General features: G+C 61.3%; 436 protein-coding genes, 4 tRNA genes, 33 pseudogenes and 3 riboswitches (2 of these 476 cut by a window edge). Of the genes and pseudogenes, 229 read left to right on the top strand and 244 right to left on the bottom strand.

From position 1 onward, the window contains the following. On the bottom strand, positions 1-313 hold the 5' end (the start) of the coding sequence (locus IPP03_13890; protein MBL0353682.1) for a TonB-dependent receptor. The gene continues 1955 nt to the left of window position 1, outside the view; 313 of the gene's 2268 nt are visible here — the first part of the coding sequence; its start codon is at positions 311-313; its stop codon lies beyond the left edge, outside the window. Between the two features lie 237 nt (positions 314-550). Here IPP03_13890 and IPP03_13885 point away from each other — a divergent pair, with 237 nt between their 5' ends. The 14 genes from IPP03_13885 (at position 551) to IPP03_13820 (ending at position 10777) form a co-directional block, all read left to right on the top strand. Beyond that, positions 551-733 (top strand): hypothetical protein, encoded by a 183-nt coding sequence (locus IPP03_13885; GenBank protein MBL0353681.1) that lies wholly within the window; start codon positions 551-553, stop codon positions 731-733. A 24-nt stretch (positions 734-757) separates the two neighbouring features. Then, on the top strand, positions 758-1399 hold the full coding sequence (locus IPP03_13880) for an SCO family protein (GenBank protein MBL0353680.1): 642 nt from the start codon (positions 758-760) through the stop codon (positions 1397-1399). A gap of 23 nt (positions 1400-1422) precedes the next feature. Next, entirely contained in the window at positions 1423-1734 is a 312-nt protein-coding gene (locus IPP03_13875; protein ID MBL0353679.1) for a hypothetical protein, read from the top strand. Next, positions 1697-2833: an ABC transporter permease gene (locus tag IPP03_13870; GenBank protein MBL0353678.1), complete on the top strand. Its 1137-nt coding sequence runs from the start codon at positions 1697-1699 to the stop codon at positions 2831-2833. Before IPP03_13875 ends, IPP03_13870 begins: the two co-directional genes overlap by 38 nt. 1 nt (position 2834) lies before the next feature. Further along, positions 2835-3515, top strand: a complete 681-nt coding sequence (locus tag IPP03_13865; protein ID MBL0353677.1) for an ABC transporter ATP-binding protein — start codon at positions 2835-2837, stop codon at positions 3513-3515. A gap of 2 nt (positions 3516-3517) precedes the next feature. Beyond that, positions 3518-4522: a hypothetical protein gene (locus IPP03_13860; protein ID MBL0353676.1), complete on the top strand. Its 1005-nt coding sequence runs from the start codon at positions 3518-3520 to the stop codon at positions 4520-4522. 19 nt (positions 4523-4541) lie between these two features. Then, on the top strand, positions 4542-5066 hold the full coding sequence (locus tag IPP03_13855) for a TlpA family protein disulfide reductase (protein MBL0353675.1): 525 nt from the start codon (positions 4542-4544) through the stop codon (positions 5064-5066). After that, entirely contained in the window at positions 5063-5251 is a 189-nt protein-coding gene (locus tag IPP03_13850; protein MBL0353674.1) for a heavy metal translocating P-type ATPase metal-binding domain-containing protein, read from the top strand. Before IPP03_13855 ends, IPP03_13850 begins: the two co-directional genes overlap by 4 nt. Then, a complete protein-coding gene (locus IPP03_13845; protein ID MBL0353673.1) occupies positions 5248-5643 on the top strand; it encodes a hypothetical protein in 396 nt (131 codons plus the stop codon). Before IPP03_13850 ends, IPP03_13845 begins: the two co-directional genes overlap by 4 nt. A 35-nt stretch (positions 5644-5678) precedes the next feature. Next, positions 5679-6389: a hypothetical protein gene (locus tag IPP03_13840; protein ID MBL0353672.1), complete on the top strand. Its 711-nt coding sequence runs from the start codon at positions 5679-5681 to the stop codon at positions 6387-6389. Continuing rightward, on the top strand, positions 6383-8836 hold the full coding sequence (locus IPP03_13835; GenBank protein ID MBL0353671.1) for a copper-translocating P-type ATPase: 2454 nt from the start codon (positions 6383-6385) through the stop codon (positions 8834-8836). The genes IPP03_13840 and IPP03_13835 overlap by 7 nt, the downstream gene beginning before the upstream one ends. A 62-nt stretch (positions 8837-8898) precedes the next feature. Then, positions 8899-9561 carry a sulfite exporter TauE/SafE family protein gene (locus IPP03_13830; GenBank protein MBL0353670.1) on the top strand — a complete coding sequence of 221 codons (663 nt, stop codon included), beginning with the start codon at positions 8899-8901 and terminating at the stop codon, positions 9559-9561. Between the two features lie 104 nt (positions 9562-9665). Next, positions 9666-10274, top strand: a complete 609-nt coding sequence (locus tag IPP03_13825; GenBank protein ID MBL0353669.1) for a nitrous oxide reductase accessory protein NosL — start codon at positions 9666-9668, stop codon at positions 10272-10274. Next, the gene (locus IPP03_13820) at positions 10271-10777 is read left to right on the top strand and encodes a nitrous oxide reductase accessory protein NosL (GenBank protein MBL0353668.1); all 507 of its coding nucleotides are present in this window, start codon (positions 10271-10273) and stop codon (positions 10775-10777) included. Before IPP03_13825 ends, IPP03_13820 begins: the two co-directional genes overlap by 4 nt. On the opposite strand, the gene ptsP is transcribed toward IPP03_13820, so the two are convergent. The 3 genes from ptsP to IPP03_13805 are packed head-to-tail and all read right to left on the bottom strand — an operon-like array spanning position 10774 to position 13194. After that, the gene (ptsP, locus tag IPP03_13815; GenBank protein MBL0353667.1) at positions 10774-12528 is read right to left on the bottom strand and encodes a phosphoenolpyruvate--protein phosphotransferase; all 1755 of its coding nucleotides are present in this window, start codon (positions 12526-12528) and stop codon (positions 10774-10776) included. The genes IPP03_13820 and ptsP overlap by 4 nt on opposite strands. Before the next feature lie 4 nt (positions 12529-12532). Next, entirely contained in the window at positions 12533-12802 is a 270-nt protein-coding gene (locus IPP03_13810) for an HPr family phosphocarrier protein (protein ID MBL0353666.1), read from the bottom strand. Positions 12803-12804: 2 nt separating this feature from the next. Beyond that, complete coding sequence (locus IPP03_13805) at positions 12805-13194, bottom strand: PTS fructose transporter subunit IIA (protein ID MBL0353665.1); 390 nt, start codon at positions 13192-13194, stop codon at positions 12805-12807. A 68-nt stretch (positions 13195-13262) separates the two neighbouring features. On the opposite strand from IPP03_13805, the gene IPP03_13800 reads away from it, so the two are divergent. Continuing rightward, positions 13263-13481, top strand: coding sequence for a hypothetical protein (locus IPP03_13800; protein ID MBL0353664.1), 219 nt, complete (start codon positions 13263-13265; stop codon positions 13479-13481). A gap of 15 nt (positions 13482-13496) precedes the next feature. On the opposite strand, the gene IPP03_13795 is transcribed toward IPP03_13800, so the two are convergent. Next, positions 13497-14396 carry a DMT family transporter gene (locus tag IPP03_13795; GenBank protein ID MBL0353663.1) on the bottom strand — a complete coding sequence of 300 codons (900 nt, stop codon included), beginning with the start codon at positions 14394-14396 and terminating at the stop codon, positions 13497-13499. 116 nt (positions 14397-14512) lie between these two features. Then, positions 14513-15079, bottom strand: coding sequence for a DUF3365 domain-containing protein (locus IPP03_13790; GenBank protein MBL0353662.1), 567 nt, complete (start codon positions 15077-15079; stop codon positions 14513-14515). A 164-nt stretch (positions 15080-15243) separates the two neighbouring features. On the opposite strand from IPP03_13790, the gene IPP03_13785 reads away from it, so the two are divergent. Then, complete coding sequence (locus IPP03_13785) at positions 15244-15465, top strand: hypothetical protein (GenBank protein MBL0353661.1); 222 nt, start codon at positions 15244-15246, stop codon at positions 15463-15465. A gap of 2 nt (positions 15466-15467) precedes the next feature. Here IPP03_13785 and IPP03_13780 read toward each other — a convergent pair whose 3' ends face one another. Both IPP03_13780 and IPP03_13775 read right to left on the bottom strand, forming a co-directional pair. Then, complete coding sequence (locus IPP03_13780; GenBank protein ID MBL0353660.1) at positions 15468-15932, bottom strand: type II toxin-antitoxin system RatA family toxin; 465 nt, start codon at positions 15930-15932, stop codon at positions 15468-15470. A gap of 213 nt (positions 15933-16145) precedes the next feature. Then, positions 16146-17876, bottom strand: a complete 1731-nt coding sequence (locus IPP03_13775; protein MBL0353659.1) for a SulP family inorganic anion transporter — start codon at positions 17874-17876, stop codon at positions 16146-16148. A 1149-nt stretch (positions 17877-19025) separates the two neighbouring features. On the opposite strand from IPP03_13775, the gene IPP03_13770 reads away from it, so the two are divergent. From IPP03_13770 to IPP03_13760, 3 genes are all read left to right on the top strand, one after another. Further along, the gene (locus tag IPP03_13770) at positions 19026-20240 is read left to right on the top strand and encodes an IS4 family transposase (GenBank protein MBL0353658.1); all 1215 of its coding nucleotides are present in this window, start codon (positions 19026-19028) and stop codon (positions 20238-20240) included. Positions 20241-20341: 101 nt separating this feature from the next. Continuing rightward, positions 20342-21430, top strand: coding sequence for an IS4 family transposase (locus IPP03_13765; protein ID MBL0353657.1), 1089 nt, complete (start codon positions 20342-20344; stop codon positions 21428-21430). A 371-nt stretch (positions 21431-21801) separates the two neighbouring features. After that, positions 21802-22797: a toll/interleukin-1 receptor domain-containing protein gene (locus tag IPP03_13760; GenBank protein ID MBL0353656.1), complete on the top strand. Its 996-nt coding sequence runs from the start codon at positions 21802-21804 to the stop codon at positions 22795-22797. 246 nt (positions 22798-23043) lie between these two features. Here the strand turns inward: IPP03_13760 and IPP03_13755 are convergent. The 3 genes and pseudogenes from IPP03_13755 to IPP03_13745 all read right to left on the bottom strand — a co-directional run bounded on the left by IPP03_13755 (position 23044) and on the right by IPP03_13745 (position 25666). Next, a pseudogene (locus IPP03_13755) lies at positions 23044-23916 on the bottom strand (IS5 family transposase). Between the two features lie 45 nt (positions 23917-23961). Further along, complete coding sequence (locus tag IPP03_13750; protein ID MBL0353655.1) at positions 23962-24219, bottom strand: hypothetical protein; 258 nt, start codon at positions 24217-24219, stop codon at positions 23962-23964. 475 nt (positions 24220-24694) lie between these two features. Beyond that, positions 24695-25666, bottom strand: a complete 972-nt coding sequence (locus IPP03_13745) for a formylglycine-generating enzyme family protein (protein MBL0353654.1) — start codon at positions 25664-25666, stop codon at positions 24695-24697. Between the two features lie 129 nt (positions 25667-25795). Here IPP03_13745 and IPP03_13740 point away from each other — a divergent pair, with 129 nt between their 5' ends. The 4 genes and pseudogenes from IPP03_13740 (at position 25796) to IPP03_13725 (ending at position 30713) form a co-directional block, all read left to right on the top strand. Beyond that, complete coding sequence (locus tag IPP03_13740; protein MBL0353653.1) at positions 25796-26977, top strand: IS4 family transposase; 1182 nt, start codon at positions 25796-25798, stop codon at positions 26975-26977. Positions 26978-27849: 872 nt separating this feature from the next. After that, positions 27850-28658: pseudogene (locus IPP03_13735) on the top strand (IS5 family transposase). 573 nt (positions 28659-29231) lie between these two features. Continuing rightward, complete coding sequence (locus IPP03_13730; GenBank protein ID MBL0353652.1) at positions 29232-30008, top strand: sulfite exporter TauE/SafE family protein; 777 nt, start codon at positions 29232-29234, stop codon at positions 30006-30008. Between the two features lie 69 nt (positions 30009-30077). Then, complete coding sequence (locus IPP03_13725; GenBank protein MBL0353651.1) at positions 30078-30713, top strand: hypothetical protein; 636 nt, start codon at positions 30078-30080, stop codon at positions 30711-30713. Positions 30714-30764: 51 nt separating this feature from the next. Here IPP03_13725 and dsbD read toward each other — a convergent pair whose 3' ends face one another. The 9 genes from dsbD to IPP03_13680 form a co-directional block, all read right to left on the bottom strand. Next, positions 30765-32525: a protein-disulfide reductase DsbD gene (gene dsbD, locus IPP03_13720; protein MBL0353650.1), complete on the bottom strand. Its 1761-nt coding sequence runs from the start codon at positions 32523-32525 to the stop codon at positions 30765-30767. Between the two features lie 2 nt (positions 32526-32527). Further along, on the bottom strand, positions 32528-32845 hold the full coding sequence (locus tag IPP03_13715; protein ID MBL0353649.1) for a divalent-cation tolerance protein CutA: 318 nt from the start codon (positions 32843-32845) through the stop codon (positions 32528-32530). Between the two features lie 9 nt (positions 32846-32854). After that, positions 32855-33631 (bottom strand): ABC transporter permease, encoded by a 777-nt coding sequence (locus IPP03_13710; GenBank protein ID MBL0353648.1) that lies wholly within the window; start codon positions 33629-33631, stop codon positions 32855-32857. 85 nt (positions 33632-33716) lie between these two features. After that, a complete protein-coding gene (locus tag IPP03_13705; protein MBL0353647.1) occupies positions 33717-34808 on the bottom strand; it encodes a hypothetical protein in 1092 nt (363 codons plus the stop codon). Positions 34809-34939: 131 nt separating this feature from the next. Further along, entirely contained in the window at positions 34940-35857 is a 918-nt protein-coding gene (locus IPP03_13700; protein ID MBL0353646.1) for an ATP-binding cassette domain-containing protein, read from the bottom strand. Continuing rightward, entirely contained in the window at positions 35845-36483 is a 639-nt protein-coding gene (locus tag IPP03_13695; GenBank protein ID MBL0353645.1) for an alpha/beta hydrolase, read from the bottom strand. Before IPP03_13695 ends, IPP03_13700 begins: the two co-directional genes overlap by 13 nt. Further along, on the bottom strand, positions 36480-36788 hold the full coding sequence (locus IPP03_13690; protein ID MBL0353644.1) for an NAD(P)H-dependent oxidoreductase subunit E: 309 nt from the start codon (positions 36786-36788) through the stop codon (positions 36480-36482). Before IPP03_13690 ends, IPP03_13695 begins: the two co-directional genes overlap by 4 nt. A gap of 39 nt (positions 36789-36827) precedes the next feature. Next, positions 36828-39533, bottom strand: coding sequence for a cation-transporting P-type ATPase (locus IPP03_13685; protein MBL0353643.1), 2706 nt, complete (start codon positions 39531-39533; stop codon positions 36828-36830). After that, the gene (locus IPP03_13680; protein ID MBL0353642.1) at positions 39482-40534 is read right to left on the bottom strand and encodes a VanZ family protein; all 1053 of its coding nucleotides are present in this window, start codon (positions 40532-40534) and stop codon (positions 39482-39484) included. The genes IPP03_13685 and IPP03_13680 overlap by 52 nt, the downstream gene beginning before the upstream one ends. 80 nt (positions 40535-40614) lie before the next feature. On the opposite strand from IPP03_13680, the gene IPP03_13675 reads away from it, so the two are divergent. Both IPP03_13675 and IPP03_13670 read left to right on the top strand, forming a co-directional pair. After that, on the top strand, positions 40615-40860 hold the full coding sequence (locus IPP03_13675; protein MBL0353641.1) for a hypothetical protein: 246 nt from the start codon (positions 40615-40617) through the stop codon (positions 40858-40860). Between the two features lie 450 nt (positions 40861-41310). After that, on the top strand, positions 41311-41775 hold the full coding sequence (locus tag IPP03_13670) for a hypothetical protein (GenBank protein MBL0353640.1): 465 nt from the start codon (positions 41311-41313) through the stop codon (positions 41773-41775). Here IPP03_13670 and IPP03_13665 read toward each other — a convergent pair. After that, the gene (locus IPP03_13665; protein MBL0353639.1) at positions 41769-43265 is read right to left on the bottom strand and encodes a sodium:solute symporter family protein; all 1497 of its coding nucleotides are present in this window, start codon (positions 43263-43265) and stop codon (positions 41769-41771) included. The genes IPP03_13670 and IPP03_13665 overlap by 7 nt on opposite strands. A gap of 371 nt (positions 43266-43636) precedes the next feature. Between IPP03_13665 and recA the strand changes: the two genes are divergently transcribed. Genes recA through IPP03_13625 form a run of 8 tightly spaced genes read left to right on the top strand, consistent with a single transcriptional unit; the run spans position 43637 to position 49263 of the window. Next, positions 43637-44665, top strand: coding sequence for a recombinase RecA (gene recA, locus IPP03_13660; GenBank protein MBL0353638.1), 1029 nt, complete (start codon positions 43637-43639; stop codon positions 44663-44665). Beyond that, positions 44658-45101 carry a recombination regulator RecX gene (gene recX, locus IPP03_13655; protein ID MBL0353637.1) on the top strand — a complete coding sequence of 148 codons (444 nt, stop codon included), beginning with the start codon at positions 44658-44660 and terminating at the stop codon, positions 45099-45101. The genes recA and recX overlap by 8 nt, the downstream gene beginning before the upstream one ends. Further along, complete coding sequence (gene lptB / locus IPP03_13650) at positions 45098-45835, top strand: LPS export ABC transporter ATP-binding protein (protein ID MBL0353636.1); 738 nt, start codon at positions 45098-45100, stop codon at positions 45833-45835. The genes recX and lptB overlap by 4 nt, the downstream gene beginning before the upstream one ends. A gap of 31 nt (positions 45836-45866) precedes the next feature. Continuing rightward, positions 45867-47336: an RNA polymerase factor sigma-54 gene (locus IPP03_13645; protein ID MBL0353635.1), complete on the top strand. Its 1470-nt coding sequence runs from the start codon at positions 45867-45869 to the stop codon at positions 47334-47336. Positions 47337-47351: 15 nt separating this feature from the next. Then, positions 47352-47675, top strand: a complete 324-nt coding sequence (gene raiA / locus IPP03_13640) for a ribosome-associated translation inhibitor RaiA (protein MBL0353634.1) — start codon at positions 47352-47354, stop codon at positions 47673-47675. A 50-nt stretch (positions 47676-47725) separates the two neighbouring features. Then, complete coding sequence (gene ptsN / locus IPP03_13635) at positions 47726-48172, top strand: PTS IIA-like nitrogen regulatory protein PtsN (GenBank protein MBL0353633.1); 447 nt, start codon at positions 47726-47728, stop codon at positions 48170-48172. A gap of 6 nt (positions 48173-48178) precedes the next feature. Next, positions 48179-49117 (top strand): HPr kinase/phosphorylase, encoded by a 939-nt coding sequence (locus IPP03_13630; protein MBL0353632.1) that lies wholly within the window; start codon positions 48179-48181, stop codon positions 49115-49117. Next, positions 49114-49263 carry a hypothetical protein gene (locus IPP03_13625; GenBank protein MBL0353631.1) on the top strand — a complete coding sequence of 50 codons (150 nt, stop codon included), beginning with the start codon at positions 49114-49116 and terminating at the stop codon, positions 49261-49263. The genes IPP03_13630 and IPP03_13625 overlap by 4 nt, the downstream gene beginning before the upstream one ends. Positions 49264-49332: 69 nt before the next feature. On the opposite strand, the gene IPP03_13620 is transcribed toward IPP03_13625, so the two are convergent. Both IPP03_13620 and ttcA read right to left on the bottom strand, forming a co-directional pair. Beyond that, positions 49333-50235 carry an adenylate/guanylate cyclase domain-containing protein gene (locus tag IPP03_13620; protein MBL0353630.1) on the bottom strand — a complete coding sequence of 301 codons (903 nt, stop codon included), beginning with the start codon at positions 50233-50235 and terminating at the stop codon, positions 49333-49335. Between the two features lie 94 nt (positions 50236-50329). Continuing rightward, the gene (gene ttcA / locus IPP03_13615) at positions 50330-51283 is read right to left on the bottom strand and encodes a tRNA 2-thiocytidine(32) synthetase TtcA (GenBank protein ID MBL0353629.1); all 954 of its coding nucleotides are present in this window, start codon (positions 51281-51283) and stop codon (positions 50330-50332) included. Positions 51284-51408: 125 nt separating this feature from the next. Here ttcA and IPP03_13610 point away from each other — a divergent pair, with 125 nt between their 5' ends. Both IPP03_13610 and IPP03_13605 read left to right on the top strand, forming a co-directional pair. After that, complete coding sequence (locus IPP03_13610) at positions 51409-52566, top strand: SAM-dependent methyltransferase (protein ID MBL0353628.1); 1158 nt, start codon at positions 51409-51411, stop codon at positions 52564-52566. A gap of 27 nt (positions 52567-52593) precedes the next feature. Beyond that, entirely contained in the window at positions 52594-52812 is a 219-nt protein-coding gene (locus IPP03_13605) for a hypothetical protein (protein ID MBL0353627.1), read from the top strand. Between the two features lie 3 nt (positions 52813-52815). Here IPP03_13605 and IPP03_13600 read toward each other — a convergent pair whose 3' ends face one another. From IPP03_13600 to queC, 4 genes are read right to left on the bottom strand one after another with little or no spacing between them, the layout of a single operon-like run. Beyond that, positions 52816-53793, bottom strand: coding sequence for a sterol desaturase family protein (locus IPP03_13600; protein MBL0353626.1), 978 nt, complete (start codon positions 53791-53793; stop codon positions 52816-52818). Between the two features lie 6 nt (positions 53794-53799). After that, positions 53800-54549 (bottom strand): polysaccharide deacetylase family protein, encoded by a 750-nt coding sequence (locus IPP03_13595; protein MBL0353625.1) that lies wholly within the window; start codon positions 54547-54549, stop codon positions 53800-53802. Beyond that, entirely contained in the window at positions 54546-55541 is a 996-nt protein-coding gene (locus tag IPP03_13590; GenBank protein MBL0353624.1) for a beta-propeller fold lactonase family protein, read from the bottom strand. The genes IPP03_13595 and IPP03_13590 overlap by 4 nt, the downstream gene beginning before the upstream one ends. A 3-nt stretch (positions 55542-55544) precedes the next feature. Continuing rightward, complete coding sequence (gene queC / locus IPP03_13585; GenBank protein ID MBL0353623.1) at positions 55545-56219, bottom strand: 7-cyano-7-deazaguanine synthase QueC; 675 nt, start codon at positions 56217-56219, stop codon at positions 55545-55547. Positions 56220-56317: 98 nt separating this feature from the next. Between queC and IPP03_13580 the strand changes: the two are divergent. The 5 genes and pseudogenes from IPP03_13580 to IPP03_13560 all read left to right on the top strand — a co-directional run bounded on the left by IPP03_13580 (position 56318) and on the right by IPP03_13560 (position 60072). Then, a pseudogene (locus tag IPP03_13580) lies at positions 56318-57484 on the top strand (ABC transporter substrate-binding protein). Next, positions 57481-58105: pseudogene (locus IPP03_13575) on the top strand (hypothetical protein). The pseudogenes IPP03_13580 and IPP03_13575 overlap by 4 nt, the downstream one beginning before the upstream one ends. Then, positions 58105-59052, top strand: a pseudogene (locus tag IPP03_13570) (branched-chain amino acid ABC transporter permease). Before IPP03_13575 ends, IPP03_13570 begins: the two co-directional pseudogenes overlap by 1 nt. Before the next feature lie 19 nt (positions 59053-59071). After that, positions 59072-59365: pseudogene (locus IPP03_13565) on the top strand (ABC transporter ATP-binding protein). Then, positions 59362-60072: an ABC transporter ATP-binding protein gene (locus IPP03_13560; GenBank protein MBL0353622.1), complete on the top strand. Its 711-nt coding sequence runs from the start codon at positions 59362-59364 to the stop codon at positions 60070-60072. Before IPP03_13565 ends, IPP03_13560 begins: the two are co-directional and overlap by 4 nt. Before the next feature lie 28 nt (positions 60073-60100). Here IPP03_13560 and IPP03_13555 read toward each other — a convergent pair whose 3' ends face one another. The 9 genes from IPP03_13555 to ybgC all read right to left on the bottom strand — a co-directional run bounded on the left by IPP03_13555 (position 60101) and on the right by ybgC (position 66535). Next, entirely contained in the window at positions 60101-60754 is a 654-nt protein-coding gene (locus IPP03_13555; GenBank protein ID MBL0353621.1) for a hypothetical protein, read from the bottom strand. A gap of 73 nt (positions 60755-60827) precedes the next feature. Beyond that, positions 60828-61466 carry a 7-carboxy-7-deazaguanine synthase QueE gene (gene queE / locus IPP03_13550; GenBank protein ID MBL0353620.1) on the bottom strand — a complete coding sequence of 213 codons (639 nt, stop codon included), beginning with the start codon at positions 61464-61466 and terminating at the stop codon, positions 60828-60830. After that, the gene (ybgF, locus tag IPP03_13545) at positions 61467-62210 is read right to left on the bottom strand and encodes a tol-pal system protein YbgF (GenBank protein MBL0353619.1); all 744 of its coding nucleotides are present in this window, start codon (positions 62208-62210) and stop codon (positions 61467-61469) included. A 2-nt stretch (positions 62211-62212) separates the two neighbouring features. After that, positions 62213-62749 carry a peptidoglycan-associated lipoprotein Pal gene (gene pal, locus IPP03_13540; GenBank protein MBL0353618.1) on the bottom strand — a complete coding sequence of 179 codons (537 nt, stop codon included), beginning with the start codon at positions 62747-62749 and terminating at the stop codon, positions 62213-62215. A gap of 18 nt (positions 62750-62767) precedes the next feature. Continuing rightward, complete coding sequence (gene tolB / locus IPP03_13535; GenBank protein MBL0353617.1) at positions 62768-64048, bottom strand: Tol-Pal system protein TolB; 1281 nt, start codon at positions 64046-64048, stop codon at positions 62768-62770. A 23-nt stretch (positions 64049-64071) separates the two neighbouring features. After that, positions 64072-65028: a cell envelope integrity protein TolA gene (gene tolA / locus IPP03_13530; GenBank protein MBL0353616.1), complete on the bottom strand. Its 957-nt coding sequence runs from the start codon at positions 65026-65028 to the stop codon at positions 64072-64074. Next, the gene (gene tolR, locus IPP03_13525; GenBank protein ID MBL0353615.1) at positions 65025-65435 is read right to left on the bottom strand and encodes a protein TolR; all 411 of its coding nucleotides are present in this window, start codon (positions 65433-65435) and stop codon (positions 65025-65027) included. The genes tolA and tolR overlap by 4 nt, the downstream gene beginning before the upstream one ends. Before the next feature lie 3 nt (positions 65436-65438). After that, positions 65439-66116, bottom strand: a complete 678-nt coding sequence (tolQ, locus tag IPP03_13520; protein MBL0353614.1) for a protein TolQ — start codon at positions 66114-66116, stop codon at positions 65439-65441. Then, positions 66113-66535, bottom strand: coding sequence for a tol-pal system-associated acyl-CoA thioesterase (ybgC, locus tag IPP03_13515; protein ID MBL0353613.1), 423 nt, complete (start codon positions 66533-66535; stop codon positions 66113-66115). The genes tolQ and ybgC overlap by 4 nt, the downstream gene beginning before the upstream one ends. Positions 66536-66686: 151 nt before the next feature. On the opposite strand from ybgC, the pseudogene IPP03_13510 reads away from it, so the two are divergent. Then, positions 66687-67181, top strand: a pseudogene (locus IPP03_13510) (transposase). Positions 67182-67201: 20 nt separating this feature from the next. Here IPP03_13510 and IPP03_13505 read toward each other — a convergent pair. From IPP03_13505 to IPP03_13475, 7 genes and pseudogenes are all read right to left on the bottom strand, one after another. After that, positions 67202-67444, bottom strand: a pseudogene (locus IPP03_13505) (transposase). Between the two features lie 101 nt (positions 67445-67545). Continuing rightward, positions 67546-67770 carry a hypothetical protein gene (locus IPP03_13500; protein ID MBL0353612.1) on the bottom strand — a complete coding sequence of 75 codons (225 nt, stop codon included), beginning with the start codon at positions 67768-67770 and terminating at the stop codon, positions 67546-67548. Next, the gene (locus tag IPP03_13495; GenBank protein ID MBL0353611.1) at positions 67760-69655 is read right to left on the bottom strand and encodes a hypothetical protein; all 1896 of its coding nucleotides are present in this window, start codon (positions 69653-69655) and stop codon (positions 67760-67762) included. Before IPP03_13495 ends, IPP03_13500 begins: the two co-directional genes overlap by 11 nt. Then, entirely contained in the window at positions 69642-69914 is a 273-nt protein-coding gene (locus IPP03_13490; GenBank protein MBL0353610.1) for a hypothetical protein, read from the bottom strand. The genes IPP03_13495 and IPP03_13490 overlap by 14 nt, the downstream gene beginning before the upstream one ends. Positions 69915-70063: 149 nt before the next feature. Then, positions 70064-70252 (bottom strand): hypothetical protein, encoded by a 189-nt coding sequence (locus tag IPP03_13485; protein ID MBL0353609.1) that lies wholly within the window; start codon positions 70250-70252, stop codon positions 70064-70066. A gap of 176 nt (positions 70253-70428) precedes the next feature. Further along, positions 70429-71646, bottom strand: coding sequence for a hypothetical protein (locus tag IPP03_13480; protein MBL0353608.1), 1218 nt, complete (start codon positions 71644-71646; stop codon positions 70429-70431). Positions 71647-71658: 12 nt separating this feature from the next. Then, positions 71659-72657, bottom strand: a complete 999-nt coding sequence (locus IPP03_13475) for a hypothetical protein (protein ID MBL0353607.1) — start codon at positions 72655-72657, stop codon at positions 71659-71661. A 19-nt stretch (positions 72658-72676) separates the two neighbouring features. Here IPP03_13475 and IPP03_13470 point away from each other — a divergent pair, with 19 nt between their 5' ends. The 15 genes from IPP03_13470 to IPP03_13400 all read left to right on the top strand — a co-directional run bounded on the left by IPP03_13470 (position 72677) and on the right by IPP03_13400 (position 81510). Next, positions 72677-72901 carry a hypothetical protein gene (locus IPP03_13470; GenBank protein ID MBL0353606.1) on the top strand — a complete coding sequence of 75 codons (225 nt, stop codon included), beginning with the start codon at positions 72677-72679 and terminating at the stop codon, positions 72899-72901. Positions 72902-73279: 378 nt separating this feature from the next. Then, positions 73280-73453, top strand: a complete 174-nt coding sequence (locus IPP03_13465) for a hypothetical protein (protein ID MBL0353605.1) — start codon at positions 73280-73282, stop codon at positions 73451-73453. Beyond that, the gene (locus IPP03_13460; protein MBL0353604.1) at positions 73450-73962 is read left to right on the top strand and encodes a glycoside hydrolase family protein; all 513 of its coding nucleotides are present in this window, start codon (positions 73450-73452) and stop codon (positions 73960-73962) included. The genes IPP03_13465 and IPP03_13460 overlap by 4 nt, the downstream gene beginning before the upstream one ends. Further along, the gene (locus IPP03_13455; GenBank protein MBL0353603.1) at positions 73959-74126 is read left to right on the top strand and encodes a hypothetical protein; all 168 of its coding nucleotides are present in this window, start codon (positions 73959-73961) and stop codon (positions 74124-74126) included. The genes IPP03_13460 and IPP03_13455 overlap by 4 nt, the downstream gene beginning before the upstream one ends. Next, on the top strand, positions 74123-74662 hold the full coding sequence (locus tag IPP03_13450; GenBank protein ID MBL0353602.1) for a hypothetical protein: 540 nt from the start codon (positions 74123-74125) through the stop codon (positions 74660-74662). The genes IPP03_13455 and IPP03_13450 overlap by 4 nt, the downstream gene beginning before the upstream one ends. Beyond that, entirely contained in the window at positions 74655-74885 is a 231-nt protein-coding gene (locus IPP03_13445; GenBank protein ID MBL0353601.1) for a TraR/DksA C4-type zinc finger protein, read from the top strand. Before IPP03_13450 ends, IPP03_13445 begins: the two co-directional genes overlap by 8 nt. Next, the gene (locus IPP03_13440) at positions 74869-75246 is read left to right on the top strand and encodes a hypothetical protein (GenBank protein MBL0353600.1); all 378 of its coding nucleotides are present in this window, start codon (positions 74869-74871) and stop codon (positions 75244-75246) included. The genes IPP03_13445 and IPP03_13440 overlap by 17 nt, the downstream gene beginning before the upstream one ends. Then, entirely contained in the window at positions 75243-75533 is a 291-nt protein-coding gene (locus tag IPP03_13435) for an ArsR family transcriptional regulator (protein ID MBL0353599.1), read from the top strand. The genes IPP03_13440 and IPP03_13435 overlap by 4 nt, the downstream gene beginning before the upstream one ends. A gap of 1 nt (position 75534) precedes the next feature. Continuing rightward, positions 75535-76083, top strand: coding sequence for a DUF3486 family protein (locus tag IPP03_13430; GenBank protein MBL0353598.1), 549 nt, complete (start codon positions 75535-75537; stop codon positions 76081-76083). Then, a complete protein-coding gene (locus IPP03_13425) occupies positions 76083-77501 on the top strand; it encodes a hypothetical protein (protein ID MBL0353597.1) in 1419 nt (472 codons plus the stop codon). The genes IPP03_13430 and IPP03_13425 overlap by 1 nt, the downstream gene beginning before the upstream one ends. An 85-nt stretch (positions 77502-77586) precedes the next feature. Beyond that, positions 77587-79071 carry a DUF935 family protein gene (locus tag IPP03_13420; GenBank protein MBL0353596.1) on the top strand — a complete coding sequence of 495 codons (1485 nt, stop codon included), beginning with the start codon at positions 77587-77589 and terminating at the stop codon, positions 79069-79071. Next, positions 79064-80470, top strand: coding sequence for a minor capsid protein (locus IPP03_13415; protein ID MBL0353595.1), 1407 nt, complete (start codon positions 79064-79066; stop codon positions 80468-80470). Before IPP03_13420 ends, IPP03_13415 begins: the two co-directional genes overlap by 8 nt. A gap of 40 nt (positions 80471-80510) precedes the next feature. Further along, entirely contained in the window at positions 80511-80726 is a 216-nt protein-coding gene (locus IPP03_13410; protein MBL0353594.1) for a hypothetical protein, read from the top strand. Continuing rightward, the gene (locus IPP03_13405) at positions 80723-81175 is read left to right on the top strand and encodes a phage virion morphogenesis protein (GenBank protein ID MBL0353593.1); all 453 of its coding nucleotides are present in this window, start codon (positions 80723-80725) and stop codon (positions 81173-81175) included. Before IPP03_13410 ends, IPP03_13405 begins: the two co-directional genes overlap by 4 nt. A 14-nt stretch (positions 81176-81189) precedes the next feature. After that, positions 81190-81510 (top strand): hypothetical protein, encoded by a 321-nt coding sequence (locus tag IPP03_13400; GenBank protein ID MBL0353592.1) that lies wholly within the window; start codon positions 81190-81192, stop codon positions 81508-81510. A gap of 116 nt (positions 81511-81626) precedes the next feature. Here IPP03_13400 and IPP03_13395 read toward each other — a convergent pair whose 3' ends face one another. Next, positions 81627-82520: an ISAs1 family transposase gene (locus IPP03_13395; GenBank protein ID MBL0353591.1), complete on the bottom strand. Its 894-nt coding sequence runs from the start codon at positions 82518-82520 to the stop codon at positions 81627-81629. Between the two features lie 381 nt (positions 82521-82901). Here IPP03_13395 and IPP03_13390 point away from each other — a divergent pair, with 381 nt between their 5' ends. After that, positions 82902-83645: a DUF4114 domain-containing protein gene (locus IPP03_13390; protein MBL0353590.1), complete on the top strand. Its 744-nt coding sequence runs from the start codon at positions 82902-82904 to the stop codon at positions 83643-83645. Between the two features lie 93 nt (positions 83646-83738). On the opposite strand, the gene ruvB is transcribed toward IPP03_13390, so the two are convergent. Genes ruvB through IPP03_13340 form a run of 10 tightly spaced genes read right to left on the bottom strand, consistent with a single transcriptional unit; the run spans position 83739 to position 95473 of the window. Continuing rightward, positions 83739-84818: a Holliday junction branch migration DNA helicase RuvB gene (ruvB, locus tag IPP03_13385; GenBank protein ID MBL0353589.1), complete on the bottom strand. Its 1080-nt coding sequence runs from the start codon at positions 84816-84818 to the stop codon at positions 83739-83741. Next, a complete protein-coding gene (locus IPP03_13380) occupies positions 84815-85870 on the bottom strand; it encodes an AI-2E family transporter (protein ID MBL0353588.1) in 1056 nt (351 codons plus the stop codon). Before IPP03_13380 ends, ruvB begins: the two co-directional genes overlap by 4 nt. A 3-nt stretch (positions 85871-85873) precedes the next feature. Then, positions 85874-86452 (bottom strand): Holliday junction branch migration protein RuvA, encoded by a 579-nt coding sequence (gene ruvA, locus IPP03_13375; protein MBL0353587.1) that lies wholly within the window; start codon positions 86450-86452, stop codon positions 85874-85876. Between the two features lie 49 nt (positions 86453-86501). Beyond that, complete coding sequence (gene ruvC / locus IPP03_13370; protein ID MBL0353586.1) at positions 86502-87035, bottom strand: crossover junction endodeoxyribonuclease RuvC; 534 nt, start codon at positions 87033-87035, stop codon at positions 86502-86504. Continuing rightward, entirely contained in the window at positions 87032-87904 is an 873-nt protein-coding gene (locus IPP03_13365) for a DMT family transporter (GenBank protein ID MBL0353585.1), read from the bottom strand. Before IPP03_13365 ends, ruvC begins: the two co-directional genes overlap by 4 nt. Positions 87905-87938: 34 nt before the next feature. After that, a complete protein-coding gene (locus IPP03_13360) occupies positions 87939-88664 on the bottom strand; it encodes a YebC/PmpR family DNA-binding transcriptional regulator (GenBank protein ID MBL0353584.1) in 726 nt (241 codons plus the stop codon). Positions 88665-88697: 33 nt separating this feature from the next. Next, positions 88698-89300 (bottom strand): plasmid pRiA4b ORF-3 family protein, encoded by a 603-nt coding sequence (locus IPP03_13355; GenBank protein ID MBL0353583.1) that lies wholly within the window; start codon positions 89298-89300, stop codon positions 88698-88700. 7 nt (positions 89301-89307) lie between these two features. After that, complete coding sequence (locus IPP03_13350) at positions 89308-91899, bottom strand: site-specific DNA-methyltransferase (protein ID MBL0353582.1); 2592 nt, start codon at positions 91897-91899, stop codon at positions 89308-89310. After that, entirely contained in the window at positions 91896-92303 is a 408-nt protein-coding gene (locus IPP03_13345) for a type II toxin-antitoxin system VapC family toxin (GenBank protein ID MBL0353581.1), read from the bottom strand. The genes IPP03_13350 and IPP03_13345 overlap by 4 nt, the downstream gene beginning before the upstream one ends. Then, complete coding sequence (locus tag IPP03_13340) at positions 92300-95473, bottom strand: DEAD/DEAH box helicase family protein (GenBank protein ID MBL0353580.1); 3174 nt, start codon at positions 95471-95473, stop codon at positions 92300-92302. The genes IPP03_13345 and IPP03_13340 overlap by 4 nt, the downstream gene beginning before the upstream one ends. Before the next feature lie 143 nt (positions 95474-95616). On the opposite strand from IPP03_13340, the gene IPP03_13335 reads away from it, so the two are divergent. Together IPP03_13335 and IPP03_13330 are read left to right on the top strand one after the other, a co-directional pair. After that, positions 95617-97245 carry a DUF853 family protein gene (locus IPP03_13335; protein MBL0353579.1) on the top strand — a complete coding sequence of 543 codons (1629 nt, stop codon included), beginning with the start codon at positions 95617-95619 and terminating at the stop codon, positions 97243-97245. A 63-nt stretch (positions 97246-97308) separates the two neighbouring features. Continuing rightward, positions 97309-97608, top strand: a complete 300-nt coding sequence (locus tag IPP03_13330) for a putative addiction module antidote protein (protein ID MBL0353578.1) — start codon at positions 97309-97311, stop codon at positions 97606-97608. A 333-nt stretch (positions 97609-97941) separates the two neighbouring features. On the opposite strand, the pseudogene IPP03_13325 reads toward IPP03_13330, so the two are convergent. After that, positions 97942-99333 (bottom strand): annotated as a pseudogene (locus IPP03_13325) (IS1380 family transposase). 49 nt (positions 99334-99382) lie between these two features. After that, complete coding sequence (locus tag IPP03_13320) at positions 99383-99661, bottom strand: hypothetical protein (protein MBL0353577.1); 279 nt, start codon at positions 99659-99661, stop codon at positions 99383-99385. A 477-nt stretch (positions 99662-100138) separates the two neighbouring features. On the opposite strand from IPP03_13320, the pseudogene IPP03_13315 reads away from it, so the two are divergent. From IPP03_13315 to IPP03_13280, 8 genes and pseudogenes are all read left to right on the top strand, one after another. Beyond that, positions 100139-100399: pseudogene (locus IPP03_13315) on the top strand (DUF4157 domain-containing protein). Positions 100400-102010: 1611 nt separating this feature from the next. Further along, positions 102011-102871: an IS5 family transposase gene (locus IPP03_13310; GenBank protein MBL0353576.1), complete on the top strand. Its 861-nt coding sequence runs from the start codon at positions 102011-102013 to the stop codon at positions 102869-102871. Between the two features lie 75 nt (positions 102872-102946). Further along, complete coding sequence (locus IPP03_13305; protein MBL0353575.1) at positions 102947-103279, top strand: AMP-binding protein; 333 nt, start codon at positions 102947-102949, stop codon at positions 103277-103279. Between the two features lie 140 nt (positions 103280-103419). Then, complete coding sequence (locus IPP03_13300; protein MBL0353574.1) at positions 103420-104634, top strand: IS4 family transposase; 1215 nt, start codon at positions 103420-103422, stop codon at positions 104632-104634. A gap of 25 nt (positions 104635-104659) precedes the next feature. Continuing rightward, the gene (locus IPP03_13295; GenBank protein ID MBL0353573.1) at positions 104660-105433 is read left to right on the top strand and encodes an AMP-binding protein; all 774 of its coding nucleotides are present in this window, start codon (positions 104660-104662) and stop codon (positions 105431-105433) included. Further along, a complete protein-coding gene (locus IPP03_13290) occupies positions 105430-106914 on the top strand; it encodes a hypothetical protein (GenBank protein ID MBL0353572.1) in 1485 nt (494 codons plus the stop codon). Before IPP03_13295 ends, IPP03_13290 begins: the two co-directional genes overlap by 4 nt. After that, positions 106914-107168: an acyl carrier protein gene (locus IPP03_13285; GenBank protein MBL0353571.1), complete on the top strand. Its 255-nt coding sequence runs from the start codon at positions 106914-106916 to the stop codon at positions 107166-107168. Before IPP03_13290 ends, IPP03_13285 begins: the two co-directional genes overlap by 1 nt. 126 nt (positions 107169-107294) lie before the next feature. Continuing rightward, positions 107295-108647 (top strand): IS4 family transposase, encoded by a 1353-nt coding sequence (locus IPP03_13280; protein MBL0353570.1) that lies wholly within the window; start codon positions 107295-107297, stop codon positions 108645-108647. Positions 108648-109355: 708 nt separating this feature from the next. Here the strand turns inward: IPP03_13280 and IPP03_13275 are convergent. From IPP03_13275 to IPP03_13250, 6 genes are all read right to left on the bottom strand, one after another. Then, on the bottom strand, positions 109356-109760 hold the full coding sequence (locus tag IPP03_13275; GenBank protein MBL0353569.1) for a hypothetical protein: 405 nt from the start codon (positions 109758-109760) through the stop codon (positions 109356-109358). Between the two features lie 51 nt (positions 109761-109811). After that, complete coding sequence (locus tag IPP03_13270) at positions 109812-110993, bottom strand: radical SAM protein (protein ID MBL0353568.1); 1182 nt, start codon at positions 110991-110993, stop codon at positions 109812-109814. A gap of 199 nt (positions 110994-111192) precedes the next feature. After that, entirely contained in the window at positions 111193-113502 is a 2310-nt protein-coding gene (hypF, locus tag IPP03_13265) for a carbamoyltransferase HypF (GenBank protein MBL0353567.1), read from the bottom strand. Between the two features lie 6 nt (positions 113503-113508). Further along, positions 113509-114579 (bottom strand): hydrogenase nickel incorporation protein HypB, encoded by a 1071-nt coding sequence (gene hypB / locus IPP03_13260; protein ID MBL0353566.1) that lies wholly within the window; start codon positions 114577-114579, stop codon positions 113509-113511. Positions 114580-114598: 19 nt separating this feature from the next. Next, positions 114599-114940 carry a hydrogenase maturation nickel metallochaperone HypA gene (gene hypA, locus IPP03_13255; GenBank protein MBL0353565.1) on the bottom strand — a complete coding sequence of 114 codons (342 nt, stop codon included), beginning with the start codon at positions 114938-114940 and terminating at the stop codon, positions 114599-114601. Beyond that, a complete protein-coding gene (locus IPP03_13250; GenBank protein MBL0353564.1) occupies positions 114933-115832 on the bottom strand; it encodes a hypothetical protein in 900 nt (299 codons plus the stop codon). The genes hypA and IPP03_13250 overlap by 8 nt, the downstream gene beginning before the upstream one ends. Before the next feature lie 199 nt (positions 115833-116031). On the opposite strand from IPP03_13250, the gene IPP03_13245 reads away from it, so the two are divergent. Both IPP03_13245 and IPP03_13240 read left to right on the top strand, forming a co-directional pair. Then, positions 116032-117663, top strand: coding sequence for a L,D-transpeptidase family protein (locus IPP03_13245; GenBank protein MBL0353563.1), 1632 nt, complete (start codon positions 116032-116034; stop codon positions 117661-117663). A gap of 17 nt (positions 117664-117680) precedes the next feature. Then, the gene (locus IPP03_13240) at positions 117681-118238 is read left to right on the top strand and encodes a DUF882 domain-containing protein (protein MBL0353562.1); all 558 of its coding nucleotides are present in this window, start codon (positions 117681-117683) and stop codon (positions 118236-118238) included. 162 nt (positions 118239-118400) lie between these two features. Here the strand turns inward: IPP03_13240 and IPP03_13235 are convergent, their stop codons facing one another. Further along, positions 118401-119024, bottom strand: a complete 624-nt coding sequence (locus IPP03_13235) for a DUF4337 domain-containing protein (GenBank protein MBL0353561.1) — start codon at positions 119022-119024, stop codon at positions 118401-118403. Positions 119025-119636: 612 nt separating this feature from the next. Here IPP03_13235 and IPP03_13230 point away from each other — a divergent pair. Next, positions 119637-121030: pseudogene (locus tag IPP03_13230) on the top strand (IS1380 family transposase). Positions 121031-121439: 409 nt separating this feature from the next. Here the strand turns inward: IPP03_13230 and IPP03_13225 are convergent. From IPP03_13225 to rpmH, 6 genes and pseudogenes are all read right to left on the bottom strand, one after another. Beyond that, positions 121440-121859, bottom strand: a pseudogene (locus tag IPP03_13225) (IS1634 family transposase). Positions 121860-122586: 727 nt separating this feature from the next. Further along, entirely contained in the window at positions 122587-123933 is a 1347-nt protein-coding gene (gene mnmE, locus IPP03_13220) for a tRNA uridine-5-carboxymethylaminomethyl(34) synthesis GTPase MnmE (protein ID MBL0353560.1), read from the bottom strand. Positions 123934-123936: 3 nt separating this feature from the next. Then, the gene (yidC, locus tag IPP03_13215) at positions 123937-125586 is read right to left on the bottom strand and encodes a membrane protein insertase YidC (GenBank protein ID MBL0353559.1); all 1650 of its coding nucleotides are present in this window, start codon (positions 125584-125586) and stop codon (positions 123937-123939) included. 30 nt (positions 125587-125616) lie between these two features. Continuing rightward, on the bottom strand, positions 125617-125826 hold the full coding sequence (gene yidD / locus IPP03_13210) for a membrane protein insertion efficiency factor YidD (protein ID MBL0353558.1): 210 nt from the start codon (positions 125824-125826) through the stop codon (positions 125617-125619). Further along, positions 125823-126194 carry a ribonuclease P protein component gene (rnpA, locus tag IPP03_13205; GenBank protein ID MBL0353557.1) on the bottom strand — a complete coding sequence of 124 codons (372 nt, stop codon included), beginning with the start codon at positions 126192-126194 and terminating at the stop codon, positions 125823-125825. The genes yidD and rnpA overlap by 4 nt, the downstream gene beginning before the upstream one ends. 16 nt (positions 126195-126210) lie before the next feature. Continuing rightward, entirely contained in the window at positions 126211-126345 is a 135-nt protein-coding gene (gene rpmH / locus IPP03_13200) for a 50S ribosomal protein L34 (protein MBL0353556.1), read from the bottom strand. 236 nt (positions 126346-126581) lie between these two features. Here rpmH and dnaA point away from each other — a divergent pair, with 236 nt between their 5' ends. From dnaA to gyrB, 3 genes are all read left to right on the top strand, one after another. Further along, positions 126582-127949, top strand: coding sequence for a chromosomal replication initiator protein DnaA (gene dnaA / locus IPP03_13195; protein MBL0353555.1), 1368 nt, complete (start codon positions 126582-126584; stop codon positions 127947-127949). 210 nt (positions 127950-128159) lie between these two features. After that, a complete protein-coding gene (locus IPP03_13190; protein MBL0353554.1) occupies positions 128160-129266 on the top strand; it encodes a DNA polymerase III subunit beta in 1107 nt (368 codons plus the stop codon). A 40-nt stretch (positions 129267-129306) separates the two neighbouring features. Further along, positions 129307-131784 carry a DNA topoisomerase (ATP-hydrolyzing) subunit B gene (gene gyrB / locus IPP03_13185; protein MBL0353553.1) on the top strand — a complete coding sequence of 826 codons (2478 nt, stop codon included), beginning with the start codon at positions 129307-129309 and terminating at the stop codon, positions 131782-131784. 206 nt (positions 131785-131990) lie between these two features. Here gyrB and IPP03_13180 read toward each other — a convergent pair whose 3' ends face one another. Next, entirely contained in the window at positions 131991-132566 is a 576-nt protein-coding gene (locus IPP03_13180; GenBank protein MBL0353552.1) for a hypothetical protein, read from the bottom strand. A 9-nt stretch (positions 132567-132575) separates the two neighbouring features. Here IPP03_13180 and IPP03_13175 point away from each other — a divergent pair, with 9 nt between their 5' ends. The 8 genes from IPP03_13175 to IPP03_13140 all read left to right on the top strand — a co-directional run bounded on the left by IPP03_13175 (position 132576) and on the right by IPP03_13140 (position 139546). Continuing rightward, positions 132576-132791, top strand: coding sequence for a hypothetical protein (locus IPP03_13175; GenBank protein MBL0353551.1), 216 nt, complete (start codon positions 132576-132578; stop codon positions 132789-132791). Continuing rightward, the gene (locus tag IPP03_13170) at positions 132788-133624 is read left to right on the top strand and encodes a hypothetical protein (protein MBL0353550.1); all 837 of its coding nucleotides are present in this window, start codon (positions 132788-132790) and stop codon (positions 133622-133624) included. The genes IPP03_13175 and IPP03_13170 overlap by 4 nt, the downstream gene beginning before the upstream one ends. A 79-nt stretch (positions 133625-133703) precedes the next feature. Continuing rightward, on the top strand, positions 133704-136220 hold the full coding sequence (locus tag IPP03_13165; protein MBL0353549.1) for an arylsulfatase: 2517 nt from the start codon (positions 133704-133706) through the stop codon (positions 136218-136220). A 203-nt stretch (positions 136221-136423) separates the two neighbouring features. After that, positions 136424-136702 carry a hypothetical protein gene (locus tag IPP03_13160; protein ID MBL0353548.1) on the top strand — a complete coding sequence of 93 codons (279 nt, stop codon included), beginning with the start codon at positions 136424-136426 and terminating at the stop codon, positions 136700-136702. 58 nt (positions 136703-136760) lie between these two features. Next, entirely contained in the window at positions 136761-137057 is a 297-nt protein-coding gene (locus IPP03_13155) for a hypothetical protein (protein ID MBL0353547.1), read from the top strand. Further along, positions 137054-137953 (top strand): DUF2092 domain-containing protein, encoded by a 900-nt coding sequence (locus tag IPP03_13150; protein ID MBL0353546.1) that lies wholly within the window; start codon positions 137054-137056, stop codon positions 137951-137953. Before IPP03_13155 ends, IPP03_13150 begins: the two co-directional genes overlap by 4 nt. Before the next feature lie 14 nt (positions 137954-137967). Beyond that, a complete protein-coding gene (locus IPP03_13145; GenBank protein MBL0353545.1) occupies positions 137968-138606 on the top strand; it encodes a hypothetical protein in 639 nt (212 codons plus the stop codon). Positions 138607-139048: 442 nt separating this feature from the next. After that, complete coding sequence (locus IPP03_13140) at positions 139049-139546, top strand: D-tyrosyl-tRNA(Tyr) deacylase (protein ID MBL0353544.1); 498 nt, start codon at positions 139049-139051, stop codon at positions 139544-139546. A gap of 52 nt (positions 139547-139598) precedes the next feature. On the opposite strand, the gene IPP03_13135 is transcribed toward IPP03_13140, so the two are convergent. From IPP03_13135 to gshA, 5 genes are all read right to left on the bottom strand, one after another. After that, entirely contained in the window at positions 139599-140471 is an 873-nt protein-coding gene (locus IPP03_13135) for a carbon-nitrogen hydrolase family protein (protein MBL0353543.1), read from the bottom strand. Further along, complete coding sequence (locus IPP03_13130; GenBank protein MBL0353542.1) at positions 140468-141121, bottom strand: GNAT family N-acetyltransferase; 654 nt, start codon at positions 141119-141121, stop codon at positions 140468-140470. The genes IPP03_13135 and IPP03_13130 overlap by 4 nt, the downstream gene beginning before the upstream one ends. Positions 141122-141255: 134 nt before the next feature. Continuing rightward, positions 141256-142284 carry an FAD:protein FMN transferase gene (locus tag IPP03_13125; protein MBL0353541.1) on the bottom strand — a complete coding sequence of 343 codons (1029 nt, stop codon included), beginning with the start codon at positions 142282-142284 and terminating at the stop codon, positions 141256-141258. Next, on the bottom strand, positions 142269-143270 hold the full coding sequence (gene gshB, locus IPP03_13120; GenBank protein ID MBL0353540.1) for a glutathione synthase: 1002 nt from the start codon (positions 143268-143270) through the stop codon (positions 142269-142271). The genes IPP03_13125 and gshB overlap by 16 nt, the downstream gene beginning before the upstream one ends. 7 nt (positions 143271-143277) lie before the next feature. Continuing rightward, entirely contained in the window at positions 143278-144570 is a 1293-nt protein-coding gene (gshA, locus tag IPP03_13115; protein MBL0353539.1) for a glutamate--cysteine ligase, read from the bottom strand. 151 nt (positions 144571-144721) lie between these two features. Here gshA and IPP03_13110 point away from each other — a divergent pair, with 151 nt between their 5' ends. After that, the gene (locus IPP03_13110; GenBank protein ID MBL0353538.1) at positions 144722-146344 is read left to right on the top strand and encodes an ABC-F family ATPase; all 1623 of its coding nucleotides are present in this window, start codon (positions 144722-144724) and stop codon (positions 146342-146344) included. Here IPP03_13110 and IPP03_13105 read toward each other — a convergent pair whose 3' ends face one another. After that, positions 146345-146815, bottom strand: a complete 471-nt coding sequence (locus IPP03_13105) for a DUF1857 family protein (protein ID MBL0353537.1) — start codon at positions 146813-146815, stop codon at positions 146345-146347. A gap of 23 nt (positions 146816-146838) precedes the next feature. Between IPP03_13105 and IPP03_13100 the strand changes: the two genes are divergently transcribed. After that, entirely contained in the window at positions 146839-147546 is a 708-nt protein-coding gene (locus tag IPP03_13100; protein MBL0353536.1) for a pseudouridine synthase, read from the top strand. Further along, complete coding sequence (locus IPP03_13095) at positions 147543-148457, top strand: LysR family transcriptional regulator (GenBank protein ID MBL0353535.1); 915 nt, start codon at positions 147543-147545, stop codon at positions 148455-148457. Before IPP03_13100 ends, IPP03_13095 begins: the two co-directional genes overlap by 4 nt. Positions 148458-148520: 63 nt before the next feature. Here the strand turns inward: IPP03_13095 and IPP03_13090 are convergent, their stop codons facing one another. From IPP03_13090 to IPP03_13080, 3 genes are all read right to left on the bottom strand, one after another. Continuing rightward, positions 148521-151040, bottom strand: coding sequence for a DNA topoisomerase III (locus tag IPP03_13090; protein ID MBL0353534.1), 2520 nt, complete (start codon positions 151038-151040; stop codon positions 148521-148523). Between the two features lie 75 nt (positions 151041-151115). Then, entirely contained in the window at positions 151116-152192 is a 1077-nt protein-coding gene (gene dprA / locus IPP03_13085) for a DNA-protecting protein DprA (protein MBL0353533.1), read from the bottom strand. Next, complete coding sequence (locus IPP03_13080) at positions 152189-153229, bottom strand: LysM peptidoglycan-binding domain-containing protein (GenBank protein ID MBL0353532.1); 1041 nt, start codon at positions 153227-153229, stop codon at positions 152189-152191. Before IPP03_13080 ends, dprA begins: the two co-directional genes overlap by 4 nt. A gap of 142 nt (positions 153230-153371) precedes the next feature. Here IPP03_13080 and def point away from each other — a divergent pair, with 142 nt between their 5' ends. The 3 genes and pseudogenes from def to htpX all read left to right on the top strand — a co-directional run bounded on the left by def (position 153372) and on the right by htpX (position 155692). Further along, on the top strand, positions 153372-153875 hold the full coding sequence (def, locus tag IPP03_13075; GenBank protein ID MBL0353531.1) for a peptide deformylase: 504 nt from the start codon (positions 153372-153374) through the stop codon (positions 153873-153875). Beyond that, positions 153872-154795, top strand: a complete 924-nt coding sequence (locus IPP03_13070; GenBank protein ID MBL0353530.1) for a methionyl-tRNA formyltransferase — start codon at positions 153872-153874, stop codon at positions 154793-154795. The genes def and IPP03_13070 overlap by 4 nt, the downstream gene beginning before the upstream one ends. 58 nt (positions 154796-154853) lie before the next feature. After that, positions 154854-155692: pseudogene (gene htpX / locus IPP03_13065) on the top strand (zinc metalloprotease HtpX). Here htpX and IPP03_13060 read toward each other — a convergent pair. Both IPP03_13060 and IPP03_13055 read right to left on the bottom strand, forming a co-directional pair. Then, positions 155664-156080, bottom strand: coding sequence for an S-adenosylmethionine decarboxylase (locus IPP03_13060; protein MBL0353529.1), 417 nt, complete (start codon positions 156078-156080; stop codon positions 155664-155666). The pseudogene htpX and the gene IPP03_13060 overlap by 29 nt on opposite strands. Positions 156081-156089: 9 nt before the next feature. Continuing rightward, a complete protein-coding gene (locus tag IPP03_13055) occupies positions 156090-156977 on the bottom strand; it encodes a S1/P1 nuclease (GenBank protein ID MBL0353528.1) in 888 nt (295 codons plus the stop codon). Between the two features lie 34 nt (positions 156978-157011). Here IPP03_13055 and rsmB point away from each other — a divergent pair, with 34 nt between their 5' ends. The 8 genes from rsmB to IPP03_13015 all read left to right on the top strand — a co-directional run bounded on the left by rsmB (position 157012) and on the right by IPP03_13015 (position 168562). Further along, on the top strand, positions 157012-158271 hold the full coding sequence (gene rsmB, locus IPP03_13050) for a 16S rRNA (cytosine(967)-C(5))-methyltransferase RsmB (GenBank protein ID MBL0353527.1): 1260 nt from the start codon (positions 157012-157014) through the stop codon (positions 158269-158271). Then, positions 158234-158839: a DUF4390 domain-containing protein gene (locus IPP03_13045; protein MBL0353526.1), complete on the top strand. Its 606-nt coding sequence runs from the start codon at positions 158234-158236 to the stop codon at positions 158837-158839. Before rsmB ends, IPP03_13045 begins: the two co-directional genes overlap by 38 nt. Continuing rightward, the gene (locus IPP03_13040) at positions 158797-160992 is read left to right on the top strand and encodes a HAMP domain-containing protein (GenBank protein ID MBL0353525.1); all 2196 of its coding nucleotides are present in this window, start codon (positions 158797-158799) and stop codon (positions 160990-160992) included. The genes IPP03_13045 and IPP03_13040 overlap by 43 nt, the downstream gene beginning before the upstream one ends. Continuing rightward, positions 160970-162235: a sigma-54-dependent Fis family transcriptional regulator gene (locus IPP03_13035; GenBank protein MBL0353524.1), complete on the top strand. Its 1266-nt coding sequence runs from the start codon at positions 160970-160972 to the stop codon at positions 162233-162235. The genes IPP03_13040 and IPP03_13035 overlap by 23 nt, the downstream gene beginning before the upstream one ends. Before the next feature lie 36 nt (positions 162236-162271). After that, positions 162272-163705 (top strand): Trk system potassium transporter TrkA, encoded by a 1434-nt coding sequence (trkA, locus tag IPP03_13030; protein ID MBL0353523.1) that lies wholly within the window; start codon positions 162272-162274, stop codon positions 163703-163705. Between the two features lie 10 nt (positions 163706-163715). Continuing rightward, positions 163716-165170, top strand: coding sequence for a TrkH family potassium uptake protein (locus tag IPP03_13025; GenBank protein MBL0353522.1), 1455 nt, complete (start codon positions 163716-163718; stop codon positions 165168-165170). A gap of 57 nt (positions 165171-165227) precedes the next feature. Further along, a complete protein-coding gene (locus tag IPP03_13020) occupies positions 165228-166295 on the top strand; it encodes a uroporphyrinogen decarboxylase (GenBank protein ID MBL0353521.1) in 1068 nt (355 codons plus the stop codon). Positions 166296-166576: 281 nt separating this feature from the next. Continuing rightward, positions 166577-168562, top strand: a complete 1986-nt coding sequence (locus tag IPP03_13015; GenBank protein ID MBL0353520.1) for a primosomal protein N' — start codon at positions 166577-166579, stop codon at positions 168560-168562. An 8-nt stretch (positions 168563-168570) separates the two neighbouring features. Here the strand turns inward: IPP03_13015 and IPP03_13010 are convergent, their stop codons facing one another. From IPP03_13010 to IPP03_13000, 3 genes are read right to left on the bottom strand one after another with little or no spacing between them, the layout of a single operon-like run. Next, complete coding sequence (locus tag IPP03_13010) at positions 168571-169275, bottom strand: MOSC domain-containing protein (GenBank protein MBL0353519.1); 705 nt, start codon at positions 169273-169275, stop codon at positions 168571-168573. A 16-nt stretch (positions 169276-169291) separates the two neighbouring features. Continuing rightward, positions 169292-170185 carry an ROK family protein gene (locus IPP03_13005; GenBank protein MBL0353518.1) on the bottom strand — a complete coding sequence of 298 codons (894 nt, stop codon included), beginning with the start codon at positions 170183-170185 and terminating at the stop codon, positions 169292-169294. Positions 170186-170190: 5 nt separating this feature from the next. Continuing rightward, the gene (locus IPP03_13000) at positions 170191-170841 is read right to left on the bottom strand and encodes a class I SAM-dependent methyltransferase (protein ID MBL0353517.1); all 651 of its coding nucleotides are present in this window, start codon (positions 170839-170841) and stop codon (positions 170191-170193) included. Between the two features lie 87 nt (positions 170842-170928). Here IPP03_13000 and IPP03_12995 point away from each other — a divergent pair, with 87 nt between their 5' ends. Continuing rightward, the gene (locus tag IPP03_12995) at positions 170929-171252 is read left to right on the top strand and encodes a DUF1840 domain-containing protein (protein MBL0353516.1); all 324 of its coding nucleotides are present in this window, start codon (positions 170929-170931) and stop codon (positions 171250-171252) included. A gap of 56 nt (positions 171253-171308) precedes the next feature. Then, positions 171309-172019: an N-acetylmuramoyl-L-alanine amidase gene (locus IPP03_12990; GenBank protein MBL0353515.1), complete on the top strand. Its 711-nt coding sequence runs from the start codon at positions 171309-171311 to the stop codon at positions 172017-172019. Here IPP03_12990 and murB read toward each other — a convergent pair. Genes murB through bamE form a run of 3 tightly spaced genes read right to left on the bottom strand, consistent with a single transcriptional unit; the run spans position 171994 to position 177210 of the window. Then, positions 171994-173028, bottom strand: coding sequence for a UDP-N-acetylmuramate dehydrogenase (gene murB / locus IPP03_12985; protein ID MBL0353514.1), 1035 nt, complete (start codon positions 173026-173028; stop codon positions 171994-171996). The two genes, IPP03_12990 and murB, sit on opposite strands and share 26 nt — an antisense overlap. Next, positions 173004-176666 (bottom strand): methionine synthase, encoded by a 3663-nt coding sequence (gene metH / locus IPP03_12980; GenBank protein ID MBL0353513.1) that lies wholly within the window; start codon positions 176664-176666, stop codon positions 173004-173006. Before metH ends, murB begins: the two co-directional genes overlap by 25 nt. 49 nt (positions 176667-176715) lie before the next feature. Further along, positions 176716-177210: an outer membrane protein assembly factor BamE gene (gene bamE, locus IPP03_12975; GenBank protein MBL0353512.1), complete on the bottom strand. Its 495-nt coding sequence runs from the start codon at positions 177208-177210 to the stop codon at positions 176716-176718. 69 nt (positions 177211-177279) lie between these two features. On the opposite strand from bamE, the gene IPP03_12970 reads away from it, so the two are divergent. Continuing rightward, a complete protein-coding gene (locus IPP03_12970) occupies positions 177280-177672 on the top strand; it encodes a rhodanese-like domain-containing protein (protein ID MBL0353511.1) in 393 nt (130 codons plus the stop codon). Here the strand turns inward: IPP03_12970 and IPP03_12965 are convergent. Genes IPP03_12965 through IPP03_12955 form a run of 3 tightly spaced genes read right to left on the bottom strand, consistent with a single transcriptional unit; the run spans position 177652 to position 180586 of the window. Next, positions 177652-178887: a multidrug effflux MFS transporter gene (locus tag IPP03_12965; GenBank protein MBL0353510.1), complete on the bottom strand. Its 1236-nt coding sequence runs from the start codon at positions 178885-178887 to the stop codon at positions 177652-177654. The two genes, IPP03_12970 and IPP03_12965, sit on opposite strands and share 21 nt — an antisense overlap. Next, complete coding sequence (locus IPP03_12960; protein MBL0353509.1) at positions 178844-180337, bottom strand: YifB family Mg chelatase-like AAA ATPase; 1494 nt, start codon at positions 180335-180337, stop codon at positions 178844-178846. Before IPP03_12960 ends, IPP03_12965 begins: the two co-directional genes overlap by 44 nt. A 6-nt stretch (positions 180338-180343) precedes the next feature. Beyond that, positions 180344-180586, bottom strand: coding sequence for an accessory factor UbiK family protein (locus tag IPP03_12955; GenBank protein ID MBL0353508.1), 243 nt, complete (start codon positions 180584-180586; stop codon positions 180344-180346). A 235-nt stretch (positions 180587-180821) separates the two neighbouring features. Between IPP03_12955 and IPP03_12950 the strand changes: the two genes are divergently transcribed. The 4 genes from IPP03_12950 to IPP03_12935 all read left to right on the top strand — a co-directional run bounded on the left by IPP03_12950 (position 180822) and on the right by IPP03_12935 (position 184881). Further along, positions 180822-181667 (top strand): hypothetical protein, encoded by an 846-nt coding sequence (locus tag IPP03_12950; GenBank protein ID MBL0353507.1) that lies wholly within the window; start codon positions 180822-180824, stop codon positions 181665-181667. A gap of 80 nt (positions 181668-181747) precedes the next feature. Further along, positions 181748-182086 (top strand): P-II family nitrogen regulator, encoded by a 339-nt coding sequence (glnK, locus tag IPP03_12945; GenBank protein MBL0353506.1) that lies wholly within the window; start codon positions 181748-181750, stop codon positions 182084-182086. Between the two features lie 10 nt (positions 182087-182096). Beyond that, on the top strand, positions 182097-183596 hold the full coding sequence (amt, locus tag IPP03_12940) for an ammonium transporter (GenBank protein ID MBL0353505.1): 1500 nt from the start codon (positions 182097-182099) through the stop codon (positions 183594-183596). A 301-nt stretch (positions 183597-183897) separates the two neighbouring features. After that, the gene (locus IPP03_12935) at positions 183898-184881 is read left to right on the top strand and encodes a phospholipase A (GenBank protein ID MBL0353504.1); all 984 of its coding nucleotides are present in this window, start codon (positions 183898-183900) and stop codon (positions 184879-184881) included. A 62-nt stretch (positions 184882-184943) separates the two neighbouring features. Here the strand turns inward: IPP03_12935 and IPP03_12930 are convergent, their stop codons facing one another. The 3 genes from IPP03_12930 to thrH all read right to left on the bottom strand — a co-directional run bounded on the left by IPP03_12930 (position 184944) and on the right by thrH (position 187996). Next, positions 184944-186227, bottom strand: coding sequence for a diguanylate cyclase (locus IPP03_12930; GenBank protein ID MBL0353503.1), 1284 nt, complete (start codon positions 186225-186227; stop codon positions 184944-184946). 283 nt (positions 186228-186510) lie between these two features. After that, entirely contained in the window at positions 186511-187374 is an 864-nt protein-coding gene (gene purU / locus IPP03_12925; GenBank protein MBL0353502.1) for a formyltetrahydrofolate deformylase, read from the bottom strand. A 10-nt stretch (positions 187375-187384) separates the two neighbouring features. Continuing rightward, the gene (gene thrH / locus IPP03_12920) at positions 187385-187996 is read right to left on the bottom strand and encodes a bifunctional phosphoserine phosphatase/homoserine phosphotransferase ThrH (protein MBL0353501.1); all 612 of its coding nucleotides are present in this window, start codon (positions 187994-187996) and stop codon (positions 187385-187387) included. Positions 187997-188425: 429 nt separating this feature from the next. Here thrH and IPP03_12915 point away from each other — a divergent pair, with 429 nt between their 5' ends. Next, complete coding sequence (locus IPP03_12915; GenBank protein ID MBL0353500.1) at positions 188426-188602, top strand: hypothetical protein; 177 nt, start codon at positions 188426-188428, stop codon at positions 188600-188602. Positions 188603-188724: 122 nt separating this feature from the next. On the opposite strand, the gene IPP03_12910 is transcribed toward IPP03_12915, so the two are convergent. Together IPP03_12910 and IPP03_12905 are read right to left on the bottom strand one after the other, a co-directional pair. Then, positions 188725-188952 carry a hypothetical protein gene (locus tag IPP03_12910; protein MBL0353499.1) on the bottom strand — a complete coding sequence of 76 codons (228 nt, stop codon included), beginning with the start codon at positions 188950-188952 and terminating at the stop codon, positions 188725-188727. A 327-nt stretch (positions 188953-189279) separates the two neighbouring features. Beyond that, positions 189280-191187 carry an ATP-binding cassette domain-containing protein gene (locus IPP03_12905; GenBank protein ID MBL0353498.1) on the bottom strand — a complete coding sequence of 636 codons (1908 nt, stop codon included), beginning with the start codon at positions 191185-191187 and terminating at the stop codon, positions 189280-189282. On the opposite strand from IPP03_12905, the gene IPP03_12900 reads away from it, so the two are divergent. Then, positions 191170-191886, top strand: coding sequence for a hypothetical protein (locus IPP03_12900; protein ID MBL0353497.1), 717 nt, complete (start codon positions 191170-191172; stop codon positions 191884-191886). The genes IPP03_12905 and IPP03_12900 overlap by 18 nt on opposite strands. Before the next feature lie 3 nt (positions 191887-191889). Here the strand turns inward: IPP03_12900 and mutY are convergent, their stop codons facing one another. Further along, on the bottom strand, positions 191890-193089 hold the full coding sequence (gene mutY / locus IPP03_12895; protein MBL0353496.1) for an A/G-specific adenine glycosylase: 1200 nt from the start codon (positions 193087-193089) through the stop codon (positions 191890-191892). Between mutY and IPP03_12890 the strand changes: the two genes are divergently transcribed. From IPP03_12890 to IPP03_12855, 8 genes are all read left to right on the top strand, one after another. Then, positions 192991-193482 carry a flavin reductase family protein gene (locus IPP03_12890; protein MBL0353495.1) on the top strand — a complete coding sequence of 164 codons (492 nt, stop codon included), beginning with the start codon at positions 192991-192993 and terminating at the stop codon, positions 193480-193482. The genes mutY and IPP03_12890 overlap by 99 nt on opposite strands. A gap of 43 nt (positions 193483-193525) precedes the next feature. After that, positions 193526-193599 (top strand) — tRNA-Gly (locus IPP03_12885). Positions 193600-194035: 436 nt separating this feature from the next. Then, entirely contained in the window at positions 194036-194845 is an 810-nt protein-coding gene (locus tag IPP03_12880; GenBank protein ID MBL0353494.1) for a type IV toxin-antitoxin system AbiEi family antitoxin domain-containing protein, read from the top strand. Further along, on the top strand, positions 194842-196083 hold the full coding sequence (locus IPP03_12875; GenBank protein MBL0353493.1) for a nucleotidyl transferase AbiEii/AbiGii toxin family protein: 1242 nt from the start codon (positions 194842-194844) through the stop codon (positions 196081-196083). Before IPP03_12880 ends, IPP03_12875 begins: the two co-directional genes overlap by 4 nt. A 45-nt stretch (positions 196084-196128) precedes the next feature. After that, positions 196129-198315, top strand: coding sequence for an N-6 DNA methylase (locus tag IPP03_12870; GenBank protein MBL0353492.1), 2187 nt, complete (start codon positions 196129-196131; stop codon positions 198313-198315). Beyond that, positions 198309-199622 (top strand): restriction endonuclease subunit S, encoded by a 1314-nt coding sequence (locus tag IPP03_12865; protein MBL0353491.1) that lies wholly within the window; start codon positions 198309-198311, stop codon positions 199620-199622. The genes IPP03_12870 and IPP03_12865 overlap by 7 nt, the downstream gene beginning before the upstream one ends. Next, positions 199615-202668 (top strand): type I restriction endonuclease subunit R, encoded by a 3054-nt coding sequence (locus IPP03_12860; GenBank protein MBL0353490.1) that lies wholly within the window; start codon positions 199615-199617, stop codon positions 202666-202668. The genes IPP03_12865 and IPP03_12860 overlap by 8 nt, the downstream gene beginning before the upstream one ends. Continuing rightward, on the top strand, positions 202652-203431 hold the full coding sequence (locus IPP03_12855; protein ID MBL0353489.1) for a M48 family metallopeptidase: 780 nt from the start codon (positions 202652-202654) through the stop codon (positions 203429-203431). The genes IPP03_12860 and IPP03_12855 overlap by 17 nt, the downstream gene beginning before the upstream one ends. A gap of 82 nt (positions 203432-203513) precedes the next feature. Here the strand turns inward: IPP03_12855 and IPP03_12850 are convergent, their stop codons facing one another. Next, positions 203514-204050, bottom strand: a complete 537-nt coding sequence (locus IPP03_12850; protein ID MBL0353488.1) for a hypothetical protein — start codon at positions 204048-204050, stop codon at positions 203514-203516. Between IPP03_12850 and plsB the strand changes: the two genes are divergently transcribed. Continuing rightward, the gene (gene plsB / locus IPP03_12845; protein ID MBL0353487.1) at positions 204040-206487 is read left to right on the top strand and encodes a glycerol-3-phosphate 1-O-acyltransferase PlsB; all 2448 of its coding nucleotides are present in this window, start codon (positions 204040-204042) and stop codon (positions 206485-206487) included. The genes IPP03_12850 and plsB overlap by 11 nt on opposite strands. Positions 206488-206509: 22 nt before the next feature. On the opposite strand, the gene chrA is transcribed toward plsB, so the two are convergent. The 6 genes from chrA to rapZ are packed head-to-tail and all read right to left on the bottom strand — an operon-like array spanning position 206510 to position 210821. Further along, a complete protein-coding gene (gene chrA / locus IPP03_12840) occupies positions 206510-207838 on the bottom strand; it encodes a chromate efflux transporter (protein MBL0353486.1) in 1329 nt (442 codons plus the stop codon). 12 nt (positions 207839-207850) lie between these two features. Next, positions 207851-208432 carry an LON peptidase substrate-binding domain-containing protein gene (locus IPP03_12835; protein MBL0353485.1) on the bottom strand — a complete coding sequence of 194 codons (582 nt, stop codon included), beginning with the start codon at positions 208430-208432 and terminating at the stop codon, positions 207851-207853. 53 nt (positions 208433-208485) lie between these two features. Then, positions 208486-209091 (bottom strand): UbiX family flavin prenyltransferase, encoded by a 606-nt coding sequence (locus IPP03_12830; protein MBL0353484.1) that lies wholly within the window; start codon positions 209089-209091, stop codon positions 208486-208488. Next, the gene (locus IPP03_12825; protein ID MBL0353483.1) at positions 209088-209621 is read right to left on the bottom strand and encodes a Gx transporter family protein; all 534 of its coding nucleotides are present in this window, start codon (positions 209619-209621) and stop codon (positions 209088-209090) included. Before IPP03_12825 ends, IPP03_12830 begins: the two co-directional genes overlap by 4 nt. Then, positions 209602-209976, bottom strand: a complete 375-nt coding sequence (locus tag IPP03_12820) for a NusG domain II-containing protein (GenBank protein ID MBL0353482.1) — start codon at positions 209974-209976, stop codon at positions 209602-209604. The genes IPP03_12825 and IPP03_12820 overlap by 20 nt, the downstream gene beginning before the upstream one ends. Next, positions 209976-210821 (bottom strand): RNase adapter RapZ, encoded by an 846-nt coding sequence (rapZ, locus tag IPP03_12815; GenBank protein MBL0353481.1) that lies wholly within the window; start codon positions 210819-210821, stop codon positions 209976-209978. The genes IPP03_12820 and rapZ overlap by 1 nt, the downstream gene beginning before the upstream one ends. A gap of 585 nt (positions 210822-211406) precedes the next feature. Here rapZ and IPP03_12810 point away from each other — a divergent pair. After that, a complete protein-coding gene (locus tag IPP03_12810; GenBank protein MBL0353480.1) occupies positions 211407-212570 on the top strand; it encodes an amidohydrolase in 1164 nt (387 codons plus the stop codon). On the opposite strand, the gene IPP03_12805 is transcribed toward IPP03_12810, so the two are convergent. The 5 genes from IPP03_12805 to IPP03_12785 are packed head-to-tail and all read right to left on the bottom strand — an operon-like array spanning position 212567 to position 215744. Next, a complete protein-coding gene (locus IPP03_12805; protein MBL0353479.1) occupies positions 212567-213481 on the bottom strand; it encodes an MBL fold metallo-hydrolase in 915 nt (304 codons plus the stop codon). The genes IPP03_12810 and IPP03_12805 overlap by 4 nt on opposite strands. Next, positions 213478-213651 (bottom strand): DUF1289 domain-containing protein, encoded by a 174-nt coding sequence (locus IPP03_12800; GenBank protein ID MBL0353478.1) that lies wholly within the window; start codon positions 213649-213651, stop codon positions 213478-213480. Before IPP03_12800 ends, IPP03_12805 begins: the two co-directional genes overlap by 4 nt. After that, entirely contained in the window at positions 213644-213853 is a 210-nt protein-coding gene (locus IPP03_12795; GenBank protein MBL0353477.1) for a DUF1289 domain-containing protein, read from the bottom strand. The genes IPP03_12800 and IPP03_12795 overlap by 8 nt, the downstream gene beginning before the upstream one ends. After that, on the bottom strand, positions 213853-214842 hold the full coding sequence (locus tag IPP03_12790) for a hypothetical protein (protein MBL0353476.1): 990 nt from the start codon (positions 214840-214842) through the stop codon (positions 213853-213855). Before IPP03_12790 ends, IPP03_12795 begins: the two co-directional genes overlap by 1 nt. Next, on the bottom strand, positions 214839-215744 hold the full coding sequence (locus IPP03_12785; GenBank protein ID MBL0353475.1) for a hydroxymethylglutaryl-CoA lyase: 906 nt from the start codon (positions 215742-215744) through the stop codon (positions 214839-214841). The genes IPP03_12790 and IPP03_12785 overlap by 4 nt, the downstream gene beginning before the upstream one ends. A gap of 250 nt (positions 215745-215994) precedes the next feature. Between IPP03_12785 and IPP03_12780 the strand changes: the two genes are divergently transcribed. Genes IPP03_12780 through IPP03_12770 form a run of 3 tightly spaced genes read left to right on the top strand, consistent with a single transcriptional unit; the run spans position 215995 to position 218027 of the window. Next, positions 215995-216726 (top strand): site-specific integrase, encoded by a 732-nt coding sequence (locus tag IPP03_12780; GenBank protein MBL0353474.1) that lies wholly within the window; start codon positions 215995-215997, stop codon positions 216724-216726. Between the two features lie 21 nt (positions 216727-216747). After that, on the top strand, positions 216748-216942 hold the full coding sequence (locus tag IPP03_12775; protein MBL0353473.1) for a tyrosine-type recombinase/integrase: 195 nt from the start codon (positions 216748-216750) through the stop codon (positions 216940-216942). Then, complete coding sequence (locus tag IPP03_12770; protein ID MBL0353472.1) at positions 216939-218027, top strand: transposase; 1089 nt, start codon at positions 216939-216941, stop codon at positions 218025-218027. Before IPP03_12775 ends, IPP03_12770 begins: the two co-directional genes overlap by 4 nt. A gap of 280 nt (positions 218028-218307) precedes the next feature. On the opposite strand, the gene IPP03_12765 is transcribed toward IPP03_12770, so the two are convergent. Then, on the bottom strand, positions 218308-219105 hold the full coding sequence (locus IPP03_12765) for a dioxygenase (GenBank protein ID MBL0353471.1): 798 nt from the start codon (positions 219103-219105) through the stop codon (positions 218308-218310). A gap of 18 nt (positions 219106-219123) precedes the next feature. Continuing rightward, positions 219124-219768: a hypothetical protein gene (locus tag IPP03_12760; GenBank protein ID MBL0353470.1), complete on the bottom strand. Its 645-nt coding sequence runs from the start codon at positions 219766-219768 to the stop codon at positions 219124-219126. Between the two features lie 717 nt (positions 219769-220485). On the opposite strand from IPP03_12760, the gene ltrA (IPP03_12755) reads away from it, so the two are divergent. Continuing rightward, positions 220486-221736, top strand: a complete 1251-nt coding sequence (ltrA, locus tag IPP03_12755; protein MBL0353469.1) for a group II intron reverse transcriptase/maturase — start codon at positions 220486-220488, stop codon at positions 221734-221736. 89 nt (positions 221737-221825) lie between these two features. Here ltrA (IPP03_12755) and IPP03_12750 read toward each other — a convergent pair whose 3' ends face one another. The 3 genes and pseudogenes from IPP03_12750 to IPP03_12740 form a co-directional block, all read right to left on the bottom strand. Continuing rightward, a complete protein-coding gene (locus IPP03_12750; GenBank protein MBL0353468.1) occupies positions 221826-222335 on the bottom strand; it encodes a hypothetical protein in 510 nt (169 codons plus the stop codon). A 363-nt stretch (positions 222336-222698) separates the two neighbouring features. Next, positions 222699-223760 (bottom strand): annotated as a pseudogene (locus tag IPP03_12745) (IS91 family transposase). 87 nt (positions 223761-223847) lie between these two features. Then, entirely contained in the window at positions 223848-224690 is an 843-nt protein-coding gene (locus IPP03_12740) for a site-specific integrase (GenBank protein MBL0353467.1), read from the bottom strand. A 227-nt stretch (positions 224691-224917) separates the two neighbouring features. On the opposite strand from IPP03_12740, the pseudogene IPP03_12735 reads away from it, so the two are divergent. After that, positions 224918-225043, top strand: a pseudogene (locus IPP03_12735) (integrase). Positions 225044-225187: 144 nt separating this feature from the next. Here the strand turns inward: IPP03_12735 and IPP03_12730 are convergent. From IPP03_12730 to IPP03_12690, 9 genes and pseudogenes are all read right to left on the bottom strand, one after another. Next, a pseudogene (locus IPP03_12730) lies at positions 225188-225408 on the bottom strand (hydroxymethylglutaryl-CoA lyase). 26 nt (positions 225409-225434) lie between these two features. Then, positions 225435-227126 carry an AMP-binding protein gene (locus IPP03_12725; GenBank protein ID MBL0353466.1) on the bottom strand — a complete coding sequence of 564 codons (1692 nt, stop codon included), beginning with the start codon at positions 227124-227126 and terminating at the stop codon, positions 225435-225437. Between the two features lie 84 nt (positions 227127-227210). Continuing rightward, positions 227211-229229: an acetyl/propionyl/methylcrotonyl-CoA carboxylase subunit alpha gene (locus tag IPP03_12720; GenBank protein ID MBL0353465.1), complete on the bottom strand. Its 2019-nt coding sequence runs from the start codon at positions 229227-229229 to the stop codon at positions 227211-227213. A 3-nt stretch (positions 229230-229232) separates the two neighbouring features. Then, a complete protein-coding gene (locus IPP03_12715; protein ID MBL0353464.1) occupies positions 229233-230018 on the bottom strand; it encodes an enoyl-CoA hydratase/isomerase family protein in 786 nt (261 codons plus the stop codon). After that, complete coding sequence (locus IPP03_12710) at positions 230002-230637, bottom strand: FMN-binding negative transcriptional regulator (GenBank protein MBL0353463.1); 636 nt, start codon at positions 230635-230637, stop codon at positions 230002-230004. Before IPP03_12710 ends, IPP03_12715 begins: the two co-directional genes overlap by 17 nt. Positions 230638-230640: 3 nt before the next feature. Continuing rightward, positions 230641-232248, bottom strand: coding sequence for a methylcrotonoyl-CoA carboxylase (locus tag IPP03_12705; protein ID MBL0353462.1), 1608 nt, complete (start codon positions 232246-232248; stop codon positions 230641-230643). A 159-nt stretch (positions 232249-232407) separates the two neighbouring features. Further along, positions 232408-232617: a hypothetical protein gene (locus IPP03_12700; protein MBL0353461.1), complete on the bottom strand. Its 210-nt coding sequence runs from the start codon at positions 232615-232617 to the stop codon at positions 232408-232410. Between the two features lie 15 nt (positions 232618-232632). Then, entirely contained in the window at positions 232633-233232 is a 600-nt protein-coding gene (locus IPP03_12695) for a TIGR00730 family Rossman fold protein (protein ID MBL0353460.1), read from the bottom strand. Between the two features lie 7 nt (positions 233233-233239). Continuing rightward, positions 233240-233845, bottom strand: a complete 606-nt coding sequence (locus IPP03_12690) for a 2-hydroxychromene-2-carboxylate isomerase (protein ID MBL0353459.1) — start codon at positions 233843-233845, stop codon at positions 233240-233242. Between the two features lie 73 nt (positions 233846-233918). Here IPP03_12690 and IPP03_12685 point away from each other — a divergent pair, with 73 nt between their 5' ends. Beyond that, positions 233919-234113, top strand: coding sequence for a type II toxin-antitoxin system VapB family antitoxin (locus IPP03_12685; GenBank protein MBL0353458.1), 195 nt, complete (start codon positions 233919-233921; stop codon positions 234111-234113). After that, on the top strand, positions 234110-234511 hold the full coding sequence (locus IPP03_12680; protein ID MBL0353457.1) for a PIN domain nuclease: 402 nt from the start codon (positions 234110-234112) through the stop codon (positions 234509-234511). Before IPP03_12685 ends, IPP03_12680 begins: the two co-directional genes overlap by 4 nt. A gap of 11 nt (positions 234512-234522) precedes the next feature. Here the strand turns inward: IPP03_12680 and IPP03_12675 are convergent, their stop codons facing one another. From IPP03_12675 to IPP03_12640, 8 genes are read right to left on the bottom strand one after another with little or no spacing between them, the layout of a single operon-like run. Then, a complete protein-coding gene (locus IPP03_12675; GenBank protein ID MBL0353456.1) occupies positions 234523-235365 on the bottom strand; it encodes an NYN domain-containing protein in 843 nt (280 codons plus the stop codon). Between the two features lie 22 nt (positions 235366-235387). Further along, positions 235388-236524, bottom strand: a complete 1137-nt coding sequence (locus IPP03_12670; GenBank protein ID MBL0353455.1) for an acyl-CoA dehydrogenase family protein — start codon at positions 236522-236524, stop codon at positions 235388-235390. Beyond that, positions 236521-237426 (bottom strand): DMT family transporter, encoded by a 906-nt coding sequence (locus IPP03_12665; GenBank protein ID MBL0353454.1) that lies wholly within the window; start codon positions 237424-237426, stop codon positions 236521-236523. Before IPP03_12665 ends, IPP03_12670 begins: the two co-directional genes overlap by 4 nt. Further along, positions 237427-238617: an acetyl-CoA C-acetyltransferase gene (locus IPP03_12660; protein MBL0353453.1), complete on the bottom strand. Its 1191-nt coding sequence runs from the start codon at positions 238615-238617 to the stop codon at positions 237427-237429. It lies immediately after the preceding gene. Between the two features lie 28 nt (positions 238618-238645). Further along, entirely contained in the window at positions 238646-239794 is a 1149-nt protein-coding gene (gene can, locus IPP03_12655; GenBank protein MBL0353452.1) for a carbonate dehydratase, read from the bottom strand. 55 nt (positions 239795-239849) lie between these two features. Continuing rightward, positions 239850-241022 (bottom strand): isovaleryl-CoA dehydrogenase, encoded by a 1173-nt coding sequence (locus IPP03_12650; GenBank protein MBL0353451.1) that lies wholly within the window; start codon positions 241020-241022, stop codon positions 239850-239852. A gap of 2 nt (positions 241023-241024) precedes the next feature. Further along, positions 241025-241480: a PaaI family thioesterase gene (locus IPP03_12645; GenBank protein MBL0353450.1), complete on the bottom strand. Its 456-nt coding sequence runs from the start codon at positions 241478-241480 to the stop codon at positions 241025-241027. A 52-nt stretch (positions 241481-241532) separates the two neighbouring features. Then, a complete protein-coding gene (locus tag IPP03_12640) occupies positions 241533-241919 on the bottom strand; it encodes a MerR family DNA-binding transcriptional regulator (GenBank protein ID MBL0353449.1) in 387 nt (128 codons plus the stop codon). A gap of 237 nt (positions 241920-242156) precedes the next feature. Between IPP03_12640 and IPP03_12635 the strand changes: the two genes are divergently transcribed. From IPP03_12635 to IPP03_12610, 6 genes and pseudogenes are all read left to right on the top strand, one after another. Further along, the gene (locus IPP03_12635) at positions 242157-243182 is read left to right on the top strand and encodes an MBL fold metallo-hydrolase (GenBank protein ID MBL0353448.1); all 1026 of its coding nucleotides are present in this window, start codon (positions 242157-242159) and stop codon (positions 243180-243182) included. Positions 243183-243213: 31 nt separating this feature from the next. Then, positions 243214-245052, top strand: a complete 1839-nt coding sequence (phaC, locus tag IPP03_12630) for a class I poly(R)-hydroxyalkanoic acid synthase (GenBank protein ID MBL0353447.1) — start codon at positions 243214-243216, stop codon at positions 245050-245052. Between the two features lie 103 nt (positions 245053-245155). Beyond that, a complete protein-coding gene (locus IPP03_12625; GenBank protein ID MBL0353446.1) occupies positions 245156-245530 on the top strand; it encodes a hypothetical protein in 375 nt (124 codons plus the stop codon). 118 nt (positions 245531-245648) lie between these two features. Then, positions 245649-246005 (top strand): annotated as a pseudogene (locus tag IPP03_12620) (PIN domain-containing protein). A 143-nt stretch (positions 246006-246148) separates the two neighbouring features. After that, the gene (locus IPP03_12615; GenBank protein ID MBL0353445.1) at positions 246149-246823 is read left to right on the top strand and encodes a carbonic anhydrase family protein; all 675 of its coding nucleotides are present in this window, start codon (positions 246149-246151) and stop codon (positions 246821-246823) included. A gap of 102 nt (positions 246824-246925) precedes the next feature. Next, positions 246926-248095: a PQQ-binding-like beta-propeller repeat protein gene (locus tag IPP03_12610; protein ID MBL0353444.1), complete on the top strand. Its 1170-nt coding sequence runs from the start codon at positions 246926-246928 to the stop codon at positions 248093-248095. 242 nt (positions 248096-248337) lie between these two features. Here IPP03_12610 and IPP03_12605 read toward each other — a convergent pair whose 3' ends face one another. Next, positions 248338-248793 carry an SCP2 sterol-binding domain-containing protein gene (locus IPP03_12605; protein ID MBL0353443.1) on the bottom strand — a complete coding sequence of 152 codons (456 nt, stop codon included), beginning with the start codon at positions 248791-248793 and terminating at the stop codon, positions 248338-248340. Positions 248794-249165: 372 nt separating this feature from the next. Between IPP03_12605 and IPP03_12600 the strand changes: the two genes are divergently transcribed. Continuing rightward, positions 249166-249585, top strand: a complete 420-nt coding sequence (locus tag IPP03_12600; GenBank protein ID MBL0353442.1) for a CBS domain-containing protein — start codon at positions 249166-249168, stop codon at positions 249583-249585. A 56-nt stretch (positions 249586-249641) separates the two neighbouring features. Here IPP03_12600 and IPP03_12595 read toward each other — a convergent pair whose 3' ends face one another. The 9 genes from IPP03_12595 to IPP03_12555 form a co-directional block, all read right to left on the bottom strand. Further along, positions 249642-250091, bottom strand: a complete 450-nt coding sequence (locus IPP03_12595; protein ID MBL0353441.1) for an SCP2 sterol-binding domain-containing protein — start codon at positions 250089-250091, stop codon at positions 249642-249644. Next, positions 250088-251008: a U32 family peptidase gene (locus IPP03_12590; GenBank protein MBL0353440.1), complete on the bottom strand. Its 921-nt coding sequence runs from the start codon at positions 251006-251008 to the stop codon at positions 250088-250090. Before IPP03_12590 ends, IPP03_12595 begins: the two co-directional genes overlap by 4 nt. Before the next feature lie 10 nt (positions 251009-251018). Further along, a complete protein-coding gene (locus IPP03_12585) occupies positions 251019-252026 on the bottom strand; it encodes a U32 family peptidase (GenBank protein ID MBL0353439.1) in 1008 nt (335 codons plus the stop codon). A gap of 98 nt (positions 252027-252124) precedes the next feature. After that, entirely contained in the window at positions 252125-253114 is a 990-nt protein-coding gene (locus IPP03_12580; protein MBL0353438.1) for a septal ring lytic transglycosylase RlpA family protein, read from the bottom strand. Beyond that, positions 253111-254223, bottom strand: coding sequence for a rod shape-determining protein RodA (gene rodA, locus IPP03_12575; protein ID MBL0353437.1), 1113 nt, complete (start codon positions 254221-254223; stop codon positions 253111-253113). The genes IPP03_12580 and rodA overlap by 4 nt, the downstream gene beginning before the upstream one ends. Further along, positions 254220-256145: a penicillin-binding protein 2 gene (gene mrdA / locus IPP03_12570; protein ID MBL0353436.1), complete on the bottom strand. Its 1926-nt coding sequence runs from the start codon at positions 256143-256145 to the stop codon at positions 254220-254222. The genes rodA and mrdA overlap by 4 nt, the downstream gene beginning before the upstream one ends. A 14-nt stretch (positions 256146-256159) precedes the next feature. Beyond that, the gene (gene mreD, locus IPP03_12565) at positions 256160-256681 is read right to left on the bottom strand and encodes a rod shape-determining protein MreD (GenBank protein ID MBL0353435.1); all 522 of its coding nucleotides are present in this window, start codon (positions 256679-256681) and stop codon (positions 256160-256162) included. Further along, on the bottom strand, positions 256681-257619 hold the full coding sequence (mreC, locus tag IPP03_12560) for a rod shape-determining protein MreC (GenBank protein ID MBL0353434.1): 939 nt from the start codon (positions 257617-257619) through the stop codon (positions 256681-256683). The genes mreD and mreC overlap by 1 nt, the downstream gene beginning before the upstream one ends. A gap of 15 nt (positions 257620-257634) precedes the next feature. Next, complete coding sequence (locus tag IPP03_12555) at positions 257635-258678, bottom strand: rod shape-determining protein (GenBank protein ID MBL0353433.1); 1044 nt, start codon at positions 258676-258678, stop codon at positions 257635-257637. A 101-nt stretch (positions 258679-258779) separates the two neighbouring features. Between IPP03_12555 and gatC the strand changes: the two genes are divergently transcribed. From gatC to gatB, 4 genes are read left to right on the top strand one after another with little or no spacing between them, the layout of a single operon-like run. Continuing rightward, positions 258780-259067, top strand: coding sequence for an Asp-tRNA(Asn)/Glu-tRNA(Gln) amidotransferase subunit GatC (gene gatC, locus IPP03_12550; GenBank protein MBL0353432.1), 288 nt, complete (start codon positions 258780-258782; stop codon positions 259065-259067). After that, positions 259064-260521, top strand: a complete 1458-nt coding sequence (gene gatA / locus IPP03_12545; GenBank protein ID MBL0353431.1) for an Asp-tRNA(Asn)/Glu-tRNA(Gln) amidotransferase subunit GatA — start codon at positions 259064-259066, stop codon at positions 260519-260521. Before gatC ends, gatA begins: the two co-directional genes overlap by 4 nt. Then, positions 260518-261036 carry a hypothetical protein gene (locus IPP03_12540; GenBank protein ID MBL0353430.1) on the top strand — a complete coding sequence of 173 codons (519 nt, stop codon included), beginning with the start codon at positions 260518-260520 and terminating at the stop codon, positions 261034-261036. Before gatA ends, IPP03_12540 begins: the two co-directional genes overlap by 4 nt. A gap of 16 nt (positions 261037-261052) precedes the next feature. Beyond that, positions 261053-262549, top strand: a complete 1497-nt coding sequence (gene gatB / locus IPP03_12535; protein MBL0353429.1) for an Asp-tRNA(Asn)/Glu-tRNA(Gln) amidotransferase subunit GatB — start codon at positions 261053-261055, stop codon at positions 262547-262549. A 57-nt stretch (positions 262550-262606) separates the two neighbouring features. On the opposite strand, the gene IPP03_12530 is transcribed toward gatB, so the two are convergent. Both IPP03_12530 and pyrE read right to left on the bottom strand, forming a co-directional pair. Beyond that, positions 262607-263230 (bottom strand): hypothetical protein, encoded by a 624-nt coding sequence (locus IPP03_12530; GenBank protein MBL0353428.1) that lies wholly within the window; start codon positions 263228-263230, stop codon positions 262607-262609. Next, the gene (pyrE, locus tag IPP03_12525; protein MBL0353427.1) at positions 263217-263858 is read right to left on the bottom strand and encodes an orotate phosphoribosyltransferase; all 642 of its coding nucleotides are present in this window, start codon (positions 263856-263858) and stop codon (positions 263217-263219) included. Before pyrE ends, IPP03_12530 begins: the two co-directional genes overlap by 14 nt. Before the next feature lie 47 nt (positions 263859-263905). Here pyrE and xth point away from each other — a divergent pair, with 47 nt between their 5' ends. The 4 genes from xth (at position 263906) to IPP03_12505 (ending at position 265766) form a co-directional block, all read left to right on the top strand. After that, positions 263906-264688 (top strand): exodeoxyribonuclease III, encoded by a 783-nt coding sequence (gene xth, locus IPP03_12520; GenBank protein ID MBL0353426.1) that lies wholly within the window; start codon positions 263906-263908, stop codon positions 264686-264688. A gap of 64 nt (positions 264689-264752) precedes the next feature. Next, entirely contained in the window at positions 264753-265067 is a 315-nt protein-coding gene (locus IPP03_12515) for a DUF883 domain-containing protein (protein MBL0353425.1), read from the top strand. A gap of 4 nt (positions 265068-265071) precedes the next feature. Continuing rightward, positions 265072-265476, top strand: coding sequence for a phage holin family protein (locus IPP03_12510; protein MBL0353424.1), 405 nt, complete (start codon positions 265072-265074; stop codon positions 265474-265476). Next, a complete protein-coding gene (locus tag IPP03_12505; protein MBL0353423.1) occupies positions 265473-265766 on the top strand; it encodes a YqjK-like family protein in 294 nt (97 codons plus the stop codon). The genes IPP03_12510 and IPP03_12505 overlap by 4 nt, the downstream gene beginning before the upstream one ends. A 37-nt stretch (positions 265767-265803) precedes the next feature. Here IPP03_12505 and IPP03_12500 read toward each other — a convergent pair whose 3' ends face one another. The 10 genes and pseudogenes from IPP03_12500 to IPP03_12455 form a co-directional block, all read right to left on the bottom strand. Continuing rightward, positions 265804-267063 carry an AmpG family muropeptide MFS transporter gene (locus tag IPP03_12500; GenBank protein ID MBL0353422.1) on the bottom strand — a complete coding sequence of 420 codons (1260 nt, stop codon included), beginning with the start codon at positions 267061-267063 and terminating at the stop codon, positions 265804-265806. Then, positions 267063-267662 carry a methionine biosynthesis protein MetW gene (metW, locus tag IPP03_12495; GenBank protein MBL0353421.1) on the bottom strand — a complete coding sequence of 200 codons (600 nt, stop codon included), beginning with the start codon at positions 267660-267662 and terminating at the stop codon, positions 267063-267065. Before metW ends, IPP03_12500 begins: the two co-directional genes overlap by 1 nt. Continuing rightward, the gene (locus IPP03_12490; protein MBL0353420.1) at positions 267659-268783 is read right to left on the bottom strand and encodes a homoserine O-acetyltransferase; all 1125 of its coding nucleotides are present in this window, start codon (positions 268781-268783) and stop codon (positions 267659-267661) included. The genes metW and IPP03_12490 overlap by 4 nt, the downstream gene beginning before the upstream one ends. 166 nt (positions 268784-268949) lie before the next feature. Next, the gene (locus tag IPP03_12485) at positions 268950-269180 is read right to left on the bottom strand and encodes a hypothetical protein (GenBank protein MBL0353419.1); all 231 of its coding nucleotides are present in this window, start codon (positions 269178-269180) and stop codon (positions 268950-268952) included. A 143-nt stretch (positions 269181-269323) separates the two neighbouring features. Continuing rightward, complete coding sequence (locus IPP03_12480; GenBank protein ID MBL0353418.1) at positions 269324-270418, bottom strand: MBL fold metallo-hydrolase; 1095 nt, start codon at positions 270416-270418, stop codon at positions 269324-269326. A gap of 133 nt (positions 270419-270551) precedes the next feature. After that, on the bottom strand, positions 270552-271352 hold the full coding sequence (locus IPP03_12475) for a cobalamin-binding protein (GenBank protein MBL0353417.1): 801 nt from the start codon (positions 271350-271352) through the stop codon (positions 270552-270554). Beyond that, positions 271352-272248 (bottom strand): cobalamin-binding protein, encoded by an 897-nt coding sequence (locus IPP03_12470; GenBank protein ID MBL0353416.1) that lies wholly within the window; start codon positions 272246-272248, stop codon positions 271352-271354. The genes IPP03_12475 and IPP03_12470 overlap by 1 nt, the downstream gene beginning before the upstream one ends. Before the next feature lie 50 nt (positions 272249-272298). After that, positions 272299-272409, bottom strand: a pseudogene (locus tag IPP03_12465) (cobalamin biosynthesis protein). Positions 272410-272523: 114 nt separating this feature from the next. Beyond that, positions 272524-272991, bottom strand: a complete 468-nt coding sequence (locus tag IPP03_12460) for a DUF2127 domain-containing protein (protein MBL0353415.1) — start codon at positions 272989-272991, stop codon at positions 272524-272526. Then, complete coding sequence (locus IPP03_12455) at positions 272978-273373, bottom strand: hypothetical protein (protein MBL0353414.1); 396 nt, start codon at positions 273371-273373, stop codon at positions 272978-272980. The genes IPP03_12460 and IPP03_12455 overlap by 14 nt, the downstream gene beginning before the upstream one ends. A 132-nt stretch (positions 273374-273505) precedes the next feature. Between IPP03_12455 and IPP03_12450 the strand changes: the two are divergent. Continuing rightward, positions 273506-274300: pseudogene (locus IPP03_12450) on the top strand (hypothetical protein). Here IPP03_12450 and cobU read toward each other — a convergent pair. Further along, positions 274275-274838 (bottom strand): bifunctional adenosylcobinamide kinase/adenosylcobinamide-phosphate guanylyltransferase, encoded by a 564-nt coding sequence (gene cobU, locus IPP03_12445; GenBank protein MBL0353413.1) that lies wholly within the window; start codon positions 274836-274838, stop codon positions 274275-274277. The pseudogene IPP03_12450 and the gene cobU sit on opposite strands and share 26 nt — an antisense overlap. A 130-nt stretch (positions 274839-274968) precedes the next feature. Here cobU and IPP03_12440 point away from each other — a divergent pair, with 130 nt between their 5' ends. The 7 genes from IPP03_12440 to msbA all read left to right on the top strand — a co-directional run bounded on the left by IPP03_12440 (position 274969) and on the right by msbA (position 284087). After that, a complete protein-coding gene (locus IPP03_12440; protein ID MBL0353412.1) occupies positions 274969-276132 on the top strand; it encodes an ATP-binding protein in 1164 nt (387 codons plus the stop codon). Then, positions 276129-278762 carry a hypothetical protein gene (locus IPP03_12435; GenBank protein MBL0353411.1) on the top strand — a complete coding sequence of 878 codons (2634 nt, stop codon included), beginning with the start codon at positions 276129-276131 and terminating at the stop codon, positions 278760-278762. The genes IPP03_12440 and IPP03_12435 overlap by 4 nt, the downstream gene beginning before the upstream one ends. Next, positions 278738-278922: riboswitch (cobalamin riboswitch) on the top strand. It overlaps the preceding gene by 25 nt. Positions 278923-279002: 80 nt before the next feature. After that, positions 279003-280052, top strand: a complete 1050-nt coding sequence (gene cobT, locus IPP03_12430) for a nicotinate-nucleotide--dimethylbenzimidazole phosphoribosyltransferase (GenBank protein MBL0353410.1) — start codon at positions 279003-279005, stop codon at positions 280050-280052. Further along, entirely contained in the window at positions 280049-280810 is a 762-nt protein-coding gene (locus tag IPP03_12425; GenBank protein ID MBL0353409.1) for an adenosylcobinamide-GDP ribazoletransferase, read from the top strand. The genes cobT and IPP03_12425 overlap by 4 nt, the downstream gene beginning before the upstream one ends. Before the next feature lie 58 nt (positions 280811-280868). After that, positions 280869-281477 (top strand): DUF938 domain-containing protein, encoded by a 609-nt coding sequence (locus IPP03_12420; GenBank protein MBL0353408.1) that lies wholly within the window; start codon positions 280869-280871, stop codon positions 281475-281477. A 234-nt stretch (positions 281478-281711) separates the two neighbouring features. After that, positions 281712-282224 carry an alpha-ribazole phosphatase family protein gene (locus IPP03_12415; GenBank protein ID MBL0353407.1) on the top strand — a complete coding sequence of 171 codons (513 nt, stop codon included), beginning with the start codon at positions 281712-281714 and terminating at the stop codon, positions 282222-282224. Between the two features lie 96 nt (positions 282225-282320). Continuing rightward, positions 282321-284087, top strand: coding sequence for a lipid A export permease/ATP-binding protein MsbA (gene msbA, locus IPP03_12410; protein ID MBL0353406.1), 1767 nt, complete (start codon positions 282321-282323; stop codon positions 284085-284087). A gap of 21 nt (positions 284088-284108) precedes the next feature. Here msbA and polA read toward each other — a convergent pair whose 3' ends face one another. Continuing rightward, the gene (gene polA, locus IPP03_12405; protein MBL0353405.1) at positions 284109-286829 is read right to left on the bottom strand and encodes a DNA polymerase I; all 2721 of its coding nucleotides are present in this window, start codon (positions 286827-286829) and stop codon (positions 284109-284111) included. 29 nt (positions 286830-286858) lie between these two features. Here polA and IPP03_12400 point away from each other — a divergent pair, with 29 nt between their 5' ends. Genes IPP03_12400 through maf form a run of 9 tightly spaced genes read left to right on the top strand, consistent with a single transcriptional unit; the run spans position 286859 to position 292505 of the window. After that, positions 286859-287563: a TIGR00730 family Rossman fold protein gene (locus IPP03_12400; GenBank protein ID MBL0353404.1), complete on the top strand. Its 705-nt coding sequence runs from the start codon at positions 286859-286861 to the stop codon at positions 287561-287563. A 33-nt stretch (positions 287564-287596) separates the two neighbouring features. Beyond that, positions 287597-287926: a DUF2782 domain-containing protein gene (locus IPP03_12395; GenBank protein ID MBL0353403.1), complete on the top strand. Its 330-nt coding sequence runs from the start codon at positions 287597-287599 to the stop codon at positions 287924-287926. A gap of 4 nt (positions 287927-287930) precedes the next feature. Continuing rightward, a complete protein-coding gene (locus IPP03_12390; GenBank protein ID MBL0353402.1) occupies positions 287931-288857 on the top strand; it encodes a homoserine kinase in 927 nt (308 codons plus the stop codon). A 9-nt stretch (positions 288858-288866) separates the two neighbouring features. Continuing rightward, positions 288867-289616, top strand: a complete 750-nt coding sequence (locus IPP03_12385; protein ID MBL0353401.1) for a hypothetical protein — start codon at positions 288867-288869, stop codon at positions 289614-289616. A gap of 2 nt (positions 289617-289618) precedes the next feature. Beyond that, positions 289619-290407, top strand: a complete 789-nt coding sequence (locus IPP03_12380; GenBank protein ID MBL0353400.1) for a hypothetical protein — start codon at positions 289619-289621, stop codon at positions 290405-290407. Next, positions 290352-291056, top strand: coding sequence for a nicotinate-nucleotide adenylyltransferase (nadD, locus tag IPP03_12375; protein ID MBL0353399.1), 705 nt, complete (start codon positions 290352-290354; stop codon positions 291054-291056). Before IPP03_12380 ends, nadD begins: the two co-directional genes overlap by 56 nt. Before the next feature lie 5 nt (positions 291057-291061). Continuing rightward, complete coding sequence (rsfS, locus tag IPP03_12370) at positions 291062-291427, top strand: ribosome silencing factor (GenBank protein ID MBL0353398.1); 366 nt, start codon at positions 291062-291064, stop codon at positions 291425-291427. Next, positions 291424-291894: a 23S rRNA (pseudouridine(1915)-N(3))-methyltransferase RlmH gene (gene rlmH / locus IPP03_12365; protein MBL0353397.1), complete on the top strand. Its 471-nt coding sequence runs from the start codon at positions 291424-291426 to the stop codon at positions 291892-291894. The genes rsfS and rlmH overlap by 4 nt, the downstream gene beginning before the upstream one ends. 8 nt (positions 291895-291902) lie before the next feature. Next, positions 291903-292505: a septum formation inhibitor Maf gene (gene maf, locus IPP03_12360; protein ID MBL0353396.1), complete on the top strand. Its 603-nt coding sequence runs from the start codon at positions 291903-291905 to the stop codon at positions 292503-292505. 139 nt (positions 292506-292644) lie between these two features. On the opposite strand, the pseudogene IPP03_12355 reads toward maf, so the two are convergent. After that, positions 292645-293607: pseudogene (locus IPP03_12355) on the bottom strand (hypothetical protein). A gap of 257 nt (positions 293608-293864) precedes the next feature. On the opposite strand from IPP03_12355, the gene IPP03_12350 reads away from it, so the two are divergent. After that, a complete protein-coding gene (locus tag IPP03_12350; GenBank protein MBL0353395.1) occupies positions 293865-294872 on the top strand; it encodes a c-type cytochrome in 1008 nt (335 codons plus the stop codon). Positions 294873-295433: 561 nt separating this feature from the next. Then, positions 295434-296768 (top strand): group II intron reverse transcriptase/maturase, encoded by a 1335-nt coding sequence (gene ltrA / locus IPP03_12345; GenBank protein MBL0353394.1) that lies wholly within the window; start codon positions 295434-295436, stop codon positions 296766-296768. 97 nt (positions 296769-296865) lie between these two features. Here ltrA (IPP03_12345) and IPP03_12340 read toward each other — a convergent pair whose 3' ends face one another. The 16 genes and pseudogenes from IPP03_12340 to IPP03_12265 form a co-directional block, all read right to left on the bottom strand. Further along, positions 296866-298332, bottom strand: a complete 1467-nt coding sequence (locus IPP03_12340; protein ID MBL0353393.1) for an IS4 family transposase — start codon at positions 298330-298332, stop codon at positions 296866-296868. A gap of 206 nt (positions 298333-298538) precedes the next feature. After that, complete coding sequence (locus tag IPP03_12335) at positions 298539-300551, bottom strand: acyltransferase (GenBank protein MBL0353392.1); 2013 nt, start codon at positions 300549-300551, stop codon at positions 298539-298541. A gap of 492 nt (positions 300552-301043) precedes the next feature. Then, a complete protein-coding gene (locus IPP03_12330; GenBank protein ID MBL0353391.1) occupies positions 301044-301427 on the bottom strand; it encodes a hypothetical protein in 384 nt (127 codons plus the stop codon). A gap of 206 nt (positions 301428-301633) precedes the next feature. Then, positions 301634-301975: a hypothetical protein gene (locus IPP03_12325; GenBank protein MBL0353390.1), complete on the bottom strand. Its 342-nt coding sequence runs from the start codon at positions 301973-301975 to the stop codon at positions 301634-301636. A gap of 45 nt (positions 301976-302020) precedes the next feature. Further along, positions 302021-303405: pseudogene (locus tag IPP03_12320) on the bottom strand (IS4 family transposase). A gap of 78 nt (positions 303406-303483) precedes the next feature. Further along, positions 303484-304356: an IS4 family transposase gene (locus IPP03_12315; protein ID MBL0353389.1), complete on the bottom strand. Its 873-nt coding sequence runs from the start codon at positions 304354-304356 to the stop codon at positions 303484-303486. A gap of 154 nt (positions 304357-304510) precedes the next feature. Beyond that, a complete protein-coding gene (locus IPP03_12310; GenBank protein MBL0353388.1) occupies positions 304511-304810 on the bottom strand; it encodes a putative addiction module antidote protein in 300 nt (99 codons plus the stop codon). A gap of 9 nt (positions 304811-304819) precedes the next feature. After that, the gene (locus tag IPP03_12305) at positions 304820-305068 is read right to left on the bottom strand and encodes a type II toxin-antitoxin system RelE/ParE family toxin (protein MBL0353387.1); all 249 of its coding nucleotides are present in this window, start codon (positions 305066-305068) and stop codon (positions 304820-304822) included. Positions 305069-305271: 203 nt separating this feature from the next. Further along, positions 305272-306045 (bottom strand): enoyl-CoA hydratase, encoded by a 774-nt coding sequence (locus IPP03_12300; protein MBL0353386.1) that lies wholly within the window; start codon positions 306043-306045, stop codon positions 305272-305274. A 160-nt stretch (positions 306046-306205) separates the two neighbouring features. Then, complete coding sequence (locus IPP03_12295) at positions 306206-306772, bottom strand: 2Fe-2S iron-sulfur cluster binding domain-containing protein (GenBank protein ID MBL0353385.1); 567 nt, start codon at positions 306770-306772, stop codon at positions 306206-306208. Then, positions 306735-307965, bottom strand: a pseudogene (locus tag IPP03_12290) (acetyl-CoA C-acyltransferase). Before IPP03_12290 ends, IPP03_12295 begins: the two are co-directional and overlap by 38 nt. Before the next feature lie 10 nt (positions 307966-307975). Further along, complete coding sequence (paaF, locus tag IPP03_12285; protein MBL0353384.1) at positions 307976-309301, bottom strand: phenylacetate--CoA ligase; 1326 nt, start codon at positions 309299-309301, stop codon at positions 307976-307978. A 15-nt stretch (positions 309302-309316) separates the two neighbouring features. Continuing rightward, positions 309317-309796, bottom strand: a complete 480-nt coding sequence (gene paaI, locus IPP03_12280) for a hydroxyphenylacetyl-CoA thioesterase PaaI (GenBank protein MBL0353383.1) — start codon at positions 309794-309796, stop codon at positions 309317-309319. Then, positions 309789-311015 (bottom strand): annotated as a pseudogene (locus IPP03_12275) (3-hydroxyacyl-CoA dehydrogenase). The gene paaI and the pseudogene IPP03_12275 overlap by 8 nt, the downstream one beginning before the upstream one ends. Before the next feature lie 54 nt (positions 311016-311069). Then, complete coding sequence (locus IPP03_12270; GenBank protein ID MBL0353382.1) at positions 311070-311864, bottom strand: 2-(1,2-epoxy-1,2-dihydrophenyl)acetyl-CoA isomerase; 795 nt, start codon at positions 311862-311864, stop codon at positions 311070-311072. 142 nt (positions 311865-312006) lie between these two features. Further along, positions 312007-313500 (bottom strand): annotated as a pseudogene (locus IPP03_12265) (aldehyde dehydrogenase family protein). A 502-nt stretch (positions 313501-314002) separates the two neighbouring features. Between IPP03_12265 and IPP03_12260 the strand changes: the two are divergent. Then, the gene (locus IPP03_12260; GenBank protein MBL0353381.1) at positions 314003-317137 is read left to right on the top strand and encodes a DUF3427 domain-containing protein; all 3135 of its coding nucleotides are present in this window, start codon (positions 314003-314005) and stop codon (positions 317135-317137) included. 51 nt (positions 317138-317188) lie between these two features. Next, entirely contained in the window at positions 317189-317857 is a 669-nt protein-coding gene (locus IPP03_12255; GenBank protein ID MBL0353380.1) for an RluA family pseudouridine synthase, read from the top strand. A gap of 76 nt (positions 317858-317933) precedes the next feature. Here IPP03_12255 and IPP03_12250 read toward each other — a convergent pair whose 3' ends face one another. Next, on the bottom strand, positions 317934-318209 hold the full coding sequence (locus IPP03_12250) for a type II toxin-antitoxin system RelE/ParE family toxin (protein MBL0353379.1): 276 nt from the start codon (positions 318207-318209) through the stop codon (positions 317934-317936). Next, on the bottom strand, positions 318209-318478 hold the full coding sequence (locus tag IPP03_12245) for a ribbon-helix-helix protein, CopG family (GenBank protein MBL0353378.1): 270 nt from the start codon (positions 318476-318478) through the stop codon (positions 318209-318211). Before IPP03_12245 ends, IPP03_12250 begins: the two co-directional genes overlap by 1 nt. 250 nt (positions 318479-318728) lie before the next feature. Between IPP03_12245 and IPP03_12240 the strand changes: the two genes are divergently transcribed. Beyond that, positions 318729-319214 (top strand): hypothetical protein, encoded by a 486-nt coding sequence (locus tag IPP03_12240; GenBank protein ID MBL0353377.1) that lies wholly within the window; start codon positions 318729-318731, stop codon positions 319212-319214. Between the two features lie 17 nt (positions 319215-319231). Then, positions 319232-319663, top strand: a complete 432-nt coding sequence (locus IPP03_12235; protein MBL0353376.1) for a PaaI family thioesterase — start codon at positions 319232-319234, stop codon at positions 319661-319663. 333 nt (positions 319664-319996) lie between these two features. Here IPP03_12235 and IPP03_12230 read toward each other — a convergent pair whose 3' ends face one another. Further along, a complete protein-coding gene (locus IPP03_12230) occupies positions 319997-320491 on the bottom strand; it encodes an OmpA family protein (GenBank protein MBL0353375.1) in 495 nt (164 codons plus the stop codon). Between the two features lie 328 nt (positions 320492-320819). Here IPP03_12230 and IPP03_12225 point away from each other — a divergent pair, with 328 nt between their 5' ends. Further along, complete coding sequence (locus tag IPP03_12225) at positions 320820-321452, top strand: DUF599 domain-containing protein (protein ID MBL0353374.1); 633 nt, start codon at positions 320820-320822, stop codon at positions 321450-321452. A 286-nt stretch (positions 321453-321738) separates the two neighbouring features. Here the strand turns inward: IPP03_12225 and IPP03_12220 are convergent, their stop codons facing one another. The 3 genes from IPP03_12220 to IPP03_12210 all read right to left on the bottom strand — a co-directional run bounded on the left by IPP03_12220 (position 321739) and on the right by IPP03_12210 (position 325336). Beyond that, entirely contained in the window at positions 321739-323220 is a 1482-nt protein-coding gene (locus tag IPP03_12220) for a DegQ family serine endoprotease (protein MBL0353373.1), read from the bottom strand. Between the two features lie 143 nt (positions 323221-323363). Next, positions 323364-324677, bottom strand: coding sequence for a sensor histidine kinase N-terminal domain-containing protein (locus tag IPP03_12215; GenBank protein ID MBL0353372.1), 1314 nt, complete (start codon positions 324675-324677; stop codon positions 323364-323366). Further along, entirely contained in the window at positions 324674-325336 is a 663-nt protein-coding gene (locus IPP03_12210; GenBank protein MBL0353371.1) for a response regulator transcription factor, read from the bottom strand. Before IPP03_12210 ends, IPP03_12215 begins: the two co-directional genes overlap by 4 nt. A 299-nt stretch (positions 325337-325635) precedes the next feature. Between IPP03_12210 and IPP03_12205 the strand changes: the two genes are divergently transcribed. The 5 genes from IPP03_12205 (at position 325636) to IPP03_12185 (ending at position 329495) form a co-directional block, all read left to right on the top strand. Beyond that, positions 325636-326034 (top strand): VOC family protein, encoded by a 399-nt coding sequence (locus IPP03_12205; GenBank protein MBL0353370.1) that lies wholly within the window; start codon positions 325636-325638, stop codon positions 326032-326034. 77 nt (positions 326035-326111) lie between these two features. Further along, positions 326112-326405, top strand: a complete 294-nt coding sequence (locus IPP03_12200) for a GYD domain-containing protein (GenBank protein MBL0353369.1) — start codon at positions 326112-326114, stop codon at positions 326403-326405. A 335-nt stretch (positions 326406-326740) separates the two neighbouring features. After that, positions 326741-328003 (top strand): IS4 family transposase, encoded by a 1263-nt coding sequence (locus IPP03_12195; protein ID MBL0353368.1) that lies wholly within the window; start codon positions 326741-326743, stop codon positions 328001-328003. Positions 328004-328099: 96 nt separating this feature from the next. After that, positions 328100-328384, top strand: coding sequence for a DUF3303 family protein (locus IPP03_12190; protein ID MBL0353367.1), 285 nt, complete (start codon positions 328100-328102; stop codon positions 328382-328384). A 376-nt stretch (positions 328385-328760) separates the two neighbouring features. Then, positions 328761-329495, top strand: coding sequence for a c-type cytochrome (locus tag IPP03_12185; protein MBL0353366.1), 735 nt, complete (start codon positions 328761-328763; stop codon positions 329493-329495). A 203-nt stretch (positions 329496-329698) separates the two neighbouring features. Here IPP03_12185 and IPP03_12180 read toward each other — a convergent pair whose 3' ends face one another. Both IPP03_12180 and IPP03_12175 read right to left on the bottom strand, forming a co-directional pair. Continuing rightward, positions 329699-330796 carry an acyltransferase gene (locus IPP03_12180; GenBank protein MBL0353365.1) on the bottom strand — a complete coding sequence of 366 codons (1098 nt, stop codon included), beginning with the start codon at positions 330794-330796 and terminating at the stop codon, positions 329699-329701. 68 nt (positions 330797-330864) lie between these two features. Continuing rightward, positions 330865-332109, bottom strand: coding sequence for a U32 family peptidase (locus IPP03_12175; protein ID MBL0353364.1), 1245 nt, complete (start codon positions 332107-332109; stop codon positions 330865-330867). A 35-nt stretch (positions 332110-332144) separates the two neighbouring features. On the opposite strand from IPP03_12175, the gene rng reads away from it, so the two are divergent. The 3 genes from rng to IPP03_12160 all read left to right on the top strand — a co-directional run bounded on the left by rng (position 332145) and on the right by IPP03_12160 (position 335003). Continuing rightward, on the top strand, positions 332145-333596 hold the full coding sequence (rng, locus tag IPP03_12170; protein MBL0353363.1) for a ribonuclease G: 1452 nt from the start codon (positions 332145-332147) through the stop codon (positions 333594-333596). A gap of 21 nt (positions 333597-333617) precedes the next feature. Then, positions 333618-334496, top strand: a complete 879-nt coding sequence (locus tag IPP03_12165) for a dienelactone hydrolase family protein (GenBank protein ID MBL0353362.1) — start codon at positions 333618-333620, stop codon at positions 334494-334496. Positions 334497-334559: 63 nt separating this feature from the next. Continuing rightward, positions 334560-335003, top strand: coding sequence for an osmoprotectant transporter activator (locus IPP03_12160; protein MBL0353361.1), 444 nt, complete (start codon positions 334560-334562; stop codon positions 335001-335003). A gap of 65 nt (positions 335004-335068) precedes the next feature. Here IPP03_12160 and IPP03_12155 read toward each other — a convergent pair. After that, positions 335069-335144, bottom strand: a tRNA-Lys gene (locus tag IPP03_12155). Between the two features lie 17 nt (positions 335145-335161). Continuing rightward, a tRNA-Lys gene (locus tag IPP03_12150) sits at positions 335162-335237 on the bottom strand. Between the two features lie 204 nt (positions 335238-335441). Between IPP03_12150 and IPP03_12145 the strand changes: the two genes are divergently transcribed. After that, positions 335442-336266, top strand: coding sequence for a mechanosensitive ion channel family protein (locus IPP03_12145; GenBank protein MBL0353360.1), 825 nt, complete (start codon positions 335442-335444; stop codon positions 336264-336266). A gap of 136 nt (positions 336267-336402) precedes the next feature. Here IPP03_12145 and IPP03_12140 read toward each other — a convergent pair whose 3' ends face one another. The 11 genes and pseudogenes from IPP03_12140 to IPP03_12090 form a co-directional block, all read right to left on the bottom strand. Beyond that, the gene (locus tag IPP03_12140) at positions 336403-336939 is read right to left on the bottom strand and encodes a hypothetical protein (GenBank protein MBL0353359.1); all 537 of its coding nucleotides are present in this window, start codon (positions 336937-336939) and stop codon (positions 336403-336405) included. Between the two features lie 198 nt (positions 336940-337137). Beyond that, positions 337138-338714 (bottom strand): annotated as a pseudogene (locus IPP03_12135) (HsdR family type I site-specific deoxyribonuclease). Between the two features lie 57 nt (positions 338715-338771). Further along, the gene (locus tag IPP03_12130) at positions 338772-338990 is read right to left on the bottom strand and encodes a ribbon-helix-helix protein, CopG family (GenBank protein MBL0353358.1); all 219 of its coding nucleotides are present in this window, start codon (positions 338988-338990) and stop codon (positions 338772-338774) included. Then, complete coding sequence (locus IPP03_12125; protein ID MBL0353357.1) at positions 338987-339406, bottom strand: PIN domain-containing protein; 420 nt, start codon at positions 339404-339406, stop codon at positions 338987-338989. Before IPP03_12125 ends, IPP03_12130 begins: the two co-directional genes overlap by 4 nt. A 136-nt stretch (positions 339407-339542) precedes the next feature. Further along, a pseudogene (locus IPP03_12120) lies at positions 339543-339842 on the bottom strand (type I restriction endonuclease subunit M). 32 nt (positions 339843-339874) lie between these two features. Next, the gene (locus tag IPP03_12115) at positions 339875-340966 is read right to left on the bottom strand and encodes an ISAs1 family transposase (GenBank protein ID MBL0353356.1); all 1092 of its coding nucleotides are present in this window, start codon (positions 340964-340966) and stop codon (positions 339875-339877) included. Between the two features lie 187 nt (positions 340967-341153). Beyond that, positions 341154-342608, bottom strand: a pseudogene (locus IPP03_12110) (type I restriction-modification system subunit M). Between the two features lie 72 nt (positions 342609-342680). Beyond that, positions 342681-343505: a methylenetetrahydrofolate reductase [NAD(P)H] gene (gene metF, locus IPP03_12105; GenBank protein ID MBL0353355.1), complete on the bottom strand. Its 825-nt coding sequence runs from the start codon at positions 343503-343505 to the stop codon at positions 342681-342683. Then, entirely contained in the window at positions 343502-344245 is a 744-nt protein-coding gene (locus IPP03_12100) for a TlyA family RNA methyltransferase (protein MBL0353354.1), read from the bottom strand. The genes metF and IPP03_12100 overlap by 4 nt, the downstream gene beginning before the upstream one ends. Next, entirely contained in the window at positions 344246-344596 is a 351-nt protein-coding gene (locus IPP03_12095; GenBank protein MBL0353353.1) for a phage holin family protein, read from the bottom strand. Positions 344597-344608: 12 nt separating this feature from the next. Beyond that, positions 344609-346009: an adenosylhomocysteinase gene (locus tag IPP03_12090; protein ID MBL0353352.1), complete on the bottom strand. Its 1401-nt coding sequence runs from the start codon at positions 346007-346009 to the stop codon at positions 344609-344611. 68 nt (positions 346010-346077) lie between these two features. Continuing rightward, a riboswitch (S-adenosyl-L-homocysteine riboswitch) is annotated at positions 346078-346141 on the bottom strand. A gap of 381 nt (positions 346142-346522) precedes the next feature. On the opposite strand from IPP03_12090, the gene phaC (IPP03_12085) reads away from it, so the two are divergent. The 3 genes from phaC (IPP03_12085) to IPP03_12075 all read left to right on the top strand — a co-directional run bounded on the left by phaC (IPP03_12085) (position 346523) and on the right by IPP03_12075 (position 350068). After that, complete coding sequence (gene phaC / locus IPP03_12085) at positions 346523-348229, top strand: class I poly(R)-hydroxyalkanoic acid synthase (protein MBL0353351.1); 1707 nt, start codon at positions 346523-346525, stop codon at positions 348227-348229. A 184-nt stretch (positions 348230-348413) separates the two neighbouring features. Then, positions 348414-348767: a helix-turn-helix transcriptional regulator gene (locus IPP03_12080; protein MBL0353350.1), complete on the top strand. Its 354-nt coding sequence runs from the start codon at positions 348414-348416 to the stop codon at positions 348765-348767. Continuing rightward, complete coding sequence (locus IPP03_12075; GenBank protein ID MBL0353349.1) at positions 348764-350068, top strand: type II toxin-antitoxin system HipA family toxin; 1305 nt, start codon at positions 348764-348766, stop codon at positions 350066-350068. The genes IPP03_12080 and IPP03_12075 overlap by 4 nt, the downstream gene beginning before the upstream one ends. A 24-nt stretch (positions 350069-350092) precedes the next feature. Here IPP03_12075 and IPP03_12070 read toward each other — a convergent pair whose 3' ends face one another. After that, on the bottom strand, positions 350093-350863 hold the full coding sequence (locus IPP03_12070; protein ID MBL0353348.1) for a YdcF family protein: 771 nt from the start codon (positions 350861-350863) through the stop codon (positions 350093-350095). A gap of 84 nt (positions 350864-350947) precedes the next feature. Beyond that, the gene (gene paaY / locus IPP03_12065) at positions 350948-351583 is read right to left on the bottom strand and encodes a phenylacetic acid degradation protein PaaY (GenBank protein MBL0353347.1); all 636 of its coding nucleotides are present in this window, start codon (positions 351581-351583) and stop codon (positions 350948-350950) included. Positions 351584-351849: 266 nt separating this feature from the next. Between paaY and IPP03_12060 the strand changes: the two genes are divergently transcribed. Beyond that, positions 351850-352815, top strand: coding sequence for an MBL fold metallo-hydrolase (locus IPP03_12060; GenBank protein MBL0353346.1), 966 nt, complete (start codon positions 351850-351852; stop codon positions 352813-352815). A 152-nt stretch (positions 352816-352967) separates the two neighbouring features. On the opposite strand, the gene IPP03_12055 is transcribed toward IPP03_12060, so the two are convergent. Together IPP03_12055 and IPP03_12050 are read right to left on the bottom strand one after the other, a co-directional pair. Further along, positions 352968-354323: an IS1182 family transposase gene (locus IPP03_12055; GenBank protein MBL0353345.1), complete on the bottom strand. Its 1356-nt coding sequence runs from the start codon at positions 354321-354323 to the stop codon at positions 352968-352970. Positions 354324-354449: 126 nt separating this feature from the next. Continuing rightward, complete coding sequence (locus tag IPP03_12050; GenBank protein MBL0353344.1) at positions 354450-355664, bottom strand: IS4 family transposase; 1215 nt, start codon at positions 355662-355664, stop codon at positions 354450-354452. 377 nt (positions 355665-356041) lie between these two features. On the opposite strand from IPP03_12050, the gene IPP03_12045 reads away from it, so the two are divergent. From IPP03_12045 to IPP03_12010, 8 genes and pseudogenes are all read left to right on the top strand, one after another. Further along, positions 356042-357304, top strand: a complete 1263-nt coding sequence (locus IPP03_12045) for an IS4 family transposase (GenBank protein ID MBL0353343.1) — start codon at positions 356042-356044, stop codon at positions 357302-357304. A gap of 84 nt (positions 357305-357388) precedes the next feature. Further along, a complete protein-coding gene (locus IPP03_12040) occupies positions 357389-358921 on the top strand; it encodes a MarR family transcriptional regulator (protein MBL0353342.1) in 1533 nt (510 codons plus the stop codon). Positions 358922-358944: 23 nt separating this feature from the next. Next, positions 358945-360582, top strand: coding sequence for an FAD-dependent oxidoreductase (locus tag IPP03_12035; GenBank protein MBL0353341.1), 1638 nt, complete (start codon positions 358945-358947; stop codon positions 360580-360582). A 10-nt stretch (positions 360583-360592) separates the two neighbouring features. After that, positions 360593-360817 (top strand): DUF2783 domain-containing protein, encoded by a 225-nt coding sequence (locus IPP03_12030; GenBank protein ID MBL0353340.1) that lies wholly within the window; start codon positions 360593-360595, stop codon positions 360815-360817. Positions 360818-360830: 13 nt separating this feature from the next. Beyond that, on the top strand, positions 360831-361346 hold the full coding sequence (locus tag IPP03_12025) for a VOC family protein (protein MBL0353339.1): 516 nt from the start codon (positions 360831-360833) through the stop codon (positions 361344-361346). A gap of 3 nt (positions 361347-361349) precedes the next feature. After that, a pseudogene (locus IPP03_12020) lies at positions 361350-362366 on the top strand (fumarylacetoacetate hydrolase family protein). A 74-nt stretch (positions 362367-362440) separates the two neighbouring features. After that, the gene (maiA, locus tag IPP03_12015) at positions 362441-363100 is read left to right on the top strand and encodes a maleylacetoacetate isomerase (GenBank protein MBL0353338.1); all 660 of its coding nucleotides are present in this window, start codon (positions 362441-362443) and stop codon (positions 363098-363100) included. Between the two features lie 16 nt (positions 363101-363116). Beyond that, on the top strand, positions 363117-365102 hold the full coding sequence (locus IPP03_12010) for an acetoacetate--CoA ligase (GenBank protein ID MBL0353337.1): 1986 nt from the start codon (positions 363117-363119) through the stop codon (positions 365100-365102). Between the two features lie 68 nt (positions 365103-365170). On the opposite strand, the gene IPP03_12005 is transcribed toward IPP03_12010, so the two are convergent. Then, positions 365171-366334, bottom strand: a complete 1164-nt coding sequence (locus IPP03_12005) for a methionine adenosyltransferase (GenBank protein MBL0353336.1) — start codon at positions 366332-366334, stop codon at positions 365171-365173. Between the two features lie 159 nt (positions 366335-366493). On the opposite strand from IPP03_12005, the gene IPP03_12000 reads away from it, so the two are divergent. From IPP03_12000 to IPP03_11935, 14 genes are all read left to right on the top strand, one after another. Beyond that, positions 366494-367348, top strand: coding sequence for a lysophospholipid acyltransferase family protein (locus IPP03_12000; protein MBL0353335.1), 855 nt, complete (start codon positions 366494-366496; stop codon positions 367346-367348). Continuing rightward, positions 367345-368220 carry a lipid A biosynthesis acyltransferase gene (locus IPP03_11995; GenBank protein MBL0353334.1) on the top strand — a complete coding sequence of 292 codons (876 nt, stop codon included), beginning with the start codon at positions 367345-367347 and terminating at the stop codon, positions 368218-368220. Before IPP03_12000 ends, IPP03_11995 begins: the two co-directional genes overlap by 4 nt. Next, positions 368217-368723, top strand: coding sequence for a GNAT family N-acetyltransferase (locus IPP03_11990; protein MBL0353333.1), 507 nt, complete (start codon positions 368217-368219; stop codon positions 368721-368723). Before IPP03_11995 ends, IPP03_11990 begins: the two co-directional genes overlap by 4 nt. 58 nt (positions 368724-368781) lie before the next feature. Beyond that, positions 368782-369612: a diaminopimelate epimerase gene (gene dapF / locus IPP03_11985; protein ID MBL0353332.1), complete on the top strand. Its 831-nt coding sequence runs from the start codon at positions 368782-368784 to the stop codon at positions 369610-369612. Continuing rightward, on the top strand, positions 369609-370268 hold the full coding sequence (locus tag IPP03_11980) for a DUF484 family protein (GenBank protein MBL0353331.1): 660 nt from the start codon (positions 369609-369611) through the stop codon (positions 370266-370268). The genes dapF and IPP03_11980 overlap by 4 nt, the downstream gene beginning before the upstream one ends. An 8-nt stretch (positions 370269-370276) precedes the next feature. Next, positions 370277-371170 carry a tyrosine recombinase XerC gene (xerC, locus tag IPP03_11975; protein ID MBL0353330.1) on the top strand — a complete coding sequence of 298 codons (894 nt, stop codon included), beginning with the start codon at positions 370277-370279 and terminating at the stop codon, positions 371168-371170. Positions 371171-371330: 160 nt separating this feature from the next. Next, entirely contained in the window at positions 371331-371483 is a 153-nt protein-coding gene (locus tag IPP03_11970) for a hypothetical protein (protein ID MBL0353329.1), read from the top strand. 73 nt (positions 371484-371556) lie between these two features. Next, positions 371557-372750, top strand: a complete 1194-nt coding sequence (locus IPP03_11965) for a class I SAM-dependent methyltransferase (GenBank protein MBL0353328.1) — start codon at positions 371557-371559, stop codon at positions 372748-372750. Positions 372751-372940: 190 nt separating this feature from the next. Continuing rightward, positions 372941-374329 (top strand): magnesium transporter, encoded by a 1389-nt coding sequence (mgtE, locus tag IPP03_11960; GenBank protein MBL0353327.1) that lies wholly within the window; start codon positions 372941-372943, stop codon positions 374327-374329. 251 nt (positions 374330-374580) lie between these two features. Then, a complete protein-coding gene (locus IPP03_11955; GenBank protein MBL0353326.1) occupies positions 374581-374874 on the top strand; it encodes a hypothetical protein in 294 nt (97 codons plus the stop codon). A 45-nt stretch (positions 374875-374919) separates the two neighbouring features. Further along, positions 374920-376197, top strand: coding sequence for an anti-sigma factor antagonist (locus IPP03_11950; GenBank protein ID MBL0353325.1), 1278 nt, complete (start codon positions 374920-374922; stop codon positions 376195-376197). A gap of 14 nt (positions 376198-376211) precedes the next feature. Next, a complete protein-coding gene (gene hslV / locus IPP03_11945) occupies positions 376212-376748 on the top strand; it encodes an ATP-dependent protease subunit HslV (GenBank protein MBL0353324.1) in 537 nt (178 codons plus the stop codon). Positions 376749-376762: 14 nt separating this feature from the next. Further along, complete coding sequence (gene hslU / locus IPP03_11940) at positions 376763-378094, top strand: ATP-dependent protease ATPase subunit HslU (GenBank protein ID MBL0353323.1); 1332 nt, start codon at positions 376763-376765, stop codon at positions 378092-378094. Next, positions 378091-378981 (top strand): AEC family transporter, encoded by an 891-nt coding sequence (locus IPP03_11935; protein ID MBL0353322.1) that lies wholly within the window; start codon positions 378091-378093, stop codon positions 378979-378981. The genes hslU and IPP03_11935 overlap by 4 nt, the downstream gene beginning before the upstream one ends. Positions 378982-379087: 106 nt before the next feature. Here IPP03_11935 and IPP03_11930 read toward each other — a convergent pair whose 3' ends face one another. From IPP03_11930 to IPP03_11910, 5 genes and pseudogenes are all read right to left on the bottom strand, one after another. Then, entirely contained in the window at positions 379088-380362 is a 1275-nt protein-coding gene (locus tag IPP03_11930; GenBank protein ID MBL0353321.1) for an FCSD flavin-binding domain-containing protein, read from the bottom strand. Positions 380363-380368: 6 nt separating this feature from the next. Then, the gene (locus IPP03_11925; protein ID MBL0353320.1) at positions 380369-380677 is read right to left on the bottom strand and encodes a c-type cytochrome; all 309 of its coding nucleotides are present in this window, start codon (positions 380675-380677) and stop codon (positions 380369-380371) included. Between the two features lie 292 nt (positions 380678-380969). Then, the gene (locus tag IPP03_11920) at positions 380970-381149 is read right to left on the bottom strand and encodes a hypothetical protein (GenBank protein MBL0353319.1); all 180 of its coding nucleotides are present in this window, start codon (positions 381147-381149) and stop codon (positions 380970-380972) included. 90 nt (positions 381150-381239) lie between these two features. Further along, positions 381240-382460, bottom strand: coding sequence for an efflux RND transporter permease subunit (locus IPP03_11915; GenBank protein ID MBL0353318.1), 1221 nt, complete (start codon positions 382458-382460; stop codon positions 381240-381242). A gap of 584 nt (positions 382461-383044) precedes the next feature. Next, positions 383045-383296 (bottom strand): annotated as a pseudogene (locus IPP03_11910) (phage integrase N-terminal SAM-like domain-containing protein). Between the two features lie 601 nt (positions 383297-383897). Here IPP03_11910 and IPP03_11905 point away from each other — a divergent pair. Then, positions 383898-384938: an NAD(P)-dependent alcohol dehydrogenase gene (locus IPP03_11905; GenBank protein MBL0353317.1), complete on the top strand. Its 1041-nt coding sequence runs from the start codon at positions 383898-383900 to the stop codon at positions 384936-384938. 121 nt (positions 384939-385059) lie between these two features. Here IPP03_11905 and IPP03_11900 read toward each other — a convergent pair whose 3' ends face one another. Beyond that, a complete protein-coding gene (locus tag IPP03_11900) occupies positions 385060-385455 on the bottom strand; it encodes an HD domain-containing protein (GenBank protein MBL0353316.1) in 396 nt (131 codons plus the stop codon). A 42-nt stretch (positions 385456-385497) separates the two neighbouring features. Between IPP03_11900 and IPP03_11895 the strand changes: the two genes are divergently transcribed. After that, positions 385498-385650 (top strand): helix-turn-helix domain-containing protein, encoded by a 153-nt coding sequence (locus IPP03_11895; protein MBL0353315.1) that lies wholly within the window; start codon positions 385498-385500, stop codon positions 385648-385650. A gap of 2 nt (positions 385651-385652) precedes the next feature. Here the strand turns inward: IPP03_11895 and IPP03_11890 are convergent, their stop codons facing one another. From IPP03_11890 to IPP03_11875, 4 genes are all read right to left on the bottom strand, one after another. Further along, positions 385653-386687, bottom strand: a complete 1035-nt coding sequence (locus IPP03_11890) for an IS630 family transposase (protein MBL0353314.1) — start codon at positions 386685-386687, stop codon at positions 385653-385655. A 234-nt stretch (positions 386688-386921) separates the two neighbouring features. Further along, positions 386922-387290, bottom strand: a complete 369-nt coding sequence (locus IPP03_11885; GenBank protein ID MBL0353313.1) for an RNA-binding S4 domain-containing protein — start codon at positions 387288-387290, stop codon at positions 386922-386924. Between the two features lie 315 nt (positions 387291-387605). Beyond that, a tRNA-Arg gene (locus tag IPP03_11880) sits at positions 387606-387682 on the bottom strand. A gap of 169 nt (positions 387683-387851) precedes the next feature. Then, positions 387852-388349 (bottom strand): C40 family peptidase, encoded by a 498-nt coding sequence (locus tag IPP03_11875; protein MBL0353312.1) that lies wholly within the window; start codon positions 388347-388349, stop codon positions 387852-387854. Between the two features lie 62 nt (positions 388350-388411). Between IPP03_11875 and IPP03_11870 the strand changes: the two genes are divergently transcribed. Then, complete coding sequence (locus tag IPP03_11870) at positions 388412-389866, top strand: NAD-dependent succinate-semialdehyde dehydrogenase (protein MBL0353311.1); 1455 nt, start codon at positions 388412-388414, stop codon at positions 389864-389866. Between the two features lie 16 nt (positions 389867-389882). Here IPP03_11870 and IPP03_11865 read toward each other — a convergent pair whose 3' ends face one another. Genes IPP03_11865 through IPP03_11830 form a run of 8 tightly spaced genes read right to left on the bottom strand, consistent with a single transcriptional unit; the run spans position 389883 to position 397599 of the window. Then, positions 389883-390026 carry a hypothetical protein gene (locus IPP03_11865; GenBank protein ID MBL0353310.1) on the bottom strand — a complete coding sequence of 48 codons (144 nt, stop codon included), beginning with the start codon at positions 390024-390026 and terminating at the stop codon, positions 389883-389885. After that, positions 390026-391969 (bottom strand): DUF4178 domain-containing protein, encoded by a 1944-nt coding sequence (locus tag IPP03_11860; protein ID MBL0353309.1) that lies wholly within the window; start codon positions 391967-391969, stop codon positions 390026-390028. The genes IPP03_11865 and IPP03_11860 overlap by 1 nt, the downstream gene beginning before the upstream one ends. 16 nt (positions 391970-391985) lie before the next feature. Then, positions 391986-393023, bottom strand: a complete 1038-nt coding sequence (locus IPP03_11855) for an SPFH domain-containing protein (protein ID MBL0353308.1) — start codon at positions 393021-393023, stop codon at positions 391986-391988. Positions 393024-393041: 18 nt separating this feature from the next. Beyond that, positions 393042-393443: a DUF350 domain-containing protein gene (locus IPP03_11850; protein ID MBL0353307.1), complete on the bottom strand. Its 402-nt coding sequence runs from the start codon at positions 393441-393443 to the stop codon at positions 393042-393044. Positions 393444-393500: 57 nt separating this feature from the next. Then, positions 393501-394247 carry a type III pantothenate kinase gene (locus tag IPP03_11845; GenBank protein MBL0353306.1) on the bottom strand — a complete coding sequence of 249 codons (747 nt, stop codon included), beginning with the start codon at positions 394245-394247 and terminating at the stop codon, positions 393501-393503. Beyond that, on the bottom strand, positions 394244-395056 hold the full coding sequence (locus tag IPP03_11840) for a biotin--[acetyl-CoA-carboxylase] ligase (protein MBL0353305.1): 813 nt from the start codon (positions 395054-395056) through the stop codon (positions 394244-394246). Before IPP03_11840 ends, IPP03_11845 begins: the two co-directional genes overlap by 4 nt. Before the next feature lie 10 nt (positions 395057-395066). Continuing rightward, on the bottom strand, positions 395067-396479 hold the full coding sequence (ntrC, locus tag IPP03_11835; protein MBL0353304.1) for a nitrogen regulation protein NR(I): 1413 nt from the start codon (positions 396477-396479) through the stop codon (positions 395067-395069). A 49-nt stretch (positions 396480-396528) separates the two neighbouring features. Continuing rightward, positions 396529-397599, bottom strand: coding sequence for a PAS domain-containing protein (locus tag IPP03_11830; GenBank protein MBL0353303.1), 1071 nt, complete (start codon positions 397597-397599; stop codon positions 396529-396531). A gap of 169 nt (positions 397600-397768) precedes the next feature. On the opposite strand from IPP03_11830, the gene IPP03_11825 reads away from it, so the two are divergent. Together IPP03_11825 and IPP03_11820 are read left to right on the top strand one after the other, a co-directional pair. Then, positions 397769-398896, top strand: coding sequence for an ISAs1 family transposase (locus tag IPP03_11825; GenBank protein ID MBL0353302.1), 1128 nt, complete (start codon positions 397769-397771; stop codon positions 398894-398896). A 76-nt stretch (positions 398897-398972) separates the two neighbouring features. Continuing rightward, positions 398973-400061, top strand: a complete 1089-nt coding sequence (locus IPP03_11820) for an efflux RND transporter periplasmic adaptor subunit (protein MBL0353301.1) — start codon at positions 398973-398975, stop codon at positions 400059-400061. A 67-nt stretch (positions 400062-400128) separates the two neighbouring features. On the opposite strand, the gene IPP03_11815 is transcribed toward IPP03_11820, so the two are convergent. Beyond that, a complete protein-coding gene (locus IPP03_11815; protein MBL0353300.1) occupies positions 400129-401514 on the bottom strand; it encodes an IS4 family transposase in 1386 nt (461 codons plus the stop codon). 134 nt (positions 401515-401648) lie between these two features. On the opposite strand from IPP03_11815, the pseudogene IPP03_11810 reads away from it, so the two are divergent. Beyond that, positions 401649-404732, top strand: a pseudogene (locus IPP03_11810) (efflux RND transporter permease subunit). On the opposite strand, the gene IPP03_11805 reads toward IPP03_11810, so the two are convergent. The 3 genes and pseudogenes from IPP03_11805 to IPP03_11795 form a co-directional block, all read right to left on the bottom strand. Next, complete coding sequence (locus IPP03_11805; GenBank protein ID MBL0353299.1) at positions 404733-405203, bottom strand: DUF4124 domain-containing protein; 471 nt, start codon at positions 405201-405203, stop codon at positions 404733-404735. It abuts the pseudogene before it with no gap. 113 nt (positions 405204-405316) lie between these two features. Continuing rightward, positions 405317-406732 carry a type I glutamate--ammonia ligase gene (gene glnA / locus IPP03_11800; protein ID MBL0353298.1) on the bottom strand — a complete coding sequence of 472 codons (1416 nt, stop codon included), beginning with the start codon at positions 406730-406732 and terminating at the stop codon, positions 405317-405319. A 190-nt stretch (positions 406733-406922) separates the two neighbouring features. Continuing rightward, positions 406923-407674 (bottom strand): annotated as a pseudogene (locus IPP03_11795) (cation transporter). Between the two features lie 145 nt (positions 407675-407819). Between IPP03_11795 and IPP03_11790 the strand changes: the two are divergent. Genes IPP03_11790 through clsB form a run of 4 tightly spaced genes read left to right on the top strand, consistent with a single transcriptional unit; the run spans position 407820 to position 411358 of the window. Continuing rightward, the gene (locus IPP03_11790) at positions 407820-408272 is read left to right on the top strand and encodes a rhodanese-like domain-containing protein (protein ID MBL0353297.1); all 453 of its coding nucleotides are present in this window, start codon (positions 407820-407822) and stop codon (positions 408270-408272) included. Between the two features lie 34 nt (positions 408273-408306). Further along, positions 408307-409404: a quinolinate synthase NadA gene (nadA, locus tag IPP03_11785; GenBank protein ID MBL0353296.1), complete on the top strand. Its 1098-nt coding sequence runs from the start codon at positions 408307-408309 to the stop codon at positions 409402-409404. 6 nt (positions 409405-409410) lie between these two features. Further along, entirely contained in the window at positions 409411-410172 is a 762-nt protein-coding gene (locus tag IPP03_11780) for an endonuclease/exonuclease/phosphatase family protein (GenBank protein MBL0353295.1), read from the top strand. Then, positions 410162-411358, top strand: a complete 1197-nt coding sequence (gene clsB, locus IPP03_11775; protein ID MBL0353294.1) for a cardiolipin synthase ClsB — start codon at positions 410162-410164, stop codon at positions 411356-411358. Before IPP03_11780 ends, clsB begins: the two co-directional genes overlap by 11 nt. Before the next feature lie 117 nt (positions 411359-411475). Here clsB and IPP03_11770 read toward each other — a convergent pair whose 3' ends face one another. Both IPP03_11770 and gluQRS read right to left on the bottom strand, forming a co-directional pair. After that, positions 411476-413272, bottom strand: a complete 1797-nt coding sequence (locus IPP03_11770; GenBank protein ID MBL0353293.1) for an ATP-binding cassette domain-containing protein — start codon at positions 413270-413272, stop codon at positions 411476-411478. An 85-nt stretch (positions 413273-413357) separates the two neighbouring features. Continuing rightward, positions 413358-414281, bottom strand: a complete 924-nt coding sequence (gene gluQRS, locus IPP03_11765) for a tRNA glutamyl-Q(34) synthetase GluQRS (GenBank protein ID MBL0353292.1) — start codon at positions 414279-414281, stop codon at positions 413358-413360. A gap of 206 nt (positions 414282-414487) precedes the next feature. Between gluQRS and IPP03_11760 the strand changes: the two are divergent. From IPP03_11760 to IPP03_11740, 5 genes and pseudogenes are all read left to right on the top strand, one after another. Next, positions 414488-415000 (top strand): annotated as a pseudogene (locus IPP03_11760) (HD domain-containing protein). Between the two features lie 48 nt (positions 415001-415048). Further along, positions 415049-415480: a GTP pyrophosphokinase gene (locus tag IPP03_11755; protein MBL0353291.1), complete on the top strand. Its 432-nt coding sequence runs from the start codon at positions 415049-415051 to the stop codon at positions 415478-415480. A 490-nt stretch (positions 415481-415970) separates the two neighbouring features. After that, a complete protein-coding gene (locus IPP03_11750) occupies positions 415971-416987 on the top strand; it encodes an amino acid ABC transporter substrate-binding protein (protein ID MBL0353290.1) in 1017 nt (338 codons plus the stop codon). Between the two features lie 11 nt (positions 416988-416998). Continuing rightward, positions 416999-418336 carry a citrate transporter gene (locus IPP03_11745; GenBank protein ID MBL0353289.1) on the top strand — a complete coding sequence of 446 codons (1338 nt, stop codon included), beginning with the start codon at positions 416999-417001 and terminating at the stop codon, positions 418334-418336. Between the two features lie 91 nt (positions 418337-418427). Further along, positions 418428-418607: pseudogene (locus IPP03_11740) on the top strand (hypothetical protein). A 110-nt stretch (positions 418608-418717) separates the two neighbouring features. Here IPP03_11740 and IPP03_11735 read toward each other — a convergent pair. Together IPP03_11735 and IPP03_11730 are read right to left on the bottom strand one after the other, a co-directional pair. Continuing rightward, a complete protein-coding gene (locus IPP03_11735) occupies positions 418718-420067 on the bottom strand; it encodes a transposase (GenBank protein ID MBL0353288.1) in 1350 nt (449 codons plus the stop codon). 137 nt (positions 420068-420204) lie between these two features. Further along, on the bottom strand, positions 420205-420936 hold the full coding sequence (locus IPP03_11730; GenBank protein MBL0353287.1) for a trypsin-like peptidase domain-containing protein: 732 nt from the start codon (positions 420934-420936) through the stop codon (positions 420205-420207). A 290-nt stretch (positions 420937-421226) separates the two neighbouring features. Between IPP03_11730 and IPP03_11725 the strand changes: the two genes are divergently transcribed. From IPP03_11725 to IPP03_11715, 3 genes are read left to right on the top strand one after another with little or no spacing between them, the layout of a single operon-like run. Then, positions 421227-421607 carry an HNH nuclease family protein gene (locus IPP03_11725; GenBank protein MBL0353286.1) on the top strand — a complete coding sequence of 127 codons (381 nt, stop codon included), beginning with the start codon at positions 421227-421229 and terminating at the stop codon, positions 421605-421607. A gap of 52 nt (positions 421608-421659) precedes the next feature. After that, on the top strand, positions 421660-422370 hold the full coding sequence (locus tag IPP03_11720) for a glutathione S-transferase N-terminal domain-containing protein (protein MBL0353285.1): 711 nt from the start codon (positions 421660-421662) through the stop codon (positions 422368-422370). After that, positions 422367-422984, top strand: a complete 618-nt coding sequence (locus IPP03_11715; protein ID MBL0353284.1) for a glutathione S-transferase family protein — start codon at positions 422367-422369, stop codon at positions 422982-422984. The genes IPP03_11720 and IPP03_11715 overlap by 4 nt, the downstream gene beginning before the upstream one ends. Positions 422985-423044: 60 nt before the next feature. Here IPP03_11715 and IPP03_11710 read toward each other — a convergent pair whose 3' ends face one another. Further along, the gene (locus IPP03_11710; GenBank protein MBL0353283.1) at positions 423045-423875 is read right to left on the bottom strand and encodes a symmetrical bis(5'-nucleosyl)-tetraphosphatase; all 831 of its coding nucleotides are present in this window, start codon (positions 423873-423875) and stop codon (positions 423045-423047) included. Positions 423876-423948: 73 nt separating this feature from the next. Further along, positions 423949-424965, bottom strand: coding sequence for an NAD-dependent epimerase (locus IPP03_11705; GenBank protein MBL0353282.1), 1017 nt, complete (start codon positions 424963-424965; stop codon positions 423949-423951). On the opposite strand from IPP03_11705, the gene IPP03_11700 reads away from it, so the two are divergent. Then, on the top strand, positions 424960-425241 hold the full coding sequence (locus IPP03_11700; GenBank protein ID MBL0353281.1) for a hypothetical protein: 282 nt from the start codon (positions 424960-424962) through the stop codon (positions 425239-425241). The genes IPP03_11705 and IPP03_11700 overlap by 6 nt on opposite strands. Continuing rightward, positions 425238-426494, top strand: coding sequence for a lipid IV(A) 3-deoxy-D-manno-octulosonic acid transferase (gene waaA, locus IPP03_11695; protein ID MBL0353280.1), 1257 nt, complete (start codon positions 425238-425240; stop codon positions 426492-426494). Before IPP03_11700 ends, waaA begins: the two co-directional genes overlap by 4 nt. Here the strand turns inward: waaA and IPP03_11690 are convergent. Genes IPP03_11690 through IPP03_11675 form a run of 4 tightly spaced genes read right to left on the bottom strand, consistent with a single transcriptional unit; the run spans position 426481 to position 429489 of the window. After that, a complete protein-coding gene (locus IPP03_11690) occupies positions 426481-427812 on the bottom strand; it encodes a TolC family outer membrane protein (GenBank protein ID MBL0353279.1) in 1332 nt (443 codons plus the stop codon). The genes waaA and IPP03_11690 overlap by 14 nt on opposite strands. A gap of 7 nt (positions 427813-427819) precedes the next feature. After that, entirely contained in the window at positions 427820-428143 is a 324-nt protein-coding gene (locus IPP03_11685; GenBank protein MBL0353278.1) for a sulfurtransferase, read from the bottom strand. Next, positions 428143-428796 (bottom strand): protein-L-isoaspartate O-methyltransferase, encoded by a 654-nt coding sequence (locus tag IPP03_11680; protein ID MBL0353277.1) that lies wholly within the window; start codon positions 428794-428796, stop codon positions 428143-428145. The genes IPP03_11685 and IPP03_11680 overlap by 1 nt, the downstream gene beginning before the upstream one ends. A 60-nt stretch (positions 428797-428856) precedes the next feature. Continuing rightward, positions 428857-429489 (bottom strand): TetR/AcrR family transcriptional regulator, encoded by a 633-nt coding sequence (locus tag IPP03_11675; protein MBL0353276.1) that lies wholly within the window; start codon positions 429487-429489, stop codon positions 428857-428859. A 117-nt stretch (positions 429490-429606) separates the two neighbouring features. Next, positions 429607-429703: riboswitch (TPP riboswitch) on the top strand. 54 nt (positions 429704-429757) lie between these two features. On the opposite strand from IPP03_11675, the gene thiC reads away from it, so the two are divergent. The 10 genes from thiC to IPP03_11625 all read left to right on the top strand — a co-directional run bounded on the left by thiC (position 429758) and on the right by IPP03_11625 (position 441663). After that, positions 429758-431674, top strand: coding sequence for a phosphomethylpyrimidine synthase ThiC (thiC, locus tag IPP03_11670; GenBank protein MBL0353275.1), 1917 nt, complete (start codon positions 429758-429760; stop codon positions 431672-431674). A 373-nt stretch (positions 431675-432047) separates the two neighbouring features. Beyond that, on the top strand, positions 432048-433265 hold the full coding sequence (locus IPP03_11665) for an iron-containing alcohol dehydrogenase (protein ID MBL0353274.1): 1218 nt from the start codon (positions 432048-432050) through the stop codon (positions 433263-433265). A 73-nt stretch (positions 433266-433338) separates the two neighbouring features. Continuing rightward, positions 433339-435591, top strand: coding sequence for a dehydrogenase (locus IPP03_11660; GenBank protein ID MBL0353273.1), 2253 nt, complete (start codon positions 433339-433341; stop codon positions 435589-435591). 156 nt (positions 435592-435747) lie between these two features. Beyond that, complete coding sequence (gene lysM / locus IPP03_11655; protein MBL0353272.1) at positions 435748-436221, top strand: peptidoglycan-binding protein LysM; 474 nt, start codon at positions 435748-435750, stop codon at positions 436219-436221. Positions 436222-436275: 54 nt separating this feature from the next. Then, on the top strand, positions 436276-436878 hold the full coding sequence (gene gmk, locus IPP03_11650; GenBank protein MBL0353271.1) for a guanylate kinase: 603 nt from the start codon (positions 436276-436278) through the stop codon (positions 436876-436878). Between the two features lie 19 nt (positions 436879-436897). Continuing rightward, entirely contained in the window at positions 436898-437104 is a 207-nt protein-coding gene (locus IPP03_11645; protein MBL0353270.1) for a DNA-directed RNA polymerase subunit omega, read from the top strand. A gap of 21 nt (positions 437105-437125) precedes the next feature. After that, complete coding sequence (locus IPP03_11640; GenBank protein MBL0353269.1) at positions 437126-439279, top strand: bifunctional (p)ppGpp synthetase/guanosine-3',5'-bis(diphosphate) 3'-pyrophosphohydrolase; 2154 nt, start codon at positions 437126-437128, stop codon at positions 439277-439279. Next, complete coding sequence (locus IPP03_11635) at positions 439276-440529, top strand: D-amino acid dehydrogenase (protein ID MBL0353268.1); 1254 nt, start codon at positions 439276-439278, stop codon at positions 440527-440529. The genes IPP03_11640 and IPP03_11635 overlap by 4 nt, the downstream gene beginning before the upstream one ends. Beyond that, the gene (locus tag IPP03_11630; GenBank protein MBL0353267.1) at positions 440523-441284 is read left to right on the top strand and encodes a TatD family hydrolase; all 762 of its coding nucleotides are present in this window, start codon (positions 440523-440525) and stop codon (positions 441282-441284) included. Before IPP03_11635 ends, IPP03_11630 begins: the two co-directional genes overlap by 7 nt. A 181-nt stretch (positions 441285-441465) precedes the next feature. Beyond that, on the top strand, positions 441466-441663 hold the full coding sequence (locus IPP03_11625; GenBank protein MBL0353266.1) for a hypothetical protein: 198 nt from the start codon (positions 441466-441468) through the stop codon (positions 441661-441663). 327 nt (positions 441664-441990) lie between these two features. Here IPP03_11625 and rpoH read toward each other — a convergent pair whose 3' ends face one another. The 15 genes from rpoH to IPP03_11550 form a co-directional block, all read right to left on the bottom strand. Further along, positions 441991-442851 (bottom strand): RNA polymerase sigma factor RpoH, encoded by an 861-nt coding sequence (gene rpoH / locus IPP03_11620; GenBank protein ID MBL0353265.1) that lies wholly within the window; start codon positions 442849-442851, stop codon positions 441991-441993. After that, positions 442848-443168 carry a hypothetical protein gene (locus IPP03_11615; GenBank protein ID MBL0353264.1) on the bottom strand — a complete coding sequence of 107 codons (321 nt, stop codon included), beginning with the start codon at positions 443166-443168 and terminating at the stop codon, positions 442848-442850. The genes rpoH and IPP03_11615 overlap by 4 nt, the downstream gene beginning before the upstream one ends. A gap of 101 nt (positions 443169-443269) precedes the next feature. Beyond that, positions 443270-444664, bottom strand: a complete 1395-nt coding sequence (locus IPP03_11610; protein MBL0353263.1) for an IS1380 family transposase — start codon at positions 444662-444664, stop codon at positions 443270-443272. 121 nt (positions 444665-444785) lie between these two features. Next, a complete protein-coding gene (locus tag IPP03_11605; GenBank protein MBL0353262.1) occupies positions 444786-446282 on the bottom strand; it encodes an NYN domain-containing protein in 1497 nt (498 codons plus the stop codon). Then, positions 446279-446593, bottom strand: coding sequence for a transposase (locus IPP03_11600; protein MBL0353261.1), 315 nt, complete (start codon positions 446591-446593; stop codon positions 446279-446281). Before IPP03_11600 ends, IPP03_11605 begins: the two co-directional genes overlap by 4 nt. Positions 446594-446735: 142 nt before the next feature. Next, on the bottom strand, positions 446736-447575 hold the full coding sequence (gene ccmI, locus IPP03_11595) for a c-type cytochrome biogenesis protein CcmI (GenBank protein MBL0353260.1): 840 nt from the start codon (positions 447573-447575) through the stop codon (positions 446736-446738). Further along, positions 447572-448057, bottom strand: coding sequence for a cytochrome c-type biogenesis protein CcmH (locus tag IPP03_11590; GenBank protein ID MBL0353259.1), 486 nt, complete (start codon positions 448055-448057; stop codon positions 447572-447574). Before IPP03_11590 ends, ccmI begins: the two co-directional genes overlap by 4 nt. Further along, on the bottom strand, positions 448054-448638 hold the full coding sequence (locus IPP03_11585; GenBank protein MBL0353258.1) for a DsbE family thiol:disulfide interchange protein: 585 nt from the start codon (positions 448636-448638) through the stop codon (positions 448054-448056). Before IPP03_11585 ends, IPP03_11590 begins: the two co-directional genes overlap by 4 nt. Then, positions 448635-450629 (bottom strand): heme lyase CcmF/NrfE family subunit, encoded by a 1995-nt coding sequence (locus tag IPP03_11580; protein MBL0353257.1) that lies wholly within the window; start codon positions 450627-450629, stop codon positions 448635-448637. Before IPP03_11580 ends, IPP03_11585 begins: the two co-directional genes overlap by 4 nt. A gap of 2 nt (positions 450630-450631) precedes the next feature. Then, positions 450632-451093, bottom strand: a complete 462-nt coding sequence (gene ccmE, locus IPP03_11575) for a cytochrome c maturation protein CcmE (GenBank protein ID MBL0353256.1) — start codon at positions 451091-451093, stop codon at positions 450632-450634. Further along, positions 451090-451299, bottom strand: coding sequence for a heme exporter protein CcmD (ccmD, locus tag IPP03_11570; GenBank protein ID MBL0353255.1), 210 nt, complete (start codon positions 451297-451299; stop codon positions 451090-451092). The genes ccmE and ccmD overlap by 4 nt, the downstream gene beginning before the upstream one ends. Continuing rightward, positions 451299-452045, bottom strand: coding sequence for a cytochrome c biogenesis protein CcsA (ccsA, locus tag IPP03_11565; protein MBL0353254.1), 747 nt, complete (start codon positions 452043-452045; stop codon positions 451299-451301). Before ccsA ends, ccmD begins: the two co-directional genes overlap by 1 nt. After that, complete coding sequence (ccmB, locus tag IPP03_11560; GenBank protein MBL0353253.1) at positions 452042-452710, bottom strand: heme exporter protein CcmB; 669 nt, start codon at positions 452708-452710, stop codon at positions 452042-452044. Before ccmB ends, ccsA begins: the two co-directional genes overlap by 4 nt. Next, on the bottom strand, positions 452710-453324 hold the full coding sequence (gene ccmA / locus IPP03_11555; GenBank protein MBL0353252.1) for a cytochrome c biogenesis heme-transporting ATPase CcmA: 615 nt from the start codon (positions 453322-453324) through the stop codon (positions 452710-452712). The genes ccmB and ccmA overlap by 1 nt, the downstream gene beginning before the upstream one ends. 127 nt (positions 453325-453451) lie before the next feature. Then, positions 453452-454459: a cytochrome-c peroxidase gene (locus IPP03_11550; GenBank protein MBL0353251.1), complete on the bottom strand. Its 1008-nt coding sequence runs from the start codon at positions 454457-454459 to the stop codon at positions 453452-453454. A gap of 638 nt (positions 454460-455097) precedes the next feature. On the opposite strand from IPP03_11550, the gene IPP03_11545 reads away from it, so the two are divergent. The 4 genes in view from IPP03_11545 to IPP03_11530 are tightly spaced (at most 39 nt apart) and all read left to right on the top strand, a layout consistent with a single transcriptional unit that may run on beyond the window. Further along, positions 455098-457782, top strand: a complete 2685-nt coding sequence (locus IPP03_11545; GenBank protein MBL0353250.1) for a DUF3604 domain-containing protein — start codon at positions 455098-455100, stop codon at positions 457780-457782. Between the two features lie 39 nt (positions 457783-457821). Beyond that, on the top strand, positions 457822-458742 hold the full coding sequence (locus IPP03_11540; GenBank protein ID MBL0353249.1) for a peptidyl-prolyl cis-trans isomerase: 921 nt from the start codon (positions 457822-457824) through the stop codon (positions 458740-458742). Further along, positions 458721-459776 carry a HupE/UreJ family protein gene (locus tag IPP03_11535; GenBank protein ID MBL0353248.1) on the top strand — a complete coding sequence of 352 codons (1056 nt, stop codon included), beginning with the start codon at positions 458721-458723 and terminating at the stop codon, positions 459774-459776. Before IPP03_11540 ends, IPP03_11535 begins: the two co-directional genes overlap by 22 nt. Then, positions 459773-460002 carry the beginning of a HupE/UreJ family protein gene (locus IPP03_11530; protein ID MBL0353247.1) on the top strand. The gene runs 370 nt beyond the window's last position, so the window shows 230 of its 600 coding nt (coding positions 1-230); its start codon is at positions 459773-459775; the stop codon falls past the right edge of the window. The genes IPP03_11535 and IPP03_11530 overlap by 4 nt, the downstream gene beginning before the upstream one ends.

Here is a 460002-nt window from a genome sequence, read left to right as displayed (position 1 = left end):
CAATCAGGTCCATGCCATCGACCGTCACGCGTAGTCGATCGTCGGCCAGGCCATGGATCGACGGCAGGCTGGAAATGCCGCCTGCACCATAAAGACTGACTCCCGGCACATCGCGCAGCAGGCTCGCGGTATCGCTGGTGGTCGCGCGTAGCGGCGCCAACTGGCTGCTATCGACGGTACCCAGGTTGGCTGACGACCGCGGCCGGTTGGCGTTGACGACCACCTCGTCGAGGACTGGTGCGGTCTCGGCGATTGCCGTTGATGAAAAGGCGACAGCCATGGCGGCCGTCAGCGGGCGGATCCAATACCCCATGAAACTCTCCGGATTGCGTTTGATTTATCAGTGGGCGCTGATTTTCAGCGGATTGATCCGGCTTGGGAATGCGGCAAATTGCCGCGTGACAAATTGCATAGTCCAAAGGAGAGACAGCCACCGGACGAGCGGCTGCGGCAATTTGTCGCAATCGCAGCGGGCATTTTTTTTCTAGAATTCGACTTCTGGATAATCCGGATTAAACAAGTCGGACGCAGACAAAACAAAGGAGGCGACATGAACGGCAATTTGCAGGTTCTGCAGGAAGAGGGCGATGAATTTCCGGCGTTGCTCGTTGGTACGGGCCTCGCCCTGGCATCTCTGATTCTCTTACCGGCACTGGCGCAACGCGTCGGACTCGGCGCCAGCGTGACGATCGCCCTGCGCGGCTTGTTGATGCGTGCCGCCAACCGCGCCTGAACTCTTTATCAGCTTTTCCTTGATTTGCTTCAAGCCGGTAGCGGGCGTTGCCGTGCGAAAATCGCGATCGTCCTCAATGCAACGCTCGCGTATGTCAAGCCGATGTCTCGTCTGAACGCAAAGCTGGTTTTACTGCTTCTCTCCTGTATGCTAATTGCCGCCTGCTCGCCGGCACCGCAGAGCGGCAAACCTGCCGGCGCCGATTTCGTCCTGCAAGGTCCGAACGGTACGGTCGACAGCAAAAATTACCGCGGCAAGCTGATGCTTGTATTCTTTGGCTATGTCCATTGCCCCGATGTCTGCCCGACCTCGCTCGTGGCAATGAACGAAGTGCTGAACGGGATGACACCAGAGGAACGGGAGAATATCCAGCCGATCCTGATTTCCGTCGACCCGGAGCGCGATACGCCGGAAAGCCTGAAGAACTACGCGGCCTATTTCCACCCCAGCCTGATCGGCGTGACCGGCACGCCGGAACAGATTGCGGTGCTGGCAAAGGCCTTCGGCGCCGGTTACATCAAGCAGCCGACGCGATCGGATAGCAGTTACGCGGTCGACCACAGCGCCAATACCTATCTGGTCGGAAAAATCGGCAAGCTGCTCGCTACCTTGCCATACGGCGCGCCGGCCGACGAGCTGCGCGCGGCCATCCGCGCAGCCTTGTGAGGCATTACCCGCGCCCCTCGAACCTGGCCGCGTGGGTCGTCGGCACGCTGCTCGTACTGTTCGGCGCCAGCTTCGTCGACGCCGGGCGCCTTGCCGACAAAAGGGCAGGCGAGCAGGCCGTGCGCACTGCACTGGCTGAAAAACTGCAGTTGACCGATCTCGCCCTGTTCACCGAAGCCCGTTACACCCGTCACCCGTCGCAGGCCGACCTGCACGCCGCTTTCCAGGATCATCCACTGAGTCTGGAGCACTTTCCTTCCGGCAGCCTGATGCCACCCCCGGCTCACCTGAGAAACCATGCGCCTCTGGATCGCGAAACAACGTTACCTGATTGATTTCACGCTGGCTTCGCTGGCGCGCCGCAAAACCAAGAACATCGGCCTGGTGCTGGTGTTCTCGCTGCTCGTCTTCGCGCTGGCCTCGGTCACCCTGCTGACCTCGGCGCTGCGCCAGGAAGCGGCGCGGGTACTCGTGCATTCGCCGGAAGTGCTGCTGCAGCGCATGGTGGCCGGCCGCCATGACCTGATTCCACCCGGCTACATCGAGCGTATCGGCCGCATCCGTGGCGTGCAGCAGGTCGAAGGCCGGCTCTGGGGCTATTACTACGACGCGGTGGTCAAGGCCAACTACACCTTCGAGGTGGTCCGCGACAACCCGCCGCCGGTCGGGCGCATCGTCGTCGGCGCTGGACTGGCGCGCTTTCGCGGCGTCCAGCCAGGCAATGTACTGTCCTTCCGCTCCTATTCCGGCAAACTGTTCACCTTCACGGTCGACGCCGTTTTGCCACCCGAATCCGAGCTGATCAGCGCCGATCTCGTTCTGCTCAACGAGGCCGATTTCCGCGCTTTCTTCGACTACCCGGCCGGCCACTTCACCGATATCGCGCTGAGCGTCGCCAATCCGCAAGAAGTCCGCACTGTCGCGACCAAACTGGCCGCCGCGCTGCCTGATTCGCGGCCGATCCTGCGCGACGAGGTATTGCGCACCTACCAGTCGATTTTCGACTGGCGCGAGGGCATCGCGCTGGCCCTGCTCGCAGCGGCCATCCTCGCTTTCGCCATCCTCGCCTGGGACAAGGCTTCCGGACTGTCGGCCGAAGAAAAGCGGGAAATCGGTATCCTCAAGGCAATCGGTTGGGAGACCGGCGACGTGATCCGGATGAAGCTGTGGGAGAGCATGCTGATCTCGCTCGGCTCCTTCCTGATCGGCTACCTGGCCGCCTACGTTCATGTCTATTATTTTTCGGCAGCCCTCTTCGCGCCGGTGCTCAAGGGCTGGGCGGTGCTTTACCCGAGCTTCAAGCTGGTTCCGGCCATCGATGGCCTGCAGGTCGCGACGCTGCTGTTCTTCACGGTGTTCCCCTACGCCGTCGCCGTCCTGGTGCCGATCTGGCGGGCGGCAATCACCGATCCCGATGCCGTGATGCGAGCCTGAGATGATAGAACTCGACGACATCCACAAAGCCTTCAACCATGGCCAGCCCAATGAATACTGGGCGCTCACCGGCATTCACCTGAAAGTGGCGGCGCAGCAGGTGACTGCGCTTTCCGGTCCCAGCGGTTCGGGCAAGACGACGCTGCTGACCCTGCTCGGCTGCCTGGCGCGCCCGACGCGCGGCCGCGTACACCTGCGCGGCGAGGACGTTTCCGGCCTGCCAGAACGCTTTCTCACCGAAATCCGGCGCCGCACCTTCGGTTTCATCTTTCAGCAATTCAACCTGGTGCGCGGCCTGTCAGCACTCGATAACGTAATGTTGCCGGCCTATCCGCTCGGCCTGCCTTACGGTCAACTGCGCGAAAAGGCCGAAAATCAGCTCGCCGGCCTCGACCTCGGCCACCGCCGCGATGCCCGCGTCGAATGGCTCTCCGGCGGCGAGCAGCAGCGCGTGGCGATTGCCCGGGCGCTGATCAACGATCCCGAAATCATCGTCGCCGACGAGCCGACCGCCAACCTCGACACGGTGCTCTCGCGCCAGTTTCTCGACATCCTGACCCGCCTGATCGACGAAGGGCGCACCGTCGTTCTGACCAGCCACGACCCGCTGGTCGTCGACTCGAGCGTAGTTAACCGGGTCGTCCGCCTGCGCGACGGACACCTGGTCGCCGACGCCGGCTGAACATGCTGTTCCAACCTGCCATCATCGCCCTGCTGCTGGCCGGCGCCGTCAGCCTGCTGGTTCTCGTGGCAGCTGCGCCATTCGCCGTACAGGTGATCCGGCGTTGGGACATGACGAGCGGCAGCGAACTGCAACTGGCGCTGGAACGGCGCACTTACCTGTTTTCGACATTGACTGCCTTCGTCTTCATCACCCAGTTGCTGGCGCTGCTGCTCACCGTGTTCAACGCCGACAAGATGGCGGTGATGTTCGTCGGCGCCATGTGCGCGGTCGGTACGCTCAACGCCAACGCCTGGGGCTTTCCGATGCTCTACGCCCAGATCTTCGTATTTTTCCTCGCCGCCACCTGGCTGACCCTCAACTACGTCGACAATCTGGCGCCCGATTACCCGCTGGTCCGCGTCAAATACGCGCTGCTGCTCCTGCTGCTGCCGGCGCTGGCCGCCGCCTTCGCGCTGCAGCTCAAGTATTTCCTGAACCTGCGCGCCGATGTCATCACCTCGTGCTGCGGCAGCCTGTTTTCCGAACAGGGGCCGACGCTGGCCAGCGAGGCGTCAAGCATGGAGGCAAAGCCGGCGATCCTGCTTTTCTACAGCGTGCTGGGGGCAACCGTCTTCGCCAATGGCCTGCACGTTGGATTGCGTCAGCGCTGGAGTGGCATCCTTGCCGCACTGACCAGCGCCGGCGCTTTCATTGCCTCCATCGTCGGCATCCTGTCCTTCGTCTCGCTCTACGTTTATGAGCATCCGCACCATCATTGCCCGTTCTGTCTGCTAAAACCGGAATACGGCTACCAAGGCTACCTGCTTTATGTGCCACTTTTCGTGTCGACCGCAGCGGGCCTCGGCGCCGGCATCCTGCAACCCTTCGCCAAGGTCGGCAGCCTGCAGCGCCTGATTCCGCAGGCGAGCAGCCGGTTGGCCGCCATCGCGGCAATCGGCTTTGCCCTGTTCGCGGCGGTGGCGACTGGCATGGTGCTCAAATCCAACCTGATCCTGCTAACCTGAGATTCCAATTTTCCAACCCATGCTGAATTTCTCGCTCGCCAAACTCCTGCAACTCGGCCTGACACTGACCGTCGCTAGCCTCTGCCTGAACGCCTGCAACAGCGGCGCACCTGCAGTCCAGCTCAATAGTGGCCAGCCAGCGCCGACTTTCCAGACTTTCGCGCTCGACGGAACGCCAGTTCACTTTCCGGCCGCCTTCGTCGGCAAGCCGCTGGTCATCCGCTTCTGGGCCGACTGGTGCCAGTATTGCGAGGGTGAGATGAAGGCGATCGAGTTGGTCTATCAGCGCCATCGCGACCAAGGCATTCAGGTACTGGCGATCAACACCGGGCAGGACAAGCCGGCTGTCGCCGCCTTCATCAAGAAAATCGGCGTCACCTACCCGGCGCTGCTCGACGAAAAGTCAAAAATCGCCCGTGCCTATGGCGTCGTCGGTTTGCCTACCACCTATTTCGTCGATGGTCAAGGCATCGTCCGCGGCAAGGTCGTCGGCGAGGCCGACGAGGCAACTTTCGAGCGCCAGGTGGTGGAATTGCTCAAATGAGTAACAATGGCAGCTGCGATCTGTGCGGATTGCCCGTCGGCATGCTGGATTTCAGCCTGACGACAGCCGAACGGACATTCCGCTTTTGCTGCGAGGGCTGCAAGGGGATCTACCAGATGCTGAACGATGTCGACGATATCCCGAACCCGCCCGCCAACAATCTTTCCCAAGGAGAAGCCAAATGATACAACCGATGATGAACGAAGCGGCCCGCCAGGCCCCGCAAGTGATGGGTGAATTGATGAAGCCGCTGGTCATGGGCGCCGGCGGCTATGCCGCAGCCCGCGTCCTGACCACCAACCCGGCGCTTTCCTTTCTGCGCACACCGCTAGTGGTTTTTGCCGCCGGTGTCACGACCGGCTACCTCTTGCACAAGTATCGCCGCGAGATTGTTCAGGCGGTGACCAAGGCGGTCGACATGGGCAGGGATTTTGCGTTGCAGCAGAAAGAGTCGCTGGATGATCTGGTCGCCGAAGCCCATGAAGTCAATGAAGCCGAGGCCATGGCCCAAGGCCACGTCGAGGCCGACGCCCCGGCGGCCAAACCAAGGGCCAGGAAAGCCGCGGCGAGCGCCTGACTCATTCCATCCCGTTGATTGTCGCGAGTCTGTCCATGAATGCCCCTTCTGTGAACCCCCTTTCCCGCCAGATTCTGGTCCTGCACAAGAGCGCAGGCCATGTTCGCTTCACCTTGCCTTCGGGGCTCACCAATCCCGGGCCAGCAGCCGTCATCGAGGCGGCGCTGCTGCGCATTCCCGGCGTGCGACTGGTCAAACTCGACCAGGGAACGGCCAAACTGGTTATTCATTATGATCCGATCGCCTGCACCCTGCGCCAGCTTGCACTGGTTCTCAAGAGCAGCCTGGATGCCGCCGCCGCCGCGGCGCAACCGGCCGCTTTCAGAGCGCCGTCGGCACCCCGCTTCGGCGAAATCGGCCGGCAGCTTGCCCAGGGAGTGAGGCAGGCTGAAACGGGGGCCCGGCGCCTCCTGCAAAGTGCCCAAGCACAACTGGTGCCATCGCAACCGGCCGACACAAGCCAAGCGCCAGGCAAGTTGACGCCGCTACGCCGCGCCCTGGACCCGGCGCTCCTCAATGAAAAGGCAGTGATCAATTTTGCCAACGACATCGTCGCCTTCTACCTGATCCGGATTCACTGGAACCTGATTACCCAGCAGTGGATCAAGTCGCCGCTCCGGCATGCGGACGCCTGGCTGACGGTTTTCTACTTCACCTTCCTGCTGGTGCGTTACCGCAAGGGCGCGGTGCGTTCCGCGGCGAAGGCAATCCCGGCACCGCCGGCCGGGGATAAGTTGGCATCGTGAACGCGCCACTCGAAATTCGCCTTGCACACGCGCTCGAGCGACGCATCCGGCTCGTCATCCCGGCCCTGAAGGGCGATCAGGAACGGTTCTACCTGCTCGAAATCCTGTTGCGCAAGCGGCCGCCGATTCGCAAAATTCGTAGCGAGAGCCGGATCGGCTCGCTGACCATTCATTTCGATCCGGCGGCCATCATGCGCAGCGATCTGCTCGCCGCGGTGACGCAGATCGCGGGCGTGCTGGCACGCAGCAATCGCACGCTGAAGCCGATTGCAGCCAGCGTCTCCGAGGGTCCGGTGCAGCGCAGTTCGGTGGCGATCGAAGGAATGACCTGCGCCTCCTGCGCAGCGCTGATCGAGCTGACCTTGCAGCGCGATCCACGGGTCAAAAATGCGGCTGTAAATTTCGCCGCCGCCACCTGCAGCGTCGACGGTCAGCTTGACCGCGATGCGGTATTCGCGCTGGTCGATCGCATCGGCTATACACCACGGCCGATGGACACGCTGGCCCAGCGGCGCTTCCTGGTCGAACGCGAAAGGGTTCTGCGTGACGAAGCACGCAAACGTTTCCTTGCCGCGGCCGTCCTGACTGCCCCGCTGATGGCGCTCGGCATGGCGATGCCACACCATTACGGTCTGCGCCTGCTGCAATTCGTGCTGGCCACCCCGGTCGTCTTTGGTGCCGGCCTGCCATTCTTCGAAAAGGCCGTGAAACTGGCGCGCAACCGCAGCGCCAACATGGACACCCTGATCGCCCTCGGCGCCGGCGCTGCCTATCTCTACAGCCTGCCCGGCCTGCTGCCACACCGGCGCGCGCACTTCCTCTATTTCGAGGCGGCGGCGAGCATCGTCACCTTCGTGCTGCTCGGGCGCTATCTCGAAGAGCGCGCCAAGGGCAAGGCCGGTGAAGCGATCCGTCAGCTTATCGAACTGCAGCCGGCCACGGCGACGGTCCTGCGCGACGGCGTCGAGCTGGTTGTCGATGTCGAAACGATCACTGCCGGCGAAATCCTGCTGGTGCGGCCTGGCGAGCGGGTGCCGAGCGATGGCGAAGTGATCGCCGGCAGTTCGGCGGTCGACGAATCGATGCTGACCGGCGAAAGCCTCCCGGTCAGCAAGATGGTCGGCGACCGCCTGATCGGCGGCTGCATGAACCAGAACGGCGCGCTGACCCTGCGCGCGACCGCGGTCGGTCAGGATACGGTGCTCGCCCATATCGTGCGCATGGTGGACGAGGCGCAGAGCGCCAAATTGCCGGTCCAGAAACTGGCCGACCGGATTTCTTCGGTGTTCGTCCCAAGTGTCATGGGCATCGCCGGACTCACGGCGGGCGGCTGGCTGCTCGCCGGGGCGCCGGCCACGACGGCACTGGCTCATGCCATCGCTGTCGTCCTGATCGCCTGCCCGTGCTCCCTCGGCCTCGCCACGCCGACAGCGATCATGGCCGGCACCGGCGCGGCGGCGCGACGCGGCATTTTTATCCGCCACGGCACGGCGCTGGAAATCGGCGCCAAGGTCACCACCGTCGTCTTCGACAAGACCGGCACGATCACCGAAGGACGCCCGCAGGTCAGCGAGTGGCAAAACCTCAGCAGCCTGCCCGACGAGGAATTGCTCGGCCTGCTCGCCGCTGCCGAAGCCGGCTCGGAACATTATCTGGCCAAGGCCTTGCGCGAGTTCACCCGGCAAACCGCTGCGGTCGACGGCAAAAATGTCGATAATTTCTTGGTCGAACCGGGACACGGCATCGAGGCCGATGTCGATGGCCACCGCGTCGTCATCGGCAATGCCGAATGGCTGAGCGCCCGCGGCATTCAGACGACACCGCTCGGCGCAGCCTGCGCCCGTGCCGGTACGGAAGGGAAGACGCCGGTGCTGGCGGCGCTCGATGGCCAACCGGCGGCTTTCTTCGCCATCGCCGACCTGCCGCGCGCCGATGCAGGCGCGACCATCGCCCGCCTGCACAAGCTCGGCATCAAGACGCTGATGGCGACCGGCGATGTCGAGGCGGCAGCGCAGCACATCGCGGCGCTGGTCGGCATCGACCGCGTCGAGGCGCGCGCCACGCCCGATCGCAAGCTGCAACTGATCCGTGCGCTGCAGGCGTCCGGCGAGGTGGTGGCGATGGTCGGCGACGGCATTAACGACGCGCCGGCACTGGCGGCGGCCGATGTCAGCATGGCCATCGGCGGCAGTACCGACATCGCCATCGAGGCCGCCGACCTGACCCTGGTGCGCGGCGATCTCGGCAAGGCGGCCGAAGCACTGGCGATCTCGCGGCGCACCATGCGCATCATTCGCGAAAACCTGTTCTGGGCGCTCGGCTACAACACCATCGCCATTCCGGTGGCGGCAGCCGGCCGCCTCAATCCGATGATCGCCTCGGCGGCGATGGCGGCCAGCTCGGTCTCGGTCGTCGTCAATTCGCTGCGCCTGCTGAAAAAGGGCTGAGGCCAGCAGTGGATCACTCGCTGCACCAAGCCGTCGCCAGCTTCGGCTATTTCGCCGCCTTCATGACTGGCATCCTGGGCAGCGGCCATTGCCTCGGCATGTGCGGCAGCCTCGTTTGCGGCTATTTCATCCGTGCCCGCGCGGCCGAAGACGGACGGCTCAACATCGCTCCTTATCTTGCCTACCACGGCGCGCGCATCGGTGTTTATGGCGTGGTCGGACTGATCGCCGCCGCAATCGGTGCGGCACTCGTCTCGACCGGGCAGATCGGGCTGGCGCAGGGTGTGCTGCAGATTGTGGCCGGGCTGATCGTCATCCTGCTCGGCCTCGAACTGCTCGGCTTATCGCCGCTCAAGCTGACCGTCGGGTTCGCTCCGGCACGCTGGCTGCGCCGCCAGTTCGCCGGAGCCGCGCAAAAAGGCGCGGTGCGCGGCGCCAGCATCGCCGGCCTGGTCAACGGCCTGATGCCGTGTTCAATGACGATGGCGATGGCGGTCAAGGCGACGACCGTGCCCAGCGTGGCAGAAGGCGGCCTGCTGCTACTCGCGTTCGGCGCCGGGACGCTGCCGTCGATGCTGCTCGCCAGTTTCCTGTTCGGCAAGCTCGGCCCCAGGCTGCGCGGCGCCATGCAGAAGGGTGCTGGCCTGTTCGTCATCGCACTGGGCCTGGCGACCTTGTGGCAGGGCACCACCTATTTCCTCGTAATGCACAGGCTGGTCGGCTGAATTCGCGCCTTAATTCGGTGCGGAATTGCGACAATATGCCGCACGGCAAGCATATCTATAATGGCTAATATGGGCGGAATGCATTCACTGGAGGAAGAAAAGCGATGAAACGCCGCGACATGCTCAAGATTACACTCGCTTCGGGCGGGCTGGCACTGACCGCGCAAGCCAAGGCAGCACCGGCTTGCCCCGGAGACGGGACGCCGAACCAGTTCATTCCCAAGACACCGCCGGACCTGAACCCGCTGGAAAACGAATTCGGGAAATATCCGAAGTGCCCCTACTGCGGCATGGATCGCAAGGAACATAATGCCACTCGTATGCTGGTCCACTATTCGGACAACCTCGCTGACGGAACCTGCTCGATTCATTGCCTGGCGCTCAGCCTCGGTCTCAATGTCGACCGCGAGCCGACGGAAATCTGGGGTCCCGATTTCGCCAGCAGTGCCGATCCGCGCCCGCTGGTTCAGGTAGACAAGCTGACCTATCTGATCGGTGCCGACCTCAAGCACGCGATGACCAAGCGCAGCAAGCATTCTTTCGCCTCGGCAGCAACCGCCAAGGAATTTCAGGCCAAGCACGGCGGCACGCTGGCCAAGTTCGACGATGCGCTGCGTGAATCCTATCTCGACATGGCCACCGACGTGGTGATGATCCGCAAGATCCGCGTCGAAAACCGCAAAAGAATAGCTGAAGGGAAAGCCGGCCGATGACGTTTCCTGGCCGCTTTCCCTGGATCGTCGGCCTGTTCTGGGTTCTGGCCCTCACCTCGGGTGCAAATGGCCAGACGGCGCTCTCGGGGATTCCCAAACCGGCTGCCGGGGATCTTTGCCCGGTCTGCGGCATGATCGTCTCGAAGTATCCGAACTGGACGGCGACGGTGCTTTACAAGGATGGGCATGCCCATCACTTCGACGGCGCCAAGGACATGTTCAAGTACCTGCATGACCTGCCGAAATACGCGCCGGGACACCGCAAGGAAGACATCAAGGCGATCGCCGTCACCGATTTCTACAACCTCGGCAAGGTTGATGCGCGGCGGGCCCATTTCGTCATCGGCTCCGATGTCCTCGGCCCCATGGGCCACGAATTCGTCCCGCTGGCAAGCAAGATGGACGCCGACGACTTTCTCAAGGACCACAAGGGCAAGCGGGCGCTCGCTTTCGATCAAGTGACCGTCCAGCTTGTCGATCAGGTCGACAGCGGCAGGTTCTAGGACTCGGTCGCCGAAGCGTTCAGCCGGTCCAGGGCATCACGCAGTTTGCCCGGTTCATCCAGACGCAGCATGCGGCGGACGGTGGGAGCGAGTACGTTGACGTCAGCCTTCAGCACCCGGCTCTTGACCTTGAGTATCTGCGACGGATGCATCGAGAATATGCGCAGTCCCATGCCGAGCAGCAGGCGCGTCATCTTCGGGTCGCCGGCCATTTCGCCGCATACCGAAACCGGGATGCCAAACTTCTCGGCGCTGGCCAGCGTGTGGGCGATCAGCATCAGCACCGCCGGGTGCAGCGGATCGTAGAGACTGGAAACCTGCTCGTCGGAACGGTCGATGGCCAGCGTGTACTGGATCAGGTCATTGGTACCGATCGACAGGAAATCGAGGCGGCGCAGGAAGAGACCGACAGCAAGGGCCGCCGCCGGTATTTCGATCATGCCGCCAACCTCGATGTTCTCGTCGAAGGGGACCTTTTCGCCGCGCAGGCTTGACTTGGCCTGTTCGAGCGCAGCCAGCGTCTGGTCTATTTCGTGGGCGTGGGCGAGCATTGGGATCAGCAGTTTGATCGGCCCGTATTTCGTGGCGCGCAGGATGGCGCGCAACTGGATCTGGAAAATCTGCGGCTCGGCCAGTGACTGGCGGATGGCGCGGCGACCAAGCGCCGGGTTGGTCTTGACGCGGTCACCGATTTCGTCCGGGTGGATCTCCTTGTCGTTGCCGAGATCGAAGGTGCGGATCGTCACCGGACGGCCTTCCATGCCCTTGACCACCTTCTTGTAGGCCTCGTACTGCTCGCGCTCGTCGGGCATGTCGCCGCGGTCGAGAAAGAGGAATTCCGTGCGAAACAGGCCGATGCCTTCGGCGCCGCCTTCCAGCGCACCCGGAACGTCCCCCGGCAACTCAATGTTGGCGAACAACTGGACGTCGATCCCATCGATGGACTGTGACTTGGCCGTTTTCAGCCGCTTGAGCTTGGAGTTTTCCAGTTCGATCTGGTTCTTGCGCAGCTGATACTCTTCCAGCACACGCTGATCGGGATTGACGATGACGACGCCGCGCGCGCCATCGACGATCAGTTGCTCGCCGTCGCGGATCAGCGAGCGGGCGTTCCCCATCCCGACTACCGACGGAATCGCCAGGCTACGCGCCAGGATGGCGGTATGCGAGGTAGCGCCGCCGACATCCGTGATGAACGACGCGAAACGATGTTCCTTGAAGGCGATCACATCGGCCGGCGAAAGATCATGGGCGACGACGATCAGGGTCTCTTCCTTGACCCCCTTGACCGCCTTCATCAGCGACCGGCCGGGACGACCGAGAAGTTCCTTGACTACCCGCTCGACAACCTGCCTTACATCGTACTTGCGCTCGCGCAGGTAGGGATCGTCGAACTTGCTGAATTCGGCAACCAAGCGCTCCATCTGCTGGACCAGCGCCCACTCGGCGTTGCAGCGCCGCTCCCGAATGATCTCGCGCGGCTTGTCGAACAGTTCCGGGTCGTCGAGGAACATTGTGTGGATGTCGAGGAATGCGCCCAACTCGGCCGGCGCGCTCTCGGCCGACTCCTTCATCACTTCAAGTTCGCGCTTGACCACCTTGACCGCGGATTCAAAGCGGGCAATTTCCCTTTCAACCATGCGCGGCGCGATTGTCAGATGCGACACCTCGAGTGTCGCGTGCGACATCAGCATGGCCCGCCCGATGGCGATGCCGCCGGAAATGCCGAGGCCATGCAGGATGAAGCTCATGCGCTCATTCCCCTTCGCCGAAATAGTCGGCGATCAGGGCAAGCAAGGCATCCATCGCTTCCTGTTCGTCCGGCCCGTCGGTTTCCAGCGTCACCTTCGCGCCCTTGCCGGCAGCCAGCATCATCACGCCCATGATGCTCTTGGCGTTGATCCGGCGCGGCCCCTTGGCCATCCACACCTCGGACTTGTACTTCCCGGCCAGTTGGGTGAGCTTGGCGGAGGCCCGCGCATGCAGGCCCAGCTTGTTGATGATTTCAGTTTCCCTGCTCAGCATGGTCAATGCTCCAACATGTTGAAAACGCCGTCGCGACCACCGTCGCGGGCACGTTGCAGCAGTATCTCCATACCCTTCTCGCGATAGGTCAGGGCACGCAGCAGCATCGGCAGATTGACACCGGTCAAGCCCTCGACGCGCCCCGGTTCCAGAAGCTTGATCGCCAGGTTGGCGGGGCTGGCGCCGAAAATGTCGGTGAGGACCAGCACGCCCTCGCCGTTGTCAACCAATTCGAGCATCCGGAGAGCCAGCGGCAAAAGGTCGAGCGGATCATCCTGCGCTGAAACACCGAGCTGGTTCACCTGGACGGGGCGTTTGTTGAGGACATGGCAGGCATTCTGCACCAGTGCCTCGCCGAAGCTGCCGTGGGTAATAAGGAGGATACCGATCATGTCGGGATTCTAACCCAGACCACCAGCCGTGGACAGCGTGCGGGCGCCGGAATCCACCGCGCCCGGCAATGCTTGTTGCGTGGAGAAAATTCCGCCGATGTTTCCAATCTGATGGGGTCGGCAATCCCAACCGGGCGGCGCTGCCTTCGAAGCGTCCGGAACTGCGCGGCGAACCGGCCATCTTTCAACCGCCGCAAACCCTGCAACGCCTGGAAATGCTGCGTAACCTGGGTCCGACGCAACGCTGGCTGATGTCCCGGCTGTGGACCGAGATCAAGGTGAAGTAAGCGCACGCTTACACGTCAGCGGCGTAAAACCATCAGGATGCCGATCAAGACCAGCCCGGCGCCGGCCATCTGGGCCAACGAAATCGACTCGTCGAGCAGCCACCAGCCAAAACCGATGGTCAGCAATGGTCCGACCATACCGAACAGTGCGGCGCGCCCGGCGCCCAGGCTACGGATCGCCGCGGACAGGGCAAAGACCGGAACGACGGTGGCGAACAAGGCCATCGCCAGACCCCAGCCGTACACCGGCAGGGGCTGGACGAATGCGGTCAACGAGTGGGAACCAGCAAAATGCAGCAGCGTGACTGCGGACGATACAAGCATGGCCAGCGCCGAAAAGCGCATGGCGCCGAGGCGGGCGATCATCGGCCCGCTGCCGGAAAGATAGAGCGCGTAGGAGACGCTCGAGGCGAAGACCAGCGCGCCGCCGATCCACACGCTTCGCGGATCGCCCTGGCCGAGGTCGTGCATGAAGGCGAAGCTGATTCCGATGTAGCAGAGCGCCACGGCAACGCCTTCGCGCTGCGAAAATGGCTTGCCCTGAAAGAGCACGCCAATCAGGATGGTCAGCGTCGGATAGGTGAACAGGATCAACCGCTCGAGGCCGGCGGAGATGTACTGCAGGCCCCAGAAATCGAGGATGCTGGCCCCATAATAGCCGAGGCAGCCGAGCAGGAACAGCCGCCCCCAGTCGCCGCGCGAGAGACTCTCCGCCGCGCGCTGCCGGGACAGCCCGACCCACAGGAAGACTGGCAGCGAAAACCCCATGCGCAGAGAGAGCAGGGTAATGGCGTCGACCCCATAAGGGTAGGCCAGCTTGACGAAGATGGCCTTGAGCGAAAAGCCGAGCGCCGCCAGCAGGGCCAGTCCGATGCCCCAGGCGGGTGAGTTCTTCCACGTGTCCGATCGTCGCACGACGTTTCCCGGTCACTCCGAGTGCTGACATTGAATACGCCGCGCGCGAGCTTGGCAATCGGAATTTCAGCGCAAGTGCGTCATGGACCTCTGTCTGCAAGGGCGAGGGCGGCCGATTACAGCGGTCGCTTAACGGTCAGCGCGCCACGAATCTGGCCTTTGCCGTAGCCCGTGGCGAGATCATGCGGATAGTACCGGACAAGTTCGGCTTTGAGACCAGCATCGAGGCCAGCGGCCGGGCCGTGGCAGTTGAGGCAGACATCACCGACCGGCAGCGCCTTCATGTAGCGGAAGACCTGCTTGCCATCGATGGTGACCACCTCGCTCTTCTCCAGCGCCTCCGGCTTCTCGCCATTGGCGGCGCGAATGTCGAAATCGGCCAATTGACGCGCCTCCCACAGATCCGGGGTTCCTCGCTCGGCGTTGCGCGTCTTCAGGCTGACGCGGCGGATGTCCCAACCCGTTTCCGCGCGCTTTTCCTTGATCAGCGCCGGCGCCAGATCCTTGCAGACTGGAATGGCCCCGGCGACACCCTTCGCGGCGACCGCCTCCTGCATGGCATTGACCACCTTGGGAACGACCGGCAAGACCGTCTTCTTGGTGTCTGCGGTCAACGCGCCAATATCCTGGGCGAATGCAGGCAGGGCAGCGATTAACAGTGGGATTGCGAGGAAGGCTTTCATGACGGACTCCATTATAAATAAGCAAGGGCTTATTCTATTCCAAGCGGACGGGGTTTCGGCAGCTTCGTGCATGCACGAGTTGCGGTCAGGGAGATTCACCGCCGCGAGTTGCACATTTCGGCCGGGCTGAAGATGGCAACCCGACATGCGAGCAATTGTGAGGTATGGGTATGCTGATTGCGGGGCTGCTGCTGTTTCTCGAAGTGCGTTCGTCGCGCGTGTTCGCGGATGGTTTCCGGTCTGATTTCATTGCCGCGCGCGGCGAAAAGATCTGGAAGGGCATTTGCCCAATCCCATCAATCACCGGATTCGTGTTGCTGATCTACAGTTATGGTGAGGCGAGGGGCACTGTCGGGCTGCATTTATGCCGCGCTGGGCGCGCCTGAACTTACGGCTCGTGGGACAACTCCGGGCGCCCCGCGTCACCGGCAAGCATGTGCGCTCTCGCCTCGAAAGCGGCAACCATGCTGATGGCCATCGGCATCACCAGCATCTGAATCACCGGCATCAGGAAAAATGAGTCCGTTTCACAGTCGAGGGTGAAGTCGACATGACAGTGGTTCTCGCCGAGCGGCGCAAACTGCCAGCGGATGTCGAAACGGCAGAACGATCGATCGTTGGAGACGACGGTGATGCCACGTGGGCGATCAAGTTCGGTGCGCGTGCGGAAGCGATGCGTCATGAGACCCAGCGCCAGGCTCTGCTCGGTTTCGTAGGCATCTTCGTGGCGCTTGAAGATTCTCGCCTCGCGGATGAGCGGCAGGAACTCGGGATAGCGCTCGACATCGGCGACGATATCGAAGATCTCTTCAGGTGGCCGCGCAATGGCGCGGCTCTCGCGATGGGTTGCCATTGGATTTCTCCGGCTCTTTGTCGTTTGGCTATGGTAATCGGGATCGAAAAATTGCCGAACGAAAACTGGAATACCGGAACCTGCCGGTTCTCATTACAAATGGCAGGATTTCGCCTCCGGGAAATTGCGCGGCCGCCGCTGGCGGCGGTGGATCAGCAAAAACCCTGAGACAAGGTCGCCGGAGTTCGGAGAATCCCGGCCAGCCGATGCGAATCAGGTGGCTTTGGAGTCAACCTCCTGGTGGAATGCCTCGACCGCCTTCTTGATGGTGGGGTAGAAATGGCGGCGATCTATGGTTTCCAGTAGCCCGTAGCGAATCATCTTATCTTTGACGGGGTCTTTCAGTTCAGCAAAAATCAGGTGTCTGTGGGCCGCGTTAAGCTCTTCGTCCAGATCAACCAGCATGTCGGCCGCCGTCGTATCGACATCGGTTATCGGCTCGGCGGTGATCAATATCCATACCGGGGTAGGGGTGGTTTCTTTGATCAAGTTCCTGATCCATTCCCGGAACAGGTTGGCATTGGCAAAGAAGAGCGGAGCATCCCAGCGTAGTATGAGCAGCCCCGGTATTTGCCGGCCGTGCGGGTAGCGTTTGATGTCCTGGTAGCCAGCCACCTCTTCCGACTTGCCCAGAACCGCCGAATAGGGCTGCCAGGATCTGTAAAAGAATTGCAGGATGGAGAGAACCACCGCAATGACAATCCCATCCAGCACGCCGACAAAGGCCACCCCCAGGATGCAAGTCAGAGCCAGCGCAAACTCGCTCTTGCGAATTGACCAGAGGTGACGCAGTTCGGCCAGATCAAAAAGGCTCAGGGAGGCCGTGATTACCACCGCGGCGAGAACCGGTTGCGGCATATCCTTGACCATCCCCGGCATGAACAGGAGCATAGCCAGCACCAGCGCCGCCGCTACCAATCCGGTCAGTTGGGTCTTGGCCCCGGATTGTTCGGCTACGGCGGTGCGCGAGCTGCTGGTGCTCACCGGAAAGCCCTGAAAGAGACCGGCGAGCAGGTTGGCCGAACCAATGCCGATCAATTCCTGGTTACTGTTGATCTCGTCGCCGCGACGGGCGGCAAAACCGGCCGAGGTGCTGATGGTGTCTCCGACGGTGACCAGCGACATGCCAAAGGCAGCCGCGGCAAGCAGGGGCAGGTCCGACCATGCGATAGCGGGAAACGACGGGCTTGGAAAGCCAACCGGCAAAACCCCAATTACCAAAACGCCCTTGGCCGTCAGGTTGAAAACGATAGACAAAGCAATTGCGGTGACGACGGCAATTAAAATGCCGGGGATGCGGGGCGCCCACTTTTTAAGGCCCACAATAATCACCAGTGAAAGCAGCCCAACCCCCAAAGCCCAGGGCTTGGTCTCATCAAGGTTGCTTACAAAAGCGGCGACTTCATGCACGAGGCCATCGGCGTCTGTGGAAAAACCAAAAAGCTTGGGTAGTTGCCCGACGAAGATGGTGATGGCCAATCCCGTCAAATATCCTACCCGCACCGGCTTGGAGAGCAGGTCGGCCACAAATCCCAGCTTGGCCAATCCCGCAGCTACGTTTATCAGGCCAATCATCAGGGCCAGCATGCCGGCCAGGACAACAGCCTTTTCCGAATTGCCGGCGGCCAGGGGAAGGATGGTGGCCGCAATCATTGGCCCCAAGGAAGAGTCGGGGCCAAGGATCAGGTAGGGTGACGGGCCCACGATAGCATAGGCCACCAGGCAAACCACGGTGGTATACAGCCCGACGATGGCGGGCAAACCGGCCAGCTCGGCGTAAGCCATGCCCTGCGGCACCAGCAGGGTACACAAAACCAGCCCGGCAACCAGATCAGCCGGCAACCATGCGTTTTGATAAGTGCGCAGGACGCGGACGCCGGGCAACCATTTTTCGGCTTGCGTCAGCCAGGATGGCGAGGCTGCTGGACTGGGGAGATCATTCATTGGAGATTTCTCTTTCCATCGGGCAGCAGATAGCCAGAAAAACGCAAGAACTCTGGGACAAGGTCATCGGAGCTTGGTCGAAAAACGTGGTTTGTCCGTTCGCAGTAACAGCAGTAAGTCTAGCGGGTTTAAGTCCCGTCCGGGGAGTTGTCCGTACGCCCCGGTAGCATGAGGAAGCGGCGTCGCGGTAACGCGGGGTCGTGAGTTTCCAAACAGCAAGAGAGCAGGCCGTAACGCAAGTGAACCCATGAGTAGCCTCGTAAACGAAGTGGAGACGCCGACCCTGTGGACAGAAGGGGAAGGCCGTTGGGCGGATGCTGAAATAACGGAAGTGGCATTCGTTGACTCCCGGGGTAGCAGGGTCGGCATGTTTTCGAAGATTTATTGCCCAGTGCTGGAGACCCGTCTGCGGAGGTGGGGAGGCCACCGACTGTTGCGTATAAGGAAACGAAAGCGCAGCGGCCTGAGACGGGAGTCGGAGGGGTTCATAGTACCGACTGAGATCGCGGGACAACACAACCCCGGTCGAGGGAAGGAACCCTGCTTTGTTCATGCAACCGAAGCGCGGAGGATCAGGGGATTGCCATGTCGCTAACCACCCCGGACACGATCAGGACGCTACAGAGGAAGCTCTATGCCAAGGCCAAGCAGGAAAACGCTGATGTTGCTTACTCAAGCATTGAGTGCGCAGGTTCGACCAACTCGGTTGAGCTAGCAAACATGAGTCGAGGAACTGCGCATGCCTTGGTGTGAAGAACATCGGAAAGCCGTGTGCGGGAAAATCGCATGCACGGTTTGATGAGGGAGGGCAGGCGAAAGCCTGTCCTCTACTCTACCTGAGGTTTCCCCTCATAGTTTGGCACTTATTCAATAGGTTGAAGACAAATATTCACGCGGAGAATGAGGAGTAGACTCGTTGCTTTGGGTAAATCGTCAAGGGTTGGCGGATCATGAGTGCGAAGAAGATGATAGTCGGAATGCTGGCGGGGTGTCTGTCCAATCCTCTTGACTTAGCGGTCTGTCATCTAATTTTGGCAACTTTGCCATCTGGCCGCGCCAAGATATAATCGAGCATGTAACCAATTGATATAAATAGGCGTTATATGACGGCCTAAATATGCCAATATCGTTTCACGGCTAACGGACTACATTCATGGCGCCAATTTCCTTGCCGCCGCCCGCCGCGAGCCTCGGTTTTTCACCCGAAACCGTGAATTGCCATTCACGAATCTGATCGCTTTCCTGCTCACCGGCATTCGCGGCGCAGTTCAGGCGGAGCTTGATTCCTGCTTTGCCCTGCTTGCCGGAAGAACCCGCCTTTGTCGGGCGATCACGGCCAGTGCCTTCTCAAAGGCGCGCAGCCATCTGGTCGCCAATCTCTTTGAGCCGCTCAATACAGAATTGCTGCGCCTGGTCGATGAGGTCGTTCCGCAGCAGCCGGACTGGCAAGGCTTGCGGGTCTTGGCGGCGGATGCATCGAAGGTACGTCTGACCTTGCTTGACCTGGAAGGGCGCCGCCATATTCGAGAAGCGGCCATCTTCGGTTTGTTTCGGCCAGGGATCGAATTGTTCGACTCGCTGATTTTGCACAGTTCGCTGGTCGGCGAACGTCAGATGTTGTTTGAGCGGCTTGACCGACTCGGTGCTCAGGACATGCTGGTGCTTGATCGCGGGTATCCGGGTGCCTGGTTGGTCGCGGCGCTGTTGCATCGAGGTATCCCCTTTTGCATACGCTGTGATTCGTCCGCTTCCTTTTCTGCCATCACCCAGTTCATGCGATCCGGAGAAGATGAGGCGCAGGTGACATTGCCGCCACCGCATCGTCAGGATGCCATTGATTACGAGTGTCCGCGTCTGCCTTCTATGGTTCGCCTGATTCGTCAGGTGACGCCGACTGGCAAGGTACGGGTCTTGATGACCTCCTTGCTTGATACCGCGCGGTATCCGGCCACAAGCTTCTCAGCCCTTTATCACAGCCGTTGGCGTATCGAGGAGGCGTTCAAGCGCATCAAACACCGGCTCAATCTGGAGCACACGTCCGGCCTGACTTGGCTGGCCGCCTGCCAGGATGTTGGGGCCAAGATGGTGTGTGACAATCTCAATGCCCTGGCCACCTACCTGGCTGCGGAAGAGCGGCTGCCCAGCGATTCGCCATGGCGAGTGAATCGGACGATGGCCTTCAATACCGTACGTCGTATCTTGCCCCGAGTCTTGGCGGGTGTGCAGCAAATCACCACCCGAGTTACCAAGGAAATCTTCTCGGAAATCGTCAAAAACCTTCAGAAATTTATCCCTGATCGTGCTCGACCTCGGCCAAACCAGCGAAAGCCTCACCTGTCCTTTGCTTACAAACCCGCCGTATGACTATGGACTAAGTTGAGAGGATTGGGTGTCTGTCGAGCCTGCATGTCAAATTGGCCTGTGCGGTTGAGGCGGCTGTAGGCAGTGCGCTGCGAGGTGGTCGCTTGAGCTTGAGTCAGCTTGCGCGGTCTGTGCAGTCGGCGACGTCGATGCGTCATCGAGTCAAGCGCATTGACCGTCTGCTGGGAAATACCTCGTTGCACATCACAAGGACCGAGATTTATCGTGAGGTGGCGTCACGTTGGCTGACCGATCTCGATAATGTGCGGGTGGTGATCGATTGGTCGGACGCCACGACCGATCAACGCTGGCATCTGCTGCGTGCCAGCATCGCCGTCAAGGGCCGCAGTGTGACGCTGTACGAGGAAATTCACGCGCAACGACTGTATGGTAATCAGGCGGTGCATCGTCGGTTTCTGGATTGTTTGGCGAAGCTGCTGCCCGACGGGTGCACTCCGACCCTCATCACCGATGCCGGTTTTCACTCGACCTGGTTCGACTTGGTCACGGAACATCATTGGCCGTGGATCGGACGCATCCGTGGCAAAGACAGGGTCAGTATTACCGAAGGTCCATGGAAGCGCTGCACCGAGGTTTTTCCGGATGCCACGCCGTGCGCCCAAGCCTTCGACAATGCCCGATACGTTCGTAGCCATCCGACAGACTGTCGGTTGGTGCTGGTTAAACGCGAAGCCAAAAGGTGCCACCATTACACGCGGACGGGCAAACATTCTCGCTCCCATAGCTCGATCAAGGCGGCTCGTGGTGCCAGAGAGCCATGGCTGCTGGCCTGTTCTCCAGCATTTCCAAAAGCGAGCCCAGAGACGATTATTGACCAGTACTCCCGACGAATGACCATTGAGGAATCCTTTCGTGATCTCAAGAACGAGCGGCTTGGTCTTGGCTTTAGCGCTTCGCGATCACGCTCGGGCAAGCGACTTGAGATTCTGCTGTTGATTGCTCACTTGACCCACTGGCTGATGCGCCTGATCGGCGAGTGCGCCCAGCAGAGCGGGATACAGAGGTTCTTCCAGAGTGTGCCCGGTCTAAAGCACAAAGAGATTTCAGCCATCACATTGGCTCGTCGAGTCATCGATGCCGGGCCCTCCTGGCTTAACCAAATTCGCCCGAAAGACGCTGTTCCGATTCTCCGGCACCAAGCTCAACAGGCTTCTCATATGGCATTTATATGAGGGGAAACCTCAGGGTTTGTCCCCGATTGCGGTCCCCCAACTCGGGATAGCGTTCGACATCGGCGACGATATCGAAGATCTCTTCAGGCGGCCGCGCAATGGCGCGGCTCTCGCGATGGGTTACCAAAGGCTTGTTCCGGGCTCTTTGTCGTTTGGTTATGGTAGATCGTGATCGGAAAAACCGCACGAAAAACCGGGGCAGCACCGTCCAGATGCTGGTGAAGTCAAATGCACAGCTTAACCCGGCTGATCCTTGTCTTCACTCGGGTGCGCACTCTACTTGAAAAGCACGGTTTGTTTCCCGATCTCTTCCGACTGCCCTCTGCCATTCGCTGCAGGATCTCATTTAAGGTCCCGCCACGCCGCAAGTATTGCTATCCTCAAAGTCAAGGAGGAGTGCAGACATTAAAGGCATTTTCATCAGCTACCGCCGCCAAGACAGTCAAAGTGCCGCCGGGCGGCTGACCGACCATCTTCGGGAACAACTGCACGGCGCGGCGATTTTTCGCGATATCGAGACCATCGACCCGGGTGTCGATTTCGTTGAAGCGATTGATCGGGCTTTGCAGGGCTGCGGTATCCTGCTCGCGCTCATCGGGCCACGCTGGGTGAGTCTGGCGGATGCCAGCGGTCAGCGTCGTCTCGAAGACCCCAATGACTATACCCGCCTGGAAATCGCCACGGCGCTGAAGTGCAGTGACGTGCGGGTGATCCCGGTGCTGGTCGAGGGTGCCGAGATGCCGGGCAGCGACCAACTGCCCGATGACCTCAAGATACTGGCCCGGCGCAACGCCATCGAGCTGACCGACAAACGCTGGGAATTCGACGTCTCAAAGCTGGTCGAAACGCTCAACAAGGCACTCGGCATGGAACCGGCGCCGAAGCCGCAGCCACCAAATCCGGCACCCCCAACGCCAGCACCCGTCCCTTCCTCGTCCGGGGCTTGGAAGAAGTGGGCCTGCGGCATCGGTGTGCTGGTCGTCCTCGGTGCCATCTACAACGCCGAGGAAAACACGAAAGAAGTCGTTCTCCCGGTAGTTCCCGGCCCCGCTCCTCAATATGGCACACCCCAGCAGCCGAGCGTCGCCCAGTCTTCCCTGACGGGGATCTGGCAGGACGGCAAGGGCGGAAGGTATCGAATGCTGCAACAAGGGGGGCAGGTCGCCTTGCAAGGCGCAAGCGCCCACGGCGCAGTAACCGGCTCGGGCATATTGCAGGGCAACCAGCTGGGCTTTACCTACACGGTAAATGGCGCCACTTATCAGGCGGTATTGCAGGTCAGTCCGGATGGCTTGATCTTGCAGGGTCAGTACCGCAACCCGCTTACCGGCGAGAGTGGGCTGGTCGTCCTGCAGCGCATTCAGTAGGCTCCAGGGGATCTCTCCAGGTGGCCGCAATCCTTGGCCCCAAGGAAGAATCGGGGCCAAGGATCAGGTAGGGTGACGGGTCCACGATAGCATAGGCCACCAAGCAAACCACGGTGACAAGAACTCTGGCGCAAGGTCATCGGAGCTTGGTTAAAAACCGTGGTCTGTGCCGAATGGCGCTAAGTTAAGGACGTATTGCGTCCATTTTTGCAGCGACAATGCTGGCGCTGGACATGCGGCACAGCCTTAACTTAGAACATATCCGAAAATAATATTCACTTTCAGTTTAATTTTTCTGAACGCCATGATTGATACGGCCAGGTGGTTGAGCGCCAAGAAACTGCGCTCAAGCTTCTCGTATCGCACCAATAACTTTCGGAAGCGGTTGAACCAGCGGTGGGCCACTTCGACGATCCAGCGCCGGGCTTTCTTCTTGGGGTCACGTTTGAGTTCGCCGGCCTCTTGCCCACGCCCTCTGACATGGGGGATGTAGCCGTGCTTCGTGATGATCGCCAATGCGGGCGCGCCGGTGTAGCCGGCGTCAGCGCAAAGGTGTTTGCTTCGCCGCTTGGGTGGCGACGCTCGCTTGACGACAATGGCCTCAAGCACAGCCGCCACCTGAGAGACGTCGTGCCGATGGGCGCCGGTCACGACGAGCGACAACGGGACGCCACGACCGTCCACCAGCAAATGACGCTTGCTCCCATTTTTTTCCCCGGTCCGTTGGATTGGGTCCAACGCTTGATTGCGCCATCGGGGCCTTCATCATCGCGCCGTCAAGGCTTTGCCAGCGCCAGGCGATACCTTCAAGGTCGTCGTATTCGGCAAGTCCGCGCTTCCATAGGGCTTCAAACACCCCGGCCTTCTCCCACGCCAGAAATCGCGCATGAATCGCACTGGAACTGCCAAAGCGCTCCGCCGGGAGCGCCTTCCACTGGCAACCTGTGCGCAGCCCATAAATAATCGCCTCGAAGACCAGCCTCGGTTCTTTGGGCTTGCGCCCCCGCCAGCCTTACGGACGTAACTCCGATCCGCCAGTCGCTGGCGTATCGGAATCAGTGGCTCAACGCGCTTCCAGAATTCCTCGGTCACTTCCCATGACTTCACTTTTGCCATCATCTCCCCCAACGCAATTCTCGCGCATGGGCAGTGATTATCCACTATTTACGGACAAGTTCTAAGACTAATGGGCGATTGTCCAGCGTGAATCACCGGTAGCGGGTAAGCATCCAGTATCCTGTCACTGACCAACTTCACACCCTCGTCGTCGGTAATGAGTGCCGACAATTCGCATTGGGCAAGCAAGGTCAGTATCCGCTCTTCCGGCTGTTTCAAGCCGATTGGAACGTAAGTCGCCCCGGCCCAGCAGGAACCGAGTAAGGCTACACACGCATCAACGCCACGGGAAGCGAGGATTCCGATATGTGGAGGCTGTCCATCCGGACGCTGCCAGTCAGGAAGCCGTACGAGGCTAGGAGCCTGTCGGACTTAGGAAATGCACGACCGCTACGGAGATTTTCAGAGGTGCTTTGGGCGAAAGCGCGTTCGAAACTGTTGTAAAACTGAAAATTCCGCCTAATTTTTGAGCGTAAATCCCATTTGGCATGGTTTTCCGAGAAAGCCCGACAAGCTGCTAGAGGCCAAGCGAGAAGCCCGTTCGGCCAATTCGCCATAATTGAGGGATCGCCCTTGGCACGCCACGGCGACGGCGTCGGGCGTATCCAGATGATGGCGATAGATCGCACATGCAAGGTTGTAATTATTCGGCATTCTATTGATCCTTCCTAATTGATCAACCCGGAACGTGTCGGGAGATGGGCAAGGTGTGACGCGATGCTGTAAAAAGTCTCCAGTGTCGAGGCGCTCCAATCCGGGCAACCGTCAGGGAACCAGAGACCTACAGGTCTCGTGCAACGCGAAAGCCCAGGTTGACGCATCGACTGCTTGGCGTGTTCCAGTTGCGGAAGGACGAACGAAGCCAAATCGGGAAGCTATTCCAGGCGCCGCCACGCCGCACCTTCAAATTCCCGTTGGGCGGCCCTTGAGGATCGTCGACGGGAGACTCGGAATAGTACGTCGCGCCGTACCAGTCAGCGACCCACTCCCAGACATTTCCATGCATATCATGCAGCCCGAATGAATTTGGAGCTAAGCGCCCCACTGGAACTGGAAACGCGGTCGGGTCGCCAGGAGTGATGACGATTTCCTGTACATGCCCGAATTCGGCATGTCGCGATAGATCAATGGCGCGAGCGGAGATCGGCAACTGGGCCGGATCGTTCGAGTTCGCGTACCGTGTTTGAGTTCCAGCACGATTCGCATATTCCCATTCCGCTTCCGTCGGCAGGCGATAATGCTTGCCTTCCTTCTTGCTGAGCCACTGACAGAAAGCCAAGGCGTCGTTGTAGCTAACGTTGACGACGGGTTGTGCGTCAAGCAGGGGATATCCTGGATTCTGCCAAGTGTATTGCAATTGTCGGCCCTCGCACCGACCCGTTGAAGTGTTGCACCCCCAACTACCGGTACCATCCGACTCCGCTTCGGTTTTGTACCCAGTTTCGGCGGTGAACTGACGAAACTGTGCCACCGTAACCTCGAACTTACCCAGCAAGAACGCCTTGGTAATCCGCACACGGTGCCTTGGGTACTCGTCAGCGAAGTAGTCAGGCGTTTTCCCCGAATTCGGGTACGCTAATACCAATGCTTCCGCCGTTTCCGTGCCACCCATAAAAAACTCACCTGGCGGTATCACAACCAGGGGGATACCAATTTCATCTAAGTTGCTGTTCGTAGGAGCGTTTTGGGGCCGTGCCAAGTGTCCGCAACCGAACGAACCCAGGAACAGAGAAAGGCAAAGAACAATGATCAGAACACTACTGTCCGGAGATGTCCGGGGTGATGAGTTTTAACTGCTTGAAAGAAAGCACATAAACAATGTTCGTAGGTGTTGCCGATTTCAATGTGTTGGAAACTACCGGATTTTTCCGGGGGTGGTTCAATGCATACAGGGAAGCTGGTATTCGCCCAAGTGATGGATCATCTGCCACTGCACACCTTCTGGCGCTGCGTGGCCAAGTACCTTGGCCGTGACCGGACGCTCACTTTCTCTCACCTCGATCAGTTTCTGTGCATGGCCTTCGCGCAACTGACCTACCGGGAAAGCCTGCGCGACATCGAGACCTGCCTGCGTGCCCACGAAGCCAAGCGCTATCATCTGGGCATTCGCGGCGGCATCGCCCGCAGTACCTTGGCGGACGCCAACGAGAACCGCGACTGGCGCATCTATCAGGATTTCGCCCTCAGCCTGATCCAGACGGCGCGCAAACTCTATGCCGAGGACAGCTTCGGCTTGGAATTGACGCATACAGTCTATGCCCTCGACTCGACCACGATCGACTTGTGCCTGGCGCTCTTTCCCTGGGCGCGTTTTCGCCAACGCAAAGGGGCTGTCAAACTCCATACGCTCCTCGATCTGCGGGGCAACATCCCGACTTTCATTCACATCTCGGACGGCAAGCTCCACGATGTCAATATCCTCGATCAGATCATTTTCGAGGCTGGCAGTTTCTACGTCATGGATCGGGGTTATATCGATTTCGCCCGACTCCACGCCCTGCATCTGACCCAAGCTTTCTTTGTCACGCGCGCCAAATCCAACCTTCAATACCGGCGGGTCTATTCGCATCCAGTCGACAAAACGACCGGTCTGCGTTGCGACCAGACCATCATGCTGACCGGGCCACGGCCCAGTCAGGGTTACCCGATCCATTTGCGTCGGGTGAAGTTCTACGATGCCAAGCACGACAAGTTGCTCGTTTTCCTCACCAACAATTTCGACCTTCCTGCCCTGACCATCGCCGAGTTGTACCGCTGTCGCTGGCAGGTGGAACTCTTTTTCAAATGGATCAAGCAGCATCTGCGAATCAAGGCATTTTTCGGGACTTCAGAGAACTCAGTCAAGACTCAGGTCTGGATCGCTATCGCCGTGTATGTGCTCGTCGCCATCCTCAAAAAACGGCTGAAATCCATGGCATCGCTCTACACAATCCTACAGATTCTGAGCCTGACTCTGTTCGAGAAAACACCAATCAATCAACTGATTACAAATATCAAATCCAATCAGGAGGAACCACAAATGACTAACCAATTAAATTTATTCACGAAAATCTCCGGACAGTAGTGTGATCAGAACTCGAATTTGACGCATGAGTTTCCCGAAAAAATAGAGAGTCCAGCGCAATCACCAAAATTATAGGTAGCCTCGTAAACGGCTGCCAATCTACACTCTGGCTCCGGGAGGCAGTGAAAAGGGAGCAAACTTCCGCATCGGTCGGTGCCGAGACGGACTACGATGCACCGATCGAATTCCAACTCCGGCACCGGTTGGGCTTGTGGATTGTACTGCCAGGTCGTAACTTTCGGCATCCGTTCAGCAGTGGCGAACGAATTGGCAGAAGGCGCGGTGGCAAAGTCTGCTCACGTTGGGTCGAACAATGTCGCATCTTTTTTGAGCGCATACCCGTAGCGGGAGCCACATCGGTCAATGAATAATTGCGAGTTTAAAAGACCGAACTTGCCGTCCTTCTTCCCCTCACCAACCAGACATTTCGCGTTGGCAGCCTCCACGAAACCAAAATGTATGCCATCGAGAACTCGGTCAGCGCCCCCCCCCCCCGCAAAGCCTTGTGCAGCAAGGGTTTCAAGATTTGGAACTAAAATTCCGAAGTCAGGGGGTTTTGAGAAAAAGCTCCATAAGAACGCTGTTTCGAGGTGTTTTATGCTTTTGGCGTGAAGTCGAAGTAAGCGACCCGCCAGGAAACTGGATTCAAACTTTCTGCACCAAAAAAATAACCCCTCTACACGCCGGTGTTTGCGGGATTATTAATTAAAACCTCCCTCCCAGAGCACCGTTTTGACTGGCAGCTTTATGATTGTAAAGTCGCCATAGCCCTTGCAAAAGTCATCAGACAGTTGAGGGTCGAATCGGCGTTGGCGCAATATAATGTCATAGTTTGCCGCGTGGCGGGTTTTTGACGAGCGAGAGAGATACAGATGGCAGCAAGAACGAAGATGGACGCAAGCACGGCACAGCCGAAATACCGCTACCGGGTGAAGAACTGGGCGGAATACGACCGTGCGCTGGTCAATCGCGGCAACCTGACGATCTGGTTTGACGAGGACAGCGTGGCCAAGACCTGGAAGCCGCCGCGTCCGGTGGGTCGAGGCAAACCGGGCACGTACTCGGAGGTCGCGATTCAAACCTGCCTGACGCTCAAGACCCTGTTCCGTCTGCCCTATCGGGCGACCGAAGGTCTGCTCAAATCGCTGATGCGCCTGTGTGCGCTGGACCTGCCGGTGCCGGACCACACCCACATGTCGCGCCGGGCGGCGACGCTGGAAGTCAAGATTCCCCGGCGTCCGAGAGTTGGCGCCACGCATGTCGTGGTCGACTCGACCGGGCTGAAGATATTCGGGGAAGGCGAATGGAAGGTTCGCCAACACGGTGTCGGCAAACGCCGCACTTGGCGCAAGATTCACCTGGCCGTCGATGAGACGGCCAAGGACATCATCGGGATTGAAGTGACGACGGCGGACTGGCACGACAGCGAAGTCTTCCCTGATCTGTTGGCACAAGTCGACGGTGACGTCGGTCAAGTCTCGGCGGATGGCGCCTACGACACCGAGGGCACACAACCGAAAACATGATGTATCGGCTCAAGCAATTGGGGGATCGACTCTTCTCCCGTGCGTTTGACCGGCAGGTTGCCGAGAGCCACGTCCGGGTAACCATCATTAACCAGTTCACCTATCTCGGCCTGCCAAAGTCTGTCCGGGCTGGGCAAATTGCGCCTGCGGCATGAATCAGGATGGGGAGAGGGGAAGTTCATGCTGAAAACCGCGAACGTAAGCCATTATTGTATAAGACTATGCTAATAGTGCACCAACGCCAGTCGAATCCGGAAGTAGCAAAAATCGAATAGCCGCCGCTCAGCGAAATTACCGGTTATCGCCCGGTGCCCGGCCGGTAATCCTTCTATTGCGGACCTAGGCGGCGTTTGGTGCCACCGTCCAGTCAGGCCGATCAAGAGTCACCCGCTTGAAATCCTTGAGAGGCGGCTTTGTGTTCAGTAAGTAGCCAAATGGCTTTCCAATGTCATGAGACGGCTGAGGGTCGAATCCGGCCCGATTGCCGAAAAGCATGATGGGCCGCTGACAACCTTGAACCGCCATTGGGAATGCAATATCAGCAGTCTGCAATATGGCGGGTAGCGGCCTCACGTTAGAAAGTCGGCGCTGGCAGGACGGTGATCATGGCATCATTCAGGGGATAATTTCAAAAAGTGTTCCCCTATTTTTTCCCATGATGGAAATCGGAATTTCTAAATCAACGCAACGGCGCGGTTTTGCGCCGTTTCGCTAGCTTCTGCATCGAGTTGGAACCGTTGCCTCCGGGCTTGCTGGCGCTAGTCCTTGCGGCTTTTCTCGCCGGTGGTATCGACGCGGTGGTCGGCGGCGGCGGACTGATCCAGATTCCCGCGCTGTTTGCCATCCATCCCGGAGAACAGGCGGCGACACTCTTCGGGACCAACAAGTGCGCCAGCGTCGTCGGCACGGCCAATGCGACATGGCGCTACGCACGGCGGGTGAACATGCCGTGGCGGACGATCCTGCCGACGGCGCTCGCCGCTTTGGCCTTTTCCTACTTTGGTGCAGCCGCCGTCGCCTGGTTGCCGAGAGATGTGGTGCGTCCGCTGATTCTCGTGATGCTTATCGTTGCTGCAGTCTACACGCTGAAACGCAAGGATTTCGGGCAGGTGCATTGTCCGACATTTGATGGTCATCGCGAACTGCTGTTCGCTCTTCTTCTGGGTGGCGCAATCGGCTTCTACGATGGCTTTTTCGGGCCCGGTACGGGCAGTTTCCTGATCTTCCTGTTCGTTCGCTTCTTTGGCTTCGACTTTCTTCATGCCTCCGCCAGCGCGAAGGTGGTGAATCTCGTGACCAACCTGGCAGCCCTCGCGTATTTTCTGCCCAATGCCTACGTTATGCCTCTTGTGGCGGCGGCCATGGCGGCGGCTAACGTCGGTGGCTCGATGGTTGGTACCTGGCTGGCGCTGAGGTATGGCAGCGGATTGATAAGGCAGATCTTCCTGCTGGTGGTCGGAGTCCTCATCATCCGCTTCGCCTGGGACACCGTCGTGGCGTTGTGACATCCGCTGTGGGTCGGGGACAGGTGTGGCGGAAGGTTATAATCATCACATGAGCAAAGAGGTATCCACGTGTTCCTGAGTCGAATTCATCCGTACACGCGGATTGCGCTGACGGCTGTCGGGGTTCTTCTCCTCACTTCCTGCGCCGGAGCGCCGGGCGGCAATGGGATGACCGATCAGAGCGCCGCCACCCGAGTCTGGTCGACTGCCAGTCTGCGCAGCGGTTTTGCCTGCTGCAACCTGCGTTACAGCGGCGACCAGATCAACAGTTCCAATTACGTCAACTTGCCCTTCATCGCGGCCGGGACGCCGGTGCTGATCAGGGAGATCGACAATGCCCAGGCGATTATCGAGATCAATGGCCAACAGATGCTGTTGCGGCCCGATCCAGCCCAGACCGGTGAAAACCCTGGTCAATGGCTTGACAGGGCTGTCGTGGCCCAGGATCCGCGGCGCCGCCTTGAAAGCTTTCCAGTCGGAGTGCGTTCGGCAATCGAGTTGGGTCGCGTGATGAAGGGCATGACCAGAGAGCAGGTCATCATGTCCATTGGCTATCCGCAGGTAGACGACAGGAAAGGCCTCGAGGCTCCCAGCTGGCGCTACTGGTGGTCAGGGTTCGAGTCCTTCTACGTCCAGTGGACGCGGGACAAGGTGCGAAAGATCGAAGGGGATTCGGCGACCGTGAATAAGGTGATCCATCAATAATCTCCGGTCATCGCGTTCAAGGTCGATTGCGGGAGAGTATTAAGCGGCTCGTTAGCCAGCTTTTTCCAGAGTACGCAGAAAACTTGCGGCTTCCTGAAAGCCAACGACCCGGAGACCCGCGATTTCCTTGCCGCCCGGCGCAAAAAACACGATCCCTGGTGGTCCGAACAGCCCGAAGCGGGCGAGCAGCGCCTTGTCCTCCAGTGCATTGGCAGTGACATCGGCCTTGAGCAAGACGAATCCGGCCAGCCTGGCCTGCACCGCCGGGTCAGCAAAGGTGTAGCGCTCCATCTCCTTGCAGGAAACGCACCAGTCGGCGTAGAAATCGAGCATTACCGGACGGTCGACCGCGGCCAGGCGCGCCTCGAGTTCGGCGACCGAGTGGACCGGCTCGAACACCAGCTTCTTGAACTCGCCGGCGACGGCCGGGGTGCGCAAACCGGCTAGCGGCTGCAACGGATCCCGACTGCCTGAAAGTGCCCCGACCAGAAGCGCGGCCCCGGTCAGCAGCATGATGATACCGATGCCTTTCCAGAAGCGCTGCCAGCCCCTGGCATGCGGCGGCAGCGGGTCGAGCGCGTGCAGGTAGATGGCGGGAATGATCAGCAGCGCCGCCCATGCCAGCATCGGAACGACCGGAGGTACAACCGGTGTCAGCAGCCAGACGGCAGTGGCCAACAGCAGCACGCCGAAGCCCTTCTTGACGCCTTCCATCCACGGGCCGGTCTTCGGTAGCAGCGAGCCGCCGGCGGTGCCGACGGCGATCAGCGGCGCGCCCATCCCGAGCGCCATGACGAACAGCGCCGTGCCGCCGAACACGGCGTCGCCGGTCTGGCCGATGTAGAGCAGCGCGCCAGCCAGCGGCGCGGCGACGCAGGGGCCGACGATCAGCGCCGACAGCGCCCCCATGGCGAAGACACCGATGCCGCGGCCGCCCTGCAGGTGCCCGGATTCTTCCGACAGCTTGCTTTGCAGCGCCGTCGGCAGTTGCAATTCGTAGAAGCCGAACATCGAGAAGGAAAGTACGACGAAGATCAGCGCGAAACCGCCGAGCACCCAGGCGTTCTGCAGGGCTGCCGAGAGCAGCGTTCCGGTCAGCCCGGCGGCGATGCCGGCGGCGGCGTAGGTCACCGCCATGCCGAGAACGTAGGCGAGCGACAGTGCGAAGCCACGGGCGTGGGAATTGCGGTGACCCTGACCGGCGATGATGCCGGAGAGGATGGGGATCATCGGCAGCACGCAGGGGGTCAACGCCAGGCCGAGGCCAGCGATGAAGAAAAAGGCGAGATTGGCCCAGAACCCGGCATTACGGAGGATGCCGGCGATTTTGCCGCTTTCGTCGACGTCGACCCCGGGGCCAGCTGCTGCTTCTGTGGTCGCGGCGGGCGTGGTCGCCGGATCGGGCAGCGTGACGGTCACCGTCTGCGTCTGCGGCGGGTAGCAGACGCCGGCATCGGCGCAACCCTGCGAGGTGACATTGAGCTTGAGCGGGAGCGTGCCCGAGGCATTGCGCTCGACTGGCAGGCGGATGGCGACGCTGTTGTAGAAAACCTCGACCTTACCGAAATTCTCGTCGTCCTTCATCTTGCCCTTGGGGAAAACCGGACTGCCGAGGGTGACTGCTTCGCCTTCGACGGCGAAGCGGAACTTGTCGCGGTAGAGGTAATAGCCCTTGGCGATGGCGAAGGCGACCTCGATGGTCTGCGCGTCGAGAGCGCGCGCGCCGGGCTGAAAGGCGATGGCCGGGTCGAGGAATTCATCGGCGTGGGCGAACGAAACGAGCAAGGCAAAGAGCAAGAGCAAGCGGCGCATGATCATTGGAGTGTTTCTTCAACCACCCAGTTCAGGTAGGCTGGCAGGCCGCGATCGATCGGCAGGGCGATGATTTCCGGAATTTTGTGGGGATGCAGGGCGCGGATTACCTCTTCGAGTGCCGGGTAGCTCGCCGCGGTCGACTTGATCAACAGGGGTATTTCCGTTACCGACTCGATCCCGCCCTGCCAGCGGTAGATAGACTGCACGCGCGGCAGGATATTGACGCAAGCCGCCAGCCTTGCTTCCACGACGGCCAGCGCGATGGCGTTGGCGGTTTCCGCGTCGGGACAGTTGGTGAGGACGAGCAGGGTTTCCATGAGCGGATTCTACTTGAGTAGGCGCCGCCGCGTCAGGTGCAGCGCGACGGTGAAGGCAGCCGCCGTCATTCCGAGCAGCGCTGCGATGCGGGTTGGGGCATCGGCGGGCACTTCTCCCGCGAGCAGCGGCCGCACCAGCCCGATGCCTTGCGCCAGCGGTAGCCAGCCGCCGACCGCGGCGAGCCAGCCGGGAAGCTGGTCGGTCGGGAAAAAGACCCCGGATATCAATGTCATCGGCGTGATGAAGAGCGTGAAGTAGTACATGAAAAAATCGTAGGACGGCGCCAGCGCATTCCAGATCAGGCCGAGCGCAGCGAAAGCGAGGCCGGTGAGGACGATGGCCGGGAGGGCCCAGAGAAGCAGCGGGCCGTGCGTCAGCCCGAGCGCGGTGACGACGACGAGAATCGCAGCACCGGAAAAGAAGGACTTGGTCGCTGCCCAGAACAACTCGCCGGCGACAACGTCGGCGAGGCCGAGCGGTGTGTTGAGAATGGCATCCCAGGTTTTCTGGATGTGCATGCGCGAGAACGCCGAGTACAGGGCTTCGAAGGTTGCGGCGTTCATGGTCGACGAACAGACGATACCGGCGGCCAGGAAGGTGATGTAGGACTGGCCGTCAATAGTAGGGAGCATCCGGCCCAGTCCATAGCCGAGCCCGAGCATGTAGATCAGCGGGTCGGCGAGGTTGCCCAGGATCGATGGCAGGGCGAGCTTTTTCCAGACCAGGAAATTGCGTCGCCATACTGGAAGCCAGCCGAAAATCGCGGGGCGAATGCCGCTCAGCATCACGCCCCGGCTTCCGCTCCGGACCGTGCCCGGTAAGAGCGACCGGAGAGAACCTGCCCTGCCCGGTCGCCGGAGAAACGCCAGGTCATCGGCCGAAGATACCTTTCAGGACGTCACCGACACCCGGCATCGCCGATTCGTTCGCCGACCCGGAGGCGGCGGCGGCTTCCATCCCGAGAAGCGCGCTGTCATGAGCCATAACGCGAACCGTCGCGGACCAGATCAGCGGCTTTTTCTCGCCCGGCTTCTGCGGCGGGAAGGAATACCCCTGGACTGGCCCGTGCGCCGTACCGGTCAACATCGCCATTTCGGCCTTGGCGAAAATACCTTCGGGGATAGTGCATTCGTGCTGACTGGCCGGCAGCATCGGGCTCTTGTTGCGGTTGGCCAGCCAGATCACGATCTCCTTTTCGTCCTTCGCGGCTACCGCCTGCAGGTCGTAGCCGCGGGCACGGGTCAGGGCATCCCAGGCGAGCGGCACCGCCGCCTTGAGATCGCCCGAACGCGCCTTGAGGTTCATCGGTTGGAGAAAGTCGAGAGCCGGCGCCAGGGTGTAACGGATATCGTCCTTCATGAAATTGGTCTTGACGACGTGATCGCCAACCGCCGAGGCGTTCTCCGGAATGCCGTGGTAATTGCTGTCGCCGCCCGGCCAGCCGATGCTGCGCGGCGGCAGCAACACATCGGGTGCACCGCCCTTGCCCTGACTGCGGCTCTGCCGCGCCATGGCCTGGATTTCCGGTGGCAGCTTGCCGGCCATGGTGCGGAAATCGATCACCTCGGGCTGACCCTTGGCCACGGTCGGCGAGCAGCCCCAGTAGATCAGCACGCGGCCGTCAGGATCGCTTTCCTCGCCGTTGCCGCCGGTGGAACGGCGTTCACCGCGCAGCGGGAGCTGCGGACCGATGCCCATGCCTTCCGGCACCGTGTGCGCGGCTTCGTAACTGGCCGGCAGATCGGTCGGCGAGGTCAGGCGCAGATCCATGTGCCGGCTGATGCTGCTGCTCATGCCGCCGGTCATCATGCCGAAGACGCTTGCCATGCCTCCGGCTCCCATGCCTGCGTTAGTCGTCAGCGTCATTTCATAATTGGTTGGCGCCGCGCTCGCCGGGAGCACCACCGCGCCGAGCGTAAAACACAATGCCCGCAGCGCGTTTGGATTGTTTCGGTTTGTCATGGTCAGCCTCCGCAAGTTCAGGGTTAAGGGGTAACGACATTCTAGACCATTGCCATGCCCTGGCGTCCAGCGCGGTCGACGGCGAATTCCAGGCCATTTTCACCGCGCCGGCGTCGCACCGAAGCCCCGTTTCAGTCGCGCAGTTCCCGACCGGTGAGCTTGATGAAGACGTCTTCGAGATTCGAAGCGCGGTGCACGTAGCGCAATCCAGGTGCGTCGGCGAGGCGGGCCAGTAGCGCGCGCTCATCGGAGCAGTAGAAGAAGGCGGTCTCGCCGCTAGTCTCGATCCGCTCGGCGAGATCGCGCATCGCTGCGACAAAGGCTGGCAGGTGACCTCCGGCTTCATCGTAGACTTCGACGACCTGCGGCTCGATGTGCTCAGCGATCAACCGGCGCGGGCTGCCCTCGGCAATCAGCCGCCCGTGGTCGATGACGATCAGCGAATCACACAGGCGCTCGGCCTCGTCCATGAAGTGCGTGGTCAGGATCAGCGTCTTTCCCGCCGACTTGAGCTGTTTCAGGCGCTCCCAGATCAGGTGGCGGGCCTGTGGGTCGAGACCGGTGGTCGGCTCGTCGAGGAAGATGATTTCCGGATCGTTGACCAGCGCCCGAGCCAGTGTCAGCCGGCGCTTCATGCCGCCCGATAGCGTCGCGATGCGGGCATCGGCCTTGCTGCCGAGGCCGGCAAAGTCGAGCAGTTGCGGGATGCGTGCCGTGATTTCGCGGTCGGGAATACTGAAGTAGCGACCGAAGACGAGCAGGTTTTCGGCGCAGGTGAAGTCGGGATCGAGGTTGTCGAATTGTGGCACGACGCCGACCCTTGCCCGCGCCTTCTGCGCAGCAGCGGGAATGGCGTGCCCGTTCAGGCTGATCGTGCCACTGTCTGGCGCGGTCAGCCCGAGGCAGAGGCGCAGCGTCGTCGTCTTGCCGGCGCCGTTCGGCCCGAGCAGGCCAAAACAGGTGCCGGAGTTGACGGCAAACGACAGCCCGGCGACGACCTCCGTGTCGCCATAGGTCTTGCGCAGATTGGCTGCCGCTAGTGCCGCCACGCGCGGGTGACGATGTCGCGGATCAGGTGCAGGCGACGGTGAAAGAAGTGGTCGGCGCCGGGGACGACGATCACCGGCAGGTCGAGCAGCCGCGCCCAGTCTAAGACATTTTCCAGCGGCACCGTCTCGTCGGCCGAGCCGTGGATGACGATGGTGTCGTGCGGTACGGCCTCGGTGTCATAGTGGCGGGCGCCCTCGACGAAGCCGGCGGCGGTGCCGACCAGCACCAGGCGCTGCGCCGGGTAGCCGAGCTCAACCAGGCGCCGGGCCAGACGCGTCTGGCAGAAGGCGCCGAACGAGAAGCCGGCAAGCGCCACCGGCAGGTTGCCGCAGCGGCACTTGGCGTTGTTCAGCACGGCAAGCAAGTCCTCGGTTTCGCCATCGCCCTCGTCGTGGACGCCCTCGCTGGCGCCGACACCGCGAAAGTTGGGGCGGAATGCCGCGTAGCCGAGGCTGACGAAGGTGCGGGCCAGCGTGTAGGCGACCTTGTTGGTGTTGGCGCCGCCGCCGACCGGGTGCGGGTGGGCGACCAGCGCGATGCCGCGCGGCGCGTCGGGGCGCTCCATGATGACTTCGATCTTGCCGGCGGGGCCGTCGACCATGATTTTCTCTTCCGGTGCCCTCATATCTTCAGACGCTCCACGATCCGACCATTGACCAGATGTTCCTGGATGATTTCCTCGACGTCTTCCTTGTCGATATAGGTGTACCAGATGGCTTCCGGATAGACCACCATGACCGGCCCTTCGTCACAGCGGTCCAGGCAGCCGGATTTGTTGATGCGTACCATGCCAGGGCCCTTCATCTTCAGCTCGCCGATGCGGTCTTTGGCATAGGTCTGCATTTCACTGGCGCCGCGTGCGTTGCAGCAGGTTTCCCCCGGCTCGCGCTGGTTGCAGCAGAAAAATACGTGATGCTTGTAATGACTCATTGGCAATCTCCTTGGGACGGCCATTATAGGTGGTCCGCTCTACCTGGAACGCCTGCTGTTCGTCCAGCATTTCTCCAGCGCAATGATCAACGAAGAGCATAGCGCAAAGGCGAAAATCTCGGCCCACTCGACCAGCCCGATCGGTGCCGTCTGGAATGCGGCATTGAGCGGTGCCCAGTAGGTGAGCAGCAGTTGCAGGAAGACCGTGCTGGCGATGCCGCCCCACACCCAGAGGTTGGAGAAAATGCCGAGGGTCCAGAAGCCGCGGGTCAGCGAGCGGCAGTTGAACAGATAGAGCGTTTCGACCATGACGAAGACGTTGACCGCAACGGTGCGTGCCTCGGCCAGCGTATGGCCTTGCCCCAGTTGGCGCAGGTAGAGCCCGAAGGCGCCGGCCAGCAGCAGCAACGAAACCAGCACGATGCGGCGGATCAGGGCGCTGTCGAGCACCGGGGTTTCGATGCGGCGCGGCAAGCGCTGCATGATGCCGCGTTCGATTGGCTCGAAGGCCAGCGTCAGGCCGAGCAGCACGGCGGTGGTCATGTTGATCCAGAGAATCTGCAGCGGCGTGATCGGCAGCGAGCTGCCGGACAGGATGGCGGCGACGATGACCAGTCCCTCGCCGAAATTGGTCGGCAGCGTCCACGTGATGAACTTGACCAAATTGTCCCAGACCCCCCTGCCCTCCTCGACCGCCGCCTCTATGCTGGCGAAATTGTCGTCGGTGAGAACCATGGCCGAGGCTTCCTTGGCCACTTCGGTACCGCCCAGACCCATGGCGATGCCGATATTGGCCTGCTTCAGCGCCGGTGCGTCGTTGACACCGTCGCCGGTCATCGCGACGACCTCGCCGCGCGATTGCAGGGCGCGCACCAGACGCAGCTTCTGCTCGGGTTCGACGCGGGCGAAGACGTCGATTTCGTGGGCGGCCAGTGCCAGGGCATCGTCGTCGAGCAGCGCCAGTTCGCGCCCGGTCAGCGCCTTGTCGGCGGCGAGCCCGATCTGGCGGGCGATGGCCAGTGCCGTGACGGCGTGGTCGCCGGTAATCATCTTGACGCGGATGCCGGCCGAATGGCAGTTGCGGATGGCGCTGATCGCCGCCTTGCGCGGCGGATCGATCATGCCGACCACACCAATCAGGCTCAGCCCGTGCACGCATTCGTCGGACAAATCGCTGTCGTCGGGAAGCACCCGGCGCGCCAGCAGCAGGACGCGCATACCCTGCCCGGCAAAGCCTTCGGCGACGGCTTCGATCTGTCCCCGGTCGAGCACTTCCGGCTGGCCGTCGGCGGCGAGTTGCTCGACGCAGCGCGGCAACAGGCGTTCGAGCGCGCCTTTGACGTAGATGACTTGCTGGCCGTCAGCGGCGTGCGCCGTTGCCATGTATTGCCGGCAGGCGTCGAACGGCAGTTCGTCCTGGCGGGGAAACAGCGCGTTCAGCGTGTGTTCGTCGAGCCCGCCCTTGCGTGCGACAACGAGCAGTGCCGCTTCGGTCGGGTCGCCGGTGATCGTCCAGTGATGGCCACTTTTAGCCAGGCCGGCATCGTTGCACAGGGCACCGGCGACCAGTCCTTCGCGCAGGGCGCCAGCACAGGCCTCTGTTGCCTCGTCATGGTGGATTTCGCCTTGCGGGCTGTAGCCGTGGCCGCTTACCGTGAACTGCCGGTTGCCACAGTAAAGGGCGCGCACAGTCATCGCATTCTCGGTCAGGGTGCCGGTCTTGTCCGAGCAGATCACCGTCGTGCTGCCCAGGGTTTCCACGGCGGCCAGGCGGCGGATGATGGCGCGCCGCTTCGCCATCCGTCCGACGCCGATCGCCAGCGTCACCGTGACGGCGGCCGGCAGTCCTTCGGGGATAGCGCCGACGGCCAGCGCGACGGCGGCCATGAACATGTCGAAAGGCGCCTCGCCGCGCGCCAGCCCGACCGCGACGGTGAGCAGCGCGAGGCCGCCGATGGCCCACAGCAGCCAGTTCGAGAAGGTCGCCATCTTGCGCGTCAGCGGTGTCGCCAATTCGGGGGCACTGGCGATCAGGTCGGCAATGCGCCCGGTTTCGGTGGCATCGCCGGTTGCGATAACCAGCCCGGTACCCTGCCCGGCGACGATGGTGGCGCCCGCGTAGGCCATGTTGCGGCGTTCGGCAAGCGGTGTGTCGTCCGCCATGGTGGCGCTGCTCTTGTCCACCGGCAGTGACTCGCCGGTCAGCAGCGATTCGTCGGCGTGCAGTTCGCGCTGGTGAATCACGCGCAGGTCAGCCGGGACGCGATCACCGGCAGCAAGCAGGACGACATCGCCGGGCACCAGTTGGCCGGCGTCAAGCTTCAGACGCTGGCCATCGCGGCGCACCGTGACCGGGGTGGCGACGCTGCGCGCCAGCGCCGCCAGCGCGCCCTCGGCCTTGGCTTCCTGCCAGTAGCCGATGACGGCATTGACCAGCACGACACCGAAGATCACGCTGGCATCGACCCATTCGCCGAGCGCGCTGGTCACCAGTCCGGCGGCGATCAGCACCAGCACCAGCGGCTGCGCGAGTTGCTCGGCGAAGCGGCGCCAGGCCGGTTTGCCCGGCGTTTCGGTCAGCCGATTGGGGCCATGACGGAGCAGGCGCTCCGCCGCCTCGTTCGCGCTCAGCCCCCGCGTGTGGTCGACGCCGAGCCGGTCGGCGGCGTGGTCCGCGGTCAGCGCGTGCCAGGCTAATGGCGACGTACGGTCAGCAGCAGGAAGGGCATTGTCAGGAAGGGCCATAGTGTTGCTGTCCAGCGTGTCAGTCCGTTGAAGTTGAGAAAGTGGCCTTGCCGCCAGGTCGCCAGGGCCACGGCGGAGTACGGATTGGGTGGGGCTAGATTGACCAGCATCGCTCCGGCCAGCAGCGCCAGCGCCGCCAGCAGCAGCCGGGCGGTTGCCGGCAGGGCGATGGCCACCGCCAGGCCAATGCTGGCGAGAAGCAGGCCGATTTTCGCCCCCGGCGTGAGCCAGGCGAAGGCTTCATTCGGAGTGACCAGAATCGCCGTGGCAACCGTGCGCACGATGAGGCCGAAAAGGATGAACAGCGGCACGGCGACATACGCGAGTGCCTTGCGGGCGCACAACGCGCGGACGATGATTCCCACGGCCAGCGCATTGAGCGCGGTGATGCTCGCCTCGATCAGGACGAAGCTGTGGGCGGCAAAGGGAACAGCGCTGCTCAGTTCGAGTATCTGGCGGAGGTCGCCGGCGCCGAACAAAAGGATCTCCGGCGACAGCGGGATCAGCAGCCAGAGGCCGAGCAGGGTCAGACCGAGTTCGGCATGCGGGATCGGCGCGATCAGGCGCTTCTGCCATGCCGCGAAGCGGACGAAGACGCGCAGCCCGACCAGTTGTGCCAGGATCGCTCCGAGCAGGCTGCCCAGCGTATTGCAGGCAAGATCGACGTTCGATGGAACACGCGAGGGCAGCCAGGTCTGCAAGGTCTCAAGCGTCAGGCTGACCGTCGCCGAGATGAGGACAGCGAGAACCGGGGCGGTAAAGCGACCCGGCAATCCCCGTAGGGCGAGCGTCAGCAGGAAGCCCAAAGGCATGTAGACCGCGACATTGGCGACGAGATCGAATGCTGTCCAGTAGCGCGGCCAGGCGCCTTCGAGGAAAGCGAAGGGCGAGATCCCAGTGTCGCGCCAGCCGGCAAACGGGTGCAGGCTGCCATAGACGACCAGGCCGAGCCAAGCCAGCGCGAGGTAACGGGCGAGAAGAGGCGGGCCGCGGGTTTCCATGCCTCAATTGTATGGACTAAGGCTGCGCCCGTCAGCAGCAGGTCAGTCAATTGGCGCAAAAAGCGGAGGAATGACCCTCAATGACCATGACAAACATTCCCGTGAGCGGCCTGCTCGGGCAACTGGATCAACTCGGCGAGGCGCAGTTGTGCCGCTTGCTGGTCGAGCATCTGACCAAATGGAAGCTCGGCCTGAACTGGAAAGCCAATGCCATCGAACGCGATGCCGCGCTGTCTGTACCGAGCGTATCCGCCGGGCTATTCAGGCTTATCGCGGTCGACCGGGAATTTCAGGCGATTTTGCCCATCTGCAACTCGGCAAAGTAGAAAGCGCCGACGCACCCTTCGCGGCCGACACCGTCCGCTTTCCAGTTGCTCGCCCTGGGCCGCCTCGGCACGGCGCGCCCGCCGTCGCCGGGGTCGGTCAAGTTCCTTGGCCAATCCGGCGATTGTGCGGTGCTGGTCTGCGAACGGGTCGACTGCGAAACCGTTGCGACGCTGGTCGCCTGGCTGCCTATTCACCACAGCCAGCGACACTGGCCGAACAAATCGCGGCGCAAGGCGTCGAGATCAATTGCTACAGCCTGCTCGACGCGTTGCTGCGCAGACAGGCGGGAGGAGGCCAGCCATGAGCGAGCAAAATCGAGCTGTTTTGGCGGTCGACCGTAACATTGCCGAATTCTCTCCACGCCGTGGCGAGAAGCGCTACTCGGCGTGTAGTGAATTCATGTGACGTTGTAGGTAACACCCGAAAATCCGGATGCCGTGGAAAAACCAATGAGCGCGCCCGACATCATCGCCGTCCAGTCCGCCGCCATCGAGCCAGAAAATTTACAGAGCGCGATCATCGAGCACATGGCGGAGGCGCTGCTGTGCCACCCGTCGCCGCCCTGCCTGCTGCGTGCGCCGACCGGCTCGGGCAAGACCTACATATTCGCGCGTGCTGGAAGAGGTCAATGCGGCGCGCCCGACCTTGTGGCTGTGGTTCGTTCCCTTCGTCAATCTGGTGCAGCAGACCGAGGACGCACTGGCTGCCAACTGCATCGGCCTGACGCCGACGGTGATGACGAGGTGCGCACTCTGGCAGCCTTCGTCGCCCGCGCCCCAGTGCACGGGCTGGCGCTCGGCGTGGTGGTCGACGAGGCGCATCTCGGCCTCGATAAACTACCGAATTTGGCAGGTTCGTGCTTTGGCTGGCGGCGGAGCGTGCAGACGGTGGGGGAGTCGAAGCTGGCTCAGTGACGGTGTGGGTGATCCGCCACATGATGGGATTCGGCGGCAGCGCGGTGATGCAGGGCGGCGTGAATGTCCGCGTGCGGCGTCGGGCGGCCCACCCATTGCGGGAGCAGCGAGCCGGCGATCATGCCGAGCATGCTAATTGCCAATCCGATCAGTTGCGGCGGCACCAGACTCGTCTCGCCGATCAGCAATTCGACCAGGATCCAGGCACTGAGGCCGCCGAGTATCGCTGCCAGCGCGCCCTGCGTGGTGGCCCGTTTCCAGAACGCGCCGAAGAACAGCGGCACGAAGGCGCCGGCCAGCGTCACCTTGTAGGCGTTCTCGACCATCTTGAAGATGCTGGAATTGGAGTACAGAGCGAAGGCGAGGACGATGAGGGTAAAGACGACGATGGCGACGCGCATGACGCGCAGGAACTGATGGTCGCCCATGCCGGGAAAGAAGCCGCGCACGATGTTTTCCGAGAAGGCGACCGACGGGGCCAGCAGCGTCGCCGAAGAGCAACTCATGACCGCCGACAGCACGGCGCCGAAGAAGATGGCCTGGGCGAAAACTGGCGTGTGTTGCAGGACCAGCGTCGGCAGGACCAGTTGCGAATCGGTCTGCATCAGCTCGTTGAACAGGTCGGGGTCGATCAAGGTGGCCGCATAGGCGATGAACATCGGCACGAAGGTGAAGCAGAAGTAGATTGAGCCGCCGAGGATCGAGCCCCAGATGGCGATGGTCGCGGTCCTCGCCGAGGTGATGCGCTGGAAGACGTCCTGTTGCGGGATCGAGCCGAGCATCATAGTGATCCAGGCACCGAGGAAAGTCAGCCACTGCCAGGGGTCGGGCGGTGGGAAGAAATCGAGCTTGCCCGCGGTCGACGCGTGATTGATGACCAATTCCACCCCCCCGGTCAGGCCGGAGACGAGGTAGCCGATGTAGAGCATGCCGCCCATGATGACGCCCATCTGGACGAAATCGAGGATGGCGACCGAGAGCATGCCGCCGAAGGTGGTGTAGGTGAGGACAATGGCGGCGCCGAGAATCATGCCGGCGGTCTGGCTGACAAAGCCGTCGGTGACAACGTTGAAGATGAGGCCGAGCGCCTTGATCTGCGCCGACACCCAGCCGAGGTAGGAGGCGACGATGCACAGCGTGGTCAGGACCTCGACCGAACGGTTGTAGCGCATGCGGAAGTAGTCGCCAAGGGTCAGGATGTTCAGCTTGTAGAGTTTTTTTGCGAAGAAGAAGCCGGCGATGATCAGGCACAACGAGGAGCCAAAGGGGTCGGCAACGACGCCGCGCAGGCCGTCCTTGACGAAGGTGGCGGAAACGCCGAACACCGCCTCCGCTCCGAACCAGGTGGCGAACACGGTGGCGGTGACGACCGGCAACGGCAGGTGGCGGCCAGCCACCGCGAAATCCTTGGCGGTGTGCACGCGGGTGGCCACGTAGAGCCCGATGCCGATGGACAGCATCAGGTAGAGGACGACGAACCAGATCAGCATGCCGTGCAGCCGCAACGCAAGATGTTGATATTGCGCGAATTATAGGGTTCCCGAAGGACCACATGGGCGGGTGACGCCCAAGCTGGCCACCCGGCATTGGTTGAAATAGGCGCGAGTTTGATGCCCACGGCAGCGCCAGGCAATACTTGCCATCGACGCCATTTAAATATACTGTATATATGAACAGCTAATTGCGTTGCGCCTGTCGCTGTGCGGCCTGTCAATCGACCGGAAGAGCGAAAGGCGTACCGGGCCCGCGTGGGTTTGGCCGCGCTATCGGGCAGCGTGGCTGTTCGGAGTCTGGTCTTCAGCAATTTCTGTTCCAACTTTGGCCCGTGTGCCATAATTCCATCAATTACCGAGGGTTCGCAATGGACGACAACAAGGCAAAGGCGCTCGCGGCAGCGTTGCAACAGATCGAAAAGCAGTTCGGCAAGGGCTCCATCATGAAGATGGGCGATGCCGAAATCGACGAAGCCATTCAGGTGGTATCCACCGGCTCGCTGGGATTGGACATTGCGCTCGGCGTCGGCGGCCTGCCACGGGGTCGGGTTGTCGAGGTCTATGGCCCGGAGTCTTCCGGAAAGACCACACTCTGCCTGCAGGTCATCGCCGAGATGCAGAAGCTGGGCGGTGTCGCCGCGTTCATCGACGCCGAACATGCCCTTGACCCGCAATATGCGCAGAAACTCGGGGTCAACGTCGGCGAACTGCTCATTTCCCAGCCTGATACCGGCGAACAGGCGCTCGAAATCGCCGACATGCTGGTGCGCTCGGGTTCGGTCGACATCATCGTCATCGACTCGGTTGCCGCGCTCACGCCGCGCGCCGAAATCGAAGGCGAAATGGGCGATCAGATGGTCGGCCTGCACGCCCGCCTGATGAGCCAGGCGCTACGCAAGCTGACCGCCAACATCAAGAAGACCAACACGCTGGTCGTCTTCATCAACCAGATCCGCATGAAAATCGGCGTCATGTTCGGTTCGCCGGAAACGACGACCGGCGGCAACGCACTGAAGTTTTACGCGTCGGTGCGCCTCGATATCCGCCGTATCGGCGCGATCAAGCGGGGCGACGAGGTGATCGGCAGTGAAACCAAGGTCAAGGTGGTCAAGAACAAGGTCGCCCCACCCTTCCGCGAAGCCATTTTCGACATCCTCTATGGCGAGGGCATTTCCCGGCAAGGTGAAATTGTCGAGATGGGCGTCGCCCACAAACTGGTTGACAAGGCGGGCGCCTGGTATTCGTACAAAGGCGAGAAGATTGGCCAAGGCAAGGACAATTCCCGCGAATTCCTGCGCAGCCATCCCGAGATTGCCCGGGAGATCGAAGCCCGTATCCGCGAGGCAGCGAGCAGCACGGTGATCAAGCCGACCAAGTCGGCGCCGGGTAATGCCTGATTCCGGGCATGCGCTGCGGGTTGCCGCGCTGCGGTTGCTTGCCCGGCGGGATCATAGCCGGGCCGAGATGAAGGCTAAACTCGCCGCCGGCGCCGAGTCGGAGGAGGAACTGGATTCGGTGCTCGATGCACTGCAGGCCGAGTGCCTGCTCTCGGATCAACGCTACGCGAACGGGCGTATCGCGACACGTGCCGTGCGCTACGGCAATGTGCGACTGAAGCATGAGTTGCGACAGCACGGCATAAGCGACGATGACATCGCTGCCGCGCTGCCCGAAGGCGGTGATGAAGCGGCGCGCTGCAGGGCCGTATGGGCCCGGAAATTCGGCTGCTTGCCAACGGACGCATCAGAGCGCGGCAGGCAGATGCGCTTTCTGCAATATCGCGGTTTCTCCGGCGAAGCGATTCGCGGCGTCATGCGCGGAGCCGACGAATGAGTGATTTCGCCGTTTCAAGGCTGGCGGCAAGCAATCTGCGCAAGAAATACAAGGCGCGCACAGTGGTCACCGATGTTTCCTTCGAGGTGAAGAGTGGCGAGGTGGTTGGCCTGCTCGGGCCCAATGGCGCGGGTAAGACGACGTGTTTCTACATGATCGTCGGTCTCGCCCCCGCCGATGGCGGGGAGGTCTACATCGACGATGCCCGGCTGACTCACCTGCCAATGCACAGTCGGGCGCGTCAGGGAGTTTCCTATCTGCCGCAGGAGGCTTCGGTCTTCCGCAAGTTGACCGTGGAAGAGAACATCCGGGCGGTCCTTGAATTACTGAATATTTCGGAAACGGAAGTCAATGATCGCCTCGAGGGCCTGCTCGACGAGCTGCATATCGAACATGTCCGCCATATCAACGCGGCTGCGCTGTCTGGCGGCGAGCGACGGCGGGTGGAGATCGCCCGCGCGCTGGCGACCGATCCGCGCTTCATTCTGCTCGACGAACCGTTTGCCGGGGTCGATCCGATTGCCGTGCTCGAAATCCAGAAAATCATCAGGTTTCTCAAGGAACGCCGAATCGGTGTCTTGATTACCGACCACAATGTCCGCGAAACGCTGGGGATCTGCGACCACGCCTACATCATCAACGAGGGGCGCGTCCTCGCTGCCGGACGCTCCGACGAAATTGTCGGCAACGAGAGCGTACGCAAGGTTTACCTGGGAGAGCACTTCAGGCTGTGAAACCCGAACCCGGTAGCAAGGCCTCCGATCGATGAAGCCCGCTCTCCAGCTAAAGCTTTCGCAGCATCTGGCGCTTACCCCCCAGTTGCAGCAGTCGATCAAGCTCCTGCAGTTGTCGACGATCGAGATGCACCAGGAAATCGAAAATTACCTGCTCGAAAACCCGATGCTGGAACGCGATGACGATGGCGGCAACGAGTCGTTCGTATCGGCCCAGCAATTCGATGCGCCGCGCAGTGACGCGGAGAAACGCGCCGATCATGATGAACGCGACGAGCGCGATGCGCGGGACGACCGCGAGATGGCTGCCCCAGGCGCGCCGCCGGACGTCGATGATGACCGCTGGAATTCGGATGCTGGCACGTTTACCGGAGCCGGTCGCGATGACGACGATGACGGCGATGCCCAGGACATTCACGGCAGCACTCCCAGCCTGCGTGATCACCTGACCTGGCAGATGGGTGTCATGCAACTCAGCGAGCGCGACCGCAGTCTCGTGCGTTTCCTGATCGAAGCGCTCGACGACGACGGCTATCTGGCTACACCGCTCGCCGAACTTCTCGAAAGCCTTCCACCGGAGCACGAGATCGAGCTGGAAGATCTGGAAATCGCCCTTTGCCATATCCAGAGTTTTGAACCCACAGGCATCGGCGCGCGCAGTCCGCGGGAGTGTCTCGCGCTGCAACTCAAGGCTCTCCCGAAATCAAGCGCGCGGCAACTGGCGCTGGACATCGTCGAGAAGCATCTTGAACTCCTGGCGGCCCGCGACTTCGCCAGAATCCGGCGCCTAACCGATTGCACCGAGCAGGCGCTAAAGGATGCCCACGCGCTGATCGTCAGCCTTGATCCACGACCGGGATCGCGCTTCGCGCAGATCGAGGCCCGTTACATTACCCCCGATGTCATCGTCAAGAAGCTGAGGGACAAATGGACCGCTTACATCAACCCGGATGCCTACCCGCGGCTGCGCATCAATCGCCTTTACGCCGAGGTACTGGCGCGGCAGCGGCGCGGCAACGGCAATCTGAGCGGCCAGTTGCAGGAGGCGCGCTGGCTGATAAAAAATGTGCAGCAGCGCTTCGAGACCATTCACCGGGTAACACAGGCCATCGTCGATCGCCAGCGGCAGTTTTTCGAACATGGCGAAGTGGCTATGCGTCCGCTGGTCCTGCGCGAGATCGCCGACATTCTCGGTCTGCACGAATCGACCGTGTCGCGGGTGACCAACCAGAAGTACATGGCGACCCCACGCGGAATCTTCGAACTGAAATATTTCTTCGGCAGTCACGTGTCCACCGATAGCGGAGGCGCGTGCTCCGCCACCGCCATTCGCGCGCTGATCAAGCAGCTGGTCGGCGCCGAAGACGGCAAGAAACCCTTGTCGGATAGCCAATTATCCGAAATACTAGGCCAGCAGGGCATTGTTGTGGCCCGTCGTACGGTGGCAAAATACCGTGAGTCGCTCAATATCCCGCCGGTCAATTTACGCAAGACCCTGTAGCAAGAGGAGAAATAAATGAATCTGCAAATCGCTGGTCATCACATTGAAGTTACGCCGGCATTGCGACTGTACGTCGAGAACAAGCTGGATCCCGTCATTCGCCATTTTGACAAGGTCACTGGCGTGAATGTGATTCTGTCGGTTGAAAAGCTGAAGCAAAAAGCCGAGGTCACCGTGCATGTGCCGGGCAAGGACATGCATGTGGAGGAATCCGGGGAAGACCTCTATGCCGCCATCGACGCCCTGTTCGACAAGCTGGACCGCCAGGTTCAGAAATACAAGCAAAAGGTTCAGGACCACCATCGGGGCGACAAGCCAACCCACGAAGTGGCTGGCTGAGTTTTTAACGACCGCTGCGATTTCGCCGCGGTCTTGTCTTTGGTGAAATGATGAATCCACTGAACAATATCCTGCCCGCCGGGCAGGTGCTTCTCGACCTCGAGTCGAGCAGCAAGAAGCGCGTTTTTGAGCAGGTCGGCATGGTTTTCGAAAGCAATCTCGGACTTTCCCGTGCTGTCGTTTTCGACAGTCTGTTCGCTCGGGAGAAGCTCGGTTCCACCGGCCTTGGGCAGGGAGTGGCCATTCCCCACGGCCGTATCAAGGGCCTGAAACAGGCAGCCGGAGCGTTCGTACGGCTAAAGACTCCCGTTCCCTTCGATGCACCGGATGGGCGTGCAGTCAATCTGCTATTTTTCCTGCTCGTTCCGGAGCAGGCGACCGAGCACCATCTGGAAATTCTCTCCGAACTGGCCCAACGCTTCGCCGAAAGGCCGTTCCGCGATGCCTTGGCCGCGGCGCCGGACCCGGCCGCCGTCATCGCCCTCTTCCAGAACTAGTCTCCGGTGCTTCGTCACATCAGTCTGGTTCAGCTTTACGAGGACAATCGCGAAAAGCTGCTGCTGAACTGGGTGATCGGTCAGCGCGTCGACCGGCGGATCGAGATCAAGGCTTCCAGCAACTATGGCGCCGACGTCGTAGGTCATATCAACATCATCCACCCCGAGCGTCTCCAGGTCATGGGCCAGGGAGAATACGATTGGGCCATGCGCATCGGCGAGCGTCGCTTCGCCCATCTGTTTCACGAGTTGCTGCTGGCGAAGCCGCCGGCTGTACTCGTCGCCGACGGTCTGACGGCCCCGGAGGTGCTGATCGAGGCTTGCAAGGCTTCCGATACCCCGGTCATCCTGTCGCCGAAGCCATGTTCCGCCGTCATCGACTTGTTGCGCATTTATCTTTCGGCACGCCTCGCCGACACGGTCAACCTGCATGGGGTCTTCATGGACGTATTCGGCATGGGTGTGCTGATTACCGGGGATTCCGGCGTCGGCAAGTCGGAACTGGCGCTCGAACTGATTTCGCGGGGCCATGGCCTGGTCGCCGACGACGTCGTCGAGATGGGCCGCATCGCGCCGGCGACGGTCGAGGGCCGCTGCCCCGGCATGCTCCGCGACTTCCTCGAAGTGCGCGGCCTCGGACTGCTCAATATCCGGACCATATTCGGCGAGACGGCGTCCCGTCGCAAGATGAAGCTCAAGCTGATCGTCCATCTCCAAAAGTCCGTCAGTGGCGCCGACGCCCCGCGCCTGCCGCTGGATGCCCAGACGCAGGAAGTCCTCGGCGTCCCGATTCGCACCGTCGTCATTCCGGTCGCGGCCGGGCGCAACCTCGCGGTGCTGCTCGAAGCGGCGGTGCGCAATACCATCCTGCACTTGCGCGGGATCGACAGCATGCAGGACTTCATCGACCGCCAGCAACGCATGATGCTTGACGAAGAAGGTTGATTGCCTTGCTGATCGCAGCCTTAGCCGCATCCTTCGTGCATGCCGCCGACGACTACGCGGCCAGAGCCGCCGACAAAAGGCTGGCGGGCGCGGCCAAGGACAGTTTCATGAAGAAGTGCGTGGCTGACGCTCACGCAGCCAACTGATTTCGCTGTCGTTTCCGGCGTCGACCGCAACGGCCACCCTCGGGTGGCCGTTAATGAATTCGCGCTTTCCTAGAGATGTTCGAATTCGGCGCAATCGGCCTTGGGATCTTGGCCCGATGTGCCAAAACATAAGCGGCCACTGCCCTTAAGTTCGATTTCCCCGCGCCGGACCAGGATCTCCTTCTCTGTGCCCAGGCTGACATAGCTTCCGTTGGTGCTGCTATCAATGTAAAAGTAACTGTCTGTCCGCAGTTCGATGCGGCCATGGGTCCGCGAGGCTTTGTGGTCGATAATCAGCAGCTTGTTGCCCGGGCTGCGTCCCAGAGTCAGCAAGGGAGACTTCTCGTCGAGCAGGAACGCATTTCCACGGTAACGGATGCACAGGCGATCGACGTCGGCAAGAAGCTGGCTGGGTGTCGGATCCATGATCAAACCATGTTCCGGATGCTGTTCGTCGTGGGTCTGCCAATCCACTTCGGAAAGATCGAAACTCTTGTCGCCCTCGTTGAGACGCCCCAGATCCGCCATCACTCGGCTGAGGATGGCACTGCGCTTCGGAAGTTCACGGATCAACGGCGAACTGGCGACGATCTGGTCAATGCGTGCCAGCCCGGCAATGTTTCTGGCGCCGGTAACCGCCTTGTTTTTCGCGACGGTAACGATCTTCTCGCTCGGGATGCCACCGCCCCAGTCGATCACCCCGAAATGCAGGCCGATGCGGATGGTGAGCTTGAGTCCGGAAACCGGGGGTAGCTTGGATACGCGCAATTGCATGTTGATGGCCGCCCGACAGGCGTCTTCCGCCGATTCGAAAGCGGCCACAAGTTCGCCGCCCGAGATCTTTAACGTCTGACCGCGGTAGCCCGCAATCGAGCGTTCCATGCGTTTCACGCACCGTTCGACGGCGTAGGCGGCTTCGGTGTCTCCGATGCGCTGGAAAAGACGGGCGCTTCCCGATACGTCGGCGAACATGGCAAACACTTTGCTTTGCGCTTTACTCATCGAAGACAGGATCAATTTCAAAGGCTCGATTATCGCATTATGAGGCGGAGTCGAACAGGGAAGATCAGGAAGGAAGGCATTGCTCGCCGGGTGTGCCATTTTGGAAATCTCCTTTGGTGACTATGGCTGACAGTATCGAGCCTGACCTGGATTCCGGCATGTTAAGTAATTCACGAGTCTTTGAATTTCCGATCAATTCGGGCGGATCGAAGGCGATATCGCCCTCCTCCACCGGTGTCGCCAGAGTGAGGCCGCGGAAATCGAATTGCGCATTGTCGGCCAGATGCGACGGCAGGATGTTCTGCATGGCCGTAAACACCGACTCGGTACGTCCGGGGTAGCGACGATCCCAATCCTCCATCATTTCGCGGATCTTCTGGCGCTGCAAGTTGCCCTGCGAACCGCAGAGGTTGCAGGGAATGATTGGGTACTCCATGCCGCGCGCGAAGCGCGCGATATCCTTCTCCGAGCAATAGGCGAGCGGCCGGATCACGACATGCGCCCCGTCATCGGTGACCAACTTGGGCGGCATCGCTTTCAGCTTGCCGCCGAACAGCATGTTGAGGAACAGTGTGTGCACCATGTCATCCCGGTGATGACCAAGCGCGATCTTGTTCGCACCGAGTTCCTTCGCGGTCCGGTAGATGATCCCGCGGCGCAGTCGCGAGCACAGCGAGCAGGTGGTTTTGCCTGCGGGGATCTTTTCCTTGACGATCGAATAGGTATCGGCCTCGACGATCCGGTAATCGATTCCCAGACCGGCCAGATAGCGCGGCAGGACTTCGGCCGGAAAGCCCGGCTGCTTCTGGTCGAGATTCATGGCGATCAGCCGGAATCCCACGGGCGCCCGCTTCTGCATGGCGAGCAGCATGTCGAGAAGGGTGTATGAGTCCTTGCCGCCGGAGATGCAGACCAGAATGGTGTCGCCGTCCTCGATCATGTTGTAGTCGATGATGGCTTTGCCGACGCGACCTTCAAGAAATTTTCTCAGTTTCTGCAGGGTATTCGAGATTTCCATGGCGGACCTTGTTGAGCCTTCTGCGGTCGACCGCAGAAAAAGGGCGAAGTTTACCCCGATACGCCCGGAATCTTCGGGCAATCGTCTTCATTGCCGGCTAAAATCGGCGCCTTTCCGGAACATCGATGAACCTCCCGTCGCCTTCCCCCGAAGCCTCTGCCCACTCCAGGGAACTGGTCACCGCAATTAGCCGCGAAATAGCCACGCGGGGTGGCTGGATCCCGTTCGTACGCTTCATGGAACTGGCGCTCTACGCGCCGGGCCTTGGCTATTACTCGGCGGGGGCGCGGAAATTCGGGGCGGCCGGCGATTTCGTCACCGCGCCCGAGATGAGCGGATTCTTCGGGCGCACGCTGGCACGCCAAGTCGCTCAGGTGATGGAAGTTTCGCAGCCGCTGCTGCTCGAAGTCGGCGCTGGCTCCGGGCGGCTGGCGGCTGACTTGCTGCTCGAACTCGAGGCGCTCGGAAGGCTGCCGGAGCGTTATGGAATCCTCGATCTGTCCGCCGACCTGCGCGAGCGCCAGCAGGCGACGCTGGCGTCCGCCGCACCGCATCTGCTGTCCCGCGTGCATTGGCTGGACCGTCTTCCGGAAGCTTTCTCGGGAGTCGTCGTGGCCAATGAACTGCTCGACGCGATGCCAGCCCATGTCGTTGCCTGGCGGGAAGATGGCGTCTTTGAGCGCGGTGTCTGTTTGGTCGAGACGGGCGGTTTCGCCTGGCACGAGCGACCGGCGACGGGCGCCCTTCTGGCGGCTGCCGGAGAGATCGGTGCCCAGTGCACCCTGCCGCCGGGTTACGAGAGCGAGATCGGCCTCGCGGCGCGCGCCTGGGTTGCTGAATGGGGCTGTCGCCTGCGCTGCGGCGCGCTGCTGCTGATCGACTACGGATTTCCGCGCCGCGAGTTCTACCATCAGCAGCGGGGGCGCGGAACCCTGATGTGTCATTACCGACATCATTCGCATCCCGATCCATTTTTTCTTCCAGGATTGCAGGACGTCACGGTCCACGTCGATTTCACGGCAATCATTGCCGCCGCCGATTCCAGCGGACTCGATTTGCTCGGGTACACCAGCCAGGGCCGGTTCCTGCTCAACTGCGGCATCCTCGACCTGCTGGCCAGGGAGCAGCCGGGAACTTCCGAATACATCCGCGCCAGCGGTGCCATCAACAAAATGTTGATGCCGCACGAGATGGGTGAGCTGTTCAAGGTCATTGCCATCGGCCGCGGCATCGCCCGTCCGTTGCTCGGGTTTGCCGCCGGCGACCAGAGCCAGCGCCTGTAATGCTACCTCTTCTCTCCTAGCCACATGATGCGCCGCTATCCATTCTCGTTCATCGTTCTCACCGCACTTGGCGTTCTCTGCGCCATCCCCGGACTGATCAGCATCGTTGGCTTCGGAGCAGTCGTGCATCCCGTTCTCGACGACCCGATGGCGGGACTGGCCTTGATCGTCTCGGCCGCCGCGCTGATCGGGTCGGGAGCTTTTCCGCTGGTGATCGAGAAGCTGAAGGAAGACGACGAGCGCTGAGCTTCAGCGCCGTTGTGGCTTTAGTAATACCTTGAGCGCTACGGCCAGCCCGATGATTCCGTCCTTCTGCTGGACCCAGAAATGATCGGCATGTTCGGGTGACGCGAGCGCTGGCGAGTGGACACCGGTGGCCGGCAGACCCGCGCCGAGATACTGGCTGCCGAACAAACGGTCCCAGATCGGGAACAGGATGGCGAAATTGCATCCGTAACGATATTGCCTGCCGGCGGGCAGATCGACGGCGTGGTGCCAGCGGTGGTAACGGGGGCTGACCAGCAGGCGTTCGCCGAGCCAGCCGAAACTCAGGCGAGCATTCACGTGCGAAAGATTTTCAACGATGCGGATCGCTACCATAAGTCCGATGAACTGGCCGGGTGGCACGCCGATGAACAGCGCGATTACCGAAAACCAGGCGCCGCCGATCAGGTCGTCGAGCAGATGGTTGCGGCTGTCTGTCCACAGCGACATCTGGCGCTGACTGTGGTGGATCGCATGCAGCGCCCACCACCAGCGAAGAGTGTGCGACAGGCGATGGCGCCAGTACTCGGCAAAATCGAGGATGCCCAGATAAACGATGAAACTCGCTAGCGGATATGTTTCCAGCGCCGGAAACAAGTCCTCCAACTGGCGCGGCATAATGTCGTGGAAGCGCAGCCAGCCTTCGAGATTCATGATGAAAGGGCTGAGCAGCGCGAAAACGGCCAGCGGAACGACGCCCAGGCGATCGAGAAAGGTGTAGAGCACATCGACGCGTACCGCCTTGCGATCGGGCCAGTCTTCGATCGGCCGGAAATATTCCAGCGGGCGCAGCAGCAGGTAGGCAACGCTCAACTGGAGCACGCCGTAGAGGAAGAATTCGATACCGTCGAAAGCCGGTTCGACAAGACTGCCCAGCCCCAGTAGCAGCAGGGGTGGCTGGACGACATAATCGAGCAGCCACCCCTGGACCCGCACGAAGATGTCGAGGAAACCCTGGAACATGCTTCCTCAGTCAGCTTTACGGGCCGATGCCAGCGTGGCGAAGCAGAAGCCACGGGCTTCGAGTTTGCCGAGCAATTCATCGAGCGCCGGCGCGAAGGGATCCTTGCGCGACCAGATGCCAAGGTGCGCCATGACGATGTCGCCGTCTTTCAGGTTCTTCAGCGCGCGGTCGACCAACAGCGCGTTTGGATAGGTATCCGACGGCAGTTCGTCGCCAAGGAAGCCGGCCGGTGCCCAGCCGACATGGTGGTAACCGCAGGCTTGCGCCGCCTTCAGCGTCAGCGGCGTCGTGCGTCCGCCGGGGGCGCGCCACAGCGGATCCAGGGCGCGTCCGGTAAGTTCCTTGAAACGGCTGTCGGAGTGGCGGATTTCACTGCAGATGGCATCGCCGTCGAGCTGCACGGCCTTGCCATCCATCAGGCGGTACTGGGTCAGCTTGCCCTCATCCTTGCGAAAACTGCCATGGCGCCAGGTGTGGCTGCCGAACGCGTGACCCTCGGCGACGCGCGCCTGCCAATACGGAGCCCAACTCTGATCGAGCGCATAATCGCCGCGCAGCGTCTTTTCATTGGCGACAAAAAAGCTTGCCTTGGCATGGTGCTTCGCCAGCGTCTCGGCAATCAGTTCGGCATGCCGCATGTTGCCGGTATCGAAAGTCAGATACAGGGTGCCGCTGCACGCAGCGTTTGCCGTGCCGCTTGCAACGGCAATGGCAGCAGCGAGCAGGATGCCCGGTGTGAAGAGGATCGCTTTCATTTGCGCGGCGCGTGGTTCAGGAAAAATACCCCGTGCGGCGAACTGCCGACCGGAATCGAAGTCTTTAGCGTTTTGGTCGTCAGGTCGATGACCTGGACGCGCCGGCCGAAGCGTGCCGTCGCCCACAACTCCTTGCCGTCGGCGCGTACTTCCATATCGTCGGGGCCGCCGGGAACGTCGTACTTTTCGACGACGGTCATGGTTTGGGTATCGAGCAGCGAAATACTGCCGCCGCTAACGGCGCGATTGGAAACGAAGTAGTGACGGCCGTCGCCACGTGGATGCAGGTTATGGGCCGCCGTATCGGTGGGAATCTTCTTGACGGTTTTCTGCGTTCGCCAGTCGATAACCTCGACGTAGCCCTCGCCCATGATCGCGACCAACAGGTAGCGGTTGTCGGGCGACATGACGATCCCGGCCGGCGTCGGGCCGACCGGCATCACCCATTCCTTCTTCAGCGTTTTCAGGTTGATTGCCATCACTTCGTTGGAATCCTGCAGCGTGATGAAGACGTAGTCCCCAGCAGCATCGAACGCCATGTGCGAAGGTGTACGCGGCGCGTGCAAGCGAGCCTTGAGCTTGAAGTCCGCAGAGTCGTAGATATCGACCCGGTCGAGGCGCAGCGAGGTTGCGACGAACAGCTTGCGGTCAGGCGAATAGCCGAGCTGGTAGGGGTCGGAGATGTCGCGGATGCGCCGCTGTTCCTTGCCGGTCAGCGGGTCGAAAAACACCAGCTGATTCGACGCCGAGCAGGCGACGATGAGCGACTTGTCGTCCGGCGTCGGCATCAGGTGATGCGGCTCTTTGCATACCGGCGCCTTGCCGATGACCTTGTAGGTCTCCGTATCGATCAGGCTGATTGTGCCGTCGACAGAATTCAGCGCGATCGCCAGGCCGGGTGGCGCGGCGTTGACGCTGGTCGCGGCGAGAAGCAGGGACAGGCCGGCGCATGCAGCAACGTGACGGACTTGGCGGGGAGTATCGGTCAACATGGGTCAGGCCAGATAATGGGTAGGATCGGAAACCCCGGCGCCGGCAAAGCCTTCGGCACGCAGGCGGCAGGAATCGCAGACGCCGCAGGCATGACCTTTGGCGTCGGCCTGGTAGCAGGAAACAGTCAGGCTGTAATCGACGCCCAGGCTGCTACCGAGGCGAATGATCTCGGCCTTGGAGAGTGCCATCAGCGGTGCGTGAATCGATAGCCTGTTACCTTCGACGCCGGCGCGCGTCGCCAGGTTGGCCATCTTCTCGAAGGCGGCGATGTATTCGGGCCGGCAATCGGGATAGCCCGAGTAGTCCACGGCATTGACGCCGACGAAGATATCGCGGCTACCGAGCACTTCGGCCCATGCGAGCGCCAGCGAGAGCATGATGGTGTTGCGCGCCGGCACGTAGGTGACGGGGATGCCCGGCTGCACGCCGGAAGTCGGCACCGCGATGGTGGTGTCGGTCAACGCCGAACCGCCGAACTGGCTGAGCCCGAAATTGATCGTGCGCTGCTCGCTGGCGCCGCAGGCCTTGGCGACCCGCTCGGCGGCCTGCAGTTCGACGCTGTGGCGCTGGCCGTAATCGAAGGACAGGCAGTAGCAGGCAAAGCCCTGGCTACGCGCGAGGGCGAGACAGGTAGCGGAATCGAGTCCGCCGGAAAGGAGGATCACAGCGGGTTTCATGGTTCGCGAATATACTCTAATTTGGCGGTCGACCGCGTCGGTAGGTACTTGTTCCTGCGCTACAATTCTGGCTTTTGCGACTGTCTCGGGAGAATTTGATGTCACGTCGCCTGACTTCCCTTGCCGCCGCTTTGCTGTTTGCCGGTTCCGTTCACGCTGCCGACAAGATCAAGGTCGGTTTCGTTTCGACGCTTTCCGGGCGGGGTGCTGGGCTCGGCGTCGATATCCGCGACGGCTTCAACCTGGCCATCAAGTAGCTCAACGGCGAGCTGGGCGGCCTGCCGGCCGAGGTCATCGTTGCCGACGATCAGCAGAGTCCCGATATCGCCAAGCAGGCGGCCGACAAGTTCCTGAAAAAGGACAAGGTTGATTTCATGACTGGCATCGTCTTTTCCAACATTACGCTGGCGGTCGGCCCGACCGTTTTCGACAACGAGACCTTCTACATTTCAGCTAACGCCGGGCCTTCGCAACTCGCCGGCGAGCAGTGCAATCCCTTCTTCTTCAATGTCGCCTGGCAGAACGACAACCTGCATGAAACCGTCGGCAAGGTCGTCCAGGAAAAGGGCTACAAGGATGTCATGATCGCCACCCCGAACTATCCGGGCGGCAAGGATGCGGTGTCCGGCTTCAAGCGCTATTACAAGGGCTATATCACCGAAGAGATCTATACCAAGCTCGGCCAGCTCGACTATGCCGCCGAACTGGCGCAGATCCGCTCGCTCAAGCCGGATGCGCTGTTCTACTTCCTACCCGGCGGCATGGGCATCAATTTCGTCAAGCAGTTCGTCAGCGCCGGCCTGTCGCGCGATACCCAGCTCTTCGCCCCCGGCTTTTCGGCCGACGAGGATGTGATCAAGGCGGTCGGCGCGCCGATGATCGGCATCTTCAATTCATCGCACTGGGCGTATGACTTGGACAATCCGGAAAACAAGCGCTTCGTCGCTGAATTTCAGAAGGAATACGGCCGCCTGCCTTCGCTCTATGCTTCGCAGGGCTACGATGCCGCCTTGATGATGGACGGCGCCGTGCGCGACGTGAAGGGCAAGGTCGAGGACAAGGCAGCCCTGCGCAAGGCGCTCAAGTCCAAGCATTTCAAGTCGGTGCGCGGTGACTTCAAGTTCAACACCAACCACTACCCGATCCAGAATTACTACCTGCGTGTCATCGGCAAGGACGCCAGCGGCCGCGTCACCAACAAGACGATGGGCACGATCTTCACCAATCACGCGGACGCCTACGTAGCCGCCTGCCAGATGAAGTGACCCAACTGGTTCTCGAGCAGGCCCTCAACGGCCTGCAGTTCGGTCTCATGCTGTTCCTGCTCGCTGCCGGGTTGACGCTCGTCTTCGGCATCATGGACTGCATCAACTTGGCACATGGCTCGCTCTACATGGTGGGCGCTTACTTCGTCGCTGCCGCAGCGCAGGCTGCTGATTCGTTCTGGATTGGCCTCGCCGTCGGGGTGGCCGGAGCGGCCGTGCTCGGGCTGCTGCTCGATCTGTCGCTGTTCCGTCAGCTTTATAAGCGCGATCACCTGTCGCAGGTTCTCGCCACTTTCGCGCTGATCCTGATCGCCAACGAGGCCGTGCGCATGATCTGGGGCGCCCAGCCGTTGATGCTTAATGCGCCGGAGGCGCTATCCGGGCCGGTCGAGATCGGTGGCTTCTTTTATCGGCTCGATTCGCGGGGCGCTCGTTGGCGCACTGATCGTCGGTACGGTCGACACGCTCGGTCGCGCACTTTTGCCGACGCTGCTGCGTGCCGTACTGCCGGCAGATGCAGCAGCAACACTCGGCCCGGCATTGGCGTCGATCATGATCTACCTGCTGATGGCGTCGATCCTGTTCTTCAAGCCGCAAGGCCTGTTTCCGGCGCGCGCCTGATGGCCTTCTACCGCTCTGCTCCCTATCAGAAACCGGTTGCGCTCGGACTGTTGCTGGCGCTCGTCGCCATGCCCTATGCGCTGAATGCAGCGGGCCAGGAGTTCTACATCGGCTTCGCGACGCGCGTCCTGATCTTTGCGCTGGCCGCCACCAGCCTCAATCTGGTGCTCGGTTTCGGCGGCATGTTCTCGCTCGGTCACGCGACATTTTTCGGCGCCGGCGCCTATGTCGCGGCGTTTTGCATGAGCAATGGAATCAGCGAGGCGCTGATCGCCTTTCCGCTGGCGATGATCCTCGCCGGATTGCTGGCGCTGCTCGTCGGTGCCCTCAGCCTACGCACGCGCGGCGTCTATTTCATCATGATCACGCTGGCCTTTGCCCAGATGATTTATTACCTGTTCATCTCGGCACGCGCCCTCGGTGGTGACGACGGCCTGCCGCTGGCCGGCCGCATGACGCTGGCCGGGTTCAGTCTGAGTGGCGACAGCGCGTTGTTTTACGCAGCGCTCGGCTGTCTGGCGCTGGCCCTGATCTTTCTCAGGCGGTTGGCCGATGCCCGCTTCGGGCACACTATTCAGGCTATTCGCGAGAACGAGTCGCGCATGGAAGGGCTCGGCTATCCGGTGTTTCGCTACCGCCTTGTCTGTTTCGCGCTCGGCGGCGCCCTTGCCGGGCTGGCCGGCGCCCTGCTGGCCAACTTGACCGGACTGGCCAGCCCCAACGTGCTGCAGTGAATGCAGTCGGGCACGCTGCTGGTTATGGTCATCATCGGCGGCGTCGGCTATCTGTATGGCGGCGTGGTCGGCGCCGTCGTGCTGCTGACGCTCGAAGAGGTGCTGGTCGGCTTTACGCCGCACTGGCACATTGGTCTCGGCCTGATGCTGATCGGCATCGTGCTGTTTGCCCCGCGCGGGGTCGCAGCGCTGTTCGGAAAACGCGATGCCTGAGGCGCTGCTCGCCGTCCGCGAGCAGCGCGCGCTCGAACTGGCGATGGCGCTGGCCACCCGGCCACAGTTGCTGCTGCTCGACGAGCCGATGGCCGGCACTGGGCTTGAGGAGTCGGCGTGCATGGTCAAACTGATCGAACATCTTGCCCGCCACGTGACGATCCTGCTCGTCGAGCACGACATGGACGCCATATTCCGCCTCGCCGACAGCATTTCGGTGCTGGTCGATGGCTGCCTGATCGCTACCGGAACGCCGGATGAAGTGCGCGCCGATCCTGAGGTGCGCCGTGCCTACCTGAGCGACGGCGCATGAGCGGATTGCTCGAAATCAGCGGACTGGAAGTTGCCTATGGCCAGAGCCAGGTGCTGTTCGGTCTCGATCTGGTGCTGGCCGAGGGCGAAGCGGCGACCCTGCTCGGGCGTAACGGCATGGGCAAGACGACCACGCTGCGCGCCATTTGCGGGTTGCAGCCGGTGTGTGGCGGGAGCATCCGCTTTGCCGGCGAGCGCATCGACGGCTGGCGGCCGGACCGCATCGGCCGCGCCGGGATCGCGCTGGTGCCGGAAGGGCGCCAGTGTTTTCCGAATCTTACGGTCGACGAGCATTTTCTGGCGTTTTTTGCCAATCGCCGGCGTGCCGTGACATCGTGGACGCCTGCCCGCGTCTACGAGCTTTTTTCGCGCCTGCACGAACGCCAGAGAAATCTCGGCAACCAGGTTTCCGGCGGCGAACAGCAGATGCTCGCCATCGATCGCGCGCTGGTTACCAACCCGCGCCTGCTGATCCTCGACGAAGCGAGCGAAGGCTTGGCGCCGCTGGTGCGCGCGGAAATCTGGGGCTGCTTCGCCCGCCTGCGGGCAGAGGGGCAAAGCATCCTGATCGTCGACAAATACGTCGACAAGTTGATCGCGCTGGCCGACTGCCAGACCCTGATCGAGCGCGGCCGCCTCGTCTGGCGGGGCACGTCGGCCGAGCTGGCGGCCGACCACGGCATCTGGCACCGCTATCTGGGCATCTGAAAAGTTGCGGTTGTGCGGGCAGTGCGGATCAGTGGATCAACCCCGCCTTCTGCAGAGCCTCGATGGCGACCTCGGTGAGCGCGGCCACTTGCGCTGTCAGGTCGCCGGCAGATGTCGATGTGGTCGCGTTGCCCGACCAGATGACCGCGCCGCTTGCCAGGTCGACCAGCGAGGTACTGGAACCCAGGCTGCGCGTGGTGGTTGCCCCGCCGACGGGAAACGACAGCCCGATGCCGCCGACGCTGAAACCTCCCCCGCGATAGCCTCCGCCGCTGCCGCCACCAAGCCCGAAACCGACCTGCGGTCCGGGATTGACCACGGCGAAGTCGCTGAGCCTGAGCTGGGTGCTGGCAACTGCCGATGCGCCGTTCTCTCGGCCCGCCATCGCCATCTCTTCAGGGTTGGCCGCCCCGCCCGGCGGAAACCCCGGGAGCGAATAGCTACGTATCCCGGCGACACCGTGCGCTGCAAGACGGGTCGCCCACTGATCTTCACAGACTCGTCTGAGCGTGTCGTCGCCTGCCTGACAAAGAACGAGCATGCGACTTCCCGCAAGCGTGCCACCGAAGGCGGGATCCTTCCACTGCGCAGTCATCTCGGTCGTCGCGCAGCCTGCGATCACGGCAACGAAGACGAGCAGCGGGAGCACTTGAGGTGGGATGTTCTTGCGCGGATGTTTCATCGTTTGACCTCATCTGGACGCGGGCCGGAAGGGCGAAAGCGGAACAAGTTTCATGGACTTGACTGGGTGAAGTCTACCTGCTCCTTGTGTTGCCCCACAGCAACTTGTGCAATTGCATCTGAAAACGGACATTGAGGCCGTCGGCGAGAATCCACTCGGCGAGCGACCGCGGATCGACCAGGCCCTGTGCCGGTGAAAGCAGCACCGGACAATGGCTGTCGAGGCGGTGCTCGCGCAAGCGCTCGCGGGCCCATTCGTAGTCGTTGCGCGAGGCGATGACGATTTTGATTTCATCGCTGTAGGTCAGCAGTTCGAGGTTTTCCCAGCGATTTTTGGCGCATTCGTCGGAGCCCGGCGCCTTGAGATCCATGATTCGCGCAACGCGTGGATCGACCCCGGCGATGTCGAGCGCGCCCGAGGTTTCCAGCGAAACTTCGTAGCCGGCATCGCACAGTGCCGTCAGCAGGGGCAGGCATTCCTTCTGCGCCAGCGGCTCACCGCCTGTAACACAGACCTGACGGACCGGATACTTCGCAACCTCGGCCAGTATCGAGCCGATTGTCGCTGGTTCGCCGCCGGTGAAGCTGTAGGCGGTGTCGCACCAGACGCAGCGCAGCGGGCAGCCGGTCAGCCGCACGAACACCGTCGGCAGACCGGCACGCGAAGCTTCTCCCTGAAGCGAGAAGAAGATCTCGGTAAGGCGCAACGCCAACTACTTCTTCTTCAGGCGATCTCGAGCAGTATCGGCGGCCTGCGAATTTGGGTACTTGGTGACCACGGTTTCCAGCGAGCGCCTGGCTGCCGTCGGGTTGCCCATTTCCTGCTGGCAATTGGCCATCGCCAGCCAGGAATCCGGCGCCTTCGGGCTGTCGGCATGCTTGGTCGTGACCACGCTGTGCGCCTCGATCGCTTTGGTACAGTTGCGCTGGGCGATCCAGGCATTGCCGAGCCAGAACTGGGCATTCGGGGCCAGCGTGCTGTCCGGGTACTTTTTGACGAAGGCCGAGAAGGCCCAGGCCGCCTCCTTGTACTTGGCCGCCTTGAACTGGTTCAAAGCTGCTTCGTACTCCTTGCTTTCGCGGCCCGGATCGACTGCGGCGGGGGGATTTGCCGCGCTGGCCGGGTCGACCGCAGCGCTGCCGCCGCCCGCCTGCGGCTCGAACTTGCGCAGGCGGGTGTCGAGGTCAAGATAGAAATCCTGCTGCCGCTTCTTGGCGGTTTCCAATTCGTAGGTCAGCGTTTCGACCTGGCCGCGCAGACGGGCAATCTCTTCCGACTGACGCTGCAACTGGTTGGCCAGGTCGAGCTGCGCCTTGCCCTGCTGGTCGACGCGCGCCTCGGTCATTATGGCGAGATCCTTGATCTGGCGCCGCGCCTCATCGTCGTCAAACACGCCCGCTTGGGCATGGCCGGTACCCAGGGCAGCGATGAGCAGGGCGATGCGTGCGAGGCGCATGCCTAGAACTCGCCGCGGCCGTCAGGTGCCTTGTAAAGGATGTCGGCGCGGCGGTTCTCGGTCCAGGCGGACTCATCATGGCCCGGATTCTTCGGTTTTTCTTCGCCAAGGCTGACCGACTCGACCTGATCTTCCTTGGCGCCGAGCAACGTCAGCGAACGCTTGACCGCGTCGGAACGCTTCTGGCCGAGCGACAGGTTGTACTCGCGGCTGCCGCGCTCGTCGGTGTTGCCCTGGATCAGGACCTTGAAGCCCTTGTTGGTGACGAGGTACTTGGCGTGGGCGGCGACCAAGTCGCGGTACTCGTCCTTGACCTCGTACTTGTCGAGGTCGAAGTAGATGCTGCGTTGCGACAGCGTGCTCTTGGGGTCGGTCAGTTCGTGCGGCAAGCCGCGTGAGTCGAGACCGCCGGCGGTGACCGGCGCGACACCGGAGCCGCTGCGCGAGTCGACTGGCGCGCCTGAATTCTCATCGACCGGGGTGGAACTGCAACCGACAATCAGGGCGGCCAACAGGGCAGGAATAAGAAGTTTTTTCATGGGTTTCTCCGTTGAGGGTTATTGAGTGAAAGAGCCCCAGGCCGGCTCGCGGACGTCACCGGCCGCGATCGAGAGGCGTTGCTTGATCCGGCCGTCGCTGGAAACAGCCGAGAGGACGCCGCGTCCGCCGATTTCGGTGGCGAACAGAATCATGCGGCTGTTGGGGGCGAAACTCGGGGATTCGTCTTTGTTTGAATCTGTCAGCACTTGCACCTGTTTGCTGGCCAGGTCCATCACGGCAAGCTGGAAGCGACCGTCGCGGCGGCTGATGAAGGCAAGGCTCTTGCCGTCGGGTGACGGCCGCGGCGAAACGTTGTAGCTGCCTTCGAAGCTGATGCGCTGGACGTCACCGCCTTTGGCGCTCATCCGGTAGATCTGTGGGCTGCCACCGCGATCGGAGGTGAAATAGATGCTGCCGCCGTCCGGCGAGTAGCGCGGCTCGGTATCGATTCCGGTCGATTGTGTCAGGCGCTGGACGCCGGTACCGTCGGGATTGACCGAGTAAATCTGCGAGTTGCCGTCTTTCGATAGAACGACAGCCAGGCGGCGACCGTCCGGCGACCACGCCGGAGCTGAGTTCGAGCCCTTGAAATTGGCGACCACCTGACGCTGGCCGGAAGCCAGCGAATGGACGTAGATTACCGGCTTCTTCTTCTCGAATGAAACATACGCCAGCCGTGAGCCGTCCGGCGACCAGACCGGCGAAATGATCGGCTCGTTGGAAGTCAGGGCAGTTGCCGCGCCTTGCCCGTCGGCATCGGCGATCTGCAGGCGGAACTTGGTGCCGGATTTGACGACATAGGCGATGCGTGTCGAGAAGACGCCCTTCTCGCCGGTCAGCTTTTCGTAGATATAGTCGGCGATGCGGTGGCCGGCGGCGCGCAACTGGTCGTTGCCTGTCACGTAGACGGCGCCCCCGAGCGCCACCTGCTTTTGCGTGTCATAGAGGCGAAAGCGCGCTTCCATGCGCCCATTGGCGCCGCGCGCCAGGCTGCCGGTCGCCAGCGCGTCAGCGCCGCGACTCTTCCAGTCGGCGAAGTTGATCTGCGCATTCTCGTCGAGCGTGGCACCGGCCGGATCGACCAGCTTGAACAGTCCGCTGCGTTCGAGGTCGGCGCGAATCGTCGCAGTGACCACCTGGGTGGCGGCGGGATCGCCGGCGAAGTTGGCGATCGCCACCGGGATCCGGTTGGCGCCGGCGCCGGTAATCTCGACGGTTAACTGTGCGTGGGCCAGCGTAGCGGCCAGCAGAGACAGGAGAACGAATATCTTGTGGAAAATCTGGGGCATGGATGTCATCTTCATCAGGGATTCGCGAGATTCTACTCTTCAAATGGCTTGTATTTGATTTCCAGCGTGCGCTGAAACAACGCGGGGTCGGGTGGGGCGGGCAGTGGCGAGGATTTCTTGATGGCGCGCTCGATCGCCGAGTCGAGGGCTGCACTGCCGCTCGAGCGTTTGAGCCTTATGTTGAGTATCTCGCCGCCAGGTAATTGCTCGACACCAAAAATCGCTTCCGGGTTTCCCTGGATGTTGGGCGGCAACACGATATTGCCACGTACCTTGACGCGGATCTTGGCTGCATACTCTTCCATGCCGCGCTTGCTGGCCGCTGCCCGCTGCGCCGCCTCGGCGCCGGCGGCACTGGCCATCTGTTGCGCGCTCGCATTCGGACGACTCTTCAGTTGGGCCGTTTCGCTGGCCAGTTCCTTGCTGAAATCGGGCACCCGGGGCTCGGCCTTCTTTGGCTCCGGCTCGGTTTTCTTCGGCTCCGCCTTTGTTTCCGACTTCTTCGGTTCGGGCTTCTTCGGTTCAGGCTTGGGCTCGGGCTCCGGCTTCTTCGGTTCGGGCTTCTTCGGTTCGGGCTTCTTCGGTTCGGACTTCTTCGGTTCGGGCTTGGGCTCGGGCTCCGGCTTCTTCGGCTCCGGCTTCGGTGGCTTCTTCTCTTCCTTGATCGCGATATCCGGCTTCTTCGGCGGAGGTGGTTCGGGCTTCGGCTCAGCCTTGGGCACCGGTTTCGGCTCGGGTTTCGGCTCAACCTTCGGCTCGGGCTTCGGTTCAGGTTTCGGTTCGGGCTTCGCTTCCGGCCGCGGCGGCGGTGGGGCTGCCTGAACGGCAGGTGTCGGGCGGCTTGAAAACAGTTCGACTTCGACCACATCCGGCTGGCTGCGCTTCCACTGCACGCCGAAGAACAGGAAAGCCAGCAGACCGACGTGCACCAGGATGGTGAACGTCAGCGCGTATTTCCGGCCGGGCTCTTCGGGTCGTTCGAGAATCATTTGCCGGTGGTTTGCACCAGAAGGCCGATTTTCTTGACCTGGGCACGCTGCAATTCATCCATGACGGACAACACCGCTTCATACTTGACGTTCTTGTCACCGGCGATCAGCACCGCTTGCTCCGGATTCTTCTTCTGCGCCGCCAGGATACGGGTTTTCAGTTCGCTGCGGTCGACGCGGAATTCCCTGCCATTTCCGGCGCGGTCGATCAGCGTCATGCTCTGGTCGGCCTTGATCGCCACTTCGAGCGGTGCCGCCGGCACGGTATTGGCCTTGCCGACCGAAGGCACGTCGATGGTCGAGGTGGTCATCATCGGCGCCGTCACCATGAAGATGACGAGCAGCACGAGCATGACGTCGATGTAGGGGACGACGTTGATTTCGTTTTTGAGGCGGCGCTGGCGCATGGCTTAACGCATCTGCCGCTGGAGAATGTTTGAAAACTCTTCCATGAACGACTCGTAGCGCGTCGCCAGGCGGTCGATGTCATGGGCGAAACGGTTGTAGGCGATGACGGCGGGAATCGCCGCGAAGAGGCCGATGGCGGTGGCGACCAGCGCTTCGGCAATGCCTGGCGCTACTGCAGAGAGCGTCGCCTGGCCGACATTGGCGAGGCCGCGAAAGGAATGCATGATACCCCAGACGGTGCCGAACAGGCCGACGTAGGGTGACACTGAGCCGACCGAGGCGAGGAAGGCGAGATGCGCATCCAGCGCATCCATCTCGCGCTGAAAGGTGGCGCGCATGGCGCGGCGCGCGCCGTCGATGACGTCCTTGGAGTCGAGATTTGCCTGCCCCTTGAGCTTGGCGAATTCGCGGAAGCCGGCCTCGAAGATGCGTTCCATCGAGCCGGCGTGGTGGCGGTCGTTAACCGCGCTGTTAAAGAGATTGTTGAGGTCGCCGCCGGACCAGAAATCGCGCTCGAAGGTTTCGGTTTTGGCACGCGCCTGCTTGACCGTGTACCACTTCATGAAGATGTAGTACCAGGACATGAAGGAGACGCCGGCGAGCAGGAGCATGACCGCCTGGACGACGGCGCTGGCGTTGAGGATCAGGTGAAGGATGGAGATATCCTGGGTTACGTTCATTGCATTGCTTCCAGTTTTCTGTGCAGGAATTCGGGGATGGGAGCCGGCGTCATCTTGACGGCGTCGACACAGGCGATCTCGACGACGCCGGTGACCAGCTCGTCGTCCCCGCGGCGGACGTGATGGCGGAAGACGACACGAACCCGGGTCAGTCGCTCGACTTCAAGGCCGACCGTCAACAGATCGTCGAGGCGTGCCGGCTTAAGGTACTCGCAACCGGCCTTGCGCGCGACGAAGACGATGCCGGCATCGGACGCCAGTTGCGACTGGTCATGGCCGATCTGGCGCATCCATTCGGTGCGGCAGCGCTCGAAGAATTTCAGGTAATTGGCGTAATAGACGACGCCGCCGGCATCGGTATCCTCGTAATAGACGCGGACGGGAATAGCGAAGGCGTTCGGCTTCTGCTCATGTTTCATCGTGATATTTTAACCGATTTCGCAAGAGTCGTTTGTAACGGTTTGTTTCCATGCCAATTATGGCGATTTTCCGCCCAGAAAACCGGGAAAAACTAGAGACACACCACGGTTGCAAGCTAAACATTGGTGTTCACGGCGCCAGAGAATCCCGATGGCCCGCCGCCCCCGCGTGATACTCCCCGATTTCCCGTTGCACTTTCCACCACGGCAGGGGTGGGCGCGCTGATGAAGGCTTTGGGGCAGCGCTATATGCAGCACGTAAATCGCACCAATGGCCGATGCGGCACCTTGTGGGAGGGGCGCTTCAGCTCCTGCCTGACGCAGGAGGAAAGTTGTCTGCTGGCCTGCCACCGCTACATCGAGCTGAACCCGATGCGTGGGGATAGTCGGGCACCCTGCGCAATATTGCTGGTCGAGCTATCGCGTCAATACCCAGAGGGATGAGAGCGGGCGGGTGACGCCACATCCGCTCTACCGGGCGCCAGGGGCCGACGGCACAGATCGACAGGCGGCCTACCGGGAGTTGTTCCGCTGCGAGCTGGAAGCGGGCGTGGTGGATGCAATCCGTCAGGCCACGAATAGAAATTTCGCCTTGGGCGACGAGCGTTTTGGCGATCAGATCGCTCAGGCCTGGGGGCGACGGGTCAGGGCCTCCGCACTCGAACATCATAATGCCGGAAATCCCAACATGTTCATGCGTACCTCATCATCCCAGGCTGCCCGCTTGCGCTTCAAGCGCAAGCTGCATTTCTTTTTGTCGGTCTTATCCAGGCGAATGAGATTGAGGACGATCTTCTTGAGCAGGGAGAGGTTTTGTGGCGCATGGTCTTTACGCACCGTACTGCCGTCCTCGCCCATCGTGACATCAAGCATCCAATGAAGTTGGTTCTCGATTCCCCAATGGCTACGGTAAAGCCGCGCGAGATAAATGAGCATCAACAAGCGAGATAAACGACCGTAGAATTTGTTTATCGACAGAAAACAAAATTTACTGTGGGTGGTGCTGTAGGTCAGATTTCGATCACGACTACCGACAATGAAGGCGCAATCCCTTCGATTGATCCATCTCTCAAATAGACCCTGTTGCCGACCGATGCAACCCCTCTAGCCACCTGAATTGATCCATCCGGTAATTCGACGGTCACCCGGCCTATCTCAACGACAGTCACCGTTCCAATCATCAGCCGTGCGCCTGGAGTCAGCGCGCGGAGTGCCTTGTAGAGGTTATAGGACATGGCTTTCCACCGTGATTGTCTGGCGCAGTTTAGGAAAGTCGCTGGCCACCTGGACGCTACGCGTCAGGCCAAGGTGCTGCTGGCCATTTTCGGTATAGCGGACGAGTTTTCCTGGCGGAACGATACCCAGCTCCGAGAGAACCGGCAGGCTGAGCGAGATGAGTTTCTGCCGGCCGGTGTCGCCCAGGACTGCGATACCGCGCTGGCGCCCCGCATCGGCATGCGTGATCAGCGGATCGGCGACCATCGGCGCCACCTTCGCGCCATCGGTTCCGGCGCGGGTGACGTGCGCCATGATCCCCCCAGCCTGCCCAGAGATGAAAACAGCGTTGTAGGCCGGCCGGTCGATCCACTCGATCCCCTCGGTCACGCAGACGTCTTCGGGCAACTGGATATCCGGGGTCAGGCCCGCCCAGGCCCATGGTGCAGCTGGGTAGCGCGGCAGCACGCGCAGGACTTGATCGGTACGGTGCGCCTGGATATAGGCGCCGCCGGCGCCAGCGATGGCGAGACAGGCATCCATCGCGGTGCCGCTGTGTTGCCAGGCGCCAGCTGGGACCAGCCAGTCGGTAATTTGCCAGTCGAGATCCCAGCCGATCGACACCCCATTTTCGGTTAGCGCATCAGCCATCAGCTGCTGCGCGGTCAGCGCCTCGGCATTGGCGCGCGAGACAATATCGGCGTAGGGATCTGCGAGCCAGGCGGCGCGCCCACGGCCGGAGATCGCCAGGGTGGATTGCGCGAAGCGACGGTCGCGCTGGATGCGTTCGACGGCAAAGCGGAAGGCCGTCCCGTTGAGCGTGGCGATGACTTCGACCAGATTCCCGGGCGAGGCCTGCAGCAGTGATAGATAGCTGCCGGGCACATTGGCCGACCAGGACCATACCCAGGAATCGACATCGATGCCCAGGCGCATATTATTGGTCGGGATCGGCTGCCCGGTGCTGTCCAGCACCAGCGTTTGCGTATTGGTGGTCATGTAAACCCTCCGGACGGGAATGATAAGGGTTTCGCCGCTACCTTCACCGGCGGCATGCGGGCAGCGAAAACGGAAATTGAGGCTGGCTTCGGCGGCGAGTTCCCAGAAACGCAGGTTGGCGATGCCGGGGATCGGCTGGTAGCACGACACGTGGGCGGGCGGGGGGACGGTGTAGTCGTGCTGACCATACGCTGGCGTGCTGCCCCGTTGCCAGGGTATGCGGGTGTAGATCAGGATCGGCGCGCCGACGCCGAAATCAGTGACCAGCGCGCGTTGACGGCGCTCGGCTTCTCCCCAGGGCAGGATCAGGCCAGGGCGCGGGCTGCGGTAAAGGTCTTTCCAGCGGTCTTCCTGGTAAGCCGGAAGCGCGGCGGCATCGGTGAATGGCGCGATGAGTTGCGGACGATTGTTGCGCAGTAGTTCCTTGAATGCGGCCGTGCGCTCTGTTGCGCGCCGCAGGCCGGCGACCCAGGGCACGGCGAGGGCGGGGCTATGGACGCGGTCGGCAGTCTGCCAGGTGGTGGCGGTGTCGGCCGGCAGCGAGAGGCCGTCGGCGATGGCCGGTGACGGGTTGGCTTCGGCCTTGGCGGATACGCGGTGGCGGGCGGATACCGATGGATTATTCGGCGCGGCGACTTGCCAGGCAGCGCCAGCCCACAGGTGGGCAGTACGGTTGACGCTGTTGTCGTAGATGGCCCGCAATTCCGGCGCAATTTCGAGGTTGACCGTAACGTCCAGGCTGGCGACATATCCGGTATGTGTTGTCAGGTGCGGATGGGCGCTGACGACCACCGCAGCGGCCATGGTGGCGGTGAATTGCTCGCCACCATGGGTATCTTCGGCCCCGAAGCGCAGCGCGGTGGTGACCGGCTGGTGGGTTTTGAAGTGCAGGTTAGTTGGCGACAATCTGCGCCCCGATCAGCGCCAGGAAGGCCCCGGTGTAGAGCGTGGTCGCTGCCAGGATTACTTCGGCGGTGGCCGGGTCGCTGTCGTGCATAGCCTGGGTGCCGACGGTGTAGTCGGCGATCCAGGTGTCGGCAGCGTCAAACAGGCGCGCCCAGACGGCGCTTCCGCCAGCGGTGATCTGGGCAAAGGCAGTATCAGATAGGGTCAGGATGCCGGCGGATACCGTTCCGACGGGAAAACCCAGGATCACGGCGACCATTGGCGGGCCGCCTGGTGAACCTCCGGCTGTTGGTTTGGCGGTTGAAAAAAACGCCAACCTCGACCCGGCGCCAGCAGCGGCGATCTGCGTGGCTAACCCTAGCATGGCGCCGTTGCGCATGGCGGTGCGGACTGTAGTCGAGACATCCATTACATCGGTATCCCGTACTGGTTGTCAGCAATCACGGCGTTGTATTCCGCCGTGTGATCAAAGGAAACGACGAACCACGGTCCCAGTCGCACATTGTAGAAGGCGTATGCGCCATCCCTGGAACTGATTACGGTGCGCCCCGGGCGGCGGGTGCGCACATCGTATAGCACGACACGCCGCTCTACCATGACATCTGGCGTTCCCGCGATGGCGACGGTTCCTATAACCTTATACGTCCCCCCGTTTTGCTGGTCTTTCTGCGCCAAGGGGCCGCCAAGAAGTAACCTCACGTGCAAGGTGGATAAATTTCTCCTACCAGGCGCGAAGGTTATGACGGTGGCGCCATATAGCGCCGCCGAAGCCATCAGAAATCCCCGAGCTTGAAGGCGAGCACAGCACTGGGATATGTGTACGCTGGTCCGGCGCCGGATACCGCCTGTCCTGCTGACCGAACCATTAAGACAATCCCCTCGGGTACGTTATCAACACCTACCTGCACCTGATACCCAGAGGCGAAGGGAAGATATTCCAATACGTGCAATAGTCCGCGCGCCACGCCCCGAATAGACAGGCCGCTGGCTGTTGACTCGAACAGATAAACGGGTAAAAAGTGGTATCCGTTGTCGCCAAGCGCGGGGGTGGCATATGCCGGCGCGTTGGCGGTCGTACTTACTCCGCGGTTTGCGGATAGCGCCCAGTGGTAAGTTAAATACGAAGTCGCGGACCCCATCGAAGAGGCGGCGCACATTGAGGCTTGATGTATCGGCGTTGCGCCGAATATCTGGGAGTAAGCCCGCGACACAACTCCCTGGTTCGGCGCATATGTGTACGCATCGTTGCAGGATGAATACTGCCCAAAAGCTCCCGGCGCCGCGTTGGCCAAGCCTTGGAGCCGAAAAATTGCGCCGTCGGCAGGGATGGTGGAATTGAAATCCCCAAAGCTATAGAAATCGTATGCCGCGCCGCTATTCCATGCGACGCCGAGGTAAACCGTCTTGTCATCCGCAACAAGCACCCATGGTCGGGCGGTCGCGTCCGTCGTACTGGACTTTTTGAAATAGTTCGTCCCGAAGGCGCTGACTGCAGTTGAGATATCCGTGTAGTCTTCCGCCCCCGTGACAGATGAATACTGACCAACGGTGTCATCAACCTTGATGCACTGTAGCGATGAAAGGCCATTGCCAGAACGGTAGACGCCGAGATTGGTGGCCGAGAAAGGCTTGACCCATCCCGCGGGGGATGCCTTGCATGTGATCGTCCCGGTTGCCGTCTGGTCGGATATTCCGCCCGCAGCGAAAGTAAACGTGTCTGTCGTAACCGAGGCTACGCGGACCTGCCCGTTAATCTCCGCGCAGGCGCCTGTGATGCCTTCCACATCCAGTGCCTGATTGACGATGTAGCCATGCCCTGCCTTGGTCGCCTTGGCCACGTTTGAGGCGATTACCAGGCTGGTAAGCGTGGTCAGATTAAAGCCGTTCTTGAGGCAGGCGTCGAGCACGGCGATCATGGCGCCGACAGTTCCAGAAAGCGCCGGGGCGCCAGCCATACCGCTGGAAAACCATTTTGTCTTGATCGTTGGCATTATTGACTCCGGTTAAGCATCGACATCGCCACGGATGCCGAGGGTGAATTGGTCGGATTGTTGCGTCGGGTTTCCTTGCAGCGCGGTGCGGGCTACCCAGACCGGGTAGTTGGCGGCGACGGTATTCATGCGGATAACGTTGCCAGCCGCCCAACCGGCACCCCATCCTTCCTTGGCGATGCTGAAATACGGCACGGCGGTTTCCGGGTTGAGCGGCGCCAGGTCATTGACGATGGCGTGTCCGGTGACGATCTGGCCGATGGTTTCACCGATGACGTTGATTGTCGTGCTGTTGGTGAATACGATCTCCCAGCGCTCCTGAATCGCTCCGCGGTTGGTGACGATGACCGGGTACTGGGTGCGGTTGTAGGTGCCGGTGGCGGCGCCACCTGAGAGCGTATCGGACCACCCGATGAAAGTCTGCTGGTCGAAAAACACAGAAACGCGGGCGCGCAGGTCGCCCATGAGCAGGGCAGAGCTCACATACGACCCGAGCGGGAAATCGTGGGTAAGCGGCCGGGTAATGGCCAGATCGCCGTTGATCTGGGCATCCGAGCACAGCGCCATATCCTCGATGCGGTGCTCGATGCGCACCGGCTGGCTGTAGCCGGCGACGGCGCTGAAAGTAACGGTCCCGGCGTCGAGGTTGGTGCTGTAGCCGGTGGCGATCGTATTGCCGTCGTTGCCGATGACACGCATGCGAGCGATGCGCTCGCGGCCGAGATTGACCGTCTGGCCGTTACTGACGGTGGCCGGTGAGGTGGTCGCCGTGTGATGCACAACGACGACATCACCCTTGCGCAGAATCGGCACGCGGCCATCGACCGGAAGACGGACTGGATCAAGGCCGAGCACGTCGGCGGAAAGCGGCAGGTTGCTGACGGCGACGGCATTGAAGCGGGCAGTATCGGGGAAGACCATGACTGGGCGAAATATCTGCCCGCCGACCACATTACCTGCGTCGTACCACCATTCTGACTTCTCCGGCGCCGTCAGGCTGGCATCGGACACCCAGGCGCCGAACTGGACGGTGGCGATGCCGATCAGCCAAAGCCAGCAGGCGCGCGACGCGGAGTTGAATACGATCAAGGAACGCAAATCGCTGGCCAGCAACAACCTGGCCGGCGCCACCCTGGAACACAGCCTGGCGACCGAGATGCAGGCGGTGGCGACCCGCTACGACAGCGATATCCACGTCAAGCAGGAAAAGCTGCGGCGGCTCAGGGAAGACCTGGCGAAGGCACAAAAAGAATAGCCGAATGGCCGATGGCGCGCGCCAACCTCGCCGCAACAAGTAAAGCCTTTTACTGAGCTCCTCTCGCGCGCGCAAGGCAATCTGTTTGCATGCGCTGCATTGACTGCCTCCACTACGTCGACTCTATCAAATCCAACGCCCCGCGCTGGGGGTTGGACGATTACGGCTATTGCAATGCGGCGCCCACCCTTGAGACGCGGGCGCGGATTTTCCACGAGAACACCCCGTGCTGGATTGAGCCAAAGCGCTATCTGGCCAAAAATCAAAAGTCTGCCCCCGGGGAGCAAAAGCCGTGAAAAACATCAACGCCGCTGGCCTGTTCTGGATTTTGTACCTTGCTGCCATCGCGTTGGCGGCGATTGCCTGGCGGTTCTGGTCATGATCAGCTACTCCTCGCGCAAGTTCCTGCTGGCGCTGGCTTCGCTGGCCAGTGCCACGGCGCTGGTTTATGGTGGCCAGATCGCCGACGGCGTCTATTCAGCGGTGGTGATTGCCACCGTCGGCGCCTACATCGCCGGCAATGTCACGCAAAAGGCGCTTACCAAGCCATGATCAACCGCCCGCGCTCCGCGCTCGCCGCCCTGGCACTTTCGGCGACTGCCCTGGTGGCGCTGGTAGCCAGCGAGGGCTACAGCGACAAGGCGATTATTCCGGTTCCGGGCGACGTGCCGACGGTCGGTTTCGGCAGCACGACGCGCGATGACGGTTCACCGGTGCAGCTGGCGGACAGGACGACGCCACCGAAGGCTCTTGGCAAGGCGCTACGCGACGTGCAGGCCTACGAGGGCAAGCTCAAGGGCTGCGTGACGGTGCCGCTGACGCAGGGTGAGTACGATGCCTATGTCGACATGGCGTACAACGTGGGTCCGACTGCTTTCTGTGGATCGAACCTGGTCAGGCTGCTGAACGCCGGCGACTATGACGGCGCTTGCGCGCAAATCCTGCGCTGGCGCTTTTTCAAGAATAAAGATTGTTCCCTGCCGGAAAACAAGCGCCTTTGTGGCGGCCTATGGACGCGCCGCCAGGCGGAGAACAAGCAGTGCCTGGGGATGGCGCCATGAAGCATCTGGCCGCCATTCTGTTCTGGCTGCTGCTATTGAGCGGTGCCGCTTGTGTTTTTGCCAATCTGGCGATTCGCCCGGACCAGACGTTGGGGTGTGATCTGGTCATCCAGAGGATACCGTCCGGCACTGCCGGACATAACTTGACGGCGCCCTGTCTATGAACCCGGTCCAGTGGATACAACCCGGAGTTGCCGGATATCAAACCATCCGGGCAATCATTGTCGTGGCCATCGCCGCGCTGCTTTTTTTCGCTGGCTGGGAGGTTAACGGCTGGCGCAAGGATGCTGATATCGCTGACATCAAGTCCGCGCAGGCCAGCGCCAACGAGGCTGCCGCGCGCCAGAACCTCGACGCGCTGGTGGAGGCCGAGCGCCAGGGCGAGATGCTCTCGGCGCGCGCTACGGCGGCCGAAACAGCCCGCGACGCCGCTTTACAGGAGACTCAGAATGCGCTACGCAAAACCACTACTGGCCGCCCTTGCCTTAATCCTGGCACTGTCCGCCTGCTCAACGACGCCACTGGCCTCAAGCATCCAGCATTGCCCGCGCCCGCCGGCGAGCCTGCTCTCGCCGATGCCGGAACTGCCAGCGATACCGACGTCGCTTTCTGGATCGCCTATGCCCGGCGATCCTACGACACCTGCCGTGGGCGAATCGACGCCATAGCTGATTTTTACAAGGTTTCAGGTAGTGAGTGATGAAATTGACCGCGCGCAAGAGCGTGAGGAAGAGATGCGCAGCGATGCTCTGGCCAGTATGGCGCGCCGCGCCGATTGTATGGCGGCGCTGCCGTCGGCTGAATTTTGCGCCATCTGCGAGGAGGCGATCAACGATTTGCGCCGGCGCCTGGTGCAGGGCGTGCAGACGTGCATCGAGTGCCAGCGCGATCTTGAGAGAGCGGGTCATGGAACAAGGGTTTAGCGGCATGGGAATCGACGAGATCAAGCTGTTTGGTGGTCTGCTATTCCAGATGATTAACGCCATTGCGACGGCTGGCGTCTGGCTCTACGTGCGCTACGGCAACCGCAACGACATTATCGACGCCCGGCTCTCCGCCCTGCGCAGTGACATGGACAGCCGCCTTGACAAGCACGAGTCCGACCTATCTGGGATCAAAGGGGGATTGCAGAATTCACCGAAGCACAGCGACCTGATGCGGATTCACACGCGGATCGATGAGGATGCCGGGGCGATGCGGCGCATCGAGGGCGAGTTCTCCTCGACCAGCAAGACCATCGACCTGATTCATAGTTACCTGCTGAATGAAGGAAGACGACAATGAGTTTCGCCGAGTACTTGCGCAAGGATGTGCGCCTGGTGATCCTGCGGGTTCTGGGCGAGATGCCGGCGTACCGGGCGAATAGCTCGGTGCTGGCGAATATGCTCGACCAGTTCGGACATGCGGTGACGCGCGACCAGGCGAAGACCGAACTGTGCTGGCTGCAGGAACAGGGGCTGATCAAGATCGACAAGGCGGGATCGGTGCTGGTGGCGACACTGAGCGAGCGGGGCCAGGATGTGGCCGATGGCCGCGCCAGCGTTGATGGCATTTCCCGGCCGAGGGCTTGAGATGGGCCGCAAATCGACCATCGACAAGCTGCCGCCCGAGGTGCGGGGGCATATCGAGAAGCGCCTGCGGGAAAACCGCCTGACGCTGGACGAACTGTTCGCCGACGTGCGCGGGGCGTTTCCTGATCTGGACACGGCGCCATCGCGCTCGGCGCTCGGGCGCTACCGGATGGGCTTCGAGGAGGTAATGCAGACGCAGCGGGCGATGTCGACGGCGGCTTCGGCACTGGTCGCCGAGTTGGGCGAGGATTTCGACGACAAGTCGGGCGCGCTGTTGGCGCAGGCGGTGACAACACTGGCGACGCGCGCGGCGTTCGACCAGCTTGGGCAGGAGTCGGCCGACATCGGCGACGTGCTCGACCTGGCCAAGGCGGCGAAGGCGGCGCAGGAATCACGTAGCCTGAACCTGCGCGAGCGCCAGGCGGTGGCCAAGATGGCGCGCGACAAGCTGCTCGAGGAGCAGAAGGTCAAGCTCGACGCGATGGGCGTCAAGAGCGGGGTGACCGAAGAGACCAAGCTGGCGATTCGCGCGGCACTGGGGATTATGTAATGGCCGCACGCAAGGGCCGCTGCAAGATCATTCCTGCCAATCCTGAGGCGATCTTTTTGCCGTTCCAGTCGCGCTGGATTCAGGATACTTCGCGCCTCAAGCTGATGGAAAAATCGCGGCAGATCGGCATTAGCTGGGCGACGGCCTACGGCGCAGATGAGCGCGTGGCGGCCCAGGGCGCGCGGCACGATGAGTGGGTGAGCAGCCGCGACGACATTCAGGCGCGGCTTTTTATCGAGGATTGCAAGCTGTGGGCCGGGATCATGAACATGGCGGCGGAGGACCTCGGCGAGGTAGTGATCGACCCCAAGGAAAAGCTGACGGCCTATGTGCTGCAGTTCGCCAGCGGCCGGCGCATCCACAGCATGTCGAGCAACCCGGACGCGCAGGCGGGCAAGCGCGGCAGCCGTATCCTGGATGAGTTCGCGCTGCACCGCGACCAGCGCAAGATGTGGGCGATTGCCTACCCCGGCATCACCTGGGGCGGCTGCATGGAGGTAGTTTCGACGCATCGCGGTTCAAATTCATTCTTCAACGGGCTGATCCGCGAGGCGCGCGAGAAGGCAAATCCGAAGAAGCTGAGCCTGCACCGCGTGACGCTGCAGGATGCCCTCGACCAGGGCTTTCTGTACACACTGCAGCAGGCTCTGCCGGCCGATGCCGAGCAGCAGGACATGGACGAGGCCGAGTATTTCGAGTTCATCCGGCGCGGAGCGGCAGACGAGGAGTCGTTCGACCAGGAATATATGTGCATCCCGGCCGACGATGACAGCAAGTTCATCGAGTACGAGCTGATTACCGGCTGTGAGTACGGCGCCGGCACCGACTGGGAGCGCGAAGCAAGCGATGCGTTCAGCGGGCGTCTGTTCTGCGGCGTGGATATCGGGCGCAAGAAGGATTTGACGGTGTTGTGGGTTGTCGAGCAGCTTGGCGATGTGCTGTACACGCGCAAGGTGATCCCTATGCAGTGTATGCGCAAGAGCGCGCAGGAGGCCATCCTCTATCCGTGGTTCGAAATCTGCGACCGGATTTGCATCGACTCGACGGGCCTCGGTATCGGCTGGGCCGACGATGCGCAGGACAAGTTCGGCGAGCATCGGGTCGAGGCGGTGAATTTTTCCGGCCAGGTCAAGGAGGCGCTGGCTTATCCGCTGAAAGGGGCGATGGAGGATCGCATGTTGCGCATTCCGGACGACCCGGTCATCCGTTCCGACCTGCGCAAGGTGCAGAAGGTGACGACGGCGGCCGGCAATATCCGCTTTGTCGCCGAGAGTACGCCGGACGGACACGCCGACCGTTTCTGGGCGCTGGCGCTGGCAAAGCATGCGGCGAGCGACCAAGCAGCACCGATTGAATTCACGAGCGACGGTCCGCGTGGCTCGACAAGCGAAAGCGCAGGGTTTCTTTATGGTTACTAAACAGTCTAAAGCGGCGGTAATCGCCGGGCCGGAGCTCGATACCGAGGTCGCCAACCGTCTGCGCGATCCGTTCGAAACGAATTACATGGGCGTCCTGCGCAGCAACGATCCTCTGTTGCTGGAGAAGGGCCAGAACATCGAGATTTATCGCGACCTGAAGCGCGATGGCAAGGTGGCGGCGATGCTCGACAAGCGGATCGGCGCGCTGGTCGGACGGGAGTGGACGGTCGAACCGATCACTGAGGGCGGCAAGGCGGACGCCGAGACGCTGACGGCGATCCTCAAGACGATCGGATTCGACCAGGTCTGTCGCGATCTGATGGATGCGCTGATGATGGGCTATGCGGTCAGCGAAATTGTGTGGACGGTGCGCGATGGCCTGGTAGTTCCTGAACGGGTTACCAAGCGGCGTCAACGGCGCTTTGTTTATGTGCAGACCGACGAGAACTCGGATGCCGAACTGCGCCTGCTGACACGGGAAAACATGCTGACCGGCGTACCTATCCGCGAGAGGTGCCTGATCGTGCACCGGGTAAACTCCGAGGATGACAATCCCTACGGAACAGGCCTGGGCCTGCAGTTGTACTGGCCGGTTTTCTTCAAGCGCAAGAGCATCATCTCGTGGAATAAACTGAACGATCGCTTTGGCTCGCCGACGCCGTGGGGCCGCTATCCGAAAAATGCCGGGCCAAAGGAAAAGGGCACACTGTTCGACGCGCTGCGCGCGATCAGCAACGATGGCGTGGTGATGACGCCGGAGGGCATGCAGTTGGAGCTGCTGGAAAGCAAGCTGACCGGCAGCGTGACGACGCAGCAGTCGCTGTGCGAGTACATGGATGACTGGATCGCCGAGGTGATGATTGGCCAGGAGCCGCGGGCCTCAGGTGGCGGCGCGCTGGCGGCGGCGAGCAAGGAACGCCAGTCGACGCGGCTTGACCTGGTGCAGGCCGATGCCGATTTATTGTCGGATACCCTGAACTCGACCTTGATCAAGTGGATTTGCGAATACAACGGCTTTGAGCCGTGCCTGGTCTCGCGCGACATCAGCGAGGAAGAGGACCGGAAGGTCGAGAGCGAGGCCGACAAGAACGTGGCCGACATGGGCTGGGAGCTTTCGGAAGAGGCGGTGCGGGCGAAGTACGGCGATGGGTGGAGCCGGAAGGCTGCGGTGCCGATGCCAGTTATTCCTCCAGTTATGGCGCCCCCTGGCTCTGCACTCCCTAGGGTCGCGGTCGACGGCCAAAAATCGCCAAAAACCGACAAGCCGGCCAGCTTTGCCGAGGCCGGGCCGCTCGGCGTTACCGGGGATGCCATCGACCAGTTGATCGAGGCCGAATCGGCGCACTGGCAGCCGCTGCTCGATCCGATGGTGGCGCCCCTGCAGGAGGCTTTCGACGAGGCCGAGCGCAACGGCGAAACCGCCGCTGAACTGATCGCCCGACTTCCGGCGCTGCTGGCGAAAATGGATGGTACCGCGCTGGCTGAAGCGCTGGCGAAGATGGCGTTTACGGCGCGCTTGGCCGGCCTGGCGGGCATCGCTCCAGATGCAGGGATTGATACCCATGGCTAGGAGCGCCGCCCAGGAGTTCGCTTACCTGTTCAGGCTGCCGCCTCAGCAGGCGATTGACTATCTGCAGGGGCGCGATCAACTGACGCGGACTTATTCCTGGCAGGACCTGTGGCACGATGAACACACGCAGCAGTTCACCGTCAGCCGGCTGGCGCGGATGGACATCCTGAAGGCAATGCAGGACAGCATCACGGCGTCGGTGGGCGGCGATCTGACGCGCCGCGACTGGATACGCGACACCAAGGCTCTGCTGAAAAAAGAGGGCTGGTGGGGCGAGAAAACGCTGATTGATGAGTTTACTGGCGAGGCGGTGACGACCAAGTTCGATTCGGCGCGCCTCAAGCTGATTTTTGATACCAATACGCGCCAGGCCTACGCCGCCGGCTTATGGCAGCGCATCGCTGACAACAAGGCGGCGCGGCCTTACATCCGTTACATCACCCGGCGCGACGGTCGGGTGCGGGCGCAGCATCAGCGCTGGGATAACCTGGTGCTACCGGTTGACGATCCGTTCTGGAAAACCCGCTTTCCGCCGAACGGCTACCGCTGCCGCTGCCATGCGACGGGCGTCTCGCAGGCCGAGTACGACAAGGGTTATTCGGAATACCGGGCAAATTACGAGTTTAACGCGGACGGCACGGTCAAGCGCATCCCGGATGTCGAGCAAATTCCGTTCAATAAAGTGGCGCCGCCGGACGACTTGCAGACTTTTGTCAATCAGCGCACCGGGGATATCAGCGAGGTTCCGGCCGGTGTCATGCCGGGGTTTGATTTCAATCCTGGGATGGCGCGCGCCTATCGCTTGCGCCAGGTGGCTGCGGAGAAGGTCGCTGCGCTGCCGGCGCCGCTGGCTCAGGCGGCTTTGGCGGATGGCGTTTATGGCGGAAATTTACCGGAAGCGCTCGCCAGAGTCGAGACCGAGATTGTCGGAGAACCGCTGGAACACCTGGTGCTGCTCGACAGCAAAGGCACGGAGTTGGCGCGGGCGGTCGGTACCGAGGATATGGTCGAACTCCCGGGCGACATGCTCGCGCAGCTGACGGACGGCGTCTTGATTCATAACCACCCAGGGTCTCCCCAGTCGTTCACGGTTGAGGACATCAAGCTGGCGGTTTGGCATGGGCTCGCAGCAACCCATGTGGTGGATAGTGAATTCCGTTATTCTGCCATTTTCCCGGAAGGGATTCCCAGTGGTCCGGCATACTGGGTGGAAGTGCTGGAGCCCATGGTTTCGCGTATCGAAGCGGATGTCACGCGGCGAGTTAACGACGCCATTGCCGCGGGCCTGATCGGAAAGGATGAAAGCGCGCCCATCATCGACCATATGATCTGGGAAGAAGTGAATGCCGAGGTTAATATCGGCTACCGTCGAATCCGCAGGAAAAACGATGCCGTATGACCAGCCACCAAGCGTGATTGATGGTCCCCGCAATAACCCGTTGCGCTCAGATACGTGCGAGCGCTGTACACATCATCGCGGCTGGAGAATCTGCACGGCGTTTCCCGGGGGCATACCTGATGCGCTGTGGAGTGCCTATCACGGGCATCGTGAGCCATTTCCCGGCGACCACGGCATCCTGTTTGAGTTGGTAAAGCCGGTGACCGGCCCGCTCGAAATCCCTGAGTTCCTGCGCAAGAATCCAGCACAGTCATGAGCCTCGTCGTCACTGTCGATTCCTCCCCGCTACGCGAGGTACTGGATCGGCTCTATACGGTCACCAACGATCTTTCGCCGGTGATGAAGGACGTCGGCGACGAAATGGAAACCCGAATCAGGGGCCGCTTCGAGACGCAGAGCGACCCGCTTGGCGCGGCCTGGATTCCGTGGATGCCTTCGACAGTCAAAACCTACCCGAAGGATGGAAACAAGCGCATGCTCGATCGCCATGGCCATATGCTACGCAGCCTCAGCCATGCGTTCGACGACCACAGCGCCACGGTCGGCTTCGGCCAGCCCTACGCTGCCTATCACGAGTTCGGAATCAAGAAAATGGTACGACGCGGTCTGCTCTTCGCCGACCCCGATGCCGGCACGCTGGCACCAGATGATGAGGCCGCACTACTCGACATAGTGACCAGGTTCCTGGACCAAGCCATTGACTAAACGTTGAGGAAAACATGGGCCGCTCTCACCAGATCACAAAGTTGACGCCTGAGCAGCAGGCCAAAGTATCCGGCATGATTCGGCGCTATCAATATGAACACATTGATCTGATTCGCGATGAATTGGCTGCCTCCGGCATCACCGTTGCCTGCTCTACTTTGTATCGACATGCCCAGAGCCTGAAAAATACTGACGGCGGCTCCAGCGTTATCGCTGGTTTAACTCTGGTCATTGTGATTGACCTTAATAACGGCGCCTCGACGGAAATCCGAACCTCCGCATGCTCATCTCTTGTGGTCAGCGCAGTTGGTGCGCTTGGCCTGGCAGGCTCCTAAAACCGGCTAGGATAGTTGTTTCCTGTCGCTAAAGTAATTTTATTCAGTTCCCGCGATATAGCCCACTAACAAGCGGCATATCCCACAAATATCGCGCTTCCTCCCTGCTGAATATCTCAGTCCCCTTTACTACGGGCCGCTTGGGCCAGTTGCTCAGGCGTCAAAGCCCGCGAGGCAATGTAATACCGTTGCTCCAGCGTCGCCGCCTTGCCGGTGACCTGACGTACCGAGTCAATGCGGCCAATGACGGCGCACTCCGGCCAGTCAGCCAACACCACGACGCCTTCCGCTGGCAGGATCGACGCGATTTGCGCCACCACGCGGCCATGCGATTTCTCGACGTGTTCGTTTCGCCCCGCTGTCTCTCGACGATCAATGAAAGCGCCCTGGATCGCGTTGAACAGCTTGGGTTGATTGCCTTTGACGGCGAGCAGGTAATCCGCTTTTTTGTCAATGATCTTTCGGGCAATGGCGCGCTGGCAGCCCATGGCATCGATACTGACCAGAAAGCCGTCGATCGCAAGCGCTTCAAGCAATTCGGGAATGGCGGTGATTTCGTTGCTCTTGCCGCAGACCTTCTCCTGACCCAGGGCAATGCCCAGTTGGGTGGCGAAGGCGCTAACCAGGTGAATGGCGTCTTCGCCACCATTGCCCGATCCACGCACCGTTTTGCCGTCGACCGCAATCGTTCCTGCCAACGTCGGTACGGCCTGAGTCACCCAGCGCCGGAAGCTGGCTTCGAATTGCCCAGGATCAAGCAGGCGAAAGAGTCGCAGAAAGGTGTCTTCGGACGGCACGCCATTTTTCAGCACCAGAAACCGACGCAACCACTGCTCACGCGATTGCGCCCAGGCAGCAACGTCTTCCACACTGTCGCAATCCGAGAGAACACCGGCGATCGCCATCACGAGCATCTCCCGAAAGTCATGCCGCGTCCCATTGCTGGCCTTCCGGGGATCATCGATTTCGTTCAAGCATTCCATCAAAACCAGACCTTTCGTCGCGCTCATTGGGGACACCCAAAAGACGAGAGCAGACGTGATTTTCGATGGGTTTACAAGATGATGGCATAACGTGCTGAATCTTAACGACTTTTTCTGGGAAATCATGACCAATGGAATTATTCATTCCGAGTGCGGAGGCCCTGGGCGACGGGTGCAGTCGGGAACATCGGGCAGGCCGCGCAAAACGCCAGAACCGGAATCAGTGGGTTTGTTTTGCGATGGGAAAACCGTGGCCTGCTCCCTATTTCCATGGTGTCGGATTTTTTTACACCGCTCCGCGCAAAAGATTATAAGTCATTGATTTTTAATAGTGGCACACATATTGCTTTTGGTAAGTTGTGGTATGATCTATTCAGATAACGATTAGTTAAATTAAGGAGTTTACAAATGAAAGCCCTAAAGACAATACTTGCCGGAACTGCATTGCTGGCCTCGGCGAGCGTTTTTGCGACGCCTGTCACTCTTAACGGTGAAAGCCCGGATCTGCAAACAGTCATTAACAACCTCTATACCGCAGCGGGAACATCTACCACGCTTGCGCCTGACGTTAACACCAATCAGGCGGCTGAGTCTGGTATGTTCCAGATAGAAGCATCCGGTGGCTCAATTGCTACGATGATTATTCAGGTGGCAGGCAACGCACCCTATAATAGCTTTGGTATCTACGATCCGTACAACACTGCGACTACGTTGCAGTTGTTTGGTGGCGGTGCAACTGGCGGATTGCAAAGCCTTTTGAGTGTTACCGATACTTTTCTGTTCACTCAGTTCGGCGGTTCCTCTGCTCAGTTCACGTCAAGCACCTTTGGTTACTACATCCTCGGACCCGGGGGGCTGTTCTTCTCGCAAGCTGGCTTGAACGGTGGTGATGATCATTTGGTCGCTTTTCAGGGTGATGGCGACACGATCAAGTTGCCGACTCGCGCGGCTGGCATCTGGGGTGCTTCAAGCTACATCCTGGGATGGGAGGATGTTGCCTTCAATGCTGGTTCAGACAAGGATTATCAAGATATGGTGATCTATGTTGAGTCCGTAACCCCAACGAATTCGGTTCCGGAACCGGGTTCGTTGGCCTTGCTTGGCCTCGGACTTACGAGCCTTGCGTTTGCGCGTCGTCGCAAGAGTAAATAACGGCTCAATTAGTCCGGAAGTAAGGAAGGCGGTCATGATTGGCCGCCTTCCTCTGTTCTAAGCCAACAGTGCTTGCTTTCCAGGCTCGGTTTACTAGTCGGCCAGCAGATCGCGCACAACGGTACTGTTCGGACCCGCCAGCCCCAAATGCCGATAAATGGCCGGTGTCGCGATGCGACCGCGCAGCGTGCGCTGCAGGTAGCCCTGCTGGATCAGGTAGGGTTCGAGGACGTCCTCGATGGTATCGCGGGCCTCGCCGATTGCCGCGGCCAGGTTGTCGACGCCGACCGGGCCACCGCCGAACTTGTCGATCACTGCCGACAGCAGCTTGCGGTCCATGATGTCGAGGCCGGCCCGGTCGACGTCGAGCATGACCAGCGCGGCATCGGCGACGCCGCGCGTGATGTTGCCGTCGGCCTTGACTTCGGCATAGTCGCGTACCCGGCGCAGCAAGCGGTTGGCAATGCGCGGTGTGCCGCGTGAACGGCGGGCGATTTCCAGCGCGCCTTCGGCGTCGAGCGGTGCGTTGAGCAATGACGCCGAGCGACTGACGATGCTCTTCAGCTCCTCAGCCGTGTAGAACTCGAGGCGGGCGACGATGCCGAAGCGGTCACGCAACGGGTTGGTCAGCATACCGGCGCGCGTCGTCGCACCGACCAGCGTGAACGGCGGCAGGTCGAGCTTGACCGAACGCGCCGCCGGACCTTCGCCGATCATGATGTCGATCTGGAAATCCTCGAGCGCCGGGTAGAGGATTTCCTCGACCACCGGGCTCAGACGGTGGATTTCGTCGATGAACAGCACGTCGTGCGGTTCAAGGTTGGTCAGGATGGCGGCGAGGTCGCCGGCGCGTTCGAGCACCGGGCCGGATGTCGAGCGCAGATTGACGCCCATTTCGGCGGCGACGATGTGGGCCAGCGTCGTCTTGCCCAGCCCCGGTGGGCCGAACAGCAATACATGGTCGAGCGATTCGCTGCGCTGACGGGCGGCCTGGATGAAGATTTCGAGTTGTTCGCGGATCTTGACCTGGCCGGTGTAGTCGGCGAGGCGCCGGGGGCGCAGCGCACGTTCGAGCGCCTCTTCCTGCGCCGATTTCGCCTGTGGCGCGATCAGGCGTTCGGCGCCCCGCAGGACGCCCCCTTGAGGGGCGACCAATTTATCGGTTTCGATCATGCAGCTTTCTCCTCATTGATCCAGCGCGCGAGAAGCATGTGGCCGAGGGCGAGCAGCACCGGACCGAGAAAGATGCCGATGAAGCCGAACACGAGTACGCCGCCGATCACGCCGAGAGCGATGAGCAGTACGGAGATACCGGAGCCGCGGGCGATCAGGAACGGCTTCAGGAAGTTGTCGACGCTGCTGATCACCAGCAGTCCGTAGAAGATCAGAAAGATCGCCCACCCGGTCTCGCCCTTGTCGTGGAGCCACAAGGCCGCGCCACCCCAGACCAGCGGCGGGCCGATCGGGATCATCGACAGGAAGAAGGTGGCAAAGCCGAGCAGAACCGCAGACGGCACGCCGGCGATCATCAAACCGACCATTGCCACGGCGCCCTGGGCGGCGGCGGTGCCGACCAGGCCGAGCATGACCCCGATGACCGTGCCGCGCGTTCGTTCGATCATTTCCTCGCCAAGGTCGCCGCCGAGTTTGCGGGCGCCGGCGTAGAGTGCCTGGGCGATGACCGCGCCGTCGCGATAGAGGAAGAAGATGACGAACAGCGTCAGCGCCAGTTGCAGCAAACCATTGCCGGCAATCTTGCCGGTCGCCAGCGCCAGGCGCTGGGCAGGAGCGGCAAATGCCTTGAGGGCTGCATTGAGTTCCTCACGGTTGCTGGTGATGTTCTTCCAGCTAGTATCGATTTCGCTGCCGATGAGTGGCAGGTCGCTGAGATATTTGGGTGGTTTGGCTGCCAGTGCCTGCTCGATGCGCGGAGCGACCTCTTCGCGCAGGCTGGTAAAACTGCTCGCCAGACTGGTGACAAGGAAAATCATCGGTACCAGCATCACCAGCACCAGCAGCAGTGTCATCAGGCTCGCGCCCAGTGTCCGGCGGCCGCCGATGCGCGGCAGCAAGTGTTCCGCATACGGCTCCCAGGTGCAGATCCACAGCACGAAGGCAAACAGGATGGCGCCGATCAGCGGTAGCAGAACGGCAATGCAGCCGATGATCAGCAGCGCGACGAGCGCGATCTGCGCCAGCCGCTTGGGGTCGTCCGTGTCGATCATCTCCTAGACCTTCGAGAGCAGCTTGAGCGCTTGCCGGATGCCCTCCGAGATGCCGGCATCGGGCGGCAGCTGCTTGAGTGCAGAGGCCGCTTCGCGCTCGTTGTAACCGAGGGCCAACAGCGCGTTCAGAATGTCCTGGCGGGCTGCGTTGACCGGAGCGGTCAGCGTGGCGCCGGTCGTTTCGGCCAGCTTGCCCTTGAGTTCCAGCAGCAGGCGCTGGGCCGTCCTGGCGCCGATGCCCGGAATCCGTATCAGCCGCCCGGCCTCCTGCTGCGCCACGGCCGCCGCCAGGTCACCGACGGAAAGGCCGGAGAGCACCGCCAGCGCCATTCGTGCACCGACGCCGGAGATCTTCAGCAACTGGCGGAAGGCAAAGCGCTCGGCTTCGGTCAGGAAGCCGTAGAGAAACTGGCCATCTTCACGCACGACGAAGTGCGTCAGCAGCGTGACCTTCTCGCCAGCGGCGGGCAGGTTGTAGAAGCTGCTCATCGGCACATCAATCTCGTAGCCGACGCCGTTGACGTCGACTACGATCTGCGGAGGGTTCTTTTCGACCAGCAGGCCGGTCAGTCGTCCAATCATTTCAGCGCAATCTTCCTCGCGGCGGGATACTGTATTTTCACACAGCTTATCATCCTATCAGCCGTCCGCCGCGAATGCGATACCCCGCGGTTGCCATGGCGCCCAGCCCTTGCCCGCCGTGCGCATGGCAAATCGCGCAGGCCAGCGCGTCGGCGGCGTCAGCGGTCGGCGCGCCGGGCAGCTCGAGCAGCCGGATCACCATGTGCTGGACCTGTTCCTTTACCGCCTTGCCCTGCCCGACCACCGCCTGCTTGACCTGCAGCGCCGTGTATTCCGCAACCGGCAGCCCGGCATGAACCAGCGCGCTGAGTGCTGCGCCGCGCGCCTGGCCGAGCAGCAATGTCGATTGCGGATTGACATTTACGAACACCTTTTCCACCGCCGCCTGATCCGGCCCGTAGGTGGCGATGACCTCGCTGATCCCGGCAAACAGTGTCCTGATCCGTTCCGGCAGCGATTGCTTGTCGTTCGACTTGATGCACCCGCTGGCGACATAAACCAGTTGGTTGCCATGCCGCTCGATGACCCCAAAGCCGGTCACCCGCAACCCCGGGTCGATGCCGACGATACGCGGCGCGCTCATTTCGCGCGCGCCACCAGATAGACGCCGCCGACTGCCAGCAACATGCCGAATGTTGCGGTCAACGTCAGTTTTTCGCCAAAAACCGCCCAGGCGATCACTGCTGTGGAAATTGGCGTCAGATAGAACAGGCTGGCCACATTGACCGCGCTACCGCTACGGATCAGCAGGTTGAGCAGGCTGATGGCGCCGAGCGAAAGCACCAGCACCAGCCAGCTGAGGGCGAAGACGAAAGCGGGCGTCCATGAAATGCGGAAATCCTCGAACAGTGCAACGGCCAGCGCGGTGACGATGGCGGTCGGAACGAATTGAATCACCGAACCGGTGCGCAGATCAAACGCCGCGCAGAAACGCTTCTGATAGAGCGTGCCGGCGGTGATGCCGAGCAGCGCGACGAGCGCCGGAATCAGCATCGGCCCGAGCGCCGCTCCGTCGCCGAACTTGCCGGAAACCACTAGCCCGACGCCGACGAAGCCGAGCGCCAGCCCGGCCCACTGGCGGCCGCTGACCGCTTCGCCGAGCAGCCAGCCGGCGCCGAAGGCGGTCAGCAGCGGCTGCATGCCGACGACCAGCGCGGTGACTCCCGCCGGCAACCCGTGCTTGATCGCGACGAAGACGCCACCGAGATAGACTGCATGCACGAGGAGCCCGGAAACCGCGATATGCAGCCATTGAACCGGCTCCCGCGGCCACGGTGCGTGGGTCGCCAGCGCGATCACCGTCATCAGCGCGATGACGAAACCATAGCGGGTCAGCAGGAAGGACAGCGGCTCGGCATACGGCAGCCCGTATTTGGCGCCGATGAAGCCGGTGCTCCACAGGAAGACGAAAAGGAAAGGATAAAAGCGCTGCATCAAAGAAAAAGGCGGCATTCAACGCCGCCCTGCCCTTGCCTGTCGCCGGCTATCACTCGTCCATCACCGCGGTGGTGTAGATGTCCTGAACATCATCCAGGTTTTCCAGCGCATCGAGCAGCTTCTGCATGCGGACGGCGTCGTCGCCGGCGAGGATGGTCTCACCCTCCGGCTTCATCGTCACCTCGCCGAATTCCGGCTTGAAGCCGGCGGCCTCCAGCGCATCCTTGACCGCCATGAAGTCGTTCGCCGCGGTGATGACCTCAATCGAACCGTCGTCGTTGCTCGCCACGTCGTCGGCGCCCGCCTCGATGGCAGCATCCATCAGCGCCGCCTCGTCGGTGCCGGGGGCGAAGATCATCTGGCCGCAGTGTTTGAACTGGAAGGCGACGCAGCCGTCGGTGCCGAGGTTTCCGCCGTACTTGGAGAAGGCGTGACGCACATCGGCCACCGTGCGCACCTTGTTATCGGTCACGCAGTCGACCATGATCGCCGCGCCGCCGATGCCGTAGCCTTCGTAGCGCACCTCGACGTATTCGACGCCTTCCAGTTCGCCGGTGCCCTTCTTGATCGCGTTGTCGATCTTGTCCTTGGGCATGTTGACGCCCTTGGCCTTGTCGACCGCCAGCCGCAGGCGCGGATTGAAGCCGGGATCGCCGCCGCCCATCTTGGCAGCAACGGTAATTTCCTTGGCCATCCGCGAGAATGCGGCGCCGCGCTTTTCATCCTGACGGCCCTTGCGGTGCTGGATATTAGCCCATTTGGAATGTCCGGCCATGCTGCTCTCTCATCGAAAAACGAAAAAAAGATTTTACTCCGCCGCGGGCTTCTTTGCCCGCGCCGGTTTCCTGACAGTTTTCGCGACCTGCCGCGCATGGGCCTGAAGATCGAAGGCGCGCGGGTCGAACTCCGCGCTGATCCAGTTCTTGAAGTCCTCGTGTTCCTCATGGTCGGGGTCGGCCAGGGCGACGAGAAGATCGGCGTAACCCCAGATACCGCCGCAATCCTCCGGCGGGCAAGCGTTTTCGCCGGCAACGAGCTGTGCCGGGGGAGCCTCCGCATCGGCCGGCAGCCGTTTTTCGATGGTGACCGTGTGCCACCAGTCGTCGCCGAAGTCGTACCAGTAGCGGAATTTCTTGTTGTCCTTCAGGAGATCGGAAAGCCGGGTACGACGTTCGGGGATCGTTTCCTCCTGCTCCATGAACATGACGCCGTCGTCGTAGACGGTGCCGACTCGTTGGCGCGCCACCACGAATTCGTGGAGGTGGTCGTCTTCCCAGCCCATGGCCTCCTGGATGACCCGGTGCAACTGGAAGAAAGTCAGGGCGTCGTTGACCTCGACCCGGCGCCAGATTGCCGGCTCGGAGCCTTCAAGGGTGATTTTCAAACGCAGACGGCAGGGGGTGATGATCATGGCAATCTCACAATGACAATATCTTGGTTGATTCTTCCCCGAACTGGCTGACGACGCGCACGGCTATCCGCTTGCCGGCCTTGAACGGGATGGGATGCGAGACAAAGCCGTAGAGGCGGTCGAAGGCCTCGTAGTCGAGTTCGATCTTGAGGGTATTTTCCACCTTTTTACGGGTTTTTGCCTTGGCCAGATCGGAAAGGCCACGCTTCCACTTGTCGAAATCGTCCTTGTCGCCGCCGCAGAAAAACACCTGGCGCACCATGAAGTTCGAGCCGTCGTAATCGTCATCGACCATCCAGTAGGCGATGTCGGCCACCGAGCGCGCCTTGACCTCATCCCTGATCGGGTCGTAGATGTCCAGGCCGCGGATTTCCACGGTGGCGATGTCGCCATCGCGCCGGATGCCGATATCCGGCTCGCCGATGGTGACGAAGGTCGCGGCCTTCTTGTCCTTCTTGGTCAGGCCGGCTTGCAGCAGGTCGTCGTGCATGCGCACCTTGTCGACGCGGAAACTGCCGGCCCGCTGGTTCTGTACCGAGTTCTCGACATCGGACTCGAAGGCAAAGCCGAGAATCAGCAGCCATTGGGCGTCGCCGTGCTTGCGGCAAGCCTTGACGGCATCGTTGACCGCCGCCCGGGTAATCGGCGCGAACTGCGGGCCAAAGTGGATATAAGCCTTCTGTTCGCCGTCGACCGTGTCGTAATAGCCCTCGGCGTGCAAGGCGCTGTCCGGCAGGGCATCGACGCGGGCGAAGACGGCCATTTCGTTGCGCGCGCCGTTTTTCACCCCGGCGGTTTTCAGGTGCTCGAAAACGCGGGACTGGAACTGCTCCATGCGCTCATGGTCGAGGCTGGCCTCGGCCACTGCTTCCGGCGCCAATGGCTCGTAACTTTGCAGGGTTTCCACGGTCAACGGCCCGGCGACGCGCAATTTCTTCCGGTCGATGGCCGGCTGGTCGTAGAGGGTAACTTCTTCCGGTGGCTCGTCGTTGGCCAGCGAACCGAGGGTGACGCGCTGCACCTTTTTGTAGTCGAAGCCATGGCGCACGTCCCAGCTTTCCCGCGGCTGACCGTTCTTTTCGTCCTGCAAGGTGTACCACGGGTAGCTGCCGGTCATCAGCCGGGTCTTGGCAATGGTCAGGGCGACGCGGGACGTGTCGGTGGTGATCCAGCGCCGGCCCCATTGCTCGGCGACATGGGCCGTGGTACCGGACCCGCAGGTCGGGTCGAAAACGAGGTCGCCGGGGTCGGTGGTCATGAGCATGCAGCGCTGGACGATTTTGGCGTTTGTTTGGACAACATATACTTTGTCCATTCCACTACCTGACTGTGTGTCAAACCATAAGTTCGAGATCGGGAGAGCAGGAAAGTCGTCAAGGAGGCGTATGTAAGAAAGTGATTTTCCTTGGATGCCCAAGCGCCCCTTATCTTTTAAGCGTTGAATACCCTCTTGCGTTGTTGTCCAGCCCCGAGTTCCCGGCGGAAAATATTCGGTTCCTTCGAAGTCCACAGGAAAATGCATGGCTGTACCAGGACCAGACGGTCGGCCACTACGCTCGCTATGTAGAACTTGAAACCGAAATGGGCGTAGCCCAGCTTCTAAGGAAGACGGGTTAGATAACTCCTCTTTGGTTAATGCCCGCATTCTTCCGTTAGGAAGAAGAACATTTGTGTAAGCGTCTGCTCCCTCCTCACCTAGGCTTCGTTCTCTATATAGCTGCCGATATTTCACGGCAGCCCGATTCTTCGAGTACCAAATCACGTAATCGGACGTGGCTGCTAAGAATTCCGAAGTTTGGCTAGTTGTCTTTTTGAACGTAATCAGCGAAACAAAATTCTCACTCCCAAACACTTCATCCATCAGGCAGCGCACCAGATGCACGTTCTCGTCACTGATCTGCACAAAGCAGGAGCCGCTTTCGGTCAATAGCTCCTTGGCGACCAGCAGGCGGTCGCGCAGGTAGCTCAGGTAGGAGTGGATGCCCAGTTCCCAGGTGTCGCGGAAGGCCTTGATGACTTCCGGTTCGCCGGAGAGGCTGGCGTCGTCGCCGTCCTTGACGTTGCGGTCATTGAGGCGCATCTGCCAGTTGGAGTTGTACTTGATGCCGTAGGGCGGGTCGATGTAGATCATCTGCACCTTGCCCTTCATCGCCTCGCGTTCGAGCAGGCTGCCCATGACCATCAGGCTGTCGCCCTGGATCAACCGGTTGGCCCAGCGGTCGGCGTGCTTGTAGTAGCTCTGCGGCTTGTCGAGTTCGTCGACGTCCTTGTAATTGCCGAACAGTTCGTCGACAAAGAGATCGTCCTGGTGCGCGGCTTCGCGCTTCAGGGTGTACAGGCGCTGGATCAGTTTTTCCGGGGCGATATGTTCGACGCGGTAGAGCGAGCGGATGTCGAGTTCGAGATCGCGTTGGTCGTCGGCTGCGCCGTACTTGTGCATCCAGTACAACTCCGGGTCCTGGCCGCGAGTGGTGACGGGGTTCAGGGGCAGGTCGGCGCGGTTGGGCTCGTTGTTTTCGTAGCCGGCTTCTTCCTGGCTGGGAATGCGGGCGCGGGTGGCCTTCTTGTGCTTGAGGCTGTCGATTTTCTTGTCGGTCATGCTTGCGTCCAGTCTTCCACGGTCAACCCGGAAACGCGGGCAAATTCGCCGGTGTTGTTGGTCACCACCGGAATGCCGAGGGCGCGGGCATGAGCGGCGATCCACAGGTCATTGGGGCCAATTTTCTTGCCGGCTATTTCCAGGGCGCCGCGGATGGCGCCGTAGTGCGAGCCGACGATTTCGTCGGCGCCGATGACAGGAATAATTTCGCGTACCCGTTTGAGAATTTCCAGCGAGAGTTCCTTGTGCTGCGATTTTTCGACGCCCAGCATCAATTCGCCCCAGGTCACCACCGACATGGCGACATGGCCCGGTGGCAGTGCATCGATGCGCTCGGGTACGCCGGATTTTCCTTTTTTGTAGGCGATGCAAGTATTGGTATCGAGCAGGTAGCGGGGGGTCATTCGAATGGCTCGCGTTGTTCAAATATTGGAGAATCTTCCCGGCCTTCCAGATAGAAGTCGTCGGGCAGACTGGCAAGTAGACGCAGTGCTTCGCCAAGGGTGTCGGGGGCGGCATCGATTTCTTCGACGATACGCTTGATGCTTGCCGTCAGCGTTGGCTTGATGTCTTCGATATCGTCAATTTCCTCGAAATACCACGGGGCCAGCCCAAGCTTGGCGCGGGCGTTATTGACCGCCGGCAGCCAGCGTTCGCGGACAGCCCAGCGTTTCAATTCTTTGTCCTTGTTGAAGCCGGTGATTTCGAGGATCAGGTTGGCGGTGCGCAGCTTGGGGGTGCGGAGCCGGATCAGGTAATCCGGCAGGTAGTCCCTTTCCTTGCCACTGCTGACGTAAGGGATGTGAAAGCCGAGAAAGGCATTCTTGACGTAGCTTTCGACCGCCGGAATTTTTTCCAGTGTCTTGGCGGCAATCTGTTCCCAGGTGTCGGTATCGGCGACGACCAAGTTGATGTGGCTCTTTTTGGTCGGCCAGGTTTTCTTGCTGGTGTGGCCGAAGACGTGGGCGGTGCTGCCCTGCGGGTTGTAGTGGTTGAGGATGGGCAGCACCCGCTCGTGTTCGGCAGTGTGGGCGATGATGCCGCGATTGATGCTTTCGACGATGGGCTGCGGGTCTTCGTAGATGGCCAGGCGCTTGAAGATGGGATCGGCTTCGCCGACAACGGTCAGTGTTTCGTCGTACCAGCGTTGAACGATGACCCTGACTTGCTGAAAGAGGCGCAGATCGGCACGCTGGGCGTCGTCGCCGTGGATGCGACGCAGGTATTCCTTGGTGATTTTGTAGATGACTTGCTGGTCGCGCAGGTCTTCCAGTTTAACGCGCAGGGTTTGTCGGTCTTCGGAGACCGCCGTGCCAAGCGTGGTTTCGACCGGCTGGCGGATGGTGTCCAGGCGGTAATCGGGGACGGCGGTGAAATCAGCGGTGAGTTGCTCGCTGTCGGTTTCTAGACGGTAACCGACCAGATTGGGAAAGCGGATTTCGAGGTTGTCCCGCTCCGACAGAGCGCGCAGGGTGGCGTATTCCGGTGCGGGGCTGATAGCGGTCGTGCCACCCTTGAACAGCTTGAACGGGATGCCGATGATGTGGGCGTATTCGGGCGGGAACTTGCCGGTTTTGGGGTCGATGAAGTAGTGACGACGGCGCAGCGCCCGGCCGGCAACCTGTTCGCAAAGCAGTTGCGAGCCGAAGGCGCGGATGCCCATGACGTGGGTCACGGTATTGGCGTCCCAGCCTTCGGTGAGCATGGAGACCGAGACGACGCAGCGGATATGGGCGCCGAGAGTGTCCGGCTTGCCGACCGTGTTGACCACTTCGCGCAGCAGTTCGGCGTCGGTCAGGTTTTCAAGGCTGCGGTCGGGGTGGCGTAAACGATATTCCCGTTTGTAGCGCTCGATTTCCGGCGCGAAAACCTTCTTGAAACTGTCGTCGATCTGGCCGGAGTATTCGAGGGCATCGCTATCGATCAGCAGGGTCGGCGGTCGGGAGAGAGGTTGGCCGGTGTGCTGGTCGAAGTTGGAGAACAAGGGCAGGCGGCCGGGAACAAAAAAGGTTTGGCCGGTTTCGTCGCTGCGTTCGTAGCCGGCGATTTCCTTGAATACCTCCCGCGATACGGTGGTGTTGCTGCACACGACAATGAAGACCGGCGGTGCGCTGAATAGATCGGAGCGGAGTTCGCCCTTCCTGCGCTGTCCGCGTTCGTATTCCTCGTAATGGGAATAGAACTGATCGAGGGCTGAACGCACCAAGGCCGGCAGGTTGGGGGCGGCTTCGCCCGCAGTGGCGTCGCCCTTGTTTTCCTTGCGTTGGGTGCGCTGCCCCTTTTTCGGCAGCTCGCCCTTGCAGTGCTCGTAAAGGCTTTTCAGAACAGGCTCGTCGATGGCCTGGCTGCTGTCGTCTACCGGCAAGAATGGAATCTTGACCAGACCGGCTTCGATGGCTTCGATCAGCCCGAAATCGGAAACCGTCCACGGAAAGAGCGAATACGCTGGGAAACCGGACCCGGAGAGGTAGTACGGGGTCGCCGACAGATCGTACACGGCGCGCAACTGGAAACGTCTAGCACAGGCGCGCAGACCGGAGAACCAGACGGCAGCGCGTTCGTTTTCAGTTTCTGAGTTATCGAGTTCGGTGTCCTTGCCTTTGGCGCGGGGCAGGTAGCAGTGATGCGCTTCGTCGTTGATGACCAAGAGCCGCCGACCAGGTTTGAAGCTGCCGAGAACCCGCCGCAGCACCTGCGCCTCTTCCTCGCGGCTTTCGACTTTTTTGCCGTCGCCACCCAACTTGCCGTCAAAAGGCGTGCGTTTGTTGCCACTCAGCACCCGCGGCAGGAATTCGTGGAAATTGGTGACGATCAGGCGGTGGGCGAGTTCGCCCAGGGCTTCCTGGTAGGCGGCAGGGATCAGGTAGCGTTGATGGAAGTAGTCGGTGGCTTCGTGGGGGTTGCTGCTACGAATGTCCGGGAAGAGGACATTCAGGCGGTCGCGTATGGTGATACCCGGCGCCAGTACCAGGAAGTAGTCGCAATAGCGAATGTCGTTACGATATTCCCGGCGATTGAGGTAGTGATAAAGAATGAGGCAGGCCATGACGACTGTCTTGCCGGAGCCGGTTGCCATCTTGAAGGCGATGCGTGGTAACTGGTCGGCCACATTGTCGCCGGCGGTAGCCTGGCGCTGGCGTAACTGATTCTGGATATGGGTGCCAGTGTTGGATTTCTCGGCGACCTCGTTGAGCCAGATGGCGGCTTCAACCGCCTCTTGCTGGGCAAAGAACAGTTTCTGGTGGGGGGCGCGTTCGGGGTCGAGAAACCAGTAGTGCAGCAAATCACGGGTCACCCGGCTGGTAACGCCGCGATAGCCAGCTTCCCGCCAGGCATGTAGTTCGTCCCGCAGCTTGTTGATCAGGTGTTCGCCATAGTTGGACTTCAAGTCGTTCAGGTCGAACATGCTGCCCTGGTTCTGCTGACCGATGGGTACCTGCGGAACGTCGGGTGTGAAGATTCGCCGGCCGGGGCGGACATCCTTGTAATTGAGGTTGCCCTGGGCGTCGGTCGCGTAATGCCGCGTTGGCTCGGCATAGGGCGTATTGAGGATGGGATTATCGGCGCTGGCCATGGCCTGGGTAAGCGGCAGGTGAAGCCTGGATTCTAGCGTAACGGGGAAAGCCATTGGCGATGCCTTTTGAATAGCGGGTGTCACGGCGGCATGGCGGCTGTGTTATCGTTTTCGCCTGCCCTATCGATTCCTGGAGAACACTCATGTCCGAACCCCTCTATCTCGCCAAGTCCGAAGATGGCTACCCTGCCCTGCTCCCGCAGATGGCCAACCGCCATGGTCTGATTACCGGCGCTACCGGCACCGGCAAGACGGTGACGCTGCAGTCGATAGCCGAACGCCTTTCCTTTGCCGGCGTGCCGGTCTTCATGGCTGATGTGAAAGGCGATCTCTCCGGCATGGGCGCCGCCGGTGTCGTCACGCCGAAGCTGGAAGCGCGCCTCAAGGATCTTGGCCTCGAAGGCTTTGCCCCCTACGCCAACCCGGTCGCCTTCTGGGACGTCTTCGGCCAGGGTGGCATCCCGGTCCGCGCGACCATTTCCGACATGGGTCCGCTGCTCCTCGCCCGCCTGCTCAACCTGAACGACACCCAGACCGGCGTCCTGCAACTGGTGTTCAAGATCGCCGACGACCAGGGCCTGCTGCTGCTCGATCTCAAGGACCTGCGCGCGATGGTCCAGCACGTCGGCGAACACGCCAAGGAGTTCACCACCGAATACGGCAACGTCGCCCCGGCCTCGATCGGCGCGATCCAGCGCGGGCTGCTGACGCTTGAGGAACAGGGCGGCGACATCTTCTTCGGCGAGCCGATGCTCGATATCAACGACCTGATGAAGGTCGACGAAAACGGTCGCGGCGTCATCAACATCCTTTCGGCCGAAAAGCTTGTCCAGGCCCCGGCCCTCTACTCGACCTTCCTGCTCTGGCTGCTTGCTGAACTGTTCGAGCAACTGCCGGAAGCTGGCGATCTCGACAAGCCCAAACTTGTCTTCTTCTTCGACGAGGCCCATCTGCTGTTCACCGACGCGCCCCAGGCGTTGACCGACAAGGTCGAACAAGTGGTTCGCCTGATTCGCTCCAAGGGCGTCGGCGTCTTCTTCGTTACCCAGAACCCGCTCGACGTCCCGGAAAAGATCCTCGGCCAGCTAGGCAACCGCGTCCAGCATGCCCTGCGCGCCTTCACCCCGCGCGACCAGAAGGCCGTCCAGTCAGCCGCGCAGACCATGCGCGCCAATCCGAAATTCGACGCCGCCACCGTCATCACCGAACTCGGCGTCGGCGAGGCGCTGGTTTCCCTCCTCGATGAAAAAGGCCGTCCCAACGTCGTCGACCGCAGCATGATCTTCCCGCCCGCGTCGCGCCTCGGTCCGCTGACCGCCGACGAACGCCAGGCGCTGATCAAGGCGTCTCCCTTCCATGCCATCTACGACCAGACGATTGACCGCGAATCGGCCTACGAAATCCTGCGCGGTAAACCGGCAGCCGCCGGGCCAGCCCCGGGCGCCATCCCCGCTCCGCCGGCTGGTCGCGCTACGCTAGACGCCAACGACTGGGGCAACCGCGCCGGCCAGCAGGCGCAGCCGCTGCCGCGCCCGGCCCCGCAACCGCGGCAGAGCGCCCCGGCGCCGCAAGAAAGCTCCGGTGGTGGCATCTTCGGCAGCCTCGGTGAAATGCTCGGCGGCACCACCGGCCCGCGCGGCGGCCACCGCGAAGGCGTCCTCGAAGCCGCCGCCAAGAGCGCCGCCCGCGGCATGGCCGGCACGGTCGGCCGCAGCGTTGGCCAGCAGATCCTGCGCGGGGTGCTAGGATCGATACTCGGCGGACGGCGGTAAAGCCCACAAGCCACCGACATCAAAACTGCCTTACGCCTGGCACGCAACCTGTAGGAGCGCATGATGACCAAGACCACGACTGCTCGCTGCGATGTAGCCGAACATCTCCGCATACCCGAGGAAATGGCGGCCTATCTGGAGGCTTGCCTGGAAGAGGCCAATGGCGATGCGGCATTTATTGCCAAGACGCTGGGCGATATTGCTCGCGCCAAAGGCATCTCACAGGTAGCGCGTGATGCTGGTTTATCTCGCGAAAGTCTTTACAAGGCACTTTCAGGAGATCGTAGCCCCGGATTCGACACGATTCTCAAGGTCGTAAGCGCGCTGGGCTTGAAGTTGCATGCCGAAGCGGTAAATAGCTGATGAAAACCGTGGTCTCTCCCGAATGGCACTAAGTTAAGGACGTATTGCGTCCATTCTTGCAGCGATAATGCTAGCGCTGGACATGCTGGACAGCCTTAACTTAGCCCGGATGTTTCATAAACCCGCCGCGCGATGTCAATGTCGTGCCATTCCAGCCGTGATGCGAGTCAGCTTGCTGCGAATTTTGCTGCCAACCCGCCACGATCGGCCAAATACCCCAACTTTTGGGCATCACACCCTGCCGCCATCGATCCCTGGACAGAGCGCTGGCGAGACCTGACCTCCGCTCAAGCGGATTCGAGTCGGTAGCATGAGACGGCGTCGCCGAGTCGATCAGGCCGGTGCCGGCGGGCGCGGGACGAGGTAAAGCAACTCGGTCACCCGCGCCAGCACCCCTTCATCGGACACGACGTAGGCAAGGACAGCTTGATCCGATCCTTGTACTGCACCACGCGCACCGCCAACTTAAAGAGTTTCAGGATAATCGACAGCGGTTGCGCCTTGGCCAGTTCCGTATGCACCAGCGTGTTCTCGCGCAAGCCGTGAATCAACCCATACGCCGCACACGAATAGAACAGCCGCAGGTGATTGGCGAGGAAGGCATGATCGGAGGTCCGGTCACTGGCCAAGTCGTTCTTCACCGCCTTGATGAAGTTCTCGTCCTGCCCTCGAGCACAGTACAGCTCTTTGTAAAGCACATCAGGCGTCGGGTCGGACAGCGAGGTCACCACGTACCGCGGGTTGTCACCCAAGGCCATCACCTCGGCCTTGACCACCACGCGGTAAGCCTTGGGCCACGAGCCCGCCTGATACTCGATATCGTCGTACAGTCGTGTCGCCGCAGGCTCGGCGTTCCCCAGGCGCTGGGCGTTGGCGCTGTGTCTGGTGCAGCGCACGGGCTTTCTTCAGCAGCGGCTCGGCCTTGGGCGAGAGCACCTGGTTGCCGGCCAGGCCGAAGAGAAAGTCCAGATGCGGATCGGACTCGCACAAGGTCATCAGTTCGGGATTCGCGAAGTGACCATCCCCGCGCAGCAGGATGTGGGTCTCGGGCCAGGCCTGGCGGAGCAGGTGCAGCACGCGCTTGATGATGACCGCATTCTCTTTACCGGTGGGACGCTTGCCCGGACGCAGGACGGCGGTGATCAGCTTCCCGGAAAGTCCTTCGAAGAGAAACAGCGGCAGGTAGCAGTGATTCCCGTAGTGGGGGTTATAGAACGCCAGTTCCTGCTGCCCGTGAGTGGCATCCTCCGAGTGATCCATATCGAGCACGATCACGGCAGGCGCCTGGGCGTAGCTGGCGATGAAGGCGTCGACGAAGCTTTTGGCCAGGCGGTAAATGTCTTTGCGCGATACGCTGTTTTCGAGCCGGGAGAGCGTGGGGCCGGAGGCCAGGTCATTTCCCTCGTCCAGCGGGGCACGACCGACCGCCAGTTTGAACAGCGGATCGCGCCGCAGCGTGTTGGCGTCATTACCGTCGGCGTAACCGCTGGCGGTCTGGAATATCCGCTGGCGGAGCAGGTCGGCCAGGGGATGGTCAATGTACGAGGCGTGGCGTTTGTCGTGAATCGCGCTGACCAGGCGGGGAATCAGGCCGATTTGCAGGTCGATGCCACGCAACAGGAGTGCGCCAAAGTCGGAGGACATCGCCCCGCCGTCAAACTCTGCCCGGATCGTAAATCCGGCGCTGGCGGGAAAGTGAAGCTGGGTTGGGATAGAATGGTCCATGGGCGGTCTCGTTTAGGCTTCTTACAAAGCGTTATTGGCGTAACCCCTATTATATCAATGGGTTAAACGAGATTCGCCTGCTTTTATGAAAAATTCGGGTTAGTGCCATTCTGGTCCGTCCCCTATTTTCCGGCAGTTTTGCCCGACGGTCGACCACCGCCGCCTGCGAGTGGGTCAGCAGCGCGGCGAAATCGGCATTCAGTTTTTCACTGTTTTTTCCGGTTGACCGTAGCAATTCGCGCTGCATGCCGCACAGGCGCTTCAGATCGCTGCTCAGGCAAAGGTTTTCGGCGAGTTCGGCAGGGCGGGCGGGTTTCTCTTGTTTCATTCATCGAGACAGCAAATCGGGGCACCGATTTTACCGCGCCACAGCGACACCTCACCGGCGAGAGAAATGGGGTCGTCCATAAAGATGGAACTCCTTGTCGAATAAGTACATCATTCCTTCATGTGAATTGCGATTCAACGTCGAACCGCCACGGCAAGGAGATCGACCATGCATGCTTTCTCACAGGACACAAAGGAAACTCGGGCGAAGGGGCTGGCCGGGGCGAAGCTTCCCGACCATCCGCGGCCCGTAAAAGCGCCGGTGTCGGCGGTAGGCGCGACGCATGATTTCAGGCGCATCGCGATACACCCCGTGATCCAGACAAAACTGTCCGTCGGCAGCCCGGGCGACGAATACGAGCAGCAAGCCGACAATGTTTCGGCGCAAGTGATGCGGATGTCAAATGCCGGTGCTGGCGCGGCAACGGCGCCGGAGCGGGTTTCGACCAAACCCGTCGGGACTGGCCGGGCAGGACAAATGGTGGCGCCGGCGATAGTCAACGACGTTCTGGCCGCCACCGGCCAACCGCTGGACCCGGCAACACGCGGCTTCATGGAACCGCGTTTCGGCCATGACTTCAGCCAGGTCCGGGTCCATAGCGACACCGCAGCCGCCGGATCGGCCGATGCCATGGCGGCGCGAGCCTATACGCTGGGCCACCACGTCGTTTTCGGCAGCGGCGAATACCAGCCCGGGACGGCCGAAGGCCGGCGCTTGCTGGCCCATGAACTGGTGCACGTGACCCAGCAAAATGCATCCGGGGCGCGGCACGAGGGCCTGGTCCAGCGCGACGAAAAGAAGCCGGACCCCAAGGTGGCCGCGCTGAAGGCTACATTGGTGACGACCTACGAGTTGTCGGCAGTGACCGATACAAAAGATGCCGAGTGGAAGGAGCCGGAACTGGAGAAGATGAAACGCGCCCTGGCCCGCATTCCGGCGGCGGAACGGGGGGCGATCAAGGGCGTCGAGTTGAGAAGGGTGGTCACGACGACGGAGTTTGGCAACATTGCTTCGGGGCTGTTCAAACAACAGATCGATATAAAAACGGGAATTCGCGACGACCGCATCGAGATCGCCAACGATGCCTTCAATAGCGACAAGGATTACGACGCCGGCGGAGCCAAAACCACGTTTGGCGGCCAGGAGGTTCAAGGCGCGCCGAGCGAAAGCGTGCTGTCACACGAAGTTGGACACGCCGTCGAGGCGCTGACCCAGCGCCAGGCCGAGGCGGCAAGAATCAAGACCGACACCGCCGACACCACGGCCTTCGGCCAGTTGCAGAAGGCCAGAGCGGCCTACAACGCTGCGGTTCTCAGCGCGGTCAATGTGCCCGGCTGGAACAATGCCAAGGAAAAGGCCTACATGAACGCCATCATCGGCGCCCAGAAAAAGCTCGCCGCGACGCTCGCCGTCACCAAGACATTCCTCGAAACGCCGACAGCAGCAGAAAGCAAGAAGGCTGCAGCGGATTTCAAGAACGCCCTGCCCGCCGCCAAGGCCGCCATTGCCACCCGGAAGGCCGCCAGCAAGGCCTTGCCGGCCAATAGCACCTACGCCCAAACGGCCGACGAGGCCGCGCAGGATGCCTGGATGGCCGCGGCCGAAGCCCTGGTCGCCCCGCTTGAAGCCCGGGCCAGCACGCAGGACAAGGCGGAAGACGCCAATGACGCCGAGGATGCAACGAAAACCACCGTCAAGGTGGCCAGCGGCACGAAAGTCAAGATGACGCGCCGACTGGCCGAGTTCGTCGCCGTCGTCGAAGTCAACAAAATCGATATTGCCAAGTCCGGGCTTGGCAATCACGTCACATCGCACTGGCCGGACAATCCCGAAGAGGCCTATGCCGAGCTGTATGGCCTGAGCCTCGTGGCGCCGGATGGCCTTAAGAATTTCGACAAGGCAGGCGCAATTGCCAGTTACTTCGCCTCCCCGGTTGGCCTGAAAGGGGCGCAACAAGCGTCAGCCAAAGCGTGGCTGGCCAGCCATCAGTGAGCTCCGCCCGCAGAGCCGATTGCTACGGTCAACCGGAAAATTTGCCCAATTTTGAAATGCGGAGAGCGTCCGTCATTTTCGCCCCCACAACGAAAAACGCCGCCCCGAAGGACGGCGTCTGGCCTAGCAATCCGGCGATTACTTCTTGACGCCCATCCACGAGGCGCTCTTGCCGTCGCCGGTCTTTTCGAACAATTGGGGACACCCATTGCCGGTCCATGTCAAGCGAGCAAACAAATCCATGGCGGCGCCAGCCGCCAGTTTTTGCGCAAAAGGGGACAGACCAGAATGGCACTAAGAATTTATCTGTAAATAGTGGATAATCACTGCCCATGCGTGAAAATTGCGTTGGGGGAGATGATGGCAAAAGTGAAGTCATGGGAAGTGACCGAGGAATTCTGGAAGCGCGTTGAGCCACTGATTCCGATACGCCAGCGACTGGCGGATCGGAGTTACGTCCGCAAGGCTGGCGGGGGGCGCAAGCCCAAAGAACCGAGGCTGGTCTTCGAGGCGATTGTTTATGTGCTGCGCACAGGTTGCCAGTGGAAGGCACTCCCGACGGAGCGCTTTGGCAGTTCCAGTGCGATTCATGCCCGATTTCTGGCGTGGGAGAAGGCCGGGGTGTTTGAAGCCCTATGGAAGCGCGGGCTTGCCGAATACGACGACCTTGAAGGCATCGCCTGGCGCTGGCAAAGCCTTGACGGCGCGATGATGAAGGCCCCGATGGCGCAATCAAGCGTTGGACCCAATCCAACGGACCGGGGAAAAAATGGGAGCAAGCGTCATTTGCTGGTGGACGGTCGTGGCGTCCCGTTGTCGCTCGTCGTGACCGGCGCCCATCGGCACGACGTCTCTCAGGTGGCGGCTGTGCTTGAGGCCATTGTCGTCAAGCGACCGTCGCCACCCAAGCGGCGAAGCAAACACCTTTGCGCTGACGCCGGCTACACCGGCGCGCCCGCATTGGCGATCATCACGAAGCACGGCTACATCCCCCATGTCAAAGGGCGTGGGCAAGAGGCCGGCGAACTCAAACGTGACCCCAGGAAGAAAGCCCGGCGCTGGATCGTCGAAGTGGCCCACAGCTGGTTCAACCGCTTCCGAAAGTTGTTGGTGCGATACGAGAAGCTTGAGCGCAGTTTCTTGGTGCTCAACCACCTGGCCGCATCAATCATGGCGTTCAGAAAAATTAAACTGAAAGTGAATATTATTTACGGATGAGCTCTTAGTAGCAATCGCGGTAATCTGGTTAAACTCGCCGCATTGCCGCCCGTGCCCACCAAAAAACCCGCGATCATGAGTGCGTCTGACACGGCTTACATCATTTTCACGTCGGGCACGACGGGCATTCCCAAGGGTGTCATGATCTCTTCGGAGGCCGCTCGTCATTACGTTACGATGATCACCGACTACCTGGGCTTGAAAGCCAGCAACCGCGCCCTGGAAACCTGCGAGTTAAGCTTTGATTTCTCGGTGCACAACATGTTTTCAACCTGGCAGGTCGGGGCCTCACTGTACATTCTGCCCGCCACCACCGTGATGAATGCTGTCAAGTTTGCGCGCAATTCGGGCCTGACCGTGTGGAACTCGGTGCCTTCACTGGGCGGGATGTTGCGCCAATCCTCTTGACTTAGCGGTTTGTCATCTAATTTTGGCAACTTTGCCATCTGGCCGCGCCAAGATATAATCGAGCATGTAACCAATTGATATAAATAGGCTTTATATGACGGCCTAAATATGCCAATATCGTTTCACGGCTAACGGACTACATTCATGGCGCCAATTTCCTTGCCGCCGCCCGCCGCGAGCCTCGGTTTTTCACCCGAAACCGTGAATTGCCATTCACGAATCTGATCGCTTTCCTGCTCACCGGCATTCGCGGCGCAGTTCAGGCGGAGCTTGATTCCTTCTTTGCCCTGCTTGCCGGAAGAACCCGCCTTTGTCGGGCGATCACGGCCAGTGCCTTCTCAAAGGCGCGCAGCCATCTGGTCGCCAATCTCTTTGAGCCGCTCAATACAGAATTGCTGCGCCTGGTCGATGAGGTCGTTCCACAGCAGCCGGACTGGCAAGGCTTGCGGGTCTTGGCGGCGGATGCATCGAAGGTACGTCTGACCTTGCTTGACCTGGAAGGGCGCCGCCATATTCGAGAAGCGGCCATCTTCGGTTTGTTTCGGCCAGGGATCGAATTGTTCGACTCGCTGATTTTGCACAGTTCGCTGGTCGGCGAACGTCAGATGTTGTTTGAGCGGCTTGACCGACTCGGTGCTCAGGACATGCTGGTGCTTGATCGCGGGTATCCGGGTGCCTGGTTGGTCGCGGCGCTGTTGCATCGAGGTATCCCCTTTTGCATACGCTGTGATTCGTCCGCTTCCTTTTCTGCCATCACCCAGTTCATGCGATCCGGAGAAGATGAGGCGCAGGTGACATTGCCGCCACCGCATCGTCAGGATGCCATTGATTACGAGTGTCCGCGTCTGCCTTCTATGGTTCGCCTGATTCGTCAGGTGACGCCGACTGGCAAGGTACGGGTCTTGATGACCTCCTTGCTTGATACCGCGCGGTATCCGGCCACAAGCTTCTCAGCCCTTTATCACAGCCGTTGGCGTATCGAGGAGGCGTTCAAGCGCATCAAACACCGGCTCAATCTGGAGCACACGTCCGGCCTGACTTGGCTGGCCGCCTGCCAGGATGTTGGGGCCAAGATGGTGTGTGACAATCTCAATGCCCTGGCCACCTACCTGGCTGCGGAAGAGCGGCTGCCCAGCGATTCGCCATGGCGAGTGAATCGGACGATGGCCTTCAATACCGTACGTCGTATCTTGCCCCGAGTCTTGGCGGGTGTGCAGCAAATCACCACCCGAGTTACCAAGGAAATCTTCTCGGAAATCGTCAAAAACCTTCAGAAATTTATCCCTGATCGTGCTCGACCTCGGCCAAACCAGCGAAAGCCTCACCTGTCCTTTGCTTACAAACCCGCCGTATGACTATGGGCTAAGTTGAGAGGATTGGATGTTGCGCCAGCTCAAAGCGCTTGCTCCGGATAGCCTCGCTGGTTTGCGCATCACGGTTTTCGGCGGCGAACAGTTGCCTGCCAGTACCGTTGCCGCTTGGCAGGTTGCGGCACCCAACAGCGCCATTGTCAATCTTTACGGCCCGACCGAGGCCACGGTTTTCTCTTTGGGTCAGTGGGTGGGCACTCCGGTGCCACTTACGCCAGGACGTGACGTGGTGGCCATTGGTACGCCGTTAACGGGCAGTGAGGCGGGGGTGATCGACGAGAACGGGCAGTTTGTGACGGATGGGACGCAGGGGGAGCTCGTCATCGCGGGCGATCAACTGGCCGACGGATATCTTGAAGCCGCCGAACTTACGGCCGCGCGCTTTCCTGTGCTGGGCGGCAAACGCTGGTACAAGACTGGAGACATGGCCCTGCGTGAGAGCGACACTCGGTTTCATTGTCTGGGACGGATCGACAATCAGGTCAAGGTGTTGGGCTACCGTGTCGAACTGGAAGAAGTCGATGCCCATTTACGCGTTGTTTCTGGTGCCGATGTGGTGGGATCCGTCGCATGGCCTCTGGCGGATGGCATGGCCCGCGGCATTGTCAGTTTTATCGGAGCATCGACAATCAATGCCGATCAGGTGATCGACGCGCTCAAGGAGCGTGTTCCGCCTTACATGATTCCCAATCAGATCATCGCTCTGGAGATAATGCCGCTCAATTCAAGTGTGAAAGTCGACCGTCGTGCACTTCGGCTGATGTTCGAAACACAGGCAACATGAATCTCGCGACGGTGGGCGGCCCCCAATCAGCCCAAGGCAAGAAAAAGGATCATCTGCGCGATTTTCTGGCCATCGATGAGCGCGAGCACATCGTCGAATGCTCTCAAGGGATGATGGGGAAGCTATTGATCTACGTCATCGCAATTATAGCCGTTGCTACGTATTTCCCTTGGTGGGAGTCGGCTCTGGTTGTCAGCGCGGCAATGGCGGCGGCCTACCGGCCGAATCTTCGCAACCCGATCTTGTTTGCTGCAACGTGGATCGCTGCATTTCTCGAAATCGGACTTTTCGAGAATCAGGCTCTGACGGACATCAGCGTGATACTTCATCACGAACAGATCGCTGGAATTTCCGTGACGGTTATGGCGTTTACATTTCTGTTGGCGGTCATGATCGGGGCCTGGGTGATACTGGCCTTTGTCCGCAAAAATCCGAAAACTTTCTTGGCACGCCGACCGTTGATCACATTGCTGGCCGTCGTAGCGCTGTTGTGTGTGCTGCCTGCTTTGGATGTCATGCAAGGCCTCCCTCGCGCGCTACTTTGGTCGATGCTCATTGTTTTGACACCCTACGTCTGGTTTTTGACCTATGCCATTGCGGATCAGCGCTCGCGAGACCCCAGCGATCCGGTGTTGCAAATGGCAGTATTGCGGCCATTCTGGAGCCCGACCTATCTGCCGTTCGGCAAGGGGGCTGCATTCTTGCGGAAGAACTTGTCGAAAACCCCTAGGGACTTGGCGGTTACGCAACTAAAAGCAATCAAACTTCTTCTCTGGTCGAATGCGCTGCTTGCGATGAAAACGGGCCTGGGTTGGATATTCGAAGATCAAATGGAGGTTCCAGGTTTGGAGGAGGCATTAGATGCATTTCTCCTTGGCCAGCCTTTTCCAATTGCGGTCGCCTGGCTTTCGTTAATTCTGGCGACAGCGAAATACTCGTTGAAAATTGCGCTCTGGGCCGGACTGTTCATTGGTATTGCCCGCTTGGCCGGATACCGGCTGCCGCGTGGCTCTTGGCGACCACTCGAATCCAGAACCCTGATGGAGTATTTCAATCGTTTCCATTATTACTTCAAGGAACTGCTTGTCGATCATTTTTTTGTACCCACTTTTTTCTCGGTGTTTCGTAGTCGGCCGCGTTTAAGAATGTTTTTTGCCACATTCATGGCCGCTGGGGTGGGTAATGCGCTCTGGCATTTTCTTTATGATATTCAGGTGGTGACATCAATGGGCATGGCAAGGGCACTGGAGAGCTTCACGAGCTATGCCTTCTATTGTCTGGCTCTGGCGACCGGCATCGGCCTGTCGCAAGTACGGGCGAGCCGTGGTATTCGGCCGCCTTCGACCCTGTTCGGAAAACTTTATTCCTTTCTTTTTGTTTGGTCGTTCGTTGTCTGTTTGCACATTTTTGGCGATGAGTCACGCAATCATTCGCTGACCGAGCGGTTTTTATTTTTTCTGAGCCTTTTTGGAGTGTCGTGATGGATGCAAACATGAAACAGAAGTTGCGTGAATTTCTAAAGGAAACCCTGGAAAAGCACGGCGATCACAAAGACTTTGCGGATAACGAGTCACTATTTTTCAGCGGTCGCCTGGATTCCTTCTCGATGATGAATCTTGTCATGTATCTTGAAGAAGCATTCGGGCTGGACTTTTCCGATTTCGAGTTTGACGTCAGTCTTGTCGATTCAGCAAAGGACATTGAGACACTTATTAACTCGATGAAGAGGGCTTGAGGCAGCTCATTATACACAACTCACTCATCATAATCTGACCGCCCGATGCGCCCCTGGCAAGTAGTTGACTAAATTTATCTGGTATACCCCTTGCTTGGTCCTTCCCATTTTCATGGGGATCGGGCGATGGCAAACTGGGCGGGAGACGAATTTGGCGGGGCTGAACTTGGGGACGGACGTCTGAAGCTGAGGCTGATCAAACTGGCGACACGCTTTGCCGAGCAGCCGACGGCGAGCATACCGGGCGCCTGCGGGGATTGGGCGGAGACGCTGGCGGCTTACCGCTTCTTCGACCAGGCCAGCGCTGGCAAGCGTGGGCTGACCTGGCAATCGATCCTGCAACCACACATGGATTGCAGCCAAGGGCGCATGGCGCAACACCCAGTCGTGCTGTGCCTTCAGGACACCACCGAACTGGACTTCAACGGCCAAAAGATCGAAGGACTCGGGCCGCTCTCGTATGAAGCCCAGCGCGGCATGTATCTGCATCCGACCTATGCGGTCACGCCGGAACGCGCACCGCTCGGGGTGATCGACGCCTGGATGTGGGCGAGAGAGGCGAAAGCGGCCGACGGAAGCCGGCCGGGCATCAGCGAGAGCACGCGCTGGATCGAAGGCTACGAGCGGGTCGCCGAAACCGCGGCGACGATGCCACAAACGCGGTTGGTCTATGTGGCCGACCGCGAAGCGGACATGGTCGGCCTGATGCACCGCGCCCAGGTGTTGGGGACGCCAGCAGACTGGCTGATTCGCGCCGAGCACAACCGCTGTTTGCCGCAAGGCGGCAAACTGTGGGCGGCAACTCTTGCCGAAGCGCCGCTCGGCGAGATCGAATTCACCCTGGCATCGCGGCACGGGCAGCCGGAACGGATTGTGCGCCAGCAGTTGCGAAGCCAGGCGGTCGACCTTCCCACTCCTGACACGGACGGCCGCCACGTCCGCGTGACCTGTCTGATCGCCACGGAAATCGAAGCGCCTACCGGCTGCAAGCCGGTCGAATGGCGCTTGCTGACCAATCGTGAAGTTGCCGGTCTTGAGGCGGCCGTCGAATTGATCGACTGGTATCGCTGCCGCTGGGAGATCGAAACCTTGTTCCATGTACTCAAGAACGGCTGCCGGGTCGAGGCCTTGCAACTGGGCAGCCAGAGCAAGCTGGAACTGGCGCTGGCGGTCTATCTGGTCGTTTCCTGGCGCCTCGCCCGTCTGATCCGCCTGGGACGCATCCACCCGCAGTGGTCTGCCGATCTGTTCTTCTCCGAAACGGAATGGGCCGGCGCCTTCATCCTCAACAAGAAGAAGCCACCGAAGAAGGTGCCGGCGGTTCGCGAGGTCATCCGCCTGATCGCGCAGCTCGGCGGATTCCTCGCCCGTAAGGGCGACGGCGAACCCGGCGTCAAATCCCTCTGGCTCGGCATTCAGCGCTTGCGCGATTTCGTCTCCGGCGTAGAGCATATGCGCGAGATCCGTCATGTCATGTGAGTTGTATATAAAGGGATGGGCTTGAGGGGGGCGTGGTAGAGGATGGCACGGCCCTAGGGAACGGCCCTGTGGAACGCTCGGGACTTTTTCCATGCACCTTTTGTACGCTCAGTGATTGTTGATTGTGAATGACAGCTTTGCATTTTTCAGTTCGGTTGGCGAATGGCTGCTTCCCATTTTCTTCAATGACGGCTTGGGGGTCGGATACGGAAGTAGCGGAAATCGGATAGCTGGCGCTCGGTACAATTTCCCGGCGACCGGCAGGTAACCATTCCACTGCGGACAAAGTCGGCGTTGAGCGCCACTGACCGCTGAGGCCGATCAAGAGTCACCCGCTTGAAATCCTTGAGAGGCGGCTTTGTGTTCAGTAAGTAGCCAAATGACTTTCCAATGTCATGAGAAGGCTGAGGGTCGATTTCAGCCGGTCAGATTGATGCGATTAGGTGGTCAGCAGGATGCGATTCCGCAGTTGTGCCATGAATGCCGATCTAATGTCCGCCTTGCGCCGGCAACTGGAAGCGTGGGGCGTATCCTTGCTCGAGGCGCGACAGGCGCTATTTAACGACGGCGACCTTCCTTGGTTTCCTGTTTTTCTATGCAATTGGGGTTGCTCTGGAGCATGCCGCGCTTAACCGAGGGTCGGCCGTCGCACGATCCGCGATCAGGCAGAGACCTGGGCCTCCGCCCGATGGGGCCACGCAGGCACTATTAAGCGAACTTGTCGATTCCCTCGGCAATGTCACGCACTTGGTCAAACGAGAGCACCGAAGCCTTGGCGAGCTTTTCATTCAGATCCTTGATGACGCCGCCTGAAAAGGTGTGCCACTGTTGCTCACTGAGAACAAAAACGCTGCCCTTGAAATGCAGATGTGGCACCCGCATTCCGCCTGGAAATGACGGTCGCCGGACGGGCAGCGCAGCCTTTTCCGCTTTTGCCCCGGCAGCGCCGGCCAGTTCGTCGATTTCGTATGGTGACGTGTCGATTGGCTTGAGCCTGTTCTTCTCGACGAACTCGCCGATCATGCCCTCGCGGCGAATCCAGAAATCTACCGGCGGAATTCCTCTGATCCAGATGACCCTATTCAATAGGTCCTGGCGTGACAGTGCGTTCATGGCATACCTCCTTTTCTTGGTTCACTAAGGACTACCTGCTGCGGTTGCATTTCAGTAGCCGATGCTGGCGTTGAAACTCGAAACTCGCTCATTGGGCTTCCATTCCCGGTGCTTCACTCGGCTCATCACCGAGGGCTTGCCCGCCAAGTGGTCGGAGAAAATGCCGGGGCGAAGGGGCTCAAGTCGCTCGTACACGCGCAAGGCTGTCTCTACAGCAGCGCGCTCCGAAGCACACAGAAATGGGCTCATCTGATCGTAGCGGCCGGTCGACAGGAAGTTGGAGCAGCCGCACCAGTTCATGCAGCATTCCTTTATGCCGCATTCTTTACATGGCGTATGCGCCCCGGCAGCCGGATCGGTACAGAAACGGCCTTCATTGTGCGGGGTGAGTCCGTCCTGGATGTTTCCAAGGCAGTGCCGCCCGCCCTTGCCGTCGCCGATCAGTCGCTCACATGGATAGATCGAGCCTTCAGCCGAGAAAGCTATCTCTCTGCTCCCCATCTGACAGCGCTCCGAGCGCTGATATCCCCCTCGCAGCATGACGGCGATCTTGCTGTCGATGAGGCTGATGAAATGAGGATCGTTCTCCAGATGGGCCCGGACATATGCGTTACCAATTCTGCCGTATATGCCGGGCAGCTTGGCTGCATCTTCCTGGCGCCAGGGTGCGGTCACGTCGGGATTGAGATAGATCTGCCGGACCCCGAGCGCCGACAGGAACTCAACCGCTGCGGGTAGGTCGTCCAGCGTTTCAGGACGATAAACCGAATTGACTAAAACCAGCGGCAGGCGTTCCAGCGCGATCTCGATTGTCTTCCGTACCTTGGCTGAGCTTACCCTGCCGTTGCGATACTTCCGGAATCGGTCCTGAACATGCGGCGGTCCGTCACAACTCACGCACAAGACGATCCCGTGCTCCCCAAGATAGTCTGCGATATCCTCTGAGAAGACCGTGCCGTTCGTGACTAGCGAAAGAGTGACTATGTTCCGCTCGAAGCCCGGGTGCGTTTCAATCAAACCAACAATCTTCGTCAGCAAATCGAACTCGAGGAGGGGTTCGCCACCAAAGAACCCGATGTCGATTTCTTCATCGCTCGATGAAGAGGCGAAGATGGACTCGATGATCTTCTCAGCAACCTCGATGGACATCCGGCCTGCGCGTTTGTCGATGTAGCAATAGGTGCACCTGAGATTGCACTGATGCGTAAGACAGAGCGTGTATTTCTTTGCCATCATCGCTCCTTCCGAATTCTCACGACTTACCGCTTTCGCACTACCTGTGTCGTCCTTTTGAGACCTCTAATGCATAAATCCGGCCAGAAATGAATATCGCCTTTATTCAGTCACTTGGAGGGATTCGACAAGAGAAGAGGTAGCGTTATGCGGAAACATTGTTTCCATATTTCCCTTGCCAATGGTTAGCGACCTTCCATTACGGCGAGATGATCTCTTCACCCATCCGTCGCGCCACCCAGCCTTGCCCGAGCGCCAGGCCGCCATCGTTGGGCGGCGCCTGCCGCGCTTCGAGCAAGGTTACGCCCTGCGCTTCCAGATGCCGGCGCAGGGCGGACATCAGCACCGCATTCATGGCGCAGCCACCGCCGACCGCGATTTTCGGCCCTTTTTCCCGGTCGACCGCGCCCCGCAGGATGTGCCCCTGGGGTGCGATAATCGCCCACTCGGCGAGGCCGGCGGCGACGGTGGCGTGGAACAGCGCGGCGCCTTGGCCGGGGTCGCCACACTCGAGCAGAATCGGCAACAGGGGCGAAAAGTCGAGTTCGTTATCCTGGATCATGTACCCGCCAGGCGGCGCAGATTCGGGACCGTGCGCGGCAGCCAGTCCCTCCAACTCCATCGCCGCCTGTCCCTCGTACCGCGATTCGGCGCGCAGCCCGAGCAAGCCCGCGGCCGCGTCGAACCAGCGACCGAGGCTGGAGGTCTGAGGACAACGCAGATCATGAGCGAGCATGGCCAGCAGCGGGCCGGCATCGCGCCCGAGGAAATGCTTTTTCAACCAGCCAGGGACGCGCCCGTCCAGCCCCGCGCCATGCAGGGCGGCTACCGCCATGCGCCATGGTTCGCGGGCAGCGCGATCGCCGCCGGGAAGTCTGAGTGGCCGCAGATGGCCGAGCCGGTCGCACCTGGCGCCGTCGACGCGCAACAGTTCGCCACCCCAGAGGTCGCCATCCGGCCCGAGGCCGACACCGTCGATGGCCAGACCGACCACAGGCTCGTTGACGCCATGTTCGGCGCAGATCGCGGCAACATGTGCGTAATGGTGCGCCACGGCCAGTGTGGGAATGCCGCGCTCGGCCGCCAGCCGCAGCGCCAGATGGGTTGACGCGAAATCCGGATGCAGATCATGCGCGATCAGGTCGGGCCGTACATCGAGGATAGCCAGCAGATGGGCGACGGTTTCCTCGAGAAATCCGATGGCCGCCGCGTTGTCGAGACCACCGATGTGCTGCGAGAGGAAAGCCTCGCGGCCCTTCAACACGCAAACCGTGCTTTTCAGGTAGCCCCCCAGCGCCAGCACGGTCGGGCCGTCGTCGGCGAGTGGTATCGGCACCGGCACATGGCCGCGAGCACGGCGAATGAAGGCGGGACCGGCACGCAGCACGGAATCGTCACAGCGGACGACGATTTCCCGGTCGTGAACCAGAAAGGCATCGGCGATACCGGCCAGTCTTCGTTGCGCCTCGTCGTTGCCGATGACCAGTGGCTCGCCGTGCGGATTGGCGCTGGTCATGACCAGCAGCAGATCGCTGGTCGCGGCGGGCCAGTCGGTGCCCGCCGGACGGCCGGCCACCTCGTGCCAGAGCAGCAGGTGCAGCGGCGTCGCCGGCAGCATGACCCCGAGCCAGGCCAGACCGGGCGCGATACCGGGAAGTTCGGCCCCGGCCTTGGGACAGAGCACGATGGGCGCGGCGGTGCTCTGCAGCAAAGCCAGTTCACCCGCGCCAATCACGGCGTACCTGGCAAGCGATGCGGCGTTCAGCCCCATCACGGCGAAGGGCTTTTCCTCGCGCTGCTTGCGTTGGCGCAACTCGGCGACTGCGGCAGCATTGCGCGCATCACAGGCGAGGTGAAAGCCACCCAGGCCCTTGATGGCGACGATTTTGCCCGTGCCCAGCAGGCGCAGCGTTTCGCCGATCGGATCACCGGGCGCTGGCGTACCGCTGGACTCAAGCAGCCGAAGTTGTGGACCGCAGTCGGGGCAGCAAGTCGTTTCGGCGTGGAAGCGGCGATCGGCTGGCGCCGTGTATTCCGCCCGGCAAGCGGGACAGAGGGGAAAAACGGCGAGGCTGGTCTGAGCGCGGTCGTAGGGAATGCGCCGGCTCACGGTATAGCGCGGTCCGCAGTGCGTGCAGGTGGTAAAGGCGTAGCGCCAGCGACGATTACCGGGTTCGCAGAGTTCGGCGATGCAGTCGAGACAGATCGCCGCGTCGGGACCGATGGCAGTCGAGACGTCACCCGCCATGCTGTCAATGATCGCAAACTCCGCGCCGGACACCTCGGCAGCAATCGCTTCGATGTGGTCGATACGCGCCAGGCGTGGCGCCTCCTCAGGCAGGCGGCTCATGAATTCCGGCACTTTTTGACCGTCGACCGCAATCGTCACCCCGGCCCCGTCGTTTCTCACCCAACCGGTGAGGCCGAGTTCGTTGGCCAGCCGCCAGACATAAGGACGAAAGCCGACGCCCTGGACGAGGCCGCGCACGCGAATCTGCCGGCCAGCCATTGGAATTTATTTCGTGGCCAACTGACGTTCCAGTTCGGCGACACGGCGCCGCAGCCCGTCGACCGTCTCCGAGCGCCTGGCGCGCTGGGCTTGCAGCTCGGCTTCGATCCACGACACCCAGGCTGGAAGCCCATCGCCGCTGGTCGCCGAGACACGGAAGATCGTCAGCTTCGGATTGACTCGGCGCGCGTTAGCTTCCGCCAGATCGGCATCGAAATCGAGGTAGGGCAGCAGGTCGCACTTGTTGAGCAGCATGACGTTGGCGGCACGGAACATGTCGGGATACTTGAGCGGCTTGTCCTCGCCTTCGGTCACCGACAGGATGGCGACCTTGTGCTGCTCGCCGAGATCGAAGGCCGCCGGACAAACCAGATTGCCGACATTCTCGATCAGGAACAGCGATTCGTCGGCTGGCTGCAGGCGCTCCAGCGCATGGCCGACCATGTGGCCGTCCAGATGACAGCCCTTGCCAGTGTTGATCTGCAGCGCGGCAACGCCGGTGGCGCGAATGCGCTCGGCATCGTTGGAAGTCTGCTGGTCGCCCTCGACGACGCTGATCGCCACTTTTCCGTTCAACAATTCGATGGTCCTGACCAGCAGCGCGGTCTTCCCCGAGCCCGGACTCGACACCAGATTCAGCGCCAGGATCCCCCGTTCGTCGAACCACCGGCGATTGGCCGCGGCATAGGCATTGTTTTTGGCAAGAATGTCCTGCTCGATCTGGACCATGCGCGACTGGCTCAGGCCCGGCGCATGGGCGCGGGCCGGGCCGCTGCCGTAATCCAGATCACCAGCGATGCCATGTTCGTGATGATGGGGTTCGTGTCGGTGCTCATGGACGTGTTCGCCATCGTGAGTATGCGCATGGCTGTGCTCGCTACCATCGGCATGGCGATGGGTGTGCGAATGAACATCGAGCGTCTCCTCTCCGTGCTCGTGCGCGTGCTCCAGACCATGCTCATGCGCGTGGCCATGCACTGTGCCGTCCTCATGGACATGGGTGTGTTCATGCGAATCCTCGCGCGCTTCACCCTCGACCTTCGTTTCACCTGCTCCGCAACCGCAAACCGTACACATCGCGTCACCTCCTGTTCACCTACTCGATTTCGATTTCCCTGACCCGCATTTCGGTTCCCCCGGTCGGCTGCAACTGGTAGCTGCCACACCTCGGACAGGCACCGAAAACCTCGTCCATGGCCACCGACTTGCCGCAAGGCATGCACCATCCTGCACCGGGCACATCAACGATCTCCAGCACCGCCCCGTGGGCGATACTGCCATTAACCACGGCCTCGAAACAGAACCTCAGGGCCTCCGGCTCCACTGACGAAAGTCGCCCGATTTCCAGAACGACCAGCTTAACCCGTTGTGCGTTTTCGCGCATCGCCGTTTCCTCAACCAGTTGCAGCACGCCCTCGGCGAGCGACATTTCATGCATCGTTCACCTCCAGCACATAAGGTACGCAAGGGTCAAGGGCCAGCACAGCCAGGTTGATGACCTGCCTGGCCTGAATCGACGAGGCGAAGCAGCGGCCATCGAGCAGCCTGGATAGCGCGCCGGCATCGGCAAAGAAAGCGTCGGTCGGCGCCGCGACCCGATATCGTGTCACCGTGCCTGCCTCCAGGCGCACGGCATGGGTGAGTATGCCACGCGCCGTGACCGTCCGCGCCACGCCCCACCCATTGCTACCCGCCGCCGCGAGCGGATAGGGAGCGCCGCCGGCCAGCGCCCTGGTGGCGCGTTCGACTTCGGCGATACGCCCGCGATACGCCGCGCGAATCGATGGCGGCGAGTTCATCGCCGGCTGGAAATCGGCGCTCTCCCGCCAGCCGGCAAGCCATTCGTCAGTCGTCAGCGCCGCGGGCGCGCAGGGCACATCGCTGTTGCGGTCGACCAGCCTGGCGAGGCATTTTTCAGCGAGGCCGTGGAGAACATCGGTCAGCAACCGGCCGGTCGCTTCCGCACAGCTTGCCCCTTGCCGCGTCGCACGCCAGGTGACGAATGCCGCCTGCTCCGGGGGTAAGCCAAGCGCTGGCGGCCAGTCGAGGAACAGGCGCCAGAGGTTTTCGTGCAACATCTCGATCCACAATCCGGCGGCATCTGCCGGCTGCGGTGCCTCACCTGCCGCGGCCGCCAGCGCCGCCAGCGCCACCGCCCGCTGGGCCTGGGCACAGATCGTGTACAGGCAGGGCACAGTCCCGACCACCGCTTCCGGCGACTGACCGATAAACAACTGCGTCACCGGCGGGCGCCGGAGATCGACATCGACATGCGTCAGACGGCCTTCACCGAAGTCGGCGCGGACTGTCAGCAAGCCGGCCGTCGTCACGCGCCGGCTCCCGGCCGCGTCAAGACAGCCCTCCTCACAATAATTGGTGAAGCAGGCGCGGACGAGTTCTGGGGCACCATGGATCGAAGATCAGCCAACACGAGACACCTATCATACTTGCAGCTCCGACACTGGAACACCGTCCGGACCATTTGCCAATGGTACATAATGCGTGCCAATTCATAACCCCCGAAACCACATGCCCTGTAATTCGTCACCGCCAGCCTCGACGACCCCCTCCGGATGTTTCGGCAGGTCGCATCTCTCGGCAATCTGCCTGACCATTGTCCTGGCAATGGTCGGCGCCACGCCTGCTGGCGCAGCCAATTCGCTGCTCTGGTTCAGCGACGGACGGCCGACCCCCGCCGCGCACAAGGCCGTCGACCTTCTCGCCAGCGCCGCCACGGATGGCCTGGATGCGAACGACTACGGTGGCGAGCTCCTGCGAATTGCCGTCGAAAATGCATCCAGCGGCGCCGTTCCCTCGAACGACGGAATCATTGAACTCGATCGGGCGCTGACTGACGCAACGCGGCGCTATCTCGCCGATCTTCACGGAGGTCGCGTCGACCCGCCACAACTCGAGAAAAACTACAGCGGTGTATACGGGCCGGGATTCGATCCCGATACCCTGCTGATTTCGGCAATTGCCGACAACCGTCTGCCGGAAGCGGCGCGCGATGCGCAACCCCCGCTCGCTCAATATCATGAACTCAGGGAGGCACTTGCCCGCTACCGCCAGTTGGCAGGCAACGCGGCCTGGCACAAGGTATTGCCGGCGCCGAACGGCGGCAAACTCCAGCCGGGGCAGACCTATCCCGGCATCCAGGTCCTGAGCCAGCGGCTGAAGGCACTCGGCGACCTGCCGGCCAATGGCGTGCCGCCGGCACGGTACGAGGGCAGGCTGGTTGATGGGGTCAAGTCGTTTCAGGAGCGCCACGGGCTGACGCCGGATGGCGTTGTCGGCAAGGGAACCCTGGAGCAACTCAATATAACGCCCGCAGCCCGGGTCCGGCAGATCGAACTGGCGCTCGAGCGACTGCGCTGGACACGTCTGCCCCAGGCCGGACGCGCCATCATAGTCAATGTCCCGGAATTCAGGCTGCGCGCCTACGAGATCAGCAACGGCAATTTCGAGATGAAGGTGGCGATGAACGTCATCGTCGGCAATGCCAGCAAGACCCGCACGCCGATCTTCGCGGCCGAAATGCAGTACATCGAATTCAGTCCCTACTGGAACATACCACCGTCGATCGCCAAGGGTGAAACCCTGCCCAAGCTGCGTCGCGACCCGTCCTATTTCGATCAGCAGGGCCTCGAATTCGTCACTCGCGACGGCCAGGCCGTCGGCAACTTCTCCGAGGTAAATCTCGACGCCGTCCAGCGCGGCGAAATGCGTATCCGCCAGAAACCGGGGGCCAAAAATGCGCTGGGCGACATCAAGTTCGTCTTTCCCAACAGCGACAACATCTACCTCCATCACACGCCGACCCCGCAACTCTTCAAGCGCGACCGCCGCGACTTCAGCCACGGCTGCATCCGCGTCGAGGAGCCGGTGGCGCTGGCGAAATTCGTCCTTGCCGACGAGCCGGAATGGACCGAGGAGCGCATCGTTCAGGCAATGACCAGGGGCAGGTCGGCGACACAGCGCCTGCGGGAACCTTTCCCGGTGGTCATTGCCTACACCACCGCCGTCGTCATGGACGGGAGGATTCATTTCTTCCCCGACATCTACGGTCAGGACAAGATCCTGGACGAAGCCCTGCGCCAGAGATCCCAATCTCGAAGCGCTTCCAATCAGATTGCAATTGGCGCAAAATTAAATCGTTAGCTTCTGAGTTGAACCCTATGCCAAATCCGCAAATACACTCACGCCGCCTGTTTCTCAGTCATGCGGCCAGGCTGGCAATGGTGGGTGTTGTCCTGCCGCTCGCGAAACCCGCGCTTGCCTCGCTGCCCAATGCGCGTAGCCTGGAATTCGACCACACCCACACCGGCGAGCGGATTTCGGTCGTCTTCGCTGTCGGCAACCACTATGTTCCCGATGGACTGACCACGCTGAATCGTTTTCTGCGTGACCATTACTCCGGCGAAATCGGCCAGATCGACCCGCATCTGTTCGACCTGCTGTACAGGACACGCCAAGAACTCGATTCCGACCAGCCTTTACAAGTCATTTCGGGCTACCGCTGCGCTGCTACCAATTCGAACCTACGCAACTCGCGCGGCGGCGGTGTCGCCCGCAACAGCCTGCACATGCAGGGCAAGGCCATCGACATCCGCATTCCCGGCATCCCGCTTTCCAGCCTGCGTGACGCGGCCATGTCGCAGAACGGCGGCGGGGTCGGCTTCTATCCGCGCGACAAGTTCGTCCATGTCGACACCGGAAAGGTACGTTACTGGTAAACCCGGCTGGCCGAAGGTGGCGGGAATTTGGCCCGATTTGGCCACTGATCCGTCGGACTAGACCGGTGATCCATCCTTACCCCATCTACGGCTTCGGCGTCCCGCTGCTCCCGGAAGATCACGGCTAGCTGGCCCTTTGCCGACGTGGCATGATTACCTCGCTCAGGCGAATGCGCCTGCCTGAACGAAGGCCATGACGCTGTACACCGCCCCCACGGCGCCGAGCAGAACCATCAGGCCGTAGAAACTGTTGCGCATCCGTTCACCCTTGAGAATCAGGCTGACGGCACCCATCACTAGGCAGATCTGCAGGAAGAAGGTGGCGATGTCGAAGGTATCCCCTGCGGCACCGAGAGCCCTCGCTTCCGCTTCCCATTCCCTGGCCCCCTTGACCTGACCCAGCTTGCCGCCTTCCTCAAGAACCCAGTTCTCCTGCCCGACCGCTTTCGAGCCAAGCAGGATCTCCTTGCGCTCCTTCTCGTAACGGCCAGTCTCGGCGTCGAGACTGGACAGCAGGTTGCCCATCTTGTCCTCGGCTCCGGGCGGAATCACGCGCGACTCCAGCAGTATCCGGAGGAGATCCCGCTGTCCCTCGACCAGTGACTGCTTGATGCCCTTCGCCTGATACCAGTCGAAGGCATTGGCTTTCTGATTGTGGGCGATGATTTCGTCATCGCCATACTTGCCCGCCCCAAGATCGGTGATCGCCAGCACCGCAGCCAGAATCGCAAGTGTCAGGCCGCAGATCATCTCGTATGTGCTGGACTTCTTGGCGTTGGCGCTCATCGTGCATCTCCTCTCGCAATCGAAACGTGAGGGATCCATTCTATCCAAGCAAGGGAATTTCGTGCGCCCAATCCAGTTCCGGCCCGCGAACCCGCTCGGCCCGTCAAGACCGCTCGTGAGCCATGTGACAGTGCCGCGCCATCACCGGCAGGATTCTCGTCCAACGGTCAAACCCGTAAGGCGGGTCGCGGCCAACAGAAGCCATTCAAGAATTTCCTCTATAGCTGCCATTCGTCAAAACGTTCTTGCTTTCGGCATACCAAATGCTCGTTGGTCCGTACTATCATTGCATATACGGACAGTCTGCTGGAGACTGCACACGATGACTCAAGCGGTTGACTTCAATCGGCATGTTTTCCGATTATCAATATGCGGACCGGCGGTCCGTTGATTAACTGTTAAAGGTCATGGACGAACTGTTCGCCGCCATCTGGTTACTGTTTCGCTGGCGACTGCTCCTGAGTGTCGTTGGATCTGCAGCCATCACCCTGATGATATCAAACTTGTTCATAGCCCGAATTTTTCATAAAAGCAGGCGAATCTCGTTTAACCCATTGATATAATTGGGGTTACGCCAATAACGCTTTGTAAGAAGCCTAAACGAGACCGCCTATGGACTATTCTATCCCAACCCAGCTTCGCTTTCCCGCCAGCGCCGGATTTACGATCCGGGCAGATTTTGACGGCGGGGCGATGTCCTCCGACTTTGGCGCACTCCTGTTGCGTGGCATCGACCTGCAAATCGGCCTGATTCCCCGCCTGGTCAGCGCGATTCACGACAAACGCCACGCCTCGTACATTGACCATCCCCTGGCCGACCTGCTCCGCCAGCGGATATTCCAGACCGCCAGCGGTTACGCCGACGGTAATGACGCCAACACGCTGCGGCGCGATCCGCTGTTCAAACTGGCGGTCGGTCGTGCCCCGCTGGACGAGGGAAATGACCTGGCCTCCGGCCCCACGCTCTCCCGGCTCGAAAACAGCGTATCGCGCAAAGACATTTACCGCCTGGCCAAAAGCTTCGTCGACGCCTTCATCGCCAGCTACGCCCAGGCGCCTGCCGTGATCGTGCTCGATATGGATCACTCGGAGGATGCCACTCACGGGCAGCAGGAACTGGCGTTCTATAACCCCCACTACGGGAATCACTGCTACCTGCCGCTGTTTCTCTTCGAAGGACTTTCCGGGAAGTTCATTACTGCCGTCCTGCGTCCGGGCAAACGCCCGACTGGCAAGGAGAACGCGGCCATCATCAAGCGCGTGCTGCGCTTGCTCCGCCAGGCTTGGCCCGAGACCCACATCATTCTGCGCGGGGATGGCCACTTCTCGAATCCCGAACTGATGGCCTTGTGCGCGTCCGATCCGCATCTGGACTTCCTCTTCGGCCTGGCCGGCAACCAGGTGCTCTCGCCCAAGGCCGAGCCGCTGCTGAAGAAAGCCCGTGCGCTGCACCAGACACACAGCGCCAACGCCCAGCGCCTGGGGAACGCCGAGCCTGCGGCGACACGACTGTACGACGATATCGAGTATCAGGCGGGCTCGTGGCCCAAGGCTTACCGCGTGGTGGTCAAGGCCGAGGTGATGGCCTTGGGTGACAACCCGCGGTACGTGGTGACCTCGCTGTCCGACCCGACGCCTGATGTGCTTTACAAAGAGCTGTACTGTGCTCGAGGGCAGGACGAGAACTTCATCAAGGCGGTGAAGAACGACTTGGCCAGTGACCGGACCTCCGATCATGCCTTCCTCGCCAATCACCTGCGGCTGTTCTATTCGTGTGCGGCGTATGGGTTGATTCACGGCTTGCGCGAGAACACGCTGGTGCATACGGAACTGGCCAAGGCGCAACCGCTGTCGATTATCCTGAAACTCTTTAAGTTGGCGGTGCGCGTGGTGCAGTACAAGGATCGGATCAAGCTGTCCTTGCCTACGTCGTGTCCGATGAAGGGGTGCTGGCGCGGGTGACCGAGTTGCTTTACCTCGTCCCGCGCCCGCCGGCGCCGGCCTGATCGACTCGGCGACGCCGTCTCATGCTGCCGACTCGAATCCGCTTGAGCGGAGGTGAGGTCTCGCCAGCGCTCTGTCCAGGGATCGATGGCGGCAGGGTGTGATGCCCAAAAGTTGGGGTATTTGGCCGATCGTGGCGGGTTGCCAGCAAAATTCGCAGCAAGCTGACTCGCATCACGGCTGGAATGGCACGACATTGACATCGCGCGGCGGGTTTATGAAACATCCGGGATAGGGTTTACCGGCGGGTATTGCATCAGTATCGTGATCCTTGGCACGGCATTTGGAATCTATTGGCAGGGTCGAAGTGAGGCCGGGTTTGGTATTGCGACCCAAGTGCCAGAACCCCCGAGTTCCGCAGTTAATTTGATAAGCCATTGATTTATTTGGAAGCGGTTCAAAAGCGCTCCACTACAAAAGCGATAATTGTTGTGAGGCTGCTGGTTTTTTAACGCCGAGTGCCTGAAAGACCTTTGCTTGTTCGTCGGTAATCGTTGAGATACCTTCAACGGGGTTTTCCCCGTTGAGTTGGATACGGTGATGCTGAATACGCCGCAGACTATCGAGTGCTCTCTCGGGTGAAAGTGCGTTTTTTGCTGCCTTCAACTTGAATCGCATGATGCGATAAAGAATCAGCGCCATGAAGCAAATGCTGGCGTGCGCCTTGATGCGCTCAGGTAAGCGATGAAACACCGGGCCAATTTCAATCTCGGATTTCAACACCCGAAAGCCGCGCTCAATATCCGCCAGCGACTTGTAGCGATCGACCACGTTTTTCGGTGATAAATCTGGCGTATTGGTGACCAGCAACAACTTGCCATCCATCAGTTCAGGCAGATCGAGGGCGGCTTCCACCGCGTCGTCTGCCTTGGCTTCTGCTTCCTTAACTCTCACCTTCTCAACAGCCTTCAAGCACCAGTTGCGAATGAAGGCTTGCGCCATTTCCTTTACAGCGGGGGCTGCATCATCGGGGATCGGATCGCCACGCTTCAAGGGCATCGGGGATAGGCCACGCCCGGCCAGCGCCTTGCAATGGTCTCGCCAAGTGCGGGCTTCGGCCAGGGAATAGGTCGGGTATTCGCCTAGCGTGATTTTCTCTTGCTTGGCTCCACGTCCGCCGATGCGGTAGCGAAGTCACCAAACTTTCGCGCCGCCCAGTATGACTTCAAGATGTAGACCGCCTTCGTCGGTTTCGATACATGGCTTTTCGCCTGGCTTGAGATTCCGCAGCTTCGTATCTGATAGCGCCATGATCCACACTCCCCGCCCCGTGTTCCCATGGAAATGGCCTCGATCATGGGAACACATGCCTGAACGCTAGTATTTACGAGGCTTTCAGCCATATTGCACCCGCCTTGTGTTCCCATGAAAACCTGAATTCACCGCCTTTTAGAAAGGCCGTTTGGGAGCACCGGAGCGTCATCATGGGAACACTCTTGGGAACACATATTGCCGGATTCGTGTGGAACATGTAAGCCAAAAGCGGAACAAAAAGCCCGCATTTACACGGGCTATCAATAGGTTATGCGGTATGTTGCGGAACACTCAGGAAGACTTGTTATTTTCCGATGCAGAAACGGCTGAAGATTACCCCGAGCAGATCGTCGGCGGTAAATTCGCCGGTAATCTCGCCGAGCGCCTGTTGCGCCAGCCTGAGTTCTTCGGCAAACAGTTCGAGTGCTGGCAAACGACCTTCGACAAACGTACGCGCTGCGACAATGTGCTGCTGAGCTTCGGTCAACGCCGCCAGGTGGCGCGCGCGCGCGATGAAGACATCCTCTGCCTGGTGCCAGCCGGCGACCGCGAGCAATTCGCGGCGCAACAGGTCGATGCCTGTTCCGACCTTGGCCGAGAGCGAGATCGCAACCGCGTCCCCTTCAGTTTGGCGCTCCGGCGTACCGCCGGCAAGATCGATCTTGTTATGAACGGTGATACGCCGCAGGTTTCCAGGCAGCCGGCCGAGAATTTCACGGTCGGTATCGGTGACACCGGCACAAGCATCGACTAGAAGCAGTACCACGTCCGAGCGCTCGATTTCCCGCCAGCTCCGCTCGATGCCGATACTTTCGACCTCGTCGTCGGTCTCACGCAGGCCCGCGGTATCGATGATGTGCAGCGGAATTCCCTCGATCTGGATGGTCGACCGCAACGCGTCGCGTGTGGTCCCGGCAACTGGCGTCACGATGGCAAGATCATCCCCTGCCAGACAATTCAGCAGCGAGGACTTGCCAACATTCGGCTGTCCAGCAAGCACGACATGCAGTCCGCTTTGCAGCAGCTTGCCCTGCTGCGCCCTATCGAAAACCTCTGCCAGCTTGAGTTGCAGCCGCGACAACCGGCCGAAGGCGTCGGCCTTCCTCAGAAAGTCAATGTCCTCCTCCGGAAAATCCAGAGTCGCCTCAACCAGCATGCGCAGGTCGATCAATTCGTCGGTCAGGCCATGAACGGCTTTCGAGAACTCACCCTGCAGCGAGCGGATCGCCGAACGCGCGGCGCTCGACGTTGCCGCGTCGATCAGGTCGGCTACCGCCTCGGCCTGGGCAAGATCGAGCTTACCGTTCAGGAACGCGCGGCGACTGAACTCACCAGGCTCGGCGAGACGCGCGCCGAGGTCAAGGCAACGCGAAAGCAGCATCTGCATCACCACCGGTCCACCGTGGCCGTGGGCTTCGAGAACGTCCTCGCCGGTAAACGAGCGCGGATCGGGAAAGAAGAGCAACAGACCACTGTCGATCGCGCTGCCATCGTCCGCCAGAAAGTCCGCCATCGTCGCATGGCGGGGCTGCGGCTTCAACCCGCTCAGCGCAAATGCAAAGGGCAGCAAGTTGCTGCCCGAGATGCGGATCACGCCGACGCCGCCACGACCTGAAGCCGTGGCGATGGCGGCAATGGTGTCGGATTTCACACCCTATGCCTTGGCGTCATTGGCCGCCTTGCGACCTCCCTCTATCATGCGCGTGATCTGCCATTGCTGGGCTATGGACAGCACGTTATTGACTACCCAATAGAGCACCAGACCGGCTGGGAACCAGAAGAACATGAAGCCAAAGATCAGCGGCATCATCATCATCATCTTGGCCTGGATTGGGTCCGGCGGTGTCGGATTCAGCTTGGTCTGAATGAACATCGAAACCATCATTATGACCGGCAGGATGTAGAAAGGATCAGGGGCAGCCAGATCATGGATCCACAGGATCCAAGGCGCACCGCGCATTTCGACGGCGCCGAGCAGCACCCAGTAGAGCGCGATGAAAACCGGAATTTGGACGACGATCGGCAGGCAGCCACCCAGCGGATTGACCTTCTCGGTCTGGTACATCTTCATCATTTCTTGGTTCAGGCGCTGCTTGTCGTCGGCGTAACGCTCCTTCAACTGCACAAGGCGCGGCGTCAGCACCCGCATCTTGGCCATCGACTTGTACGACGCAGCGGACAACGGGAAGAAAATGGCCTTGATGATGATGGTCAGTACCACGATCGCCCAGCCCCAGTTTCCGACGATGCCATGAATGGCCTGTAGCGCCCAGAATATCGGCGCAGCGACAACCGTCAGCCATCCATAGTCGACCACCAGATCGAGCCCCGGCGCGACCTGTTTCAATGCGGCTTGCTCCTGCGGCCCGGCATAGAGGCTGATTGAGGTTTCACCCTTGGCGCCCGGCGCGATTTCCGCAACTGGCACGATGACCCCGGCCTGATAGATGTTCTGCTCATCGGCCTTGCGCATGTAGTACTCGCGTTGGGTCTTGTCCTTAGGTACAAAGGCGGATACAAAATAGTGCTGGACCATGGCCAGCCAGCCATTGTCCGCCGTCTTGGCGAACTTGGCCTTGCCGCCCGCAATATCGTCGAATTTGACCTTCTGGTACTTGTCGCCGTCGGTATAAACGGCCGGTCCGGTAAAGGTGGACACCATTTTGCTCTCGCCTTCCGGCGCAATGTCGTCCCGCTGTAACTGATAGTAGGCATGCGTGACCAAGGGCTTGTCGCCGACATTGGTAATTTCCCACGCTACATCGATCAAGTAGGAGCCGCGCTTGAAGGTCAATATCTTGGCGATATGAGCACCGTTCGCTGCCGTTCCCTCAAGCCGGACCTTCAGTTCATCGGCACCTTCAGCCAGTTTTACCGGACCCTCGATACGCCGGAAGGTCGTGCGGTGTGTCGGCATCCCTTCACCGATCAACCCGCTCTGCATCATGTACTGGTGCTTGGTATCAAACAGCGCAAGGGTCATGTCCTTGCCATCCTGTGTTTTGTACTTCAGCAGATCAAGTTCGACGATATCGCCACCGACCATGGAAATCGTGGCTTTCACCAGATCGGTCTGAATCATGAAAGTATCGCCGGCGGCAATGTCAGCCGGCTGTTGCCCGGTGACAGGCGCGGCAGCAACCGCCTGTAACGCCGAGGAGGGCTGCGGCACGGCATTTCCCGCTGGCGCGCCAGCGGAAACACTGGACGGAGGCTTGGGTTGGTTGAATTTCTGCCAGCTTTCCCAGAGCATGAAGCTGGAGAAAGTGAAGATCAGAACCAGAATCAGGCGACGAGTGTCCATGAACAGCCTACGTTATCAAGCATTCGCAAATCAGGGTACCGGATCGTACCCGCCGGGATGCCAGGGGTGACAACGGCCGATGCGCTTAACGCCCAGCCAGCCACCCTTGATGGCACCGTACTTTTCCACCGCTTCCATCGCATATTCCGAACACGTCGGATAATAGCGGCAACTTCGCCCCAGAAAAGGGCTTACCGCGTACTGATAGGCACGGATAAAACCCATCAGTAAACGCTTCATCGTTCCTTCATCGCTGGCCGGGTTTGTTTGAGCTTTTCCAACAGTGCCAAAGCATCGGCGGCCAGCATCTTCCGGTCAATCCGGGGCGACTTGACCATCAGCCTTACCACTACATCGACTGCCGGGAGATCGCCACGCAGACAACGAAACCTCTCCCGTACGACCCGCTTGACTTGATTGCGGTCAACCGCGCGTCTGACAAACTTCTTGCCAATTACGAGTCCGAGTCTGGCTCCATTCTCGCCATCGGGGCGTGGCCGATAGTGCACTGTCAGCAATTTTCCCCGTATTGCTCGCCGGAAATCAAAAACGGATGAAAACTCATCCGTTCTTGTCAGGCGATGCCATCTGGCGAAGGTCTTGTCCACCCCGCCAAACGTCCGGTTAAACGCCCAGACGCTTGCGACCCTTGGCGCGACGGGCAGCAATGACTGCACGGCCACCTTTGGTCCGCATGCGGACCAGGAAGCCATGGGTGCGCTTGCGACGCACGACCGACGGTTGATACGTCCGTTTCATTTGAAAATCCCTTGATGTGCTAAGAAAAACGAGCAATTACACCGCGCATCACGACAGCTTGTCAAGGTCAATTATTTCCGAAAGCTGTGGATAACTTCCGCTCACACAGGTAGAATCTTCGGTTCTCAGGCAATCGGCATTACACTTGGGATTCGTTTTATTCATTCCATAAATCCATTCTAGGGTCTTCCGCCAGAGGCTGCAACCAGGTCTGCGGAGAGGGGGTATTGTTGGCGATGGGCGGTTTTTGGGAATCCTGTTTGCAGCGTTTTGAGCAGGAATTGCCGGTGCAACAGTTCAACACCTGGATCAAGCCGCTGCGACTGGAAGGGGAGAATACCCCCCTTGAAGGACTGCGCCTGATTGCGCCCAACGGATTCATTATGAAATGGGTTCGCGATCGCTACATGAAACGTATCGAGGACCACAGTCGCGGCTTCTACGCGCAGCCAGTTACCATCACCTTGGTCATTGACGGCGTGAGGCCGGGCGACTCTCGCGGAAGCGCACCACAATTTGCTGCAGAAGCAACAAGGAACCTCGCACCAGCGGCGGAGCGGAACGAAAAGCGTAACAGTTCGTACGAAAAGTCACGCCTCTTTGACTCGTTCACATTCGATAATCTGGTCGTTGGCAAGGCAAACGATCTGGCGCGAGCTGCGTCCGTCCAGGTCGCGAACAACCCAGGGGGAGCCTACAATCCCTTGTTTATCTACGGTGGCGCAGGACTTGGCAAGACCCACCTAATCCACGCCATCGGTAACAAAATCTTGGCCGAGACCCCAGACAAGATCGTTCGTTATGTCCACGCCGAGGATTATTATTCTGACGTTGTGCGGGCCTATCAGCAAAAGTCATTCGATAGCTTCAAGCGCACTTATCGCTCACTTGACGTGCTGTTACTCGACGATGTCCAGTTCTTCAACGGCAAGAATCGGTCCCAAGAAGAATTTTTTTTCCTTTTCAATGCGCTGATTGAATCCCGCAAGCAAATCATTATTACCTGCGATACCTACCCAAAGGACATCAATGGCCTTGACGATCGCCTGGTTACACGATTTGACTGGGGTCTGACGGTCCAGATCGAACCACCTGAACTGGAAATGCGGGTCGCAATTCTCAAGCGCAAAGCTGAAGCGGAAGGGATGCAACTTGATGACGAAGTCGCTTTTTTCGTTGCCAAGCATCTGCGTTCGAATGTCCGGGAACTTGAAGGTGCCTTGAAGAAGGTTATGGCGTACGCTTCGTTTCACGGGCGAATCATCGCGATGGATCTAGCGAAGGAAGCGCTCAAGGACCTGATAGGCGCGGTCCGCAATATCGGTATTGACAATATCCAGAGGACGGTGGGCGATTATTACAAGATCAAGGTCGCCGAACTCTTCTCCAAGAAACGGACCCGCGCCATTGCGCGACCGAGGCAGGTCGCAATGTGGCTCTGTCGGGAGGTGACGTCACACAGTTATCCGGAAATTGGCGACGCTTTTGGCGGACGTGACCACACAACAGTCATTCATGCGGTGAGAACCATTGAAGCGCTCCGCTTGAGGGAGAGCGAACTCAATCATGATCTGCACGTATTGCTCCAGGTCCTGAAGGGATGAGCATTGTGGACAAATCTGTTGAAAACCTGTTTGTCGATTGTCAGTTAGTCTGTCATTTCCACTTTGTGGGAAAATTGTCCAGAATCCATCCCCAGGCAACGCAGCGTTTTACGCAGACCCTAATCTGCTTGGTAATGATCTGAAAGTAAAACGTTTTTTTGTGTTTTCCACAGAATTGTTCCCGATATAGTCTTTATAGGTATTTTATTTATGATTCTTATCAAAACCCAAAGAGACACGCTTCTGGCACCATTACAGTCTGTGTCGGGAATTGTTGAACGTCGTCACACGCTGCCAATACTCTCCAATGTTCTTCTGGAAAAGAAAGGTGACCGCCTTACCTTCCTTGCAACCGATATCGAAATACAGATAACGACGGCCGCGCAAGGCAGCGGTGGTGACGGTGATGGCTCGGTAACAACCGGTGCACGCAAGTTGCAGGACATTCTGCGTTCATTGCCGGAGGGATCGGAGGTCAGTCTGATTCTTGAGGACAAACGGTTGCAGGTACGTTCGGGACGGAGTCGTTTTACCCTGCAAACCTTGCCAGCCGATGATTTTCCGCGGATGACGGTGAGCGAAGGCGAGACGAAACAGTTTCAGATTTCGCAAAAGGCCTTCCGTCAGTTGTTGGGCAAGACCCAGTACAGCATGGCTACCCAGGATGTCAGGTATTATCTGAATGGTCTTTTGCTGCTGGTTGATGGCAGGGATTTGCGCGCGGTGGCGACGGATGGTCATCGCTTGGCCTATGGAAGTGCCGAGATCGAAGCCGATTTGCCGCGCCAGGAGATGATTCTTCCACGCAAGACGGTTCTCGAACTGAATCGTCTCCTGATGGAAACCGATGACACGCTTACGGTAACCATGGCGTCGAATCAAGTGCGTTTTTCTTTTGGTTCTGTTGTGCTTGTTTCCAAGGTCATCGACGGCAAGTTCCCTGACTATGAACGGGTGGTTCCGTCGACGTTGAGGAATCACCTGACTGTGGGCCGGCAGGCGCTGGTGCAGGCGATGAACCGGGCCGCGATTCTGACCAATGAAAAGTTCAGGGGTGTGCGGGTTGTTCTGGGTGACAACTGTCTGAATTTGGTCGCCGCCAATGCCGAGCAGGAAGAAGCGGTAGAAGAACTCGAAGTCCAGTACGCAGGCGATGCCATCGACGTCGGTTTCAACGTCGGATATCTGCTTGACGTTCTGAACAATGTTCACAGCAACGAAATTCAATGGAGTTTCAACGACGCCAATTCGAGTTCCCTGATCACTATTCCGGGAGACGAGCGCTTCAAATATGTTGTCATGCCGATGCGTATCTGAATTTTGAAGCAATAGTAGAGTTTCAAATTGGAAAGATTAAATGAGTAATGAAAACGGCCCGCAGGGTGAAGTATCGATCTATGGTGAATCCAGCATTCAGATCCTTGAAGGCCTGGAGGCCGTGCGCAAACGCCCGGGCATGTATATTGGGGATACCTCGGACGGCACCGGCCTGCATCACCTGGTATTTGAAGTTGTAGACAACTCGATTGACGAAGCGCTAGCTGGGCATTGTGACGATATTGTCGTGACAATACACACCGACAACTCAATCAGTGTGACCGATAATGGCCGTGGCATTCCGACCGGCATCAAGATGGATGACAAGCACAAGCCTAGACGGACTGCCGCCGAGATCGCCCTGACCGAATTGCATGCTGGTGGTAAGTTCAACCAGAATTCCTACAAGGTCTCGGGTGGCTTGCATGGGGTCGGCGTCTCCTGTGTCAATGCGCTCTCGAAGTGGTTACGTCTAACTATCCGTCGTGACGGCAAGAAAAACTTCATGGAGTTCTGTCGTGGTCATGCTATCGAGCGCATCATTGAAGTTCGTGACGGTATTGAGGTATCGCCGCTGAAGATACTTGGCAATACGGAAAAGCGTGGGACTGAGGTACATTTCCTTGCTGACGATGAAATTTTCGAACATATCGAGTTTCACTACGAAATTCTCGCCAAGCGCCTACGCGAATTATCATTTCTGAATAATGGCGTCCGTATCCGGTTGATCGACCAACGTAGCGGCAAGGAAGAGGATTTTGCGTTTGCCGGTGGTGTCAAGAGTTTCGTACAGTACATCAACCGGACGAAGACGGTTCTGCACCCGAATGTCTTCTATTCCGCCGGCGAAGCCAAGGTTGGCGATACCGGTGTAACCATCGGTGTTGAAGTCGCGATGCAGTGGAACGATTCCTACCAGGAGCAAGTTCTCTGTTTCACGAACAACATCCCGCAGTCGGATGGTGGCACGCACCTGACTGGGTTACGCATGGCGATGACCCGGGTCATCAACAAGTACATCGACGAAAACGAGATTGCCAAGAAGGCCAAGGTTGAGATTGCCGGCGACGATATGCGGGAGGGACTGGCCTGCGTACTCTCGGTGAAGATGCCTGATCCGAAATTTTCCTCGCAGACAAAGATGAAGCTTGTCTCGTCGGAAGCCAGGCCGGCAGTTGAAGAAGTGGTTGCTCAGAAGCTGGCAGATTTCCTGCTTGAACGGCCGGCTGATGCCAAGGTTATAACGGGAAAGATTGTCGAAGCCTCGCGGGCTCGGGAAGCAGCGCGACGCGCGCGCGAGATGACGCGGCGCAAGGGTGTCCTTGATGGCATTGGGCTACCGGGAAAGCTCGCTGATTGCCAGGAAAAGGATCCAGCGCTATGCGAAATGTACATTGTCGAGGGTGATTCAGCGGGTGGCTCGGCCAAGCAGGGTCGCGACCGCAAGTTCCAAGCAATTCTTCCGCTTCGCGGCAAGGTTCTCAATGTCGAGAAGGCGCGTTTCGACAAACTGATTTCCAGTGACCAGATTGTCACGCTGATCACGGCTCTCGGTACCGGCATTGGTAAGGATGAATTCAAAATTGAGAAACTGCGCTACCACCGCATCATTATCATGACCGATGCCGACGTGGATGGTGCACATATCCGGACACTGCTGCTGACGCTGCTCTACCGGCAGATGCCGGAGTTGATTGAGCGTGGCTATGTGTATATCGCGCAGCCGCCGCTCTATAAGGTAAAGCACGGAAAGACCGAGCGTTATCTCAAGGATGACCAGGAATACCATCAATTCCTGCTGCGCATGGCAATGGACGAGGCAAGTCTTACCGCGAGAGTGGGGACTGAGCCAATCACTGGTTCGGCACTGGAGGAATTGGCGCGTTCATGGCTGTTGACCGAAGCGGTCATCGAGCGCATATCGCATCTGGTCGATCCCGAGGTACTTAAGGCGCTTGTCCAGCATAACCTGAAGGTGGACCTTGGTTCGGAAGAGAGTGCGAAGGCAAGTGCGGAACTGGTAGCCCGGCAGGTTTCAAGCGCAATCCGCATCGTGCCACGGTTTGACGATATCCAGGAGGTGTGGACATTGCGTGTCGAGAAAATTCACCATGGCAACCTCAAGGTGGGTCTGATTGACGATGACTTGCTGCTCTCCGGGGATTACCTGCAACTGCGGCGGACTGCGGAAACCCTTGCCGACCTCTTCGGTCCGGGCGCATTGATGGTGCGCGGTGAAAAAAAACAGGCGGTCAGCAATTTCGGCGATGCCATGAAGTGGCTACTCGCCGATGTCGAACGCGGAATCAGCAAGCAGCGTTACAAGGGGCTTGGCGAAATGAACCCGGAACAGTTGTGGGAAACGACCATGGATCCGAAGGTGCGCCGACTGCTCCGGGTTCAGATCGACGATGCCATTGCTGCCGACGAAATTTTTACCACCCTGATGGGAGAACTTGTCGAACCGCGCCGGGCTTTCATTGAATCCAATGCATTGAAGGCACGGATCGATATATGATCGTCCCATTGCGGCGATTTCCGGTGGCAGTGGGTGGACCGGTACGGCTGTCGGTGCCGTTGTTGGTGGAACGGTCGGCAACATCAAGGGGAAGCAACAATATTAAGCCGGCTCATTGCAAATTGCGGCAAGTAAAATGATGAAGGCCCCGGAACGGGGCCTTCTCTTTTTCGGCGGTGTTAATTGCCAGTGCAGATGACGCAGACTCAGTTCAGATCCGGATCGACCATGTAGACCGCTCCACCATAATTGGCCTGGAGGGCATACCCCTTTTCACTGAGCTGATAGACGGTGATGTATGGATTGGCGGAAATCTGCTCGGCTTTTGTCCCGACAGTCGTCGATGCCATGAGGTCGCCGCCGACCTTGTCGCTGACCTTGAACTGATCAAGCGCCTCCTTCGACTTGAAGACGAAGATCTGATAGAGCTCCTGATAGCCGAGCCCCGGACCAGTACCGACGCGCATGGAAGTCATGAAGGTATGCGTTTTGGTCTTGTTGTCAAAGATCACGCCGGGGCCTTTGGCGCCGACCAGCAGCACGGCATTGATGGTGGTGATGTCGAATACACCGTAGCCCGCCGCCTGTTCGATTTCCTTGCGCACGCCGGGGTTCTGGGCGTAAAGCCTGGTCAATGCCTTGTTGGCCATGTTCAGGATTTTTTCACGCTTCTCGATAATCTGCTTTTGTGTCATGTTCTCGCCTTGCGACATTGGGGTGTCCTGGCAGGCGCCGAGGATGCCGGCAAAGGCGGCAATAATCAGGGGAATTCGCAATTTCATGGTTGGTCCGTGGAAAATTATCTGAATGAATATACAGCAAGGATGGACGGCAAGCGCATCATTCTCCATATCCATCAATTGGCCACACTGGGTGACGCAAAGTGTCAATTACTTTTTAAAATTACTTGGTACCATGTGCAGACTTCCGGTTTGCCGTTGCCGGCGGCGGTTTGCCAGGTAAATCACAAAATTCAGGCCATTCATGGTGGAGGATTGAGGACATGAAACTTTCAGTCAGGAAGATTGCGGCAATTTGCGCTGCAACGGTCGCTAGCGCAGCCCTGCCGCTTTCAGCCACCGCCCAGGAATCAGGGGAGGCGTGGAAGTTCTCGCTGATGCCCTACCTGTGGCTACCGGTTATCAAGACCAACCTGGACTTCGGCCCCGTGGCCTCCACCCATCTGGAAAGTGAGATTTCGGTTGCGCCGAATGAATGGCTGCGAGATCTTAAAATGGCAGCCCTTCTTGCAGGGGAAGCGCGATACGGAAACTGGTTGGTGGGGACTGATTTCGTTTACATGAATTTAGGCGATAGCAAGAGCACGACCAAAGCAAGAAGCTCCGGCGGCGGCCCGGCCCAGATTGTGGATACCTATTCCAACGGTTCGCTGAAATCTTTCATTTGGTCGATGGTGGGCGGCTATTCAGTCGTTGCCGGACCAGCGGCCAATGTGGATCTCATCGCCGGCTTCCGTTATCTCAAGCTCGATGCTAGCGTCGACTGGAACCTCAACGCCGCATTGACCGGGCCGAACGGCAATACCGTACTCCTGCCGCGGTCGGGTAGCGTCGGCAAGTCGCAGAGCGTCACCGCCGGCATTGTTGGGGCCAAGGGCAGGGTCAAACTTGGCGAAGGCAACTGGTTCGCTCCCTTCTATGTCGATGTCGGGGGCGGCGATTCGATAACCACCTGGCAGGCAAGTGCGGGGATCGGCTATGCCTATCCATGGGGCGACGTGCGCCTCGACTATCGTTACATGGCCTTTGAAAATGGCGACAAGCTGATCAAGGATCTCAACATGGGTGGTGCGGCGCTGGGTGTCAATTTCGTTTTCTGAAGGCTGTCCGGAGTTACAGGTGCGACGGCAATAGTGTTGGATGTTTGATGGCAGCAATATTTCGTACGAGGAGACAACAATGATTACCTTACGATCAATATTCAAGGCAACTGGCGTGGTTGCCATTTCACTCGCGATGGTTGGGCCACTCAGGGCGCAGCAGGTTACCGGCACGCTCGGTTCTCCCAGCGCGACGACGACTATCAGCGGCAAGCAATTGCCACGGCCGGAGCCAAAATTCGGTGGCGTCATCAAGAATGACGCGCTGCAATCCAAGCCTTGGTGGGCGCCGCGCGTCGTGCCGCCGAAAATTGCGCCGAACGTACTCCTCATTATTACCGACGATGCCGGCTTCGCGGTACCGAGCACCTTCGGTGGCGTGATCCCGACGCCGGCGATGGACCGCATCGCCAATGAAGGGCTGCGTTACAACCGCATGTTCTCGACCGCGCTGTGCTCGCCGACGCGCGCCGCGCTGATCACCGGGCGCAATCACCATTCGGTCGGCTTCGGCGTGATCGGCGAGCAGTCGACGGGCTTCCCCGGCTACAACAGCGTGATCGGCGTCGACAACGCGACGATCGGCCGCATTCTGCTGGACAACGGCTACAACACCTCGTGGTTCGGCAAGGACCACAACACGCCGGTCTTCCAGGCCAGCCAGTCAGGCCCGTTCAACCAGTGGCCGACCGGTATGGGCTTCGAGTACTTCTACGGTTTCGTCGGCGGCGACGCCAACCAGTGGGAGCCGAACCTGTTTCGCAACACGACGCAGATCTATCCCTTCCTCGGCAAGCCGCCCGGCACCTGGAACCTGATCACTGCAATGGCCGACGAAGCGATCGACTGGACAACGCGGATGCACCAGATCGACCCGGGCAAGCCGATCTTCGTCAAGTACGCGCCGGGTGCGACGCACGCACCGCACCACCCGACCAAGGAATGGGTCGACAAGATCCACGCCATGCACCTGTTCGACGACGGCTACCAGAAGCTGCGCGAACGCATCTTCGAAAACCAGAAGAAGCTCGGCGTGATCCCGGCGGACACCCAACTGTCGCCCTGGCCGGACAAGGTCCTGCCACCGTGGGACTCGCTCAGCGCCGAGGCTAAGAAGCTCTACATCCGCCAGGTCGAGGTCTTCGCCGCCTACGCCGCGTACAATGACCACGAGATCGGCCGCGTCATTCAGTCCTTCCAGGACCTGGGCAAGCTCGACAACACGCTCATCATCTACATCAACGGCGACAACGGCACCAGCGCCGAAGGCGGACCGCTGGGCACGCCCAATGAAGTGGCGTTCTTCAATGGCGTCTCGATTCCGGTGGACGTGCAGATGAAGTGGTACGACGTGTGGGGGACCGACCAAACCTACAACCACATGTCGGCAGGCTGGTCGTGGGCCTTCGACACGCCGTTCGACTGGTTCAAGCAGAACGCTTCGCGCCTCGGCGGCATCAACCAGAACATGGTCGTCTCGTGGCCGGCGCGCATCAAGGACAAGGGCGCCTTGCGCAATCAGTTCATCCACGTCATTGACGTCTTGCCGACCATCCTTGAGGCCGCCGGCATCAAGGCCCCCGAGGTGGTCGACGGCATCAAGCAGAAGCCGATCGAGGGCACAAGCTTTGCCTATACGTTCGACGCGGCGAACGCCAAGACGCCATCGCACCACAAGGTCCAGTACTTCGAGATGATGGGCCAGTGGGCGCTGTATGACGACGGCTGGATGCTCAGCACCAAGGTTGATCGCGCGCCGTGGGAAGCCTTTGGTGCGGCTAACCCCGACCCGCTGAACAATCAGGTGTTCCAGCTTTACAACCTGAACAAGGACTTCAGCCAGTCGCAGGACATCGCGGCGCAACACCCGGAGAAGGTCAAGCAGATGCGCGCAGCGTTCATCGCCGAGGCGAAGAAGCACCAGGTCTTCCCGCTCGACGCGTCGGTCGCGGCACGCATGATCGCATCGCGGCCGAACATCACCGCCGGGCGGAGCGAGTTTGTCTATACGCGGCCGATGGTCGGGCTGCCGCAGGGTGACTCGCCACTGCTGCTGAACACCTCGTACACCATCACCGCGGACATCGACGTGCCGCAAGGCGGCGCCGAAGGCATGCTATTGACCTCGGGCGGGCGCTTCGCCGGCTACGGCTTCTACCTGCTCAAGAGCAAGCCGGTGTACCTGTGGAACATGGTCGACCTGGAGCGGATCAAGTGGGAAGGTGCAGAGGCGCTGACCCCCGGCAAGCACACGGTCGAGTTCGACTTCAAGTACGACGGCCTGGGCGTCGGCACGCTGGTCTTCAACAGCTTCAGCGGCCTCGGCCGGCCCGGTGTCGGCACGCTGAAGGTCGACGGCAAGGTGGTCGACACCAAGAAGATGGAAAAGACCCTGCCGATCATCCTCCAATGGGACGAGAGCTTTGACATCGGTTCGGACACGCTCACCGGCGTGAACGATGCCGACTACAAGCCGCCTTTTGCTTTCACCGGTAATCTCAACAAGCTGACGATCAAGGTGGACCGACCGCAGTTGTCGCCCGCCGACATCAAGACGCTCGAAGCGGCGATGAAGGAAAAGGCGAAGGCCGACTGATTGAAGCCATGCGCTGGCGCCTGCGGGCGCCAGCCATCCATTTTTCGGAGGTTGGCGCGTTCATGATGAAAATTGCCGCATTTTTGCTGTCGACCGCAGCACTCACCGTCAGCCTGATTCCGCTGCCAGCGCAGGCGCGGGTCAAGGCGGAAGCGCCCGCTGCGCAGGCCGATGGTGTGTTCGGCGCCCTGTCGGGGCGCTGGATACGGCCGGATGGCGGTTACGTCATCGACATCCGAAGCATCGACGCCAGGGGCAAGGTCGACGCCTCCTACGCCAATCCGAACCCGCTGCCCTTCGCTCGTGCGGAAGCGACCCGTGAGGGCAAGACGATCAAACTGTTCTTCGAACTGCGTGCCGGCGGCTACAACGGCTCCACCTACACGCTGACCTACGATCCGGCGAGCGACACCCTCAAGGGCGTCTATTTCCAGGCCGTGGCGCAGCAGAAATTCGATATCTATTTCACGCGCACCAAGTGAGTTTGAAATGTGGCGCATCACTGATTCATCCGATTGATTGAAAAGCAAGGAGATCAAAATGGACAAACTGCCCGCGTTCCTCGCTGCTGCCGCCCTGACCGTCGTGGCTGGCGTTGCCCACGCTCAGTATCCGATCATGGATATGGTTGCCGACAAGGTGATCCAGAAATACCAGACGGCGACCTGCCAGCAGTTGTGGGAGGAAAAGGCGGCTGGTCAAGGCCAGCCCAAAACCGAGCGGGAACAGCGCGCCATCGAGATGTTGCGTAACGATCCGCAGATGCGCACTGCATTCTTCAACAAGATCTCGGCGCCCATCGTAAACAAGATGTTCGAATGCGGGATGATTCCATGACCCTTACAAGTAAGCAATTCATGCGCCGCACGGCGATCGCGCTGGCGCTGGCCGTGCTGGCAGCGACCTCCGTTAGCGCCGAGACGACCCAGGCGGCTGCCAAGCCGGCGAAAGCGGCCAAGAAGCAGCCGGTGCCGGAATTCAAGATGGTGCTCGAACCTCGGGCGATGGATCTGCTCAAGGCGACGAGCGCGCGCCTCGCTGCAGCGAAATCGCTGGCCTTTACTGCAACCGTGAGCTACGAATACCCGAGCAAGCTCGGACCGGCAATCGTCTACATCTCGCGCTACGATGTCGCCATGCAGCGCCCGGACAGGCTCCGGGTCATCATGCCCGGCGACGGGCCGGCGTCGGAGTTTTACTACGACGGCAAGACGATGATGGCGTTCGCGCCCGCCGAGAACCTGGTTGCCGTAGCCGATGCGCCACCGACCATCGACGCGATGCTGAAGAAGGCCTTCGAATCCGCCGCCATCTTCTATCCGTTCACCGACCTGGTTGCGGCCGACCCCTTTGCCGCACTGACCGACGGAGCGAAGCTGGCCTTCTACATCGGCCCGTCCGGCATGGTTGGAGGCACGAAGACCGACATGGTCGCCTGGGCCAACAACGATGTCTTCATCCAGATGTGGATCGGCGTCGACGACAAGCTGCCGCGCCGTATCCGCGCAGTCTATAGCGCCGATCCGCTGCGCCTGCGCCACGACATGGAACTGTCCAATTGGCAACTCGACCCGCAAATCGGCCCCGAGATGTTCGCATCGCCGAAGGCGCAAGCCGCGCAGCGGATGACTTTTGTCCATCCGGTCAGCGCGCCCTCAGCGGGCGCCAAGCCATTGACCAAGGCGAAACCAGCCAAGGCGGCCTTGGGTAAATCCCCGGGCAACGCGCAATGAAAGGGCGAAACATCATGAACAGGAATATTACTGGAATGGCGGTATTGCTGGTTACGGCGTTGTGGGCGTCGCAGGCGGGAGCATGGGGTAGCGCCAACCGTTTTGGCGGCCACACGGAGCACGTTGCCGGCATGGGTACCGAGCATACCAACGCCTGGGGCGGCAGTTCCGCGCATGCCTGGGGGGGGGGGACCGAACATACCAATGCCTATGGCGGTACGACGGCGGGCAGGTACGGTGAGGGCGCCTACCACGCGACGCCTTATGGCGCGACCGCCTATCACCCGCCAGGGTACGGTGGGTATCCGGGCTATCGCCCGCCGTATCCTGTCTATCACCCGCCGGTCGTCGTGCCGGCGTATTCGGCCGGTTGCTACGGCTGTGCCGCTGCGGCCGGGGCTATCGTTGGTGTTGCCGCTGGTGCGGCGATCGCTTCGGCCAATACGGCGGCGGCGACCAGCTCGGCTTACAACGCCGGTGTCGCGGTCGGCGCCGCAGGCAGCTACGCGATGGGAGTCAATTACGCGACGCTACCGCCGGGATCCTCTCCGGCGACCGTCGCGGGCGCCACGTACTACATTAAAGGCAATACCTGGTTCACGCCGATGTACGGGGCCAACGGGGTCTATTACCGGGTGGTGCCGACGCCATAGCGACTGGTCTCCCAAGCTTATCGTAGTCAGTGCAATTCCAACATAGCAGCCAGTTCCAAGGATCAAGCCATGAAAACGTCACTATTCACCTTGTCAGCTACGCTTCTGACAATGGCCTTTGCTTCCAGTGCTTATGCGGTGACCTGCGCCGATGGTGTTCGTCGCGCGGAGTGCGAAACATCGAGAGGCGCTGTGGAAGTCCGCAAGCCTGTCGAGCCCGTTCCGGCGCGCGGGGTTGAAGCAGCTCCCGCTCGGGGGGTTGAAGTCGCGCCGGGCAGGGAGGCTCCCGTGGCGCGCGAGGCTGAGGTGCGTGCGTCACCAGAGTGTCGCATGGTCGACGGTCGGCGCGTCTGCCGCTAAGTGGCTTCGGCTCGGGCAGCGCCCGGTCGTTTCGCAGGGCTCCATGCGGGGCCCTTTTCTACTTCATCTCAGGAAAACAAGCATGCGCGTTGTGCTGCAACGGGTTTGCGAGGCCTCTGTCGTCTCCCAGAGGGGAGTGGGCCACGGGCCCCTTTGCCTTCGGGGCGCGGTAGACGGCCAAATTTGCGGAAAAATTGGCCGAGGTCTGCTGGTACTCGCCGCGTTCGAGGATGCAGACGGTGACGGCGATCTCGACTGGATGGCCGGGAAGATCCTCAGGATGCGCTTGTTCGCTGATGATGCCGGGGTGATGAACCGCAGTGTTCAGGAAGTGGACGGAGAGATACTCGCAGTTTCACAGTTCACGCTGTATGCATCGGTGAGGAAGGGCAACCGGCCCTCATGGAGCAGGGCGGCGCGCAGCGAAATCTCGGAACCGCTGTTTCAGCGCTTTGTCGCGAAACTGGCTCAGGAGCTCGGCAAGCCGGTGGCGACCGGGGTGTTTGGCGCCGACATGCTGGTCAGTCTGATGAATGACGGGCCGGTAACGCTGTGCGTCGACTCAAGATCAGTGGAGTGAGTGAGCGCTAACTCCGGAATGGATGTCGGAGCACGATGGATGGGCCGGGTAATCAGTCGGCGACGACGATGACAGGTCGATTACTGTAGAACTCGTGGCGCTTGTCGAGCAGCGGAATCGTCGTGCCCTTGAGCCTGTTTTCGTGGAGCAAGGCCAGGTCAACATCGGCCACGACGATCTGTTCTTCATTGATGACGCCTTCGGCGGCGATCCCGTCACGCGCGAAGTGAAAGTCCGAAGGGGTAATGATCGACGCCTGGCCATAGTGCAGACGTAGTCCGGCGACCGGCAGATTGCCGACGGTGCTGGTCATCGCGACATAGACCTGATTCTCGATGGCGCGGGCGTGGCAACAGTAGCGGACGCGCAGGAAGCCCTGACGGTCGTCGGTGCATGAGGGCACGAAGACTATCTCGGCGCCTTCCTCGGCGGCGCACCGCGCCAGTTCGGGGAATTCGATGTCGTAGCAGATGAGGATGGCGATCTTGCCGTGCGGCGTCTCGAAGACCTTGAGGACGTCGCCATGGTCGCTGTTCCACTTCTCCTTCTCCCAGCGCGTGCGGTGAATCTTGTCCTGGAGATGCACGGCACCTCCCGGGGTGAACAGAAAGGCAGTGTTGAGCAACTGGCCGTCACGGATGTTCGGGTGCGTGCCGCCGATCAGATAGTAGCCGTGGCGCACCGCATGCCCGCGGAGCAGTTCGATGTAGGGGGTCGTGTATTCGGACAGCCCGCGCACGGCACTGGGCACATCGTCGTTGTCCATGAAGGACAGCAGTTGCGTGGTGAACAGCTCGGGTAGCAGGACGAACTGCGGGCCGTAGTCGGCGGCGGCGTTGAGGACGAAATCGACCTGCCGGGCAAAGCCGTCCCAGTCCTCGATATGGCGTAACTGGTACTGGATCGACGCGATTCGAACCTTCATGGGTAATCCTTTCCTGGCAGTTGAGTGGGCCGTGACGGATCATATTCCCGGTTGAGCCAGACGATCAGGCTGGCGTTGCCGAGCGATTCCTCGTCTGTTGGCAAGTATCCGTGCAGGATGCCGCAATAGTCGAAACCCTCGTCGAGTTGAAAACGCAGCGCCGGATCGTAGAACTCCCCCCAGATGACACGCTTGGCGTATTCCCCCGCTGTCATCTTGGTGGCGTGCCTGGCGTAGCCGGGCAGACGACCGCCGGCGATGATGCGTTTGAGGTTCATTGCGCGGCACAGCGCGCGCCGTGCTTCGTAAAGCACATGGCCGATGCCGTGGCCGCGCTCGTTGGGGCTGACGCAGACCTCCGCGCCATAGAGTGTGTGGCCAAAGTCGGGGTTGTGCGTGTCGAAAGTGCCGTCGTTGGTAATGCTGGCCCAAGTGTGGTGCAAGCTGTAGTGCTCCCAAACGATGACCAACGAAACGGCGATTCCGACGAGTCGCTCATCCAGAACCGCAGCGAACTGGCCACGCGGGAAGAATTCCAGCAGGTTTGCAAACTGGTCCTCGCGAAAAGGCGGAATCGTCGGATAGACGCGGCTCTGGAGGGCAACGGCCGATTCGATGTCGCGGGGGAGCAGGTTTCGGATAGTTAGCATCGGAGTTGAAGAGTGCCGGCCTCGTCGGGTTTCCTGGATAGACACGATAGCTAGTTTAACCTGCGTCGTAGAGGTACGCACGTCAAAAATGGGCGAATCCGGGAATGGCGACCTGCTGATTGAGGGGCCGGGCTCTACGGCACGATAATGACGTTCGGATGTTTCCCGACGAACTCCAGCCGGGTGTTGAGGGCTTCGGTGACGTAAATGCGACTGTCGCGGTCGACCCGCAAAACCAGGCCAATTTCCATCTTCCTCGCCATTTCCCGCCAGCCGTCGGGGCCGGCGATGAAAATCGGCTTCGACGAGGCATCCGATAGCGTACCGGCCTTGGCGCCGGCCGGAATCAGCACCGTGACGGCCTGGGTGTGATCGACTGGATAGCCTGTCCGCGGGTCGAGCAGATGTGGGTAACGCTTCCCGTCAACCTCGAAAAAGCGCTGATAGTCTCCGGATGTACCGATCGCTTCGCCGTCGGCGAGTTCGACCGTGGCCATCGGGCCGGGCTGGCGCGGGTGCTGGATACCGACCCGCCACTTCCGGCCGTGTTTGCTGCCCAGGGCCATGACGTTGCCACCGATGTTGATCAGCGCATCGTCGATGCCTTGGCTGCGCAGGATTAGGGCGGCCCGGTCAAGTGCGACGCCTTTGAGGTAGCCGCCAAAATCGAGAGCAACCCGGGAATTTCGGCTGCTAATTGTCTCGCCGGTAATGCTGACGTCGGCGATGCTCGGTCTTGCCGCCAACCACGCTTCAATATCCACGGCTGGCGGAATCTCGGCCTTGAATTCGTCGGCGTGGAAGCCCCACATCTTGACGAGCTGGCCGATACCGGGATCGAAGAGGTGCTCACCCTGTTGCGACAATACCTGGGCTTCGCGGGCCAATTCGGCCAGCTCCGGCCTGACCTGATGCGGTCGACCGAAAAGTATGGCCCGATTCAGATCGGTCAGTTCCGATTCCTGCCAGGCGTGATAAGCGCGGTGCAGCCGGTCGAACTCGCGCAGGACACTGGTGATGGCCTTGCGTCCTCGTTCAGGGTCGGTGCTGACGACGATAACCTCAACCCGGGTGCCAAACACGTAGGCCTGCTGTTCCTGCAAGGGTGCGCGGCCGCAGGCGACCATGAGCAGCGTGCACGCCAGAATCAGGAAATGGCGCATTCCCGCTCGATGGCCGCGACGAAGGCTGCCGCCGAATCGAAGCCCGTCTGCTGCCGGATTTCGACCATGCAGGTCGGGCTGGTGACGTTGATTTCGGTGAGGTGGTTGCCGATGACGTCGATGCCGACCAACAGCAGACCGCGATCGAACAGGATCGGGCCGAGTGCTTCGGCGATTTCGCGGTCACGTGCCGTCAGCGCCTGCGCGACGCCGGTGCCGCCAGCGGCGAGATTGCCCCGGGTTTCGCCGGCCTTGGGGATACGCGCCAGACAATAGGGCACCGGCTCGCCGGCGATGAGCAGGATGCGCTTGTCGCCGGCGACGATTTCCGGGAGATGGCGCTGAGCCATGATGGTGCGTTCGCCTTCGTGGGTCAGCGTCTCGATGATCACGTTGCGGTTCGGGTCAGCACGCTGGACCCGGAAGATCTGGCTGCCACCCATGCCGTCGAGCGGCTTGAGAATCACGTCGCCATACTCGTCGATGAACTGCTGCAACTGTTCGACGTCGCGGCAGATCAGCGTCTCCGGCGCAAATTGCGGGAATTCCGCAATCGCTACCTTTTCCGAGTGGTCGCGCAATGCGCGCGGCCGGTTGAAGACCCGCACTCCGTCAGCCTCGGCGCGTTCGAGCAGCCACGTCGCGGTGAGGTACTCGTTGTCGAAGGGTGGATCCCGACGCATGATGATAGCGTCGAAATTGGTGAGCGGTATCCGGTCACGGCCGATCTCGCGGAACCAGTCGTGGTCGTCTGGCTGCATGTGCAATTGCACCGCAACGCCGGAGACGCCACCCGGTTGCGCCGATTTCGGCCAACGCCAGGCCAGCGTGGCGCAGTCGATGGCGAAGACCGCGTGGCTGCAGGTCGCCGCGGCGCGCATCATGGCGATCGACGAGTCCTTGCTGGCCTTCAGTTCCGGGAGAGGATCGAGGACGAAGGCGAGGTTCAATGGGCGGCGCCCGATCGCGGGACGTTCATGATTCATGGTCTGGTTAGTCGCTGCCGGGGTCCACGGACGTGCGTTCGAGTTCGAGCGCGGCGGCCAGGCAGGCGAGACGACCGACGACGCCATAGGCGTAGAAACGGTTCGGCGGTGAATCGGGGTTGCCGGATGCGTGGTCCGGCAGGTTGCAGCCAGTTTCGAAAGCCAGCGGCTCGAAGTGCATGCCTGGCGCATTGAGGTTCTCATCCTTGCCGCGACCCGTATGCACGCGGTAGAAGCCGCCGACCACATAGCGGTCGATCATGTAGATCACCGGCTCGGCCACCGCCTCGTTCAGTGTTTCGAAGGAATGGACCCCCTCCTGGACGATGACCTCGCTGACCTCCAGCCCTTCCTTCCCGACGCTCATCTTGTTACGCTGCCTGCGGTTCAGCGCAATGACCTCGTCGGCATTGCGCACCGTCATCACACCCATGCCATAGGTGCCGGCATCGGCCTTGACGACGACGTAGGGTGTCTCGATGATTTCGTATTCACGGTATTTTTCGCGTATCAGATCGAGCACGGCGGTGATATTGGCAGCCAGACACTCCTCGCCCTGCCGCTCGTGGAAATTGATGCTGCGGCAGACGGAAAAGGCCGGATTGATGCGCCAAGGGTCGATGCCGACATCCCTGGCAAAGTTGCCGGCAACTTCGTCATAGGCGGCAAAATGATTGGACTTCCGGCGCACGGCCCAGCCGGCGTTGAGCGGTGGGAGGATGAACTGCTCGTTCAGGTTGCGCAGGATTGCCGGGATTCCGGCGGAGAGATCGTTGTTGAGCAGGATGGCGCAGGGGTCGAAGCCGTCGAGCCCAAGCCGGTATTGTGAGCGGACCAGCGGTTCAAGCAAAAGGTGCTGGCCATTTTCGAGTTGGACGGGCGTTGGTCCAGTGATGTCCGGGAGCAGCGAGCCGAGCCTGACGTTCAGGCCGGTCCGGCGCAGGATGGCGACGATCTGGGCGACGTTTTGCAGGTAGAACTGGTTGCGTGTGTGGTTTTCGGGGATCAGCAGCAGATTGCGCGCATCCGGGCAGATCTTTTCGATTGCCACCATCGCCGCCTGCACGCAGAGGGGCAGGAAGGCCGGGTTCAGGTTGTTAAAACCGCCGGGGAAGAGGTTGGTGTCGACCGGAGCCAGCTTGAAGCCGGAGTTGCGCAGGTCACAGGACGAATAGAAGGGCGGTGTGTGCTCCTGCCAGCGCCCGCGCAGCCAGTGCTCGATCTGTGTGCTGCTGTCGAGGAAGCGGCGCTCGAGTTCGAGCAGGGGGCCGGTGAGGGCGGTCGTTAGATGTGGAACCATGGGCTGTATCGGTGCCAGCAAGGCGCGTAACTGTCGGGGTGAATGTTACACCGCAGGGCATTGGCGCGGGGCTCCGATTCGCGGTCAACTCCTTGAAAGCAGGTAAAATCCAGCACTTCGTCCTACATCCAACCAGCAGATCGGAATCGCCGTGCTTGTCGCCGCCAACATTGCCCTGCAGTTCGGGGCCAAACCCCTGTTCGAGAACGTCAACGTCAAGTTCGGCGAAGGCTACCGCTATGGCCTGATTGGCGCCAATGGGGCGGGCAAGTCGACTTTCATGAAGATCCTGTACGGCGCGCTGGAGGCGTCGGCGGGCAATGTCTCGAAGGAGAAGCATGAGCGCATGGCGTATCTCCGGCAGGACCAGTTCGCGTACGAGGACGTTCGCGTTCTCGACGTCGTGCTGATGGGCCACGAGGAAATGTGGGCGTGCATGAGCGAGAAGGATGCGATCTACGCCAGCCCGGAGGCGTCCGAAGACGATTACATGCACGCCGCCGAGCTCGAAGCCAGGTTCGCCGAGTACGATGGCTATACCGCTGAATCACGCGCCGGCGAACTCCTGATGGGGGCCGGCATTCCGATCGGGCAGCACAACGGTCCGATGCGCGAAGTCGCGCCGGGCTGGAAGCTGCGCGTCCTGCTGTGTCAGGCGCTGTTTGCCAATCCGGACATCCTGCTGCTCGACGAGCCGACCAACAACCTCGATATCAACACAATTCGCTGGCTGGAGGATATTCTGAACAATCGCGAGTCGACGATGATCATCATCTCGCACGACCGCCACTTTCTGAATCAGGTCTGCACTCACATGGCCGACCTCGATTACGGCAGGATCACCGTCTACCCTGGAAATTACGACGACTTCATGGAAGCGTCGACCCAGGCACGCGAACGCCAGTCGAGTGCCAATGCGAAGGCCAAGGAACGCATCGCGGAACTGCAGACCTTCGTCCGCCGCTTTTCGGCCAATGCCTCGAAGGCGAAGCAGGCGACAAGCCGCGTCAAGCTGATCGACAAGCTGAAGCCGGAAGACGTCAAGCCATCATCCCGCCAGTACCCGTGGATCCGCTTTGACTTCGACGACAAGGACAAGCTTCACCGGCAGGCGGTCGAGGTCGAAAGGGTCTCCTTCGCCTATGAGGGAGCGCCGCGCAAGATTTTCAGCAATCTTGGTTTCACGATCAACGCAGGCGAAAAGGTTGCCGTTATTGGTGAGAACGGGGTCGGCAAGACGACCCTGCTGCGGCTGCTGGTGGGCGAGCTGCAACCGCAGTTCGGCGCGTTCAAGTGGGCGGAGAAGGCGAGGCTCGGTTACTACCCGCAGGATCACTCGGCGCTGTTCAGCTCCGAAACGAGTCTGACGCAGTGGATTTCCGGCTATGTCCGCGCCGGTGGCTACGATGGTGGCGACGTCGAGACGCTGATTCGCGGCACGCTGGGGCGTCTACTTTTCTCGGGGGACGAGGTGAAGAAGCCGGTCAACGTGATTTCCGGCGGCGAGCAGGGGCGCATGCTGTTCGGCAAGCTGATGCTGCTCCATTCGAACGTGCTGATCATGGATGAACCGACCAACCACCTCGACATGGAATCGATCGAATCGCTCAACACCGGGCTTGAGAAATTTCCCGGAACTCTGGTCTTCGTCTCGCACGACCGGGAATTCGTGTCCTCGCTGGCGACCCGTGTCTTTGAGGTCAAGGGCGATGGCAAGATCGTCGATTACCTTGGCGGTTACGAAGACTACCTGGCAAGCCTGGGCGTGAACTGACTATTGCGGCATGCCGCCTGCGGCAAAGGTGCGGATCAGCTGCACGCAGTCCACGGCGGACTGATGGTAGGCGGACTTGACGTATTCGATGTAGGCGCAGTCTTCCGAATCCGGTCCGCTGGCCAGCGTCGTCTGGTAGGTAAAGCGCAGGAAGAGGAATGCCGGTTCAGGCTCCTCGATTGTGATGGTCAGGCTGCCGCCGGGGTGGGTAGGCGACGGCTGGATTTCGAAACGGACCCAGTGTGCATCGACCAGCGTGACGCGATCCTGAATTACCGCCGGGCCGAAATCGAGCTGGCGCAGCAGAGCGTGGGCACGGCGTTCGATGATGACGCATGATTCCAGCCCTGGCAGGAAGGGAACGGAGTCTTCGACACGGTGGAGCAGACCCTGCCAGACCTGCTGACGGCTGAGCGGCGGGATCAGGGGGTTTTGCGGATCGTTGACCTGGATCAGATGCTCGAATTTCACGCGTCAATGCTAACATCGACGCCATGCAACTTGATCGAATCCTCCAGAAGCATGGATTCGGCACCCGCAAGGAATGCCGGGCGCTCTGCTGGGACGGGCGAGTCGCGGTCAATGGACTGCCCCACGGAGATCCCTTCACCGATATCGATTGCGCCGGGCTGGTGCTAACCGTCGATGGCATCGACTGGCCCTACGCCGAGTTTGTCACCCTGATGCTTCACAAGCCGCTCGGCTACGAGTGCTCGCGCAAGCCACAGCATCATCCGAGCGTCCTTTACCTGTTGCCGCCCCCTCTCCGGGAGCGTGGCGTACAGCCTATCGGGCGGCTCGACGCGGATACGAGCGGCCTGTTGCTGGTCACTGACGACGGCCAACTGAACCACGCCATTTCTTCCGCCAAACGCAAGGTGCCGAAGGTCTATCTGGCCTCGACGAAGCACCCGGTCGACCAGGAGCAGATCGGCCGCCTGCTCTCCGGTGTGCTTTTGAACGACGAACCCGAGCCGATTGCGGCAGCAGCCTGCGAAAAGGCCGGTGCAAATTTGCTGCGCCTGACCCTGACTAGCGGCAAGTATCATCAGGTTAAGCGCATGGTCGCGGCAGCCGGCAATCGTGTCGAGGCACTGCATCGGGAGGCGGTCGGCGAGCTTTCGCTACCTACCAGCCTGCAACCCGGTGAATGGCGCTGGCTTGTTGCGGTCGACCTCGAAAAACTGGGATATTCGCGATGACCCTGACGGAAATGCGTTACATCGTCTCGCTCGCCCGCGAGCGTCATTTCGGGAGGGCCGCCGAGGCCTGCCATGTCAGCCAGCCGACTCTCTCCGTGGCATTGAAGAAGGTCGAGGGACAACTCGGGGCCGCGCTGTTCGAGCGGACTGTTTCCGATGTCCGGATCACCGCTCTCGGCGAGCGCATCGTCGCGCAGGCGCGGCGCGTTCTGGAAGAGGCGGTACGCCTGGAGGAGATCGCCGAGGCGACGGGGGATCCGATGAGCGGGCAGTTGCGTGTTGGCATCATCTATACCATTGCGCCCTATCTACTGCCGCAACTGATTCCGGCATTGCACCGGCAGGCGCCGAAGATGCCACTGTTCCTCAAGGAGGATTTTACGGCGAGCCTGATTCCGGCGCTGAAGGCCGGCGAGCTGGACGTCATCGTCATCGCCTTGCCGTTCGCCGAACCCGGCCTGGTGGCCCAGCCGGTCTACACCGAGCCGTTCCGTATCGTCGTTCCGGCAGGACATTCCTGGGTTCCACGGATGTCCATCGCACCGGACGAACTGGATGGCGAGAATCTGCTGCTGCTCGGCCAAGGGAACTGCTTTCGCGACCAGGTGCTGGAGTCCTGCCCGCGACTGAGCGGACCCGATGCGCTCGAGCACTCGCTGGAGGGTGGCTCGCTGGAAACGATCCGCTACATGGTGGCGAGTGGCGCCGGGGTGGCAGTTATGCCGAGCACGGCGGCTGATCCGCTCGTGGACAGGGAGTCGATGGTCAGAGTGCTGCCATTTTCGGGAGAGTCCCCCTCGCGGACGGTCGGACTCGTCTGGCGGGTGACCTTTCCGCGGCCGCAGGCGATCGACGCCGTCCGTGCTGCGCTGTTGTCCTGCCAGTTGCCGGGAGCGACGGCTGTCCGTTGATTAGGTTTCACGTGGAACGGAGAGCCAACCACGACGACGTCCGTCGATCGCTCATGCGATGAATCAAGTACTCGATTTCATCACAGCGGGTTTTTTGACCGGCGCCTTCTTCTCGAACTCGAAGCCGACCTTGCCTTCCTGAACGATGAGGTAGGCTGAGAACTTGCGGCGCGTACGGTTGGAAATAAAGCCTCTCAGCAGATCGGTCCTGCCCTCGGCCAGAAGTTTCGTCATCTGCTCGGAATCGATGGGTTGCTGCAGAATGATCTTGCCCGAGCGGAAGTCGCAGGTCTTGGCCGCCCCGACCGATTTTTCGCAGACATAGGCAGTCCCATGCTCGAAGACGCCCGCGGCGCACTTGGGGCACTTGCCCAGGCTCTGCTCCGCTGGGAAGTCGATTGTTTCCGCTTCGTCGTTCTCTCCCGCTCGGGGTTGTCCGAAGTCGAATTCGGGCTCCATGTTGCCGTTCAGCCTGATGGCGGCAGTGAAGGCGCGCCCCATTCTGTTGCGGAAACCGCTCAGTGGGCCGATCTCCTTCTCGGTGATCAGGGTGTCGATCTCAGCCGGCTCGAACTGGCGGCCGGCAACGATTTTCCACAAGGAATAGTCGCAGCCGCCGCACTGAAACTTCTTGTAGGTCTCGCGAATCTGGCCGCCGCAGCGCGGGCAGGGTGCGGTCAACACGCCGAAGTCGCCGGGGATGGTATCGGCTTCGTAACTCTTCGCGCGCTCGACCATGTGCCGGGTCATCTCGGCGATCTCGCGCATGAATTCGATGCGCGTGAATTCCCCCTTCTCGATGCGGCCAAGCTTCCATTCCCAGTCGCCGGTCAGTTCGGGCTGGGTCAATTCGTTGATTCCTAGACCGGTGAGGAGTGTCATCAGCGAGAAGGCTTTGGCTGTCGGGATCAACTCGCGGCCTTCACGATGCATGTACTGCTCACCGATCAGGTTTTCGATGATCTGGGCACGGGTGGCTGGTGTGCCGAGGCCACGGCCGGCCATCGCCGCCTTCAGTTCCTCGTCGTCGACCATTTTGCCGGCACCTTCCATGGCCGACAGCAGCGTCGCTTCGGAGTAGCGTGGGGGCGGTTTGGTTTCGTTGGCCTTGACGGTGACTTCCTCGGTTTTTACCTTTTCTTCGGCGTCGACCGCAACCAGGTTGCCTTCGCCGCCTTCCTGCGCCTCCTTACCGTGCACAGCGAGCCAACCCGGATTGACCAGCACCTTGCCCTCGGTCTTGAAGGGATGGCCTTCGACGCGGGTGATGCGGGTAGTGACGAGAAACTCAGCGGCCGGGAAGAAGACCGACAGGAAACGCCTGACGACAAAATCGTAGAGTTTCTGTTCAAGTTCGTTCAGATTTTTCGGCGCCTGCGGCGTCGGGATGATGGCGAAGTGGTCGCTAATCTTGGCATTGTTGAAGATGCGTTTATTCGGATGGACCCAGTTGCGGGCCAGGATCTGGTGTGCGAACGGTGCGTAAAGGGCGAGCAGAACCTCGTCGTGGCCCTTGCCGGCGCCTTGGCCGGTCAATACTGCCAGCGTCTCTTTGACCGTCGGTATATAGTCTTCCGGCAGGCAGCGCGCATCGGTCCGCGGATAAGTCAGGACCTTGTGCTTTTCGTAGAGCGACTGGGCCAGCGATAACGTGGTTTTGGCCGAGAAGCCGAAGCGACTGTTGGCTTCACGCTGCAGGCTGGTCAGGTCGAAAAGCAGGGGTGAAAGCCGGGTTTCCGGCTTGGCTTCCTCGCTGACGATACCCGACTTGCCTAGTGTGGCAGCGCGAATGGCTTCGGCCCGGGTTTGTTCCCACAGGCGGTCGGCGCGCGCGTGTTCGTCTTCGTCCTTACCCTTGTAAGTTTCGTCGAACCACTTGCCGGCATAGTTGCCGGCTTTGGCGGCGAATTCCGCCTCGACTTCCCAATAGGCGCGTGGTATGAATTTGCGAATTTTACGTTCGCGTTCGACGACGATAGCCAGCGTCGGCGTCTGGACGCGGCCGACGGTGGTCAGGTGGAAGCCGCCAGTCTTGGAGTTGAAGGCGGTCATCGCCCGCGTGCCGTTGATGCCGACCAGCCAGTCGGATTCCGAACGGCAGACGGCGGCATCGCCGAGGCCCTGCATTTCCTGACCATTGCGCAAGCGTGAAAAACCGTCACGAATGGCGCCCTGGGTCATCGACTGCAACCAAAGGCGCTGAACCGGCTTGGTGGTTTTTGAGTTTTGTGCGATGTAATTGAAGATCAATTCTCCTTCCCGCCCCGCGTCACAGGCATTGATCAGGCCATCGACATCCTTACGCTTGATCAGTCTGTTGAGAAGCTTGAGCCGCGACTCGGTCTTCTCGATTGGCGACAGGGCGAAGTGAGGCGGGATCACCGGCAGGTGGGAGAACGACCACTTGCCGCGCTTGACCTCGAATTCCTCCGGGCAGGCAAGTTCCAGCAAGTGGCCGATGGCCGAGGAGAGCACGTGCGAATCGCTCTCGAAATAGTCGTCGTGCTTGATAAAGCCCCCCAGCGCCTTGGCGATATCGGCGGCGACGGAGGGTTTTTCAGCGATGATCAGTCTTTTTGTCATGTACTCGGCCTGTTGGATTCCGGCGCATGATAAGTGCCTCGTGCGCGGCTTGGCAAGACGTCTCTATTAATGGAATCAGGTGAGGCGCTGGTAGCGGTTGCCGGGAAGGGTGGCGACCAGGCCATCGAGCTCCAGCGTCAGTAAGTCGCCGAGCAACTGGTCGGCGCTGATTCCGGTACGGTCAACCAGGTCGTCCAGCGCGCAGGGGTCGTGGCCGAGTGCCTGGAGAATGTCGCTGTCGCCTGCTGTTGCCGCGACCTCGGGGACGTGGGGAGACCCTGGATGACCACCGAGTTCTTCGAGAATGTCCTGAGCCGTTTCGACCAGTTTGGCGCCCTGCCTGATCAGTCTGTGACAACCGCGGGCGACCGGGGAATGGATCGACCCGGGAATCGCAAAGACTTCGCGCCCCTGTTCGGCGGCAAGACGAGCGGTGATCAGCGAGCCGCTCTCCAGTGCAGCCTCGACAACCAGCACACCTCGTGCCAAGCCCGAGATGATGCGGTTGCGACGCGGAAAGTTGGCGGCGATGGCGGGCGTGCCGAGCGGAAATTCGGACACGATGGTCCCTTGCTGCGCAATCGCCATTGCGAGTTCCTTGTTGCGCGCGGGGTAGACGCGGTCGGCGCCGGTCCCGATGACGGCGATGGTGCCACCTTCAGCGGCGAGGGCGCCACGATGGGCGGCGGCGTCGATCCCGAGGGCAAGACCGCTGACGATCACCAGACCTCTGGCGGCAAGCGTTCTGGCAAATATCTCGGCCGTCCGCAGGCCTTGGGGCGTTGCGTTGCGGCTGCCGACGATGGCGAGGCCACGGTTATGGAGCAGGGCGGGATTGCCGCGAACATAGAGGATGCTGGGCGGATCGGGAATCTCCAGCAGCGATTCTGGATAGATTGAGTCCGCGAGGGTCAGGATGTGCTGGCCGGGCTGGCTGGCCCAAGCGAGGCTACGGTCGACGGCTTCTCCTGGGTCAAAATTGAAGAGCAGGTCGGCGCGGTCGCCGATGACGTCGCGTGCCGCCAGGCGCCCGGCGGTGAAGACGGCCTCGGGTAGACCGAAAGCGGCGAGAAGCTTGCGCTGCGTCTCGCCGCCGATACCGGGTATCAGGGTCAGTCGCAACCAGGCGGCCAACCCCTGCTTGTCAATCACGGGTTCCGTGCAAAATCACCTATGGTCACGGGCTTGGACGACTCGAGGACGAGCGCGTAGGAAACCCCGTTGAAAACCCGGAAGACGAATACCAGCGCGTAACGCTCTTCCGGAATCGGCGTATCGACACGTTGCATCGAGTCCTGATCGATCGCCTGGGAAATACGATTGCGGAACAAGGCGAGAACATGGCCGATTTCAAGCCCGTCGTTCCTGCCGCGGTTGAGGGTGACGATCGAGGCCCTACCACCTTCGCTGACTCCGCCATAGATCGTCATGACCCGTGCCGAAACCTGGTGATCCGGGCGATGCGGCACATAGGAAACAATATTGGCGGGCGGCGACGGCAACAGGCGGTCGCCGCGCATGATCTCCTCCTTGGCCACGGTAATCTCGAGGACCGCTGGTTCCCCTGGTTGCACCAGATTGGCATTGCCGAGGAAAAAGGCTTCGTAGCCGATGACGTTGCCGGTATCCGGATCGGTGAGCGGCTTGCCGGGACGGAAAACGTTCCAGCGTAACACGCTGGCATCGGGAATCCCGGTGGCAAAGGCTGGATCGCCATTACCCATCATGCCGCGGTATTCGGGCCCGGCGACAATGCGTGGCCCGCCATCGAGTTGGCCTTCCTCGACGACGAGTGGCTGGGACAGGAAGGGTTCGATCTGGTTTGGCGGGATGCTCGGGATCGCCTGCTGCGACGAGTCGGAGTAGATTTGAGGTTCGAGCTTGGTCGTCCCGATGCGGGACTTGACTGGCTTGCCGAGGCGCAGGCGCGGGGTTTTGCCTGACCGATCCAGGTAGACCACCTGTCCGGGATAGATCAGATGCGGATTCTTGATTTCCTCGCGGTTCATGTTCCAGATTTCGGGCCAGCGCCACGGCTCCTTGAGGAACATGCCAGAGATTCCCCATAGCGTATCGCCACGTACGACGACGTGGCGGTCTGGGGGGTTTTCGACGAGCTTAAGGGGCTCGGCGGCCGATGCACAAACGGCCGTCACGGCCAGGATGAGCGCGGATATAATGCGTACCATAGTCGTAACCTCGTGTGCCGACGGAACGCGGCGCAGCTTGCATGGTCTCATCCACGTCAGGCGAACCGGTTCCCTATCTCTGGAATTGCTTGAGATTCTGCACGTAATAACTTAAGCGGGCAAGCTTTTTTCGGTATATCCCATGGCTCTACTACCCATTTTGCGTTTCCCCGATCCGCGCTTGAAGAAGATCGCGGCGCCGGTGGTCGACATAGATGATTCTGTCCGGCGTTTGATCGCCGACATGGCCGAAACCATGTACGAGGCCCCGGGCATCGGCTTGGCGGCAACACAGGTCGACGTTCACAATCAGATCGTCGTGATTGACATTTCGGAAGGAAGGAATGAACTGCTCGCCCTGATCAATCCGCACATCAGTGACCTGCAAGGGCAACAGGAGGGCGAGGAGGGCTGCCTGTCGGTGCCCGGGATCTATGAAAAGGTCGAACGTGCCGAGCGGGTGAGCGTCCACTTTCAGGACGGCGAGGGCCAGCATCAGACCCTGGTTGCCGAAGGCCTGCTCGCTGTTTGCATCCAGCATGAGCTGGATCATCTGAATGGAACGGTTTTCGTCGATCATCTGTCGCAGTTGAAGCAGACACGCATCAGGAACAAGCTCGCCAAACAGGCCCGGATCACCGCATGAGAGTGGTCTTCGCCGGGACCCCCGGTTTTTCCGCGTTGGCAATGCAGGCAATCCTGGCGGCGGGACACGAGGTATGCCTGGTCCTAACCCAGCCAGACCGGCCGGCGGGGCGGGGCATGAGCCTGCGGCCTTCGGCTGTCAAGCGGCTGGCCGTGGAGCGTGGCATCGAGGTGTTTCAGCCGCTGACATTGAAGGAGGCTGGGGCGCAGGCGAGGCTCGCCGCCGATCTGCCGGACGTTATGGTGGTCGCTGCCTACGGTCTCATCTTGCCGCAGGCCGTGCTCGACACTCCGCGCTTCGGCTGCATCAATATCCATGCCTCGCTGCTGCCGCGCTGGCGCGGGGCGGCGCCAATCCAGCGCGCGCTGCTTGCCGGCGATCGAGAAACGGGTGTCTGCATCATGCAGATGGAGTCGGGCCTCGATACCGGGCCGCTTCTGCTACAGAGTGCCTGTGCGATCGAACCTGGCGACACGTGTGGGACGTTGCACGACCGTCTCGCTAACCTTGGTGCGCGACTGGTGGTCGAGGCTCTGGCCGGATTGCCCTTGCCGGCGGCTGCGCAAGCCACGGAGGGCATGACCTACGCACTCAAGGTCGAGAAGTCGGAGGCGCTTGTCGACTGGTCGAAGAATGCGTGGGATGTGGATCGCCAACTCCGTGCCTTCAATCCGTTTCCCGGGGCCCAGGCCAGCCTCGGTGGACAGGCTGTGAAGCTGTGGCATGCCATATCGGTTGGTGGTTCGGGTGAAACTGGGCGGATATTGAGTGTCGACCGCAACAGCATTGTCGTTGCCTGCGGCAGCGGTGCATTGGCGATCAGCGAATTGCAGAAGGCGGGAGGCAAGCGCTTGGCAGTTCGTGAGTTTCTGGCCGGACATCCCCTCAAGGCGGGTGACCGCTTCGATCCGCCGGCTTGAAAATTGCCGTGGCACCAATATCTATCGGCTGACGCGCTTGCTTCAAGGAGGGTTCACGATGTTCAACTGGGTCAAGACAACGATGCTGATGGCCGCGATCATGGCGCTGTTTGGCGTGGTAGGCGGCATGATCGGCGGCAAATCGGGCATGTTGCTGGCGCTCGTTTTCGGCGGCGCGATGAATGTCTTCTCCTACTAGTTCTCCGACAAGATGGTGTTGAAGATGTACAACGCCCAGGAAGTCGACGAGACGAGCGCGCCCCAGTTTTACGGCATGGTGCGCGAACTGGCGCAGCGGGCCGGTCTGCCGATGCCACGGGTTTATTTGATCGATGAGGATCAGCCGAATGCCTTCGCCACAGGCCGCAATCCGGACCATGCCGCTGTCGCGGCGACGACCGGCATCCTGCAACTGTTGTCGGCGCGCGAGCTGCGCGGCGTCATGGCCCATGAACTGGCGCACGTTGCCCATCGCGACATTCTGATTTTGACAGTCTCGGCGATCATGGCCGGGACGATTTCAGCGCTCGCCAATTTCACGATGTTTTTCGGCGGGCGCGGCGAGGACGGGCGTCCCGCCAGCCCGCTGGCCGGCATTGCCGTTGCCCTGTTGGCGCCGCTGGCCTGATCCAGATGGCAATCTCGCGTGCCCGCGAGTACGAAGCCGACCGCGGCGGCACGGAAGTCAGCGGCGACCCGCATGCCTTGGCCGACGCGCTGGCGAAGATTCAGATGTACGCGGAGGGCCGGATTCCGATGGCGCCGGCGGAGGCGCATCCGGAAACGGCGCAAATGATGATCCTCAACCCCCTTTCAGGCGGCGGGATCAGTAGCCTGTTTTCGACGCACCCACCGACCGAGGAAAGGATTACACGCCTGCGGGCGATGGCGCGCTAGGGTCGGGGAGCGCCTGCAGGCAGCCCCTCGCGATCTCTTTCGTTTCCAGCCGTCCCGGGGAGAAGGCTGCGATGATGTCGGTGAACAGCGCGTGGGCGCGACTACTGTTGTCGGCACTGAAGTTGCAGACATAGACGTCGAGTGTTACGCCGGCGATTTCCGGCCAAGTATGGACCGCCAGGTGCGATTCAGCCAGCACGACGGTGCCGGTGACACCCGCAGGATTGCCCGCCGAATCACGGAAAGCGTGGAAGAGGCGACCGACGACCGTCAGCCCATTTCTCGAGCATGCCGCCACACAAAAGGCTTCAAGTGGCAGGGCGGCGAACAGGAAGTCGGCCGGGCAGCGGCAGTCAAGGAGGTCGGCGATCAGGTGCAGGCCATTCATGGCGTGATTCTATTGCGTTTCACGTGAAACGCGAGCGCTGATGCTCGCCTCGAGCAGCCATCCGAGCCGGTAGCCGGCGTCGACCAGGCGCCGTTCCGCAATTGCGCGCGCCTGTTGGTCGAAGTCTTCGGTGATGATTGGCAGGATGCTGCCAATGGCGTCCGGGTAAGCCGAAGCCAGCAGGCGGTTGCTCTCTTCCCGCCACAGGGCAACCTTGCCCTGGCGCGGCGGGGGATATTTGGCGATCAGGCGCTGCGCCTTTTCTTCCAGTCGCTGGCCGCGTAGCCAGGGCGGGCCGGGTAGGTCGTCCCAGTAAATGTGCAGGTTAGTAAAGGGGAGGCGCTTGTTGAACGGGTTCTCGATCTTGATCGCGGTTCCGCCTTCGTCATCGGCGCGGCCGACGTGCAGTGGCTGGTGGATGTCGGCTATCAGATGTATTAGCCAGGGGAGAGCATGGGAAATTTCGCCAATTTTCGTAGTCGACCGCAACAGGTGACCGAGACGGTCGATTTGCCGGTCCACCTCTCCCCTTGCGGGCTTTCCCCGATCGTCGACATCGACATAATGCCAGTTCTTGTGACGCGCGCTGTCGGGAAAGCCGGGGAGCCGTGGGGAGGCGTCGTCCTCCCGCCCGTCGTGAAAACGTGGATCGTTGCGGATGTCATCGGGCCAGGTCGCGGCCTCGAAGAAAATCTTCGCGGGCTCGGCTGAACGCGCCTTGCGGACCCAGCGTTCATGGTCCGGGTGGCGGCGGAGAGCCAGCGTAACGAAATCGCGGCTGGGTGGCGAGAGCTGTTGCCAGGCAATAGCCGCCACCAACCGATGACCGGCAGCGTTCCACGCTTGGGCAAAGTGCGGAAAAAGCAGGAAAAGCAGGGCGATGAGATACGGACGCATCGCGCCATTATGCCGCGTGCGATAATTGCCGCCAATGTCCGATCTGCCCGTCACCTCTCTGGGCTTCGCTTTCGTCCAAGCAGCCCGCGTCAACTCCGCTGTCTTCGCGGGGCAGAGCCTCGCCAGCGGACTGCTCGCGCGCGTCGATGCCGTCGCTCGCCCGGCGGTGCAGGACCTCGTTTATGGCAGCCTGCGCTGTTATGGGCGCGGTGACTTCTTCCTGAGCCAACTTCTTGCCAGTCCGCTGGCGGCCGACGAGATTCGGGCGCTGCTGTTGGTTGCGCTCTATCGACTCGAATCACGGCCAGACGCGGTCCACATGGTTGTCGATCAGGCCGTTGCGGCAGCCGGTGAAATGGCGGAGGGGCGTTTTCGTGGGCTGGTCAATGGCGTGCTGCGCAATTTCCTACGCCAACAGGAAGCATTGCATGCAGCGTTGGCGACCGATGCCGCGGCGCAGGCGCAGCATCCAGACTGGTGGCTCGCGCGGCTTCAGAAGGCGTGGCCCGGGGATTGGCAGGCCATCGTTGCCGCCGGCAATGCGCCGCCGCCGATGGCCTTGCGGGTCAATCGCCGTCGCATTACGCGTGAAGAATACCTGGAACGGCTGGCGGCGGATGGGATCGTCGCGACGCCGGTTGGCGAAGTGGGGCTCGCGCTCGCCAAGCCGCGCCCTGTCGAGCGGCTGCCCGGCTTCGCGGCCGGTCTGGTTTCGATACAGGATCCTGGGGCGCAACTGGCGGCGATCTTGCTCGACCCGTTACCTGGAAGCCGTGTTCTCGACGCCTGTGCCGCACCGGGCGGCAAGACGGCGCATCTACTGGAGCGGACCGATCTCGATCTGCTGGCGCTCGACGTGAAGTCTTCGCGATGCCGGCGCGTCGCCGAGAATCTTTCACGGCTCGGCCTGCATGCCTCGCTCCAGGCCGCCGACTGTGCGCGACTCGACACATGGTGGGATGGTCGCTCCTTCGACGCGGTGCTCGCCGATGTCGCCTGTACTGCCAGCGGCGTCGTGCGCCGCAACCCGGATATCAAATGGTTGCGCCGCGAGGCCGACATCGCGAGCTTCGCGGCTGCCCAGTCGCGTATTCTCGATTCACTGTGGCGGGTCGTGCGGCGCGGGGGTAAACTGCTATATGTGACCTGCTCCGTTTTCCCCGAGGAGAACGGCGAGCAGATCAATCGCTTCGTTGCCAACCATCCGGATGCCCGTCGCGCCCACGAGGAACAGATTCTGCCTGCAGCCGCCCATGATGGCTTCTACTATTGCCTCCTCGAAAAGCATGCTTGAGCGATTCCGGACTTGGCTGGTCGCTTTTCTGGCTTTGCTGCCGGTGCTGGTGCTGGCGGTCGAGATCGAGATTGCCAATCCGCAGATTGCGGCGAGCGAGGACGGCTACGTCGTCTCCGCGGATTTCAGCTTCGAATTGAACGAGCGGCTCGAGGAGGCGGTGACCAGAGGTGTCGTCCTCTACTTCGTGACCGAATTTGAAATGACGCGACCGCGCTGGTACTGGCTGGACGAGAAAGTGGTCAGTCGAAATCAGACCCATCGTCTGTCGTTCCACGCGCTGACGCGCCAGTATCGCCTGTCGACAGGCGGCCTCCATCAGTCCTTCGATACCCTTTCGGAGGCGTTGCGTATCCTCTCGCGCCTGCGCAACTGGGTGGTCATCGAGGTGCGGGCCGAGAAACCCGTTGTCCAGGCCGGAGATACCTACACGGCCGCATTGCGCATGCGTCTCGACATCAACCAGTTGCCACGCCCCTTCCAGATTTCCGCCCTCGGCAACAAGGACTGGAGACTGGCATCTGAATGGACTGTCTGGCAGGCCACCTTGCCGGTGGAGGCAAGGTGAAGCGTTTCGTAGCTACAGGCGGGGCCCTGGCAGGAGCGCTGGGCGCTATCCTCTGGTTCCTCCTGCTGATGTCCACGGCGGCCGACACCGCCATCTTCACGCGACACTATCCGCTGCTAATCGGCTTAAACGTCATCCTCGCGCTCGCCATGGTTGGACTGGTCAGCTGGCAGCTACGCTCCTTGTGGCGCGACTATCGCGCCCAGGTATTCGGGGCCCGGCTGAAATTGCGCCTGATGATGATGTTCGGGGTCATCGCCGTGTTGCCCGGAGCGCTTGTCTATGGTGTCTCGGTGCAGTTTGTTACGCGCTCGATCGAGAGCTGGTTTGATGTCCGTGTCGAAAAGGCGCTGGAGTCGGGCCTCCGTCTCGGCCGCTCGGCGCTCGATTCGCTGCTGGCGGATCTGACCGATAAGGCCCGCGGGATGGCCAACGAGCTTTCGGATCTCAGGGAATCAGGCCGCCGCTCGGCGCTGTTGCGCCTGCGTGAGGAGCGGGGGGTGCAATCGGCGGCGTTGTTTTCGGTCGGCGGCCAACTGCTCTCCACTGCTAGTAGCGAGATCAGCGAGCCCTTGCCCGACCTGCCGACGCAAACCCAGCTCAAGCAGGCACGCAGCACGCAGGCCGTCACCACCATCGACGGCGAGGGCGGACGCCTCAATCTGCGCGTGCTGGTGCCGGTTGCGGCACGCACCGTGTTCGAGGAGCCGCGGATCCTGCAAGTGATCCAGCCCGTTCCGCCGTCGCTCGCCTATGATGCAGACGCCGTCGAGGGGGTGTACCGCGATTATCAGGAACTGCAGCTTGCACGCCAAGGGCTGACGCGGATCTATGCCTTGACCCTCACGTTGACCTTACTTGTTGCACTGTTCGGTGCCTTTGCGCTGGCGTTCGTCATGGCGCGCCGCCTGTCCGCGCCGCTGTCAATTCTCGCCGAGGGTACGCAGGCGGTCGCCGAAGGCGACTTCTCGCCGCGCCAGGCGGTGTATAGCCGTGACGAACTAGGCATCCTGACCCAGTCCTTCAATCGCATGACACGCCAGCTCGACGATGCCCGCCGCGAAACCGAGCGCAACCGCGCCGAACTGGAGTCGGCACGCGGCTACCTGGAATCGATCCTCGCCAATCTATCGGCCGGTGTTCTGGTCTTCGATCGCCATTCCGTCCTGCGGACGGTGAACGAGGGTGCACGCAATACGCTGGCCGACGATTTCACATGCCTGATCGACGAGGAGATTGCACACTGGCCCCGGCAGAATGAATTCGGCAAGTTCATTCGCGACAACTTCGCCCGGGTCAAGGATGTTGAATGGCAAACCCAGGTCGAACTCGAACGGGCGAATGGGATGCCCCAGATGCTGCTGTTGCGCGGTTCGCGCCTGCCGGAAGCGAGTGGCGGCGGCGAGGTGGTGGTCTTCGACGACGTGACGCGCATCGTCGCCGCACAGCGCAGTGCCGCCTGGGGCGAGGTGGCACGTCGCCTGGCGCACGAGATCAAGAATCCGCTGACCCCGATCCAGCTATCCGCCGAACGGCTTCAGTTCAAGCTGGCAGGAAAGCTGATGAATGGCGACAAGGATCTGCTGGCTCGCGGAACGCAAACGATCATCAATCAGGTCCAGGCGATGAAGCGTATGGTCGACGATTTCCGCGACTATGCCCGCTTGCCGCTACCGGAGGTTGCCGCCCTCGATCTGAACGCGCTGATCGGCGAAGTGCTGGGTCTCTACGAGAGTTCGCTGGCGGCTATTGAAACCAGTTTCGCCGGTGATCTGCCCCCGGTACTCGGGGACTCGACGCAGTTGCGGCAGATCATCCACAATCTTTTGCGCAACTCGGAGGATGCTCTTGAGGGACGTGATCGTGGAATCGTCCGCATCGCCACCGAGCGCGCCGGCCACCATGCGCGGCTGCTTATATCGGACAACGGTCCGGGATTTCCGCTCGACCTGTTGCCGCGCATCTTCGAGCCCTACGTCACCACCAAGGCCCGCGGTACCGGACTGGGTCTGCCCATCGTCGGGAAGATCGTCGATGAACATCAGGGCACCATAGAAATTAGCAATGCACCGGAGGGTGGCGCGCGGATCGACATCCGCCTGCCCTTGGTAATCGAGGAGGAGGACAAGTATGTCAATCATTCTGGTCGTTGATGATGAGGTCGGCATCCGCGAGCTGCTCTCCGAGATACTTATCGACGAGGGATACGATGTCCGCCTGGCCGAGCATGCCACCGCGGCGCGGCGGATACGTAGCGAGATGCGCCCTGACCTCGTCTTGCTCGACATCTGGATGCCCGATACCGACGGCATTTCGTTGCTCAAGGAGTGGCACGCCGCAGGCCATCTCAACATGCCGGTCGTGATGATGTCCGGACACGGAACGATCGATACGGCGGTCGAGGCTACCCGCTTCGGCGCCTTCGATTTCCTCGAGAAACCGATTGCGCTGCAGAAGTTGCTGGCGACCGTACAGAAGGCGATCAAGCATGACAACCTGTCACAGCGTCCGCCGCTGACCCTGGATGTATTTACCCGCTCGTCGATGGCCAAGGAATTCAGGCGGCGGCTGGAGCAGGCTGCCGCCAAGGCGCAGTTGCTACTGATCAAGGGAGCGACGGGTGGCATGGCGGAAATCTGCGCCCGAACATTGCAGGCGCCACGCTCGCCCTGGCTTGACCTGTCGGGGCTGAGCAGCGCCCTGACCACGGAAATGCTGGAAAAAGTCAGCGGCGGGACGCTATTCGTTCCCGACCTGGCGGCACTCGGCAAGATGCAGCAGATGAATCTGGCGTTCGCGATCGACCGTCTGGAAAGAATGAATCTGCGGCTGATCGCGGCCACCGCCACGCCGCTGGCGGCGCTTGCCGACGCTGGCTGGGACAACAAGTTGCTGACGCGGCTCGGCGACATCTGGGTCGCCATGCCGTCGTTGGTCGGGCATGGCGACGAATTGCCGGAAATCGCCGGTTTGCTGCTGACCAACTTTATCGAGCGCAGGGAGGTGCAGCCTCGCCGATTTTCGACTGGCGCGCTCAATGCCTTGCGCACGGTGTCCTGGAGCAGTGTTCCCGATTCGCACTGGAACGAGCTTTTTGCCCTGGTCCGCAACCTGGCGCTGACCGCACTCGACGCGGAAATTTCTGCGGAAGATGTCAGCCGGGTGGCGCCGCAGGAAGAGGAGGGCAGTCGGGAACTGGCGTCTTTGCTGCCACTGCTCGACCAGCCGTTGCGCGAGGCGCGCGACGCCTTCGAGAAGCTCTATTTTGAACACCATTTGCGGCTCGAAGCCGGCAACATGACCAAGCTGGCCGAGCGGTCGGGACTCGAGCGAACCCATCTCTACCGCAAGCTCAAGCAGCTGGATGTCAGGCTCGGCAAGCGTGGAGACGAATAAGCAAGCGAATTTCCAGAAACGAAATAAGGGGGGATCATGAAAATCATCATTCTTGGCGCGGGCCAGGTCGGTGCCAGCGTTGCCGAAGGTCTGGTTTCGGAAAAGAACGACATTACAATAGTCGATTACGACCGCGAGCGTCTCGCCCAGTTGCAGGATCGTCTCGACCTGCGCACGGTGGTAGGCAACGCGGCGGCACCCTCGGTGCTGCGCAACGCCGGTGCCGAAGATGCCGACCTGCTGATCGCGGTGACGCAGAGCGACCAGGCGAATCTTGTCGCCTGCAAGCTGGCGCATACCGTTTTCAACGTGCCAACCCGTCTTGCGCGCCTGCGTTCCCTCGACTTTCTGGATGACGCCGAACTGCTGTCGACCGCGAACTTCGCCGTGGACTTCGCGCTGTGTCCGGAACAGGTTATTACTGAATACATCGGGCGCCTAATCGAGTTCCCGGAGGCGCTGCAGGTTCTCAACTTTGCCTCCGGGCGAGTCAGCCTCGTTGCCGTGCGTGCCATCGAGGGCGGAGCGCTGGTCGGCAAGCCGATCAAGGATCTGCGCAAGCTCCTGCCGCTCGAGATGGACGCCCGGATTGCGGCAATTTTCCGCCGCGATCAGCCCGTGGTGCCGGAAGGCGGCACGGTAGTCGAAGTCGACGACGAGGTTTTCGTCCTTGCTGCCGCCGAACATATCCGTCCTGTACTGCGTCAGTTGCGACGGATGGTTACCCCGGTGAGGCGGATCATGATCGCTGGCGGCGGCAATATCGGCTTGCGCGTCGCCAAGTCGCTGGAAAAGCGCTACGACGTCAAGGTCATCGACAATGACCCGCGACGTGCCGAACTTGTTGCCGGTGAGCTGAACAAGGCACTGGTCTTGCTCGGCGACGCGACGGATGAGGATCTGCTGATTCAGGAAAACATCTCCGACATGGACCTCTTCATTGCCGTGACCAACGACGAGGAAGATAACATCATGTCGGGGAGTCTGGCCAAGCGCCTGGGCTGCAAGCGTGTTGTGGCGCTGATCAACCGTCGCGCCTACGCCGAGATGATCGAGGGTGGACCGATAGATATCGGGATTTCGCCGGCTCACGTCTCGATCGGCAGCTTGCTGGCCCATGTCCGGCAGGGCGACGTCGCCGAGGTGCACTCGCTGCGCCGCGGCGCAGCGGAGGCCCTGGAAATCGTCGCGCATGGGGACGCCAAGACCTCGAAGGTGGTCGACAAGCGGATCGATCAGATCGACTGGCCGCCGGGAGTAACGGTGGCTGCGCTGGTGCGCAACCTCGACAAGTTCGTGACTGTCGGCCAGAGCGAAAGCTGGACCGCGGTCACGCAGAAAGGCGAGGTGGTAATCCCGCACCACGATACGGTAATCAACCCGGAAGATCATGTGATCGTCTTCTGCACCGAAAAGACGGCGGTCAGGAAGGTCGAGAAGCTTTTCCAGGTCGGCTTCCATTTCTTCTGAGAGGCCGACGATGACCCGCTTTGCCGCTGTTTTCCGGGCGCTGGGCATGATAATCATGCTTTTCGGGCTCACCATGCTGGCGCCGCTAATTCTTTCCTATGTCACCGATGACGGGGCACAGTCCGCCTATGACGAGGGCTTCGCGCTGACCATGCTGCTCGGTGCCTTCCTCTGGGTTCGCTACCGCAAATGCACCCGCGAACTGAGTATTCGCGATGGCTTCCTGATGGTGGTCCTGGTGTGGTCGGTGCTGCCCGCCTTTGCTTCCATTCCTTTGATGATCCAGCTTGGCATCAGCTTTACCGATGGCTATTTCGAGGCAATGTCTGGGCTGACGACGACCGGTGCGACGGTCCTTTCCAATCTCGACACGCTGCCGATGTCGATCAATCTGTGGCGTCATCTTCTGGTGTGGATCGGCGGCATGGGCCTGATCGTTCTGGCGATCGCCATTCTTCCGTTACTCGGTATCGGTGGTCGACAGATGTTCAAGGCGGAAACGCCGGGGCCGATGAAGGACTCGAAGTTGACGCCGCGTATCGCCGAGACGGCCAAGGGACTTTGGCTGGTCTATGTCATCGTTACGGTGGCCTGTGTCCTTTGCTACTACTGGGCGGGCATGTCCTGGTTCGATGCCTTCTGCCATACGTTCTCGACGATGGGGCTGGGCGGCTTCTCGACACATGATTCCAGCTTCGGGTTTTTCGACTCTCCGGAAATCGAGTTGGTCGCCATTATCTTCATGCTGATCGCCGGCATGAACTTCGGCACGCTGTTCCTCGCCGCGCACGCGCGGTCGCTGCGCCCCTACCTGAAAGATCCCGAGGCCCCTTGGTTTCTCGTCGTCACCCTGACGAGCATCCTTCTTGTAGCGGCGTACATCTTTGAAGCGGGAACCTATCCCGAGTTTCTCACCGCGCTGCGCTTCTCGGCGTTCAATCTTGTCTCGATCGCCACCACGACGGGCTATGCGAATACGGACTATGCGCTGTGGCCGATGTTTGCACCACTGTGGATGTTATTTCTCTGCAGTTTCGTGACTAGCGCCGGGTCGACCGGCGGCGGCATCAAGATGATGCGCGCCCTGCTGCTGTACAAGCAGGTCTATCGTGAATTGATACGCGCCATGCACCCGAACGCGGTCTACAACGTCCGCATCGGCGGTCATGTCGCGCCGCAGCCGATACTGTTCGCGGTGCTCGCTTTTTCTTTCATGTACATGGTCAGCGTGGTATCGATGACGCTGATCCTGGTCTTTTCGGGTCTTGACATCCTCTCATCGTTTACCGCAGTAGTGGCGACCATCAACAATACGGGACCGGGGCTCGGCGTCGTCGGGCCGTCGACGACCTACGAGGTGCTGACCGACTTCCAGACCTGGGTATGCACTTTTAACATGCTGCTCGGCCGGCTCGAGATCTTCACCTTGCTGGTCGTCCTGACGCCCGCTTTCTGGCGTCAGTGACCGGGAGGCCGGAAAGGCGGATAATTCCGTCTTTCCGATTTTCCGGCGGAGTCCTCCGTGAGCCGACCCAAGAACGATACCTTCCTGCGCGCCCTGCTCAAGGAGCCGACTGAATACACGCCGCTGTGGCTGATGCGCCAAGCCGGCCGTTATCTGCCGGAATACTGCGAAACGCGCAAACGCGCCGGCAATTTCCTGAACCTGTGCAAGGCGCCGTCGCTGGCCTGCGAAGTGACGCTGCAGCCACTGGCGCGCTACGATCTCGATGCCGCCATCCTGTTCTCCGACATCCTGACCGTACCTGACGCCATGGGACTCGGACTGTATTTCGAAGACGGCGAGGGCCCCAGGTTCGAGAGGCCGTTGCGCGACGAATGGGAGATCAATGACCTCACCGCTCCCGATCCCTACGACCATCTGCGCTACGTGATGGATGGCGTTTCCGAAATTCGTCGTGCGCTGGACAATTCGGTGCCGCTGATCGGTTTCTCCGGCAGCCCCTACACGCTGGCCTGCTACATGGTCGAAGGGCAGGGTTCGAGCGATTTCCGCCACATCAAGGGCATGCTCTACAACCGACCAGATCTGCTCCATCGCATCCTGTCGGTGACCGCCGATTCGGTGGCGACCTATCTAAATGCCCAGATCGATAGCGGCGCCCAGGCCGTGATGATCTTCGATACCTGGGGCGGTTCGCTGTCGGCTGCGGCCTACGAAGAATTTTCACTGCAATACATGCGACGCATCGTCGCTGGACTGAAGAAGGAAAAGGACGGCCAACGCATTCCGAGCATCGTGTTCACCAAGAACGGCGGGCTGTGGCTGGAAAAGATCGCCGCCATCGGCTGCGATGCGGTCGGCCTCGACTGGACCATCGACATCGGCGAGGCCCGGCGCCGCATTGGCGACAAGGTGACGCTGCAGGGCAATCTCGATCCCAACGTGCTGTTCGCCGCACCGGATATCGTCGCCACCGAGGCGAAAAAGGTGCTCGACAGCTTTGGTCCGGGAAATACCGGTCACGTTTTCAATCTGGGCCACGGAATATCCCAATTCACGCCGCCAGAGAGCGTAACCGCGCTGGTCGAAGCGGTACATTCCCATAGTCGAGCATTGCGCGCCTAGTGGTCTCCGGCGGCGAATGTAACGCATTACTTATGCACAGATTTCACCAGATCAAGCAAGTTCTTGACGAAAGCGCTTGACAAGCATTGGGGTTTTTAAATTATTGAATTTGTGCGATTTGTTGAATTGACAAATTTTTCATCAAAGCACGAAAGTACCCAAGATTTTGCCACTTGGCGCGATCATCCGAAAGCAATCCACAGAGTTATCCACAGTTTTAGCGCGCCAGTCCACAGTCCCGGTTTTCGAACGGGTTCATCAAGTACTCCGAGAAGCCGGTCATGCCCGTCCTTCGTGTTGCACTCGACCTGCCGTTGCATCGCCTGTTCGACTATTTGGCCGCGTCGGCATCGCCTGCCGATGTCGGGTGCCGGGTTTGCGTGCCGTTCGGGAAAGGTGAACGGATCGGCGTCATAGCCGAGGTTGCCGACGATAGCGCCTGGCCGCCGGCGCAGCTCAAGGTAGCGGGTGAGATCCTGCGCGATTTGCCGCCGCTTCCCAAGGAATTACTGGATCTCTGCGAGTTTGCCAGCACTTACTATCAGGCTGCCTTCGGCGCGGCGCTCATGCAGGCGCTTCCAGGCGGGCTAAAGCGGGTCGCCACGCCGAAGCGGCGCAAAGGGCACGCAGAGACTGCTACGACCTTGGTTGCGCCAGCCCCGAACCTGACCGCGGAGCAGAGTGCGGCCCTCGGCGCCATCGACCCGCAGGCAGGGTTTTCCGCGCACCTGCTGCATGGCGTCACCGGCAGTGGCAAGACCGAAGTGTATCTTCGTCTGATCGAGCGGGTGCTAACGATCGGCAGGCAGGTTCTGTTGCTCGTACCGGAAATCAACCTGACGCCGCAGTTGGAGGGGCATGTCCGGTCGCGTTTTCCGGAAAGCACCGTCGTTTCCCTGCACAGTGAGCTGGCTGAAGCCGCACGCGAGCGCAACTGGCGTGCTGCATTTGCCGGCGAAGCAGGTATCGTTCTCGGTACGCGTCTGGCGATATTTACTCCGATGCCGCGGCTTGGGCTGATCGTGGTCGACGAGGAGCATGATGTTTCGTTCAAACAGCAGGACGGGATGCGCTATTCGGCACGCGATGTCGCGGTCTTTCGGGCGCGCCAGCATGGCATTCCGGTCGTTCTGGGATCAGCAACGCCGTCGCTGGAATCCTGGGCCAATGCCCAGAGCCGGCGCTATAGCTTGCTGACGCTGCGTGAGCGGGCCAATCCGGAGGCGAGGCTGCCGGTGGTCTGCCTTCTCGACACCCGAAAGATGGTTTTGCGGGATGGACTCAGCGAACTGCTGATCGCCGCGATCAAGGCGCGGCTGGAGCGCGGCGAGCAAAGCCTGGTATTTCTCAATCGACGCGGCTATGCACCGGTTCTGGCATGCGCGGCGTGCGGCTGGGTTTCGCGTTGCCAGCGTTGTGCTGCGAATCTCGTGCTGCACCTGGCCGACCGTTGTCTGCGCTGCCACCACTGCGGATTCGAGATTCGCGTGCCGAAGGCCTGCCCGACCTGCGGTAATCAGGACATCCATCCGTTTGGGCGCGGCACGCAGCGGCTCGAAGTCTCGCTGAAGGAGCTTTTTCCGGACGCGCGCATCGCGCGCGTGGACCGCGACTCGGTCAAAAGCCGGAAGCAATGGGAGATGGTGCTTGAGCGCATTCACGGCGGGGATGCGGACATTCTGGTTGGTACGCAAATGCTGGCCAAGGGCCATGACTTCCCAAAACTGACCCTGGTCGGCGTTCTTGGTGCCGACGCCGCGCTGTTCGCTGCCGACTGGCGGGCACCCGAACGCCTGTTTGCCCAATTGATGCAGGTGTCGGGACGGGCAGGGCGTGCCGACCTCGAGGGTGAGGTGCTGATCCAGACCCAATACCCTGATCATCCGCTGTATGCGGCGCTGGCCACTCATGACTACCCGGGCTTTGCCACTTCGCTGCTTCGAGAACGGGAGCAGGCGGGCTTCCCGCCTTATGCCTTCCAGGCCGTGCTGCGTGCCGAGGCTACGGAGATGGCGGCAGCCCTCGCCTTCCTGACCACCGCCTGCGCCTTGCCGGTCGTCCGTGATCACGGCAGCGTTGTCCTTTACGATCCGGTACCCATGAAGCTCTCGCGGCTGGCCAATTTCGAGCGCGGCCAGTTGCTCGCCGAGTCACACTCGCGCCCGGCGCTTCAGGCCTTCCTGCCGCGCTGGCGGGAAGCCATCGAAGCGATCAGGGCTCCGGCGAAATTGCGCTGGCACCTCGAGGTAGACCCGCTGGAGTTCTGAGCAGCCGATCAATCGCCTGGCGGTTTCACGTGGAACGTGGTCGGTTTGGGCGCCGGCTGATCGGGATTATTTTCCAGCCAGATGGCGCGCTGGATGATCTTGCGTTGCCAGTTCGAAGCGATCCCGGGGAGTGCCGCCAGTCCACGCAAGGCTTGCGCGGTTGGCCGGTGCGCGTGCCAGAGATCCATCGATGCGGCGAGACTGGGCGCACCAGCAGCGGCGACGGCGACTTCCAGCGCATCGTCGGGACTGACATTGCCCGGCTGCAACACACGGAAATACCAGCCGGTCAGCCGGTGTTCGGCAATGAAGACTACGATCCCGGCTTCGCCGAAGCGGGCATCGATTTTCCAGCACGGGGTGCGTGGCTGGCAAACCTGGATTCGGGCTTCGCCGAGCTGAAACACATCGCCGATCCGCACCTGCGATTCGTCGAGATGTGGGCTGGAAATGTTCTCGCCAAGGCTGCCCGGCACGAAAAGGCCAGCAATTTCCGGGAAAGCCCGGGCCAGGCGTGCGTAGTGATTGGCCGGGTAGAGATGGACCGCCTTCTCAGGGCCGCCATGAACGCTGCGGTCCGCCTGCTCGTCGCCTAGGAAGCCGGTGCTGGCGAGGAATACGCTGGTGGTGACCCGGTTTTTAAAAATACCTGTCGGGCGTCCGCTGTCGGGCAGCGCGGTGATCCTACCGATGAAGAGGGAAACATTGCTCAAGGTTGAAATTCTGCCCTCAATTCCACAGCCACGCGGCGCCACGCACTCCCGACGAGTCGCCATGTGCCGGCGGCACGAAGCGTGTGCAAAAAACATCGGAAAAAACGTGTGGACCGCAACAGGCTGGCAGGTTGCGATAAAGCCGTTCCAGATTCGACAAGCCGCCGCCCAGGACGATGACCTGTGGATCGAGGATGTTGATGATCCCGGCCAGCGCCCGGCCGAGGCGTGCTTCGTAGCGGCGTAGCGTAGCCTCGCAGGCGGCATCTCCAGCTTGCGCACGATTTGCGATTTCCGGTGGCATTAGAAATTCTCCGCCGTGTGCGCTGTGGTCACGCCATAGTCCCGGGCCGCTCAGGTAGGTTTCGATACAGCCGACGCGGCCGCAATAGCAGGCGGGCAACGGGAGATCGTCGAGACCAGGCAGCGGTAGAGGGTTGTGACCCCATTCACCGGCGATGGCATTGGCGCCGCTCAGGACATCGCCGCCAACGACGATGCCGCCGCCGACGCCGGTACCGAGGATGACACCGAACACGACTTCGGCACCCCGGCCGGCGCCGTCACTGGCTTCGGAAAGCGCAAAGCAGTTGGCATCGTTGGCCAGGCGCACCTCGCGTCCCAGAACGGCTTCGAGGTCGAGGCGCAGCCGCCGGCCGTTCAGCCAGGTCGAGTTGGCGTTCTTGATCCGCCCATCGCCAAGGGATTCTGCCCCCGGAATGCCGATACCCACAGTCCCGCGCTGGCCGAGTTCATTCTCGACCGCGTCGACCAGCGTGGCGACAGCCTGCAACGTCGCAGAGTAGTCTCCTTGCGGGGTGGCAACGCGGCGCCGCAGCAATTCCACACCGTTGCCGCTCAGCGCAATGATCTCGATCTTCGTGCCACCAAGGTCGATGCCGATGCGCAGTCGGTTCACACGCGGACCGCCACACCTTTCACATTGCCGTGGGTGGTGGTCATCGTGCGGAGAACGCTGGCACCCGCTTCCAGCAACAGCATGAAGAGGTTGCGCTCGCTGTAAAGACACACCGCACCTTCAATTCCATACCTTTCAGCAATGGCCGGGGCGAGCGGGGCATAGCGTTGTTCGACGCGCAGATCGAAATCGGTGTAGTCGCTGCCTAGCTCCGAATGCAGACCCAAAATCGAAACGAAGAGCTTGCCGCCGATGCGTAACTTGAGCAGAAGCTGGCGCACAACCTTGGCTGCCTCCGCGTAAGGCAGGCCGCAGAGACCGTGCGGCACGACGATGATATCGAAAGGCTCACCGGCCGAACCTTCCGGCAGGGCGGTCAAGTTGCCGGTTGAAAACTCGATCTGCTTGCGGAATCCGCTCGTCAGGACGAAGTGTTCAAAGTCCGGCATTCTCGATGCCGAGTCGCAGGCGACAACGCAGGCGCCGCACCGGGCAAACTTGATCACCATTTCGCAACTGTCCACCGGAATGACAAGAACCGAGGGGCTGTAGCCGGTCCGCTGTCGCCTGTAGCACTCCTCGAGCGCATAGCGCTCGAGTTCGTCGCTCCCTGTCTCCAGTGGATTGGCTGTAATATGTGTCGTCATGTCAAGTTGTACCCCCGGTGGCTATTCTGCATGAAGCGCGGGCGGTCTGACAACCGCCGTGAGGAACACATTCGAGGAGTTATTCAGATGTTGGTCAAATTCGTATCAAGTGAAACCGGCGAGCTTATGATGTTCGCCGAAATGGCCGGGACGCTGTTGCGTGCTGCCGGCAAGGAAACCGGCCGGCGCGGCACCTTTACGCGTGATGAAATGTTGCCGGCGGCGACCCTTCTGCGCGAAGCCGTCGCGCGCGGCGAAGCGAGCGACAACAAGCCGGAAGTTGACGATGAAGGCGCGGAGCAGGGCGTTGCGCTCGGTCCTCGTGCCTGGCCGCTGATCGACATGCTGGAGCGCACTGCCAAGGGCGGGCCGCAGGCCAATATCCTGTGGGAAGCTGCGGCGGATTTCTGATTCACGCTTGTTCTCGCTGTTCAATTGCGTGGACCCGCCTGTTGCGTAGGCTGGTGATGCGTTATCTCATGGGCGGATTTGCCGGCTTTTTGCTGTCGACCGCGACGATTGCTGGCGCGCCGCGAGTAGCAGTCGATGTCGGCCATACGCTGGCCGTACCGGGGGCGACCAGCGCGCGTGGGCGCAGCGAGTTTGACTTTAATCGGCAACTGGCGGCACAACTGGTATTAGCTTTGCAGGTACGCGGTTTCGCAGTGCGTGAAATTAATGCGTCCGGCACCATCGGCAGTCTCGCCGAGCGACCGGAACAGGCGCGCGGCAGTGATTTCTTCGTGTCGATTCATCATGATTCGATCGCTGCCGAGTACCTGCAAGAATGGGACTGGGACGGTAGCGAAACGAGCTACACGACGCTCAAGCGCGGTTTCGGAATATTCGTTTCGCGCCGCAACCCGGACCTTGTAGCCAGTCTGCGCTGCGCTTCGGCGATGGGCGCCACGCTGCGCCGCGCCGGACTCGAGCCGACGCCGTGGCATGGCCGCAAGCACCAGCCGGCTGATGCCGAAAACGGTGTCTGGTATTACGACAATCTGGTGGTTCTGCACAAATCAACATTTCCTGCCGTACTATTCGAGGCCGGCGTCATCAAGCATCGCGAAGAAGAACTCGAACTACTCGATGGCGAGCGCCAGATACGCATGGCCGATGCGCTGGCAACCGGCATCGCCGGCTGTCTGGCGGTCAGAGGAAAATCGGCTCCGGACTAAGGTCGATGCCGAAGCGGGCACGGACATCGGTCTGAACCGCCGCCATCGTCCGGCGCACATCGGCGCCATTTGCACTACCGCGATTGACCAGCACCAGCGCCTGCTTTTCATACATGCCGACCGGGCCGAGGTTCCTGCCTTTCCAGCCGGCCTGTTCGATCAGCCAGCCGGCTGCCAGCTTGACCCGGCCATCGGGTTGCGGGTAGCGTGGCAGGCGAGGGTGCGCGGTACCGAGTTTGTCGGCGATAGCACGGTCGACCACCGGGTTGTGAAAGAAACTGCCCGCGTTTGGAATCCGGGTCGGATCGGGCAGCTTGCGCTGGCGTACGGCGATGATGGCGGCGGCTATGTCCTTGGGGGCCGGTGATTCGATGATTTGGGCAGCCAGTTCCTGCGCCACATCGGCATAACGCGTGTTCGGCTGCCAGACTTTGGGCAGGCGAAAAATGACCGAGGTAATCGCCACGCGCCCATCCAGATGCCAACCGCGTTGCTTGAACACGCTATCCCGGTAGGCGAAGTGGCAATTGTCACGGTCGACAGCAAAAAACGCCCGATTTTCAAAATCCCAGGCCTTGACCGAGTGCACCATCTGGCCCACTTCCAGCCCATAAGCGCCAATATTCTGGATCGGCGCGGCGCCGACCGTGCCGGGAATCAGCGACAGGTTCTCCAGCCCCGGCCAGCCCTGCGCCAGCGACCATTGCACGAAATCATGCCAGTTCTCACCGGCGCCGGCTTCGATGTAGAAGGCTTCGCTATCCTCCTTCACCAGCCGTTTTCCGGGAATGGCCATATGCAGTACCAGCCCGTCGAAGTCGCCGGTCAGCACCAGGTTGCTGCCGCCGCCGAGGATGAAGTGCGGGGTTTGGGCAAGTATTGGGTCGGCAAGTTGTCCGGCCTCCTCGACACGAGCAAAGAGCGCCGCCGAACCTGGGAGGGCCAGCGTGTTGAAGGTCAGGAGCTCGACGTCCTTGTGAACGATTACAACAGCGGTGCGAGCCAGTATTCCGCCTCCTTGACCGACATGCTCTTGCGCTTCGCCCAGTCTTCCACCTGGTCGCGGCCGATCTTCGGAATGGCGAAGTAGGTAGCGGCCGGGTGACCGATATAAAAGCCGGAAACGGCCGCCGCCGGCATCATCGCACAGGATTCGGTCAGCTCCATGCCGGCATTGGCCGGGGCGTCGAGCAGGGCGAACAGTTCGCGCTTGGCAGTGTGATCGGGGCAGGCCGCGTAACCGGGGGCAGGGCGGATGCCGGTGTATTTTTCCGAAATCAGGGCGTCGTTAGTGAGCGCTTCCTCTTCGGCATATCCCCAGTACTTGGTGCGCACCTGAAGGTGCAACCACTCGGCAGCGGCTTCGGCAAGGCGATCGGCCAGTGACTTGAGCATGATTGCCGAGTAGTCGTCGTGGGTCGCCTCGAACTCGGCGACCCGGGCCTCGATGCCGAGGCCGGCGGTGACGGCGAAGGCACCGGCGTAGTCGCGTTCGCCGACATAGTCGGCCAGTCCCACGTTGAAGCGGCCTTTCGGCTGCTTGTGCTGCTGGCGCAAGCCGACCCAGCGCGTCAGTTCGGTGGTCCGGCTTTCGTCGCTATAGATGATGATGTCTTCATTATCGCCGCGCGCCGGGTAGAGGCCGAAGACGGCTCTTGCAGTCAACCACTTTTCTCCAACGATTTTGGACAGCATGGCCTTGGCATCGGCGAACAACTGGCGGGCGGTTTCGCCGACCACGTCATTTTCCAGAATGGCGGGGTAGCGGCCGGCCAGATCCCAGCTCCGGAAGAAAGGCGACCAGTCGATGAAGAGGGCGATGTCCTCCAGTTTCATGGTGATGGCTTGCAGGCCGAGCTCGTTCGGAATGGTGGGGGTGAAGTGTTCGTTCCACGTGAAACGGTTGGCGCGCGCCTCTTCCAGCGTGACCAACGTAGCGCCCTTGCGGCCGGCGTGTTCGGCGCGGACGGCTTCGTATTCGGCAACGATTTCGGCCATGTAGGCGTCGCGCTGCTCGGTGGACAAAAGTTTGGTGGCGACGCCAACAGCGCGCGAGGCATCCGGCACGTAGACCACGGTGCCTTCGGTTTTGGGTACGATCTTGATCGCGGTGTGGGCGCGGCTGGTCGTCGCGCCACCGATCAGTAACGGCTGTTTCATGTTCAGGCGCTGCATTTCGCTGGCGACGTGCGCCATTTCTTCGAGAGACGGGGTGATCAGGCCGGACAGGCCGATGATGTCCACCCGATGTTCGAGCGCCGCCTTCAGGATGTTGTCGCAACTGACCATGACCCCGAGGTCGACGACATCGTAGCCGTTACAGCCCAGTACGACGCCGACGATATTTTTGCCGATGTCGTGCACGTCGCCCTTAACGGTGGCCATCAGGATCTTGCCCTTGCTGCCCAGGCCGGTGCGTGATTTTTCAGCCTCGATGAAAGGCAGCAGGTGGGCGACTGCCTGCTTCATGACGCGAGCCGATTTGACGACCTGTGGCAGGAACATCTTGCCGGCGCCGAACAGATCGCCGACATGGTTCATGCCCGCCATCAACGGGCCTTCGATAACGGAGAGCGGCGGCTTGCCAGCAGCTTCGAGCTGGGCGCGGACCTCCTCGGTGTCAGCCACGACGAAATCGGTAATGCCCTTGATCAGCGCGTGTTCAAGGCGCTTTTCCACCGACTGTTCGCGCCAGGAAAGATCCGGCCCGGTGTCCTTGGCCTTGCCTTCCTTGACGGTGATGGCGAAATCGACCAGTGCCTCGCCGGCGCCCGGGTGGCGGTTGAGCACCACGTCTTCGACCTTGTCGCGCAGCACCGGCTCCAGATCGTCGTAGATGCCGAGCATGCCGGCATTGACGATGCCCATTGTCATGCCGGCCTTGATGGCGTGGTAGAGGAAGACGGTGTGGATGGCTTCGCGCACGGCGTCATTGCCGCGGAAGCTGAAGGAGACGTTGGAAACGCCGCCGGAAATGTGGGCGTGTGGCAGGTTCTGCTTGATCCAGCGCACCGAATTGATGAAATCGACGGCGTAGTTGTCGTGTTCCGCAATGCCGGTGGCGATGGCGAAAATGTTCGGGTCAAAGATGATGTCTTCGGCCGGGAAACCGATGCTCAACAGCAGTTCATAGGCGCGCTTGGAAATCTCGGTCTTGCGGGCGAAAGTATCGGCCTGGCCCTTCTCGTCGAAGGCCATGACGATGACCGCCGCGCCATAGCGGCGGGCGAGTCTGGCCTGCTCGATGAACTTGGCTTCGCCTTCCTTCATCGAGATGGAATTGACGATGCCCTTGCCCTGGATGCACTTGAGGCCGGCCTCGATCACTTCCCATTTTGACGAGTCGATCATGATCGGCACGCGCGAGATGTCCGGTTCGGAGGCGATCAGTTTGATGAATTTGTCCATGGCGGCGAGCGAGTCGAGCATCGCCTCGTCCATGTTGATGTCGATGACCTGCGCGCCGCTTTCGACCTGCTGCCGGGCGACGGCCAGCGCATCGTCGAAGCGGCCTTCAAGAATCATCCGCGCGAAAGCTTTCGAGCCGGTAACGTTGGTCCGTTCGCCGACATTGACGTACAGCGAATCGACACCGACGTTGAACGCTTCCAGCCCGGACAGGCGCAGTTTTTTCTCGATTTTTGGCGCTTTTCGCGGGTTGACCGCAGCAACCCGCTGGCCAATGACCTGGATGTGCTCGGGCGTGGTGCCGCAGCAGCCACCGACGATATTAACGATGCCGTCAATGGCCCAGCGCTCGATCTCGTCGGCCAGTTGCTCCGGCGTTTCGTCATAGCCGCCGAAGGCATTGGGCAGGCCGGCGTTGGGGTGGGCCGAAACAGCGCAGTCGCAAATGCGCGACAGTTCCTCGACGTACTGGCGCAATTCCTTGGCGCCGAGCGCGCAGTTGAGGCCGAAGGAGAGCGGCTGGATGTGGTTCAGCGAATTCCAGAAGGCCTCGGCGGTCTGCCCGGACAGCGTGCGGCCGGAAGCGTCGGTGATGGTGCCGGAGACCATTACCGGCCAGCGCCGCCCGGCATTGTCGAAGAAGGTTTCGATGGCGAACAGCGCGGCCTTGGCGTTGAGCGTGTCGAAGATGGTTTCGACGAGCAGGATATCAGTGCCGCCCTCGACCAGACCGCTGATCGCTTCGGTGTAGTTGGCTACCAGTTCGTCGAAAGTGACGTTGCGGTAACCGGGGTCGTTGACGTCCGGCGATATCGAAGCGGTGCGGCTGGTCGGGCCGAGGACGCCGGCGACGAAACGCGGCTTGTCCGGATTGGCGGCGGTGAATTCGTCGCACAATTCGCGGGCGAGTTTGGCGCCTTCGAAATTCAGTTCGTAGACGATCTCGGTCAAGTTGTAATCGGCTTGCGAAACGGCGGTCGAGTTGAAGGTGCAGGTTTCGAAAATGTCGGCGCCGGCTTCAAGATAGGCGCGGTGGATGCCACCGATGATCTCCGGTCGGGTCAGCACCAGCAGGTCGTTGTTGCCTTTGAGGTCGTGCGGATGATCCTTGAACCGCTCGCCGCGATAATCCGCCTCCTGCAGGTTGTGACGCTGGATCATCGTGCCCATCGCACCGTCGAGGACGAGCAGGCGTTGGGCGAGGAGGGCAGAAAGTTCTGAAGTGCGGTCGGGTTGCATCGAGGCTTCCGTGAACGGGATAACCCCGAATTATATCAAGCAGATGAGATCAGCCCCGGACCTCAACGCGCTTGCCGGCCTTCTTGAGCAGACCGCTTCCGGTATCGAAATAGACATTGAAATAGGTCAGCTCGTTGTGCGGCATGCCTTCGATATGCCATTCCCAGACTTCCTCGTGAAGGTTGTCGAAGACCATCTTGTTGGCGGGCTTCCCGAGCAGGCGGCGAACCTGGTCGCGGCTCATCCCCTCGCGAGCCTTGGCATAATTGCTATCGTTCAGGACCTGCTCAAGTTTCTGGACGACCTGATCCGCACTCAGGGTAATCATGTAGCAATGAACGCCTGCCGGCTGCCGGGTATATTCCCAAGTCACGGTGCCGTCATTGTTTCGGAATTCGAAGCCCGGATTGCCCATTTTTGCGCGCACCTCGACACCCGTGGTGATGCCCGGCTTGATCTCCGGCAGCACGACGATGTCACATGCTGGCAGAATGGCGCCTGCAATCGCCGCGAGCGCGGCCGCAACCCAGTTGGTCTTCTTCATGTGACCAGTTTATCCTGTTCCTGCGCCGGCTTCATAATATCGGCGACTTCAAATTCAATGGAAACCCCAATGCAGAACCTTGATCCGGTTGCCGCCCATAATTTCCTGCAAGCAAATCCCGAGGCCTTGCTGGTCGATTGCCGCACCGAGATCGAGTACATGTATGTCGGCCATCCGAAAGGCGCCGAACACATCGCCTGGCAGGAGTCGCCGGACTGGGAGATCGATCCGCATTTCGCGGACAAGGTCAAGCATCTTGTCGAAGGGGACATGTCGCGACCGGTCTTGCTCATCTGCCGCAGCGGAATCCGCTCACGCGATGCCGGGGAGGCACTCGAAGCCGCTGGTTTCATCAACGTGATCAATGTCGCCGAAGGATTCGAAGGCTCGCTCGACGATAACTATCATCGCGGGACGCTCGGCGGCTGGCGCTTTCACGGGCTACCCTGGCAGCAGAATTGAGCGCAGGTAGAGCAGGGCAGCCAAGGATCCGAGAACGAGGAAACCGGCCATGGCGAGCGCCAGGCTCAGCGTCGACCCCCAGACCGCTGGCGCGACGGCTGCCGCGACAACGCTGTTGAATCCAGACTGCATGAATGTTTGACACGAAGCGGCCATCCCCCGGTTGTCGGGGAATGGGTCGAGGGCGAACAGCGTCAAGTTGGGCATGGCCAGTGACATGCCCAGCGTGTACAGGAACAAAGGTAAGACGATCCACGGCAGGCTGGGCGGCAAGATCAGATTCAGGACGACATTGATCAACGCGGCAACGGCCATGACAGCATATCCCAGCTTCACCGTCGCCCCAGGCGAGCGCCTTCCGGCGAAGCGTCCCGCCAGCCATGAACCCAGCATCAACCCACCCATGGCCGGGCCAAAGAGCCAGAGGAAACTGGTCTCCGAGACGCCGAGGTGGTTCATCAGAAACACCGGCGCCGACAGTACGTAGACAAAGAATCCGACGAAATTCAGCGACAGCGCGCCGCTGGCGAACAGGAACGGCGGCGAGGTCAGCACGCTCCAATACGCTTTGCCGAGGTAGGCCGGGTGGAGTGACTGACGCCTCTCTAGCGGCAATGTCTCGGGCAGGAGCTTCCAGCAGGCGATCCAGAGTGTTGCGGTCGACAGCACCAGAAAGGCAAAAACCGAACGCCAGCCGAACCATGTCTGCAACCAGCCGCCGATCACCGGCGCGATCGCCGGGGCCAGCGCGAACATCATCGTGATCTGCGCTATCAGGCGTTGCGCCGGCGGGCCATCGAACAGATCGCGGACGATGGCGCGTGAGACCACCATGCCGGCGCCGGCGGTCATTCCCTGCAGCCCACGCCACAACCAGAGCTGCTCGATCGAGGTCGCAAAGGCGCAGCCTACCGAGGCGGCGCCGAACAGCGCAAGCGCAACGAGGATGACGCGGCGCCGGCCGAAGCGGTCGGACAGCGCGCCATGCCAGAGCGTCATCACGGCGAAGGCCAGCAGGTAGACCGAGAGCGTCTGCTGGACCTCGATGGGGGTCGCCCTCAGGCTCTGACCGATGTCGTGAAACGAGGGCAAGTAGGTGTCGATCGAGAACGGGCCGAGCGCCGCCATGCTGGCCAGCAGAAAAGCAATGGCGCGGGTGGAGCGCCCCTGTTCAGCCAACGGACAGGCGCCGATACTGAATTGCCTCGGCCACATGCGGGGCGTGTATCGATGCACTCCCTGCGAGATCGGCAATGGTTCGCGCGACCTTGAGAATGCGGTGCCAGGCGCGCGCCGAGAGATCGAGACGCTGGCTGGCGTGCTTGAGCAGGCTGGTACCGGCCGCGTCGGGCGCACACAGGGTTTCGACTTCGCCCGGGTTGAGGCGCGAATTCGGCTTGTGCTGGCGCGCGTGCTGGCAGGCCAGCGCCGCCGTGACCCGCTCACGCACGGTGGCCGATGATTCACCATCGGCTTTGCCGCCGAGCGCTTCGACGGGTAGGGCGGGAACTTCGATCAGGAGGTCGATCCGGTCGAGGAAGGGGCCGGACAGCTTGCCGCGGTAGCGCGCAATCTGGTCCGGAGTGCACCGGCATTTTCCGTTCCTGTGGCCGCTGAATCCGCAAGGACAAGGATTCATCGCGGCGATCACCTGGAACTCGGCCGGGAATTCGGCGTGGCGGGCGGCGCGGGCGATGTGGATGCGCCCGGATTCGAGCGGCTCGCGCAGGGACTCCAGCACCTTGCGGTCGAACTCGGGAAGTTCGTCGAGGAATATCACGCCTTGATGAGCCAGCGAAATCTCGCCCGGGCGCGGCGGGTTGCCGCCGCCGACCAGGGCGACGGCAGAGGCGGTATGGTGCGGCGCACGATAGGGGCGCTGGGCGAAACGCTCGGGGCGGAACTGGCCGACCAGCGACAGCACGGCGGCCGATGCTTTGGCGGCATCAAGGCCGAGCGCCGGCATCAGTCCGGGCAGGCGGGCGGCGAGCATCGATTTCCCGGAACCCGGCGGGCCGACCATCAACAGCGAATGGTTGCCGGCGGCGGCAATTTCCAGTGCCCGCTTGGCCTGACTCTGGCCGCGCACTTCGCTGAGATCAGGAAAAATCGGCTGGTTTTCGAGGTCGACCGCAAGCGGCCTGGTCAGCGCCGTCTGACCACTCAAGTGAGCGCACACTTCGAGCAATGAGCGCGCCGCGAAGACGTTTTCGCAACCAGTCAATGCCGCTTCGCGGGCGCTGTCGTGGGGCAAGATGAAGGATTTTCCGGTGTCGGCCATTTGCAGAGCCATGGCCAGTGCGCCGCGTATCGGGCGCAGTTCGCCTGATAGGGAAAGCTCGCCGGCGAACTCGTATTCGGCGAGCGGCAGGGTCGGAATCTGGCCGCTGGCGGCCAGAATGCCGAGGGCGATCGGCAGATCGAAGCGGCCCGATTCCTTGGGCAGGTCAGCCGGGGCGAGGTTGACGGTGATGCGCTTGTTCGGGAAGTCGAAGCCGGAATTGACGATGGCGGCGCGCACGCGGTCCCGTGCTTCCTTGACCTCGGTATCCGGCAGGCCGACCAGCGTGAAAGTCGGCAAGCCGCCGGCTAGATGCACTTCCACGGTTACCGGTGGCGCACTCAGGCCATCGAGCCCCCGACTGTGAGCGATGGCGAGCGCCATCGTCGCCTACTGTGCCGACTGCACTTTTTCCAGCGCCTCGACGCGCGCTTCGAGTTCTTTGAGCTTCTCGCGCGTGCGTGCCAGCACCTGCGACTGGATATCGAATTCCTCGCGGGTGACCACGTCAAGCTTGGCCAGTAGGCCGCTGACTGCTGCCCTGGCGTTCTTCTCGAGATCCCTGGCTGGCGAATTGGCGAGCAAAGCGTTCATCTTGTTGCCGATTTCTTCGAGTGTTTTCGGGTCGAGCATGGCAGTCCTCCGTGTTGGGAAAGTGTAACACAGCACCCGCTCGTTGATTCCGGGCGCCCTGCCAGTCCGTGGTGCGCCAGCCATTCAGCGCGCACCAGATTGGGGCTTCAGGCAGTAATCCCGGGCAGTGACAGGCGAAAATCCCTTGATATTCATCAAAAATTAATTCTGGCACGGGTCGTGCTAATGCTGTACTGCACAAATTCATTTTCACTTTCACAGCAGGAGAAACATTATGAACAAGTCTCTGGTCGCCCTTGCTCTGGCCGGCGCCTTTGCTCTTCCCGCCCTCGCCCAGACGGCTTCGTCGGAACGCGGCGAGGCACCGTCGGCTGAAGAGGAAGCCAGCCCACACACAATTACCGGCAACATGACCATTGCAACCGATTACCGGTTCCGCGGCATTTCCCAGACCTTTGGCAAGCCGGCAATTCAGGGTGGCGTCGATTACCTGCATGAGAGCGGCATCTATGTCGGCAACTGGAACTCCAATGTGAATGAGGCGACCGGCTTTTCCGGTGGCAGCGTCGAAATGGACTTCTATGGTGGCTGGAAGAAGTCGTTTGACGACTTCGGTGTCGATATCGGGGTGCTGTATTACTACTATCCCGGAACCAGTACCGGTTTCTACTCGCCGTGCAATTTCAAGACGGTCCCTTTTTCGTGTGCCACCGGTCGTGTGGACAACACCGAGATCTACCTGGGCCTGAGTTGGAAGACTCTTTCGTTCAAGTGGTCGCATGCGCTGTCCGATTACTTCAGCATTCCTGACACCTCGGGTACCAACTACTTCGACCTTTCCGGCAGTTACGACTTCGGGGAAGGCTGGGGCATCAATGCCCATGTCGGCTACACCGATTTGCGCGATTTCCGGAGCTTTACCGGCAACGACGGCAAGTACACTGACTGGAAGATTGGCGTGACAAAGGACATCAGCGGCTGGGTCATCGGTCTGGCCTATGTCGACACCAATGCGAAGGGCTCGGCCCTCGGTGATCCCTACCGCTACGTCAACACCAACGGGAAAGAGCTTGATGCCGGCAAGGCGATCGCTGTCCTCTCGGTCTCCAAGACCTTCTGATCCAGCTTCCAACTTCCCCGCCGGTGACTTGACTGACGCCGGCGGGGAAACGCCAACTTCAATTTTTTCGGGGAATACTCATGAAATTCGTAACCGCCATCATCAAGCCGTTCAAGCTTGACGAAGTGCGTGAGGCGCTGTCCGCCATCGGCGTGCAGGGTGTCACGGTCACTGAAGTGAAAGGCTTCGGCCGGCAGAAAGGGCACACCGAGTTGTACCGGGGCGCCGAATATGTCGTTGATTTCCTGCCCAAGGTCAAGATCGAGGCTGCTGTCCGGACCGATCAGGTCGAGCAAGTCATCGAAGCCATCGAGAAATCGGCCAGCACCGGCAAGATCGGTGACGGCAAGATCTTTGTTTTCGACCTCGAACAGGTCGTTCGCATCCGTACCGGCGAAACCGGTGACGATGCACTCTAAGGAGCGAATCATGAAACGCGTATTCGCATTGCTGGCACTGGTCGGCGCCGTCGCTTTCGGTGCCCCGGCCTTTGCCGAAGAAACAGCGGTTGCTCCGGCGTTGGGCGCTGTTGCCGCCACGGTGGGAATGTCCAGCATGGCCGGAATAAGCGGCATGGCTGCCGAGGCTGTACCGGCCGCAGTAGCCGCAGCACCGGTTCTCAAGGTCGACAAGGGTGACAACGCCTGGTTGATGGTCTGCGCCGCCTTGGTCATCTTGATGTCGATTCCCGGCCTCGCTTTGTTCTATGGCGGCCTGGTCCGTTCCAAGAACATGCTCTCGGTGCTGATGCAGGTGTTCACGATCTTCTCGCTGATCACCGTGCTCTGGGTGGTTTACGGCTACTCGGCGGCGTTTACCGAGGGCAACGCGTTCTTCGGCGTGCTCGACAAGCTCTTTCTGAAAGGTGTGACGCCGGATTCCATAGGCGCAACCTTCACCAAGGGTGTCGGCGTCTCCGAACTGGCCTTCGTGATTTTCCAGGGGGCATTTGCGGCGATTACCTGCGGCCTGATCGTCGGCGCCTTCGCCGAACGCGCCAAGTTCTCCGCGATCCTGGTCTTCATGGTGATCTGGTTCACGCTGTCCTACATCCCGATGGCCCACATGGTCTGGTACTGGGCTGGCCCGGACGCCTACACCGATGCAGCGGCGGCCGAAGCGGCTGGCAAAACGGCCGGCTTCCTGTTCCAGAAGGGCGCGCTCGATTTCGCCGGCGGTACCGTGGTGCATATCAATGCGGCGATCGCCGGCCTGGTCGGTGCCTACATGATCGGCAAGCGCAGCGGTCTGGGTAATGTCTCGATGGCCCCGCACTCGCTGACCTTCACGATGATCGGCGCTTCCCTGCTGTGGTTCGGCTGGTTTGGATTCAACGCCGGTTCGGCGCTCGAAGCCTCGGGCGGTGCCGCGCTGGCCATGGTCAATACCTGGGTTGCCACGGCTTGCGCCGCGCTGTCCTGGATGTTTGCCGAATGGATGATCAAGGGCAAGCCTTCGATGCTCGGTGCCGCTTCCGGCGCCGTTGCCGGTCTTGTGGCGATCACCCCGGCCGCCGGATTCGTCGGTGTCATGGGCGCCATCATCATCGGCCTGCTGGCCGGAGCGGTCTGCCTGTGGGGTGTCAATGGTCTGAAGAAGCTCCTCGGTGTGGATGACTCGCTCGACGTCTTCGGCATCCACGGAATCGGCGGCATCCTCGGTGCCACTCTGACCGGTGTCTTCGTCGACCCGGCGCTTGGCGGTACGGGCGTCTATGACTACGTGGCCAACAAGGTCGGTGACTTCGACATGGCCACGCAGGTGATCAGCCAGTTGTGGGGGGTCGGCACCGTCATCGTCTGGTCCGGCGTAGTCTCGATCGTCGCCTACAAGCTGGTCGACATCGTCATCGGGCTGCGGGTGCCGGCAGACGAGGAGCGCGAAGGTCTCGACCTGACCTCCCACGGCGAATCGGCATACCACCACTAAACGCACGAGTTTCCAGTCTCTCTCCCTTCGGGCACCTTCGGGTGCCCATTTTTTTCCTGGTGTCCAATGTATTCGAAGCTGTAGTGATTCGTTCCGGGTGGTGATTTATGTCACAATCTACAATAGATTTTGCCGACAAATTGTGATCAGCCTCGCATTGCCATGGAATACTGAGATGAACTTGACTAAACCCTCTGCGCGCATCGGCGCGCTTTTTTTTGTCGTCGCCGGTGGTGCTGGCGCTTCACTGGCTCAAGCCGCTCCTTCAAGAACTGCCGATTGTCATGGTATTGCCGCAAACATGGAGCGCCTGGCCTGCTATGACGCGGCCAGCGGCCGGGCCGGAGATGCGCCCAGGGAAGCTGCAACAGCAACGACAGCAGCTGCCGCCAGCGGTCCAGCGCTAGCTTCCAGTGATGTAAATCAAGCAACAAGCAGCGGTGGAACGACACCCACGACGGTTTCGATGATCGACAATGCCTGGGGTTTCGATCCTTCTTCGCCACGCTACGATATTCGCTTCCACAACGCGAACTATCTGCTCTTCGGGCGCTACACGGATAACGTCAACACTGCGCCGTTCTCGCCTCTGTTCCAGGGCAATGGTCAACGACAGCAGGACCTGAGCAGTACCGAGGCGAAATTTCAGATCAGCTTCAAGGCGCGCGTGTGGGCCACCGATGACCGGCGCTGGGGCCTGTGGGCGGCCTACACTCAGCAGAGTCAATGGCAGGTTTACAACGGCGACACGTCGCGCCCGTTCCGCGAGAACAACTACATGCCCGAGCTGTTCGTCAGTTACCGGCCCGACGTGGACCTCGGCGGCGGCTTCAACTGGAAACTCCTGAATGCTGGCTACAACCACCAGTCTAACGGGCGCTCCGATTTGATCACCAACGGGACCACCAACGGATTGTCGAGGAGTTGGAACAGACTCTTCGCCGAGTTCGGCGTCGAGCGCGAAGACCTCGCCTTGTTCGGCACGGTCTGGTATCGCCTGCCGGAAAGCTCGACCAAGGACGACAATCCTGACATTACCGATTACTATGGCCATGGCAAGCTCAGCGCGCTCTACCGCTGGCGTGGCAACACATTCTCGGGCTCGGTCCGCGGCAACCTGAGCACCGGCAAGGGCGCTGTCGAGGCCGGCTGGTTCTCGCCACCGCTCCTTGGACCACTGCGCGGTTACGTGCAGGTCTTCTCGGGGTACGGTGAAAGCCTGATCGACTACAACTGGAACCAGACCACGATTGGCGTCGGTGTCGCATTGAGCGACGGGCTCTAGGCGCGCGCCCACGACCGCATGCGTCTCGACGCTGCTGGTATTTGCGACGACGGCAGGGGCGACTACCGGTTTTCAGGCAAGGGATAAGTACGGTTTCGTCCGGCGGCCTTGGCCTGATAGAGCGCGTCGTCGGCATACCCAGCGGCGATGTCGAGGGCGTCTTCGCCCGGGAGGCAGCGAGCAATGCCGATGCTGACCGAGAGCCTGCAGAGGCCGCGATGACTGCGCACGATAATTTTGTTCACTTCCGACCGGATGCGTTCGGCGACCAGTTGGGCACCCGCGAGTGAGGTGTCCGGCAACAGCAGGCGGAACTCGTCGCCACCGGCCCGCGCGAAGATGTCCTGTTCGCGCAGGCTCTCGTGGACTACCGATACGAACTGCTTGAGTGCATTGTCACCGGCGGCGTGGCCCAGGCTGTCATTGATGCCCTTGAAGTGATCGATGTCGATCACGACCAGCGCCAGTTCACCACCGTTGCGGGCCTGGCGCGACACCTCGTGGCGGGCGAGTTCGTAAAAAGTGCGCAGGTTGTAGACGCCAGTCAGGAAATCGGTCGCGGCGAGCACTCCCAGACGGCGCTCGAGCGCCTTGCGCTCGGAAATGTCGAGCATCGCACCGACGATGCCGTCCGGCTCCCCGGCGAGATCGGGGTAGATTGCCTTGTGGAAGATCACGTCATGACGGCTGCCGTCGACGTGATGGACCTGCGATTCATAAGACTGCGTTCCCCCCTGCGCAAGGAGCTCCATATCCGCCCGATCGTAGATGCGCGCCAGATCTTCGGGGGCGACGTCAAAGACGGTCTTGCCGACAATTTCGCTGGCCGAAAGGCCGAAATATTCCGTGAAAGCCTTGTTGCTGGCAGTGTAGCGCCGGTTACGATCCTTGATGAAGATGGGAATCGGCAGGGTATCCACGGCCCGCAGGCTCAGCTCGTGGGCCAGCCCGGAGGCCGCGACCGATTGCAGCGTGGCCGCGCGCGGCTGGTGTTCAAGACGGGTGAGCGCCAGCTCGATACGCTCGAGATCGTCCATGGCGCAGCAGTCGGCTGCGTCGCCCTGGACGATGCGACGCGCTAGCGCCGGGTTCCAGGGATCGAGCATAGCGACGTGCGGAAAGCCACTCGGGCACATCGGGTGAAATCGCTGCCGCCACTCCGCATAGGCTGGTTCTCCGTCGATGGCCACGAGGACGGCCAGCGCCGTGCTGGCCTCGTCGCAGTCACCGGTGGCGGGGTTGGGGTTGACGACAACGAGGCCCGGCAATGCGGGCGGGGGGGCGCGCTTGCCGATGCGCAAGTCGAGGAGCAGCACGCGGCAGGCGGGTTGTAGGGCGTCGGGCATGGGTTCGATCCAGATTTGAATGCTTTCAGTCTGCAACCCGGCGTCCGGCCGGGACAGGAAATATTCCACACTTGCGGAGGAACATTCGGGACGATTTCTCGTTCGCCGTGAAATATGTTGCGGATTGCAACGTACGGGAACGTGCGATGGCTCATCGCCCGGGCAGCTCTTCTCGCCGGGTGATTCCCAAGGGAAAGGAAAGTGATTGCGCAGCGCTGGCAAGAGCGCCTGCCGTCCAAGGTTGCTTGGGCGGCTCGCATCCGTCCGTTGTGCGGCAGCTGGTCTAGCGGAAGACCACGGTCTTGTTGCCATGCACCAGCACCCGGTCTTCCAGGTGGTAGCGCAGGCCGCGGGCGAGAACGGTCTTTTCGATATCCTTGCCGTAGCGCACCATGTCGTCCGGCGAGTCGGAATGGTCGATGCGGATGACATCCTGCTCGATGATCGGGCCGGCGTCGAGTTCGCTGGTTACATAGTGACAGGTCGCTCCAATCAGCTTGACACCGCGCTGGTGGGCCTGGTGGTAGGGTCTGGCGCCGGCGAAGCTGGGCAGGAACGAATGATGGATATTGATGATGCGGCCGGCCAGCGCGGCACACAATTCCGGCGAGAGTATCTGCATGTACCGGGCGAGGACCATCGAATCGCCGCGCACGTCGTCGAAGATGCGCCGGATCTCGGCATCGACAGCCCGCTTGTTGTCTCCGGATATCGGAAGATGGAGAAAGGGGATGCCATGCCACTCGACAAAGCCGCGAAACGTGTCGTGGTTCGAAATGACGCAGGGGATCTCGATGTCAAGCTCCCTGGCCTGCCAGCGCGCCAACAGGTCATAGAGGCAATGCTCCTGCTTGGAAACGAGAACGACGACGCGTCGCTTGACGGCACTGTCGTTGATCCGCCATTCCATTTGCAGTGGCTCGGCAACCTCGGTGGCGAACCGCTCGCGGAACTCGGCAAGAAGGAAGGGCAGCGTATCGGCCTTGATCTCGATGCGCATGAAATAGCGGCCGGTCACGGCATCGGCGTGGAAGCTGGATTCGAGAATCCAGCCACCCTTGTCGGCGATGAAGCCGGAAACCCTGGCGATGATGCCTACCTGGTCGGGGCAGGAGGCGGAGAGCGTGAAGAAGCGGTCGCGATGCATGTTTGTGGAGTCAGGCGACTTTGGCGAAAGCTTTATCGATTTCGCGGCGCATGTCGTCGTAATTGAGCACTACCGGGTATTGCGGAAACTCACGGATGACGCTTTCCGGCGGATGGAACAGGATGCCGCCGTGAGCCTCGCCGAGCATCGCCGTGTCGTTGTAAGAATCGCCGGCGGCGACGATGGTGAAGTTCAGTTCCTTGAAGCGCTTGACCGCTTCGCGCTTCTGGTCCGGCATGCGCAACTGGTAGGCGACCAGCATGCCATCCTGGTCGGCCTGTAGCGAATGGCAGAACAGCGTCGGCCAGCCGAGCTGGCGCATCAGCGGGTGGGCGAACTCGTAAAAGGTGTCGGACAGGATGACGACCTGGTAATCCTCGCGCAGCTTGTCGAGAAAGGCGCGGGCACCGTCCATCGGGCCCATTTCGGCGATCACCTTCTGGATATCCGGCAAGCCAAGCTTGTGCTCGCGCAGGATGTTCAGGCGGTAGGTCATCAGCTTGTCGTAATCCGGCTCGTCGCGGGTCGTGCGCTTGAGTTCGGGAATGCCCGCGCGCTTGGAGAATTCGATCCAGATTTCGGGGACGAGGACCCCTTCGAGGTCCAGGCAGACGATGTGCACGGTCGGGCTCCCAGCGGGCGTATTCGGAAAGGCGCGATTCTAACTTATGAGAGGTGGTTTTCGGGCTGTTTTGGGTGTTGACCGCGGCGATGAAACGGTTCCACGTTTGCGGGGCGGCCGGGGATTTCCGCGCCTCACTACACGAAAGCGAACGAAAAGAAGGCGGCCGGAGATTGTCGCCAGGCTCCCCGCGTTACCTCGGTCCGCACGTGGGAACCCGATCGTCCATCGGGCCTGGACTGTCCAGAACCCAGGACTCGTTGATCTTGCGCGACGGCCTTTTCACGCGCGGTTCAAAGCACTGGCTCGACCGATCGTACAGCGTGAAATCCTACACTGTCGCTCCTTGGGGGTGGCGCGATAGTCAACTCAAGCCATGGCGATACCTTGACGGCACGAGCTGGTTGGCGCACATAAATGAGGTATGTAATGAGGTTTGCGAAGAACAAGCGCTCAGGCAAGGATCGCCGCAACGAGGAAAAGGGGCCGCCGGCCGGATGGAGCGAGCGCCGACATACTGTAGAGCGTCACAAGCCCGAGGTACGGAAAATTTCCTTTGCCGAGTGGATTGCCTCACTGCGCCAGCAGTCCTGTGACATCAGGTGATCCGCGCTCCGATTCCCGGCCGTCAAGCTGCCAGCGGATTCTTACGATACCGCGGTTGACCGGCTAGAAAGCCACAATCGACCTCTCCCAAATTGTCGCGCTTGCGCGCCGGTCACAGCCAGTTAACGAGAATCGGTCGACCCTTGTTCAACCGGTGTGGCCTTGGCGTCTTCCGCAGTCGCGGCCGGTGCCTGTGTCGGACTGGCTGGCCCGGACTTTTCGACCAGCCCAGGATGGACCTTGAGGGGACCGGACTGCTCGATTTCCCGGTTGATCAACGCGTCAGGGCTGGTGGCACAGGCAGCGAGCAGCGAGCAAAGCAAAAGAGCTGGAGGGGCAGAGAAGCGCATGACTTTTATATTGGCAAGGTTTGTAAGCTCGCATGATAGCCCCTCGGAATCCTGGCGAACAGGCCCGCACCTGCCTGTCCGACCAATACCTTGCCCTGAAGCCCAGGGGAGGGTTCAGGCATTTGTGGACGGCGCAAGAAAAATGACCGAGTCGGCGGCGATCCGCCCGTATCTCGTGTGCCACTGCTCACCGTGAGGCATTCTCGGGGGCGCTGCGGGCGCGGACGAGAGCGACACGGGAAAAGGGTGCCTCCTCGGCGCCGGTACTGGGCACAGAAGCGCCGGGTTGATCGTGCCATGTCGCGGGCCTTTATCGGTCGCTCGGCTTCAATCGATGTCGGGCAGCCCTTCCAGTGCTTCGTGCACCTCCAGCCAGCGCATCTCCGCCGCATCGATCCGTTCGCCGAGAAGTGCCGCCTGGCGGTGAATTTCCTCGCTTTTTTGCCGGTCGACCGTGACATAGAAGTCGGGGTCGGCGAATCGCCCTTCAAGCGCGGCCTTCTCCGCGTTCCACCCGGCCAGCCTCCTTTCGATCTGTTCGATTTCCTTCACCAGTGGCCGCCGCTTCGCGAGCAGAGCCTGGCGGCTGCTCCTGGTGTCGGCGCGTTGTTGCAGGCGCTCGCTCTTTTCGACCCCAGCGTCCGGTTCGGGCGCCTTTTCGGCAGTTCTCCGAACAGCCAGCCACGCCGCATAGTCGTCGAGGTCGCCATCGAATTCGCTGGCCTTGCCGTCCGCGACGAGCAACAGTTCGTCGGCGCAGGTACGCAGCAGATGGCGGTCATGCGAAACGAAAACCATGCCGCCTTCGTAATCCTGCAACGCGAAGGTCAGCGCCTCGCGCATTTCGAGGTCGAGGTGGTTGGTCGGCTCGTCGAGCAGCAGCAGGTTGGGCTTGGTGCGGATCAGCAGGGCCAGTGCCAGGCGCGATTTCTCGCCGCCGGAAAAGGGTTCGATGGCACGGCTCGCCATGTCGCCGCGGAAATCGAAACCGCCCAGGTAGTCGCGTAGTTCCTGTTCCGGTGTGGTTGGCTCCAGGCGGGCCAGGTGTTGCAGCGGCGATTCGTCCGGGCGCAGTTGTTCAAGCTGGTGCTGGGCGAAGTAGCCAAGGTTGAGGGCCTTGGCTTCCTTGCGCTGGCCGCCTTGTTGCTCGATGGCGCCGGCCAGAAGCTTGATCAGCGTCGATTTGCCGGCGCCGTTGCGGCCGAGCAGGCCGATCCGGCAACCGGGGCGCAAGGTCAGCGTGATGTTTTCGAGAATGTTGCGGTCGACGTAGCCGGCAGAGGCTTTTTCGATGGTCAACAACGGGTCGGGCAGGGCGTTTGACTGGCGGAAGGAAAAGTGAAACGGTGAATCGACGTGGGCGGCGGCCACCGTTTTCATGCGTTCGAGCATCTTGATCCGGCTCTGCGCCTGACGAGCCTTGGTGGCCTTGGCGCGGAAGCAGTCGATGAAGCTGTTGAGGTGGGCGATTTCGCGCTGCTGCGCCTCGTAAGCTGACTGCTGGTTGGCCAGGCGGGCGGCGCGCGCCCGCTCGTAGTCGGAATAGCCGCCACTGGTCAGCGTCAGGCGCTGGAGGTCGATGGACAGGATCTGGCCGACTACCGCATCGAGAAAGTCGCGATCGTGCGAAATCAGCAGCAGTGTGGCCGGTGTGTTTTTCAGCCATTGTTCCAGCCAGAAAACCGCGTCGAGATCGAGGTGATTGGTCGGCTCGTCGAGCAGCAGCAGATCGGCGCGGCAGGAGAGCGCGCGCGCCAGATTGAGGCGTACCCGCCAGCCGCCGGAAAATTCGGAAACCGGGCGCCGGAAGTCGGCATCCGCAAAGCCGAGCCCGTGCAGCACTTCGGCAACGCGCGCCTTGGCGGAATAGCCTTCGATCTCGCCATAGCGCGCGTGCAAATGGCCGATCGCCTCACCGTCACCGACAGCTTCGGCAACAGCCAGTTCGCGCTCGACCCGACGCAATTCGGTGTCGCCGTCAAGGACAAAGTCGATCGCCGAATCCGGCAGCGCCGGCGTCTCCTGGGCAACGCGGGCGATACGCCAAGACGCCGGCATGTAGACATCGCCGGATTCGGCGTGCAGTTCGTTGGCGAGCAGCGCGAACAAGCTGGATTTTCCGCTGCCGTTGGCACCGACGACGCCGACCTTCCAGCCGGCATGAATCTGAACCGAGGCGGCGATGACAAGCGGCCGGCCGACGCGGGCGAAGGTGACTTGGCGGAGGGCAATCATGAGGCCGCCGATTATAGCTGCCTGCTGCTAAAATCCGCCCACCTGGTCACCCTTCATAATGGTCGTTCCTTCATGTACCGAGGCCCCTTGCTCCCTGTTCGTTCGTTGAAAGCCGCCTGCCTGCTTCTCGGTGGGATGATGGTTGGTGTCGCCTGGAGCGCCGACCAGGCACCGCCAACCGCACAAGAGGTCGACTGGGAACAGCGCCTCGAGCGTGCCGCCGAATTGCAGCGTGACTCCGCGACGAGCAAGGCGGCGGCGGAAAAACTCCTGGACGAGAAATCAACGAGCTGCTACCGGAAGTTCCTGGTCAACCGTTGCCTGGACGAAGCTCACGAGGAATATCGTGAAACGGTGAAGGATGCCCGACGCCTGGAAAACGAGGGCAAGGCGATCGAGCGCCAGGTCAAGAAGGAACAGTTCAGCGCGCGCGAGGTGAGGTGGGCGACAGAAATGCCCACGCGCGAGGCCGGATTACGGGCGCGCGCGACCGAAACAGCGGCGGCGCGCGCGGAAGCCGAGGCGACCGAGGCGGCCACGCGCGCAAGCAAGGCGCGCAAAGCCGAGGAGGGGGCCCAGCGCAAGGCCGAGGACGCCGAACGCCTGCGCCGGAAGCAAGCTGACCATGAGGCGCGGGTCGCCGCCCAGGTCGAAAAGGCGAATGCCAAGGCGGCCGCGAGCGCACCCACAACACCTTGACCGTCAGCCTGTATTGCTCGCCATCCGCTCGATCAGCTTCCTGATCGGCGCCGGGACACCGGCCGTTGCGGCTGCTCCGAGCGGCAACCAGGTCAGCCCCCGCTCGCCAACGCCAGACTGGGGTTGGACGAGACAGAACACCGGCTCGAGCGTCAGCCGGAAATGGGTAAAGGCATGCCTGACCGGTGCCAGGGGCTGCTGGCGCTCGACGACCAGTCCGAGGCGCGCGAGCACTGCCGCCGTTTGACCCTCGGGCGGAACCAGCAGTCCGCCCCACAACCCGCTTGGCGGACGCCGCTCGAGCAGTAGGCGCTGGCCATCACTGATCAGCACGAAGGTGGCGCGGCGTTCGGGGAGCTTCACCCGTGGGCGCGGCGTCGGTAATTCGCCCTGGCGGCCTTCCCGCCGCGCCAGGCACGATCCGTACAGCGGACAGTCGCCACAGCGAGGACGGCTGCGCGTGCACACCGTGGCGCCGAGATCCATCAGGCCCTGCGTGTAGGCTTCAGTGTCACTTTCCGGCAGCAGGCGCTCGGCGAGAATCCACAATTCACGATCCACCGCAGCCAGGCCCGAAAAGCCTTCCACGCCGAAATGGCGACACAGGACGCGCTTCACGTTGCCGTCGAGAATGGCGGCGCGACCACCAAAGGCGAAGACGGCAATCGCCGCCGCCGTCGACCGGCCAATGCCGGGCAGGGCGCTCAGCTCGGCGACGGATTCGGGGAATTTTTCGGCGTAGACCGCGACAATCCGCCGTGCGCAGCGATGCAGGTTGCGCGCCCGGGCGTAGTAGCCGAGTCCCGCCCAGTGCTCGCTGACGACATCGGGCGACGTCTCGGCCAGCGCCTGAAGGGTGGGAAAGCGTGCCAGGAAGCGCTGGAAGTACGGAATCACCGTGGCGACCTGGGTCTGCTGCAACATGATTTCGGAAAGCCAGATCCGGTATGGGTCGCGTGTGTCCTGCCACGGCAGGTCGTGGCGCCCAGCGGCCTTCTGCCAGGCGACCAGGCGTTCGGCAAAATCGGGAATGGCGGACAAATCAGCCTCGACGCGCGGATGCGGAGCACGGATAATAGGACGTTTTTCCGCCGGCACTACTTGATGATCGAGAATGACGATGGCAGCCGCAGCTTGCGCAACGCTCTGGGATGTTTCGCGACCGGGGTGACCATCGTCACGGCGATCGATCCGGACGGGCATCCGATCGGGCTGACGGTCAATTCGTTTTCGGCGGTGTCGTTGAATCCGCCGCTAGTGCTCTGGTGCCTTGACAATACCTCGCACAACCTCGCCGCCTTCCGCCATGCCAGCCACCACGCTATCAACGTTCTGGCGGCTGGCCAGCTCGATCTATCCAACCGCTTCGCCACGTGGCCGGTCGACCGCTTCGTCGGATTGCACTGGCATCCCGGCGCCGCTGGTGTACCGCTGCTGCCGGGCTGCTGCGCCAGTTTCGAAGTCACCAACGAAGCCGCTCATCCCGGCGGCGACCACACCATCTTCGTCGGCCGTGTTGAAAGATTCAGCGAGGCATCGGGAATGGCGCCGCTTGTTTTCCATGCGGGACAATATCGCGCCTTGATCGAGGATTGAACAGAATAGCCGCTGCGCTTAGAATACAGGCTCCAGCCCAAGAGCGGGCGTCGTATAATGGTAATACCCAAGCTTCCCAAGCTTGTGCCGTGAGTTCGATTCTCATCGCCCGCTCCACATTCCTCACGCATGTATGTCACGTGAGGCTGGAAACATAATTTTGGAGTTGTTGCAACGATATCGTGTCGCTATTCTTGGCACGGCAAAGCCCACCAGATTTTAAGGTGGGCTTTTGTTATTGGAGTTAGCACTGGGCCAATCGATACGAGTTTTCAAGGTCTCCACATTGGTTTTATGTCGAGCGCTACATAAGGCCGACGAGTCGCCAATGACCACAGTCTGTTGATCGGCCTTTGCGGTCACTCGTCCCTTTGGTTGAAATGACCGCAAACAGCAATAAAACGACCGTCGTGTACCCTTCGGTTACGACCAGTAGGACAGTTAGTTTCGACGCGCAGTCAAATTCGTCATAGCGCTGCCGCAGCCAAATTAAGCTATATTGTGAGCGACAATACATACACACATCAAACATTACTGCATCTAAAATATAGCCATGAAGCCCGTAGGTTTAAGCGCTACCTCTCGAAGCCAACTCAGTCGGCTGCTACGCGATAGTCCATCAATCGTAACGCCTAGCGAGGCCGCGGTGATACTCGGACTGACACCGGCAGTTGCCGCGCACAAGCTAGCCGCGTGGGCGCGTGCGGGATGGTTGGCGCGTGTTCGCAGGGGCGCCTACGTGCCAGTCCCCATCGAGGCCGAGTCGTCCGATATCGCGCTCGATGATTCTTGGACCGCCGCAGCCGCCATGTATTCGCCCTGCTACATCGGCGGTTGGTCTGCAGCGGAGCATTGGGGCCTCACCGAACAGATTTTCGGCTCGCTCTGCGTGATGACTACGATGCGTCCGCGCAACCGCCAACCATTGCTGCGTAAGGCGCGCTTCGAACTTCACACCACACCGGCCGCTCGATTCGTTGGTCTCAAGAGCGTCTGGCGCGGCGGCACACGCGTGCAAGTTTCCGATCCCGCCCGCACGCTGATCGACATGCTGGCCAATCCGGCGCTAGGCGGCGGCATCCGCCACGTAACGGAAATGCTGGCGACGCTGCTGCGCGAGCAGTCCAAAGAAGTGCCCAAACTCGCCGACTACGCGAAGAAGCTCGGCATTGGCGCCATCCACAAACGCCTGGGGTTCCTGCTACAACGAGATCATTCGGACCAGACGGCACTGATCGAGGCCTGCCGCGAAAATCTCTCCGCTGGCTACGCCAAGCTCGATCCGGCATTGCCGGCCGATCGTCTGATAACCACCTGGCGCGTCTGGGTGCCGGCAAGTGAACTGCGCGAGGCCAGGCCATGATCCCCAAGCAGGAAATCATGGCGCTCGCCGCCGAGCTTCAGCTTCAGGCGCATGTCGTCGAGAAGGACTACGCGCTCGGCTGGTTCCTCGCCGGTATCGCCGCGCACCCGGTCATTGGTCCGCGTTGGGTGTTCAAGGGCGGCACCTGCCTGAAGAAGTGCTATTTCGAGACCTACCGTTTTTCCGAAGACCTCGACTTCACCTTGCAGGATGCCGAGCACCTCGACGAAACATTCCTCGCCGAAGTGTTCGCGGAGATCAGCGATTGGGTCTACGACGCCTGCGGCCTGCAGCTCCCGCCCGAGGCGCGCAAGTTCGAAGTCTTCACCAATCCGCGCGGCAGCACGTCGGCGCAGGGTCGCGTCGGATATCGCGGCCCCCTTGGTCGTGCCGGCGATCCACCGCGCATCAAGCTGGATCTGGCGACCGATGAAGTGCTTGTCCTCTCGCCAGTGCAGAGGCCGGTCCACCACCCCCACAGCGATCTTCCGGAGGGCGGCATTCACGTCCTGAGCTACTCCTTCGAGGAAGTGTTCGCCGAGAAGATGCGCGCCCTGGCCGAACGTCAGCGTCCGCGTGACCTCTACGACGTCGTTCATCTGTATCGCCGGCAAGACCTGCAGCCCGATCGCGCGCTCGTACGCAGCACGCTGGCGCGCAAGTGCGAGTTCAAGGGTATTCCGGTCCCGACCTATGCCGCGCTCACCGACCGCCCAGAGCGTGTGGCCATCGAAGTGGAGTGGGAGCAGATGCTCGCCCATCAGCTTCCTGTCTGCCCTCCGTTCGACGAGTTCTGGCAGGAGCTTCCTGCGGTCTTCGACTGGTTGAACGAGCAGGCCGCTGCGCCGGTATTGGCAGCAATCCCCTCCGGCCGCACGGCAATCGATAACGGCTGGCGGCCGCCTGCCATGGTGCAAGCCTGGGGCGCCCAGGCCGGCTCGCTAGAGACAATCCGCTTTGCGGCGGCGAATCATCTGTGTGTGCAGATCGACTACACCAGGGAGAACGGCGAACGCAGCGCCCCGACCATCGAACCCTACTCGGTGCGGCGCACGAGTGCTGGCGATCTGTTGCTCTTCGGGGTCAAGACAAATTCAGGCGAATCGCGGAGCTACCGCCTCGATCGCATCCGGTCGGCCACCGTCACGCGCCAAGCCTTCCATCCGCGCTTTGCCGTCGAATTGACCGCCTCGGGGCCGCTGGCTGTTATGCCCGGCCGCGTCGGCTTCCACAAGTGAACAATCGAAACCCGTCCGGCCACTGACTTCCAGAACTTATAACCAATGAACCTCGACCAACTCCTCGGCACCCTCCAATCACCCATCGTCATCCGCCCGACGCGGCGCATGACGCAAGGCGAGTTCGAAAGCTATCTCGACACCGCCGCCAATATCCTGCGCGGCAACGCCGACCATTCCGAATTTCGCGGCTATGTCTTCGCGCTGCTGTTCTACAAACGCATCAGCGACTACTTCGATGAAGAAGTTCGCACCCATGCGGTGACCCTGGCAAACGCCGGCATGCCAATGGAACAAGCGCAGTTACTGGCCCGCGACCCGCAAAACCACCACTTCATCGTGCCTGATGCGGCTGCGTGGAACACCGTGGCGCGCACCGCCAAGGGCCAGCTCGGCCAGGCGCTCAACGACGCCATGCTCGCCATCGAGCGCGCCAATGCCCACCGGCAAAACAACTTCGACGGCATCCTCACTGGCAAGATCGACTTCAACAAGCAGGACGAATTGCCACGCGACAAACTGGTCAACCTGATCAATCACTTCGGCAGCCAGACCTTCGACCGCGCCCACGTTTCCGACGACCTGTTCGGCGACGCCTACGAATACCTAATCCGCAACTTCGCCAGCAAGGCGGGCAAGTCCAGCGGCGAGTTCTACACCCCGGCCGAGGTCGGTTTCCTCATGGCCGAAGTGCTGCAACCCAAGGCCGGTCTATCGATCTGCGACTGGGCCAGCGGTTCTGGGGGCCTGCTCTTGCAGTGCATCCGCCATGTGAACCAGCACGGCGGCGATGTGCGCCAGTTGCAGTTGCACGGCCAGGAATCCAACGTCGTCACCTACAACATCTCGCGTATCAACATGATCCTGCACGGCATCCCGGTGTGGGAGCACAAGCAGGGTGACAGCCTGCGCGACCCGCGCCACCTCACCGCCGACAACCGCCTCAAACAGTTTGACCGCGTCATCATGAACCCGCCGTTTTCGCTGGAGGACTGGGGCTATGACACCGTGGCGGCGGGCGACAAGTTCGGCCGACTGTCATTCGGCATGCCGCCGACCAGCAATGGCGACTGGGCCTGGTTGCAGCAGATCGTCAAATCCCTGAAGGATGCTGATCCTGAAACTGGCGTCGGTGGTCAGGGCATGGTCGTCATGTCGCAGGGCGTGCTGTTCCGCGGGCAGCCCGCGCAGACCGAAGCCGAGGATGGCCAGAACCAGAAGGCCGATGCCGAATACGTCATCCGGCGCGGCTTCATCGAGGCGGACCTGATCGAAGCCATCATCGTGCTGCCGGGCAAGCTGTTCTATGGCAACAACGTGCCCGGCTGCCTCGTCCTGCTCAACAAAGCCAAGGCGGCGGCGCGCAGGGACAAGATCCTGATGATCTGGGCCTCGCGCCATTTCCAGAAGGGCAATCCGCAGAACCTGCTGCGCCCCTCGGACCTGATGCGCATTCTCGTGCCTTGGCGCGCCTTTGGCGATCTCAAAGCCGCCCGTCGTCGGGTGGCCGAGCATGAAGCGCAATTGATCCGCGAAGTCGAGGTGCAGCGCGATACCCGGTTGGCGGACATCGAGGATGCCTACGGCCCGGTGCTGGAGCCCTTGTCGCGGCTGGAAGCCGAACAGGCAACCCTGGACGCGCTGGATTTGAAGCTGCCGGCCGTGAAAGACGCCATCTCGCCCGAGCATCCCTATTTCCATCCGCTGACCCCCTTGCAGGCCGAGGTCGCGCGCATCGAAAACGAAATCGCGGCTGCCGGCCGTGCTGAAAAGTCGGCGCTGGCGGGACGGCGCGCCACGGCGAAAACGGAGTTCGAAGCGGCGCGCAAGAAACTGATCGACGCCATCAAGGCACGACACAAGCAAGTCACCAAGGCGGTCAAGGAACTGGGCAAGCTCAAGGAGGAGCGTGATGCCCGCGAGCAGGAAGTGAAGCTTGCCGCCGAGCGCGAGACCACGCACCTGCGCGAAGCCGCCGCCGATCTATTGCGCATCTGTGGCGATGAGGAAGAGGCGCGCCGTTACTTCACCGTGGTCAATCGTGGCGAGATCGAGGAAAACGAGTTCAATCTCAATCTGCCGCGCTACGTCGATACGTTCGAGCCGGAAAAGGTGCTTCCACTCGCACAAGCAACAACACAACTAACGGATGCGACGGCAGCCGCCCAAACCGCCCAGCACGCCCTGCAATCTCTGCTTTCCAGCATCAGCGGAAGACGCGGCGGATGCTGACCCACCGAGCCAAAACCATCCTCGGCGATATTCCATCAGACTGGCAGGCCAAGTCGGTCCGGGAACTGACTGCTGAGCATTTTGCTGGTGATTGGGGCGACGACGATGGCGAACAAGCCGTATCGGTGATGCGCTCAACGAATTTCACCAATGACGGCCAGCTCGATATGAGCGACGTCGCGGTGCGCTATTTCGCCAAGGAAAAAGCTGAGCAGTTCGGCATGAAGAAAGGCGATCTGCTGGTCGAGCGTTCGGGCGGCGGCCCGGAGCAGCCAGTGGGACGCATCGGCTTCATCGAGAAGGATATGCCGGGGGCCACGGTTTCAAACTTCGTGCAGGTATTGAGGCCAGACCCGGAAATGGTCGATCCCGTGTTCCTCGGCTGGGCACTCTTTGAGTTGCAGCGCACCGGCATCGTCGAGCGTGCTCAACAGCAGTCTACGCAGATGCGCAACCTCAACTGGCGGGATTATCAGCGCCTACTGCTGCCGTGGCCTGAACTTGATGAGCAACGCCGCATCGCAGCCACCCTGAAACTGGCCGACGACGCCATCAACAAGGCGCGGGCTGAACTGGACGCAACGCGCGATCTGAAGCGTTCGTTGGAAGCCGGACTGATAAGCGGTCAACTTGACCGCAAGCAACGCAGCAAGGTCGTAACCAAGGTTGGGGCGTTGCCGAATGATTGGACAGTGTTGCCCCTCAAGGATCTTGCCGACATTGGATCGGGTGTCACATTGAATCAGGACAGAGCGCCCAAGGAAAACGGCTGTCGCTATCTCACCGTTGCTCATGTGCAGCGCGGAACGATTTCCAACGAAGACGCACGCTACCTCGAACTCTCCGACGAAGAGCGAAGAACACGCCTTCTGGAAACCGGTGACATCTTGGTAATTGAGGGCCATGCAAATTCGATGGAGATCGGCCGCGCGGCAATATTTGAAGATCAAGGCGTGGCGACCACGTTCCAGAACCATCTGTTCAGAGTGCGTGCGGATGGTGAGCAGATACTTCCGAAATTCCTTCTGTATGTATTGAACTCGGACCGTGTACAACGCCACTGGAATGCGACCTGCAATACCAGTAGCGGCCTGAACACGATTAACCGCCGCAGTCTCCGGCGAGTTTGGATTCAGCGCCCAAATGTTGATGAGCAGCGTGACATCGTCGAAACCCTGGATGCTGCGGAGGACAATGTGGCTTCGATGCAGCAGAAGGTCACTGCACTCGAAGACGTGAAGCGCTCCCTCCTGCAAAACCTGCTCACCGGCAAGATTCGCATCCCCGAAGGAGTGGTCCATGCCTGAAATGATGGAAGCGCCGCCGTCCTATACGGTGCGCATGCTGTTTAACGAGGAAACGACCGTCGAGCGCGAGATCATCGAGCATCTCAGGGCAACCAAGCTGGGTTGGACCTGGCGCTCGCGTGAGCAACTGCGCGAATACCGCCCCGACGAGCGCGAGGTGCTGCTTCTGCCGCTGCTGCGCCAGAAGCTCAAAGCACTGAACCCTGCGGTGCTGACCGACGACGCTCGAGTCGAGGCGATCGTCACCAAGCTGCGCGGTTGCCGCGACAATAAGCAATGGCTGGCGTGGCTGAAGGGCGGCGTGAATTACCAGTTCGATGCCGCCGAGAACGCGCAGGATGTGCGCCTGATCGACTACGAGAACCTGGATGCCAACGACTGGTGGGTGACCAACCAGTTCCCGGTGGAAGGCCGCTCGCCGCGCCGCCCGGACATCGTGCTGCTGATCAATGGCATTCCCATCATCGTGATCGAGGCCAAGACCGCCAGCAGAGCCAAGCCCGATTGGCGCGAGGGCGCCAAGCAACTCGGCATGTATGCCGAGGAGATCGACCAGCTTTTCTATACCAATGCCTACGGCGTCGGCGTGAACGAAACCCGGATGATGTACGGCGTGCCGGGACGTCGCTTGCAATTCTGGTTGCAATGGCGCGACCCATGGCCGCACGAGATCGACGAGTACGACGAGATGAAGGTCTCGCTCTACGGGCTGTTCGACCGCAGCAATCTGCTCGACTTCATCCGCCACTTCATCGTCTTCGTTACCCGGGACGGCAAGACCGAGAAGGCGGTGGTGCGCTACCAGCAATATCTGGCGGTGAAGGACATCCTCAACCGGGCCACCGATCTGACGCTGCCGGCCGAGAAGCGGCGCGGCCTGATCTGGCACACGCAGGGTTCGGGCAAGACGCTGACGATGATCTACGCCGCGCGCAACCTGTGGGAATCGCCGGAACTGAAGCAGCCAACCGTCATCCTGCTGGTGGACCGCGAACAACTTGGCGACCAGATGGATCGCGAGTTGAATTCCACCGGCACCGACAACGTACACGTCGCCGCCAGCAAGCGCGATCTGGAAGCGAAGCTCTCCGGTGACTATCGCGGCGTGATTTTGACCACGGTGCATTTGTTCGAGGGCATGCCAAAACAGGTCACCAAACAGCGCGCCAACGTGATCGTGATGGCCGATGAGGCGCATCGTTCGCAAGAGCGCGACCTGGGCACCTACATGCGCTCGGCGGTCGAGGGGGCATCGATGTTCGGCTTCACCGGCACCCCCATCGAAAACGACGACCACAACACGCCCAAGGCCTGGGGCTATGTCAAGGACGACGGCAAGATTGAGCGCTACATGGGTCGCCCTTACACGGTGACCGATGCTTTGCGCGACGGCGTGGTGAAGCCGATTCACTGGCAGCCGCGCGTGACCGACTGGCAACTGCACGGCACCAAGCTGGATCTGGCCTTCAAGCGCGAATTCGGCCATCTGCCGCAGGAAGAGCAGAACAGGCTGACCACGGACAGCGCGCGACTGGACGCCTTGCTGTTTCACCCGACTCGTATCGCCCAGATTGCCGATGACGTGGTTTCACACTTCACCGAACACGTTCGTCCCAATGGCTTCAAGGGCATGCTGGTATGCAAGGACAAGCAGGCGGTCAAGTTGTACGCGGCGGCCCTGCGCGAGCGACTGGGTAACGAGGCAGTCACCGCCGTCATCTCCGAGGCACCACAAAATGATCCTGAAGAGATTCAGGCGCTGTATCTCGGCGAGGCGAAGCGGAAGAAGCTGCTCAACGAGTTCCTGATCCCGGCACGCTCGGAGCAGGACGAGCACCGCGACAAGCCCTATCGCAAGGTCGAGATGCTGGTCGTGTGCGACATGCTGTTGACCGGTTTCGATGCGCCGATCCTGCAAGCGCTATATCTCGACAAAAAGCTGCTGAACCACTCGCTGCTGCAAACCATCGCGCGGGTGAACCGGCCTTACAACGAGATGAAGGGTCATGGTCTGGTACTGGATTACTACGGCATCTTCGACCACCTGAACGAGGCGCTGAACTACAAGCCCGAGGAACTGGGCGATGTGGCCTTTCCGTTCGACACCATCCGCGAACACTTTCGCAAGACCTTCCAGCAAGTCTGGGCATTGTTTCCCGAGGACACGGTGCCGCGCGATGGTTCGCACGACGCCTTTATCACGGCAATGAAGATACTGCGTGATGTCGATGGCAGCGAAAAGCAGTTCGATACTGGCTACCGCAACCTGCGCGTGCTGTACGAGGCGCTGCAACCTGACGAGCAATTGCGCGATTTCGTCCGTCCCTACGCCTGGCTAACCAAGCTCTACATGCTGTACCGGAAGAAGTTTTACCCCGATGCCAGCAAGAGCATTGAGGCAACCGAAGAAGATGCCGCTCGCACCCGCGAGTTGATTCGCGAGCATATCGACGTCGACGAACTGGAAACCGAATTCCCGACCTACGTGCTGGACGAGCATTTTCTGACCAAACTGAAGGACAAGAAACCGGATGCCAAGGCGCTCGACATTGAGGCCATGCTGTCGGCCGAGTTGCGGATTCGGCTGGATCAGGATGAAGCATTCCAGCCGCTCTCTGAGAAATTGCAACGCTTGATCGACGAGAAGCGTGCGGGCACCTTGGCCGGCATCGCGCTGATAGAGGAGCTGGAAAACCTCATCGAAGCGGTTCGCGCTGCGGTCGAGGAGGCCAACCGCCCCATTGCCCAGCAGTTGGCATTGAAGGCCAAGGCGCGCAACGCTGCGATCACCGATGTGTTGGCTGCCGAGATCGCCGCCGCCACGTTGGCCGAGGCCGACAAGCACTGCTTCCCCGGGTGGTGGAGTAGCAGCACGGTGGACCCGGAATTGTCACGCGGGCTGCTGTTCATGATCGCCACCCGATTCTCGGCGGCGGGTTTATTGACCGATGACGCGATGGGCTTTATCGGTAGCATGGTGCAGGTGTTGAAACGGCGGCACTATAAGCCGGGTGCCGCTGCGGGCGTGAATGACGCGGATGCGTGAAGTTGCTTGCCATGCTGAACTGGTCTTGCCCGATGGGCGAACCATTGACTATGCGATTCAGACTTCGGCCAAGGCGCGCTCACTGCGCCTGAAACTCAGCGCTCGCGAGGGCCTGGTGGTCGTGGCGCCACAGAACCTGGATCGCCAGAGACTAGCGGCTTTGGTGGCGGGGAAAGCCGAGTGGATTGCAGAGCGTCTTACAGGTTTCGACGCCGTGCGCCACCTGATCGGTAAGGGGCCTGTTGCGCGCCCCCAGGCATTCGACCTGCCGGCCCTGGCAGAATCCTGGCGCGTGGAATACAAGCCAACGCGCAGCCGCACGGTCGGCGCGCGTACCGATCAACCGGGGCGCATCGTTGTGGCTGGAACGGTGGACGATGTCGATGCATGTCACGCCGCGCTACGACGCTGGCTGGCCCGTCACGCCACCAGTGCGCTGTCGCCGTGGCTGGCGAATCTGGCTGAACCTGCTGGTTTGCGTTATGCAGATCTGGCCATCAAGAACCAGCGTACGCGCTGGGGCAGTTGCGCGACGAGTGGACGCATCAGTCTGAACTGCAAACTGCTATTCCTGCCGCGCGAGTTGGTGTGCTATGTGATGACGCACGAACTCTGCCACCTGCTGGAGGCAAACCACTCCGAGCGTTTCTGGGGGCACCTACGTCAATTTGAGCCGGCCGCAGATTTACTGCATGGCCGGATGAGAGATGCCTGGAGATTCGTCCCTACGTGGGCCCAAAGGGGAGACGGGACGATGCTATGAAGCGAGAGACATTGGCGAATGAGCGATTAGCGCCAATAAGCAGGCGTTCCCGAGTAACGGATTGAATGACCGATCAGGCCGATCAACAGTCTTCCATTTTTGTCGATACTGAGCAAGTTTGATGCTGATACTCTTCAATAACCTCACGAACAGTATGCCTTGTCTCCGGATCGGCAAATGTGAGCCCCTCATTCTCTAGCGCTGCCCAGATCTTCCTCCGGCTGATAGGGCGATGCCCATCAAATATTTTCGTGATGATAGCTCTTGCGCGCTTATTCCTGGAGGCACGGTTTGCTGCTGTGAGGATGGCAACTGCCTGTTTGTGCTTATCTGAGATGGCCCGGGCCAGCTCAGAGAAATGCTGGTTTAGCAAACGACGCTTGACTCCGAGTGTGGTTGCGACCGCGAGTTGAGTTGGAGAATCAGGGCCAGCCAGAATTGCTTCTAGTTGTACACGCCGCCCTTGCCGACCGTGGCGTCGGGAATGGCGCAGCAGATTGACCCAAGACTGGCTGCAGACAATCACTGTCCGTTTCCCGGCCCGAATTCCCATTAGAATCTCTGTCGGCAGGCCGTACCCCGTGCTTGCATGAGAGGTGGTGAGAGCCTTGATCGACATTTCCGGCTGGTTTGTTCCTTTGGCGCAGCGCCTGCTCTATGCCTGGGTGCGCACGACGGTATTTGCCGAGGCGGCTGCGGACATCGATCCGGCACGACCCGTCTGCTATGTTCTGCAGGACCGTCATCTATCGAACCTGCTTGTCCTTTTCGAAGAGTCGCGACGCGCAGGCCTGCCTCCGGCCGAGGCGCCTTTCGCGCTCGGCGGCGTCAGGGCGAAGCGTTCGCTGTTCTTCCTCAACCGGCGTCGCCAGGGCTCCGCGTCGGGAACTTCCCGCCTGCTGGTCGACCAACTGGGGGCGGTGGTGGCGGACCCGACCCTCGATGTGCAGTTGGTGCCGGTGGTGGTGCTCTGGGGTCGCAGCCCCGACAAGCAGGAATCCATCCTCAAGGCGCTGCTCGCCGAGACCTGGCGCTCGCCGGGCCGGCTGCGCCAGTTTCTTGCGGTGCTGTTGCACGGGCGGCAGACACTGGTGCGCTTCAACCGGCCATTGTCCTTGCGCGAACTGGTCCAGCGCAGGGCCACCCCGCTCGACGCCGCAGCGGCCCTGCGCAAGGTGTCGCGTGTGCTGCGCGTGCATTTCCGGCGGCAGCGGGAAATGGCCATCGGCCCCGACCTTTCCCACCGCAACACGCAGATCGAGATGTTGCTGGCCAGCGATCCGGTGCGCACGGCGATCAGTGAGGAGTCGACCCGTCTCGGGGTCCCGCTGGGCGAGGCGCAGGCCAAGGCGAACAGGTTCGCGCTGGAGATTGCCTCCGACTACTCCTATGGCGTCCTGCGCGCGGCGGAACTCCTGCTCACCTGGCTGCTGGAGCATCTTTATGACGGCATCGAGGCGCACAACCTCGAAGCGCTGACGGACATCGCGCCGGGCAACGGTATCGTCTATGTGCCTTGCCATCGTAGCCATGTCGACTATCTGCTGCTCTCGTACCTGATCCTCCGCCATGGCCTGACGCCGCCGCATATCGCCGCCGGCATCAATCTGAACATGCCTCTGGTGGGCCCGCTGCTGCGCCGTGGCGGCGCTTTTTTCCTGCGCCGCAGCTTCAAGGGCGAACCGCTCTATGCGGCGGTTTTCGACGAGTATCTGCACCTGATGCTGGCGCGCGGCTTTCCGATCGAGTATTTCATCGAGGGTGGACGCAGTCGCACCGGCCGCACGCTGGCACCGAAGGCCGGAATCCTCGGCATGACCATCCGCAGCTTCGTCCGCAGCCACAGCCGGCCGCTGGTTTTCGTCCCGGTCTACATCGGTTACGAACGTTTGATCGAGGGGCAGACCTATGTGCGCGAGCTGTCCGGGCGCCCGAAGCAGGGAGAATCACTATGGACCCTGCTGACGAGCGTGCGCAGCATTCGCCGCATCTATGGCAAGGTGCATGTGAACTTCGGCGAACCGCTGCCGTTAGGCGGATTTCTCGACGGGCAGCGCGCCGACTGGCGTGCGGCGCGCGACGAAGTGAACGGCGAATGGCTGCGCATGGCGACGCGCGAGGCGGCCAGCGAGCTTGCCACGCGGATCAATGCGGCGGCGGTGCTCAATCCGGTCAGCCTGGTCGCGCTGGCGCTGCTGGCGACGCCGCGTTGCACCGCCGATGCGCTCGGCCTGCGGCGAATGATCGCGCACTTCCAGGCGCTCGATGCCGCGGCGCCCTATTCGCCACAACGCATTGCCTGCATTCTCGATCCTCTACAGGTCATAGCGCATGCCGAACGACTCGGTATCGTCGAGCAGGTCCCGCATCCGTTCGGCAATCTGGTTCGCGTCGTGGACGCGCAGGTCAAGCAGCTTCCCTATTTCCGCAACAACGTCCTGCACCTGTTCGCGGTCCCGGCGCTGATCGCCTGCCTGCTTGGCAACAATCGCCGACTCGATGTGCAACGGCTCAGCGACGCCGTTGTAGGTATCTACGGCATCCTGCGCTCTGCTCTCTTTCTGCGCTGGTCTGAAGACGAACTGCTGCGCGAGATCCAGCGCACCATCGGCATTTTCGCCGGGCGCGGCCTGCTGCGTCGTGCCGAAGCCGACGGCTGGCTGCTGGCGCCGGAAGCGAACAGCCTGGAGTTTCCCGAACTGCAGATAATCGGCGAGACCCTGCGACCGATGCTGGGCCGCCATTTTCTGGCGCTAGCGCTGTTGCAGCAGCGCGGGTCAGCCAAGCTGACGCGCGCGGTGCTCGAGAAGGACTGCGTGCTTCTTGCGCAACGCCTGGCTCTGCTCCATGGCTTCAGTGAGACCGAAACCGCCGACAAGTCCGATTTCGCCAATCTCGTTACTAGTCTGCTCGATGCCGAACTGCTCGACGAAGACCAGGAGGGCCTGCTGCGCTTCGATGAGCATCTGCTGGAGCCGTTGGCCTACGCCGAGCTGGTATTGCCCGCCGATGCCCGCCAGTCAATCCGGCGGATCGCCGAGCAGCCAGCGGCCTGAGAGCGGTTGCGGGTCGCTCTGGCTAGGCCAGAAGGCGCGCAGCCAGCCCAAGGCCGGCACAGGCCGCGATGACGAGGATCACGTTGGCCTTGAAACGGAACAGCGCCACGGCGGCGCCCAGCGCGATGACAGCCGCCACGAAATCGAGACCGCCTGAAAACCCTGTCGGCCACAGCACGGGGTAGCCAAAGAAGACCGCCAGGTTGGCGATGACGCCGACGACGGCGGCCGTGATCGCAGTCAGCGGTGCGGTGAACTTGAGATCGCCGTGCGTGCTCTCGACCAGCGGCCCGCCGGCGAAAATGAACAGAAATGAGGGCAGAAAGGTGAACCAGGTGACCAGCGCGGCTGCCAGCACGCCGGCAAGAAGGAGGGCATCAGGCCCCAATGGCGCCTTGCCCCAGGCGCCGACAAAGGCGACGAAGGAAACGATCATGATCAGCGGCCCGGGCGTCGATTCACCCAGGGCCAGGCCGTCCATCATCTGCGAACTGGTCAGCCAGCCGAAGTCCGTGACGGCGCCCTGATAGATGTAAGGGAGCACCGCATAGGCGCCGCCGAAGCTGAGCAGGGCCGCCTTGGTGAAAAACCAGCCCATCCGGGTCAGGGTATGATCCCAGCCCAGGAATACGACAAGCAAGCCCATCGTTAGCGCCCACAGGGCTGCGCCGATGGTTGCAACCTCAAGCAGCCGCCGGGTGGTGAAGCGGGCGTGGGCGGGAGTCGGCGTATCGTCGTCGATCACCGCCGGCACGGCCGATGCAGCCGTGCTGTCATGCCCGCCGCCAGCGGCGAAGCGACCGGGAGCGAGGCGGCCGCCAATGATACCGACCAGGGCGGCGCCAAGAACGATGGCCGGGAATGGCAGGTTGAAGGCGAAAATGGCGACGAAGGCCGCAGCGGCGATCGCCCACAGGAAGCCGTTGTGCAGCGTGCGGCTGCCGATGCGATAGGCGGCGTGGAAGACGATGGCAGTGACGGCTGGCTTGATGCCATAGAACAGCCCGACGACCAGTGACGTCTGGCCAAAGGTCATGTACAGCCAGGAGAGCGCGATGAGGATGAGTAGCGACGGCAGCACGAACAGCACGCCGGCGATGATGCCGCCGCGCGTGCGATGCAGCAGCCAGCCGAGATAGGTGGCCAGTTGCTGCGCTTCGGGACCGGGGAGCAGCATGCAGTAGTTGAGGGCATGCAGAAAACGCCGCTCGGAAATCCAGCGCCGCTTGTCGACCAGCTCATCGTGCATTATCGCGATTTGGCCGGCTGGTCCGCCGAAGCTGATGAAGCCCAGTTTCAGCCAGAAGCGCATGGCTTCCAGGAGGCTGGGGAGACGTGGGGAAGTGGTCATGATTCGCCGGTTTCAATCCAGCAGCTTGCGCTGATCGAGAAATTTCTCGAGGATCTCGAGGCGAGAAATGGGGTCTTCGAGTTCCAGCAGTTTCTGCTTGGCCAGGTTCTGCACCGGCAGGATTTCGGTGATGCGGTAGCCGACCCATTCCGCATCGTCGTAGTGGTGCGGCTCGGGAATACGGGCGGAGCCGATGTCGCTGGCGACTCTCCGCAACAGAGGCAGCAGGCGCTCGTGTTGAGTGGGAAAGGGCAGGGGACCATCGTTGGCGATGATTTCGACCCCGGCCCGCCACAGGTTGTTGGGGCCGACTGCCTTGTCGACGATGCGAAAGCGCTGTCCGCCGCGTGTCGTCACCTGCAAGATGCCGAGCTGCTCCATCTCCCAGTCGGTGATGCGAGCCAGCGTGCCGACCGGATGCGGTTCGGCGACGCCGCCTGCCTCCTCGCCGGCGACGATCAGGCAGATGCCGAAGGGAAGATCATCCTTCATGCAGGCGGCGGCCATGTCGAGATAGCGCTGCTCGAAGATCCTGAGTGGCAGCAAGCCGCCCGGGAAGAGCACGGCATTGAGCGGAAACAGCGGAATTTCCATCCGCGGGGAAGCGCCGTCGTCCCGCCGCTGGCTTGCAAAGCCCAGCCAGCCCATCATTCGCCCCAGCGCTGCATCAGCGCGTGCGGGATGGCAAGCTGGTCGAGAACCCGGGCGACGACGAAATCGATCACCTCCGCCACGCTTTGCGGGTGGTGGTAGAAACCCGGGCTGGGCGGCAGGATGACGGCGCCGGCTCGCGCCAGGCGCAGCATGTTCTCGAGATGGATGACCGAAAGCGGTGTTTCCCGCGGAACCAGGATCAGTTTGCGGCCTTCCTTGAGGACGACGTCGGCGGCGCGCTCGATCAGCTTGTCGGCCAGCCCTTGGGCGATGGCGGCCAACGTGCCCATCGAGCAGGGACAGACGATCATCGCGTCCGGTGGGTTGGACCCGGAGGCCACCGGGGCGAACCATTCCTCACGACCGAAAATCACCAGTTTTTCCGGGTCGACCGCGCCAAGGCGGGCCAATAGGGCGGCCTTGGCTTCGCCGGGACGTGATGGCAGTTCGAGATCCACTTCCTGGCGTGCGACCACCTGCGCGGCCTGCGAATACAGCAGCTGCACGCGGCAGCCGGCCGCCAGCAGGCAATCCAGCAAACGCAAGCCGTAGGGCATGCCGGAAGCGCCAGTCAGGGCGAGGCAGATTGTCTTGTTCATCGGACAGGGTTCGCAACGGGGATTTCTGCCAGCAGTCTAGCCGCAATCAGCCCGTTGATGGTGCCGAACACCAGCGCGGCGGCGGCGAAAACCGGGGTCAGCAAAAAAACGCCGTCATGCGGGATCAGCCACAGGCGGGCGAGCAGCAACTGGCCGCCGATGTGGGCGAAGGCGGCGAGGATGCTCAGGCTGACCGGCCCGAACCAGCGTTCCGGCAGATGGCGGGCGAGGCCGAGCGTGAGCAGGCTGAACGTCGTTCCGGTCAGTGCCAGGAAGAAGCCGGGGGCGAGAAAGTAGCCGAGCAGCAGGCTGCCGGCGAGCACGCGCAATCCACTGACCCAGACGGCGGTCGCCCAGCCGTGACGGATCAGGACGACCAGCGTGACGATGTTGGCGAGGCCCGGCTTGACCCCTGGCAGCGGGCTGGGGATTGCCGCATCAACCAGCGACAAGGCGACCGCCGCGGTGGCCAGCCAGGCGACGCGCCGATCCTCGGCGGTGACGGTCAGCTCAGTAACTGAGGCTGTCATAGGCGCGGGTGCGTCCGGCGATCTGGACGCTGACGCGGTTGGGGGCACAGATGGCGATCTCCCCGGGGCGTGCCAGCCAGCCCTGACGCACGCAGTACTGGCGCGGCCCGGGATCGGCGATGACGCGGGCGCGCCCCGGCTCTACAGAAACCAGCGTGGCGCCGAGGGGGCCGGGGACGGTGACTTCGCGCCGGCTGCCGAGATCGATCTCGGCGAAGATCCGTCCATCCTGGCGGATGATCGCGCGCTCGGCAAAGCCACCTTGCCAGAGCAAGGGGAGGGTGAATGCAACCACTGCCGCGCCGCTGGCGATGACCAGCCAGTCGCCTGCCCGCAGGTAGGCGAGCCAGCGCATCAACTGCCGGCCAGCGTGCGGTGGCGGATCAGGACGCTGGCCTCTTCTTGGAACTTGTGACCGAGCCATTCCGCGCAATAGACCGACCGGTGCTGGCCGCCGGTGCAGCCGATGGCCACGGTCAGATAGTTGCGGTTGTCGCGAACGTATGCCGGCAGCCAGGTGGCGATGAAGCGGGCGATGTCGTCGCGCATGCGGATGACCTCGGGCTCGCTCTCGAGGAAATCGATGACCGCCTGGTCCTTGCCGGTCAGCGGACGCAACTCGGGATCGTAATGCGGGTTGGGCAGGCAGCGCACGTCGAAGACGAGATCGGCATCCAGTGGAATGCCATGCTTGAAGCCGAACGATTCGAACATCAGCGTCAGTCCGCGTCCCGGTTCGTGGTCGATGAATTGGTGAATCCATTCACGCAGCGCGTTGGCCTTGAGCCCGCTGGTATCGATGCGGTGGCCGAGCGTCGAGATCGGTTCGAGCAATTTGCGTTCGGCGCGGATCGCTTCGGCCAGGGTCTGCCCGTCGGCGGCACGCGGATGGCGCCGGCGCGATTCGGAATAGCGCTTGAGCAAAGTTTCTTCGTCGGCGTGAAGGAAGAGGAAGTTCTGTTGCGTTCCCTCCTCCTCCAGCATGCGCAGCTTTCGCGGGAGCAGTTCGATACCTATCCCCGAACGCGCGTCGATCGCTACCGCCACCTTGCTGATTCCCTCCTCCTTGAGCATGCGGACGAGAACCGTGAGCATGATCACCGGCAGATTGTCCACGCAGTAATACCCTGCATCTTCGAGAAGATGCAGGGCGACCGACTTGCCAGACCCGGAAAGGCCGCTGATGAGAACGAGTTGCATACTGCGGAGCATAATGAAGGCAGCGTCGACAAGCAACCCGAGGTAACAGATGGGGAACAATTGTTAGACAAAACATATGGAAAGTAGTGCTTTTTTCCCTGGCCTTGCTCAATCGCAGGCTGCGTAGTAGCCGATGCCAAGGCCAACTTGGGGTGCTATCTGGATTTCTGCAACACCCGCCGACCGCACCAAACCCTTGACGGCAAAACGCCGGATGCGTTCTACTGCCAGCACCTGCCCAAAGAGAAGTTCACAGTATGACCACAGCGTTACCCACCGCGCCGTCAGCTTTCGGTCTCAACGGACCTTCGGTCGCTGTTACCGTGGATTACGCCACCACGCAGGGCTCCGCTTGTCTTGGTGGAAAAAATGTCCAAACCAACGGGGCCAGCTCTGTTCTGCATCCCGGACGCGATTGGGCTGCAAGATGCAAGGATCGAAATGAAACGACTGATGATATCGCGGGTGATGTGCGTACTTTCCTGGCGTCGATGAGCTTTCCTGAGTCCAGCCGCCTCGTTATCGTGGATAGTTGAGGCGCTCATTGCTCCCATTCGCGGGAATGGGAGTAGCAAGGAGACAACCATGAACATTCCCGAGCTGCCATTTCTTGCCGAATTGTCGGCGCTGCGCCGCGACATTCACGCGCACCCGGAACTGGCCTTTGACGAGAACCGTACCGCTGAAGTGGTGGCCCACGAGCTCGAGCGCTACGGGCTCGAGGTTCATCGCGGTATCGCCCGGACCGGGGTCGTCGGCGTCCTGCGGGCCGGGACGTCGCGGCGCATGATCGGCCTGCGCGCCGACATGGATGCCTTGCCGCTGGCCGAGCTAAACGAGTTTCCGCACCACTCGCGCTACCATGGAAAGATGCACGCCTGCGGCCATGACGGTCATACCGCGATCCTTCTCGGGGCGGCGCGCCACCTGGCGGCGAACCCGGATTTCGACGGCAGCGTGGCATTCATCTTCCAGCCGGCAGAGGAATCGGATGGTGGCGCTGCCGTGATGATCGAGGATGGATTGTTCGAGCGCTTTCCGGTCGAGGCCGTATTCGGCCTGCACAACTGGCCGGGTATTCCTGTCGGCGAGATGGCGGTGATGCCCGGGGCGGTGATGGCCGGCACCTGCGCCTTCGAGATCAGCGTACGCGGCCATGGCTGCCATGCGGCGATGCCGCACCAGGGAGTCGACTCGATCGTTGCCGGCGCGCAACTGGTTCAGGCCTTGCAGACCGTGGTCAGCCGCACGCTGCACCCGTGCGATGCGGCGGTGGTCAGCGTCACCCAGTTCCATGGTGGCGAGGCATGGAACATCATTCCCGAGGAAGTCGTACTGCGCGGCACCATCCGCAGCTTCAAGCCCGAGGTCCAGGAAACCGTCGAGCGTGCCGTCGAGCGCCTGTGCAGCGGTGTCGCGGCGGCGAACGGGGCGCAGATCGGCGTTCATTTCGACCATCGCTACCCGCCGACCGTCAACAGCGCGGCGGAGACGGAATTCTGCCGCGGCGTTGCCGCCGAGGTGCTGGGGAGTGAGCGAGTGCTCACTGACTTGCTGCCGTCGATGGGCGCGGAGGACTTCGCCTACATGCTGCGCGAGAAGCCGGGTTGTTACGTGTGGTTGGGCAACGGGCCGGGGACTGGCGGCTGCACCCTGCACAACCCGCATTACGATTTCAACGACGAGATTCTGGCGCCCGGCATTGCCTACTGGACGCGATTGGTCCAGCGCGCCCTGCCGGCCGCCTAGCCTGCCACCAGAAAACCGTCCTCGCGGCGCAGGGCATTGACCAGCAGCAGTTCGTTCTCGATGCGCGCGACAAGCCGATCTTCCGGCAGGTTCAGGTAGCGGTTGTTGATGCTGATGGCGAAGGGCAGGCCAAGCACGAATGCCGGAAAGTCCTTGGCCGGCAGCCGGCCTCTTTCCAGCATGGCAAAGGAAATCACGACCTTGATGGCATGCCAGGCCAGCTTGTCGATGTCGGCGGCGAAGCTGTCCACTCGCCGGAAGGCCCGCTCGAAAGCGGCGTCAACCCCGGCGAACGGGCTGCCATGTCCGGGAATGACGATGTCGATCGGCAGGCGCGAGAGCATTTCGAGGGTGGCGCGGGTGACGGCTATGCCATCGGCCTCACCGAGAATCTCGGAAAAGATCACACCAAAGCCGCTTTCCCAGAGAGCGTCGCCCGAGATCAGGATACGCCGTTCCGGGTTGTAGAAGGCGAGCGCCTCCATGTCATGTCCGGGAACGGCCAGCGCCTGCCAGTTGAGGTCTCCCATCGAAATGTCATCGCCGGCTTGGATCAGGTGGTCGTGCTGGAAGCGCGCCCCCTGCTGGCCGAGCGGCGAGAGGAGCAGCGCGTTTTCGTCCCACTCGGCGATGGTAGCGTGGAGGCCGGCAGGGACGATGATCTCGCAACCAAAACGCGCTTGCAGCGCTGCGTTGCCACCGATGTGGTCGGAGTGCGAATGGGTATTTATGAGCCTTTTCAGGCGTCGACCGTGGAGGGCATGATCAACCAACTCGACCGTCCGGGCAGCGTGCGTGACGTAACCGCTATCAACCACCGTGGCGTGGTCACCCTCGAAGCACATGATGCTGTTGGCCGATAGCCAGCCGCGCTCGATAACGAGCAGCGCGTCCGGGAGCCGGATGCTCATTCCGGGTTGTCCGGATCGCTGGTTGTCGGTCGTGGCGTTCTTATCAAGGTGACGATCTCGGCGACGACCTCCGGCGCGTCGAGGGGCGGCCGGCCGCAACCCAGGCAGTAGCCCGAATCGGGGTCTACCATGCAGATGCCGACGCAGAGATATTGATCCTCGTTATCCATGCCGGTCGCAGTCGCCGCGCAGGTCGCCTTCCCAGGGGTCATGCTCCTGCCGGCGTTTGGCGATGGCGGCGAGGATGCCCAGGCGGCGGGAGTCGTCGATCCCTGCCCAAACGGCGATCTCGTCAATGGTCCGAAAGCAGCCCGAACACAGGCCGGTCAGTTCGTCCATCTGGCACACGTTGATGCAGGGCGAGGTGACCATCAGATGATCATGTACCGGTGGCGCTGGTCCTGCACAAGATCCACCGCCGCCTGCGCTTCGTCGCGCCGGATGCGGGTGAGCATCGCCATGTAGCTACGCTTGTCGCGGCCACGAATTTCGGAAAACTTCAGTGTATGCAAATTCAAATTGTCACCAGGCTGCTCACTGACGATGCCGAGACGGTCCACCGTGATGCTGACCGGCGACAGGCCGAGGGAGACTTCGGGCTCGCGCAGGTTATCGGCGAGCGCCGCCAGCAATTGGTTGGGCATCAGCGAGGTGGCCATTTTGCGCAACTGCGTATCGAGCTCCATCAGATGTCGCGTGTGTGTTTCGAACTCCGGGCTCGGCGACTTATTGCGCAACACGGCCAGCTGCGCGCGTTCCATCGAGGCATCGGCGCGCAATCCATCGCGCTCACTGCGCAGAGCCTCTACGTGATCATGAAAAGTCTTGAGGAGGCTTTCCAGACTTCGGCACCGCAGGTTTTCGAGAGTAACCTCAAGGTCGCAATGCGGTTCGACGAGCGTCTGGCTGGAAAAATAGACGACGACCTGCGGTACATCGTTACACAGCACGTCGCCCTGCTGGCCGATGCCCATTTGCTTCCTTTCCTGGCGACGGGCGGCGAACATCGCGTAGAGATACTCGCTTTCCCAGCACTGGGGTTCCGCCAGAAAGTCGCGGACAGCCTGACTGCGGCCCAGCATCTGATCAATGTCATCTGCCGTGGCGAACAGCGCATGCACCAGCGGATCGCTGGAAAAGGCGGCACGGTTTATGTCGATCGGGCCGGGCAGCCCGGCGACCAATCCCTCGCAATAACCCAGCACGTAATCCATTGCTGGCGCGAGATCGCGCTCGAATCCGGAGGCCGAGTTGAGCATCGGATCGACTATTGTGCCGACCAGTTCCAGCGCCCTCCTTACCTTGGGTGAGGGTGCAGGCGTCGGCTTGAGGAAATCGGCAATGGAGGAAATCAGGCTCATTGGGCAGTCCTCGCGCAAATTGCCCGACCGGCCTTGGCGCCGTTCGGGCGGTTGATGGTACTGGAAATCCAGTTGCCGATGGCTGCAAGTTTAGCGAGATCGACGCCAGTTTCAATCCCCAGACCGTGCATCAGGTAAACGACATCCTCGGTCGCGACATTGCCCGAGGCTCCCCGGGCATACGGACAACCGCCCAGTCCGGCCACCGAGCTGTCGAAAATAGCCATACCCATCTGTAGCGAAGCGTAGATATTGGCGATCGCCATGCCGTAGGTGTCGTGGTAGTGTCCGGCCAGTTTCTCGATGGGAACCACTCTGGCGCAGGCCTCGATCAGGCGCTGGATTGACGCCGGGTTGCCGACGCCGATGGTGTCACCGAGCGAGACCTCGTAGCAGCCCATGTCGAACAGTGATTTCGCCACGCCGGCCGCCTGCGCCGGCGCGATGTCTCCCTCGTAGGGACAGCCGACGACGCAGGAAACGTAGCCGCGTACCGGAATTTCAAGGGCGCTGGCAGCCGAAAGGATCGGCTCGAAGCGTTTCAGGCTCTCGACAATCGAGCAGTTGATATTTTTCTGCGAAAACGACTCCGAAGCAGCGCCGAAAATCGCCACCTCGGTCGCGCCGGCCTGCAGCGCCGCATCGAAGCCGTGCAAATTGGGCGTCAAAACCGGGTAGACCGCAGCAGGGTGGCGTTTGATGCCCTGCATGACCGCCGCGTTGTCGCCCATTTGCGGCACCCATTTCGGTGACACGAAAGCCGTCGCCTCGATGACGCGCAGCCCCGCTTCGGCCAGACGGTCGATCAGCTCGATCTTGATGGCGGTCGGCACGACCTGCGCTTCATTCTGCAGCCCGTCGCGCGGGCCGACTTCGATGATGTTTACTTTGGTGGGAAGCATGGGCGGAGTGGTGAGTAGAAAGTTGTTTGAAAGACAGAAATCAAGCCAAGGTGGTCCGTGATGTTTATGAAAAACGGCCGCTCAACGTTTGACTTAACCGGCTCGCCGAAGGCGAGTCCGGTTGAAGGAAGGGTTGAACGAAGCCGCTACGCGGAGAAGACCCCAATCTGCTGCCTCCGAATTATCCTGCATGTTGGTTCCTTCGTTTTGATGGGACCGATTCTGCAACATTTCGTGAGGACAAACCAGCATGACGAACGATTTCCCCGAGCCTTTTGCCCGGCAGTACGACAGCCACTTGAAACACCTGAAGCTGAAGGGCCTGCAACCCAAGACCATCGACGCTTACGCCCGCGCCATCCGGCGCCTCGGCGGGTATTTCGATTACCGCATCGACGCCTTGTCGGAAGCCCAACTCACCGAGTACTTCAGCGACCTGATCGGCACCCACTCGTGGAGCGCGGTGAAGCTCGATCTCTACGGCCTCAAATTCTTCACCACCCATATCCTGAAACAGCCTTGGGCGATGCCGAACCTGATCAAGCCGCCCAGGACCCAGCGCCTGCCGGACATTGTCACGGTCGACGAAGCGCAGCGCCTGTTTCTGGCGACGCGGGTGCTCAGCTACCGGGTGTTCTACTTCACCCTCTACAGCCTTGGGCTACGGCTGGGTGAAGGGCTGGCGCTCAAGGTCGGTGACATCGATGCCGCCCGCCTGCGCGTCCAGGTGCGCGACGCCAAGGGCAACCGGGATCGCCTCGTGCCCCTGCCGCAGGCCACGCTCTCGGTGCTGCGCCGTTTCTGGCAAACGCATCGCCATCCCGAACTCCTGTTTCCCAACCGCCACGCCGGCCTGAAAGGCGCGCATCTGGCGACTTCACCGCTCGATCGCGGTGGCGTGCAAATCACCCTGCGCAAAGTCGTGGCCGACTGCGGCTTAATCGCTGGGATACCGTCTGCGGCGAGGACGCCGCAGACATAAAAAAAGATCACCCCGCACAGCCTGCGCCACAGCTATGCCACGCACCTGATCGAGCACGGTGTCGATCTGCTGGAAGTCCAGAAGATCCTCGGTCACCACTCCATCCTGACCACCGCCCGCTACACGCACCTCACCAGCCATACCAACGAATCGGCCCGGACCCGCATCGATGCCCTGATGCAGGGCTTTGTCCTCGACTGGCGAAACATCCGATGATCCCGCTCGCCGAGATCATCCGCCAGCATGAGGGCGACTACCGCGCCTGCTACGGCCAGCAGCTCACCCCGGAGCGGGGGCAGGCGCTCCAAGCGATGCAGCACTGTCGCAGCACGATGGCCTCGCACCTGCTCGCCGCCTGCCCGGACTGCGCCGAACGGCGGCTCATTCCACATTCCTGCGGGCATCGGCTTTGCCCGCACTGCCAGCACCACGAGAGCGAACGCTGGCTGGAACGTCAGCGCCGCCTGCAAGTGCCGGCCGAGTACTTTCTGCTCACCTTCACCTTGCCGGCCGAACTGCGGCCCTTGGCTTTCCGGCAAGCACGCGCCGTCTATGCTGCGTTGTTCGCCGCCGCCTGGGCGACGGTGCAGGCCTTCTGCCGTAACGACCGGAAACTCAAGGGCGAAGCCGGGGCGGTGGCGGTGCTGCACACCCACTCGCGCCGGCTCGACCTGCACCCGCATGTCCATCTCGCCATGCCGGCGGCCACCCTTGATCCAAAAACGCGGCGCTGGCGGACCAAGACCGGCTACCTGTTCAACCACCAGGCGCTGGCCAAGGTGTTTCGCGGCAAACTGCTCGCCGCGTTGAAACAGGAAGGGCTGAGCTTGCCCAGCCAACTGCCAAAGAAATGGGTGGCCGATTGCAAAAGTGTCGGCAACGGCGAGAAGGCGCTGGTCTATCTCGGGCGCTACCTCTATCGCGGGGTGATCCGGGAATCCGACATCCTGTCCTGCGAGAACGGCCAAGTCAGCTTTCGTTACCGGGACAGCCAGAGCGGCGAAATGAAGGTGCGCACCGAAAGTGCCGCCGACTTCCTGCGCCTGATCCTGCAACACGTCCTGCCCAAGGGTTTCCGGCGGGCGCGGAACTACGGCTTTCTGCACCCTAACCGCAAAAGCCTGATTGCCTTGCTGCACCTCGTGCTCAGGATCGCGCCACGCACACCGCCCATCGAGAAACCCCGGCCGGCGTTTCTTTGTCCTTGCTGCGGCACACCGATGCAGATCATCCGGCGGCGGATTCCGGCCAGCACGGTCAGGCGACGAAGTTCGGCACTGATGGCGGAGACGGCCGTGTAAGTCACGGCCACAGGAAAGGCGGTGCGCCGACCGGCGCCACGGCGGCGCTCGGCCTGAAAATGCCGGAAAACGGGGTGTCAGCCGCCGAATTTGCTAGATCGGCCCGGTTCAAGCGCTGATTCAGGCACCGCCCGATCACCGAACCGGGCAACCCTCCCACCTTCGGGCAGGGAGTCAAAAAGCTATTTGCAGGGAACCCGGAACCGGGCTTGTTCAACAACCGGTTCAGATCGTGGCTCGCTCCGCGATCACGATCTAACCTTAATCGTTAGCAGTCGGCTCACCAAACATACATGCTCGATTCTTTGCCCATGATCTTGAGATTCAGCGCCTCTGAACATCGCCTTTGGGCCGCCCCGTAACACACGTGAAGCGGGAGCAAATGCTCTTCCCGAGGATGACAGAACCGAGCACCCGGCGCCTCAATCCAGTGGATCAGCCTTTTCATTCTTTCGGCTTCCGAGCAGGACGTGCTACTGCATGTATCCCGCAACCACCACTCAAAATCTCGGTTCATCTGACGCGATGAGGCATTGTCAGTAGCAAAAAACGCCTTCAAATTGTGAAACGAGAACCCAGAGCCTATTAGCCATACATTCTCACGGCCCAAGCCACGCAGTGCCTTACCGACGGCGATATGACTCGATGGATCAAGCGAATTTAGCAGCGATAATTGAACACAGGGCACATTGGCCTCGGGCCACATGATTTTCAGCGGAACAAATACGCCGTGGTCAAGACCTCGCTCCCCATCCAGAGCCACATCGATCGCTGCAGCTTCTAACAGACTGTGTAGTTCCTGAGCCAGAGTTGGCTCGCCTCTGCAGGGATAAGTGATTGCATACGATTCTTCTGGAAATCCGTAGTAGTCATAAATCAGCGAAGGATTTTCAGAGGCAGTAATGGTGGCAACTTTCTCCTCCCAATGAGCGCTCACTACAACGACGGCATTAGGGCGAGCAAGTTTTGCAGCCAAGCCTTTCAGGCAGTCGACCATCTCAGTGTGCCCGGGGTCGCCAAGGAGCGGCATCGGGCCACCGCCGTGGGAGACAAATACTGGTGTTAGGCGGTTTGCCATCATGTGCCCTCCCGACTGCTAACGTTTGAATTCACCGGCCTGCGCGGCTTCATGCGCAAGGTCCGGTGGAATGATGGGTTGGGCATTGGCGCACGCTGTCTTGACCTTCTGACCAAGCGCAGCAGCGGCTTCTCGTGACCAACCACGCGAAAGGTGCGAAACCGGTATAACTTGGGCCGACAACTTCATCTGCTGTAGGTAAGCCACCGCATCATCGCCATGCGCAACGATGATGTTTGGCCTGAGCGCAGCTAGCAAGAAATCAAACGGGGTCGTGACGCGGCAATGGAACGCCAAATCAGCTGCCTGTTCGGTTGGGGCCGAATAGATGTTGGTTTCGAGGCAACGGATTGGCGAGGCTGCCTCTGACATCCAGTCGAGGACTCGCCGAGTGGTGCTTATGAGATTGCGCCGCTTCTGTTTTGGCCTTAACGGACGGTCTTGTCGATCTTTCTTATACGCCTCCAGCCATGCCGCTTTGTCAAAGCCGTAATCTGTACGCCAAAACTCCCAGAAATCTGCTGACAGGGTCGTAGCTGGGTTGAAACCAACGATGAATGCTTGGCACTCAAGAGGGGAGCCGTCACAAACGAACGGGCGTAGACCAGTCGGCCTTCCGATGAGAGCCGCCAACTCCTTTTCAAAGCTCGTGAGAGTGACCATGTTTCTTCAATGCCCAACGTAGAAGTGAGTGGCGCGGCGGTTTCTTCGCCGCGTCCGACTCGACTGCCGGGTGTGCGCCCAGCATGGGCGCGATGTAATGGGGTGGAAGTCCCCTGTGGGAGCACCGACATGGATTCATCACGAGTCAATGATAACCACTAGCCGAAGGCAAGGGCAAGCTCGCGAGGGCTTGTCTGGAGGAAGCCGGAGTGCAAACGTGCGAGGCGACGGACAGAAACTGCATAGAAGGCCGAGAGGGTCGAGGCGAGTCGGCACAGGACGACGAAGCCCACCGGTACGACCCTTACGGTAAATGCGGCGCTTGTGCGCGGAAACATCGCGTTCTTACCTGGGGAGATCTGCCGCGCGAGCGGTGACGTAGGCTGAACGAAAGGTGGCCGGGTTGAGCCAGTCCCAATCAACCAGCGCCGATGTGGGCTGTCACGCATCAAGGGCGATCGAACGGGCAGCAACGTTCAGTAACCGTAACAGCGCAGCGGTCAGCAATGGCTGATGTGAAGCGGCAGAAGTCAGCAGAGATCATAGTAGTCGTGCAAGTTGTGGCGCGGCGAAGGATCGAACAACGAACCACAAGGAGCAGACGGAGCGATCTTGGCGTAGCCGAAGTATCCCCAGGCGGGGAAGGCGAGCCGGCGAACAACCCGAACCGAGCCTTGAAACAAGACGAGACGAAAAGCAGTGGAAACAACCGAGTTAATGGCAGCAGTACTCTCCAGCGGCAACCTGCGCACCGCGTGGGGGCGCGTGAAAGCCAACAAGGGGGCGCCGGGTATCGACGGCATCACCATCGAGGGCTTTCCCGCCTACCTGCGGGCGCACTGGGGAGACATCCGAAGCCAACTCGAAACCGGGCACTATCGCCCCAGTGCCGTCCGTCGGGTCGAAATACCCAAGGAGGACGGCAGCAAGCGGCTGCTGGGGATTCCGATCCTCATGGATCGGGTCATCCAGCAGGCTATCGCCCAAGTGCTCACGCCGATCTTCGATCCCCGCTTCTCGGGATCGAGCTTCGGCTTTCGACCGGGCCGCAATGCACACCAAGCGATCAGACAGGTACAACGGCATGTGAAGGACGGCTACGCCATGGCCGTGGATATTGACCTCGCCAAATTCTTCGACACGGTCAATCACGACGTGTTGATGAATATCCTCGGGCGAACGATCCGCGACAAGGCGTTGTTGAATCTGATCGGACGTTACCTGCGCGCCGGGGTGCTGGTCGGTGAGCACGTCGAGCCCAGCGACATCGGCACGCCCCAGGGTGGGCCGCTGTCGCCGCTCTTGGCCAACATTCTGCTCAACGAACTGGATCATGAACTCGAACGGCGTGGGCATCGTTTTGCGCGATACGCCGACGACATGGTGGTGCTGGTCAAAAGTCCGCGAGCAGGAAACCGAGTCATGCAAAGTTTGACGCAATATCTGGAAGGTCGTCTGAAGCTCAAAATCAACCCGGTCAAAAGCAAGGTGGCGAAGATAAGTGAATGCGGTTTTCTGGGCTTCACGATAGTTCGGGGCAAAATCCGCTGGCTGGAGAAAAAGCTGGCGGCGTTCAAGTACCGCGTGAAGGAACTCACCGGCAGGAGCTGGGGAGTATCAATGGAGTTCCGGCTGCGCAAGCTGGGACAGTACGTGCGGGGGTGGATGGGGTACTTTGGCATCAGCGAGTACTACCGACCGATCCCGGGACTGGACGAGTGGATCAGACGGCGCATCCGAATGGGCTATTGGAAACAATGGCGCTGGCCGCGCACGAAGATCAAGCACTTGCTGGCGTTGGGCGTGAGCCTGAAAACAGCGATCCAGCATGGCGTCAGCAGCAAGAGCTACTGGCACATGGCACGTACTCCGGCGATGCAACAAGCGTTGAGCAATGACTGGCTCAAGACCAAAGGGTTGCTGAGCATCAAGACGTTATGGTGCAAGGCGCAGGGTTATTCGTCTTAGTCGAGCGCGTCAACTCGTTGAACCGCCCACTGCGGACCCGCATGGTGGGTGGTGTGGGGAGGGCCGGTTAGAAGCCGGTCCTTACCCGATTAGCCAACATGTTGCTCGGCGTACAAAATGACGTCGTCCATCAGTTCTATGACTTTTACTCGTGTGAGAAATCCTGCCATCGGCAATTCGCTACCATCCATGGCGGCAGTAAGTGTAAGACCAGACCAAGTGATTGGTAGCAGTTTCAAGTCATGCTCCTTGTATCGTAGCCAATAGTCATGGGAGAGGCTGTTGCTTATCATGCGCAAGAACTGGTACCACGGTGCCGCTCTCAGAAGTTTTATTTGGTTTGTCTCTAGGCCATACACCTTCACCAGCTCAAACATTTCCTTGAGGCAATTTCTGAGCACGGACTTTCGTAACTGATTCGTAGCGAGCGCCAACAATTCATCACTTTCGAAGACGTAACGAATATAGCCAAACTTCTTTGCTTCTGGATGAGCTGAGACTACGGCGAAATATTCGTCAAATTTCGTGACGGCGTCGGGCTGAGCCAAGAACATGATTCCAGCCTGAACAAGCGCGTAGTTGTTCTTGATTGTCTGCAACTGACCACGGAGTTCCGCTGGACTCATATGTTGGCTAACGAATAGCGTTTATCCGCCGACGCGGACGCGGTTGAAGGGAGCAGAAATTCATATCGGCGGATAAACCTTGTTGGACTGGACCGCCGGACGGGCGGTGGTTATGGGGATTGTAAGGTGGCGTCGGCCGAAGTCAATCGAGCGGCATAATGCAACAACCCCGAGCAACAGCCTGACACGGTCTGGCGCAGAGCAATCCAGCCTGATTTGGCGCCAACCCAGGGCCAAGTGCTGGTCTGGAACACCAACGCTCGGCGTACGGACGAGCGCCACCACGAACGGTCTCCCTGCTCGATGTAACGCTTTGCCAGGGGGCAAATCCGTAGTTCAAGGTGGCCCCCGTGAATGAACTGCATGACGCTGCGGCAGGATGGTTGCGGTGAAACACAACGGGCCGCCGCAGTGCGGGCAGCACAACTGCGCGAAACGCGCTACCCGGCGCAGGAAGTCCGCCACGGATTCGATCACGGCGGGTTCCGCTGGCGGCATGCCCAGGGCGGCCCGTGCGGCCGCCAGCCCGGCCGTCTTTCTGGCTGGTGAAAGCAAGCCGTAATGCCGGATGCGCTTGAATCCTGCCGGTAACACATGCAACAAAAAGCGCCCGATGAACTCAACACCCGGCAAGCGCAAGACCCGCTTCTTCCCATCGTTGTCGGCGCGCACCCGGAAAGCCACATCGTTGCCGACGATCCCAACAATGCGCTCATTGGAAATCGCTACCCGGTGCGTATAGCGACCCAGATACTCCAGTACTGCCTCGGGGCCGCCCAAGGGCTGTTTGGCATAGACCACCCAGTCATGTGCGAACAAGGCCGGCTTGAGGCGTGGCCAGTCCGCCTGTTCGGGCAATCGTTTCGTTTGTGACAATGCCTCAAGTCCAGCCACGAACTTGCCGCGAAACACCTTCGATAACGCCCGTACCGGAAACAGGAAGCCCTTCTTCGGCCGGAGCCACGTGCCCGTCTGAGCCAAGGCGCCACCAGCGACCAGGGCGTGCAGATGCACATGCCGCCCGAGATCCTGTTTCCAGGTATGCAACACCAGCGAGAAGGCCGGCATGCCCCCGAGATGGCGTGGGCTCTGCGCAAATTCGGTGAGTGTCGCCGAGACGGCAGCGAACAGATTCTCGTAGACCAGGCGTGGTGCCGCACCGATCAACGCATTGAGATCGTGCGGCAGGGTAAACACCAGATGGAAGTACGGCACCGGCAGCACTTCGCGCCGCCGCGCCGCGATCCACGCCTCTTTGGTTCGGGTCTGGCAGGTCGGGCAATGCCGGTTGCGGCAGGAATGATAGACATGGCGGGTCATCCCGCAGTCCGGGCAGGATTCGACATGACCACCAAGCGCCGCCGTGCGGCAAGCCACAATGGCCCGCCAGACCTTGGCCGCACCCCGTGGCAAAGGACGAGCGGCGAGATAGGTCTGGCCGAAGGTGGCGAGCACCTCGGCCAGACCACCCGATGGCATGCGCCCTCAGTCGGTCAGTAGTTCAAGCGGCGAGGTGGTCCCGGTCAGGTGGGTTTGCGCCAAGTGGAAGTAACGCATGGTGGTGCCGACATGACCGTGACCGAGCAGGCGCTGGATGGTGTGGATATCGACGCCGGCTTCCAGCAGGTGCGTCGCGAAAGCGTGGCGCAAGGTATGAATGCCGCCGCCGCGCTCGATGCCGGCGGCACTGCGAGCAGCGTGATAGATGCGCTGAGCCGTCTGATCGTAAAGTGGGCCGTTGCCAGTGCGGTTGGGAAACAGCCAATGGCTGGGGCGAGCGACGCGCCAGTAAAGACGCAACGTGGCGAGAAGACGGGGCGAGAGCAAGGTATATCGATCCTTGCTGCCTTTACCTTGGCGAACCTTGAGGCACATGCGCTCGGGCGAGGATTCGATGTCGGCCAGTTGGAGATTGCAGACTTCGGAAAGGCGCAGACCGGCGGCGTAGGTGGTGGTCAGCAAGGTACGGGCACGGATGTCACGGCCGTGGGCGAGCAGGCGGCTGATTTCCTCGCGGGTGAGGATTTGCGGTAGTCGTTTGGGGACCTTGGCCATCGGAATATCGAAGGCGACTTCCCGTTGCCCAAGGACGACGGCAAAGAGAAAGCGAATGGCGCAGACGGCCTGATTGACGCTGGAATAGGCAAGTTTCCGCTCGCTGATCAGGTGCAGCAGATAGCCCTGGATCGCCGCAGCATCAAGGGTGTCAGGGGATCGTCCGTAGTGCTTTGCCAAGCCACTGACGCAGGCCAGATAGGTTTCCTTGGTGCGCTCGGCGACGCCCCGTAACACCATCGCCTCGTTCATCCGCTGCCTGAGTGTGCTCATCTCGTTCTCCTCTTTCAACTTGGGAACATTCCCAGGAAAAAGGATCGCCGTGCTTGAGCTCGCTTACCACCGCGTTAGCGGTTTAGTTCAACTTTGTTATCGGGAGCATTTTTGCTGCATAACTATGGCGCTTGCTCCCTAACTCGGCGTCGTTTGTTGCGTTGAAAGTCACTTGCTGTATTGCTTTCCGGTAATTATACTGTGTTCTTATCCAGTATTAAATAACCATGAAAAGCAGCACTGCACCGCTGCCGCCTCTTCAGTCTGTGAAAGTGCTCGATCAACTGCGTGAGCGTATCCGTTATTTGCATTACAGCATACGTACTGAGGATGCTTATGTCTATTGGGTTCGCAGACAACCCGGCGCAGACAAGCCGGGACAGACCAGAATGGCGCTAAGTTAAGGCCGTCCAGCATGCTCATCGCCAGCATTGTGGCTGAAAAAGCGGACGCAATAAGTCATTAACTTAGCGCCAGTCGAGACAGACCACGGTTTTTGGCTGCCTGGTGATGCCCTGCATGACCGCCGCGTTGTCGCCCATCTGCGGTACCCACTTCGGCGAGACGAACGAAGTCGCCTCGATGACGTGCAAGCCCGTATCGGCCAGACGGTTGATCAGCTCGATCTTCATGGGGCAGTCGGCACGACCTGCGCTTCATTCTGCAGACCGTCGCGCGGGCCGACTTCGACGATTTGTGCCTTGGCAGAAGAGGCCATGGCTTTCCTCTCTGGAGTAGTGCGGATCAGGCGTGCGTCTCGTCCTGAAGGTTGAGTTCCTGCCTCATCTGCTGGCGGATCTTGAATTTCTGGATCTTGCCGGTGATGGTCATCGGGAAATTATCGACGAAACGCAGGTAGCGTGGCACCTTGTAATGGGCGATCTGGCCTTGGCAGAAGTCGCGGATTTCCTGCTCGCTACAACGCTGACCGTTTTTGAGGATGATCAAGGCGCAGAGCTCTTCGCCGTACTTGTGATCGGGTACGCCAACAACCTGCACATCCTGGATTTTCGGGTGGCGGTAGAGGAATTCCTCGATCTCGCGCGGATAAATGTTTTCGCCGCCGCGAATCACCATGTCCTTGAGGCGGCCGACGATATTGCAGTAGCCGCCGTCGTCGATCACGGCGAGGTCGCCGGTGTGCATCCAGCCGGCCCGGTCGATGGCCTCGCTTGTCTGGGCCGCGTCGTCCCAGTAGCCGAGCATGACCGAATAGCCACGCGTCAGCAGCTCGCCGGGCTGGCCACGCGGCACGATGCGGCCGTCGATGTCGACGATCTTGACCTCGACGTGCGGTTGCACGCGACCAACCGTGGATACCCGACGATCGAGCGGATCGTCGGTCGAACTCTGGAAGGAAACCGGCGAGGTTTCGGTCATGCCGTAGGCGATGGTGACCTGCTCCATGTGCATTTCACTGATGACGCGCTTCATGACCTCGATCGGGCAGGGACTGCCGGCCATGATGCCGGTGCGCAGGCTCGACAGGTCGAAGGACTTGAAATCAGGATAATCCAGGGCGGCGATGAACATGGTCGGCACGCCATGCAGGGCCGTGCATTTCTCTTCGGCAACGCTTTGCAGGGTAGACAGCGGATCGAAGCCTTCGGCCGGAATGATCATGCTTGAGCCATGGGTCAGGGCGGCCAGGTTACCGAGCACCATGCCGAAGCAGTGGTAGAAGGGAACCGGGATGCACAGGCGGTCTTCCGCGGTCAGGCGCATGGCCTCGCCGATGAAAAAGCCGTTGTTGAGCACATTGTGATGGGTCAGCGTTGCACCTTTCGGGGCGCCGGTGGTGCCCGATGTGAACTGGATATTGATGGCGTCGTCGAACTGTAATTGCTGGCCGGTTTCGGCAAGCTGGTTGAGTTCTGGCCGGCTGGCCGGGTGGCACAGTTCGCTGAAATTGAGCATGCCCGGGGTTCGCTCGTCGCCGAGCCTGATGGCCCAGCGCAACTCAGGCAGGCGCGCGCTCTGCAGCTGTCCGGGCGGGGTGTTGGCCAGTTCCGGCGCCAGATCCTGAAGCATTTCCAGATAGTTGCTGGTCTTGAAACTGGGGGCCAGGATCAGTCCCTTGCAGCCCACCTTGTTCAGGGCGAATTCCAGTTCGGAACGCCGATAGGCTGGATTGATGTTGACCTGGACCAGACCCGCCTTTGCTGTTGCGAACTGAGTGAGTACCCATTCAAGATTATTGGGTGACCAGATACCGACGCGGTCGCCTGCTTGAAGGCCGAGGCGGCGCAGGCCGCAGGCGACGTTGTCGACGACTTCCTTGAGCTGGGCGTAGGTCATCCGCACGTTTTGGTGGCGGACGATCAGCGCCTGACGGTTGGCGTAGCGCGTGCAGATGTTGTCGAAATGATCGCCGATGGTTTCACCGATCAGCGGTTTCTCGCTGGCGCCGTGGACGTAGCTGTACTGTTCTTGCATGGTTTGTCTCCTCTGATCCTCTTCCGGGATCAGTCGCGGGTAGTAGAAATGATGCCCCCGGCGACGCCGGGGGCGGAAAATGAATCAGTTGCTGGCTTCAGCTTCGAACTCGACCAACTCCGCGCCGTCACTGACCTGTTCGCCGGCGGCGTAGCAGAAGGCCTTGACAATGCCGGCGGCAGGGGCGGTGATGGTGTGTTCCATTTTCATCGCTTCGAGGATGAGCAGTGGCGTGCCCTTGGCGACCTTCTGGCCGGGCTGGGCGAGCAGCGCGACGACCTTGCCGGGCATCGGTGCGGTCAGGCCGCCGCCGTGGCTCTCACCAGCATCGACACGGTGCAATGGGTCATCGCGCAGGAGTGAGTACGTGCTTCCCTGCAAAAATACGGTTCTTTTCTCGTCGACCGAAACAACGCTGGCAACCAGGCGGCGGTCGTCGATTTCGACGGCAAAGCGGTCACCTTCGAGCTTCTTGCCGCGCGCCAGCGTGGATTTGCCGTTGAGGGTCAGTTCCCACTGGCCGTCGCCATAGCGCACCCGAACATCGATCAGGGTGTCGCCGTCCTTGAAGCTGATCGTGCGCGCCGCCGTCAGGTTCATGCGCCAGCCGTCGCGGGCATGCCAGGGCGACCATGGATCGCCGCTGCTTTTGGCGGCTTGGCGGGCGGCGTACTGCTCCCAGAGCAACTCACCGACGGTGGCGACGAGCAGCGCATCGCGCGGCACGGGTTGAGCCTCGGGGAACAGAAAGCTCTTCTGGCGTTCGATCAGGCCGGTATCGAGATCGGCACCGGCAAAGGCCGGGCAGGCCACCAGGCGGGACAGGAAATCGATGTTGGTGGTCACCCCGGCTACCTGATAATCGGCCAGCGCCTTGCGCATGCGGGCCAGTGCGGCGTCGCGGGAGTTTTCGCGACTCTCGTCCCAGACGATCAGCTTGGCGATCATCGGGTCGTAGTAAGGCGTGATTTCGTCACCTTCCTCGACGCCGGTATCGACGCGCACATTGAGCGACTCGGCAGGCGGTACCAGCCGGATCAGCGTGCCGGTGGCGGGCAGGAAACCCTTGCTGGCGTCCTCGGCGTAAATGCGCGCTTCCAGCGCATGGCCGCGTAGCTCGAGCTGATCCTGACGCAAGGGCAGCGGCTCGCCGGCGGCGACACGTAATTGCCATTCGACGAGGTCCTGGCCGCTGATCATTTCGGTGACTGGGTGCTCGACCTGCAGCCGGGTGTTCATTTCCATGAAGTAGAAGCTGCCATCCTGATTGGCGATGAACTCGACGGTGCCGGCGCCGACATAGCCGACGGCCTGCGCCGCGGCAACGGCGGCTTCGCCCATCTGGCGGCGGCGTTCGGGTGTCATGCCGGGAGCGGGTGCTTCTTCCAACACCTTCTGGTGGCGGCGCTGTACCGAGCAGTCGCGCTCGAACAGGTAAACGCAGTTGCCCTGGGTGTCGGCAAAGACCTGGATTTCGATGTGGCGCGGCCGGGTGATGTATTTCTCGATCAGCACATGGTCATTGCCGAAGCTGGAAGTTGCCTCGCGCTTGCACGAGGCGAGAGCATCGGGGAAGTCAGGCGATTGTTCGACCAGGCGCATGCCCTTGCCACCACCGCCGGCGGCGGCCTTGATCAGCACCGGATAGCCGATCTGGTCGGCTTCGGTGTGCAGCAGCGCCGGCCCCTGGTCGTCACCGTGATAGCCCGGGGTCAGTGGCACGCTGGCCGCACCCATCAGCTTCTTGGCTTCGGATTTCGAGCCCATGGCGCGAATCGCCGAAGCCGGCGGGCCAATGAAGGTGATGCCGTTGGCGGCCAGTGCATCGGCGAAACCGGCATTCTCGGAAAGAAAGCCGTAGCCGGGGTGCACGGCCTGGGCGCTGGTACGCTTGCAGGCATCGATGATCTTGTCGGCGACGAGGTAAGACTCGCGGGCCGCCGCCGGGCCGAGCAGCACGGCTTCGTCGGCCAGCCGGACGTGGCGGGCGTTGGCATCGGCCTCGGAATAGACGGCAACGGTGCGGATTCCCATGCGGCGGGCGGTCTTGATGACGCGGCAGGCGATCTCGCCCCTATTTGCAATCAGAATTTTGGTGAACATGGCTTAGTCCCCAATCCATGCCGGTGAGCGTTTTTCGAGGAAAGCAGCGATACCTTCTCTGGCTTCCGGCGTTGCGCGCAGATGGGCGATGCGATGAGCGGTGTCTTCGACCAGGTTGTCGTTGATCGGCTGGTTATCGACGGCACGGATAAGATCCTTGGCGGCGGCCTGGGCGAGCGGGGCGCCCTGAATCAGGGCATTGACGATTTCCTGCACCTTGGCGTCAAGTTGCTCCGGGGCGACCGCTTCATGGACGAGGCCCAGCTCGTGGGCGCGGGTGGCGTCGATGCGTTCGGCCGACTGGAAGTAACGGTAGGCCTGGCGGGCGCCGATGGCGCGCATGACGTAAGGACTGATCGCCGACGGGATGATGCCGAACTTGACTTCGGACGTCGCGAAAAAGGCCTTGCTCGAGGCGACGGCAATGTCGCAGGCGGCGGTCAGACCGGTGCCGCCGCCGAGTGCGGCACCGTGCACGCGGGCAATCGTCGGTTTCTTCATTTCGGCCAGCACGCGCAGCATGCGGGCCAGGGCGCGAGCGTCATTGAGGTTTTCGTCGACGCCATTGTTGGCGGCGTGCTTCATCCAGTTCAGGTCGGCACCGGCCGAGAAACTCTTGCCGCGCCCGGCGAGGACGACGACGCGAGCATCCTTGTCCTCATCCAGCGCGATGCAGGCGGCGGTCAGTTCGGCGATCAGTATTTCGTCGAAGGCATTGTGCAGGTCGGGCCGGTTCATCCAGATCGTGGCAACCGGGCCGTTCAGTTCGATTTCAAGGCTTACAAACATCTGTCTCACTCCTGTGTTGTCGCTGGCGGATCAGGCCGGCCATCGGGTCGCCAGCCTTTTCCAGCACGGCGATCAGGCTGGCCCGGTTTTCGGGCGGCTGGTTCTGGCTGACTTTCCATTTGCCGAGCAGGCGGGTGATGCTGATTTCGATACCGACGATGGCGCCGAGCATCATTTTGATGTAATCGGCCGGCGCATCGCTCACTGCCCAGGGTTGCGACAGTGGGTCTTCGTGGGTTGCGGTCAACGCCGAAATTTGCCCAAAAATCCAGGCCGGATCATCGATGACCCGCAGTTCGCCGTAGGCGTGCACCGCCGCGTAATTCCAGGTTGGCACGACCTTGCCGTGCTCGACCTTGGTCGCATAGCCGGACGGGCTGATATAGCTTTCGTCACCGTGGAAAATCACCAGCACTTCGCCGGTCACCTTGCCTTCTTGCCACAGCGGGTTGGCGCGGGCGACATGGCCCTGCAGCTTGCCGTCGGTCAGCAGCAACGGGATGTGGTTGGCGTTCAGGCCATCCGGCCCATGGCTGACCAGCGTGGCGAGCGGCTTGGCCCGCATCAGCGCGTGCATCTCGGTGATGTCGGTTTCGGCAAAGTGCTTGGGCAGATACACGATTTACATCCGGAAAATACCGAACTTCGTCTCTTCGGCCGGCGCATTCATCGACGCCGACAGCCCCAGACCCAACACCCGCCGGGTATCGGCCGGATCAATGATGCCGTCGTCCCACAGCCGGGCCGAGGCGTAGTAGGGGTGGCCCTGCGTTTCGTACTGTTGGCGGATCGGTGCCTTGAAAGCTTCTTCCTCGTCGGCGCTCCACTGCCCGCCCCGAGCTTCGATGCCATCGCGCTTGACGGTGGCCAGCACGCCGGCCGCCTGTTCGCCGCCCATCACCGAAATGCGGGCATTGGGCCACATCCACAGGAAGCGGGGGCTGTAGGCGCGGCCGCACATGCCGTAGTTGCCGGCGCCAAAGCTGCCGCCGATGACGACGGTGAATTTCGGCACCTTGGCGGTGGCTACTGCCGTCACCATCTTGGCACCGTCGCGGGCGATGCCGCCGTTTTCGTACTTGCGGCCGACCATGAAGCCGGTGATGTTCTGCAAAAAAACGAGCGGGATGCCGCGCTGGGTGCACAGTTCGATGAAATGCGCGCCTTTCAGTGCCGATTCGCTGAACAGGATGCCGCTGTTGGCGACGATGCCGACCGGGTAACCCCAGATGCGGGCAAAGCCGCAAACCAGCGTTGTGCCGTAGCGTGCCTTGAATTCGTCGAAATTTGAGTCGTCGACGATGCGGGCGATGATCTCGCGGACGTCAAAGGGCTTCTTGCTGTCGGTCGGGATGACGCCGTAGAGTTCCTGCGCCGGATAGCGTGGTTCGACCGGTGCGGTCAACGCCACTGGCGGTGCCTTTTTCCAGTTCAGATCCTTGACGATGCGCCGCGCAATGGCCAGCGCATGAGCGTCGTTTTCAGCCAGATGATCGACGACGCCGGAAATGCGCGTATGCACATCGGCACCGCCGAGGTCTTCAGCGGTGACCACTTCACCGGTCGCTGCCTTGACCAGCGGCGGACCGCCGAGAAAAATAGTGCCCTGGTCCTTGACGATGATCGACTCGTCGCACATCGCTGGCACGTACGCGCCGCCGGCCGTGCACGAGCCGAGCACAGCGGCGATCTGCGGAATGCCTCGCGCCGACAGGTTGGCCTGGTTGAAGAAAATGCGGCCGAAGTGTTCCTTATCCGGGAAGACTTCATCCTGCATCGGCAAAAAGGCACCGCCGGAATCAACCAGATAGACGCAGGGCAAGCGATTTTCCAGCGCGATTTCCTGCGCCCGCAGGTGCTTTTTCACCGTCAGCGGGTAATAGGTGCCGCCCTTTACCGTGGCGTCGTTGGCGACGATCATGCATTCGATGCCTTCGACGCGGCCGATGCCGACGATCACCGAAGCCGCCGGCACATCCCCACCATACATATCGTAGGCGGCGAACTGGGCGATTTCGAGAAAGGGCGTGCCGGGGTCGAGCAGAGCGCCGACCCGTTCGCGCGGCAGTAGTTTGCCGCGTGCCAGATGCTTCTGGCGTGCTGCCTCGGGGCCGCCGAGGGCGATCTTGTCGACTTTTTCATGCAGATCGGCAACCACCGCCTGCATCGCTGCCGCGTTGGCCAGAAAGTCCGCGCTGCGCGGGTTGAGTTGGGATTTAAGGATGGTCATGTTTCCTCACTATTTGTGAGTGAATTAGAGGTTGCTTACGGCGAGGATGGTTTTTATCAGTTGTATCGCTTGAGGAGAAAGTCGAATGCTTTGGCTTTTCTTGCCAGGGAGTTGCCGATTTGGTGAGCCATAGGGAGACGCTGATTTATTCCAGAATTGTCATTCCGGCGAAGGCCGGAATCCAGGAAAATCAACGGCTTGGACCCCGGCCTTCGTCCGGGTGACGAATAAATCAGCGCTTCCATAGGTGTCGAGTTGCAAGTGCCGAATTTCTTGTACATCAGTCACGATGTCGTAGGTGCAATTAACGTTGGTGTGTTGAGAACTGGTCTGCAACGTTTGGTGGGTAATATTGGAAACGAGTGCCATGATTGTCCTCCAAAATTACAACTGCTTTTCTTCCTTCAGCCACTTGCTGACCGGCTCGGGGCGGTAAGCGGCCATCACCGCGAGCAGGCTCTCGATGTCGCCTGCGGCTAGCGCCATCGCCCGGTTCTCATCACGCAGGAAGCCTTCCGCGACCGCGCGCTCGAAGAGGGCGAGCAGCGGATCGTAGAAGCCATTGATGTTGAGCAGGCCCATCGGCTTGACATGGAATCCGAGCTGGCCCCAGGTGAGGATTTCGCAGAACTCCTCGAAGGTTCCGAAGCCGCCGGGCAAAGCGATGAAACCATCGGCAAGCTCGGCCATGCGCGCCTTGCGGATGTGCATCGAAGCGACAACCTCGAGGCGGGTAAGGCCCCGGTGATCGACGACGCGGCCCGCCACCTCCTTGCCGATCAGTGCCTCGGGAATGACACCGATGACCGTGCCGCCGGCGGCCAGGCAGGCGTCGGCGATGACTCCCATGAGACCGACATTGCCGCCGCCGTAGACCAGTTCGATGCCGCGCCCGGCAAGCAGGCCGCCGAGGCGTTCCGCCTCGGCGCGGTAGCGCGGATCGTGGCCAACGTTGGAGCCGCAGAAAACACAGATGCATTTCATGGCTGTCTCAGAATCCTCCGCTTTCGAGCCACTTCTCGATTTGCGGCAGGCGGTCGGCACCGAAGAAGGCCTCGCCGTCGACGATCACGTGCGGCGAGCCGAAGACGCCGATGGCCAGCGCCTTGCCGACTTCGTCCTTGAGACGGTCCTTGATTTCCTGGCCTTGCAGCGCGGTTTCCAGGCTGCTGCGGTCGACGCCGAGATTTGCCGCAATTTCGAGGATGGTGTCGGCAGCCGAGACGTCGCGGTCGTCGACGAAGAGGGCGCGATAGGCGGCATGGGCGAAGCGCCGGGCCAGCGCGCAGTCCTGACCGTGCAGCCAGTAGTAGGTGCGGGCAGCAGTCTGGGTCGCCAGCGGAAAGCGTGTCGGGTGGTGGTAGGGAATGCCCATGAAGCGCGCCGAGCGCGCGAAGTCGAGCAGCGAGTACGCTGCCTTGGCGGGGTTCTGCAAGGTCAGCGGTGCGCTGCCGGTAGCCTTGAAAACGATGCCGAGCAGGACCGGATGCCAGCGCACCTTGCGCCCGAACCGGGCAGCCACCTCGTCGATGCGTTCGCTCAGCAGGTAGCCGTAGGGGCTGGAAAAATCGAACCAGAAATCGATGGGCTCGGACACGGTTGTCTCCTTCTGCTTGTATTTGTGGGACCAGAAGCTAGAATGTGTATCTTAAAGTCAATGGATGTGTATCGTGCGAACAAATATTGTGATTGATGATGCTTTGATGCGGGCTGCTCTGCAGGTCACCGGCCTGAAGACCAAGAGGGAAGCCGTTGAGCAAGGACTGAAAACCCTGCTGCACCTCGCGCACCAGGAAGAAATCCGTAGCTTTCGTGGCCGGCTGGATTGGCAGGGCGATCTGGAGGCGATGAGGCAGGATCGATGATCTTGGTCGATTCGAGTGTCTGGATTGACTATTTTCGTGGCGACGTGACGCCGCAGGGTGATCGTCTCGATCAATTGCTCTCCAGCGAGTTGCTGCTGATCGGCGATCTGATCCTCGCCGAAGTGCTGCAGGGGTTTGTCAGCGAACACGATTTCAATCAGGCGAAAACACTGCTCACCGCGCTGCCCGTCGTTCCGCTGGTGGGTCCGGATGTAGCTTTGCAGTCCGCTCGCAATTTCCGCCATCTGCGTACGCTCGGAGTGACCGTCAGGAAGACGATTGATACTCTGATTGCTACGAGTTGCATCGAAAATGGCTACACTTTGCTCTACAGTGATGGCGATTTCGATCCCTTCGTTGAGCATCTCGGTTTGGTGTCTGCATGGCCGGGGCGTTGAGATTGCCGTCATCATTTAGTGATCTTCACTGTTTTTGCTGCCTTGCGGCGAACGTAGATAACTTTGGAATTCGTGCCGGCTACCTCACGTTCCTCGACTGTGAAGACGTGAGGTTTCGATTTGACAAGGTCGCTGAGTTTCTTGAATCCGTAGAGGCGCGGGTCGAAATCGGGCTGCAGCTTGGTCAGATAGCCACCAAATGTACCTAGGTTGGCCCAGCCGGTGTCATCGCAGGCTTGGTCCAACGCTTGCAGGACGAACTGGAGGGGCAGGGCTTTCTTGGGCGCTGCCGGCGGAGGGGATGACGCTGGGCTTGGTGCGAGCGCTGGCTTTTCTGGAACAGACAGCACAACCGTTGTGTCGGGAATTGTGCTCGATGGCAGCGGGCGCAGGACTTCGGTGAAGATGAACTTGTGGCAGGCGTTCCTGAATGCATCGGGCGTCTTCTCTTCGCCAAACCCGAACACGCTCAGTCCCTCTTCACGGATGCGTAGGGCGAGCCCGGTGAAGTCACTGTCGCTGGAAACCAGGCAAAAGCCATCGAAACGGCGGGTGTAAAGCAGGTCCATCGCATCGATGATCATCGTGCTGTCGGTCGCATTTTTGCCGGTGGTGTAGGCGAATTGCTGCACCGGTTTGATGGCAAATTGATTGAGGACCTTTTTCCACTGGGCGCTGTTCGGAGAAGTGAAATCGCCATAGATCCTTCTCACGCTGGCCTCGCCGAAGCGGGCGATTTCAGCCAAGAGACTCTCGATGACCGATGCCTGTGCATTGTCAGCATCAATCAGAACAGCCAGGTGAAGCGAGCGCTCCTCAAAATCGAGCTTACCGTTGATGTTTGATAGGCCCATTGCTTCCTCCTGAATGCTTGCCTCAACCAGCAGCCACGGCGCGACCGATCACCAGGCGCTGGATGTCGTTGGCGCCTTCGTAGATCTGGCAGACGCGCACGTCGCGGTAGATGCGCTCGACCGGGAAGTCGCTGACATAACCGTAGCCACCGTGAATCTGGATGGCGTCGGAGCAGACCTTTTCGGCCATTTCGGAGGCGAACATCTTGGCCATTGAGGCTTCGGTCAGGCAGGGGCGGCCGGCATCCTTCAGAGAAGCGGCGCGCCAGACCATCAGGCGGGCAGCGTCGAGCTGGGTGGCCATGTCGGCGAGACGGAAGTTGACCGCCTGGTGCTCGATAATGGGCACACCGAAGGTGACGCGCTCCTTGGCGTAGCGCACGGCCGCCTCGAGAGCGGCACGCGCCATGCCAACCGACTGGGCGGCGATGCCGATGCGCCCGGCTTCGAGGTTTGACAGCGCGATCCGGTAGCCATCGCCCTCCTTGCCAAGCAGGGCCGAAGCCGGCACGCGACAGTTCTCGAACAGGATCTGCGCGGTATCGGAGGCATGCTGGCCCATCTTTTCCTCGATACGGGCGACGATGTAGCCCGGCGTCGCCGTCGGCACGAGAAAGCAGGAGATGCCCTTCTTGCCGGCGGCCTTGTCGGTGACGGCAAAGACGATCGCGACATCGGCATACTTGCCGGTGGTGATGAACTGCTTGACGCCGTTGATGACGAAATGGTCGCCGTCGCGGTCGGCACGGGTGGTGATCGCCGCGGCGTCGGAGCCGGTGTGCGGCTCGGTCAGGCAAAAACAGCCGAGACTGTCGCCACGCGCCAGCGGCTTGAGCCAGGTTTCCTTCTGCTCGACACTGCCGTATTTCATCGTTATGCCGCAGGCCAGCGAATTCTGGACGCTGACGATGGTCGACGTGGCGCCGTCGCCAGCGGCGATTTCTTCCAGCGTCAGGACCAGTGACATGTAGTCCATGCCGGCGCCGTCCCATTCCTCCGGAACGACCATGCCGAGCGCGCCGAGGGCGCCGAGCTCCTTCAGGGCGTCGGCGGGGAAGGTGTGATTGCGATCCCACTCGCCGGCGAAGGGGGCGAGGCGCTCCTGCGCGAAGCCGCGCATCGAGTCGCGGATCATTTCCTGTTCCTGGGTAAGAATCATGCTGTTTTCTCCGAAAGGTTGGCGGTCATCCAGACACCGGCAATGACTAGCAGGCCACCACCGAGAACGGATAATCCGAGGCGTTCGTCGAGCAGGATGGCTGCCTGCAGGACGGCAAATACCGGGACGAGGTTGACGAACGCGGATGCCCGGGCGGCGCCGAGGCGCTTGACGCCATCGGCGAACCAGGTGAAGGCGAGGGCGGTGCCGCCGACCGCCAGAAAGACGACACTGGCCCAGACGCGCCATGACCAGGCGGTAATGTCGTTGCCGCCTAGGAGCAGGGCGGTGATGCCGATCAGCGCGGCCCCGATCAGGCTGGCCCACAGAGTTGCCGCCAGCGGCGAAAGCGTCTTTGTCGCGCGCCGGCCGATGAAGGTATAGGCCGTCCAGCACATGACGCAGCCGAGGATCAGCCATTCGCCGATGCCGGCCGCGCCGTGCAGCAGGGCGAGCGGATTGCCGTTGCCGATGACCGTCAGGCAGCCGGCCATGGCGATCGCGACACCGGCCAGCTTGAGCGCGTTCATCCGCTCCCTGCCGAGGAACCAGGCGGTCAGGACAACAACGACTGGGGTGAGGGCGACGACCAGCGCGCCGCGCCCGGCAGTGATGTGTTTGAGGCCGTAAAAGAAGCACAGGGCGTAGAGGAAGATCCCGGTCATCGCCAGGCCGCTGACCATCCCCCATTCGCTGCCCGTCTGCGGGCGCGGAATCCGCCCCTCGGTCACCAGCGCAAAGGCGGCCAGCCCCAGCCCGGCGAGCAGGAAACGGATGGCGGGAACGCCCAGCGGCGCGGTCAGTTCCTGCGCCACGACACGGCCCGCGATCCAGGTTCCGCCCCACATGAACATGGCGCCGATCAGCTTGAGGTAGGTAATCGATTCGACCGGCTGCGGCACTTACAGCATTTCCACCGCGAGCGCCGTCGCTTCTCCGCCGCCGATGCACAGGCTGGCGACGCCGCGCCTGCCGCCGGTCTTTTTCAGCGCACCGAGCAGGGTCACCAGAATGCGGGCGCCGGAAGCGCCGATCGGGTGGCCCAGCGCACAGGCGCCGCCGTGGATGTTGACCTTCTCGGCCGGCAGCTTGAGATCGTGCAGGGCGGCCATGGTGACGACAGCGAAAGCCTCGTTGATTTCGTAGAGATCGACGCCTTCTGCGGTCCACCCGGTTTTGGCGAACAATTTCTGCATGGCGCTGATTGGTGCGGTCGGGAACAGCGCCGGCGCTTGGGCGTGGGTGGTGTGGGCGACGATACGGGCGATCGCTGCCAGCCCCAGCTTCTCAGCCTGCGACGCGCGCATCAGCACCATGGCGGCGGCGCCGTCGGAGATTGACGACGAGTTGGCCGGGGTCACGGTGCCATCCTTGCGGAAGGCAGGCTTCAAAGTCGGGACTTTTTCGATGTTGACCGCGAATGGCCCTTCGTCCCTGGCGACGACAACATCGCCCCGGCGCCCGGCGACGGTGACCGGGGCGATCTCCCAGGCGAAGCTGCCGTCGTCGTTGGCCTGTTTGGCGCGGTTGGTCGAACGGATGGCGAATTCATCCTGCGCTGCGCGGCTGAAGCTGTAGTTGGCGGCGCAGTCCTCGGCGAAGGTCCCCATCAGGCGTCCGCGGTTCTCGGACGAGTAGGCATCCTCTAGCCCGTCCATGAACATGTGGTCGATGATCTGGCCGTGACCAAGACGATAGCCGCCGCGCGCCTTGGGCAGCAGGTAGGGAGCGTTGGTCATCGACTCCATGCCGCCGACCACAACCACACCACACGAACCGGCGAGAATGCTGTCGTGGCCGACCATGGTGGCCTTCATGCCGGAGCCGCAGACCTTGCTGATCATCGCGCAACCGGTCGACAGCGGCAGGCCGGCGAGCAGGGCAGCCTGACGAACTGGCGCCTGGCCAAGACCAGCCGGCAGGACACAGCCGAAAAGAACTTCCTCGACCAGCGCGGCGTCAATGCCGGCGCGCCCGACGGCAGCCTCGATCGCGGCGGCGCCGAGTTGCGGTGCGCTCACACTGCCGAAGACGCCCTGAAAACTTCCCATTGGGGTGCGGGCTGCGGAAACGATAACGATGGGGTCATTCATGACGGGTTCTCCTTGATGAAAGGTAAGCTCATGCTTCCAGCGCCTTGAGCGCGGCGTCGTAGCGCGATTGCAAATTCTCGGGTTGATGCACGGTGATGCCGAGGTCGTGCACCAGCCCGTCCTTGAGGCCGTAGATCCAGCCATGGACTGTCAGTGGCTGGTCGCGCTGCCAGGCATCCTGGACCACGAAGGTCTGGCAGACGTTGACCACTTGCTCCAGCACGTTCAACTCGCAGAGGCGGTCGTAGCGTCTTTCGGGCGGCAGGCGGTCGACGTCGGGCTGGTGCTTGGCATGGACGTCCTGGACGTGGCGCAACCAGATATCGACGAGGCCGACACGCTCCTTTTTGAGTGCGGCTCCGACGCCGCCGCAGCCGTAGTGGCCGACGACCATGATGTGCTTGACCTTGAGCGCATCGACGGCGAACTGGATGACCGAAAGGCAGTTGAGGTCGGTATGGACGACGACGTTGGCGACGTTGCGATGAACGAAGACCTCGCCGGGCAGCAGGCCGACGATCTGGTTGGCCGGAACGCGCGAGTCGGAACAACCTATCCACAGGAATTGCGGCGACTGCAGCTTGGCCAGCTTGTTGAAATACTCGGGATCGACTTCCTGCATCTGGCGCGCCCAAGCGCGGTTGAAGTCGAACAAGTGCGACAGGTTTTCACTGCGGAATTCTTTCTCCGACCAGTTCTCTAGATCGAGAGCGAGAAACATGGTGCCTTCGCTCGGCGTCGGGTAGTAGGCCGGGGCTTCGGTGAAGCCGAGTTCCCGGTATAGCTTCACGGCCATGCGCATACTGGGCAGCGTGTCGAGCATCAGCTTGCGGTAGCCGGATTCCCTGGCAGCGGTAATGGCTGCCAGCGACAGCATGCGTCCGACCGACTGGCCACGAAACCGTGGATCGACATAGAGCCGCTTCATTTCACAGACCCCTTCGCTGTCGGGCAAGGGGCGGACACCGACGCAGCCGGCGGGAAGGCCATCGATCTCGGCGAAGAACAGGCGCCCCTGTGGCGCCGAATAGGTGCCGGGTAGCGAGGCCATTTCCTGGTCGAAATTCTGGTAGGAGAGGTCGACGCCGAGCCAGGCCGCATAATTGCGGAAAAACTGGCGAACCTGCTCGATGGCGGCGGTATCGTCGGCGGTAAGAGTACGCAGGGTAACGGTCATGCGATATTGCTTCTGGGTTACGGCACCCCGGTCTGGGGGCGCCGGCGGGAGCATGTCAAGAGGTTTCGGCGAAGAGTTCGCGACCAATCAGCATTCTACGGATTTCCGAGGTGCCTGCCCCGATCTCGTAGAGCTTGGCGTCGCGCCACAGGCGGCCGACCGGGTACTCGTTGGTATAGCCGACGCCGCCCAGCGTCTGGATCGCCTCGCCGGCCATCCAGGTCGCCTTTTCGGCCGAGTATAGAATGGCACCGGCCGCATCCTTCCTGAGCGTCCGCGAATGATCGCCGGCATCGCAGGCGCGGCCGACAGCATAGACGTAAGCGCGGGTCGCCTGCCAGGTCGAATAGAGGTCGGCGACCTTGCCCTGCATCAACTGGAATTCACCGATCGCCTGACCGAACTGCTTGCGCTCGTGGATGAAAGGCACGACCGCGTCCATGCAGGCGGCCATGATGCCGAGCGGCCCACCGCACAGCACGGTGCGCTCGTAATCGAGGCCGGACATTAACACTCTGGTGCCGTTACCGACGCCACCCAGCACGTTTTCTTCCGGCACTTCGCAGTCGTCGAAAAATAGCGGAAAGGTGTTGGAGCCGCGCATGCCCAGCTTGTCGAGATGGGTTCCGTGGCTGAAACCCTTCATGCCTTTCTCGACGATGAAGGCGGTCATTCCCTTCGCGCCAGCATTGGGATCGGTCTTGGCGTAGACGACCAGGGTGTCGGCATCGCCACCATTGGTGATCCACATCTTGGAACCGTTCAGGACGTAACGATCATCCTTTTTCTTGGCTTTCAGCTTCATCGACACGACATCGGAACCGGCATTCGCCTCGGACATGGCCAGCGCGCCGACGTGTTCTCCGGAAATCAACTTCGGCAGGTATTTTTGGCGCTGCGCCTCGGAGGCGTTGCGCCGGATCTGGTTGACGCACAGGTTGGAATGGGCGCCGTAGGAGAGGCCGACCGACGCGGAGGCGCGGGAGATTTCTTCCAGCGCGACGATGTGCGCCAGATAGCCCATGTCGGTGCCGCCGTATTCCTCGCCGGCGGTCATGCCGAGCAGGCCCATGTCGCCGAATTTCGTCCACAAATCGGCGGGGAACTCGTTGACGCGGTCGATTTCCGCGGCGCGCGGGGCGATCTCGGCGTCGGCGAAGGCTTTCACCGCGTCGCGCAGCATGTTGATGTCTTGGCCGAGGCCGAAATCGAGGCTGGGGATGTTCATGGTCATTCTCCCTGAAGTTTTTCGGATTTGCCGTGCATGACCATGATGGTCTGCTGCATCAGCGCGCATTGTGTTTCCTGGCCGTCCTTGACCGCGAAGACCTCGGCTTGGGTGACGATCAGCGTGCGTCCTGCCCTGACCACCTTGCCACGGGCGACCAGGTGGTCACCATCGGCAGGCGCCATCAGATTCATCTTGTATTCCACGGTCAACACCGATGCCGTCGGCGAAACCATGGTCATCGCCGCGTAACCCGCCGCCGAGTCGGCGATCATCCCGACCACGCCGCCATGGACGAAGCCGTGCTGCTGCTCGACGCCGGACCAGTGCGGCAGATGGATCTCGGTACGCCCATGCTCGACGACCGGCACCGTCGCCCGGATCAGGCTCATCGCGTGCTGTAGCGCAAAGCTGGCGCGGACGCGTTCGGCAAGGTGGGGGTCGGCGATGTGGAACATGGCTATATTGTATTCACGTTGACGTAAACGTCAACATGTCTTTTGGTATCGATCATCGGGAATTCCGGCGCAGAAGTTCCTGCTCGCATTGCCGCTCGAACTGCGTGATGTCCGCCAGCATCGCTTCGATGTCTTCACGCTGCTGCTCGAGGGCCTCGCGTCGCTTGGACATGACGCGCAGGCATTCGATCAGTTGCGGGGTTTCATCCTCGGTGCCCGAGTACATGCCGATCAGGTCCTTGATTTCGGCCAGCGACAGTCCGAGCCGCTTGCCGCGCAAGGCCATCTTGAGGCGGGCGCGGTCGCGGCGAGTAAAAACTCGGTTGCGGCCCTCGCGGTCCGGTGCCAGGATGCCCTGATCCTCCCAGAAGCGGATCGTTCGCGGGGTGATACCAAACTCGCGGGCAAGGTCGGAAATAGCGAATCTGGCGACGGTCAGGATCAATTCGGGTTCCTCGATTCAGGGAGCCAAGTAAATCAGAACCAGATTGTTTTATCAATCCGGCTTCGGCGCAGCGGCTTCCGCGCTTGCCGACCGGCGGTGGCGCGCCCATGGCCGAAGGCGGGGCGGGCGCAACCGAACGGATCCTCGGCAATTTCGGCGTGCGGACCGTGCTCACTAGGGCGCCACCGGGGCTCTGTGTTAATTTCCAACATCTTGTGTCAAGGATATCCCATGCCCCTGCATTATCCCCATGCTCACCCGCCCGCTACCGGCGAGAAGATCGAAGTCGCGCCCGGTGTCTTCTGGCTGCGCATGCCGCTGCCTTTCCAGCTCGACCATATCAACCTGTGGCTACTCCGTGATGGCGACGGGTGGACGATAGTCGACACCGGGTTCGCGACCGATGGCGTGCGCGAAGCCTGGCTGAAAGTTCTGGCGGGACTAGACGCGCCGGTGCGACGCCTGATCGTCACCCATTTTCATCCTGACCACCTCGGCCTGGCGTCATGGCTGATGAGCGAGACGGGGGCGGACCTGTGGATGACGACCGGCGAGTTCCTGACTGCCCATGCAGTCTGGAATGAATTCGGCGGGCATGGCGCGCGTTTCATGGTCGATCAGTTCCGGCAGCACGGGCTCGATGGCGATCGCCTGGCCAGGTTCGAAAGGCGGGGTTCGGGATATCGCATGGCGGTGCCGGAATTGCCCGAGTACTACCATCGCTTGAAAGCTGGCGACGCGGTCACGGTCAACGGAAGAAAGTGGAGTATTTTTATTGGCCACGGGCATTCACCAGAGCATATGGCGCTTTACTGCGCAGAGCTCGACGTGTTAATTTCCGGTGATATGCTTTTGCCTAAAATTTCCACCAATATCAGTGTACTCGCGGCGACCCCGGAAGCCGATTCATTGGGCTGGTTCCTGGAATCGCTGGGAGAACTGGCTCGGGAAATTCCGGAAAGAACCCAGGTTTTACCTTCGCACGGGCTGCCCTTCACCGGGGTTCGGGTGCGGGTCCAGGAGTTGCGCGCGCACCATGAAGATCGGTTGCGCGCGCTTGAGGAGGCTTGTGAAGATGCGCCGAAGAGCGCAGCCGGGTTGCTCGAGACCTTGTTTCAGCGAGCACTCGATACACATCAGACGATGTTCGGTATGGGCGAGGCGATCGCCCACCTGAATTACCTTCGACAAGCTGGCCGGCTGTCTTGCGGCACCGACGCCGATGGTGTAATTCGATTCTTGCGGTCCCGGCATTGACCGGCCGCGCACTGAGAGAGGGAGTTTGAGTATGTCGCAGCAAACCGTCGATAAGGCAGCCAATCTGCCCAATCCGGCCGAAATGGCCAAAGCCTATGCGGAAGTCGCCCAGCGTGCCTCCCGGATGATAGCGAAGTTCATGGAAAAGAAAGCCAAGGATGGCGCTTCCGCTCCGACCGATGAACTCGGCGTCGCCAAGGCCTTCATGGACCTGTCGTCCCGCCTGTTGGCCAATCCGTACAAGATGGCCCAGACCCAGATGAACATGATGTGGGACTACTTCTCGCTGTGGCAGAACACCTCGATGAAGATGCTCGGCATGCCCGCGCAGTCGCCGGTCGCCGCACCGAAGAAGGGCGACAACCGCTTCAAGGACGGGGAATGGGAAGAGCATTTCCTCTTCGACTTTATCAAGCAGTCCTATCTGATTACCGCTCGCCACCTGCATGACACCGTTGCCGGAGCCGAGGGACTGGACGAAGCGACCCAGTTGAAGGTCAACTTCTTCACCCGCCAGTATATTGACGCCCTGTCACCGTCCAACTTCGCCCTGACCAACCCGGAAGTCTTCCGTGAAACCGTCAAGAGTCAGGGCCAGAACCTGATCAAGGGTCTCAACAACCTGCTGAATGACATAGAGGCTGGCGACGGCGAACTGCGCATCCGCATGACCGACACTTCGGCCTTCGAAATGGGCAAGAACGTCGCCACGACGCCGGGCAAGGTGGTTTTCCAGAACGAGTTGTTTCAGCTGATCCAGTACGATCCGGCGACGCCTGACCAGTACAAGAGACCTTTCCTGATCGTTCCGCCATGGATCAACAAGTATTACATTCTCGACCTGCGCGAAAAGAACTCGATGGTCAAATGGGCGACCGACCAGGGCCGCACCACATTCATCGTGTCATGGATCAACCCGGACGAGAAACTCGCCCAAAAGAGCTTTGAGGATTACCTGCTCTCAGGTTCCATGGAAGCCATCAGTCAGGTTTGCGCCCAGACCGGCGAGGACAGCGTCGATATGGCTGGCTACTGTCTCGGTGGCACGCTGGTCATGACCACGCTGGCGTACATGGCTGCCAAGAAGGACAAGCGCGGCAATTCAGGCACCTTCTTCACGACCATGCTCGATTTCTCCGAGCCCGGCGAACTGCGTGTCTTCCTCGATGAAGCAACGGTTGTCGGCCTCGAGAAGAAAATGTTCGAACGCGGCTACCACGAAGGTGCCCAGATGGCCGGCACCTTCAACATGCTGCGCGCCAACGACCTGATCTGGTCCTTCGTCATCAACAACTATCTGCTGGGCAAGGATCCGTTCCCCTTCGACCTGCTCTTCTGGAACTCCGATTCAACCCGGATGCCGGCGGCAATGCACAGCTATTATTTGCGCAACATGTACCTCGAGAACAATCTGGTCAAGCCTGGCTACCTGACGCTGGGTGGCGTCAAGATCGATCTGCGCAAGGTCAAGGTTCCGTGCTACTTCGTCTCCACGCTTGAAGACCACATCGCCCCCTGGAAGAGCACCTACATGGGCGCGCTGCTACCGACCGGCGCCACCAAGTTCGTCCTCGGCGGCTCCGGTCACATCGCCGGCATCGTCAATCCGCCGGTGGCCAACAAGTATGGTTACTGGACTAATGACGCGACCGACGGCAACCTGCCGGAAGATCCTCAGGACTTCCTGGCCGGCGCGACGCAGAATTCCGGCTCCTGGTGGACGCACTGGAACCAATGGCTGACCAGCCTGCCGGGTGGCAGCGCCAAGGTCAAGGCACGCAACGCCGAAGACGGAGCCCTCGCGGTCATCGAGCCTGCGCCTGGCTCCTACGTCAAGTTCCGTCTGGATACGCAGAAGAAGGCCAAATAGGCTCGGCTGCTTGCGACAAGTGACGGGAGGCTGCGGCCTCCCGTTTTTCGTGAACTTCCCGAACCGGTGCTGTCAAAACCACATACTCGAAAGGAGGTGTGTCATGTTGAAGAGCGAAACTCCCGTCGTCTCGGTCCGCATTCCCCCCATCCTGCGCCCTCTTGTCGAAGGCCGTGACGAAATCATGGCCAGCGGCGAGACCGTCGGCCAAATCCTCGAGGCGCTCGGTCATGCCTGCCCGGCGCTGGGCGAAGCGCTGCTTTGCGCCGACGGCAGCCTGGCCGATGGTCTGGCGGTCTATTTTGGCGGCGCCGTGTTGCATGGACGAGAAAGCCTGGCGATGCCGGTCGATCAGGAGGAAGTGCTCAGCATCGTTGCCGTTGCCAGCCCGAGTTGTCCAGTCGGCCTCGTTCACACGGCTACCGAGCGTGCCGTGTTGGGTGGCCAGGATGAGGCCGTGATCTCCGTGGGCAACTGAAAATCACCCGGATTTTGCGGTCGACCGCAACAAACGCTTTGGAAATTGCGCTTGGGTAGAAGAGACACATACGCAAGAGCTTTATCTCTGACGTGTCGTAAAGTCATATTTCTTCGTCATCAAGCGCCGACCACCCGAGGTGCGCGAGATAGTCAACCGCCAGCACGGAAGGATGGCCATTTCAGCGGTCAACCTCGCGGAACTGGTACTCGGTGCCGGGAAAAGCCAGTTCCCGGCCCGCAATCTCGATGTCGGCGAAGATTTCTGCAGCCGCTTGACGATATTGCCCTACACCCCCGAGGCCGCCTATCACTATGCCAGCATCAGCGCCACACTGGAACGCTCGGGATAGCCAATCGGCGTAAACGACCTCCACATCGCCGCTCATCCCCGTAGCGCCGGCCTGGCGCTGGTGACCAACAATCTCTCCGAATTCGACCGGCTAGTGAATCTCAATTTCCCGATAGTGCTCTGACCTAAGTCAACAGACATTCGTCATCCGAGGCGCATGATGCTCTCGGATCAATGCGAAGCAGGCTTCACCGGAAGCTAGGGCTGCTCAAAGTGGCCATTGAATGTAACAAGTCAGAGGATGGTTTGAGAATCGAACATTGGGGCATGGCCGATCTTCTGCTATCGGGGTTGCTAATGGCGCCGCTCGTGGTCAGCGGATCCAGTCTGGATCTATGTGAGTACGGCCGCCGCCAGTCGCCGATCGATATTATTTCCCCAGTTCGGCAAGTGCTGCCACCCATCGAATTCCACTACCTGGATGCACCACTCAAGATTGCCAATGACGGCCATACGGTGCGTGTTCGCTTTGCCAACGGCAACCACGTCGTTGTTGGCAAAGAGACATATGTCCTGCAACAGTTTCATTTTCATACGCCTGGAGGGGATCGAGTTGCAGGTGAGGAGTTCGGCATGGCCGCCCATCTCGTCCATAAGAGCAAAACCGGCGGGTTGGTGGTTATCGTGATTCTCTTTCGCAAGGGTGCAGAAAACCCGATGCTAGCCATGTTGTTGCCTAAGGTACCCCCGCAGGCCGATGGAGACCATGCTATGCCAAGTGTTCGCATCAGTCCGCGTGGCTTGGTGCCGCGCGAGCGCGGCTACTATTCCTATGACGGCTCGCTTACTGGGCCGCCCTGTACCGAGGGCGTTACCTGGCTGGTGATGAAACAGCCGCTGGAATTGTCGGCCGACCAGTTGGCTCGCTATAAGGGCATATTTTCCGATAATGCCAGACCTGTACAACCGCTGAATGGACGCATCGTCAGAGAGAGCCGTTGACTTGAGTTGAACTGCGTGGTGCCAGCCGATGCGGTACGGGCGGCGTGTGTGATGAAGCGATCAGGTGAGCCAGTGGCAAGCCGGAACTACGAGGAAGATTTGATGAATGATTCGAATGGATGGTTCACTCTGGGTAGAGCGTCTCTGGCGTTTGTCCTTGGGCTGGGGTTTGCCGTGAAGTGCGTCGCATCCCCCTTGCTGCCGGCAGCGACCGACAAGTCGAAAACGCCGGGCCGGGACGTGGAGGTTACGGCGGAAATGACGGGCGCCGGCATGGTGTCGAGTGGGGCCATCCTGCCACCCATTCCTCCCGTAACAGGGAATCGCAAAAAGCCAGTCCCTTCCTGGGGCAAACCCCTGCCCTATCCGATTGTTATTGCCGACCGACGCAACAACAGGCTGATCGAGGTGGCGCCGGACAAGAGTATCGTCTGGGAGTTTCCCTCACCGAGCCTGAAGATCTACCGGGGTAACGAAGACGTCAATTTCTCGCACGATGGCCGACAGTTGGCGGTGAGCGAGGAAGATAACTTCGATGTCCATATCGTCGATTACGAAAAACGCGCGATCATCTGGACCTACGGCGTGCCCGATACACGGGGCAGCACCGACGGATTGCTGAATTATCCGGACGACGCCCATCTGCTGGAGGATGGCCAGTTCCTGACGGCGGATATTCGTAACTGCCGGGTCATCATCGTCGACCCCAAGGATAATCGGATCACGACTCAGTGGGGCAAGGCGGGAAACTGTAAACACAACCCGCCGCATACCTTGGGGCATCCCAACGGCGCGACGCCGCTGGAGAACGGAGACATTCTCGTCACCGAGATCAGCGAGGCGTGGATATCGCGCATCACGCGCGAAGGCAAGGTTCTGTGGAGCGTCAAGGCACCGAATATCAAATACCCGTCAGATGCCTTCCCTACCGTGGATGGCAAGCAGGTTATCGTGGCCGATTTCTGGAAGCCGGGGCGCGTGGTCATTTTCGATCCGGCGACGCGCAAGATCGCCTGGGAATACTTCGTCAAGGAAGGCGAGAAGATGCTCGATCATTCGTCCATCGCCCGCGAGTTGCCTGATACCGGCGACATTCTGGTAGTGGACGACCTCAATGACCGTGTGATTGTCATCGATCGCAAGACCAAGGAAATTATCTGGCAATACGGCGAGTTGAAAAAGAAAGGCTACAGCCCCCGTCTGCTCAACTATCCGGATGGCGTCGACCTCGACGTCTTCAGGGACTGGAAGGCGGCGCTAAAGAAGAAGTAAGTGCGAACAAAATTTCACTCGGCATATTTCCAAGACTCGCTCACCAGTTCCAGGGCTGGAGCATCAAATTTTGCGCAGTTGAAGGGCGGTGGTCAGATAAGCTGGATTGTAGGCGGCGGTCTTGGGTTTTCTGGGGAAACTGATCGAGCGGGACTTGTTGGGGCGAAAGAGATTCAAGGTGAGGTGACAGGGTTTCCGGGGAGCCAAAGGGGTCAGTGACAATTGTCCGATTACGCGTGAGATCAGCGTGACGGCAGCGGCAGTCGGGGCAGGCTGGGCCACTCGACGGCATCGAGCATGTTCTTGACGATCAGGCCGAGTTCGGTGTCGCCGTTGATTTCGAGTTCGCGGTTGAAGAACAGCGTGTCGGGGACTTTCTGACGGGCGAGGAGTTGCAGGTAGGCAGATAGGTGGGCGGCGAAGGCGAGGTCAGGTTCGCGTTCGATGCGTAAGGGCGGGCGGAAAAGGCCGTTGTGATAGGTGAAGTGGGCGATCCCGCCGGCATCCCGGACGCGCACGCGGAAGAGTTTGCCTTCGAGCGCGGTCAACTCGCTTTCGGGCAGCAATTTCATCTTGAGCGCGGCATTGAGGCCGACTTGGGTGTGGTGCTGGCGGATGCCGGTGTTGCCGAACCAGTAGCCGTCAACCTCTCGTCGGGGGCGAGCCGTGCCTGAGGCCACTCGAGCGGCAACCTTCATTCGCCCAAGTGGCTTCAGGTCCTGACAACCGGCTTGCAGGGCGGGCTTTCAGGGGCGCTCAGGAGTTTTCGGCACAAAATCCGCGATTGACGCAGACGGAAATTGGAGAGAAGCATTCTGAAACTCCTGTCCTTCTCAAATTGCTCGACAGCGGCGAAGAAACGCATCAAACTATCACAGAACTATGCAGGCGGCTTGAGCAATTGAATCGGGGCGCAGAACACCAGTGCGACGAGGTTCTTAACCCGGCCCATGATGGGCTCCATCAATCTCGCCAATACCGCCTGTATTGGCGTTGTGGCAAGGCTGTCTATTAAAGGACCACCTTAGTAGTATTTTTAAAAATTCTTTCAGTCAAAATCGGAGTGTGTCATGACAAATCGCGACCTTCAGTTGATTATCAAGGATCAGGACCCTGTAACGCTGGGATCGACCGCAACCGTTCAGCAAGCTTGTCAGCGCATGTGGGAACGCCGCGTGGGTGCAGTGCTGGTGGTCGATAACGGACGCCTCGTCGGCATCTTCACCGGTCGTGACGCCGTTCACACCCTCGCCGATGGGCGGAACCCGGTCGACACTACCCTTTCTGACGTAATGACCTGCAATCCGAATACGATTGCGCCGACTGCCAAAGCCATTGATGCTCTGCGCCAGATGTGCGATTGTGGCTTTCGGCATTTGCCTATCGTCGATAACGAAAAGGTCATCGGTATCGTTTCCCGCGGTGATTTCAAGGGCCTTGAACTCGACCGTCTTGAGGAAGAGATCGGCTTTTGGGAACGGATTTGTTGACGCGTACCAGAATCAACCCAAAGAGGTCAATGACAATTGTCTGATTGCGCGTAAGATCAGCGTGACGGCAACGGCAGTCGGGGCAGGCTGGGCCACTCGACGGCATCGAGCATGTTCTTGACGATCAAGCCAAGTTCGGTGTCGCCGGTGATTTCGAGTTCGCGGTTGAAGAACAGCGTGTCGGGGTCTTCCTGGCGGGCGAGGAGTTGCAGGTAGGCGGAGAGGTGGGCGGCGAAGGCGAGGTCGGGTTCGCGTTCGATGTGGAAGAGTGGGCGGAAAAGGCCGTTGCGATAGGTGAAGTGGGCGACCCCGCCTGTGTCGTGGACGCGCACGCGGAAGAGTTTGTCTTCGAGCGCGGTCAACTCGCTTACGGGCAGCAATTTCATCTTCAGCGCGGCATTGAGGGAGGCGACCAAGGCGAGGCCGTTTGGCCATTGCGGCAGTTTCTGACCAATGGCGGCGACGAAGCCGGGCAGGCGGAATTTCGGGATCGTAAAATCACTCATGTGGTGGCTCCCAGTTGGGCGAGGGCTCGCGTGTCGTGCTGGCGGATGCCGGCGTCGCCGAACCAGTAGCCGTCGATCTGGCCGCTCGCGGCCCAGTCTGTGGTATCAGCTAACGGGATCGTCCCTCGGCGGGCCGCGTCGAAGGCGGCAATGATTTCGCCGATCCGCGCCTGTTGTGGGCTGATACGGACGATGTCGATGCCCATTGCCAGCATGTCGGGGATTTCGTGCAACAGGTTGTAGGTCTGCGCCGACATGGTCTGGATGCCGTTGATGGTCAGGAAATCCTGGCCCTCGCGGGTTTTAAGGAGCAGGCCCTCGGCATGATCCAGGCACTTGAACTGGCAGTCGTCCTTGTTCAGGTCGTAGTGGCGGGCGGTAAAGCAGCGCGCCGAGAAGGCGAGGGGAATTTTGCCGTAGACGAAAACCTCGGTTTCGATTTCCGGGGCCTTGTTCCGGTGCAGGGTTTCGACCAGCGTCCGTGTGCCTTCGAGCGGCGGCACCCAGCGTTTGAGTCCGTAGCGTGCGTAGGTGGCGAGGGTCGCTTCGTTGTAGATGTTGAGGTGCGGACCGGCGACGAATTTCCGGCCATTTACGAGGTTGACCGCACCAAGGTCGTTGGCCTCAATCATGCAGCCGGGGTTTTCCGACAACTCGTCGATCAGTCGGCGCAGCGTCTTTAGGTCGCTCTCCGATTCGAGCAGCGCCTGCGCCGAGATGACAACCTCCTTGCCGGCATCGCTGAGGTCACGTACCAAGCCGATCCAGTCGGTGGTGCGCAGTTGCTGGCGGCGCGAACAGACGACTTCGCCGACGTAGATTATGTCGAGCGCCGGGTTCTCCGCCATTTCGGCATAAAACTCCAGCACTTCGGCCTTCGGCCAGAACCAGAGCAGCGGTCCGAGTGACAGTTTCATGCGTGATCCTTCAGCGCCACGGCCGGCTGTAGGCACCGAGCGTCGCCTGGCTGCCTTCGGAAACCTTGGCGAGTTCGGCCTGCCAGGCAGGCTTGACGTAGTAGTGCTCGCTGCTGCCCTTCAGCGAGTCGAGCGCGGCGCGTAGGTTGCGCGTGACTTGCGCGACGTAGGTTGGACTGCGCTGACGACCTTCGACCTTGATGGCCCTGACGCCGATCTTGAGAATTTCCGGCAAGATTTCCAGCACATTGAGGCTGACCGGTTCTTCCAGCGCGTAATAGATTTCACCCTGAACCTCGAAGCGGCCCTTGCACAGTGTCGGGTAGCCGGCCGGCTCGTCGTCGGTGAAACGGTCGATCAGGATCCCGTTGAGCCGTGTTTCCATGGCGCCCGGCTGTTTGACCCACTTGACGTACTTGGCCGGCGAGCAGGCGCCAACCGTGTTTGGCGATTCACCGCAGGCGTAGGAAGAAAGCCAGCAGCGCCCTTCGTTCATGACGCACAGGCTGCCGAAACCGAAGACCTCGATTTCGACGGCGGTGTTCTTGATGACATGCTCGACCTGGGCCAGCGTCAGCACGCGCGGCAGCACGGCACGCCGGATGCCGAATTCGCGCTGGCAGAAGTTGATGGCCTCGTAGCTGGTCGCCGAGCCCTGCACCGACAGGTGCAGGCGCTGCGCCGGGTGGCGGCGGGCCGCGTAGTCAAGGAGGCCGACATCGGCCAGGATGATGGCGTCGACGCCTTGGTCGACAGCGGCATCGACCGCCTTTTCCCAATCACCGACCCGCCCGACCTGGGCGAAGGTATTGATGGCGAGCAGGATTTGACGCCCCTTGCCGTGGGCGTAACGGATGCCTTCGGCCATGGTTTTCTGGTCGAAATTCAGGCCGGCGAAATTGCGCGCATTGGTGTCGTTCCTGAAGCCGAGATAGACGGCATCGGCACCGTTATCGACGGCAGCCTTGAGGGCTGGCAGGCTGCCAGCCGGACAAATGAGTTCGGGCAGGGTGCTCATGGCTTTGCTGACGGTAAACTGAACCTTGAAGTATAGCCGGCGCATCCGGCACGCCATTGATTCCGGTCAAACGACGATCAGTTTGTGTCGCGCCACCATTAGCGGATGACGATTGTCGGCCGCGAGCCCAGTGCAACGCGAATTTTCTCGGCGACCTGATCGGCATCAGCGCGGTTGGCGTAGGGGCCGAGCTGCAGACGATGGATGCCACCGCCGGCGTCAATGCGCATCGGCTCGGTCAGCCAGTCCAGCTCGCGGGCGAGGTGGATCTTGAGGTTGTCGGCGTTGTCAGCGCTGGAGAAGGCTCCAAGTTGCAGATAGACACCTTTCGGCCGGATACTGTCGCTGCCCTTGCCGACCATGGCCGCCGTCTGAACCGCTCGCTCCTCGAGCGCCATGCGCCTCGCCAGTATCTCGATCTCATCCACTTCCACCGTTGCCGGACGGGGCGGAGGCGTTACCTGCGCATAGGCGGTGGTGGTCGGCTCGCCCGGAATGATCGCCTCGACTTCGACCTGGCCGCTGCCACCGTTAATCAGGCCGAGCTTGTAGGCGGCGGTGTAGGAGAGGTCGATCACGCGGTCGGCATGAAACGGTCCGCGATCGGTGATGCGGACGACCACCACTCTGCCGGTCTGCACGCCGGTGACGCGGACGTAGGAAGGAAGCGCCAGCGTCGGATGGGCGGCAGTCATGGCGAACATGTCGTAGGGCTCGCCGATCGAAGTCTTCTGGCCGTGGAACTTCTTGCCGTACCAGGAAGCGATGCCGCGTACCCTGTAGGACTTGACTGCGGTGTTGGGCACATACTCCTTGCCGAGAACGACATAGGGGCGGGTCGCCGGCTTGTGCAGCGGCTCCCATTTCGGCTGGGCGTCGGGAATGTCGTCGAGACCGTCCGGGATATCGTCTGCCGGGCCGTCATCCTTGTAGAAACCGCCGCCCCTCTTGAGGGTGGCAGTTGGCTTTCGGGTCGGCGTCTTGGAAATCGGCCCCTTTTTCCCGTCGACCGCAACATCCTTTGGCGCGCTTCCGCAGGCCGCCACCAGCAGCGCGGCGAGCGCGCAGGCAATCAGTCGGCAGCTCATTTTTTGACCAGCATGCGGTGCGACTGGATCGACATCAGGATGCCGAGGCCAAGGAACAGGGTGACCAGCGCGGTACCGCCGTAGCTCATGAACGGCAGTGGAACGCCGACCACCGGCAGGATGCCGCTGACCATGCCCATGTTGATGAAGGCATAGGTGAAGAAGCCAAGGGTGATCGATCCGGCCAGCAGGCGCGTGAACGTCGTCGGGGCGGCCATCGCGATGATCAAGCCGCGACCGATGAGCAGAGTGTAAAGAAAGACCAGCAAGGAATTGCCGAGCAGTCCCCACTCCTCGGAATAGACGGCGAAGATGAAGTCGGTGTGCTTCTCCGGAATGAACTCGAGATGAGTCTGGGTGCCCTTCAGGTAGCCCTTGCCGAAAGGGCCGCCGGAGCCGATGGCGATGGTCGACTGGATGATGTGGTAGCCGGCACCGAGCGGGTCGGTGGTCGGGTCGATCAGGGTCAGGATGCGCTTACGCTGATAGTTGTGCATCATGCCCCAGATGAACGGTGCGGCAGCGCCGGCGACGGCAATCAGGCCGACGATGACCTTCCACGGCAGGCCGGCGAAGAAGATCACGAAAAAGCCGGCGCCACCGACCAGCAGGGCGGTGCCGAGATCCGGTTGCTTGGCGATGAGGCCGAAGGGCACCGCCAGCAGGATGACCGCGACGATGAAATGGCGGGCGCGCAGTGTCGCTTCGTACTTGTGGAAATACCAGGCGAGCATCAGCGGCATGGCGATCTTCATGATTTCCGACGGCTGGATACGCGTGAAGCCCAGAGAAAGCCAGCGCCTGGCGCCATTGACCTTGACTCCGAACAGGAAGACGGCGACCAGCAGCAGCAGCCCGATGATGTAGAGTGGCACGGCGAAACGCATCAGCTTCTGCGGCGGCAGACGGGCGACGAGCCACATGACGACCAGTGCGACACCCATGTTCCCGGCCTGCGACAGCAGGCGATTGTTGCCGTCGAAGGTGGCGGAGTGAACGGTTGCCAGTCCGACCACCATGATCGCGAGGGTGATCAGCAGCAGCGGAAAGTCGATCGGGGCGATCAGCCCGCGCCCGCCACGTTTCAGGATTCCGATGACGTCAATCATTCTTCGATGTCATCTTCCACGGGGACGGACTCTTCCCTGGCGGCACCCGCCGGCAGCTTACCCAGCAGATGGTAGTCGAGCACCATGCGGGCGATCGGCGCCGCCGACTGGGCGCCGAAGCCACCGTTTTCTACCAGTACCGCCAAGGCGATGGTCGGCTTGTCGGCCGGCGCGAAGGCGATGAAAAGTGCGTGGTCGCGCAACTCCTTTTTAATGCTGTGCCCCTTGTACTCGGCACCCTTCAGCGAGAATACCTGCGCCGTTCCCGTCTTGCCGGCCACCTCGTAGGGCACGCCGGCAAAGGCACGGGCGCCGGTACCTTCCTTGTTGACGCCGACCATTGCTCGGCGGATGAAGTCCACGTTCTGCTGTTTGAACTTCAGGTCGCGAACCGGCTGCGGCTCGACCGGCCGCTTCTCGCCGGTCTGGGCGTCGATGATCTGATTGACCAGGTGCGGACGGAACATGACGCCCCTATTGGCGACCACCGCAGTCGCTTGAGCGAGCTGAATCGGCGTGTAGGCGTTGTAGCCCTGGCCAATGCCGATCGAGATTGTCTCGCCGGCGTACCACTTCTGCTGCTCGGGCTTCCTGAAGCGCTGCTTTTTCCATTCCTGTGACGGCAGCACGCCCTTTGACTCACTCTCGGATTCGCCGTCCTTGTCTTTCTTGCCGAGGTCTATGTTGGTGCGCCTTCCGAGACCGAGGCTGCCCATGAACCTTGCGATATTGTCGATCCCCATGTCGTTGGCCAGCATGTAGTAATAGGTGTCGCAGGACTGGACGATCGATTTGTACATGTCCACGCTGCCGTGCCCGCCCTTTTTGTCGTCGCGGAAGGTGTGGTTGCCGAAGTTAAAGAAGCCGGGGTCGCTGATCGCCTGATTCGGTGTGCGCTTGCCAAGCTCCAGTGCCGCAAGCGCCATGAATGGTTTGAAAGTTGACCCCGGAGGATAGGCGCCGTTGATCGCGCGGTTGACCATCGGCTTGCTCGGGTTATCGTTCAATTCCCTCCAGTTGTCAGGAGTGATGCCATCGACGAACAGGTTGGGGTCATAGGTTGGGTTGGAGACCAGCGCCAGAATGCCGCCAGTGTTGGGATCGATGGCGACCAGTGCGCCCTTGCGGTCACCGAAGGCCTGCTCGGTGATTTCCTGTAGCCGGGAATCCAGGGTCAACTGCAAATTGTTGCCGGAAACCGGCGGAATCCGCTTTAGGCTGCGCAGGGCGCGGCCACCGGAGTCGATCTCGACTTCCTCGTATCCGGTCTCGCCGTGTAGCTCGAACTCGTAGTACTGCTCGAGGCCGGTCTTGCCTATGTGATCGGTGCCCTTGTAGTTCGCCTGCTTGTCCGCTTCCTCGATCCACAGCAGATCGCGGTCGGTTATGCGCCCGATGTACCCGATCGCGTGCGAAGCGATGGGTCCGAGTGGGTACTGGCGAAAGAGACGGGCCCTGACGTCGACACCTGGGAAGCGGTAGCGCTGGGCGACAAAGGTTGCCACCTCGGTATCGGTCAGGCGGGTGCGAATCGGGACCGACTCGAAATTCTTGGCCTCGTCGAGCAGGCGCTTGAAGCGCTTGCGGTCCTTGGGCTGGATATCGATCAACTCGCCCAGCGTGTCGATGGTCGCCTCGAGGTCGCCGGCCAGCGAAGGCGTGATTTCCAGCGTATAGGCCGAGTAGTTGCGCGCCAGAACGACGCCGTTGCGGTCGGTGATGACCCCCCGGTTGGGAACGATGGGAATCAGCGCTATGCGGTTGTCTTCAGCACGGGTGCGATAGAAGTCGTGTTGCAGAACCTGAAGCCAGACGAAGCGCCCGATCAGGGTGCCGAAGGCGAGGAGCACGATGAGCGCGGCGATCCCGATCCGGAATCGGAAGCGGTCGAGATCGCCTTCGGAGTTGTAAAAGTCGCCCATGGCCCGGAATTCCGTCAGATCGGCCGATCTGGATTCGGCTCGGCTGGCTGGTACTGCGGCAGAAGCAGGACAAAGGTCAGCGGAATCCACAGCAGACCGGCGAGCAGGGGGCCGATGAAATAAGCCCAGCCCGGAAAATCTCCGCCCACCGCGAGCCGCATCAGCGTCTGGATTACCTGGGTCATGAGCAGTAAGGGCAGAACCTGCAACGCCTGTTCGATGAGGGGAAACCAGAGCAGGCGCCGGGACAGCGAGGACGCCGCGAAGGTGAGCAGCACGTAGGCTAAGGAATGCTGACCGAGCACCGAGCCATCGGCGACATCCATCAGCAAGCCGAGAATGAACGCCCAGCCCATGCCGATCCGGCGGAATTCGCGGACGCTCCAGAAGCACAGCACCAGCGCGACCCAGTCAGGCATGCCCGGCCAGTGGGCGGTTGGCAGAAAATTCAGGAGCAGGGCGACGATCAGGCTCAGGTAAATGAACCACGGGCGGACCGGAAGCAGGATGCGCGAGGAAGGGAAGTTCGGTTGCATCAGTTCCCTTTCGCCTTGCGTTGTTTCTTCGGGCGCAGGCCGGGCTTGTCGCCACCGTCACCGCTTCGTCCCTTGGCCACCGGCGGTGCTGGTGGCAGCGGCTGGCGCGGGTCGAGGATCATGACCTCGCCGAAGTTCTCGACACCGGCAATCGGCGCGGCAAGTATGCGGGCGAAGGAATAGGCGCCGTCGCGGTCAATGCTGACCACCCTGGCAACCGGGTAGCCCTGAAGATAGATGCTGTCGAGGCCCGAGGTCACGAGGGTGTCACCGACCTCGACGTCGGCATTGGCGGGCATGTAGCGCAGTTCGAGTTGCCCGGTCCCGAGGCCGAAGACGACCGAGCGCTGGCCGCTGCGTGCGATCTGGACGGGTACCGCCTGATCCTTGTCGGTAATCAGCGTGATCTCGGCCGAAAAGGGAAAGACACGGGTGACCTGGCCGACGACCCCCGCCTCGTCAATGGCTGGCTGACCAGCGACAATCGCCGATTGCTGGCCCTTGTCGACGATCACCTTGCGTGAAAACGGGTCGCGCGCGGTGTAGAGAATCTGGGCAACCTGCCCCTTGGCATTCTCGCGTTCCTTGACCACCAGCAAGTTGCGCAGGCGTTCGTTCTCGGCTTCAAGTTGCTCCAGACGCAGCAGATTCGGCGCCGTGGTCAGCTTAGCATGGCGCAGTTCTTCGTTTTCGCGTTGCAGCAGATACATGCCCTCCAGATAACTGCGCGCGTGGTCGACCAGGCTGCCGGGCGTCTGTGCTACCCGCTGTACCGGGTCAACCACCAGCGCCACGGTCTGCCTGAGCAGATCGAGGCTGTGAACGCGCAAATCGATGACGAATACCGCCAGTGAAATCAGGGCGTAAAAAGTCAGAAGGGCCAGCGGTGCTGGCCCTCGCTTGAAGAAAGGCGGCGGCGCGTGGTCGAGACCCGCCACGAAAGGCGTCTCGCCTTACTCGGAGGCGAAAATCGAACCGAGCTTGTCCACTTTTTCCAGCGCCAGGCCCGAACCGCGGGCAACGCAGATGAGTGGCTCGTCGGCGACAATGACCGGTAGCCCCGTTTCTTCCATCAGCAGACGGTCGATGTCGCGCAGCAATGCTCCGCCCCCGGTGATAACCAAGCCACGTTCAGCGATGTCGGCGCCGAGTTCGGGCGGGGTCTTTTCCAGTGCCGACTTGACCGCTGAGACGATCTGGTTGAGCGGGTCGGTCAGCGCTTCAAGGATTTCGTTCGAGGAAATCGTGAACTTGCGCGGGATACCTTCGGCCTTGTTGATGCCGGAAACTTCCATTTCCTTTACCTCGTTGCCCGGGAAGGCGGAGCCGATGTTTTTCTTGATCTTTTCAGCGGTGTTTTCACCGATCATCATGCCGTAATTGCGGCTGATGTAATTCATGATTGCTTCGTCCATTTTGTCGCCGCCGACCCGAACCGAGCCGGCATAGACCAGACCGCCGAGCGAAATGACCCCGACCTCGGTGGTGCCGCCGCCGATATCGACGACCATCGAACCCGTTGGGTCGGAAACTGGCAGGCCAGCGCCGATCGCGGCCGCCATCGGCTCCTCGATCAGATACACCTGGCTGGCGCCAGCGCCGATCGCTGATTCGCGGATGGCACGGCGTTCGACCTGGGTCGACCCGGAGGGCACGCAGATGATAATGCGCGGGCTCGGGCTGAACAGGCGCGAATCGTGGACCTTCTTGATGAACTGCTTGAGCATCTGTTCGGTGACGGTGAAGTCGGCGATCACGCCGTCCTTCATCGGGCGGATGACGGTGAGGCTGCCCGGGGCCTTGCCAAGCATGTCCTTGGCTGCCTTGCCGACCGCCTGGATGGATCTTTTGGCGTTGGGGCCGCCTTCGACGCGGATGGCGACGACCGACGGCTCATCGAGGACGATGCCGCGACCGCGCACATAGATGAGCGTGTTGGCCGTGCCGAGGTCGATGGCGAGATCGTTGGAAAAGTACTTGGTGAGAAAACCAAACATCTGTATCTCCACTGCTGGGGTGCGGTAGGGAAAACTTTTATGATACCTTATATCGCTTTCCATTTTAAGACTTTGTGCACTGCAAAAAGTCTTTGCCCGCCATGTCGCTTTCACTTGAACAGGTCCGGCGCATCGCCCATCTCGCGCGCATCGAGATCAGCGAATCCGAAGCCATCACCACGCAGGGGCACCTCAACGGCATCTTCGAGCTGATCGAGCAGATGCAGGCGGTTGACACGCGCGGCGTCGAGCCGATGGCTCACGCCCAGGAAGTCAGCCAGCGCCTGCGCAATGACGTCGTCAGCGAAGGCGATCGCCGTGCCGCCTATCAGGCGGTGGCGCCGGAAATCGAAGCCGACCTCTACCTCGTGCCGAAGGTGATCGAATGATCGACTCCAGCCTCAAGCAACTGTCGCAAGCGCTGGCCGCGAAGCAAATTTCCAGCGTCGAGATGACCCGGCTCTTCCTCGGACGCATCGAGCGCTTGAATCCTGCGCTTAACGCCTTCGTTACGGTCGACGCCGAAAAAAGCCTGAAATACGCGCGCGCCGCTGATGCCCGGATTGCCGCTGGCACGGCTGGTCTGCTGACCGGTATCCCGATCGCCCAGAAGGACATTTTCTGTGCCGACGGCTGGCGCACGACCTGCGGTTCGAAAATGCTGGCCAATTTCGTTTCGCCTTACGACGCGACGGTGATCCACAAGATGGAAAGCGAAGCCGGCCTCGTTTCGCTGGGCAAGACCAACATGGACGAGTTCGCGATGGGTTCGTCCAGTGAAACTTCGTTCTTTGGCCCGGTACGCAATCCGTGGGATCGGCAGCGCGTTCCGGGTGGCTCGTCCGGCGGCTCGGCGGCAGCCGTGGCGGCGCGCCTGGCGCCGGCGGCGACCGGCACCGATACCGGCGGTTCGATCCGCCAGCCGGCGGCCTTGTGCAATTTGACCGGCCTCAAGCCGACTTACGGCGTCGTTTCGCGCTACGGCATGATTGCCTTCGCCTCGTCGCTCGATCAGGGCGGCCCAATGGCGAAGAGCGCCGAGGATTGTGCGCTGCTGCTCAATACGATGGCTGGTTTTGACGAGCGCGATTCGACTTCGCTCGACCGTCCGCCCGAAGACTACGCCCGCGACCTGGAAAAGCCGCTGGCCGGCCTGCGTATCGGCCTGCCCAAGGAGTTTTTCGGCGAAGGCTGTGATGCCGATGTGATGGCCGCGGTGCAGGAGGCGCTTGATGAATACCGGAAACTGGGGGCGACCACGGTCGAAGTATCGCTGCCCAACTCGCATCTATCGGTAGCGGCCTACTACGTGATCGCGCCGGCTGAAGCCAGTTCAAACCTGTCGCGCTTTGATGGCGTGCGCTACGGCTATCGCGCCCCGGAATACGGCAATCTCGAAGACATGTACCAGAAGACCCGCGCCCAGGGTTTCGGCGCCGAGGTCAAGCGGCGCATCCTGATCGGCACCTATGTGCTGTCGCATGGTTATTACGACGCCTACTATCTTCAGGCACAACGAATTCGCCGGCTGATCGCCAACGATTTCGTCGTGACGTTCAAGCAGTGCGACGTGATCATGGGCCCGACCTCGCCGACCACCGCCTTCAAGCTGGGCGAAAAAGCTGCCGATCCGGTGCGGATGTACCTGTCGGACATCTACACGATCGCCGTCAATCTCGCCGGTCTGCCCGGCATGTCGATTCCCTGCGGTTTCGCCGACGGCCTGCCGGTCGGGCTGCAACTGATTGGCAACTATTTTGCCGAGGCGCAACTGCTCAACGTGGCGCATCGCTACCAGCAGGCGAGTGACTGGCACCTGCGGCGGCCGGACGGGCTGGCGTGAAACCGATGTGGGCAGTCTGGCTACTTGCGCTCCTGCTGGTGGCCGGTTGTGCCGAAACTGGGAAGCAGGCGGAATTTGGTTCGGCCGGCGGGTCGACCGCAACCGGCGAACAGAAGATCGAATCGCAGCCCCTCAAGTACCTGAAGAATCGCACCATCAAGCCGCAGGCGACGCGCCCGCTCAATGCGCGCGCGAAGTGCTCGACCAAGGACGCAATCGGGACGACCAGGCGTCTCGACCTTCTGGTTAAGGAGTCCAGCGTGCAAACTTTCAACGCCCAGATGACGATGAAGGGGCACGGCGCCTGTCACTTCGACCTGCGCGAATTCGAGCAGGTCGAGAAGATGCCGCAGGCACTACTCAGGCACCGTCAGGAAACCGAATGCACGGTGATCATGTGGGAACAGGGAAACAATGTGACGATTGCCTTTAACAACTGCCCGAAATCCTGCGGCGGCGATGCTTTCAGCTATCTGTGGCCGTTGATTGTCGAGGGCAAATCGGGGCGTTGTTAAGAAACGGAATGAAATGATGAATCAGTGGGAAGTGGTGATCGGTATCGAAACGCACGCGCAACTGGCGACGGTTTCGAAAATTTTCTCGGGTGCCGCAACGGCTTTCGGCGCGCAACCAAACACGCAGGCTTGCGCGGTCGACCTCGCCTTGCCCGGTGTTTTGCCGGTGCTCAACCGGAAGGCGGTGGAATGTGCCATTCGCTTCGGCCTGGCGATCGGTGCCGAGGTGGCGAAGAGATCGGTTTTCGCACGCAAGAATTATTTCTATCCGGACCTGCCGAAAGGCTACCAGATCAGCCAGATGGACCTGCCGATCGTCGTCGGTGGCAATATCACGCTGCAAATCGGCCACGGGGACAAGGCTTACGAGAAGGTCGTCCGCCTGACCCGTGCCCATCTCGAGGAAGATGCCGGTAAGTCAATTCATGGGTATTTTGCCGAAAAATATGTAGAAGATGATTACGTTGAGGGGCCTTCTAGCGATCATACCGGCATCGACCTCAACCGGGCCGGTACGCCGCTGCTCGAAATCGTTTCCGAGCCGGACATGCGCTCGTCGGACGAGGCGGTCGCCTACGCCAAGACACTGCACGCGCTGGTCCGCTGGATCGGCATCTGCGACGGCAACATGCAGGAAGGCTCGTTCCGCTGCGACGCCAACGTCTCGGTGCGTCCGAAGGGTCAGGCCGAATTCGGCACGCGGCGCGAGATCAAGAATCTGAATTCCTTCCGCTTCCTCAAGGAAGCCATCGATTACGAAGTCCAGTGGCAGATCAACGAAATCGACGAAGGGCGCAAGATCCAGCAAGCTACCGTGCTGTTCGACCCGGACAGCGGTGAAACGCGGATGATGCGGAGCAAGGAAGACGCGCACGATTATCGCTATTTCCCCGATCCCGATCTGCTGCCGCTGGCGATTTCCGCGGACTGGATTGCCCGCGTCAAAAACGGGTTGCCAGAACTGCCGCAGCAGATGCGTGGGCGCTTCATCAACGATCTGGGACTCTCGGCCTACGACGCGACAACGCTGACCGCCAGCCAGGAAATGGCTCAATATTTCGAGTCGACCGTAGCGCTTGCCGGTGCGGTCAATGCCAAGCTGTGCGCTAACTGGGTCATGGTCGATCTGGCCGCGCGCCTGAACAAGGAGGGCAAGGAACTCGGTGAGTCGCCGGTTTCCGCGGCACATCTCGCCGGCCTGGTGCAGCGCATCGCCGACAACACCATTTCCAACAACATTGCCAAGAAGGTGTTCGACGCCTTGTGGCATGGCGAGGGGGCGACGGCCGACGAAGTGATTGAGCGCCAGGGATTGAAGCAGATTACCGACAGTGGCGCCATCGCGACGCTGGTCGACGAGGTGCTGGCTACCAACGCCGCCAGCGTCGCTGAATTCCGCGCGGGCAAGGAAAAGGCCTTTAACTCACTGGTCGGCCAAGTCATGAAGGCGGCCAAGGGCAAGGCCAATCCGCAACAGGTCAACGACCTGCTGCGGCAAAAACTTGCGGGCTGATCAGCGCGTCTGCGGTGCTTTTGGCGCGTTCGGATTTGCGGGGGCTACGGACGCCGCCTACTGCCCGGTCAGTTCGGTATAGCGCTTGCGGTCAGCATCGTACTTGGCCTGGATGCTGGCCAAGTCCTTCCTTTTGACGTCGAGGAGTTCCTGCTGCGTCTTGATTTCGTGGCCGGAATCGCGCAACCCCTTGGCTATGTCCTGCGGCAGAGACTTCTTCTTGTAGAACTCGGCCTCATCCTCGAACTTCTTGCGCTGCTGGCGCGCTGACGCAATCCTTTCCTCGGCACCCTTGATCGCGGCGCCCACCTCCAGTTCTGCGCGGGCTTGTGAGCGGTCGATATCCTGCGCGCTGGTATAGGTCTGGAGCAGTGCCTGGTCCTGGCGCCGCTGCTCCCTGGCTTGCTCCTCGAGTTCCCTCTTGCGCAGCGCCTCGGCGGCGGCCTCGGCCTTCTGCTGTGCAGTCAGTGGCGCCGGCTCTTCCCGGATCAGGTTGCCCTTACCGTCAAGGATGCTGTAGGCCTTGCCTCTGCAGCGTTCGGGAAACGTGTCGGCGCAGATGCGCCCACCTTCGCAGCAAAACATCTTGTTGCTGGCCGGGTCGTTGCTGGCGGCGGCGGCATGAGCCGGAAAGGCCGCGAACAGAACGATCGCACTGACCACAAATTTATTGACTGACACCATACTGCTCCCTGTAACGTTCGACGGCTGCCTTGTGAGACGAAAATTGCGGATGATATTCGAGATAGGCCATCAGGTCCCGCAGACTGGCGACGGCAACTACCGGGATGCCATGGTCACGCTGGACTTCCTCGACCGCCGAGAGATCTCCCTGCCCCCGCTCCTGACGGTCAAGTGCGATAAGGACGCCCGCCGGGGTGGCGCCGGCGGCGCGGATCAAGTTGACCGACTCGCGCACCGATGTGCCTGCGGAAATGACATCGTCGAGGATCAGCACGCGGCCCGCGAGCGGCGCGCCGACGATGCTGCCACCCTCGCCATGATCCTTGGCTTCCTTGCGGTTGAAGGCGAAGGGAAAGTTCCGGCCCCGTTGCGCCAGCGCGACTGCGATCGCGGCAACCAGCGGAATGCCCTTGTAGGCCGGCCCGAACAGCATGTCGAAGTCGATGCCGCCGGCTTCGGCTGCTTTGGCGTAGAATCCGGCCAGTTGGCCCAGCGACTGCCCATCGTTGAACAGCCCGGCGTTGAAGAAATATGGCGAAAGCCGCCCAGCCTTGGTCGTGAATTCGCCAAAGCGCAGAACCTTGCAACCAAGAGCGAATTCAATGAATTCCTGACGAAAGTCCATCCTCTTCCATTCCTGCATGCGCCATCAGCACCACGCAAAAAAGGCCAATGTTACGCATCATCTCCCTGAATCTCAATGGTATCCGCAGCGCTTGGAGCAAGAATGTGCTGCCGTGGGTGGTCGCGCGGGCGCCGGATTTCGTCTGCCTCCAGGAACTCAAGGCACAGTTGCCGGACCTCGCCCCGGAAATGCTGGCCCCGGATGACATGCATGCTTTCTATCATGCGGCGGAAAAGAAGGGTTACAGCGGGGTCGGTATCTGGTGCAGGCGGAAGCCCGAAGCAGTGCTTGAAGGTTTCGGAAATGGCGAGTTCGATGCCGAAGGGCGCTATATCCGCGCTGATTTAGGGAAGTTGTCGGTCATTTCGCTTTACCTGCCGTCAGGCTCCTCGTCGCCCGATCGTCAGGAAGCCAAGTTCCGCTTTCTCGACGCCTTCCTCCCGCATCTTGCCGCCTTGCGCGCCGAGGGGCGCGAGATTGTCCTGTGCGGCGACTGGAACATTGCCCACAAGGAAATCGATCTGAAGAACTGGAGATCCAACCAGAAGAATTCCGGCTTCCTGCCCGAGGAGCGAGCCTGGATGACCCACGTGTTCGACGACCACGGCTGGGTCGATGTCTATCGCCGCCTGCATCCCGAGGCAACCGGAGATTCCTACACCTGGTGGAGTAATCGCGGCCAGGCCTGGGCGAAGAATGTCGGCTGGCGGATCGACTACCAGGTCGCCACGCCGGGAGTCGCGGTTGGTGCGCGACGTGCTGAAGTCTATAAGGGCGAACGGTTCTCCGATCATGCGCCGCTGGTGATCGATTACGAATGGACTTTGTGAATTGCTTTCGTCGCCCGAAGGGGATAATCTGCGATTGTGAACAATTCAAAACTAGGAGAATGAAATGTCCGACGAAATGAGTGTTGCCAGCAAGGAAAAGCTGGTCTCCGATCTGAAGGTCGTGGTGTCCGATACCGAGGAACTGTTGCGCAGCACCGCTGGCGTTGCCGGTGAGAAGGCTGGTGAGTTGCGCGAGCGCATCGCCATTCGTCTGCGCGACGCCAAGGAACGCCTGGCCGATGCCGATGCCGCGCTGCGCGACAAGACAAAGGCGGCCGCGCGCGCTACCGACGACTTTGTCCATGAGCGTCCGTGGCAGGCCATTGGCGTGGCTGCCGCTCTCGGCCTGGCTCTCGGCGTCCTGATCGGCCGCCGTTAAGACCATGCCAGCCAGATCGCGAGGCGAAGCGAGCCGCGAAAGGTTGTTCGTTTCCCTGAAGAACCTGATCCTGACGCTGCTCGCGATCGGCAAGACGCGCGCGGAACTCCTCGTAACCGAAGTCGAGGAAGAAAAACTGCGCCTCATGTCACTGTGGGCCAAGGCGGTTGGGGCGCTGTTTCTCTTCGCGGTCGGTCTGATGATGCTGGTCGCCTTCATCGCTCTCATCTTCTGGGAGCAGCGCATCCTGGTCTTCGGCATGGCGGCGGGGCTCTTTCTGGTAACGGGCCTGCTTCTCGTTTCCGCCCTGCGCCGCCAGATTGCCCAGCCAAGCAAGCTTTTCCGCGCCAGTCTCACCGAACTGGAAACCGATATGGCGCAGTTGCGGCAGGCCACGGACAAGCAGTGAGTGATCGCACGCATGAGCTGACCCTGCGCCAGGGCGAGTTGCGGGCGCGCATCGCGATCCAGCGTGATGCGCTGGCGGAACATTCGGCCGGTCTCGAAAGGGTTCTTGGCATCGCCGACAAGGCGCTGGCCGGTGTGGACTGGGTGAAGGCGCATCCGGAGGTAGTTGGCGTCACGGTTGCCGTTGTTGTCGTGGTCAGTCCGGCGCGTACCTGGCGGTGGGGCAGACGTGCGTTTTTTGTCTGGCGTGGCTGGCGGTCGGTTCGCAATTCGCTCCTCGGAACGCGTTGACCGCAACAGGCGTTCCCGTCGCCTGGCGGAAGTCAGGCTAATCCAGGCCCGTTTCCCGTGTGTTCCACGGGGCGACCTTGAACAACAGGAGCATGCCGGGAACGGCCAGCGCGGCGCACAGCCAGAAAAAACTGGTCCAGCCGAGCATTTCCACCAGCCAGCCGGCCGAAGCATTGACGAAAGTGCGCGGCACCGCTGCCAGGCTGGTGAATAGCGCCATCTGTGTTGCCGTATAGGCCGGATGCGTCGAGCGGGCGATATAGGCGACGAACGCCGCCGTGCCGAGCCCGACCCCGAGTGCTTCGAGTCCGATGACGAAGGCCAGCGCCAGACGCTCGCCGGCGCCGATACTGGCGAAATGACCGTGTGCGGACAGCCAGACGAAGCCGAAGATCGACACCAGTTGCACGACACCGAACAGCCACAGGGCGCGGTTGATACCGAGTCGGACCATCCACAGGCCGCCGAGCAGAGCGCCGATCACCGCCGGCCATAGCCCGGCATGCTTGGCGATCAGGCCGATATCGGTCTTGGTGAAGCCCATGTCGAGGTAGAACGGCGTCGCCAGCGCGGTACTCAGGCTGTCGCCGAGCTTGTAGAGAAAAATGAAACCGAGCACCAGCAGGGCACCGTGCCAGCCTTGGCGGTCGACGAATTCGTGGAACGGTTCGGTCACCGCCTGACGCAGGGTCTTGGGCACGCCTTTGACCAGCGGTTCGCTGACCAGCCAGGCCATGACCATGCCGGGAATCATGAAGGCGCTGGTGATCCAGAATACTTCGTTCCACGGCAGGCGGTCGGCGAGGATCAGCGATAGCGAGCCGGGAACCAGGCCGGCGATGCGGTAGGCGTTGACGTGCACCGCGTTGCCGAGGCCGAGTTCGTTGTCGCATAGAATTTCGCGGCGAAAAGCGTCGACCGCGATGTCCTGCGTCCCGGAAAGAAAGGAGAGCAGCGTGGCCAGCCACAGGATCGGCCAGATGTTTTCCTTCGGGTCGAGTCCGCCCATCAAGCCTATGGTCAGCAGCAGGCCGATCTGGGTCATTAACATCCAGCCGCGCCGGCGCCCGAAACCGGGAACGCTGAAGCGGTCAAGCAGCGGCGACCAGAGGAATTTCCAGGTGTAGGGAAACTGGATCAGTGCAAAGAAGCCAATCGTCTTGAGGTCGACGCCCTCGCTGCGCAACCAGGCCGGCATCAGGTTGAGCAACAGATAGAGTGGCAAGCCCGATGAAAAGCCGGTGAAGACGCAGATCAGCATCTTCCGCGTCAGCAGCGCTGCAAGCCAGGCCGGCATCAGCGCTTCAGCGTCAGTCGATAGACGGCCAGGCTGCCGAGAAAATTGACTTCGCCCTCGACCAGATTGCCTTCCTCGTCAAGAACGTGGCGCTCGCGGATGACCAGCCCCATCTTGGCGCACAGCGCCTCGAAATCGAGCAGCGTGAAGAAACGCACGTTAGGCGAGTCGTACCACTGGTAGGGAAGGTCCTCGGAGACCGGCATGCGCCCGTCGAGCACCGATCGCAGGTTCTTCCAGTAGGCGAAGTTGGGGAAGGAGACGACCGCCTCGCGCCCGACGCGCAGCATCTCGCGCAGGATGCCTTCGGTGTGGCGCACTGTTTGCAAGGTGCGCGACAGCACGACATGGTCGAAAGCCTGGTCGGCGAATTCGTCGAGCGGACGTTCCAGGTTGCCTTGGATGACGTTGATCCCATTTTTGATCGCGGCGAGGATGTTCGCATCGTCGATTTCGACTCCACAGCCGCGCACCCCGCGCGTGTCGATCAGGTGGCGCAACAGCGTGCCGTCGCCACAACCGAGGTCGAGCACGCGGTCGCCGGGTTCGATCAGGGCGGTGATGAGGTCGAAGTCGGCGCGGCCCAGGGTATGTGTCATAGCTTGATATTCCGCAGGAAGGCATCGATAACGCCGTGGTAGTGCGCATCGTCCATCAGGAAGGAGTCATGGCCAAAATTGAGGCTGATTTCCGCATACGAGACGTCGCGTCCGTTGGCAAGCAGGGCGGCCACCATCTCCTTCGAGCGCGCCGGCGAAAAACGCCAGTCAGTGGAAAACGAGATGATCAGAAAGTTGGCCTGGCTGCGCGCCATGGTCGCGATCAGGTTGCCGCTGTCCTCGCGCGCCGGGTCGAAATAGTCGAGCGCCTTGGTCATCAGCAGGTAGGTGTTGGCGTCGAAATTGCCGGCGAACTTGTCACCCTGGTAGCGCAGATAGGACTCGATTTCGAATTCCACGTCGAAACCGAAGGAAAAGGCGCCATTGCGCAACTCGCGGCCGAACTTCTCGCCCATCTGGTCGTCGGACAGGTAGGTGATGTGGCCGAGCATGCGTGCCAGGCGCAACCCGCGCAGCGGCCGCGTGTTGTGTTCGTAGTAATTGCCACCGTGAAAGTCCGGGTCGGTCAGGATTGCCTGCCGCGCGACATCGTTGAAGGCGATGTTCTGCGCCGACAGCTTGGGTGCGGCGGCGATGACGATAGCGTTGCGTACCCGATCGGGGTAAGTGATGCTCCAGCGTAGCGCCTGCATGCCACCGAGGCTGCCGCCCATGATCACCGCCCAACTGTCGATGCCAAGCAGGTCGGCGAGGCGCGCCTGAGCGTGTACCCAGTCGATGACGGCGACCATCGGGAAATCGGCGCCCCATGGCTTGCCGGTTGCCGGGTTCGGTGAGGATGGTCCGGTCGACCCGTGGCAGCCACCCAAATTATTTAGGCCAACGATGAAGAATTTGTCGGTATCGAGCGGCCGACCGGGGCCGATGATGTTGTCCCACCAGCCGATATTGTCCGGCTGGTCGGCGTAGTGTCCGGCGACGTGGTGATTGCCCGAGAGCGCATGGCAGACGAGGATCGCGTTCGATTTGGCCGCGTTCAGCGTGCCGTAGGTTTCATAGACCAGATCGTAGGCAGGCAACACAGCGCCGCTGCGCAATTGCAGGGGCTGTTCGAAATGGGCGTTCTGTGCTGCGACGACGCCGACGGATTGTCCTGGCATGCTGATCCTGAAAACAAAAAGCCCAGTTGGCCAACAAACGCGAACTGGGCGGTTCCCGTTTTAGCTGAATTTGTAGAGCGCCCGCAAGCAGAGCTCAAATCGGCGCGGCTGGCTTGCCAGCGTGCTGCGGACGATACCTAGCGGGGTGTGAAAAGTCAATCCGGGGTCAGCGCCCCCACGTCGGAGTAACCGGGTATTCATCCAGTATCTCGACGAGTTGCGCGGTGACTTTCTCCAGCGGCGTCGCGAAGGCGAATTTCTTGATGAACTGGCCGTCGGAGCCCAGCAAAATTATGCCAGAGGAGTGGTCGACCGCATAATTGTCGGAACCGGGCTCGCGCACCGTGGGGTAGCGCAACCTGAATTTGTCGGCGGCGCGGGCAGGCAATGCAGGCACTGCCAGCAGTGCGGCGGCGAAGGGGGAAAGGACAAATATGATGGAGTATCTCCTCTGTTCAGGCAGCCGATTAGAGCGAGCGAGCGAGCTGGCGATGACCCTCCTTCAGATTGCTTCCCGAAAGGTGGCAGCCAGGTGGCGTGTCAAGCCGGAGAGTCGGCGTCGCGGACCACCGGTAGGCCGATCTGCTGCCATGACAGCATGCCGCCGCGCAGGTTGGCGACACGCGGGAAGCCGGCCTGGCGCAGGATCACCGTGGCCTGACCCGAACGCATCCCGGCGTGGCACACAGGGATCACCGGCCGGTCCCTCGGAATCTCGTCCAGGCGGTCCTTGAGTTCATTCAACGGAACATGTTGGGCGCCGGCGATGCGGCCCAGCCGCTCGTCCAGTTCGTCGTTCTGCCGGACATCGAGAACGTGCACCGCACCAAGATGTTCGGCGACCCACTCCGGGTCGATCTCGTACAGTCCCGCATAACTCTGGCGTACCGGTCCCCAGTCCGCAGGGCGCGGTGTCTCGCCGTCGTCGGGCCGGCCCGAGCGAAGGTTGGCAGGCACGGCGACGGCAATCTGCTTGGGGTGTGGGAGGTTGAGGTTCTCCATGAAGCCAACGAAGTCGCGTTCGTCTGCGCCGCCGCCGATGCGCGGGTTATGGGCCCGCTCCTCACCGACCGCGGTGACGGTACGGCCGTTGTAGTCGTGCCCGGGAAAGATCAGGCAGTCGTCGGGCAGGCTGAATATCTGCCCGGTGATCGAGCGAAAGAGCGTAACGGCATTGCCCTGCTGGAAATCACAGCGCCCGGCGCCCCGGATCAGTAGGCAATCGCCGGTGAAGGCCAGGCGATGGTCGTCGGTCACATAGGTCAGACAGCCATCGGTGTGCCCCGGGGTGGCGCGCACTTCCAGGGATCGCTTTCCGAAAGCCACGCGATCGCCATGATCGAGGCGCAGATCGGCTCCCTGCAACGCATCGCCGTAACGCGCGGATATCCCGATCTTGCAGCCGGTGGACTGTTGCATCAGCCAGGCGCCGGTCACATGATCGGCGTGGCAGTGCGTGTCGAGGACGGCAATCAGCCGGAGCCCGAGTTCCTCGACCAGCGCGTGGTCACGCAGGTGCTGCTCGAAGACCGTGTCGATGAGCACGGCCTCGCGGGATTGCGGGTCGGCCAGCAGGTAGGTATAAGTCGATGACGCCGCGTCGAAGAGTTGCCGGAAGATTAGTTCGCCGAACATCGGTGCTTTCCTTTGGTGATCAAACCATCAACGGTCAATCTAGTTGAAGTGTGAGGGTGGAGCAAGCGGATTTCCCTATCCGGGCGCTGCCAGCAGATCTATGGACTGGCAGCCGCCTTCGCTTGGAGATTGATCACCGGTCGTCGATGTTCAGGATGTCGAGCAGCAGCGGCAGGCCTTCGGTGATCGCCACCGGCCCCGGGGTCAGGATGATGGCCGACTTGATTTCGTGCATCTTTCCGCTGTTGACCGCGGGAATCGCCTCCCAGCCCGGTCGGGCGACGACGCGTTCGGGGCGGAAGTGCTTGCCGCACCAGGAGCCGATGATGATGTCCGGCGCCGCGGCGATGACTTCGTCGCTGCTTGGCATGCGTCCCCGGGCCAGGGGCGAATGGGAGCGCCCGGCAAAAACATCCTCGCCGCCAGCGATTTCGATCAGCTCGGAGGCCCAGCGGATGCTGCTGATCATGGGTTCGTCCCATTCCTCGAAATAGACGCGAGGTCGCTTGCCGCGCCGGGCGTTGCGTTCGCTGGCCACGGCGCGGGTCCTGGCGATCTGCGCTTCGAGCTCGGCGATGATTTCCAGCGCCCGGCCTTCGGCGCCGATCAGCCGGCCGAGCGTTTCGACCATGCCGAGAATGTCCTCGACGCTACGCGTGTTGAAGGCATAAACCGGCACGCCAGCCTTGATCAGGTCGCGCGAGATGTCGGCCTGCAGGTCGGAGAAGGTGAGCACCAGATCGGGCCGGGTGGTGAGAATCTTGTCGATGTCACCGCTGCTGAAGGCGAAGACCTTGGGCTTTTCCTTGCGTGCCTGGGGCGGACGCACGGTGTAGCCGGAAATGCCGACGATGCGCTCCTGCTCGCCCAGCGCGTAGAGCACCTCGACGGTTTCGGTAGTCAGACAGACGATGCGTTGCGGCGTGCGGCTCATTACGGTCTCCGGCTGCGCGCCGTATCGAGCAGGCGGCAGAGCTTTTCGGTGCCGTCGAGAATGCGCGGCGTGTGGCGTTGCATGATGTCCGGATTGATATGGAAAAGGTTGCCACGGTTGACGGCGGTCATGCGTGTCCATTTGTCCCAGTCATGCAGCCATTCCGGGCGAGCGTCGCCCATGCCGGTGGCGACGATGGCTTCCGGGTTGGCTTCGAGAACAGCTTCGACACTGACCGTCGGAGCCATCTGGCTGAGCTGGCCGAAGACGTTCTCACCGCCGCACAGGCGAATGGCGTCGGTGATGATCTGCTGGCCACCGACGGTCATCAACGGTGCTTTCCAGATCTGGTAGAAGACGCGCACCGTCGGCTTGCCGGCATTGGCCTTGCGCAATTCGGCCAGGCGCTCCCGAAAACGCTCGGCGGCGGCGTGCGCGGTGGCATCGGTCGCGGCCAGCTTGCCCAGTTGTTCGAGATGGGTGGCGATGTCTTCCATCCGGTTCGGCTGGGTAATGAAGACGGTGAGGCCGAGCTTTTCCAGCTTGTCGACCTGTGCCGATGCGTTGCCACTTTGCCAGGCAATGACCAGATCGGGCTTGAGGGCAGCAATCGCTTCGAGATCGACGCGCGAATAAGCGCCGATGCGCGGCACCTTCTTTGCCTCCGGCGGGTAATCACTGTAGTCAACGGTGCCGACCAGATAGGCACCGGCGCCGGCGGCGTAGAGACTTTCGGCCGAATGGGGGGCGAGTGTGACGATGCGCCGGGCTGGCCCCTTAAGGTGTACGTCACGGCCGCTATCGTCGCGGACGACCAGATCCGCCAGCGCACTGCCGGCGAGCAGGAATGCTGCGGTCAACCCAATAAAATGGCGGATTTTCATAAAGTACTCCATGCGTTCAGAGCCGTTGCCAGACGTTGCCACGCCGCTTCGTTGGCCGGCAGGCCGAAGCCGACCAGCGGGTGAAAGCGGCGCGTCTCGCCGAGCACCCAGTCAAGCAGCACGGCGACCCGCGCGGCCAGAGGCATCGAAAACAGAGCGGGGTCGAGGTTCATTCTGGAGAACGGTCGTCCTGCGGGTGGGTGCTTTCAAAGCGCCGGTTAGCGATGGAAAAGGCAAGAGAAACGACGCTAAGTGAGGCGCCATGCACTGGCAAGTTGCCGCCGCTCTCAGCCATGCCTGGCCGGGTTGCGCAGCGCATTGGTGAGCAGCAGGACGCACAGCAGGTTGATTGCGAAGATGCCCGACTTGATCCAGGTCACGCCTTGCAGCAGTTCGTAAATTTCGATGGGCAGATAGATGGCGCCGCTCAGTGCGCCCAGCCATTCGGCCCAGCGCCGTTGCCCCCACAGGCCCCAGGCTTCGATCAGACGTAGGCTGGCATAGGCAGATGCCGCTGCGGACATCAGCCATAAATAGCTGCTGTCGAATTGAGTCAGGCTGTCGATGAAGATTTTCGGGTAATGACTCGCCGGATTCAGGTGGAAATGGCGAACGATGGATTCGGCGCTGTGCTGCAAGTCGTGATGCACGAGTTCCAGCAGGCCAAACCCGGCGAGCAGGACCAGGCTGCCCTTGCCCGCTTCGATCAGGGCAATCAGCCGAATGCCAGCCTGGCTCGGCCTAGTTGCCAGCATCGTCTGCTGCGCCATTGCGCGTCGGGTGCTCCCGGTCAAACTGACGTTCGGCCTGACTCAGATGGCTGATCAGCAGGTGCGACATCATGTTGATCCCGACACCGGCAAACAGGGCCGGCAAAAGATAGAGGGCCAGCGAAAGTTCCGAACTGAACAGCGCATTGTCGATCAGCGATGATGTCAGTTCCGCCTGGCCCTTCAACTTTTGCAGCAAGAGAATGTCGATGCCGGCAAGCACGATCAGCACAATCGCCAGAAAAAACACGGTTTTCCGTGAAATGGCCCGTTTCCACATCATGTACGCGTAGATGGCAAGCGGCACGACCAGAGAAAACAAAATCAGCAGGAAAAATTCCGTTCTGATGAAAACACTTTGCTGCATGGTGGCCGGTCTCCGGTTATGCACCTGATGGGTCATTTTGCCGCAAGGCTGGGTTAGAAAACGTAATCGATTGTATCGGCGATAACTCCCGACTATTCCGATCCGGGGTTCGTCGTGTCCGCATATTCCCTGATGCTTTAAGGCACCACGTCGGATGCCAGCAAAACGAAGCTGGTGGCTGCGCTGTGCCGCATCCAGCAACGTCGCGGTGTGCGCGCCGCCCCTTCAAGCCGCAGAACATGGCGCTCAATTCGGCGGTGATGGTGAACGGCGGCGAATTTTAACGGGCACAGGCTCTGCAGGCGCCGGCATGGCCTGATTTTCGATGCCGAGGACGCCATCACGACTGCTACGGTCGACAGCAAAAAAGCCGCGAAAATTAAAGTGATTCCCCCGGCTTACCCCTGGGTTTCCTACCACAACGACCTCGATCCGCCGCGTCTGCATCCGGAAATCGATTTTCGCTGGATCGGACCGGGTGAAGCGCCACCGGCTGCCGATTTGATCGTCCTGCCCGGCAGCAGCCCGGGGCTGGGCATTCTGGATTGCGTGACGACGCTGAAAAGCGAGAAGCAGTTGCATAACGTCAGTGGTCAACCGGCGCTACCCGGTCAGCCGGCAATGACCGGCTATGAAATTCATCTTGGCGTAAGGTGTGGCGATGGTTTGGCGCAGCCGGCGGTGCATCTCTTCGATGGCCGCAGCGAGGGCATCATCTCGGACGATGACCAGGTTTTCGCCACCCATTGCCACGGCAATTTTGGCCATCCCGAGGCGTTGACCACGCTGCTCGCCTGGGCCGGGCTGAAAGCCGCCGAGCGGATCAATTTTGCCGCCTGCCGCGAAGCCGCTCTGGATCGCCTGGCCGATTCGGTCGACGCCGCGCTCGACCGGGAAAAACTCAGGCCCCTGTTGCCGGGGATTTGAGGCTCAGCGGCAGGCCGGCGGCGACCAGCGTCACCTGATCGCAGCGCGCTGCCACGCGCTGGTTGAGTCGCCCCTGCTCGTCGGCGAACAGCCGCGAAACCGGGTGCATCGGCACGATGCCGCAGCCGACTTCGTTGGAAACGAGAATAACGTGGCCCGGCAGGTCGGGCAGGATGGCCAGCAGCGCGGCGACCTGCTCGCGCAACAGCGGGCAGTCGAGGGGCAACCCGGCTTCGGCTTGCCGAGCAGCCTGGCCGGCGAAGAACAGGTTGGACAGCCACAGGGTCAGGCAGTCGACGAGTATGCAGGTTGCCGGGGCCGCCAGATCGCGCAGGGCGTCGGCAAGCCGGATCGGCTCTTCGACACAATGCCAGTCGGCCGGGCGGCGGGCGCGGTGGTGGGCGATGCGAGCGGCCATTTCAGGGTCGCCCGGGGTGGCGGTGGCGACGTAGATGACCTTGCATGCCGTGGCGGTGGCGCGGCTTTCGGCCAGCGCGCTCTTGCCCGAACGCGTGCCGCCAAGGATCAGTTCTTTCATGGGGATGCTGTGGCTCCAAATAGCTTATGGAAATTGTATTTCACCGGGACACTTTTTATGCGTTACATATTTACATCAAAACTGATTTAAAGCAGAATTGCTGTACAAAAATCTTGCTGTGGAGATTTCCATGAAGATCAGTGTCGGTAATCCGGTTGAAGGTGACGATTTCTTTGACCGGGAACAGGAACAGCGACGTGCATGGCGCAAGCTGGAGGGTAGCCATCTCTTGATGCTCGCGCCACGCCGCATCGGCAAGACCTCTCTGATTCTCCGTTTGTGTGCGACGGCTCGTCAGCACTCCCGTTGGGCCGTGCATTGCAGTTTCGCCAAATGCGAAAGCGAAAGTGATTGCGTTCGCGAGCTGTTCAGTGCGCTCGCCACCCAGCAAACCATCAGCCAGCGCACCAAAGCGCTGTTCGCCCGCATCAAGAGCGTAAAGCTCGGAGAACTCGGCATCGAATGGCATGCAGTCAACGCCGAAAAATGGCGTGACGCTGGCGAAGAACTGGGCAAGGCTCTCTCGGAAGGCGAGGATGACTGGCTGATCTGTGTCGATGAACTGCCCGTCTTCGTCATCAACCTGCTGCAACAAGGTGATGAAGGGAGGCGCAAGGTGCGCGCATTTCTGTATTGGCTGCGCGACCTCCGCCAGACCCATTATCGTCGTGTCAAGTGGCTGCTCGCCGGCTCCATTGGGCTGGATACGTTGGCCGCACGCTTGGGCTTGAGTGACACCATCAACGATCTTGAGCCATTTCCTCTGGATGCATTCAATGAGGAATCCGCCAAGCGCTTTCTCGGCGAACTGGCGAGCAGCTACGGCATCGTGGTGGACGAAAGTTTACGCAGTGTCATCGTGCAACGAGTCGGCTGGCCGGTTCCCTACTACCTGCAACTGATGTTCGAGCACTTACGGGAGGAAAGCCTGGAGAGCGGACGAGCGCCGGATGCAGAGATGGTCGAACTGGTTTTCGAAAAGCTGCTCGGCATGGGTTATCGCAGCCACTTCGATTACTGGCGGCAGCGGCTGGATGAAGAACTTGGCCAGCCTGAAGCCGGGCAGGCCGCGTTGCTTTTGAGCCGGATTTGCCGGTCGACCGCAGGCGAAAGCCGGGACAACCTGGCACAGGTACTAGGCACAACGATCCGAGATGCCGACGAGCGCGACAAACTGCTCAATTACCTGCTCGATGTTCTGGTCAGCGACGGCTACCTGATCGAGCGCCAGAGGCGCTTTGCCTTTCGTCTTGAATGGCTGCGCGTCTATTGGCAACGGCGGTTTACCGCATGAGCCACGATACCGCGTTGAAGCGCCCTGCGCTTTACAATCCGGCGCTGTGGAGTCGCGATGAGGTGCGCACTTATTACATCGCCCGTCACAATCTGCTCGCCCGCTTTCTTGACGACTTTCGCCGGGAAAAGCCGGGTACCCGGCCCCAGCATCGATTGATTCTCGGTCAGCGGGGAATGGGTAAGTCGACCTTGCTGCGCCGCCTTGCCATCGGCGTTGAGGATGATGCTGAACTGGCCGCGCAGTGGCTGCCGCTGACCTTTCCCGAAGAGCAATACAACGTCGCCACGCTGGCTGATTTCTGGCTCAACTGTCTCGATGCCCTGGGTGATTTTCTCGAAGCGCGCGGTGATGTCGCCAAAGTGAAAGCCATCGACGCCGAAGTCGAACGTCTGGACCGCAAGGATGGTGAGTGCGCGCTGCAGGCCCTGTTGCGGATGGCAAAAAAGCTGGATCGTCGCCTGTTGCTGCTGGTCGATAACATCGACCTCGTTCTGGAGCGGATCAAGGACAAGGACTGGGTCCTGCGCGAAGCCTTGCAGCAACACCCGGAACTCCTCCTCGTCGGCGCCAGCAGCCGGGCGCTTGAAAGCACCTACGACTACGGCGCGGCCTTCTACGACTTTTTCCGGATCGACGAATTGCGAGGACTGACTGAGGACGAGATGCGCGATACCATCGTTGCCCTCGCACGTGAAAGAGGCGCCGACGACGTGGTGAACCGCGTCGAATCCGACCCCGGCCGACTGCGCGTGCTGCACACGCTGACCGGGGGCAATCCACGTACCGCGGTGCTGCTCTACGGCGTATTGCTGAAGGGCGTCGATGGGGACGTGCGTTCCGATCTGGAGGGCCTGCTCGACGAAGTGACGCCGCTTTACAAGGCCCGTTTCGACGAGCTGCCGACCCAGGCCCAGCAACTGCTCGACAAACTCGCCTTGCACTGGGATCCGATGAGTGCCCGCCAGGCCGCCGATGCGCTGGGGTGGACGGTCAACCTCGCTTCTGCTCAACTCGATCGCCTGGTGCAGAGCGGTGTTGCCGAAAAGGTCAAGGCCGGTAGTGGCAAGCGGATGGCCTTCCAGGTCGCCGAGCGCTTCTTCAACATCTGGTATCTGATGCGCGCCAGTCGCCGGGTGAGACGCAAATTGATGTGGTTGGTCGAGTTCTTGCGGGTGTTTTTCAGCTCGAAAGAGTTGCAGCGTCTGGCGCACGAAAGCTTGCAGGCCCCTTCTGCAGACGCACGTAGAGCCGAATACATGCTGGCGCTGTGTCGGGCGATTGGTCCGATGCCGGTCGTGCACGCATTGGAGACGCGGGCGCTGGAAGTCATTCTTTCGAGGCGCGGGACGATGCTGGAGGAAATCTTCGATATGTCGGGCGACGACAGCGATCTGGCGAGCAAGGCCGAGCGGATTAGGGCAAGAAAGGCGGCAAGGACAGTTCTGGAGAGGATGTTTGCGGGAGAGGAAGACAAGGGCGTGATTGAGCAGGTGTTGGGACTGCCATTGCCTTCACAGATATTGCTGAAGTTGATTGGTGCCTTTGACGGAACCCTACCTACGGATCGCGAGAGCCTTCAACAATTTGTCAAACAAGCAATGCAGATTGGCACTACAACATTTGGCACGCTTGGCACCTCCCAACTTTCTTCGGCGATCGCGAACGGATACATGGAGAGTCCAAGGGACGTCGAGGGTGGGGAGGCTGCTGCATTGAGGTTTGAATATCCCTTGCTGGGGATTGTGCCAAGGCTATTCAACCAACCCAAGAATGTGCAAGAAGGTGCGGAACATGAGCGTCTGGCCCGCGATGCGATTGAGGTTGATCCCAGTGGCGCGTTGTACTGGATTTGCCTGGCGGAAGCGTTGATCAAGCAGGACAAGATCGACGGTGCGCTGGATGCCGCGCGCAAGGCGAGGGAGATTGCGCCGGAGGATCCTCCCGTCCTGCTTCTCGTGGGAGGCGTCTTCGAGAAATCACCGGAAACCCGTGAAGAGGCCGAAGCTGTCTATCGCAAAGCCTTGGCCGTCGAGCCTGAAAATTGGAAGGGTTTGCGGAGCTTGAGCCTACTATTGGTTCAGGATGTATCGAGCCGTCCCGAAGCCACCTCCCTTGCACGAAAATTGTGCGCCATGGAGCCAAATGCCGCTGAGAACTGGTTGCTCTTGGCCGCATCGCTGTCGGATCAGCAAGAAACCGAGGATGAGTGTGTGGCGGCAGTTATACGAGCGACAGAACTTGCGCCAGACGATGTGGCAACGCTTGCGACAGCGGCTACGGTGCTATTTGCGATCAAGCGACTGGATGAGGCCGAAATTGCTACACGGACTCTATTCAGTTTGCTGGCTGCGAAAGATCACTTGCAGGATCAGGAAGCGGGAAGTTTGATTGAGGTCCTTGCTATTGGCTGTTTGAGAGGGGCGGCACCGCTACTGCTGCGGGAGTTGGACGCCACCGATGCCGCTCAGCGTTTTCGCCCCGCACGAGAGGCCTTGGCTGCGACGGTGGCCGGATCGGCAGAGATGCTGAATGGCGTTGCTCCCGAGGTCCGCAAACCGGCACTCGAAATTCTGGCGATCATCGCACCCAAGCTGACGAATCCGGAAATGCTTGCCGCTCCGATATAATCCAACGCGATTCGATAGACGGAACACGGTGAAATTCCGTGGCGGGCCCGCCGCTGTAATCGGGGACGGATGTCGCGAAGACCACTGGCGAATGCCGGGAAGGTGCGACGATCCGGCTGATCCGAAAGCCAGAAGACGTATCGGATTGTGGGGCTGGAAGCCTGTGGACAGGGTTTCGCTGCGGTGTTCCTTTGAACGCCGCGGCGAGGCCCTTTTGGTTTTTTGGACAGGAAAAATCGGATGCATTCAAGTTTTAATATCGTCGCCCCGGAGCAGGGCCTGGGCGCTGCACTGCAGCAGAAGATCGACCAGAAAACCAAGCCGCTTGGCGCGCTCGGCCAACTGGAAGCCTTGGCCATGAAGATCGGCCTCATCCAGCAAAGCTTGGCTCCGCAACTGACGCAGCCGCACATGCTGGTGTTCGCCGGCGACCACGGTGCGGCCAAGGCCGGCATTTCTGCCTACCCGCAGGACGTCACCTGGCAGATGGTGGAGAATTTTCTGGCCGGTGGCGCGGCGATTAACGTCTTCGCCCGCCAGAACGGATTGAACCTGACCGTAATCGACGCCGGTGTGGCGCATGACTTCGGACCGCGCCCGGGCTTGATCGATGCCAAGGTGGCGTCAGGTACGGCGAACTGTATCGAGCAGCCGGCGATGACGCCCGAGCAATGCACCGAGGCGATCGCGCGTGGCGCCGGACTTGTCCGCAACCTCGCCGCCAATGGCTGCAACGTTGTAGGCTTCGGCGAAATGGGGATCGGCAACACGGCGTCAGCCGCGCTGCTTACCCACTGCCTGACCGGTACTCCGCTGGCCGAGTGTGTAGGGCGTGGCACCGGGCTCGACGATGCCGGGCTGGCACGCAAGCAGGCGCTGCTCGCCAAGGCGCTGGCTCGCTACCGCGGCGCGGGCGGCGCCGATGATCCGCTGAACGTGCTGGCCGAATTCGGCGGCTACGAGATCGCGATGATGGTTGGCGCGATGCTGGCGGCGGCGGAAGCCAGGATGCTACTTCTGATCGACGGCTTTATCGTCGGTTCGGCGGTGTTGACCGCAGCGCGCCTGTTCCCGGCGTTGGCCGCGTATTGCATCTTCTGCCATCGCTCGGCCGAACCCGGGCATGGCGCGCAGCTTCGGGCTCTGGATGCCGAGCCGTTACTCGACCTCGGGCTGCGCCTCGGCGAAGGCACTGGTGCCGCGCTGGCCTGGCCGCTCGTCCAGGCGGCGGCCGGTTTTCTCAACGAGATGGCCAGTTTCGCGTCGGCCGGCGTGTCGGACAAGGCATGATCCGTCGCGAGCTGGAATATTTCTTCGGCGCGGTGCGTTTCTTCACGCGCTTGCCGGTGCCGGCCTGGGTCGGCCATTCGAGCGAGGCGCTAAACCGTTCGGCGCGTTATTTTCCGGCGGTCGGCCTGCTGATCGGCGGTATCGGTGCGCTGGTCTATCTCGGGGCGGCGTACTTCTGGCCACAGCCGGTTGCCGTGCTGCTGTCGCTAGCGGCAACCATCTACGCCACCGGCGCCTTCCACGAGGATGGCTTGGCCGATACTGTCGACGGCCTCGGCGGCGGCTGGGAAAAGCTGCGCATCCTCGAAATCATGAAGGACTCGCGGGTCGGCAGCTACGGCGTCGTCGCCATGGTGCTGGCTCTGCTCGGCAAGTTCACGCTGCTGAATTCGCTGGATGGCGCGCTGGTTCCCTTCGCGCTGCTTGCCGGCCACGCCGTGTCGCGCTTCTGTTCGACCGTGTTGCTGGCGACCATGGACTATGTGCGTGAGGATCTGCTGGCCAAGGCGAAACCCTTGGCAACCCGGATTTCCGGCGGTGAGATGCTGGTTGCGCTGCTCTTCGTTCTGGTCGTACTCACCTTGTTGCCGACCGAGAAAGCTGTTGCCGGCTGTGTTCTGGCCGCCCTCGCCACGCTCTGGCTGGCCGGAAAGTTCCGGCGCTGGCTCGGTGGCTACACCGGCGACTGTCTGGGTGCGACGCAGCAGGTTAGCGAAATTGCCTTCTACCTCGGCCTGCTTGCCCGCTGGCCGAACTGAAGGCGGCTTTCGATGCCGGCCAGCGTTAAGGTGGGTGTCTTCCGGTAAACTGCCGCCCATGGAAAAGCCCCACGCCCCCGCCTGCGAGAGGAACAGCGAGCCAATTCTCGATGTGCTGCGCGACCACTTCGGCGACCGTCGCTCCGTGCTGGAAATTGGTAGCGGCACCGGCCAGCACGCGATCTTCTTCGCCGCCCGTCTGCCGCATCTGGTCTGGCAAGCCTCCGACCGTGAGGAAAACTTGCCGGGAATCAATGCGTGGCTGGACGAGGCCGGTCTCCCCAACACCCCGCCAGCGGTCGAACTGGACGTCACTGCGAGCTGGCCGACGGGGCGCTACGATGCGGTCTTCAGCGCCAATACCTTGCACATCATGGCGTGGGCCGCCGTCGAGCGACTCTTTGCGGGATTGCCCGGCGTTCTCGCCGACCAGGCCAAGGTCGCCATTTACGGCCCCTTCAACTATGGCGGTCGCTTCACCAGCGAGAGCAACGCGGCCTTCGATCTCCGGCTCAGGGAAGATGCGCCGCACCAGGGAATTCGTGACTTCGAGAAGGTGAACGGACTTGCCGAAATGGCAGGGCTCGAACTGGTCGAGGACCGCGCCATGCCGTCCAACAACCGCTGTCTGATCTGGCGCAGGTCCTGCGGTTCGAGAACCACCTGACGGGACGCCCCGCGCTTGCAGAAGGGGTTGCTCGTCGGCTGGAAGGGGCGATAGCCACGGCGGGCCGGAGTCGCTAGTTCGCATTAACCCGGCAATGCCAATCCCGGCGTCAGCCTTCAGCCCGCCGGCTCATGCCGTATGATTGGCGGATTCACCCGTCCTTTCCAGGTTGACCAGGATGCGTCCAATCCTCCTTCCGTTGCCCGTCGCCGGTGTCGTCGTCTTGCCCGGCGCATGATTCTCCATCTCGTTCGCCACCCCGAACCGGTGGTCGCGCCGAGCATCTGCTACGGTCGACTCGATATTCCGGCCAAAAATGCCGGCGCCGTCGCGGCGCGCTTGCGGGCCAGGCTGGCGGGCGGGTTGCCGGTGTGGAGCAGCCCTTTGCGGCGTTGCCGGGAACTGGCGGAACTGCTGCTGCCGCAGGCGGCGATCGACGACCGCCTGGTCGAGATGAATTTCGGCGTTTGGGAAGGCCAACCGTGGGATGCCATTCCGCGCGTTGAACTCGATGCCTGGGCAGCCAATGTGGGCGGCTATGCGCCACCGGGCGGGGAGTCGCCGTTGGCGCTGCAGCGCCGCGCGCTCGATTTCGTCGCCGGGCTCGACGCCCCGGAGTCAGTCATCGTCACCCATGCCGGGGTCATCCGCGTCCTGCTCGCGCATTGGCGCGGGTTGCCGCCCGGCGAATGGCCGCAACTCGCTTTCGCCCACGGGTCGCTGACCACCGTCGCCATCGGTCGCTGATCCTGCGGAGCCGAACGCCACCATCAGCGGTGAGCGTCGGAGTCGCCGGGCGGGCGGGTATAATCCGCCCCTTAACTTTGCCCTTCAGGGATCTGCATGGCCCGAGACATGACCAGTAGTCGTGCGCTGTATTCCCGGCTGTTGACCTATGTCAGGCCGTACTGGCAGGTCTTTCTGGCGGCAATGCTGTGCATGGGCCTGTCGTCCCTGGCCGAGCCGGTCTTTCCGGCGATGATGAAGTACATGCTCGATGATGGTTTCGCCAAGACTCAGGGCGGCTGGGCCTGGCTGATCTATCCGCTCATCATTCTGGCGATTTTCCTGGTCCGCGCGATTTTCGGTTTTCTCGGCGAATACGCCATGAGCTGGGTCGCGAACAATGTCATCACCGAGTTGCGCCAGGCCATGTTCACCCGCATCGTCCACCTGCCGATGCGCTACTACAGCGACAATCTTTCCGGCCACCTGATGTCGCGCGTCATGTACGACGTCACCAACGTGACCGGCGCGGCGACGACAGCGATCACCTCGCTGATCAGGGATTCACTCTCGATCATCGCGCTGATGGGCTGGCTGTTCTATCTCAACTGGCAACTGACGCTGATCACGCTCGTCATGGCGCCGCCGATCGCGGTCGCCGTGCGCTTCTTCAGTCGCCGGCTGCGCACGGTCTCGCGTGGTTTGCAGCAGGCGATGGGCAAGATTACTCAGGTCCTGCAGGAAACGATCGAGGGCTACAAGGTGGTGCGGATCTTCGGCGGCCAGACCTACGAAAGGGAACGTTTTCGCCAGGCTGTCCGCGAACAGCGCGGCCTGGCGATGCGAGCGACGCTCGCTTCCGCTGGCCAGAGCCCGATAGTCCATTTCTTTGCCGCGGTCGCTCTCGCCATCATCATCGGCGTCGCGCTCAGGCAGGCGGCGGATGACCAGACGACGGTCGGCAACTTCGTCTCCTTCATCACCGCCATGCTGATGCTCCTGCCGGCGCTGCGGCGGTTGACCGACGTCAATGCGCCGATCCAGCGCGGGCTTGCCGCAGCCGAAAGCGTCTTCGCGCTGATCGACGAAGCGGCCGAGGAGGATACCGGGAATGTCGAACTCGGACGCGCCCGGGGCCATGTCGACTTCGAGCATGTCACCTTCATCTATCCTGGTGCCGAGCGTCCCGCGCTCAACGACTTGTCGCTGACGGTGCGGCCAGGCGAGTACTTGGCACTGGTCGGCGCCTCGGGCAGCGGCAAGACAACGGTCGCCAACCTGCTGCCGCGCTTCCATGATGTCGAAGTGGGGGAGATCCGGATCGACGGGCATCGCCTGTCCGAGATCCAGCTGGAAAGCCTGCGCGCAAACATCGCGCTGGTGAGTCAGGATGTGGTTCTGTTCAACGACACCATCGCCGCCAACATTGCCTATGGAACGAAACGGGGAGCCTTGCGCGAGCAGATTCGCGCCGCCGCCGGCGCCGCCCATGCCCTCGAGTTCATCGACGTGCTGCCGGATGGAATCGACACGATGATCGGCGAAAACGGCGTCAAGCTCTCCGGGGGGCAGCGCCAGCGTCTCGCCATCGCCCGGGCGATCCTCAAGGACGCTCCGATCCTGATCCTCGACGAGGCGACGTCGGCGCTCGACACCGAATCCGAACGCCACGTGCAGGCGGCGCTCGACGAACTGATGCGCGGGCGCACGACACTGGTCATCGCCCACCGCCTGTCCACCATCGAGAATGCCGATCGCATCGTTGTCCTGCACGAAGGCAGGCTGAGCGAATCCGGCAGGCATGCCGATCTCCTGGCGCTGAACGGCGCCTACGCCCGCTTGCACAGCCTGCAGGTACAGGCCGAGAAATCGGCGGGCGACTGAAAACCCCGGCCGGTGGCGAGGCTAGTGCGCCGCCTCCCAGTTCGGTCCGATGCCGACCTCGACGACCAGCGGCACCTTGAGTGTCGCCACATTTCCCATCAGCCGCGGCAGGTGGGTGCGAACTTCCATCAGTTCGTCGTCGGGCGCTTCCAGCACCAGTTCGTCGTGCACCTGCAGGACGAGGCGGGATTTCCGCGCCGGGTCTTCCAGCCAGTTGTTGACGGCGATCATCGCCATCTTGATCAGGTCGGCGGCCGTTCCCTGCATCGGCGCGTTGATCGCGGCGCGCTCCGCCCCCTGACGGCGGTTGCCGTTGCTCGAGCGGATCTCCGGGAAGTACAGGCGGCGGCCGAAGGCGGTTTCGACGTAACCGTGCTGGCGCGCCGATTCCCGCGCCTCCTCCATGTAGCGGGCGACGCCGGGGTAGCGCGCGAAGTAGCGGTCGATGTAGGTCTGCGCCGCGCTGCGTTCCAGCCCGAGCTGGCGGGCGAGGCCGAAGGCGCTCATGCCGTAGATCAGGCCGAAGTTGATGCTCTTGGCGACGCGACGCTGGTCGGGGCCGACTTCGAGCGGGGTGACGCCGAAGATCTCGCCGGCCGTTGCCCGGTGCACGTCCTCGCCGTGCGCGAAGGCGTCGAGCAGGCGCTCGTCACCCGAGAGGTGGGCCATGATGCGCAGTTCGACCTGCGAATAATCGGCCGAAACAATGCTGCTGCCCGGTGGGGCGATGAAGGCGGTGCGGATCTTGCGGCCTTCCTCACTGCGCACCGGGATGTTCTGCAGGTTGGGGTCGCTCGAGGCGAGGCGGCCGGTGACTACCGACGCTTGCGAGAAGTGAGTATGCACTCTCCCGGTATCCCGGTTGATCATCCGCGGCAGCTTGTCAGTATAGGTGCCCTTGAGCTTGGCCAGACTGCGGTGTTCGAGCAGCAGCTTGGGCAGCGGGTAGTCGAGGGCCAGTTCGGAGAGCACCTCCTCGTCGGTCGATGGGCCACCGGACGGCGTCTTTTTCTTGATCGGCAGTCCCAGCTTTTCGAACAGAATGTCGGCCAGTTGCTTCGGTGACGCCAGGTTGAACGGCTGGCCGGCCAGTTCATGGGCCTGCGCTTCAAGCGCCATGATCTTCCGGCCGATTTCATGACTCTGGCGCGTCAGTATCGCGGCGTCGATCAGGATGCCGGTGCGCTCCATCTGCCAGATGACCTGGCGGGCCGGCATCTCGAGGTCGTGGTAGATGTAGGAAAGCCCCTCTTCTTTGGTGAACCGCGGGTGCAACGCCTGGTGGACGCGCAGCGTGACATCGGCATCCTCGGCGGCGTAGCTCGCGGCGCGCTCGATGTCGACCTGGTCGAAGCCGATCTGCCGCGCGCCCTTGCCGCACAGGTCTACGTAAGCAATGGTGTCCAGCCCGAGGTGGCGGGTGCACAACTGGCCGAGGTCGTGGCCCTTGTCGGATTCGATGACATAGCTTTGCAGCATGGTGTCATGTTCGATACCGGCCAGTGCGATGCCGTGGTTGGCGAAAACGTGCTGGTCATATTTCGCGTTTTGCAGCACTTTTTTCCGGTCGACCGCGACCAGCCAGGGTTTCAGCTTTTCCAGAACTTCGTCGCGCGGCAACTGTTCGGGGACGCCGGGGGCGGTGTGGGCGAGCGGAATGTAGCAGGCCTCGCCCGGCGTCACGGATAGCGAAATGCCGACGATGCGGGCGGCAAACGAATCGAGGCTGGTCGTTTCGGTATCGAGCGCGGTCAGCTCAGCCGCCTCGATTTTGGCCAGCCAGGCGTCGAATTGCGCCCAGGTGAAGACGGTTTCGTAATGGACGGTGATGGCGGTCGCTGCAGGCTTCGCGTCAGCCGGTGTCGATACCCGAGCCGGCACGGCGGCCGCTGCTTCGGGACCATCAATTTCGCCGAGCCAGGTACGGAACTGGTAGCGGGTATAGAGTTCGCGCAGGGTGTCGATATCCCGTTCCGTTACGGTCAACGCCGTCGGAGCGGGCAAATTGGTGAGGTCGCGGGCGACGGTGACCAGCTTCTTGCCGAGCGGCAGGAATTCCAGATGGTCGCGCAGGTTCTGGCCGACGGCGCCGCTTATTTCGTCGGCATGGGTAACGATTCCGTCGAGTGAACCGTATTGCGCCAGCCATTTGAGCGCCGTTTTCGGGCCGCACTTGGCAACGCCGGGCACGCCGTCGACGGTGTCGCCGACCAGCGCCAGATAATCGACGATCATTTTCGGCGGCACGCCGAATTTGGCCTCGACGCCGGCTTCGTCGAGCAGTTCGTTGCTCATTGTGTTGTACCAGCGGACGAGCGGGTTCACGAGCTGAGTCAGATCCTTGTCACCGGTCGAAATCAGCGTATTTATCCCGTCGACCGTAGCCTTCGTTGCCAGCGTGCCGATCACGTCGTCGGCCTCGACGCCGTCGACCATCAGCAGTGGCCAGCCGGCCGCCTTGATCGCCGCGTGCAGCGGTTCAATCTGGTGCACCAAATCGTCCGGCATCGGCGGCCGGTGCGCCTTGTATTCCGGATACCAATCGTCGCGGAAGGTCTTGCCCTTGGCATCGAAGACGACGGCCTTGTAGTCCGCCTTGTGGTCGCTTTCCAGCCGGCGTAGCATGTTGAGAACGCCGTATAAGGCGCCGGTCGGCTCGCCGGCGTTGTTGCGCAGGTCGGGCAGGGCGTGAAAAGCGCGGTAGAGGTAGGACGAGCCGTCCACCAACAACAAGAGAGGCATGAGAAGTGACGGAAAGCGAAAAACTGGTGATGGGCGTCGAATCCGAGGCCTTGTTGCATACTGCCTCGGCCCGGGAATCGTGGCGAATTTTCGGCATTATGTCAGAGTTCGTCGAGGCCACCGAGCGTCTGGCGGCGATCAAGCCGGCGGTCACCATCTTCGGCAGCGCCCGCGTGGCGCCCGGCTCGCCGTACTACGATCTTACCGAGAAGACAACGCGCCTGCTATCCGATTCCGGCTTTTCGGTGATCTCGGGCGGCGGACCCGGCATCATGGAGGCCGCCAACAAGGGCGCCTATTTTGGCAAGTCGCCGTCGGTCGGGTTGAACATCCAGTTGCCGCACGAGCAGCAGTCCAATCGCTATCAGGACATTTCGCAGACCTTCCGCCACTTCTTCGCGCGCAAGTACATGTTCGTGCGTTTCGCCAGTGCCTACGTGGTGATGCCCGGCGGTTTCGGTACGCTCGACGAGCTGATGGAAGCGCTCACTCTCATCCAGACCGGCAAGGCGAGAAAGATTCCGCTGATTCTTGTCTGTTCGGACTTCTGGCGGGGAATGATCGACTGGTTCAAGGAAAAACTTGTCGAGGAACAAATGGTTAACTCCAAGGACATGGATCTGATCCAGTTGATCGATGAGCCGCAGCAGGTCGTCGAGGCGATTTTCAAACACTACGAGGCGCGGCCGTTCGGTCCGCTGCCCGGCGAACGTGAGTTGATGCTCAACCTGTAATAGAATCAGCGGCAGATTTTCGAGGATCACACCATGCGCCACCTAATTCCCGTCATCCTGCTGGCATCGCTGCCGGCTTTCGCACAACAGAACAATCTTCAGCCGCTGCCCGCCGTTCCGCCGCCACCGCCGGGCATGGAAGCCTTCGACGCGGCGCTCGAGCCACAGGTCACGATCGTCAAGACCGAAACCGAGACCCGCGAGGAGTTCCGTCAGAACGGCAGGCTCTACATGGTCAAGGTGACTCCGGCGGTGGGCCCCGTGTACTATCTCGTCGATCAGCAGGGCGACGGCAACTTCGTCCAGCAGGACAACCCGGGAACCATGGTGACGCCGGCCATGTGGAGAATTTTCAGCTGGTAGCCGCTTGTCAGTCTACACGACGGTCGAGCCCGACGAGTTAGCGCTCTGGTTCGCGCCGCTCGGGCTAGGTGCTCCGGGCACGCTGACCGGCATTGCCGCCGGCATGCAAAATTCGAATTACTTCGTTACGGCGAGCGGCCGGCGCTGGGTCTTGACCATCTTTGAGCACCTGGCGCCCCGCGATCTCGATTTCTGCCTGGCTCTCCAGGAGCATCTGGCGGCGCGCGGGATTCCCTGTCCGCGACCGCTGGCTGCCGCCGACGGGCGCTTCTGGCGGCCGCTGGCCGGCAAGCCGGCGGCTCTTTTCACCTGTCTGCCCGGTGATTGCATCGAAGCGGCAACCGTAGCGCACTGCCGGACGCTGGGGACAATGCTGGCGTGCCTGCATCTGGCCGGCGTCGATTTTCCTTCGCCCTTACCCAATCCCTGCGGCCACGAATGGCGCGAACGGACCGGTCGGCGGCTGGCGCCGGCGCTGTCCGCCGACGAACGCGGTCGACTCCTCGTCGAACTCGATTTCCAGGCGGCGCAGGATTATTCAGGTCTGCCGCACGGCATCGTCCATGGCGACCTGTTCCGGGACAATGTCCTGTGGCAGGACAACGAAGAGCTTTCCGGCGTGCTCGACTTCTATTTCGCCGGCGCCGACAGCCTGCTGTTCGATCTGGCGGTGGTGGCCAACGACTGGTGCCCCGAGGCCGATCAGCTCGCCGCCCTGATTGCCGGATACAGCGCGTTGCGGCCGCTGACGTCGGGCGAAGAGGCCGCGTGGCCGGCGCTGCGCCGTGCCGCAGCGCTTCGTTTCTGGCTATTGCGACTCGATGCGCGGCAGCACCCGCGTCCCGGCGCTGTGGTAACGATCAAGGATCCGGACCATTTCGGACAACTTCTGCGGCGTCTTTGCCTTGCTCAGGAAGGCTCGCGCCGTTAGCATCCCAGTATGGAAGAAAGTACGCAAATTCAAGTGGTCCTCCCGCCAGCCTTCACCGGCGCCAGCCGGGAAGTCGATCCCGCAGCCTCTTTCGAGTGGCTGCGTCGGGGGTGGGTGCTGTTCATCGCCAATCCCGGTACGTGGATTGGCAGCTCGGTGCTGATGATGGTGATCGTGCTCGGGGTGCAGATCGTTCCCGTCTTCGGCCAGATCGCGGTGAGCGTCCTGCTGCCGGTCTTCGCCGGCGGCTGGCTGCTCATGAGCCGGAACCAGTATACGGACGGGAGTGCAGAAATCGCCGATCTGTTCGCCGGCTTCCGCCACAACGCCGGCGGTCTGGTGATGATCGGCGTCTTTTTTGCGACAGGCATTTTCGGCATCGCTTTCCTCGCCTTCCTGCTGGTCAGCGGTGGCCTCCTTGGCGGTGTAATCACCGGACGCGTCGCCGGATTCGGAATCGCCCTCGGAGGTGCCATGATCGCCAGCCTGCTGGCGTTCATCCTGTCGATCCCGGTGATCATGGCGACCTGGTTTGCTCCGGCACTGGTATTTTTCCACGACATGCAACCGCTGCCGGCGATGAAGGCCAGCCTTGCCGCCGGGGTCAAGAACTGGCTGGCGATGGTCGTCTTTGCGCTGCTCCTGGCTGTCGCCATGTTCTTCGCCGCGCTGCCGTTCTTCATCGGCTACCTGTTGCTGATCCCGTTGTTCACCGGCGCGATATACGCTTCCTATCTCGACATTTTCGAGGGAGCCTGACCATGCACGCGCAAAAACTTCCGGCGGCCGCCGGCTGGCGCTGGCTCGATGCCGGCTTTGCGATTTTCCGGCGTAACCCGCCACTGTTGTCGATGCTGGTGGTCAGCTACTGGCTGACCGTGATCTTTCTCAACCTGGTTCCCATTATCGGCGCCGTGGCGGCGTCGATGATCATTCCCGGCCTGACGGTCGGCCTGATGCAGGCGGCGCGCGATCTCGAACAGGGCAAGCCGATCAGTGTGCAGACGCTGTTCGGCGGAATCAAGCAGAATCCCCGCGTGCTGCTGGCCCTCGGCGCGCTTTATCTATTCTGCACGCTGGTGATTCTGTTTCTTTCGGCGCTGCTCGACGGCGGCGATCTCCTGCGCCTCATCCTGTCAAGCGAGCCCGCCGACCGCGAGGTGCTCGAGAGTGGCAGTTTCTTCCTGCCGTCGGTATTCGTCATGACCCTGATGACACCGGTCCTGATGGCCTGGTGGTTCGCCCCGGTGCTGGCGGCCTGGCATGGACAGAGCGTCGGCAAGTCACTGTTCTTCAGCTTTGTCGCCTGCTGGATCAACTGGCGCGCCTTTCTCACCTTTGGCGCCGCGCTGGTGATCTTCGCCGGCATCCTGCCGGGGCTGGCTTTCGCCATGCTCGCCGGCGTGTTCGCCGGGGGCGAGGGCAGCTTCATCGCCAGCTTCATCATCCTGCCGCTGATGGTCGTGATCGCGCTGTGCGTGTTCTCGACGGTCTATGCCAGCTTCTACGCCAGCTACCGCGACATCTTCGTCAAATCCGAAATTGTCTGAAGCGCTCGGCGTTTTCGGCGGCACTTTCGACCCCGTTCATTTCGGTCACCTGCGGCTGGCCGAGGAGGCGATTGACAACCTTGGCCTCGGCGGGGTGCGCTGGATTCCCGCCGGGCAGCCGCCGCATCGCGGCGCGCCGGAGGTAACCGCGCAACAGCGGCTCGAGATGGTGCTGCGGTCGACCGCGGAAAACGACCGTTTTTCGGTGGATGCCGGCGAGGTCGAGGCCGCCGCCCCGAGCTACACCGTGCATACCCTTGAACGCCTGCGTGGCGAACTCGGCGCCGGGCAATCGCTGGTCCTGCTTGTCGGCGCTGATGCCTTTGCCGGCCTGACGACCTGGCACCGCTGGCGCGACATCTTCGCGCTGGCCCATGTTGCCGTCGCGCACCGCCCCGGGTTTCCGGTCGGGGTCGCCAGCCTGCCGCACGATCTGGCGACCGAATTCGGCGACCGCCGCCTGCCCGATGCCGCTGGCCTGCGGGCGAAGCCGGCTGGCGGCATTGCCACCTTCGCGATGACCCAGCTCGCGATTTCGGCGACCCGGATCCGCAATCTGCTGGCCGCCGGGCACTCGCCCCGCTATTTGCTGCCCGATGGCGTTCTCGACTACATTAGGCTTCACCAACTCTACAGAGACAGGTCCTAACCCCGATGGAAATGCGCAAGCTGCAAAAACTCGTTGTCTCCGCCCTCGAAGACATCAAGGGCAAGAATATCGAAGTCATCGACACCATCGGGCTCAGCTCGATGTTCGATTCCATGATCATCGCCACCGGCGACTCCAACCGCCAAGTCCGGGCACTCGCCCGCAACGTCAAGGAAAAGGCCGGCGAAGCGGGGGCCGAGGTACTGTCGATCGAAGGCGAGGAAACCGGCGAGTGGGTGCTGGTCGACCTCGGCGACCTGATCGTTCATGTCATGCAGCCGACGGTGCGCCAGTACTACAACCTCGAGGAACTGTGGAAGACGACGCCGGTGCAGCGGCGCAAGGCCATGGAGCAGACCGCCACCAAATGAAGCTGAACGTGCTCGCCGTCGGCCATCGCCAGCCCGACTGGGTGAGCGCCGGCTGCGCCGAGTACCTCAAGCGCATGCCGCGCGAACTGCCCGCCGCCGTTACCGAAATCAAGCCGGAACCGCGCGGTTCGAAAACCCGCGAACAGTTGCTCGCTGCCGAGAGGGGCCGTATCCGCGATGCGCTGCCTTCTGCCTGCCGCATCGTCGTCCTCGATGAAAAGGGTGACGACTTGACCACGCTGAAACTGGCCCAAAGGCTTGAGGCCTGGATGCAGGATGGTCGCGACGTCGCGCTGCTGATTGGCGGCACCGACGGACTCGACGAGGAATTCAAGCGCCAGGCCGACGACCGCTTGCGCCTGTCGAGCCTGACCCTGCCGCACGGCCTCGCCCGCCTGGTGCTGTGCGAACAGCTTTACCGCGCGGTCAGCGTTCTCAAGAACCACCCCTATCACCGGGAAGGCTAGATTCCATCATGCGTCTCTACCTCGCCTCGCGCAGCCCGCGCCGTCGTGAACTCCTCACCCAGATGGGGGTGGCGTTCGACACCATCATCTTCCGTGGCGGCCTGCGCACCGACCTGCAGGTAGATGAAGGCGTGCATGCCGGCGAAACGGCGTTTGCCTATGTCGAGCGCGTCACCCGCGCCAAGGCCGAGCACGGCCTCGATCTTCTCCTCAAGCGGCGCCTGCTGCTGCGCCCGGTGTTGGCGGCCGACACGACGCTGGAACTGGCCGGCGAGATCATCGGCAAGCCGGTCGACGAGGCCGATGCGGCGGCAATACTGCGCCACCTCTCCGGCCAGACCCACAGCGTCCTGACTGGCGTCGCCGTCACCCACGAAGGGCGGACCGAATACGTGCAGTCGGTCAGCGAAGTGCGTTTCCGCCACATCGATGACGAAGAAATCCGTCGCTACGTGCTCAGCGGCGAGCCGATGGACAAGGCAGGCGCCTACGGTATTCAGGGACGCGCCGGGCTGTTCATCGAATTTATTGCCGGCAGCTATACCGGCATCATGGGCCTGCCAATCTGCGAGACTGGCGAACTGCTCAAGCGCTTCGGCTGGCGTTTCTGATCGCCGGCGGTGAACCCGACAGTGGCGAGGTCAATCCTTCGGGAAGACCTTCCGCAGGTAGTGCACCCAATATCCGTGCCGCCGCCTCGGCGGCGCCGGTTGCCGCCGGTCGTGGCAGCGGCGGCTGCCGCCAGAGCGCGCGCAGGCTCTCCGCCAGCCCACCGTCGAGCAGGCAGTCGGCCGCAATCTCCAGGCAGCGGGCGTTGCCCCGCAGCCAGTCGATCAGGCAGTCCTGCTCCGGCCAATCGTCGCGCCGCTGGTAGAGTACCGCCGTGCCGTTGCAGGCGGCTTCGGTGAAGGTGCCGTAGCCGGGCTTGGTGATGACGGCGTCGACCGAGCACAGAAGGTCGGTGAAACTCAGGCCAAACGATTCGAGAGCGATGGTGTCCGGGTGCGCGCATTGCCAGTCGGCGGCGACCAGCCAGCGGATGCCGGGCAGCCGTGGCCAATTTTCGACCGGCAGCCGATGGTCGATGCCGCCCATGGCGATCAGCACGGCCTTGTTGCCGTTCAGCCCGAGATCATGGTGTTGACCGATGGCCGCAATCGGGCCGACGGCGTCGAGGTTGCGGAGTTCGTGCATCGGCATGCCGGGGGTGACGCGCAAGAAAGTCCGGGCGCTGCGGTAGGCGGCGAGCATCGCGTCGTGGATCGGCGCCGCCCAGGGTTCATGGCCGAAGAAATGGGCGAAGAGGTCGGCCCAGTTGAGCGAGCACAGGCTGAGTGCGGGGATGCCGAGCCGTGCCGCGCCGGCCAGCGGCAGATAGGCGACGTTGGTGATGACCAGATCCGGCTTGAGCACGGCAAGCCATGCGGCCTCACGCGCAACCGTGGCCGGCCAGTCGGCATGGGCGTGGCGATAGGCGGCGGCGCTGGCCGCGAGATTGATGCGTGTTGCGTCGATCATCACGTAGCCGAAATCGCTGCTGCCGGCAATCAGGGTGAAGGGCGGCCGGATGCGCTGTGCCAGCTTCTGCCGGGGGAGGCCGCTGCGTATGGTCAACCGGAAGTCCGGGGCCATTTCGGCCAGCGCATTCAGCACCGGCGCCGCGATGGCGAGGTGCCCGAAGCCGTGGCTGGAGATATCGACGAAGAGATGCAAGTTACCCTCTGCTCAGGTACGATTGATTGGGTCGTTGCGGCCGAAGTACGGTTTTCCGCCGCCTACATTGTGCCGGTTCAGTGCTTGTTGTCATTCTTGCGCCATGCGACTATCTATGGAAACGCTTATCTATTCGTCACCCTAGCGAAGGCCGGGGTCCAGGCCGTTCATTTTTCCGGATTCCGTCCTTCGCCGGAATGGCAATTCTCGAATAAATCAGTGTCTCCCTATCAACCTCGAATAACCCATGAACCAAAATGACAAAATATTTCACGCCCCTGGCGCTTTCCACAGCGCTCATCTTCTCCTTTGCTCTTGGTCCGGTACGGGCTGCCGATGCTACCAAGTCGGCCGCCGCGCCGGTTGCGCCGAATGTCGTCACGAACTGGCAGGCGCCGGATATCGAGAAACTGCCGAACGATGCCTATGGCGAACTGGCGCGTTACGGCCTGGCGCTGACGAACGACACCTCGGTGTATCTCGGGCCGAACGCCAAAAACAAGAAGATGCGCTACGCCGGCAATAACCTGAGTTGCCAGTCCTGCCATGAAAATGGCGCGACCAAGCCTTATGCCATGCCTTGGGTCGGCGTGAGTGCCAAATACCCGATCTACCGGGCCCGTGACAATGCCATCGGTACGATCGAGGATCGTGTCAATGACTGCATGGAGCGCAGCATGGCCGGCAAGGCGATTCCTGTGAATAGCCGGGAGATGAAGGCCTTCGTCACTTACATGCACTTCCTGTCCACCGGCATCCCGGTTGGCAGCCATGTCGAAGGTGCTGGCACGATGAAGTTCACCCCGCCGGACCGCAAGGCCGACCTGCCTGCCGGCAAGGTCATTTTCGAGCGTGAATGTGCCAGTTGCCACAAGCCGGATGGCTCAGGCACGCCCAAAGGCCAGCTTGGCGATGGCACCGGCTATATCTTCCCGGCGCTGTGGGGCAAGGACAGTTTCGACAAGGGCGCCGGCATGGGCCGCCTGCTGACGGCATCCGCCTTCATCAAGGCCAACATGCCGCTCGGCCGCACCATGGAAACCGCGTTGTTGTCCGACGACGAAGCCTATGATGTGGCCGCCTACGTGCTGAGCCATTCGCGTCCGGTCAAGCCGAATCTGGAAAAGGATTACCCGCTTGGCTACAACAAGCCGGTGGATTCAGCCTATCCTCCGTACTACGGCGGCGGCATCCCGGAGCAGCACAAATACGGGCCGTTCAAACCGCTGCAAGAAGCGGTTGCCAAGCTCAAGCCGGCCAAGTAGTCATTTTTGGCCGGATTTTCCGGTTGACCGTGATCTTCGGATAGCGGTCATGAGTAGAAATCGTGCTCTGTTCGTTCGCAGTAACAGCAGTAAATCTAGCGGGTTGAAGTCCCGTCCGGGGAGTTGTCCGTACGCCCCGGTAGCATGAGGAAGCGGCGTCGCGGTAACGCGGGGTCGTGAGTTTCCAAACAGCAAGAGAGCAGGCCGTAACGTAAGTGAACCCATGAGTAGCCTCGTAAACGAAGTGGAGACGCCGACCCTGTGGACAGAAGGGGAAGGCCGTTGGGTGGATGCTGAAATAACGGAAGTGGCATTCGTTGACTCCCGGGGTAGCAGGGTCGGCATGTTTTCGAAGATTTATTGCCCAGTGCTGGAGACCCGTCTGCGGAGGTGGGGAGGCCACCGACTGTTGCGTATAAGGAAACGAAAGCGCAGCGGCCTGAGACGGGAGTCGGAGGGGTTCATAGTACCGACTGAGATCGCGGGACAACACAACCCCGGTCGAGGGAAGGAACCCTGCTTTGTTCATGCAACCGAAGCGCGGAGGATCAGGGGATTGCCATGTCGCTAACCACCCCGGATACGATCAGGACGCTACAGAGGAAGCTCTATGCCAAGGCCAAGCAAGAGACGGCCTACCGCTTTTACGCGCTCTACGACAAGATCAGCTGGGAGGATGTCCTCCATCACGCCTGGCGTCTTGTCCGTGCCAACCGAGGCAGTTCCGGCATTGATGGGATCAGCTTCGAAGCCATAGAGAACGGAATCGGGGTAGAAACGTTGCTGCGGGAATTGGCCCGTGATCTGAAAGACAAAACCTACCAGGCTCAACCCGTGCGGCGCGCCATGATCCCCAAAGCGGACGGCAGTCAGCGTCCACTGGGCATCCCGACGATTCGCGACCGGGTCGCGCAAATGGCGGTGAAACTCATCATCGAACCGATCTTTGAAGCCGACTTCTGTGCGCACTCGTACGGATTCCGGCCCAAGAAATCGGCCCACGATGCCGTGGATGACATCGCCAACACGCTGTGGGCCGGATACACCCAAGTCATAGACGCCGACCTGTCGAAATACTTTGACAGCATACCGCACGACAAACTGATGGCCGTGGTGGCCGAGCGCATTGTCGATGGGGGGGTATTGCACCTCATCAAGCAATGGCTCAAAGCCCCGGTTATCGGTGAAGAAGGCGGCGTAAAGAAGACCGTAGGCGGCGGGAAAGCCAACCGGAAAGGCACCCCGCAAGGCGGCGTGATCTCACCGTTACTGGCCAACTGCTACCTGCACTTGCTTGACCGGTTATGGCAACGGCGAAACCTCAAGGGTAAGCTGCAAGCGCACCTCGTGCGTTACGCGGACGACTTTGTTGTGATGTGCCGAAAGGATGTAGAGGAACCGCTGAACGTGGTGCGTCATGTGCTGGAACGCTTGGGCCTCAGTCTCAACGAAGCCAAGACCCACATCATGGACGCCACCGAAGCCAGCTTCAACTTCTTGGGTTTTACGCTACAGATGAGTCGAGGGGCGAAAACTGGAAAGCCGTACCCGAATGTCAGACCGGCAGACAAATCGCTGAAGAAGATCAAGGCGAGACTGACGGAACTGACCCAGAGGAACCTGACCGCCATCCCCTTGGGCGACATTGTGGGAAATGTGAACCGCAGCCTGCGAGGCTGGGCGAACTACTTTCACTACCGGAACTCAAGTCTGGCGATGAGCAAAGTCAGGCAGCATGCGGAAGACCGACTGCGAACGCACTTGATGAGGCGCCACAAGGTCAAGGACAGGAAAGCGGCCTTGTGTCGATTTCCACGTCGCGACCTCTACGAGCGTCACGGGCTATACAAGATTTCCGGGGTGGCGGGCTGGCGCTCGGCGCATGTCTCGGCATGAAGAACATCGGAAAGCCGTGTGCGGGAAAACCGCATGCACGGTTTGATGAGGGAGGGCAGGCGAAAGCCTATTCTCTACTCTACCGAATGGCGCTAAGTTAAGCCACTTTTGCATGATAGCGGCTTCGATGTGGGATTTCGCAGATCTGGTGCCGCGGCGCAGTGAGAAGCGCGAAAGGTTTGGGTCGTCGTTTCACGCATCGAGGCTCCCTTCGTCCCGGTCGATGAGGTACAAGATGTCCGGCGATTGAAGATCGAAGCGCCCCCATCAATCGCCGTTGTTCCCTCGGGTCGTTCGTTCTGCTGAACAAGGGTTCCCACTGGCGCAATGCTTGAATGCTGGCTTTGAAGCTCAGTCGGCGTGGCGCCTGATCGACCTCGGTCGCCGCTTCGACCATCAGCAAGCGGATGGCGTTGTAAGCAATGAAATGCATCAGGATTTCCTTCTCCACCATTTCCGGAGAACGACAGCGCAGCACGTCCATACCCAAGGTGGTCTTGATATCGCGAAAGAACAGTTCGACATCCCAGCGTTGGAAATACAGATCCGCCAGTTCAGAGGCCGCGTAGCGTGATGCATCGCTCAGGGTCGTCACGAGATAGAAGGACTCGCTGCGCCTGCCCGGCACCGTGATCGTGACCTTGATCTGGCGTAGCGTGAGAGCGTCGGGAAGCGTCCGCCATTCTTCATGGGAATAGCTCAGGTTCTTGTTCCAGACGGGCTTGGGCCACGTGATCAGCAAGTCGTCCGGCCCCAGCACGTCGCTCGCCGCCCCCGCTTCGACCGGTGTCCGCCGCGCCAGGGTCATCACCGTGTCCACGCCCCTTTGCTGGAATTTCCAGACGTCGTAATAGCTGCAAAACCCCTTGTCACCCATCATGATGTCGCCGGGCTTGAACTCTCCCCATTGCTGGCGCAGAAGAGTCAATTCGCCGTCCCTGAGGGAACTGACCCGATGACTCAACAATGTGCCGGTTTGTCGACAGAAGCAGGCACAGATCTGGGCCTGTGGGAATCCACATCCCGGCTTCTGGCTTCCCGGCTGGGGCCACGCCTCTTGATTGGCCGGGGTGTCGGGCATGCTCACTGCCGTTCCATCGACTACCACGACGCGCCGATCTTTCCATCGGCGATGCTGTCCCCGCTGCTGCAACTGTTCGGCGCTGTGCTTCAGGATGCGTTTCAGTCCGCCGCTCTCCAGTTTGCTTCGGGCCTGACAGTACGCCGAGGTCGATGCGCAGGGCACCGGCATCGAACGAGAAGCCGCAAACGCCTGAACTTTGCGAACCACTTCCCGGCAACCGCCGTCGGCGTCGAGAATCTGGGTGAAAAACCCCCAGAAGGTGTTCTCCTTGCTGAATATCCGACGCCGACTGAAATTACCCACCTTCTCCTTCCCCAGTTCGCGGGTCGGAATGAAGGAACCAAAACACTCCCCCAGTTGGCTGATCGTATGCCGGCGAATCCGAATCTTTTCGTCAGCCAGCTTTTGCGCGCCAGAGCGTGGCTTGCGGCGCAGCGTCGATAGGTGAAATCCAGGGAGATAGAGCGTGCCAATTTTCATGCCAAATTATCTCATTTATCTCTATGGCATGAACGGCTTTTCCACTGAATGGGCTTAACTTAGCGCCATTCTGGTCTGTCCCCTATCTATTTCTTAGGACTTATTGTCTTTTGCACTCGGGAATATTCTAGCGTTAGTATCATCTTGAACGCTAATTGGAATTAATAAGTCCCCCTTCGACCGAGAGCCGATTGATGAAAATATCTTCAACGTTGCCGTAAATCGGGTAATCGGCCTTCCTGCTGCAGATCAGCAGCCAGCTGCTGAGCGCCATATACACTGAGATGGCTGCCGTCGGAATAGAGAAAATGACCCTGAGCATCCGCCACCGGGCAATGAGCCTCTCTACAAAGCCCAGGCCGCAATGGCAAGAAGTGAACCCCAGGTACGCGTCCGGCCACTTGCGCCAGCCGGTCATTGGTATCGTCGTTCGGTTCAGTTTGAGGCAAGGTCGTTGGGCATCGTAGCCAATCGCCAACGCGCAGCCTTTTTGCGGAGCATGCAGCATCATATCCCCGTACTTCTGGCACGCGAGGAAGCAGCCACACCTGATGCCCGCGCGCCGTAAGGCTGTACAAGTGTGCTTCTAGGCGTTCCCAAACACGAGGATCTCTCTGGGCGTAGCCCGCCCAAGCCCCGCCGATAATCAACAACCGGAAGTCCTCAGCTCGCGCCAATACCTGGCGCATGCCTTCTTCGCACGCGGCTAATCTGCTATCGCTGACCACGCCGGCCAATGGCCCCGGCAGAGCCGGACAACTGCCCAAAGCAACTGAGCGCACACGCACGCCCTGAATCTCCGCAGCACTGCGGATTAGAGGGGCGAATTGCGCTGCATGGGAATCCCCAAGCAGCATCACTTGGGTGGATTCGTTGCCGCCCCCAAACTCGCAGCTAGGATCGGTCAGGGTCTTGGCGTTGAGGACGTGCTGTTGGCATACCCAGTCCAAATGGTGCACGGGGCGTGTGAAATTCTCGAGCTCTGCCCAGCCTTGCAGTTGAGCCGCAGGGTACAGAGGAAGGCCCCACCGCTCACCCCGTGCAATCATTAGAGCCATGACCCCCAAGAGTGCCACGGGCATAAGGAAGTACAGGCTGAGTGTTCGCCCCCAACTGCCACTGTCGCGCCGCGCCGGCTCTTCAATCCAGCGCTGGCTGACACCGGCAAGTAGCAGGATTAGGGCGAGCAGGCCCAAGCCCTCCCCCCCACCCGGTTGCCCCCAAAGGTAACGCCACCACGCCAGTACAGGCCAGTGCCAGAGATAGGCGGAGTAACTGCAGCGCCCCAACCAGATTGATGCTGGGTGGCATAGTGGTCGGAGCCAAAAGCTACCCAACCCCACATGACCAGCCGCAATGAGCGACACCGCTCCGAGCGTGGGCAGCAGGGCGCGCCAACCGGGGAAGGGTTCGTGCTCACTTAGCCAGAAAACGCTGACCACGAGTAGCCCCCAGCCCAATACTGCGGCCCCATCACCGAAGACTCGCCAAGACCGGACAAGTTCCGCCAGCTGCGGCCAAGCCAACGCAAGCGCCGCGCCAACAGCTAGCTCGCCTGCTCGAGCAGGGAGCATGTAGTAGGCAAAGCGGATTTCCTGTGCGGCGATCAACCATTCAGCAAACAAAGTCGAACAACAAACCAGTGCCACCGCTAGAGCAGCGGCTAATGCCCGCGGCCTTCGGCGCCAAAGCGTCCAGGTAACCATTAGGGCCAGTGGCCACAACACGTAGAACTGCTCTTCGACGCCTAGCGACCACAAGTGCAGGAATGGCATCTGCGCCGACTGCGGTGCGAAGTAATCGGTAGTGACCTCGCGCCAGAAATAGACGTTGGCCATCGCAAGAATGGACCACATGGCGGACTTGGCCATCGCCTCGGCGTCGGCAGGCAGCATTAACCAAAAGCTGATGGGCAAGCACACCAGCAGCAGGGCCCACAGAGCGGGCAGGATGCGACGTATACGGCGCTCGTAAAACGCCTTGATGGTAAAGCGGCCTTCCTGCAGTTCCTTGGCTACGATACCAGTAATCAAGTACCCCGAGATAACGAAGAACACGTCCACCCCGACAAAACCGCCGGGCAGCCAATGCGGATTAATGTGGAACAGGATAACGGCCAAAACGGCCACGGCGCGCAAGCCATCAATGTCAGGACGGTACATGCCAGCATGAGGAATAATTGGCTCTATTTCCAGGGAGCGGGGCAGATGTAGGGTCATTAAGCGCCTGACAACGCTGAAGAGAAAGGTTCTTTAGCCGTTAGATGTAGGTGTGCTTGGAAAGCATGAAATTCGCTCAAGTTGTCCCACGCAAATTCGGCTCCGTTGGCCAGTTCAAGACGTGACGGTTAAAGAGCCTAAAGAAACTATAAACGCATGGTGATGGAATCTGAATTGCATAGCAACCACGAACTTTGGCTATTGGCCGATTGTGTTGAAAAACTTGAAAACAAATTTTTTCAGGGTGTGCCGCGACATTCCTTGAGGTGAGATCGTCGAGTATGGAGCGATAACAGGGGACAAACAACGGTTTTTGGCTGTTTTTCGCGGTTGACCGTGGCAATGAGTGGAAATCGTGGCCTGTCGTCCCCCGATTCTGCTCGCTTGAGGAAAATGTAGGTGGATTCGCTTGGGTGCAGATCGTTTCAATCGGTCAGCCAACTTTCATTGGTGCGATCGCTTGGCTGGTTTCCGGGGCGAATAACTGGCTGCTTAATGACGGTCGGTCAGTAATACAATGGCATGGTTTCTGCGCTTTACGAAGGTCGCCAGCAGAAGCACAAAACACGCTGAAGCGTTGCCAAAGAAAATCAAAGCCATAACAGGATCACCTACACAAAAAACTGCATAGGCAACGGTGGCCAGGTGGGATAGAAAAAAGAGCGCCCAGGTACTATACGAAATGGCCGATGCGCCGTTTTCGTCTTTTGTGACTTTGATGATCTGGGGCAGATAGGCAAAGATGCGAATGGAGTTCATGAACGTGAATAAGGCGAACACCAACGGGGAAACCCAATCGTGTTGAATCTCGACTTGCCCCTTGAACAATACAACCAAGCCTCTCAACTCTTGTAGCAAACCAAAAATGTCGTCCATATTCACTTTCCCCCTGAATCGAATCGGAAGAACCGCAAGCGAATCGGAAAAACCGGAAGAACCGGGGACAGGAAGAACCGTGGACAGACCAGAATGGCGCTAAGTTAAGGACGTATTGCGTCCATTTTTGCAGCGACAATGCTGGCGCTGGACATGCTGGACAGCCTTAACTTAGCGCCATTCTGGACAGACCCTGAGGTTTCCCCTCATATAAATGCCAAATGAGAAGCCTGTTGAGCTTGGTGCCGGAGAATCGGAACAGCGTCTTTCGGGCGAATTTGGTTAAGCCAGGAGGGCCCGGCATCGATGACTCGACGAGCCAATGTGATGGCTGAAATCTCTTTGTGCTTTAGACCGGGCACACTCTGGAAGAACCTCTGTATCCCGCTCTGCTGGGCGCACTCGCCGATCAGGCGCATCAGCCAGTGGGTCAAGTGAGCAATCAACAGCAGAATCTCAAGTCGCTTGCCCGAGCGTGATCGCGAAGCGCTAAAGCCAAGACCAAGCCGCTCGTTCTTGAGATCACGAAAGGATTCCTCAATGGTCATTCGTCGGGAGTACTGGTCAATAATCGTCTCTGGTCCGAATGGCACTTACTTAAGCTTTTTTGGGTGCCCATGGCGCTGGATATCCTCCCGTGCCATAGGGCGTGGTCTCATCAATAATGGGTAGGCATTGCGGCGTCGCTTGAGGGCACGAGGCTCGATGCGGCCTGGGCGATTGCCGACGGTTTGCTGGGCAATGAGGGCGAAGAGTTGGCTGGGGTGTGCGATGCCACCATGATAGGCATGAGGCGCCCAGGCGAGCCAGACTTGCACGGCATGCTTGAAGCTCAACTGACGGGGCAAGAGGCCGCTTTGTAGCGCCGCTTGAGCCATCATCAAGCGGATCAAATTGTAGGCGAGCAGATAGACCCAGATTTCCTTCACGGCCATGGCTGGCGTTTGGCAGCCCAGTTGCTCCATGCCCAAGGTGGTCTTGATGTTGCGCAGATCAAGTTCAACATGCCAGCGATCCCGATACAGGCGTTTGATGGCCTCCTTGGATGTTTGCTTTGGACACAGAAAGGTCGTGACGAGTGTCTTGCCCCCCGCCCGAAGCTCGCGAACCGTGACACTGGCCGGTGCCTGCGCGTAATCCTCCTGAGACATCCAGTCTGGCTTGATGCCTGGTTTGGATAAAACCAGCAGGTGGTCACGCTCCCCAGTCGCTGGCCGAGGCAATAATCGGTGGTGCGTTGGCGTGATCCGTGTTGTTCAAAGACGGCATCAACCCCTCGCTCGATCAGCGCGCAGAGCAGGAAGTAGGTGGCAAAGAACGCATCGCCCACCAGCACATCGCCGCGCACCAAGGTGTCGATCTGGCGGCGCAGCAAGGACTGCTCGTCGCTGCCTTTGCCGCGACAGGCGCTGATCGCGGCATTGAGCACAGCACCGCTGCCCAGGCAGATCAGGCCGACGATCCGGCATTGCGGGAATCCCAATCCAGCCTTCTGGCTACCGGGCTGCGGGAAGTCGGCCTGATTGGCGTCAGTATCGGGCATGATCACCGTGGCCCCATCCACCAATCGTACCGGACGCCCCCGCCAGTGCCATGCCGCCGGGGCATGGGCCGTTAGCCATTGCCCGGTCTGATGGGTCAAGGTACTGACCATCGACGTCGGCACGCGTTGGCGAGCCCGGCAGTAGGCGCCGGTATGGGAGCTGCAGGGCGTGAGTCCGGCGATCAGGCGCTTGATCGCCCCTTCATTGACGGCGCGTTGGCAGGAGCGGTCGGCGCTGAGGGCTTGCGCCAAAAACATCGATAGCGTTTCAGTGGGCGGAAACAGTCGCTCTCGGTGCGGCGGCAAGGCCAACTCCACGGCATCGAAGAGTTCCGGCCCAGTCAATAGATCGAAAAACGCGTGGGCATCTACGCTGTTGGCCTTCGCCGAAATCGCGTGACGTTGCCGGGTGATGGCTTTGTGAGTAGCATGCATTGGGGCTGATTCCTCGGGTGACAGTCGGGTGTTTGGCGACTCCAACTTATCACGCGTCGATTCAGCCTGCTTTATCAATTACATCAGTATGTTGGGGCTTAAGTAAGTGCCATTCGTCTCTGGGCTCGCTTTTGGAAATGCTGGAGAACAGGCCAGCAGCCATGGCTCTCTGGCACCACGAGCCGCCTTGATCGAGCTATGGGAGCGAGAATGTTTGCCCGTCCGCGTGTAATGGTGGCACCTTTTGGCTTCGCGTTTAACCAGCACCAACCGACAGTCTGTCGGATGGCTACGAACGTATCGGGCATTGTCGAAGGCTTGGGCGCACGGCGTGGCATCCGGAAAAACCTCGGTGCAGCGCTTCCATGGACCTTCGGTAATACTGACCCTGTCTTTGCCACGGATGCGTCCGATCCACGGCCAATGATGTTCCGTGACCAAGTCGAACCAGGTCGAGTGAAAACCGGCATCGGTGATGAGGGTCGGAGTGCACCCGTCGGGCAGCAGCTTCGCCAAACAATCCAGAAACCGACGATGCACCGCCTGATTACCATACAGTCGTTGCGCGTGAATTTCCTCGTACAGCGTCACACTGCGGCCCTTGACGGCGATGCTGGCACGCAGCAGATGCCAGCGTTGATCGGTCGTGGCGTCCGACCAATCGATCACCACCCGCACATTATCGAGATCGGTCAGCCAACGTGACGCCACCTCACGATAAATCTCGGTCCTTGTGATGTGCAACGAGGTATTTCCCAGCAGACGGTCAATGCGCTTGACTCGATGACGCATCGACGTCGCCGACTGCACAGACCGCGCAAGCTGACTCAAGCTCAAGCGACCACCTCGCAGCGCACTGCCTACCGCCGCCTCAACCGCACAGGCCAATTTGACATGCAGGCTCGACAGACACCCCGCCAGCATTCCGACTATCATCTTCTTCGCACTCATGATCCGCCAGCCCTTGACGATTTACCCAAAGCAACGAGTCTACTCCTCATTCTCCGCGTGAATATTTGTCTTCAACCTATTGAATAAGTGCCAAACTATGAGGGAAAACCTCAGGGACAGACCACAGTTTCCATGTGATCACTTCCCAACCTTTTCAAACGCCGGCCTGCGAGGCATGCAGCTTGATGCCCAAGGCGTGCACGACCTTGAGAATAGTTGAAAAACTTGGGTTTCCTTCGCCGGAGAGAGCTTTGTAGAGGCTTTCCCTTCCAAGACCGGTTTCTTTGGCGAGTTGGGTCATGCCCTTGGCGCGGGCAATCGTGCCGAGGGCTTTGGCAATGAATGCGGCGTCATCCCCGGCTTCTTCCATGCAGGCTTCGAGATAGGCCGCCATGTCCTCGTCGCTTCTCAGGTGTTCAGCGCTATCCCATTTTTTCAGTTTGATGCTGCCCATGATCGTCTCCTAAAGGGCGCGCGCAATTTCCAGCGCCGCCTTGATATCCTTTGACTGGGTGGATTTATTCCCGCCAGCCAGCAACACAACCACCTCAATGCTCCGCTTTACAAAATAGACGCGGTAGCCGGGCCCGACGTGAATGCGCATTTCCGAGGCGCCTTCGCCGACTGGTTCGCAGTCGCCAAAATTGCCATCTTCAGCCCGATCAATTCTGGCTTGAATACGCCTGACCGCCTGTTTGTCGCGAAGCGCTATGAATCACGCGTCAAAAATCTCAGTGGTGAAGATGGTGTTCATGGTTAAATTGTATCCCAAAGGATACTTAAATTGACAAGAATCCTGGATATCAACAGGGGAGGTCACGATGCTTATGGCCTGCCCACAATTTGAATGCCGCGCTGCTTGGGCCTTTGCTGCGGTCAACCGAAAATCCCGGTTGATTTTGAAATCCCAGCTAATCAGCGGTTCCTGAAGTTCGCCTTGCGCTTCTCGACGAAGGCGGCCATGCCTTCCATCTGGTCTTCGAGGCCGAAGCTGGCGTGGAAGGCGCGGCGCTCGAAGAGGAGGCCTTCGTTGAGCGACGACTCGAAGGCGCGATTGACTGATTCCTTGACCATCATGACCACCGGCAGCGAGAAACCGGCAATGGTGGCGGCGGCCTTCAGCGTTTCCTCGAGCAACTGGTCGGCGGGAATGATGCGGGCGACCAGGCCGGACTTTTCGGCTTCGGCGGCGTCCATCATGCGCGCGGTCAGACACATGTCCATCGCCTTCGCTTTGCCCACCGCGCGCGGCAGGCGTTGCGTGCCGCCAGCGCCGGGCAGGGTGCCGAGGCGAATTTCCGGCTGGCCGAATTTGGCGGTGTCGGCGGCGTAGATCATGTCGCACATCATCGCCATTTCACAGCCACCGCCCAGCGCAAAGCCGGCTACCGCCGCGATGACCGGCTTACGCGTCGTCTTGATGCGCTCCCAGTTGCGGGTGATGAAGTCGGTCTGGTAGGCGTGCATGTAGTCGAAATCCTTCATGAAGCCGATGTCGGCACCGGCGGCGAAGGCTTTTTCGTTGCCGGTGATGACGATGCAACCGATGTTGTCGTCGGCTTCAAAGGCGTCGATGGCGGCGCCGATGCCGTCGACGACGTCGTTGTTCAGCGCATTCATCGCTTCCGGGCGGTTGATGCGGATCAGGCCCACTTTGCCGTGGGTTTCAACCAGTACTGCCTGTGTCATGTCTCTTCTCCAAAGTAACGGTCGCTTGGGGTGTGGCTCGTGTTGAAACTGCATTTTGACGCAGATTGCGCTGATTTCCACAGATCAAGGGATCGTGGCTTCCTATCCGCGTTCATCCGCGCGTTCTGCGTCAAAAATCCCCTGCCAGGGCCGGGTGATGTCAGCGTTCGTCGAAGCTGATCGTCAGTTGTTTGCTGGTGGCGCGGGCCTGGCAGGCGAGGACGAAGCCCTCATCCATCTCCGCCGCTTCCAGGGTGAAGTTCTTGTCCATCATCACTTCGCCGCACAGCACCTTGGCCTTGCAGGTGCAGCAGACGCCGGCTTTGCACGAGAAGGGCAGGTCAAGGCCGGCGTTCAGCGCGGCGTCGAGTACATGCTCATCGGGCCCGATGTGCAGTTCGTGCTGCTTGCCGTCGAGCACGATGGTCAGTGTGATGTCTTTGGCGGCGGCCGTGCGGCTTGGGGCGGCATCGGTGTCGGCCTGAATCTTCGCGGCCTGCGCCGGGCCGCTGGTGAAGCGTTCGGTATAGACGCGGCTTTCCGGGACGCCGGCGGCGACCAAGGCCTTTTCAGTTGCTTCGATCATCGCTTCCCGGCCGCAGACGAAGACTTCATCCATGCTGCCGACCGGCAACAGCGCCTTGATGATCGCCCGCACCTTGTCGCCGTCGATGCGGCCTTGCAGCAGGTCAACTTCCTGCGCCTGGCGCGAGAGGATGTGGATCAACGTCAGGCGGTTTGTGTAGTTGCGGCGCACTTCCTGGCCATCGACCCTGGCGCGCAGCGTCAGGAACTGGCCAGGCTCGAAGGCGAAGGTGTTGCGGGCGTCGGGCGGGATGGCGAAGGTGGCCGAGCGCGATCGCGCCGCCGTTGGGGTTCACCTGCGGCGCATTGTCGGCCAGACCGAGATCACGCAAGACCGCCAATGCCTGGGCGGCGAAGGCTTCGTTCATTTCGATGACATCCATCTGCGCCAGCGTCAGTCCGGTCAGCGCCAGCACCTTGCGCACCGTCGGGGCCGGGTCCATGCCCATGATCCGTGGTGGCACGCCGGCGGTGGCCATGCCGACGACGCGGGCCAGCGGCTGCAGGCCGTAGCGGCGAGCGGCGGCTTCGGAAGCGAGCAGCAGCGCGCAGGCGCCGTCGTTGACGCGGGACGCATTGCCGGCGGTGACGCTCAGTTCCGGGCCGTTGATTCCCTTGAGGCCGGCCAGCATGGTCAGCGTTGTTTCGGGGCGCGGGTGTTCGTCACGATCAACCCGCTTTGGGTCGCCTTTTTCTGCGCGACGAAGACCGCTACCAGCTCGTCGGCGAAACGACAGGCGGCGTCGGCGGCGGCCCAGCGCTGCTGCGAGCGCAGTGCGAAGGCATCCTGATCGGCGCGCGCGATGGCGAAGTCGGCGGCCACGTTGTCGGCCGTCTGCGGCATCGAGTGCGTGTCGTACAGCGTCTTCATCGCCGGGTTGACGAAGCGCCAGCCGATGGTCGTGTCGAAAATGGCGGCATTGCGCGCCAAGGCCGATTCCGCCTTGCCCACGACGAAAGGGGCGCGTGACATGCTCTCGACGCCGCCGGCGATCATCAGCGTGGCTTCGCCGGCCTTGATCGAACGCGCGTCGAGGCCGACCGCGTCCATGCCGGAACCGCACAGGCGGTTGATCGTGGTCCCCGGCACGTCGACCGGCAGCCCGGCAAGCAGCCCGGCCATGCGCGCGACGTTGCGGTTGTCCTCGCCGGCTTGGTTGGCACAGCCGAGGACGATGTCGTCGACGGCACTCCAGTGGACCCGCGGGTTGCGCTCCATCAGCGCCCTGAGCGGGATGGCGCGGCGCCGAGGTCGTCGGCGCGCACGCCGGAGAGCGCGCCGCCGTAGCGGCCGATGGGAGTGCGGATGGCGTCGCAGATAAATGCTTCGGTCACCGGCTGTTTCTCACTTCTGCTTTTGGCGCTTGTCAAGCACACGGCGGGCCTTGCCGACCTGCGTGCGCGGAATCGTGTCGAACTCCATGACGCTGACCAGCGTCGACACGCCGACATGACTCTTGATCCGGTGCCGCAGTTCCTTGGCGATGGCCTGGATGTCGGCCTTGCGCAACTGGCCGGAAAGCTCGCGCTGAACTTCGCAGCGCACTTCCAGGTTGTCGAGATGCTTGTCGCGGGTGACGACGACCTGATAATTGCCCGAGAGGCGTCGGTCGCGCAGAATCTGCTCCTCGATCTGGGTCGGGAAGACATTGGTTCCGCGGATGATCAGCATGTCGTCGGAACGTCCGGTGATCTTGCCCATGCGGCGAAACGCGCGCGCGGTCGGCGGCAGCAGCCGGGTCAGGTCGCGCGTGCGGTAACGGATGACCGGGAAGGCTTCCTTGGTCAGTGAGGTGAACACCAGTTCGCCGACCTCGCCGTCGGGTAGCACCGCGCCGCTTTCCGGGTCAATGATTTCGGGGTAGAAATGGTCTTCCCAGATCACCGGGCCGTCCTTGGTCTCGATGCACTCGCTGGCGACGCCGGGGCCGATCACCTCGGTCAGGCCGTAGATGTCAATGGCGTCGATGCCGAGCTTGCGCTCGATTTCGGAGCGCATGCCTTCGCCCCAGGGCTCGGCGCCGAAGAGGCCGACGGTTAGCGAAATCTCTCCGGGCTTGATGCCGAGGCGCTCGAATTCCTCGGCGATCACCAGCGAGTAAGACGGCGTGACGATGATGATTTCGGGCTGGAAATCCATGATCTGCTGCACCTGCTTTTCGGTCTGGCCGCCGGACATCGGCACGGCGATGCAACCGAGGCGCTCGACACCGTAGTGGGCGCCGAGGCCGCCGGTAAACATGCCGTAGCCGTAGGCAATGTGCACCATGTCCCCGGCGCGTCCGCCGGCGGCGCGCAGCGAGCGGGCGACGAGGTCGGCCCAGTGGTCGAGGTCGTTCCGCGTGTAGCCGACGACGATCGACCTGCCGGTTGTCCCGCTCGATGCGTGCAGGCGGCGCAACTCCTGGCGCGGTACGGCGAAGAGGCCGAACGGGTAGTTGTCGCGCAGGTCGGCCTTAGTCATGAAGGGGAAGCGGGCGAGATCGGCGAGCGTCTTCAGGTCATCGGGATGGACGTCGCTGGCCGCACACTTCTGCCGATAAGGGGCGACGTTGTCCCAGGTGTGGCGCAGCGACCACTTCAGGCGCGCCAGTTGCAGCGCCGAAATCTCGTCGCGGCTGGCGGTCTCGATCGGCTCGAGATCGCCGGGCAGGGGTTTCTTGACGGTCATGGCTGTTCTTCCTGATTACGGTAAGCGGGGCTCGTCGGCATGCTGCAGGCCGGCGATGACCTCGCCGTTGATGCGGTAGGACTTGCCGCGAAAGAGGGCGACGACCTTGCCGCTACGCGTCCGGATGGTGACATCGTACACGCCGGTGCGCCCCGACAGTGACTGTTCGACGGCCTCCGCCTCGAGGATGTCGCCCTCCTTGGCCGGTGCGAGGAAGTCGATGTGACAGGCGGAGGCGACAGTGTTCTTGTTGTAGCTGTTGCAGGCGTAGGCAAAGGCACTGTCGGCGAGGGTGAAGATCAGCCCGCCGTGGCAGATGTGGTGGCCGTTGACCATGTCCGGGCGGACCGTCATCAGCATCCGCGAATAGCCCCGGCGGATGGTCAGGATGCGCAGGCCGAGCAACTGGCTGGCGTGGTCGCGCGGCCACATGGCGCGGGCGACTTCCTCGGCGACAACTTCAGGGGAGTCCTTGGCGATCACATCGTCAATCATGGAATTTCTTTCTGGCGAAAACCATCTGGTGGAAGAGGGGAGAGGTCCGGTAGCGATCCTCGCCATAGGCGGCGCCGAGGTTGGCCAGCACGTCGCGGACGGCGGGCAGGCCGACAGGCTAGCGGCCCCCGCGGATAATTGACACCGAGGCACATGGCGACGTCAACGGCGGCGGCGATGGCGATCCGGGTGGCCGTACCGAAGTCGAGCGCGAGGTCGATCAGCACCGTGTCCGAGCAGCCGGATTCGGCGGCGCGGCGGGTGGCGCTGCGGCCATCGGTAACGTAGAGCACGGCGCCGTCGGCCTCGGCGATGCGGCCGTCGCTTGCGGCCGGGCGCTCGCAGGCAATGCCGGTGGCGGCGAGGTGGGCGGCGAGGGCAATGGTTGCGGTCGACTCGCCGAAAAGGGCAATTTTCGCGGGGGCGGGTTGCGCGGGTTCGCTGTTCGGCACTGGCCGCGCAGCGCCGTCGCGGTAGTCATAAAAGCCACGCCCGCTCTTGCGGCCCAAGTGCCCGGCGTCGACCAGTTCCTGCTGGAGCAGCGAGGGCAGGAAGCGCTGGTCGTGGAAGAAGGCGCGCCAGACCGAGTGGGTCACGGCGAAATTGACGTCGTGGCCAATCATGTCCATCAGCTCGAACGGCCCCATGCGGAAGCCGCCGGCCTCGCGCATAACGGCATCGATGGTTGCGCAGTCGGCGGCACCCTCCTGCGCCAGGCGCAGCGCCTCGGCGTAGTAGGGGCGGGCGACGCGATTGACGATGAACCCTGGCGACGACTTGGCATGGACCGGGGTCTTGCCCCAGGCGGCGGCGGTGGTGAACAGTGTCGTGGCAACCGCCGGGTCGGTGGCGAGACCGGAGAAACGACCTCGACCAGCACCATCAGCGGCGCCGGGTTGAAGAAATGCAGGCCGGCCAGGCGTTCGGGGTGGCGCAGCGCGGCGCCAATGGTGGTGACCGAAATCGACGAGGTGTTGGTGCACAGAATGCAGTCACGGCCGACAATGTCTTCGAGATCGGCAAAGAGTGCCCGCTTCTCCGCCAGATCCTCGACAATGGCCTCGACGACCAGACGGGCAGCGGCGAGGTCGGCGATCTCGTGGGCAGGGATCAGCCGCATCCCGGCAGCGGCGGCGCGGGGGGCGACATCGGGCCGGTTGTCGAGCAGCCTGACACGGTGGCCGGCGACTGCCGCGACCTGGGCGATCCCGGCGCCCATCGCCCCGGCGCCGACGACGGCGATCAGCGTATCCCTGGCGAGGGCGCCCACCGCTCAGTCGCCGGTGAAATTGGGCGCGCGCTTTTCCGTGAAGGCCTTGACGCCCTCGGCGTAGTCGGGGCTCCAGCCGAGTTCGCGCATGAAGCCGCCCTCGAAGGAAAGTTGCTGTTCGAGCGTGTGGCCGGGGGCCGCGTGCATCGCCTGACGGGTACGTACCAGCGCCTTGGTCGGCATCCTGGCGAGTCGTGCGGCGAGGGCGTCGATCGTCGCCGCGAAATCGGCATCCTCGACGCACTGCCAGATCAGTCCCCACTCGGCTGCCTTCTCTGCCGGTAGCTTTTCGGCGAGCAGGGCGAGGCCCATGGCACGCGCCATACCGACGCGCTGCGGCAGGAACCATGTGCCGCCGGTGTCGGGGATCAGGCCGAGCTTGCTGAACGCCTGCAGGAAGGCGGCGGATTTCTTAGCGACGACCAGGTCGCAGCACAGCGCCACCGAGCAGCCGGCGCCGGCGGCAATGCCGTTGACGGCGGCGATGGTCGGCACGCGCAGATTTTGCAGACGCAGCGCCAGCGGCTTGTAGTTGGCCTCGACGACATTGCCGACGTCGGGCATCCTTCCGGCCTCGATCTGCATGGCGCGGTCGCCGAGATCCTGCCCGGCCGAGAAGCCGCGCCCGGCGCCGGTCAGCACCAGGACGCGGGCGTCCCGCGTTTCCTGGATGTGGTCGAGGGCGACGCTCAGTTCGGCATGCATGGCGTCGTTGAAGCTGTTGAGCCTGTCGGGACGGTTCAGGGTCAGGCGGGCGATGCCGTCGTTGACCGCAAGGGTGATGTTTTCGAAATTCATTTCTTGTTCCTTAAGGAGACACTGATTTATTCGTCACCCCGGCGAAAGCCGGGGTTCAGTTCGTTGATTTTCCTGGATTCCGGCTTGCGCCGGAATGACGTGGCCTCGGGCTATGACAGATTTGAATTCAATCAGCACTTCCTTAGACGTGATAGCGGCGCTGGACGACCCGGAAGCGGTTGGCGACGAAGGCCGAATCGGAATGGGAGGCGTTGGCCGCCGGGTTGCCGCCGGTGCCATGGTAATCGGAGTAGGCGGCCGACTGGTTCACGAAAACGCCGCCGGTCAGGTCGATCGACAGCGCGGCCTTGGAACGCCAGGTGGCGGCGGTCATTGCGTCGATGACTTCGGCCCTGGTCGAGTACACGCCGGCGGTCAGCGCGCCGTGGGTGGCGATAATGCGTTCGGAGAGCGCGATGGCAGCGGCGGTATCAGCGACCTTGACGATGAAGCTGATGGGGCCGAAACGCTCCTCCATGTAGGCAGATTCGTCGTCGGCGTCACAGGCGAGCAGAACCGGCGTGCGCACCTCGGCATTCGGGAAATCCGGGTTCACGAGTTTCGTCGGGGCGAGGATGACCGCGCCCAGCTTGCCGGCGCCGGCTTCCTCAATGCGCTGGAGCGTATCGGCGGACTGGATGGCGCCGAGCACGGCATGAGCGACTTCCGGCTTGGCCAGGAAGCCGGTGATGGCGCGGGCGAGGTCGTGCACATCTGGCCCGAATACAGCGCCAGCGTGAAGGCGAGGTTGCCCAGCATGCGCTTGTAGGCGTCGGTCGAATCGATGACGATGTTGTTGACGCCGGCCAGCTCGGCATAGACCTGTGCCTGGCGGCAGTGGTCGAGCAACCACTGGCCGAAGACGTTGCCGCCAGTGAAATCGACCGACTTGACCGCCGGGGGGTGACCAGCTTCTGCGTCGTCTCGCGCTCGGCCGGCACGCACAGCGTGACCAGGTCGGCGTCGATGCCATTCTCGGCGAGCACGGCGCGGATCGTGCGCACGGTGATCGCTGCGGGCAGGATGGCATTTTCGTGTGGCTTGACGATCACCGCGTTGCCGGTCGCCAGCGCCGCGAACAGTCCGGGGTAGGTGTTCCAGGTCGGGAAGGTGCCGCAGCCGACAACGACGCCGACGCCACGGCCGACGATCTCGAAGTGCTTTTTCAGCACCAGCGGCGGGTTCTTGCACTGCGGCTTTTCCCAGGTCGCCTCGTGCAGCACGAAGCGCTGCTCGCGGTAAGCGTAGGCGACGGCTTCGAGGCCGCGTTCCAGAGCGTGCGGCGCGCCGGCCTGAAAGGCCATCATCCAGCCCTGGCCGGCGGCCTGCCAGCCGGGCATCGCTTTCCCGCCGGCGGCGATCAGGGCGTCGATGTCGCATACGGATAGGTCACGTTCAGTTCGATGCCGTAGGGCGACTCCCCGCCGCCACGCCAGCCGGTCTGGCCGGACTGGCACAGCGCGAACTCCTCGCCGACGTGGGCCTCAAAGGCCAGCTTGCCGTCCTCGGCAGCGGTTTCGCCATAGGCCTTGGGGCTGGGCATTTTATTGTAGGCCGACCAGTAACCGCGGGTAGCGATGGCGTGCAGCGCGCCTTCGAGCGTGGTGCGGTGCTTTTCGAGCAGGGGATGGGACATGTCTTTCTCCAGGGATTCTTGTTCGGATGCGGCCGGCGCGCCAGTGTAGTGATAGATTTTTGAAGGAACATTTCAACATCACACGTCATTCCCGCGAAGGCGGGAATCCAGCGCCTTTACTACAAAGTCACGGAGTCCCCGCCTTCGCGGGGACGACAAACCACGGTTTAATAAGTCTCTATTAGAGCGCACTACTACACTAGCGATCGATTCCGCCCATGAATGGAGAATGTATCATTGCCCGATGCCTGACCCCAAGGCATTGAATGCCGTCGCGGCGATGAACCCGCCGCTCGTCTACCGTCCGCCGCGACCCGCCCGCCGACCCCGGCTTCGCCGAGCGCTTCCCCCAGCGACCCGCTGGCGGCGATGTCGCTGTAGGGCGCCACCTGAAAACTAGCTGTTTTTCGGGGTCGACCGCGACATCGCCGGGTTCCTGGTATCTTGACACCGTTCCTTATCTCAATTGCCCCGTGATGGGGCAGCGAAGGGTTAGCCAGAAATGGAATTCCGCGATGGCATTTACGATCAGGTGCTGACAGAAGCGGCTTTTGCCGCGCTTGCAGACAAGGTTTCCGATCAGTCGCGAAGTGTCGCTGAGCTGACGACTGATGATTCGGCAGCACGCCTGGCTGATGCGCTCGCGACGCAGCTTGTTCGTATCCTCGATGATCTCGATGGCAAGGGGGCGGACAAGATTCGGCGCCAGCTTGATCTGGTCAACTCCATTCTCGTCGCGACCCGTCAGAGGCTCGGCAGAACAGGACACGATATCGATGCGTTCCATGATCCCCTACAGGTCCTTCAGGCTATCCATCGTACGGGTTCTGCTCCTGCCTATCCAGATACTGGCCTCGCGAACCCGTGGCTGTTCACCGCGGGGAGAGGATCGCCGTCGCTGTTGGCCGAGTTGCGCCGCGAGCTTTCGGCATGCGAACAGGTCGATATCTTGGTCAGCTTTATCACCTATTCAGGTGTCCGAAAACTGATCGACGTTCTTCAATCGGCTACCGCATTTGGGGCAAACCAGAAGCCGAGAACTAGGATCCGGATACTGACGACGACGTATACGGGTGCGACCGAGATTCGCGCACTCGATGAATTGGCGACCCTTCCCGGAAGCGAAATCCGCATCTCTTTGGATGGCCGGCGCACGAGATTGCACGCTAAGGCTTGGATTTTTCAGAGGGCGACGGGGTTCGGTTCGGCCTATGTGGGGAGCGCCAATCTTTCAGGCGCCGCGCTTTTGGGTGGGCTGGAATGGACCGTCAAGTTTACTGAGAGGGGACAGTCCGACCTCTTCGAGCGAGCGAAGGCCCACTTCGAGACGCTTTGGGAGGACAACGAGTTTCAGGTCTATGACCGCAACAATGAGAGCCATCGCCAGGCGCTCGGTGAGGCACTTCGTAGAGAAGCAGGGGGTGACCTCGTTGTGCGGCAGACCTTCTTCGATTTGGAGCCGAAGGCGTATCAACAGGACATGCTCGATTCGCTACAAGCAGAGCGCGACCACGGACGTCGACGCAGTCTTGTGGTGGCCGCGACCGGAACCGGGAAGACGGTGGTTGCCGCTTTCGATTACCGCAGCCTGTGTTTCATTGACGGAGGGCGGCCGCGGTTGTTGTTTGTCGCTCACCGCGAGGAAATCTTGCGGCAGTCAATGCGCACGTATCGGGAAGTGCTGCGCGATAACACGTTCGGCAGTCTGCTGGCTGGCGGCTACGAGCCGGAATCCTACGACCATCTATTTGCCACGATTGATAGCGTTGACGCACGTGGACTGCTTGATCGGTTCCCCGAAAGCCATTGGCACACGGTGGTGGTTGATGAATGCCACCGACTTGCCGCCGACCGCTTCGACCGGTTTGTTACTCGAATCAGGCCGCGCTACTTGCTCGGTCTTACGGCTACTCCTGAACGCAGTGACGGGAGGTCGATCCTGGGCTATTTCGAGAATCGCCCTGACGGGGCCCCGGCCGTCGAGCTTCGTCTCTGGCACGCTCTTGACCAACAGTTGTTGTGCCCCTTCGAATACTTCGCCTGCGATGACGAGACAGATTTTTCGCAGGTGCCGTGGGCACAGCCGGGCGAGCTTGCCGCAATGGACGCTTTGGTTACAGGAAACGACGTTCGTGCCCGACTGGTGATCAACGAGTGGCGGCGCCTTGCCGACAACACTTCGAAAGGACGGGCGCTGGTTTTCTGCGTTTCGGTGGCACATGCGGAGTTCATGGCGACCTGCTTCAATCAGGCGGGTATCGCGGCCATGTGCGTTGTCGGTGCGACGCCACCGGATGAACGTAGGAGGGCGCCGGAGCGTTTGGCTGCCGGAGACGTACAGGCGCTGGTGACCTGTGATCTTTTTAACGAGGGTGTGGACATCCCGGCTGTCGACACCTTGCTCCTGTTGAGGCCGACCCAAAGCCCGGTTCTCTTTCAGCAGCAGCTCGGCCGCGGACTTCGCCTGTCAAAGGGCAAGGAAAGCTGTCTTGTGCTCGATTTTGTCGGGCGTCATCGCCAAGATTTTCGCTTCGACAGGCTCTTGTCGACGATTACCGGACTGCCTCGCGGTCAACTCGCAAATGCGGTCGAAAATGGCTTTGGGTCATTGCCGCCGGGCTGCCATATTCAGCTTCAACGCCAAGCGAAGGATCAGGTTCTCAAGAGCCTCCGGCAACTGGAGCATCACAACTGGCGCCGATTGCAGGCTGAGTTAAGTGCCTACATTGCCTTGCGCGGACGTACAGACATTCGCTTGGCTGTCTTTCTGCGTGAGCAAGCGATCGATGTGGAAGATCTCTATCGGCCGCAAGGCCGATCATCCGGTTGGGCGAATCTGAAGCGCGATACCGGGCTGCCCGTAGAAGATTCGGGAGAAGAGGGAGACTACTTCGGTCGTCGTTTCTCGGGATTGCTGCACATTGATGATCCGCTTCGCCTTGCAATCATGCATAAGCTTGGAGAGCCTGAAGCACAATACATCCCAATCAATCCAGAGGAGACGTCGCTGCTCCAGATGCTTGCTTACCAAGTTGATGGACAGTCAGGGCGAGTTGGGAGTGCGGAAGGATTTGCAAGGCGGTTACGGGCGTCCCCGGCGCAACGCGTGGAGTTGGGCGAGCTGGCTGAGGTCCTTGAGGCGCGAACGACGTTGCAGATTCGCCGCGTTCCGGGGCTGATGGACACACCTTTGTGCCTCCACGGCTCGTACGGGGTTCGGGAAATTCTGACTGCGGTCGGCTGGCTCACCGCTGAAAGACGAGTTCCGTTCCAAGCGGGGGTGTTGTCGCTGCCGGATCGCAAGACAGAATTGCTGTTTGTCACACTGGACAAGCGGGAGGGCTATCACGAGCGGATCGCGTATCACGACTATGCGATCAGTTCCGAACTCTTCCATTGGCAATCGCAGAACAATGCTCGTCCGGACACGACGGCTGGTCGGCGTTATCTGGAAAGCCCATCCAATGGCTGGACATTTCAGTTATTTGTTCGGCTAAACCGAAATTCGCCTTATCGTGCATGTGGTCCCGTTACGCGGGAGCGAGCGGAGGGCGAGAAACCTATGACCCTCTACTGGAAGCTGTCGGTTCCTTTGCCGACGCGGATGTTCCAAGAGTTCAGCATCCTGCGCGGGTGACCTTTGGCTTCTCTAGGTTCCGGCCCAGCGCTTCCTCAACTCCTTGCCCTGATGAGCGACCACTCCCCAACCTACCAGCCCCCGCCCGACGAAGGGCTGGACATTCGCTACATCGACGACGACCTGCTCGTCGTCGACAAGCCGGCCGGACTGCTGTCCGTGCCCGGGCGGGGGCCGGGCAAGCAGGATTGCCTGAGTGCCCGCGTCCAAGCCCGCTACCCGGAGGCACTGCCGGTGCATCGCCTCGATCTCGGCACGTCGGGCTTGCTGGTCCTGGCGCGCAGCCCGGACATGCTCCGGGCGCTCAGCCGGCTGTTCGAGACGCGTCGGGTGGAAAAGCGCTACGTGGCGCTGGTGGCCGGGTGCATGGCGGCGGGCGAGCGCGTGATCGAACTGCCGCTGATCGCCGATTGGCCCAACCGCCCGCGCCAGATGGTGGACTACGCCATCGGCAAGCCCTCGCGCACCCGGTTGCGCGTGGCGGGCTACGAGCCGGCGCTGGATGCGACGCGGGTCGATCTCTTCCCCGAAACCGGGCGCTCGCACCAGTTGCGCGTGCACCTGCAGGCCATCGGCCACCCCATCCTCGGTGACGAGCTCTATGCGCCGCCCGAGGTCTTCGCCCGCGCCCCGCGCCTGCTGCTGCACGCTGCGTTTTTGGGCTTTTTTCACCCGTTGACCGCAACCGAGCTTCGTGTGGAGAGCGGGGCACCGTTCTGATTTGGCGCTATCACGTCCAACCCGAGAAGTTTGTGATGCCGCCCGGCATGGACCGCCATACTCGAGCAGTCAGGTATTACCGATCCTCGCGCGTATGCCAGATGCGAAGGACGTAAATGACTTGGTCCTGGATTTCGTAGCGCAGTTCGTAATTGCCAACGAGGATTCGGCGCACTTCGCGCGGATCGAACTCCCCAAGGCGCTCGCCGATACGCGGCTTGGCCGCCGGGCCCGACGGCGCAGCCGCCAGCGACTGGACCACGCGCGCGGCGGCGGCCGGATTGACTGGTGCCAGAAAATCATGCAGCCGAGCCAGGTCGGACAGACCCTTGTTGGTCCACTTCAATTCCATCAACGCGGCGCTGGCAGTGGCTCGAGTGTGTTCAAGCTGTCGGCCCAAGCCTGGACCGTCTGATGATCGATGACCCGGCCGGCGTCGACATCGTCCATCGCCTCCCGGGTCAGGCGGCTGCGTTCCTCTTCCTGATCGATCCAGGCAGATAGCGCCTGCTTGACGATCCAGCCTCGCGGGCGCTCCAGGCGCGCGGCCATCTGGTCGACCTTTTCAGCGAGCGGCAGCGGAACATGGGCGGTGAGAACCTTGGTTGCGACGCGGGGCATGGTTGGCTCCAATCAGAATTAATCAGGTTCAATCGTAGTGGCGCCGAAGGGAACTGGCAAGCGCCGGCTTGAGGGGTGTGGGCTTGAGCGGGGTTCCTGGCTCGGGAGGGACGGTGTCCCGCCTGATGTTCGACGATAACGTCGTCCCTTGGTACCCGAGATTCTGCTCGCCTTGGCCGGGCGCTCGGCGGCGGGCGAGCGCGTGATCGAACTGCCGCTGATCGCCGATTGGCCCAACCGCCCGCGCCAGATGGTGGACCACGCCATCGGCAAGCCCTCGCGCACCCGGTTGCGCGTGGCGGGCTGCGAGCCGGCGCTGGATGCGACGCGGGTCGACCTCTTCCCGGAAACCGGGCGCTCGCACCAGGTGCGGGTGCACCTGCAGGCTATCGGCCACCCCATCCTCGGCGACGAGCTCTATGCGCCGCCCGAGGTCTTCGCCCCCGCCCCGCGCCTCTTTCTGCACGCCGCGTTTTTGGGCTTTATTACCCCGTCGACCGCCGCCATCGTCGGCAAGCTGTTCGGCATCCGCTACCTCGCCACCCTGTTCGGACTCACCCTGCTGAGCCACCAGATCGGCGGTTTTCTCGGCGCCTACGTGGGCGGCTTGGTGATTAGCCGCTTCGGCGACTTCGGCTGGATGTGGTACGCCGACATGGCGCTCGCCGCCGCTGCCGCTATCATCAACCTGCCGATTCGCGAAGCGCCGGTGGCCCGAGCGCTGGCCCCGGCCTGACAAAAGGAGAATCAAGAATGAGCATATTACGCCCCGGGATTTCGATCGAGGTTCTTAACGAGCGCGGCAGCGAATACCTGCCGGGCTATCTGGGCATCGAGATGATCGAACTGGCCCCCAATTCGCTGCGCAGCCGGATGCCGGTGAAAAAACTGCATGTCGCGCCCAACGACTTTCTGCATGCTGCCAGTATCGTCGCCCTGGCCGACACGACCTGCGGCTACGCGACAATCGCCCATCTGCCGGAAGGTGCCGAGTCGTTCACCACCATCGAACTCAAGAGCAACCATCTCGGCACGGTCAGGGAAGGCGGCATCGCCTGTGTGGCGACGGCGCAGCATCTCGGGCGCACCACCCAGGTCTGGGATGCCGTGGTTACCGACGAGGCCAGCGGCCGCAAGCTCGCGCTGTTTCGCTGTACGCAGATGATCCTGTGGCCGAAGCAGTGAACTCCATGCACGGGTTTCCGGTTGGGTGATTGCTTGTCAGTCTTGAGCCGGTCGCAGTCTGTTCATTTGTGGCACGTTGTGGCATTTCGCCAATGGCCGACCGGGCTTGATTGAAATCGGCTTGGCGTTCTGCTCCGTCTGTTGGCTTTGGGAAGGCAGACATTCGCAAGGTTGCCATGGGTGGCTGTCCGTTCAGTGGCTCATGGCCGCCCGATGATGCTCGTTGCCGCGCGCCTCCTTGCAGCACTTCCCGGTATCCCGTGGCGATTCGAGATGCATGGTCAGCATCAATGAGCGCTCGCAATTCGCAAGTTCGTGGACCTTTACAGCGAGCTACGGCAAAAGAACCAGTTCAACCCGGTGCGCCATTTTTGAACAGTCGATCGATTTGCAGTTGGCCGGAATCCTGTCCTTGATGACGCTGTGCGGGCGAAACAGGCGAGGGGAAACCCCGTAGGACTTGAGCAGCTTTCTGACCGACAGAATCCTTTGCTCGGCGATTGCCAGGTTGAAGCTTCTGCTTCCTGAATCACCGGTGTGCCCAACCAGTGTCAATTTCTTCTTCGGGTTCATTTTCAGATAGTCAGCATGTCTGCGCAGTTTTACTTGCCCAGCTATGTCGACCTCGGTATCGCCTGGGTTGAAAAAAATGTTGAATTCGTCGATCGTCGCGGTATCGGTCGTTTCGTCAGTTGGCCGAGGCTTCTCGGCTGCATTGGGCTGCGAGGAAGCGGCCAGACCGGATTCTACCTTCGACGCCGCCTGCGTATTGTTGTCTTGTGGTTGGTTGTTGGCGCATCCGGCGAGCGATAGGACGAGGATGAGCAACCCGTGCCTGAATTGGATCAAAAAAGTTCTTGCCAGCGAGTTGCTCCCTTTCATGCTTCATTTTCCCAAGATAGAGTGATAGAGCAGATGTCACCGATCACACTGAACCTTGTGGAGTTTAACGATGCCGCTCTTGCCCGCGCGTAGCCATTTTGTAACCGCGACGACCAGAGAGCACGTCAATTTTCGGCGGAGCGCAAGATGTCATTCGCCCGGTCTCGGCTGCTTGCGGTAAAGTTCGCCCATCAATTTGCGGTAACGCTCGAACAATATGGCAAACGCGTCTTTTTTAAATTGGCTACGGGAGTTCGGCGCCGATGTGGCAGGCATGGCGATCTGCATTTCACTGGTAATCGCTTACTACGGCGTTCATCGGATACGCGTCAGGCGCGATCCGACGTATTCGATTCACCATGTGAATGACACGGCCCGGCGCATCTGGGTCGAACATGTCATGAGCAATTCGGGAAAAGACATAATGGCCGTGCAGACGTTACGGAATTTCATGATGTATCCGATCCTCATGGTGTCCACTTGCGCGCTGTTGATTATCGGCACCTTGACCTTGTCCGGCCAGACCGAAACCATGAGCCGTAGCTGGCATGCAATCAATTTCGGCGGTTCGCACGCAGCCGAGTTGTGGATAGTCAAGTTGATGTTTCTGCTGGTCGATTTTCTTGTCGCTTTATTCGCTTACGTCATTGCCATCCGCCTGGCAAATCATGTCCTGTTCATGATCAACATTCCGCGTGAGGCACGGTCGGAATATGACGTATTGTCGCCGTCGAACGTCGCCGACCGCCTGATTCTGGCCGGGAAAATGGTGGCCCTGGGAATGCGGACGCTTATTTTCGCCATTCCGCTCGGCTTCTGGCTGTTCGGGCCGCTTTACCTGGTAATTGGCAGCGTTGGCGTAGTCTGGTTCCTATCGCGCCTCGACCGACATCGGCGCGGGCTCTGATCAGAGACGGGATGGTTGGCCAAGACCGACCGCAGGGCCGGAACGACGATGTTCGCAGCGCGCTCTTCGTCAAGCTGCGGGAAGGGGTGACCCGCAACGCCGTACCGATCGAGTGGGTCAGGAGCTAGATCCGGGGCAACACCACGCGGCGCCGTGTGCCGGCGAGGGCCAGGGTCCGACACAACATTTTCCTGGATGCGATCTTGGGGCTACGGCTTGCTCAATTGACAAGCGAAAGGCGAAGGGGACTGGAGCGGGCGCCAGCCCCCTTCGCCCGCGATCTGTTCTAGCCCAGATCGACCGGAATAAAGATTCTGGCGTTGCCGCGGTCGACCAGGACAGCGATGCGCTTGCCGGCCTGGCTGATCAGGCTACGCAACTGCTCCGTACTGGAAATCGCCTCGCCGTTGACCGCGATGACGATGTCGCCCGGCTGAATGCCGGCCCTGGCGGCCGCGCCGGCCACATCCTGGACCACGACGCCGTTGCTGACATCGGATCGGCGCTGCTCTTCCGGTGTCAGCGGACGGACCACCACACCCAGACGACCCTTTGCGGCCTCGGGGGCATCATTGCTGGCCAGCTTCTCGTCCCCGAATTTGCCGACTTCGACATTGATAGGGCGTGTTCCGCCCTTGCGCCACACCTGCAGCTTCGCCTGCTCGCCGGGCTTCATGGAAGAGACGATCGCCGGCAGTTCATTGGACGAGGCGATCTCCTTACCGTTGATGGAAAGAATGACATCGCCCGGCTCGAGGCCAGCCTTCGCCGCGGGACTATCCTTCTCCACCGATCCGACCAATGCGCCGGCGGGCTTCTTGAGACCGAAGGTGTCGGCGAGCGACTGGTTGACCTCCTGGATTCCGACGCCGAGCCTGCCGCGCTGGACCTTGCCATGGGTGACGATCTGCTTTTCCACATTCATCGCGACCTCGATCGGTATCGCGAAGGAAAGCCCCTGATAGCCGCCGCTGCGCGAGTAGATCTGCGAGTTGATGCCGATCACCTCGCCCGCCATGTTGAACAGCGGTCCGCCCGAATTTCCGGGGTTAACGGCAACATCGGTCTGGATGAAGGGAACGTAGCTGCCGTCGGGCAGGGATCGCGAGAAAGCCGAGACAATGCCGGCACTGGCGCTGCTCTCGAAACCGAAGGGCGAGCCAATCGCCAGCACCCATTCACCGACACGGGTGTTGGCGACGTTGCCGATCCTGACCGCCGGCAGATCCGTCGCGTCGATCTTCAGGACGGCGACATCGCTGGCGGTATCGAGGCCGAGAACCTTGGCCTTGAATTCGCGCTTGTCGGTCAGTTTGACGATGACTTCCTCGGCGCCATCGACGACGTGGGCATTGGTCAGAATCGTGCCATCGGGACTGATGATGAAGCCCGACCCCAGACCGTGTGCAGGAGCCTCCCCCCGGTTCTGCGGAGCGCCGAAACGGCGGAGAAAGTCCGGGACGGAATCATCATCGTCAAATTGCGGCAATTTCTGTCCGCGCGAGCCTGCCTTGCGCGTGCCGGATACGCTGATGTTGACCACCGAGGGGCTGTTGCGCGCGACGATACCGCTCATGCCCGGCAGTGCCGCGGCGGCGCCTGAGATCGGCTGGGCCATCGTGGCGGGAGCAGGGACTTGCGACGCAGGGGCTTGCAACGCGGGGGCTTGCGACGCGGGGGAGTTGGCGTGGCCGAGAGTGTAGGCGCCGGTCAGCGCCGCCACAACGGCGGCGGCACCCGCGGTCAGCTTGAGCGTGTTCGTGTTCATGGAGTTCTCCTGAGTGAATGCTGGGCAGGCCCGGTGCCTGCCGACGGAGAAAGAATGCCTCGGCGAAACTTAAGCCTGACTTAAGATCATTGAGATCGGGTGTCGCCGGCATGATGATGGACGCACCCGTGAACCCCGCGTGGTCAAGGAGCCGGGTGGGCGCCGGGAAACTCGATCCGGACGGTGAGTCCGCCCCCTGCGCTGTCATTGAGACGGATTTCGGCCTTGTGCCGCTGTGCAATGCTATGAACGATTGCCAGACCGAGGCCGCTGCCACTGGTGGTCTGCCCGCTGCGCCGATAGAAGCGGTCGAACACGCGTTCGCGTTCCTCCGCGGGGATCCCGGGGCCGTTGTCCACGACCTCCAGCCAGACCCTGCCGGCGTCGCTCCCGCAACTGACGTCGACCTTCCCGGTGGCCGGGGTATGGCACACGGCATTGGCAACCAGGTTGGCGAGCAGGGTGCGCATTGCATTGCCGTCACCCGTGATGGTCGCTTCCGGGTCGAATGCGCTGACGCCAAGGTCGATCGCCTTGGCATCGGCAAGCGCCGTATGGTCGGCGACGACCTCGCGCAACACCTCGGCGAGGGAGAACTCGGCGAACGCGCTCGCTCTTGCACCGGCTTCGTTGCGCGCCAGCGCGAGCAGTTGCTGCACGGTATGGATCGCCCGCTCGAGCCCCGCCTTGAGATCACCCAGGGCCTCGGAACGCTCGACCTCGATCGTCGCACGTTCGAGTAGCCCCACCTGAAGTTGCAGGGCGGCCAGTGGGGTGCGCAACTCATGCGCCGCATCGGCAATGAAATCGCGCTGTACCTGAAGCGCCGCACGCAGGCGTCCGAGCAGTTCATTGAGCGAGACGACCAGCGGGCGCGCTTCGTCGGGAACGCCGCTTTCCGTGAACGGATCAAGCGCCTCGGGTGTCCGGGTCCTCACCGAACGGGCAAGATCGGTCAGCGGTCGGAGTTCCCTGCTGACGATCAGCCAGATCAGCAGTGCGATGAGGGGTAACAAAACCATGAACGGGGTCAGCGTGCGCAATGCCGCCTTCGCCGCCAGTCTCGCGCGCACGCTGGTCGGCTGAGCGACGGCAATGGTCTCGCCGCGGTATTGCAGGGCATAGACACGCCAGGCCTCCTCGCTGGTTCGTTCCGTGGCGAAGCCAAGGCGGGCGATCTCGGGCAGGGGCCGGTGCGGACGCGATGAGTAGATGGTGAGTCCGTTGCGATCCCAGACGCGGATGACGAAATCGAAACTTGTCTCGCCTGCCAGCGCCTCCGTTGAGCCCTGAAACGTCTGGTTGCGCAGCGCCAGGGCAATCTGTTGAAGGTGGTAATCGAAAATGGTGTTGGCTTCTTCCTTTGCCGCGCTGAAGGTCGCCCAGGCGCCAAGGAGCATGACGACTGTCATCGCCGCGGTGAGGGCCAGCACCAGCTTGCTGCGGATGGAATTCATGCTTGTTTCGGCACCATGTAGCCCACCCCACGGACGTTGCGGATCATTTCGCCGCCGATCTTGCGGCGCAGGGCATGAATGTGCACTTCGATCGCGTTGCTGCCGATTTCCTCTTCCCATCCGTAAAGCCTGTCTTCAAGCTGGCTGCGCGAAAGCGGTACGCCGGGAGCCTGGAGCAGGGCGTGCAGCAGCGCGAACTCGCGGCCCGAGAGCTTGACTTCGGTGCCGTTAAGACTCACTTCGTGGGTTGCCGGGTCGAGATGCAGTGGCCCATGCTCGATCACCGGGGTCGCCCTTCCGGAACGGCGGCGCAGCAGTGCCCGCAAACGCGCGGCAAGCTCGTTCAAATCGAAAGGCTTGACAAGGTAGTCGTCGGCGCCAGTATCGAGACCGGCAATCCGGTCTTCCACCGCGTCCCTGGCGGTGATGATCAGAATCGGCACCGTGTTCCTCTTCTGGCGCCATTGCGCGAGAAGTTCCAGCCCGCTCCTGCCGGGGAGCCCCAGGTCGAGCAGGATCGCATCGTATGCGTTGGTCGCAACGGCCAGTTCAGCAGAATTGCCGTCACGTACCCAATCTGCCGTGTAGCCGTCCTGGCGAAGGCCGGTACGAATGCCGGCGCCAATCATGGGGTCATCTTCAACGATCAGGATACGCATCGCGAATTACGCTGGGTTGGCACGCTGACGGCTGTACCTGTGAAAATTCTTTGCCATCGCGGCTAGCTGAATGTGCATGGGGGCATTGTAGCGACATCGCCGCAATGGAGCGACCGTGAGGGGAAGCCTGTTTCACAGCCTTTCGGATTCTCGATCTTCGCCGTCCCGTGCCGGATGGCGCAGATCAGTTTAGCGAGGGACTGAACTGATTGGTCAGAATGTCTGTCGAAAAGCAAAGAAAGCAATTCGCGCAGCAGCATCTCCTGTTTCTAGTAGTTGAAGCAGAAAGGAGGACTTGCATGGGCTCTCTGGGTATTCAAAAACTCAAGGTCATAGCGTTGGCTGTTGCGGATCTGCCGCGCGCAATGCGCTTCTACGGCGAAACACTAGGCCTGCCTCCGGCATTCGAGGGCGCGCGTCAGGTTGGCTTCAGTCTGGGCAGTGCCATCGTGATGCTGAAGTCCAGGGATGACGGCTGGTATGCGCTTCCCACGGATCAACTCAACCCGCGCATCACCCTGGCAACCGATCATGCGCCCGATATGGAGCGCGAGCTCAAGGTGCGCGGCGTGACCATTGCCAATCCCGTGCAGCCGTACCCCGCGGAAGGTTTCCACGTAGGGAGCTTTCTTGACAGCGAGGGCAACAGGATCTGGTTCTGCTCGCCGATCGAAGGCGCGGTAACGGATCAACCATGACGGTTCAGCCGGCGTTTTCGGGACCGTCGCCGGCCTGTTAGCTGTCTGAGGTTCCGTTTGTCATGAGGAGATCGATCATGGGTACTTACATTGCACTGATGAACTTCACGGATCAGGGTATCCGTAACGTCAAGGACTCCACGAAACGCGCCGAAGCCGTGATGGAGGCGGCAAAAAAGTTCGGCGTCAGCATGCCCCAGATCTACTGGACACTTGGGCAATTTGATCTGGTTGCCGTCATCGAAGCGCAAAATGACGAGTCGGCAACCGCGTTCGCGCTGACGATCGGCGCCGCGGGCAATGTCCGCGGGCAGACCCTGCGAGCCTTTTCCAAGGACGAAATGAACGGGATTTTCGGCAAGATGGCATAGAGACCATGCCGGTCCGACCCACCGGTCGGCCGGTAGTCAATGAATCGGGAAGCAGGACTCTGGCGCTCACGTCAAGCATCGAAACAGAACCGGAGAAAATTCGATGATTCACGAGCTGCTCCTGAACGCGCTGATGGCTGAAGCGGGATATTGCTGCAGATCAGCCAGATTCAACCGAGACGAGGAGACAAGATGAAATTCGCCCTCACTTGGTGGGAGGGCCCCGGTGGCAATCCTCTTGACTTAGCGCGTTTGCATATTTTACAGCCGCCGCGATAAGCCGGCCATATCGTGGTAGAATTGGGTCTCGTAACGGATTGATATTTATAGGTTAAATATGCCGTCCTAAATATGTCAATGTGCTTTTCAGGCTTGCGGACTTCATTCAGAGCACAGCCTTTCGCGAAGCGGCTCGCCGTGATTCCCGGAATTTCACGCGCAGCCGTGGATTGCCCTTCACCGATCTGATCGCTTTCCTGCTCAGCGGTGTGCGTGGGGCCGTGCAGGGCGAACTCGATGCGTTCTTCACGCTGCTGGCGCGGCGAACCCGCTTGTCTCGGGTGGTGACCGCCAGTGCGTTCTCGAAGGCGCGTAGCCGCCTCTATGCGAATGTCTTCGATCCGCTCAACACAGAGTTGCTGCGGCTGGTCGATGAAGCCCTTCCCGGTCAGCCGCTCTGGCAGGGATTGCGGGTTCTGGCCGCCGATGCCTCCAAGGTTCGCTTGACCTTGCTCAACGCGGAGGGCAAGCGGTGTGTGCGCGAGGCGACGCTGTTCGGCTTGTTTCGTCCGGGCATCGAGTTGTTCGATTCGCTGATCCTGCACAGCCCCCTGGTTGGTGAGCGGCAGATGCTGTTCGAGCGCCTGGACCGGATTGACCGCCACGACATGCTGCTGCTCGACCGCGGTTACCCGGGCGCGTGGCTGGTGGCCGCCTTGCTGCATCGGGAGATTCCCTTTTGCATGCGCTGCGATTCGTCGTCGACCTTTGCCGCCATCACGCAGTTCATGCGCTCCGGCCAGGACGACACCGTGGTGACCCTGCCACCGCCGAATTGCCGGGATGCCGTCGATTATGAGTGTCCCCGCCAGGCCTCGACCGTGCGCCTGATCCGCCAAGTGACACCCGCCGGTAAGGTGCGCGTGCTCATGACGTCCTTGCTCGACAGTGCGCAGTATCCGGCGCCTGCATTCGCAGATCTCTATCATCGGCGCTGGCGCATCGAAGAGGCCTTCAAGCGCCTCAAGCATCGCCTGTCGCTTGAGCATACGTCTGGCTTGACCTGGCTCGCGGCCTGTCAGGACGTCGGCGCCAAGATGCTCTGCGACAACCTCAATGCGCTGGCGGTCTATCTGGCCACGGAGCACCTCATCGCCCCAGATTCGCCGTGGCGTATCAATCGCACCTTGGCTTTCTCGCATCTGCGCCGTCTGCTGCCCCAAGTGCTCACCGGCCGCCTTCGCTTGACCTCGCGCATCGTCGCCGCACTGTTCTCCGAGATTGTCCTGAACCTTCAAAAATTCATCCCCAACCGAAACCGACCGCGACCTATTCGACCCAAGCCACACAAGTCTCATGCCTACAAAACCGCTCCATGACAAGATGCTAAGTCACGAGGATTGGCCCCGGTGGATCCCAAGTGGACTACGAGGCAGCGCAGAAAAGGGTCTTCGATTGTCTTTTAGAACTGGCAGATGCCCTCGAGCCTGAACTTCCACCAGTTTCTTGTGCGCATCGGGAAGTTCGGTGGCTCCGCGGTGATCGAAACCGACAAGCCATCCGATGTGCACAAATTGACCACTGCGTTCGCGGTCTTCAATTTCCGTCTCGAGCCTGTTCTCGTTGTGGCGGATGCTGTGGCGGCAGAATCAGAATCAGAATCAGAATCAGAATCAGAATCAGAATCAGAATCAGAATCAGAATCAGAATCAGAATCAGAATCAGAAGCGATCGCGTGGTGGGATTCAACGGCAGCGTGAACGAGTTTCCAGCGCTGAGTGCCTGCCGGGCGTCGACGACATTCCAGACACAACAAACCCGCCGAATTGGTCCTCTGCCGGTGTTGCCGAATTGCCGTATGCGGCAAGTTCTTTCTGCTGCCGACGTAGCGTTGCGGGAGAGCAGGTTTCCCGACTACATTGATGATGCGCGTTCCCCAAGTTTCAGTTGACAAACTCAGCCGTTTAGACCCAAATCGGTTTGCCAGATCAATACCGTATTGATACGTATCGTTTGCGGTGTCATCAAATCTGCGCCGTTGTCTCCCTTGATGACTGAAGAATGCAGATTAAATTGCCTGGCGTTTCGCGTTTGATCCAAAAGCAAACAGGAGGAGTCAAGAAAACAATCTCAAAAATGAAATTGGCGATGGTGGCGGTCGGCGTCAGCGTGGTTGTGTGCGGCGGCGCACAGGCCGAAGGAAAAGCCGCAGCAGGCATCGCGATCAGGAATTACCCGCCAAACACCCCGCCTACGGAAAGGGATGACGCCCTCAAGCTCGAGGGCCACAGCAAGGCTGGTCATAAATACTACACAGCCTACTGCGAAGCCTGCCACCTGTCGAGCGGCGCCGGCAATCGTGACGGCAGCATCCCGCAACTGGCGGGCCAACACCAGACCGTGTTGGTCAAACAGCTCGCCGACATTCGCTCCGGGGTGCGTTACAACCCGACCATGTATCCGTTTGCCAGGAAGCTTCCCAATGCCCAGGCGCTGGCCGACGTCGCGGCCTATATCGAGACCCTGTGCTTACCTCATGATTCAGGCAAGTATGAAGGGCCAGATGCGGCCAGACAGATTGCCGACGGTAAGCCACTCTTCGACAACCAGTGCGCCAAGTGCCACCAGCCCAACGGCGGGGGCAGCAAGGAAGCGCTCTACCCCGTCTTGGCGGGCCAGCACTACAAGTATCTGCTACGTCAGATGACTGACGTCCGCGATGGAAGGCGCGTCGATGTCCCCACCGAAATGTTCGATGCCATCACGAAATACGATAATGCCCAACTGGTCGCCGTCGCCGCATATCAGGCAAGCCTGAAGACTCCGGGGTTGTTGCTGTGCAGAAACCCGACGGACAAGGCCAAGATGTAGACTTGCGTCTGCCGCTTTCGTGGTGACGTGCGTGGAGTGTGCCCTGCCGCTTCGGCTTGACCAATGATGGACGAGGCGAGGCTGGATCGGCATCGGGCATGACGCTTCGCGCCAACCTGGATGTTTCGCAATCATGGGGTCGGTGCAGGCTCTATAGCCGCGAGTGCAGAACTGACACCCGCGAACCGACACGACATGTCAGTTCACGTCACGACTCCTGAAAGTCTGGCCTTGCCTGACGCAAGACCAAGCGCGGCGGCGATTCGCCCGCTGGTCGCAGGTTTCTCGACACAGCGGTAGAAAAGCATGGCGACCGCGATGCTCGCTGCCCATGCCAGCATCACGAAGGCCAGTGCGGCTCCCGGTGCGCTCAGGCCGAGGTGGACAAAGAGCGCGTTGGCAAGCAGGCAGACCGGGAAGTGGACGAGGAACAGTGAGTACGAAATGCGTCCGAGGAAGGCGAGGACCGGCCACTCCGGCCGGCGCTCCAAGAGGCCGCTGTGCTGGGCGAAACCGAGGCCCAGCGCGACCGCCAGCGCCAGTGCGATGCGCAGGCGGAAGTCGACGACCAGCGCGAGGATGCCGACGGCGGCGATGACGCTCAGCCAGGTCGCCAGGCGCCCGTGCTGGGTCGCCCACCAGGCGGCGGCGCCGAGGCCGTAGGCGCCGAAAAAATAAAGCGCCCAGTTGTCCCACGCCGCGTCACGATTGAACCAGAGCAGCGACGTGACGGCCAGCGCGCAGACCAGGGCGGCTGCCAGATGACGCATCCCGCCGAGCAGGCGGCCGGCCTTGCCCGCCCAGAGCAGCAGGGCCATCAGTGCGAAGAGCTGGAAATCGATGGCGACGTACCAGGCGCCGGCTGAAAGCGATTCGAAGCCGAGCACGCCGTGCAGCAGGAAGAGGTGGGCGAACCATTGCGCCCGCGTGGCGCGCGCCGGAATGGAATCGTCGTCCATCCAGCGATCGGCAACCGCAGAGCAGACGATGGCCAGCATGATGGCCACCATGAAGGGGACGATCAGCCTGGCATAGCGCTTCCAGATCAGCCCGAACGGCTCGCCGGAGAGGCCGTCGCCCTGCGCCGAGAGGCCGCGTGCGGCAAGAAATCCGCCGATAACCAGAAACACCTGCACCGCCATCCGCGCATAGTCGTAGAACCAGCCGACCAGGCCCGGCGCGGCCGGCTGCAGTGCGGCAGACAGCGGCCCGTAGGCGGACAAGTGATGCAGCACGATGAGTTGCGACGCGATGGCTTTCAGCGCGTCGATCAGTGGCATGCGGGTGGGTGCTTTGCTCATGATCCTGATGTTACCTGCGAATGGTGCATTGCAAAAAATTTGTCGTCTTGTTTTTACGAGGATGTTTCCTAAACGAAGCGGGCCACGAAAGCGTTGACACGATCTTCCGGTAAATCGACCCAGACCCGGTGTCCGCTGCCCGGCGCGACCGTGATTGCTTCACCGGCTGCGTTTTCCATGTGCTCGACCAGCCAGGCGTGATTGCCGGCCGGATGCACGCTTTCGAGGCGGTCGCCGATGGTGAACCTGTTCTTGACCTCGATTTCCATCAGTCTGCGCGCCGGGTCGAAACGCACGGCGTCGCCGACGTAGAGGCTGCGCTCGGATTCCGAATGGCCTTTCAGGTAGTTCTGGTAGTCGGCGTCATGGTGACGCTGGTAGAAGCCGTCGGTGTAGCCGCGATTGGCCAGACCGTCCAGTTCGCGCAGCAGTTCGGGGGCGAGTGGGCGACCGGCCACGGCATCGTCGATCGCCTGACGGTAGGACTGGCAGGTACGCGCCACGTAGTAGGGGCTCTTGGTGCGCCCTTCGATCTTCAACGAATCGATGCCAATTTCGACCAGGCGCTGCACGTGCTCGATGGCGCGCAGATCTTTCGAGTTCATGATGTAGGTGCCATGCTCGTCTTCCTCGATCGGCATCAACTCGCCCGGGCGCTCCTTTTCCTCGAGCAGGATTTCTTGCTCGCCGGGCGTGTGCACCTTGTAATCCCAGCGACAGGAATTGGTGCAGCTGCCCTGGTTCGGATCGCGATGGTTGAAATAGCCGGACAGCAGGCAGCGGCCGGAATAGGCGATGCACAGCGCACCATGCACGAATACTTCGAGCTCGATGTCCGGACATTGCTGGCGGATTTCGGCGACTTCGTCGAGCGACAGTTCGCGCGAGAGAATGATGCGGTCGACGCCGATTTTTTGCCAAAAACGCACGGCCGCCCAATTTACCGTATTGGCCTGCACCGAAAGATGGATCACCTGATCGGGCCAGGCCTCGCGCACCATGTCGATGAGGCCGGGATCGGACATGATCAGTGCATCGGGCTTGAGGGCGACCACCGGCGCCATGTCGGCGAGATAGGTGGTGAGCTTGGCGTTGTGCGGGAAGATGTTGCTGACCACGAAGAACTGCTTGCCCTGGGTGTGGGCCTCGGCGATGCCCGTGCCGAGTTTGTCGAGGTCGCCGAACTCGTTGTTGCGCACGCGTAGGCTGTAGCGCGGCTGCCCGGCATAGATCGCATCGGCACCAAAGGCGAAAGCTGTACGCATCATCGCCAGCGAGCCAGCGGGAGCGAGGAGTTCTGGGGCTGGGGCCATAGTAGAATGAGGCAAAACCGAGCATTCTATTCCCCATGAACGAAGAAATACTGATCAATTTCACCCCGCAGGAGACCCGCGTTGCCGTCATGCAACAGGGCGTCGTCCAGGAACTGCACATTGAGCGTAGCGCCAGTCGCGGGCTGGTCGGCAATGTCTATCTGGGGCGCGTCTGCCGCATTCTGCCCGGCATGCAGTCGGCTTTCATCGATGTCGGGCTGGAACGCACCGCCTTCCTGCATGTCGCCGACATCTGGCAGGCGCGCGAAGCGGCGACCGAGCGGCCGATCGAGCGGGTGCTGGCCGAGGGGCAGAGCATCGTCGTTCAGGTCGCCAAGGACCCGATCGGCACCAAGGGGGCGCGGCTATCGACACAGATTTCGATCGCCGGCCGCATGCTGGTTCATCTGCCGCAGGAAAAGCATATCGGCATTTCGCAGCGTATCGAGGCCGAAGCGGAACGCGAGGCGCTGCGCGAGCGGATCACGCATCTCGTACCCGCCGACGAGCCCGGCGGCTTCATCGTCCGCACGATGGCCGGAAATGCCAGCGACGCCGAATTCGCCACCGACATAGCCTATCTGCGCAAGATCTCGGCAGACATCCGCGACAAGGCGCGCGTTTCCGCGCCGCCGACCGTGCTCTATCAGGATCTTTCGCTCGGCCAGCGGGTGCTGCGCGACTTCGTCAATCCCGATACCAGCCGCATCCTGGTCGACTCCCGCGAAAACTTTCAGCGCCTCACCAGCTTTGCCGAGGAATACACGCCGGCGGTCAAGCCGCTGCTCGAGCATTACCTCGGCCAGCGCCCGCTGTTCGACCTGCACGGCGTCGAAGACGAAATCCAGAAAGCGCTGGCGCGCCGCGTCGATCTGAAATCCGGCGGCTACCTGATCCTCGACCAGACCGAGGCGATGACGACCATCGACGTCAATACCGGCGGTTTTGTCGGTGTGCGCAATTTCGACGACACCATTTTCAAGACCAATCTCGAAGCCGCGCTGACCATTGCCCGCCAGCTCCGGCTGCGGAACCTCGGCGGCATCATCATTGTCGATTTCATCGACATGGAAAGCGAGGAACACCGGAAGGCCGTGCTCGAGGAGTTCAACAAGGCGCTGGCCCGCGACCACACGCGGCTGACGGTCAATGGCTTCACCGCGCTCGGTCTGGTCGAGATGACGCGCAAGCGCACCCGGGAGTCGCTGGCGCACGTGCTGTGCCACCCATGCCCGACCTGCGGCGGGCGGGGAGAGGTCAAGACCGCACGCACCGTCGCATACGAGATCCTTCGCGAACTGCTGCGCGAGGCGCGCCAGTTCAATGCCCGCGAATACCGCGTTCTGGCCGGGCCTGCCGTGGTCGACCTCTTTCTCGACGAGGAATCGCAGGCGTTGGCCATGTTGTCGGATTTCATTGAAAAGCCCGTTTCGTTGCAGTCGGAGCCAAGCTATTCGCCTGAGCAATACGACATCGTTCTTATGTAGTTACAATAAAGGAGGACATTCATGACCCCCAATCCCGCATTCGATAGTCTCGTTCCCGCGCGGTCGTTTACCCGTCGCGGCTTCCTCGTAACCAGCCTGGGCGCCGGGTTCGCACTTACCGTACAGCCGGTAATGGGGCAGACGGCGATCAGGACCAACGACACAGGTCTGCTTGCCGGAGAAATCAAGGTGCCGGTCAAGGATGGCGAGATGGTCGCCTATCGCGCGTTGCCCAAGGGCGTGGCCAGGCCGCCGGTCGTCCTCGTGGTTTCCGAAATCTTCGGGGCCCATGAGTACATCCAGGATGTTTGCCGTCGCCTGGCCAAGCTTGGCTATTGCGCCATCGCGCCCGAACTCTTTGCGCGTCAGGGCGACCCGCGGAAAATCAGCAACATTCAGGAAATCCTCACCACCATCACCAGCAGGACGCCAGATGCCCAAGTAATGAGCGATCTCGATGCGACCGTCGCCTGGGCCGCGTCCAAAGGTGCCGACACGGACCGGCTGGCGATCACCGGCTTCTGTTGGGGTGGCCGCATCACATGGCTCTATTGCGCCCACAATCCGCAGGTCAAGGCCGGCGTCGCCTGGTACGGACAGTTGGTCGGCGAGGTCAACGAAGTCACGCCACGCCACCCGATCAACATCGCCGCCGACCTCAAGGCGCCAGTGCTTGGCCTGTATGGCGGCCTTGATACGGGCAACCCGCTGGAGACCGTCGAGAAGATGGAAATGGCGCTGAAGGAAGGCAGCAAGGCTGCCCGACTCTCGCGGATTCACGTCTATGCCAACGCGCCGCATGCCTTCCACGCCGATTATCGCCCGAGTTTCCGCAAGGAGGAGGCCGAGGATGGCTGGAAGAGAATGCAGGCCTGGTTCAAGAAGATCGACAAGACCTGAGCGGGCTTCAGCGCAGCGTCGCTTCGTGCTACGCTTCGTTGCTCGCAAGGAACCCACTCCCAGATGACCGAAGCCGCCCAGAAACCCAATTCGTCCGTCGACGCGCGCGCCCTGCTCAAGGATCTGCAGGGCCGCTTCGATGTGTTCCGTAATTTCAGCCCGCTGGCGATCGGCATCGACAAGCAACTCATCGCGCAAGAACCGGAGTTGAACCGTCGGGCGTTGCGCTTGGCACTGCGCAGTCACACCATGTCGACGCGCTACCTCAAGGAAATGCAGACGGCAAGCGCGCGCCTCAACCTTGACGGATCGGCAGCCGGCGAAGTCACCGAGGAGGCGCGCACCCATTCGGGAGATCTGCTGCGCGAACGCTTTAAAAAGCAGGCCGAGCAGCGCAAGGCGGAACAGGAGACAGCCAGAGCCGCGCAGGAGGCCGCCCAAGCCGAACAGCGCCGCCTCGAAAAACTCAACCAGCTAACCGAGAAGTTTGGCCGCAAGGCGAACTGAGCCAGCCCTTCTGTCTGCCCTGAAAACTGAAAAGGCTTGCGCCTGAGCGCAAGCCTTCAAGTTCCTGGTGGGGCGCCAGAGATTCGAACTCTGGACCTACGGATTAAGAGTCCGCTGCTCTACCAACTGAGCTAGCGCCCCGGGGTTTCCCTGAATACTGGTGGGTCGGCCGAGATTCGAACTCGGGACCAGCGGATTAAAAGTCCGATGCTCTACCAGCTGAGCTACCGACCCGGCCATGGGAGCGCGGATTATATGGATGCACGGGATTGCTGTCAACGCAGGTGGCGGCAAACCAGGCGCTGGGGGCGCGTAAGATTCGCGGCAATGACGCCCGGCTACTTGCGTCATTTCCTGAAATGTCTTCTAGAATACGGGGAGTACGACGAAGCCTTATCTGGGCTCGGCGTTTTTCCCCCTTCTGACGGAGAAAACTAAATGAACAAGGAAGATATTTCACACTGGCAGGACCTCATTCTGACCACCGCTACCGAGGTGGGCATCAAGGTGCTGGCGGCCGTCGCATTCTGGGTGATCGGCCGCTGGCTGATCGGTTTCGTTGTCAACATGGTTCGCGCGTCGCTGGAGCGCCAGAAACTCGATCCGACCGTTCTCCGCTACGTCGGCTCGATCGTCACGGTGACTTTGAACGTCTTGCTGGTGATTGGCATTCTTGGCTACTTCGGCATCCAGACGACGACCTTCGCCGCCCTGATCGCGGCGGGCGGCGTTGCCGTCGGCTTAGCGTGGTCGGGCTTGCTGGCCCACTTCGCGGCGGGCGCATTCCTGGTCGTGTTACGGCCGATGAAGGTCGGCGATTTCGTCACAGTGGGCGGCATTACGGGAACGGTGACCGAACTGGGATTGTTTGCCACGACCATCAACACGCCGGACAACGTCCTGACGATCATCGGCAACAACAAGGTGTTCAGCGACACGATCCAGAATTACTCGCACAATGCCTTCCGCCGCGTCGATCTCAAATGCCAGCTTTCGGGCGCCGCCGATCATCAGGCAGCAATGGTCCTGCTGCGCGAAAAAATCGCGACGATTCCGAATGTGCTAGCGGAACCCAAGGTGGATGTCGAAATCCTCGATTTCACGCTGGTCGGCCCGGTGTTGGCGGTGCGCCCCTACTGCCACACCGACCATTACTGGCAGGTCTATTTCGATACCAACCGGATGATCCGCGAAGCGCTGGGCGAAGCCGGCTTCCCGGCGCCGATGCCGGCGCAGAACGTGATCGTGACTCAGGCTGCCTGAGTCCTGATCGGTCGCACAAGAAAAAGCCCGCAAAAAGCGGGCTTTTTTGCTGTTGACCGTAGCAATCGCAACTCAGCCGAGCCGCCGGCAGATTTCCGGGATCAGTGCCGACTGGTTCATGCGGGTCTTCTACAGATCAATGGAGCGTGGCTTTTCCTTCGTCGTTCGGGCGCTCTTTCAGGAAATGCGAAAAGCGGCCCCCGACTTCGGTGAAATACTGGAACTTTGGCGAATCGATGGTTCGTTTCTTTTTCGAAATGCCCTTCGGCTTGATTTCACACTGCGCCATCCACACGCCGTAGCGGGTTTCCAGGGCAAACGACACGACATCGACACGATATGGGCTGGCGCCGATCGAGCCGTATTTGTCCAGGACGGCTTCCATCTGGGCCATCTTGTCCTTGCGCAAGGACCAGGCGTCCATGATCACAAAGACGAAATCAGCCTCCAGCGTGTCGGCCGCGATGCGGATCGCCAGCGCCGAGCGGTCCTTTTCTTCTTCACCCGCGCTGTTCAGCAAGATCGGGATCATCTTGCCCGTGGCAAAACTTCCAACGAATGCGATCGGTGCGAGTTGCTCACCCCTCTCCAGAAAGCCACGCGCGGTATCAATCAATGGATTGATGATTTTCAGGTAGCTTTCCGGGGGGTTGGTGTACTGGCCGTCCATCATTTTTTCTTCATGGCGAGGGCGACCCCGTATTCGCGATCCAGGCTACTGCCGCTGTCGTCACCGGGTTCGCCCTCAATACCCCCACTCCTGATGCGCCAGCGGCAGGCTGTTCAGCATCTCCCGGTACTGCCGCCATTGCGGCATGTGGGCATCCATCAGCGTCGTGAAGCGGTCGTTGTGATGGCGCTCCAGCAGGTGGATGGCGTTGCCGCGCTGGTTGGACAGGCGCGGCTTCACCCCAAAGTCGAAAGCAATATCCGCCACCACCCGATCCATGCGCGACTTCGAGCTAAGCACGTGCTGCATGGTGCCCCACTGCTCGCGCAGGGCGGCTTTCTGCCAGTCGTTCAGGCCCTTGGTTTTGGCCTCAAACCAGGCGTCGACCCTGGCACTTGAGCCGAGATGCTGGTCAATGTCCCGTGCTTCATAAACGAGATCGAGGATGACTTTATCCTCAACCGTTTCGCTGAACTTGTAGGTGTGGATGTAGCCGCCGAACACTTCAAGGCTGGTCTGCCTGTCCTGCTTGAGGAGCGGCGTGCCGGTAAAGCCGACAAAGACCGCAGTGGGCATCAGCGCCTTCATCGTGCGGTGCAGCTTGCCGCTCTGCGTGCGGTGGCATCATCGACAAATACAAAAAGCTCGCCAACCGTCGGGCAGGGTTGCGATTCGAGTTCCTTGATGAACTCCTCAAAATCATCGACGTCACGCCGACCAAACTTGTGCACCAGCGAGCAGAGCAGGCGCGGCGTCGCCTGTCCGAGCCGGGTCATCAAGTCGCGCCCACTGTTGGCGCGAGTCATCGGATAACCGGCGGCGAGGAAAACGCCTTCGATCTGCTTGTCGAGTTCGTCGCGGTCGGTGACGATCACGACGCGGGCGTTGGGATTGTTCTCCAGAATCCACTTGGCCAGCAGCACCATGACGATGCTCTTGCCGCTGCCCTGCGTGTGCCAGATGATGCCGCCCTCGCGGCGATGGACATGCGCCTGCGCTGCCTTGATGCCGAAATACTGGTGCACACGCGGCAGTTTCTTGATGCCGCCATCGAAGAGCACGAAATCGTGCATCAATTCGATCAGCCGCGCCTTGTTGCACATCTTCAGCAGGTACTTGTCGAGCTTGAAGCGGCTGTTGTCCGCCTCGTCTTCTTTCCAGTTCAGGAAATACTTTTCTTCGGTCTTGATGGTGCCGTATTGCAGCCCCTCGGAATCGTTACCGGCGAAGACGAACTGCACGGTGCTGAACAACCAGGCATTGAATTCCGGCTGCTGGTTGGAAATGTTCTGGCGGATGCCGTTGCCGATGGAAACACGGCTGTTCTTCAATTCCACCACGGCGACGGCGATCCCGTTGATGTAGAGCACCAGGTCGGGCCGACGCACATGATTGCCATGGAGAGTGACTTCCTCGGCAATCGCGAAATCGTTTTGCGTCGGGTCGTTCCAGTCGATCAGCCAGACCGTTTCGGTATTTTCGCCCGCTGCCGCCTGCACCTGCACGCCGTAGCGCAGCAGGCTGTACACCGCCTTGTTGTTGTCGTAGAGGCTGCGATCCGGGTTGCCAGCTTCGCTGCGCAGCCGATCTAGAGAGCGGCCGATCTGCGCCGCGCTGTAACCGCGCTTTGCCAGCCAAGCCGAGAGCAGATCGATTTCGATGTTGCTGTTGTTCGGGCGGTCGGTCCAGTCGCCGAGTGTGCGATAGCCTAGCTCGTCGCGGAACAGGGCAATGACGCGGTTTTGCGTAGCGCGTTCTGACTGGCCGATGAGGGCCATTTCATGAACACCGGATTGCGCTGCCAATCGCGATCGTTGACTCCTTGGCGCCCGCTGTCATTGGTCGGCGGCATCCAATCGATCCAGAACGCTCAGGGCCTGACGTACATCGCCGGTTGCGGCCATGGCGCGGAAGTGATTTTCGGTGTCCCAAGCGGACAGCGCATGGGCGCTGAGTTGTTCAACCAGCTTGTTCATGCTCAAGCCACGGCTCTGCGCCAATGCTTTCAGGCGCTCTGCGGTGTCATCGGGTAAACGGATGGTCAAGGTACTCATTTCCATTCCTCCAAACATTGCGCGGGAGTGAGTACCCGCAGATTGCCAAGGCGCAATTCGCCGCCTCTGATGTCACGTAGATTGTGCGTAACGATGGCCGCAGCCCCACCTGCCAACGCAAGTTCTATCAGGTGGTTGTCGGCCTCATCCGGCAAATTGGGCCGCCAGCCGTAATACACCGTGACCCAACGCCCTTGTTTTGCCAGCGCCGCCAATACCTGAAGGCGCTCGGCAGGCGTGGTGGCATCCCCCCAAACCGGGCGACCGAGCAAGTCCTGGTATTCCAGCCACAGCGCATTGCCGAAAAGGGGCTGAAATCTTCCTTCCAGCGCGCGGCGCAATACCGCCCGCGACGCACCGCCGGCCGAGCGCAAGCCCGCGATGAACACATTGGTATCGATAACGATAGAAATCATAGTGACAGCATATATGCTGCCATGAATTTTGCAATACCTGACCTTGCACAAGCCGGATACCTGGATATTTGTTGATGAAAACAGGCGGCGACCCACGAGGAATTAGCGCGAGCAACCATGAAAATCATCGCAGGCGGATCAGGTAGCAGTCATCCTGCATCGTCGTCGCCCAGTAATCCATCAGGTGCTGATAGACGGCGTATTTGTCGATCAGCAGTTTGCCGGTGTAATGGGCGAGCAGGTCTTCGGCCAGTTCATGGATGACGGTCTTGGGCTGGCAGCCAGCTTGCAAGGCTTTGAGCGTTTGGGCGCTGCGCTGCTGCCAGCCGGCAAACAGGGCGCTCATGCTGTCGATGAAGCTGACGAATTCCGGGTGCTCGTAGATGGTGGGCTTGATGGCCTGCTTGCCGACGGCGAGATCGAGATAGCCAGCCCTCACCCCCAGCCCAGGGCCTCCGCACTCGAACATCATAATGCCGGAAATCCCAACATGTTCATGCGTACCTCATCATCCCAGGCTGCCCGCTTGCGCTTCAAGCGCAAGCTGCATTTCTTTTTGTCGGTCTTATCCAGGCGAATGAGATTGAGGACGATCTTCTTGAGCAGGGAGAGGTTTTGTGGCGCATGGTCTTTACGCACCGTACTGCCGTCCTCGCCCATCGTGACATCAAGCATCCAATGAAGTTGGTTCTCGATTCCCCAATGGCTACGGGCCGCTTGGGCCAGTTGCTCAGGCGTCAAAGCCCGCGAGGCAATGTAATACCGTTGCTCCAGCGTCGCCGCCTTGCCGGTGACCTGACGTACCGAGTCAATGCGGCCAATGACGGCGCACTCCGGCCAGTCAGCCAACACCACGACGCCTTCCGCTGGCAGGATCGACGCGATTTGCGCCACCACGCGGCCATGCGATTTCTCGACGTGTTCGTTTCGCCCCGCTGTCTCTCGACGATCAATGAAAGCGCCCTGGATCGCGTTGAACAGCTTGGGTTGATTGCCTTTGACGGCGAGCAGGTAATCCGCTTTTTTGTCAATGATCTTTCGGGCAATGGCGCGCTGGCAGCCCATGGCATCGATACTGACCAGAAAGCCGTCGATCGCAAGCGCTTCAAGCAATTCGGGAATGGCGGTGATTTCGTTGCTCTTGCCGCAGACCTTCTCCTGACCCAGGGCAATGCCCAGTTGGGTGGCGAAGGCGCTAACCAGGTGAATGGCGTCTTCGCCACCATTGCCCGATCCACGCACCGTTTTGCCGTCGACCGCAATCGTTCCTGCCAACGTCGGTACGGCCTGAGTCACCCAGCGCCGGAAGCTGGCTTCGAATTGCCCAGGATCAAGCAGGCGAAAGAGTCGCAGAAAGGTGTCTTCGGACGGCACGCCATTTTTCAGCACCAGAAACCGACGCAACCACTGCTCACGCGATTGCGCCCAGGCAGCAGCGTCTTCCACACTGTCGCAATCCGAGAGAACACCGGCGATCGCCATCACGAGCATCTCCCGAAAGTCATGCCGCGTCCCATTGCTGGCCTTTCGGGGATCATCGATTTCGTTCAAGCATTCCATCAAAACCAGACCTTTCGTCGCGCTCATTGGGGACACCCAAAAGACGAGAGCAGACGTGATTTTCGATGGGTTTGCAAGATGATGGCGTAACGTGCTGAATGTTAACGACTTTTTCAGGGAGATAATGACAAATGGAATTATTCATTCCGAGTGCGGAGGCCCTGACCCCCAGCCCCTCTCCCTGAGGGCGAGGGGAGAAAAGCGTTTGCCGTAGCTGCGGGCAGACATGCCAGTACGCCTGCAAGGCATCGACGTCGGTACTGGGGATGCCGCCTTTCAGGTGGCCTTCGATGTCCTGAATGTCTTCGGCCTGCTGGCTGTCGATGTAGCGCGGGATATTGAGGTTGAAGTCGTTCTTCTCGATTTCTTCGATGCCGACCATGCGCGAATACTTGGGGTCGCTGTCGTCGCGGCGGTTGAAGGTATCGACGATCTTGTGAATGTCGCAGTCGCGCAGGCGGTTCTTGGGGCCATCCTTCATGTATCCGGCGCTGGCGTCGATCATAAAGATGCCCTTGCGGGTGTGGGCGTTTTCCTTGTCGATGACGACGATGCAGGCGGGAATGCCGGTGCCGTAGAACAGGTTGGCCGGTAGCCCGATGATGCCCTTGATGTAGCCCTTGCGAATCAGGTTGCGGCGAATGTCGGCTTCAGCGTTGCCGCGAAACAGAACGCCGTGCGGCAGGATGCAGGCAGCTTTGCCGGCGCTGCGCAGCGAGCGAACGATATGCAGCAGGTAGGCGAAATCGCCCTGTTTGGCTGGCGGCGTGCCGAAATGCTTGAATCGCCCGTGCGGATCATTGAGTGGATCAAGGCCGGTGCTCCAACGCTTATCGCTGAACGGCGGATTGGCAACGACGAAGTCGAAAGTCTTGAGCTGGCCATCGTCACTGGTGAAACGTGGATTGTCCAGTGTGTTGCCCTGCTTGATCTCCGCCGTCGGGTTGTTGTGCAGGATCATGTTCATCCGCGCCAGACCGGAAGTGGCGGCATCTTTTTCCTGGCCGTAGAGCGTGACCTTGGCGTGGGCTTCGTCGCCCACTTTCAAGAGCAGTGAACCTGAACCACAAGTCGGGTCATACACGGTGGTGTTGTTGGTGGTGACAGCCTCGTGGATGCCAATGATTCGCGCCATGATGCGGCTGACTTCGGCAGGCGTGTAGAACTGGCCTTTGCTCTTGCCGCTCTCGGCGGCAAAGTGGCGCATCAGGTATTCGTAGGCGTCGCCGAGAATGTCGTCGCCGTCCGCGCGGTTCTTGCTGAAGTCGAGCGCCTTGTTTTCGAAGATCGAAATCAGGTTGGTGAGACGGTCGACAATCTCTTGGCCGCTGCCCAGCTTGCCCGGATCGTTGAAATCCGGCATGTCGGACAGCTTGTTGGCGTTGGCCAGCGGGCCGATGATCTTCTTGTTGATCTGGTCGCCGATGTCCGGCTTGCCCTTGAGGGCGACCATGTCCTTGAAGCTGGCACCGTCAGGGATGGTGATCGGCGCATACGGCACGCCGGCGTATTTGTCGGAAACGTATTTGACGAACAGCAGGACAAGAACGTAGTCCTTGTACTGGCTGGCATCCATGCCACCACGCAGTTCGTCGCAGGAGGCCCAGAGGGAGGAATAGAGTTCGGATTTCTTGATCGCCATGGGCTGGTTTCTTGTCGATTTGGTGCCAGGCACCGGAAGGCGATTACTTTAGCGCATGGCGCGCCAGTGCTTTCAGCCGAGTCGTTTGCAAATCTCCATCGTCAGCGCCGACTGGTTCATGCTGTAAAAGTGCAGGCCGGGGGCGCCGCCCTTGAGCAGGCGTTCGCACAGTTCGCTGACGACATCGAGGCCAAAGGCGCGGATCGAGTCGGCATCGTCGCCGAAACTCTCGAATTTCTTGCGCATCCAGCGCGGGATGTTGGCGCCGCAGGCGTCCGAGAAGCGGGCCAGCTTGCTGAAGCCGGCGATCGGCATGATGCCGGGCACGATGGGGATCTCGACTCCGAGCGCCCGGGCTTTGTCGACGAAATGGAAATAGGCGTCGGCGTTGTAGAAATACTGGGTGATCGCCGAGTTGGCGCCAGCCCTGACCTTGCGCGCGAAAGCCGCGAGATCGTCCCTTGGGCTGCGCGCCTGCGGGTGCCATTCCGGGTAGGCGGCGACTTCGATGGTGAACCAGTCGTCGGTTTCGCCGCGGATGAATTCGACCAGTTCGTTGGCGTGGCGGAATTCGCCGGCCTCAGCCATGCCCGAGGGCAGGTCGCCGCGCAGGGCGACGGTGCGCCGGATGCCGGCCGCCTTGTAATCCGCCAGGATTTCGCGAATGTTGTCGCGGGTCGAACCGATGCACGACAGATGGGGGGCGGCGGTAAAGCCCCCGGCGGCGATTTCCTTGACCACGGCGATGGTGCGCTCGCGTGTCGAGCCACCGGCGCCGTAAGTGACCGAGAAAAATGCGGGTTTCAACTCGGCCAGCCGTGCCCAGGTGGCGCGCAGCTTTTCCATGCCTTCCGGCGTCTGCGGGGGAAAGAATTCGATGGAGATTTCAGTTTTCATTTGTTCAACCAGATGAAGAATTCGCGGTTGCCGTCGCCGCCGGTAATCGGACTGGCGAACCAGGCACGGACTGCGAGGCCGAGGCTGGCAGCGCATTGGCGCAACTTGTTTTCGACTTCGCCATAGAGGCTCGGGTCGCGCACGATGCCGCCCTTGCCGATGTTGCCGGAACCGACTTCGAACTGCGGCTTGACCAGCAGCAGCAGGTCGCCGCCGGCGGCCAGCAGTGGCGGGAGTTGCGGCAGGACGAGCGTCAGCGAGATGAAGGACAGATCGCCGACGATCAGGTCGAATCCCTTGTTCGGCAAGGCGCTGCCGAGATCGGCGGCGACCAGCGACCGGCAGTTGATGCCCTCGATCGCGGTGACGCGGGAATCGGCCAGCAGCCGGGAGTGAAGCTGTCCGTGTCCGACATCGAGACCGACGACGTGCCGGGCACCGGCCTGCAGCAGGCAGTCGGTGAAGCCGCCGGTGGACTGCCCGACATCGAGGCAGGTTCGGCCCGCGACATCGATACCGGAGGCGGCCAGCGCGCCGGCCAGTTTCAGTCCGCCGCGCGAGACGAAACGGTCTTCCGGGTCGGCTGTCACGGTCAACAGCGTTTCAGGGGCTAAATCCAGTGCTGCCTTGGCGACGATGCCGCCCGGCCAGTTGACCCGACCAGCGGCAATCATGCGCTGGGCAGCGGTGCGCGAGGCCGCAAGTCCGGATGCGACGAGCAACTGGTCGGCCCTTGGCATTTAGCTGGACTTTTGCGAGAAAACCAGCGCGTGCAGCGCCCACGAGATCACGCTGTAGCCGATCGACCCGAACAGCGCCGACCAGAAGCCGCCGACCTCGAAACCGCTGACCAGATGGCCGGCCATCTGAAAGAGGAGGGCGTTGATGACGAAGATGAATAGCCCGAGCGTCAGCAGCGTCACCGGCAGTGTTAGCAGAACGAGCAGCGGACGCAACAAGGTGTTGATCAGGCCGAGGACGAGCGCCACCAGCAGCGCCGTCCCGAAACTCGCGACGTGAATCGACGAGAAGACGTAGGGCAAGGCCAGCAATGCCAGGGCATTGATGACCCAGATCACGATGAGTTGCAGCATTTATGCCTCTCAGTAGCGGTAGTGCTCGGCCTTGTATGGGCCGTCGGTGGAAACGCCGATGTAGCCAGCCTGCGCGTCGGTCAGCTTGCTCAGTTGCGCGTTCAGTTTTTTCAGTTGCAGGCGGGCGACCTTCTCGTCGAGATGCTTGGGCAGCGTATAGACGCCGACCGGATAGTCGGCGGTGCGCGTGAACAGCTCGATCTGGGCGATGGTCTGGTTGGCGAACGAAGACGACATGACATAGGACGGATGCCCGGTGCCACAGCCGAGGTTCACCAGACGGCCCTTGGCCAGCATGATGATGCGCTTGCCATCGGGGAAGATGATGTGATCGACCTGCGGCTTGATTTCTTCCCACTGGTATTTCTCGACCGAAGCGACGTCGATTTCGTTGTCGAAGTGGCCGATGTTGCAGACGATGGCCTGATCCTTCATCGCCGCCATGTGATCATGGGTGATGACGTGATAGTTGCCGGTGGCGGTGACGAAGATGTCGGCCTTGTCGGCAGCGTATTCCATGGTGACGACGCGGTAGCCTTCCATGGCGGCTTGCAGCGCACAGATTGGGTCGATCTCGGTGACCCAGACCTGGGCCGACAGCGCGCGCATGGCCTGCGCCGAACCCTTGCCGACATCGCCGTAACCGGCGATCAGGGCGACCTTGCCGGCGATCATGACGTCAGTGGCGCGTTTGACGCTGTCGACCAGCGATTCGCGGCAACCATAGAGGTTGTCGAACTTGGACTTGGTGACCGAGTCGTTGACGTTGATCGCCGGGAACTTGAGTTCGCCGCGCTCGTGCATCTGGTACAGGCGATGGACGCCGGTCGTCGTTTCCTCGGTGACGCCCTTGATCTGGGCGAGGCGCACGGAGTACCAGGTCGGATCAACGGCCAGTTTGGCCTTGATCGCGGCGAAGAGGATGGTTTCTTCCTCGGAACCCGGCTTGGCCAGCACGGAAATGTCCTTTTCGGTGCGGGCGCCGAGGTGCAGGAGCAGTGTCGCATCGCCGCCGTCGTCGAGGATCATGTTGGAGTAGCCGCCGTCGGCCCATTCGAAGATGCGGTGGGTGTAATCCCAGTAATCGGCGAGCGACTCGCCCTTGACGGCGAAGACCGGGATGTTTTGCGCAGCGATCGCGGCGGCGGCGTGGTCCTGGGTCGAGAAGATGTTGCACGACGCCCAGCGGACTTCGGCGCCGAGCGCCGTTAGCGTTTCGATCAGCACGGCGGTCTGGATGGTCATGTGCAGCGACCCGGTGATGCGCGCGCCCTTGAGCGGTTGCGTTTTCGCGAATTCCTCGCGAATGGCCATCAGGCCGGGCATTTCGGTTTCGGCAATGCGGATTTCCTTGCGACCCCAGTCGGCAAGGTTGATGTCAGCGATAACGCAGTCTTTGAATTCAGCCACAGTAAGCTCCTGAATAACTGTGGCCGGGAGGGATGCTCACCCGGCATCCCGTGCCCGGCACGGGGTTTAATGGGTGAGCGCCGTTCAAAACCGAGCCTGAGAGAGACATCCCCTGCAGCGCTCCTCGGTAGGTGGCGGATTATAAACCGATTTGTCCGTGCCCAAACAGGCTGTTGCGGTCGACTGCGGAAAATGCCGAAATATGGTGGTCGACCGCGACAGGCTTGCTGGTCGGCGTCCGTATCCAACAACCATCATGGGCGAGCACCGTCCACTACCAGTGATCGATCTCGAGCGGGTCGTCGTTGAAATCAGGCAGGTCGAAGCCAGCGCCAGCCGCTCAAGTTGCCGATAATCGTGCCGGAATTTTGTCGCTCACTATGCGCGGTGCGCGAATTGCCGCAGAATAAGCCCGGTCGGGATCATGATGTACCCGCTTTTCGCGATAACCACAATGAGGAGGCAATTCCCATGTCCGTTCCGCCAGATCCAACCAAGGATGTCTTTCAGCAGATGATGCAGGCCGGCCAGTCGATGACCCAGGCCTATATGGACTTTCTTACCAAGCAGCAGTCGGGGTCGCCCGCAGCGGGCAGCCCCCCTGCGCTGCCGGCGATGCCGATGCCCGATCTTGAACCGTTTGCCAAGATGCAGCAGGAGTTCGCCGCGCAGCACGCCCAGTTGTGGCAGTCGATGCTGCAGCGCAAGCAGGGCGAGGCCGCCGAGCCACTGGTGAAGCCGGAGCCGGGCGATCGCCGCTTCAACGCGCCGGAGTGGGCCGAAAACCCGTTTTTCGATTATCTGCGCCAGGCTTACCTGCTCAACTCCGCTTTCCTGACCAAGGCTGCCGAGACGGCGCCGATCGAAGAGGGGCCCAACAAGACGCGGATGCAGTTCGTGACCCGCTTGCTGGTGGAGGCCATGGCGCCATCCAACTTTGCCGCGACCAACCCGGAATTCATGAAGATTGCGGCCGAGACCAAGGGTGAGAGCATTACCAACGGCCTCAAGAACATGCTGGAGGACCTGCAGAAGGGCCGCATTTCGATGACCGACGAGGCAGCGTTCGAGATCGGCAAGAACATCGCGACCACGCCCGGCACCGTCGTCTATGAGAATGAACTGATCCAGTTGATCCAGTACACCCCGACCACCGCCAAGGTGGCGGAACGGCCGCTGCTGATCTTCCCGCCGTTCATCAACAAGTATTACCTGATGGACCTGCAACCGGACAATTCGTTTGTCGGTTATATCGTCGAGCAGGGCTTCACCGTGTTCCTCGTTTCGTGGCGCAGCGCCACCGAGGAGCAAGCGAAGATCACCTGGGAGGATTACCTGGAGATGGGCCCGCTGACGGCGCTGCGCATCGTGCCCGAGATCACCGGCGTGGCCAAGCCCAACGTGCTCGGCTTCTGCATCGGCGGTCCGCTGATCTGCTCGGCGCTGGCCTTGCTCAGGGCGCGCGGCGAGGATCCGGTGGAGAGCCTGACCCTGATGACGTCCCTGCTCGACTATTCCGAACCGGGCGAAATCGGCTCACTGGTGACCGAGGCCGGTGTCGCGGCGTACGAGGCCAAGATCGGCAAGGGCGGCGTCATGCACGGCCGTGACCTGGCTGCGGTGTTCTCGGCGTTGCGTTCCAACGACCTGATCTGGCAATACGTCGTCGGCAACTATCTGAAGGGCGACAAGCCGAAGCCGTTCGATCTGCTCTACTGGAACTCGGACAGCACCAACCTGCCGGGGCCGTGCTTCACCTGGTATCTGCGCAACATGTACCTGGCCAACAACCTGCGCGTACCGGGCAAACTGGAGATGCTGGGTCAGAAGATCGATCTCGGCAAGATCAACGTTCCGTCTTACATCATGGCAGCGCGCGAGGATCATCTGGTGCTGTGGCATGCCGCGTACCTGTCGCGCAAGATACTGGGTGGCTCGAGCACCTTCGCGTTGGCCGCCAGTGGCCACATTGCCGGTTCGATCAACCCGGCGTCGAAGAACCGTCGCAGCTACTGGGTGAACGACAGCGAGGAAGCGCTGACTGCCGAAGAGTGGGTAGCCGGAGCCACCGAGCAGAAGGGTAGCTGGTGGCCGAACTGGGCCGAATGGCTTGGTCAGCGTAGCGGCAAGAAGATTGCCGCACCGAAGAAGCCGGGCAACGCGACCTACCAGGAGATCGAGCCGGCGCCGGGGCGCTACGTCAAGGCAAAAGCCACCTGATCGGCAGTAACTGATGGTGTGATGCGAGGGCGATCCGCAGGCGGGTCGCCCTTTTCGCGTGGCCGGGTGCCCGGGCTGGCGAGCAGTCGGTTCCCATTTGATCTGTTCATTCAGATCTAATCGATTCGTCATATATGGCGAATATGATTCACCTGATCGTTTAATTCGCCGAAAGTGACGCATTATGAAGATTACCGACACGTTGAGCAATGAGTCCATTCTTCGTGAGCTGGGTGAACGACTGACGCAAGCACGGCTGGAGCGCAACCTGACTCAGGCGGCGCTGGCCGAGGAGGCGGGTCTTGGCAAACGGACGGTCGAGCGGCTGGAATCTGGCCAGGTGGCAACGCAGCTATCGGGGTTTGTCCGGGTCTGCCGGGCGCTCGGCCTGCTGGAGCGGCTCGATGCGCTCGTCCCTGAAGGAGTGGCGGGTCCGATCGCCCAACTGAAGCTGCAGGGTCGCAAGCGACAGCGGGCCACGGGCCGCAAGCTGGCGTCCGCGGAGACGAAGAAATGGACCTGGGGTGACGGGACATGATCGCCAGGGTCCGGCTCTGGGGGCGAACCATTGGGGCGGTCGCGCTGGAGGAGGGGCGCGACCATGCCGCCTTTCAGTACGCCCTGGGATTCGCCGCCAGCGGTATCGAGCTTTCGCCGCTGGTCATGCCCCTGAGCGACCGTGTCTATGAGTTCCCCGCGCTGTCGCGCAACACCTTTCACGGCCTGCCGGGGTTGCTGGCGGATTCGCTGCCGGACAAGTTCGGCAATTCCCTGATCGATGCCTGGCTGGCAACGCAGGGGCGCACGCCGGAAAGCTTCGGCGCCATCGAGCGCCTGTGCTATACCGGAACGCGCGGCATGGGAGCGCTGGAGTTTGCGCCGGTGCTGGGGCCGCGCCCGCGCACGGCGACCAAGGTCAGGATCGATGCCCTGGTGCGCCTGGCGTCCGATGTCCTGACGCATCGCGATGAGATGCAGGCGACCTTTGCCGGACCCGTGCGCGAGAAAGCGCTGAACGACATTCTCAGGGTCGGCACCTCCGCCGGCGGCGCGCGGGCCAAGGCGGTGATCGCCTGGAACCGCGAGACGAACGAGGTGCGTTCCGGGCAGATCGCAGCAGGCGAGGGGTTCGAGTACTGGCTGCTGAAATTCGACGGCGTCACCGGCAACCGGGACAAGGAACTCGAGGATCCGAAAGGCTATGGCGCCATCGAGTACGCCTACCACCTGATGGCGAAGGCGGCCGGCGTCACGATGACCGAGTGCCGGTTGCTCGAGGAAGGCGGACGCCGCCATTTCATGACCCGCCGTTTCGACCGGCTGGCCGGCGGTGAAAAGCTGCACATGCAGTCGCTTTGCGCGCTGGCACATTTCGATTTCAACCACGCGGGGGCGTACGCCTACGAACAGGCGCTGCTGACGATCCGCAGGCTCGGCCTGCCGATGGCGGCGGTCGAGGAGCAGTTCCGGCGCATGGTCTTCAACATCGTCGCCCGCAATCAGGACGACCATGTGAAGAACATTGCCTTCCTGATGGACAGGCAGGGCCGCTGGTCGTTGGCGCCGGCGTTCGATGTGACCTACGGCTACAACCCGTCGGGCGCGTGGACTTCGACCCACCAGATGACGCTGAACGGAAAGCGCGACGGCTTCACGCTGGAGGATTTCCGAGCGTGTGCGGGGTCCGCGCTGATGAAACGTGGCCGTGCCGAGAGCATCATCCAGGAAGTCACGGCGGCCGTGTTGCGCTGGCCGGAGTTCGCTGCGGCAGCGGGGCTTGGGGACAACTGGCGGGCCAGGATACACAAGAGCCACCGGTTGAACCTTGCATCCGGATGACCCGGGTGAACGGCGCCGTCCGCCTCAGGTGGGGTTCAGTGTCGCTGCCAGGGGAATCCAGGCCAGCCCCAGCCATTCATGCAGCGCATAATAAGAGGTCTGCATCGCCTTGGCTTGCGGAAGAAAGTCGGAGACGGCAAGTGGTCCCTCGTTTACGCCCTTGAAGTCGGTGGGAGCCGGGATGACTTCGAGGCCGTTTGCTTCGAAAAGCTTACGCGCGCGGGGCATGTGGAAGGCCTGGGTGACCAGCACCACGCGTCGGACGCCGGCCGGCTTGAGAATCTCGGCGGACATTCTGGCGTTATCCACCGTGTCCTTGGATTCACGCTCTTTCCAGCGGACCGGGACCGCGAATTCCCTTTCGGCAATCGCCGCCATCACATCGGCTTCGGAACGGCTGGCGTGCAGCGGAACGCCGCCGGCGATCAGGACGGGAAGTTGCAGCCGGCGCGCCAGAGTGGCGCCGTAGCGCAGGCGGACGAGGCTGCGTTCATTGACGGTATCGTTGCCGTATTCGGGAGCCTCGCGCCTGAGGCCGCTACCGAGCACGACGATTGCTTGGGCTCCCTGGGCGGAAACGAACACGTCGCCGGCCGGCGCTTCCAGGGGGGCGATGAGACTGCTGGCGACGAAGGGCAGGCTTTGCAGAAACAGCAGGGTACCACCGACCAGCGCCACGCCAAATGCCCAGCGCCGCCGCCGGAAAAGGGCCGCGAGCAGAAGCAAAAGCAGGCCATTGGCCGGCGGGAGCAGGAGGGTTCCAAGAAGGCTTTTGAAGAGGAAGGCGCTGGACATGGTGAGCCGGGATCTTGTTCCGTCGTCCAGCGGGTATGGCCGGTGCGGCAGATGGACGGAGTGTGCCGCCTGTTGCGACGCCGGTCAATCATGGCCTTGCTCCTGGTCGCCACGCCTCTTCAGTTCCACGAGCGGGATCACGTCCGGCATGTGAATGCGCGGGCGGTCGGGTTCGGCGGCGCCGAGCGGATCGCATTCGACCATCGTCGCCAGGCAGCGCCGGGTGAGCTCCTGGTAGGTGCGGGTTCCCTCGACCTTCCAGGCGATTTCGTCTTCCGCGAGGGCACGGATGACCCTGGCCGGCATGCCGGCGGCAAGGCTGCGCGGAGGTATCTCGACGCCGGCCTTGACAAAGGCGCAGGCGGCGACGATAGCCGATTCGCCGATCACGGCGTTGTCCATGATCACCGCATTCATGCCGACCAGCGCGTTCCTGCGCACCTGGCAGCCGTGCAGCACGGCGCCGTGGCCGATATGCCCATCCTCGCCGACGATGGTATCGGTACCGGGAAATCCGTGCATGACGCAGGTATCCTGCAGGTTGGCGCCGCGCTCAAGGAGCAGCCGGCCGAAGTCGCCGCGCAGGCTGGCGCAGGGGCCGACATAACAGCCAGGGCCGACGATCACGTCGCCGATCAGAACGGCGCTTGGGTGAACGAAGGCCGACGGGTCGACCACGGGGACGATGCCGTCGATCGCATAGACGCGCAGGGTATTCATTCGCAACTCCTGACAGGTGATGAGCGGATTCTATAAAATGGCAGCGGTTTTCGCTTCGAGTATGCTCGGGAATTGCCTGGAGCAAGGAACTGGACGGCCGGCAAGAGCTTGGGTTACCGCCGAAGTCGGCAGGGTTGTTTGGTTTGCCATTGTCAACGGGAAGCGGTTGCTGGCATTGTGCTCACCGTCCCGCCCGCATCATCCTGAAATCACCGTGCTGAACAAGGTGAACGTCGCGCACCCTGGCATCTAGAGGAGTTCCACCCATGAGCAAGCAATTCGCTTCGATCGCCGACCTCGAGGTCAAGAAGACGACCTTCGAACAACTTTCCGCGCACTGCTGGGCTTACACCGCCGAGGGCGACCCCAATACCGGCATTGTCATCGGCGAGGACGCCGTGCTGATCTGCGACGCGTTGGCGACGCCGGTGATGGCGCGGAACCTCATCGCCGAGATCCGCAAGATCACCGACAAGCCGATCAAGTATGTCGTGCTCTCGCACTACCATGCCGTGCGCGTCCTCGGCGCTTCCGGCTACCAAGCCGAGGGCATGCAGGAGATCATCGCCAGCCAGGGCACGTGGGAGATGATCGTCGAGCGCGGTCAACAGGACATGATGTCCGAATACGAGCGCTTCCCGCGCCTGTTCGAAAACTTCGAATCAATACCCGGACTGACCTGGCCGACCCTCGTCTTCAGGAACGAGATGACCCTGTGGCTGGGCAAGGGCCTGGACGTAAAGATCATGCACGTCGGCATGGGCCACACCACGGGCGACACCATCGTCTGGATCCCATCCGAGAAGGTCCTGTTCTCCGGCGACCTGGTCGAGGCCGACGCCGCCTGTAACACCGGTGACGCCCAGCTCGCGGAATGGCCGGCGACGCTCGACGCGCTGGCCGCCTTCAGCGCCGAAAAGCTGGTGCCCGGCCGTGGTCCGGTGCTGGTTGGCACGGCCCGCGTGGCCGAGGGCCTGGCCTACACCCGCGATTTCGTCAGCACGCTGCTGAACTCCGCGAAGGAAGCCGTCGCCCAGGACATGAACCTGAAGCAGGCGATGGCGCATGCGCGCAAAGCCATGGATCCGAAGTTCGGCCACGTCTTCATCTACGAGCATTGCCTCCCCTTCGATGTCGCGCGTGCGGTGGATGAGGCGAGCGGCATCAAGCATCCGCGGATCTGGACGGCCGAGCGCGACAGGGAAATGTGGCACGGGCTGCAGGAGGGCTGATGTTCTGGGCCGGCACTTGCCGGAACAGCTAGCAGCCTGTCGGGCTTGAGTTCGACCGATGGCGCGATTTCATAATCCGGGACGAATTGACACCTTTTGGGGCGAAATCGGGTTGTTTTTTCATGGAATTGCAATGCTCCTGTTCTATTTTCTCACTGCGGACGCAATACGGCCATGCGCTTCAAATTCCACGCGAGGCAAACCAGCGTCCATTCGTTCTTGACGTTAGAAAGACCGCGGAGCAGAAACTGGCGCAAGCCCATCACCGACTTGATGATGCCGAACACCGGGTCAACCGTCTGTTTGCGTAGCGCATAGGCGGCACGCCCCGTTCGTGTCTTGAGCGTGTGTTTCATGATCTCGACCGGCGAGGCGTCGCCCGCCAGCAGCAGCGGCTCGGTAAAACGTTCCCGCCAGTCCGGATGGTGCTCGTCGCGCTGGACGGCAATCAGCGGCTCACTGTTGGCGGCGAGACACGCCGCGACGTTCTTCGCGCTGTAATAGCCGGTGTCGGCCAGCCAGGTCTTGGGCTGATTTAGCCCTTCGGGGTTAGCCTGAACTTTCGCCAGCATGGGCTCAACCTGTTCTTTGTCGTTCGTGGCTTGAGTAACATGCGTGGCGAGGATGAGCATCGATTCGGTGTCAACGACCGCCTGCGCGTTATAGCACTGCTCAAAGCCGCCACCAGCCACCTTCATGATCCGCGATTCTTCGTCGGTCAGGTTGATCGGGTCGTTGGCTCGCGGGCCCGGCTCGGGAGGCTCCGGCTCCTTGCTACGGGGCTTCTTGCCCGTCTTTGCTTCCTTGGCCACACGAGCCGACATCTTGGCCTCGTACTCGGCCTGTTCCCCCGCGAACCGCTCCTGGGCTCGCGCTTCGATCTTGACCTTGGCCGCCGCAATCGCGGCCAAGCGATCTTCCCGGCGGGTGATCTCCTCGGGAATGCTGACCCCGTCCGGCACGACCGACTGGTCGGCCGCTGCGGCCAGCGCTAACAGTTCCTGCACTTCGGCCTTCAGATGGGCTTCGATCTTCTCGCAATGCCCGTACGACAAGGCGCTGTGCCGGCTAGCATTGGCGTGAATCTTGGTGCCATCCAGGCTTACCGTGCCAAAGCGCGAGAGTTGGTTCTCTCGGGCCACCTGTAGCACTTGAACAAACGCCGATTCAAATTCCTGGCCAAAGCGCGTCCTGAACGTCGCCAGGGTGTCGTGATCCGGATGCCGGTTGCAGGCAATGTACCGGAACGCCAGCGAGTCGTACGTTGCCCGTTCGATCTTGCGACTGGAGAACGTGCCCGTGGCGTAACCGTAGATCAGCAACGACAGCAGCGTCGCCGGAGGGTAGGCCTCACTGCCTCTGCCCGCATAGGCCCGCTCCAGCGCCGAGAGGTCCAGCCCTTCGACCACATCCACAACGTACCGTGCCAAGTGCGCCTTGGGTAACCAATCCTGCACCGAAGGTGGGAGTAGGTAATCCGTATCTCGATCTATCGATTGAAAGGCCATTACCGTGCCCGTTGAAATAGTGGATATGATTATATCATATTTCTGGTTAAGTCCGACAGGCTGCTAGCGGAAACCATGGATGTTGAGCGCCTACCAATACCCCAATCCTCTCAACTTAGTCCATAGTCATACGGCGGGTTTGTAAGCAAAGGACAGGTGAGGCTTTCGCTGGTTTGGCCGAGGTCGAGCACGATCAGGGATAAATTTCTGAAGGTTTTTGACGATTTCCGAGAAGATTTCCTTGGTAACTCGGGTGGTGATTTGCTGCACACCCGCCAAGACTCGGGGCAAGATACGACGTACGGTATTGAAGGCCATCGTCCGATTCACTCGCCATGGCGAATCGCTGGGCAGCCGCTCTTCCGCAGCCAGGTAGGTGGCCAGGGCATTGAGATTGTCACACACCATCTTGGCCCCAACATCCTGGCAGGCGGCCAGCCAAGTCAGGCCGGACGTGTGCTCCAGATTGAGCCGGTGTTTGATGCGCTTGAACGCCTCCTCGATACGCCAACGGCTGTGATAAAGGGCTGAGAAGCTTGTGGCCGGATACCGCGCGGTATCAAGCAAGGAGGTCATCAAGACCCGTACCTTGCCAGTCGGCGTCACCTGACGAATCAGGCGAACCATAGAAGGCAGACGCGGACACTCGTAATCAATGGCATCCTGACGATGCGGTGGCGGCAATGTCACCTGCGCCTCATCTTCTCCGGATCGCATGAACTGGGTGATGGCAGAAAAGGAAGCGGACGAATCACAGCGTATGCAAAAGGGGATACCTCGATGCAACAGCGCCGCGACCAACCAGGCACCCGGATACCCGCGATCAAGCACCAGCATGTCCTGAGCACCGAGTCGGTCAAGCCGCTCAAACAACATCTGACGTTCGCCGACCAGCGAACTGTGCAAAATCAGCGAGTCGAACAATTCGATCCCTGGCCGAAACAAACCGAAGATGGCCGCTTCTCGAATATGGCGGCGCCCTTCCAGGTCAAGCAAGGTCAGACGTACCTTCGATGCATCCGCCGCCAAGACCCGCAAGCCTTGCCAGTCCGGCTGCTGCGGAACGACCTCATCGACCAGGCGCAGCAATTCTGTATTGAGCGGCTCAAAGAGATTGGCGACCAGATGGCTGCGCGCCTTTGAGAAGGCACTGGCCGTGATCGCCCGACAAAGGCGGGTTCTTCCGGCAAGCAGGGCAAAGCAGGAATCAAGCTCCGCCTGAACTGCGCCGCGAATGCCGGTGAGCAGGAAAGCGATCAGATTCGTGAATGGCAATTCACGGTTTCGGGTGAAAAACCGAGGCTCGCGGCGGGCGGCGGCAAGGAAATTGGCGCCATGAATGTAGTCCGTTAGCCGTGAAACGATATTGGCATATTTAGGCCGTCATATAACGCCTATTTATATCAATTGGTTACATGCTCGATTATATCTTGGCGCGGCCAGATGGCAAAGTTGCCAAAATTAGATGACAGACCGCTAAGTCAAGAGGATTGGGTCGGCTCCGCAGCCTCCGGTGCGGGTTGCTCGACTGCCGCCCGAAAATCGTCCGGCAAGTCAAAGTCGCCCAGCAGGTCGCCATCGACAAACTGGAGAAGTTGAGCGGGCGTGCAGGGCAATCCTCTTGACTTAGCGCGTTTGCATATTTTACAGCCGCCGCGATAAGCCGGCCATATCGGGGTAGAATTGGGTCTCGTAACGGATTGATATTTATAGGTTAAATATGCCGTCCTAAATATGTCAATGTGCTTTTCAGGCTTGCGGACTTCATTCAGAGCACAGCCTTTCGCGAAGCGGCTCGCCGTGATTCCCGGAATTTCACGCGCAGCCGTGGATTGCCCTTCACCGATCTGATCGCTTTCCTGCTCAGCGGTGTGCGTGGGGCCGTGCAGGGCGAACTCGATGCGTTCTTCACGCTGCTGGCGCGGCGAACCCGCTTGTCTCGGGTGGTGACCGCCAGTGCGTTCTCGAAGGCGCGTAGCCGCCTCTATGCGAATGTCTTCGATCCGCTCAACACAGAGTTGCTGCGGCTGGTCGATGAAGCCCTTCCCGGTCAGCCGCTCTGGCAGGGATTGCGGGTTCTGGCCGCCGATGCCTCCAAGGTTCGCTTGACCTTGCTCAACGCGGAGGGCAAGCGGTGTGTGCGCGAGGCGACGCTGTTCGGCTTGTTTCGTCCGGGCATCGAGTTGTTCGATTCGCTGATCCTGCACAGCCCCCTGGTTGGTGAGCGGCAGATGCTGTTCGAGCGCCTGGACCGGATTGACCGCCACGACATGCTGCTGCTCGACCGCGGTTACCCGGGCGCGTGGCTGGTGGCCGCCTTGCTGCATCGGGAGATTCCCTTTTGCATGCGCTGCGATTCGTCGTCGACCTTTGCCGCCATCACGCAGTTCATGCGCTCCGGCCAGGACGACACCGTGGTGACCCTGCCACCGCCGAATTGCCGGGATGCCGTCGATTATGAGTGTCCCCGCCAGGCCTCGACCGTGCGCCTGATCCGCCAAGTGACACCCGCCGGTAAGGTGCGCGTGCTCATGACGTCCTTGCTCGACAGTGCGCAGTATCCGGCGCCTGCATTCGCAGATCTCTATCATCGGCGCTGGCGCATCGAAGAGGCCTTCAAGCGCCTCAAGCATCGCCTGTCGCTTGAGCATACGTCTGGCTTGACCTGGCTCGCGGCCTGTCAGGACGTCGGCGCCAAGATGCTCTGCGACAACCTCAATGCGCTGGCGGTCTATCTGGCCACGGAGCACCTCATCGCCCCAGATTCGCCGTGGCGTATCAATCGCACCTTGGCTTTCTCGCATCTGCGCCGTCTGCTGCCCCAAGTGCTCACCGGCCGCCTTCGCTTGACCTCGCGCATCGTCGCCGCACTGTTCTCCGAGATTGTCCTGAACCTTCAAAAATTCATCCCCAACCGAAACCGACCGCGACCTATTCGACCCAAGCCACACAAGTCTCATGCATACAAAACCGCTCCATGACAAGATGCTAAGTCACGAGGATTGACCAATACCCTAAGCCGGACGAGCCGGAACCAAACAGGTATTACGATAGAAGCCTGACGAATGACCGAGGAGGCGATCATGTTGGCGATGGCTCTGGCGGAACGATACGCGACGAACATGCATGGCGTGCTTTCGTGCTTTGACCGGATCATTATCACCGGCACGCTGCCTGGTGCGTGCTACGCGGCAGGAATGACGAGTTATTTGTACACGCACGGAATTCGGGTATTCGACTACCCGCGATTTGCCGAGCCGCTGCGAGATCGCATTCGTGAGCGTGCGCAGGAGGTGTGTCTGGCGGCGGGTATTGAAATCGAGCACGTCAGCAAAAGCCATATTCGCAAGGAAGAGTTGGTCGCGCGAGTGCTCGCCGGTCGCGGCGACGCACCGGGTTTGGTGCATGTGCTCTCGGCCATGGAAGCCTGTCCGAGCTACAAACCGTGGCATGACAAAGGCAGTGGCAAGACTTACCTGCGCCCCGATCAAGGCAAGTGCCTGCACTACTACTTCTATTTCATCGACGAGGAACTGGGGTTGTGCTACCTGCGTGTGCCGACGTGGGCACCGTTCGGGTTGCAGTTCTACTGTAATGGTCACAGCGCTCTGGCAAGAACTCTGACGCGAGAAAGGATCGACTTCCTCCAGCAGGACAACGCCTTCCTGCGTGTCGCCGACATCGCGCAGGCGCAGGCGCTGGCGGATGCGTTCAGTCCCGACGTACTTCACCCGCGACTGGATCGCTATGCGCAGTGGTTGTGCCCAGTGCTTGACGTCTTTGGATCCTCGTATCACTGGAGCTTGCGCCAAGTCGAATACTCCACCGACCTGATGTTTCGCAGTGAGCAGATATTGGTTCCACTGTATGACGCCATTTCGCGCCAAGCGGTCTTGGCCGCCAACGCAGAACGCGTCTCCAGCTTTCTGGGCAAGAAGGTCACGCCACAACTGGCCCAGGAGATCGGTTCCCGGTTGTCCACCCGTATCGAGGGGCGCTGCATCAAGCACACCATGGGCGCCGCTGGCGTCAAGGTGTATGACAAATTCTCCCGCGTACTGCGGGTCGAAACGACCGTCAATGACGTGAGTTTCTTCAAACACCACCGCAAGGTGGAACACAAGGACAGGCACGCCACCCGAGAATTGGCGCCCCTGAAGAAGACAATCTATAGCCTGATCGACCTGCGCGACATCCTGCTCGGCTGCAACCAACGTTACCTGGCGTTCCTCTCCAGCCTCGATGACCCCAGTGCCGGCGAGCGTGACTTGGAGCGATTGAGCATGCCACGGTTGGGGGCGGCTCCCGGTGTCAAAGGGGTGAACTTCTTTGATCCTGCCGAGAAAGCCTTGCTGCAAACCATGCAACGCGGCGAGTTCAACATTCACGGTTGGCGTCGTGCCGATCTTCTCAGCTATCTGAAGCTCACTCCGTCCGCCATGTCGCGCCAACTTGCCCGACTGCGTACGCTCGGCTTGATCAAGAAAGTCACTCATACCTATCGCTACTACCTCACTCGATTGGGACGTTCAGTCGTCGCTGCGGCCTGCTCATTGACCCGCTTCAACATAGTGCCAACCATGGCTTGCGCATCCTGAATTCTTCTCATGATTTGTGATGATTGAACTGGTTAGTGACTAAGTACGAGTACGTCACTCCGCCCGAAATCAGGAGCGCTGAATCGGGGGGCTATCCGGTGTTAGTGGTCGGCGCCGGACCGGTCGGCCTGGCGGCGGCGATCGATCTGGCGCAGTCGGGCGTGCCGGTCGTCGTCCTCGACGATGACGATACCGTTTCGGTTGGCTCGCGCGGCGTTTGCTATGCCAAGCGCGCGCTCGAGATACTCGACCGCCTCGGCGTCGGCGATGCCTGCGTGGACAAGGGCGTGAGCTGGAACGTCGGCCGTACCTTCTTTCGCGAGGATGATGTCTACAACTTCAACCTGCTGCCGCAGTCCGACCACAAGCGTCCGGGAATGATCAACCTGCAGCAATACTACCTCGAGGAATTCCTGGTCCGGCGCGCCCGCGAATTGCCCGATCTCGATCTGCGCTTCGGGAACAAGGTGGTTTCGGTTTCGCTGGCGGAAAACGGAGCGACACTCGAGATCGAAACGCCGGATGGCACCTACACGCTCACTGCCGACTGGCTGATCGTCGCCGACGGCGCGCGCAGCGCGATCCGGCGCATGATGAACCTGGACAGCGAAGGCAGGGTCTTTCCCGACCGTTTCCTGATCGCCGACGTGGTGATGAAGGCCGAATTTCCCGCCGAGCGCTGGTTCTGGTTCGATCCGCCCTTCCATCCGGGGCAGTCGGTGCTCCTGCACCGCCAGGCCGACAACGTCTACCGCATCGATTTCCAGCTCGGCTGGCAGGCGGACCCTGAGGAGGAGAAGAAGCCGGAAAAGGTCATTCCCCGGATCAGGGCCATGCTCGGTGGCGGCCGCGAATTCGATCTTGAATGGGTAAGCGTCTACACCTTCCAGTGCCGCCGCATGCAGCAGTTCCGCCACGGCCTGGTCCTTTTCGTCGGCGCGCGCGGCGCCAACTCGGGAATCCAGGACAGCGACAACCTGTGCTGGAAGCTCAAGCTGGTCCTTGACGGCAAGGCGCCGGACAGCCTGCTCGACAGCTATTCCGAGGAGCGTGTCTTCGCCGCCGACGAGAACATCATGAACTCGACGCGGTCGACCGACTTCATTACGCCGAAATCCCGGAACTCGCTGAACTTCCGCAACGCAGTGCTGACGCTGGCCCGTGACCATGCCTTCGCCCGCGCGCTGGTCAATTCGGGCCGCCTTTCGGTGCCATCCTTCCTGACCAAGTCGCACCTCAACACGCCGGACGATGACACCTTCGCCGGCGACATGACGCCCGGCGCGCCGCTGGACGATGTGCCGATGCGGGAAGAAGGCACTGACTTCTGGCTGCTCGACCGCGTCGGCAACCGGTTCACGGTGCTGGTCCATGTTGCAGACCCTGCTGCGGTCGACGCCGATTTGACCCGGAAATTCAGATCGTTGGCCCACGGATCGATCCCGCTCGAGATCGTGCTCGTTTCTGGGAAGCCAGCCAAGGTGCCGGCAGAGCTGCGCGTCTTCACGGATTACAAGGGGCGACTTGTCGAACGCTACGACAGCGCACCGGGCACCGTCTACCTGATCCGTCCCGACCAGCACGTCGCCGCCCGCTGGCGCGCCTTCGACGCTGGCCGTGTCAAGGCCGCGCTGGCCCGTGCCACCGGCAACAACCATTGAGGAGCCGGCCATGTCACTGATCCTGACCCCCAATTTCAACGAACCTGGAAAAAGTTACTCCCGCGCCTTCTCGCCGGGCGACGACTTCTACGAAGCGCTGATCGAAACCCATTGTGATCTCAGCGACGTGCAGAGCGCGTTGCTCAACGCCAGGCTGGTGCTCCTGCTTTCCAACCATATTGGCGACATCAACGTGCTGCGCGAAGCGATGAAGATCGCCCGCGAAGGCGTCTGAGGAGAAGACCCCGATGAAGATCCAGAGAATTCACCACGTCGCCTACCGCTGCAAGAACGCCAGGGAAACCGTCGAGTGGTACGGGAAGTACCTGAACATGGGCTTCGTTCTGGCGATTGCCGAGAACGAGGTGCCGTCGACCCGGGAGCTGGACCCGTACATGCACATCTTCCTCGATGCCGGCAATGGCAACATCCTCGCCTTCTTCGAGTTGCCGACCAAGCCGCCGATGGGCCGCGACCCGAACACGCCGGCGTGGACCCAGCACATCGCCTTCGAAGTCGAATCGATCGAAGCCCTTCTCGAAGCCAAGGCCAAACTGGAAGCCGACGGCATCGAGGTGGTCGGGCCGACCGATCACACCATCTTCAAGTCGATCTACTTCTTCGACCCGAGTGGTCACCGCCTCGAACTGGCGGTGAACACCGGCACCCCGAAGATGGCGCGGATGCTCGACGAGTGGGCGCTGACGAAGAAGGCGCCGCAGCACGCGCGCTGGATGCATGACGGCAGCTACGCCGCGGAGTAGGAGATGAAACTCGCCACCCTGAAGTGCGACGGCCGCGATGGCACATTGGTCGTCGTCAACCGTAGCCTGACCCATTGTCGTGTCGTGCCGCACATCGCCTGCACGCTGCAGGCGGCGCTCGACGACTGGGAGGCGGTCGCGCCAAAGTTGCGCAAGGTCTACGCGGCGCTCAACGGCGGCGCCTTCAGCGACTCCGTTGCCTTCGACCCGGTTGCCTGCCATTCGCCGCTGCCGCGCGCCTACCAGTGGGCCGACGGCTCGGCCTACGTGAACCACGTCGAGTTGGTGCGCCGCGCTCGTGGTGCCGAGCTGCCGCTCGAGTTCTGGAGCGATCCGCTGATGTACCAGGGCGGCTCCGACTCCTTCGTCGGGCCGTGCGATCCGGTTTACGCACTGGCGGAAGAGTGGGGCATCGACCTGGAAGCCGAGGTCGCCGTCATCACCGGCGATGTAAACATGGGCGCGACGTCGGCCGCGGCCGGCTAGGCCATCCGCCTGCTGCTGCTGGTCAATGACGTGTCGCTGCGCAACCTGATTCCCGGCGAACTGGCGAAGGGCTTCGGCTTCCTCCAGTCCAAGCCGGCCTCGGCCTTCAGCCCGGTGGCGGTGACGCCCGACGAACTGGGGGACGATTGGCGCGACGGCCGCGTCCACCGCCCGCTGACGGTGCATCTGAACGGTGCGTTATTCGGCAATCCCGATGCCGGCTCCGACATGGTCTTCAATTTCCCGCAACTCGTCGCACATCTGGCGAAAACCCGGGAGGTGGGAGCCGGCTCGATCATCGGTTCCGGCACGGTATCGAACAAACAGGGCGGCCTGCACGGATCGACCATCGCCAATGGTGGTGTCGGTTACTGCTGTCTGGCCGAGCTACGAATGTACGAAATCATCGAGACCGGCAAGCCGCGGACCACCTTCCTGAAGTTCGGCGACGCGGTGCGGATCGAGATGTTCGACCGCAACGGCGCCAGTATCTTCGGCGCCATCGACCAGCGGGTCGAGCGGTATCCGGGGTGAGGTCCCGCCCAGCCGGCGGGTTGTCGCAACCGGCGCCGATGCGCCACAATGCGGGTTGAGAATACGGAGTCACCATGCTCAGGCTCTACACCTATTTCCGCAGTTCTGCCGCCTATCGGGTGCGCATCGCGCTCAACCTGAAGGGCCTGGCGTATGAGGCGCTACCGGTGCATTTGGTGCGCGATGGCGGCCAGCAAAACCACGCTGCCTATCGGGCGCTCAGCCCGCTGGGTACGGTGCCGACCTTGGAAACCGATTCCGGCACCTTCACCCAGTCGCTGGCGATCATCGAATATCTCGACGAAATCCATCCGCTGCCGCCGCTGCTGCCGGAGTCGGCCGCGGGCAGGGCGCGGGTCAGGGCGCGGGTCAGGGCGCTGGCGCAGACCGTCGCCTGCGATATCCATCCCGTCAACAACCTGCGCGTCCTGCAATACCTTGGCAAGCATTTCGCGGCGACCCAGGAGCAGAAGGAGGCCTGGTATCGCCACTGGGTAAGCGCGGGCCTGCTCGCCGTCGAGCAGTTGCTTGCCGGCCACCCGGCCACCGGCGCCTTCTGCCACGGCGAAGTACCGACGCTGGCCGACTGTTGCCTGGTGCCGCAGGTCTTCAATGCGCGTCGCTTCGACTGTCCGTTCGACGCAATGCCGACCATCCGCCGTATCACCGCCGCCTGCGAGTCGCTGCCGGCTTTTTGCAACGCCGCTCCGGCCATGCAGCCGGACGCTGAATGAGATCACGGGAGACAACATGACCTACGCCATCGCCGAAACACCCTTGTGGAAACCCGATCCGGCCACCGTCGGCGACACCCGCATGGCGATGTTCATGCAGGCGACCGACCACGGGTACTATGGCGATCTCTGGCAATGGTCGGTCGACCAGCCCGAGGCGTTCTGGTCGACGCTGTGGGATTTCTGCGGTGCCGTCGGTGAAAAGGGCTCGGAAATTCTTGTCGACCGTGACAGGATGCCTGGTGCACGCTGGTTCCCACAGGCCCGTCTCAACTATGCGGAAAACCTTCTGAAGAATCGCGATGACGGCGAGGCGCTGGTTTTCTGGGGCGAGGACAAGGTCAAGCGCCGCATGTCGCGCGCTGAACTCTACGCCGAAGTCGCCCGCTTCCAGCGCTTCCTGATCGAAGCCGGCGTCGGCGAGGGTGATCGTGTCGCCGGCTACCTGCCCAACCTGCCGGAAGCCTTGGTCGCCATGCTCGCCACCACCTCGCTCGGCGCCATCTGGTCGTCGGCGTCGCCCGACTTCGGCGTCCAGGGTGTGCTAGACCGTTTCGGCCAGATCGAGCCCAAGGTGCTAGTCTGCGTCGATGGCTACTGGTACAACGGCAAGGCAGTTGATTGCCTCGAAAAGAACGCCGAGGTCGTCGCGCAAATGCCGTCGCTGCTGAAGACGGTGGTCGTCTCCTACCTCGCTGCCGTGCCCGACGTCGGCAGGATTGCCAACGCCGTGCGCTGGGACGACATTGCTACAACCATGGAATCAACGGCTGGCCCTAGGGTCGACGGCGAAAATAGGGTCATTTTCAAACGCGTCGCCTTCGAGCACCCATTGTTCATCATGTTTTCCAGCGGCACCACCGGCGTGCCGAAATGCATCGTCCATTGCCACGGCGGCGTGTTGCTCCAGCACCTGAAGGAGCATCAGCTGCACAGCGACGTCCGTCCTGGCGACCGGCTGTTCTACTTCACCACCTGCGGCTGGATGATGTGGAACTGGCTGGTTTCCGGCCTGGCCTGCGGCGCCACGCTGCTGCTCTACGACGGGTCGCCATTCGCCGCCAAGGGCAAGGTGCTGTTCGACTACGCGGCCGCCGAGAAGATGACGCATTTAGGCACCTCGGCCAAGTTCATCGATGCCGCCGCCAAGCTCGGCCTGACACCGGGCAAGACGCATGACCTGTCTGCCCTGCGCGCCATGTTTTCGACTGGCAGCCCGCTCTCGCCGGAAGGCTTCGACTGGGTCTATCGCGAGATCAAGCAGGACATCCTGCTCGCCTCGATTTCCGGCGGCACCGATATCGTCTCCTGCTTCGTACTCGGCAACCCGGTGCTGCCGGTCTATCGTGGAGAGATCCAGTGTCGCGGGCTGGGTATGGCCGTCGACGTGTTCGACGATGCCGGCCAGCCGGTGCGCTCCGAAAAGGGCGAACTGGTGTGCACCATGCCATTCCCCGTCATGCCGGTCGGTTTCTGGAACGATGTGGACGGCAAAAAATACCATGCCGCCTACTTCGAACGCTTCGATAATATCTGGTGTCACGGCGATTTCTCGGAGCTAACCGCCCACGACGGCATCATCATTTATGGTCGTTCCGACGCGACGCTCAACCCCGGCGGCGTGCGTATCGGCACGGCGGAAATCTATCGCCAGGTCGAGCAACTGCCGGAAATCCTCGAATCGTTGGTCATTGGCCAGGATTGGCCGCCGGGCAAGAACGACGACGTGCGCGTCGTGTTGTTCGTCAAACTGCAGGAAGGCCATACGCTGGATGCGGGTCTGGTCGAGCGCGTCAAAAAGCAGATCCGCGACAACACCACGCCGCGCCATGTACCGGCCAAGGTCGTTCAGGTGGCTGATATCCCGCGCACCAAGTCGGGCAAGATCGTCGAGCTGGCCGTGCGCAACGTAGTGCACGACCAGCCAGTCAAGAACGTCGAGGCGCTGGCCAATCCGGAAGCCCTCGAATATTTCCGCAGCCGTCACGAACTCGCCGACTAGGCGAGCCGAGTCGGGTATGCTCTTCTCGCCATGGATGCGCCCATTTTTAGGTCGGCTATGGCAAGGCCCTACAGGCCTGCGTCGCCACGCAGCAGCGCTGCACGATCCGTACTTTCCCACGTAAATTCCGGCTCGTCGCGGCCGAAATGGCCGTAGGCGGCGGTCTTCTGGTAAATCGGGCGCAGCAGGTCGAGCATGTTGACGATGCCTTTCGGACGCAGGTCGAAATGCTTCTTGACCAGTTCGGTCAGGGTTTCGTTGCTGACGCGGCCGGTGCCGAAGGTGTCGATCATGACCGAGGTCGGCTCGGCGACGCCAATGGCGTAGGAAATCTGCACCAGGCAGCGCGCGGCGAGGCCGGCGGCGACGATGTTCTTGGCGACGTAGCGGCCGGCGTAGGCGGCGGACCGGTCGACCTTCGACGGGTCCTTGCCGGAAAACGCGCCGCCGCCGTGCGGGGCAGCGCCGCCGTAGGTATCGACGATGATCTTGCGCCCGGTCAGGCCGCAGTCGCCCTGCGGGCCGCCGACGACGAAACGGCCAGTCGGGTTGACCAGATACTTGATGTCGCCCTTGATCAGTTCCTGCGGCAGCACTGGCTTGATGATCAGCTCGACCGTTGCTTCGCGCAGGTCTTCGAGGCTGATGTCCGGCGAGTGCTGGGTGGACAGCACGACGGTGTCGATCGAATCCGGCCGGCCATCGACGTAGCGGATGGTGACCTGCGACTTGGCATCCGGGCGCGCCCAGGGCAGGCGGCCGTCCTTGCGCAGCATGGCCTGGCGCTCGACGAGCCGGTGCGAAAGATAGATCGGCAGCGGCATCAGCGAGTCGGTTTCGTCGCAGGCGTAGCCGAACATCAGGCCCTGGTCGCCGGCGCCCTGACCAAGGTTGTCGTCATAGGCGGCGTTGACGCCCTGGGCAATGTCCGGGCTCTGCTTGTCGTAGGCGACGAGCACGGCACAGCCCTTGTAGTCGATGCCATACTCGGTGTTGTCGTAGCCGATGCGCTTGATCGTGTCGCGGGCGACCTGGATGTAGTCGACGTTGGCGTTGGTGGTGATTTCGCCGGCCAGAACGACGAGGCCGGTATTGCACAGTGTTTCGGCGGCGACGCGCGAATACTTGTCCTGAGCCAGGATGGCGTCGAGGATGGCGTCGGAAATCTGGTCGGAAACCTTGTCGGGATGGCCTTCGCCAACCGATTCCGAGGTAAAGAGATGCTCGCTCATGTAAATGCTCCAGTGGTCCTTCGATCCGGCGTTACCAGCTTCGGACCACGAGCGGTGACGCTTTAGCAGTATTTCTGAATCGCCCTGCAAGTTGTCTGTTTAACTCGGCGAGTTGATAATGATAGTCTTTTTGCGGCGGGATTCAAGCCCCGGAGTGTCATGGTTTTTCTTTTTCGCGTCCTTTCCTTGCTGCCGCTGGGTGTGCTGCACACGTTGGGAGGGTGGCTCGGTCGCCTAATCTATTGGTTGTCGCCGACCTATCGTCGTCACCTGCGGGACAACCTTGCCCAGGCTGGTCTCAATCCCTCGCTGCGGGGTGCCGTGGCAGCCGAGGCGGGCAAGCAGATGCTTGAACTGTCGCGCATCTGGATGCGGACGCTGGAAGAGGCCGTTACCCAGGTAGTGGAGGTGACCGGCTGGAACCATGTCGAAGCCGCACAGGCCGCCGGCAAGGGCATTGTCTTTCTGACGCCCCATCTGGGCTGTTTCGAGATCACGGCACAATATCTGTCGGCACATTTTCCGATAACGGTACTTTATCGACCGCCGAAGCGCACTTCGCTGCAGCAGTTGATCGAAATGGGGCGCCAGCGAGCCCAGTTGCACCTGGCGCCCGCCGACCTGACCGGCGTCCGCTCGCTGATCAAGGCCCTCAAGCGCGGTCAGGCAATTGGGCTTCTCCCCGACCAGGCGCCGAAATCGGGAGAAGGGGTCTGGCTCGACTTCTTCGGCCGCCCGGCTTACACGATGACGCTGGCTGCCCGGCTGACCGAAACGGGCGCCAGCACGCTGATGACCTGGGGTGAGCGGCTACCCGGCGGGCGCGGCTACAGGGTGCACTTTTCTCCGCTGCGGGTAACGCTGGAGGGCAATACGATCGAACGCGCGCAACGGATCAACCATGAAGTCGAGCATCTGGTTCATCGATGCCCGGCCCAGTATCTGTGGGGCTACAACCGTTACAAGCGCCCGGCCGGCGCCGAACCGCCACCGGCGAGCGGGCGCGCAGCATGAAAACGGCGGCTTCGCACCTCCTTGTCGCCTTCCTCTGGCTGCTCCACTGGCTACCCTTGCCCGTCCTGCGCGCGCTCGGCTGGGGGCTCGGAAGGCTGCTCTTCGTCCTGGCGCGCGCCCGGCGCGAGATCACGCTGACCAACCTGCGCCTATGCTTTCCGGAAATGCCGCAGGCCGAACGCGAAAAGCTGGCGCGGGCGCATTTCGTCGCCTTCAGCCGTGCGGTGCTCGACCGCACGCTCGGCTGGTGGGCATCCAGGGAGCGCCTCGAGCGCATCATCCGCGTCACGGGCGTCGAGCGCCTGAAGGATCCCGATGGTCGTCCGGTGATCATGCTCTGTCCGCATTTTGTCGGGCTCGATGCCGGCGCCACGCGTCTTTCCATGTTCGTGACGGCGTGCAGTGTCTATTCGAACCAGAAGAATCCCGTTTTCAACAAGTTGCTTTATGATGGTCGCAAGCGTTTCAGCGATACGGTCCTCCTGTCCCGGCAGGAAGGAATGCGCAGGATTCTCAAGGCATTGAAGGATGGCTATCAGTTCTACTATCTGCCGGACATGGATTTCGGGCGCAAGGAGTCGATTTTCGTGCCCTTTTTCGGGGTCCAGGCGGCGACCATTCCCGCCCTCTCGCGACTGGTGCGGCTGACTGGCGCCCGGGTGGTGCCGTGCATTGCGCGCCAGGTGCCGGACGGCTATGAGGTGGAAGTCATGCAATCATGGGAGAATTACCCCGGCGAGAGTGTCGAGGCCGATACCGCGTTCGTCAACCGTTTCATCGAAGGCCAGGTACTGCGTATGCCGGAGCAGTATTTCTGGTTGCACAAGCGTTTCAAGACCCGGCCACCTGGAGAGCAGAGGTTATACAAATGACAGAAAGCCTGAAAATCGAAATCCACCACATTACTCCGCCGGACGTGCCCGCCATCTCGGCGCTGGCCCGCGAAATCTGGCAGGCCGCCTACCCGGGCATCATCACCCAGGAGCAGATCGACTTCATGCTTGAGCAGCGCTATGGCCACGAGCGGCTCTACGATGATCTCGAGGATGCCGACAAGTGGCTCGATCAGGCATTTCTCGACGGGCGGCGGGTCGGTTTTGCCTTCAGTGAGATCTACAAGGGTGAATTCAAGCTCGACAAGCTCTATATCCACCCAGACGTACAACGCCGCGGGGTCGGCGGCCAGTTGATCGAACACGTGGCGGTCCGCGCCCGGAAACTCGGTTATCCGTGCGTGATCCTCGCGGTCAACAAACGCAACACCAAGGCCATCGGCTCCTACGAGAAATACGGTTTCGTCGTCCGTGAGTCGATCGTCGACGACATCGGTCGCGGCTTCGTCATGGATGATTACGTGATGGAGAAGAAGCTTTAATAAACTGGGATAAGCTTCTGTCTCTGCCATTTTTTCGAATCCTGCTGTGGGGCCCGTTGTGAAACTCGAATTCGTCAAAATGCACGGTCTGGGTAACGACTTCGTTGTCATCAACGGCATCCGCCAGCCGGTTTTGCTTACACCGGAACAACTGCGCTACATCTCGCACCGCCATTTCGGCGTCGGCTGCGACCAGATCCTGCTGGTCGAGGCAGCGCGGCAACCGGATGTCGATTTCCGCTATCGCATTTTCAACGCGGATGGTGGCGAGGTCGAACAGTGCGGCAATGGCGCGCGCTGCTTTGCGCGTTTTGTGCATGAACAGGGGCTGACCGACAAGCGCGAGATTCGCGTCGAGACTTTGGGCGGAATCATTACCCCACGCCTCGAGGGAGACGGCAATGTCACGGTCAACATGGGAATCCCTCGCTTTCTGCCGAGCGAGATTCCCTTCATCCATGACGAAGACGTAGTGATCTACTCTCTCGACGTCGCCGATGAAACGCTGGACATCAGCGTCGTCTCGCTGGGCAATCCGCATGCCGTGCAGGTCGTCGCCAGCGTGGACAGCGCACCGGTCAATACGCATGGCCCCCTGATCGAATGGCATGAGCGCTTCCCGCAGCGGGCCAATGCCGGCTTCATGCAAGTGGTCGATCGCCACGCGATCAGGCTACGCGTCCATGAACGCGGCGCGGGTGAAACGCTGGCCTGCGGCACGGGCGCTTGCGCGGCTGCGGTGACCGGCATCCGGCGCGGCCTGCTAGACTCGCCGGTGCGGGTGGCAACACGCGGCGGCGATCTCAACATTGCCTGGGGTGGCCCGGGTCGCCCCGTGCTGATGACCGGCCCGGCAGTTACCGTTTTCACTGGAGAAATAGAACTATGAGCGCGCCCTTTCCCGAAGATGTAGCCGATTACCTGAAGAACAATCCCGGATTCTTCGAGCAGTATGCCGACCTGATGGCGCAGATCTTCGTTCCACACCCTCATGATGGGCGGGCGGTTTCGCTGGCCGAGCGGCAGATGCTGACGCTGCGCGACAAGAACCGCGAAACCGAGAGCAAACTAGCCGAGCTGATCGCCTTCGGAGAAGAAAATGACCAGATCGGCGAGAAGGTGCATCGACTTGCGGTCGGCCTGATTGCGGTCGAGACTTTTTCAGCGGTCATCCATCTGCTGCGATTTCATCTGCGCGACGATTTTTCGGTTCCGCATGTCACCCTGCGCCTGTGGAAAAAACCCGAAGGAATCAATGACCTCCCGGAATTTGTTGCGGTCTCGGAAGAACTGCAGGTTTTCGCCGACACGCTGACGCATCCATACTGCGGTTCGACCTCCGGCTTTGGCACTGGCGCCTGGTTTGGCGGACAGGCGGCGCACCTGCGCTCGCAGGCGCTGGTCGCCCTCTGCGACGGCGGCGCGACGATCGGCATGCTGGCGCTCGGCAGCGAGGACGGCAAGCGCTTCTATCATGAGATGGGTACGCTCTATCTCGAGCGCATAGGCGAGATGGTTTCGGCCGCGCTGACTCGCGTTGCCTAGCTCGCCAAGTGATTTCGCCGGCGACGGTTGACGAATATCTGGCCGAACTGGCCGAGCAGCGCCGGCTGTCGCCGCATACCGTCCGCAACTACCGGCGCGACCTGACGCGACTGCTGGCGCTGGCCGGTGGTGTCCGACCGGTCGAACTCCAGGTGCAGCAGATCCGCCGCTTCGTCGCTCAGCTTCACGCACAGGGTCTCTCCGGGCGCTCGCTTGCGCGCATGCTGTCGGCCTGGCGCGGCTACTTTGGCTGGCTCGGCCAGCACGGTGCGCTGACCGCCAATCCGTGCGACGGGGTACGTCCGCCGAAGTCGCCACGGCACCTGCCGAACGCGCTATCGGTCGATGAGGCCGCGGCGCTGCTGGTGCCCGTGGCAGACGACGATCCCGTGCTTGAGGCACGCGACGCGGCGATGTTCGAGTTGTTCTATTCCTCGGGGTTGCGCCTTGCCGAACTCGCCGCCCTCGATTGCACCGCCCTGGAATCGCTGCTGCTTGATGGCGAGGTCAGGGTGCTGGGGAAGCGCAACAAGGCGCGGATCGTTCCGGTCGGCGCCAAGGCGCGCGAGGCGCTGGCGGCGTGGCAGGTGCTGCGGGTTCAGATTGCCGCTGACGACGAGCGTGCACTGTTCGTCAGCCGGCGTGGAGCGCGCCTGAGTCACCGGGCGATCCAGGACCGGCTCGGACGCCAGGCGTTGCGCGCCGGACTGCCACGCCACGTCCATCCGCACATGCTGCGCCACTCCTTCGCCTCGCACGTGCTGCAGTCGTCGGGTGACCTGCGGGCGGTGCAGGAGATGCTCGGTCACGCCAGCATTGCCTCGACACAGGTTTATACGCATCTCGATTTCCAGCATCTGGCCAAGGTCTACGACGCGGCCCATCCACGCGCCAAGCGCTAGCGACTTGCCGCGCCCCAAGTGTGCCTGAGCCACCGGCGCCCAGCCTGCGGGGCACGGTCGACCGGCGGAAAAGCCGGAAAATCAGGCTTCAATTGACCTTTTGTGGGCCAGCCCTTATGATGGGTCGTTTCGAAAAATCGCCGGATTCAAGGAGTTAGTCATGGCCATCAACCGTACCCGCCGTTCTTCCCTGGAGCGCCGCTGCGTTTCCAAGTCCAGCAAGCGCCTGTTCAAGGGCACCGGCAAGACCTTGTTCAAGGTCATCTACGCCGCCGAATGTCACGCCCGCAACCGCAAGGCACTGGGCGGCTAGGGCGCTGCCGGGTTTTCCGGGCCCCGGTTGCCGCGAGGTGACCGGGGTTTCTTGCTTTTGAGATCGAAAAAATATGGCTCAGCTCATTCTCCTGCCGGGCAAGGAGCGTTCCGCGTTCAAGCTGCACCATCCGTGGCTGTTTGCCGGCGCGGTCGGGCGTCTTGAAGGCCGGGCGCGGCCGGGCGATACCGTCGAGGTGCTGGCCGACAACCTGCGGCCGCTGGGTCGGGCCGCCTACAGCCCACGGTCGCAGATTCGCGCGCGTTTCTGGACCTTCGACCCCGAGGAGTCGGTCGACGATGCCTTCTTCAAGCGCAGCATCGCCGCCGCCGTGGCGCGCCGTCAAGCCTTGCCCGAACTGCGTGGTCAGTCGGGACTGCGTCTGATCCATGCCGAATCCGACGGGCTGCCTGGCGTCATCGCCGACCGGTATGGCGACACGGTTGTCGTACAACTGACCTCGGCGGGCGCCGACAAGTGGCGCAATGCCATTGTCGCAGGTCTCGTCAAGGCGACCGACTGCGCGCGCATCTACGAGCGTTCCGACTCCGAGGTCCGTGGCCTCGAAGGCCTGGAGCCGACGACCGGCTGGCTGCATGGCGCGGCGCCGGATGCGCTGCTGAACATTGAGGAAAACGGCGTCCGGCTGGCGGTCGACATCGTGGGTGGGCACAAAACCGGCTTCTATCTCGACCAGCGCGACAACCGCGCTCTGATCAGCCGACTGACGGCTGGCAGGGAAGTTCTGAACTGTTTCTGCTACTCCGGCGGATTTTCGCTGCAGGCGCTGGCAGGCGGGGCGGCGAGCGTACTCTCCATCGACTCGTCCGGCCCGGCGCTCGAGCAGGCGCGGAAGAGTCTGGCGCTCAATCCGCAGTTGCCGGCGGAACGCGCAGAATGGCTCGAGGCCGATGTCTTCCTCGCCTTGCGCGAATTCCGCAAGGAGGGCCGGCTGTTCGACCTGATCGTCCTCGATCCGCCCAAGTTCGCGCCGTCCGCCGCCCATGCCGAGCGCGCCGCGCGAGCCTACAAGGACATCAACCTGCTCGGCCTGCGTCTGTTAAAAGCGGGCGGTCTGCTGATGACCTATTCGTGTTCCGGCGGCATCGGCCTTGAACTGTTCCAGAAGATCGTCGCCGGCGCGGCGCTCGATGCCGGCCGCGAGGCGCGCATCGTCCGTCGCCTTACGGGGTCCGCCGACCATCCGGTGGCCCTCAATTTCCCGGAAGGCGAGTATCTCAAGGGTCTGCTGCTCCAGGTGGACTGAGTCCGCGCCGCGCGTAGGCGCCTGGTCCGGAAGGCTGTTGGTTCCGTCCCTTTGGCGAATTATCCTGTCAAGGCGAATTGTCGCTGGACCCCACGGAGTGCTGCGTTTACACTTCGTTTAGGCTGCGTTTACGCCGCGTTTGCACCAATATCAAATCGGCCTGCACGCACATTGATTGAGGGGAATCAAGATGCATATCAACGTAGATACCCAGCCGCTCACGGCGAACACTTATGACGCGAGGAAGAAGCGGCTGGTCGAAACCATAGACCGACTGTATCACCGCGACGCTCGCGGATCACTGCAGAAAATGATGGCGCGGATTCACCCCGCCGACATGGCGGCGATTCTCGACGCACTTCCGCCCGAACACGCGGTGGACATCTTCCATGTGCTCGGCGACAAGGAACTGGCGGCCGAAGTCTTCAACCAGATGCCTACCGGCTTGCACACGCGGGTGATGACCGAGTCGAGCGCCAGTCAACTGGCCAGCCTGCTCGAACGCCTGCCCCCGGACGACCTCGCCGACCTCATCCGTGATCTGCCGGAGGAGCAGCGCGCCGAACTGATGGCCCTGCTTGGCCGCGACAGCAAGTCGGAACTCGAAAGCCTGCTCAAGTACGCCTCAGACAGCGCCGGCGGCATCATGACCACCGACATCTTCTCGCTGCTGCACAGCCTTACCGTCGAGCAGGCGATCGAGAGCATTCGCGGTCGTGATGCCGTCGAGATGGTCTTCTACCTCTACCTGACCGACGAGGAAGGACGACTGGCGGGTGTTGTCTCGCTCCGGCAACTGCTGTTGTCGCGGCCGAGTACCGTGCTCCACAACATCATGAACCGGCGCGTGATGAGTGTGACGACCGACGCTGACCAGACCACCGTCGCCCTGCTGGTCGACAAGTATCGCCTGCTTGCCGTCCCCGTGGTCGATGCGGACAATGTCCTGGTCGGCATGGTCACGGTCGATGACGTGATCGACGTCATCGAGGAGGAGACGACCCGGGACATGCTGAAGATGGCGGGTACCAGCGAGTCGGAGACGCTGACCCACTCGGCGTTCAAGATCGCCGGGATCCGTCTGCCCTGGCTGCTTGCGGCTTTCATTGGCGGCCTGGCGGCGACAGTGGTGATTGAGCAATACAAGGAGATTCTCGGCCAGGTGCTGGTGCTCAGCGCCTTTTTACCGGTGGTCATGGGCATGGCTGGCAACGTTGGCGTGCAGTCGGCCACCGTTGCCGTGCGCGGCCTGGCGACCGGCGCCATCGACGTTCGCGACACCGTGCCGCTGGTGCTCAAGGAATTGCGCGTCGGCCTCGTGCTGGGCACGTTCTATGGCGTGATCATCGCCGTCGTCGGTTACCTGATGCACGACAGCATCCAGCTAGGGCAGGTCGTCGGCCTGACCGTACTCGGCAACATGACGGGCGCGGCCTTGCTGGCTGTGCTGTTGCCGATGATCTTCCAGCGCCTGAAGGTTGATCCGGCGGTCGCCACCGGACCGTTCGTGACCACCGCCATCGACATTTTCGGGGTCCTCAACTACTTCGTGATCGCGAGCTGGATCTACAAGTTTTAAATACCGGGCGCCGCAAGTTGGGGCGGACGTTCGGCCGCAGCCAGTCATCGGGATCGGTGCGTTGTCCGCAGCGTGCTTTGCGCTGCGGAACCAGGGGCTGATGATCGGAGTTGGAATCCCGGCAGATTCTCGGGTTGACCGGAGCGAACGGGGACGGCAAGAGCACCGCGCTTGCGGCGCCGGCCGGGCGCATGTATCTTCCGGAGTGCTGAAAAGACGCCCCCGGCTGCGTCTGGTGCCGCAGACACAGGATGTCCCGCCCAGTCGCCAGCCAGCCCCGCTCAGCAGGTGCGAATTGCCGGCACTGGCCGAACGCGCTGCCCGGTCTGGCCGGAACCGGTGCCGGACTCGTCGCGGTCAGCCACGATCATGAATTCGTCGAGGCGTTTTGCGGTCGGGTCATCACCCGGTACGGATTGCGGGCCCGGACCGTCGTCCTCGGCTTCGACCCCGTCGTCGCGCTGACGCTGGCGCTCAAGCTCGATCAGCCTTTCAGCCCGATCTTCGCCTTGCTGCTGATTGCCGTGGGGTTGATCATTGCATGACATCGTGGGGCATGCTAAAAGAGCACTTCCGCATTTGAGGTAAGTATGGTTTTTTCGTTCTTCAAGAAGAAAGCTCAGAAGGTTCCGCAGGGCGAGATCATGCGTCCGAAGCCAGCGTTTGCTCCGACCGGTGAGCAGTCCGTGCTGCCGGAGGCGCCGGAAAAGGCCGCGAAGATCCCGGAGCCGCTGCCCGACCTTGAATTCACGCCCGGAGCGCATTCGGTTTCCAGCGCGAAGCAGTCGGCCGGGAAGCCAGGGGCGCCGAAGACCCAGGCCGAGATGGATCATATGCTTTCGGAATTCGATCGCGAATTCACCGATTCGAGCGTCATGGGGATCAATGTCGACCATGGCGCCGACTCGATCCAGGCCGATGTCGAGCAGGTTGCCGTGTTGTATGCCAACGGTCAGGACGCCGTCGTCCGTCCACTGCTTGAGTCTCTGCTCGGCGCCTATCCCGGCACCGAGGGCCTGCGGCTGTGGCAGATGCTGTTCGATTTCCTGCGACTGACGGGTGATCGGGATGCTTTCGACAAGCTGGCCGCGGATTTCGTGGACGCTTGTGAAATGTCGCCGCCGGCCTGGACAGATCTTCAGGTGGCGCCCAAAGTGGCTGCGGTCGGACCCGCCGTAGCGGTTTGCGAGCTGCAGGGCCTGCTGACCGCGGACGACATCAGTGCGCTGACACCTCTGACCGATGCGCTCAGGGCAAAAAGGCCGCTCAGGGTGGATTGCAGCAGGCTGATCGGCTGTGATGACGAAATTGGCGGCCGCCTGGCCGACCTGCTGATGAGCGCCCGCCGTCAGGGGGCGGTGATCGTCCTCGACCAGATCGAGGGCATCATGCCGAGCCTGCGCCGTCGCCTGACTGTGGGCGAGGCCCAGAATGCCCGGACATGGCTGCTGGTGCTGGAACTGCTACAGCGCTTCGGCACACAGGAAGACTTCGAACAGGTCGCCATCGACTTCGCCGTCACCTTCGAACGTTCGCCACCATCATGGGAAGCTGTTCCGGTAGCGAGCCTCCCCAAGGCAAAGCCGGTCAAGCGCGCGGACAATGCGCATTACCTGAGCGGCGAGATCAGGAACAGCCGCTTCGACGACCTGATTCACGTCCTCAACCAGACGGACAATGTTGTTATCGATTTTTCGGGTGTACGCCGGCTCGACTTTTTTTCTGCTGGGCAACTGGTCAATCGCCTGTCCCCCTTCAAGGCCAGCGGGTCGGAAGTTATCGTTCGCAGCCCGAATCATCTGGTGGCGGAACTGATGGCCGTCGTCGGCCTCAACAAGTTCGCCCGCATCATCGTCCCCAAGTCCTAAGATCAGGGAGAAATATGGAGCAATATCACGGCACGACGATCCTGTCGGTGCGCCGCGGCAGTTCGGTCGCCATGGGCGGCGACGGCCAGGTCACGCTGGGCAATGTCGTCATCAAGGCCACCGCGAAAAAAGTCCGCAGGCTGTATCAGGGCCGCATCCTCGCGGGGTTCGCTGGAGGCACCGCCGATGCCTTCACGCTGTTCGAGCGTTTCGAGGCCAAACTGGAAAAGTACCAGGGTAACCTGTTGCGCTCGGCGGTCGAACTGGCCAAGGACTGGCGTTCCGACCGCGCGCTGCGCCGCCTGGAAGCCATGTTGTCAGTCGCCGACAAGGAAGTTTCGCTGATCGTCACCGGCAACGGCGACGTCCTCGAGCCCGAGCAGGGCATCGTCGCCATTGGTTCCGGAGGTTCGTATGCGCAGAGCGCGGCGCGCGCCCTGCTCGAAAATACCGAATTGGGGCCACGCGAAATCGTTACCAAGTCGCTGGAAATCGCTGGCGACATTTGCATCTATACCAACCGCAATTTCACGATCGAGGTGCTGGAATGAGTGGCGGCGCCGGGATGACCCCGCAGGAAATCGTCCACGAACTGGACAAGCACATCGTTGGCCAGAAGAATGCCAAGAAGGCGGTCGCCATCGCGCTGCGCAACCGCTGGCGGCGGGCGCAGGTGGCCGAGCCGCTGCGTCAGGAAATCACCCCCAAGAACATCCTGATGATCGGCCCGACCGGCGTCGGCAAGACCGAAATTGCCAGGCGCCTGGCGCGGCTCGCGGATGCCCCGTTCATCAAGATCGAGGCCACCAAATTCACCGAGGTCGGTTATGTCGGCCGCGATGTCGAGACGATCATTCGCGATCTGGTCGAAATGGCCATCAAGTCACAGCGCGAGCGGGCGATGAAGCAGATGCGCGCGCGCGCCGAGGATGCCGCCGAGGACCGGGTTCTCGACGTTCTGCTGCCACCGGCGCGCGGCCCCGGATTTTTTGCCGAAAACAGCGAGTCGACCGCAACGGACAGTACCACCCGCCAGAAATTCCGCAAAAAGCTACGCGAGGGCGCGCTTGACGACAAGGAAATCGAGATCGAAGTCGCTTCTCCAGGAATGCAGGCCGAGATCTTTGCGCCGCCCGGCATGGAAGAACTGACGCAGCAGATCCAGGGTATGTTCCAGAACCTTGGTGGCGGCAAGAAAAAGTCGCGCAAGCTGAAGATTACCGAAGCTCTGAAGCTTCTGACCGATGAGGAAGCGGCCAAGCTGGTCAACGACGAGGATGTCAAGCTTGAGGCGGTCAAGGCTGTCGAGCAGAACGGCATCGTCTTCCTCGACGAACTCGACAAGATCGCCAGCCGTTCGGAAATGCAGGGTGCCGACGTCTCGCGCCAGGGCGTCCAGCGCGATCTGCTGCCGCTGGTCGAGGGAACGACGGTGTCGACCAAGTACGGCATGATCAAGACCGATCACATCCTGTTCATCGCCTCCGGCGCCTTTCATCTGGCGAAGCCGTCCGACCTGATTCCCGAACTGCAGGGTCGCTTTCCGATCCGTGTCGAGCTCGACTCGCTGTCGGTCAGCGACTTCGAATCGATCCTGACCCAGACCGATGCCTGTCTGACAAGGCAGTATGAGGCTCTGCTCGAAACCGAGGGAGTACGGCTCGAATTCGCCGCTGGCGGCATCCGGCGGCTGGCCGAAATCGCCTTCCAGGTCAACGAGAAGACCGAAAACATCGGTGCCCGCCGTCTGCACACGGTCATGGAAAAGCTGCTCGAGGAGGTTTCCTTCGATGCCGGCAAGGCTGGGCTGGAAACGGTTGCCATCGACGCCGACTACGTAAATCAGCGCTTGGCTGAACTGGCGGCCGACGAGGATCTTTCGCGCTACGTCTTGTGAGCGGCGAAGGCCTCGCCTTTCGTCTGCTTGGCATCCTTTTCCCGATCTTCGGGATCGTCGCCGCGGGTTATTTCTACGCGCGCCGTCACAAGCCGGAAATGGCGTCCGCCAACCGTCTCAACATGGATGTGTTTGTCCCGGCGCTGGTATTTGCGGCGATGGCCGGAAAGTCGTTCGATCTCGCGGCATACGCGCCGCTGGCGCTCGGCGCCCTGCTGGTACTGGCAACTTGCGGATTGCTGGCCTGGCCGCTGGCGAAACTGATCGGTGCCCAGCCAAAAACATTGGTGCCGCCGATGATGTTCAACAATTCAGGCAACATCGGCCTGCCGCTCGCCGTGCTGGCCTGGGGTGAGGACGCGTTACCGGCAGCGGTGATCCTGTTCATGGTCGAGAACACGTTGCACTTTACTTTCGGTGCCCGCCTGCTCGACCCGACGGCGCGCCTGCTGACCCTGTGGCGGGTGCCGGTGGTTTTTGCCGCAATTGCCGGGTTGACCGTGGCAATGCTGAAAATTTCCATCTGGCAGCCGCTACTGACCTCCATCAAGCTGCTCGGCGACGTTTCGGTGCCGCTGTTGCTCTTCTCGCTCGGCGTGCGGATGACCGACGTTTCGTTTCGCGAATGGAAGCTGGCGACCGGTAGCGCGCTGCTGCGCCCGCTGGCGGGAATGGCAGTCGCATGGTGCTTGATCAACCTGCTCGGTCTCCAAGGGCGCGACGCGGCGATGCTGCTGGTTTTCGGCGCGTTGCCGCCAGCCGTACTCAATTTCCTCTTCGCCGAACGCTATCGGCAGGAACCGGAACGCGTCGCCTCGATTGTGCTGATCGGCAACCTGGCTGCGCTGATTTTCCTGCCGCTGGCACTGGTGCTGGTCCTCGAATAACGCTCCCACCCCAGGGCTGCTTGAGCACCGCTCCTATCGATGGCTCCAGCCCGCGGAGCGAAAATCAGCTGAGAAAGTGATCATTTTCCGCTTGCTCGACGAGATCTCAGGCCAGCATGTCGGCCCAGATGTTTTTCGCCCAGCCCATTGCCGCCTTGCCTTCGATTTCATTGCGGGCGGCCGAAACGCCCCCCGCCCCCTTGACCGGCTGCATCGTCCTGGTTGCAGCATCGTAGCTGTGAACCGATGCAACATGGATGGCATTCCTGGTATCGACATAGCTGTAGCTGGTGTTCATGACCAGCGGTGTCGCGCTCGGAGCATCGCCGGCCAGCATGTTGAGAATCGCCGCAGCGCCGAGCTTGGCTTGCTGGTTGGCGATGTGCCCCGACTTCGGCATGCTCGGCGCCGGAAAGATGGCATCGCCCAGAACATGCACGCCAGGCGCGCCGGTCGATTCCATCGACAGCCAGTTGATGTCGACCCAGCGTCTGTTGATCAGCTTGAGGCCCGACTTGGCGGCAATGTCGCCGGCACGCTGTGGCGGAATCACGTTCAGCACATCCGCCTTGACCTTGGCGAATTCGAGGATTGCGGTATTGGTGGCGACATCGACATCCTTGAGCTCGTTGTTGGGACGGTACTCAACGATATCCTTGTAAAGGTCGGCCCACGCCTTGGCGAACAAGCCTTTCTTGGAGACGATATCCTCGTTGGCGTCGAGAATGATGACCCTGGATTTCGGCTTGCTCTGCTTAAAGTAGTTGGCCACCAGGCAGGCGCGCTCGTAGGGTCCGGGCGGGCAGCGGTAGGGCGCCTTGGGAATCGAAATGGCGTAGATGCCACCGTCCTTCATGCCCTCGAGTTGCTTGCGCAGGGCGACGGTCTGCGGGCCGGCCTTCCAGGCGTGGAGGATCTTGCCCTGGGCGGCAGCATTGTTGAGGCCAGGCACCAGGTCGAACATGAAATCGACACCGGGTGAGAGCACCAGGCGGTCGTAAGTCATGGAGCCGCCCTTGGCCAGCGAAATCGAGCGTTTTGCCGCGTCGACCGCAACCACGTCGTCCTGGATGAGGCGGACGCCCCATCTGTTCTTCAAGCCGTCGTAGCTGACCGTGATGTCCTCCATGGTCTTGGTGCCACCGATGACCAGGTTCGAGATTGGGCACGAAATGAAGGTCGGGTTGCGCTCGATCAGCGTCACCTGGACGCTGCCTTCGCTCCACATGCGCAGGTGCTTGGCCATCGTGGCGCCACCGAAGCCGCCACCGACCACGACCACATGGCCACTGGCCTTGCTGCCGCCGGCGCAGCCATAAAGGGAAGCCAGAGCGCCCGCAGCCGTGCCGGCTTTCAGGAAATCACGTCTTATCATGAGCATTGCCCCCTATCTTTGAGCGGCGAAGTAGGTGGCGATCAGATCGAGCTGCTCGTCGGTATAACCCTTCGATATCTGATGCATGATCGACGCGGGCTTGGCGCCACTCTTGAAGTCCGCCAGTTTCTGCAGGGTCTTGGCCTTCTCCATGCCGGCCAGCACGTCGATCCCGGCACCCGGGACAGCCCTGCCGTTGGTGCCGTGGCAGTTGGCACAGGTTGCGGCGAGGTTGCGGGCCAGATTTGGGTCGGCGGCTTGCACCGCGCTCACTGCTGCAAGCATGCCCATTGCAGTGGCGACGGCAGGTAGAAGTTTCATCGGGACATCTCCTGTGAGGGGTATTTAAATACAATTCGGCCGATTTCTCGACCGTCTGAATGTCAACGGAAAGGTTATAGGGCCTTCGCGCAAAATGCATGCCGCATCGCACAAAAATAAACCATTTTCGACATGGGTATGCGTATCTTGGCCTGGCGAAAAGAGGCGGCTACACGGCCCGCCATGGCCTCGTCGGTCCGGCTTGCAACGAAGTTCAGGCGCGCCAAACGGACAATCTAAGGACGATGACGCGACAACACTTGTAGAGTGGATTGTGTTTGGCGCGACGTAATTAACTTTTGAGAGGAGCGGATTTCAACAACCAACGTCGCAATGCATCGAAATCCGGCTCGGGCGCGGCTTTCTTGGGCGCGCTTGTCGCCGCCGGCATCATCAAGCCGGGGATGGCGTTGGCCGACTGGAACAAGGCCGCCTTCGAGACAAAGAACCCGCCCCATACGCAGTCTGGCATGGCGATTCCCGGCAAGTGTGTTGCAGCCACCGCCAATGTTCTCGCTCGCAATCGCCATAGGTCCCACACTGGCTGGCCCTGCCGGCTGGTTCAGATGCCTGATCGCGCGCTTTGCCGACGATCGATAAAGCTCTCGACCAGCGAATAGACCGCGGGGACGACGACCAGTGTCAGCAGGGTCGACGAGATCATGCCGCCGATGACGGCGATCGACAGCGGCTGGTTGGTTTCGGCGCCGGCGCCGAAGCCGAGCGCGGCGGGGAGCAGGGCAAGGACGACGGTGGCCGAGGTCATCAGCACCGGCCGCATGCGGGTCGGGCAGGCGTTCCTCAGGGCATCGTCAATGCCCATGCCGTTAGCGCGGCGGTAGTTGGTCAGGTCGACGAGGAGGATCGAATTCTTGGCCACCAAACCGATGAGCAGGACGAGGCCGATCATCGAATAGATGTTGATTGTCTGGCCGCTGGCCCACAGTGCGGCGACGCCGCCAACAATGGCCAGCGGTTGGGCAAGCATGACGATGAACGGTTGCAGGAACGAGTCGAACTGGCTGGCCAGCACCATGTAGCGCAGGACCATCGCCAGCACGAAGGCGAAAGCCATGTACTGCGTGGTCTTGGCGAACTCCTCGGCCTGGCCGATCAGCTTGATCTGGTACCCCGGCGGCAGGTCGGCACCGAGCGCTCGCAGCTTCTCCACCGCCTCGCCGAGCGGCATGGTCGGTGTGGCATAGAAGGTCGCCGAGTACTGGAGGTCGAAACGCCCGATCACCGCAGGCCCGAGCGTTTCCCTGAAGGTGGCGACCGAATCGAGGCGCACCAGCGTGCCTTCGCGGTTGCGCAGATAGATTTTCGCGAGGTCGGCTGGCTGCAGGAATTCACCCTCGCGGCCCTTGACGCGGATGTCGTAGCGCTGGCCGTCGCCCGGCTCATCGTTGTATTTGGCAATATCGACGCCGCCGGTCAGCATGTTGATCGCCAACGCAACATCGGCGGTGGTCAGCCCGGACGCGGCGATGCGCAGGCGGTCGGGGAGGAAGACGAGTTGCGGCAGATCGAGCTGCAGGTCGGTGTCGATTCGGCCGCCGAGGCCGGGTTCGGCGGCCAACTTGCCCTGCAGTTCGCGCCCAAGGCGGCCGATCTCGGCCAGTTTTTCGCCGGTGAGGACGAACTGCAGCGGCTCGCTACGCTGACCCTGGACCATCGGGTAGGGGGCGGCAAAGACGCGTGCGCCGGGAATCTCGGCCAGTTCCTTGCGCAGGATGGGCAGGATTTCCTGCTGCGTCATCTTGCGCTCGTTGCGTGGCGCCATGCGCGTCACGACCGTACCCTGATTGACCTGCCCGGCGGAACCGAGGCCGATTAACTATAGTGGTCCCCATTTTCAAGACAGTGGTTTAAGCTGTGCGCTGTCATGAGGGATGAGAAGTGATGCAAGAAGTGAAGAAGAGGAAGGTCCATTCGCCCGAATTCAAGGCGAAGGTAGGGCTGGAGGCCGTGCGAGGGATGAAGACGATCAATGAGATTGGTCAGGAGTACGGTGTTCATCCGGTGCAGGTCGGGCAGTGGAAGAAGGAGATTCAGGAACAAGCCAAGACATTGTTTGAAGGCAAACGAGGCCCGAAGCCGCTGGCCGCTCACCGGGAGCCGGAATTGCTGTACAGCGAAATTGGCAAACTGAAGATGGAGTTGGATTGGCTCAAAAAAGTCCGGGATGAGCCTGTCATGATGCGGCAATCGTGGATTGGCAAAGGGGATGAGGCCACCGTGGTCCAGCAGTGTGTTCTGGCGGGCGTATCCCGCGCCACGGTTTATGCGCAGAAAAAGCCCAAGCCGGTCGATGAAAGCGATCTGCTGCTCGGTCGTCTGATCGATGAGGAGTACACACGGCGGCCGTTCAAAGAAGAATTTCAGCCCGGTGATTGCGGCATTGAGCGAAACGGGCGATATGCCGTGATCGACCAGGCGCAACTGGTAGCGTCGCAGGTCTTCGATGGTCGCGGTGTCCGGCGAGCGACCCAGGAAACCGGCGAATTGCCGAACGGCGCGAATATAGTGAGTCTGGGTCTTGTCGCATAGCTTGCGCATCCGCATGTCGTCGATCATGCGTTGACGCAACGGGCTGATGCTTTGGGTCGTGATGGTCATGGCGCTGCTCCTGTCGAGTAACGAGGCGGATTGCCTCTGTTCTCAACATAGGAAACAGCACGCCAATCTCAAAGATACTCAGCAGCTTATGCGCAGCCTCTACCGCGCGAGCGGTTTAGTCCTCTGGGTCGGATCCGGAAGTAGCGGAAATTGGATAACCTCCGCTCGGCGAAATTGCCCGACGTCGGGCCGGTAACCGCCGCATTGCGGAACTGTTGGGCCAAAAGCTTACCGTCCGTTCAGCGAAGTCCGGAACCTCATCGCGGAGAATCGGGCGGCAGGTTTCCGATCAGTTACCCGCCGTTCGGCCCACCTCGTTTTTGAGCACTCGAATTGCCGCAACCGATTGCTGCCTGATAGCTATTAAATTTGCATCTGGAACTTGTTGGCTGCATGGCCGTCCACTCTCCGGTCGAGGCCTTGTGGTAGCGACCATATGTCCCTCGTTGTCGCCATCATTGATGCCCATAAACCCTCGCCAGTTAGCTGGTCCACAGACGAACTCGCTGCAATCGGGAAGTCGTCTTCCATGCTGAGTTCGCCCAAGGCAGCACACGTCTGATTATTTCTATTCCAGTCAATCTATCTATCGGAGCCCAAAATGACCAAAGCCTATGCCGCCCAAACTGCACGCAGTCCGCTGACTCCATTTGAGATCGAACGTCGCGCGCCAGGTGTTGAAGACGTCCAGATCGAAATCCTCTTTTGCGGCGTTTGCCATTCCGACTTGCATACCGCGCGAAACGAATGGAAAAACACGCTCTATCCCTCGGTGCCGGGCCATGAGATTGTTGGCCGGGTGGTTGCTGTCGGGAACAAGGTGACGGGATTCAAGGTTGGCGATCTGGCCGGAGTCGGCTGCATGGTCGATAGCTGCGGGCATTGCCCGGCCTGTGGGGAAGGTGAGGAGCAATACTGCGACAACGGGTTTACAGGCACCTACAACGGCCCGGTCTTCGGCGGCGAGAATACATATGGCGGATACTCGCAGAGCATCGTGGTCAAGGAGTCGTTCGTGCTCCAGATCAAGCATGACGAACAGGATCTGGCGGCTGTGGCGCCGCTGCTGTGCGCCGGCATCACTACTTACTCGCCGCTACGTCACTGGCGGGTCGGACCTGGGATGAAGGTCGGCATCGTCGGCCTCGGCGGTCTAGGCCATATGGGGGTCAAGATCGCCGCGGCGATGGGCGCCCATGTCGTGCTGTTCACCACGTCCTCCGGCAAAATTGAGGACGGGAAGCTACTCGGAGCCCACGAGGTTTGCGTATCCACCGATCCCGAGCAGATGGCAGCCCGGCTCGGGTCGCTCGATTTCATTCTGAATACTGTTGCGGCCCCTCACTCGCTTGATGCCTACCTGCAACTTCTGAAGCGTGACGGAACCATGACCCTGGTTGGCGCACCGGCCGAGCCGCATCCCTCTCCGGAAGTCTTCAGCCTGATCTTCAAGCGCCGCCAGCTCGCCGGTTCCCTGATCGGCGGTATTCGCGAGACACAGGAAATGCTCGATTTCTGTGCCAAACATGGAATCGTTTCCGACATCGAGATGATTCCCATGAACTACATCAATACGGCCTATGAGCGGATGCTGAAAAGTGATGTGAAGTTTCGTTTTGTCATCGACATGGCGACGATCTGAGCGTCGGCCGACCGAACCCCTGCGAAGGACGCACCAGGCCCGGCTCGCGGCAAGTTCAATCCACCTCCCAACCCGCCACCGTATACGGTCCCTGTTCCCCAAGGTGCGGATGCGGCATGCCTCATCCCCCGTCATGCGCACTCTGGCGACCGAACAGGTCGCTCTTCGCCGAAGCCAGATCGGCCAGCGACAGCAGGATAGCTTCCGGCGTCATCGGCTTGCGCAGCCCGAGTTCCGGTGGCGCTTTCGTTGCATTGATGGCGTGCAGGAGCGATTGCAGCATCGCGCGCGACAGCCTGTTCTTCAACGACAGATGTATTTCGCCAATCCAGAAGGCCACCGTCGGCTTGTGACTCACCAGGCGGCCCCAGTCAGACAGGCGGTTTACCTGCCCCGGCTCCATCACATAGTCGTCGCTCTTGCCGGCATCGTGGAGCAGCGCCGCAGTCAGCGCCAGCGAATGATGCGCGGAACAGAACTTGGGGAACAGCGAGGCGACCGCCTCTGCCGTCTCCACGGGGCATGACGAAGGTTTTCCCTGGCTTCACTGTGATGGCCTTTGCATGAGCTTGGCGCCCGGCAGAAACGCTCGAAGCGCTCACCCTCCCAGAAGATCGCGTTGACTGCCGCCCGCGTGGAGTTAGAAACGATGGATCGGCTATGCAATCTTTTCGACTGCACGGTCGGTGAGCTTTTTGAGCGTAAATCGTAATTCTAAGTAGCGTTCAAGTTGAGACTAACAATCCATGGCCATGCGGTCAGGCTGCGCAGCCCTGAGGTATTTGCTGCCAGACGGGGAAGGCCTGCTTCCAACTGGCGGATGACACTACCGAGGTCGGCAAACACACGATTGGGAAACTCCTTCTCCCGCACCTCATCCCAGACGTGCTCCTGCGGGTTGAGTTCGGGCGCGTAAGGTGGCAGGCGCAGCAGACGAATGTTCTCTGGCACTTGCAGATCCTTCGATACGTGTGAGCTGGCGCCGTCGACGACCATCAGCATGAACTCCTTTTCATGCGCGGTACTGACTTGGGCCAGGAACGCCGTCATCTGTTCGGTGTTCATCTGCCGACAGGTCATCCAATCCAACTCGCCTTCGATGGGGCTGACGGCGCCATAAACGTAGATGAACTCCCGCTCGTAGCCGTTGCAGACCATTGGCCGTGCTGGGTTGGGTGCCCAGCAGCGACGAATTCGCACCATGCGCCCAAAGCGCGCTTCGTCCTGAAACATCAGGCGCACCCGGCGACCCCGAACCTCTTCCTGTTTCAAGAGGGCTGCCAGTGTTTCAGGAAGTTTTTTCCACGCTTCCTGGATCGGCGGATCACTCTTCGGATGCCGGATGCCGGATGCCGGATGCCGGGTGTCGGGTGCGACCTTGCGCCAGCCGTGCCGCGCCAACAGGCGATACACGACAGAGGCGGCCACAGGACGTCCCAGCTTTTGCGCTAACGCGGCACGCAGTGGCGAAACGACCAGGATTCCCCCTTCACTGGAGGCCTGCACCCAAGGGGCCAGGAAACGATCCTCCTCTTCCAGTGGCAGCGAAGCTCGCCGGCGACCACCCCAATTCGGTCGGATTGCGTCCGGTTTGGCCAACAGCCGGCGCAGGCGCGCTTGTAGCCTGGGCACGGTGGCTCGACCTATGCCCAGTACCGCTGCGGTCTGCTCCAGCGTCGCTCCCAATAGCGCCGGTAGCAGCACCGCCTGCGCACAGCGCAGGGCCTCAACATTATCGGCGTCTCTCACGGCCGCTTGGGCCTGCGTCACCAATTTCGGATCTACTCGCCGCGGTCTGGCCATGTCAATGCCTCCCAAGTATCTTGTACTTAGGAATATTCTAGCATTAGTATCATCTTGAACGCTAATTTGAATAAGCACGGACCGAGAAGGGCGAGTTGCCTGACGCCGGGTGGCAAGAAGCGCTATCAGCAGCGCTGATCATTCGCAGCCGCCTGCGAACTGAACGGCAACACATCAATTTCAGCTATCGCGAAACTCGTTCAACTGGCGCCGGTCGCGCTTGGTCGGACGGCCTTTATTCTCGGACAGCGGGGTCGGTGCGATCTTGCGCAGTTCTGCCTGACGGGTTCGTTCCTGGATACTTTCCGGAGTTTCCTGATAGAGTTGCTGCGCTTCGGGTGCCGGGCGGCGTTGTTCAGAGAATCCAGCCAAGCTCACAACCCATAGCTGATCTCCAGAACGGATTTGCAACTGGTTACCGAGCTTTACTTCCTTGGCGGGTTTGACGGTATCACCGTTCAACTTCACTCTGCCGCCATCGATAGCCGTGCTCGCCAGGCTGCGAGTCTTGTAGAAACGGGCGGTCCACAGCCATTTGTCGAGACGCATCAGCGGAATTCCGTTTCGATTGAATTAGCAGTTAGGAACACCGCTCCTGATTTCAGACTCATGGGCACTGAGAACAGGTGTCAAAATTCACTTCCTGTGACTTGCAATTAGTAAATGCTGGGCACGAAGCAGGCGCGCAGTAGGCGCGGGATGGGCACGGAAAACTTTGGGTAATATGCAACGACTACTACCTCTTGGCATCGAATTGAGTTTTAGCACCACCCCAAACGACCCTTATCGTCCTCATTAAGTTTTCAAGAAAGCATGGTAGAGATGGATGGCCGGATAAGGCCGAATCGATTGCAGCAGAAGGATTGGCGCGCCTGAGACGATTCGAACGTCCGACCCCTGCCTTCGGAGGGCAGTACTCTATCCAACTGAGCTACAGGCGCTTTTTGCCACATTGCGCGGCGGAGAGCAGTCATCATTTTAACGCACCAAAACCAAATGACGACTACCTTCGGAGGGCAGTACTCTATCCAACTGAGCTACGGGCGCGCGGGAGCGCCGATTTTACAGTCTGCGCTGGTCGGCGTCCAATCTATCGACGCCGCGACGGCATCAGTCGAAAAAGGTGCGCGCGGCTTCGTAACGCTGGGTGTAGTAGCGGTCATTCAGGCGGTCGATACGTACGCGCCCGTTAGTCGCCGGTGCGTGAACGAATCGTGAATCGCCAAGATAGATGCCGACATGGGAAAACGGCTGGTTGCGGGTGTTGAAGAAAACCAGGTCGCCGGGCCGCAGTGATTCTGGCTCGATCGGCCGACTGCTGCGGGCAATGTCGGCGGCGCTGCCCTTGATCTTGAGGCCGGCCGCCTGACCATAGATAAAGCTGACCATGCCGCTGCAATCGAGGCCGGCTTCGGGGTTCTTGCCACCGAAACGATAGCCGGTGTCAATCAGCCCCAGGGCGTAGAGAGCGACCTCGTTGCCCTTCTCGCTCACGGGCAGCGGTTGCGCTATAGTTCCGCCAAATCTGACGGTTCGTGGCGTCGGGCTGCCGCAGGCAGCGAGCAGCGATACGATCAGCAGAGCAGGGAAGAGGGCGGGAAAGCGCATTTCTTGAGTCGTTTTCTGCAAACACTTTGTAAGTTAGCGTTTTTACAGGATTTTTCAAGGTCATGCACGTTCAAAATCAGGCATTGTTGCGGTCGACAGTCTTTTTGGCCGGAAATTGGATCACTGCCGACAACGGAGCGCGCATCGCAGTGCGTGATCCGGCTGACGGTTCGCTTCTGGCTGAGGTAGCGAACTGCGGCGCCCCGGAAGCACAACGCGCCATTGCCGCCGCCGACGCGGCGCTGTCCGCTTGGCGCGGACAGACCGCGAAGCAACGTTCGCAGTTTCTGCAACGCTGGTTCGCACTGATCAACCAGAACGCCGAGGACCTCGCGCGACTGATTACCGCCGAGGGCGGCAAGCCGCTGTCCGAGGCGCGGGGCGAAGTGGCCTATGGCGCTTCGTTCGTTGAGTGGTTCGCCGAAGAGGGCAAGCGTGTCTATGGCGAGACGATTCCGGCGACGCTCGCGGACAAGCGCCTGGTTGTCATCAAGCAGGCGATTGGGGTCTGCGCGGCGATCACGCCATGGAATTTTCCGCTGGCGATGATCACGCGCAAAGTCGCGCCGGCGCTGGCCGCCGGGTGCACCGTGGTGGTCAAGCCGGCCGAGCAGACGCCGCTGACCGCGCTGGCGCTGGCCGTGCTGGCCGAAGAAGCAGGCTTCCCGGCTGGCGTTTTCAACGTGCTGACCGGCGACCCGGTGGCGATCGGCGGCGAACTGACGGCCAGCCCGATCGTGCGCAAGCTGTCCTTCACCGGATCGACCGAAGTCGGCCGTCTGTTGATGGCGCAATGCGCCCCGACCATCAAGAAGCTGTCGCTCGAACTGGGTGGCAACGCGCCCTTCATCGTTTTCGACGATGCCGATGTCGATGCCGCGGTCAACGGCGCCCTGATCGCCAAGTACCGGAACACTGGCCAGACCTGCGTGTGCGCCAACCGCATCCTGGTGCAGTCCGGCGTTTATGAGGAATTCGCGCACAAGTTGGCGGCGCGCGTTGCCGAATTGAAGGTCGGCGCCGGAAGTGAGGAAGGCGTCATGCAGGGGCCGCTGATCAACGACTCGGGGCTGGCCAAGGTCGAAGCGCATGTCGCCGATGCGCTGGCCAAAGGTGCTCGTGTGCTGTGCGGTGGCGCCCGCCACGCGCGCGGTGGCAACTTCTATCAGCCGACGGTGCTGGCCGATGTGACGCCGGCGATGCGCGTCGCCCGCGAGGAAACCTTCGGCCCGGTGGCGCCACTATTCCGTTTCGAGACCGAAGCCGAGGCGGTGACGATGGCCAATGCCACTGAGTTCGGTCTCGCCGCCTATTTCTATTCGCGCGATGTTGCCCGCTGCTGGCGCGTCGGTGAGGCGCTCGAATACGGCATGGTCGGGGTCAATACCGGCCTGATTTCGAACGAGGTAGCGCCATTCGGCGGCATCAAGCAGTCCGGCATCGGGCGTGAAGGGTCGAAATACGGAATCGAGGACTATCTCGAAATCAAGTATCTGTGCTTCGACGTCAGCGCTTGACCAACGGCAGCGCCGATCACTTGTGATAGACGCGGCTGCTACCGGTGCCGCCCTTGGCCGGATTGGCGACGTTGTCGAACAGGCTCCAGCCTTGGTACTGCGCGTAAACGAAGAGCAGCAGCGCGAGGATTCCGGTTGCCAGATTGAATTTGCCGAACATCAGTCGTCCCCGTCCGAATCGTTGCTGCTCGCCACCGGCGCGTGGTCGCTCTCGGCCCAGCGGCCAGTCTCGAAAGCAGCATGGCGGATATGCGCGAAAATCGGGAAAAGGGCAAGTGCCAGCATAATCATGATGAAATTCGACCAGCCGGAACCTCCGCTGGAAACCTCGATAGCATCGTGCACCGGCACCTGTTTTTCCGGTGCGATTTCCGGGTCGACCGTCAGATAGTAGGTGCCGGGCGGGATGTCGCGGAACACTACCGCGTCGTCACGGCTGCCTTCCGACCAGCTTTCGCCGCCATCCCGGCCATAGTAGTAGGCCAGTTCGCGCGTCACCGGCCAGGCCTCGCCGGTCGTCTTGTTGACCAGCATCAGGTCGAGTCCGATCCAGCTGTTGTCGAGCGACGTCGAGTTACGCACCGTCAGCTTGCGCGGCTTGCCCTTGACCTCGAATTCACGCGTAACCAGCGTCTCGTCGCCGGCCTGCGGGGAGAAGGCCAATTCCTGGCGCAATAGCGTCTTGCCGCCACCAATTAAGGCAAAGAGCACCTGCAGGACGACTGCCGCCAGCGCCAGTTTCCAGAACAGGCCCCACGCGCGACGCCGGGATTCCGCCCACGGATTGGGCTGGTTGGCATAGACACCGACCGGCGCGACCATCCGCCCCGACAGCTTGAAGGCGCTGGCAATCGCCTCGGGGGCGACATAGGTGCCGAGCGACCAGTTGAGGTCGTTGTCTGTCGATTCGCGCGACAGCATCAGTGGCGGTGCCACGTAGTCGACGACGCGGCTGGTTTCGCCGCGCCGGACGCGCCACGTGAATTCGCCGGTGACCTGGATCACCTCGGCAGCCGGTGCCGTCGAGAAATGCCTGAACGACTGACCGCCAAACTGAACCGCGCTCAGCTCCCGCGCGCCACTGCCCGTCGGCGGATTGGAGAGCACGTCGACGACATTCCAGTGCCCGTTGTATTCGGTGAGCCAGCGGTAGGTTCCGCGACTCTGCGGACCGTCGCCGGCGAGCAGGTATTCGCGCCAATCGTAATCGATACCGTCGACGGTGCTGCGCTTGACCAGAAAGCCGATGACCTCGATCGGGTTTCCCTCCAGCACGCCCTTGCTGCCAAGCGCAATCCGTGGTGTGTATTGCTCGCCGTTACTGCTCAGCGCCTTCGACAGCAGTCTGTAGTTCTGGTCGGCGGTGTCGACGACGGCACCGCAAGCCGAGCAACCAACCGCAACGACATCCCGCGAACGGGATTGCAGCGGAGCACCGCAGCTCGGGCAGCGAAAAACCTGCGCCACAATGGTCGCCGTCGGAATCGGCATGCCCTCACGCAGGCCGCTCATCTTCAGCGAAGCGAAAGCGACCGGCTCGCCGACAAAAAGCAGCGGCGGCGTTTCCGAATAATCCAGCGTGGCAAAATTGGTGCCGTTTCTGAGGTCGACCGTAGCAACCGGATAACCGGCGCCGACCTTGAACGGCAACTCGCCCTGCCCGGCCACGCACTCGGCATTCTCGAGATTGCTTACCGTCCACGGCTGGCTGGCCAGCACGAAGCGCTGGCCGATCTTCAGATCTTCGAACCTCGGTAGCAGCTCCTGCACATGTTCGACGAAGGTGAGCACATACTCACCGCCAGCTTCCGAAAGCCAGCCGGTGCGCATGTCGTCGAACAGCAGGTGCCACTCATTCCAGTAGCCTTGGCTGTACCTGATCTGGATGCGCCCGATCAGCGCGAAATGGACGCCCGTGTAGCTGCCTTCCGCCCCCAGTTGCAGCGGCGAGCGGTCCTCGACCAGCGCCGCCATCTTGCCGATGTCTTCCAGCGCCTGGTCGTGGCGAACCAGCGTGCTCTGGCAATAGTCGCAGACGGCGAAGATCGACGCCGCCGACTTGAAAACGACCGGCGCGCCGCAGGACGGACAAGAAGCAGTCACCGCCACTTTGTTGCGGTCAACTCAGTTTTTTGAGCAATTCCGCCTTTTTGGCCTCGAACTCCGCCTGGCTCAGGATGCCCTTTTCGACCAACCCGTGCAGTTTTTCCAGCGTTGCCACGACCTCGTCGGCAGAAACTGTCGCAGCCGCTACCGGCGCCGCTGCGGAAGGCGCGGCCGGTGCGGTTCCCGGTTGCATCGCCGAAGCCATCGCCTGTCCCATGACCTGCCCCATGCCGACGCCGGCACCCATGCCGACCCCCATGCCAGCCATGCCGCCCTCGTTCCTCGCCGCCTCGGGAATTGCGTTGGCAACCTGATACTGCGTGAAGCGACTCATATCACCGATGATGTTCATGCCGATCTTCTGGTCGAGCACCTTCTGCAACTCTTCGGGGAGCGAGACGTTCTGCACGACCAGCGAATCAAGGGTCAGGCCGAACTCGGCGAACATCGGCGCCATCTTGGACTTCATCGCCTGGCCGAACTCGTCCTGGTTGCCTGCCATATCGACAAAGGAAACCCCGGATTCACCGAAGAGATCGGTCAGGCCGGCGACCATCGTATTGCGCAACTGGCCTTCCATCTCTTCGCGGGCATAGCTGGCACGGGTGCCGGAAATCTTCTGATAGAAGACCTTGGCATCGCTCAGATGATACGAATAGATGCCAAATGCCCGCATGCGGACGATGCCGAATTCCTTGTCGCGGATGGTGATCGGATTCGGCGTGCCCCACTTCTGGTCGAGCTGGGTGCGCGTCGAGAAGAAGTAGAGGTCAGACTTGAACGGCGACTCGAACAGCTTGTCCCAGTTCTTCAGGTAGGTCAGGACCGGCAGCGTCTGCGTCGTCAGCTTGTACATGCCGGAAGTGAAGATGTCGGCGACCGTGCCCTCATTGACGAAAAGCGCCAGTTGCGAATCGCGCACCGTCAGGCTGGCGCCGTTCTGGATTTCCATTTCCTGCATCGGGAAGCGCCAGGCCAGCGTGCCGTCGCTTTCCTCCGTCCATTGCAGGATGTCGATAAATTGTTTCTTGATGAAATCCATCAACGCCATGACGCACTCCTTGAATGATCAGACGATGCAGCCGGCGTTGAGAATACCGACGCCGATTGCCAGTGAAGCGAGGAAAATCCCCGAGGCCAGCTTGCCCTGGGGGATGCTTTCGTTGAGGCGCGGCAAGGTTAGGCGCGCCACGATGAAGGTGAGCAATTGCGCGACGGAGGCGACGACGCCCCAGCCGATCATTGCGTAGAGGTTGTGGCTGACGGCGACGGAAACCGAAATCGGCAAGGCGAAACCGATGACCGCTCCGCCGAGGCTGACCGCGGCGGCCTCGTTGCCGGCACGGATCAAGGCCAGTTCGTTGTAGGGAGTGATCTTCAGGTAGATGGCGAGAAACGCCAGCATCAGGATGATGGCCGTCACGAAAAAGCTGGCGAAGGCGGGCAGGCTGTTGATGACCGTATCAAACATGAGGCCTCCGTTAAGGAGTCGAATTGGCGTCAATTGTCGCCGCTAAGGGGGCAATCTTCAACTGCTGATTTGGCCGCCGGCATGCCATGCGGGCAAATCTCTGGCGAGCCGCAGCAGACCTTCGAGTACCAGATTGTCGACGCGCCGATGCGGAATCTCGAGATGCTCGCCGATGGTAATGGCCGCCCCGCCGGAAAGCAGGCATGTGGCGCCGTTGCCCAGCCTGGCAAAGGCGCGTTCGATGGCGCCGATCTGAGCCTCGATGCAGCCGGAAATAATCGCGTCGTCGGTGCCGCGCGGATAGGCGGAATAGGCGCCGGCAGCCAGTGGCAGCGCTGCCGTGTCGCGCGCCAGCGAACGCCGCATCAGGTCGAGACCGGGCAGAATCAGGCCGCCGAGAAAACGGCCATCGCCGTCCAGGGTGTCGATCGTCGTCGCCGTGCCGGCCATCAACACAAGACAGGGGGCCGATGTCAGGCCGCGCGCACCGATCAGGGCACTCCAGCGGTCGACGCCGAGACGACCCGGAACCTGGTACAAATTGACGACGCCCCCGGCATCGGAAGCGGACTTCACTTCGTGCAATGCAGGCCGGCATGGCGTTAGCGCCTGACGGATGCTGGCCAGCGCCGCATCACCCGCTACGTTGGCCAGAATGACCCGCGTCTCCTGCGGCAAGCGGCGCGCCAGCGATGTGAGTCGATCAACATCGGCATGCGCGACGAAGCCGACTTCAAGCCAGCGCCCCGCGTCGTGCACGCCCCACTTGATGCGGCTGTTGCCGCTGTCGATACAGAGGATCACGCGCGGCGCAGGGCACTTCCTGCGGGGCGGAGGCTGACGTCGCCGGAAAAGATGCGCCGCACGCCGGCGGCTGTCGCGAGCAGCAGCGCGCCGTCGTCGTCGACACCCTCACAGATGCCATCGACCGCCGTTCCGTCGTCAGCGACAAGGTGAACCGCGAGACCCTGCCAGGCATGGCGCTGTTGCCAGTCAATTTTTGCCCCGGAAAAGCCGTCGACCGCGAAAGCCTCGAGAACCCGGCCCAGTTCCCTGAGAATCGCCGCCAGCACGAGATGCCGGTCGGGCAAGGGCATCAGTGCCCGATTGAGTCCGGTCGCCGGTTGCGGCAGATCGTCGCCGGGCGCCTGCAGGTTCACGCCAATCCCGATGATCGCCTGAGTACCCTGGTAGTCAGTCACGAGTTCAACGAGGATGCCGGCCAGCTTGGCGAATTCCCCGGCAGATTCGAGGAGGACATCGTTCGGCCACTTGAGGCGGACCCCCTGGGTACCGAGGCTCTCGAGGCCCCTGGCCAGCGCCACGCCGACGGCCAGTGAAAGGCCCGAGAGCTTCCCCGACGGCCCGTGGAAGTGCCAGAGCAGCGAAAACGTCAGGCTGGCCGCCGGCGCCGACAGCCAGGTTCGCCCCCGCCGGCCGCGTCCGGCGCTTTGGTGATCCGCAACCACAACGGTTCCGTCCGGCGCTCCCTGGTCGGCACGGCGCATCAATTCGCTGCTCGTCGAATCACACTCATCCAGGGCGATGATGGCGAGGCGTCCGGCCGCCGGGCCGAGCGTGGATTCAAGCAGGACAGGGTCGATCAGTGGCATGAGGCGGATTCTACTCCGCTGCCGTTTGCCTGCCCCCTTCGATGCCCAGTTCCGCGATCTTGCGCGTGATCGTGTTGCGCCCGATGCCGAGCGCCAGCGCGGCCTCGATCCGGCGCCCTCCGGTTCGTGCCAGCGCGCGGGAAATCAGGATGCGTTCGAAGGAATGAGCGAGGCGGCCGTGGACATTGTCGACGCCGGCGGCGAGCAGACGATCGACCTCGCCGGCAAGCCCACTTTCCCAGTCGGTCGCCAGGGCAATCGGTTCACCCTCGCGCAGTTCGGCCGGCAGGTCGCCGATCTCGACCAGTTGACCGGGGGCCATGACGGTCAGCCAGTGGCACAGGTTTTCCAGTTGCCGGACGTTGCCCTGGAAATCGAGTCCTCTCAGGTTGGCCATGACGGCATCGGACAGGCGCTTGGCCTCGACGCCGAGTTCGCGGGCGCTCTTCTGCATGAAATGACGGGTCAGGAGCGGAATATCCTCGCGCCGCTCGCGCAACGCCGGGATGCGGATACGGATGACGTTGAGGCGATGAAAGAGATCCTCACGAAACAGACCTTCCTTGACCCGCGTTTCCAGGTTCTGGTGCGTAGCGGCAATCACGCGGACGCTGGCCTTGATCGGCGAATGACCGCCGACCCGGTAATAGTGCCCATCGGAAAGGACCCGCAGCAACCGCGTCTGCAACTCGGACGGCATGTCGCCAATTTCGTCGAGAAACAGCGTGCCGCCCTCGGCCTGTTCGAAGCGTCCCCGCCGCTGCGTCTGCGCTCCCGTAAATGACCCGCGCTCGTGGCCGAAGAGTTCGGACTCCAGCAGATCCTTCGGAATCGCCGCGGTGTTGATCGCGACGAAGGACTTGTCGGCGCGCGGACTGTGCCGGTGCAGCGCGCGTGCGACAAGTTCCTTGCCGCTGCCCGAATCGCCGGTGATCAGCACGGTGGCGTGCGACATGGCGAGGCGGCCGATGGCCCGGAAGACCTCCTGCATCGCCGGGGCCTGCCCGAGAATCTCCGGTACCAGCGACTCTTCCTGGAATGCACCAGCCTGGTGCATTGACTCGTCAATCGCCCGCTGGATCAGCTCGACGGCCTGATCGACATCGAAGGGTTTGGGCAGGTACTCGAAGGCACCGCCCTGAAAAGCGGAAACCGCGCTTTCGAGATCCGAATAAGCGGTCATGATGATGACCGGCACGGCCGGGAAGCGGTTCTTCATTTCCTGGAGTAACTCCAGCCCCGACTGCCCGGGCATGCGGATGTCGGAAAGCAGCACCTGCGGCGGCTCGGCGCCCTGCTCGAGCCGGGAAATAGCTTCGCTGGCCGAAGCGAAACTCTTGAACGAGATGCCCTCGCGCGTCAGGGTCTTTTCGAGGACCCAGCGGATTGAGCGATCGTCATCGACGATCCAGACCGGTTTCATGATTTTCTTGCCCACCTGATTGTTAGCTGTGGAATGCAACAAGCAAGACTCAGGCCTGCTCCACCGGCAGCCGAATGATGAACACCGTCTCGCCTGGCCGACTCGAGCAATCGATGGTGCCGTGATGATGCTGGACGAAATTCTGGGCGATCGTCAGGCCCAGTCCGCTGCCCCCTTCACGTCCCGAAACCAGCGGATAGAACATGCTTTCGCGAACCGCTTCGGGAATCCCCGGTCCATTGTCGATGACCTTGATCTCGAGGGCGAGGCGGTAGCGTTTCTTGGCCAGCGTAGCCTGGCGCAGGATCCGCGTGCGCAACACGATTTCGCCATCGCCGCGCATCGCCTGCGCCGCATTGCGCGCGACGTTGAGAAACGCCTGGATCAGTTGCTCACGATCGCCCACGAGTTCCGGCAGGCTGGTGTCGTAATCGCGGCGTATTACCAGCGAGCCCTGGAATTCGGAGGTGAGCAGACTACGGACGCGCTCGAGGATTTCGTGGATATTGACCGTGGTCGGAAGCATCGTCCGATGCGATGTCAGCAGACGCTTCATCAGGTTCTGCAGACGGTCGGCCTCTTTAATGATGACCTGGGTGTATTCCTTCAGCGAAGGGTTGTTCAGTTCGTGCTCAAGCAACTGTGCGGCACCCCGGATGCCGCCCAGCGGGTTCTTGATTTCGTGCGCCAGATTGCGGATCAACTCCCGGCTCGCCTTTTGCTGTTCGATGAGATGCTCTTCGCGGGTCGCCGCCAGTTGGTGCTCGATTCGCTGCAATTCCACCAGCAATCGCACATCTTCCGCCATGTCCTGACGCAGTGCCGTCACCGTGCAGTTGACGTGGAGCAGTTCGCCGTCGCTGCGCTTCAGTTTGATGTTCTGCCCGGTATAACCCCAATTGCTGTTCAGCGCATTGTCAAACGCGGCCTGCAGGGTTGCCGGACAGGCGCACACCGCCGCCAACGGCTTGCCTGCCACCGTGCGCAGGCTGACGGCAAGCAGGTTCTCTCCAGCCGGATTGACATAGCGCACGGCCAACTCCTCGTCGAGCAGCAGCACGGTCGAGGCAAGGAGGTCAAGTCCGGCTAATGATCCGAATGTGTCATTCATGTCCGCCATTGTAGCGATTCAAGCGGTGCCACGCCGAAGCCGTTGCTTTACTCAGGGCAATCGCATGAATGCCACTGTCGTAGACCCTCAAAAATAGTCGTTGACGATCAAGGGCTTACGAAGGAGCTGTTCACAGCTCTCTGATTTGTGTAGTTTTCTGTCTTTTTGGAGTCTTTCCATGGCGACAGGAAACACGGTTCGGCTGTTGGATATCTGGGTCGGTGTGGGTGATCCGCGACAGATGAAGAAGGTCGAACACAAGCGGGTGGAATTGCTGGTAATTGCCGTCTGTGCCGTGCTTTCAGGGGCGGATACCTTCGTCGAGATCGAAGCCTGGGCGAATGAGAAGGAAGCCTGGCTACGCCAGCATCTGACGCTTGAATACGGTATTCCCAGCCATGACACCTTCGGTCGGCTTTTTGCGGCGATTGATCCCGATCAGTTCAGCGCTGCCTTTGTGCGCTGGATCAGCCAGGTCTTGCCGACACTGACGAACGGCGAAGTCATCGCCATTGATGGCAAGACCAGCCGTTGCTCGGGAGGCGTCGACGCCACGCCCCTGCCTCTGGTCAGCGCCTTTGCCGCGGGCGCTGGCTTGGTACTCGGACAACGGGCAACCCCCGCCAAGTCGAACGAGAAGACGGCGATTCCCGAACTGCTGGCGACGCTGGCGCTGGAAGGCTGCGTCGCGACCAATGACGCCATGGGGACGCAAGCGACGATTGCACAAGCCATTTGGGCGCGGGGAGTGGACTATGTTCTGGCAGTCAAGGACAATCAGCCGATGCTGGCCGAATCGATCAAGGATTTCTGGCAGGCCTTTGAGACGGCGCCGGACAAGACAGCGCATCAGGCTCACGACGTTGTCGAAAAGGATCATGGTCGCCTGGAGGTGTGTCGCTGCACGGTATTCAATCAACTGGACTGCTTGCATGCCCCTGAGCGTTGGCCGGATCTGCAGTCGTTTGCGGTCATCACCACCGAGCGCACGGTCCGTGGAAAAACCTCGTATGAGCGGCGTTGCTACCTGAGCAGTCTGGCGCCGGATGCGGCCCGTCTGAATCTCGCTGTCCGTCAGCACTGGCGTGTCGAGAACAGCCTGCATTGGTGCATGGACGTCGTCTTTGGCGATGATCAGATGCGCGCTCGCACGGATCATGCCGCGCACAATCTGGCCGTCCTTCGCCAATTCGTCCTGAATCTGCTTCGCCTCGCCCCGGTTAAACGCAAAGGCGGACTCAAGGTGCAGCGCCTCATCGCCGCTTCTTCCGATGCCTTTCGCGAACAACTCCTCGGTCTTGTATAAGATTCATGCGATTGCCCTGTTGCTTTACTAACCACATGTTCATTATGATTGGGGGATTTCGCTTCGCGCCTTCCCGATGCCTCCCTGCAAACTTGTGCCACCGGCTGTCGCGCTCTGCATCGCCATCGTCCTGAGCGGCTGCGGCAGCACGGAACCGCCAGTGCCAGCGGTCACCAGCGTTCTGGTTCAGCCCGCTGGCGTCAGGGACGCCGGGCATGCCATCTATACCGGCGAGATTCGGGCGCGACACGAGGCTGACCTGTCGTTCCGGGTCGGCGGAAAGATTGCCTCCCGCCTGGTCGACGCCGGCATGGCCGTTAACGCGGGCCAGGCGCTGGCCCGCCTTGATCCAGCCGACCTGCAGCTTTCCAGGCAAGCCGCGCTGGCGCAGGTGGCTGCCGCGGAAAGCGAATTCACCACCACCAGCAGCGAACGCACCCGCTACGCCGACCTTCTGGCCAAGCGGTTCGTCAGCCAGGCCGCCTTCGACGCCAAGGAAAACGCCTTCCGCGGTGCCCAGGCGCGATTGGAACAGGCGCGCGCCCAGAGCCAGATCAGCGGCAACCAGGCCGATTACGGCACCCTCCTGGCCGATCATGATGGCGTGATCACTGCCGTGCTCGCCGACGCCGGCCAGGTTGTCGGCGCCGGCCAGCCGGTTTTACGCCTGGCACGCCCGGAAGAAAAGGAGGTGGCGATCGCGATTCCTGAAGGCCGTCTCGCGGAATTCAAGGCGGCGCGGGAGATCGCGGTCAATCTATGGGCCCAGCCGGACGTGCTCATGAAAGGCAAGGTCCGCGAACTCGCCGCGGCCGCCGACCCGGCTTCCCGCACCTACGCAGCCCGGATCCGCATTGTCGACCCGCTGCCGGTGGTGCAGCTCGGGATGACGGCCCGCGTCGTTCTGGGTTCATCGTCGGATGCGGCCATCGTCGTCCCGCTGACGGCGATTGTCGACGCCGGCAAGGGGCCGCGGGTATGGGTCGTCAACGAAGGCAAGGCAACGCTGCGGACGGTCGAAATTGGCGCTTTCCGTGAAGATGGTGCGGCCATCGCCAGCGGACTGGAATCCGGCGATCTGGTTATCCTGACGGGGCAGCAGCGGCTCGTCGACGGGCAGGTGGTGCAGACCCAGCCCGCCGCACCCCCCGCACGGCAGCGCTGAATCGTGACCCAGCGCTTCAATCTGTCCGACTGGACACTGCATAACCGGACCCTGGTTGGAATGGCACTTACTTAAGCTTTTTGGGATGTCCATTTTTCATGACGATAGCTTTGGCGAGATTACGTGGTTTGGTGAGCATTGGATAGGGTTTAGGTCGTCGTTTGACGGCGCGAGGCTCGATCCGGCCCGGTCGGTTACCGACCTGTTGTTGGGCGATTAAAACGAATAGTTCGCTGTGTATGTTGTGATGGCTGCGGCTCGCAAAGGGTGCCCAGGCGAGCCAGATTTGCACGGTATGCTTGAAGCTCAGTTGGCGCGGCAATCTGTGGGAGAGCATTGCAGCCTGAGCCATCATTAACCGAATCAGATTGTAGGCGAGGAGATAGACCCAGATTTCCTTGATCGCCATCGCAGGCGTCAGGCAACTCAGTCGTTCCATGCCGAGCGTGGTCTTGATGTTGCGCAGATCGAGTTCAACGTGCCAGCGATCCCGATAGAGCGATTTCAAGGCAGTCTTGTCGGTTTGTTTTGGGCAAAGCAATGTCGTCACCCGTGTCTTGCCACCGACCCGAAGCTCGCGTACGGTCAGACTCTCGGGGGCCTGATCGTAGTCGGCCTGAGGCATCCAGTCGGGTTTGCTGACGGGTTTTGGCAGCACGATCAGATGATCGCACTGCCCCAACTGCCGACCTCGGCAAAAATCGGTGGTGCGTTGCCGCGCGCCATTTTGTTCAAACACCGCATCAATGCACCGCTCGCGTAATGAGCAGAGGAGAAAATAGGTGGCGTAGAAGGCGTCGCCCAACAGTAAATCACCCTGCTCCAGGGAATCGAATATCGAACGCAGCAACGACTGCTCATCGCTGCCCTTGCCCCGACAGGAGCCGGTCGTGGCATTGAGTACCGCCCCGCTACCCAAACAAACGAGCCCAACGATCCGGCACTGCGGGAAACCCAGTCCCGGCTTCTGGCTCGTCGGTTGCGGGTAGACGACCTGATTGTCTGAGGTGTCGGGCATTACGACGGTCGTCCCGTCCACCAGACGGACGGGACGACCCCGCCAATGCCAAGCTGTCGGCGCCTGCGTGGCGACTCTTTGCCCCACGTGGCACGCCAGTGTACTGAGCATCTTCAAAGGCAAGCGCTTTCGCGCCCGGCAATAGGCGCCCGTGTGGGTGCTGCCCGGCACCAGGCCGCCAACCAGGCATTTGACCGCACGGTCATTGACTGCCTTCTGGCAGGAACGATCGGTGCTCAGCGCTTGGGCCAGAAACATCGACAACGTCTCCGTCGGGGGATATTGCCTTTCTCGGTGGGGCGGCAGTTCAGATTCCACGGCATCGAACAATTCCGGCCCCATCAACAGGTTGAAAAACGCATAGGCGTCGCTCTGGGCAGCGTGGGCCTTGACCGTTCGGTGTTGCTGTGCGCGTGTACTGCGGATAGGATGCATTTGGGCTGGCTCATCGTGGGCGGGTTGGGTGTTTGGCGACGCCAACTTATCACGCGTCGATCCAGCCTGTTTCATCATTTGCATCAAAGAGTTGAACGTTAAGTAAGTGCCATTCGACCCTGGTTGGTTTTTTTATGCTCGCCATCGCGCTGATGGGTGTCGTCTCCTACGGCCGGCTGAGTCAGGCCGAAGACCCGCCGTTCACCTTCAGGGTGATGGTGATCCGCACGCTGTGGCCGGGTGCGACGGCGCTCCAGGTCGAGCAGCAACTTACCGACAAGATCGAGAAGAAGCTGCAGGAGATGCCGCACATCGACCGCATTCAGAGTTTCTCCCGGCCCGGCGAGTCGACGGTTCTGTTTTTCGCCAGGTATGGCGTACCGGGGAGCCTTGTTCCGGATATCTTCTATCAGGTTCGCAAGAAGGTCGGCGACATCCGGCACACCCTGCCGACCGGCATTCAGGGCCCGTTTTTCAATGACGAATACGGCGACGTCTTCGGCAACATTTACGCGCTGACCGCCGAAGGCCTCGATTACCCCCAGCTCAAGGACATCGCCGAGCGCATTCGCGACCAACTCCTGCGCATCCCTGGCACCGGCAAGGTGGAGATCTTCGGCATTCAGGACGAAAAGATCTTTATCGAACTCGCGAACGCCAAGCTGGCGACGCTGGGCATCGATCAATCCACCATCATCTAGGCACTGAGTCAGCAGAATTCGGTCACCGGCGCTGGCTTTTCCGAGCTCGATGATGAGCGCATACAGATCCGGCCGGGCGGCGCCTTCGACACCGTTCAGGCGGTGTCCGACACGCTGGTCCGTAGCGGCGGTCGCAGCTTCCGCCTTGGCGACATCGCCACCGTGAGGCGCGGCATCAGTGACCCGCCGACAACCGAAGTGCGCTTCGGGGGAAAGAGGGCGTTGGCCATCGGCGTTTCACTGGCGCGCGACGCCGACATCATCGATCTCGGCAATGCCCTCGAGGCGCAGATCGCGAAGGTTCGCGGCGGTCTACCGCTGGGTGTCGAAATTACCGAGGTTCTCAGCGCCCCCAACGCCGTCCGCAAGTCGATCACGGTATTCGTCCGGGCGCTGGCCGAGGCGGTTGCCGTCGTTCTGCTCGTCACCTTCACCAGTCTCGGAATGCGCACCGGAATGGTCGTCGCCGTCTCGATTCCGCTGGTTCTCGCCGCCACATTCCTGGCGATGGATCTGTTCAACGTTGGGCTGCACAAGGTATCGCTCGGCGCGCTGGTACTGGCGCTCGGCTTGCTGGTCGATGACGCGATCATCGCCGTCGAAATGATGTGGGTGAAAATGGAGCAGGGCTGGGAACGTACCCGTGCCGCATCGTTTACCTATACCAGCACGGCCGGTCCGATGCTCTCAGGCACGCTGGTCACCGTCGCCGGTTTCATTCCGATTGCCATCGCCAAGTCATCCACCAGCGAATATGCCTTCGCCTTCTTCCAGGTCAACGCGATTGCCCTGCTCATTTCATGGGTCGCCGCCGTCGTCGCGATTCCCTGGCTCGGCTACAAGCTGCTGCCAGATCCGCGGGCGCCGAGACAACCCGGCCTGATCCAGCGCCGCTGGCCCTGGCTGGCGGGACGGCTGGAACGAGCCGGACTCGTCAGAGGCACACACGGCGACGAGCAAGAAGTGTACGGAACGCCGTTCTACAACCGGTTCCGCATTCTGGTGCGGACCTGCGTCCGGCGCCGCTGGCTGACCTTCCTTGTCACGCTTTTACTTTTCGCGCTGTCCATCGTCGGCATGGCGAAGGTGCAGAAGCAGTTTTTCCCGAACTCGACCCGTCTCGAACTCAATGTCGAACTGCGGCTGCCCGAAGGCTCCTCGCTCGCCGCCATCGACGCGGCGACGAGGAAGCTCGAAGACTGGCTGGACGAAGACAAGGCCCGCTTCGGCCAGCATGATCATTTCATCACTTACGTCGGCTCGGGGTCACCGCGTTACTTCCTTTCGCTCGATCAGCAACTGCCCGCCACCAATGTCAGCCAGCTGGTCATCATGACTCGCAGCCAGGAGGCGCGCGAAGCCTTGCGCGGTCGACTGATCGAATTGTTCGAAAATGAAGCCTGGGGAGTGCGTGGCAACGTTGCCCGCATCGAAAACGGCCCACCCATCGGCTACGCGCTCCAGTACCGCGTCTCGGGCGAGGATCTGCCGACCTTGCGGCGGATCGCCGGCGATGTCGCAACCGTTCTGCGCAGCCACCCGGAACTGTCGAATGTGAATCTCGACTGGAACGAGCTTTCCAAGGTCGTCGAGATTGAAATCGATCAGGACAAGGCGCGCCTGCTCGGCGTCTCCGGCCAGGACATCGCCGCGCTGCTCAACATGTCGCTCAACGGACTCACCGTAACCAGCTTCCGCGAGGGCGAGAAGACTATCGACGTCGTCCTGCGCGGCGACCGCCAGGAACGCGGCCAGTTGTCGGCCCTGCCAGATCTTGCAGTGCCGACGCGCAGCGGCAAGAGCGTTCCGCTCAGCCAGGTCGCCCGCCTCAAGTTCTCGTTCGAACCGGGCCTGATCTGGCGCCGCGACCGCCTGCCGACCATCACCGTCCGCGCCAATCTCTACGGAAAGACCCAGCCGGCAACAATAGTCGCCAATCTGCAACCACAGATCGACCAGATCATCGCCAGCCTGCCCGCCGGTTACGACATCGCAATCGGCGGCTCGGTCGAGGAGTCGGCGAAAGGCTCGAACTCGGTGATGGTAGGCATTCCAGTCTTCATTTTGCTGGTCATCACGGTGCTGGTGATCCAGCTGCGGAGCGTATCGCGGGTCATCATGGTGCTTCTGACGGCACCGCTCGGAATCATCGGCATTGCGCTCTTCCTGCTGCTCTTTAACAAGCCGTTCGGATTCATGGCGCTGCTGGGAACGATTGCCCTGTTCGGCATGATCATGCGCAACTCGGTCATCCTGGTCGATCAGATCGAGCAGGACATGGCGGCGGGCAAGCCCCGCGGCGAAGCGATCGTCGAATCGACGGTGCGCCGCTTCCGCCCGATCGTGCTCACCGCGACGGCGGCAGTGCTGGCCATGGTGCCGCTCTCGCGCAACGACTTTTTCGGGCCGATGGCGGTAGCGATCATGGGTGGGCTGCTTGTCGCCACCGCCCTGACCTTGCTTTTCCTCCCGGCGCTGTATTCGGCCTGGTACAAGGTCAAGCCAGACGCTGTCTGATCAACGCAGGCCGGAGAGCTCCTTCTGGATGGCAACGATATTGCGCTCGTGTTGCGCGACGCGATCGCGATAGGGCTGAACGCGGTTGAGCGCCGAAGCCGAGCCGTCCCTGCCGCGCAGAGATTCCTGGTCGGCCAGTTCGCGTTGCGCCTGATCCAGACTACGCTGTTCACCCGCCAGTTCCTGTTCGAGGATGCGCTTGCGATCAGTGTCGCGGGCCTTCTGCGTGTCCTCCTGCACCCTAGGGAAACCCGTCGGAGACGGATTCGCGGTGGCGCCAGAGGGCTTGGGCCTGGGTGCCGGTAGCGAAGAGTCCGGAGTGACGGGAACCGCCTTGCAACTCTTGTTCACACGCGTATTCGAGATCAGCATGCCGCCGTTCGCATCCGTGCACCGGTAAATGGTCTGCGCCGACACCGGCAAGGCGAGTGCAAGAAGAACTGTGGCGAGCATGCTGCGTGTCATTGTCATTATTCCTCGTGAGCGCTCCAGTTTACCGGACTTGGCGGCCACGCATACCAGCCGGTGGACAAAAAAAGGGCGGGAGAACCCCGCCCTCTGTTGCCACCCTTGCAGGAAAACAGCTAGCAGGAGTAGTACAGGTCGAACTCCACCGGGTGCGTCGTCATGCGAACCTTGTTGACTTCGTCCATCTTCAGGTTGATGTAGGCATCGATCCAGTCGCTGGAGAAGACCCCGCCACGGGTCAGGAACTCGCGGTCCTGGTCCAGCGCGGCTAGAGCTTCCTCGAGGCTGGCGCAGACGGTGGGGATCTTTGCATCCTCTTCCGGCGGCAGATCGTAGAGATTTTTGTCGGCCGGGTCGCCCGGGTGGATCTTGTTCTTGATGCCGTCCAGACCGGCCATCATCAGGGCCGAGAAGCACAGATACGGGTTGGCGATAGGATCCGGGAAGCGGGTCTCGATACGGCGCGCCTTGGTCGAAGCAACATGCGGGATACGGATCGAAGCCGAACGGTTCTTGGCGGAGTAAGCCAGCTTGACCGGCGCCTCGTAGTGCGGGACCAGACGCTTGTAGGAGTTGGTGCCCGGGTTGGTGATCGCGTTCAGGGCCTTGGCATGCTTGATAATGCCGCCAATGTAGAACAGGGCCAGTTCGGACAGCCCGGCATAGCCGTCACCGGCAAACAGGTTCTTGCCGTCCTTCCAGATCGACTGGTGAACGTGCATGCCGGAACCGTTGTCGCCAACGATTGGCTTGGGCATGAAGGTGGCGGTCTTGCCGTACTGGTGGGCAACGTTGTGCACCACGTACTTGAGTATCTGGGTCCAGTCGGCGCGCTTGACCAGGGTGGCGAAGAGGGTACCGATTTCGCACTGACCGGCAGTGGCGACTTCGTGGTGGTGAACTTCGACCGGTACACCGAGGCTCTCAAGGGCCAGCACCATGGCGGAACGGATGTCGTGCAGGCTGTCGACCGGGGGAACCGGGAAGTAGCCGCCCTTGACGGTCGGACGGTGACCAGTGCCGCCGCCGCCTTCAGTCTTCTCGCCGGAAGTCCAGGCAGCTTCGGAAGAGTAGATCTTCAGGTTGCAGCCGGACATGTCGACGTTCCATTCAACCGAGTCGAAAATGAAAAATTCGGGCTCCGGACCGAAATAGGCGGTGTCGCCGATGCCGGTGGACTTCAGATAGGCTTCAGCACGCTTGGCGATTGAGCGCGGATCGCGATCGTAGCCACGACCGTCTGCCGGGTCGACGACGTCACAGGTCAGAACAATGGTGGTTTCGTCGAAGAAGGGGTCGATGTAAGCAGTGCCGGGATCCGGCATCAGCTGCATGTCGGAAGCCTGGATGCCCTTCCAGCCAGCGATCGAGGAGCCGTCGAAAGCGTGGCCGTTCTCGAACTTGTCTTCATCGAAGGCGGAGACCGGCACGGTGACGTGCTGTTCCTTGCCACGGGTATCGGTAAAGCGGAAATCGACGAACTTGGCGTCGTTCTCCTTGACCATCTTCATCACGTCTTGCGGGGTTGCCATAACCATCAATCTCCTAACTAATCAGAAAGCCGGCGTGGCCGGCGACAATTAAAAAATCCAATACAAATTTTAAAGCATAAACCGTGCCGATACAATTCTGCAGAGCACACCATTTTGCCACAAGGAAATGCGTCAATTACCCAAGGATCTGTCGCATCATTACCGTGCAAGCGCGCGATCGATTGCACCGCTACGGTGCAATCCTGAAGTTAAGCGAGATGCTGCGAATTACCGGATGCCCCTTGATCCGCTCACCGAGGTAATGAAGTACTACGCGGTCGTGTCTCGGCAGGTCGGCCAGCAATCCCGTCAGGTCGTCAAGCACGACCTCCCTCAATGGCAAGCGGGCTGCCGCAACATCGGGGTCATGATCGTCCTCGGGATCGATATGAACGAGCACGTCGGGATGCTCGCGCAGCACGGCGGTACGCGCCGACTCGGCAATCCGGTGACCTTCGGAAACAATGATCCGCGCATCGACGCATTACATGCGTATCGACCAGCGTCTGGTGCGCCATGCGCCGGGTATCCAGCTCACGCAGACCACGCACCCCGGCCGTTGCCTGCAGGGTCTCCCGGACCGCCACCACCTGCGCCTCGTCGAGCCCGGTATCGATCAGTTCCTCGAGCGCGCCCCAGGCCAGCCCAACACCCGTGCGCAGGATCATGAAACTCATCAGCGCCGCCGCTCAGCAACCCGGATTCGCAGAGGATGCCGCCGCCGATCAGGATCAAGGAGGCGCCGAGTATCAGCGTCGCTGCCGTGTCAACGCGCGCATGACCGCAGGTGTGCGCCGCATCGGCAGGGTGGGCGCTCTGGCGGGCGGCATGGATGACGAGAAAATCCGAGAGCAGATTGGAGAAGGACTGCAGGCCGTGGGCAACCAGCGACTGCGAATTGGCCAGCCGGCCGACAATGACCTGAGCGATCGCGAGCAGCAGGTTGACCGCGACACTGACCCAGGTGGCGCGTGCGCTTCGGCAGTGCGATCAAGCCGTCCCCTGGTTGGCTGCACCCGATGGAGATGATCGAGACCCATTCTCTGTGCCCTATACTATCGGATCTGGATTCTAACAGTCGCGGATTATGGGAAAGTTAACGGAGATCCTCACCCTCGCTCAACAGCGCGCCCGGGCCATGAGCCTGTCGTACGAGGGTGCGCTGACGCCGCGGGAAGCCTTCGACCTGTTGCGTCTGGCGCCCGGCGCCCGGCTGGTCGACGTGCGCACCCGCGCTGAATGGGACTGGGTGGGGCGCGTTCCCGGTGCTGTCGAAATCGAGTGGAACATCTATCCGGGCGGTGGGCGAAACCCTCATTTCGCTGCCGAACTGAAGCGCCAGGTCGATCACGAAGCGCTGGTACTCTTCCTGTGCCGCAGCGGCGTCCGCTCGGATTACGCGGCACGTCTGGCGACCGAAGCCGGATATGGCGACTGCTACAACATCCTTGAAGGATTCGAGGGTGACAAGGACGCCAACGGCCAGCGTAACACCTGTGGTGGCTGGCGCCATGCGGGGCTGCCCTGGCACCAAGGGTAAGCCCTTACCCGGAGAACCATTTCGGAAGACCCACATGCAATCAACCACGATCGCCTTTAAGCCCTTCAACAGCCTGCCTGACGGCGACTGCCAGGAGCGTATACGCGCCGCCCGCGCCCGACTCGGCAGGAAGGTAGTCATCCTCTGCCATCACTACCAGCGTGCCGACATCTACCAGCATGCAGACCTGACCGGCGATTCGCTGAAACTGTCCAAGCTGGCCGCGCAGACCGATGCGGACTACGTCGTCTTTTGCGGCGTGCATTTCATGGCCGAGGTCGCCGACATCATGACCGCGCCCAACCAGATCGCGATCCTCCCTGATCTCGCCGCCGGCTGCTCGATGGCCGACATGGCCAACCTGGCCAAGGTCGAGCGCTGCTGGCGCGAGCTGGGCGAAGTGCTAAATGCCGAGGCGGAGATCACCCCCGTCACCTACATCAACTCGGCAGCCGACCTGAAGGCATTCTGCGGCGAACACGGCGGCATCGTGTGCACCTCGTCCAACGCCGGCACTATCGCCAAATGGGCTTTTGCTCAGCGCCCGAAGGTACTGTTTTTCCCTGATCAGCATCTCGGACGGTGGACGGGACACAGCATGGGCATCCCGATGGACGAAATGGTCGTCTGGGACCCCGACCTCGAACTCGGCGGCCTGACGCCGGAGCTGGTCCGGAAGGCGCGCATCCTGCTATGGAAGGGTCACTGCTCGGTGCACCAGATGTTTCAGAAGTCGCACATCGACTCCTTCAGGGCGAAATACCCGGAGGGGTTGGTCATCGCCCACCCCGAGTGCAATTTTGAGGTCTGCGCCGCTTCCGATCATGTCGGCTCGACCGAGCACATCGTCAGGACCATCAAGGAAGCGCCGGAGGGCACGCGCTGGCTGGTCGGCACCGAACTCAACCTGGTTGACCGTCTGGCCACGGAAGTCCTGCCGCAGAACAAGATAGTCCAGTTCATGGCGACGACCATCTGCATGTGCTCGACCATGCAGCGCATCGACCCTCAGCATCTGGCCTGGACCCTGGAAAATCTGGCGGCCGGCAAGGTTGTCAATCAGATCCGCGTTCCCGAGCACGAGGCCGGGCTGGCCAGGCTGGCGCTCAACCGCATGCTGGCGATTTCCTGACCGTTCATGAGCAAGTCCACAGCTCTTCACGTAACGACCTTCAATATTCACAAGGGCTTCTCGCAGTTCAACCGGCGCATGATGGTGCACGAGCTGCGCGAACGTCTGCGTGAACTCAATCCGGACATCGTCTTCCTGCAGGAGGTCCAGGGGCTGCATCTCGGCCATGCCGAGAATCACGACAACTGGCCGACCGATCCGCAGCACGAATTCCTGGCCGAAGAGGTTTGGCATGCCGCAGCCTATGGCAGCAACATGATCTATGACCACGGCCACCACGGCAATGCGATCCTCTCGCGCTTTCCCATCCTGAACGCGCACAATCAGGATGTGACCCATTTCCAGTTCGAGAAGCGCGGCCTCCTGCACTGCCGGATCAATCTGCCGGGTGGTTTGAGCGCGCATTGCGTCTGCGTCCACCTGTCGCTGTTTGGCTATTCGCGTCGCCTGCAGATCGCCGCGCTGGCCGATTATCTCGACGCCGTTTCCGCCCCCAATGAGCCGCTCATCATCGCCGGCGATTTCAACGACTGGAGCAACCGGGCGGGTCACCAACTGGTTAGCCGTTTGGGTCTGACCGAGGTGTTCAGCAACCGGAAGGGCACGCCGGTGCGCAGTTATCCCGCCGCCCTGCCGATGTTCCGCCTGGATCGTATCTATGTCCGTGGCTTCAAGGTACGCCGGACCGAGGTTCATTTCGGGCAGCCGTGGTCGACGATTTCCGACCACGCCGCGCTGTCGGCCCATCTGGCAAGGCATGCCCGCTGAGTTCCTGCCCGGAAACCGGATCACGCTGCTTAATTCGGGCATCGAGTATTTTCCCGCCCTGCTGTCGGCCATTGAGGCGGCACGCAGCGAGATCTACCTTGAAACCTACATCTTCGCCGACGACGAAATCGGCCACCAAGTCGCCGCTGCCCTCTCCCGTGCCGCCGCGCGCGGCGTTCAGGTGAATGTCACGGTCGACGGCTTCGGTGCCCGTAATTTCCGCGTCGATTTCCTGCCGCGATTGACCGCCGCTGGCGTCCGCGCCATGTTCTACCGGCCGGAAATCAGCCCATTTCATCTACGCCGCCACCGCCTGCGCCGCCTGCACCGCAAGCTGGTCGTCATCGACGCCCGCATCGCTTTCGTCGGCGGCATCAACATCGTCGACGATAACAACGCCCCGGAAGAGATGCGCCCGCGCTACGACTACGCCGTGTGCATCGAAGGTCCGACCCTGCGGCAAGTCCATCAAGCGGCCCGGCGCATGTGGGAAATCGTCTCCTGGGTGAATTTCAAGCGCCGCTTCCGCCACGATCTTCCGGCAACGCCCTGTTGCGAGATCGTCGGCGAGCAGGAGGCCGCCTTTCTCATCCGTGACAATATCCGGCACCGCAACGACATCCTGCATGCCTACATCACGGCGATCAACGGCGCGCAGGATGAAATCCTGATTGCCAATGCCTACTTTCTACCGGGTCTGCGCTTCAGTCTGGCGCTGCATGCAGCCGCCAAACGCGGGGTACGGATTACCGTGCTGCTACAGGGCAAGACCGATCACCCACTGCTCCGCTACGCGGCGCAGACACTTTACGCGGCGCTGCTCAAGGCCGGCATGCGAATCTACGAGTACGAGAAGAGTTTCATGCACGCCAAGGTCGCCGTTATCGACCGCCTCTGGGCAACGGTCGGCTCCTCCAACATCGACCCGTTCAGCCTGCTGCTCGCCAAGGAAGCCAACCTGTTCGTGCGCGACCCGGCATTCGCAGCGGAACTGCATGCCAGCATAGGCCGCGCCATCGCCAGCGGCGCGTGCGAAGTGCTGGCCGACGAGATCACCGCCCACTCCTGGTACATCCGTGCCTTGCGCTGGCTAAGCTACGGACTGGTCCGCGCCATGGTCGGCCTGACCGGCTACGGCGCGAAGCACTGGCAGCCCGACGACCAAACGCCAAGCTCACACTCCTGAGCGTCGCCCCTTTCCGATCAAGCACACGTATCCGCGCGGTTTGCAACTTTCCGACGCAGGCAATTGCGGAAGCACTGGCCTGACCGGCCAACCCGGTCGTGCCACCGGGAACACGGCTCAGAAATCGAGCTGCAGGGTCGCCAGCCGTGCATAAAGCCCGCCTTGCTGGCGCAGATCCTCCGGGGTGCCGATCTCTACTATTCGCCCGCGGTCCATGACGACGATCCGGTCGGCCTTCTGCACCGTCGCCAGCCGATGGGCGATGATGAGTGTCGTCCGCCCCATCATGGCGGCGCTGAGACCCTTCTGCACAAGGAGTTCCGACTCGGCATCGAGGGCGCTGGTCGCTTCGTCGAGCAGCAGGAGGCGGGCACCCTTGAGGATCGCACGGGCAATCGCGATGCGTTGGCGCTGGCCACCCGACAGCCGCGTGCCACGCTCTCCGAGAAACGTCCGGTAGCCCTCGGGCAGGCGCTCGATGAATTCCTCGGCCAGGGCCGCCCGCGCCGCCTGCCTGACCTCCTCATCACTCGCGTCACGGCGGCCGTAGCGGATGTTTTCCAGCGCATTCGCGGAAAAGATCACCGGATCCTGGGAGACGATGGCGATGTCCTTGCGCAGGTCGCGCAGGCTCAGCTGGCGGATATCCTGCCCGTTGATCCGTATGCAGCCACCGGAAACATCGTAATAGCGCAGCAGAAGCTGGAACAGGCTGGTCTTGCCGGCGCCGGAGGGCCCGACCAGCGCGACGCTCTCGCCAGGTGCGATATCCAGGCAGATGTCATCCAGAGCGCGGATCTGCGGGCGGGCCGGATACGTGAACACGACATGCTCGAAGCGGATCGCCGCCTGCTCCGCGACCACCGGCGACTGCGGCGCTGGCGTCTCGCGGATGGCTGACCGGGCATGCAGCAGGTCGAGCAGGCGCTCGGTCGCCCCGGCGGCGCGCATCACGTCGCCCCAGACTTCCGCCATGGTTCCGACAGCGCCGGCCACCAGGGCGGCGTAAAGGACGAAGGAGGCGAGTTCGCCACCGGTCAGCGCGCCGGAATGGACCTGACGCGCGCCTATCCAGAGGACGAAGATGATCGTTCCCATCACTGCGGTAATGATCAGTGCGGTGAGCGCCGCGCGTACCCGGGTGCGCTTGATCCCGGTGACAAAGCTCAGTTCCGTGCGCTCGGCGAATCGGTGGGCCTCCTGTTCCTCCTGTGTGTAGGCCTGCACGGTCGGCATCGCGTTAAGGATTTCACCCGCCAGCGCCGATGCATCGGCGATCCGGTCCTGCGATTCACGCGAGAGTTTCTTGACCTTGCGCCCGATGGCAACGATCGGAAGTATGAGAAGAGCCATCAGTCCAAGGTTCAGGGAGAACAGGTAGAAGCTGGTGACCGCCAGCATGACCATGCCGCCAATGAATTGGAAAACGCTGCGCAAACCCATCGAGATCGAACTGCCGACCACGGTCTGGATCAGTGTCGTGTCGCCGGTCAGTCGGGACAGCACTTCTCCGGTCTGCAGGGTCTCGAAGAATTGCGGGGACTGCGACAGCACCCGTGCATAGACGGCGTTGCGCAGATCGGCTGTGACCCGCTCCCCGACCCACGACACGGTGTAATAACGCGCTGCCACCGCCAGCGCCCAGATGGTCGCCAGCCCGAAAAGCGCGATGAAATGCCCATTCAGGCTCAAGGTGCCCAGCAGGCGTCCGCCTCGCCGCCCCTCTTCGCCAAAGCCGAAGTCGATCAGGTCGCGAAAGGCAAGTGGCACCAGCAAGATCGTCGCCGAAGCCAGGCACAGAAGGATGAAGGCGAGCGCAACGCGCGCGCGGTAGGGCCGCAGAAAGGGCCATAATCCGGCGAGTGCCGAAAGCTTTTGGGGCCTCGCAGCCGGTTTGGGGGTGTCGTTGACCATCAGTAATTATCGTTGAAGTCCGGGCTCACGCTTCTCACAATTCCCAATCACGACGAGAAAATCTGGACGGACCTGGTTGAAGCGATCAGTGGACCGCGAAGGCAGTTTCACGGCTGGCGGCGGCCTTTTGCGGAATGGCGGCGATCGACCAGCGTTGAAACGCCCAGTCCCAGAGGTCATGCAACCCCGCACGCGCCAGATCTGGGGGCGCCGCCTGACCGAGAAAGGTCAGCGCCGCGGCCAAAGCGCGTCCCGCCTGATCGGGCCGCAAGGCGGGTGCCCCGGTCTGCTTGGACAGCTTCTCGCCGGCGGCATTGGTCGCCACCGGCAGATGGGCGTAACGCGGCGTTGCGTAACCGAGGCAGCGCTGGAGCCAGATCTGGCGCGGCGTCGAGGCAATGAGGTCGGCACCGCGGACGACATCGGAAATGCCCTGAAATTCGTCGTCGACCGCAACAGCCAGCTGGTAGGCGTACATACCGTCGGCTCGGAGCAAGACGAAATCGCCAACGTCGCGCTCGATATTCTGGACTTGCCGGCCCTGTACCCGGTCGCTGAACGCGATCTCCTCGTCGCACACCCTAAGCCGCCACGAGCGGACACTGCGCCCGTGCGCCAGACCGTTGCGACAGGTTCCCGGATAGGCCAGGCCGCCATCGATTGCGCGGCGCGGCGCCGAATCGGCGATTTCCTTGCGCGAACACGCGCAGCCATATGCCAGCCCTACCGCCCTGAGCCTTTCCAGTGCCTCGGCGTAGGCACCATAACGCTGGCTTTGCCAAAGCACCGGACCATCCCACTCGAAACCGAAGGCTTCCAGGGTCTTCAGGATGTCATCGGCAGCCCCCTGAACATTCCGCGGCACATCGACGTCTTCCATGCGCAGCAGCCACTCGCCACCATGAGCGCGGGCATCGACATAGCTGCCGACCGCGGCGACCAGTGAGCCAAAATGCAGCGGGCCCGTCGGCGAGGGAGCAAAACGGCCGCGGTAGCAAGTATTTTCCATACAGATGGCGGGAACTGCGGCAAGACGGCATCCTGCCAGGGAGCCGATTATCGTCCACTTCCAAGGCCGACGATAGGCGCATCCAGGACACGATTGGCACCTTCGCCCCAGCAGCGGCCGAATCCACCCGGAGAATGTCTTGAACGCCTCGGCAGAGGCATTGTTATATTAGTCACACTGTCAAACCCGCCGTTCCGGAGTCCGCCATGTCCGACCTGTCGCGCATCACCCAGGCTGTTGAATTTGCCGCCATCAGGCACGTACACCAGCGCCGCAAGGGAGCCAGTGAAGCTCCCTACATCAATCATCTCGCCGCCGTTGCGGCCAACGTCGCCAGGGCGACCGCAGGGCAGGATGCCAACCTGGTCATCGCCGCCTACCTGCACGACTGCACCGAGGACTGCGGGGTCACCCGGGCCGAAATCGGAGAACTGTTCGGGGACGATGTCGCCGACCTTGTGGTCGAGGTCACCGACGACAAGTCACTGCCCAAGGAAGAGCGCAAATCGTTGCAGATCGAACACGCCCCGCACAAGTCGGCGCGCGCCAAGATACTCAAACTCTCCGACCTGGTCGCCAACCTGAGCGACATGATGGTGCATCCCCCGGTCAATTGGGGCCTTGAACGACAACTGCTCTACTTCGTCTGGGCCAACGACGTCGCCAGCGGACTACGCAACGGCACCCCGGCGCTCGAGGCCCCGGAGCTTCTCGCCGAGTTCGACGCCCTGTTTGCCCGGTTCGAAGAACTGAAGGCCGGCCCCGAAATGCATCCTCTGGCCCTGGCGGTCAAGATCGCCGCCAATGCCCATGCCACCCACCGACCGGACAAGGGCGGCGCCCCCTACATCCTGCACCCGCTGCGCATGATGATGCGGATGGACGACGATGAAGCGCGCATGACCGCGGTGCTGCACGACGTGATCGAAGATCACGAACACGAGGGCTGGACGTTCGAGCGTCTGGGCAAGGCCGGCATTCCGGAAAGCGTCATCGACGCGCTGCGCTGCGTCACCAAGCTCGCGGAAGACGAAGACTACGCCGCATTCATCGAGCGTGCCGCGACTAACCCGCTCGCCAGGACGGTGAAACTCGCCGACCTCGAAGACAACATGAACCTGTTGCGCCTCGGAGAACTGCTGGACAAGGATGTCGAGCGCCTGCGCAAATACCACCGGAGTTGGCTGCGCCTGTCCTGATACAGCCTGATGCCGGGGAGATCGGGGAGACTGACACCATCGAACAAATCCATGGGGATTCATCAAGGTGCGGAAGTTCAGGCTTGATCTGGCATGAGTATCGAACTGAACATCGCAGTTCAGCCAGAAGCGGCCCGACGGTGGTTCGCCAGACCGGTCATTGAGGCGGCCAGGGCAATCGCGTGAAGTTCAAGCCATGCCGAGCAACTGAGAGCGATAGATGTCGGAGTAGCGGCGATGAGCATGCGCGCCTTGATGCCCCGTTGCGCTTGATCGGATCGAGGCGGATGCGGTTGATGGTGATGTGCTTGAGGACAGTGAGGATATGAGCGGCATGTCCGGAACGGGCGCGCATCTGATCATTGGCGAAAGTCACGTCCATGCAGCAATGGCGTTGATCGTCCACTACCCAATGGGCTTGGACAGCCTGTAGTGTGGCTAATGGACAATCTGCGATAAACTTATGGCCCTGAAATTTCGGAGCTCCCGGATGAAACTGACTGTTCGCTATGTCGCCCTGTTGGTTCTGATGCTCGTCGGCTTGCCCCAGGTCGACGCCGCCGAGGTCTTGAACGCTGTGAAATCGCGTGGGCAACTGCGCTGCGGGGTGAGCGAGGACGTTCCCGGCTTCTCTGAGCGCGATGCCGGCGGAGACTGGCGCGGATTGGAGGCGGACTTCTGCCGTGCAGTGGCAGCGGCGGTCTTGAATGACCCGGGGAAAGTGGAGTTCGTGCCGCTACAGGCCCCCTTACGCTTTCCCGCACTGCAGGCGCGCAGGGTCGACCTGCTGCTGGCCAACACCACCTGGACCCTCACCCGAGAGGCGGTATTGAAGGTTCAGTTTCCCGGTATCCTCTATTACGATGGCCAGGGCTTTATGGTCGCTGCCGGGATTGCGACGCTCGCCGACCTCGACGGTGCGACTGTGTGCGTGGAGATGGGGACGACGAACCAGCGGAACCTGGAAGCGTATTTCAAGGCAAACGGCAGGTCGGTAAAGCCGCTGCCCATGGCCTCGGCGAAGAAGGCGGCGGCAGCCTTCTTCGCCGGCCGCTGTCAGGCCTACACCGCGGACGCTGGCACCCTGGCCGCCATGCGTCTGCGTGCGCCGGGTGATGCAGGGTCCTTCGTGATTCTGCCCGAGCGCATCTCCAGGGAACCACTTAGCCCCGTCGTCTGGGGCGGCGATCCGGAGTGGACGATGGTGATCCGCTGGGTTCTGAACACCCTGATCCTGGCGGAGGAATACGGCGTCACCCGTGACGGGGTCGATGCGGCTATCGCGGAAAACAACCCGATGCTACGGCTAAACTACGACGAACGCGACATGCTCGCACGATCAATGGGGATCGAGTCCGGCTGGGGGGCACGGGTCCTGCGGGCCGTCGGCAACTATGGCGAGATCTACGAGCGCAACGTCGGGCGCAACAGCCCGCTCAAGATCAAGCGCGGTCTCAACCGGCTCTGGAACCAGGGTGGGCTCCACTACGCACCGCCCCTTGACTGAGTAACGCCCAAATGACTGACCTGCAGATTTATCTCACCATCGGCGTTTTCGCCACCGTGATCTTCCTGATCGCGTTCGATTTGATCGACATGACGGTCGCCGCCCTGCTCGGGGTCAGCATCTTGATCGTCTTCGGGATCCTCGATGGCAATGATCTGATACCGATCGTAGACACCGCCGGCGGTCCGCTCTCCCTGCTCTTCGGCGGCATGGTAGTGGCGCGCGTGATCAGCAAGACCGGAATCTTCGAGTGGATCGGGGATGCGTTCTTGAACGCCACCGGCGGCAGCGGTAAGCGGTTCTTGCTACTGACCGTCGCGCTGTTGTTGCCGCTCAACGCTTTTCTGCCCAACGCCACCGTCGTCATCCTGGTCGCACCGATCATTATCCGCGTCTGCCAGATACTCAAGATCGACTTCGTCGGACCCCTGATCATCACGGCGATCGTCAGCAACGCGGCCGGCATGTTGACCCTGGTGAGCGACCCCGCCACCTTTCTGGTCGGCCGGGCGATCGGGCTGTCGTTCATCGATTATCTGCGGATGGTGAGCCTGGGCGGCCTGCTGGCCGCGCTGGTCGTCGTCCCCTTTTTGCCGCGCCTGCTACCGCAGGCCTGGAGTGTGCGCGCGACCCTGCCACCCAGCGTGCACGTCGCCATCAAGCATCGCGCCTTCCTGGTATTGGCGCTCCTCGTGCTCCTGATCATGGTGGTCATGTTTATCATCGGAGAGTCCTTGCCGACCCGCATTATCCCGCCCCAGGTCGCGATCATCGGGGCTTCGCTGGCGCTGCTCGTGGTCTACGGCATGCGCATCGAGCCGGTTGGCGATGTGATCCGCGACGTGGACTGGAAGACGCTCGTCTTTCTCGGCGCCATCTTTACCCTGGTCCAGGCCCTTGTGAAAACCGAGCTGCTGCAAAGCCTGTCGCTCCAGTTCTACCTCTGGTTCGGGACACAGTTTACTTTGGCGGCCCTGGTGACCCTGGCTAGCATCGGCACGATTGGGCTCGTGGTCGCCAATATCCCGTTGGTCGCCGCCGCGCTGGTGATGATCACCGGCTACCTGGTGGCAGCCCAGGCGGTTCCGGAGGTCGCTCTCGCCCCCGGTTTTGACAACTGGCCCAAGGCCACGCTGCCGGTATTCGTCGCGATGATGTTCGGCGGTACCCTCGGCGGCAACGCGACGCTGATTGGCGCCTCGGCCAATATTGTGGCCGTGGGCATCTGTGCTTCGCACGGTCGGCGCGTGAGCTTCATGCAATTCCTGCGCATCGGGCTGCCGATTACGGTGGTGCAGTTGTCGGTCGGAGCGCTCTATGTTCTGGTGCTGGCCGCGAATCTGGATTAGGCCCGCTGCCCGACCAGCGTGGTCTAGCAGGAATTTGCTCGAGCTTGGGCCTTCCGGAGAGTGCCCGCCCTCAAAAGGATAAGGAATCCAAGGGTATCTAGTCACCATCATTGTTGCCATGATTCCACCGCTGTGGCACTGTTTGATGACGCTCAAGGTGCCCGCCTGGGATCGTGACTATGCCAACGCCAGAAGCGGCATTCCCCTGTTGCAGCAGGCGAGCGGCGCCGCCGGCGCGCCGGCGGCCAATATCGCATCGAATGCTGCCTAGCAGCCTGTTGGGCTTAGCCTCCCAAAAGCTGAAAAATTGCACAATGGGTAATGCGGAGGCCGGATTTGCTGATTTTCCGGTTTTTTTGAGGGTTTTCCCCTCGTTTTTCCCTACTGTGGGCGCAATGCGGCCATGCGCTTCAAGTTCCACGCGAGGCAGACCAGCATCCACTCGTCCTGGACGTTCTTCAAACCACGCAGGGAAAACTGTCGAAAGCACAAGACGGATTTGATAATGCCGAAGACCGGCTCGACCGTTTGTTTGCGTAAGGCGTAGAGCGCTCGCCCTGCCTTGGTCTTCAGACGATGAGCCCTGGCCTGCGTTGGCGTGGCGTCGTCGGGTAATGCTGCCGGCTCGCTGTGGCGCTCCCGACAGCCGGGATGGTGCTCGTCGCGAGCGATGGCGATCAGGGGCGCAATGCCGGCCGCCTCGCAGGCCTTGAGGTTCTTCTCGCTGCAAAAGCCGGTGTCGGCAATCAGACACGCGAGCGCACCCAGCACCTCGGCCTGTGCCTGGAGCGTCGCCAGCATCGGCTCGACCTGCTCCTTGTCATTGGGCGCTTGCGTGACGCCGACCGCGACCACCCGCATAGTGTCGGCATCGACCGCCGCCTGGGCGTTGTACGCCTGCTCGAAGCCGCCACCGGCGACCGGCATGATGCGCGATTCTTCGTCGGCGAGATTCACCTGATCGCTGTCCCGTGGCCCCGGTTCCGGCGCCTTCGGCGGCTTACCTCCAGGCTTCTTGCCCGTCGCCTCTTCCTTGGCGGCACGACCAGCCATCTTCTGGTCGTACTCAGCCTTCTCCCGCTGATAGCGCTCTTCGGCTCGGGCAGCAATCCTGGCCTTCGCCACCGCCATGGCCGCCAACCGGTCCTCGCAGCGCTTGATTTCATCGGATAGGCTGACGTTGTCCGGCACATCCGCCCGATCCGCCAAGGCCAGCAGTTCCTGAAGCTTTGCCTTGAGCTGGACTTCCATTTTCTCGATGTGCCCATGGGATAGCGCACTGTGCCGTGAGGCATTGGCATTGACCTTCGTCCCGTCCAGGCAAACGTTGCCCAGCTTGGGCAGCTTCATTTCCTTGGCCAGTTCCAGGACCTTCACAAACAGGCCGGCCACTTCGTCAAGAAAACGCTGGCGAAAGGTCGCCAAGGTGGTGTGATCGGGGTGGCTGCCCGCGGCCAGGTAGCGGAAGGCGACCGAATCGTCGGTGGCTTGCTCCAGCTTGCGACTGGAGAACACGGCGATCGTGTAGCCATAGACCAGAATCGTCAGCAGCGCCGCCGGATGGTGCGCTTTCGATCCACGCCCAGCGTACTGCCGAGTCAGGTTGGAAAAATCAAGCTGGTCAATCACCTCGACAATGAAGCATGCCAGGTGATCTTCTTTCAAGCAATCGTCCAGCGACGGCGGCAACAGATAGCCTGTCTTGCGCTCGGCAACGATAAAGCGGAACATGGCAGAGCCCGGGCGCTCAAGAAGACATGCTTATCGCATAACTGCATCGCGCGCGGGAAAAGCCCGACAGGCTGCTAGGGAATCTTCGCGGCCGTTGAGGAAAACCTTGCACTCGACCTTTGGTCCGGCAACTGGCTTCAGCGCTCGGTGAGAGTCAGCAGGATGTCGGCGTACCAGGCGCAGTTCAGTCCCAGCGCCTCGTCGAGCTTCAGGTCGCGCGTTCCGACATCGAGGCGCGCCGAATGGACGCCGAGCAACATCCACGGCAGGTCGCCGTGCACCCGACTCCCTTCCGGCACGCGCATGACGACGGGCGCGCCGCTGGTTCCGCGGTGGGTGCGCGCATCGGTCAGGAAGTAACCCTCGCCCTGAAAGCGCAGCCCGAACGACGATGCAATGACGGCATGGCGAACAACGGGCATGTGGTGCAGTGTGTCGTGGAAACCGAGCGGAAAACCCACCACCAGCAGTGAGGTGCCGACCTCAACCTGATCCAGCCGGCCAACCAGATGCCGCGGCGTAAAGGCGCGGAAAACCGCTGTTTTCGGGAGCGCCGGGCGTTCGATTTCGATCGCCGCCACGTCAATCTCGCCTGCGGTATCGAGGCCCTGGCGCCAGAGGCTATTGCCGTTCCGGTACAGCGGAATCGAAAACCCGGTGGATCTGGCCATGTTGGCTGGGTCGATGTGCAGTTCGACCTCGATCCGGTCCGGGAAATGCTTGCTCGGCTCGTCGACCATGACATGCCGGCTGGTTACCAGAAACAGACGCCCGTCGCGCTCGAAAAAAAGCCCGCTGGCATTCGTCAACGGCCTCTGCCCGTCGAAAGTGCAAATGCGTGCGGCCACCAACAGAATGGGTTCGATCATTCGGTTCCAAGGGGTTTGCAGTAATTGCTCACATTGCCGCCGGATCTGCTGGCGTCGGCTACCACCCGGGCCGGAAACACGTGCCTGTGGTTGTCGCTTGGCCTCAGTATAGGCCGATCAGGGGGATTCGCGCCAATCCCGTCTATCAAAGTTTGCAAGCCATTGCCATAAATTACTGATCATGAACGAGTTTGCATGCTCCAGCCTCGCTAATTCACGCTCCCTCCTTACCGTTTCGCATCGTTTGCGGTAATGTTCCGGCAATATCGATAACCCGGCAGGGAGGCCGCATGACCGTCAAGGAGATAGACCACGATCGTCTGGACCGTATCGTTCGCGATGCGCGCAAATCCCGCGAGACCCGGGAATCGGGCTATCGCGAGCGCGCGCTCAAGATCTATCCATGGATTTGCGGTCGCTGCGCACGGGAGTTCACCCTCGCCAATCTGCGCGAACTGACGGTTCATCACCGCGATCACAACCACGACAACAATCCGCCCGACGGAGGCAACTGGGAACTGCTTTGTGTCTATTGCCACGACAACGAACACCAGAAGCAGATCGAAGCCGACCGTGGTTACACCGATGCCGGGCCGGCAAGGGGCGGCGGAGCCTCGCACTCGCCGTTCGCGGCATTGCAGTCGTTGCTCGAGAATAGCGGAAAGAAGTGACCGGAGATTGCCGGGGTCAAGTCCCGGCCAACGCTGCCAAAGGATAATTGACATGATCGAACTGTTTACCGCAGCAACCCCGAACGGCCACAAGGTTTCCATTGCGCTGGAAGAACTGGGGCTGCCCTACACGCTGCGCATTCTCGACCTCGGCAAACTGGAACAGAAGCAGCCATGGTTTCTGGCGATCAACCCGAATGGCCGGATTCCGGCGATCGTCGATCACGATGCAGACGACTTCGCGGTGTTCGAATCAGGCGCCATCCTGGTCTATCTCGCCGAGAAGACCGGGCGGCTGATGCCGGGCGACCCCAAGGGGCGGTCACTGGTCCTGCAATGGCTAATGTTCCAGATGGGCGGAATCGGGCCGATGATGGGTCAGGCCAACGTCTTCTTCCGCTATTTCCCCGAGAAAATTCAGCCGGCGATCGATCGTTATCAGGGTGAATGCACCCGGTTGTTCGGCGTCCTTGACAAGCATCTCGCGAACCACGAATTCCTGGCCGGCGACTACTCGATTGCCGACATCGCCAACTGGGCTTGGGTGCGGACGCACACGTGGTCGGGGGTTCCGGTCGAAGATTTCCCGCACCTCCAACGCTGGCTTGCGCAGATCCGGGCGCGACCGGCAGTGCAACAGGGGATACTCAAGCCACCTTCCAGTGTCGAATCACGCGATGATGCGGAGACGGCACGGAAATTTTCCGAGGAGGCACGCAAGATGGTCGAGATGGGACGGTCGCAACAGGGCCAGCAGCAATGAAACTTCACACATCGCCAAAGGCGCCGAATCCGCGCCGGGTGGATATGTTCCTGGCGGAAAAGGGCATCCACGACATCGAGCGTCATCTGGTCGATCTGAACGCTGGACAGCACAAAGAAACGGAATTTCTGGCACGCAATCCGCTCGCCCGGGTGCCGGTTCTCGAACTTGACGATGGCCGCTTTCTCGCGGAGTCGCGGGCGATCTGCACCTATCTCGAGTTCCTCTACCCCGAACCCAACCTGATGGGACGCAACGGCGAGGAACGGGCATTCATCGAGATGGCCGACCGTCAGGTCGAATTCAATATCTTCGCCATCGGCGCCAACCACATACGGCACACCCACCCGGGGTTGGCGGTGCTCGAGCAGCCGCAGTTTCCCGACTTCGGGCATTCTCAGGGAGAAAAGATGCTGCAGAACGCGCGCTGGCTGGATGAACTGCTCGCGACGCGCCCGTACGTTGCCGGCGAGCGGTTCACCATCGCCGACATCACCGCATTCTGCGCCATCGAATTCGCGCGTCTGGTCAAGTTCCGGCCGGCCGAAGCCGGCCTGCTCAGTCTCGCAGCCTGGCGCGAGCGCATCGCCGAACGTCCAAGCGCGGCCGCCTGAGCGAGTGGATGCCCGGCTTACCGCCGCGTTATCGCCGCCGCGCGACGATAACGTGTGCGGCTATTCCCTGAGAGGAAGGGCTTCCCCTGGCGAGCAGTCGACCTGGAACACCCGCCGGTCTTCCAGTCGCACGGCGGTCAGATGGCCGCCCCACAGGCAGCCGGAATCCAGAGCCAGGAGATTCGCCGTGATGCGCAGTCCAAGCGCCGACCAGTGTCCGGTGACGAGGATGGAATCGGCGCTCCGCCGGTCGGGAATCTCGAACCAGGGCAGGTAGCCTTGGGGGCCGCTTCCCAGTTCGCCCTTGCTCTTGAATTCCATGTTGCCGTCGGGCGAGCAGAAACGCATCCGCGTCATTGCATTGACGATCACCCGCAGACGCTTCTTGCCGGTGAGATCGTCGGACCAGGCGGTAGGCTTGCTGCCCCAGAGGTTGAGAATGAACTCCCTGTAGCCAAGCCCCCGTAGCGCGGCTTCGACCTCGCCCGCCAGTTCGCGGGCGCGGGCAGCGGACCACTGCGGCAGCAGTCCGGCGTGGACCAGGCAGTAATCGCCTTCGGTGTGACAGAGCGGTTGCTGGCGCAACCATTCGAGCAACTCGTCGCGGTCCGGGGCATCGAGTATTTCCTGCAAGGTATCGCTCTTGCCGCGGTATTCCGCGCCGCCCTCGGCGACCATTAGCAGATACAAATCGTGGTTGCCAAGCACGGTGAAAACCGATGAAGCGAGCGATTTGACCAGGCGCAGGGTTTCCAGTGACTTCGGGCCGCGATTGACGAGGTCGCCGACCAGCCACAGGCGGTCGCTTGCCGGATCGAAACTGCACGCATCGAGCAGCGTCCGAAATGAGTCGAAGCAGCCCTGAATGTCGCCGATGGCGTAAGTTGCCATGAATTTCCCGTTCCTCGTGTTTGAGCGTTGACTGTAATGCGGACAGCAAAACAAACGCCGCCGCCGCTGATCCTTAAGTCCGGTAGTAATCGCGATACCAGGCGACGAAGCGGCCGACGCCTTCCCGGACACTAGTGTCGGGGACGAAGCCGACCCAGTCGCTGAGCAGGTCGGTGTTGGCGTAGGTGGCCGGGACGTCGCCATCCTGCAACGGCAACAGGCGCTTTTCCGCCTTCATTCCAAGAGCATCTTCGATGGCGCCGATGAAATCGAGCAACTGCACCGGATTGTTGTTGCCGATGTTGAATACGCGGTAGGGTGCGTTGCTGGTCGCCGGGTCCGCGAAAATCGGGTCATATTCCGGGTCGACCGCAGCAGTCTTGTCCACGACGCGGATGACGCCCTCGACGATGTCGTCGACGTAGGTGAAGTCGCGCAGCATGTTGCCGTGGTTGAAGACGTCGATCGGCCGGCCTTCGAGAATGGCCCGGGTGAACAGGAACAGCGCCATGTCCGGCCGCCCCCACGGACCATAGACGGTGAAGAAGCGCAGGCCGGTGGTCGGCAGGCCGTAGAGATGGCTGTAGGTGTGGGCCATCAGCTCATTGGCCTTCTTGGTTGCGGCATAGAGGCTGATCGGGTGGTCGACGCTGTCGTGCTCGGAGAACGGCATCCTGGTGTTGCCACCATAGACGCTCGAACTGGACGCGTAGACCAGGTGGCTTACCCCGTTGTGGCGACAGCCTTCGAGGATATTGGTGAAGCCGACGACGTTGCTGTCGACATAGGCGTGCGGATTCTGCAAGGAATAGCGGACACCGGCCTGTGCGGCGAGGTGGACGACCCTGTTGAATTTCTCGGCGGCAAACAGGGCCTCCATGCCGGGGCGGTCCGCGACATCCAGTTTGACGAAGCGGAACTTCGCATGTCCGGTCAGCTGGGCAAGGCGGCTTTCCTTGAGACTGACCTCGTAATAGTCGTTGAGGTTATCGAGGCCGATGACTTCATCACCGCGTGCCAGCAGGCGGAGCGCGGTGGTCATGCCGATGAATCCGGCGGCGCCGGTGACGAGGATTTTCACAGGTTGAATTTTTGCAGGAAAAGGGGAATTTTACCGCAGCGCAGCAAGGGCGTAGTGGTGTTCGAGCATTCTTCGAAGCGTCGGGCGGGCATCTATAATCGGACTTTCGAAAAAACGCCATTCTATTCGCCGATGCCCATCCCGACCGTGAAAAATTCGTCGCCCGGTTACGCGATCGACGATCTCCCCCTGGGCAGAGACATCCATCGTCGTGGCTCCAATGCCAGGCCGCTGATGCCGGTGCTGGACACCGCATTCGCGGCGTTGCCGCTGGGTTGTTGCTGATGGTGCGCCTGCTCTACAGCCTGATCATCTATCTGGCAACCCCGCTGATCTTGCTGCGGCTGCTCTGGCGCGCTCGCCGCCAGCCCGAGTACCTGCGGAATCTGGCCGAGCGCTGGGCAATCTATGGCGTGGCGGCACCCGCAAGGCTGATCTGGGTCCATGCCGTGTCGGTTGGCGAGACCCGCGCCGCGCAGCCACTGATCGAAGCCTTGCAGGCGGCATGGCCGGAACACCGGATCCTGCTGACCTGCATGACGCCAACCGGTCGGGCGGCAGGGCAAGAAGTCTACGGCGACAAGGTGATGCAGGCCTATCTTCCCTACGACTATCCCGATGCGGTCGACCGCTTTTTGCGGCACTTTTCGCCAAGCTTCGGCGTGCTGATGGAAACTGAAATCTGGCCGAATCTGCTGGCTGCTGCGAAGCACCGGAGGGTGCCGGTCTTTCTCGCCAACGCGCGGCTTTCCGAACGCTCGGCGCGCGCTTACGGGAAGGCCGCGGCGCTGGCGCGACCGGCCTTCTCCGCGCTGAGCGCTGTCGCCGCGCAGACGCCCGGTGATGCGACGCGAATCGCCGGGCTCGGTGCGGGCAACGTGAGCGTCTGTGGCAACCTCAAGTTCGATGTCACGCCGGCGCCCGAAAAAATCGCTCTCGGCAACACCTGGCGCGAGGCGCTTGGCAGCCGCCAGGTGTGGCTGGCGGCCAGCACGCGTGACGGAGAAGAGGCCCTGCTGCTGGAAGCATGGCGTGGAATTCCGGCATCGCGTGCGCTGCTCGTCCTGGTTCCGCGCCATCCTCAGCGCTTCGCGGAAGTCGCGGCGCTGTTGACCGGGCTCGGGATCGACTTCGTCCAGCGCAGCGACAGCCTGCCCGGCCTGGAGACACAGATATGGCTGGGGGACAGCATGGGTGAAATGGCCGCTTATTACACCCTCGCCGATATCGCCTTTGTCGGCGGCAGCCTGGTTCCGCTCGGCGGGCAGAACCTGATCGAGGCCGCGGCCTGCGGTTGCCCGGGAGTCGTTGGCCCGCATACATTCAACTTTCTGCAGGCGACCGCCGATGCCATCGCTGCCGGCGCCGCACTGCGGGTGCCCGATGCGGAGGGGCTCGCCGCGATAATTTGCCGGGCGTTGGGCGATGCCGGCGAACTCGCGGAGATGCGAGCCGCCGCCTTGAGCTTTGCCGGCGCCCATCGCGGTGCCAGCGCGCGGACGCTGGCGCTGATTCGTTCCGTAATTACTGGGCAGTAGCGCCGGGGTCGAGCAGTGCGTTGGCGGCCACCACGTCGTCCTCGCTCAGGGTACCGACTGCCGATTTCAGCCTGAGCTGCGACATCAGCGTTTCGAGAACCGCCTTCGCCAGGTCGCGGCGGGTGAGGAAGACCTGGTTGTCGGCATTCAGCACGTCGATGTTGATGCGCACGCCGACTTCAAAGCCCAGGCGGTTGGATTCCAGAGACGATTGCGAGGAGATCAGGGCGGCCTTGAGGGCGCGTACCTGTGCCAGCCCGTTGGTGGCGCCAAGGTATTGCTGACGCGCCTGCAGTGCTGCATTGCGCCGGGTCTGCTCGAGGGTGGATTCGGCGGCCGCACGATTGGCGCTGGCCTCGCTCTGGCGGGAAACGACGAGGCCCCCCTGGAAAATCGGCAGGTTAAGCTGAACCCCGATGTTCTCGAAATCGGTTTCGAGCTGGCCGCCCGCGATCTGCCCGAAGGCGGTCGACTTCCCCTTGTTCACGACCAGATCGACGGTCGGATAGTGGCCGGCGCGTTGCCGGTCGACCTCGCGGGAGGCAATCTCCAGCGTCGCCATCTGGAGTTGGACGTTGATATTGTCGTTTTCGGCAGCGGCCGCCCACTGCTTCATGTCGGCAGGCTGCGGTTGTGGTATTTCCGCATTCTTGCGGAATGGCGCGAGCGGGCCAGCCTCCTTGCCGATGATGGCCTGCAGCGCCTGCCGCCTGACCTCGAGATCACTCTCGGCGGCAATTTCCTGTGCGATGGCGAGGTCGAAACGGGCCTGCGCTTCCTGGGCATCGACGATGGTCGAGGTGCCGACCTCGAAATTGCGCTTGGCCGACTCGAGTTGCTGTTCGATGGAAACCTTGTTGGCTTGTACCGCCTTGAGGCTCTCGATAGCATAGAGCACGTCGAAATAGGCCTGCGCGGTGCGCAGGATCAGATCCTGTCCGGCCTGGACGAAATTGGCTTCGGCCTGCGCAACCTGGAATTTTGACTGGTCGTAGGCCACCCAGTTCTGCCAGCGGAACAGCGGCTGACTCAGCGTCAGCGTGTAGCCGTTGCTGTTGAAGTTCGCAGGCGTAGTATTGCCGCTGCCACGAACGTACAGTTGATTCTCGTTCCAGAAGGAGTTGGCGCTCAGCGACAGCGTTGGCAGCAAGCCGGCCCGCGCTTGTGGTGTCCGTTCGCGTCCGGCCTCGAGGGTCGAACGGGCCGCCGCGAATGTTGCGTCGTTGGCCTGCGCCTCGCGATAAATCTGCATCAGATCGGCGGCCCGCAACGGCGAGGCCAGCAAGGAGGCGGAAAGCAGCCAGACGAGTCTTTTCATAACGTCCTCAATAACGGGGTAGGTCAGGGTCAACTTGGTCAGTCCAGGCGCTGACGCCACCAGTCAGATTGATCAGCGAAGAATAGCCCTGGCGTTCGAGGAAGATGGCAACCTGCATGCTGCGTCTGCCGTGATGGCAGATGACGACGATGTCGTCGTCCCGTTTCAGTTCGTTGCTGCGCAGCGGGACCAGGTGCATCGGAATATGCAACGAATTCGGCAAACGGCACAGTTCCCATTCCCACGGCTCACGCACATCGAGCAGAACAGGCTTGCCGCGGCTGTCGTCGGACAGCCAGCCAGCGAGTTGTCGTGCGCCAATCTGTTGCATCAGAACGAAAAGCCTGGCTTCGCTTCCCCGCCATCGAGAGCCGGAACGACCGTTTCGAACAGGTTGACCGTGTTGAACACACCTTCCCCATTGCTGGTCACCAGTTGGGCTTCCATGACCGGGGCTGCACCAACGATGGCGACAAGGCGGCCGCCAGGACGCAACTGCTCGAGAAGCGCGTCGGGCAGGGTCGGCAGCGAGCCTGAAACAACAATCACGTCGTAGGGGAAGTGCGGAGCCCAGCCGCTGGCCCCGTTGCCGACTTCGACCGTGACGTTGGTGACTCCCGCCCGCTCCAGGTTCTGGCGCGCGAAATCGGCCAGTTCCGGACGCGACTCGATGCTGATCACGTATTCGGCGCGAGCGGCCAACAGGGCCGCCATGTACCCGCTACCAGTACCGATCTCCAGCACCTTGTCGGTCTTCTTGACGCCGAGTTCCTGCATCAGGCGAGCCTCGACGCGCGGCGCGAGCATCACCTGGCCACTGCCGATCGGGATTTCCATGTCGGCGAACGCCAGATTACGATAGGCCGCGGGTACGAAGTCCTCACGCTTGACGACAAAAAGCAGGTCAAGAACCTGCTGATCCAGAACCTCCCAGGGCCGGATCTGCTGTTCGATCATGTTGAAGCGCGCTTGCTCGATATTCATTTCGTTCTCCGCAGGCAAAATATTAGCATAAACTTATATGAAGGTTCAGGCAAAGCAAAATTATACCCGATTCGCCTGCAATCCTCGACGCAGCAAATCCATGTGAACCGCCAGATACTGGCGTGGATCGACCTGTTTGCTCTGACAGGCACCCATGGAGAAGCGCCAGATCAGCAGCATCAGAACCGGGGAGATCACCACCTCGATACAAGTTTCGACTTCCATGCGCCGGAATTCACCGCTGGCCATGCCGCGCTCAAGTGCCGCGCCGATCAGTGCGCGACTGCGGCGGATAACGCTTTCGTAATAGAACTGGGCAACTTCTGGAAAGTTGCGTGCCTCGGCGACCATCAGCTTGGGGATCCCGGCATAGTCGGTTTCACCGATTCGCAGCCACCAGCTATTCAGCAATTGTTCCAGCAGGTCGGCAGCGCTTCCCGCGTGCTGCGCGGCAATCGCCTCGCCCTCGGCGACGACAGGGACAATGCCTTCCTGAATCACCGCTCGGAACAGCGCTTCCTTGCTGTCAAAATAGAGATAGAGCGTTCCCTTCGACACCCCGGCGCGGCTTGCAATCTCTTCCAGTCGGGTGGCGGCGAAACCTTTTTCGACAAACAGCTCGAGCGCCGCCGCCGTCAATTCCGACGGGCGGGCTTCCTTGCGACGTTTTCTTGGTGGGGTTGCGGCGGGCATGAGCAGCTTAATGACTGATTGGTCAGTAATTTACCATCGGAGTTTTGCGGCGGTCAACGCGCCAAAGCTGATTAGCCGCCACGCCTTGCCTTTTTCCTGCCCTTCCAGTAACTTGGACCCTCTCGTTAGGGGTGCCGGCCGTTGTGGTCGACTGAGAAATACCCTTCGAACCTGACCGGGTCATGCCGCCGTAGGGAAACGAATTCTGTCGCTGGAAGCAGATCGCTCCTTGCCGGTTCCGCCCGTTGCCCAAACGCATGGAGCTTCAATGAACGCCACCGAACAATTCCTCGCCGCCAACGCTCACGTCGACGCGGCCGCAGTCCAGCCGCTGCCCAATTCGCGCAAGGTCTACATCGCAGGTTCCCGCCCGGACATCCGCGTGCCGATGCGCGAAATTTCGCAGGACGACACGCCAACCGCCTTCGGTGGCGAACAGAATCCGCCGCTCTATGTTTACGACTGCTCCGGCCCCTACTCCGACCCGCAAGCCAAGATCGACATCCGTGCCGGCCTGCCGGCGCTGCGCGCCCAGTGGATCGCCGAACGTGGCGACGTCGAAGAACTCGCCGGCCTGACCTCCGACTTCGGCCGCATCCGTGCCGCTGACAAGGCACTCGACGAACTGCGCTTCCCCGGCCTGCACCGTAACCCCCTGCGCGCCAAAGCCGGCAAAAATGTCTCGCAGATGCACTATGCCCGCCAAGGCATCGTCACCCCGGAAATGGAATACGTCGCCATTCGTGAAAATAACAACCGCCGCGCCTACATGGAGTCGCTACGGTCAACCGGCAAAATGGGCGAAAAAATGGCGGCCCTGCTTGGCCGCCAGCACCCCGGCCAAAACTTCGGCGCCAGCATTCCCGAAGAAATCACCCCCGAATTTGTGCGCAGCGAAATCGCTCGTGGTCGCGCCATCATCCCCAACAACATCAACCACCCGGAAAGCGAACCGATGATCATCGGCCGCAACTTCCTGGTCAAAATCAACGCCAACATCGGCAACTCGGCGCTCGGCTCTTCCATTCAGGAAGAAGTCGAAAAAATGACCTGGTCGATCCGCTGGGGTGGCGACACGGTGATGGACCTGTCCACCGGCAAGAACATCCACGAAACCCGCGAATGGATCATCCGCAACAGCCCGGTCGCCATCGGCACCGTGCCAATCTATCAGGCCCTGGAAAAGGTCAACGGCAAGGCCGAAGACCTGACCTGGGAAATCTTCCGCGACACGCTGATCGAGCAGGCTGAACAAGGCGTCGACTACTTCACCATCCACGCCGGCGTGCTACTGCGCTACGTCCCGCTGACCGCCAACCGCATGACCGGCATCGTCTCCCGCGGTGGTTCGATCATGGCCAAGTGGTGCCTGGCCCACCACAAGGAAAGCTTCCTCTACACGCATTTCGAGGACATCTGCGAAATCATGAAGGCCTACGACGTCGCCTTCAGCCTCGGCGATGGCCTGCGTCCAGGTTCAATCTACGACGCCAACGACGAAGCCCAGCTCGGCGAACTCAAGACCCTCGGCGAACTGACCCAGATCGCCTGGAAGCACGACGTCCAGGTGATGATCGAAGGTCCCGGCCATGTGCCGATGCATCTGATCAAGGAGAACATGGACCTGCAACTCGACCAGTGCAGCGAAGCCCCGTTCTACACCCTCGGCCCCTTGACCACCGACATCGCCCCCGGCTACGACCACATCACCAGCGGCATTGGTGCCGCGATGATCGGCTGGTACGGCACGGCGATGCTCTGCTACGTCACGCCGAAAGAACACCTCGGCCTGCCCGACAAGGATGACGTCAAGGTTGGCATCATCACCTACAAACTGGCTGCTCACGCCGCCGATCTCGCCAAAGGTCACCCCGGGGCGCAGATTCGTGACAACGCCCTGTCCAAGGCGCGCTTCGAATTCCGCTGGGACGACCAGTTCAATCTTGGCCTCGACCCCGACAAGGCGCGTGAATTCCACGACGAGACGCTCCCGAAGGAATCGGCCAAGGTCGCCCACTTCTGCTCGATGTGCGGCCCGCACTTCTGCTCGATGAAGATTACCCAGGATGTGCGTGAATACGCCGCGGCGCAAGGAATTGCCGAAGCCGAGGCGCTGGCGAAGGGCATGGAGGAGAAAGCGGTCGAGTTCGTCAAGGCCGGCGCCGAGGTTTATCGCAAGATTTGAGTCGAGGCAAGCCAATCTCCAAACCATAAAATGGCGTATGAATTGGCCGTCTCTTTGCTTTTCCTGGAATGTTAAGGTCGACGGCGGTTTCAAGTTCCCGCGGTCAACGGTCAAAATCGGCCTGTTTCCCATCATTTTTTCTGGCAAGCCGTTAAAAAAGGGTTGTTCGGAGTTTTTCTCATGGCTCCAAACCAGACTCAGATCCAATTCGAACCTCTCCGTGGATCAGTCAGCCCTGGACTGATTCCGCAACTGTTGAAATTGAAGGCATACTTACCTGGTTGACGTTCCGTTTGCGAATTCCCTGGGGAGAAAGCACTTGTTATCCGATTTGTTGAGTGATTCCGTCCGCGCCGCCGGCCTTGGCGCCTTGATGAAGGGTGCAGGTCTGGTGACCCGTTTCATCCCCATTCCCCAGCCGACGCTGCTCGTCGGTCCTGGCTCGAGCGGTCGTCTGGGGCAGGCGATTGCAGGGTTTGGCCACAGGAAGATCCTGATTGTCACCGACGGCATCATTTACAAGCTGGGGTTGCTGCGTTCGTTGACCGACGCCCTCACGGCCGGCGGAGCGGACTATGTGGTGTTCGACGAGATCACGCCGGATGCACCCATCCCCCTGATTGAAAAAGGCATCGAGTTTTTCAAGGCGCAGAACTGCGATGCGATTGTCGCATTTGGCGGCGGATCGCCCATGGATGCCTCGAAGGCGATTGCGGTGGCGGTGGCCAACCCCAAGCCGTTGCGGGACCTGGCGGGATACTTCAAGGGTCTGCGTGCGCCCGTCAATATCTACGCAGTGCCGACAACGGCGGGCACCGGTTCGGAGGTGACGGTGGCCGCAGTAATCTCCGATCCCGAGGCGGGGAAAAAAATGGTCATCGTTGATCCGCGCGTGGTGCCGAAAATGGCCGCGCTCGACCCCTTGCTGATGACCGGCCTGCCGCCCCACGTGACCGCCGCGACGGGCATCGACGCCTTGACTCACGCGATCGAGGCCTTTGTCGGCAACTGGACCACACCCTACTCCGATGGCATGGCGCTTTCCGCTGTCGGCCTGATCTTCGAGAACCTGCGCACCGCCTACAGCGAGGGGACGAATCTAGAAGCCCGCGAGAAGATGGCGCTGGCCTCGACCTATGCCGGCTTTGCCTTCACCCGGGCCAACGTCGGCTACGTGCACGCGATCGCCCACCAGTTCGGCGGCAAATACCACACGCCCCATGGCCTAGCCAACGCCATCATGCTGCCTTATGTTCTGCGCTACTCGCTTCCCGCCATCACCGGACGTCTCGCGCTGCTGGCGGTGCGGGCAAAGGTGGGTAGCGAGGATGAATCGCCGGAGGTGCTGGCCGGGAAGTTCCTCGACGCAGTCGACCAGTTGAACGCGGACCTTGGTATTCCGACCTTCCTGGCGGACCTGCGGGAAGCCGACATTCCCGATCTGGCGCGGGCAGCCTGCTGGGAAGCGCATACCGGCTACCCGGTGCCGCGCTACATGTCACAGGAGGTGTGTGAGGGCATCATTCGCCAGGCGCTGCCAGACTCCCCGGAAAAGAGAAAGCCGGCGCCGCGCCGCAAGAAAGCTGAATGAGGCAGCGCCGGTTATCCGGGGAATGCCGTTACCGACTTGAGTAGTTCAAGAAATGCGATAGAGGAGATATTCAATGAAAAAGGTAGTCGCCGTCTCACTGGGCTCTTCCAAGAAGGACTTCGAGTTCCAGACGAAGTTCCTTGGCCAGAATTTCTCGGTTCATCGCATGGGCGCCGACCAGGACACGACCAAAGCTTGGGAACTGATGCGCCGCCAGCAGGCAACGGCCGATGCCATCGGCCTCGGTGAAATCAGCGACCACTATCATGTCGGGCAGGATACGCTGATCAACAAGGAAACGCGGCGTCTGACGAACGTGGTCACACGTGTGCCGGTGACGACCGGAGCTACCCTGCGGCGGCTCCTGCAGGTGCGCGCCGTGCGCTACGTGCAGAAGGAACTGGGCCGCTACTTCAACAACAACCTCGTCCTGTTCATGTCCGGCATGCGCAACTACAACATGGCCGTGGCCTTGTCAGATTACACCAGGAACCTGAGCTTTGCCGATGCCCTGTTCCAGACCGGCATGCCGGCGATGCTCGGCTCGCTCGAACAACTGGAACTCTATGCCAAGGGCAGCGGCCTGGTGCTGAACGGCAAGTCCGGCGAGATCCTGGAAGCCGCCCTGACGGACTTCAAACTCATGATGGTCCGCGGCGAGGTAGCCAAGTCGCATGTGATCGTCGGTACCTTCGCCGAGATCAAGAGCGTCGGCAACGCATCGAATCTGGAGGGGAAAACGCTCATCACGTCCGCAGTTGACGATGAACGGATGGCATTTTTCACGGCCTGCAAGGTAAATCTGGTGGTTGATACATCGCCTAAGCTGTTCGAGAAGGTGGTGGGCATCAACACCATCGAAGCGATGATCCTGGCGGCGCTGGAAAAGTCGCCCGAGGAGATCTCCGACGACGACTTCGAGGAGATCCTCGACGAACTGAAAATTGTGCCGCGCCTGCTGCATCCGACCGGCAAGTTTCGCAACATCCGCCGCTTTGCCTTCGTAATTCACCCGCTGAGCCAGGAATACATCAAGAGTGCCTACCCGATTCCTGATGCCACCCCCAAGTTCATCATGGACAAGGTCGAGCAGCTGGCGGCGTACATGCCACCAATGGTGTATTGCAAGATGGACAACATCGTTTCGCCCACCGGCGCCGAAGTGGAGGGCTGGCTGATATCGGTCGGCGGCACGCCAAAGGAGATGTTGTCGCGCAGTCCGGAATTTACCTACCGGCGTCTTCTGCATGCGGCGAAGATCGCCGAGAAGCTGGGGGCGCAGATCATGGGTCTCGGTGCGTTTACCAAAGTGGTGGGCGACGCCGGGGTAACCGTGGCGCGGCGTGCCAGGTTGCCGATCACCACCGGTAACAGCTACTCGGCCTCGGGCGCCCTGTGGGCGGCATCCGACGCGATGCGGCGCATGGGTCTGGTGACGATTGACCCGAAAACCGGGAAAGTTGCCGCCAAGACCATGATCATCGGCGCCGCCGGTTCGATCGGCTCGGTCAGTGCACGCCTGCTGGCGATGAGTTTCGATGAAGTCTATCTGGCCGGACTCACCCTCGACAAGCTGGACAAGCTCAAGGCCTCCATCCTGAAGGACACGCCGGACGCCAAGGTATTCACCACCACAAGCTATGACGAAGTGCTTGGCGACATGGACATGATCGTGACCGCCACTTCGGGCGCCGGCAAGTCGGTTCTGGACATCACCAAGGTCAAACCCGGCTGCGTCATCACCGACGTCGCTCGTCCGCTCGACCTGCCCGCCAGCGAAGTTGCCAAGCGTCCGGATGTTCTGGTCATCGAATCGGGCGAGATCGAACTCCCGACAAAAGTTCGTGGCATGAAGAACATCGGGCTTCCGGACAACGTCATCTACGCCTGCCTCGCCGAAACCATCGTGCTGGCACTTGAGGGTCGCTTCGAAGTATTCACGATCGGGCGCGATACCGAGTGGGAGAAGGTCAAGGAGATCTACAAGCTGGGTCTCAAGCATGGCATGAAACTGGCCGCCATTTCCGGCGTCAAGGGTATCTATACCGACAAGGATATCGCCAAGGTAGTCGCCCTGGCCAAGAAGGCGCGCCTGACCTGGAAGGGCGCCGGCGGAGGCAGGCCAGCCGTCAAGGCGACGACAAAGGCCGTCAGGGCGCCGAGGGTCACAGTCAAGGCAACCCCGGAAGCGAAGGCGGCCGCCACTGAAATGCCGGCGGCCGAAAAGACTCCACCGGCCAGGAAGGCCGCGGCGGTCAAACGGACTCCGACCACCCGCGCGCCCAAGGTGGCTCCCAGGAAGGCGCCTGAAGTGGCACCTGAGTGAGGTTGAAATCGGGGCCGGCGTCCCGGGCCCGGATTCGCAGGACCGGTCCGGTCGGCCAGGACGAAATGCTGTATTGTCTTGACCTGCGAGCGACTGGCGTCTAGGGTATGTTCCTGTTGCGGCGGCAGGTGCCGGCGGACTTCTAAGGAGACCAAAATGGGATTGTTAACTTTTATCAAGGAAGCGGGAGAGAAACTGTTCGGCCACAAAGAAGCGGAACAGGCAGATTCTCCGGAAGAAAAAACCCGCCTCAACCAGGCTGCCGCGCAGGCGATCTTTGACCACATCAACAGCCTCGGCCTCAAATGGAGCAACCTGATGGTGAACTTCATGAGCGGCCAGGTTTCGATCTCGGGTTCGACGCCGGATCAGGAAAACCGCGAGAAGATCATCCTGGCTGCCGGCAACGTGCAGGGCGTCGATAACGTCGAGGATCATCTGACGGTCGAAACGCCGGCGGCCGAGGCGCGTTTCTACACCGTGGTGAGTGGCGATACGCTGTCGAAGATCGCCGCAGAACAGTATGGCAGCGCTTCCAAGTATCCGGTGATCTTTGAGGCCAACAAGCCGATGCTGAAGGATCCGAACAAGATCTATCCGGGACAGAACCTGCGCATTCCGCCGCTCTGAGGCGGGCAGGCCACGGCGTCACTGCCGTGGTCTCCGACACACTGGAAAGCCTAAATGGCGGGAAACCTCTACGTTGTCGCGGCGCCTTCCGGTGCCGGCAAGACCACGCTGGTTCGCCTGTTGCTCGAACAGGAAGCGGGCGTGCAATTGTCCGTTTCCTTCACGACCCGCCGACCACGGCCGGGAGAGCAAAATGGCTGCGACTATCATTTTGTCGATACTGCCGCTTTCCAGGCGATGATCGCGCGCCAGGAGTTTCTTGAGTGGGCCGAAGTGCATGGAAATTTTTACGGCACTTCGAAGAAATGGATCATCGAACGACTGGCACCCGATCATGATGTTCTGCTCGAGATCGACTGGCAGGGGGCGCAACAGGTGCGCTCGGCGTTTCCCGGGGCAATCGGAATTTTCATCCTGCCGCCGTCGATGGAGGATCTGACGCGGCGCCTGACCGAGCGGGCCACCGACAGCACCGATGTAATCGCGCGCCGGCTTGCGACGGCGCGGGCCGAGATGCGCCATGTCGAAGAATTCGACTATGTTATTATCAACGACAGTCTCGAACAGGCGCTGGTTGATCTGCGTGCCGTGGTACGCGCTTCACGCCTGACCTTGGCGGCTCAGCGTGCGCGGCACGCCGGCCTTTTTGCACAATGAACAGATTCCGAGGTTTTGGATGGCCCGCGTAACAAGTGATGATTGCCTCAAGAAGATTCCCAACCGCTTCCAGATGACGCTGGCGGCAACCTATCGGGCACGCCAGATCGCCAACGGCGCAACGCCGATGGTTCCGGCCGACCGCGATAAGCCGACGGTCATTGCGCTGCGCGAGCTGGCGCTCGGCAAGTTTGGCCTGGAAGTGCTCAACCGCGGACAGGCCTGAGGTCGGGGGCGGTGAAGGCTGATGGACCCGACCCCGTCATCTCACCCGCCCGCAAGCGAGGATCCTGCCTACCAGGTCTTCCTCGATAGTCTCGATTATCTTTCCCTTGGAGACATAAAGCGCATCAAGGAGGCGTATGCCTTCTCGGCGGACGCCCATGCCGACCAGACGCGCATGTCGGGCGAGCCCTACATCACGCATCCGCTGGCGGTCGCCGGCGCCCTGGTCGAATGGCGCATGGATTGCGCAGCCATCACCGCCGCGCTCCTGCATGACGTTCTCGAAGACACGACGATAAACAAGCACGAACTCGCCGACAAGTTCGGGCGCGAGGTTGCAGATCTCGTCGACGGTCTGTCGAAGCTCGACCGGATGGAGTTCGCATCCTACCAGGAGGCGCAGGCGGAGAATTTCCGCAAGATGCTGATGGCGATGGCACGCGACCTGCGCGTCGTGCTGATAAAGCTTGCCGACCGCCAGCACAACCTGCAGACCATGGCCGGGATGCGCCCCGACAAGCGCCGGCGGATCGCCATCGAGACCCTCGACATATACGCGCCGATTGCCCTGCGCCTGGGATTGAACAAGCTCTACCGCGAAATGCAGGATCTGTCGTTCCAGTTGATTTATCCGTATCGAGCGAAGATTTTGTCCAAGGCACTGCGGGCGGCGCGCGGCAACCGCAAGAAATTGCTTTCGAGAATCCAGGACGGGATCACCGGCAAGTTGGCCGAGGTTGGTCTGCACGCCGAGGTGTTCGGTCGTGAGAAGAGCCTGTTTTCGATCTATCGCAAGATGCGCGAGAAGTGCGTTTCCTTCTCACAGGTGCTGGATCTTTACGGCTTCCGCGTCATCGTGGACGACGTGTCTTCGTGCTACCTGGCACTCGGGGCGCTACACAGCCTGTTCAAGCCGCTTTCCGGCAAGTTCAAGGATTACATCGCGATTCCCAAGGGCAACGGCTACCAGTCGTTGCACACGACGCTGATCGGTCCCTATGGCACGCCGGTCGAGGTGCAGATCCGCACCGAGGAAATGCATCACGTCGCGCAGGACGGGGTGGCGGCGCACTGGCTCTACAAGGATAGCGAGGATGGCGGCAGCGACCTGCACATCAGGACGCACAAATGGTTGCAGTCGCTTCTCGAAATGCAGAGCAGCGATTCCGGCGAGTTCTTCGAGAACGTCAAGATCGACCTCTTTCCTGACGAAGTTTACGTATTCACCCCCAAAGGCAAGATCATGGCCATGCCGCGCGGCGCGACTGTCATCGACTTCGCCTACAACGTGCACACTTATATCGGCCATCATTGCACGGCGGCGCGCATCAATCAGGATACCGTCCCGCTACGCACCGAGCTGCGCAACGGCGACGTGGTCGAGATCATCACGTCGCCGCACGCCACACCGAATCGGGCCTGGCTGAACTATGTCAAGACCGGCCGCGCGCGTGGCAAGATCCGCCACTTCCTGCGCACCGTCCAGATTGAGGAATCATCGCAACTTGGCGAGCGGCTGCTGCGCCAGGAACTGCTGACCCTCGGGTTCGTGCCGCTCTCGATCCCGGCCGAAGCCTGGGATCACCTGGTCAAGAGCTGCGGCAAGAAGACACTCGACGATTTGTACACCGACATCGGCCTTGGCAAGCGACTCCCGTCTGTCCTCGCGCGCCGGCTGCTGGCGCGCGAGGACCTGTCCGCCAATTCGCCAAGCGACGTGGCGCTCGCCATCCACGGAACCGAAGGTATGGCGGTCCAGCTGGCGCGCTGCTGCCAGCCGATCCCCGGCGATCCGATCATCGGCTCGATCAAGAAGGGCAGCGGCCTGGTGATCCACACTAAGGACTGCCCGGCCATCCGCAAGTCGCGTTCGAGCGAGCCGCATCAATGGATCAATGTCGAATGGGAGCCGGAAGAGGGCAAGCTGTTCGACATCTGCATCAGTGTCGAGGTCAGGAACAAGCGCGGTGTTCTCGCCCAGGTGGCGGCGGCCATCGCTGACGCTGGCTCCAACATCGAGCACGTGGCCATGGATCCCGACCCCGAGGGTCTCCTGACGATGCTCAGCTTCACCATCCAGGTGGCCCACCGGGTCCACCTGGCGACTGTGATGCGCAGCTTGCGCCAGATCCCGGAAGTCACCCGGATCTCACGCGAACGCAGAGGCGAGGGTTGAGGGTTCTCGTTCTGGGTGCCGGCGTCGTCGGCACGACCAGCGCCTGGTATCTGGCAGACTCGGGGCACGAGGTCGTGGTCGTTGACCGCCAGCCGGTGGCTGGCAACGAAACCAGTTTCGCCAACGGCGGCCAGATTTCCGTTTCGCATGCCGAACCTTGGGCCAATCCGCATGTGCTGCCACAGGTCATCAGGTGGCTGGGCCACGAGGATGCGCCGCTGCTCTGGCGCTGGCGGGCGGACCCGGCGCAACTCATGTGGGGCCTGCATTTCCTGAGCGAGTGCCGGCCCGCGCGCACCCGACGCAACATCGCCGCGATCGTCGCGCTGGCGCTCTACAGTCGCGGCTGCCTGCAGGCCTTGCGCCACGAACTCGGGCTTGAATACGACCATCTCGAGCGCGGAATTCTTCACCTGTACACCGACCCGCGGGCCTTTGCCCGGGCCATGGACGCCGCCCGCACCATGCACGAATTCGGACTCGATCACGAACCGGTCAGTACCGAGCGTTGCGTCGAGATCGAGCCGGCGCTGGCCGGCGCCCGCCGGCAACTGGCCGGTGGCCACTACACGCCATCCGACGAGTCAGGCGATGCGCACAAGTTCACTCGGGCGCTGGCTGAGCGTGCCGCCGCGCGCGGCGTCGAATTTCGCCTCGATTCGACGGTCGACCGCATCACCGCCAGCGGCGGCCGCATCGCGGGCGTCATGGTCAGGGGTCCGGAGGGCAGTCGACTGTTGATTGCCGACGCCTACGTCGTCGCCCTCGGCAGTTACACACCCTTGCTCCTTCGGCCACTCGGGGTGAGTCTGCCGGTCATTCCGGCCAAAGGCTATTCGGCGACCGTGCCATTGTCCGCCACGGCAGTGGCGCCGACCGTCAGCCTGACCGACGACGAGCACCGCCTGGTTTTTTCACGGCTCGGCAATCGCCTGCGGATTGCCGGCACGGCGGAATTCAACGGTTACAACCTCGACCTCAACCCGGTGCGCTGTACCGCGCTACTGCAACGCACCCGCCAGTTTTTTCCGGCCCTCGAAGCGGCCGGCGAGCCGCAATTCTGGTGCGGCCTACGCCCGTCGACGCCATCGAATGTGCCATGCATCGGCCGCACTCGCTATCCCGACCTGTGGCTCAACACCGGCCACGGCACCCTCGGCTGGACCATGGCCTGCGGCTCGGCCGCCGCCCTCGCCGATATGATGAGCGATCGGCGCCCGGCGCCGGACTTTCCCTTCCTCGGATGCTGATCGACACCCACTGCCACCTCGACGCGGCTGAATTCGATTCCGATCGTGACGCGGTACATGCGGCAGCGCTGGCCGCCGGGGTCGAGCGCATCGTCGTGCCGGCGGTTGCGGTCGACGGCTTCCGTAAGGTCAAAACCAGCGTCGAACGTTACGCGGGCTGTGCCGCGGCCTACGGCATCCATCCGCTCTACGTGATACAGGCGAAAGAATCCGACCTGGCCGCGCTGCGCGACTGGCTGGAACGCGGGCAGCCGGTGGCCGTCGGCGAGATCGGCCTCGACTTCCACGTGACCGACAGCGACCCGGCGCGCCAAGAGTTCTATTTTGTCGAGCAACTGAAACTCGCACGCGAGTACGGCCTCCCGGTGCTGCTGCACGTCCGGCGGGCGATTGACCAGATTCTGAAACACCTGCGGCGAATCCAGGTCACCGGCGGCATAGCTCATGCCTTCAATGGCAGCCGCCAGCAGGCGGACGAATTCATCAGGCTCGGCTTCAAGCTTGGGTTCGGCGGTGCCATGACCTTTCCCGGGTCGACCCGCATCCGCAAGCTGGCAGCCGAACTGCCGCTGGCAGCGATCGTCCTCGAAACCGATGCGCCGGACATTCCGCCGGAGTGGCTGGGCGGTGGCCGCAATTCACCCGCCGAGTTGCCGCGCATCGCCAGCGTCCTGGCGAACCTGCGCTCGCTCCCCGTCGACGAGGTTGCCGCCCAGTGCGCAGCGGCGGCGCGCGCTGTGCTGCCACGCCTCTGAATTTCAGCGGCTTTTCGAGGCGCAAGCCTGCGAATTGACACCCACTTGATCCAGGCCAAGCATTCGTCAACACTGATGGAGCAAGGTACCAGTCGATAGGGCAAACCGAGGAAACGACAATCAGGCGGGCGGGATTGGGCTAGCCGACCGCGTTGCTGGAGATCCTGAAGCGGATATGAAGATGGCAGACGGAAAATTCTCGAAGGAGGCGGCCAACCGGCGCCAGTTTCTCTTCGATACCGCGAGGATAGCCTGCGGTGTCGGCATGCTCGGCCTTGGTCTCGGACTGTATGCCAAGCGGTCGAAAGCGCTCTTGGTGCTGACTCGCATGTTCGCTCTTGCGTCCAACCGAAGACAGACCTCAACCAAGGCCGGCTGATGATAACCGATGCCGTCGGCTGGTTGCGCGACCGTCTGGGCATCAAGGGCAGCGTGCATCTCTCGCCTGATCTCTTCGTGAGGAATCGCGGCTGCTGCGGTCGACTCTGCCCGGACGCTGGGGCCCGGTTCGCGTTTCCACGCCGCGGCGTTCCGAGCGCAACGACTTCATGGACTGCGTCGACGTCTGCTCGAAAGACGTTTTCGCCTTCGGACCACGCTTCAACAACACGCCCTCTACCGATCCACTAGGGCGGCCGGCCGACTGATCGCTGCTGCCGGCAAGAAAATGGGGAGCCGCAGCTCCCCTTGCTGATGGCCGATGGTCTCAGGCCGCGGCTAGCACACCGCGCATTTTCTGCAGCGCCTTGACCTCGATCTGACGAATGCGTTCGGCCGAGACAGAAAATTCGGCTGCCAGATCATGCAATGTCGCGCCTTCGCCGTCGTGCAGCCAGCGCGCCTCGATGATGCGTCGGCTGCGCGCATCGAGCTCTCGCAGCGCCTCATGTAGACCTTCATTCTGGAGCCGGGCGAGCGCCTTGTTCTCGAGCATGCGAGCCGGTTCGTAGCGCGAATCGGCGAGGTAATCGATCGGTGCGAAGGCCTCGTCGCCATCGTCCGCATTGCTTTCGAGCGCGAGATCGCGACCGGTCAGGCGGGTCTCCATCTCGATGACTTCTTGCTGCTTGACGCCGAGCCGTGCGGCGACCTCGGTCGCCTGCGTACCGGACAGCGTATCAACGCCTTCATAGTCATTCTTCAGACTGCGCAGGTTGAAGAACAGCTTGCGCTGCGCCTTGGTCGTCGCGACCTTCACCATGCGCCAGTTCTTCAGGATGTATTCGTGGATTTCGGCTTTGATCCAGTGCATGGCAAACGAAACAAGGCGCACGCCGCGCGTCGAGTCGAAGCGCTTGACGGCTTTCATCAGGCCGATATTGCCTTCCTGTATCAGGTCGGCATGTGGCAGGCCGTAGCCGAGATAGCCGCGGGCGATCGAAATGACGAGGCGGAGGTGCGAAAGAACGAGCTGACGCGCCGCTTCAACGTCGCCGTCATTGCAGAAGCGCTCGGCCAGCCGTATTTCCTTGGCCTCGGAGAGCATCGGATAGCGATTCGCTGCCTGGATATAGGCATCAATGCTGCCGACGGTCGAGACGGTTGGGAAAGTCAGTGCATGAGTCATAGCGTTTTGATCTCCTTTAACATTGGCTTGTATTTTAGCACTCGCAACCTGAGAGTGCTAAGTCCCCGGAAAGGTTCCGGGGCGTTGATATTGTTCCAAGCAATTAAAGGCGCAAACTGGTCATTAAGGTCGAAAAATTCCGCGCCTCGATTTGCCTCAAGTGCAAAATTTGGACAAACTGTTTCTTTGCCCGGATGTTTCATAAACCCGCCGTGCGATGTCAATGTCGTGCCATTCCAGCCGTGATGCGAGTCAGCTTGCTGCGAATTTTGCTGCCAACCCGCCACGATCGGCCAAATACCCCAACTTTTGGGCATCACACCCTGCCGCCATCGATCCCTGGACAGAGCGCTGGCGAGACCTGACCTCCGCTCAAGCGGATTCGAGTCGGTAGCATGAGACGGCGTCGCCGAGTCGATCAGGCCGGTGCCGGCGGGCGCGGGACGAGGTAAAGCAACTCGGTCACCCGCGCCAGCACCCCCTTCATCGGACACGACGTAGGCAAGGACAGCTTGATCCGATCCTTGTACTGCACCACGCGCACCGCCAACTTAAAGAGTTTCAGGATAATCGACAGCGGTTGCGCCTTGGCCAGTTCCGTATGCACCAGCGTGTTCTCGCGCAAGCCGTGAATCAACCCATACGCCGCACACGAATAGAACAGCCGCAGGTGATTGGCGAGGAAGGCATGATCGGAGGTCCGGTCACTGGCCAAGTCGTTCTTCACCGCCTTGATGAAGTTCTCGTCCTGCCCTCGAGCACAGTACAGCTCTTTGTAAAGCACATCAGGCGTCGGGTCGGACAGCGAGGTCACCACGTACCGCGGGTTGTCACCCAAGGCCATCACCTCGGCCTTGACCACCACGCGGTAAGCCTTGGGCCACGAGCCCGCCTGATACTCGATATCGTCGTACAGTCGTGTCGCCGCAGGCTCGGCGTTCCCCAGGCGCTGGGCGTTGGCGCTGTGTGTCTGGTGCAGCGCACGGGCTTTCTTCAGCAGCGGCTCGGCCTTGGGCGAGAGCACCGGGTTGCCGGCCAGGCCGAAGAGGAAGTCCAGATGCGGATCGGACGCGCACAAGGCCATCAGTTCGGGATTCGCGAAGTGGCCATCCCCGCGCAGAATGATGTGGGTCTCGGGCCAAGCCTGGCGGAGCAAGCGCAGCACGCGCTTGATGATGGCCGCGTTCTCCTTGCCAGTCGGGCGTTTGCCCGGACGCAGGACGGCAGTAATGAACTTCCCGGAAAGTCCTTCGAAGAGAAACAGCGGCAGGTAGCAGTGATTCCCGTAGTGGGGGTTATAGAACGCCAGTTCCTGCTGCCCGTGAGTGGCATCCTCCGAGTGATCCATATCGAGCACGATCACGGCAGGCGCCTGGGCGTAGCTGGCGATGAAGGCGTCGACGAAGCTTTTGGCCAGGCGGTAAATGTCTTTGCGCGATACGCTGTTTTCGAGCCGGGAGAGCGTGGGGCCGGAGGCCAGGTCATTTCCCTCGCCCAGCGGGGCACGACCGACCGCCAGTTTGAACAGCGGATCGCGCCGCAGCGTGTTGGCGTCATTACCGTCGGCGTAGCCGCTGGCGGTCTGGAATATCCGCTGACGAAGCAGGTCGGCCAGCGGATGGTCAATGTACGAGGCGTGGCGTTTGTCGTGAATCGCGCTGACCAGGCGGGGAATCAGGCCGATTTGCAGGTCGATGCCACGCAACAGGAGTGCGCCAAAGTCGGAGGACATCGCCCCGCCGTCAAACTCTGCCCGGATCGTAAATCCGGCGCTGGCGGGAAAGCGAAGCTGGGTTGGGATAGAATGGTCCATGGGCGGTCTCGTTTAGGCTTCTTACAAAGCGTTATTGGCGTAACCCCTATTATATCAATGGGTTAAACGAGATTCGCCTGCTTTTATGAAAAATTCGGGTTTGGTAAATGAGTAAGTAAGGCTAGTTGCTACCAATCCAGTCCTTGATCGCCTTGTCCATCGCCCCATCAAGGACGATCTGTTCTCTCAGGCAAAGTGAGCGGATATTGTCGCCAAGCTTTTGAGCAAGTCTCGAACCGTCATTCGCCCCCTCCTCAAATACATGGCCGCGCATGACCAAACCCCGCAGCACATGATTGACGTCGGCGCGGCTGACCGGCAATCCTGATTCCTTGCAGCGGTCACGCACGCGCTTTCCAGTTTCCATCAGATGGAATGGGAATTCGGCGACGTCTTTGGCAATCAACGCAATCAGATTCCGATATTTTTCCGGCGTCAGAAGCGGCACATCGGTTACTTCGTGGATCTGCTTGGCGATGTTGTAGAGGTTCTTGTCGGCCCAGTCGGCGGCGATGCTCGGTTGCTGAGCCGACTTGGCGGCTGGCCTGGATGGGTCGTAGGCGATGCCGCCAGAGCAGTTCCAGTTGAACTCGATGGGTTTGACGTCCAGGGATTCGACAAACTTGCGGAAAGTGCTTTTGCCTGCCCAGTCGGCGGCAAGAGTGCTGTCGAGGCCGATCAGCACAGCAGCCAGTCGGCCACAGGGTACCGGTTGACCCGCCTTGGCAACTTCGGTCCTGATGGCCTCGGCTACCGGGTTCAAGGGGTTGGCTACTTTGCCGTTACCCACTTCCGCGATTTGAGTTGATGGCGGGACATGCCGCTTCGAGTCACGAATCGTGCCCCCGCCTTCCCAACTGACGACCAGCGGCGCGAGCTGCAGCGATTCGATTAGCGCCCGGAAGCTGCCGAAGCCGGCCCAGGCGGAGGCATCCAGTCCATCAATTTCTTTCAGCAACAACGAAGCGACCTTGGCGAGTGACAAAGGCACGGCGGCTTCGCGAACCGATTGCTGGATCAATTGCAGCGCAATCGGGGCACATTCGCCTTGCGATGGGCTAGACAAGATCGGCTCCCTTGGTGGAGGCGCGACGGTTTCGTCGAAAGTCAGCGCGTTGCGCACGAAATCGTCCTGATCGATTAATAAGTCGGCGGAGGCGCGATAGGCAGCCGAAGGGAAGCCAATGGCGAGTACCGTCGTGCGCCGGTCCCAGCGGCGCAGCTTGCGCAGTACAGGCGTGAAGTCGGCATCAGCCGAAAAGACGATGAATTCGTCGTAACGGGTTTCGTGTTGCAGCAGGTCGACGATATCCAGAACCATGTGGATATCGGTACTCGTCTTGCCTTCGCTGGTCAGCGCCGGACAGTCAATGATCTCGAAGCCTGCCAGGTTGAACGAAGGACGGAAACGCTGGTAGGCCTGCGGATTCAGGTAACAGCGGCGAACCAGTACGCGCCTCTTGGCTCCCCGTGTGGCCGGCTCGGGAATTTCCAGTGACTTGATCAACCAGTTCATCCAGACCGTCGGGTTGCGGGCGAACTGGTCGGCCGTTTCCTGATCGAGACGGCGCAGGCCGGAATAGACGTTGTCGAAATCAACGAAGAGGGCGCTTTTCATGACAAGCTCGCAATAGGAGGTGACTTCATTCCGTTAGTTATTCCCGCAGCAGCGATGCGCTTCAGTGCCTCGGCGGCGATGGGCGAACCCTGCGCCTGATGATTTTCGAAGAACTTGCACCGGGCATGGGCCCTGCAGGCAGCTTCAAGAATGATGCCATCCCAGGCGTACAAGGCACCGAAGCCGGCAAAGGCATCTGCCTGGAGAATCTCCTGAAAGGATTTCAGGTGGTCTTGAGGATGTCCGCCCTGGCGATTCGGTGAGTAGGCAACCGATCGCCGGTGCGCTGGCATCGCCCACCAACCGATCATCGCGGACAGGCAATCAGCGCAGCGCGTGCAGCGGTCGATGAAGTCACTCTTTGGGAGAGACCAAGGCGACCGGATTTCGACCTGCGGGCGTGGTCGGCCGCGCAGGAAGCCGCGGTGGCTGGCATCGACAATCGCCGTTGACCTATTGCCTCTGCTTCATCTTGTCGATGCCGCCGCGCAGCATCTGGTCGATTTCCGAGCCGGGTTCGACTTGCGGCAGCAAGGCTTCCCAGTAAGCGATGCCTTTCTTGTTGTCGCCAGCTTCCATGGCGGCGGCGCCAGCCAGGAACAAAGCGTGCGGATATTGCGGATCGATTTTCAGGGCGCGCTCGATCAGTGCGCTCGGCTTGCCCTTGAGGCCCTTGCCGCTGGCCATGGCGATGGTCTCCGCGTAGCTGGACAGCAGTTCGGGGTCATCGACGAGCGCCTTCTCGGCCTTGGCGTAGGCGTCGACCGCCTCGTCGTAGCGGCCCATCGTCTTGTAGGAGCGGGCCAGCATCAGCCAGCCTTTCAGGTCGTCCGGATTGGCCTTCACTTTCTCGGCCAGGCGGGCGACCATTTCGTTGATTTTCTCGGCGGTCATCTGTTGCGGTGCTGCGGTTTCTGCCGGATCGAGCGCCTTCGGGTTGCCGAGCATCCCATAGCCGAGCACGGCAAGAATGGGCAGCGCCAGCAGGGCGGCGATAGCCATCTTGCGGCTCGGGCCGTGAATTCCTTGGGCCGCATCGCCGGCATCCGGCTCGACGTCTTCGAGCAACCGGCGCTGAAGTTCGCGTCGAGCCTGTTCGAAGTCGCCCTCGGCCAGTGTTCCTTCAGTCTTTTCGCGTTCCAGTTCGGCCAGTTGGTCACGGAAAATGGCCAGATTGGCCTGCTTGCGATCTGCTTTTTCCATGGGCGAGCGCAGACCGAACCAGAGCGGCGGCAAAATGAAGGCTGCGGCCACCACGATCAGCAGGGTGGCGTAAATGGCAAACTGGGTCATTTGTTGTCGAGTTCCTTGAGGAGCGCTTCGGCGCGGCTGCTCTCATCGGCGGAGAGCGGCTGGTCAGCGGCCATGCGCTTGGCGCGTCGGCGCAGATAGCGCTGCAGGATGAACAGACCGAGCAGCATCAGGGCGATCGGGCCGCCCCAGAGCAGAAGCGTGATGCCCTTGAATGGCGGCCGGTAGAGCACGAAATCGCCATAACGGACGACCATGAAGTCGATGATGTCCTTGTCGCTCTTGCCGCTGGCGATCATGCCGCGGATTTCGCGGCGCAGGTCCTGTGCCAGTTCGGCGTTGGAATCGGCGATGGTCTGGTTCTGGCAGACCAGGCAGCGCAACTCTTCGGATAGCGCTTGCAGGCGCTTCTCGGCAACCGGGTCGGCAGCGACGGCGGCTTCGTTAATCTCAGAAGCCAACGTTGCGGTCGACGCGAAAAAAGCGGCAAAAACGCAGGCCAGGATCAGGGCGCGAGCGCTCATTTGTTCAACTCCGCGAGCAGCGGCATGATTTTCTTGTCGAGGACATCCGGCGAGATCGGGCCGGTGTGCTTCATGCGGATGACGCCGGCCTTGTCGATGACGTAAGTTTCCGGCACGCCATAGACGCCGTAATCGATGCCGACCCGGCCGTCGAGGTCCATGACGGTCAACTTGTACGGGTCGCCGTGCTGGCTGAGCCAGGTATTGGCGCGCTGGAAGGCGAGCTTCTTCTCATCGTCGGCCGACATCTTGCTCATGTCGTAACCGCCGTCGCCGCGCACCTCCTTGTAGTTCAAACCGATCAGCGGCACGTCAGACCTTTTCGAGAATTCGACCAGCACCGGATGTTCCTGGCGACAGGATACGCACCATGACGACCAGACATTGAGCAGCCAGACCTTGCCTTGCATATCCTTGGGAGCAAGCGTTTTGTCCGGCGTCGCCAGGATCTGCAGATTGAAGGCCGGGGCCGGCTTGCCGACCAGCGGCGACGGCACGTCACGCGGGTTCAGGTTGAGGCCGACGGCGAGCAGTGCGACGAGGGCAGCGAAGGCGCCGAGTATCCAGTAGTAACGGTTCATGCTTGTTGGGTTCCGGGCGGAATTTTGACGGCGGATGCGGCGCGTGCCTTGACGCGGTAACGGCGGTCGAGCATGGCCAGCAGGCCACCGAGCGCCATCAGTATGCAACCGCCCCAGATCCAGTCGACGAAGGGCTTGTAGTAGACGCGTACCGCCCACTCGCCTTCCGGCTTGTCGCGGTCGATCGGCTCGCCGAGCGAGACATAGACATCACGCAGGAAGCCGGCATCGATTGCGGCCTCGGTCATCGGCATCGTCGATGAATGATAGTTGCGTTTCTCGGGATTCATTTTGCGCACGAACTTGCCGTTGACCGCAAGATCGAATTCGCCCTGCGCAGCCAGGTAGTTCGGGCCTTCGACGGCCTTCACTCCCTGGAAGGTGAAGTGATAGCCGGAGACGTCGACACTCTCGCCGGGCGCCATCTTGACATCTCTCTCTTCCTGGAAACTGCTGACCATGGTGACGCCGACGACGAACACGGCGATACCGATATGGGCCAGGTGCATGCCGAAGAAATGGCGCGGCTGGCGGACGGCGGCAGCCAGGAAGGAGCGACCGCCGCGCGTGTGCTGGACGCGTTCGATGAAATTGAGAGCAGCGGTACAGACGATCCACGTCGCCAGCAACAGGCCGAGCGCGGTCAACGCCGACCAGGTGCCGTAAAGCAGCGGCAGCGCAATGGCGACGACGACGGCCGGGACGATCGCCCAGCGCACGGCACGGGCGATCTCGGCGAGCGAGGCTTCCTTCCAGCGGGCGAAGGGGGCGATGCCCATCAGGAACAGGACCGGCGTCATGAGCGGTGCGAAGACGGCGTTGAAATACGGTGGTCCAACCGAAATCTTGCCGACGCCGAGGGCGTCGATGAGCAAGGGGTAGAGCGTGCCGAGCAGAACCGTGGCAGCCGCGACGACCAGCAGTACGTTGTTGGTGAGCAGCAGGGATTCGCGGGAAACCAGATTGAAGCGCCCGCCGAGGCCGACCTTGGGCGCTCGCCAGGCGAACAGCGCCAGCGAACTGCCGATGACCGCGACCAGGAAGACCAGGATGAAGATCCCGCGCCGCGGGTCGGTGGCGAAGGCATGCACCGAGGTCAGCACCCCGGAACGGACCAGGAAGGTGCCGAGCAGCGACAGTGAGAAGGCCGAGATCGCCAGCAATACCGTCCAGTTCTTGAAGCTGCCGCGCTTTTCGGTCACCGCCAGGCTATGGATCAGTGCCGTACCGACCAGCCAGGGCATGAATGATGCATTTTCAACCGGATCCCAGAACCACCAGCCGCCCCAGCCCAGCTCGTAATAGGCCCACCACGAGCCCATGGCGATGCCGAGCGTTAGGAAGCACCAGGCGGCCATCGTCCACGGCCGCGACCAGCGCGCCCAGGCCGCGTCAAGGCGACCGGAAAGCAGCGCTGCGATGGCGAAGGCGAAGGCTACCGAGAAGCCGACATAGCCCATGTAAAGCAGCGGCGGGTGAATGACCAGACCGGGGTCCTGCAGCAGCGGATTCAGGTCCTTGCCCTCGGCGGCGCCCGGCAGCAGGCGCTCGAAGGGGTTGGAGGTAATCAGGATGAAGAGCAGGAAACCGAAGGCGACCAGTCCGAGGGTGCCAAGAACACGGGCGACCATCGCCTCCGGCAATTGCCGCGACAGCAGGGCGACGGCAAACGCCCACCACGACAGCATCAGCATCCACAGCAGCAGCGAACCTTCGTGGCCGCCCCAGACCGCCGCGACGCGGTACTGGATCGGCAGCAGCGAATTGGAGTGCTGGGCGACGTAGACCACCGAAAAATCGCTGACGACGAAGGCCTGTGTCAGGCAGGCGAAGGAAAAGGTGATCAGCAATGCCATCGCGTTTGCGGCCGGGCGGGCGACGGCAATCCAGGCCATGCGGTTGCGATGGGCGCCGATCAGTGGCAGCGTGCCGAGAACCAGCGCGACCAGCGCGGAAAGGATCAGGGCGAAATGACCAATTTCAGGAATCATGATCAATAGCTCGCTTTCGGTTTGTCTGCTTCGGCCGCCCTGGCCTGGGCATCGCCGACGGCCTTGGCGGCTTCCGGCGGCATGTAGTTTTCATCGTGCTTGGCCAGCACTTCGTTGGCGGTGAAGGTGTCGGCGGTGGTCATCTTGCCCTGGGCGACGACGCCTTTCCCTTCCTTGAACAGGTCGGGCAGGATGCCTTTGTAATTAACCGTGATGTCCTTGGCCGTATCGGTGACGATGAACGCAATGGTCACGCCGTCGGCTTGGCGCTGCAGGCTGCCTTCCTTGACCAGGCCGCCAATGCGGAAGACCTTGCCCTGCGGTGCCTTGCCTTCGGCGACATCAGTCGGCGAAATGTAGAGCGCGATGTTGCTGTTCAGTGCATTGAGGACGAGGGCGGCAATAATGCCGATGACGGCGAGGGCGCCGCCGATCAGGGCGAGTTTCTTGTGACGCGATTTCATTCAGCGGTATTCCTCTGGCCAGCGCGCGGTTCGGCACGCGATTCGGCGCGTAGTTGACGTTGCAGGCGCGCAATGGTCACCCTTCGATTGCGGGCAACCATGATCGGTTCAATGGTCATGATCAATACGGTGACGCCGAACGAGCCCCAGACATAGAATCCGTAGCCGCCCATGGCGATGAAATCGCCAAAGCTGTTCCAGTGGATCACTTGGCTGCTCCTTCCAGTTCGGCCTTGACCCAGTCGGTGTGGCGCTCGCGTTCGAGTATGATGGTGCGCACCCGCATCATGGCGATGGCGATCGAATACATCCAGAAGCACATCGCCATCAGCAGCATGCCCCACAGCATCGTCGTCGCCATCGACGACTTGGCGAGATTGACGCTCGATCCCTGGTGCAGCGTATTCCACCACTTGACCGAGAAATAAATGATCGGAATGTTGACCACACCGACCAGCAGCAACAGGCCGCCGGCTTTGTCGGCGCGGCGCTGGTCGTCGATTGCTGCGGTCAACGCCATATAACCGATATAAAGGAAGAGCAAGATCAGTTCGGAAGTCAGACGGGCATCCCAGACCCACCAAGCGCCCCACATCGGCTTGCCCCACAGGGCGCCGGTCCATAGCGAGAGGAAGGCCATCAGCGCCCCGGTCGGCGCCAGCGCCTGCGCCATCATGCCCGACAGCCGGGTGTTGAAGGCGAGCCCGATGGCGGCCCAGAAAGCCATGACCAGATAGATGAACATCGACAGCCAGGAAGCCGGGACGTGGATGAAAATGATCCGGTAGCCCTCGCCCTGCTGGAAGTCGGTCGGCGCGACCAGCATGCCGAGCCACAGGCCGGCAAGGCCAAAGACCACCGAGACGGCAGCAAAGTAGGGGATCAGTGTCCCGGCCAGCGGATAGAAGGTGGCTGGCGAAGCGAAGCGGTAAAGGTTGAAGCGGTCTTTCATTCGAGGGCGATCTTCAAGGCAGCGGCCGCTGCCCAGGGGGCGAAGCCAAGTGAGGCAAAGGTGATTGCGGCAAGCAGGGAGAGGTGACCTTCCCCTCCGAGACCAGTCATCGTCGCATCCACTGCGCCAGCGCCGAATATTAGCACCGGGATGTAGAGCGGCAGAACCAGCAGCGAGAGCAGCACGCCGCCGCCGCGTAACCCGAGGGTCAGCGCGGCGCCGATAGCGCCGATTCCGGACAGCGCCGGTGTGCCGATCAAGATTGCCACGGTCAGCACGATCAGCGCATCGGCCGACAAGTCGAACTGGATGCCAAGCACCGGCGCGATCAGTGCCAGCGGCAGACCGGAAACCAGCCAGTGAGCGATCACTTTTCCGGTAACGACCAGGCCGAGCGGATGCGGTGCGAGGGCGAGTTGTTCCAGCGTGCCGTCACGATAATCGTCGGCGAACAAGCGGGGCAGTGAAAGCATGGTGGCAAGCAGCGCGGCGACCCACAGCACGCCGGGGGCGAGCTTGCGCAGCAGGTCGGGTTCCGGCCCGACACCGAGCGGGAAAAGGCTGACGACGATGATGAAGAAAAAGATCGCCGAAACGATGTCGGCCTGGCGGCGCATGGCGAGCCGAAGATCGCGGCCGATGACGGCGGTGATGATCTTGAACATCAGCCGAGGTGCAATTCGCGGACGGTGCCGGCCGGAATGTCGACCAACTGGTGGGTCGTCATCACGGCCAGCCCGCCACGTTGCAGGTGAGCGGAAATAATGCCCGCCAGCCAGTCGACCGCAGTGATATCAAGGGCGACGAAAGGTTCGTCGAGAATCCACAGCGGGCGCTTTTCCTTGATCAGGCGAGCCAGTGCGACGCGCCGCTTCTGGCCTTGCGACAGATATTTGCAGGCAAGATCCTCGCGGCCGGCCAGCCCGACCTGCTCCAGCGCATCGAGCGCATCGTCGTCGGAGAGTTCCTCGTCCGCAAGACGGGCAGCGGCGAGCAGGTTTTCCAGCGGCGTCAGTTCTTCCTTGATCGCGTTGAGGTGGCCAAGATAGCAAAGATCGGCGCGAAATTCGTCGGCAAGCGCCTTGATCGACTCGCCTTTCCAGCGAATTTCGCCGGATTCCGGCGGCAGCAGGCCGATCAACATGCGCAGCAGGCTGGTTTTGCCCGAGCCATTGCGGCCCTGCAGATACAAAAGTTCTCCAGCCTCCAGGCGAAAGCCGAGGCCTGCGAACAGGCGGCGCTCGCCGCGCACGCATTCCAGATTGTCAGCTTCGAGCATGAAAAAACCGATAAAAATCAGGGCTAAATTATGGACGCGCAAGTGTACCGGCAGATTGACGGGAATCAAACAAAGGCAGACAAGAAAAACGGGGGCGGCAGCCCCCGTCGATTTCGCGCTCAAGCAATTATTTCTTGTCGAACGGTGTTGGGCGTGGCGTGGCATCGGCCGACGGCGGCAAAAGCGGCAGCCTGAAGCTTGGCTGGTCGCCGGTCAGGGTCTTCAGGAAGGCAACGATCCTGGCGTTTTCTTCCGGTGTGAATTTCTTGCCGAGCTGGATGCGTCCCATCGTATCGACGGCTTCCGGCAGCGTATTGGCCGCACCATCGTGGAAGTACGGATAGGTCAGCTCGACGTTGCGCAGCGTTGGCACCTTGAAGTTGAAGCGGTCGGCATCCCTGCCGGTCACCGCCGAACGTCCCTCGGCCTTGGTGGAATCATTGTACGGCTCGACCAGACCCATTTTCTGGAAGGAATTGCCGCCGACCGCCGGGCCGTTGTGGCAGGCGATGCAGCCGCTGTCCTTAAACAGCTGATAGCCGGCCAGTTCATCCTTGGTCAGCGCCTTCTTGTCGCCCTTCAACCATTTGTCGAAGCGCGAATTTGGTGTCACCAGTGTTTCCTCAAAGGCGGCGATGGCCTTGGTGACATCCTCGATGGTGATCTTTTCGCTGCCGAACGCTTTCTTGAATTCGGTAACATAGCCCGGGATGGTTTGCAGCATGTCGACGGCCAACGTGTGGCTGAAACCCATTTCGCCCGGATTGGCGATCGGGCCACCGGCCTGGGCTTGCAGGTCAGCGGCGCGGCCATCCCAGAACTGCGCCACGTTAAGGCTCGAGTTCAGTACGGTCGGTGAGTTGATCGGGCCTTCCTGCCAGTTGTGGCCGATCGAGGTCTTGATGTTGTCGGTGCCGCCCATCGACAGGTTGTGGCATGAGTTGCACGAAATGAAGCCCGATTTGGACAGGCGGGGGTCGAAATACAGTTTCTTGCCCAGTTCGACCAGCGCCGGATTGGTGATCTTGGCAGCCGAAATGGGCTGAATCGGTTCCGTGTTGGCAGCCAGTGCCCAGTGGCTGGCCAGCGTACCCGAAATGAGCGAAATGGCTACGGCCAGTAGGGTGCGTTTCATAATCGATCTCCGTCAGTGAAAATGCTCAATTTTCCATCTTGACATATCGGAATGTGCTTATTTTGATCTGGATCAATAGCCCCAATAGCTTCTGGCAATAAGGGTCATGGGATTCCCCTATTATCTATGAGAATATTGTGCCCGCTCTTGCGCGGGGTAGCCCGGTTGAAGTCTTGATCGGCTTGTGTGATGTCGCTGCGCCGCTATTACCAATGGCGCACCTTGCCGGTATCGAGATAACAGGCGGCGCTCGCCGCACACGCATTCCAGATTGTCAGCTTCAAGCATCGAAAAAACCGCGAAAAACCAGGGCCAAATTATGAACGCGCAAGCGTACCGGCAGATTGGCGGGAATCAAACAAACACGGGCAGCAGTGGCCGGGTGGAGCCTGTTGTCATATCGAGCCGTCGAGGTCATCGCAATATTGAAGATGCCGAGGGAGGGGTCGCAATGTAACGATTGCGACCCCGATGAACAACGGGGTCGCCAGAGGGTGCTGTCACACCTGGGGTCTACCGCTTCCCCTGGACCAGGTTTTTTTTGACTGCAATTAGCAATTTGCGACGCCCTTCCCTTGACAGGCTTCACGGTCACTAAATACCATGAATAAACGGTTCATTTCTCTTGGAGTGTTGCCATGATTACACGCCCTATTGTCGCCGCGTTGGTTGCATTCTCACTGATAACTCTCGGCGGCTGCGAAAAGAAGGCGCCCGAGAAAGCGTCCGATGTGCCCGCGCCGCAGAAGGCCGAAGCGCCGCCTCCGGTCCAGGCGGTTGCCACGGCGCCCGAGGCGGCGGCGCAGCCCAACCCCGAGCGCAACGCGTACTTCGGCGAGACGCATATCCACACTAGCTGGTCGGTCGATGCCTGGGTGATGGGCAACCGCATCACCGGGCCGGCGGAGGCCTACCAATACGCCAAGGGCGGCATGATCAAGCACCCGATGGGCTTCGACATCAAGATCGATACACCGCTCGACTTCATGGGCGTGACCGACCACGCGGAGTATGTCGGCGTCACGCGCGAGGCCAACATTCCGGGCTCCTACGTGAGCACGCTGGCCGCGGCGAAGCCGATGATCATGAAGGATCCGAACAGCCAGGAAGAACAGAACAAGGTCTTCTCCTACCTGCTCAAGCTGGCCGGCAGCGCACCGGTAGCGGAGCTGATGAGCCCGAAGGTCACTTCCACGGTGTGGAAGGAGACGGTGAAGCTCGCCGACGAGGCCAACCAGCCCGGCAAGTTCACCGCGTTCTGCTCCTACGAGTGGACCTCGATGCCCGGCAACCGCAACCTGCACCGCAACGTCTTCTTCAAGGACTGCGCGAAGGTGCCCGAGTATCCGTTCAGCGCGCTCGACTCCAAGCTGCCCACCGAACTGTGGAGCTGGATGGACACGCAGCGCAAGGCCGGCAACGAGCTGCTCGCCATCTCGCACAACGCCAATGTTAGCGACGGCTGGATGTACCCGACCGATATCGACAACACTACCGGCCGGCCGATCGACGCCGCCTGGGCGGAGTCCCGCATGCGCAACGAGCGCCTGGTCGAGATCAAGCAGGGCAAGGGCGCGTCCGAAACGCACCCGCTGCTGTCCCCGAACGACGAGTTCGCCAGCTACGAGATGTACGAGGCAATCCTCGGCCTGCCGGCCGATTCCGGACGTATCGACCGTGTCCACGGCAGCTATGCGCGCCAGGCCTTGAAGGACGGCCTGACGATGCAGGACACGCGCGGCTACAACCCCTACAAGTTTGGCATGGCCGGCGGCTCCGATTCGCACAACACCGCCAGCCCGTACCGCCAGGACAACTTCTTCGGCCTGCATGCCGATGCCGACGGCACGGTGGAGCGGCGCTTTGCCGGCGTGCTGATCGGTGGCACGATGGACGTGCGCCTGGAGAACCCTGGCGGCCTGACGGGCGTGTGGGCCGAGGAGAACACGCGTGCCTCGCTGTGGGACGCGATGTACCGCAAGGAGACCTTCGGCGTCAGTGGTCCGCACATCAAGGTGCGGATGTTCGGCGGCTGGGGCTACGACAAGGGCGTCGTCGACGCCAAGGACTGGGTCAAGCAGTCCTACGCCGGTGGCGTGCCGATGGGCGCCGACTTGGCGCCGATGCCCACGGACGGCAAAGGCACGGCGCCGAAATTCGTCGTCTGGGCGATCAAGGATCCGAGCTCGGCGAGCCTTGACCGCATCCAGATCGTCAAGGGCTGGACGCAGGACGGCCAGAGCTTCGAGCGCGTCTTCGACGTCGCCTGGTCGGGTGACCGCAAGGCAGACAAGTGGTCGGGCCGCGTGCCGGCCATCGAGAGCACGGTGGACCTGGAAAAGGCCACCTACACGAATGGCCGCGGCGCGGCAGAGCTGAAAACGGTGTGGACCGACCCCGAGTTCGACCCCGGCTTGCATGCCTTCTACTATGCACGTGTGCTCGAGATTCCGACGCCGCGCTGGACGCTGATCCAATCCGTCAAGTCGGGGCTGCCGCCGCCCGACATCGTTCCGCTTACCGGGCAGGAGCGGGCCTGGACCTCGCCGATCTGGTACACGCCGTCGGCCGACGCGCGCAAGATTGCCCCGACGGGCATGACCGTCACCGAACTGAAGAAGAAAGGCGCGACTGCGCTGACCGAAGCGCAGGTCAAGGCGCTGGTCGTCGGCAAGGCCTACTGGCTGCGCAACAACGTCACCGGTGAGCAGTTCAGCCAGAACTTCACCACCGAGGGCCAGACGATCGTGTTCCGCGTCGGCCAGGGCGCCAACATGCCGAGCAATTTCGGCAACGTGGCGCGTGACGGCTACGAAGGCAAGACCAGTGCCTACAGGATCGAGGGCGGCAAGCTGGTCGTCAACGTCGCGCAGGAGCCCTACGCGTTCACGTTCTACAAGCTCGGCGACACCACCTACCTGGCGCGCAGCAACGAGTTCGGCCATGCCAACTACGAGATCGTCGCGGCGCCGCAGTTCGCGCTGAGCCCGCTTATCGAAGTGGCGAACCATTTCGCGGTCGGCCTGGCGCTGACCGAGCCGCAGCGCCAGCAAATCCTGCCGCTGCTGTCGCAGGAGATCAAGCAACTGGGTGAGTTGAAGAAGGACACCAAACTCAGTGCAGTCGACAAGGTGAAGTCGCTGCGCGAGCAAGGGGTGGCCTTCGACGCGAAGATCTCGCCGCTGCTCAATGCGGATCAGCAGCACAAGTTCCAGGAGATGCGCGAGGCGCTCCGCCGCCGCCTGATCGAGGAGATGGCAGGCGCCGCGGTAGGCAAGGCCAAGGCCAAGGTCGGCACCTGGTTTGCCGATGTGCACAAGTAGCCTCGGACCGGCAATGGCCCGGAGCGACCGATGGGCAGGTTGAGACGCTGGCTGCGTGAACCGCTGCTACACTTCCTGCTCATCGGCGCCATCGGCTTCGGCCTGTACAGCCGCATGCCGGAAGGACAGTTGGCCAGTGCGCCATCGAAGGAGATCCGGCTGACGGTTGGGGAGACAAACCAGCTCGCGATGCTGTTTCAGTCGCAGTGGCGGCGCCCGCCGACGGCACACGATCTGCAGTTAATGGTCGAGAACAAGGTGCAGCAGGAGGTGCTGTACCGCGAGGCGCTGGCGATGGGCCTGGACAAGGACGACGAGATCGTCAAGCGCCGCATGGCGCAGAAGATGCAATTCCTGGCCGAAGACGTGGCGGCGGCGCAGGAGCCGAGCACGGACGCGCTCAAGGCCTGGTTCGAGAAGAACAGCGCCAAGTTCGCGCAGCCCAGCCGCTACGGCTTCCGGCACCTGTACTTCTCGCCCGATCGGCGCGGCGCGGCGGCGCGTGACGATGCGGCCAAGGCACTGGCGGCGCTGGCGAACGAGCCAGAGGATTCGAAGCTCGCCAGTACGCTCGCCGACCCTTTCATGCTGCAGGACTACTACCGCGACCGCGCGGGCGACTTCGTCGGCAAGGAGTTCGGCCCGCCGTTTGCGGTGGCGCTGGCGAAGGCAAAGCCCGGTTCGTGGCAGGGCCCGATCGAATCCGGCTTCGGCTGGCATCTGGTGTACGTGGACACGGTGATTCCCGGGCGCGTGCCGGCCTTCGAGGAGATCGAAGGCGACGTCAAGACCGCCTGGCTGGCCGAGCAGAAGGTGTTGGCCGTGGACAAGGCCTACAAGGACATGCGCGCGAAGTACAGCGTGCTGCTGCCGGCGCCGCCGGATGAGAAGGTCGCGTCCGGGTCCGTGCCACCGCCGGCCGGCGCGGCATCCGTGCCATCGACGCGGGAGTCGCCGTGAGCCTGTGGTCGTGGCGTCTCGGCGCCCTCTTCGCCATCCGACTCGCAGGCGTGCTGGCGGGCCTGCTGCTGGCGCTGCCGGCAGCGCACGCCCACGAAGCGCGCCCGGCCTATCTGGAAGTCAAGGAAACCGCGCCCGGCCACTTCGATGTGCTGTGGCGCACACCGGTGCTGGCCGGCATGCGCTTGCCGATACGGCTGCAGTTGCCCAGCAACGTGAAGGACACCAGCGAGCCCACCGTGCAGGAGCTTGCCGATTCACTGCTCGAAAGGCGAAGCATCGATGCCGGGAGCGCGGGGCTTGCGGGCAAGCGCTTCGAGTTCCCGGGCCTGCAGCTGACGATCACCGACGTGCTTGTGCGCGTCGAACTGCTCGACGGCCGCAAGTGGACCAACATCGTGCGCCCGCAGCAGCCGTGGATCGAAATCGCCGCGGCGCAAAGCGGCTGGGAAGTCGCTGGCACCTACATCGTCGAGGGCATCCGCCACATCCTGTTCGGCGCCGATCACCTGCTGTTCGTGCTTGGCCTTCTGCTGATCGTGAAGGACCGCTGGATGCTGGTGAAAACCGTCACCGCGTTCACCGTGGCGCACAGCTTGACACTGGCAGCCGCGACGTTGGGCAACGTCAGCCCGCCGCTGCTGCCGCTGAATTTCGCGATCGCGCTCTCGATCCTCTTTCTCGGGCCGGAGATCGTTCGCAGCTGGCGCGGTGCGACCAGCTTCACGATCCGCCACCCCTGGGTCGTGGCCTTCGCCTTTGGGCTGCTGCACGGTTTCGGCTTTGCGAGCGCGCTCACCGGCGCCGGGCTGCCACGCAGCGACCTGCCGCTGGCGTTGCTGAATTTCAACATCGGCGTCGAGATCGGCCAGCTCGGTTTCATCGCGCTGGTGCTGGCGCTCGAGCGCTCGTTCCATGTGTTGCAGATGCAGTGGCCGCGCTGGGTCGAGTTGCTGCCGGGCTATGTCGTCGGCGGCCTCGGCGCGTTCTGGACGCTGCAGCGCGCTGCGCCGCTGCTGGCTGTGCTGCGATGAAACCGCAGTCACGCATTCGGCCGGCCCACGCGGCGGCGCTGCTGACACTGTTCGTACAGAGTGCGTCCGCGCACGTCGGCCAGGGCGAGGCCTTCGGCTTCCTCACCGGCTTCCTGCATCCGATCTCGGGTTTCGATCACGTCCTCGCGATGGTTGCCGTCGGCCTGTGGGGCGCGCAGCTCGGCGCGCCCGCGATTTGGGTGTTGCCGATGGCGTTTCCGCTCGT

Source organism: Candidatus Dechloromonas phosphoritropha (assembly GCA_016722705.1).
Classification (GTDB): domain Bacteria; phylum Pseudomonadota; class Gammaproteobacteria; order Burkholderiales; family Rhodocyclaceae; genus Azonexus; species Azonexus phosphoritrophus.
The sequence above is the reverse complement of the archived record's forward strand: the minus strand, read 5'-3'. Positions and strand labels throughout refer to the sequence as shown.

Coding starts and splice junctions, on each gene's coding strand:
- ruvC (MBL0353586.1), bottom strand. CDS start 87,035: ATGAGCGCGCCGCGTATCGTCGGCATCGACCCGGGGTTGCGGGTGACC.
- IPP03_13405 (MBL0353593.1), top strand. CDS start 80,723: ATGAGCCTCGTCGTCACTGTCGATTCCTCCCCGCTACGCGAGGTACTG.
- tolR (MBL0353615.1), bottom strand. CDS start 65,435: ATGCGCCAGCGCCGCCTCAAAAACGAAATCAACGTCGTCCCCTACATC.
- IPP03_13190 (MBL0353554.1), top strand. CDS start 128,160: ATGATTCTTATCAAAACCCAAAGAGACACGCTTCTGGCACCATTACAG.
- IPP03_12125 (MBL0353357.1), bottom strand. CDS start 339,406: ATGATTTCTATCGTTATCGATACCAATGTGTTCATCGCGGGCTTGCGC.
- IPP03_13000 (MBL0353517.1), bottom strand. CDS start 170,841: ATGACGACACATATTACAGCCAATCCACTGGAGACAGGGAGCGACGAA.
- IPP03_11790 (MBL0353297.1), top strand. CDS start 407,820: ATGGGAAAGTTAACGGAGATCCTCACCCTCGCTCAACAGCGCGCCCGG.
- IPP03_12385 (MBL0353401.1), top strand. CDS start 288,867: ATGGAAGAAAGTACGCAAATTCAAGTGGTCCTCCCGCCAGCCTTCACC.
- IPP03_11915 (MBL0353318.1), bottom strand. CDS start 382,460: ATGGCGCCACGCAACGAGCGCAAGATGACGCAGCAGGAAATCCTGCCC.
- raiA (MBL0353634.1), top strand. CDS start 47,352: ATGAATCTGCAAATCGCTGGTCATCACATTGAAGTTACGCCGGCATTG.
- IPP03_12165 (MBL0353362.1), top strand. CDS start 333,618: ATGACCCCCAATCCCGCATTCGATAGTCTCGTTCCCGCGCGGTCGTTT.
- IPP03_13350 (MBL0353582.1), bottom strand. CDS start 91,899: ATGACCGACAAGAAAATCGACAGCCTCAAGCACAAGAAGGCCACCCGC.
- tolQ (MBL0353614.1), bottom strand. CDS start 66,116: ATGAACGTAACCCAGGATATCTCCATCCTTCACCTGATCCTCAACGCC.
- IPP03_12995 (MBL0353516.1), top strand. CDS start 170,929: ATGTTGGTCAAATTCGTATCAAGTGAAACCGGCGAGCTTATGATGTTC.
- IPP03_12595 (MBL0353441.1), bottom strand. CDS start 250,091: ATGAGTGATTTTACGATCCCGAAATTCCGCCTGCCCGGCTTCGTCGCC.
- IPP03_13055 (MBL0353528.1), bottom strand. CDS start 156,977: ATGCGTCCGTATCTCATCGCCCTGCTTTTCCTGCTTTTTCCGCACTTT.
- IPP03_13560 (MBL0353622.1), top strand. CDS start 59,362: ATGAGCGGATTGCTCGAAATCAGCGGACTGGAAGTTGCCTATGGCCAG.
- gatC (MBL0353432.1), top strand. CDS start 258,780: ATGTCGCTTTCACTTGAACAGGTCCGGCGCATCGCCCATCTCGCGCGC.
- IPP03_12890 (MBL0353495.1), top strand. CDS start 192,991: ATGATCGAGAATGACGATGGCAGCCGCAGCTTGCGCAACGCTCTGGGA.
- IPP03_13450 (MBL0353602.1), top strand. CDS start 74,123: ATGAACCCGGTCCAGTGGATACAACCCGGAGTTGCCGGATATCAAACC.
- IPP03_11905 (MBL0353317.1), top strand. CDS start 383,898: ATGACCAAAGCCTATGCCGCCCAAACTGCACGCAGTCCGCTGACTCCA.
- IPP03_12310 (MBL0353388.1), bottom strand. CDS start 304,810: ATGGGCAGCATCAAACTGAAAAAATGGGATAGCGCTGAACACCTGAGA.
- pyrE (MBL0353427.1), bottom strand. CDS start 263,858: ATGGACTTTCGTCAGGAATTCATTGAATTCGCTCTTGGTTGCAAGGTT.
- IPP03_12080 (MBL0353350.1), top strand. CDS start 348,414: ATGAAGATTACCGACACGTTGAGCAATGAGTCCATTCTTCGTGAGCTG.
- IPP03_12915 (MBL0353500.1), top strand. CDS start 188,426: ATGAGGTTTGCGAAGAACAAGCGCTCAGGCAAGGATCGCCGCAACGAG.
- IPP03_13740 (MBL0353653.1), top strand. CDS start 25,796: ATGCATACAGGGAAGCTGGTATTCGCCCAAGTGATGGATCATCTGCCA.
- yidC (MBL0353559.1), bottom strand. CDS start 125,586: ATGGACACTCGTCGCCTGATTCTGGTTCTGATCTTCACTTTCTCCAGC.
- IPP03_12930 (MBL0353503.1), bottom strand. CDS start 186,227: ATGCCCGACGCCCTACAACCCGCCTGCCGCGTGCTGCTCCTCGACTTG.
- IPP03_12790 (MBL0353476.1), bottom strand. CDS start 214,842: ATGAGCCTGATTTCCTCCATTGCCGATTTCCTCAAGCCGACGCCTGCA.
- IPP03_12460 (MBL0353415.1), bottom strand. CDS start 272,991: ATGCTGGCAACTAGGCCGAGCCAGGCTGGCATTCGGCTGATTGCCCTG.
- gmk (MBL0353271.1), top strand. CDS start 436,276: ATGGCGGGAAACCTCTACGTTGTCGCGGCGCCTTCCGGTGCCGGCAAG.
- IPP03_12795 (MBL0353477.1), bottom strand. CDS start 213,853: ATGGTCACCTCGCCCTGCATCAACGTGTGCCAGATGGACGAACTGACC.
- IPP03_12500 (MBL0353422.1), bottom strand. CDS start 267,063: ATGCCGGCCTGGCTTGCAGCGCTGCTGACGCGGAAGATGCTGATCTGC.
- IPP03_13780 (MBL0353660.1), bottom strand. CDS start 15,932: ATGGCAACCCATCGCGAGAGCCGCGCCATTGCGCGGCCACCTGAAGAG.
- IPP03_12855 (MBL0353489.1), top strand. CDS start 202,652: ATGACGCGGATGCGTGAAGTTGCTTGCCATGCTGAACTGGTCTTGCCC.
- IPP03_12615 (MBL0353445.1), top strand. CDS start 246,149: ATGGCCGATCTTCTGCTATCGGGGTTGCTAATGGCGCCGCTCGTGGTC.
- IPP03_11980 (MBL0353331.1), top strand. CDS start 369,609: ATGAGCGCGCCCTTTCCCGAAGATGTAGCCGATTACCTGAAGAACAAT.
- IPP03_13665 (MBL0353639.1), bottom strand. CDS start 43,265: ATGCTGATCTGGTTCGTCGTCCTCTACCTGATGCTGTCCATCGGCATC.
- IPP03_11930 (MBL0353321.1), bottom strand. CDS start 380,362: ATGCTCATGATAAGACGTGATTTCCTGAAAGCCGGCACGGCTGCGGGC.
- chrA (MBL0353486.1), bottom strand. CDS start 207,838: ATGACCACTTCCCCACGTCTCCCCAGCCTCCTGGAAGCCATGCGCTTC.
- IPP03_13820 (MBL0353668.1), top strand. CDS start 10,271: ATGACGTTTCCTGGCCGCTTTCCCTGGATCGTCGGCCTGTTCTGGGTT.
- IPP03_12025 (MBL0353339.1), top strand. CDS start 360,831: ATGAAGATCCAGAGAATTCACCACGTCGCCTACCGCTGCAAGAACGCC.
- IPP03_12225 (MBL0353374.1), top strand. CDS start 320,820: ATGGCGATCTGCATTTCACTGGTAATCGCTTACTACGGCGTTCATCGG.
- nadD (MBL0353399.1), top strand. CDS start 290,352: ATGCCAGCTTCTACGCCAGCTACCGCGACATCTTCGTCAAATCCGAAA.
- IPP03_11720 (MBL0353285.1), top strand. CDS start 421,660: ATGATCGAACTGTTTACCGCAGCAACCCCGAACGGCCACAAGGTTTCC.
- IPP03_12555 (MBL0353433.1), bottom strand. CDS start 258,678: ATGTTTGGTTTTCTCACCAAGTACTTTTCCAACGATCTCGCCATCGAC.
- IPP03_12335 (MBL0353392.1), bottom strand. CDS start 300,551: ATGACCCTACATCTGCCCCGCTCCCTGGAAATAGAGCCAATTATTCCT.
- IPP03_12785 (MBL0353475.1), bottom strand. CDS start 215,744: ATGCTTCCCACCAAAGTAAACATCATCGAAGTCGGCCCGCGCGACGGG.
- IPP03_12850 (MBL0353488.1), bottom strand. CDS start 204,050: ATGTCGATCAAGGCTCTCACCACCTCTCATGCAAGCACGGGGTACGGC.
- IPP03_11815 (MBL0353300.1), bottom strand. CDS start 401,514: ATGCATCCTATCCGCAGTACACGCGCACAGCAACACCGAACGGTCAAG.
- IPP03_13360 (MBL0353584.1), bottom strand. CDS start 88,664: ATGGCCGGACATTCCAAATGGGCTAATATCCAGCACCGCAAGGGCCGT.
- IPP03_13480 (MBL0353608.1), bottom strand. CDS start 71,646: ATGCCAACGATCAAGACAAAATGGTTTTCCAGCGGTATGGCTGGCGCC.
- IPP03_12100 (MBL0353354.1), bottom strand. CDS start 344,245: ATGCCAAGGGCCGACCAGTTGCTCGTCGCATCCGGACTTGCGGCCTCG.
- IPP03_11805 (MBL0353299.1), bottom strand. CDS start 405,203: ATGACAATGACACGCAGCATGCTCGCCACAGTTCTTCTTGCACTCGCC.
- IPP03_13285 (MBL0353571.1), top strand. CDS start 106,914: ATGGATGCAAACATGAAACAGAAGTTGCGTGAATTTCTAAAGGAAACC.
- IPP03_12270 (MBL0353382.1), bottom strand. CDS start 311,864: ATGAATTTCGAAAACATCACCCTTGCGGTCAACGACGGCATCGCCCGC.
- nadA (MBL0353296.1), top strand. CDS start 408,307: ATGCAATCAACCACGATCGCCTTTAAGCCCTTCAACAGCCTGCCTGAC.
- IPP03_12875 (MBL0353493.1), top strand. CDS start 194,842: ATGATCCCCAAGCAGGAAATCATGGCGCTCGCCGCCGAGCTTCAGCTT.
- IPP03_13825 (MBL0353669.1), top strand. CDS start 9,666: ATGAAACGCCGCGACATGCTCAAGATTACACTCGCTTCGGGCGGGCTG.
- IPP03_11550 (MBL0353251.1), bottom strand. CDS start 454,459: ATGAAACGCACCCTACTGGCCGTAGCCATTTCGCTCATTTCGGGTACG.
- IPP03_11585 (MBL0353258.1), bottom strand. CDS start 448,638: ATGAACCGTTACTACTGGATACTCGGCGCCTTCGCTGCCCTCGTCGCA.
- IPP03_12905 (MBL0353498.1), bottom strand. CDS start 191,187: ATGATTGCCCTCCGCCAAGTCACCTTCGCCCGCGTCGGCCGGCCGCTT.
- IPP03_13335 (MBL0353579.1), top strand. CDS start 95,617: ATGTCCGAACCCCTCTATCTCGCCAAGTCCGAAGATGGCTACCCTGCC.
- IPP03_11725 (MBL0353286.1), top strand. CDS start 421,227: ATGACCGTCAAGGAGATAGACCACGATCGTCTGGACCGTATCGTTCGC.
- gshB (MBL0353540.1), bottom strand. CDS start 143,270: ATGAATCATGAACGTCCCGCGATCGGGCGCCGCCCATTGAACCTCGCC.
- IPP03_11875 (MBL0353312.1), bottom strand. CDS start 388,349: ATGCGCTTTCCCGCCCTCTTCCCTGCTCTGCTGATCGTATCGCTGCTC.
- IPP03_11750 (MBL0353290.1), top strand. CDS start 415,971: ATGAAACTGACTGTTCGCTATGTCGCCCTGTTGGTTCTGATGCTCGTC.
- IPP03_12700 (MBL0353461.1), bottom strand. CDS start 232,617: ATGGCACTCGTTTCCAATATTACCCACCAAACGTTGCAGACCAGTTCT.
- ruvA (MBL0353587.1), bottom strand. CDS start 86,452: ATGATTGGACGACTGACCGGCCTGCTGGTCGAAAAGAACCCTCCGCAG.
- IPP03_13320 (MBL0353577.1), bottom strand. CDS start 99,661: ATGAAACAAGAGAAACCCGCCCGCCCTGCCGAACTCGCCGAAAACCTT.
- IPP03_12255 (MBL0353380.1), top strand. CDS start 317,189: ATGAGCGACCACTCCCCAACCTACCAGCCCCCGCCCGACGAAGGGCTG.
- gyrB (MBL0353553.1), top strand. CDS start 129,307: ATGAGTAATGAAAACGGCCCGCAGGGTGAAGTATCGATCTATGGTGAA.
- IPP03_13455 (MBL0353603.1), top strand. CDS start 73,959: ATGAAGCATCTGGCCGCCATTCTGTTCTGGCTGCTGCTATTGAGCGGT.
- IPP03_11865 (MBL0353310.1), bottom strand. CDS start 390,026: ATGTTCGGCAAATTCAATCTGGCAACCGGAATCCTCGCGCTGCTGCTC.
- ccmA (MBL0353252.1), bottom strand. CDS start 453,324: ATGCTCGAAGCTGACAATCTGGAATGCGTGCGCGGCGAGCGCCGCCTG.
- IPP03_11715 (MBL0353284.1), top strand. CDS start 422,367: ATGAAACTTCACACATCGCCAAAGGCGCCGAATCCGCGCCGGGTGGAT.
- IPP03_12235 (MBL0353376.1), top strand. CDS start 319,232: ATGAGCATATTACGCCCCGGGATTTCGATCGAGGTTCTTAACGAGCGC.
- IPP03_11645 (MBL0353270.1), top strand. CDS start 436,898: ATGGCCCGCGTAACAAGTGATGATTGCCTCAAGAAGATTCCCAACCGC.
- IPP03_12610 (MBL0353444.1), top strand. CDS start 246,926: ATGAATGATTCGAATGGATGGTTCACTCTGGGTAGAGCGTCTCTGGCG.
- IPP03_12515 (MBL0353425.1), top strand. CDS start 264,753: ATGTCCGACGAAATGAGTGTTGCCAGCAAGGAAAAGCTGGTCTCCGAT.
- phaC (MBL0353351.1), top strand. CDS start 346,523: ATGATGCAGGCCGGCCAGTCGATGACCCAGGCCTATATGGACTTTCTT.
- IPP03_13165 (MBL0353549.1), top strand. CDS start 133,704: ATGATTACCTTACGATCAATATTCAAGGCAACTGGCGTGGTTGCCATT.
- IPP03_12205 (MBL0353370.1), top strand. CDS start 325,636: ATGGGCTCTCTGGGTATTCAAAAACTCAAGGTCATAGCGTTGGCTGTT.
- IPP03_13670 (MBL0353640.1), top strand. CDS start 41,311: ATGAGCGCGCCCGACATCATCGCCGTCCAGTCCGCCGCCATCGAGCCA.
- IPP03_13095 (MBL0353535.1), top strand. CDS start 147,543: ATGACCCTGACGGAAATGCGTTACATCGTCTCGCTCGCCCGCGAGCGT.
- IPP03_12805 (MBL0353479.1), bottom strand. CDS start 213,481: ATGAGCATCCGGCTCCCGGACGCGCTGCTCGTTATCGAGCGCGGCTGG.
- rng (MBL0353363.1), top strand. CDS start 332,145: ATGAACGAAGAAATACTGATCAATTTCACCCCGCAGGAGACCCGCGTT.
- IPP03_11745 (MBL0353289.1), top strand. CDS start 416,999: ATGACTGACCTGCAGATTTATCTCACCATCGGCGTTTTCGCCACCGTG.
- recX (MBL0353637.1), top strand. CDS start 44,658: ATGCCTGATTCCGGGCATGCGCTGCGGGTTGCCGCGCTGCGGTTGCTT.
- IPP03_13270 (MBL0353568.1), bottom strand. CDS start 110,993: ATGGCAAAGAAATACACGCTCTGTCTTACGCATCAGTGCAATCTCAGG.
- IPP03_13145 (MBL0353545.1), top strand. CDS start 137,968: ATGAACAGGAATATTACTGGAATGGCGGTATTGCTGGTTACGGCGTTG.
- IPP03_12870 (MBL0353492.1), top strand. CDS start 196,129: ATGAACCTCGACCAACTCCTCGGCACCCTCCAATCACCCATCGTCATC.
- rsmB (MBL0353527.1), top strand. CDS start 157,012: ATGTCCGATCTGCCCGTCACCTCTCTGGGCTTCGCTTTCGTCCAAGCA.
- gatB (MBL0353429.1), top strand. CDS start 261,053: ATGAATCAGTGGGAAGTGGTGATCGGTATCGAAACGCACGCGCAACTG.
- IPP03_13100 (MBL0353536.1), top strand. CDS start 146,839: ATGCAACTTGATCGAATCCTCCAGAAGCATGGATTCGGCACCCGCAAG.
- lysM (MBL0353272.1), top strand. CDS start 435,748: ATGGGATTGTTAACTTTTATCAAGGAAGCGGGAGAGAAACTGTTCGGC.
- metF (MBL0353355.1), bottom strand. CDS start 343,505: ATGAAAACTGAAATCTCCATCGAATTCTTTCCCCCGCAGACGCCGGAA.
- IPP03_11605 (MBL0353262.1), bottom strand. CDS start 446,282: ATGAAAAGCGCCCTCTTCGTTGATTTCGACAACGTCTATTCCGGCCTG.
- IPP03_13070 (MBL0353530.1), top strand. CDS start 153,872: ATGAGAGTGGTCTTCGCCGGGACCCCCGGTTTTTCCGCGTTGGCAATG.
- mrdA (MBL0353436.1), bottom strand. CDS start 256,145: ATGGGCGACTTTTACAACTCCGAAGGCGATCTCGACCGCTTCCGATTC.
- rpmH (MBL0353556.1), bottom strand. CDS start 126,345: ATGAAACGGACGTATCAACCGTCGGTCGTGCGTCGCAAGCGCACCCAT.
- IPP03_13485 (MBL0353609.1), bottom strand. CDS start 70,252: ATGGTAGAGCGGCGTGTCGTGCTATACGATGTGCGCACCCGCCGCCCG.
- polA (MBL0353405.1), bottom strand. CDS start 286,829: ATGCCTCTCTTGTTGTTGGTGGACGGCTCGTCCTACCTCTACCGCGCT.
- can (MBL0353452.1), bottom strand. CDS start 239,794: ATGACCGTTACCCTGCGTACTCTTACCGCCGACGATACCGCCGCCATC.
- IPP03_11600 (MBL0353261.1), bottom strand. CDS start 446,593: ATGATCGGTTGGTGGGCGATGCCAGCGCACCGGCGATCGGTTGCCTAC.
- IPP03_12860 (MBL0353490.1), top strand. CDS start 199,615: ATGCCTGAAATGATGGAAGCGCCGCCGTCCTATACGGTGCGCATGCTG.
- IPP03_12680 (MBL0353457.1), top strand. CDS start 234,110: ATGATCTTGGTCGATTCGAGTGTCTGGATTGACTATTTTCGTGGCGAC.
- IPP03_13365 (MBL0353585.1), bottom strand. CDS start 87,904: ATGCCGCCTTTTTCTTTGATGCAGCGCTTTTATCCTTTCCTTTTCGTC.
- recA (MBL0353638.1), top strand. CDS start 43,637: ATGGACGACAACAAGGCAAAGGCGCTCGCGGCAGCGTTGCAACAGATC.
- phaC (MBL0353447.1), top strand. CDS start 243,214: ATGTCGCAGCAAACCGTCGATAAGGCAGCCAATCTGCCCAATCCGGCC.
- ptsN (MBL0353633.1), top strand. CDS start 47,726: ATGAATCCACTGAACAATATCCTGCCCGCCGGGCAGGTGCTTCTCGAC.
- ybgF (MBL0353619.1), bottom strand. CDS start 62,210: ATGCGCCTCGCACGCATCGCCCTGCTCATCGCTGCCCTGGGTACCGGC.
- IPP03_12590 (MBL0353440.1), bottom strand. CDS start 251,008: ATGAAACTGTCACTCGGACCGCTGCTCTGGTTCTGGCCGAAGGCCGAA.
- IPP03_13395 (MBL0353591.1), bottom strand. CDS start 82,520: ATGAGCGCGACGAAAGGTCTGGTTTTGATGGAATGCTTGAACGAAATC.
- IPP03_13235 (MBL0353561.1), bottom strand. CDS start 119,024: ATGAGCGCCAACGCCAAGAAGTCCAGCACATACGAGATGATCTGCGGC.
- IPP03_12695 (MBL0353460.1), bottom strand. CDS start 233,232: ATGAAATGCATCTGTGTTTTCTGCGGCTCCAACGTTGGCCACGATCCG.
- IPP03_12060 (MBL0353346.1), top strand. CDS start 351,850: ATGAGCAAGCAATTCGCTTCGATCGCCGACCTCGAGGTCAAGAAGACG.
- IPP03_12585 (MBL0353439.1), bottom strand. CDS start 252,026: ATGAGCACCCTGCCCGAACTCATTTGTCCGGCTGGCAGCCTGCCAGCC.
- IPP03_12010 (MBL0353337.1), top strand. CDS start 363,117: ATGACCTACGCCATCGCCGAAACACCCTTGTGGAAACCCGATCCGGCC.
- IPP03_12055 (MBL0353345.1), bottom strand. CDS start 354,323: ATGGCCTTTCAATCGATAGATCGAGATACGGATTACCTACTCCCACCT.
- IPP03_13245 (MBL0353563.1), top strand. CDS start 116,032: ATGCCCTGTAATTCGTCACCGCCAGCCTCGACGACCCCCTCCGGATGT.
- IPP03_13060 (MBL0353529.1), bottom strand. CDS start 156,080: ATGAATGGCCTGCACCTGATCGCCGACCTCCTTGACTGCCGCTGCCCG.
- IPP03_12705 (MBL0353462.1), bottom strand. CDS start 232,248: ATGACCATCCTTAAATCCCAACTCAACCCGCGCAGCGCGGACTTTCTG.
- IPP03_13040 (MBL0353525.1), top strand. CDS start 158,797: ATGGACTGTCTGGCAGGCCACCTTGCCGGTGGAGGCAAGGTGAAGCGT.
- trkA (MBL0353523.1), top strand. CDS start 162,272: ATGAAAATCATCATTCTTGGCGCGGGCCAGGTCGGTGCCAGCGTTGCC.
- paaY (MBL0353347.1), bottom strand. CDS start 351,583: ATGAATACCCTGCGCGTCTATGCGATCGACGGCATCGTCCCCGTGGTC.
- yidD (MBL0353558.1), bottom strand. CDS start 125,826: ATGAAGCGTTTACTGATGGGTTTTATCCGTGCCTATCAGTACGCGGTA.
- IPP03_12415 (MBL0353407.1), top strand. CDS start 281,712: ATGATTCTCCATCTCGTTCGCCACCCCGAACCGGTGGTCGCGCCGAGC.
- tolB (MBL0353617.1), bottom strand. CDS start 64,048: ATGACATCCATGCCCCAGATTTTCCACAAGATATTCGTTCTCCTGTCT.
- IPP03_11680 (MBL0353277.1), bottom strand. CDS start 428,796: ATGAATATCGAGCAAGCGCGCTTCAACATGATCGAACAGCAGATCCGG.
- IPP03_12970 (MBL0353511.1), top strand. CDS start 177,280: ATGCAGAACCTTGATCCGGTTGCCGCCCATAATTTCCTGCAAGCAAAT.
- ltrA (MBL0353469.1), top strand. CDS start 220,486: ATGGCAGCAGTACTCTCCAGCGGCAACCTGCGCACCGCGTGGGGGCGC.
- IPP03_13240 (MBL0353562.1), top strand. CDS start 117,681: ATGCCAAATCCGCAAATACACTCACGCCGCCTGTTTCTCAGTCATGCG.
- IPP03_12780 (MBL0353474.1), top strand. CDS start 215,995: ATGACGAACGATTTCCCCGAGCCTTTTGCCCGGCAGTACGACAGCCAC.
- IPP03_13345 (MBL0353581.1), bottom strand. CDS start 92,303: ATGACCCCCCGCTACCTGCTCGATACCAATACTTGCATCGCCTACAAA.
- IPP03_11615 (MBL0353264.1), bottom strand. CDS start 443,168: ATGCCCAAAAGTTGGGGTATTTGGCCGATCGTGGCGGGTTGGCAGCAA.
- IPP03_12600 (MBL0353442.1), top strand. CDS start 249,166: ATGACAAATCGCGACCTTCAGTTGATTATCAAGGATCAGGACCCTGTA.
- IPP03_13840 (MBL0353672.1), top strand. CDS start 5,679: ATGAATGCCCCTTCTGTGAACCCCCTTTCCCGCCAGATTCTGGTCCTG.
- hslV (MBL0353324.1), top strand. CDS start 376,212: ATGGAGCAATATCACGGCACGACGATCCTGTCGGTGCGCCGCGGCAGT.
- IPP03_12935 (MBL0353504.1), top strand. CDS start 183,898: ATGGAGCGCCTGGCCTGCTATGACGCGGCCAGCGGCCGGGCCGGAGAT.
- IPP03_11675 (MBL0353276.1), bottom strand. CDS start 429,489: ATGCCCGCCGCAACCCCACCAAGAAAACGTCGCAAGGAAGCCCGCCCG.
- glnK (MBL0353506.1), top strand. CDS start 181,748: ATGAAATTCGTAACCGCCATCATCAAGCCGTTCAAGCTTGACGAAGTG.
- IPP03_13715 (MBL0353649.1), bottom strand. CDS start 32,845: ATGGAAACCCTGCTCGTCCTCACCAACTGTCCCGACGCGGAAACCGCC.
- IPP03_12725 (MBL0353466.1), bottom strand. CDS start 227,126: ATGCAAGAACAGTACAGCTACGTCCACGGCGCCAGCGAGAAACCGCTG.
- IPP03_13800 (MBL0353664.1), top strand. CDS start 13,263: ATGCTTGTTGCGTGGAGAAAATTCCGCCGATGTTTCCAATCTGATGGG.
- IPP03_12480 (MBL0353418.1), bottom strand. CDS start 270,418: ATGTTCGGCGAACTAATCTTCCGGCAACTCTTCGACGCGGCGTCATCG.
- gatA (MBL0353431.1), top strand. CDS start 259,064: ATGATCGACTCCAGCCTCAAGCAACTGTCGCAAGCGCTGGCCGCGAAG.
- tolA (MBL0353616.1), bottom strand. CDS start 65,028: ATGATTCTCGAACGACCCGAAGAGCCCGGCCGGAAATACGCGCTGACG.
- IPP03_13080 (MBL0353532.1), bottom strand. CDS start 153,229: ATGGTACGCATTATATCCGCGCTCATCCTGGCCGTGACGGCCGTTTGT.
- IPP03_13605 (MBL0353627.1), top strand. CDS start 52,594: ATGCGCCGCTATCCATTCTCGTTCATCGTTCTCACCGCACTTGGCGTT.
- IPP03_13305 (MBL0353575.1), top strand. CDS start 102,947: ATGAGTGCGTCTGACACGGCTTACATCATTTTCACGTCGGGCACGACG.
- IPP03_11965 (MBL0353328.1), top strand. CDS start 371,557: ATGGCTCAGCTCATTCTCCTGCCGGGCAAGGAGCGTTCCGCGTTCAAG.
- IPP03_13090 (MBL0353534.1), bottom strand. CDS start 151,040: ATGACAAAAAGACTGATCATCGCTGAAAAACCCTCCGTCGCCGCCGAT.
- IPP03_12650 (MBL0353451.1), bottom strand. CDS start 241,022: ATGAACATCCCCAGCCTCGATTTCGGCCTCGGCCAAGACATCAACATG.
- ntrC (MBL0353304.1), bottom strand. CDS start 396,479: ATGAAACCGGTCTGGATCGTCGATGACGATCGCTCAATCCGCTGGGTC.
- IPP03_13180 (MBL0353552.1), bottom strand. CDS start 132,566: ATGAAATTGCGAATTCCCCTGATTATTGCCGCCTTTGCCGGCATCCTC.
- IPP03_12770 (MBL0353472.1), top strand. CDS start 216,939: ATGATCCCGCTCGCCGAGATCATCCGCCAGCATGAGGGCGACTACCGC.
- IPP03_13460 (MBL0353604.1), top strand. CDS start 73,450: ATGATCAACCGCCCGCGCTCCGCGCTCGCCGCCCTGGCACTTTCGGCG.
- amt (MBL0353505.1), top strand. CDS start 182,097: ATGAAACGCGTATTCGCATTGCTGGCACTGGTCGGCGCCGTCGCTTTC.
- IPP03_13015 (MBL0353520.1), top strand. CDS start 166,577: ATGCCCGTCCTTCGTGTTGCACTCGACCTGCCGTTGCATCGCCTGTTC.
- IPP03_12395 (MBL0353403.1), top strand. CDS start 287,597: ATGCGCCACCTAATTCCCGTCATCCTGCTGGCATCGCTGCCGGCTTTC.
- lptB (MBL0353636.1), top strand. CDS start 45,098: ATGAGTGATTTCGCCGTTTCAAGGCTGGCGGCAAGCAATCTGCGCAAG.
- ccmI (MBL0353260.1), bottom strand. CDS start 447,575: ATGACCCAGTTTGCCATTTACGCCACCCTGCTGATCGTGGTGGCCGCA.
- IPP03_13440 (MBL0353600.1), top strand. CDS start 74,869: ATGGAACAAGGGTTTAGCGGCATGGGAATCGACGAGATCAAGCTGTTT.
- IPP03_12440 (MBL0353412.1), top strand. CDS start 274,969: ATGAAGATCAGTGTCGGTAATCCGGTTGAAGGTGACGATTTCTTTGAC.
- IPP03_13380 (MBL0353588.1), bottom strand. CDS start 85,870: ATGATCGACACGGACGACCCCAAGCGGCTGGCGCAGATCGCGCTCGTC.
- IPP03_11840 (MBL0353305.1), bottom strand. CDS start 395,056: ATGCCACTGATCGACCCTGTCCTGCTTGAATCCACGCTCGGCCCGGCG.
- IPP03_12865 (MBL0353491.1), top strand. CDS start 198,309: ATGCTGACCCACCGAGCCAAAACCATCCTCGGCGATATTCCATCAGAC.
- IPP03_11950 (MBL0353325.1), top strand. CDS start 374,920: ATGGTTTTTTCGTTCTTCAAGAAGAAAGCTCAGAAGGTTCCGCAGGGC.
- IPP03_12635 (MBL0353448.1), top strand. CDS start 242,157: ATGCCCCTGCATTATCCCCATGCTCACCCGCCCGCTACCGGCGAGAAG.
- IPP03_13610 (MBL0353628.1), top strand. CDS start 51,409: ATGAACCTCCCGTCGCCTTCCCCCGAAGCCTCTGCCCACTCCAGGGAA.
- IPP03_12810 (MBL0353480.1), top strand. CDS start 211,407: ATGAACATTCCCGAGCTGCCATTTCTTGCCGAATTGTCGGCGCTGCGC.
- msbA (MBL0353406.1), top strand. CDS start 282,321: ATGGCCCGAGACATGACCAGTAGTCGTGCGCTGTATTCCCGGCTGTTG.
- IPP03_13155 (MBL0353547.1), top strand. CDS start 136,761: ATGGACAAACTGCCCGCGTTCCTCGCTGCTGCCGCCCTGACCGTCGTG.
- IPP03_13490 (MBL0353610.1), bottom strand. CDS start 69,914: ATGGTCGCCGTGATCCTGGGTTTTCCCGTCGGAACGGTATCCGCCGGC.
- rapZ (MBL0353481.1), bottom strand. CDS start 210,821: ATGCAACTCGTTCTCATCAGCGGCCTTTCCGGGTCTGGCAAGTCGGTC.
- IPP03_12660 (MBL0353453.1), bottom strand. CDS start 238,617: ATGAATGACCCCATCGTTATCGTTTCCGCAGCCCGCACCCCAATGGGA.
- IPP03_12715 (MBL0353464.1), bottom strand. CDS start 230,018: ATGTTTGTAAGCCTTGAAATCGAACTGAACGGCCCGGTTGCCACGATC.
- IPP03_13035 (MBL0353524.1), top strand. CDS start 160,970: ATGTCAATCATTCTGGTCGTTGATGATGAGGTCGGCATCCGCGAGCTG.
- IPP03_11590 (MBL0353259.1), bottom strand. CDS start 448,057: ATGAGCGCTCGCGCCCTGATCCTGGCCTGCGTTTTTGCCGCTTTTTTC.
- IPP03_11855 (MBL0353308.1), bottom strand. CDS start 393,023: ATGGCGTTGATGGATTTCATCAAGAAACAATTTATCGACATCCTGCAA.
- IPP03_13420 (MBL0353596.1), top strand. CDS start 77,587: ATGGGCGTCCTGCGCAGCAACGATCCTCTGTTGCTGGAGAAGGGCCAG.
- thiC (MBL0353275.1), top strand. CDS start 429,758: ATGAACGCCACCGAACAATTCCTCGCCGCCAACGCTCACGTCGACGCG.
- IPP03_11870 (MBL0353311.1), top strand. CDS start 388,412: ATGCACGTTCAAAATCAGGCATTGTTGCGGTCGACAGTCTTTTTGGCC.
- dnaA (MBL0353555.1), top strand. CDS start 126,582: ATGGGCGGTTTTTGGGAATCCTGTTTGCAGCGTTTTGAGCAGGAATTG.
- IPP03_13465 (MBL0353605.1), top strand. CDS start 73,280: ATGATCAGCTACTCCTCGCGCAAGTTCCTGCTGGCGCTGGCTTCGCTG.
- IPP03_11850 (MBL0353307.1), bottom strand. CDS start 393,443: ATGTTTGATACGGTCATCAACAGCCTGCCCGCCTTCGCCAGCTTTTTC.
- IPP03_13425 (MBL0353597.1), top strand. CDS start 76,083: ATGGCCGCACGCAAGGGCCGCTGCAAGATCATTCCTGCCAATCCTGAG.
- IPP03_13590 (MBL0353624.1), bottom strand. CDS start 55,541: ATGTTGACCGATACTCCCCGCCAAGTCCGTCACGTTGCTGCATGCGCC.
- cobU (MBL0353413.1), bottom strand. CDS start 274,838: ATGAAAGAACTGATCCTTGGCGGCACGCGTTCGGGCAAGAGCGCGCTG.
- IPP03_13045 (MBL0353526.1), top strand. CDS start 158,234: ATGGCTTCTACTATTGCCTCCTCGAAAAGCATGCTTGAGCGATTCCGG.
- ruvB (MBL0353589.1), bottom strand. CDS start 84,818: ATGATCGAAACCGATAAATTGGTCGCCCCTCAAGGGGGCGTCCTGCGG.
- IPP03_11885 (MBL0353313.1), bottom strand. CDS start 387,290: ATGCGTCTCGACAAATGGCTGTGGACCGCCCGTTTCTACAAGACTCGC.
- metW (MBL0353421.1), bottom strand. CDS start 267,662: ATGACACATACCCTGGGCCGCGCCGACTTCGACCTCATCACCGCCCTG.
- IPP03_12210 (MBL0353371.1), bottom strand. CDS start 325,336: ATGCGTATCCTGATCGTTGAAGATGACCCCATGATTGGCGCCGGCATT.
- ltrA (MBL0353394.1), top strand. CDS start 295,434: ATGTCGCTAACCACCCCGGATACGATCAGGACGCTACAGAGGAAGCTC.
- rlmH (MBL0353397.1), top strand. CDS start 291,424: ATGAAGCTGAACGTGCTCGCCGTCGGCCATCGCCAGCCCGACTGGGTG.
- IPP03_12005 (MBL0353336.1), bottom strand. CDS start 366,334: ATGAGCGAGCATCTCTTTACCTCGGAATCGGTTGGCGAAGGCCATCCC.
- IPP03_11830 (MBL0353303.1), bottom strand. CDS start 397,599: ATGGCGGACATGAATGACACATTCGGATCATTAGCCGGACTTGACCTC.
- paaI (MBL0353383.1), bottom strand. CDS start 309,796: ATGATTGACGATGTGATCGCCAAGGACTCCCCTGAAGTTGTCGCCGAG.
- mgtE (MBL0353327.1), top strand. CDS start 372,941: ATGCATATCAACGTAGATACCCAGCCGCTCACGGCGAACACTTATGAC.
- IPP03_12950 (MBL0353507.1), top strand. CDS start 180,822: ATGAACAAGTCTCTGGTCGCCCTTGCTCTGGCCGGCGCCTTTGCTCTT.
- IPP03_11995 (MBL0353334.1), top strand. CDS start 367,345: ATGAAAACGGCGGCTTCGCACCTCCTTGTCGCCTTCCTCTGGCTGCTC.
- IPP03_11625 (MBL0353266.1), top strand. CDS start 441,466: ATGGCAGACGGAAAATTCTCGAAGGAGGCGGCCAACCGGCGCCAGTTT.
- IPP03_13690 (MBL0353644.1), bottom strand. CDS start 36,788: ATGAGTCATTACAAGCATCACGTATTTTTCTGCTGCAACCAGCGCGAG.
- rodA (MBL0353437.1), bottom strand. CDS start 254,223: ATGATTGACGTCATCGGAATCCTGAAACGTGGCGGGCGCGGGCTGATC.
- IPP03_13435 (MBL0353599.1), top strand. CDS start 75,243: ATGAGTTTCGCCGAGTACTTGCGCAAGGATGTGCGCCTGGTGATCCTG.
- gshA (MBL0353539.1), bottom strand. CDS start 144,570: ATGGTTCCACATCTAACGACCGCCCTCACCGGCCCCCTGCTCGAACTC.
- IPP03_11770 (MBL0353293.1), bottom strand. CDS start 413,272: ATGGTCAACGACACCCCCAAACCGGCTGCGAGGCCCCAAAAGCTTTCG.
- IPP03_11755 (MBL0353291.1), top strand. CDS start 415,049: ATGCATCCTCTGGCCCTGGCGGTCAAGATCGCCGCCAATGCCCATGCC.
- IPP03_13695 (MBL0353645.1), bottom strand. CDS start 36,483: ATGAGGGCACCGGAAGAGAAAATCATGGTCGACGGCCCCGCCGGCAAG.
- IPP03_13860 (MBL0353676.1), top strand. CDS start 3,518: ATGCTGTTCCAACCTGCCATCATCGCCCTGCTGCTGGCCGGCGCCGTC.
- IPP03_12605 (MBL0353443.1), bottom strand. CDS start 248,793: ATGAAGGTTGCCGCTCGAGTGGCCTCAGGCACGGCTCGCCCCCGACGA.
- IPP03_11955 (MBL0353326.1), top strand. CDS start 374,581: ATGTCCCGCCCAGTCGCCAGCCAGCCCCGCTCAGCAGGTGCGAATTGC.
- IPP03_11970 (MBL0353329.1), top strand. CDS start 371,331: ATGGCCATCAACCGTACCCGCCGTTCTTCCCTGGAGCGCCGCTGCGTT.
- IPP03_12580 (MBL0353438.1), bottom strand. CDS start 253,114: ATGAGCTGCCGACTGATTGCCTGCGCGCTCGCCGCGCTGCTGGTGGCG.
- rpoH (MBL0353265.1), bottom strand. CDS start 442,851: ATGACTCATGCACTGACTTTCCCAACCGTCTCGACCGTCGGCAGCATT.
- IPP03_13855 (MBL0353675.1), top strand. CDS start 4,542: ATGCTGAATTTCTCGCTCGCCAAACTCCTGCAACTCGGCCTGACACTG.
- IPP03_12820 (MBL0353482.1), bottom strand. CDS start 209,976: ATGCGCTGGCTCGCCTACCTGCGGGCAGGCGACTGGCTGGTCATCGCC.
- IPP03_13330 (MBL0353578.1), top strand. CDS start 97,309: ATGACCAAGACCACGACTGCTCGCTGCGATGTAGCCGAACATCTCCGC.
- IPP03_12645 (MBL0353450.1), bottom strand. CDS start 241,480: ATGTTCCACATCGCCGACCCCCACCTTGCCGAACGCGTCCGCGCCAGC.
- IPP03_13430 (MBL0353598.1), top strand. CDS start 75,535: ATGGGCCGCAAATCGACCATCGACAAGCTGCCGCCCGAGGTGCGGGGG.
- clsB (MBL0353294.1), top strand. CDS start 410,162: ATGCCCGCTGAGTTCCTGCCCGGAAACCGGATCACGCTGCTTAATTCG.
- hslU (MBL0353323.1), top strand. CDS start 376,763: ATGACCCCGCAGGAAATCGTCCACGAACTGGACAAGCACATCGTTGGC.
- IPP03_12765 (MBL0353471.1), bottom strand. CDS start 219,105: ATGGCAAACCGCCTAACACCAGTATTTGTCTCCCACGGCGGTGGCCCG.
- purU (MBL0353502.1), bottom strand. CDS start 187,374: ATGCATCGCGACCGCTTCTTCACGCTCTCCGCCTCCTGCCCCGACCAG.
- cobT (MBL0353410.1), top strand. CDS start 279,003: ATGCATTCAAGTTTTAATATCGTCGCCCCGGAGCAGGGCCTGGGCGCT.
- IPP03_13620 (MBL0353630.1), bottom strand. CDS start 50,235: ATGTTCGCCGACGTATCGGGAAGCGCCCGTCTTTTCCAGCGCATCGGA.
- ccsA (MBL0353254.1), bottom strand. CDS start 452,045: ATGAAAGACCGCTTCAACCTTTACCGCTTCGCTTCGCCAGCCACCTTC.
- IPP03_12490 (MBL0353420.1), bottom strand. CDS start 268,783: ATGCCAGGACAATCCGTCGGCGTCGTCGCAGCACAGAACGCCCATTTC.
- paaF (MBL0353384.1), bottom strand. CDS start 309,301: ATGACCGTCAAGAAACCCCTGCCCGGCGATCTCGAGCCGATCGAGACC.
- IPP03_12350 (MBL0353395.1), top strand. CDS start 293,865: ATGACAAAATATTTCACGCCCCTGGCGCTTTCCACAGCGCTCATCTTC.
- IPP03_12760 (MBL0353470.1), bottom strand. CDS start 219,768: ATGGTCACTCTCACGAGCTTTGAAAAGGAGTTGGCGGCTCTCATCGGA.
- hypF (MBL0353567.1), bottom strand. CDS start 113,502: ATGGCTGGCCGGCAGATTCGCGTGCGCGGCCTCGTCCAGGGCGTCGGC.
- IPP03_11990 (MBL0353333.1), top strand. CDS start 368,217: ATGACAGAAAGCCTGAAAATCGAAATCCACCACATTACTCCGCCGGAC.
- IPP03_12720 (MBL0353465.1), bottom strand. CDS start 229,229: ATGTTCACCAAAATTCTGATTGCAAATAGGGGCGAGATCGCCTGCCGC.
- IPP03_12300 (MBL0353386.1), bottom strand. CDS start 306,045: ATGACACAGGCAGTACTGGTTGAAACCCACGGCAAAGTGGGCCTGATC.
- IPP03_12420 (MBL0353408.1), top strand. CDS start 280,869: ATGGAAAAGCCCCACGCCCCCGCCTGCGAGAGGAACAGCGAGCCAATT.
- IPP03_13295 (MBL0353573.1), top strand. CDS start 104,660: ATGTTGCGCCAGCTCAAAGCGCTTGCTCCGGATAGCCTCGCTGGTTTG.
- IPP03_13130 (MBL0353542.1), bottom strand. CDS start 141,121: ATGCTAACTATCCGAAACCTGCTCCCCCGCGACATCGAATCGGCCGTT.
- IPP03_11545 (MBL0353250.1), top strand. CDS start 455,098: ATGATTACACGCCCTATTGTCGCCGCGTTGGTTGCATTCTCACTGATA.
- IPP03_12625 (MBL0353446.1), top strand. CDS start 245,156: ATGTTGAAGAGCGAAACTCCCGTCGTCTCGGTCCGCATTCCCCCCATC.
- IPP03_13870 (MBL0353678.1), top strand. CDS start 1,697: ATGCGCCTCTGGATCGCGAAACAACGTTACCTGATTGATTTCACGCTG.
- IPP03_12000 (MBL0353335.1), top strand. CDS start 366,494: ATGGTTTTTCTTTTTCGCGTCCTTTCCTTGCTGCCGCTGGGTGTGCTG.
- IPP03_13415 (MBL0353595.1), top strand. CDS start 79,064: ATGGCTAGGAGCGCCGCCCAGGAGTTCGCTTACCTGTTCAGGCTGCCG.
- IPP03_12180 (MBL0353365.1), bottom strand. CDS start 330,796: ATGAGCAAAGCACCCACCCGCATGCCACTGATCGACGCGCTGAAAGCC.
- rsfS (MBL0353398.1), top strand. CDS start 291,062: ATGGAAATGCGCAAGCTGCAAAAACTCGTTGTCTCCGCCCTCGAAGAC.
- IPP03_13340 (MBL0353580.1), bottom strand. CDS start 95,473: ATGGCCAGCGCCGATAATCCCATCCTCAATACGCCCTATGCCGAGCCA.
- IPP03_12800 (MBL0353478.1), bottom strand. CDS start 213,651: ATGGATAACGAGGATCAATATCTCTGCGTCGGCATCTGCATGGTAGAC.
- IPP03_12200 (MBL0353369.1), top strand. CDS start 326,112: ATGGGTACTTACATTGCACTGATGAACTTCACGGATCAGGGTATCCGT.
- IPP03_12380 (MBL0353400.1), top strand. CDS start 289,619: ATGCACGCGCAAAAACTTCCGGCGGCCGCCGGCTGGCGCTGGCTCGAT.
- hypB (MBL0353566.1), bottom strand. CDS start 114,579: ATGTGTACGGTTTGCGGTTGCGGAGCAGGTGAAACGAAGGTCGAGGGT.
- IPP03_13830 (MBL0353670.1), top strand. CDS start 8,899: ATGACTGGCATCCTGGGCAGCGGCCATTGCCTCGGCATGTGCGGCAGC.
- IPP03_13135 (MBL0353543.1), bottom strand. CDS start 140,471: ATGAAGGTTCGAATCGCGTCGATCCAGTACCAGTTACGCCATATCGAG.
- IPP03_11735 (MBL0353288.1), bottom strand. CDS start 420,067: ATGTTCCGCTTTATCGTTGCCGAGCGCAAGACAGGCTATCTGTTGCCG.
- IPP03_11780 (MBL0353295.1), top strand. CDS start 409,411: ATGAGCAAGTCCACAGCTCTTCACGTAACGACCTTCAATATTCACAAG.
- glnA (MBL0353298.1), bottom strand. CDS start 406,732: ATGGCAACCCCGCAAGACGTGATGAAGATGGTCAAGGAGAACGACGCC.
- IPP03_12825 (MBL0353483.1), bottom strand. CDS start 209,621: ATGACAGCCTCAGTTACTGAGCTGACCGTCACCGCCGAGGATCGGCGC.
- IPP03_13885 (MBL0353681.1), top strand. CDS start 551: ATGAACGGCAATTTGCAGGTTCTGCAGGAAGAGGGCGATGAATTTCCG.
- ccmB (MBL0353253.1), bottom strand. CDS start 452,710: ATGTTCAAGATCATCACCGCCGTCATCGGCCGCGATCTTCGGCTCGCC.
- IPP03_12115 (MBL0353356.1), bottom strand. CDS start 340,966: ATGGAATGCTTGAACGAAATCGATGATCCCCGAAAGGCCAGCAATGGG.
- IPP03_12470 (MBL0353416.1), bottom strand. CDS start 272,248: ATGGAGTACTTTATGAAAATCCGCCATTTTATTGGGTTGACCGCAGCA.
- IPP03_13555 (MBL0353621.1), bottom strand. CDS start 60,754: ATGAAACATCCGCGCAAGAACATCCCACCTCAAGTGCTCCCGCTGCTC.
- IPP03_13845 (MBL0353673.1), top strand. CDS start 5,248: ATGATACAACCGATGATGAACGAAGCGGCCCGCCAGGCCCCGCAAGTG.
- IPP03_12990 (MBL0353515.1), top strand. CDS start 171,309: ATGCGTTATCTCATGGGCGGATTTGCCGGCTTTTTGCTGTCGACCGCG.
- metH (MBL0353513.1), bottom strand. CDS start 176,666: ATGCAACCCGACCGCACTTCAGAACTTTCTGCCCTCCTCGCCCAACGC.
- IPP03_13865 (MBL0353677.1), top strand. CDS start 2,835: ATGATAGAACTCGACGACATCCACAAAGCCTTCAACCATGGCCAGCCC.
- IPP03_13140 (MBL0353544.1), top strand. CDS start 139,049: ATGCGCGTTGTGCTGCAACGGGTTTGCGAGGCCTCTGTCGTCTCCCAG.
- IPP03_12030 (MBL0353340.1), top strand. CDS start 360,593: ATGTCACTGATCCTGACCCCCAATTTCAACGAACCTGGAAAAAGTTAC.
- mreD (MBL0353435.1), bottom strand. CDS start 256,681: ATGCAACCGAACTTCCCTTCCTCGCGCATCCTGCTTCCGGTCCGCCCG.
- IPP03_12475 (MBL0353417.1), bottom strand. CDS start 271,352: ATGAGCCGCACGCCGCAACGCATCGTCTGTCTGACTACCGAAACCGTC.
- IPP03_12215 (MBL0353372.1), bottom strand. CDS start 324,677: ATGAATTCCATCCGCAGCAAGCTGGTGCTGGCCCTCACCGCGGCGATG.
- IPP03_12960 (MBL0353509.1), bottom strand. CDS start 180,337: ATGGCGCTCGCCATCGCTCACAGTCGGGGGCTCGATGGCCTGAGTGCG.
- IPP03_12510 (MBL0353424.1), top strand. CDS start 265,072: ATGCCAGCCAGATCGCGAGGCGAAGCGAGCCGCGAAAGGTTGTTCGTT.
- IPP03_12880 (MBL0353494.1), top strand. CDS start 194,036: ATGAAGCCCGTAGGTTTAAGCGCTACCTCTCGAAGCCAACTCAGTCGG.
- IPP03_11690 (MBL0353279.1), bottom strand. CDS start 427,812: ATGAAAAGACTCGTCTGGCTGCTTTCCGCCTCCTTGCTGGCCTCGCCG.
- IPP03_12330 (MBL0353391.1), bottom strand. CDS start 301,427: ATGGACGACATTTTTGGTTTGCTACAAGAGTTGAGAGGCTTGGTTGTA.
- IPP03_12910 (MBL0353499.1), bottom strand. CDS start 188,952: ATGCGCTTCTCTGCCCCTCCAGCTCTTTTGCTTTGCTCGCTGCTCGCT.
- IPP03_13390 (MBL0353590.1), top strand. CDS start 82,902: ATGAAAGCCCTAAAGACAATACTTGCCGGAACTGCATTGCTGGCCTCG.
- IPP03_11925 (MBL0353320.1), bottom strand. CDS start 380,677: ATGAAACTTCTACCTGCCGTCGCCACTGCAATGGGCATGCTTGCAGCA.
- IPP03_12435 (MBL0353411.1), top strand. CDS start 276,129: ATGAGCCACGATACCGCGTTGAAGCGCCCTGCGCTTTACAATCCGGCG.
- IPP03_11610 (MBL0353263.1), bottom strand. CDS start 444,664: ATGGACCATTCTATCCCAACCCAGCTTCGCTTTCCCGCCAGCGCCGGA.
- IPP03_12130 (MBL0353358.1), bottom strand. CDS start 338,990: ATGAGTACCTTGACCATCCGTTTACCCGATGACACCGCAGAGCGCCTG.
- IPP03_13645 (MBL0353635.1), top strand. CDS start 45,867: ATGAAGCCCGCTCTCCAGCTAAAGCTTTCGCAGCATCTGGCGCTTACC.
- IPP03_11710 (MBL0353283.1), bottom strand. CDS start 423,875: ATGGCAACTTACGCCATCGGCGACATTCAGGGCTGCTTCGACTCATTT.
- IPP03_12075 (MBL0353349.1), top strand. CDS start 348,764: ATGATCGCCAGGGTCCGGCTCTGGGGGCGAACCATTGGGGCGGTCGCG.
- ttcA (MBL0353629.1), bottom strand. CDS start 51,283: ATGGAAATCTCGAATACCCTGCAGAAACTGAGAAAATTTCTTGAAGGT.
- bamE (MBL0353512.1), bottom strand. CDS start 177,210: ATGAAGAAGACCAACTGGGTTGCGGCCGCGCTCGCGGCGATTGCAGGC.
- IPP03_11580 (MBL0353257.1), bottom strand. CDS start 450,629: ATGATTCCTGAAATTGGTCATTTCGCCCTGATCCTTTCCGCGCTGGTC.
- IPP03_12675 (MBL0353456.1), bottom strand. CDS start 235,365: ATGGGCCTATCAAACATCAACGGTAAGCTCGATTTTGAGGAGCGCTCG.
- IPP03_11630 (MBL0353267.1), top strand. CDS start 440,523: ATGCTGATCGACACCCACTGCCACCTCGACGCGGCTGAATTCGATTCC.
- IPP03_11820 (MBL0353301.1), top strand. CDS start 398,973: ATGCCTCCCTGCAAACTTGTGCCACCGGCTGTCGCGCTCTGCATCGCC.
- IPP03_13150 (MBL0353546.1), top strand. CDS start 137,054: ATGACCCTTACAAGTAAGCAATTCATGCGCCGCACGGCGATCGCGCTG.
- queC (MBL0353623.1), bottom strand. CDS start 56,219: ATGAAACCCGCTGTGATCCTCCTTTCCGGCGGACTCGATTCCGCTACC.
- IPP03_13675 (MBL0353641.1), top strand. CDS start 40,615: ATGACCATGACAAACATTCCCGTGAGCGGCCTGCTCGGGCAACTGGAT.
- IPP03_12955 (MBL0353508.1), bottom strand. CDS start 180,586: ATGCTCGACCCGAAAACACTCGAAGAAATCGGCAACAAGATGAACGCT.
- IPP03_13595 (MBL0353625.1), bottom strand. CDS start 54,549: ATGAAAGCGATCCTCTTCACACCGGGCATCCTGCTCGCTGCTGCCATT.
- def (MBL0353531.1), top strand. CDS start 153,372: ATGGCTCTACTACCCATTTTGCGTTTCCCCGATCCGCGCTTGAAGAAG.
- IPP03_13775 (MBL0353659.1), bottom strand. CDS start 17,876: ATGAATGATCTCCCCAGTCCAGCAGCCTCGCCATCCTGGCTGACGCAA.
- gluQRS (MBL0353292.1), bottom strand. CDS start 414,281: ATGGAAAATACTTGCTACCGCGGCCGTTTTGCTCCCTCGCCGACGGGC.
- IPP03_12340 (MBL0353393.1), bottom strand. CDS start 298,332: ATGAAAATTGGCACGCTCTATCTCCCTGGATTTCACCTATCGACGCTG.
- IPP03_12140 (MBL0353359.1), bottom strand. CDS start 336,939: ATGATGGACGGCCAGTACACCAACCCCCCGGAAAGCTACCTGAAAATC.
- ptsP (MBL0353667.1), bottom strand. CDS start 12,528: ATGAGCTTCATCCTGCATGGCCTCGGCATTTCCGGCGGCATCGCCATC.
- IPP03_13170 (MBL0353550.1), top strand. CDS start 132,788: ATGAAACTTTCAGTCAGGAAGATTGCGGCAATTTGCGCTGCAACGGTC.
- IPP03_12260 (MBL0353381.1), top strand. CDS start 314,003: ATGGAATTCCGCGATGGCATTTACGATCAGGTGCTGACAGAAGCGGCT.
- IPP03_12185 (MBL0353366.1), top strand. CDS start 328,761: ATGAAATTGGCGATGGTGGCGGTCGGCGTCAGCGTGGTTGTGTGCGGC.
- IPP03_11730 (MBL0353287.1), bottom strand. CDS start 420,936: ATGATCGAACCCATTCTGTTGGTGGCCGCACGCATTTGCACTTTCGAC.
- dsbD (MBL0353650.1), bottom strand. CDS start 32,525: ATGCGCCGCTTGCTCTTGCTCTTTGCCTTGCTCGTTTCGTTCGCCCAC.
- hypA (MBL0353565.1), bottom strand. CDS start 114,940: ATGCATGAAATGTCGCTCGCCGAGGGCGTGCTGCAACTGGTTGAGGAA.
- IPP03_13785 (MBL0353661.1), top strand. CDS start 15,244: ATGGGTATGCTGATTGCGGGGCTGCTGCTGTTTCTCGAAGTGCGTTCG.
- IPP03_12245 (MBL0353378.1), bottom strand. CDS start 318,478: ATGCCCCGCGTCGCAACCAAGGTTCTCACCGCCCATGTTCCGCTGCCG.
- IPP03_13125 (MBL0353541.1), bottom strand. CDS start 142,284: ATGCGCCATTTCCTGATTCTGGCGTGCACGCTGCTCATGGTCGCCTGC.
- IPP03_13400 (MBL0353592.1), top strand. CDS start 81,190: ATGGGCCGCTCTCACCAGATCACAAAGTTGACGCCTGAGCAGCAGGCC.
- IPP03_12740 (MBL0353467.1), bottom strand. CDS start 224,690: ATGAGCACACTCAGGCAGCGGATGAACGAGGCGATGGTGTTACGGGGC.
- IPP03_13355 (MBL0353583.1), bottom strand. CDS start 89,300: ATGATCATCACCCCCTGCCGTCTGCGTTTGAAAATCACCCTTGAAGGC.
- IPP03_12965 (MBL0353510.1), bottom strand. CDS start 178,887: ATGTGGCCGAGGCAATTCAGTATCGGCGCCTGTCCGTTGGCTGAACAG.
- mutY (MBL0353496.1), bottom strand. CDS start 193,089: ATGCCCGTCCGGATCGATCGCCGTGACGATGGTCACCCCGGTCGCGAA.
- IPP03_11685 (MBL0353278.1), bottom strand. CDS start 428,143: ATGCAACAGATTGGCGCACGACAACTCGCTGGCTGGCTGTCCGACGAC.
- IPP03_13280 (MBL0353570.1), top strand. CDS start 107,295: ATGGCAAACTGGGCGGGAGACGAATTTGGCGGGGCTGAACTTGGGGAC.
- IPP03_11825 (MBL0353302.1), top strand. CDS start 397,769: ATGGCGACAGGAAACACGGTTCGGCTGTTGGATATCTGGGTCGGTGTG.
- IPP03_12400 (MBL0353404.1), top strand. CDS start 286,859: ATGGGCGTCGAATCCGAGGCCTTGTTGCATACTGCCTCGGCCCGGGAA.
- IPP03_11920 (MBL0353319.1), bottom strand. CDS start 381,149: ATGCCAGACTGCGTATGGGGCGGGTTCTTTGTCTCGAAGGCGGCCTTG.
- xth (MBL0353426.1), top strand. CDS start 263,906: ATGTTACGCATCATCTCCCTGAATCTCAATGGTATCCGCAGCGCTTGG.
- IPP03_13680 (MBL0353642.1), bottom strand. CDS start 40,534: ATGGAAACCCGCGGCCCGCCTCTTCTCGCCCGTTACCTCGCGCTGGCT.
- IPP03_12040 (MBL0353342.1), top strand. CDS start 357,389: ATGACCGAGGAGGCGATCATGTTGGCGATGGCTCTGGCGGAACGATAC.
- pal (MBL0353618.1), bottom strand. CDS start 62,749: ATGAAAAAACTTCTTATTCCTGCCCTGTTGGCCGCCCTGATTGTCGGT.
- IPP03_13310 (MBL0353576.1), top strand. CDS start 102,011: ATGATGGCAAAAGTGAAGTCATGGGAAGTGACCGAGGAATTCTGGAAG.
- IPP03_13705 (MBL0353647.1), bottom strand. CDS start 34,808: ATGACAAACCGAAACAATCCAAACGCGCTGCGGGCATTGTGTTTTACG.
- IPP03_13500 (MBL0353612.1), bottom strand. CDS start 67,770: ATGTCCTATAACCTCTACAAGGCACTCCGCGCGCTGACTCCAGGCGCA.
- IPP03_13710 (MBL0353648.1), bottom strand. CDS start 33,631: ATGCTGAGCGGCATTCGCCCCGCGATTTTCGGCTGGCTTCCAGTATGG.
- IPP03_13805 (MBL0353665.1), bottom strand. CDS start 13,194: ATGATCGGTATCCTCCTTATTACCCACGGCAGCTTCGGCGAGGCACTG.
- IPP03_12250 (MBL0353379.1), bottom strand. CDS start 318,209: ATGGAATTGAAGTGGACCAACAAGGGTCTGTCCGACCTGGCTCGGCTG.
- IPP03_12835 (MBL0353485.1), bottom strand. CDS start 208,432: ATGGAAATTCCGCTGTTTCCGCTCAATGCCGTGCTCTTCCCGGGCGGC.
- IPP03_13810 (MBL0353666.1), bottom strand. CDS start 12,802: ATGCTGAGCAGGGAAACTGAAATCATCAACAAGCTGGGCCTGCATGCG.
- IPP03_12175 (MBL0353364.1), bottom strand. CDS start 332,109: ATGGCCCCAGCCCCAGAACTCCTCGCTCCCGCTGGCTCGCTGGCGATG.
- IPP03_13685 (MBL0353643.1), bottom strand. CDS start 39,533: ATGGCCCTTCCTGACAATGCCCTTCCTGCTGCTGACCGTACGTCGCCA.
- IPP03_11660 (MBL0353273.1), top strand. CDS start 433,339: ATGAAAAAGGTAGTCGCCGTCTCACTGGGCTCTTCCAAGAAGGACTTC.
- IPP03_11640 (MBL0353269.1), top strand. CDS start 437,126: ATGGACCCGACCCCGTCATCTCACCCGCCCGCAAGCGAGGATCCTGCC.
- IPP03_11665 (MBL0353274.1), top strand. CDS start 432,048: ATGAAGGGTGCAGGTCTGGTGACCCGTTTCATCCCCATTCCCCAGCCG.
- IPP03_12325 (MBL0353390.1), bottom strand. CDS start 301,975: ATGACCATTGAGGAATCCTTTCGTGATCTCAAGAACGAGCGGCTTGGT.
- IPP03_12220 (MBL0353373.1), bottom strand. CDS start 323,220: ATGAACACGAACACGCTCAAGCTGACCGCGGGTGCCGCCGCCGTTGTG.
- IPP03_12315 (MBL0353389.1), bottom strand. CDS start 304,356: ATGAGTGCGAAGAAGATGATAGTCGGAATGCTGGCGGGGTGTCTGTCG.
- ccmE (MBL0353256.1), bottom strand. CDS start 451,093: ATGAAATCGCGTCACAAGAAACTCGCCCTGATCGGCGGCGCCCTCGCC.
- ybgC (MBL0353613.1), bottom strand. CDS start 66,535: ATGAAACATGAGCAGAAGCCGAACGCCTTCGCTATTCCCGTCCGCGTC.
- IPP03_13275 (MBL0353569.1), bottom strand. CDS start 109,760: ATGAACGCACTGTCACGCCAGGACCTATTGAATAGGGTCATCTGGATC.
- IPP03_13850 (MBL0353674.1), top strand. CDS start 5,063: ATGAGTAACAATGGCAGCTGCGATCTGTGCGGATTGCCCGTCGGCATG.
- IPP03_12670 (MBL0353455.1), bottom strand. CDS start 236,524: ATGATTCTTACCCAGGAACAGGAAATGATCCGCGACTCGATGCGCGGC.
- IPP03_13790 (MBL0353662.1), bottom strand. CDS start 15,079: ATGAAAGCCTTCCTCGCAATCCCACTGTTAATCGCTGCCCTGCCTGCA.
- maiA (MBL0353338.1), top strand. CDS start 362,441: ATGCTCAGGCTCTACACCTATTTCCGCAGTTCTGCCGCCTATCGGGTG.
- IPP03_12070 (MBL0353348.1), bottom strand. CDS start 350,863: ATGTCCAGCGCCTTCCTCTTCAAAAGCCTTCTTGGAACCCTCCTGCTC.
- IPP03_13290 (MBL0353572.1), top strand. CDS start 105,430: ATGAATCTCGCGACGGTGGGCGGCCCCCAATCAGCCCAAGGCAAGAAA.
- IPP03_12190 (MBL0353367.1), top strand. CDS start 328,100: ATGCCCTCGAGCCTGAACTTCCACCAGTTTCTTGTGCGCATCGGGAAG.
- IPP03_12425 (MBL0353409.1), top strand. CDS start 280,049: ATGATCCGTCGCGAGCTGGAATATTTCTTCGGCGCGGTGCGTTTCTTC.
- maf (MBL0353396.1), top strand. CDS start 291,903: ATGCGTCTCTACCTCGCCTCGCGCAGCCCGCGCCGTCGTGAACTCCTC.
- IPP03_12455 (MBL0353414.1), bottom strand. CDS start 273,373: ATGCAGCAAAGTGTTTTCATCAGAACGGAATTTTTCCTGCTGATTTTG.
- IPP03_12830 (MBL0353484.1), bottom strand. CDS start 209,091: ATGAACAAGACAATCTGCCTCGCCCTGACTGGCGCTTCCGGCATGCCC.
- IPP03_12160 (MBL0353361.1), top strand. CDS start 334,560: ATGACCGAAGCCGCCCAGAAACCCAATTCGTCCGTCGACGCGCGCGCC.
- IPP03_13025 (MBL0353522.1), top strand. CDS start 163,716: ATGACCCGCTTTGCCGCTGTTTTCCGGGCGCTGGGCATGATAATCATG.
- IPP03_12145 (MBL0353360.1), top strand. CDS start 335,442: ATGAACAAGGAAGATATTTCACACTGGCAGGACCTCATTCTGACCACC.
- IPP03_13600 (MBL0353626.1), bottom strand. CDS start 53,793: ATGTTCCAGGGTTTCCTCGACATCTTCGTGCGGGTCCAGGGGTGGCTG.
- IPP03_12240 (MBL0353377.1), top strand. CDS start 318,729: ATGGTGGACCACGCCATCGGCAAGCCCTCGCGCACCCGGTTGCGCGTG.